Annotated in this window: 337 protein-coding genes, 4 tRNA genes, 1 other RNA gene, 14 pseudogenes and 2 riboswitches (1 of these 358 only partly in view); of the genes and pseudogenes, 244 read left to right on the top strand and 112 right to left on the bottom strand. The window is 59.2% G+C overall.

The features are described from left to right. From E5E96_RS22410 to E5E96_RS22305, 22 genes and pseudogenes are all read left to right on the top strand, one after another. Nucleotides 1–2,569: pseudogene (locus tag E5E96_RS22410) on the top strand (efflux RND transporter permease subunit); the annotation flags it as partial. After that, nucleotides 2,562–3,977, top strand: a complete 1,416-nt coding sequence (locus E5E96_RS22405; RefSeq protein ID WP_171281274.1) for an efflux transporter outer membrane subunit — start codon at nt 2,562–2,564, stop codon at nt 3,975–3,977. The pseudogene E5E96_RS22410 and the gene E5E96_RS22405, both read left to right, overlap by 8 nt. Before the next feature lie 691 nt (nt 3,978–4,668). Next, entirely contained in the window at nt 4,669–5,754 is a 1,086-nt protein-coding gene (gene rfbB, locus E5E96_RS22400) for a dTDP-glucose 4,6-dehydratase (protein WP_171281273.1), read from the top strand. Then, on the top strand, nt 5,754–6,617 hold the full coding sequence (rfbA, locus tag E5E96_RS22395; protein WP_017410381.1) for a glucose-1-phosphate thymidylyltransferase RfbA: 864 nt from the start codon (nt 5,754–5,756) through the stop codon (nt 6,615–6,617). Before rfbB ends, rfbA begins: the two co-directional genes overlap by 1 nt. Before the next feature lie 11 nt (nt 6,618–6,628). Beyond that, nucleotides 6,629–7,180 (top strand): dTDP-4-dehydrorhamnose 3,5-epimerase, encoded by a 552-nt coding sequence (gene rfbC, locus E5E96_RS22390; protein WP_171283188.1) that lies wholly within the window; start codon nt 6,629–6,631, stop codon nt 7,178–7,180. Nucleotides 7,181–7,182: 2 nt separating this feature from the next. Further along, nucleotides 7,183–8,010, top strand: a complete 828-nt coding sequence (locus E5E96_RS22385) for an NAD(P)-dependent oxidoreductase (RefSeq protein ID WP_171281272.1) — start codon at nt 7,183–7,185, stop codon at nt 8,008–8,010. Further along, a complete protein-coding gene (locus tag E5E96_RS22380) occupies nt 8,010–9,476 on the top strand; it encodes an oligosaccharide flippase family protein (RefSeq protein ID WP_171283187.1) in 1,467 nt (488 codons plus the stop codon). The genes E5E96_RS22385 and E5E96_RS22380 overlap by 1 nt, the downstream gene beginning before the upstream one ends. After that, nucleotides 9,448–10,083: a CatB-related O-acetyltransferase gene (locus E5E96_RS22800; protein ID WP_301271277.1), complete on the top strand. Its 636-nt coding sequence runs from the start codon at nt 9,448–9,450 to the stop codon at nt 10,081–10,083. The genes E5E96_RS22380 and E5E96_RS22800 overlap by 29 nt, the downstream gene beginning before the upstream one ends. A gap of 2 nt (nt 10,084–10,085) precedes the next feature. Next, nucleotides 10,086–10,670, top strand: a complete 585-nt coding sequence (locus E5E96_RS22370) for a DapH/DapD/GlmU-related protein (protein WP_171283186.1) — start codon at nt 10,086–10,088, stop codon at nt 10,668–10,670. A gap of 3 nt (nt 10,671–10,673) precedes the next feature. Further along, nucleotides 10,674–11,555 (top strand): glycosyltransferase family 2 protein, encoded by an 882-nt coding sequence (locus E5E96_RS22365; RefSeq protein ID WP_171283185.1) that lies wholly within the window; start codon nt 10,674–10,676, stop codon nt 11,553–11,555. Nucleotides 11,556–11,639: 84 nt separating this feature from the next. Continuing rightward, entirely contained in the window at nt 11,640–12,542 is a 903-nt protein-coding gene (locus tag E5E96_RS22360; RefSeq protein WP_171283184.1) for an EpsG family protein, read from the top strand. Next, nucleotides 12,526–13,608 carry a glycosyltransferase gene (locus E5E96_RS22355; RefSeq protein WP_253264687.1) on the top strand — a complete coding sequence of 361 codons (1,083 nt, stop codon included), beginning with the start codon at nt 12,526–12,528 and terminating at the stop codon, nt 13,606–13,608. Before E5E96_RS22360 ends, E5E96_RS22355 begins: the two co-directional genes overlap by 17 nt. Before the next feature lie 3 nt (nt 13,609–13,611). Next, entirely contained in the window at nt 13,612–14,211 is a 600-nt protein-coding gene (locus tag E5E96_RS22350; RefSeq protein ID WP_080602770.1) for a DapH/DapD/GlmU-related protein, read from the top strand. Then, the gene (locus tag E5E96_RS22345) at nt 14,201–15,199 is read left to right on the top strand and encodes a hypothetical protein (RefSeq protein WP_171283183.1); all 999 of its coding nucleotides are present in this window, start codon (nt 14,201–14,203) and stop codon (nt 15,197–15,199) included. The genes E5E96_RS22350 and E5E96_RS22345 overlap by 11 nt, the downstream gene beginning before the upstream one ends. A gap of 1 nt (nt 15,200) precedes the next feature. Continuing rightward, on the top strand, nt 15,201–16,649 hold the full coding sequence (locus tag E5E96_RS22340; RefSeq protein WP_171283182.1) for a mannose-1-phosphate guanylyltransferase/mannose-6-phosphate isomerase: 1,449 nt from the start codon (nt 15,201–15,203) through the stop codon (nt 16,647–16,649). Beyond that, entirely contained in the window at nt 16,649–18,076 is a 1,428-nt protein-coding gene (locus E5E96_RS22335) for a phosphomannomutase (RefSeq protein WP_171283181.1), read from the top strand. The genes E5E96_RS22340 and E5E96_RS22335 overlap by 1 nt, the downstream gene beginning before the upstream one ends. A 58-nt stretch (nt 18,077–18,134) precedes the next feature. Continuing rightward, the gene (locus E5E96_RS22330; RefSeq protein WP_026080409.1) at nt 18,135–19,406 is read left to right on the top strand and encodes a sugar transferase; all 1,272 of its coding nucleotides are present in this window, start codon (nt 18,135–18,137) and stop codon (nt 19,404–19,406) included. 6 nt (nt 19,407–19,412) lie between these two features. Then, nucleotides 19,413–20,315, top strand: coding sequence for a dTDP-4-dehydrorhamnose reductase (rfbD, locus tag E5E96_RS22325; protein WP_171283180.1), 903 nt, complete (start codon nt 19,413–19,415; stop codon nt 20,313–20,315). Between the two features lie 501 nt (nt 20,316–20,816). Further along, the gene (locus E5E96_RS22320; RefSeq protein WP_253264686.1) at nt 20,817–21,899 is read left to right on the top strand and encodes an LPS O-antigen chain length determinant protein WzzB; all 1,083 of its coding nucleotides are present in this window, start codon (nt 20,817–20,819) and stop codon (nt 21,897–21,899) included. A gap of 110 nt (nt 21,900–22,009) precedes the next feature. After that, a complete protein-coding gene (locus E5E96_RS22315) occupies nt 22,010–23,725 on the top strand; it encodes a PglL family O-oligosaccharyltransferase (RefSeq protein WP_171283179.1) in 1,716 nt (571 codons plus the stop codon). A 151-nt stretch (nt 23,726–23,876) separates the two neighbouring features. Next, nucleotides 23,877–24,530, top strand: a complete 654-nt coding sequence (locus tag E5E96_RS22310) for a YceH family protein (protein WP_029304004.1) — start codon at nt 23,877–23,879, stop codon at nt 24,528–24,530. Between the two features lie 214 nt (nt 24,531–24,744). Beyond that, entirely contained in the window at nt 24,745–28,587 is a 3,843-nt protein-coding gene (locus E5E96_RS22305) for a DEAD/DEAH box helicase (RefSeq protein ID WP_171283178.1), read from the top strand. A gap of 122 nt (nt 28,588–28,709) precedes the next feature. Here E5E96_RS22305 and E5E96_RS22300 read toward each other — a convergent pair whose 3' ends face one another. After that, nucleotides 28,710–29,603: a DNA replication terminus site-binding protein gene (locus tag E5E96_RS22300; RefSeq protein WP_102988352.1), complete on the bottom strand. Its 894-nt coding sequence runs from the start codon at nt 29,601–29,603 to the stop codon at nt 28,710–28,712. Between the two features lie 521 nt (nt 29,604–30,124). Here E5E96_RS22300 and E5E96_RS22295 point away from each other — a divergent pair. The 7 genes from E5E96_RS22295 to E5E96_RS22265 all read left to right on the top strand — a co-directional run bounded on the left by E5E96_RS22295 (nt 30,125) and on the right by E5E96_RS22265 (nt 35,929). Continuing rightward, nucleotides 30,125–30,334, top strand: coding sequence for a DUF1127 domain-containing protein (locus E5E96_RS22295; RefSeq protein ID WP_011706670.1), 210 nt, complete (start codon nt 30,125–30,127; stop codon nt 30,332–30,334). Nucleotides 30,335–30,609: 275 nt separating this feature from the next. Next, a complete protein-coding gene (gene astE / locus E5E96_RS22290) occupies nt 30,610–31,635 on the top strand; it encodes a succinylglutamate desuccinylase (protein WP_171283177.1) in 1,026 nt (341 codons plus the stop codon). A gap of 281 nt (nt 31,636–31,916) precedes the next feature. Next, complete coding sequence (gene pdhA / locus E5E96_RS22285; RefSeq protein ID WP_171283176.1) at nt 31,917–33,008, top strand: pyruvate dehydrogenase (acetyl-transferring) E1 component subunit alpha; 1,092 nt, start codon at nt 31,917–31,919, stop codon at nt 33,006–33,008. Beyond that, complete coding sequence (locus E5E96_RS22280) at nt 33,005–33,991, top strand: alpha-ketoacid dehydrogenase subunit beta (RefSeq protein ID WP_005302805.1); 987 nt, start codon at nt 33,005–33,007, stop codon at nt 33,989–33,991. The genes pdhA and E5E96_RS22280 overlap by 4 nt, the downstream gene beginning before the upstream one ends. Further along, nucleotides 33,988–35,088 carry a dihydrolipoamide acetyltransferase family protein gene (locus E5E96_RS22275; protein ID WP_171283175.1) on the top strand — a complete coding sequence of 367 codons (1,101 nt, stop codon included), beginning with the start codon at nt 33,988–33,990 and terminating at the stop codon, nt 35,086–35,088. The genes E5E96_RS22280 and E5E96_RS22275 overlap by 4 nt, the downstream gene beginning before the upstream one ends. A 204-nt stretch (nt 35,089–35,292) precedes the next feature. Next, nucleotides 35,293–35,502, top strand: coding sequence for a cold-shock protein (locus tag E5E96_RS22270; RefSeq protein WP_005331438.1), 210 nt, complete (start codon nt 35,293–35,295; stop codon nt 35,500–35,502). A 121-nt stretch (nt 35,503–35,623) separates the two neighbouring features. Next, nucleotides 35,624–35,929, top strand: a complete 306-nt coding sequence (locus tag E5E96_RS22265; RefSeq protein ID WP_016351336.1) for a hypothetical protein — start codon at nt 35,624–35,626, stop codon at nt 35,927–35,929. Here E5E96_RS22265 and E5E96_RS22260 read toward each other — a convergent pair. Beyond that, nucleotides 35,916–36,164, bottom strand: coding sequence for a TIGR02647 family protein (locus E5E96_RS22260; protein WP_011706664.1), 249 nt, complete (start codon nt 36,162–36,164; stop codon nt 35,916–35,918). The two genes, E5E96_RS22265 and E5E96_RS22260, sit on opposite strands and share 14 nt — an antisense overlap. Nucleotides 36,165–36,414: 250 nt before the next feature. Here E5E96_RS22260 and E5E96_RS22255 point away from each other — a divergent pair, with 250 nt between their 5' ends. Together E5E96_RS22255 and E5E96_RS22250 are read left to right on the top strand one after the other, a co-directional pair. Beyond that, nucleotides 36,415–36,972: a hypothetical protein gene (locus E5E96_RS22255; protein WP_171283174.1), complete on the top strand. Its 558-nt coding sequence runs from the start codon at nt 36,415–36,417 to the stop codon at nt 36,970–36,972. 93 nt (nt 36,973–37,065) lie between these two features. Then, on the top strand, nt 37,066–37,458 hold the full coding sequence (locus tag E5E96_RS22250; RefSeq protein ID WP_005302792.1) for a DUF2750 domain-containing protein: 393 nt from the start codon (nt 37,066–37,068) through the stop codon (nt 37,456–37,458). A gap of 114 nt (nt 37,459–37,572) precedes the next feature. Here E5E96_RS22250 and E5E96_RS22245 read toward each other — a convergent pair whose 3' ends face one another. From E5E96_RS22245 to E5E96_RS22225, 5 genes are all read right to left on the bottom strand, one after another. Then, a complete protein-coding gene (locus tag E5E96_RS22245; RefSeq protein ID WP_171283173.1) occupies nt 37,573–39,423 on the bottom strand; it encodes an extracellular solute-binding protein in 1,851 nt (616 codons plus the stop codon). Between the two features lie 121 nt (nt 39,424–39,544). After that, nucleotides 39,545–40,435 carry an EamA family transporter gene (locus E5E96_RS22240; RefSeq protein WP_171283172.1) on the bottom strand — a complete coding sequence of 297 codons (891 nt, stop codon included), beginning with the start codon at nt 40,433–40,435 and terminating at the stop codon, nt 39,545–39,547. Between the two features lie 127 nt (nt 40,436–40,562). Continuing rightward, nucleotides 40,563–41,309 (bottom strand): DNA-binding transcriptional regulator YciT, encoded by a 747-nt coding sequence (locus E5E96_RS22235; protein ID WP_011706659.1) that lies wholly within the window; start codon nt 41,307–41,309, stop codon nt 40,563–40,565. Between the two features lie 92 nt (nt 41,310–41,401). Continuing rightward, nucleotides 41,402–43,834 (bottom strand): formate C-acetyltransferase/glycerol dehydratase family glycyl radical enzyme, encoded by a 2,433-nt coding sequence (locus tag E5E96_RS22230; protein ID WP_171283171.1) that lies wholly within the window; start codon nt 43,832–43,834, stop codon nt 41,402–41,404. Nucleotides 43,835–43,886: 52 nt separating this feature from the next. Continuing rightward, nucleotides 43,887–44,783 (bottom strand): glycyl-radical enzyme activating protein, encoded by an 897-nt coding sequence (locus tag E5E96_RS22225; RefSeq protein WP_171283170.1) that lies wholly within the window; start codon nt 44,781–44,783, stop codon nt 43,887–43,889. Nucleotides 44,784–44,911: 128 nt separating this feature from the next. On the opposite strand from E5E96_RS22225, the gene fsa reads away from it, so the two are divergent. After that, the gene (fsa, locus tag E5E96_RS22220) at nt 44,912–45,562 is read left to right on the top strand and encodes a fructose-6-phosphate aldolase (protein ID WP_011706656.1); all 651 of its coding nucleotides are present in this window, start codon (nt 44,912–44,914) and stop codon (nt 45,560–45,562) included. 99 nt (nt 45,563–45,661) lie between these two features. Then, entirely contained in the window at nt 45,662–45,850 is a 189-nt protein-coding gene (locus tag E5E96_RS22215) for a hypothetical protein (protein WP_024942451.1), read from the top strand. Here E5E96_RS22215 and E5E96_RS22210 read toward each other — a convergent pair. Beyond that, nucleotides 45,847–47,043: an HD-GYP domain-containing protein gene (locus tag E5E96_RS22210; protein WP_171283169.1), complete on the bottom strand. Its 1,197-nt coding sequence runs from the start codon at nt 47,041–47,043 to the stop codon at nt 45,847–45,849. The two genes, E5E96_RS22215 and E5E96_RS22210, sit on opposite strands and share 4 nt — an antisense overlap. A 174-nt stretch (nt 47,044–47,217) precedes the next feature. Here E5E96_RS22210 and rsuA point away from each other — a divergent pair, with 174 nt between their 5' ends. After that, complete coding sequence (gene rsuA, locus E5E96_RS22205; protein ID WP_016351327.1) at nt 47,218–47,910, top strand: 16S rRNA pseudouridine(516) synthase RsuA; 693 nt, start codon at nt 47,218–47,220, stop codon at nt 47,908–47,910. Between the two features lie 11 nt (nt 47,911–47,921). Here the strand turns inward: rsuA and E5E96_RS22200 are convergent, their stop codons facing one another. Continuing rightward, nucleotides 47,922–48,827: a DMT family transporter gene (locus E5E96_RS22200; protein ID WP_029299790.1), complete on the bottom strand. Its 906-nt coding sequence runs from the start codon at nt 48,825–48,827 to the stop codon at nt 47,922–47,924. A 225-nt stretch (nt 48,828–49,052) separates the two neighbouring features. On the opposite strand from E5E96_RS22200, the gene E5E96_RS22195 reads away from it, so the two are divergent. Beyond that, nucleotides 49,053–50,690 carry a peptide ABC transporter substrate-binding protein gene (locus tag E5E96_RS22195; protein WP_171283168.1) on the top strand — a complete coding sequence of 546 codons (1,638 nt, stop codon included), beginning with the start codon at nt 49,053–49,055 and terminating at the stop codon, nt 50,688–50,690. A 10-nt stretch (nt 50,691–50,700) separates the two neighbouring features. Then, complete coding sequence (yfcE, locus tag E5E96_RS22190) at nt 50,701–51,243, top strand: phosphodiesterase (RefSeq protein ID WP_017410412.1); 543 nt, start codon at nt 50,701–50,703, stop codon at nt 51,241–51,243. Between the two features lie 57 nt (nt 51,244–51,300). Here yfcE and E5E96_RS22185 read toward each other — a convergent pair whose 3' ends face one another. The 3 genes from E5E96_RS22185 to flgA form a co-directional block, all read right to left on the bottom strand. Continuing rightward, a complete protein-coding gene (locus E5E96_RS22185; protein ID WP_171283167.1) occupies nt 51,301–51,714 on the bottom strand; it encodes a flagella synthesis protein FlgN in 414 nt (137 codons plus the stop codon). Further along, nucleotides 51,714–52,034, bottom strand: a complete 321-nt coding sequence (gene flgM, locus E5E96_RS22180; protein WP_011706648.1) for a flagellar biosynthesis anti-sigma factor FlgM — start codon at nt 52,032–52,034, stop codon at nt 51,714–51,716. The genes E5E96_RS22185 and flgM overlap by 1 nt, the downstream gene beginning before the upstream one ends. A gap of 90 nt (nt 52,035–52,124) precedes the next feature. Continuing rightward, nucleotides 52,125–52,730 carry a flagellar basal body P-ring formation chaperone FlgA gene (gene flgA / locus E5E96_RS22175; protein ID WP_016351323.1) on the bottom strand — a complete coding sequence of 202 codons (606 nt, stop codon included), beginning with the start codon at nt 52,728–52,730 and terminating at the stop codon, nt 52,125–52,127. A 222-nt stretch (nt 52,731–52,952) separates the two neighbouring features. On the opposite strand from flgA, the gene E5E96_RS22170 reads away from it, so the two are divergent. From E5E96_RS22170 to mgtE, 14 genes and pseudogenes are all read left to right on the top strand, one after another. Next, a complete protein-coding gene (locus E5E96_RS22170) occupies nt 52,953–53,864 on the top strand; it encodes a chemotaxis protein CheV (RefSeq protein ID WP_011706646.1) in 912 nt (303 codons plus the stop codon). Between the two features lie 18 nt (nt 53,865–53,882). After that, on the top strand, nt 53,883–54,707 hold the full coding sequence (locus tag E5E96_RS22165; RefSeq protein WP_011706645.1) for a protein-glutamate O-methyltransferase CheR: 825 nt from the start codon (nt 53,883–53,885) through the stop codon (nt 54,705–54,707). 63 nt (nt 54,708–54,770) lie between these two features. Continuing rightward, nucleotides 54,771–55,169 carry a flagellar basal body rod protein FlgB gene (gene flgB, locus E5E96_RS22160; protein WP_011706644.1) on the top strand — a complete coding sequence of 133 codons (399 nt, stop codon included), beginning with the start codon at nt 54,771–54,773 and terminating at the stop codon, nt 55,167–55,169. After that, a complete protein-coding gene (gene flgC / locus E5E96_RS22155) occupies nt 55,169–55,588 on the top strand; it encodes a flagellar basal body rod protein FlgC (RefSeq protein WP_011706643.1) in 420 nt (139 codons plus the stop codon). Before flgB ends, flgC begins: the two co-directional genes overlap by 1 nt. A gap of 15 nt (nt 55,589–55,603) precedes the next feature. Continuing rightward, nucleotides 55,604–56,332, top strand: coding sequence for a flagellar hook assembly protein FlgD (locus E5E96_RS22150; protein WP_011706642.1), 729 nt, complete (start codon nt 55,604–55,606; stop codon nt 56,330–56,332). Between the two features lie 10 nt (nt 56,333–56,342). After that, entirely contained in the window at nt 56,343–57,677 is a 1,335-nt protein-coding gene (flgE, locus tag E5E96_RS22145; protein WP_011706641.1) for a flagellar hook protein FlgE, read from the top strand. 135 nt (nt 57,678–57,812) lie between these two features. After that, on the top strand, nt 57,813–58,559 hold the full coding sequence (flgF, locus tag E5E96_RS22140) for a flagellar basal-body rod protein FlgF (RefSeq protein ID WP_011706640.1): 747 nt from the start codon (nt 57,813–57,815) through the stop codon (nt 58,557–58,559). A 14-nt stretch (nt 58,560–58,573) separates the two neighbouring features. Next, a complete protein-coding gene (gene flgG / locus E5E96_RS22135) occupies nt 58,574–59,362 on the top strand; it encodes a flagellar basal-body rod protein FlgG (protein ID WP_011706639.1) in 789 nt (262 codons plus the stop codon). 14 nt (nt 59,363–59,376) lie between these two features. Beyond that, nucleotides 59,377–60,048, top strand: a complete 672-nt coding sequence (gene flgH, locus E5E96_RS22130) for a flagellar basal body L-ring protein FlgH (protein ID WP_011706638.1) — start codon at nt 59,377–59,379, stop codon at nt 60,046–60,048. An 8-nt stretch (nt 60,049–60,056) separates the two neighbouring features. Then, nucleotides 60,057–61,154 (top strand): flagellar basal body P-ring protein FlgI, encoded by a 1,098-nt coding sequence (locus E5E96_RS22125; protein WP_011706637.1) that lies wholly within the window; start codon nt 60,057–60,059, stop codon nt 61,152–61,154. 44 nt (nt 61,155–61,198) lie between these two features. Then, nucleotides 61,199–62,290 carry a flagellar assembly peptidoglycan hydrolase FlgJ gene (gene flgJ, locus E5E96_RS22120; RefSeq protein WP_171283165.1) on the top strand — a complete coding sequence of 364 codons (1,092 nt, stop codon included), beginning with the start codon at nt 61,199–61,201 and terminating at the stop codon, nt 62,288–62,290. A 3-nt stretch (nt 62,291–62,293) separates the two neighbouring features. Next, nucleotides 62,294–64,293: pseudogene (locus E5E96_RS22115) on the top strand (flagellar basal body rod C-terminal domain-containing protein). 4 nt (nt 64,294–64,297) lie between these two features. Beyond that, nucleotides 64,298–65,505: pseudogene (gene flgL, locus E5E96_RS22110) on the top strand (flagellar hook-associated protein FlgL). A 214-nt stretch (nt 65,506–65,719) separates the two neighbouring features. Next, a riboswitch (M-box (ykoK) riboswitch) is annotated at nt 65,720–65,889 on the top strand. Between the two features lie 120 nt (nt 65,890–66,009). Further along, nucleotides 66,010–67,353 (top strand): magnesium transporter, encoded by a 1,344-nt coding sequence (gene mgtE / locus E5E96_RS22105; RefSeq protein WP_011706633.1) that lies wholly within the window; start codon nt 66,010–66,012, stop codon nt 67,351–67,353. A 297-nt stretch (nt 67,354–67,650) separates the two neighbouring features. Here the strand turns inward: mgtE and E5E96_RS22100 are convergent, their stop codons facing one another. Next, the gene (locus tag E5E96_RS22100; RefSeq protein WP_171283164.1) at nt 67,651–69,168 is read right to left on the bottom strand and encodes an HD domain-containing phosphohydrolase; all 1,518 of its coding nucleotides are present in this window, start codon (nt 69,166–69,168) and stop codon (nt 67,651–67,653) included. A gap of 193 nt (nt 69,169–69,361) precedes the next feature. Between E5E96_RS22100 and E5E96_RS22095 the strand changes: the two genes are divergently transcribed. Further along, nucleotides 69,362–70,324: an IS1595 family transposase gene (locus tag E5E96_RS22095; RefSeq protein WP_118880797.1), complete on the top strand. Its 963-nt coding sequence runs from the start codon at nt 69,362–69,364 to the stop codon at nt 70,322–70,324. Nucleotides 70,325–70,374: 50 nt separating this feature from the next. Here E5E96_RS22095 and fadE read toward each other — a convergent pair whose 3' ends face one another. Further along, nucleotides 70,375–72,831, bottom strand: a complete 2,457-nt coding sequence (fadE, locus tag E5E96_RS22090; RefSeq protein WP_171283163.1) for an acyl-CoA dehydrogenase FadE — start codon at nt 72,829–72,831, stop codon at nt 70,375–70,377. Nucleotides 72,832–73,075: 244 nt separating this feature from the next. Here fadE and lpcA point away from each other — a divergent pair, with 244 nt between their 5' ends. The 3 genes from lpcA to E5E96_RS22075 all read left to right on the top strand — a co-directional run bounded on the left by lpcA (nt 73,076) and on the right by E5E96_RS22075 (nt 75,232). Next, complete coding sequence (gene lpcA / locus E5E96_RS22085; RefSeq protein WP_011705469.1) at nt 73,076–73,654, top strand: D-sedoheptulose 7-phosphate isomerase; 579 nt, start codon at nt 73,076–73,078, stop codon at nt 73,652–73,654. Between the two features lie 141 nt (nt 73,655–73,795). Further along, nucleotides 73,796–74,575, top strand: a complete 780-nt coding sequence (locus E5E96_RS22080) for a class II glutamine amidotransferase (protein ID WP_029301368.1) — start codon at nt 73,796–73,798, stop codon at nt 74,573–74,575. Between the two features lie 321 nt (nt 74,576–74,896). Then, complete coding sequence (locus E5E96_RS22075; protein WP_017410426.1) at nt 74,897–75,232, top strand: Hpt domain-containing protein; 336 nt, start codon at nt 74,897–74,899, stop codon at nt 75,230–75,232. Between the two features lie 51 nt (nt 75,233–75,283). Here E5E96_RS22075 and yvcK read toward each other — a convergent pair whose 3' ends face one another. Beyond that, entirely contained in the window at nt 75,284–76,195 is a 912-nt protein-coding gene (yvcK, locus tag E5E96_RS22070; RefSeq protein ID WP_171283162.1) for a uridine diphosphate-N-acetylglucosamine-binding protein YvcK, read from the bottom strand. A 113-nt stretch (nt 76,196–76,308) separates the two neighbouring features. On the opposite strand from yvcK, the gene E5E96_RS22065 reads away from it, so the two are divergent. Together E5E96_RS22065 and E5E96_RS22060 are read left to right on the top strand one after the other, a co-directional pair. Next, entirely contained in the window at nt 76,309–77,493 is a 1,185-nt protein-coding gene (locus tag E5E96_RS22065; protein ID WP_171283161.1) for an FIST signal transduction protein, read from the top strand. A gap of 18 nt (nt 77,494–77,511) precedes the next feature. After that, on the top strand, nt 77,512–79,608 hold the full coding sequence (locus E5E96_RS22060) for an ATP-binding protein (protein WP_171283160.1): 2,097 nt from the start codon (nt 77,512–77,514) through the stop codon (nt 79,606–79,608). Nucleotides 79,609–79,835: 227 nt separating this feature from the next. Here E5E96_RS22060 and E5E96_RS22055 read toward each other — a convergent pair whose 3' ends face one another. From E5E96_RS22055 to narQ, 3 genes and pseudogenes are all read right to left on the bottom strand, one after another. Beyond that, a complete protein-coding gene (locus tag E5E96_RS22055; RefSeq protein ID WP_017410430.1) occupies nt 79,836–80,411 on the bottom strand; it encodes an LON peptidase substrate-binding domain-containing protein in 576 nt (191 codons plus the stop codon). A gap of 104 nt (nt 80,412–80,515) precedes the next feature. Next, on the bottom strand, nt 80,516–81,154 hold the full coding sequence (narL, locus tag E5E96_RS22050; protein WP_011705476.1) for a two-component system response regulator NarL: 639 nt from the start codon (nt 81,152–81,154) through the stop codon (nt 80,516–80,518). Beyond that, nucleotides 81,154–82,865 (bottom strand): annotated as a pseudogene (narQ, locus tag E5E96_RS22045) (nitrate/nitrite two-component system sensor histidine kinase NarQ). The gene narL and the pseudogene narQ overlap by 1 nt, the downstream one beginning before the upstream one ends. 79 nt (nt 82,866–82,944) lie before the next feature. Continuing rightward, nucleotides 82,945–83,084, top strand: a riboswitch (molybdenum cofactor riboswitch). Between narQ and moaA the strand changes: the two are divergent. The 20 genes from moaA to E5E96_RS21945 all read left to right on the top strand — a co-directional run bounded on the left by moaA (nt 83,072) and on the right by E5E96_RS21945 (nt 98,822). Next, on the top strand, nt 83,072–84,067 hold the full coding sequence (moaA, locus tag E5E96_RS22040) for a GTP 3',8-cyclase MoaA (RefSeq protein ID WP_171283159.1): 996 nt from the start codon (nt 83,072–83,074) through the stop codon (nt 84,065–84,067). It overlaps the preceding riboswitch by 13 nt. Before the next feature lie 249 nt (nt 84,068–84,316). After that, nucleotides 84,317–84,826: a ferredoxin-type protein NapF gene (napF, locus tag E5E96_RS22035; protein WP_011705479.1), complete on the top strand. Its 510-nt coding sequence runs from the start codon at nt 84,317–84,319 to the stop codon at nt 84,824–84,826. A 29-nt stretch (nt 84,827–84,855) separates the two neighbouring features. Further along, entirely contained in the window at nt 84,856–85,119 is a 264-nt protein-coding gene (locus tag E5E96_RS22030; protein ID WP_171283158.1) for a chaperone NapD, read from the top strand. 148 nt (nt 85,120–85,267) lie between these two features. Then, nucleotides 85,268–87,757, top strand: a complete 2,490-nt coding sequence (napA, locus tag E5E96_RS22025; protein ID WP_016350252.1) for a nitrate reductase catalytic subunit NapA — start codon at nt 85,268–85,270, stop codon at nt 87,755–87,757. Nucleotides 87,758–87,773: 16 nt separating this feature from the next. Beyond that, a complete protein-coding gene (gene napG, locus E5E96_RS22020) occupies nt 87,774–88,508 on the top strand; it encodes a ferredoxin-type protein NapG (protein WP_011705482.1) in 735 nt (244 codons plus the stop codon). Then, the gene (gene napH / locus E5E96_RS22015; RefSeq protein ID WP_171283157.1) at nt 88,505–89,380 is read left to right on the top strand and encodes a quinol dehydrogenase ferredoxin subunit NapH; all 876 of its coding nucleotides are present in this window, start codon (nt 88,505–88,507) and stop codon (nt 89,378–89,380) included. Before napG ends, napH begins: the two co-directional genes overlap by 4 nt. Next, nucleotides 89,380–89,835 (top strand): nitrate reductase cytochrome c-type subunit, encoded by a 456-nt coding sequence (locus E5E96_RS22010; protein ID WP_005299342.1) that lies wholly within the window; start codon nt 89,380–89,382, stop codon nt 89,833–89,835. Before napH ends, E5E96_RS22010 begins: the two co-directional genes overlap by 1 nt. Nucleotides 89,836–89,846: 11 nt before the next feature. Then, the gene (locus tag E5E96_RS22005) at nt 89,847–90,437 is read left to right on the top strand and encodes a cytochrome c3 family protein (protein WP_011705485.1); all 591 of its coding nucleotides are present in this window, start codon (nt 89,847–89,849) and stop codon (nt 90,435–90,437) included. Between the two features lie 262 nt (nt 90,438–90,699). Next, nucleotides 90,700–91,206 (top strand): molybdenum cofactor biosynthesis protein B, encoded by a 507-nt coding sequence (moaB, locus tag E5E96_RS22000; protein ID WP_077095556.1) that lies wholly within the window; start codon nt 90,700–90,702, stop codon nt 91,204–91,206. Nucleotides 91,207–91,215: 9 nt separating this feature from the next. Beyond that, the gene (gene moaC, locus E5E96_RS21995; RefSeq protein WP_171283156.1) at nt 91,216–91,740 is read left to right on the top strand and encodes a cyclic pyranopterin monophosphate synthase MoaC; all 525 of its coding nucleotides are present in this window, start codon (nt 91,216–91,218) and stop codon (nt 91,738–91,740) included. Next, nucleotides 91,737–91,982, top strand: a complete 246-nt coding sequence (moaD, locus tag E5E96_RS21990) for a molybdopterin synthase sulfur carrier subunit (RefSeq protein ID WP_171283155.1) — start codon at nt 91,737–91,739, stop codon at nt 91,980–91,982. The genes moaC and moaD overlap by 4 nt, the downstream gene beginning before the upstream one ends. Before the next feature lie 100 nt (nt 91,983–92,082). Then, nucleotides 92,083–92,541, top strand: coding sequence for a molybdopterin synthase catalytic subunit MoaE (moaE, locus tag E5E96_RS21985; RefSeq protein ID WP_043168522.1), 459 nt, complete (start codon nt 92,083–92,085; stop codon nt 92,539–92,541). Between the two features lie 103 nt (nt 92,542–92,644). Next, the gene (gene modA, locus E5E96_RS21980; RefSeq protein WP_077095553.1) at nt 92,645–93,373 is read left to right on the top strand and encodes a molybdate ABC transporter substrate-binding protein; all 729 of its coding nucleotides are present in this window, start codon (nt 92,645–92,647) and stop codon (nt 93,371–93,373) included. 104 nt (nt 93,374–93,477) lie between these two features. Further along, a complete protein-coding gene (modB, locus tag E5E96_RS21975; protein ID WP_171283154.1) occupies nt 93,478–94,158 on the top strand; it encodes a molybdate ABC transporter permease subunit in 681 nt (226 codons plus the stop codon). Next, nucleotides 94,155–95,231, top strand: coding sequence for a molybdenum ABC transporter ATP-binding protein (modC, locus tag E5E96_RS21970; protein ID WP_171283153.1), 1,077 nt, complete (start codon nt 94,155–94,157; stop codon nt 95,229–95,231). Before modB ends, modC begins: the two co-directional genes overlap by 4 nt. Before the next feature lie 64 nt (nt 95,232–95,295). Then, on the top strand, nt 95,296–96,072 hold the full coding sequence (locus E5E96_RS21965; RefSeq protein WP_017781785.1) for an alpha/beta fold hydrolase: 777 nt from the start codon (nt 95,296–95,298) through the stop codon (nt 96,070–96,072). 103 nt (nt 96,073–96,175) lie between these two features. Then, complete coding sequence (gene parM / locus E5E96_RS21960; protein WP_171283152.1) at nt 96,176–97,219, top strand: plasmid segregation protein ParM domain-containing protein; 1,044 nt, start codon at nt 96,176–96,178, stop codon at nt 97,217–97,219. Next, nucleotides 97,212–98,030, top strand: coding sequence for a hypothetical protein (locus E5E96_RS21955; protein WP_253264685.1), 819 nt, complete (start codon nt 97,212–97,214; stop codon nt 98,028–98,030). The genes parM and E5E96_RS21955 overlap by 8 nt, the downstream gene beginning before the upstream one ends. Before the next feature lie 33 nt (nt 98,031–98,063). Further along, entirely contained in the window at nt 98,064–98,357 is a 294-nt protein-coding gene (locus E5E96_RS21950; RefSeq protein WP_171283151.1) for a Bor family protein, read from the top strand. Nucleotides 98,358–98,531: 174 nt separating this feature from the next. Continuing rightward, on the top strand, nt 98,532–98,822 hold the full coding sequence (locus tag E5E96_RS21945) for a Bor family protein (protein ID WP_017410450.1): 291 nt from the start codon (nt 98,532–98,534) through the stop codon (nt 98,820–98,822). Between the two features lie 73 nt (nt 98,823–98,895). Here E5E96_RS21945 and E5E96_RS21940 read toward each other — a convergent pair whose 3' ends face one another. The 3 genes from E5E96_RS21940 to E5E96_RS21930 form a co-directional block, all read right to left on the bottom strand. After that, complete coding sequence (locus E5E96_RS21940; RefSeq protein WP_171283150.1) at nt 98,896–100,404, bottom strand: helicase HerA-like domain-containing protein; 1,509 nt, start codon at nt 100,402–100,404, stop codon at nt 98,896–98,898. A 122-nt stretch (nt 100,405–100,526) separates the two neighbouring features. After that, nucleotides 100,527–101,021 carry a DUF2062 domain-containing protein gene (locus tag E5E96_RS21935; RefSeq protein WP_011706586.1) on the bottom strand — a complete coding sequence of 165 codons (495 nt, stop codon included), beginning with the start codon at nt 101,019–101,021 and terminating at the stop codon, nt 100,527–100,529. Then, nucleotides 101,015–101,533: a DUF2062 domain-containing protein gene (locus tag E5E96_RS21930; RefSeq protein ID WP_171283149.1), complete on the bottom strand. Its 519-nt coding sequence runs from the start codon at nt 101,531–101,533 to the stop codon at nt 101,015–101,017. The genes E5E96_RS21935 and E5E96_RS21930 overlap by 7 nt, the downstream gene beginning before the upstream one ends. On the opposite strand from E5E96_RS21930, the gene E5E96_RS21925 reads away from it, so the two are divergent. The 11 genes and pseudogenes from E5E96_RS21925 to E5E96_RS21875 all read left to right on the top strand — a co-directional run bounded on the left by E5E96_RS21925 (nt 101,471) and on the right by E5E96_RS21875 (nt 112,045). Then, a complete protein-coding gene (locus E5E96_RS21925; protein WP_171283148.1) occupies nt 101,471–103,762 on the top strand; it encodes a DNA internalization-related competence protein ComEC/Rec2 in 2,292 nt (763 codons plus the stop codon). The genes E5E96_RS21930 and E5E96_RS21925 overlap by 63 nt on opposite strands. Nucleotides 103,763–103,960: 198 nt before the next feature. Continuing rightward, on the top strand, nt 103,961–105,730 hold the full coding sequence (gene msbA, locus E5E96_RS21920; RefSeq protein WP_011706583.1) for a lipid A ABC transporter ATP-binding protein/permease MsbA: 1,770 nt from the start codon (nt 103,961–103,963) through the stop codon (nt 105,728–105,730). Beyond that, nucleotides 105,730–106,731: a tetraacyldisaccharide 4'-kinase gene (gene lpxK / locus E5E96_RS21915; protein WP_171283147.1), complete on the top strand. Its 1,002-nt coding sequence runs from the start codon at nt 105,730–105,732 to the stop codon at nt 106,729–106,731. Before msbA ends, lpxK begins: the two co-directional genes overlap by 1 nt. A gap of 121 nt (nt 106,732–106,852) precedes the next feature. After that, the gene (locus tag E5E96_RS21910) at nt 106,853–107,041 is read left to right on the top strand and encodes a Trm112 family protein (protein ID WP_011706581.1); all 189 of its coding nucleotides are present in this window, start codon (nt 106,853–106,855) and stop codon (nt 107,039–107,041) included. Next, on the top strand, nt 107,038–107,799 hold the full coding sequence (gene kdsB, locus E5E96_RS21905; protein ID WP_113994337.1) for a 3-deoxy-manno-octulosonate cytidylyltransferase: 762 nt from the start codon (nt 107,038–107,040) through the stop codon (nt 107,797–107,799). Before E5E96_RS21910 ends, kdsB begins: the two co-directional genes overlap by 4 nt. A 212-nt stretch (nt 107,800–108,011) precedes the next feature. Then, a complete protein-coding gene (gene uvrY / locus E5E96_RS21900) occupies nt 108,012–108,656 on the top strand; it encodes a UvrY/SirA/GacA family response regulator transcription factor (protein WP_011706579.1) in 645 nt (214 codons plus the stop codon). A gap of 188 nt (nt 108,657–108,844) precedes the next feature. Continuing rightward, a pseudogene (gene uvrC / locus E5E96_RS21895) lies at nt 108,845–110,694 on the top strand (excinuclease ABC subunit UvrC). A 303-nt stretch (nt 110,695–110,997) separates the two neighbouring features. Further along, nucleotides 110,998–111,552, top strand: coding sequence for a CDP-diacylglycerol--glycerol-3-phosphate 3-phosphatidyltransferase (gene pgsA / locus E5E96_RS21890; RefSeq protein WP_171283146.1), 555 nt, complete (start codon nt 110,998–111,000; stop codon nt 111,550–111,552). 181 nt (nt 111,553–111,733) lie between these two features. Next, nucleotides 111,734–111,809 (top strand) — tRNA-Gly (locus tag E5E96_RS21885). 34 nt (nt 111,810–111,843) lie between these two features. Continuing rightward, nucleotides 111,844–111,917 (top strand) — tRNA-Cys (locus E5E96_RS21880). 41 nt (nt 111,918–111,958) lie between these two features. Next, nucleotides 111,959–112,045 (top strand) — tRNA-Leu (locus E5E96_RS21875). A gap of 103 nt (nt 112,046–112,148) precedes the next feature. Here E5E96_RS21875 and E5E96_RS21870 read toward each other — a convergent pair. Beyond that, nucleotides 112,149–112,829: pseudogene (locus E5E96_RS21870) on the bottom strand (IS3 family transposase); the annotation flags it as partial. 257 nt (nt 112,830–113,086) lie between these two features. Between E5E96_RS21870 and E5E96_RS21865 the strand changes: the two are divergent. From E5E96_RS21865 to E5E96_RS21850, 4 genes and pseudogenes are all read left to right on the top strand, one after another. Continuing rightward, nucleotides 113,087–113,770 (top strand): LexA family transcriptional regulator, encoded by a 684-nt coding sequence (locus E5E96_RS21865; RefSeq protein WP_017411266.1) that lies wholly within the window; start codon nt 113,087–113,089, stop codon nt 113,768–113,770. A gap of 117 nt (nt 113,771–113,887) precedes the next feature. Next, the gene (locus E5E96_RS21860; RefSeq protein WP_171283145.1) at nt 113,888–116,116 is read left to right on the top strand and encodes a sulfatase-like hydrolase/transferase; all 2,229 of its coding nucleotides are present in this window, start codon (nt 113,888–113,890) and stop codon (nt 116,114–116,116) included. Nucleotides 116,117–116,156: 40 nt separating this feature from the next. Next, nucleotides 116,157–117,208, top strand: a pseudogene (locus E5E96_RS21855) (tyrosine-type recombinase/integrase). Between the two features lie 27 nt (nt 117,209–117,235). Continuing rightward, nucleotides 117,236–117,691 carry a hypothetical protein gene (locus E5E96_RS21850; protein WP_017411267.1) on the top strand — a complete coding sequence of 152 codons (456 nt, stop codon included), beginning with the start codon at nt 117,236–117,238 and terminating at the stop codon, nt 117,689–117,691. A 33-nt stretch (nt 117,692–117,724) separates the two neighbouring features. Here the strand turns inward: E5E96_RS21850 and E5E96_RS21845 are convergent, their stop codons facing one another. Beyond that, nucleotides 117,725–119,014, bottom strand: a complete 1,290-nt coding sequence (locus tag E5E96_RS21845) for a PAS domain-containing methyl-accepting chemotaxis protein (protein ID WP_171283144.1) — start codon at nt 119,012–119,014, stop codon at nt 117,725–117,727. A gap of 676 nt (nt 119,015–119,690) precedes the next feature. On the opposite strand from E5E96_RS21845, the gene E5E96_RS21840 reads away from it, so the two are divergent. Then, on the top strand, nt 119,691–121,643 hold the full coding sequence (locus E5E96_RS21840) for a methyl-accepting chemotaxis protein (RefSeq protein WP_253264683.1): 1,953 nt from the start codon (nt 119,691–119,693) through the stop codon (nt 121,641–121,643). A gap of 179 nt (nt 121,644–121,822) precedes the next feature. Here E5E96_RS21840 and E5E96_RS21835 read toward each other — a convergent pair whose 3' ends face one another. From E5E96_RS21835 to E5E96_RS21825, 3 genes are read right to left on the bottom strand one after another with little or no spacing between them, the layout of a single operon-like run. Further along, nucleotides 121,823–123,814, bottom strand: coding sequence for an MtrB/PioB family decaheme-associated outer membrane protein (locus E5E96_RS21835; protein ID WP_171283143.1), 1,992 nt, complete (start codon nt 123,812–123,814; stop codon nt 121,823–121,825). An 11-nt stretch (nt 123,815–123,825) separates the two neighbouring features. Then, a complete protein-coding gene (locus E5E96_RS21830) occupies nt 123,826–124,797 on the bottom strand; it encodes a DmsE family decaheme c-type cytochrome (protein WP_016351216.1) in 972 nt (323 codons plus the stop codon). A 56-nt stretch (nt 124,798–124,853) separates the two neighbouring features. Then, nucleotides 124,854–126,968: an OmcA/MtrC family decaheme c-type cytochrome gene (locus tag E5E96_RS21825; RefSeq protein ID WP_171283142.1), complete on the bottom strand. Its 2,115-nt coding sequence runs from the start codon at nt 126,966–126,968 to the stop codon at nt 124,854–124,856. Between the two features lie 247 nt (nt 126,969–127,215). Between E5E96_RS21825 and E5E96_RS21820 the strand changes: the two genes are divergently transcribed. From E5E96_RS21820 to nrfD, 4 genes are all read left to right on the top strand, one after another. Beyond that, nucleotides 127,216–127,827, top strand: coding sequence for a c-type cytochrome (locus E5E96_RS21820; RefSeq protein ID WP_171283141.1), 612 nt, complete (start codon nt 127,216–127,218; stop codon nt 127,825–127,827). Between the two features lie 149 nt (nt 127,828–127,976). Next, the gene (gene nrfB / locus E5E96_RS21815) at nt 127,977–128,606 is read left to right on the top strand and encodes a cytochrome c nitrite reductase pentaheme subunit (RefSeq protein WP_073350818.1); all 630 of its coding nucleotides are present in this window, start codon (nt 127,977–127,979) and stop codon (nt 128,604–128,606) included. After that, entirely contained in the window at nt 128,603–129,271 is a 669-nt protein-coding gene (locus E5E96_RS21810) for a 4Fe-4S dicluster domain-containing protein (RefSeq protein WP_045789442.1), read from the top strand. The genes nrfB and E5E96_RS21810 overlap by 4 nt, the downstream gene beginning before the upstream one ends. Before the next feature lie 48 nt (nt 129,272–129,319). Beyond that, nucleotides 129,320–130,273, top strand: a complete 954-nt coding sequence (gene nrfD, locus E5E96_RS21805; RefSeq protein ID WP_171283140.1) for a cytochrome c nitrite reductase subunit NrfD — start codon at nt 129,320–129,322, stop codon at nt 130,271–130,273. A gap of 75 nt (nt 130,274–130,348) precedes the next feature. Here nrfD and lpxH read toward each other — a convergent pair whose 3' ends face one another. Genes lpxH through E5E96_RS21790 form a run of 3 tightly spaced genes read right to left on the bottom strand, consistent with a single transcriptional unit; the run spans nt 130,349 to nt 132,271 of the window. Further along, nucleotides 130,349–131,074 (bottom strand): UDP-2,3-diacylglucosamine diphosphatase, encoded by a 726-nt coding sequence (lpxH, locus tag E5E96_RS21800; protein ID WP_171283139.1) that lies wholly within the window; start codon nt 131,072–131,074, stop codon nt 130,349–130,351. Continuing rightward, nucleotides 131,071–131,784 (bottom strand): DUF4269 domain-containing protein, encoded by a 714-nt coding sequence (locus tag E5E96_RS21795; RefSeq protein ID WP_171283138.1) that lies wholly within the window; start codon nt 131,782–131,784, stop codon nt 131,071–131,073. The genes lpxH and E5E96_RS21795 overlap by 4 nt, the downstream gene beginning before the upstream one ends. Beyond that, nucleotides 131,774–132,271, bottom strand: coding sequence for a peptidylprolyl isomerase (locus E5E96_RS21790; RefSeq protein ID WP_005302674.1), 498 nt, complete (start codon nt 132,269–132,271; stop codon nt 131,774–131,776). Before E5E96_RS21790 ends, E5E96_RS21795 begins: the two co-directional genes overlap by 11 nt. Before the next feature lie 190 nt (nt 132,272–132,461). Here E5E96_RS21790 and cysS point away from each other — a divergent pair, with 190 nt between their 5' ends. After that, nucleotides 132,462–133,838 (top strand): cysteine--tRNA ligase, encoded by a 1,377-nt coding sequence (gene cysS / locus E5E96_RS21785; RefSeq protein ID WP_043121894.1) that lies wholly within the window; start codon nt 132,462–132,464, stop codon nt 133,836–133,838. Between the two features lie 334 nt (nt 133,839–134,172). On the opposite strand, the gene sseB is transcribed toward cysS, so the two are convergent. The 3 genes from sseB to E5E96_RS21770 form a co-directional block, all read right to left on the bottom strand. Continuing rightward, nucleotides 134,173–134,970 (bottom strand): enhanced serine sensitivity protein SseB, encoded by a 798-nt coding sequence (gene sseB / locus E5E96_RS21780; RefSeq protein ID WP_216368099.1) that lies wholly within the window; start codon nt 134,968–134,970, stop codon nt 134,173–134,175. Between the two features lie 628 nt (nt 134,971–135,598). Next, the gene (locus E5E96_RS21775; protein WP_171283137.1) at nt 135,599–136,129 is read right to left on the bottom strand and encodes a hypothetical protein; all 531 of its coding nucleotides are present in this window, start codon (nt 136,127–136,129) and stop codon (nt 135,599–135,601) included. A gap of 344 nt (nt 136,130–136,473) precedes the next feature. Further along, nucleotides 136,474–137,124, bottom strand: a complete 651-nt coding sequence (locus tag E5E96_RS21770) for a hypothetical protein (protein WP_171283136.1) — start codon at nt 137,122–137,124, stop codon at nt 136,474–136,476. A 514-nt stretch (nt 137,125–137,638) separates the two neighbouring features. Between E5E96_RS21770 and E5E96_RS21765 the strand changes: the two genes are divergently transcribed. Both E5E96_RS21765 and E5E96_RS21760 read left to right on the top strand, forming a co-directional pair. Then, entirely contained in the window at nt 137,639–137,947 is a 309-nt protein-coding gene (locus E5E96_RS21765) for a hypothetical protein (RefSeq protein ID WP_171283135.1), read from the top strand. Nucleotides 137,948–138,616: 669 nt separating this feature from the next. Continuing rightward, nucleotides 138,617–139,630, top strand: a complete 1,014-nt coding sequence (locus E5E96_RS21760) for a diguanylate cyclase (protein WP_171283134.1) — start codon at nt 138,617–138,619, stop codon at nt 139,628–139,630. Nucleotides 139,631–139,691: 61 nt separating this feature from the next. Here E5E96_RS21760 and E5E96_RS21755 read toward each other — a convergent pair whose 3' ends face one another. From E5E96_RS21755 to E5E96_RS21725, 7 genes are all read right to left on the bottom strand, one after another. Beyond that, nucleotides 139,692–140,438: an ABC transporter substrate-binding protein gene (locus E5E96_RS21755; RefSeq protein ID WP_171283133.1), complete on the bottom strand. Its 747-nt coding sequence runs from the start codon at nt 140,436–140,438 to the stop codon at nt 139,692–139,694. A 101-nt stretch (nt 140,439–140,539) separates the two neighbouring features. After that, complete coding sequence (locus E5E96_RS21750) at nt 140,540–141,286, bottom strand: ABC transporter substrate-binding protein (protein ID WP_045527359.1); 747 nt, start codon at nt 141,284–141,286, stop codon at nt 140,540–140,542. 73 nt (nt 141,287–141,359) lie between these two features. Then, complete coding sequence (locus tag E5E96_RS21745; RefSeq protein ID WP_171283132.1) at nt 141,360–141,857, bottom strand: GDYXXLXY domain-containing protein; 498 nt, start codon at nt 141,855–141,857, stop codon at nt 141,360–141,362. Continuing rightward, nucleotides 141,854–142,861: a DUF4401 domain-containing protein gene (locus E5E96_RS21740; RefSeq protein WP_171283131.1), complete on the bottom strand. Its 1,008-nt coding sequence runs from the start codon at nt 142,859–142,861 to the stop codon at nt 141,854–141,856. Before E5E96_RS21740 ends, E5E96_RS21745 begins: the two co-directional genes overlap by 4 nt. Further along, on the bottom strand, nt 142,854–143,792 hold the full coding sequence (locus tag E5E96_RS21735; protein WP_024945953.1) for a DUF2157 domain-containing protein: 939 nt from the start codon (nt 143,790–143,792) through the stop codon (nt 142,854–142,856). Before E5E96_RS21735 ends, E5E96_RS21740 begins: the two co-directional genes overlap by 8 nt. A 202-nt stretch (nt 143,793–143,994) precedes the next feature. Further along, nucleotides 143,995–144,552 carry a TMEM165/GDT1 family protein gene (locus E5E96_RS21730; protein ID WP_010633534.1) on the bottom strand — a complete coding sequence of 186 codons (558 nt, stop codon included), beginning with the start codon at nt 144,550–144,552 and terminating at the stop codon, nt 143,995–143,997. 256 nt (nt 144,553–144,808) lie between these two features. Further along, nucleotides 144,809–145,138, bottom strand: coding sequence for a translation initiation factor (locus E5E96_RS21725; RefSeq protein WP_171283130.1), 330 nt, complete (start codon nt 145,136–145,138; stop codon nt 144,809–144,811). A gap of 119 nt (nt 145,139–145,257) precedes the next feature. Here E5E96_RS21725 and E5E96_RS21720 point away from each other — a divergent pair, with 119 nt between their 5' ends. The 3 genes from E5E96_RS21720 to E5E96_RS21710 are packed head-to-tail and all read left to right on the top strand — an operon-like array spanning nt 145,258 to nt 148,053. After that, nucleotides 145,258–145,485, top strand: a complete 228-nt coding sequence (locus E5E96_RS21720; RefSeq protein WP_005302641.1) for a FeoA family protein — start codon at nt 145,258–145,260, stop codon at nt 145,483–145,485. Between the two features lie 55 nt (nt 145,486–145,540). Further along, nucleotides 145,541–147,814 carry a Fe(2+) transporter permease subunit FeoB gene (gene feoB, locus E5E96_RS21715; protein WP_171283129.1) on the top strand — a complete coding sequence of 758 codons (2,274 nt, stop codon included), beginning with the start codon at nt 145,541–145,543 and terminating at the stop codon, nt 147,812–147,814. Continuing rightward, the gene (locus E5E96_RS21710; RefSeq protein WP_011706553.1) at nt 147,811–148,053 is read left to right on the top strand and encodes a FeoC-like transcriptional regulator; all 243 of its coding nucleotides are present in this window, start codon (nt 147,811–147,813) and stop codon (nt 148,051–148,053) included. Before feoB ends, E5E96_RS21710 begins: the two co-directional genes overlap by 4 nt. A gap of 100 nt (nt 148,054–148,153) precedes the next feature. Here the strand turns inward: E5E96_RS21710 and E5E96_RS21705 are convergent, their stop codons facing one another. The 4 genes from E5E96_RS21705 to E5E96_RS21690 form a co-directional block, all read right to left on the bottom strand. Beyond that, the gene (locus tag E5E96_RS21705) at nt 148,154–148,633 is read right to left on the bottom strand and encodes a WbuC family cupin fold metalloprotein (protein WP_171283128.1); all 480 of its coding nucleotides are present in this window, start codon (nt 148,631–148,633) and stop codon (nt 148,154–148,156) included. A gap of 135 nt (nt 148,634–148,768) precedes the next feature. Next, nucleotides 148,769–150,040: a glucose-1-phosphate adenylyltransferase gene (gene glgC / locus E5E96_RS21700; protein WP_011706551.1), complete on the bottom strand. Its 1,272-nt coding sequence runs from the start codon at nt 150,038–150,040 to the stop codon at nt 148,769–148,771. 282 nt (nt 150,041–150,322) lie between these two features. Then, entirely contained in the window at nt 150,323–151,462 is a 1,140-nt protein-coding gene (tapW, locus tag E5E96_RS21695) for a type IVa pilus ATPase TapW (RefSeq protein ID WP_011706550.1), read from the bottom strand. 60 nt (nt 151,463–151,522) lie between these two features. Next, nucleotides 151,523–151,879: a DMT family protein gene (locus tag E5E96_RS21690; protein ID WP_005302630.1), complete on the bottom strand. Its 357-nt coding sequence runs from the start codon at nt 151,877–151,879 to the stop codon at nt 151,523–151,525. A gap of 113 nt (nt 151,880–151,992) precedes the next feature. On the opposite strand from E5E96_RS21690, the gene E5E96_RS21685 reads away from it, so the two are divergent. The 3 genes from E5E96_RS21685 to E5E96_RS21675 all read left to right on the top strand — a co-directional run bounded on the left by E5E96_RS21685 (nt 151,993) and on the right by E5E96_RS21675 (nt 154,604). Continuing rightward, on the top strand, nt 151,993–152,724 hold the full coding sequence (locus tag E5E96_RS21685) for an ABC transporter substrate-binding protein (protein ID WP_029300033.1): 732 nt from the start codon (nt 151,993–151,995) through the stop codon (nt 152,722–152,724). 100 nt (nt 152,725–152,824) lie between these two features. Continuing rightward, on the top strand, nt 152,825–153,832 hold the full coding sequence (btuC, locus tag E5E96_RS21680; protein WP_171283127.1) for a vitamin B12 ABC transporter permease BtuC: 1,008 nt from the start codon (nt 152,825–152,827) through the stop codon (nt 153,830–153,832). Then, nucleotides 153,819–154,604, top strand: coding sequence for an ATP-binding cassette domain-containing protein (locus E5E96_RS21675; protein ID WP_171283126.1), 786 nt, complete (start codon nt 153,819–153,821; stop codon nt 154,602–154,604). The genes btuC and E5E96_RS21675 overlap by 14 nt, the downstream gene beginning before the upstream one ends. 21 nt (nt 154,605–154,625) lie before the next feature. Here the strand turns inward: E5E96_RS21675 and aac(6') are convergent, their stop codons facing one another. Both aac(6') and E5E96_RS21665 read right to left on the bottom strand, forming a co-directional pair. Beyond that, nucleotides 154,626–155,084, bottom strand: a complete 459-nt coding sequence (aac(6'), locus tag E5E96_RS21670) for an aminoglycoside 6'-N-acetyltransferase (RefSeq protein ID WP_139389996.1) — start codon at nt 155,082–155,084, stop codon at nt 154,626–154,628. A 6-nt stretch (nt 155,085–155,090) separates the two neighbouring features. After that, the gene (locus tag E5E96_RS21665) at nt 155,091–156,155 is read right to left on the bottom strand and encodes a 3-deoxy-7-phosphoheptulonate synthase (protein ID WP_045527311.1); all 1,065 of its coding nucleotides are present in this window, start codon (nt 156,153–156,155) and stop codon (nt 155,091–155,093) included. A 155-nt stretch (nt 156,156–156,310) separates the two neighbouring features. On the opposite strand from E5E96_RS21665, the gene E5E96_RS21660 reads away from it, so the two are divergent. Next, nucleotides 156,311–156,691, top strand: a complete 381-nt coding sequence (locus E5E96_RS21660) for a diacylglycerol kinase (RefSeq protein ID WP_011706544.1) — start codon at nt 156,311–156,313, stop codon at nt 156,689–156,691. Between the two features lie 208 nt (nt 156,692–156,899). Here E5E96_RS21660 and serA read toward each other — a convergent pair whose 3' ends face one another. The 4 genes from serA to E5E96_RS21640 form a co-directional block, all read right to left on the bottom strand. Further along, entirely contained in the window at nt 156,900–158,132 is a 1,233-nt protein-coding gene (serA, locus tag E5E96_RS21655; RefSeq protein ID WP_024946386.1) for a phosphoglycerate dehydrogenase, read from the bottom strand. A gap of 219 nt (nt 158,133–158,351) precedes the next feature. Beyond that, a complete protein-coding gene (rpiA, locus tag E5E96_RS21650) occupies nt 158,352–159,005 on the bottom strand; it encodes a ribose-5-phosphate isomerase RpiA (protein WP_029303893.1) in 654 nt (217 codons plus the stop codon). Nucleotides 159,006–159,190: 185 nt separating this feature from the next. Further along, nucleotides 159,191–159,790 carry a 5-formyltetrahydrofolate cyclo-ligase gene (locus E5E96_RS21645; RefSeq protein ID WP_011706539.1) on the bottom strand — a complete coding sequence of 200 codons (600 nt, stop codon included), beginning with the start codon at nt 159,788–159,790 and terminating at the stop codon, nt 159,191–159,193. 132 nt (nt 159,791–159,922) lie between these two features. Next, nucleotides 159,923–161,257: a Na+/H+ antiporter NhaC family protein gene (locus E5E96_RS21640; protein WP_029303891.1), complete on the bottom strand. Its 1,335-nt coding sequence runs from the start codon at nt 161,255–161,257 to the stop codon at nt 159,923–159,925. Nucleotides 161,258–161,567: 310 nt separating this feature from the next. On the opposite strand from E5E96_RS21640, the gene dapB reads away from it, so the two are divergent. From dapB to E5E96_RS21615, 5 genes are all read left to right on the top strand, one after another. Further along, nucleotides 161,568–162,380, top strand: a complete 813-nt coding sequence (gene dapB / locus E5E96_RS21635) for a 4-hydroxy-tetrahydrodipicolinate reductase (protein WP_011706537.1) — start codon at nt 161,568–161,570, stop codon at nt 162,378–162,380. 688 nt (nt 162,381–163,068) lie between these two features. After that, nucleotides 163,069–164,205 (top strand): glutamine-hydrolyzing carbamoyl-phosphate synthase small subunit, encoded by a 1,137-nt coding sequence (gene carA / locus E5E96_RS21630; RefSeq protein ID WP_016351187.1) that lies wholly within the window; start codon nt 163,069–163,071, stop codon nt 164,203–164,205. 16 nt (nt 164,206–164,221) lie between these two features. Beyond that, nucleotides 164,222–167,458: a carbamoyl-phosphate synthase large subunit gene (gene carB, locus E5E96_RS21625; protein ID WP_041217817.1), complete on the top strand. Its 3,237-nt coding sequence runs from the start codon at nt 164,222–164,224 to the stop codon at nt 167,456–167,458. A 485-nt stretch (nt 167,459–167,943) separates the two neighbouring features. Further along, nucleotides 167,944–169,602 (top strand): 2-isopropylmalate synthase, encoded by a 1,659-nt coding sequence (gene leuA, locus E5E96_RS21620; protein ID WP_171283125.1) that lies wholly within the window; start codon nt 167,944–167,946, stop codon nt 169,600–169,602. A gap of 161 nt (nt 169,603–169,763) precedes the next feature. Further along, a complete protein-coding gene (locus tag E5E96_RS21615; protein ID WP_171283124.1) occupies nt 169,764–170,948 on the top strand; it encodes a DUF1615 domain-containing protein in 1,185 nt (394 codons plus the stop codon). A 56-nt stretch (nt 170,949–171,004) separates the two neighbouring features. On the opposite strand, the gene E5E96_RS21610 is transcribed toward E5E96_RS21615, so the two are convergent. The 3 genes from E5E96_RS21610 to E5E96_RS21600 all read right to left on the bottom strand — a co-directional run bounded on the left by E5E96_RS21610 (nt 171,005) and on the right by E5E96_RS21600 (nt 173,752). Then, nucleotides 171,005–171,568, bottom strand: coding sequence for a hypothetical protein (locus tag E5E96_RS21610; RefSeq protein ID WP_171283123.1), 564 nt, complete (start codon nt 171,566–171,568; stop codon nt 171,005–171,007). Nucleotides 171,569–171,705: 137 nt separating this feature from the next. Further along, a complete protein-coding gene (locus E5E96_RS21605) occupies nt 171,706–172,572 on the bottom strand; it encodes a nuclease-related domain-containing protein (protein WP_171283122.1) in 867 nt (288 codons plus the stop codon). A 223-nt stretch (nt 172,573–172,795) separates the two neighbouring features. Then, entirely contained in the window at nt 172,796–173,752 is a 957-nt protein-coding gene (locus tag E5E96_RS21600) for a hypothetical protein (protein ID WP_171283121.1), read from the bottom strand. Between the two features lie 221 nt (nt 173,753–173,973). On the opposite strand from E5E96_RS21600, the gene E5E96_RS21595 reads away from it, so the two are divergent. From E5E96_RS21595 to E5E96_RS21565, 7 genes are all read left to right on the top strand, one after another. Further along, nucleotides 173,974–175,557 carry a CHASE4 domain-containing protein gene (locus tag E5E96_RS21595; RefSeq protein WP_049045544.1) on the top strand — a complete coding sequence of 528 codons (1,584 nt, stop codon included), beginning with the start codon at nt 173,974–173,976 and terminating at the stop codon, nt 175,555–175,557. A gap of 230 nt (nt 175,558–175,787) precedes the next feature. Continuing rightward, nucleotides 175,788–176,438: a DedA family protein gene (locus tag E5E96_RS21590; protein WP_045527294.1), complete on the top strand. Its 651-nt coding sequence runs from the start codon at nt 175,788–175,790 to the stop codon at nt 176,436–176,438. A 93-nt stretch (nt 176,439–176,531) separates the two neighbouring features. Beyond that, on the top strand, nt 176,532–177,065 hold the full coding sequence (speG, locus tag E5E96_RS21585) for a spermidine N1-acetyltransferase (RefSeq protein WP_016351180.1): 534 nt from the start codon (nt 176,532–176,534) through the stop codon (nt 177,063–177,065). A 251-nt stretch (nt 177,066–177,316) separates the two neighbouring features. Further along, nucleotides 177,317–178,612: a DEAD/DEAH box helicase gene (locus E5E96_RS21580; protein WP_016351179.1), complete on the top strand. Its 1,296-nt coding sequence runs from the start codon at nt 177,317–177,319 to the stop codon at nt 178,610–178,612. 99 nt (nt 178,613–178,711) lie between these two features. Next, entirely contained in the window at nt 178,712–179,350 is a 639-nt protein-coding gene (locus tag E5E96_RS21575; RefSeq protein ID WP_171283120.1) for a DUF2913 family protein, read from the top strand. 267 nt (nt 179,351–179,617) lie between these two features. Beyond that, complete coding sequence (locus E5E96_RS21570; protein WP_171280762.1) at nt 179,618–180,661, top strand: M35 family metallo-endopeptidase; 1,044 nt, start codon at nt 179,618–179,620, stop codon at nt 180,659–180,661. Between the two features lie 65 nt (nt 180,662–180,726). Further along, nucleotides 180,727–181,161: a hypothetical protein gene (locus tag E5E96_RS21565; RefSeq protein WP_024945781.1), complete on the top strand. Its 435-nt coding sequence runs from the start codon at nt 180,727–180,729 to the stop codon at nt 181,159–181,161. 18 nt (nt 181,162–181,179) lie between these two features. Here E5E96_RS21565 and E5E96_RS21560 read toward each other — a convergent pair whose 3' ends face one another. Next, nucleotides 181,180–182,175: a questin oxidase family protein gene (locus E5E96_RS21560; RefSeq protein ID WP_171283119.1), complete on the bottom strand. Its 996-nt coding sequence runs from the start codon at nt 182,173–182,175 to the stop codon at nt 181,180–181,182. Between the two features lie 66 nt (nt 182,176–182,241). On the opposite strand from E5E96_RS21560, the gene soxR reads away from it, so the two are divergent. From soxR to E5E96_RS21530, 6 genes are all read left to right on the top strand, one after another. Continuing rightward, nucleotides 182,242–182,709, top strand: a complete 468-nt coding sequence (soxR, locus tag E5E96_RS21555) for a redox-sensitive transcriptional activator SoxR (RefSeq protein WP_171283118.1) — start codon at nt 182,242–182,244, stop codon at nt 182,707–182,709. 68 nt (nt 182,710–182,777) lie between these two features. After that, nucleotides 182,778–183,356: an O-methyltransferase gene (locus E5E96_RS21550; protein ID WP_171283117.1), complete on the top strand. Its 579-nt coding sequence runs from the start codon at nt 182,778–182,780 to the stop codon at nt 183,354–183,356. A 9-nt stretch (nt 183,357–183,365) separates the two neighbouring features. Continuing rightward, nucleotides 183,366–183,776, top strand: a complete 411-nt coding sequence (locus tag E5E96_RS21545) for a nuclear transport factor 2 family protein (RefSeq protein ID WP_016351173.1) — start codon at nt 183,366–183,368, stop codon at nt 183,774–183,776. A gap of 268 nt (nt 183,777–184,044) precedes the next feature. Further along, nucleotides 184,045–184,818 (top strand): amino acid ABC transporter substrate-binding protein, encoded by a 774-nt coding sequence (locus E5E96_RS21540; RefSeq protein WP_171283116.1) that lies wholly within the window; start codon nt 184,045–184,047, stop codon nt 184,816–184,818. A 57-nt stretch (nt 184,819–184,875) separates the two neighbouring features. After that, the gene (locus E5E96_RS21535) at nt 184,876–185,532 is read left to right on the top strand and encodes an amino acid ABC transporter permease (protein ID WP_171283115.1); all 657 of its coding nucleotides are present in this window, start codon (nt 184,876–184,878) and stop codon (nt 185,530–185,532) included. Continuing rightward, the gene (locus E5E96_RS21530; RefSeq protein ID WP_171283114.1) at nt 185,529–186,290 is read left to right on the top strand and encodes an amino acid ABC transporter ATP-binding protein; all 762 of its coding nucleotides are present in this window, start codon (nt 185,529–185,531) and stop codon (nt 186,288–186,290) included. Before E5E96_RS21535 ends, E5E96_RS21530 begins: the two co-directional genes overlap by 4 nt. An 86-nt stretch (nt 186,291–186,376) precedes the next feature. On the opposite strand, the gene E5E96_RS21525 is transcribed toward E5E96_RS21530, so the two are convergent. Together E5E96_RS21525 and gltB are read right to left on the bottom strand one after the other, a co-directional pair. Further along, on the bottom strand, nt 186,377–187,792 hold the full coding sequence (locus tag E5E96_RS21525) for an FAD-dependent oxidoreductase (RefSeq protein WP_171283113.1): 1,416 nt from the start codon (nt 187,790–187,792) through the stop codon (nt 186,377–186,379). A gap of 12 nt (nt 187,793–187,804) precedes the next feature. Next, the gene (gene gltB / locus E5E96_RS21520) at nt 187,805–192,262 is read right to left on the bottom strand and encodes a glutamate synthase large subunit (RefSeq protein ID WP_041217832.1); all 4,458 of its coding nucleotides are present in this window, start codon (nt 192,260–192,262) and stop codon (nt 187,805–187,807) included. Between the two features lie 613 nt (nt 192,263–192,875). Here gltB and E5E96_RS21515 point away from each other — a divergent pair. From E5E96_RS21515 to E5E96_RS21490, 6 genes and pseudogenes are all read left to right on the top strand, one after another. Next, nucleotides 192,876–193,811 (top strand): TIGR01212 family radical SAM protein, encoded by a 936-nt coding sequence (locus E5E96_RS21515; RefSeq protein ID WP_168756472.1) that lies wholly within the window; start codon nt 192,876–192,878, stop codon nt 193,809–193,811. A 403-nt stretch (nt 193,812–194,214) separates the two neighbouring features. Beyond that, nucleotides 194,215–196,359 (top strand): type I secretion system permease/ATPase, encoded by a 2,145-nt coding sequence (locus E5E96_RS21510; protein WP_171283112.1) that lies wholly within the window; start codon nt 194,215–194,217, stop codon nt 196,357–196,359. Beyond that, nucleotides 196,352–197,769, top strand: a pseudogene (locus tag E5E96_RS21505) (HlyD family type I secretion periplasmic adaptor subunit). The gene E5E96_RS21510 and the pseudogene E5E96_RS21505 overlap by 8 nt, the downstream one beginning before the upstream one ends. A gap of 35 nt (nt 197,770–197,804) precedes the next feature. After that, nucleotides 197,805–199,133: a TolC family outer membrane protein gene (locus E5E96_RS21500; protein WP_011706511.1), complete on the top strand. Its 1,329-nt coding sequence runs from the start codon at nt 197,805–197,807 to the stop codon at nt 199,131–199,133. A gap of 158 nt (nt 199,134–199,291) precedes the next feature. Then, complete coding sequence (locus E5E96_RS21495) at nt 199,292–200,014, top strand: transglutaminase-like cysteine peptidase (RefSeq protein ID WP_024945793.1); 723 nt, start codon at nt 199,292–199,294, stop codon at nt 200,012–200,014. A gap of 3 nt (nt 200,015–200,017) precedes the next feature. Then, entirely contained in the window at nt 200,018–201,943 is a 1,926-nt protein-coding gene (locus E5E96_RS21490) for an EAL domain-containing protein (protein WP_171283111.1), read from the top strand. A 70-nt stretch (nt 201,944–202,013) separates the two neighbouring features. On the opposite strand, the gene E5E96_RS22710 is transcribed toward E5E96_RS21490, so the two are convergent. Further along, the gene (locus E5E96_RS22710) at nt 202,014–202,376 is read right to left on the bottom strand and encodes a hypothetical protein (RefSeq protein ID WP_253264720.1); all 363 of its coding nucleotides are present in this window, start codon (nt 202,374–202,376) and stop codon (nt 202,014–202,016) included. Between E5E96_RS22710 and E5E96_RS22705 the strand changes: the two genes are divergently transcribed. From E5E96_RS22705 to E5E96_RS21460, 3 genes are all read left to right on the top strand, one after another. Further along, nucleotides 202,272–213,899 (top strand): retention module-containing protein, encoded by an 11,628-nt coding sequence (locus E5E96_RS22705; protein ID WP_301271276.1) that lies wholly within the window; start codon nt 202,272–202,274, stop codon nt 213,897–213,899. The genes E5E96_RS22710 and E5E96_RS22705 overlap by 105 nt on opposite strands. Nucleotides 213,900–213,986: 87 nt before the next feature. Continuing rightward, complete coding sequence (locus tag E5E96_RS21465) at nt 213,987–214,544, top strand: hypothetical protein (RefSeq protein WP_017407964.1); 558 nt, start codon at nt 213,987–213,989, stop codon at nt 214,542–214,544. A gap of 56 nt (nt 214,545–214,600) precedes the next feature. Next, the gene (locus tag E5E96_RS21460; RefSeq protein ID WP_171283110.1) at nt 214,601–215,305 is read left to right on the top strand and encodes an SIMPL domain-containing protein; all 705 of its coding nucleotides are present in this window, start codon (nt 214,601–214,603) and stop codon (nt 215,303–215,305) included. Nucleotides 215,306–215,553: 248 nt separating this feature from the next. On the opposite strand, the gene E5E96_RS21455 is transcribed toward E5E96_RS21460, so the two are convergent. After that, nucleotides 215,554–216,930 (bottom strand): amino acid permease, encoded by a 1,377-nt coding sequence (locus E5E96_RS21455; RefSeq protein WP_171283109.1) that lies wholly within the window; start codon nt 216,928–216,930, stop codon nt 215,554–215,556. Nucleotides 216,931–217,292: 362 nt separating this feature from the next. Between E5E96_RS21455 and E5E96_RS21450 the strand changes: the two genes are divergently transcribed. Next, a complete protein-coding gene (locus tag E5E96_RS21450; protein WP_017407966.1) occupies nt 217,293–217,580 on the top strand; it encodes a hypothetical protein in 288 nt (95 codons plus the stop codon). A gap of 89 nt (nt 217,581–217,669) precedes the next feature. Here E5E96_RS21450 and E5E96_RS21445 read toward each other — a convergent pair whose 3' ends face one another. Further along, entirely contained in the window at nt 217,670–218,482 is an 813-nt protein-coding gene (locus E5E96_RS21445) for a pyruvate, water dikinase regulatory protein (protein WP_171283108.1), read from the bottom strand. 308 nt (nt 218,483–218,790) lie between these two features. Between E5E96_RS21445 and ppsA the strand changes: the two genes are divergently transcribed. Beyond that, nucleotides 218,791–221,169: a phosphoenolpyruvate synthase gene (ppsA, locus tag E5E96_RS21440; RefSeq protein WP_171283107.1), complete on the top strand. Its 2,379-nt coding sequence runs from the start codon at nt 218,791–218,793 to the stop codon at nt 221,167–221,169. A gap of 301 nt (nt 221,170–221,470) precedes the next feature. Then, complete coding sequence (locus tag E5E96_RS21435; protein ID WP_162518474.1) at nt 221,471–222,448, top strand: AraC family transcriptional regulator; 978 nt, start codon at nt 221,471–221,473, stop codon at nt 222,446–222,448. 95 nt (nt 222,449–222,543) lie between these two features. On the opposite strand, the gene E5E96_RS21430 is transcribed toward E5E96_RS21435, so the two are convergent. The 4 genes from E5E96_RS21430 to E5E96_RS21415 all read right to left on the bottom strand — a co-directional run bounded on the left by E5E96_RS21430 (nt 222,544) and on the right by E5E96_RS21415 (nt 228,650). Beyond that, the gene (locus E5E96_RS21430) at nt 222,544–224,925 is read right to left on the bottom strand and encodes a glycoside hydrolase family 3 protein (RefSeq protein WP_043123919.1); all 2,382 of its coding nucleotides are present in this window, start codon (nt 224,923–224,925) and stop codon (nt 222,544–222,546) included. A gap of 418 nt (nt 224,926–225,343) precedes the next feature. Further along, nucleotides 225,344–225,802: a hypothetical protein gene (locus E5E96_RS21425; RefSeq protein ID WP_011706502.1), complete on the bottom strand. Its 459-nt coding sequence runs from the start codon at nt 225,800–225,802 to the stop codon at nt 225,344–225,346. A 17-nt stretch (nt 225,803–225,819) separates the two neighbouring features. After that, nucleotides 225,820–227,694 carry a S8 family serine peptidase gene (locus E5E96_RS21420; RefSeq protein ID WP_171283106.1) on the bottom strand — a complete coding sequence of 625 codons (1,875 nt, stop codon included), beginning with the start codon at nt 227,692–227,694 and terminating at the stop codon, nt 225,820–225,822. 416 nt (nt 227,695–228,110) lie between these two features. Next, nucleotides 228,111–228,650, bottom strand: a complete 540-nt coding sequence (locus tag E5E96_RS21415; RefSeq protein ID WP_171283105.1) for an isochorismatase family protein — start codon at nt 228,648–228,650, stop codon at nt 228,111–228,113. A 236-nt stretch (nt 228,651–228,886) separates the two neighbouring features. Here E5E96_RS21415 and E5E96_RS21410 point away from each other — a divergent pair, with 236 nt between their 5' ends. Continuing rightward, nucleotides 228,887–229,717 (top strand): MetQ/NlpA family ABC transporter substrate-binding protein, encoded by an 831-nt coding sequence (locus E5E96_RS21410; protein ID WP_171283104.1) that lies wholly within the window; start codon nt 228,887–228,889, stop codon nt 229,715–229,717. Between the two features lie 70 nt (nt 229,718–229,787). On the opposite strand, the gene E5E96_RS21405 is transcribed toward E5E96_RS21410, so the two are convergent. After that, a complete protein-coding gene (locus E5E96_RS21405; RefSeq protein ID WP_253264682.1) occupies nt 229,788–230,534 on the bottom strand; it encodes a phosphatase PAP2 family protein in 747 nt (248 codons plus the stop codon). 322 nt (nt 230,535–230,856) lie between these two features. Between E5E96_RS21405 and E5E96_RS21400 the strand changes: the two genes are divergently transcribed. The 7 genes from E5E96_RS21400 (at nt 230,857) to dedD (ending at nt 239,755) form a co-directional block, all read left to right on the top strand. Then, complete coding sequence (locus E5E96_RS21400; protein WP_139748793.1) at nt 230,857–231,987, top strand: 4-phosphoerythronate dehydrogenase; 1,131 nt, start codon at nt 230,857–230,859, stop codon at nt 231,985–231,987. A gap of 142 nt (nt 231,988–232,129) precedes the next feature. Further along, nucleotides 232,130–233,146 carry an aspartate-semialdehyde dehydrogenase gene (locus tag E5E96_RS21395; RefSeq protein WP_017407978.1) on the top strand — a complete coding sequence of 339 codons (1,017 nt, stop codon included), beginning with the start codon at nt 232,130–232,132 and terminating at the stop codon, nt 233,144–233,146. Between the two features lie 275 nt (nt 233,147–233,421). Beyond that, a complete protein-coding gene (locus tag E5E96_RS21390) occupies nt 233,422–235,647 on the top strand; it encodes a FimV/HubP family polar landmark protein (RefSeq protein WP_171283103.1) in 2,226 nt (741 codons plus the stop codon). A 178-nt stretch (nt 235,648–235,825) separates the two neighbouring features. Beyond that, a complete protein-coding gene (gene truA / locus E5E96_RS21385; protein ID WP_171283102.1) occupies nt 235,826–236,635 on the top strand; it encodes a tRNA pseudouridine(38-40) synthase TruA in 810 nt (269 codons plus the stop codon). 119 nt (nt 236,636–236,754) lie between these two features. Beyond that, a complete protein-coding gene (accD, locus tag E5E96_RS21380; RefSeq protein WP_011706493.1) occupies nt 236,755–237,618 on the top strand; it encodes an acetyl-CoA carboxylase, carboxyltransferase subunit beta in 864 nt (287 codons plus the stop codon). 2 nt (nt 237,619–237,620) lie between these two features. After that, a complete protein-coding gene (folC, locus tag E5E96_RS21375; RefSeq protein ID WP_171283101.1) occupies nt 237,621–238,880 on the top strand; it encodes a bifunctional tetrahydrofolate synthase/dihydrofolate synthase in 1,260 nt (419 codons plus the stop codon). 74 nt (nt 238,881–238,954) lie between these two features. Continuing rightward, on the top strand, nt 238,955–239,755 hold the full coding sequence (gene dedD / locus E5E96_RS21370) for a cell division protein DedD (protein WP_171283100.1): 801 nt from the start codon (nt 238,955–238,957) through the stop codon (nt 239,753–239,755). Between the two features lie 57 nt (nt 239,756–239,812). Here the strand turns inward: dedD and E5E96_RS21365 are convergent, their stop codons facing one another. The 3 genes from E5E96_RS21365 to E5E96_RS21355 all read right to left on the bottom strand — a co-directional run bounded on the left by E5E96_RS21365 (nt 239,813) and on the right by E5E96_RS21355 (nt 243,151). Further along, nucleotides 239,813–240,157: a TusE/DsrC/DsvC family sulfur relay protein gene (locus tag E5E96_RS21365; protein WP_017407983.1), complete on the bottom strand. Its 345-nt coding sequence runs from the start codon at nt 240,155–240,157 to the stop codon at nt 239,813–239,815. A 20-nt stretch (nt 240,158–240,177) separates the two neighbouring features. Next, complete coding sequence (gene yccS, locus E5E96_RS21360; protein WP_029302707.1) at nt 240,178–242,331, bottom strand: YccS family putative transporter; 2,154 nt, start codon at nt 242,329–242,331, stop codon at nt 240,178–240,180. A gap of 163 nt (nt 242,332–242,494) precedes the next feature. Next, nucleotides 242,495–243,151, bottom strand: a complete 657-nt coding sequence (locus E5E96_RS21355; protein WP_016351136.1) for a Bax inhibitor-1/YccA family protein — start codon at nt 243,149–243,151, stop codon at nt 242,495–242,497. A gap of 183 nt (nt 243,152–243,334) precedes the next feature. Here E5E96_RS21355 and E5E96_RS21350 point away from each other — a divergent pair. Beyond that, nucleotides 243,335–243,422 (top strand) — tRNA-Ser (locus E5E96_RS21350). A 206-nt stretch (nt 243,423–243,628) separates the two neighbouring features. Here E5E96_RS21350 and E5E96_RS21345 read toward each other — a convergent pair. Next, on the bottom strand, nt 243,629–243,829 hold the full coding sequence (locus E5E96_RS21345) for a hypothetical protein (RefSeq protein ID WP_171283099.1): 201 nt from the start codon (nt 243,827–243,829) through the stop codon (nt 243,629–243,631). Between the two features lie 464 nt (nt 243,830–244,293). On the opposite strand from E5E96_RS21345, the pseudogene E5E96_RS21340 reads away from it, so the two are divergent. Next, nucleotides 244,294–245,120, top strand: a pseudogene (locus tag E5E96_RS21340) (IS5 family transposase). 397 nt (nt 245,121–245,517) lie between these two features. Here the strand turns inward: E5E96_RS21340 and E5E96_RS21335 are convergent. Beyond that, nucleotides 245,518–246,492, bottom strand: coding sequence for an IS5 family transposase (locus tag E5E96_RS21335; protein WP_171283098.1), 975 nt, complete (start codon nt 246,490–246,492; stop codon nt 245,518–245,520). Nucleotides 246,493–246,884: 392 nt separating this feature from the next. On the opposite strand from E5E96_RS21335, the gene tssD reads away from it, so the two are divergent. From tssD to E5E96_RS21310, 5 genes are all read left to right on the top strand, one after another. Then, a complete protein-coding gene (gene tssD, locus E5E96_RS21330) occupies nt 246,885–247,295 on the top strand; it encodes a type VI secretion system tube protein TssD (protein ID WP_017407987.1) in 411 nt (136 codons plus the stop codon). 1,296 nt (nt 247,296–248,591) lie between these two features. Then, entirely contained in the window at nt 248,592–249,392 is an 801-nt protein-coding gene (locus tag E5E96_RS21325) for a lysozyme inhibitor LprI family protein (protein ID WP_164672830.1), read from the top strand. 345 nt (nt 249,393–249,737) lie between these two features. After that, nucleotides 249,738–250,718: a tetratricopeptide repeat protein gene (locus E5E96_RS21320; protein WP_017407989.1), complete on the top strand. Its 981-nt coding sequence runs from the start codon at nt 249,738–249,740 to the stop codon at nt 250,716–250,718. Nucleotides 250,719–251,041: 323 nt separating this feature from the next. Further along, nucleotides 251,042–253,315 (top strand): hypothetical protein, encoded by a 2,274-nt coding sequence (locus E5E96_RS21315; protein ID WP_171283097.1) that lies wholly within the window; start codon nt 251,042–251,044, stop codon nt 253,313–253,315. A gap of 12 nt (nt 253,316–253,327) precedes the next feature. Further along, nucleotides 253,328–255,061, top strand: coding sequence for a toxin-antitoxin system YwqK family antitoxin (locus E5E96_RS21310; protein WP_171283096.1), 1,734 nt, complete (start codon nt 253,328–253,330; stop codon nt 255,059–255,061). A gap of 545 nt (nt 255,062–255,606) precedes the next feature. Here the strand turns inward: E5E96_RS21310 and E5E96_RS21305 are convergent. From E5E96_RS21305 to E5E96_RS21270, 9 genes and pseudogenes are all read right to left on the bottom strand, one after another. Continuing rightward, nucleotides 255,607–256,555: pseudogene (locus tag E5E96_RS21305) on the bottom strand (IS3 family transposase). A gap of 57 nt (nt 256,556–256,612) precedes the next feature. After that, nucleotides 256,613–256,780 (bottom strand): annotated as a pseudogene (locus E5E96_RS22700) (IS3 family transposase); the annotation flags it as partial. A 12-nt stretch (nt 256,781–256,792) separates the two neighbouring features. After that, nucleotides 256,793–257,224, bottom strand: a complete 432-nt coding sequence (locus E5E96_RS21300) for a tellurium resistance protein TerW (RefSeq protein ID WP_171283095.1) — start codon at nt 257,222–257,224, stop codon at nt 256,793–256,795. 34 nt (nt 257,225–257,258) lie between these two features. Next, complete coding sequence (locus tag E5E96_RS21295; RefSeq protein WP_171283094.1) at nt 257,259–257,825, bottom strand: DUF4236 domain-containing protein; 567 nt, start codon at nt 257,823–257,825, stop codon at nt 257,259–257,261. Nucleotides 257,826–257,830: 5 nt separating this feature from the next. Continuing rightward, complete coding sequence (locus E5E96_RS21290) at nt 257,831–258,787, bottom strand: HpcH/HpaI aldolase/citrate lyase family protein (RefSeq protein ID WP_017407996.1); 957 nt, start codon at nt 258,785–258,787, stop codon at nt 257,831–257,833. Next, nucleotides 258,788–259,870, bottom strand: coding sequence for a cysteine protease StiP family protein (locus E5E96_RS21285; protein ID WP_026080071.1), 1,083 nt, complete (start codon nt 259,868–259,870; stop codon nt 258,788–258,790). It lies immediately after the preceding gene. Between the two features lie 3 nt (nt 259,871–259,873). Continuing rightward, on the bottom strand, nt 259,874–260,656 hold the full coding sequence (locus tag E5E96_RS21280; protein ID WP_043145659.1) for a hypothetical protein: 783 nt from the start codon (nt 260,654–260,656) through the stop codon (nt 259,874–259,876). A 7-nt stretch (nt 260,657–260,663) separates the two neighbouring features. Further along, nucleotides 260,664–261,797, bottom strand: a complete 1,134-nt coding sequence (locus E5E96_RS21275) for a phosphoribosyltransferase domain-containing protein (RefSeq protein WP_171283093.1) — start codon at nt 261,795–261,797, stop codon at nt 260,664–260,666. Then, nucleotides 261,794–262,882, bottom strand: coding sequence for an ATP-grasp domain-containing protein (locus tag E5E96_RS21270; RefSeq protein WP_171283092.1), 1,089 nt, complete (start codon nt 262,880–262,882; stop codon nt 261,794–261,796). The genes E5E96_RS21275 and E5E96_RS21270 overlap by 4 nt, the downstream gene beginning before the upstream one ends. 510 nt (nt 262,883–263,392) lie before the next feature. Between E5E96_RS21270 and E5E96_RS21265 the strand changes: the two genes are divergently transcribed. The 9 genes from E5E96_RS21265 to E5E96_RS21225 all read left to right on the top strand — a co-directional run bounded on the left by E5E96_RS21265 (nt 263,393) and on the right by E5E96_RS21225 (nt 270,502). Then, nucleotides 263,393–263,992 carry a TerD family protein gene (locus tag E5E96_RS21265; RefSeq protein ID WP_017408001.1) on the top strand — a complete coding sequence of 200 codons (600 nt, stop codon included), beginning with the start codon at nt 263,393–263,395 and terminating at the stop codon, nt 263,990–263,992. Further along, nucleotides 263,992–265,149 carry a TerD family protein gene (locus E5E96_RS21260; RefSeq protein WP_171283091.1) on the top strand — a complete coding sequence of 386 codons (1,158 nt, stop codon included), beginning with the start codon at nt 263,992–263,994 and terminating at the stop codon, nt 265,147–265,149. Before E5E96_RS21265 ends, E5E96_RS21260 begins: the two co-directional genes overlap by 1 nt. Then, a complete protein-coding gene (locus E5E96_RS21255) occupies nt 265,112–265,630 on the top strand; it encodes a tellurite resistance TerB family protein (RefSeq protein WP_277394642.1) in 519 nt (172 codons plus the stop codon). The genes E5E96_RS21260 and E5E96_RS21255 overlap by 38 nt, the downstream gene beginning before the upstream one ends. 16 nt (nt 265,631–265,646) lie before the next feature. Further along, entirely contained in the window at nt 265,647–266,696 is a 1,050-nt protein-coding gene (locus E5E96_RS21250) for a TerC/Alx family metal homeostasis membrane protein (protein ID WP_017408004.1), read from the top strand. A 32-nt stretch (nt 266,697–266,728) separates the two neighbouring features. Beyond that, nucleotides 266,729–267,313 (top strand): TerD family protein, encoded by a 585-nt coding sequence (locus E5E96_RS21245; protein WP_026080073.1) that lies wholly within the window; start codon nt 266,729–266,731, stop codon nt 267,311–267,313. 101 nt (nt 267,314–267,414) lie between these two features. Further along, entirely contained in the window at nt 267,415–267,993 is a 579-nt protein-coding gene (locus E5E96_RS21240; RefSeq protein ID WP_017408006.1) for a TerD family protein, read from the top strand. Between the two features lie 69 nt (nt 267,994–268,062). After that, nucleotides 268,063–268,716 (top strand): hypothetical protein, encoded by a 654-nt coding sequence (locus E5E96_RS21235; protein WP_171283090.1) that lies wholly within the window; start codon nt 268,063–268,065, stop codon nt 268,714–268,716. A gap of 28 nt (nt 268,717–268,744) precedes the next feature. Continuing rightward, entirely contained in the window at nt 268,745–270,016 is a 1,272-nt protein-coding gene (locus E5E96_RS21230; protein WP_171283089.1) for a VWA domain-containing protein, read from the top strand. Between the two features lie 306 nt (nt 270,017–270,322). Continuing rightward, complete coding sequence (locus tag E5E96_RS21225) at nt 270,323–270,502, top strand: hypothetical protein (RefSeq protein ID WP_171281271.1); 180 nt, start codon at nt 270,323–270,325, stop codon at nt 270,500–270,502. Nucleotides 270,503–270,545: 43 nt separating this feature from the next. Here E5E96_RS21225 and E5E96_RS21220 read toward each other — a convergent pair whose 3' ends face one another. From E5E96_RS21220 to ascN, 10 genes are all read right to left on the bottom strand, one after another. Next, nucleotides 270,546–270,932: a hypothetical protein gene (locus E5E96_RS21220; protein WP_171283088.1), complete on the bottom strand. Its 387-nt coding sequence runs from the start codon at nt 270,930–270,932 to the stop codon at nt 270,546–270,548. Further along, nucleotides 270,929–271,126 carry a hypothetical protein gene (locus E5E96_RS21215; RefSeq protein ID WP_171283087.1) on the bottom strand — a complete coding sequence of 66 codons (198 nt, stop codon included), beginning with the start codon at nt 271,124–271,126 and terminating at the stop codon, nt 270,929–270,931. The genes E5E96_RS21220 and E5E96_RS21215 overlap by 4 nt, the downstream gene beginning before the upstream one ends. Before the next feature lie 119 nt (nt 271,127–271,245). Further along, nucleotides 271,246–272,304, bottom strand: a complete 1,059-nt coding sequence (gene ascU / locus E5E96_RS21210; protein WP_171283086.1) for a SctU family type III secretion system export apparatus subunit AscU — start codon at nt 272,302–272,304, stop codon at nt 271,246–271,248. Continuing rightward, on the bottom strand, nt 272,301–273,089 hold the full coding sequence (gene sctT, locus E5E96_RS21205; protein ID WP_042066755.1) for a type III secretion system export apparatus subunit SctT: 789 nt from the start codon (nt 273,087–273,089) through the stop codon (nt 272,301–272,303). The genes ascU and sctT overlap by 4 nt, the downstream gene beginning before the upstream one ends. Then, on the bottom strand, nt 273,086–273,352 hold the full coding sequence (gene ascS / locus E5E96_RS21200) for a SctS family type III secretion system export apparatus subunit AscS (protein ID WP_017408012.1): 267 nt from the start codon (nt 273,350–273,352) through the stop codon (nt 273,086–273,088). The genes sctT and ascS overlap by 4 nt, the downstream gene beginning before the upstream one ends. A 1-nt stretch (nt 273,353) precedes the next feature. Next, the gene (ascR, locus tag E5E96_RS21195; RefSeq protein WP_171283085.1) at nt 273,354–274,007 is read right to left on the bottom strand and encodes a SctR family type III secretion system export apparatus subunit AscR; all 654 of its coding nucleotides are present in this window, start codon (nt 274,005–274,007) and stop codon (nt 273,354–273,356) included. Continuing rightward, nucleotides 274,004–274,927, bottom strand: coding sequence for a type III secretion system cytoplasmic ring protein SctQ (gene sctQ, locus E5E96_RS21190; RefSeq protein ID WP_171283084.1), 924 nt, complete (start codon nt 274,925–274,927; stop codon nt 274,004–274,006). The genes ascR and sctQ overlap by 4 nt, the downstream gene beginning before the upstream one ends. Beyond that, the gene (locus E5E96_RS22795) at nt 274,924–276,222 is read right to left on the bottom strand and encodes a type III secretion system needle length determinant (protein WP_301271275.1); all 1,299 of its coding nucleotides are present in this window, start codon (nt 276,220–276,222) and stop codon (nt 274,924–274,926) included. The genes sctQ and E5E96_RS22795 overlap by 4 nt, the downstream gene beginning before the upstream one ends. Before the next feature lie 6 nt (nt 276,223–276,228). Continuing rightward, entirely contained in the window at nt 276,229–276,690 is a 462-nt protein-coding gene (locus E5E96_RS21180; RefSeq protein WP_045527223.1) for a YscO family type III secretion system apparatus protein, read from the bottom strand. After that, nucleotides 276,687–278,009, bottom strand: a complete 1,323-nt coding sequence (gene ascN, locus E5E96_RS21175; RefSeq protein WP_171283083.1) for a SctN family type III secretion system ATPase AscN — start codon at nt 278,007–278,009, stop codon at nt 276,687–276,689. Before ascN ends, E5E96_RS21180 begins: the two co-directional genes overlap by 4 nt. A 190-nt stretch (nt 278,010–278,199) precedes the next feature. Between ascN and sctW the strand changes: the two genes are divergently transcribed. The 28 genes from sctW (at nt 278,200) to E5E96_RS21035 (ending at nt 297,429) form a co-directional block, all read left to right on the top strand. Beyond that, nucleotides 278,200–279,078, top strand: a complete 879-nt coding sequence (gene sctW, locus E5E96_RS21170) for a type III secretion system gatekeeper subunit SctW (RefSeq protein WP_171283268.1) — start codon at nt 278,200–278,202, stop codon at nt 279,076–279,078. Next, nucleotides 279,059–279,340, top strand: a complete 282-nt coding sequence (locus E5E96_RS21165; RefSeq protein ID WP_171283082.1) for a TyeA family type III secretion system gatekeeper subunit — start codon at nt 279,059–279,061, stop codon at nt 279,338–279,340. The genes sctW and E5E96_RS21165 overlap by 20 nt, the downstream gene beginning before the upstream one ends. Further along, nucleotides 279,337–279,708: a SycN family type III secretion system chaperone Acr2 gene (acr2, locus tag E5E96_RS21160; protein WP_171283081.1), complete on the top strand. Its 372-nt coding sequence runs from the start codon at nt 279,337–279,339 to the stop codon at nt 279,706–279,708. The genes E5E96_RS21165 and acr2 overlap by 4 nt, the downstream gene beginning before the upstream one ends. Before the next feature lie 79 nt (nt 279,709–279,787). Continuing rightward, a complete protein-coding gene (gene ascX, locus E5E96_RS21155; protein ID WP_029302718.1) occupies nt 279,788–280,153 on the top strand; it encodes a type III secretion system protein AscX in 366 nt (121 codons plus the stop codon). 2 nt (nt 280,154–280,155) lie between these two features. Continuing rightward, entirely contained in the window at nt 280,156–280,500 is a 345-nt protein-coding gene (gene ascY / locus E5E96_RS21150; protein ID WP_289712083.1) for a type III secretion system chaperone AscY, read from the top strand. Continuing rightward, nucleotides 280,433–282,595, top strand: a complete 2,163-nt coding sequence (gene ascV / locus E5E96_RS21145) for a SctV family type III secretion system export apparatus subunit AscV (RefSeq protein ID WP_301271274.1) — start codon at nt 280,433–280,435, stop codon at nt 282,593–282,595. The genes ascY and ascV overlap by 68 nt, the downstream gene beginning before the upstream one ends. Beyond that, entirely contained in the window at nt 282,592–283,032 is a 441-nt protein-coding gene (locus E5E96_RS21140) for an LcrR family type III secretion system chaperone (protein WP_171283078.1), read from the top strand. The genes ascV and E5E96_RS21140 overlap by 4 nt, the downstream gene beginning before the upstream one ends. A 39-nt stretch (nt 283,033–283,071) precedes the next feature. Further along, nucleotides 283,072–283,359: an LcrG family type III secretion system chaperone gene (locus E5E96_RS21135; RefSeq protein WP_171283077.1), complete on the top strand. Its 288-nt coding sequence runs from the start codon at nt 283,072–283,074 to the stop codon at nt 283,357–283,359. A 9-nt stretch (nt 283,360–283,368) separates the two neighbouring features. Beyond that, the gene (locus E5E96_RS22790) at nt 283,369–284,472 is read left to right on the top strand and encodes a virulence-associated V antigen (RefSeq protein ID WP_171283076.1); all 1,104 of its coding nucleotides are present in this window, start codon (nt 283,369–283,371) and stop codon (nt 284,470–284,472) included. Between the two features lie 15 nt (nt 284,473–284,487). Beyond that, a complete protein-coding gene (gene acrH / locus E5E96_RS21125) occupies nt 284,488–284,985 on the top strand; it encodes a SycD/LcrH family type III secretion system chaperone AcrH (RefSeq protein ID WP_029302796.1) in 498 nt (165 codons plus the stop codon). Continuing rightward, nucleotides 284,966–286,009, top strand: a complete 1,044-nt coding sequence (sctE, locus tag E5E96_RS21120) for a type III secretion system translocon subunit SctE (protein WP_171283075.1) — start codon at nt 284,966–284,968, stop codon at nt 286,007–286,009. The genes acrH and sctE overlap by 20 nt, the downstream gene beginning before the upstream one ends. A gap of 12 nt (nt 286,010–286,021) precedes the next feature. Then, a complete protein-coding gene (locus tag E5E96_RS21115; RefSeq protein WP_171283074.1) occupies nt 286,022–286,921 on the top strand; it encodes a YopD family type III secretion system translocon subunit in 900 nt (299 codons plus the stop codon). A 135-nt stretch (nt 286,922–287,056) separates the two neighbouring features. Further along, nucleotides 287,057–287,500 (top strand): type III secretion system chaperone, encoded by a 444-nt coding sequence (locus tag E5E96_RS21110; protein ID WP_029302724.1) that lies wholly within the window; start codon nt 287,057–287,059, stop codon nt 287,498–287,500. Nucleotides 287,501–287,502: 2 nt separating this feature from the next. After that, on the top strand, nt 287,503–287,736 hold the full coding sequence (locus tag E5E96_RS21105; protein WP_171283073.1) for a T3SS regulon translocated regulator ExsE family protein: 234 nt from the start codon (nt 287,503–287,505) through the stop codon (nt 287,734–287,736). Then, the gene (locus tag E5E96_RS21100) at nt 287,733–288,134 is read left to right on the top strand and encodes a YscW family type III secretion system pilotin (protein ID WP_171283072.1); all 402 of its coding nucleotides are present in this window, start codon (nt 287,733–287,735) and stop codon (nt 288,132–288,134) included. The genes E5E96_RS21105 and E5E96_RS21100 overlap by 4 nt, the downstream gene beginning before the upstream one ends. A 338-nt stretch (nt 288,135–288,472) precedes the next feature. Then, nucleotides 288,473–289,288, top strand: a complete 816-nt coding sequence (locus E5E96_RS21095) for an AraC family transcriptional regulator (RefSeq protein WP_029302727.1) — start codon at nt 288,473–288,475, stop codon at nt 289,286–289,288. A gap of 118 nt (nt 289,289–289,406) precedes the next feature. Then, nucleotides 289,407–290,222 (top strand): T3SS regulon anti-activator ExsD domain-containing protein, encoded by an 816-nt coding sequence (locus E5E96_RS21090; RefSeq protein WP_171283071.1) that lies wholly within the window; start codon nt 289,407–289,409, stop codon nt 290,220–290,222. 15 nt (nt 290,223–290,237) lie between these two features. Continuing rightward, nucleotides 290,238–290,663, top strand: a complete 426-nt coding sequence (locus E5E96_RS21085) for a YscB family type III secretion system chaperone (protein ID WP_139706213.1) — start codon at nt 290,238–290,240, stop codon at nt 290,661–290,663. Further along, entirely contained in the window at nt 290,636–292,480 is a 1,845-nt protein-coding gene (sctC, locus tag E5E96_RS21080; RefSeq protein WP_171283070.1) for a type III secretion system outer membrane ring subunit SctC, read from the top strand. Before E5E96_RS21085 ends, sctC begins: the two co-directional genes overlap by 28 nt. After that, entirely contained in the window at nt 292,477–293,778 is a 1,302-nt protein-coding gene (sctD, locus tag E5E96_RS21075) for a type III secretion system inner membrane ring subunit SctD (protein WP_171283069.1), read from the top strand. Before sctC ends, sctD begins: the two co-directional genes overlap by 4 nt. After that, entirely contained in the window at nt 293,741–293,953 is a 213-nt protein-coding gene (locus E5E96_RS21070) for an EscE/YscE/SsaE family type III secretion system needle protein co-chaperone (RefSeq protein ID WP_017408037.1), read from the top strand. Before sctD ends, E5E96_RS21070 begins: the two co-directional genes overlap by 38 nt. After that, a complete protein-coding gene (gene sctF / locus E5E96_RS21065) occupies nt 293,946–294,203 on the top strand; it encodes a type III secretion system needle filament subunit SctF (RefSeq protein ID WP_017408038.1) in 258 nt (85 codons plus the stop codon). Before E5E96_RS21070 ends, sctF begins: the two co-directional genes overlap by 8 nt. Continuing rightward, nucleotides 294,203–294,556: a YscG family type III secretion system chaperone gene (locus E5E96_RS21060; RefSeq protein WP_216368116.1), complete on the top strand. Its 354-nt coding sequence runs from the start codon at nt 294,203–294,205 to the stop codon at nt 294,554–294,556. The genes sctF and E5E96_RS21060 overlap by 1 nt, the downstream gene beginning before the upstream one ends. After that, nucleotides 294,553–295,107: a YopR family T3SS polymerization control protein gene (locus tag E5E96_RS21055; RefSeq protein WP_171283068.1), complete on the top strand. Its 555-nt coding sequence runs from the start codon at nt 294,553–294,555 to the stop codon at nt 295,105–295,107. The genes E5E96_RS21060 and E5E96_RS21055 overlap by 4 nt, the downstream gene beginning before the upstream one ends. After that, nucleotides 295,107–295,445, top strand: coding sequence for a type III secretion system inner rod subunit SctI (sctI, locus tag E5E96_RS21050; protein WP_029302735.1), 339 nt, complete (start codon nt 295,107–295,109; stop codon nt 295,443–295,445). The genes E5E96_RS21055 and sctI overlap by 1 nt, the downstream gene beginning before the upstream one ends. Nucleotides 295,446–295,451: 6 nt before the next feature. Beyond that, entirely contained in the window at nt 295,452–296,189 is a 738-nt protein-coding gene (gene sctJ, locus E5E96_RS21045) for a type III secretion system inner membrane ring lipoprotein SctJ (protein WP_269150197.1), read from the top strand. Next, nucleotides 296,189–296,815, top strand: a complete 627-nt coding sequence (locus tag E5E96_RS21040) for a Yop proteins translocation protein K (protein WP_171283067.1) — start codon at nt 296,189–296,191, stop codon at nt 296,813–296,815. Before sctJ ends, E5E96_RS21040 begins: the two co-directional genes overlap by 1 nt. Beyond that, nucleotides 296,794–297,429: an HrpE/YscL family type III secretion apparatus protein gene (locus E5E96_RS21035; RefSeq protein WP_045527174.1), complete on the top strand. Its 636-nt coding sequence runs from the start codon at nt 296,794–296,796 to the stop codon at nt 297,427–297,429. Before E5E96_RS21040 ends, E5E96_RS21035 begins: the two co-directional genes overlap by 22 nt. Before the next feature lie 217 nt (nt 297,430–297,646). Here E5E96_RS21035 and E5E96_RS21030 read toward each other — a convergent pair whose 3' ends face one another. Next, nucleotides 297,647–298,861, bottom strand: coding sequence for an MFS transporter (locus tag E5E96_RS21030; protein ID WP_171283066.1), 1,215 nt, complete (start codon nt 298,859–298,861; stop codon nt 297,647–297,649). Nucleotides 298,862–298,946: 85 nt separating this feature from the next. Then, nucleotides 298,947–299,720 carry a hypothetical protein gene (locus E5E96_RS21025; RefSeq protein ID WP_171283065.1) on the bottom strand — a complete coding sequence of 258 codons (774 nt, stop codon included), beginning with the start codon at nt 299,718–299,720 and terminating at the stop codon, nt 298,947–298,949. A 380-nt stretch (nt 299,721–300,100) separates the two neighbouring features. On the opposite strand from E5E96_RS21025, the gene E5E96_RS21020 reads away from it, so the two are divergent. The 4 genes from E5E96_RS21020 to E5E96_RS21005 all read left to right on the top strand — a co-directional run bounded on the left by E5E96_RS21020 (nt 300,101) and on the right by E5E96_RS21005 (nt 307,160). Further along, nucleotides 300,101–301,726, top strand: coding sequence for an MCR-3-related phosphoethanolamine--lipid A transferase (locus tag E5E96_RS21020; protein WP_171283064.1), 1,626 nt, complete (start codon nt 300,101–300,103; stop codon nt 301,724–301,726). Between the two features lie 477 nt (nt 301,727–302,203). After that, nucleotides 302,204–304,753 carry a bifunctional lysylphosphatidylglycerol flippase/synthetase MprF gene (gene mprF, locus E5E96_RS21015; protein ID WP_171283063.1) on the top strand — a complete coding sequence of 850 codons (2,550 nt, stop codon included), beginning with the start codon at nt 302,204–302,206 and terminating at the stop codon, nt 304,751–304,753. 9 nt (nt 304,754–304,762) lie between these two features. Further along, on the top strand, nt 304,763–305,449 hold the full coding sequence (locus E5E96_RS21010; RefSeq protein ID WP_171283062.1) for an AcvB/VirJ family lysyl-phosphatidylglycerol hydrolase: 687 nt from the start codon (nt 304,763–304,765) through the stop codon (nt 305,447–305,449). A 157-nt stretch (nt 305,450–305,606) separates the two neighbouring features. Beyond that, nucleotides 305,607–307,160, top strand: a complete 1,554-nt coding sequence (locus E5E96_RS21005) for a PAS domain-containing methyl-accepting chemotaxis protein (protein ID WP_171283061.1) — start codon at nt 305,607–305,609, stop codon at nt 307,158–307,160. A 68-nt stretch (nt 307,161–307,228) separates the two neighbouring features. Here the strand turns inward: E5E96_RS21005 and E5E96_RS21000 are convergent, their stop codons facing one another. Beyond that, nucleotides 307,229–308,812: a GGDEF domain-containing protein gene (locus E5E96_RS21000; protein ID WP_171283060.1), complete on the bottom strand. Its 1,584-nt coding sequence runs from the start codon at nt 308,810–308,812 to the stop codon at nt 307,229–307,231. A gap of 86 nt (nt 308,813–308,898) precedes the next feature. Between E5E96_RS21000 and E5E96_RS20995 the strand changes: the two genes are divergently transcribed. The 6 genes from E5E96_RS20995 to maiA all read left to right on the top strand — a co-directional run bounded on the left by E5E96_RS20995 (nt 308,899) and on the right by maiA (nt 314,487). Next, a complete protein-coding gene (locus tag E5E96_RS20995) occupies nt 308,899–309,558 on the top strand; it encodes a TIGR01621 family pseudouridine synthase (protein ID WP_171283059.1) in 660 nt (219 codons plus the stop codon). After that, complete coding sequence (locus tag E5E96_RS20990) at nt 309,555–310,223, top strand: HAD family hydrolase (RefSeq protein ID WP_171283058.1); 669 nt, start codon at nt 309,555–309,557, stop codon at nt 310,221–310,223. The genes E5E96_RS20995 and E5E96_RS20990 overlap by 4 nt, the downstream gene beginning before the upstream one ends. A 237-nt stretch (nt 310,224–310,460) precedes the next feature. Next, on the top strand, nt 310,461–311,558 hold the full coding sequence (hppD, locus tag E5E96_RS20985) for a 4-hydroxyphenylpyruvate dioxygenase (RefSeq protein ID WP_171283057.1): 1,098 nt from the start codon (nt 310,461–310,463) through the stop codon (nt 311,556–311,558). A 47-nt stretch (nt 311,559–311,605) separates the two neighbouring features. Beyond that, nucleotides 311,606–312,766 carry a homogentisate 1,2-dioxygenase gene (locus tag E5E96_RS20980; RefSeq protein WP_011706477.1) on the top strand — a complete coding sequence of 387 codons (1,161 nt, stop codon included), beginning with the start codon at nt 311,606–311,608 and terminating at the stop codon, nt 312,764–312,766. A gap of 11 nt (nt 312,767–312,777) precedes the next feature. Then, a complete protein-coding gene (locus tag E5E96_RS20975) occupies nt 312,778–313,776 on the top strand; it encodes a fumarylacetoacetate hydrolase family protein (protein ID WP_171283056.1) in 999 nt (332 codons plus the stop codon). 72 nt (nt 313,777–313,848) lie between these two features. After that, nucleotides 313,849–314,487 carry a maleylacetoacetate isomerase gene (maiA, locus tag E5E96_RS20970; protein WP_043119137.1) on the top strand — a complete coding sequence of 213 codons (639 nt, stop codon included), beginning with the start codon at nt 313,849–313,851 and terminating at the stop codon, nt 314,485–314,487. Nucleotides 314,488–314,565: 78 nt separating this feature from the next. Here the strand turns inward: maiA and E5E96_RS20965 are convergent, their stop codons facing one another. The 6 genes from E5E96_RS20965 to E5E96_RS20940 all read right to left on the bottom strand — a co-directional run bounded on the left by E5E96_RS20965 (nt 314,566) and on the right by E5E96_RS20940 (nt 320,740). Then, nucleotides 314,566–315,189 (bottom strand): glutathione S-transferase family protein, encoded by a 624-nt coding sequence (locus E5E96_RS20965; RefSeq protein ID WP_171283055.1) that lies wholly within the window; start codon nt 315,187–315,189, stop codon nt 314,566–314,568. 122 nt (nt 315,190–315,311) lie between these two features. Beyond that, nucleotides 315,312–315,812, bottom strand: coding sequence for a thioredoxin family protein (locus E5E96_RS20960; RefSeq protein WP_024944498.1), 501 nt, complete (start codon nt 315,810–315,812; stop codon nt 315,312–315,314). A 179-nt stretch (nt 315,813–315,991) separates the two neighbouring features. After that, nucleotides 315,992–317,656, bottom strand: a complete 1,665-nt coding sequence (gene asnB, locus E5E96_RS20955) for an asparagine synthase B (protein WP_024944497.1) — start codon at nt 317,654–317,656, stop codon at nt 315,992–315,994. 193 nt (nt 317,657–317,849) lie between these two features. After that, nucleotides 317,850–318,218: a cupin domain-containing protein gene (locus tag E5E96_RS20950; RefSeq protein WP_166463910.1), complete on the bottom strand. Its 369-nt coding sequence runs from the start codon at nt 318,216–318,218 to the stop codon at nt 317,850–317,852. Nucleotides 318,219–318,346: 128 nt separating this feature from the next. Continuing rightward, nucleotides 318,347–319,921, bottom strand: coding sequence for a cation:proton antiporter family protein (locus tag E5E96_RS20945; RefSeq protein WP_011706470.1), 1,575 nt, complete (start codon nt 319,919–319,921; stop codon nt 318,347–318,349). 69 nt (nt 319,922–319,990) lie between these two features. Next, nucleotides 319,991–320,740, bottom strand: coding sequence for an HAD-IIA family hydrolase (locus tag E5E96_RS20940; RefSeq protein WP_011706469.1), 750 nt, complete (start codon nt 320,738–320,740; stop codon nt 319,991–319,993). 214 nt (nt 320,741–320,954) lie between these two features. Between E5E96_RS20940 and E5E96_RS20935 the strand changes: the two genes are divergently transcribed. After that, on the top strand, nt 320,955–321,974 hold the full coding sequence (locus E5E96_RS20935) for an adenosine deaminase (protein ID WP_171283054.1): 1,020 nt from the start codon (nt 320,955–320,957) through the stop codon (nt 321,972–321,974). An 87-nt stretch (nt 321,975–322,061) separates the two neighbouring features. On the opposite strand, the gene E5E96_RS20930 is transcribed toward E5E96_RS20935, so the two are convergent. The 3 genes from E5E96_RS20930 to E5E96_RS20920 all read right to left on the bottom strand — a co-directional run bounded on the left by E5E96_RS20930 (nt 322,062) and on the right by E5E96_RS20920 (nt 326,145). Next, nucleotides 322,062–323,183, bottom strand: a complete 1,122-nt coding sequence (locus tag E5E96_RS20930) for an alkene reductase (protein ID WP_171283053.1) — start codon at nt 323,181–323,183, stop codon at nt 322,062–322,064. Between the two features lie 186 nt (nt 323,184–323,369). Next, a complete protein-coding gene (locus E5E96_RS20925; protein ID WP_171283052.1) occupies nt 323,370–324,905 on the bottom strand; it encodes a TerC family protein in 1,536 nt (511 codons plus the stop codon). Between the two features lie 313 nt (nt 324,906–325,218). Beyond that, nucleotides 325,219–326,145 (bottom strand): cation diffusion facilitator family transporter, encoded by a 927-nt coding sequence (locus E5E96_RS20920; protein WP_011706465.1) that lies wholly within the window; start codon nt 326,143–326,145, stop codon nt 325,219–325,221. A gap of 169 nt (nt 326,146–326,314) precedes the next feature. Here E5E96_RS20920 and E5E96_RS20915 point away from each other — a divergent pair, with 169 nt between their 5' ends. The 4 genes from E5E96_RS20915 (at nt 326,315) to E5E96_RS20900 (ending at nt 332,526) form a co-directional block, all read left to right on the top strand. Further along, entirely contained in the window at nt 326,315–329,374 is a 3,060-nt protein-coding gene (locus E5E96_RS20915) for an FAD-binding and (Fe-S)-binding domain-containing protein (RefSeq protein ID WP_171283051.1), read from the top strand. Further along, a complete protein-coding gene (locus E5E96_RS20910; RefSeq protein WP_139748716.1) occupies nt 329,374–329,862 on the top strand; it encodes a hypothetical protein in 489 nt (162 codons plus the stop codon). Before E5E96_RS20915 ends, E5E96_RS20910 begins: the two co-directional genes overlap by 1 nt. A 126-nt stretch (nt 329,863–329,988) precedes the next feature. Beyond that, nucleotides 329,989–330,450 (top strand): hotdog fold thioesterase, encoded by a 462-nt coding sequence (locus E5E96_RS20905; protein ID WP_139748715.1) that lies wholly within the window; start codon nt 329,989–329,991, stop codon nt 330,448–330,450. A gap of 180 nt (nt 330,451–330,630) precedes the next feature. Continuing rightward, complete coding sequence (locus tag E5E96_RS20900) at nt 330,631–332,526, top strand: DEAD/DEAH box helicase (RefSeq protein WP_016351112.1); 1,896 nt, start codon at nt 330,631–330,633, stop codon at nt 332,524–332,526. Between the two features lie 383 nt (nt 332,527–332,909). Here the strand turns inward: E5E96_RS20900 and E5E96_RS20895 are convergent, their stop codons facing one another. Both E5E96_RS20895 and rnt read right to left on the bottom strand, forming a co-directional pair. Next, on the bottom strand, nt 332,910–334,232 hold the full coding sequence (locus E5E96_RS20895) for a Na+/H+ antiporter family protein (RefSeq protein WP_024944876.1): 1,323 nt from the start codon (nt 334,230–334,232) through the stop codon (nt 332,910–332,912). A 247-nt stretch (nt 334,233–334,479) separates the two neighbouring features. Continuing rightward, nucleotides 334,480–335,139 carry a ribonuclease T gene (gene rnt / locus E5E96_RS20890; protein WP_171283050.1) on the bottom strand — a complete coding sequence of 220 codons (660 nt, stop codon included), beginning with the start codon at nt 335,137–335,139 and terminating at the stop codon, nt 334,480–334,482. 148 nt (nt 335,140–335,287) lie between these two features. Between rnt and E5E96_RS20885 the strand changes: the two genes are divergently transcribed. Together E5E96_RS20885 and E5E96_RS20880 are read left to right on the top strand one after the other, a co-directional pair. Further along, the gene (locus E5E96_RS20885; RefSeq protein WP_101149567.1) at nt 335,288–337,261 is read left to right on the top strand and encodes a methyl-accepting chemotaxis protein; all 1,974 of its coding nucleotides are present in this window, start codon (nt 335,288–335,290) and stop codon (nt 337,259–337,261) included. A gap of 68 nt (nt 337,262–337,329) precedes the next feature. After that, nucleotides 337,330–338,205, top strand: coding sequence for an OmpA family protein (locus tag E5E96_RS20880; RefSeq protein ID WP_024944879.1), 876 nt, complete (start codon nt 337,330–337,332; stop codon nt 338,203–338,205). Between the two features lie 64 nt (nt 338,206–338,269). Here the strand turns inward: E5E96_RS20880 and gloA are convergent, their stop codons facing one another. The 8 genes from gloA to rsxA all read right to left on the bottom strand — a co-directional run bounded on the left by gloA (nt 338,270) and on the right by rsxA (nt 345,836). Then, on the bottom strand, nt 338,270–338,683 hold the full coding sequence (gene gloA / locus E5E96_RS20875; RefSeq protein ID WP_171283049.1) for a lactoylglutathione lyase: 414 nt from the start codon (nt 338,681–338,683) through the stop codon (nt 338,270–338,272). Between the two features lie 131 nt (nt 338,684–338,814). After that, on the bottom strand, nt 338,815–339,456 hold the full coding sequence (gene nth, locus E5E96_RS20870) for an endonuclease III (protein ID WP_171283048.1): 642 nt from the start codon (nt 339,454–339,456) through the stop codon (nt 338,815–338,817). A gap of 14 nt (nt 339,457–339,470) precedes the next feature. After that, nucleotides 339,471–340,229, bottom strand: a complete 759-nt coding sequence (locus tag E5E96_RS20865) for an electron transport complex subunit E (RefSeq protein ID WP_024944880.1) — start codon at nt 340,227–340,229, stop codon at nt 339,471–339,473. A gap of 16 nt (nt 340,230–340,245) precedes the next feature. Beyond that, entirely contained in the window at nt 340,246–340,878 is a 633-nt protein-coding gene (gene rsxG / locus E5E96_RS20860; protein ID WP_016351104.1) for an electron transport complex subunit RsxG, read from the bottom strand. A gap of 34 nt (nt 340,879–340,912) precedes the next feature. Then, nucleotides 340,913–341,965, bottom strand: a complete 1,053-nt coding sequence (gene rsxD, locus E5E96_RS20855) for an electron transport complex subunit RsxD (protein WP_029302759.1) — start codon at nt 341,963–341,965, stop codon at nt 340,913–340,915. Nucleotides 341,966–341,968: 3 nt separating this feature from the next. After that, a complete protein-coding gene (gene rsxC / locus E5E96_RS20850) occupies nt 341,969–344,680 on the bottom strand; it encodes an electron transport complex subunit RsxC (RefSeq protein WP_171283047.1) in 2,712 nt (903 codons plus the stop codon). 6 nt (nt 344,681–344,686) lie between these two features. Beyond that, on the bottom strand, nt 344,687–345,250 hold the full coding sequence (rsxB, locus tag E5E96_RS20845; RefSeq protein WP_065477011.1) for an electron transport complex subunit RsxB: 564 nt from the start codon (nt 345,248–345,250) through the stop codon (nt 344,687–344,689). Between the two features lie 4 nt (nt 345,251–345,254). Then, on the bottom strand, nt 345,255–345,836 hold the full coding sequence (gene rsxA / locus E5E96_RS20840) for an electron transport complex subunit RsxA (protein WP_005302262.1): 582 nt from the start codon (nt 345,834–345,836) through the stop codon (nt 345,255–345,257). 112 nt (nt 345,837–345,948) lie between these two features. Here rsxA and E5E96_RS20835 point away from each other — a divergent pair, with 112 nt between their 5' ends. Then, a complete protein-coding gene (locus E5E96_RS20835; RefSeq protein ID WP_171283046.1) occupies nt 345,949–346,842 on the top strand; it encodes a DMT family transporter in 894 nt (297 codons plus the stop codon). Between the two features lie 50 nt (nt 346,843–346,892). Further along, complete coding sequence (locus E5E96_RS20830) at nt 346,893–347,090, top strand: hypothetical protein (protein ID WP_171283045.1); 198 nt, start codon at nt 346,893–346,895, stop codon at nt 347,088–347,090. A gap of 61 nt (nt 347,091–347,151) precedes the next feature. Here the strand turns inward: E5E96_RS20830 and E5E96_RS22785 are convergent. Beyond that, nucleotides 347,152–348,330: pseudogene (locus E5E96_RS22785) on the bottom strand (methyl-accepting chemotaxis protein); the annotation flags it as partial. Nucleotides 348,331–348,566: 236 nt separating this feature from the next. Next, complete coding sequence (locus tag E5E96_RS20820) at nt 348,567–349,313, bottom strand: helix-turn-helix transcriptional regulator (RefSeq protein ID WP_171283043.1); 747 nt, start codon at nt 349,311–349,313, stop codon at nt 348,567–348,569. Between the two features lie 271 nt (nt 349,314–349,584). Between E5E96_RS20820 and E5E96_RS22670 the strand changes: the two genes are divergently transcribed. The 34 genes and pseudogenes from E5E96_RS22670 (at nt 349,585) to E5E96_RS20650 (ending at nt 374,431) form a co-directional block, all read left to right on the top strand. Beyond that, nucleotides 349,585–349,725 (top strand): hypothetical protein, encoded by a 141-nt coding sequence (locus E5E96_RS22670; protein ID WP_253264681.1) that lies wholly within the window; start codon nt 349,585–349,587, stop codon nt 349,723–349,725. Continuing rightward, a complete protein-coding gene (locus E5E96_RS20810; protein ID WP_171283041.1) occupies nt 349,722–351,935 on the top strand; it encodes a DNA-binding protein in 2,214 nt (737 codons plus the stop codon). The genes E5E96_RS22670 and E5E96_RS20810 overlap by 4 nt, the downstream gene beginning before the upstream one ends. A gap of 42 nt (nt 351,936–351,977) precedes the next feature. After that, entirely contained in the window at nt 351,978–352,700 is a 723-nt protein-coding gene (locus tag E5E96_RS20805; protein ID WP_005353404.1) for an AAA family ATPase, read from the top strand. 44 nt (nt 352,701–352,744) lie between these two features. After that, nucleotides 352,745–353,362: a hypothetical protein gene (locus E5E96_RS20800; RefSeq protein WP_171283040.1), complete on the top strand. Its 618-nt coding sequence runs from the start codon at nt 352,745–352,747 to the stop codon at nt 353,360–353,362. Continuing rightward, on the top strand, nt 353,346–353,906 hold the full coding sequence (locus E5E96_RS20795; protein ID WP_171283039.1) for a transcriptional regulator: 561 nt from the start codon (nt 353,346–353,348) through the stop codon (nt 353,904–353,906). Before E5E96_RS20800 ends, E5E96_RS20795 begins: the two co-directional genes overlap by 17 nt. A 57-nt stretch (nt 353,907–353,963) precedes the next feature. Beyond that, nucleotides 353,964–354,194 (top strand): hypothetical protein, encoded by a 231-nt coding sequence (locus E5E96_RS20790; RefSeq protein WP_171283038.1) that lies wholly within the window; start codon nt 353,964–353,966, stop codon nt 354,192–354,194. A 41-nt stretch (nt 354,195–354,235) separates the two neighbouring features. After that, a complete protein-coding gene (locus tag E5E96_RS20785) occupies nt 354,236–354,856 on the top strand; it encodes a DUF3164 family protein (RefSeq protein ID WP_171283037.1) in 621 nt (206 codons plus the stop codon). A gap of 14 nt (nt 354,857–354,870) precedes the next feature. Then, nucleotides 354,871–355,068, top strand: a complete 198-nt coding sequence (locus tag E5E96_RS20780) for a hypothetical protein (protein WP_042008334.1) — start codon at nt 354,871–354,873, stop codon at nt 355,066–355,068. 2 nt (nt 355,069–355,070) lie between these two features. Then, nucleotides 355,071–355,140, top strand: an RNA gene (locus tag E5E96_RS20775) — hammerhead ribozyme type II. Nucleotides 355,141–355,185: 45 nt separating this feature from the next. After that, complete coding sequence (locus E5E96_RS20770) at nt 355,186–355,416, top strand: hypothetical protein (RefSeq protein ID WP_171283036.1); 231 nt, start codon at nt 355,186–355,188, stop codon at nt 355,414–355,416. A 224-nt stretch (nt 355,417–355,640) separates the two neighbouring features. Then, nucleotides 355,641–356,113: pseudogene (locus E5E96_RS22880) on the top strand (gp16 family protein). Between the two features lie 95 nt (nt 356,114–356,208). After that, a complete protein-coding gene (locus E5E96_RS20760) occupies nt 356,209–356,646 on the top strand; it encodes a hypothetical protein (protein ID WP_171283035.1) in 438 nt (145 codons plus the stop codon). 306 nt (nt 356,647–356,952) lie between these two features. Continuing rightward, complete coding sequence (locus tag E5E96_RS20755) at nt 356,953–357,372, top strand: Mor transcription activator family protein (protein WP_171283034.1); 420 nt, start codon at nt 356,953–356,955, stop codon at nt 357,370–357,372. Nucleotides 357,373–357,576: 204 nt separating this feature from the next. After that, the gene (locus tag E5E96_RS20750) at nt 357,577–358,323 is read left to right on the top strand and encodes a hypothetical protein (protein ID WP_253264678.1); all 747 of its coding nucleotides are present in this window, start codon (nt 357,577–357,579) and stop codon (nt 358,321–358,323) included. 25 nt (nt 358,324–358,348) lie between these two features. Beyond that, a complete protein-coding gene (locus E5E96_RS20745) occupies nt 358,349–358,735 on the top strand; it encodes a hypothetical protein (RefSeq protein ID WP_171283033.1) in 387 nt (128 codons plus the stop codon). A 98-nt stretch (nt 358,736–358,833) separates the two neighbouring features. Beyond that, on the top strand, nt 358,834–359,418 hold the full coding sequence (locus tag E5E96_RS20740; RefSeq protein WP_171283032.1) for a glycoside hydrolase family 108 protein: 585 nt from the start codon (nt 358,834–358,836) through the stop codon (nt 359,416–359,418). Beyond that, the gene (locus tag E5E96_RS20735; protein ID WP_171283031.1) at nt 359,415–359,717 is read left to right on the top strand and encodes a hypothetical protein; all 303 of its coding nucleotides are present in this window, start codon (nt 359,415–359,417) and stop codon (nt 359,715–359,717) included. The genes E5E96_RS20740 and E5E96_RS20735 overlap by 4 nt, the downstream gene beginning before the upstream one ends. After that, nucleotides 359,710–359,931, top strand: coding sequence for a hypothetical protein (locus E5E96_RS20730; RefSeq protein ID WP_171283030.1), 222 nt, complete (start codon nt 359,710–359,712; stop codon nt 359,929–359,931). The genes E5E96_RS20735 and E5E96_RS20730 overlap by 8 nt, the downstream gene beginning before the upstream one ends. Before the next feature lie 21 nt (nt 359,932–359,952). Continuing rightward, the gene (locus tag E5E96_RS20725) at nt 359,953–360,180 is read left to right on the top strand and encodes a TraR/DksA C4-type zinc finger protein (protein WP_171283029.1); all 228 of its coding nucleotides are present in this window, start codon (nt 359,953–359,955) and stop codon (nt 360,178–360,180) included. Next, nucleotides 360,161–360,475 carry a DUF2730 family protein gene (locus E5E96_RS20720; protein WP_171283028.1) on the top strand — a complete coding sequence of 105 codons (315 nt, stop codon included), beginning with the start codon at nt 360,161–360,163 and terminating at the stop codon, nt 360,473–360,475. The genes E5E96_RS20725 and E5E96_RS20720 overlap by 20 nt, the downstream gene beginning before the upstream one ends. After that, a complete protein-coding gene (locus E5E96_RS20715; protein ID WP_171283027.1) occupies nt 360,472–360,768 on the top strand; it encodes an ArsR family transcriptional regulator in 297 nt (98 codons plus the stop codon). The genes E5E96_RS20720 and E5E96_RS20715 overlap by 4 nt, the downstream gene beginning before the upstream one ends. A gap of 12 nt (nt 360,769–360,780) precedes the next feature. Beyond that, entirely contained in the window at nt 360,781–361,356 is a 576-nt protein-coding gene (locus E5E96_RS20710; protein WP_171283026.1) for a DUF3486 family protein, read from the top strand. After that, nucleotides 361,356–362,928: pseudogene (locus tag E5E96_RS20705) on the top strand (hypothetical protein). The gene E5E96_RS20710 and the pseudogene E5E96_RS20705 overlap by 1 nt, the downstream one beginning before the upstream one ends. Continuing rightward, a complete protein-coding gene (locus tag E5E96_RS20700; RefSeq protein WP_171283025.1) occupies nt 362,928–364,511 on the top strand; it encodes a DUF935 domain-containing protein in 1,584 nt (527 codons plus the stop codon). Before E5E96_RS20705 ends, E5E96_RS20700 begins: the two are co-directional and overlap by 1 nt. Next, entirely contained in the window at nt 364,511–365,986 is a 1,476-nt protein-coding gene (locus E5E96_RS20695; RefSeq protein WP_171283024.1) for a phage minor head protein, read from the top strand. Before E5E96_RS20700 ends, E5E96_RS20695 begins: the two co-directional genes overlap by 1 nt. Continuing rightward, complete coding sequence (locus E5E96_RS20690) at nt 365,983–366,183, top strand: hypothetical protein (RefSeq protein WP_171283023.1); 201 nt, start codon at nt 365,983–365,985, stop codon at nt 366,181–366,183. Before E5E96_RS20695 ends, E5E96_RS20690 begins: the two co-directional genes overlap by 4 nt. Further along, on the top strand, nt 366,183–366,629 hold the full coding sequence (locus E5E96_RS20685) for a phage virion morphogenesis protein (RefSeq protein WP_171283022.1): 447 nt from the start codon (nt 366,183–366,185) through the stop codon (nt 366,627–366,629). The genes E5E96_RS20690 and E5E96_RS20685 overlap by 1 nt, the downstream gene beginning before the upstream one ends. 188 nt (nt 366,630–366,817) lie before the next feature. Next, entirely contained in the window at nt 366,818–370,186 is a 3,369-nt protein-coding gene (locus tag E5E96_RS20680; protein ID WP_171283021.1) for an EAL domain-containing protein, read from the top strand. 176 nt (nt 370,187–370,362) lie between these two features. Further along, nucleotides 370,363–371,439, top strand: coding sequence for a phage protease (locus E5E96_RS20675; RefSeq protein WP_253264675.1), 1,077 nt, complete (start codon nt 370,363–370,365; stop codon nt 371,437–371,439). A 58-nt stretch (nt 371,440–371,497) separates the two neighbouring features. Beyond that, a complete protein-coding gene (locus tag E5E96_RS20670; protein WP_171283019.1) occupies nt 371,498–372,406 on the top strand; it encodes a Mu-like prophage major head subunit gpT family protein in 909 nt (302 codons plus the stop codon). A gap of 117 nt (nt 372,407–372,523) precedes the next feature. After that, a complete protein-coding gene (locus E5E96_RS20665) occupies nt 372,524–372,838 on the top strand; it encodes an HI1506-related protein (RefSeq protein WP_253264674.1) in 315 nt (104 codons plus the stop codon). Then, nucleotides 372,835–373,251: a gp436 family protein gene (locus E5E96_RS20660; protein ID WP_171283018.1), complete on the top strand. Its 417-nt coding sequence runs from the start codon at nt 372,835–372,837 to the stop codon at nt 373,249–373,251. Before E5E96_RS20665 ends, E5E96_RS20660 begins: the two co-directional genes overlap by 4 nt. Further along, on the top strand, nt 373,248–373,685 hold the full coding sequence (locus E5E96_RS20655) for a hypothetical protein (RefSeq protein ID WP_171283017.1): 438 nt from the start codon (nt 373,248–373,250) through the stop codon (nt 373,683–373,685). Before E5E96_RS20660 ends, E5E96_RS20655 begins: the two co-directional genes overlap by 4 nt. After that, nucleotides 373,682–374,431, top strand: a complete 750-nt coding sequence (locus tag E5E96_RS20650; RefSeq protein ID WP_171283016.1) for a hypothetical protein — start codon at nt 373,682–373,684, stop codon at nt 374,429–374,431. Before E5E96_RS20655 ends, E5E96_RS20650 begins: the two co-directional genes overlap by 4 nt. A gap of 564 nt (nt 374,432–374,995) precedes the next feature. Here the strand turns inward: E5E96_RS20650 and E5E96_RS20645 are convergent. Next, nucleotides 374,996–375,607 carry a DUF1780 domain-containing protein gene (locus E5E96_RS20645; RefSeq protein WP_171283015.1) on the bottom strand — a complete coding sequence of 204 codons (612 nt, stop codon included), beginning with the start codon at nt 375,605–375,607 and terminating at the stop codon, nt 374,996–374,998. Between the two features lie 136 nt (nt 375,608–375,743). Here E5E96_RS20645 and E5E96_RS20640 point away from each other — a divergent pair, with 136 nt between their 5' ends. The 3 genes in view from E5E96_RS20640 to E5E96_RS20630 are tightly spaced (each overlapping or abutting the next) and all read left to right on the top strand, a layout consistent with a single transcriptional unit that may run on beyond the window. Beyond that, entirely contained in the window at nt 375,744–378,575 is a 2,832-nt protein-coding gene (locus tag E5E96_RS20640) for a tape measure protein (RefSeq protein ID WP_171283014.1), read from the top strand. Then, on the top strand, nt 378,572–378,940 hold the full coding sequence (locus tag E5E96_RS20635; RefSeq protein WP_171283013.1) for a hypothetical protein: 369 nt from the start codon (nt 378,572–378,574) through the stop codon (nt 378,938–378,940). The genes E5E96_RS20640 and E5E96_RS20635 overlap by 4 nt, the downstream gene beginning before the upstream one ends. Further along, nucleotides 378,937–381,169, top strand: partial view of a curculin (mannose-binding) lectin protein gene (locus E5E96_RS20630; protein ID WP_171283012.1) — the 5' portion only. 1,382 nt of this gene lie beyond the right edge of the window; 2,233 of the gene's 3,615 nt are visible here — the first part of the coding sequence; the start codon lies at nt 378,937–378,939; its stop codon lies off the right edge, out of view. The genes E5E96_RS20635 and E5E96_RS20630 overlap by 4 nt, the downstream gene beginning before the upstream one ends.

Genomic DNA, 381,169 nt, shown 5'->3' with positions numbered 1-381,169 from the left:
AACCGGGTGCAGATGACCCCGGGTGACGTACAGGCCGCCATCAAGGCGCAGAATACCCAGGTGGCCTTCGGCAAGCTGGGGGGCACCCCGGCGGTGAGCGATCAGCAGTTTACCGCCACCATCATGGGGCAGACCCGGCTCTCCACCGTGGAGGAGTTCAACGACATCCTGCTGCGGGTGAACCAGGACGGCTCCAAGGTGCGGCTCAAAGACGTGGCCCGGGTCGAACTGGCCGGTGAAAGCTACGATGCCGAGGCGCTCTACAACGGTCAGTCCACCGCGGCGGTCGCCATCAAGCTGGCGACCGGTGCCAACGCGCTGGATACCGCCGAGAAGGTGCGTGGCAAGCTGAATGAGCTCTCCACCTACTTCCCGGCCAACATGGAGATTGTCTACCCGTACGACACCACACCGTTCGTGAAGATCTCCATCGAGGAGGTGGTACAGACCCTGGTGGAGGCGATCTTCCTGGTGTTCTGCGTGATGTATCTGTTCCTGCAGAACTTCCGCGCCACCCTGATCCCGACCATCGCGGTGCCCGTGGTGCTGCTGGGAACCTTCGGTGTCATGTCGGCGTTCGGCTTCTCCATCAACACCCTGACCATGTTCGGTCTGGTGCTGGCCATCGGCCTGTTGGTGGATGACGCCATCGTGGTGGTGGAGAACGTGGAGCGCCTGATGAGCGAGGAGGATCTCTCTCCGCTCGAGGCGACCCGCAAGTCCATGACCCAGATCACCGGTGCCCTGGTGGGGATCGCCCTGGTGCTCTCGGCGGTGTTCGTGCCGATGGCCTTCTTCGGCGGTTCGACCGGTGCCATCTATCGCCAGTTCTCGCTCACCATCGTCTCGGCCATGGTGCTGTCGGTGCTGGTAGCGCTGATCCTGACCCCAGCCCTGTGCGCCACCCTGCTCAAGCCCATCAAGCATGGCGAGTTCGGTGCCAAGCGCGGTTTCTTCGGCTGGTTCAACCGGGCCTTCGACGCCAGCGCCAACCGCTACCAGAGCGGCGTGCGCAAGGTGGTCAAGCAAGGGGTGCGCTACGGCATCATCTACGCCGCCATGCTGGCGGTACTGGCCATCCTGTTCATGCGCATGCCCACCTCCTTCCTGCCGGAAGAGGATCAGGGGGTCATCATGTCCATGGTGCAACTGCCGGTCGGAGCGACCAAGCAGCGCACCGAGGTGGTGCTGGCCGACATGCGCGACTACTTCATGAAAAACGAGAAGGACAATGTCGACTCCGTGCTGACGGTGGCGGGCTTCAGCTTCGCCGGTAGCGGTCAGAACAGCGGCATGGCGTTCATCAAGCTGAAAGACTGGAAGGAGCGCAACACGCCCGATCGCAGCGCCAATGCCATCATCGGCCGTGCCATGGGCTACCTGTTCAGCATCAAGGAAGCCCAGGTGTTCGCCTTCAACCTGCCTCCGATCCCGGAACTGGGAACGGCGACCGGTTTTGACTTCTTCCTGCAGGATCGGGCCGGCGTGGGCCACGACAAGCTGATGGCGGCGCGCAACCAGCTGCTCGGCATGGCGGCGCAGGATCCCAACCTGGTACGAGTGCGCCCGAACGGGATGGAAGATACCCCCAGCTCGACATCAAGATCGACTACGAGAAGGCGTTGGCGCAGGGGCTCTCCATCAGCGACATCAACAGCACGCTCTCCAGTGCCTGGGGCTCTGCCTATGTGAACGACTTCGTCGACAGAGGCCGGGTCAAGAAGGTCTATCTGCAGGCGGATGCCCCCTTTCGGATGAACCCGGAGGATCTCAAGCTTTGGTACGTGCGCAACAGCGCCGGTCAGATGGTGCCCTTCTCCGCCTTTGCCAGCACCGACTGGAGCTTCGGCTCGCCACGGCTGGAGCGTTACAACGGCGTGCCGGCGATGGAGATCGTCGGGGAAGCAGCGCCGGGCAAGAGTACCGGTGACGCCATGGCCGCCATCGAGCAGATGGTGAAGCAACTGCCGGAAGGCATCGGCATCGAGTGGACCGGTCTCTCCTATCAGGAGCGGCAGGCGGGCTCTCAGGCGCCGGCCCTGTACGCCATCTCCCTGCTGGTGGTGTTCCTCTGTCTGGCCGCCCTCTACGAGAGCTGGAGCATTCCGTTCTCGGTGATGCTGGTGGTGCCGCTCGGGGTGCTGGGGGCCATTGTGGCCGCCACCCTGCGCGGGCTGGAGAACGACGTCTACTTCCAGGTGGGCCTGCTCACCACCATCGGTTTGTCAGCCAAGAACGCGATCCTCATCGTCGAGTTCGCCAAGGAGCTCTATGACAGGGGCATGGGGCTGAGCGAAGCCGTGGTGGAGGCGGCGCGCCTGCGTCTGCGTCCGATCCTGATGACCTCGCTCGCCTTCATCCTCGGCGTATTGCCGCTGGTGATCAGTACCGGGGCCGGCGCCAGCAGCCGTAACGCCATCGGTACCGGCGTGATGGGGGGATGATCAGTGCCACCGTGCTGGCCATCTTCTTCGTGCCGCTGTTCTTCGTGCTGGTTATGCGCTATTTCACCAAGCACAGCACCAAGCAGGCGCGTCTGGCCCATGCCGAGGAGATCAAACATGACTAAGACCCTGATCGCCCTGAGCGTGACGCTGCTGCTGGGGGGCTGTTCCATGGCCCCCGATTACCAGCGCCCGGCGCTGCCGCAAGGTGCCACCTGGCAGAACAACCAGGCAGGGGAGGCGGCAGTCTCCCCCTGGCGCCAGCAGTTTCTGGATCCCGCCCTGCAGCAGTTGATCGCCACGGCTCTTGAGAACAACCGGGATCTGCGCATCGCGGCCCTCAACGTGGAGGCCTACGAGGCCAGATACCGGATCCAGCGGGCGGCCCAGCTGCCGACCCTGGCGGCCAATGGCTCGGGTACCCGTCAGCAGGGATCAGACGATCTCAGCAGCACGGGGCAGGGCACCATCAGCAGCCAGTACGGCGCCAACATCGGCATCACCTCCTATGAGCTGGACCTGTTCGGCCGGATCCAGAGCCTCAAAGATCAGGCACTGGAAAACTATCTGGCGCAGGTGGAGACCCAGCGCAGCACCCAGATCGCGCTGATCGCCTCGGTGGCCAACGCCTATCTCACCCTGCTGGCGGATCAGGAGTTGCTCGCGCTGAGCGAGGCGACCCTGGTGACCGAGCAGGAGAGCTATGGACTGACCGAGCACAAGTACCGGCTGGGGGCCGCCTCCGAAATGGAGCTGGCCCAGGGCCGTACCGCGCTGGAAAGCGCCAAGGTGAGCCTGGCCCAGTATCAACGGCAGGTGAAGCAGGATCGCAACGGCCTGGCGCTGCTGCTTGGGACCGGCGTCCCCGCGCTGATGACCCAGCCGGCAACCCTGGCCGAGGTGCAGCTGGCGGGCATCCCGGTGGGTGCTCCATCCAGTCTGCTGCAACAGCGCCCGGACATCCTGGCGGCCGAGCACAGCCTGAAGGCGGCCAATGCCAATATCGGCGCCGCCCGTGCGGCCTTCTTCCCGACCATTTCGCTGACCGCGACGGCGGGCACCGCCAGCAACCAGTTGAGCGGACTGTTTGACGGCGGCACCGGCACCTGGACCTTCATGCCGCAGATCAACCTGCCGATTTTTGACGGCGGCAAGCGCATCGCGGATCTGGACGTGGCCGAGGTGAGCACCAGGCAGGCGGTGGCGAGCTATGAGAAGAGCATCCAGACCGCATTCAAGGAAGTAGCGGATACGCTCGGCGCCCAGGCTGACTACCAGCAGCAACTGCAGGCGCAGCAGGCACTGGTGGAAGCAAACCAGACCTACTTCAAGCTGGCGGAAGTGCGCTACGAGAAGGGGGTGGACAGCTATCTCACCCGGCTTGATGCCCAGCGTTCGCTGTTCAGTGCCAAGCAGGGGCTGATCAGTACCCGTCTGGCGCAGCTGAGCAACCAGGTTGCGCTCTACAAGGCCGTCGGCGGCGGCTGGCAAGCCACCGATACCGAGGGTGACAAGGGCGAGCGTCAGCAGTAGGCACACTCATACCTTCCATCAGCAGGTCAATACGGGGCGAACCATCGGGTTCGCCCCGTTTCTTTTGAGCAAAAACATATACATATGAAACCTGAGTGACATAATACGTCGTTCGGGTAATGGGCACTGTATCAACAGAGGGGAGCAAGTGGGGGAGGAGTGATACCATGCCTTGCCTGCTATCCGCTGTTGCCCCTTGTCATGGCGTCTCACTGAGCGTTGCTCAACAGAGTGTCAATCGGCCTCTTTTGTCATGGTAAAACAACATGTTTTTTACAGGGGCCGAGCCTGGAGAATTAATGAACAAGCAGCAGATCTACCACGGCGAATGCGGTTGTTTTGGCTGTTCAAGCCACTAGGAAAGACGCTAGAATCCACATTTTGCCATTGAGGGGCATGGAACTTTCTTCGTTGTTCCTTGTCAGGCGGTCAGCATCTCTCGTACAGACCAACATTTTGTCATCATGGACGGTGACAGGACTATCCCAAGCTGGAGGGCATCATGGCCAGCAACGCACACAATCCGGTTAAAGCAGCAATCTGGGGGCTGTAACTCAGGGGCGGTAGCTATTGTCTTTTTCTTGGTTGGTGCCAGAAATTTGCCGCTTGAGCGAGCGTTTCCACTGCCATGAACTATTCGTAACAGGTTCAAGAAAGAACCAAATTTCTATTAATTTTCAAGAGCATACCTATGAAAATTCTTGTCACTGGTGGCGCTGGCTTTATCGGCTCGGCGGTTGTTCGTCATATCATCCGGGATACCAACGACTCAGTTATCAACCTCGACAAACTCACCTATGCGGGCAATCTGGAATCCTTGGCCAGTGTCGCAAACAGTGAACGTTATGCCTTTGAACAGGTGGATATCTGCAACCGCGCCGAGCTGGATCGAGTGTTTGCCCTGCACCAGCCAGATGCCGTGATGCACCTGGCCGCCGAGAGCCATGTTGACCGCTCCATCACCGGCCCCGCCGACTTCATCGAGACCAACATCGTCGGCACCTACATGCTGCTGGAAGCGGCTCGCGCCTACTGGAACGGCCTGGATGAGGTACGCAAGGCGGCCTTCCGCTTCCACCATATCTCCACTGACGAGGTGTATGGCGACCTGCCCCATCCGGATGAAGTGGCCCCCGGTGTGGCACTGCCGCTCTTCACCGAAACCACCCCCTATGCGCCCAGCAGCCCCTATTCTGCCTCCAAGGCTTCCAGTGACCATCTGGTGCGCGCCTGGCGTCGTACTTACGGCCTGCCGACCATCGTCACCAACTGCTCCAACAACTACGGTCCTTATCACTTCCCCGAGAAGCTGATCCCGCTGGTGATCCTCAACGCGCTGGATGGCAAACCGCTGCCGGTGTATGGCAAGGGTGACCAGATCCGTGACTGGCTCTATGTGGAAGATCACGCCCGCGCGCTTTATACCGTGGTTACCACAGGTGCCATCGGCGAGACCTACAACATCGGCGGTCATAACGAGAAACAGAATCTGGAAGTCGTGCATACCATCTGCGATCTGCTGGATGAAATGGTGCCCAAGGCCGGCTCCTACCGCGATCAAATCACCTATGTGGCCGACCGCCCTGGCCATGACCGCCGTTATGCCATTGATGCCAGCAAGATGAGCGCCGAGCTCGCCTGGCAACCGCAAGAAACCTTTGAATCCGGTATCCGCAAGACAGTGCAGTGGTATCTGGATAACCAGCAGTGGGTCAACAACGTGAAGAGTGGATCCTATCAGTCCTGGATCGATCAGCAGTACGGGGAGAAGAAGTAATGAAAGGTATTATTCTGGCAGGTGGTTCAGGCTCTCGTCTTCACCCCATCACGCGTGGCATTTCCAAGCAACTGCTGCCGATTTATGACAAGCCGATGATTTACTATCCCCTCTCGGTGCTCATGTTGGCAGGTATCAAGGATATTTTGATCATCACGACGCCCGAGGATTCGGAAAGTTTCCAGCGCCTGCTTGGCAACGGTGAGCAGTTCGGCATCAATCTGCAATACACGGTTCAACCGTCACCGGACGGACTGGCCCAGGCCTTTATTCTGGGTGAGGAGTTCATCGGCCAGGACAGCGTCTGCTTGGTGCTTGGCGACAATATCTTTTTTGGTCAGGCCTTCGGCAAGCAGTTGCAAAAGGCGATAGCCAATCAGGAAGGGGCCACCGTCTTTGGTTACAAGGTTATGGATCCCGAGCGTTTTGGCGTCGTTGAATTCGATGAAGAATTCCGTGCCAAGTCCATTGAGGAAAAACCGGTAAAACCGAAATCGAACTGGGCTGTCACCGGTTTGTACTTCTATGACAACTCCGTCATCGAGATCGCCAAGAGCATCAAGCCGTCTGAGCGTGGTGAGCTCGAAATCACCAGCGTCAACCAGGCATATCTGGATCGTGGCCAGCTGAAGGTAGAACAGCTGGGCCGTGGCTTCGCATGGCTTGATACCGGTACCCATGACTCTCTGATTGAAGCTTCTCAGTTCGTGCAAACCGTTGAAAAGCGTCAGGGATTCAAGATCGCATGTCTTGAAGAGATTGCGCTTAACAATGGCTGGTTGAACCGTGACCAAATCAAGGCTATTGGCAGCAGCATGGTGAAAACTGGTTATGGCAAGTATTTGTTGAGTCTGATCAAATAAGAGATATCGACATGAATGTAATCAAAACAAAAATTGCAGACCTGCTGATTATTGAGCCGAAAGTGTTTGGCGATGAGCGCGGTTTCTTTTATGAAACTTACCAGGAAGTGCGTTACAAGGCCGCCGGAATCACGGCGGATTTTGTCCAGGACAACCGCTCGCGTTCTACACAAAATGTACTGCGTGGTCTGCATTTCCAGAAAACCAAGCCACAGGGAAAACTGGTCACTGTGACCCAGGGTCGTGTATTTGATGTTGCTGTTGATTTAAGGCCAGGCTCTCCTACCTTTGGTCAGCATGAATCTGTCTTGCTGACAGGAGAAAACAAGGTTCAGTTTTACATTCCGCCTGGATTTGCCCATGGTTTCTGCGTACTGAGTGAAACGGCCGATTTCCAATACAAATGTACCGATTACTATGACCCGACCGATGAAAGCGGGTTGCTGTGGAATGATCCCGCGCTGGGGATAGAGTGGCCGTTGACGGCGCCACTGTTGTCACCGAAAGACAGTGTGCAACCCACGCTGGCCCAGATCCGTGACAACCTGGTGAATGGGTGGTGAGCATGAAACGTTACACAGTGTTTGGCGGGCGGGGCTTTATCGGCAGCGAGATCGTCAGCATGCTGGAAGCTGCTGGCCAGAATGTCTGGGTGCCGCCGCGCGATGATGAAAGTGTATTCGACACCGATCTGGGGACTGTGATCTACAGTGCGGGACAGGGTGACTGCAAGAATGCTCCGCTGGGGGTGTTTGATGCCAATTGTCGTTTGCTGGCCGATCTGCTGGCACGAGGCAAGTTTGAGCGTCTCCTTTATGTCTCTTCCACCCGTGTATACATGAACCAGGACTCGGCGGCAGAAGGAGATGACCTGAAAGTATGTTCCGATGATCAGCGCCGGTTGTTCAACCTGACCAAGCTGGTATCAGAAGAACTGTGCCTGAAAAGTGGGCGCGATATCACTATTGTCAGACCAAGCAATGTCTATGGTGTTGCTCTGCACAGTCCGCTCTTCCTGCCGGCGATCACCCGTAATGCAATCAATCACGGCAAGGTCGATATGTATATTGACCAGGATTATGCAAAAGATTACGTTTCGGTCACGGATGTTGCCCGCGCCTGTATAACCTTGGCCACTCATCCTGAGAGTGTGGGACAAATCATCAATATCGCTGCGGGATATAATATTACGGCTAAGCAAATAGCGGATGTCTTACATAAATTCACAGAATGTGAAATCGTGTGGCATAAGATTGCTTTCCCGAATGAAAACTTCCCTCAGACAGCAATCACTAAGATCATGTCTTTCATCCCTGATTATCAACCAAGGAATGTACTCGAAGACATTGAGCTGATGATAGCAGAATTTAAAACTCATTTGGCTGCACACTGATGAGTGGGTTTAATAGACTGCTGAAGAACTCAGTAGCGAATATAATTAATGGTTTTTCAAATGTAATATTGGGGATAGTTATATCCCCTTTTATATTAGTAAATCTTTCATTGGAGCAATTTTCCGTTTGGTCCCTTATCCTGCAATCTGGACTGTTTATTAGTTTACTTGGCTTTGGTAGCCAAATTGCAGTTGGAAGGTATACTTCTTTAGCTAAATTCACGAAAAATGAATCAGAATTCGAAGCAGTAATGTCAAATGCATTAGTGCTTTCTCTTGTCAGTTTACTTCTTTCTTTTATTACAATTGCTGTAGTTGTCAGTAATTTTAGTTTTTTTATGCCACATATTGTACATAGTGATGAGGGTGAATATAAAATATCATTTATAATCGTCTGTCTTTCATTCTCTTTTGGCCTAATTTCTTCAGTGTTCTCTGGCTATTTTACTGGAATCGAAAGGAACGATATATTAGCCTTGGTTAACCTTACTTCTAGAGTGTTTCTTGGAATAATAGTAATCATTGCATCCAAGTATGGCTTGTTACCTATGGCTATTGCATACCTCTTGGTTAACCTATGCTCATATGCTGTTATTTTCCTATGTTTTAAAAGGAAAGAAAACAAAGGCGTTAGTTTAAAAATAAGCTCAGGAATGAAGTCATTACTATCATTCTGTGGTGGTTTAGCTATATGGAACCTAGCCCAGTATTTTATATCTGGGACAGGTGGGTTCATAGTTGGTAAGTATGATGTCGCTAACCTTGCCTACTATATGCTTGCTCTAACTATGATTAACGCAATTGTTGGAATCATTGGCGCTATAATAAATCCAATTATTCAACCAATAGTGAAACTAAATTCACTACAGAGAAAAGATGATGTCGACAAGTTAGTAATTACTCTTTCATTTTTGTTCTCATTGTTTATCATTGTTGGTGTGAACATATCTCATTATGTATCTGGATTTGTACTTTCTATATGGATAGGTATAGATAAAGCAGAACAAACAAATGTAATTTTCAATTACTTGCTTGTGGCTTTTGCGATAAGAATGGTTATATCTCCGTATGGAATGAAGATGGTCTCTGAAGGCAGGCAATTGAGCATATCTCATTACCCATTAGCAGAAGGTATTCTCAATTTTGGCCTATCGATATATTTTGTAAGCGAGTATGGCGCATTAGGTATCGCCTATGCCACAACTGGCGCAGCACTAATATTAATGTTGGCTTATATATATCGATATACATTAGAGTGTAATTTGGATAGAAAGTATACTCTAGTTTCAAGTGCTTTCTTTGTTCTTCCATTGGCAGCTGTAGTTAACGTTTTTTTCCTAGAAAGTTCCAAGTCATACTCCAATTCATTAATGGTAATTATTGCACAGTTACTAATACTAATTCCTGTTGCTATATTTATTATCCGGGGGATAAAAGATGTTAAGCGGCTTGTTAACAGCATTTAAGAAATACATTAGTAAAAGAAAAATAATAATAAAGTCATCACTATATAAGATGCGAAATAGAACATCAACATTCTCTGATAAGACTATACTTTTCCGTATGGCTAATGTCAGCCACTCAGATATAGGAAAGTATACATATATAGCCGGCTATGCAAATATAAATAACTGTACGATAGGATCCTTTTGTTCTATTGCTGATGGTGTGAGAGTTGGAGTGGGGGTACACCCTCTGAACTTGATATCCACTCATCCTGCATTGTATTCCATAAAAACTATTTTTCCATATAAATTAATAGATGATTCCATCATTAATTCATTACCAAGTCACGAAGAGTCCAAGCGAATTAATATTGGTAATGACGTTTGGATAGGGACTGACTCTATTATTTTAGATGGTGTTAATATTGGCGATGGTGCCGTCATTGCTGCAGGTTCTGTTGTAACAAAAGATATACCTTCCTTTGCTGTCGTTGGTGGGGTTCCTGCCCGTGTAATTAAATACAGAGCCATTCCTGAGATGATTGATGGTAAGCCATGGTGGGAGTTACAAGATGCAGAATTGTCTTCTTATCTAAATAAAATATATAAAGATAATCAAAAGGAATGATTGTGTACGAATTTTACTTTAGAGTATGCAGGAAAATTAAGGGTATTCTGAGTTTTTATATTTATTGTTTTTGTTTTAAGAGAATTGGTCGCAAATCTACAATATACAAACCAGATATGCTTCAAGGTATGAAGTTTATTAGTATCGGTGAACGAACCCATTTTCAGCAGGGCTTATGGATTTTAGCTTTAAAAACTGATAAATATATAGAGCCTCATATAAAAATTGGTAATGACGTATATATTGGAAGATATGCACATATAGTCTCTATAGAAAATGTAAATATATGTGACAATGTATTGATCGCAGATAAAGTATACATATCTGATAATATACACCAATATCATGACACTAGTATTCCTATCAAAGATCAGCCGATTTTGTGCAAAGGGCCGGTTACCATTAATGAAGGCGCATGGTTGGGGGAAAATGTCTGCGTAATTGGGGCATCAGTAGGTAAGAATTCAGTGGTTGCCGCAAACTCAGTTGTCACCAAAGATGTACCGGACTATACCGTTGTGGCTGGAGCGCCAGCCAGAGTGATAAAGAAATTCAATTTTGACAGCCAAAGCTGGGAGTCTGTATAAATTATGAAATCGCCGAAACTGGGGCTGATCACTGTCTTATATAATACACCAGAAGTTTTGGAGGACTTCTTTAGAAGTTTGGCATGTCAAACTTATAAGAATTTTATCCTCTATGTAATAGATAACAGCTCTAAACCCGAGTCACTTCGTCTGGCACGAGAGCTGGCCTCTCAGTACGGTATTGAAACTACTTTCATCGACAATCAGGGCAACAATGTCGGCGTGGCGGCCGGTAACAATCAGGGAATTAAGGCCGCTTTGGTGGATGGTTGCGAATATGTTTTGATCATCAACAATGATCTTCTTTTTGAGGCGCCAGATGTCTTTGACAAGTTGATGCAGGTGGCCATCAATGGGGAAAGCCTCGTCAGCCCGTTGATATTGAATTATCCGGAAGGCAAGCTTTGGTATGCCGGCGGACATTTCGATGAGTATCGGGCGTTGGCTCCTCATGATTATGCAGGGATGGATAGAGCTGCAGTAGCAAAATTTGATGAATATCATGCTTATGCACCCACCTGCTTTCTGATCGTGAATAGTGATGTGTTCAAGCAAGTCGGCATGATGGATGAGCGCTATTTTGCTTATTATGATGATACCGACTTCCTGTATCGTGCTTATATTGCAGGTTATAAAGTAAAGCTCGAGCAGGATGTAGTGATATCACATAAAGTCAGCGTATCAACAGGGGGGGATTTGAGTTTCTTCGGAGCGTATCATCTGACCCGAAACAGAATTTATTTTGCTAAAAAGAATCTGCCTTTCCCAAAAAGAGAAATAAGTATTTCCTATACCGCCATCACTCGGTTGGGACGTATATTGCTTTCTGCTGGCGCAGTAAGACAGGGATTCATCAAGGGGCTGGTTGACGGCTTCAAAATGTAGTATGCATGTATGACACTATATCTGGTTCTGCTACTTTATATTCCTCTGATACTTCTCTCTATCTGCTCTGAAAAAGATGAAGGAATGTTGAAAGGAGCATTTTTATATATTCTCCTGTTCTTCATCTTTTTCCATATAGATGCCGGACCGGATCATCATGTATATCAGTGGGCCTATTATGAGCCACCCTTCTCCATTCCCTTTGAGCCAGTCTTTGGTTTGCTGTTGGCTACTGCCAAGCTGTTTGGGCTCGACTACATAGAATTTTTAGTCGCTCTGAGACTGATTAGTTTTATTCTGTTTGCGTATGCGTGTCTCAAACTGGACAAAACCAAATTCATATTTCTGATGGGACTGTACATTCCGATTTCGTTCATCACGTTTGAATTGAATTTGTTGCGCCAATCTTTATCTTTGCACTTTGGTCTGGTAGCCGTCTGTCTTTATCTCAAGAACAGAGACAAAACCTCTTATGCGTTCATGATACTGGCTGTCATGTCACACCTCTCTGCAATCGTGATGACCTTGATTTATTTGAACAAGATAAAGGCCAAAGTACTGGTTTTGTTAGGTATGGCGGGATTGATGATATTGATGCTTGCCTTGCCGGCGATCATAAGCAAAGTCAATGATTATCAGGCCTTGGGCGCGTTGAATATCCGTCTGGACGTAGCGACGTTGCAGTTGATAGTGCTCATGATCTTGCCGTTCCTGTTTTTCAAAACTCAAGGTGGCTTGCTCCCGACCCTGCTCTATGTGGCTCTTTGCTTCATGACATTTATCCCTGTTTTGATCAGGCTGTATCCGATTGCTTTGTTGATCCTGTTGCCATCAATTGCCATGGCAAAAGGAAACAAGAAGATGACAACACTCTGTTTATTCGTTTGTATCTCTTTCTTCATGACTATAGGAAAGACATATTTACTGTTGCAAGCCGACCAGCATGCCATTCAGGAGGGCACCTATCAGCATGGTTACACAAAATAAAAAAGTCATATTTGTTTCCATGTCGGGCCGCGACTCTGCCATGTGGTTTTCGTTTACCGGGCTGGCCCATGCGCTTGAAGAATACGATGTTTCTTTTGCATTTCCATCGTCTAATCCAGCAGCAGAAACTGAATATACAGAGCATCTTTTTTATTACAGCTTGCGGAGTCCCATCAAGACCGCTCGTTCAGTATTAGCGTTGGCGAGAGTGATCAATGAAAAATATGATCGTGTGGTCATCTTCTCACAAGGTATTTTCTCTGCCTATCTGACCATGTTGCTGAATAGGAGGATTGAAGTCGTCGCTTGGGGTCATGAACTCATAAAGCATGTCGAGAGAGCCGGCTTTTTGCGGGGCATGAATTACTTTCTGTCAGATCGCGTCATGGCATTGAGAACTGCCAGAATGATAGTCGCCTCTGATGAGCTGGAATCGATAGCGGTCGCTTGCTACCCAAAGAAGAAAATAACCAAAACCTGTTTACCCATGTCGGGAGATTTTGCGTGCCTGGTTAACAAAACCGACACTAAAGGTGAGCGTACTCAAGCCAAGCTGGAGATACTTTTCTTTGGTGCCATCACATCCTACAAGGGGTTGGACATTCTGGGGCGGGTTCTCGATAAATTCAGCGATGATGATATTCACTTGACCATCATGGGTAGAGGGGCGCTGGAAAAATATTCTGAGGGTCTTTATCTACGGGCCACACAGGGGCGAAATGTCACCTGGATTAATAAATTTGTTGATGCTGAAGAGGTCGTGGCTCAGTTGCATGTATCTGACTACATGTATTCGATGTATAGTTCCGTTACGGCGACATCACAAATAGACATCGCAAATGCATTTGGTGTTCCTGTGCTGGTGACGGATCTTCCATTTTTTAACAAAAAAATAAAACATGGCTGTAATGGGTATATTCTCAATGAACAGTCCCTGTATGTGTTGCTGCAAGAGAGAGTGGCTGGAAAACTGACCGGCTCTCGGGAAGAGGTTATTGCGCATTATAATCAGGCCGGTATCAACAAGTATTGTGTAGAAAATATAATAAAAGACGGGATTGTCTAGATCATGAAAAAATATATCCAGCACTATGGTCTCTGGGGATGTATTCGATTGATGGTAGAATACATCATCACCAGAGTGTGTTTTCGAAATGCTCGTCTGATCCGGCGGCCTTTTGAGATCAGGGGAGCATCAAGGATCCGCTTGGGGAGAGGATTTACCACCGGAAGATATTGCCGGCTGGAGGCTCATGGCTCAGATGGTATCAACCTGGACATAGGGTTGAATTGCCAGCTCAATGATGCGGTTCATATTGCTGCAGCCGACAGTATTGTGATCGGTGATGATGTGTTGATCGCTAGCCGGGTGTTTATCACGGACCTCAATCATGGTAACTACAGCGGGGAAGAACACTCTCATCCTGATTCCATCAGCAGGGAGCGGACGCTGCATACCAAACCGGTTGTGATTGAGTCAAATGTGTGGCTTGGCGAGGGTGTAGTCGTGTTGCCTGGCGTCACAATTGGTAAGTCTTCCATCATCGGTGCAAATTCGGTTGTGTCCAGAGACATACCGGCAAATTCCATTGCGGTAGGTAATCCGGCAAGAGTGATTAAGCAGTTTGATTTCCAACGTGGGCAATGGGTGGCTGTTGATGCGAAGTAATGCTGGTGCCGTTTTGATATGCCCGGATTTTTTTGATTATAAAAATTTGCTTACGGCAGAGCTTGAACACCGTTACACATCGGTTCTCTCTTTTTCTGACCGGCCGAAATGCACCTCTTTAGCAAAGGCATTGATAAAATTCAATATTCTTGGATATGCCCATTTTTCTGCCAAAAAATATAGTGATGAAATTTTCAACTCTATTTCTGACAAGCTTTCTGGCATCGCTGAAGTTATTATTGTCAAGGGAACTTGTGTCTCTCCTTGTCTGATCGAGAAAATTAAAAAACTCAATCCAAAAACAAGAGTGATCTGTTACAGCTGGGATTCCATTTCAAATATAAAGACGTTTCCTTTATTGGCAGTCAAAGCCGATGCGGCATATACATTTGATATCGCCGATTGCAAAAAGTATGGCTATGGCTATTTGCCATTGTTCTATTCGGATAAAAAATCCCACACTCATACTGTTGCAAAGAAATATAAATATAGTTTCATCGGTAGTTATCATGGTGATCGTGTAAGCGTCTTGCAACGCATCTTCTCCCACGAACATGATGTCAGTGTATATGTAAAAATATTTTTCCAGAGCAAATTGCAATTTGCATTTTACTATCTTCTCGATCCTGCCTTGCGCACCGCACCCAAGGAGTGGCTCACATTCAAGTCACTGACAAGGGCAGCAATTACTGATGTGGCTGAGCACAGTGAGTATGTCATCGACATACATAATGCCAATCAAACCGGCCTCACCATGCGTACTTGGGAAACCTTGGGCGATGGTCATCAATTAGTAACGACGAATGCGGCAGTACTCTGTCATGCAGACATGAGAGAGATTGTTGTCGTTGACAGGAATACAGGAAAACGATGGTCTGATTCACAGTGTGCTCGGTACCTGGATGCGATGTCGAATTCCGCGCTGAGTGTAGATGCGTTGTCCATATCTACATGGCTTGATAACTTGTTGGCAAGAAGTGAAAATTAATATGGCTGTTATTCCCGTAATCATGGCTGGGGGCTCTGGCTCCAGGCTTTGGCCCATGTCTCGTGAGCATTTCCCAAAACAGTTCCTTAATTTGTATGGCAATAATTCAATGCTGCAAGAGACAGTAAACAGGCTTGCTGATATTGAATGTACTGCTCCCCTGATCCTGTGTAATGAAAAGCATCGCTTTATCGTGGCTGAGCAACTTCGTCAGCTCGATATCCTTGCCAATAACATCATTCTGGAACCGGCAGGACGAAATACTGCTCCGGCAATCGCGTTGGCTGCAATACAAAGCCTGAGAAATGTGGATGATGCGCATGACCCGATATTGCTGGTGTTGGCTGCAGATCACTTGATCAAGGATCAACAGGCATTTACCAATGCAATCAACAGTGCCGTTCCGTTTGCCACGTCGGGCAAGCTGGTCACGTTCGGAATTGTTCCGAACGCACCGGAGACGGGGTACGGTTACATTCATCGCGGTAGTGAACTGGATGCCTCTCGGGATGAAGCAAAGGCATATTGTGTCAATCAATTCGTCGAAAAGCCCAATCTGGATGTTGCCAAGAGCTATCTGGCGAGTGGAGAGTATTACTGGAACAGTGGCATGTTTATGTTCAGTGCTCGCCGTTATCTTGCCGAGTTGAAACAGTCGCGTCCTGATATATACGATGCATGCATGGCCTCGATGAATGATGTCAGAAGTGATCTTGATTTTATCCGGATCAATAGCGATGAATTCAAGCAATGTCCCAGTGACTCTATTGATTATGCCATTATGGAGAAAACCTCGGATGCGGTTGTCATCCCAATGGATGCTGGCTGGAATGATGTAGGTTCATGGTCATCCTTGTGGGAAATATCGGATAAAGATGCATGCGGTAATGTTAGCCGTGGCGATGTTATCTTGACCGAAAGCCATAATAACTATGTTTCTGCTGAGTCCATCCTCGTCTCCACTATTGGCGTGGATAATCTGGTCATCATTCAAACAAAGGATGCCATCCTCGTTTCGAACAAGGACAAGGTGCAGGACGTCAAGTCGATAGTCGAAGAATTGAAACGCTGTGACCGCAAAGAATATAGCACTCATCGCGAGGTATATAGACCATGGGGTCAGTACGACTCAATTGATGACGGCAATGGCTATCAGGTCAAAAAAATATTGATCAGACCCGGCGAGCGTCTATCAACACAAATGCATCACCACAGAGCAGAGCACTGGATCGTGGTTTCAGGTACTGCGAAGGTGACCAATGCTGAACGTGAGTTTCTGATCACCGAAAACGAATCCACATTTATTCCAATAGGTGCAATACACTCCCTTGAAAACCCGGGCAAGGTTGACCTGGAGTTGATCGAGATCCGCTCCGGAAAATATCTCGATGAGGATGATATCATTCGCTTTAGTGATAAATATGGCCGAGTTGATGGGGGAGAAAAATGATGAAGCAAGACTATCTTTTGAGCCGTGACGTGATCAAGCACAGTGGTATTGAATTTGGTACCAGTGGTGCACGAGGTCTTGTGACCGATTTTACAGTACCCGTGTGTTTTGCATTTACCTGTGCCTTCGTTGCCGTGATGAGGACTTCTTATCGCTTCAATCAGGTCGCGCTCGCCATCGATAACAGACCAAGCAGTTATGATATGGCAATGGCCTGTGCAACGGCCCTCGAGGCAATGGGATTGGAACCTGTCTATTACGGCGTTGTCCCGACACCAGCATTGGCTTACAAAGCTATGAATGACGCTATCCCCTGCATCATGGTGACCGGCAGCCATATTCCATTTGATCGCAACGGGCTTAAATTTTATCGTCCCGATGGCGAGATAACCAAGGGCGACGAACTGGCCATTATCTCGGTAGAAGAAACCTTTTGCGTTGCAGACAATCTGGTGAGCCTGGGTGCAAAAAATGATGCAGCCGAAGCCTACATCGCGCGCTATACATCGCTGTTCCAGCATGCACCACTCACTGGTATGCGCCTTGGTATCTATGAGCACTCGAGTGCGGGGCGTGACCTCTATGCCGTGCTCTTTGCAGCATTGGGGGCCGAGGTCATTTCTCTTGAGCGAACCGAGACTTTTGTCCCCATCGATACAGAAGCCGTTTCCGAAGCTGATCAAGAGAAGGCCAGAAAATGGTCCCATGAATATAATCTCGATGCGATTTTCTCGACAGATGGTGATGGTGACAGGCCCTTGGTGGCTGACGAGTCAGGCAACTGGTTGAGAGGTGACATATTGGGTCTGCTCTGTGCCGCCAATATGGGTATTGAAGCAGTTGCTATTCCTGTCAGTTGCAATACTGCCGTCAGTGAATCCGGAAAATTTGCCAATGTGACCCATACCAAAATTGGTTCACCCTATGTTCTGGAAGCGTTTCCAATATTGAATGCTCAATATGGATCCGTGGCTGGTTTTGAAGCCAATGGTGGATTCCTGCTTGGTAGTCAGGTGACGTTCAATGGGCAAACCTTGGCTCCTCTGCCAACGCGGGATGCAGTATTGCCAGCCTTGATATTGTTTGTCAGTTCACGGACTTCCAGAATATCAGCATTGGTTGAGGCGCTGCCCAACAGATTTACCTGCTCTGACCGGCTCAAAGATTTTCCCAGAGAGAAAAGCAGAGAAATAATAGAGCTGGGGCAAAATGATATTGCCAAACTCATGCTGAAATTGCATTTTGATGAGTTTGAAATAATGTCTGTTGATCAAACTGACGGCTTGAGAATTTTATTTGTCGGAGGAGATGTATTGCATCTTCGACCTTCAGGCAATGCACCAGAGCTTCGCTGTTATGCCGAGTCTGATAGTGTGGAAGGAGCGAAGTCTATTGTGAATCAGTGTCTTGGTTATTTGCAAAAATAGATTTAAAATCGCTTTTGGAAAGCAATGTGCACAAACTTTAAGCTCATGGGGTAATACATTGAGTTATCAACGCCGTCACTCACGCTGGTATGAGCGTGTATTGTTCAGTCCTCCTTCTCTGTTTTTCTTGGGAGCCTTGCTTGCTGTGTGTTTGCCCGCCCTTGAGCGTTGGGGGTGGGGATTTTGGGAGTATCTCGATGCCGTCAGGGTCAATACCTTGGGTGGGGCTTTCATAGCCTTCCTGTTGACCGGAATCGTACTTTATCGGTTCCTGCGTTATCCCGGAGCAAGCCCCGTTGCCTATATGATCCCGACGGTGACAACTCTTTATGGGGCGCTCGTAGGAGTCCTCTTCTTCCTGCGCCTGCCTTATAGCAGACAGGTTCTTTTCGAATCTTATGTCGTTGCACTGCTCTGCTGCTGGGTGGTCTACTTTATCGGCCGTCGTTACCGTACTCCCAAATATGCATTGCTCCCGTTTGGTGACTACCAGGCGCTCATGCATCACACCGGGGTTGAGTGGCGTCTGTTGGACAAACCGGATCTGGGGGCCATACGTTATGATGCCGTCGTGGCTGATTTGCGCGATGACAACCTGGCAGGTGAATGGGAACGTTTCCTGGCCCGTTGTGCATTGGCCCACATTCCTGTTTACCACATCAAGCAGATCAGTGAGACCCTGACGGGCAGGGTGAAGATTGATCATCTGCATGAAAACCAGCTCGGCTCTCTGCTGCCTTCTCCGGTCTATGCCTGTGTCAAACGGGGCCTTGACATACTGGCTGCAGTGATTGCCATACCACTGTTTTCACCATTGATGCTGGTCACTGCCGTGTTGATCAAGCTTGAAAGTCCGGGGCCGGTGATGTTTTTGCAAAACCGAGTGGGCAAGGGCAACCGGGATTTCAGGATTTATAAATTCCGCAGCATGTGTCAGAACTCCGAGCAGCACGGTGCTCAATTTGCGCAAGATGGGGACATGCGTGTCACTCGGGTGGGCAAGGTGATCCGCAAGTTACGCATTGATGAATTGCCTCAGTTCTTCAATGTGCTCAAGGGAGACATGAGCCTGATAGGCCCGAGACCGGAACAGCGCACTTTCGTGGACCAATTTGAACGGGAAATACCCTTCTACATGTATCGTCACATCGTACGACCCGGTATCAGTGGTTGGGCCCAGGTCGTGCATGGCTATGCAGCCGATGCTGATGATACCCGTATCAAGATCGAACATGATTTTTACTACATCAAGCATTTCTCCCTCTGGCTGGATGTTCTCATCGTGTTCAAAACGATTCGGACTATCCTGACCGGTTTTGGGGCTCGGTGATCCCGGATGAGGATCTTGTTGTTGGGGGCTCGTGGCCAGTTGGGACGAGCCCTTTTTTCTGCACTGCGCCGGGCGTTTCCTCATTGGCAAGTAAAGGCGCCTGGAAGGGAAGAGTGCGATATCACGATTCCTGATGTCTTGTGTAGCTGGATTGATGCTTGCCGCCCCGATGTCATCATCAATTGTGCTGCCTATACGGCAGTCGATGAGGCGGAAAGGGAGCAGGAACTGGCCGACATGGCAAATCACCAGGCCTTGTTGTGTATGGCGAGAGAAGCCAGGAATGCGGGGGCGTTGCTGGTGCACTTTTCGACGGATTATGTGTTTGATGGGACAGGGACTCGACCTTGGCTTGAAACTGATCAACCCAGACCTCTGAATGTCTATGGAATGAGCAAGTATGCTGGTGAACTGGCCATACAACGCCTGTGCTCACACCATCTGATTATTCGTACTGGCTGGTTGTATGGTGGGGAAGGCAGGCACTTTGCTCGTACCATTTTGGCACGTGCCACGCAGGGACAGGCACTTGCTGTGGTTGATGATCAGTGGGGGGCTCCGACCCGGGTTGATTGGCTGGCGAGAGCATCTGTATTGGCGCTGTCGCAAGTGTTGAATTCACCTAATAAGGTTGGGCTATACCATCTGGTGTGCCGGGGTGAGACAAGCTGGCATGGTTTTGCCTCGGCTCTGGTGAGCGAAGCCTATCGGTTAGGCAAGTTGAAAGATCAAGTGAGTATTCGTGCAATTTGCTCAGATGAATGGCCGCAACAGGCTCTTCGTCCTTTGAATTCGAGGCTTGATAGCCATCGCTTCTCAAGAGTGTTTGGCCTTGAGTTACCGTCGTGGCAAGAGCATATGAATACGTGGCTGACGGAACTCAATATGTCAGACATGGATAATACATGATGAAATATTGAGATTAATCTATTTATTGATGTGTTAAGTCTATGCAATAACACTTATTTATAAGATTGTCTCTGCAATATAAGTTTACATATATTTTCTTATATATTCGGCCTGGGACAGGTTGGTGGTGATGTTTACTTCACTCAAGACAGGTTACGTCGCGTATTATTGGTGGCGCCAGATATTGCCGCAGGTGCATGTTTACCATCAACGGCATCTCGCCTTTTGACTGGCTGTGACTAACTACCTGTTTTATTGATATAAAAGCTAAAGATAACGATGATGTCCCCTGATTTTACATTGTCTTTGTTCTAAAAGTGAGCAGCACTGCGCACAGGAGCGCAGACTGGCTGTCATATCTTCCACTTGAAAAAAATGTCTCCAACCAGTTTGATCCGAGACTGGCTATAACTTCATAACTGATAGAAAATACACTAGCGATCTGGAGGACCGTGATCGTAATGTGTCTTTACTGGAAGTCTTTCATATTCAGAGCTCAACATGAACAAACAGCAATTAGATGACTTGGATAGGAAGTTGCCGCAGGGTTGGCAGGCCACTTCTGGTAATGAGATTGATTTACATGAATTGTTTCTGGTGCTGTGGCGTCAGAAGATACAGATCCTGCTGATCACCGCAGTATTTGCTGTGGCCGGGATTGGTTATGCCTTGTTGGCCCCGCAGGTCTGGGTCAGCCAAGCCCAGATAAAACCTCCTTCACTGCAAGAAGTGGAATCGCTTGAACTCAGTGTCAATCAGTTGATTAACGCTCAGATACCTGCCGCCGTGTTTAGCCCCTTTGAGAAAGGTGCTCTTTATGGCGATTTCGTTAGCAATTTCAACAGCTTTAACAACAAACGCCAGTTTCTGATAGAAAAGGGCTATCTGGATATGGATGCAGCTGCATCCGGCATAGCTGACGATAAAGGGAAACGTGCCCTGCTCAGGAAAATGGTTGACGGGATCAGTGCGACCGCGTTGGATGCATCGAGTGGCAATATCACCCTTGCTTTTGGGGCTGCGACGGCCGCTGATGCGCTGCAACGGCTGGAACAGTACATTGCTTTCATTCAGCAGGGAGAGATTGCAGCGAAGAGCAAGGCGCTGGAGACCATCTGGCAAAACCGGATCAAGATCCTGTTGTCCCAGTATGACAGCATCAAGAGCGATACCCTGACACAGTTGCAGGATGATGTTGAGCGTACAGAATATAGTCTGCGTATCAGCCGTGCAGCCGGTATTGATACCCCGGTCGAGAACCTCAATGTGCGTGATGGATTTAATATCGAATGGGGTTCCCGTGCCCTTGCCGAGAAACTCATCGTATTGAAGGAGATCAAGAATCTCGAACTTCTGAATCCTGTCTTGAGCGGTTTACGTCTGCAACTCAACAGTCTGAAGGCCGTCAAGCTTGGGCAGCAATCATTCCAGTCTTTTACCTACTCCGCCTCCCCAAGCGAGCCCCTTAGCCGCGACAAACCCAAGCGCCCTCTGGTGGTCGTGCTGGCCACCTTGCTCGGTGGCATGCTGGGGGTCGGTGTGGTTCTAGTACGACATGCTTTTCGCCGGCCAGAGCAGGTATGATGACCAGATGAAATAAGGAACGGGGGGCTATGGCCCCCCTTTTTTTCGGTATTTTCGTCACGCCGCTGACTTCTGAACACGGCTCAACAACATAAAGGGGATCAAGGAAGATGAGCAATAAGGGTCTCTTTGCTGCCGTCTGTGCTCTGTACTGGCTGCTGGGCATGCATTTTTTCATGCACAACCCCGGTGGAGCCGGGCTCTATCTGCCGTTCAATGCCTGGGGCTGGATCTTCGCCAGCCTGGTCATCGGTCTGGGGCTGTGGCAGGTGACGCTGCAGCAGCGGCTGGTGTTCTCCTCTTTGCAGGGCTGCCTCTGGCTGGGGGCGTTGCTGCTGCTGCTGCCCATGGCCTATCCCGGCTTTGACCTGAAAGACTATGCGATTCCCCGTTTGCTGGGGCTGTTTGCCGGTCTGCTGTTTCTGTTCTGTCTCTACCAGTGGCAGCTGGTGCGGGCGTCTCGTGACCGGCTGCTCTATCTGCTGCTGGGCGCGGTGGCCATCGAGGCGCTGCTGGGTCTGGTGCAGTACTATCTGCTGATCCCGGGTAACTGGCTGGGGTATGACACCCGAGCCAATCGCCCCTACGGCATCTTTCAACAGCCCAATGTGATGGCGACCTTCATGGCGACCGGGCTTGTGCTGGCCAGCTGGCTGGAGCTACGCGGTAATGCCAACCCCTGGCTCAAGGGGCTGCGCTATGGGGTGATCCTGGCGGCCAGTCTGCTGCTGGTGGCGCTGCAATCCCGGGTGGGTCAGTTGGGGAGCCTGCTGGCGCTGCTCTTGCTCGTGCCCGCATTGCATCGTCAGCGGCGGCTGGCGCAGGTACTGGGACTGGTTGCACTCGGTGTCGGGCTGGGGATCGCCTCCCAGTACGGGATCAGCGGTGTCAAACGTGGGCTGGAGGCCTATCAGTCCGGCGGCATGCGCTCCATCTACTGGCCCTACGCCGCTAAGCTGATTGCCCAGTCTCCCTGGGTTGGTTGGGGTTACGGCAGCTTTGAAACCACCTTTTTGCACCACTACATGGCTGACAAGGCGCTGAACCCGGCCATGGTACAGATTGAATACAACCTCGATCACCCCCACAACGAGTTTCTCTACTGGGCGGTGGAAGGGGGGCTGGCTCCCATGATCGGCATGGTGCTGATGGGCGGCGCTCTGTTGTGGCGCGTGAGCAAGGCCGGTTGGGTCAAGGGGGCGGCGCTGCTGGCGCTGGTGACCCCCATCCTGCTGCACACCCAGACCGAGTATCCGCTTTATCACGCCATCGCCCTGTGGTGGGCCCTGCTGCTGCTGGTGTATGTGCTGGATGCGGAAGTGGAGGAGGGGCTGCAAGCCTCGGGCCGTGCCAGCTGGCGCGAGTATGTCTATCGCCCCTGGTTGTTGCTGCGCTTCGTGGCCATCATCATTCCCTTGCTGGTGGTACCCTTCATGCTGACCGCCATTCATACCGCCTGGGTGGTGACCAAGTACGAGCGCGGCGGCTACAAGGAGCCGACCCTGCTGCTCGACGTCGTCAATCCCATGGCCTGGTTGACCCGGGTCGAGTTTGACGTCAACTCGGTGCGGCTGATGGTTGGCTTGCAGGCCAACAATCACGCAGAGCTGGAGGCGTATCTCGAGTGGGGTCAGGCGTTTGTGCGCCACACGCCGAGAGCCAACATCTACGCCAACATGGTGATCGCTCTGGATGCGCTGGGACGCAAAGAGGAGGCTCGGGCACTGCGCCGCGAGGCGCTGGCGCTCTATCCGGGTGATCCCTTGCTGACCGGCTCGGCCGCCACCTCCGTGGCCACGGCGCTGGAACGCAAACCCTCGGCCTGATAGCGGCTGTCGAGGCCATGTGGGGCCGGCAGGCTGCGCGATGTTTCATCAACTGCCCCATCGCCTCGCAAAAATGGCGGCCGCTGCTGGACGGCAGAGGCGCCATGGCTAAGATAGTGGCCTCAACGTCTTGTTTAGTAGGGAGTATGAAATGGAGTTAGTGCTTGGCCCGTTGGAGGCCCGCGTGATCGGCTGTCTGATCGAAAAAGAGATCTGCACCCCGGATCAATACCCCCTCTCTCTCAATGCGCTGGTCAATGCCTGCAACCAGAAGAGCAACCGCGAGCCGGTGCTGGAGCTGTCCGAGCTCGACATCCGGGCCGTGGTGGATGAGCTGATCCGCAAGCGGCTGGTGGTCAATACCGCCGGCTTCAATGCCCGGGTTCCCCGCTACCAGCACCGCTTCTGCAACACCGAGTTCGGCGAGCTGAAGTTCACCGCCCAGGAGCTCGGCATTATCTGCGAACTCTTGCTGCGTGGCCCGCAGACGCCGGGAGAGCTGCGCTCGCGCACCAACCGCCTGTGCAGCTTCGACGACGTGACCCAGGTCGATGCCGTATTGGCCAAGCTCGCCGAACAGGGGCCCTACGTGGTCAAGCTGCCGCGCGAGCCGGGCAAGCGCGAGTCCCGGTATGCCCACCTGTTCAGTGGCGAGGTGGATCTGCAGGCGCTGGCCGAGGCGGCCCCCGCCAGCAGTTATGCCTCGCCCGCGGCGGATCGACTGACGGCGCTGGAGGAGGAGGTCGAGCGCCTCAAGGCGCAACTGCAGCTGCTGGCCGAGCGTCTGGCGCAGCTGGAAGGCTGACGCGCTGGCAATATGTCCATCAAGAGGCGCCGAGGCGCCTTTTTTTGTGCGCTTTTTCTGTCATTTCCATCCGGTGAACCCCATGGCCTCACCTTGCCCCAAGCCCGCCCCTGACGGGGATGCCGCAGCTTTTTTGCGTTATTTCGTCGTTAAGGGTCGAGCCGCCGTCGCTTTCCCGTTAAAATTCCGCTTTTGCACCTGCCCGTGAGTCTCGATGTCTGCGTCCACTCTCTCTTCAGATTGTTATGCCCTGCTCGGTGAGCTGCAGTTGCAGCGCACCGCCAGTACCCGCTATTTGCAAGAACAGCTGCCGCTTGGGCAGGCCCTGCTCGACAAGTTGAGTCAGTTGCAACTGCTGGGGTTGGTGCGGATGCGTGGGGAACAACAGTGGAGTCTGACGGCAGAGGGAACCCTGGCGTTGATCCTGGCGGTGCGCCGCGGCGATTGTCCCATGCCCAACTGGGCGCGGGTGCCGTCGGTCACCGGCCAGGAGATGGCACAGGCGCTGGTGCGTGAGCTCTGTCTGGGGGAGGCCGGGCAAGTGCCTGCTTACTATCTGGCGGCTGATCTGCTGAGCCTGCTCGATCTGCCCGATGCCCACCGGTTGCTGACAGGCTCGAGCCCCCAGTGGCAACGGCTGCTGCTGCAGCACTTCGCCCTGCAGACCTTGCTGGATGCCGAGCCCCATGAGCAGTGGCCGCTGGCCCAGGCGGCCGGCGAGTGCGCCGCCGAGCTGGCCAGGCTGAGCGATGGTTTTGCGGCCGAGTGGCAGTGGCTCTGTGGCGAGCTGAGCGGGAAAGCAAACACTCACTGGCCCGCCCTGCAACAACTGGCGGAGCAGGGGGGAGAGCAGCCCCTGGCCGAGCGCCTGCTGGCAGCGCTTGGGGCTTGGCAGGCGCAGGAAGGGCAAGAGGATGGGCAGGGTAAGTGGCCACTGACCTTCAGTGCCTTGCTCTGGCTAGGTTGGTTGCAGCAGGCCGATCCCGTACTCGCCAGCGAGCAGCGCAAGAAGTGGCAGCGCAGCCTGGCCAACCAGTTTCCGCTGCTGGCGGATCTGCTGGGGCAGTGGGCGGGTGATCGCCACGGCCAGGCGGTCGGGCTGTTCGATACCCTGCAATTGCCGCCGGAAGAGCTGCACTGGGGCTACCTCTGGCTCGATCTCTGCGCCCTTGCCCGGCATGGGGAGCAGAGCCCCCAGGTGGCCATCCTGCACAAATGGGATCTCTCCCACGTACTGGATGCCGCGCCCCGCCACCGGTTGATGGCCTTCTGTCAGGATCTGCTGCGGCTGTTGCTGGGGCAGGGGGCGCAGCAGCAGCCGCTGCAGCAACTGCGCGCCGCCAGCGGCGAGCAGGAAGCCGACGAGCAGGACTCAGAGGACAAGACGCCCGCCTCGGCCAGCTGGCTCAACTGGCTGCAGGGGTTGGGGCGCGCCAGCGGCGTACGCAAGCCGCAGGAGCGGCTGGTCTGGCTGCTGCATGCGGAAGGGCCCGAGCTCGAGTGCAAGATCCAGAAACAGAGCACTAAGGGGGAGTGGACAGCCGGTCGCCGGGTCGATCCCACCCTGCTCTCCACCCAGTACGCCAACTTGCTCGACGAAGAGGACTGGGCGCTGGTCCGCACGCTGCCACGCACGCTGGGACGATTGCCGCGCGAGGTGTGGGCCCCACTTGCCAACCATTCCCGCCTGTTCAATGCCAGAGGACAGAAGCTGCAGCTGGCCATCACGGCACCCTTGCTGCAGATAGTGGCCACCGAGCAGGGCATGAGCGCCGTGCTGAGCCCGGCTGCCGCGGCGCGAGGGGCCCACATACTGCCGCTGGCGCAGGATCTGTGGCAACTCATCCTCACCCCGCAGCCGCTGCTCGATCGGCTGCCTGCGCTGGAGGCCATTCCGCTGCTGCCGGCCGAGGGGCTGGCGGAACTGCAGCATACCCTTGACGCCATTGCGGGGCTGCCTTGGCACAGCCAGGTGGCGGGCCTGCATGGCAATGCTGAGCTGGCTCCCTGGCCCGGTGTGGCCTCGGTTCAGCTCGACTGGCAGGATGGCCAGCTGGCGGTCCGGCTGGTGACCCGGTTCGACGACTTGCCACCGCAACCCCTTGGCAAGGGCGAGGCCATCGTGCGCCAGGGGATCAAGGATTATCACTACTGGCTGCGGGACTTGGCGGCCGAGAAGGGCGAGGCCCAGCGGCTGCGCAACCAGTTGCCCATCGAGTTGCCCGGCAGCGAGTGGCGCCTCGAAGGAGAGCAGGCACTCGCGCTGGTCAATGCCCTGCCGGAGCTGGTGGATGCCGGCGTGGTCATTCACTGGCATCAGGACAGCGCGCGTCTGAAGAGCCTCGATGAAGCCGCCCTGAGCCTGCGGATCGAGCGGCGCCAGGATTGGTTCCAGGTGGAGGGGGCGCTCTCGCTTGATGAGCTCCAGATCCTCGACCTGCGCCTCATCCTGCGCCAGCTGACCCCGGGTCAACGCACAGTTCAGCTGGATGAGAAGACCAGCCTGATGTTGAGCGACAAGCTGGTGGAGCGGCTCACCATGCTGGGCGCCATGCTCGACGAAGAGCAGCGCATCAATCACAAGCTGGCCTACCCGCTGACCCGCCTGCTCTCCGTCATCACCACCGAGGGGGATGCCGCCTGGCACTCCCTGCAACAGGAGTGGCAGCAGGAGGTGGAGTGTCCGGCCGAGCTGATGGGGCCGCTGCGGGATTATCAGAAGGAGGGGGTACGCTGGCTGGCGACCCTGGCCCACCACGGCTTTGGCGCCTGTCTGGCCGATGACATGGGCCTTGGCAAGACGCTGCAGGCGCTAATCGTGCTGCGCATGCGCCAGCATCTGGGCCCGGCGCTGGTGGTGGTACCCAAGTCAGTGGTCACCAACTGGCAGGAGGAGGTCGCGCGCTTCGCTCCCGAGCTGGAGGTGGTGGTGTTTGACAACCCGTCCGAGCGGGAAGGGATGATCCGCGAAGCCAAGGCGGGCCAGATAATCCTGCTCAACTACGGCATGCTCGGCAGTCTGGCGGAGGCGCTCAAGGCCCGTCGCTGGTCCTCCATGGTGCTGGATGAGGCGCAGCAGATCAAAAATGCCGGCACCCAGCGGGCCAAGTTGCTGTTCCAGCTGGACGGCGATTTTCGGCTCGCCCTCTCCGGCACGCCCATCGAGAACCACCTGGGGGAGCTGTGGAGCCTGTTCACCTTCATCAACCCCGGCCTGCTCGGCAGCCTGGGCGAGTTCAAGCGCCGCTTCGGCAAGGCGGTGAAAGATCCCCAGCATATGGCGCTGCTGCGGGCGGTGATCAGCCCCTTCATCCTGCGCCGTCTCAAGCAGGAGGTGTTGACCGAGCTGCCGGACAAGACCGAGATCATTCACCACATCAGCCTCTCTCCCGAGGAGCGTCAGCTCTACGAGGCGACCCGGCGCGAAGTGGTGCAGCAGGTGCAGAGTGCCGATGGCCGCGCCTTGATGCACGTGCTGAGCGGGCTGACCCGGCTGCGCCGGCTCTGCTGCTCGCCCCAGCTGGTGATGCCCGAGTGGTCCCAGGCCAGCAGCAAGCTGGACGAGGCGATGGCGCTGCTGGAGGAGGCCATCGGCAATGGTCATCGGGTGCTGGTGTTTAGTCAGTTCGTCGATCTGCTGAGCCTGTTGCGGGCCCGCATCGAGCAGCAGCAGTGGGACTACTGCTATCTGGACGGGGGCTGTTCCGCCAAGGCGCGGCAGGAGTCCATCCTGCGTTTTCGCCACGAGGCGGTGCCGCTGTTTCTGATCAGTCTCAAGGCGGGGGGCACTGGCCTCAACCTGACCCAGGCCGATACCGTCTTGCACCTGGACCCCTGGTGGAACCCGGCGGTGGAAGATCAGGCGAGCGATCGGGCCCACCGCATGGGGCAGACCCAGCCGGTGACCGTTTATCGGCTGGTGTGCGAGCAGACGGTGGAGGAGAAGATCGTCGCTCTGCACGATGAGAAGCGGGCGCTGGCCGACGGCCTGCTGAGCGGCCAGTCGGAAGTGCGTGGGCTGGATGTGGAGAGCCTGCGGGCCCTGCTGATGAGCTGACCGCGATCAGCTGGCTCGGGCAACAGACAAGGGGAGCATCCAATGATGCTCCCCTTGTTGTTTGGCTCGTGCCGTGTGGCGCACGTGACGCCTGGGCGAGGCTACACAGCCGCTCGGGCCGGTTATCCCTGATAGAGGTAGAGATGCAGCCGCTCTATGATGGGCTCGCCGCCAATCTTGCGATCCCGCCGGGCCTGGCGCAGCTTGGGCGGGTAGTGGCCAAGGTGGGTGACGGCGGGCTGGGTGTCCGAGCAGAGCAGCAGGGGCAGGCTCGCCTTGAGCTGCTGCTTGCGAGGCTCCCGGTCCTGCCAGAGCAGGTTGATCATCGGGTGGGTTTTGACCGGCCGGCGGATCCTGAGCTCTGCGTCCGCAGGCAGGCGGCGGATGTCGTACACCTCCTGATCCACCATCTTGCTCCACTCCTCGTTGTTCGATAGCGCCGGGATATAGCGGCGGCTGCGCTCCAGCATCTCCAGTACCTGTTCCCGGCTGAGCCGGCTGATGCTCTGCTTGTCAGCCCAGGTGAAGCCGAGCGAATGCAGCTCTCCCTGAAGCCAAGTCAGCTTGCGATAGACCTGCAGGGTAATGACCCCGGGCAGCGCCCTGTGCACCAGCTCGAACTTCTCATCCCGCCCGCCTGCCTGCTGTACCAGCGCCTTGAAGGCGAGCTTGCACCCGTTGACCTCGTCGATCAGCGGCCGCAGCAGGGGGGCACAGGCGGCAGGAAAGCGCAGCCAGCCCGGCAGGCGGTGGGTGGCCTTGGTGGAGCAACCGGGGCGGGCGCTGTGATCCCGATAGGCGCTGAGGGTCGCGGCCAGTGCGGCCTTCTCGCCCAGATAGCCCACCTTGATCTGCTCGATGGGCTCATGCTCCTGCCCTTGCGGTACGGCGGGCAGGGGATAGACGTGGGCCTCCAGCAACTCAAGCTGTTCCAGCTGCGCGGCCAGGTTGTCCAGCGCCTGTTCAAGCCGCTCCATCTGCTGGCGCAAGGCGGCTGTGGGGGTAAATGTCTCCATCGGCATGTCCTGTGTTTGCCTCTGTCAGCCCTGGTGAACGGGTTGATCGTAGGGCTGTGAAAGCACTGTATAAATAACCATATCAGCCTGCGGTATGGGTGCCAAGTGCCTGCGTTCCTGGGGGTTGGAGAGGGACAAAAGATAGGAGCCATTCAAAGGTAAAGACTTTGTATCTGACTGTTAATAAAGGATCAATAAAAGATCTCTTGGTTAACAACTGAATGTAAAAGTCAGGTTGCCCGTCTTGCTTGTGCCCACAGTGAATGCATAGCCAGTAGAGGAAACTGCATAGTTAGAAGGGATCCATGCAGGAGAATATGCTGCAGGCTATCCTGCACAGAAGGAAAGATGATTAAGTTGTTATTAATCAATGTGTTAGTTTCAAACCCATGACGACATCAACCATTAGTTTTAATAATGTCTGCTATCAAAATTCGTCAATTGAGTCGGCTACCCCCCCTGACTAAGCTTTGCGCAACAAATTCGCACCCCGCGCAGACATCGTAAAGAGGAGCCACATCATGGCCAACATGACTTATACCGAAGCCGGTTACCAGCATTCCAGCCAACTGAATCTGGCTGCTCGCGTCAAAATGACCGTACTGACCTGGCTGGAACGCAGCCGCAGCCGTCGCCAGCTCTCCGAGCTGCCCGAGTACCTGCTCAAGGACATCGGTCTGAACGAAGCCGATCGTTATCAAGAGACCACCAAGCCATTCTGGCGTGGTTGATCTGCCTGGCAAGGATGCCTCGTTTTACTGCTGACTCACTGTTGCCAGCCAGCGCCGCCATGGCGTGACTACAGCCCCGTTTGCCTGGGCCCGTTCTCTTCGTTGTACCCGTTTCCCTCTCTCACGCCCTGTCGTCGCCCCCTTTTGTTCCCCCGTGCTGTTCCTCCCTCCCACACTTGTAACATTACTGTTTGAATTTGTTTAAAAATTGATTTTAAGCCCGAGGGCCTTGCGTATAATCCGGCCAAGCGTTCCTGACAATAAGGGTGAGATGGATGATTCCCCAGCATGACTTTTTGGCCCTGACTCGCCACCACGAGTGGCAGCTTGAGCCGTTCTCGTTTGATCTGCCGGATGGTGCTCGCGCGAGTGTGTGGGATACGGGGGTGCTCTGCCTGGAGCCTGCCAGCGGTGCCGGCGAGCTGCCGGGCGGGCGCAAGGATATCGTGCTCTCCTGCGGCATCCACGGCAACGAGACGGCCCCCATCGAGATCTGCAACCAGCTGCTGAGCCGTCTGCTCAGTGGCGAGCTCAGGGCCCGTCACCGGGTGCTGTTCCTGTTCGGCAACCCGGCGGCCATGAACCTGGGCGTGCGCGAAGTGGAGGAGAACATGAACCGGCTCTTCTCCGGCGCTCACAGCAAGGGGGAGGGGCTGTGCAACCAGGAGCGGATCCGCGCCATGCGCCTCGAGCAGTATGTGAGCCGCTTCTTTGCCGATCCGGCCAGACCGCGCTACCACTACGATCTGCACACAGCCATTCGCGGCTCGCGCCACGAGAAGTTTGCCGTCTATCCCTTCCCCCATGAGCGGCCCCATTGCAAGGAGCAGGTGCAGTTTCTCGGTGCCTGCGGCGTGCGCACCATTCTGCTCTCCAGCGGCCCCACCACCACCTTCAGCTATTACAGCTCCCACCGCCACGGTGCTCACGCCTTCACGGTGGAGCTGGGCAAGGTTCGCCCGTTTGGCGAGAACGACATGACCCGTTTCATCGAAACCCGGCAGGCGCTGCAGGATCTGGTGACCCGGGACGAGGTAGTGCTGGAGCCCTGGCGGGCGGATGACTTCACCATCTTTGCCATCGACCGGGTGATCAACAAGCGCTCGGAGCAGTTTCGTTTCCTGTTTGCCAGCGATGTGGACAATTTCACCGAATTTCCCCAGGGTTTCGTGCTGGCCGAGGATGGCGAGCTGCGCTACACGGTAGAGAAACCGCGGGAGGCGGTGGTGTTCCCCAACGCCAACGTGGCCATCGGCCAGCGTACCGTGTTGCTGGTGGTGCCGACCCGGCTGTGGGAGTAACCCGGCGCCACTTTTGATGGCAATGGCAGGCTGCCACCTGCATTGCCGGGTGTGCAGCCCTTTTCGGGAGCCTTGAGCGATCCCGTCCTCATCCTGACAGGGAGCCCGATGCGGCTCCCTGTTTCGTTTTCTCTCAGCCGAAAAATCCAGCTTCTTTCTGAAATTAAAGAAGTTTCTACTGGTCTTACCTGGCTAAATTCCATTGCCCTTTGATTAACAATCTATTTACATTCAAAGAGTCACCTCATGGTGGTGACGTTGACAACGGCAAGGAGCCAGTTATGACCCATGTCGACATCCCTTTCCTTCGTTACCTCGATGAGGAAGGGCGCCCGGTCGCCACACTACCGACCTGGTTGGACAAGGCGATACTGCACACCTTCTACCGCAACATGGTGATGGTGCGCAGCTATGACAAGAAAGCGATCGCGCTGCAGCGAACCGGCAAGCTTGGTACGTTTCCCTCCCACCTGGGCGCCGAGGCGGTCGGGATAGGAGTCGGGCTCGCCATGCAGCCGCAGGATGTCTATGTGCCCTACTACCGGGACATGCCCACCCTCTATGTACGGGGCGTGCCCATGGAGAAAAACCTGCAGTACTGGGGCGGGGACGAGCGTGGCAGCGTCTTTTACAAGGCGGATGGCGAACTCTCCGAGGACCTGCCCATCTGCGTGCCCATCGCCACCCAGATCACCCATGCCGCCGGCATCGCCGCGGCCTTCAAACTGCGCAATCAGCCCAGGGTCGCCGTGGTGACCATCGGCGATGGCGGCACCTCCAAGGGCGACTTCCTGGAGGGGCTCAACTGTGCCGGTGTCTGGCACCTGCCCATGGTGATGATCATCAACAACAACCAGTGGGCCATCTCGGTGCCGCGCAAGCTGCAGTCGAGCGCCCCCACCCTGGCCCAGAAGGGCATAGGGGCCGGCGTGCGCAGCATTCAGGTGGACGGCAACGACGTGGTCGCCGTCTATGAGGCCACCCGCAGCGCCGTCGAGCGCGCCCGCAGCGGCAAGGGACCGACCCTGATCGAGGCGGTCAGCTATCGGCTTGGGGATCACACCACGGCCGACGATGCGACCCGTTATCGGGAAGCGGGCGAGGTGGAGGCCGCCTGGGCCAAGGAGCCGGTCAAGCGGCTGCGCCAGTTCATGTTTGAACAGGGCTGGTGGGACGAGCAGCAGGAGCAGGCATTGCTGGCCGAGGCGGCCCGCGAGGTCGAACGCGCCGTGGCCGTGTATGAAAACACGGCGGCGCAGGCGCCGGAAACCTTGCTCGATTATCAGTTTGCCGAGTTGCCGAAGGATTACCGCACGCAGCGCCAGCGCATCATCGCCAAGGGCATGCAGCAGCACAGCGGGGAGGAAGCATGAGTGATATGACGTTGCTCGAGGCCGTCAATCTGGCGTTGCATCACGAGATGGAGCGGGACCCGGACGTGGTGGTGCTCGGCGAGGATGTGGGGGTCAACGGCGGGGTGTTTCGCGCCACCGTGGGCCTGCGCGACAAGTTCGGTTTCAAGCGGGTGATCGATACCCCGCTGGCCGAGGGGCTGATCGCCGGGGTGGCGGTCGGGATGGCCACCCAGGGGCTCAAGCCCGTGGCTGAATTCCAGTTTCAGGGTTTCATCTTCCCGGGCATGGAGCAGATCATCTGCCAGGCGGCGCGGATGCGCAATCGCACCCGGGGCCGCATCACCTGTCCCATCGTCTACCGCTCCCCCTACGGCGCCGGCATTCACTCCCCCGAACACCACAGCGAGAGCGTGGAAGCCCTGTTCGCCCATATCCCCGGGCTGCGGGTGGTGATCCCTTCCAGCCCGAAACGGGCCTATGGCCTGCTGTTGTCGGCCATTCGCGACCCGGATCCCGTGATGTTCTTCGAGCCAGACCGCATCTATCGCTCGATGAAATCCGATGTGGTGGATGACGGCATCGGTCTGCCGCTGGATGTCTGCTTTACCCTGCGTCCCGGCCGTGACCTCACGGTCGTTGCCTGGGGAGCCTGCATCCAGGAGGTGATGCGGGCCGCGAACCTGCTGGCGGAGCAGGATATTCAGTGCGAAGTGCTGGATCTCGCCACCATCAAGCCGCTGGACATGGAGAGCATTCTGGCGTCGGTACGCAAGACCGGTCGCCTGCTGGTGGTGCACGAAGCGTGCGGCAGCTTCGGGGTCGGCGCCGAGATCGTGGCGCGGGTCACCGAGGAGGCGCTGACCTCTCTCAAGGCACCACCCAGACGGCTCACCGGGGTGGACGCCGCCGTCCCTTATTACCGCAACGAAGAGTACTACCTCATCACCGAGCAGGACATTGCCGATGCGGCTCATCAGCTGATGGAGAACCAGTGGCTATGAAATTTTTCAAATTACCGGATCTGGGTGAAGGCTTGGCCGAAGCCGAGATCGTCGAATGGAAGGTCTGCGCCGGCGATACCGTGAGCGTCGACCAGGTATTGTTGTCAGTAGAGACGGCCAAGGCGCTGGTGGATGTACCTTCGCCAGTGGCGGGGGTCATCGCCAGGCTGTGTGGTGCCGAGGGGGACATCCTTCACATCGGTGCGCCGCTGGTGGAGTTCGAAGGCGGCGAGGATGACGGCACCGTCGTCGGCAAGGTCAATGCCCATCAGCAGCACATCGAGGATCACTTCGTGGTGGGAGCCATTGCTCCCGGCGGTGCCCTGGTGCAGGCCATGCCGGCCGTGCGCCTGCTGGCCCAGAAACTGGGGCTGGATATCGAGCGGCTCAAGGGAAGCGGCAGTGCCGGCATGGTGACCGAGCAGGACGTGCAGCAGGCATTCGAGGCCCAGCAGAGCAGTGGCAACGAGTTCCTCAAGGGCTCGCGCCGGGCCATGGCCAAGGCGATGGAGTTGTCCCACAAAACGGTCGTGCCGGTCAGCATCACCGATGAGGTGGACTTGCGTCACTGGCGCCCCGATGAAGACGTCACGGTGCGCCTCATCAAGGCTATCGGTGTGGCTTGTCGGGCCGAACCCTCCATGAACGCCTGGTTTGATGGCGACACTCTGTCAAGACGGCTGTTCAGAGAGGTCAACGTGGCCATTGCGGTGGATTCCAAGCATGGGCTATACGTGCCGGTAATGGAAAACGTGGCCGAGCGGGAAGGGGCCGATCTGCGCCAAGGACTGGATCGAATGATTGCCGACGTGAAGGCGCGCGCCGTGCCGCGCGAGATGTTGCAGGGGGCGACCATCACCCTCACCAACTTCGGCGCCATCGCGGGGCGCTATGCCAGCCCGATCGTGACGCCGCCTCAGGTAGCCATCATAGGGGCGGGCAAATTGTTCGAGAAAGTCGTGTTCATCCATGGGGAGGCGCGCCCGGTCAGAGCACTGCCGTTGTCGATGACATTCGACCACAGAGCCTGCACCGGCGGTGAGGCGGCACGCTTCCTCAAGGCCCTGGTACAGGCGCTGGAAGCCCCCGCATTGTGACATGTGTGCCCTGCCTTGGCAGGGCACAAATTGTTTGCGTAATCCCCAAAGCCACGTATAATCTAAACCAGCTTGAAAGGGCGATAGTTATGTCAATGAATATGATGTTTTACATCTTTTCCTGTTGTTCATAAGTTAATCCCGTTTTTTGAGCTTTATCCGCTGAAAAGCATAAGTAATTATTTTGAATACAGGTTTAAAGATATGTCTAACATGATCACCGGTACCGTTAAGTTTTTCAACGAAACCAAAGGTTTTGGCTTCATCCAGCAAGAAAACGGCCCGGACGTTTTCGTTCACTTCAGCGCTATCAGCGGTAACGGTTTCCGTACCCTGGCTGAAGGTCAGCGCGTACAGTTCTCTGTGACCCAAGGTCAGAAAGGCCCGCAGGCTGAGAACGTAACTGCTCTGTAATTCTTACAGAATTTAAGAAAGCCGTGGTGCCTCTGGTTCCACGGCTTTTTGTTTATGGACGCTTCACTCCCATCTGCACAGAGTGAATGATGCTACTTCCTACTCTCTCGTTGCCTCCACTATGCTGCCATCTCTTCTGCTCGCCGCCACGCTGATCACCTCTGCCGATGTACAGGGGCAGGATACTGTCGAGGCCGAGGCAAAAGCCGTATGCCAGCAGTTTGTCGAGGTGCGCGTGGGCGGCGGCTCCCTGCCCGACGAGATCAAGGCGCAACCATTGCCAAAACGGGTGGGGGAGTGGATGGTCGATGGCAAAGTAAAAGGACCCGAAGGTCCTTTGCTGTTTGCCTGTCTGCTACGTCAGGGTAAACGCTGGGAGCTGCTCAACTTTTCGCTGTGGGCTCCCAAAGCAATCAAAGCGGTTTGAGTGCGACCAGCAGGTGCTGCAGGTGCTCGACCATGGTCATGCCGAATGGCGTCAGATAGCCACCATCTTCCGCGCTGATGAGCCCCTGTTGATGCAGGCGTGATGCCGCCTGGCAGAGTTCGTCGGACATGTCGCTGCGCAACTTGATCCCCAGGCTCATGTTGGCCGGATCAAAACATGCCAGTATTTTCAAATCGTTTACAAACTCGTTAGAAACCTGGTCGATCCCGATCATGAATGCACTCCTTACGCTAAAGATGTATGCAAACTAGCATTCCCGGATCCACTTTAGTGGGCGCTGGCTCAAACTATTGGGCTTTCTCCTTTCCATGCGTGCTCAAACGCTGCTTTTTTGGTCGTCCTGCCAGTGCTTTTTGGAGGCGTAGTTGAGTCCGCCCCTGCCATGCCAAACATGATAGGATAGGTGCCTCCTTTGTCTTTCTGGCCGAACGCTGCGTATCGGCCTCCGGTTCAAGGCGTATTCCATGGTCAAGATCACACTGGTATCACTGCTGCACACACTGGGGACGCGTTTCCCCGTCTATCCCGCCTCCCTGTTGTTGCCCCTGCTCGAGCAGCATCAGGGCGATGTCTGGCTGCCGGCCTGCAAGGGAGCGGATGTCGCCGCCCTGCGCCAGGATAGCAAGGGAGTTACCGCCCGGAGTCTGGCCCCGCTGACGGCGGCCTGGTGTGAGTTTGCCACCGGTGAAGAGGGGGCGACGCCCGAGCTGGATGCACTGGCCAATTACGACAGCGAGATGATGGACAATTTGCTGATGTACTGGCATAGCCCGGCCAAGATCAACAGCCCGATCACCGACAACCTGTTCGAGTTGCGCCGCGAGGTGGTGGATGAGGCCCATGGCGGCAAGCTGGCCGCCGCCTGGCAAGCGCAACAACAGGCCCGTTTCGAGCAGATCCTGGCCGCTGCCCTGGCCGGACGGGAGCAGCTCTGCTTCGTCGAGGTGGAGTCCGCCTACTGGCTGCGCCAGCGTTTCAGCGAGATGGCGGAGATCACCCTGGTGACCCCCGAGCTGGGATGAGATCGCGAAAAATCGGTGACCGATCTCTCATACTGGACAAGGCGCCGGCAAGATGTGAACATGGCGCCCTTTATTGCACAAGAGACTTGACCGATGAGCTATGAACTGAGCGACACCGAGCGCAATGCAGCGCTGCAACTGAACGCGGACTACCGCTTTGATCACTTCATCAGCAAGCTGGTCGAGCACGAAGAGCTGTTCGTTCTGACCGACGAGCACGGCGTCATGATGCTGACCACCGACGATGAAGACTGCATCCCGGTATGGCCGCACCCGGAATACGCCAAGGCGTGGGCCGAAGGGGAGTGGGCCGACTGCAAGCCGCAGTCCATCACCCTCAAGGTGTGGCTGGAGCGCTGGATCGACGGCATGGAGCAGGATGAGTTGTGCGTTGCCGTGTTCCCGACCCCGGATCAGGAAGGTATCGTGCTGGAGCCGGCCGACGTGGCCGACGCCATCGCCCAGAAGCAGGCCAAGCGCGGTTAATCGCTGCAGCTTCAAGCTGGCAACCCCGGTTGCAAAAAAGACCCCGCCACTGTGCGGGGTCTTTTTGTTGGTGGCCTAGGCCAACCTTGGCAAAGAGGCAGGCTGCACAGCCCCCTATTTCTGCTGATAGGTGGTATCAACCCGGGTGACGGCCGGAAAGGCCTGATCCGCCTTGATGGCGGCCTGGGTCTGCGTCTTGGCCTCTTCATCAATCCAGAACAGGCCACCGTAGCTGTAGCCGCTGTTGCTGCCGTCCAGTGGCCAGTAGAGCACCTCGCTCTTGGGCGTCGCCGGCAGCTTGGGCAGTTTTATCCAGCGCCAGGCCCCTTCCCGGGTGTAGGGCACCTGGTAGGCGGGCACGAAGCTGGCCAGCTCATAGAGCCGCTGCTGGATCTGGCGCGACAGAGCCGCCTTTTTGGCGAAGTCGAACTCCTTGTCGTACTGCTCCACCAGGGCCGTGATGGCGTCGTCATCGATGTTCATGATGTTGTTGGTCTGCGGCTTGTTGGCATTGATCTTGTGGAAGAACTCCCAATAGGCGGGATAACGGCTGCCTGACCAGGCCATCCAGGCGCTCTGGTGTTTTTTCTCCAGCATCGACTTGAAGCCGGCCGAGGCGTCCATCAGGTTGAGCTCGAGGTTGAGCCCCGCCTTCTTGGCCTCTTCGCGCAGCAGGGTGAGGCGCTGGGCGTGCTCCGCCGTGGTGTAGGTGATGGCCAGGGTCAGCGGCTGGCCCTGGCTGTTTTGCAGGGTGCCGTCGGGGCCGGGTTTGGTGAAACCGGCCTTGGCGAAGTACTGGCGCGCCAGTTCGGGGTCAAACGGGCGGGCCTTGAGATCCGTGTTGGTGAACTCCCCCTGGCCGGAGCCATAGCTGTTGAGGCGCTGGTAATCCCCCCGCAGCAGGGTGATGAGCATCTTGTCGAGATTGAGGGCGTGCTGGATGCCGAGCCGCACATCGAGATTGCGCAGCAGCGGATCGGCGGTGTTGAGATAGAGCCCAGTTGGGGGTTGAGGGGTCTGGTTGTAGAACCAGAGTCGCTCGATATAGCCCTTGGCGAACTCCGGCGTTTTGCTCTTGTCGTGCCACCAGTTGGGCATCACCAGCGGGAAGGTATCGAGCTCGCCGCGCAGGAAGTGCTGCCAGGCGATGTTCTGATCCCTGAGCACCTTGAGCTCGATCCTGTCCGGGTTGAAACGGTGCTGGAAGTAGCGCTCGTCATTGCCCCACCAATCCTTGACCCGCTCGAAGGTGACCGATTTGCCCTTCTTCACCTCGCCAAGCTGATAGGGGCCGGTCACCGGCAGCAGCTTCCAGTTGTATGCCTTGACCCAGTCGGCGCTGATCTTGATGACGTGACTGGGGGCCGGGCTGAAGGGCAGGGATTCCAGCAGATCCTGGCGACTCTTGGCCGTGCCGCTGGAGATGGCCAGGGTGTGGTCATCAAACTTGGTCACCTCGCTTATCTGGGTGCTGTAGTAGTTGTTGTACCAGGGGTCGTTGATCTCCTTGCTGCGCAGCAGCTTGAGGGTGAACAGCCAGTCATCGGCGGTGACCGGTTGGCCGTCCGACCAGCGTGCCTTGGGATTGATGCGCAGATAGAGGGTCTTGTGGTCAGCGCCGAAGGCCCATTCGTTGGCCAGCATCGGCATGGGATTGCCGGTGACGGGATGGGTGCTCAAGAGCGGCAGGTTGGTCTCCCGCATATAGCCGGCGAAGCCGCCGTTGGAGTCCGGGCCGTACACCCGCAGGGTCAGCGGAAAACTGGTCATGAAGCCGCGAAAGGTGCCGCCCCGCTTGGCGGCCGGATCCGCGAAAGCCGGATCCACGTTGTTGCTCTCCCAAGTCAGATCGGTCGGCAGGGTGGCGCTCCAGCCGTAGTGGCTCAGGCAGAGGGTCAGGGCAATGGTGCTGGTGCGCAGAAGGCGCGGGATGATGCGGGGGCTGGTGGTGAAGGTCGATGGCATGTCCTTGCTCTCCTGATGGCTGCGTCCTGCAGGCTACTCGCTGGTGGCTCCAGCCCCGATGGGGGCTGGCTCATCATGGAAAGTTTCCCCGCCCTGGTCAATGGCGACGGGCAAATAAGGATCAGGTGGCCTGTGGCTTGAACCAGCGCAGCCGGCCGCCCAGCAGATGCACCACGAATCCCAGCAGCACCAGGGCCGAGCCCAGCCACTGCAAGGGGGTGGGGTGTTCGTCCAGCAGCAGGGCCGCGGCCACCATGCCGACGCAGGGCACCAACAGGGAGAGGGGCGCCACCTGCGCTACCGGATAGCGCATCAGCAGCCGCCCCCACAGGCCATAGCCGAGCCAGGTGGCGACAAAGGAGAGATAGAGCACGCACAGGAAACCCTGCCAGCTGATATTGAGCAGGCTGCTGGCTATCAGCTCGGGCCCCTCGAACAACCAGGAGAGGGCGAGGAAGGGGAGGATGGGCACCACTCCGCCCCAGGCGATAAGGCTGGGCAGCGTGGTCTGGTAGCGCAGCCCGATCTGGCGATTGATGACGTTGCCAAGGCCCCAGCAGGCGGCCGCGCAGAGAGTCAGTACGAAGCCGAGCAGGGTCAGGTTGCCTTCGCCATGGGTGGCGATGAGATAGAGTCCGGCCCCCGCCAGCGGCAGGGCCACCCAGTGGTGGGGTTGCCAGCGCTCACCCAGCCAGATCATGGCGAACAGCAGGGTGAACACCACCTGGGATTGCAGCACCAGCGAGGCCATGCCCGCCGGCATGCCGAACTTCATGGCGCAAAACAGAAAGGAGAACTGCCCGAGACTGATGGCACCGCCATAGGCCAGCAGCCAGCGCCACGGCATGGCGGGTCTGGGGACCAGCAAGATGGCGGGAAAGACCACCCCGACGAAGCGCAGCGCCCCCAGCAGCAGCGGGGGGATCCCCTCCAGCCCCCACTTGATGGCGACGAAGTTGAGCCCCCAGCAGAGGATGACCAGAGCGGCCAGAAATTTGTCCTTGGTGTGCATGCGGCGTCCTTCGGTGTGTGGCCTCAGGCAGGAGAGGCCAAAAGAGGACGAGCATACCCCAGCCTCGGTGGGCGCCGTCAAGCCGCCAGGCGGGGGAGCAACCCGGCAACGGGGGGCAAGATGCGATTCAGGCGGCGACGCAGTGCACTGTGATGCCGCGTGCGGCCAGGGTGGCCCGCATGGGGGCGGGCAGGGCATCGTCGGTGACCAACACGCCGATCTGGCCTGGCGTGCCGAGCGGGCTCGGGTGGATGGCGCCGAACTTGCTGCTGTCGGTGATGACCACATTGGTCACCCCTTTGGCCAGCACACTGTTGACCACGTCGGCCCGCATCATGTCGCGGCCGGTGAAGCCCATCTCGGGATGAAAACCGTCTACCCCGATGAAGGCCTTGGAGAAGTGCACCTGCTCGATGCACAGCCGGGTCAGCGGCCCTACTACGCTCTCGCTCTGATGCTGGAACAGGCCGCCGAGCAGCACCACCTGAGCCTGGGTGTCGCGCAGCAGGTGGGCGATGTAGCTGCTGATGGTGATGATGGTGACCCGCTTGTGCAGGGCCAGATGGCGGGCCAGCAGGGCGTTGGCGCTGCCCCCCTCGATAAAGACCGTCTCGCCATCTTCCACCAGCTGGGCGGCTCGCTCGGCGAGGCGCTCCTTGAGCAGGTAGTTGATGTTCATCCGGGCATCGGGGTCGTCGCTCTCCAGCGCCATGGCCGAGCCGTGCACCCGCTTGAGCAGCCCCTGTTTTTCGAGCGCGGTCAGGTCGTTGCGCACCGTCACCTCCGAGACCCCGGTACGTTGGGAGAGCTCGCTCACGCTCATCTTGCGGGCCTGATGGACCAGGGTGAGGATCAGTTGGTGGCGTGGGTTCATGGGGCCTCGCTGGCTGGCAGTGGATAGCGGCAAGCCACCGCGCGGGTGGCTTGCCGGTCATAATGGGGCACAGCTGCCCCTGGTGGGGTCCGTCAGAGACTGTGCTCGGTGCGGGCGATGATATCATCTTGCGCATCGGGGGATAAGGCGGTGAAGAAGGCCGAGTAGCCCGCCACCCGCACCACCAGATCCCGATACTGGTCGGGATGGGCCTTGGCCGCCAGCAGGGTTTCCCGCGAGACGATGTTGTACTGCACGTGCCACCCCTTGTGCACCTCGAAGAAGGTGCGCAGCAGGCTCATCAGCTTGGCCTTGTCCCGCTCGTTTTCGAGGCTGGCCGGGCTCAGCTTCTGGTTGAGCAGCACGCCGCCGAGAATGGCCGCCGTGGGCAGCTTGCCGAGCGAGTTGAACACCGCCGTGGGGCCGAGGCGATCCGATCCCGACGCAGGACTGGCCCCTTCCGCCAGCGGGGTGCGGGCGTGGCGGCCATCCGGGGTGGCCATGGTGGCCGCCCCAAACGGCACGTTGGCCGAGATGGAGGAGGTGCCTGCATAGTAGGTGCCGCCGATGGGGCCGCGGCCGAAGCGGGTGTTGTGCAGCCCCTTGAGCTCGCCGATGTAGCTCTGGTAGGCCTGTACCAGCAGCAGGTCGACCTCGTCCAGATCGTTGCCGTATTTGGGGGCCGCGTGGGTGAGGCGCTGGCGCAGCTGCTCACCCTCGAGCCCGGCAAAATCCTGCTCGAGCGCTTCGGCCAGCTCGCGCTGATCCACCGTTCCCTGCTCGAACACCAGTCTCTTCAGCGCCGCCAGGCTGTTGCCCAGGTTGGCGATCCCCACCTGCAGGCCGGAGACCCAGTCATAGACGGCGCCTCCCTGCTTAATGGTCTTGCCGCGCTCGATACAGTCATCCACCAAGGCGCTGCAGAGGATATCGTGGGCCTGGGCCTCCAGCACGCTGTCGACCACGCAGTCGATCTCGATGGATTTGCGGGTGAAGTAGCGCACCTGCTCGTCCCAGCGCGCCATCACCTCGTCGAAGTGGCCGAACGAGCCTTGCCGCAGTGACTGGGGCTGGGGCAGAAAGACCTTGCCGGTGGTGGCGTCACGGCCGTCATCGAGCGCCGCCAGCAGGATGCGGGCGAAGTTGATGAAGCTCATGCCGGTGCAGCGATAGCCCCACTTGCCGGGCACCGCGGTCTCGATGCAGCCGATGGCGGCGTAGTGGTGGGCATCCTCCTCGCTTACGCCGAGCTTGATGAACTCGGGGATCACCACCTCGTCGTTGTTGAAGGCGGGCATGCCGAAGCCGCAGCGGATCACCTGGATGCAGGCGTCGAGGAAATCCTCGCTCATTCGTGCGTGGTAGCGCACCGAGAGGTTGGGCTGGGTGGAGCGCAGCTGGCCGCAGGACTCCAGAATCGCGTAGGAGAGGCCGTTGACCGCGTCATGGGCCTTGCCATCCCGCCAGTTCTGGCCGCCGATGGTGACGTTTTGATAGAGCGGGCTGCCGGCGGAGGCCTTGGAGTGGGTGCCAGAGCGGATCTTGTTCACCTCCAGCAACTTGAGCCAGCACCCTTGCAGCAGCTCGATGGCGCGTGTGCGCGGCAGGGATTCCGACAATTCCACCTCGCGGCGATACCAGGGGTAGAGGTACTGGTCCATCCGGCCAAACGACACCGAGTGGCCGTTGGACTCGATCTGCAGGATGAGCTGGATGAAGTAGCAGAGCTGCAGCGCCTGCCAGAAGGTCTCTGGGGGCCGGTGGGCGATGTGGGCGCAGTTGAGGGCGACGGTCTCAAGCTCGCAGCGGCGCTCGGGGCGTGGCTCCTGCTGCGCCAGTTCGCGGGCCAGCGCGGCGTAACGCTCGATGTGCTGGCTGACGGCATCGAAGGTGATGGCGACGGCCTGCAGGAACTGCTCGCGCTGCAGATCGGCCCAGTCCGCCAGATCGAGCCGGCCGCGCCGCTCGGCCACCTTGGCCTTGAGGCCGTCGAGACCGAGGGCAAGCAGCTGCTCGTAGTTGACCGCGAGGTGAGCATCCCCCGAGGTCATGTTGCCCTCGGCCTTGATGATGCCGCTCTCCAGCAGTCCCTTCTGCTCGTCGGTAAAGAGGCCGTAGCAGCGATCCTGCACCGTCTGGCCGCGCCAGAAGGGAGTGAGGGCATGGATGGCCAGCTTGTCTGCCTCGCTCACCGCAAAACCGGCACCGGGGCGGTCGGCCAGCTCGTCGATCTCCTTCTCGATCCAACCCACCGTGTATTCGGGAAAGAGCGGCGCCGCCCGCACCTGGCTGGCCTGGTTGCCAACGATGAGCTCGTCGTGCTTGATCCAGATGGTGCGCTCCTTGAGGTGGTGGGCCAGCGCCAGGGCGCGGCGCACCGGCAGCGGCCGGGCCAGGTGGGCCTGATAGGCTTGCGTGTAGTGACGGGCCCGCTCGGTGCAGACCGGCGGCTGGACGATGTGGATCAGGCTCTCCTTGTGGGCACGGATCCGCGGGGGCAGGGTGGTGAGGTCGAGCTGGGTCATGGTCTTATCCTCTGGTCATTGGGCAGTGAGTGGCTGATGTCATGGGGTGCTCCTAGCCCCGGGTGAGCGGGGTCAGCCCCTGCGCACGGGCACACTCATGGGCAAAGGCGAGCAGTGCCGGGTCATCGAGTGGCTGCAGGGGCGCCTGATAGGGTTGGTCGAGCAGGGCGTACTTGCCCGCGCCCAGAGTGTGGTAGGGGAGAAAGTGGATCTCCTGCACGGTGCCGAGGCGGGCGGCAGCTTGGGTGATGGTCTCGATGGAGGCGCGGTCGGCATTGAAGCCGGGGATGAGCGGCACCCGGATCTGCATGGTCACGCCGCGCTCGGCCAGACGCTTGAGATTGGCCAGGGGCAGGGCGACCTTGCCGCGGGTCCAGTCGAAGAAGCGATCCTCATCCACATGCTTGAGATCCGCCAGCAGCAGGTCGAGGTGGGGGAGGCTAGGTTCAATCTGGTGCCAGGGTACGTGCAGGCAACTTTCCACCGCAGTATGCAGCCCCTCGGCCTTGCAGCGGGCCAGCAGGCTGGCGGCAAACTCGGGCTGCATGAAGGGCTCGCCGCCGGAGAGGGTTACCCCGCCGCCGCTGCGCTCGAAGAAGGGGCGATCTCGCAGGATGGTGGCCATCAGGGTGTCCAGGCTCTCCTCCCGGCCGCACACCTGCAGCGCTTCGCTGGGGCAGAGGCCGCGCAGCCGTTCCACATCCTGATTGCCGAGGGTTGAGCGGGTGAGCTGGACACCCTGGCTGTCACGCAAGATTGCCGGGCAGGCATCGCTGCAGAGCCGGCATCCCTCGATGCATTGGCGCCGGTCGAGTAGTATGTCCGGCTTGGGAGAGCGGCTTTCCGGGTTTTGACACCAGCGACAGGCCAGCGAGCACCCCTTGAGAAACACCAGGGTGCGAATGCCGGGGCCATCGTGGGTTGAATAGCGTTGCAGGTCGAAAATCATACCGCCTCCTTTTGTTTTTGCATTCTATTTTCTTTCGTTCGAAAGTTGATTTGATTTTGATCAAACAATGTGCGGATGTTATCTCGCTAGAATGGCGACAGATTGAACATCCCATTAAGGAGTCAGAGATGGAGCTTTATCTCGATACTGCCGATGTGGCTGCGGTGCGCCGCTGGTCACGGATCCTGCCGCTGGCCGGCGTCACGACCAACCCGTCCATTACCGCGGCAGGCGGCATGCCGCTGACCGAGCTGCTGCCCGCCCTGCGGGAGGTGCTGGGTCCCAAGGCGCGGCTGTTTGCCCAGGTGATGGCCAAAACCGAAACCGAGATGGTGCGCGAGGCATTTGCCCTGCGTGAGCTGGACCGGGACCTGGTGATCAAGATCCCGGTATGTGAAGAGGGGCTGGCGGCCATCAAGACCCTGACGGCCAACGGGGTGCCGACCCTGGGCACGGCGGTCTATACCCCGCTGCAGGGCTGGCTGGCAGCGGTGGCGGGGGCCGAATACGTGGCGCCCTACGTCAACCGGCTGGATGCCCAGGGGGGCGATGGCATCGCCACCGTACAGGAGCTGCAACAGCTGCTGGCGCTGCACGCGCCGCACAGCAAGGTGCTGGCTGCCTCGTTTCGTACCCCGCGCCAGGCGCTTGACTGCCTGCTGGCGGGTTGCCAGTCCATCACATTGCCGCTCGATGTGGCCGAACAGCTGCTGAGAGTGCCGGCGGTGGACGCGGCGCTGGCGAAGTTTGATCAGGATTGGCAGCGGGCGTTTGCCTGAGGCTGCTTGAAGGCAGGATGAAGGGGCAGCAGGCGGGCTAAGCTAGAAGAGAGGGCCCGCTGTGACGGGCCGGTATTGATGGCTGATCGGAGGTGCCCCATGAGCGACCATACCCTGCTGCCCCATGGTGAAGATCTGCGCCGCGCCGTGCGCTGGCTCAGTGAGCACCATCAACACGACATCCGGGCCATCGAAGAGGCCTGCATCCGCTTTGATCTGTCGCCGCTGGATGAGGAGTTTCTCATCCAGCACTGCGCCGAGCGGTTGCGGGAGGGAGATGCCGACTAGACAAAGTTGGCGAGGTTGATGCCGAACTCCTTGGGATCGACCGTGCTCTCGATGGTTTCCTGCACCCCGTTCTTGGCCAGATCCAGCCACTGCACCTCGAGGTAGTGGCGCTGGGTCCCGTGATAGATCACCTTCACCACCGGTTTGAGCGGCTCATGGGGATTGCGCTGCATGACGATGGCCAGCCGCTGGTTGGAGAGCTGCACCAGCGTCCCCACCGGATAGACCCCCATGCACTTGATGAACTTGGTGACCAGTTCGGCATCGAAGTGGTGGTTGATCCCCTTGAGTAGAATGCGAAAGGCCTGGGTCGGCTGCATGCCCTGCTTGTAGACCCGATCCGCAGTGACCGCGTCATAGACATCGACGATGCCGCTCATGCGGGTATAGAGCGAGAGCTGCTCGCCTTTGAGCCGCTGCGGGTAACCGGTGCCGTCGAGCCGTTCGTGATGGTTGGCGGCCACCTCCAGCATGGTGGCGGTGATGCCGGGGGTGTTGCTCAGGATCTCGTAGCTGTGCACCACGTGCTGGCGCATGACGGCGAACTCCTCGTCGGTGAGCTTGCCCGGCTTGTTGAGCACCTCGTCCGGGGTCATGATCTTGCCCACGTCGTGCAGCAGGCCGCCCAGGGTCAGCTCCTTGAGCACGCTGCGGTCCAGGTCCAGGTAGCGGCCGAAGTTCGCCAGCAGGATGGCGACGTTCATCGAGTGCTCCATCAGGTAGGCATCCTTGGCGCGAATGCGGGCCAGGCAGAGCATGGCGTCACCGTGGGTGAACATGGTGTCTACCATCTCCTCGGCGACTGCTGCCAGCGGCGTGATGTCGATGGGCTCCCCCGCCTTGAGATGGCGGATGAACTTGCCCTGCAGCTCGCGGGCCTCCTGATAAAGCCGGCGGATCTTGAGCTCGCGCCCCTCGCCGTTGCCGTTGCCGGAGGAACGCTGGGTGCTGGTCGGGGAGATGGCTGGATCGGGGGAGATGACCTGCTCGATGCCGGGCAGCTTGCTGCGGGCGAGATCGACCCGCACCGTGAGTACGCCGCGCTTGACCAGATCGTTGATCTGCTGGCGGGTGGTCACCAGCCCCATCTGGGCAATCTCCATGCCGCCGGTCTGGCTGATGATGGCGATCACGTACATGCCGGGTTGCAGCTGGTTGACGGGAATAACGGGATGAGGTGTTTGCGACTTCATACGGCTTCCTGAACTTTATTATTATGCGTAACGTTAGGCCCTCTGTTGGCAGTCTAACACCGGCGCCCCGGTTCGTCATGGCGACATGCGTGGCGGCCGTGGCGCTTAGTGCTGGAGTTGTCGGCCCCGGCCGATATAATGACGCCCCTTTCTTGATGGACTCTGAGGTTGTGCATGCGGCTCGATAAATTTCTTTGCGATTGTTCCGACTTGACCCGCTCGCTGGCGGGCAAACTGATCCGGCAGGGAGAGGTGATGGTGGACGGTATCGTGGTCAAGCAGCCCGCCTTCCACATCAACGAGCAGAGCCAGGTGGAATTTGACGGTGTTACCCTGACCCTGGATCAGCGCAACCGCTACTTCATGCTGCACAAGCCGGAAGGGTATGTCTGCTCCAACGAAGACCCGGATCACCCCACCGTGTTCTTCCTGATGGATGAGCCGGCCATGGGCAAGCTGCACGTGGTGGGACGGCTCGATCTCGACACCACCGGCCTGGTACTGGTGACCGACGACGGCCAGTGGTCTCATCGCATTACTTCCCCCCGTCACGAGTGTGCCAAGACCTACCACGTCTGGCTCGCCGACCCGGTCAGCCCGGATGCCATCGCATTGTTTGCCGAAGGGGTGCTGCTGCGCAGCGAGACCGAGAAGACCCGGCCAGCCCAGCTGGAGATCCTGGGAGAGTGCGAGGCGCGTCTGACCATCCACGAGGGCAAGTACCATCAGGTGAAGCGGATGTTTGCCGCCATCGGCAACAAGGTGGTGGGACTGCACCGGGAGCGGGTGGGTGACCTGACGCTGGATGAAGAGCTGGCACCGGGCGAATATCGCGAGCTGACCGCCGACGAGATCGCCCGGTTCTGACCCTTCGGGAGTCAGTGCCCGCTGGCTCCCAGTACCAGCGTGGTGCCCAGGGTCGCCAGCAGGGCGCCGGCCCAGGCCGCCAGGGAAGGGCGCTGCCCCGAGTGCCACCACAGCAGTGGCAACAGGATCACCGGTGTGGTGGAGGAGAGGATCGCCACCATGCCGACGTCTCCCTGGCGCAAGGCGACCAGGATCAGCGTCATGCCCATGGCCATCGCCAGAAAGCCGTTGATGCCGATCATCCCCAATACCTGGCGGTTGATGGGGTTGTGCGGCAATGACAGCGGTACTCTCAGCGCCCGCAGGGTGCAGTGGGCCAGCAGGGCGCTGCCCATGCGGATGCCGGAGGCGCTGATTGCATCCACGGTGCCACTCATCATCACCGGTTTGGCGATGATGGCACCCAGGCTCTGGCAGAAGGCGGCGGTCAGGCCCAGACCGATGCCGATGACGAGATGGCCGCGCACCTGTTCCCATTCACTCTGCTGAGCATTGCCACGGCGGCCGAACAGGATGGCCAGCATGACGCCGGCAAACACCAGCATGGCCCCCACCAGTCGCCAGCCACCGAGCTGTTCGCCAAACAGCCAGAGGCCGAGCAGGGCGGAGAAGAGGGCGTGGCAGGAAAACAGCAGGCCACTGCGTCTTGGCCCCAGCCGGTTCATGCAGGCAAACAGGGCTGTGTCGCCAACGAAGATGCCGATTAGCCCCGACAGTGCCAGCAGGGGCAGGGCGCTCTGGGTCAGGGTCTGCCAGCCGCCTGTGGCCAGACTGGCCGACCCCAGCATCAGGCTGACCAGCAACATGCGCCAGCGGCTGTAGGCAAATGCCCCCAGGTGGCGCGCCGGTTTGACGGAGATGAGGGCAGCTACCGCCCATAAACTGGCTGCTGCCAGTGCCAGCCACTCGTACCCCATAAAAACTCCTGAAAATGTAGCCAGATGCAGGACGCAGGCGACAACCGCTCGCACCTCATAAAAAACTACGGAAAAAAATAGCCCGAGAGACTCCATCTCTTGGGCAAGCCCGATACAATACGGGGCGTCTTCGGGGATAACAAGCGCGGCATCATGCATTCGTATTTAGGCGCGCCGCCGGCCTTCCCCCTTCTTGAAATAAGTGTTTTGAACGAGGTTTATGTCATGGTTTTGTTCCCCGCTTCCCGGCCAGCCCGTCGCTGGCTCTCTCCCTTGCTGCTGGGTCTGCTGCTGGCGCCGCCGCTGCAGGCGACCACGGTATCCCAGGAACCTGCGCTGTCTGATCGCCAGACCCTGGTCAAGGGCAATGGCGCCGAACCCGAGTCCCTCGATCCGGCCCAGATCCGCTCGGGTTTTCCCGGTGAAGTGGTGCTGGTGGACTTGTTCGAGGGGCTGGTGAGCGAAGATGGGCAGGGGCGGATCGTGCCGGCCCAGGCCCAGCGCTGGGAGACCAGCGAGGACGGGCTGGTCTGGCGTTTCTTCCTGCGCCCCCAGCTCAAGTGGTCCAATGGTGACGCGCTCACCGCCGCCGATTTCGTCTATGCCTGGCGCCGTCTGCTGGATCCGGCCCAGGCTTCGCCCTCAGCCGGCCTGCTGCTGGCGACCGGCATCAACAATGCCCAGTCCATCTACGCCGGGGCGCTCGATCTCAACACCCTGGGGGTGGAGGCGGAAAGCGACCAGATCCTCAAAGTGACGCTGGAGCGGCCGGTGCCCTACTTCCTGCAGCTGATAAGCCAGCGCCCCTTCGTGCCGGTCAACCAGAAAGCGGTCAGCCAGTTTGGCAAGCAGTGGACCCAGCCTGGCAAGCTGGTCAGCAACGGTGCCTACAAGCTGGTGAACTGGGTGCCCAATGAGCGCATCGAGGCCGAGCGCAACGTCCAGTACTGGGATGATGCCCACACCCGGATCCAGCGGGTGACCTACCTGCCGCTCGCCTCCCAGCATGCCGAACGGTTGCGCTACGAGGCGGGGGAGATACAGCTCACCAACAAGGTGGCGCTGGAGTATTACCAGAAGACCAAGGAGGCGACCCCCGAGCGGATCTGGGGACTGCCGCTATTGGGCACCTACCTCTACACTTTCAACCTGCGTCGCCCCGAGCTGCAGGACGTGCGGGTGCGCCAGGCGCTGGCCATGACCATCGATCGGCACCTGTTGACCGAGAAGGTCAGCGGGCAGGGAGAGCAGGCCGCCTGGTCGCTGCTGCCCGGCATGCCGGGCTACGAGGCGCTGAGCTCCCCCCTGGCCCTGCAAGATCAGCCGACCCGGTTGGCCAAGGCGGCGGCGCTGCTGGCCCAGGCCGGCTATGACAGTCAGCATCCTCTCAAGCTGACGCTTACCTACAACACCTCGGAGAATCACAAGAAGCTGGCGCTGGCGGTCGCGTCCATGTGGAAGCCGCTGGGGGTCGAAGTGACGCTCAACAACATGGAGTGGAATGCCTATCAGGTGGCCAAAGACAGCGGTGATTTCATGCTGGCCCGCTCCTTCCTGTTCGGGGATTATGTGGAGCCCTCCGCCATGCTCAACAGCTTCCGCTGCCAGGATCCCCAGAACGAGAGCGGTTACTGCAACCCGACCTTCGACGGCTTGCTGCAGCAGGCGGCTGATACCCTGGATGGCAATGCGCGGACCGGGCTCTACCACCAGGCCGAGCAGCTGCTGATGGACGAGATGCCGGCCATTCCCGTCTATCACTACAACCAGATGCGGCTGGTGGATCCCACCCTGCGCGGCCTGCCGGTGCAGAACCTCAAGGGGGCGATCGCCACCAAGGATCTCTACTTCAGCCAGCAGTAAGGAGCTTGCCATGAAAATTGCCATTCTTTCCGACCTGCACGGCAGCCTGAGTGCGCTGGAGCGGGTGCTGGACCAGCTTGCCCCCTGGCAGCCGGATCACTACCTGCTGCTCGGCGATCTGCTCAACCACGGCCCGCGCAACCCTGTGCCGCCGGGCTATGCCCCTGCGGCCGTGGCCGAGCGACTCAATACGCTGGCTTCCCGCATCATGGCGGTGCGGGGCAACTGTGATTCGGAAGTGGATCAGATGCTGCTGGATTTCCCCATCACCGCCCCTTACAACCAGATGCTGGTGGATGGTCGGCGCTGGTTCGTCAGTCATGGCCATCTCTATCGGCCTGCCGAGGTGCCGTTGCCTGCCGGCAGCCTGTTCATCAGCGGTCACACCCATTTGCCCGTGCTGCAACGCGAAGGGGAGCTGGTGCTGATGAATCCGGGATCCATCTGTTTTCCACGCGGCAATCTGGCGGCAAGTTATGGCCGCTACGAGGATGGGGTGCTCGGTATTCACGCCTGTGCGGACAGCGAAGAGCTGTTGCGGCTGGAACTGTAAAAGAGAGGGGGTTGGGATGGTCGTGCTGCGGAGCAGCCAATCGTCGTAACGTGGGGATCAGGCCTTGATGCCGATGGAACGGGTACCGGAGCGGGTATTGCCCTTGGCGTCATAGGTCAGGGAGTTGCGATCCCGCAGCTTGCTCAGGTAGCTGGCCAGCCGGCGGTTGGAGACAATGCTGAGCTCGAGCAGGCGCCCGTTCAGATCGTTCTGTTCCTGGCAGGCATCGAGTTTCTCACGCAGGGTGCGCATCTGCTCGGGGTAGGCGTTCAGTTGCTGTATCAGGTCTGGCAGCAGCGCCATGGCCTTGTCCAGCTCTTCAATATCGGCAAGCAGCTTCTGCTTGCGCTCTGCCAGCTCGGGCAGCGCCAGCGCCTGGTGCTGCTTGAGCAGGTTGAACTCCTCCTCCAGCAAGCCTTGCATCTGGGAGAGGTAGTCGTCTTGAGTGTGCAGCAGCGAAGGTAAATCCATTATCCCAGCAACTTGTCGAGGTTGGATTCGAAGCTGAACATCTTCTTGGCCACAGCTTCGCTGTTGACCTGATATTCACCATTGGCCACGGCTTTCTTCAGGCTCTCGACCCGGCTTTCATTGCCGGTGGAAGCTGAGTTGAGGTTCTTCTGCATCTGTTGCAATTGCTGCGCCTCGCTGGTCAAGGAGACGGAGTCGGTCTTGACGGTCGCCGCACGGTTATCGGGGGACGAGGTCGCTGGTTTGGTATTGGCACCCTGGCTGCTCCCGGTATTTTGCAACCGGTTGTTCGCCAAGTTGTTGATATTGTTAATAGCCATAGTGTTTACCTTCGTCTGCTTTGCTGTTCGCTTACCTGTTTATCGGTGGTCATCGCCATAACTTTAGAAAAAAAGTGATCTGAAAAACACTCAGAAGGTGACCACCACGGAGCCAACAGCGTTGACTTTACCCTGCACCGTTTTGCCTGAGCGGATATTGACGAGCCTGATCATGTCTCCGAAGCTACCATCTTGCAAGGCTCGGGCCATGGTTTTGATTTGCATGCTGCTATTTTCTGCGCTGAGGGTCACCTGATCGCCCTTGCAGACCACGCAGACCTGACTGAGCCGGATAGGCTGGCCTGGCTTGAGTTCGCGCTTGCTGCGCACGCCAATGAGCGCCGTGGTATCGCTGAGATAGTCGCCGCGGATCAGGGTCTGATCCTGATAGGCCTGCGTCAGCACGCCTTCGCTGAGGATATCGCCCTTGGCCACCGGGGTGGAGACGGTCACATAAGGCTTCTGTATGCTGACCCGCACTGGCAGGTAGAGATCCCAGGGCTTCTCTTCCTCACATTTGAGGTAGACGGTGGTATTGCGGCGGATCTCCATCTTGGCGGGCAGCGTGATGGCAAGATGTTCGTCGCAGCGACTCAAAGGCAGGCGCTCATCGATGGAGGCTGCCTGCACCTGTACCTGGGCATCGAGCGGGACATCGAGCTGGCCGAGCACAAAATCCTGCGCCTTTTCTTGCAAGTAACTGGTCACCTCGGATGCCGTGGCGTGAGAAATGCTGCAAAACAGCAGTAAGGTGAGGAAAAGTCTACTAATCATTTTCGCTCGCTGGCCGATAAGTTGTTCACGTATATCACCATATTTAACTATGCTTGCTTCAGAATTCGTTCGCAGTGACATCGATAGTCTGACGCAAGCCAACACGCATGCATGATTAATGCCAAGCGTTTTTAGGGAGTGTTTATGGCCAGTATCCTGGACTCGGTCAACCAACGTACCCAGCTAGTTGGGCAAAACCGGCTGGAGTTATTGTTGTTTCGTCTCAATGGACGTCAAAGATTTGGCATCAACGTATTCAAGGTACGTGAAGTGTTGCAGTGTCCTCCCTTGACTGTCATGCCCAAGCTGAACTCCTGCATTCGCGGGGTGGCCCATATTCGCGGCCAAACCATCTCGGTGATCGATCTCAGCATGGCGATGGGCAAGCGTCCGATCGAAGATCTGACCAAATGCTTCATCATCATCTCCGAATACAACCGCTCCATTCAGGGCTTCCTGGTGCACTCGGTCGAGCGCATCATCAACATGAACTGGGAATCCATCCTGCCGCCACCGAAAGGGGCGGGGCGCATCAACTATATGACGGCAGTGACCGAGGTCGACGGTGAGTTGGTCGAGATCCTGGACGTGGAACGCATTCTCAACGAAATCTCGCCGGTATCGACCGAGGTCAGCAAAGAGCTGGTGGAAGCCAGCGTGGAACATCCGACCCTGGGACGCCCGGTGCTGGTGGCTGATGACTCTTCCGTGGCTCGCAAGCAGGTTCAGCGTGCTCTCGAAGCCATCGGAGTGCAGTGCGTATTGGCCAAGGATGGGCGTGAAGCGCTCAACATGTTGCTGGAAATGTCCAAAAACGGTCCCATCAAGGATCAGATCGCCTTGGTGATTTCGGACATCGAGATGCCGGAAATGGATGGTTATACTTTTACCGCCGAGATCCGCAACAATCCCAATCTCAAGGACTTACATGTTATTCTGCACACATCCCTCAGTGGGGTGTTCAATCAGGCCATGGTGCAGAAAGTTGGTGCGAACAATTTCATTGCCAAATTCCAACCGGATGAATTGGCCAAGGCCGTACAAGGCGCACTCTAATCAAGAAGAACAAACTGCATGAAGACACTTTCGGACGACTTATACAAACAATTCAGCAATTTTCTGGCGGTACAGAGCGGAATCGTGCTGGGTGACAACAAACAGTATCTGGTCAAGAGTCGGCTTTCACCCTTGATGACTCAGTTTGGTATTGAGAGTCTGTCTGATCTGGTTACTCGAGCGATGAGTGTGCGTGAGCGTGACCTGAAAATGGCAGTGGTTGATGCCATGACTACCAACGAAACCCTGTGGTTTCGCGATACCTACCCCTTCCAGCTGCTGACTGACAAGATATTTCCCGAGCTCGGCAAGAGTGGCAGACCGATCAAGATCTGGTCTGCGGCCTCCTCTTCTGGGCAGGAGCCGTACTCCATTGCCATGACGGCCCTGGAACAGCAGGTAAAAAAACCAGGCACCTTGCCAGGTGGGGTACAAATCGTCGGGACTGATATTTCCAGCACCATGCTCAATCAGTGCAAGGAAGGGGTGTACGACAGTCTGGCGCTGGCTCGCGGTCTGTCGCCCGAGCGCAAGAAGCTGTTCTTCGAACCTTATGGTGACAACAAGATGCGGGTGGTGGAGCGTGTCAGAAAATTGACCACCTTCCGGCCATTGAACCTGCTGGAAAGCTACAGCCTGCTTGGCAAGTTCGACATCATCTTCTGTCGCAACGTGCTCATCTATTTTGCACCGGAAGTGAAGTCCAAGATCCTCAACCAGTTTGCTGCCAGCCTCAATCCCGGCGGCTATCTGATGCTGGGGGCTTCTGAGTCTCTGGCCGGGTTGACCGACAGATTCGAGATGATCCGGTGCAACCCCGGCATCGTCTACAAGGTTAAATGATCCCCGCTTAAATCCCTCTTTGGCACACCTCTTGCTAATAATTTCTCAAGCAGGAGGTGTGCTATGGCAATTTCATTCGACAAGGCATTTGGTATTCACCAATACACGCTGAGCGTTCGCTCCAAGCGTGCAGAGGTGTTGTCCAGCAACATTGCCAACGCGGACACGCCGGGCTTCAAGGCTCGGGATATCAACTTCTCGCAAGCATTGGAAGAGGCCCAGCAACAACAGGGCTTTGGCCTTGCCACGACCAGTGAGAAGCATTTCGCCCTGCAGATGGATGCACCAGGCGTTACGCAATATCGCAATCCCCTGCAGCCCGATACCGGTGATGGCAACACGGTCGACGTGCAGCAGGAGCGCAGCGAGTTTTTGCGCAACAGCCTTGAATACCAGACCTCCCTTGAATTTATGAACAGCAAGATCAGCGGCCTGCTGAAGGCCTTGAAAGGAGAACAGTGATGAGTTTGTTCAAGGTCTTTGACATTGCAGGCTCGGCCATGAGTGCACAGTCTGTTCGCCTCAACACGGTAGCCAGCAACATGGCCAACGCCGACAGCGTCAGCTCCAGCGTGGAAAAAACTTACCATGCCAGGCGGCCAATTTTTGCCGCCCAGCTGGATCAGGCCATGTCGGACAAGCAGGCGTCGGCCGGGGTTGAAGTAAAGGGGATTGTCGAGAGCGAGGCACCCTTGCTCAAGGAGTACAACCCCAACCACCCCATGGCGGATAAAGACGGCTTCATCTTCAAACCCAACGTCAACATGGTGGAAGAGATGGCGGACATGATCAACGCCTCGCGCAGCTATCAAACCAATGTGCAGGTTGCAGACTCTGCCAAGAAGATGCTGCAGCAGACGCTCAACCTCGGCAAGTCCTGACAGGGGGACGCATAGATGGCAGATACAACCAGTGGCGTGAACGGCATCGGCCGCACGACCACCCAGACCACGGGCACGACGTCGACGCCCAAGAAGGAGCTGGATCAGGAGTCGTTCCTGAAGCTGCTGACCATGCAGCTCTCCTATCAGGATCCGTTCAAGCCGGTGGACAACGCCCAGATGCTTTCCCAGATGACCTCCATGTCGACGTCACAGGGGATCAGCAGCCTCTCCAACCAGATTGGCAGCCTCAATAGCCTGATGACCTCCAGCCAGGCGCTGCAAGCCTCGGCGCTGGTGGGACAAAACGTCTTGCTGCAGAGCAATGTGGGTTATCTGGAAAAAGACGGCTCTTTGCCAGGTGTGGTCGCCGTGGGCACAGAAAACAAGTACTCGAACGTCAAGATCACCATCGAAGACGAGAGCGGACAGGTCATCAAGGAGTTTCCGCTGGAAGGTGACCAGAAGGGTAACGTCGAAATCGTCTGGGATGGCAAGGACAAGGACGGAAACCCGGCCAAAGAGGGCAAATACACCCTCAAGGCAAACGGCACAGTGGACGGGAAGTCGGAGAGTGTCCCGATCTTTGCCTATGGCAAGGTCGACAGCGTGATCCTGGGTACGGCAAGCAATCCTACCCAGCTCAATTTGAAAGGCCTCGGTACAACAAGCTTGAACAGTATCTTGCAGATTGCAGGTACGGTGAAAACACCATCAACCCCTACGCCAACAGCATCGATCTAAGGAGCTGGATATGTCATTTAACAATGCCTTGAGCGGTGTCAACGCGGCACAAAAAGATCTGAACGTTACCGCCAACAACATTGCCAACGTCAATACCACGGGCTTTAAAGAGTCTCGTGCCGAGTTTGCGGACGTCTACGCCAACTCCATCTTCGTCAATGCCAAGACCCAGGTCGGCAATGGTGTGGCAACGGGGGCGGTGGCACAGCAGTTTCACCAGGGGGCGCTGCAGTTCACCAACAACGCCCTTGATTTGTCCATTCAGGGCAACGGTTTCTTCGTGACATCGGACGGTCTGACCAACCTGGATCGTACCTTTACCCGGGCCGGCGCCTTCAAGCTGAATGAAAACAGCTATATGGTCAACAATCAGGGCAACTATCTGCAAGGTTATGAAATCAACACGGATGGGACGCCCAAGGCGGTCAGCATCAACGCCACCAAACCGATTCAAATACCGGATCGGGCGGGTGAGCCAAAAATGACCGAGCTGGTGGAAGCCAGTTTCAACCTGAGTATCGAGTCGAAAACCAAACCAACGTCACCGACTGCGTTTGATCCGACCAACTCGGCTACCTTTGCCCACTCAACCTCGGTGACGATATATGATTCGCTTGGTGCTCCCCATGTGATCACCAAATATTTTGTCCGCCATGAGGATCCGGCTGCCCCGGGAACGCCGCTGACGCCGGGTACCTGGAGCATGTACATGTATGAAGGGAACAAGCCCATTGATATCGCCGGTGGTTCACCCAGCCCAGCGACAGGCGTCCCCACAGGCGTAAAGATGGAGTTTACTTCCGGCGGCAAATTGGATCCAACTAAAACCGTTCCAGCTGATCCGATCAAAACCGTCGCCCTTGGCACGACGGCCGGGATTATTACCAACGGTGCCGATCCCGCTCAGACATTGGAGATCCGTCTCGGTGATGTGACGCAATACAGCTCACCTTTCAACGTCACCAAACTGACCCAGGATGGTGCCACTGTTGGTAATCTGACCAAGGTCGAGATTACGCCGGACGGTATTGTGTCGGCGACCTACAGCAATGCGACGACGTTGAAGGTTGCCATGGTGGCACTTGCCAAATTCGCCAACTCGCAAGGATTGACCCAGGTCGGGGATACCTCCTGGCGCCAGTCTCTGCTCTCTGGTGATGCGCTGCCCGGCACCCCCAACTCGGGCACCTTGGGTAGCATCAAGTCCTCTGCGCTGGAGCAATCCAACGTGGATTTGACCTCCCAGCTGGTCAACCTCATCACCGCGCAGCGCAACTTCCAGGCCAACTCCCGTTCGCTGGAAGTGAACAGCTCCCTGCAGCAGACCATACTGCAGATCCGCTAATCACCCTCTTGTTAACAAAGGGCGCTTCGGCGCCCTTTTTCATGGGTATTTGCCGCCTTGGTGACCCGAGGTAATGGGGATTGGCATTCAAATTGCAGTTCCTCTGTCAGAGTCATCAGTTTGACGGAGGATCCCATGGATCACCTGCTATACATCGCCATGTCGGGCGCCAAGGAGAGCATGAACAGCCTGGCTGTTCGAAGCAACAACCTGGCCAACGCCAATACCACCGGCTTCAAGTCCGACTTCGAGCAGGCGCGCAGCATGCAGGCGTTTGGCGAGGGGCTGCCCACCCGGGTGTTCGCCATGGCCGAGCGGCCAGGCCAGAACCTGCAGCATGGCATGTTGATGACCACGGGTCGGGATCTTGACGTTGCCGTCGACGGCCAGGGCTGGATTGCGGTGCAGGATCCCAAGGGCGGTGAAGCCTATACCCGCATGGGCAATCTGCAACTGAGCGCGACCGGCAACCTGCAAACCTCCACCGGGTTGAACGTGGTGGACGACGGCGGTCAGCCCATCGTGCTGCCGCTGCCGATGGAGAAAATTGAAATCAACCGGGACGGCACCATCAGTGGCCGTCCGGAAGGGGCCGCCGCCAACCTGCCGGAGAATTTCCAGCGCATCAAGCTGGTCAATCCGGCGGTGGATGCGGTGGAGAAGGGGCAGGACGGCCTGTTCCGTCGCAAGGATGGCCAGAATGAAGCGGCGTCGGCCACTGTCGGCCTGATTGCCGGCTCCCTCGAGGGGAGTAACGTCAACGTGGTCGATGAAATGACCAACCTTATTCGGTTGCAACGTCAGTTTGAAACCCAGGTCAAAATAATGAAGACCGCGGAAGAGAATGACGAGGCTCAAACCCAGCTGCTGCGTATCAGCTAACCAAGGAGTTTTACATGAACCCTGCACTCTGGATCAGCAAGACCGGCTTGGATGCACAGCAGACCAACATCTCGGTTACCTCGAACAACCTGGCGAACGCCAGCACCGTGGGTTACAAAAAATCCCGGGCCATCTTCGAGGATCTGCTCTATCAAAACATCAACCAGCCCGGTGGCCGTTCATCGGCAGACACCGAACGCCCTTCCGGCCTGATGCTGGGGGCGGGTGCCAAGGTGGTGGCCACCCAGAAGAACCACAGCCAGGGCAACGTGCAAACCACGGACAACTCGCTGGATCTGATGATAAGCGGCCGCGGCTACTTCGAGATCCAGCTGCCCGATGGCAGCGCGGCCTATACCCGTAACGGCCAGTTTACCCTCAACAGTGAAGGGACCATCGTCACGCCGGGCAACGGTTACCCGTTGCAGCCGGAGATCCAGATCCCGGAGAACGCCCAGAGCGTGACGATTGGCGAGGATGGCCAGGTGTCGGTGCAGCTCAAAGGGGATGGCGCCTCCCAGGTGGTGGGCCAGATCAACACCACTGACTTCGTCAACGCCTCGGGCCTGCAGCCCATGGGCGAGAACATGTTTGTCGAGACCCAGTCCAGCGGTGCGCCGGTGCAGGGTGTCGCCGGGACGGACGGACTGGGGGTGATCAAGCAGGGCATGCTGGAGACCTCCAACGTCAACGTGACTGAAGAGCTGGTGAACCTGATCCAGGCCCAGCGGGTGTACGAGATGAACTCCAAGGTTCTCTCGGCGGTGGATGGCATGATGTCCTTCCTGATCCAGCGCACATAAGTAGGAGGCGCATGATGAAAGCCATATGGATGCTGGGACTGCTGGCGTTGGGAGGCTGCAGCAGCACGCCCAATACCGCCAAGCCCGATGATCCCGAGTTTGCCCCCGTCTACGGGGAGTCGGAGCCGGTCTCGGTCAGGCCGACCGGTGCCATCTTCCAGCCCGATCAGGTCAACGGCATCTATTCGGACATCAAGGCGCACAAGGTGGGTGACATCATCACCATCGAGCTGGCAGAGTCCACTTCCGCCTCCAAGAAGGCCAATACCCAGAGTGGCAAGGATAATAAATTCACCATGAATCCGGCTGTGTTGGGCGGTGTGCCGGTGACGGCCGGCCCCTATGATCTGTCGGCCTCCCTCAGCCAGAACGGCGCCTTCAAGGGGCAGGCCAAGGCGGATCAGAGCAACAGCCTGCAGGGCAACATCTCCGTCAGCGTGGCCAAGGTACTGCCCAATGGCAACCTGTTGGTGCGTGGCGAGAAGTGGATCATGCTCAACAACGGCAACGAATATATCCGGATCACCGGCATGATCCGCCCCGAGGATGTGACCACCGACAACAGCGTCTCATCCCAGAAGGTGGCCAATGCCCGCATCCATTACGGTGGCACCGGCGATCTGGCCAATACCCAGGAACAGGGGTGGCTCACCAGCTTTTTCAATGGTCCCTGGTGGCCGCTCTAGGAGGTGTTATGAAGTCGCTCCGTCTTGTAGCCCTGTTCTGCTGCCTGTTGCCCCTGGGGATGGCCCATGCCTCCCGGATCAAGGACATCAGCTCGGTGGAAGGGGTACGTAGCAACCAGCTGATCGGCTACGGTCTGGTGGTCGGTCTGCCGGGCACGGGTGAGAAGAGCAACGCCTTCACCGAGCAGACCTTTCGCACCATGCTGAACAATTTCGGCATCAAGGTGCCGGACAACATCAAGCCCAAGATCAAGGACGTGGCGCCGGTGGCCATTCATGCGGATCTGCCGCCGTTTGCCAAGCCGGGCCAGACCATAGACGTCACCGTGTCGGCCATCGGCGAGGCCAAGAGCCTGCGCGGCGGCACCCTGCTGCAAAGCTTCCTCAAGGGGCTGGATGGCCGGGTTTATGCGGTGGCGCAGGGCAGCCTGGTGGTTGGCGGGCTGGGGGCCGAGGGGGCCGACGGCTCCAAGGTGGTGATCAATACCCCGACCGTGGGTCGTATCGCCAACGGGGCGACCGTGGAGCGGGAAGTCCCGAACTCCTTCAGCCAGGGGGATACCATCACCTTCAACCTCAACCGCCCCGACTTCACCACGGCGCGCCGGCTGGCAGACGTGGTCAACGATCTGGTCGGTCCCAACACGGCGCAGGCGCTCGATGCGACCTCGGTCAAGGTCTACGCACCGCGGGACCCGGGCCAGCGCGTCTCCTACCTCGCCACCATCGAGAACCTGGAGGTGGATCCGGCCAGCGAGGCAGCCAAGATCATCGTCAACTCCCGGACCGGCACCATCGTCATCGGCAGCCAGGTGCGGCTCAAACCGGCGGCCATCAGCCACGGCGGCTTGACGGTCACCATCGCGGAAAATCAGCAGGTGTCCCAGCCCAATCCGCTCTCCGGCGGGCAGACGGCGGTCACCAACAACTCCACCATCAACGTGCAGCAGGAGCAGGGACGCATGTTCAAGCTGGATACCGGGGCCACCCTGGATGATCTGGTGCGGGCGGTGAATCAGGTCGGGGTGGCTCCCGGCGATCTGATGGCGATCCTGGAGGCGCTGCAACAGGCCGGCGCCATCGAAGGCCAGCTGGTCATACTGTAATAAAGCGGCAAGGGGTTGCCACGGGCGGCAATGAGGTAAGCAAAATGGCAGAGTTAGATACCAACAGCGGCGTGAATCTGGGCATGGTGCAGGATATCCAGAACCTGGATCGCCTGCGCCAGCTGAGCCAGAGCAAGGAGGGCAAGGCGGATGCGCTCATGGCGGCTTCTCGCCAGTTTGAGTCCATTTTTACCCAGACTCTGTTTCAAAGCATGCGCCAGGCCAACCAGGTATTGACCCAGGACAGCCCCTTCAACAGCAGCTACACCCAGTTCTACGAGGGGATGCTGGACGAGCAGCGGGTCGCCGACATGTCGAGCAAGGGTGGCATCGGCCTGGCTGCCATGGTGGCCAAGCAGCTCTCGCCGGAGACCTTTACCCATCACGACGGGCGGGTGCTCAAGATGCCGCAGCGTACCGAGCGGGTCTATAAGCCCTATCAACCGCCCACCTCGGCGGCCAACGATCTCATTTCAGCTTCAAAAGTTGGCAAAGATTTTGCTGACAAGGAGATGAGTGGCGATGTGCAGCCTTTGGCAACGGCTCACCGCAGTCGCCGCACCATACCGCCGATGGGACCTGCGCAAGTGGGACACGGCATTCGTGGCGCCAAGGCGCTCGATGAAACGACCCAGGTGTTTGACACTCCTGAAGAGTTTGTCAACCGGCTGATGCCGCTGGCCAAGAAGGCGGCCGACAAGCTGGGATTGAGCCCGGCAGTGCTGGTAGCCCAGGCGGCGCTAGAAAGCGGCTGGGGCAAGCGAGTTATCAAGAACGGGGAGGGGCAGGTGACCCACAACCTGTTCGGCATCAAGGCCGATCCACGCTGGGAAGGGCCCAAGACAGTGGTCAGCACCCTGGAATACGAGAGAGGAGTGGCATCGCGCCAGAAGGCGGCGTTTCGCTCCTACGAGTCGTTCGAGGAGAGCTTCAACGACTATGTGGATTTCCTGACCTCGGGTTCCCGCTACAAGGGAGCCCTGGCCAAGGTGGACAGTCCGGACCGTTATTTCGAAGCCTTGCAACAGGCTGGATACGCCACCGACCCGCACTACGCCAGGAAACTGAAACAGGTATTGCGCAGTGATGCCATTGCCGGCTACTCCGCGACCAACAATACAGAAATGGAGCTGTAAGTCATGGCAAGCGATCTGCTTGGAATTGGTACCTCGGGTGTGATGGCCCAGCAGCGACTGCTGCAGACCACCAGTAACAACATCGTCAACGTCAATAGCCAGGGCTATGTGCGTGAACGGACCCTGATCTATACCAATGCCAACGGACTTGGTACCGGCGACATGCTGACCGAGCGGGTCATCAACGCCTATGCCCAGGGAGAGGTCAGGCGCGACACGTCCGCCTTCTATGCCTCCTCCACGCGTTATCAGCAGCTCGCCAACACTGACAGCCTGCTGGGTGACACCAGCAACAGCGTCGGCGCCGCCATCAGCTCCTATTTCGAGGGCTTCCATACCGCCAACGAAGCCCCCGCCGATATCTCCGGCCGCAAGACCACCCTGAGCCAGCTGAGCGGCATGGTAAACCGCTTTCACACCCTGTCGGCCCAGCTGGACAAGCAGACCGACACCATCAATACCACCATCGGCGATGAGGCCAAGCGGGTGAACAGCCTGATCAACAGCATCAACGATCTGAACCAGGCCATCATTCGCACCCAGGGCACGCCGGAAGAGAACCTGATGCTGTTCGACCAGCGCGACGAGGCCATCCGCCAGCTCTCCGAGAAGATGGAGATCCGCACCGTGCCGCAGGACAACGGCAGCATGCTGGTCAACATGAGCACCGGCCACTCCCTGGTGCTCAATGGCAGCGTTGCCCAGTTCAGCGTGGTGCCGGGCAATCCCGATGCCCGTGAGCCCGAGTTGCAACTGAACATGGACCCCAACAAGATCACCTTGAACAACAAGGACATTGGTGGCGGTCTCGGCGGTCTCTTCTCCGCCCGCAACGATCTGGAGCCGTCCAAGCGCGAGCTGGGCCAGCTGGCCGCCGCCATGGCCGATGCCATGAATCAGCAAAACCGGTTGGGGATGGATCTGGACAACGAGCTGGGGGGGATCTCTTCTCTCTCGGCTCGAGCGATGGTCTGGCCTACAGCCAGAACACCGGCAGCGGCGCCGCCAAGGTGAGCTTCGTGCCCGGCAAGGGCACGGAAGTGACCACCTTCGACTACGAAGTGCAGTTCAGCAGCGCCACCGGTTACGAGGTGTTCTCGGTGGACAAGGATGGCAACCGCACTTCGCTGACCACAGGTACCACGCCGCCCGCCACGGTACAGGTGGCGGGTCACGGTATCCAGATTGATCTCTCCGGTACCCCGGCGGCGGGGGATAAGATCCTGCTGCAACCGACCAAGCGGGCGGCCGCCGGCCTGGGTCAGCTGGCAACTCGGGCCGAAGATCTGGCGCTGGCATCGCCGCTCAAGGCCGACAAAGGCAAGAACAACTTCGGTGCGGGCGAGATCAAGCTCAACGGCATCACCAATACCGGTGCCGGCTCCGGTTTTGGCACCAACAGCCTGAATCCGGCCTCACCCCAGGTGGTGAAGATAGACGGCAGCGGCAACTACGAGGTCTATGCGGCGGACGGTACCACGCTGATTGGGGTAGCCCCCGCTTCCAGCAAGGGGCAGAACCTGATGGCCGCCCTCGAGAGTCCGCTGGGTGGGCCCAAGGTCTACGCCACCCCGGCCCAGACTCCGGGGTACGAGTTCAGCATCACCGGCAAGGTGGAGGCCAAGGACAGCTTTACCCTCAGCTACAACACCGACGGTTTTGCCGACAACGCCAACGGGCTGGCACTGGCGGATCTGCAGAACAAGGATCTGGTGCGCAAGAGCAGCAACGCCGGCACCAGCAACGACAAGATGACCTTCAACGAGGCTTACTCCAGCCTGGTGACCGGGGTGGGCAACACCGCCAGCCAGGCCAAGAGCCAACTCAAGGCAGACGAAACGAAATTGACCCAGAGCAGGGGGATTTTCGAGAGTGTCTCCGGCGTCAGTCTGGAGGAAGAGGCGGCCAACCTGATCCGCTATCAGCAGTCCTATGCCGCCTCCGCCCAGATCGTCAGCACCGCCAAGACCATTTTCGATACCCTGTTGTCATCAGTGAGGTAAATCGATGCGTATCACCACCAACATGGTCTATGACCGCAACCTCTCCTCGCTGAACGGCGCCAACGAACGGCTGAGCACGGCTTATGAGCAGCTGATGACCGGCAACAAGTTCAAGACGGCGGGGGAAGACCCTTCCGGCATGAGCCAGAAGCTGGCGCTGACCAAGGAGATCGATCTCTTCAAGCAGTACGGGGTCAACGGCAGCCTGCTGGAAAACAGCCTGGGCCACGAGGAGACGGTGCTGACCGCCCTCAACACCGCCATGACCAGTGCTCAGACCCTGATCCAGAAGGCGAACGACTCGGCGGTGGGGTACGAAGATCGCCAAGCCATTGCCAGCGAGCTGGAGGGGCTGCAAAAGCAGATGTTCGACCTGATGAACAGCAAGAACTCCCAGGGCGAATATATCTTCGGCGGCAACCAGAGCAAGACCCAGCCCTTCATTCAGGATGCCAGCGGCAATTATGTGTTTCAGGGGGATACCGGCCAGCGCAACATTCAGGTATCGCCGACGGTGCAGATCCCTGCCAATGATTCCGGCTTCAACCTGTTCGAGATAGTGCCGACCCGCAGGACCAGCAGCGCGGGGAGCGCCAATATTCAGGTCGGTGTGGCTGATCAGGGCCACTTCGACAGCTTCTACCGCAACAACTACGACCCTTCGCTTGCCAGTAACCAGTATACGGTGAACACCATTGCCGGCACGCCGGATACCTATGAGATCAGGGATGGCGGCGGTGCCTTGCTGCAAAGCGGCGACTATGTGGCGGGCAACAAGATCCCCTTCAACGGGCTGGAGCTGACCCTGTCACTGCCGGCGGGGGGGCGGCGCAAAACTTCGTGCTGGATCCGCCCCAGAACAACAACATCCTCGATGGCATGTCCGATTTCATCACGGCGCTGCGGGATCCCAACATCACGCCGGATACCTTCCAGCTGAAGGTGGCGGATGCCACCGCCCACATGAAAAATGCCCGGCTAAACGTGGATCAGGGGCTGGGGGAGATTGGCGGCAGAATGAACGGGCTGGAGCAGGTGATGGGCTCGAACGAAGGGTTGAGCACCTTGAATCAGCAGGCGCGGGCCAAGGTCTCCGAAGCGGATCTCTATGAGGTGATTGCCACCCTGTCAAAAGAGGATGCGGCACTGAGCGCCACCCAGCTTTCCTTCAGCAAGATCAGCAAGCTGACCCTGTTCGACTACATTCGTTGACCGGTCACCCATCGCTCGCGGCCCTGATGGCTGCGAGCGATGGTTACCCGCTTGGCCCCTGTTTTTCCCGCTCGTTTATCCTCATTCAACTCCCCATGTCGGCCAATTGTAACAAGCTGTTGCCACAGGCTATTTAGCGCATGGCGACGGGTTGACTCATATTGAGCATTCGATAATCATGCAGCCCGCACGACAGAGGGTTGTGCGCATATTTGCAGCATCTCGTTAGGCGAGGCTCCTGTATAAACACAGGCCACTGATCTCACGACGTCCAGAGACGCCCAAGATCAGGACAGTTTTCATCGGATTAAGGTGTAAACCCAAGTGGCTTCCGGCATGCCGGATACGTTATGCAGTGCTAAAGCTGGTACGTGGGGATGATGACACGCCGGACGGCGTCATTTCCTGCCTATTACTCGTCAATCAAATTGCTGTTTTCTTTCAGACGGCGACGGATCACCGTTCGCGCTCAGGCTTGCCTGAAATCACATGAGGTCATTTGTGATGAAGAAAACACAGACTCTACTCAATCGTCATCAACTGCTCGATCTGGCTGCCCTGCAGGGCTGGCTGGAGCACAACCTGGATCCGGTTCAGCGTGCCGATCAGCTGCTGACCCTGCGTCCGGAAGAGCTCAACTGCATCTTCGATACCCTGCCCACTGCCGATGGGGCGGCGCTGCTCAGTTCGTTGTCTGCTGACTGTGCCGGGCGCCTGCTGATGCGGCTGCATGCCAGCATCGTCAGCGTGTTGCAGGGGGCCATGCCCCGTCGCGACATGCTGGCCATTCTGCGCCGGCTGGGCAGCAGTGATCGCACCATGCTGCTTGCCCGCTTCCCGGAGCAGGTGCAGTCCACCTTCTACTCCCTGCTCGACTGGCCGACCGAATCGGTGGGCGCCAACATGCGCCACGAATTCCTGGCCATCGGCGATCAGGAGACGGTGGGCAGTGCCAAGCAGCTGATCCACGATGCCTGGGACAACGCCCAGCTGTTCCAGAACCTCTATGTGGTCAACAACGACCACCGCCTGCTTGGCAGCATCTCGCTCAAATCCCTGCTGATTGCCGACCCGCAACTGCCGGTGAGCGAGTTGATGGACCGGGAGACGGTGCGCATCAATGCCCGAGCGGATCAGGAACTGGCCGCTCGCCTGCTGATCGACCGCGACATCTCGACCCTGCCGGTCGAGGATCAGGGCAAGCTGGTGGGTATCTTCCACGTGGACGATGCCGCCGACATCCTGGAGCTCGAATCGACCGAGGATGCGGAGATGCAGGGTGGCTCCTCGCCACTCGACACTCCCTATCTGCAGGCGACTCCTTGGCAACTGTGGCGCAAGCGGGTGGGCTGGCTGCTGATCCTGTTCGTGGCCGAAGCCTATACCGGTACCGTGCTGCGGGCGTTTGAAGAGCAGCTGGAAGCCGCCATCGCACTGGCCTTCTTCATTCCGCTCCTGATCGGCACCGGCGGCAACAGTGGTACCCAGATCACCACCACCATAGTGCGAGCCATGGCGGTCGGGGAGGTGAGTCTGCGCAACCTCGGCACCGTGCTGAAAAAGGAGATCTCCACCGGTCTGCTCATCTCGGCCGCCATCGCGCTGGCCGCCTGGGTACGGGCCTGGAGCCTGGGGGTTGGTCCCCAGATCGGCATGGTCGTCACCCTGACCATCATCGCCATCGTGCTGTGGAGCGCCACTGTCGCTTCGGTGATCCCCATGGTGCTGCGTCGCTTCCGCATCGACCCGGCCGTGGTATCCGCCCCCTTCATCGCCACCCTAGTGGATGGTACCGGTCTCATCATCTACTTCGAAATCGCCAAGCTGCTGCTGCCCGAGCTGCAGTAAGCCGCAATACGAAAATAAAAAAGGCAGCCCATGGGCTGCCTTTTTTGTATTGGTTTATCCAGTTTTGAAAATGTGTTAAGGGAATGAGTGAGTGGTACATTGAAAGGTAAGTTTCTGATGTAGGGTTAGTAGAGCCTAGCGCATGAGATAGGGGATATTTATAACTGGGCTCGCTCGCATAAGGCACTGCAATATAGCATCCTCCGATGCAGTGCATCGGAGGATCTGAGCCACAAGAGGTTATCCGAGAATATGCCCCCTATTTTAGAACTTTGTAGTGAGTATTAATCTTCAACATCAATGTTCCCCGACGTAGATGTCCTTGTGTTGATCGCGGATCTCGAGGAATTTGTCGAGGTTGGCCAGCATCAGTTCTACCAACTGAGGATCGAAGTGCTGACCTTTCTCCTCCTGGATCAGTGCCAGTACCTTGTCCAGCGGCCAAGCCTTCTTGTAGCAGCGATCCGAGCCGAGCGCATCAAACACGTCGGCCAGCGCCACCACCCGCCCTTCCAACGGAATGGCATTACCCTTGAGGCCACGGGGATAGCCGCTGCCATTCCACTTTTCATGGTGGTTACCGGCGATGGTGGCGCCAATCTGGAACAGCGCGAGATCGCTGCCGGAGAGCATGTCCTGCCCCAGCTGCGCGTGGGTCTTCATGATCTCCCACTCCTCGGGGGTCAATTTGCCCGGTTTGTGAAGGATGGCATCCGGGATGCCCACCTTGCCGATGTCATGCAGCGGGGAGGCACGCTTGATGAGCTCGCTCTGCTCTTCGCTCATGCCAAGCAACTGGCAGAACAGCTCGGTGTAGAGGGCGACCCGTTTCACGTGCAGGCCGGACTCCTTGGAGCGGGTCTCCACTAGCTCGCCGATCCGATAGATGATCTCGCGCTGGTTGTCGGCGATGACCTCGTTGAGCCGGATGTTCTCCAGCGCCACTATGATGTTTTCGGTAAACAGGCTGAGCAGCCCCATGTCCATCTGGCTGAGCTGACGAGTGGTCTCGATATGAAACAGCAGGTGATGACGGGGGTTTTGGCAGTAGAGCACCATCTGGTTGCCGTCATAGACGTTGGCACGATTGGCCATGGCCTGGCGCAGGATGGAGGGTGCATCTGCCAGTCGCAATGACGGGTGGCCCGGCAGCAGGGGCTCCAGAATTTGATCCCGTACTTCGTAGGCGAACTGTTTCACGTCGTAGATTTGCGACTCTTCCAGACTGAGCAGGGCCCCGAGCTGTTCCTGAGCCCCTTCGACAAACTGGCGCAGCGCCCGTTTCTCGAAGATCCCCTTGGAGGCCTCGATGACTTTTTCCAACCCCTGGCGATTGCTCTCCAGCGTGCGGATGTCGCGGTATGAACGCAGGCTGGCCCGCAGCAGGGTGCGCAGCTTCTGGGAGGTGAGCTCGGTCTTGTCCTTGTAGTCGTTGATGTCGTAGTTGGTAACCACATCATCTTCCGGGGCCTGACCGGGTTGGCCGGTACGCAGCACGATGCGCACCATCTTGTTTTGCAGATCCTCGCGCACGAATTTGACCACATCGAGGCCGGCGTGATCGACCTCCATGACAACGTCCAGCAGCAGCAGTGCTACGTCCGGGGTCTTGGCGAGCAACTCCCTGGCCTGGGCGGCTGAATAAGCATGCAAAAATTCAATGGGTCTATTATCGAATTCAAACTTGCTCAGGGTGATCTTGGTAATGCGATGAACCTCGGGTTCATCGTCCACAATCATCACCTTCCATCCAGCCTGCTGGTCATCGAGAAAGGGCAGATCGTCATCGTCAATAATCAGGATTTGGTCATCCATCATGCAATCCTGTTTGGGATCCTGTGCTTACATTAACTGCTTCACTAAGGATAGGAAACTTATTGAGAAATAAAATTTGATCTGTGAAATCTCTTTGTCGTCATCCTGTTCCAGCCCCATAAAAAAGGCTCAGTCCCAGTTATGTGTTGAAAGGCTAACCTTGAAGTAGGTCATCACCTTGAGGGCCACCATCATGGATACCCAAGCCTTTCAACATCTACTGTCCCTCTTCCCATTGCTCACTTTGCGTCAGCGTCGTCTCGCGCAACAGGAACTCACCACCCCTCACCCCATCACCTCGTTGGCCACTCAACTGCCCGCATGCCAATGCTGCCCTCACTGCCAGGCCGCGGCCACACTGCTGGCTCCCTGGGGCTGGTCTCGAGGGCTGCGCCGTTATCGCTGCAAGCAGTGTTTGCGCACCAGTTCCGTTCTCACCAACACGCCTCTCGCCCGACTTCGCAAGCCACAATGCTGGGAAGACTATGCACAGGCCCTCATCGACGGTCTGACCGTCCGGCAGGCGGCGCTCCGCTGTGGGGTCGGTAAAAACACCGCCTTTTTGTGGCGTCACCGCTTCCTGAAGGCCATGGCTAGCCACCAGGCGGTACGGGAAGAGGGTATCGTCGAGGTCGATGAGACCTTCTTCCTAGAGTCGTTCAAAGGACAGCGCGGATTGTCCCGCCCGGCCCGCCATCGTGGAGGTAAAGGCCGTACCCGAGGCACAGGACCGGATTACATCCCGGTGATGGTGGTGCAAGACAGAGCAGGCCACCTGGCTGACTTCCAGTTGGAACAGTTGAATGTCAGGGCGGTGAAGGCAGTGCTTCGGCCACTTATCGCCCCGGATGCCGTCCTGTGCAGCGATGGTGCCGGGGTGTATGCCAGTTTCAGCGAGAGGCAAGGGATAACACACCAAGTGGTGCGCAATCGAGCGGGAGAGCGGGTGGTGGGTGCATATCACATCCAACATGTGAACGGGTACCACAGGCGATTGAAGGAGTGGATGGAACGGTTCCATGGGGTCGCGACCCACTATCTGAGGAATTATCTGGGTTGGCGAAGGATGTTGGAACGCTATGGGCAGGAAGTGAATATCTCACGTTGCTTGCATGAGGCGCTGGGGCGCCCCATGCAACACGTAATTGGGACATAGCCATAAAAAAACGCCTCCACATGGGAGGCGTTTGACTATCAATGTGTCTGTCAGGCGGCTCTGTGATAGGCCGATGGCTCGAACAGCGCCTTGTTGGCCACCAGGTCGATGGGATCAAAATCATCGACGTTGATGGTGCGCAGGCGGCTCTCTTCGGCGCGGCGCAGCAGGTCCGCTTCGGTCTGGTTGAGTACTCCCTGCGTCAGGCCGATCTCTGCCACCTTGTCCAGTTGCATAAACGGACGCTTGATGCCGTCAGCCTTGCATACTCTCTCAAACAGCGGCTCGGCAGAGAGCACGTCGTCCAATGCCTGCTCCAGCAGGCCGAAGGGGTTGCCCTCTTCGCGGGTGAGATACTGCCCCTGGGCCAGACGGCTGCGGGTTTCGCTCGGGGTTTGCAGCAGGCGGGCGACCTGGCTGTCCAGCTTGTCGCTCGGGCGCTTCAGGTCGCGACCCAGCGGCAGCACGATGACGCGCAGGGCAAGACCAATCCAGCGATTCGGGAAGTTGCGCAGCAATTCGTCGATGGCTTCCTGCGCCTTGAACAGGGCATCTTGCAGCGCCCAGTGCAGCAGCGGCAGGTCGGCGTGCTGACGACCCTCATCCTGATAGCGCTTGAGGGCGCTGGAGGCCAGATAGAGCTGGCTCAGTACGTCGCCGAGACGGGCAGAGACCCGCTCCTTGCGCTTGAGCTCGCCCCCCAGGGTGCCCATCGCCATGTCTGACAGGAAGGCCAGGTTGGCAGAGAGGCGGGATAGTTGCTGGTAGTAGCCCTTGGTCTGATCCTTGAACGGCGCGGCGGCGAAGCGGGCTCCGGTTAACCCTAACCAGAAGCTGCGCACCAGATTGCTGATGGCAAAGCCGACGTGGCTGAACATTGCTTTGTCGAAGTCCTTGAGGGCCTGTTCCTGATCCGGGTGGCTGGCGGCCAGCATCTCCGGCAGCACGTACGGGTGGCAGCGGATGGCGCCCTGGCCGTAGATGATCATGCTGCGGGTCAGGATGTTGGCCCCTTCCACCGTGACGGCGATGGGGGCACCCTGATAGCCGCGGGCCAGATAGTTGTTGGGGCCCATGCAGATGGCCTTGCCGCCGTGGATGTCCATGGCATCGATGATGCACTTCTGGGCGCGGTCGGTGAGGTGGTATTTGACGATGGCGGAGATGACCGAGGGTTTCTCGCCGAGGTCGATACCGGTCACGGTCAGGTTGGCGGCGGCCCCCATGATATAGGCGTTGCCACCGAGACGGGCCAGCGGCTCTTCAATCCCTTCCATCTTGCCGATGGGCAGCTTGAACTGGCGACGGATGCGGCTGTAGGCGCCGGTCGCCAAGGCCAGCATCTTGACGCCACCTGTGCTGTTGGAGGGCAGGGTGATGCCGCGACCGACTGACAGACACTCGACCAGCATGCGCCAGCCCTGACCGGCCATGGCCGGGCCGCCGATGATGAAATCGAGCGGGACGAACACATCCTTGCCCTGGGTCGGGCCGTTCTGGAACGGCACGTTGAGCGGGAAGTGGCGACGGCCGATGCCGACCCCCTTGATGTGGGTCGGAATGAGGGCGCAGGTGATACCAAGCTCTTCTTCGTCACTCAGCAGGTGATCCGGGTCGCGCAGTTTGAAGGCCAGACCGAGAACGGTGGCAATCGGGGCGAGGGTGATGTAGCGCTTGTTCCAGGTGAGGCGCATGCCGAGCACCTCTTCCCCTTCCCACTCGCCCTTGCAGACGATACCGAAGTCGGGGATGGAGCCGGCGTCGGAACCCGCTTCCGGACTGGTCAGGGCGAAGCAGGGGATCTCCTTGCCGACCGCCAGACGAGGCAGGTAGTAATCCTTCTGCTCGTCGGTGCCATAGTGTTGCAGCAGCTCGCCCGGGCCCAGCGAGTTGGGTACGCCGACGGTGGAGGCCAGCACGGCGCTGGCGCCGCACAGCTTTTGCAGCACGCAGGATTGGGCATAGGCGGAGAATTCCAGCCCGCCATATTTCTTCTTGATGATCATGGCGAAGAACTTGTGGTCCTTCAGGTATTGCCACACTTCGGGAGAGAGGTCGGCCCGCTCGTGGGTCACTTCCCAGTCGTTGACCATGCGGCACACTTCTTCAACCGGACCATCCATAAACGCCTGCTCTTCGGCAGACAGCGTGCTGACCGGAATGGCGTGCAGCTTCTTCCAGTTCGGGTTGCCGGCAAACAGGTCTGCTTCCCACCAGGTAGTGCCCGCTTCAATGGCCTCTTTTTCGGTGCGGGACATCTCCGGCATGATGGATTTGTAGAGTTTGAACAGCGGCTTGGTCAGCTGGTTGCGACGAAAATCCACCAGGTTGAGGGGGATGGCGATCACGGCAAACAGCGCCCAGACCAGCAGGGGGACGTGGCCATAGAGGGTGCCGACAATCAGGGCTGCCGCGGTGGCAAGCGTGGAGGTGAACAGAGACGCCCGGCGATAAGCCATGGCGCCGATCACCAGGATCACTCCGAGCAGAGTGAGGGTCGTCGTCATTTTTCGCTCCTTGCATGAGTTGCCGAAGTTGGGTGAATATGGTTGAACTGATCCAGAGGTCTGACCTGTTGGATATGGTCCCTGTTGTAATTCATACGCACAAACTTATCAAGCTGTTTACAAGCTCGTTACCTTGGCTCTGTGATCGGCATAACGTCCTGCAGAGGGGCGCTTGACGGGCAGGGGGCGACTCCGGGATTGGCTTGTGCGACAATGGCATGGCCCATATTTTGGAAGAGACATCATGTACCAAGAACTGATCCGCAATGAATTGACCGAAGCTGCCAGCGTGCTCCAGGCGTTCCTGGCAGATGAGCAAAATCTCAAGGACATCGAAGCGGCCGCCAAGCTGCTCGCTGACTCCTTCAAGCAGGAAGGCAAGGTACTCTCCTGTGGCAATGGTGGCTCCCACTGCGACGCCATGCACTTTGCCGAAGAGCTGACCGGCCGTTATCGCGAGAACCGCCCCGGTTATGCCGGTATCGCCATCTCCGATCCCAGCCACCTCTCCTGTGTGTCCAACGACTTTGGCTATGACTACGTCTTCTCTCGCTACGTAGAGGCAGTCGGCCGTCGCGGTGACGTGCTGCTCGGCATCTCCACCAGCGGCAACTCCGGCAATATCCTGAAAGCCATCGAGGCTGCCCACGCCAAAGGCATGAAGGTGATTGCGTTGACCGGCAAGGACGGCGGCAAGATGGCCGGCCTGGCCGATGTCGAGATCCGGGTGCCGCACTTTGGTTACGCCGACCGCATTCAGGAAGTGCACATCAAGGTGATCCACATCCTGATCCAGCTGGTCGAAAAAGAGATGGCCAAGTAAGGCAGGGATCGCGAGCCGGGATAGTCGTGCCTTGTCTGGCCGTGTCCCGGCGGGATCTTGCGCAAGCGGCCGGTGTCAGCGCAGGCTGAGCCGGCCGATTGGCAAAATGAGATGGTCAAGTAAGCAAGGAGCCCGCAGCCTATGTGCGAACTGCTCGGCATGAGTGCCAATGTGCCGACCGATATCTGCTTCAGCTTCACCGGCCTGATGCTGCGCGGCGGCAAGACCGGGCCTCACAAGGATGGCTGGGGCATCACTTTTTACGAAGGGAAAGGCTTTCGTACCTTCAAGGATCCCGAGCCCAGCGCCCAGTCGCCGATTGCCAGGCTGGTGCAGGCGCTGCCCATCAAGAGCCGCGCCGTGGTCAGCCATATTCGGCAGGCCAACCGCGGCTGCGTCTCGCTGGAGAATACCCACCCCTTTACCCGCGAGCTGTGGGGCCGTTACTGGACCTTTGCCCACAATGGCCAGTTGACGGGTTACAAAGGGTTGGCCACCGGCCGCCATCGACCGGTGGGCGACACCGACAGCGAGCACGCCTTCTGCTGGCTGCTCGATCGGCTGGAGCAGAAGTATCCCCGACGCCCTGCCAACTTTCCCGCCATGTTTCGCTACCTGGCGACCCTGTGCGACGAGCTGCGCGGCCTGGGGGTATTCAACATGTTGCTGTCGGATGGGGAGTTCGTGATGACCTACTGCAGCAACAATCTCTACTGGTTGACCCGGCGAGCCCCGTTCGGGGAGGCCCGTCTGCTGGATGAAGATGTCGCCATCGACTTTCAGAGCGAGACGACACCGGACGATGTGGTGACCCTGATTGCGACCCGGCCGCTGACCGGTAATGAAGACTGGGTAAAAATGGCGCCAGGCGAGTTCAGTCTGTTTCGACTGGGTGAGCGGGTTGGTGCCAATCAGCTGTGATAATCAACTGATCCAGAGATAAAAAAATACCAGGGTAGAATCCTACCCTGGTTCTTCGCAGCAGCCATACAGGCAAAAGGGATGAGAGAGGTGTTGCTGAGTCGCATCATTCTCATGGCTGCCATTGTTATTTGATTGTTAATTTCATGGCAACATTTATGTTGCAACTCGGCCATCTATTGTCTGGTTAGGCGATCCTGATCACGTTTTTCTGATTCACGTCCCGTTTGAGTTCGATTTTCTGACGGCGATGAGACGTGACTGAGTCGTGCCGGGCATCTATAGTATGGTCTGTTTGAATACCATCAGGAGGATGACGGAATGGAGTGGCTGGATCAGAAGGTGTTGCGACAGCTGGCGGAAGATATCGGCCAGGAGATGATGCCGGTGGTGATCTCGGTCTTCATCGAAGAGGTGGGGGAACAGCTTGCCCAGCTGCGCCCGCTCTATGAACAGCAGGACTGGCCCGCATTAGCACGGCTTGCCCACAGCATGAAGTCCTCCTGTGGCAGCTATGGCGCCCAGCTCAGTTACCAGCAGGTGGTGGCGCTGGAACAAGCCTGCAAACATGAAGATGGCGAGCAAGTCGCCCGTCTGCTGGCCGAGCTGGAGCAATCCCTGCCCCAGGTGCTTTCCCACCTCGCCAACTATCACTGAGTCCCTGCAGCCGGCGCATCGGCGCCGGACTTGCCATCCTCTACCCGCCCGCTAGCGTTGATTGACCAGTTGCTGGATAACCCTGTCCAGTGCCAGCTTCAATTTCAGGCGATCGTGCCGATGGGGAAGGGCGGCCTCACCCAGCTCGGCCAGGATCAATCGGCCAGCCAGCTCTGCCGGATATTCCCCCGCCGGGGCCAGAATGGTATCGACCCGACCCGCGCCGACCCGTGATTCCAGCCAGCGCCACTGATTGTGCAGGCTGAGCTGGCTGGCAGGGCCGCTTTCGGCGACCAGATTGCAGATGAACACCAGCATGGCATCGCTCTCGTTGATGGCCTGGGCCACCTCAGCCAGCAGCAGGGGCGGCATGATGGAAGTAAGAAAGCTGCCGGGGCCGAGGATGATCATGTCGGCCTGTGCCAATGCCTGCACCGCTTCGCGGGTGGCCGGTACCTCCGGGCTCAGGCTGAGAGAGAGCGGCGGGGTGTCGAGCTGATCGATGGAGACTTCCCCCAGGATCTGGTTGCCACAGGCCGTGTGGGCGCACAGGTCGGTGGGAAATTCAGACATGGGTAACAATTGTGACTCTATTTTCAGCATGTCGCTGATGAGCTTGATAGCATCAAGAGGGCGCACGCAGAGGTTGTCGAGCGCCAGCAGCATCAGATTGCCGAGGTTGTGGCCAGCCAGTTCGCCGCGACCGGCGAACCGATATTCGAACAGCAGGCTGCCGATACTGGGATCGGTCACCAGTTGATTAAGGCAGTTGCGCAGATCCCCCCAGGCGATACACTCCTGGCTCTTGCGCAGTCGTCCGGTAGAGCCGCCATCATCGGTGGTGGTGACGATGCCGGTCAGGCGCGATCCCAGAAACGAGAGTGAAGAGAGCACGCGGCCCATGCCGTGACCGCCACCGATGGCGACGACCCGGTCAAAATCATTGATGTTCTTCTGCCACATGCCGTTTTCCTGTGGTTGGGCTCAATTGAATGTGATTCTAATCGATAAGACGGGATAATTGTTTGATTAAGGTATGATTTTTGCTTACCCCCAGCATCATGAACAACTAGGAGATGGTGTTGCACTTCCTGACGGCTCACTCTCTTGAAGAGACCTCCCTGCTGGCTGCCCGGCAGGTCAGTGAGCGGCTGCTCGCTCAATCACCTCATTCCCCTTCGCTGTTACTGGTCTATTTTACTCAGGCTCACGATGCCGAGGAACTGCGCCATCACTTCAAACAGCAGTTCCCGTCGTCTCGAATGATAGGTTGCAGCTCCTGTGGCGGGGTCATGACCCAGACCGGTCATCATGCCCGCCAGGGGATCGGTCTGGCAGTGGCGGCTATCTACGATGACAAGGGAGCCTACGGCGTGGCGGGCCAGGCGGGGGATGCGGTGGATGTGCGCCAGCTGCTGCGCAGTGCCATCGCCGATGGGGGACGCCCCGGCGAGCTGCCACAACTCATCTTGCTGCATGCAAGCCCGGGCCAGGAGGAGGCGATGCTGGAGAGCATCGAAGCCGAGCTGGGCACGACGGTCCCAGTCGTCGGGGGCTCCGCTGCCGACAACAGCGTCAACGGTGACTGGCAGTTGTGCTGGGATGAGGGCAGTACCCGTGAAGGCGTCGCACTGGCCGTGCTCTATCCCGATTGCCAGCTGGCGTTCCAGTTTCACTCCGGCTATGTCCCCACCGAATATCGCGGCACCATCACGGCCCTGTCGGGACGGGAGATCCTCACCATCGATCATGAGCCCGCGGCCGAGGTCTATGCTCGCTGGAGCGGACGGACAACCCCCTGGCCGGTCGGTCCCATCCTGCGGGAGACCACCCTGTCGCCGCTGGCCAGACAGGTTGGCACCCTGGATGACATGCCCTATTACAAGCTCTCCCACCCGGAGGCCGTGACAGAAGGTGGCGGATTGCGCCTCTTTACCGATACTCAGGTCGGGGAGCGGTTGCTGCTGATGTACAGCAGCCAGGAGGGCTTGCTGCAACGCAGTCTGAATGCAACCCGCATCGAACCCGAGTACGGCATGGCCACCGAGATGCAGCCGTTTGGCGCCCTTGTGATTTTTTGTGCTGGTTGTCGCTTGGCTCTTGGTGATAGCTTATGCCAATTTGTCGATCAATTTCATACCCGGCTGGGGGACATCCCCTTCATCACCCCGTTCACCTTCGGCGAGCAGGGCCGCCTGCCCCATGGTGAGCTGGCGCACGGCAACCTGATGGTCTCGAGCGTGATCTTCCTCGACAGCTGACATTGCGCTGGAAACAAGATGATAGGTAACACGGAACTGGAAGCCCTCGGCGACAAGCTGCAGACCACCTTGGTGGAGCTGGTGCGTTGCCGGGAACGCGAGGCCAAATACCGCCAGGAGTCGCAAACCCTGTTGTGCGGGGTGGCGACGCTGGCCGATGCCCAGACGCTGGAACAGGTGCTGGACAGCCTCATTCAGGTGCTCAAGCCCTTCATCGGCTTCGAACATGCGGATGTGGTGGCCTGGGAGGGAGAAGGCGGCGTCACTCACCTCAGCACCCAGGATGGTGAAGTGGGGCGCAGCTGGCGGCTGACCCCGCTGTTCTCTCGCGCCATCGAGGGAGAGACTCTGGTTATCTATGATCCGACCCAGTTGCCGGAACTCGCACCGTTGGCCGATGTTGAGGGCTGGGCCAGCGTGATGATGACGGGCTTGCGCGCTCCCGGTTTTTCCGGCGTGCTTATCTGCCGTCACGCCGTGATGGGGACCTTCGATCTCAAGAGCAAGGCGGCCATGCAGCGCTGTCGTCCGCTCATCTCCCAGGCGCTGGTCAACATCGCTTATCGAGCCCGCCTGCAGGAACAGGTCGAGCTGAAAACGCTGGCCCTGCAAGCGGGCGAGCAGCGTTTTCGCAGTTTTGCCGGCATGGCGTCCGACTGGTTCTGGGAGACGGATACCGAGCACCGGCTGAGCTATGTATCGGCCCCCGGCCAGCAGGGGGATATGCTGGTGCATCAACCCGGCCAGAGCCTCTACGATTACGCTCATGACAGGCGCGACCCCGAATGGGGCAAGTATCGCCGGCTCATCGGTCTGCACCTGCCGGTGCGGGCGGTGCGGGCCCAGGTCAGCCTGGCCAAGGGGACACGCTGGATGGAGATCAATGCCGAGCCCTGTTTCGATGGCGCCGGCATCTTCATCGGTTATCGCGGTACGGCGCGGGATGTGGGCAACCAGATCCGCCGTGAGCAGGAGCTGGCCAGGGCGCGGGACGAAGCGGAAGCGGCCAACCGTGCCAAGTCGCAGTTCCTGGCCATGATGACCCACGAGATCCGTTCTCCCATGAACGCGGTGCTGGGGATGCTGGATCTGCTGCAACACGCCCAGCTCGAACCCCAGCAACAGACGCTGCTGGGCCACGCCACCCATGCGGCTCGTCTGCTGCAGACCATCATCGACGACGTGCTCGATTTCTCGAAGATTGAATCCCATACCCTGGAGTTTCACTGCGAGACGCTGCAGCCGGCCCAGCTTTGTCAGTCCCTCATCGAGCCGCTGCTGGCGCAGGCGGGCAGCAAGGGCATCGACCTGCGTTGGCGGGTGGACGACACCGTACCAGCCCAGCTGCAGGGGGATCCGGTGCGCCTCTCCCAGGTGATCAGCAACCTGCTCGGCAACGCGGTGAAATTCACCAGTCAGGGCAGCGTATTGCTGCAACTGAGCTGGCATGAACAGCAATTGAGGGTCTCGGTGACCGACAGCGGGATCGGTATCTCGGCCGAGGATCAGGCGCTGCTGTTCGAACCCTTCTCTCAGGTCGACAGTTCGGCCACCCGCCGCTTCTCGGGCACCGGGCTGGGGCTGGCCATCAGCAAGCGGCTGGTGGAGTTGATGGGCGGCAGCATTCAGCTGCGCAGTGCCCCCGGTGAGGGGAGCTGCTTCTGGTTCGATTTACCGGGTATGGCGCTGCCATGTGAATGCAGCAGCCGGCCCGAGCCGGATCAGCAGCCCATTCAGGATCTGGATGTGCTGGTGGTGGAAGACAGTCCGGTCAATCAGCTGGTGGTATCGCTCATGCTGCAAAAGCTGGTGAGCCGGGTCAGAGTCGCGGCCAACGGGCTGGAGGCGCTGGCCCAGGTAGCGGAGCAACGGCCTGATCTCATCCTGATGGACATGCGGATGCCGCAGATGGATGGACTGGAGGCGACCCGGCGTCTGCGAGAACTGGGTTGTAGCGTGCCCATCGTGGCGCTGACGGCCAACGCCATGGCGGAAGACAGGGCTCGTTGCCTGGCCCAGGGGATGGATGACTTTCTGGCCAAACCGATAAGTCTGATGCGGCTGCGAGAGTGTCTGCAACGCCATTTTCAACCCGCAGCGCCGGATCGCAGCTAAAAAAAATGGTCAACCTGGGTGGTTGACCAATTCTTCAGCAAATACTGAAGAGAGCACGGGATAAATCGGGTTGTACGATTCTATATGAAAAAGTCGTGCCAACTTTTCAGAACCAGTTTATGCGGCTTGCAGCGCGGTTATTGATTTCTATTGGGCGCTTGATTTGCAAAATGCGAAATTCTTGTTTTCATTATCGGAATATTCGCATTTTGCAATACACTTCTGACTCACTGTGCGATCAGTCGGCGTAAGAATTGACGGGCCGCTTCGCTATTTTGTTTGGCAATCAACATCTGCTTTTCATAGATCGGCATCGGCAGGATTTCGAGCCAGCGTTGGCAGAGCCAGGCCGCATCGTCAAACTGCTTGTCCGGGTAAAGTTCATCCAGTTCCGGATACTGTTCAAACACTTCCCGCAGCCGGGTCACCAGCGGCTTGTCGCTGAAGTCTGAATGGGTGCTTGGCCAGTTGGGCAGCGCTTCGACTCTGGCCCGGCGCAGACCCAGCTCGTCCGTTTCCATCTCGTGGATGCAGAAACGCTCCATGCCGAGTACGGTGACGCCGAGCAGGCCGTCATTCAGGGTGTAAAAGTCGGTGACTTTGACCCGGGTGCCGACTGGCAGGATCCGCCCGGACTTGCCAGTCGTTGTCGCCTCTTCCATCACGATGCCGAAGCCCTGGTCATTGATGAATGACTCTTTGAGCATCTGCAGGTGGCGCGGTTCAAACAAACGCAGAGGAAGCTTGCCACCAGGCAGTATGTGGGAAGGCAAGGGGAACAGTGCCAAGGGTTGAAGTTTCATGTTCCATCCTCCATTGAGTAGTTGCTGAATAGGACAATGCAGCGACTGTGCCAGAGAATGAAAAAAGCCACCGGAAGGTGGCTTTTTGCTGGATGGGAGGGCGTTTAGTTGCGCTGCTCCAGGTACATGACAGCAGCTTCCACGCGGCTTTGCGCCTCGAGCTTCTTGAGCAGGCTCTTGACGTGTACCTTGACCGTGCCTTCGGAAATATGGAGCACGGAGGCGACCTGTTTGTTGGAGAGGCCCTTTGCAATTTCGCGCAGGATTTGCATTTCGCGACGCGTTAAGCTCTCCAGCTTCTGCTGCAGGTGATCCAGCTCGTAGATGTTCTCGAGGTAGGGACGCAGCGGCTCGCTCAGGATCTGCTTGCCGGTCATCACGTCCGCCAGCTGGGCCAGCAGCATCTCTGGCTCGGTATCCTTGAGCAGGTAGCCATCGGCGCCAGCCTTGAGCAGCGCCACCACGTCCTGACGGGCGTCGGAAACGGTCAGGATCACCACCCGGGAGGTGACCTCTTCGGTGCGCAGCGCCTTGAGGGTATCCAGACCGGAGAGGCCTTTCATGTTGAGGTCGAGCAGGATCAGATCCGGTTCGGACTCCTTGGCCATGGCGACGGCGTCGGTGCCGTTGGACGCTTCACCGACCACCTCTATGTTCTCTTCCAGGGCCAGCAATTGCACAATCCCTTTGCGCATGAGGGGATGGTCATCCACGACCAGAACACTATATTTCATCTCGTCCATCAGGCATCTCTTGTTAGGCTGGTGGGAAAGGTCAGATGTACGCAGGTGCCTCTGGGCGGCTGCTCACTGATGGTCAGCAGACCATGCAACTTGCTAGCACGCTCATTCATGATGCTAAGGCCATAGTGGTTGACCGCCGAGCTTGCGATCCCTATTCCGACACCGTCATCTGAAATCTGAACCTGAATGTTACCATTGGCGAGGGTCTCACAGCTAACATCAATCACTTGCGCGTTGGCATGTTTGATGGCGTTGAGCACTGCCTCACGGATCAGCTGCAGGATATGGATATGCTGGCCCGCCTCCAGATCCGTATCGGCCAGACCGTAATGGAGCCCGATCTCGGCCTGGGTCTGTGGCTTGAGCTGTTCCAGCATCACCTTGATGGCTTCCCCCAGATTGGCGTCACCTATGCTGAGGCGGAAGGTGCCGAGCAGTTCACGCAACTGGGTGTAGGCGCTGCTGAGCCCCTCGTCGATCTGTTGCATGGCGGCCTCTGTCTTGGCGGATTCCCCCTTGGCGAAGGCGCGTTTGAGCAGGGTGGACTGGATCTTGAGATAGGAGAGCGCCTGGGCCAGCGAGTCGTGCAGCTCGCGGGCGATGACGGCTCTCTCTTCCATTAGCAGCAGCCGCTGATGTTGCAGCAGGGTCTGATCCTTGTGCAGCACCTGGGCCAGCAGCATGGAGAAGTTCTTCATCAGCCGCTCGTCTATGGGGTGGCTGCTGATCACGTCAAGCCGACCGTACTCCTGCTCATCCATCTGCAGATGAAAGCTCACCACTGAGTCGAGATCGCCGGGCCAGCCCTTGCGTCCCGTGATGTAGTCCGGCATGGCGTTGTGTTCGAAGCGGGTCAGCCGTATGTGGTCTATGTGCTGATGGGCCGCGGCCCGCTCCAGCAGCTTGAGCAGGGTGCGCCGGCTCAGCGGCGCCGCATGCAGCTTCTGGGCTGTGCTGTAGAGGAAGGAGAGGGTGTCGTTGGCCTGCTGCAGCTTGGCGGTCTTCTCTTCCACCTTGCTCTCCAGCTCCCGATAAAGCTTGCCCAGTTCGTCGGCCATGGTGACGAAGGCGCCCGACAACTCCCCCAGCTCGTTCTCGCAATGGGGGGCAGGGTGAGATCGAACTCCTGGCGCTGGATCTGGCGGGCGCAATAGACCAGCTGGTTGAGCGGTGCCACCACCTGCTGGCGGGTAAACCGCACGGTAAACCAGGCGATGGTGATGATGGAGAGCAGCCCCAGCCCTTCGGCCAGCGCCAGCATGCGCACCTTGAACTCCACGTGGTACTGCATCTGGTTGACGAAGTCATCGATGGCCGCCACAAACTGCTCAGTGTTGTCGGTGTAGCGTCTGGGGGTGGCATTCTCGATGTGCTCGCGCATCACCTGCCATTGCAGCAACACCTCGCCATAGGTACGGCGCAGGGAGGCAGGGGTGATCCAGCGCTGGGTCTCCTGCAGCTCGGCCGCATGCAGCGTCTGTTCAAACTGATCGAGTCGTCCCAGCACGGGTTGGCCCTGCTCTATCTCGTAGGCCATGCGGTAGGCCTGCATTCGCAGCGAACCCGAGAGGTTGATCGCCTTGGCATCGGGCACCGAGTAGAACAGGGTCACCATGGCCACCACGGCGATCAGGCTTGCCATGAACAGAATGAGCACCATGGAGCGCCCGATGGCGCTGCTGACCGAATGCACTTTGAACCACTTTCCCATGCTGATCGTCTTCCTTCGCATCAGACAATAACCCCACAAAGTAGCATGGGAGTGTACTCCAACTTGTGCTAGCATCGAAAAACTAGATGAACTCCGAGCTGTTTTGCCTAAGTCCTTGCGATAGGGGAAAACCGCCGTCAGCCGATGTTCGAGCTGTAAGGGTCAGGAAAGAAATGCCCTGGCCTCCCGTATTTGGAAAGGTGTTTATGTCGCCACTGCAAGATGGTTTTTCCCGTCGTTTTTACTATTTGCGCCTGTCGGTCACCGATGTGTGCAATTTTCGTTGTACCTACTGTTTGCCCGATGGCTATCGTCCCCCGGACGGGAACAAAGAGGGGCGCAAGTCGTTTCTCTCGCTGGACGAGATCCACCGCATTGTCTCGGGCTTCGCCGCCATGGGCACCCGCAAGGTGCGCCTGACCGGAGGCGAGCCCTCCCTGCGCCGGGACTTCACCGCCATCATAGAGACGGTGGCCAATACCCCTGGCATAGAGAAGGTGGCCATGACCACCAATGGCTACCGCTTGAAAGAGCGCGCCCAGGAGTGGTTCGATGCGGGCCTCACCGCCCTCAACGTCAGCGTCGACAGTCTGGATCCCCGTCAGTTTCACCAGATCACCGGTGAGAACAAGCTGGCGGAGGTGATGGATGGCATCGAAGCGGCGCTGGCGGCCGGCTTCAAGTCGGTCAAGATCAATGCCGTACTGCTCAAGGGACTCAACGATCATCAGCTGGATGCGTTTCTGGCCTGGATCCGGCACAAGCCCATCGAGCTGCGTTTCATCGAGCTGATGCAGACCGGCGAGATGGATACCCTGTTTCGCGATCATCACGCCAGAGGGGCGCTCATCAAGCAGCGTCTGCTCGATGCCGGTTGGCTGCAGCAGCTGCGTGGTGTCGACGATGGCCCCGCCCAGGTGTTCATGCATCCGGAGTCGATGGGCGGGGTAGGGCTCATCATGCCCTACAGCAAGGATTTCTGTGCCGGTTGCAACCGGCTGCGGGTCTCTTCCCTCGGCAAGCTGCACCTCTGTCTGTTCGGCGATCACGGGGTGGAGCTGCGGGATCTGTTGACGGCCGACGGTCAGCAGGATGAATTGCAGCAGCGGATCCGCAGCGCTCTTGTCAGCAAGGCGGCGACCCATCGACTGCACGAAGGCAATGCCGGCATGACCCCGCATCTGGCCTCCATCGGCGGCTGATCCACGGCAGCCGACAAAAATAGCCATCGATTAATAAGCAATCCTCAAATGGGGGTATTTTGCCTTGCCCCCATTGTTCTTTATTGCGCCAAGGGTTTGATCCAGCGCAAGAATCCCCCCTGATTATCTCCCTGGTGGTATATCCCTGAACTTGTCAGGGCCGCAATATACACCCACTCTTATAATAGGTATTGAAAATACCTGTCATGGGACTCACTCGTGCGCCATTACCAGCAGTAAGGAGCCGTTATGCCGGATGGGGTCAACCTGTCGCGTCGCAGTCTGTTTCGGGGTCGTCTGACATCGAATGAGCCTCGGGTGCAACTGCCCTGGTCCGTTGCCTGGTCCGATTTTGCCGCCGACTGCACCCGCTGCGGTGACTGCCTCACGGCTTGCCCGGAGCAGATTCTGGTCAAGGGCGATGGTGGTTTTCCAAGCGTGGATTTTCTGCGCGGCGAGTGCACTTTTTGCGGGGAATGTGTCGCCGCTTGCAAAGTGCCGATATTTCGCCCGACCACGGAGGCACCCTGGCAATACATCGCCCATATTGAAGCCAACTGTCTGGCCCATGGCCAGGTATTCTGCCAGCGCTGCCAGGACAGTTGTGAGCCCCGGGCGATCCGTTTCTCCCCCGTGCTGGGCCGGGTGCCGACCCCCAGCATCGATGCGGCAGCCTGCACCGGTTGCGGTGCCTGCGTGATGGATTGTCCGGTGGGCAGCATCCGGGTGGGGGCACCCGCTGGCGAGGAGTCCAGATGAAGCAGGATCTGTGTGAAGCAGGAGTCACAATGAAACAAGAGTTCCATGTATCGAGCCTGGTGGTGCTGACCCAGCCCTCCTTGCGTCACCAGCTCGCAGACGAGATCGCGACCCTCGAGGGAGCCGAGATCCATGCCGTCAGTGATGAGGGCAAGCTGGTGGTGACCCTGGAAGGTCTGAGCCAGCGTCCCATCATGGCGGCCATCGACGCCATCAATGCGATGCCGGGCGTATTGTCCGCCGCCCTGATTTACCACCAGTTTGATGAGCTCGAGGCCCAGAGCAAGGAGTAGCGCCATGAGGCCGAGCCTGCGTGATTCATCGTAATGGCCGCCATGGATGCAAAGATAAAGCGATGCCGGGGTACGAGTTCGCCGCCCTGAGCCAAAACCAGTTCGATACACTCGACAACTTACGCGATAAGCAATGTGAGGATATGCCATGAAGCTGAGTCGACGCGACTTTATGAAGGCCAACGCGGTGGCGGCAGCCGCTGCCGTTGCTGGTGTCAGTGCCCCCACGCTGGCGGCCAATCTGATCACCAGTACCGACAAGACCGCCATCACCTGGGACAAGGCACCGTGCCGTTTCTGCGGTACCGGCTGTTCCGTGTTGGTGGGTTCCCAGGATGGGCGCGTCGTGGCGACCCAGGGCGATCCCGATGCACCGGTCAACCGCGGTCTTAACTGCATCAAGGGTTACTTCCTGTCCAAGATCATGTATGGCCAGGATCGCTTGACCCAGCCCATGCTGCGCATGACGGACGGCAAGTTCGACAAGAACGGCAACTTCGCTCCCATCAGCTGGGATCAGGCCTTCGACATCATGGCCGAGAAGTTCAAGGCCACCCTCAAAGAGAAGGGCCCGACCGCCGTCGGCATGTTCGGCTCCGGCCAGTGGACCGTGTGGGAAGGCTATGCCGCCGCCAAGCTGATGAAGGCGGGTCTGCGTACCAACAACCTGGATCCCAATGCCCGTCACTGCATGGCTTCCGCGGTGGTGGGCTTCATGCGTACCTTCGGCATGGATGAACCCATGGGCTGCTACGACGACATCGAGCAGGCCGACGCCTTCGTGCTGTGGGGCTCCAACATGGCCGAGATGCACCCCATCCTCTGGTCACGCATCTCCGATCGCCGTCTGTCCCACCAGGATGTGCAGGTGCACGTGCTCTCCACCTTCGAGCACCGCAGCTTCGAGCTGGCGGACAACGGCATGGTGTTCACCCCGCAGACCGACTTGGCGATCCTCAACTACATCGCCAACTACATCATCCAGAACGACAAGGTGAACTGGGAGTTCGTCAACAAGCACACCCAGTTCCGCAAAGGGGTGACCGACATCGGTTACGGCCTGCGTCCTACCAACCCGCTGCAGCAGAAGGCCAAGAACCCGGACAGCGGCGACTCCACCCCGATGAGCTTCGACGACTTCGCCAAGTTCGTGGCGGATTACGATCTGGAGTCCGTTTCCAAGCTCTCCGGCGTACCGAAGGACAAGCTCGAGAAGCTGGCCCAGCTCTATGCCGATCCGAGCAAGAAGGTGGTCTCTTACTGGACCATGGGCTTCAACCAGCATACCCGCGGTGTCTGGGCCAACAACCTCTGCTACAACATCCACCTGCTGACCGGCAAGATCTCTACCCCGGGCTCGGGTCCGTTCTCCCTGACCGGTCAGCCTTCCGCCTGTGGCACTGCCCGTGAAGTGGGTACCTTCGCCCACCGTTTGCCGGCCGACATGGTGGTGACCGAACCCAAGCACCGCGCCATCGCCGAGAAGATCTGGAAGCTGCCGGAAGGCACCATCCCGGAGCAGGTGGGCTACCACGCCGTGCTGCAAAACCGCATGCTCAAGGATGGCAAGCTCAACGCCTACTGGGTGATGTGCAACAACAACATGCAAGCCGGCCCGAACATGAACGAAGAGGGGCTGCCCGGTTATCGCAACCCGGCCAACTTCATCGTGGTGTCCGACCCTTATCCGACCGTGACCGCCCAGGCGGCCGACCTCATCCTGCCGACCGCCATGTGGGTAGAGAAAGAGGGGGCCTACGGCAACGCCGAGCGCCGAACCCAGTTCTGGCACCAGCAGGTCAAGCCGCCGGAAGGGGCCAAGTCCGACCTGTGGCAGCTGATGGAGTTCTCCAAGCGCTTCAAGGTGGAAGAGGTGTGGCCGGCGGAGCTCATCGCCAAGATGCCGGAAGTGAAGGGCAAGACCCTGTTCGACGTGCTCTATGCCAACGGCCAGGTCAACCAGTTCCCGAAAGAGCAGAGCAAGGGGGCCCTGAACGACGAGGCCGAGCACTTTGGTTTCTATGTCCAGAAGGGTCTGTTCGAAGAGTACGCCACCTTCGGCCGCGGCCATGGCCACGACCTGGCACCGTTCGACCAGTACCACGAAGCCCGCGGCCTGCGCTGGCCGGTGGTGGACGGCAAGGAGACCCTGTGGCGCTATCGCGAAGGGTTCGACCCTTACGTGAAAGCGGGCGAAGGGGTGCGTTTCTACGGCAAGCCGGACGGCAAGGCGGTGATCTTCGCGCTGCCCTATGAGCCGGCTGCCGAAGCTCCGGACAAAGAGTACGACATGTGGCTCTCCACCGGTCGCGTGCTGGAGCACTGGCACACCGGCACCATGACTCGCCGGGTCCCCGAGCTCTATCGCGCCTTCCCGGATGCGGTGCTGTTCATGCACCCGGAAGATGCCAAGGCCCGTGGCGTGCGCCGTGGTGAAGAGGTGATCGTCTCCTCCCGCCGCGGCGAGGTGAAGACCCGGGTCGAGACCCGCGGCCGCAACCGTCCGCCCAAGGGACTGGTGTTCATGCCCTTCTTCGACGCGAGCCAGCTGGTCAACAAGTTGACCCTGGACGCCACCGATCCGCTCTCCAAAGAGACGGATTACAAGAAGTGCGCCGTCAAGGTCGTCAAGGCATAAGGCGGGGGAGCGCGAGATGAGTCGTAGTCGGCGCCAGTTTCTGGCCGACATGGCCAAGGGGGCCTGCGGTGTGGGCCTGCTTGGTGTGGGGCTCGGCGGCATGGCGCGCCAGCAGGTGCAGGCCGTGCCTGCCCAGGCGCTGCGCCCGCCGGCTGCCCTCGACGAGGCGCAGTTCCTCGGCGCCTGCGTGCGCTGCGGGCTCTGCGTCGAGGCCTGCCCCTACGACACCCTCAAACTCGCCCGGCTGTTTGAACCCGTGACCACCGGCACCCCCTACTTCAAGGCGCGCGCCGTCCCGTGCGAGATGTGTGAAGACATCCCCTGCGTGGTGGCCTGCCCGAGCGGGGCGCTGGATCAGACCATGACCGACATCGATCAGGCGCGGATGGGAGTGGCAGTGCTCATCGATCACGAGACCTGCCTCAACTACCTGGGGCTGCGCTGCGACGTCTGCTACCGGGTCTGTCCGCTCATCGACAAGGCGATCACCCTGGAGCTGCAGCACAACCAGCGCACCGGCAAACACGCCATGTTCCTGCCCACGGTGCACAGCGATGTCTGCACCGGTTGCGGCAAGTGCGAGCATGCCTGCGTGCTGGAGGAGGCGGCCATCAAGGTGGTGCCTCGCCAGCTCGCCAAGGGGGAGATTGGCCACCACTACCGGCTCGGCTGGGAAGAGAAGGCGAAGGCGGGCAAATCGCTCATCGGCGACAGGCTCACCCTGCCGACCCGCAAACCGGAGGGGCTATGAGTCGTTATCCGGGAGCCGAGGCCACGGCCAGGCTGGGCTGGTGGCGGTCACACCGCTTCCTGCTGCTGCGCCGGCTCTGCCAGTTCGGTGTGCTCACGCTGTTCCTGTTGGGGCCGCTGGCGAGCATCTGGATCCTAAAGGGCAACCTCTCCAGCTCGCTGCTGCTGGAGACGGTGCCGCTCACGGATCCGCTGACCCTGCTGCAGTCGTTGGCGGCGGGCCACTGGCCCATCCCCACCCTCTGGCTGGGGGCCGTCATCGTGCTGCTGGGTTACTGGCTGGTCGGGGGACGGGTGTTCTGCTCCTGGGTCTGTCCGGTCAACCTGGTCACCGATGCCGCCGCTTGGTTGCGGGGTCGTCTTGGCCTCAAGGGCAACGGGCAGTTCAGCCGTACCACTCGCTACTGGCTGCTGGCCATGGTGCTGGTGGCACCGGCCATCGCCGGTGTACTGGTGTGGGAGCTGGTCAATCCGGTGTCGCTCGCTCTGCGCGGCCTGCTGTTTGGCATGGGGGCGGGTTGGGCCTTGCTGGCGGTGCTGTTCCTGTTCGACCTCTTCGTGGTGGAGCGGGGCTGGTGCGGTCACCTCTGTCCGGTGGGGGCCTTTTATGCCCTGGTCAACCGGGTCGGGTTCATCAAGATTTCTGCCAAGGGGCGCGAGCGGTGCAGCAACTGCATGGATTGTTATGCGGTCTGCCCGGAACGTCCCATCCTGCGCGGCCCCGTTCACGGTGCCAAGCGTGGCCACGGGCCCTTGATTGTGGCTCAGGAGTGTACCAACTGCGGCCGTTGCATCGATGTCTGCGCGGAGCAAGTTTTTGAAATCACTGTAGGTTTTGCCGTCAAGGCAGAGAAAACGTCGGAGAACACATAATGAAGAAGCTGATTGGAGCAATGCTGGCCTGTCTGATGGCAGGTTCCTTGATGGCGGCAGTCCCCGAGATCACCAACAGCACGGGGGGCATCAAATCGGAGCGGGGGAGCACGGATCTGGTGACGGATGCCGATGCGGCCCCCATGAAGAATTTTCGCAAGGATGGTGACCTCTACGATCGCCAGTACATGCATCAGCCTCCGCTGATCCCCCACGACACCCGCAACTATGAAGTGGACAACAAGGTCAACAAGTGCCTGGCTTGTCACAGCTTCAAGAACGCCAGCGCCATGAAGGCCCCCAAGATCAGCCCGACTCACTTCGAGACCCGTGACGGCATGACCCTGGGCGAGGTCTCGCCGCGTCGCTACTTCTGCCTGCAGTGCCACGTGCCGCAAGCGGATGCCAAGCCGCTGGTGGAAAACACGTTTAAACCAGTTGAAGCGCTGAACTGAGGAGCCCATAGATGAAATTACCCGGTTTTGTGCAGCGTCTGTGGACCACCTTCAAGTCTCCCTCAAAGGCCGCCCTCTGGGTGCTGCTGTTGATGGGATTCTTCGGCGGGGTCATCTTCTGGGGCGGTTTCAACACCGCCATGGAAGCCTCCAACACCGAGAAGTTCTGTACCGGTTGCCACGAAATGAAGGACAACGTGTTCGTGGAGTATCGCGACACCATCCACTACGCCAACCGTTCCGGCGTGCGTGCCAGCTGCCCGGATTGCCACGTGCCGCATGAATGGACCTACAAGATCATTCGCAAGGTACAGGCGTCCAAGGAGCTGTGGGGCATGCTGACCGGCAAGGTGGATACCCGCGAGAAGTTCGAGTCGCACCGGCGCGAGATGGCCGAGCGGGAGTGGAAGCGGATGAAGGACACGGATTCGAGGGAGTGTCGCAACTGCCATAACTTCGAATACATGGACTTCTCCCTGCAAGGCAAACGGGGTGCCCAGATGCACTCCACCAGTCTGGCCAGCGGCGAGAGCACCTGTATCGACTGTCACAAGGGTATTGCTCACCAGCTGCCCGACATGACGGGCGTGAAGGGCTTCTAAGCCCACCTGATGCAGGCCGGGTTCGCCCGGCCTGTTCATATTCCGCCCGGCCAGGGCAAAAGCGCCGTCGTGCGCCCTTTTAATCCCCCCTCTGGCGCGAGTTTTGGTAGAATCGGCCCGCCGTGAGTCGCAGCGCGTGACCGACTGGTCAAGGTTTGGTCCTGACGGACACGATCCTCTCCTCGCAATCGAGCGCTGCCAGCCGGGATCCTGGCCACTTTTCTTCTCTTTGCTCACGGTCCTTTGCCATCAGGAGCTGCCCATGGGACAGAAAAACAACGCATTCATTCCCCTCAAGATCGCCGTGCTGACGGTCTCCGACAGCCGTACCGTCGCCGATGACAGTGCGGGCGACTATCTGGTTTCTGCCCTGACCGATGCCGGCCACGTGCTGGCCGACCGGGCGCTCTGCCCCGACAATCTGTTTCGTATTCGCGCTCAGGTGAGCGACTGGATCGCCGATGAAGGGGTGCAGGTGGTGCTCATCAACGGCGGCACCGGCTTCAACGAACAAAACCGGGTGCCCGAGGCGGTCGGCGTGCTGTTCGAGCGCACCGTGCAGGGCTTTGGCGAACTGTTCCGCCAGCTCTCCTTTGCCGAAATCAAGGGCTCCGCCATGCAGAGCCGCGCGCTGGCGGGGCTCGCCAATCGCACCCTGATCTGCTGTCTGCCGGGCTCCCCCGGCGCCTGCCAGCTGGGTTGGGAGAAGCTTGTCCAGGACCAGCTCGATGCCCGCACCAAGCCGTGCAACTTTGTCTCCCATCTTTGAGGGCCTTTGATGAACCCGACCGAACCCAAGCAGACTCAGCCCAATCTGACCCATCTCAACCAGAGCGGCGAAGCTCACATGGTGGATGTGACCGACAAGCAGGTGACCGAGCGTGAGGCTCGCGCCGAGGCGTTTGTCGCCATGGCCCCCGCGACCCTGGCCCTGATCCTGAGCGGTCAGCACCACAAGGGGGACGTGTTCGCCACCGCCCGCATCGCCGGCATCATGGCGGCCAAGAAGACCTCGGATCTCATTCCCCTCTGCCATCCGCTGGCCCTTACCCGGGTGGAGGTAGAGATAGAACCCCAGGCGGAGCAAAATAGGGTCCACATTCGCACCCTCTGCAAGCTGGCCGGCAAGACCGGGGTCGAGATGGAGGCACTGACCGCCGCCTCGGTGGCGGCGCTGACCATCTACGACATGTGCAAGGCGGTGCAAAAGGACATGGTGATCGAACAGGTGCGGCTGGTGGAGAAAAAGGGCGGCAAGTCCGGCCATTTTCAGCTGGATGTGACTGACGGAGAGCAAGCATGATCAAGGTACTCTTTTTTGCGCAAGTAAGAGAGCTGGTGGCCTGCGACGAGCTGAGCCTGCCGTGCGAATACGCAAGTGCCGAGCAGTTGCGAAGCGCCTTGAGCGAGCGCGGCGACAAGTGGGCGCTGGCGCTGGAAGCGGGCAAGCTGCTGGTGGCAGTCAACCAGACCTTGGTGCCGCTGGATACGCCCCTTCATGATGGCGATGAGGTCGCCTTCTTCCCGCCGGTGACCGGAGGTTAAGGATGAACGAGATAATGACCGTGGATCGCACCACTGAGCTGTGGGACTGTGGTGAGGCCGCCCTCTTCCCTCTCCTTCCAGTGACGACCGGAGGCTGACCATGACCGATCGCATTCTGGTGCAGCGGGATGACTTCTCGCTGGCCGACGAATATGCCCGCCTCGCCGCCCGGCAGGATACCGGCGCCGTGGTCAGCTTTGTCGGCAAGGTGCGCGACTTCAATCAGGGGGAGCAGGTGAAGGGGCTGGCCCTCGAGCACTACCCCGGCATGACCGAGAAGGCGCTGACGGACATAGTGGCCGAGGCCCGCAGCCGCTGGCCGCTGCAGGAGTGCACCCTGATCCACCGCATCGGCGAGCTGCTGCTCGGCGATCAAATCGTGCTGGTGGTGGTGAGCAGTGCCCACCGCGAGGCGGCCTTCGAGGCCTGCCACTTCATCATGGATTTCTTGAAAACCCGGGCGCCGTTCTGGAAAAAAGAGCTGACCGCCGAAGGGGTACAACGCTGGGTCGAGGCCAAGGAGAGCGACAACACTGCCGCTGCCCGCTGGCAAGCTTGACCTGTTCAAGGGGGCTGGCTCATCGGGAGCCGCGGCCCCTGTTTTCGGGACCGCCCCCTTGTCTGGGGATACATAAAAGCGGCCCCAGTCAGGAGGTAAAGGAATGAAACCGCTGTTATCCGTTGTCATCGCCGGGGTCTGCGCCAGTGCGCTGCAGGCAGGTGCCGTGCAGGCCGACGAGGTCAAGGTGGCCGTGGCCGCCAACTTCAAGGGCACCATAGAGCGCATCGGCAAGGAGTTCACCGCCAAGACCGGCCACACCCTGGCCATCTCCTCCGCCGCGACCGGGGTGCTCTACACCCAGATCAGCCACGGCGCCCCGTTCGATCTCTTCCTCTCCGCCGATGTGAAAACCCCGCAGAAGCTGGAGCAGGAGGGCAAGGGCAGCGAGCGTTTCACCTACGCCATCGGCCAGCTGGGTCTGTGGCAGAAGGGCGGGCCTGCTCCTGACGAGGCAACCCTGCGCAGCTGGAAGGGCAACCTCGCCATCGCCAACCCGAAAACCGCTCCCTACGGCACCGCCGCCATGGCGACCCTCGACCATCTCAAGATCGATCCCAAGCAGTACCGTCTGCTGACCGGCACCAACATCGGCCAGACCTGGCAGTTCGTCGACACCGGCAACGCCGAGCTGGGCTTCGTCGCCTGGGCCAACCTGGTGGAAGCGGGCAAGACCGGCGAAGCCTGGGCCGTGCCGGCCGACTTCTATCCGCCCATCGAACAGCAGGGGCTGGTATTGAAGAAAGGGGCGGCAGTCGAAGCGCTGGTGGCCTGGCTCAAGGGGCCGGGTCAGGCACAGATCAAGGCTGCGGGTTATGCGCTGCCGAAGTGATGGCATGGCAGATCTGCTAACGGCGGGCTGGCCTTCGGGTCGGCCCGCCTGTGCGATGAAGACACACTTTCCATGGTTGTCCGCATCTATCCGGGAGGAAGGCGATGAGTGAAGGGGATCTGCTGGCAGTCTGGCTCACCCTGAGACTGGCAGCCAGCACCACCGCCATCCTGCTGATGCTCTCGCCCCCTTTGGCCTGGTGGCTGTCGCGCAGCCAGCACAGGCTCAGACCCGTGGTGGAGGCCCTGGTTGCGTTGCCGCTGGTACTGCCGCCAACGGTGCTCGGCTTCTATCTGCTGCTGGCCTTCTCCCCCTCCTATGGGCTGGGCGCCTGGTGGCGTGACACCTTCGGGGCGCCGCTGGCGTTCAGCTTTACCGGCTTGCTGCTCGCCTCCATCCTCTACTCGCTCCCTTTCGTGGTGCAGCCGCTCACCTCCGCCTTCGTCAACATGGGCAACAAGGAGCTGGAGGCAGCCGCCACCCTGGGGCTCGGGCCGGTGGAGCGCTTCTTTCACATCATCTTGCCGATGACACTGCCCAGCTTCGTGATGGCGGCGGCGCTCGGTTTTGCCCACACCCTGGGGGAGTTCGGGGTGGTGCTGATGATTGGCGGCAACATCCCCGGCGAAACCCAGGTGCTCTCCATCGCCCTGTTTGATCACGTGGAGACGATGGACTATCAGAATGCCCACCTGCTGGCGGGCGGCCTGATGGGCTTCTCGCTGGTGATGCTGGTGCTGGTGTACGGGGTGCTGCAGCGCCGGCAACGGAGGCTGTTCGGATGAGCGACACCGACAAGGCGCAACCGCTGCAACTCAAGGTGAGGCGGGCGTTTGGCGCCTTTACCCTCGACTGTGAACTGGCGCTGGAGCTGGGGGGCATCCTCGGTCTGTTCGGCCCCTCCGGCTGCGGCAAGAGCAGCCTGCTGCGCATTATCGCCGGGCTGGACAGGGCGCCGGGCGACAAGCTGAACTGGCAGGGCAGGGCGCTGAGCGAGCTGCTGCCCGAGGCGCGCCGCATCGGGCTGGTGTTTCAGGATTCGCGCCTCTTCCCCCATCTGAGCGTGCTCGGCAACCTGCAACTGGCGGCCCGCAAGGGGCGAGGGCGCTGGCAACCCGAGGCGCTGGCGACCCGGCTCGGCTTTGCCGAACTGCTGCCCCAGCCGGCCCACGGTCTCTCCGGCGGCCAGCGCCAGCGGGTGGCGCTGGCCCGGGCTCTGTTGGCCGAGCCTGATCTGCTGCTGCTGGATGAACCTTTTTCTGCGCTGGACAGGCGCAGCCGCATCCATCAGGCCCACGTGCTCAAGGGCTTGCAGCAGGAGAGCGGTATCCCGATGATCTTCGTCAGCCACGCCATGGAGGAGGTGAGCCTGCTGTGCGATCAGCTGGTGCTGCTGGCGGATGGCCGGGTGGAGGCGCAAGGCCGGCCGAGCGATATCTTCGCCCGCACCGATCTGTCGCTCGCCAGTCGCGACGACGCCGGGGTGATGTTGGCGGCGACCCTCTCTCATTACGATAACGACGAGCAGATGGCGACCCTGCAGCTCGGCGAGCAGCAGTTGCGGGTCACCATGACCCAGGTGCCGGACGATGGCGGCCCCCTGCAGATCAAGGTGGCCGGGCGGGACGTGGTGATTGCCACCGCCCCCATCGAACACTCCAGCCTCTCCAACTGTCTCACTACCCGATTGCTGGCCGAACGCGAAGTGCGCCCCGGTCAGACTCTGTTGCAGTTGGCGCTGGGTCAGCAGATACTGCTGGCCCGGATCACCAGCCGCTCCGCCAGACGGCTGGCACTCGCCCCGAACCAGCAGATCTACGCCTACATCAAGGCGGTGAGTCTGGTCAGCGAGGGTTGAGCGGGTTGCAGAAGAGGCAGAAAATCAGGATGGTTCAGCGGATGAGTCGAGAGGCAATGAACTGATGCGCCGCAATCAGGTGATGAAATCCAACGGTCTTGCCCTGCGCAGCGCGGGGGAGGGCCCCTTGTTGTTGCTGCTGCACGGGCTGGGCTCCTCCAGCCTCGACTGGCAGGCGCAGATCGAACGCTTTTCCGAGCACTACCGGGTGGTTGCGCTGGATCTGCGCGGCCACGGCCAGAGCATGCAGGAGGGGCCGTTCGACGTGGCGACCCTGGCGGCGGACGTGGTGAACTGGCTCGATGAACAGCCTGAGCCCGCCTGGGTGGTCGGGCTCTCCTTGGGTGCCATGGTGGCGCTGGAGCTGGCGCTGCAACTGCCACACAAGGTGCAGGGGCTGGTGCTGGTCAACGGCTTCAGCGAATTTTTGCTGGAAACGCCAAAAGAGCAGGAGCGCTTTGCCCAGCGCCTCAAGTGGCTGCGCTGGTTCGGCCTGCGGCCACTCGCCTGGTGGCTCGGCCGCGAGCTCTTTCCCGGCCCCGACCTTGCCCAGGTGCGTCACACCTTCCGGCTGCGTTTCGTGCGCAATAAAAAGAAAACCTACAAGGCGCTGCTGGAGGCGCTGCCCGGCTGGTCGGTGCGCGCTCGGCTCGGCAACATCTGGCAGCCGGTGGCCATCATCTCCACCAGTCACGACTATCTGCCGCTCGCCAAACGGGTGGAGCAGTTCGCCTCCCTGCCCAATGCCACCATCCACACCCCCAACGGCCACCATGCCTGGCCGGCGGAAGATCCCTCCGGCTTCAATCATTTGCTTCACCGGATTTTAGAAACTCATTAAACTGGTCGCCCTTTTATCCCGTGTATGTATTGGTCCGATCGCCTTGCCACACCAAAAGGCAAGGCAATCGGACCCATTTTGCTCTATCAACAGGTATTTCCTCATGTCTGAAGTAATTAAAATGGCCATCGATGATGGTTCAACCAACGTCAAGGTGAGCTGGATTGAGAACAAGGTGCTCAAGACCATCATCTCTCCCAACTCCTTTCGCAAGGACTGGAAGAGCGCAGCCTTGCGCAAGGACAAGAAGATCTACAACTACGAGATAGGCAACACCAAGTACACCTATGACGCCACGTCCGACAAGTCGCTGGCGACCACCCACGTGGAGTATCAGTACGACGATCTGAACCTGCTCTCCGTGCATCACGCCCTGCTGCAGACCGGCGTGACCCCCTGTGATGTGGCCATCACCGTGACCCTGCCCATCACCGAGTTCTACAACCCGGACGATTGTCAGCGCAACGAGGATAAGATCGAGAAGAAGCGTCGCAACCTGATGCGGGCCATCTCCCTCAACAAGGGTGAGCTGTTCAACATCGTCAGCGTGGAAGTGATGCCGGAGAGCCTGCCTGCGGCGCTTTCCCGTCTGATCGGTTCGGGCTGCAACGAGTTCACCAAGACCCTGGTGATCGATTGTGGCGGTACCACCCTCGATATGGGGATCATCGTCGGCGAGTTTGACGATGTCTCCGATGTTTATGGCAACAACGAGATTGGTGTGTCCATGGTGACCGATGCTGTGCGCAAGGCACTGGCGGCGGCGGACAGCGATTCCAGTTATCTGGTGGCCAACGAGTTCATCAAGCGCCGCCACGACATGAGTTTCGTGCGCGATGTGGTGAACGACGAGAGCCAGATCCCCAAGATCCTCGAGAAGATGCAGAACAAGATTGACGAACTGGGCTCCCAGGTCGCGCATGAAGCGAAGAAGTTTGCCAAGAACCCGAACCGTGTTTACCTGGTCGGGGGCGGGGCGTCGCTTATCCACGAAGCAATCAAGAACGCTTACCCGACTCTGGGTGACAGGGTCGAACTGCTGGACGATGCCCAGTCAGCCCTGGCTCGCGAGATCTGCCTCTACACCACCGAAGAAGAGGAAGTGTACCGCGAAGCAGCCGTGATGGCCGAGGTCGGTGATGAGTAGTCAACTCAAGCGCATGACCTTCTCCATCTATATGGACCCGGGTGCGCTGGAGTCTGATCGTTACGCAGTCGGGGTATTGCAGAACTGGTACCAACGGGCCCGCAAGATCCAGGATGGCAGCGAGGAGTTCGACTTCTCCAAGAGTCGTTTCCACAAGGATATCTATCTCTCCGGCATGTTCATGTATGTGCTGGCGCCCAACCTCTGCAAGGCCATTGCCAATGCGCTGGGTCCCGAGCAGGTAAGCATGACCACCTTGCGTCATGCCTTTGCCAGTTGTGGCTTCAACCTGGGAGAGGGGAGTGCGTCGGTGCAGCCTGCTGCCGATGTCATGATCGAGCAGATAGTGGCCAGATTATCCCCCCGGCTTGGCCAGGGTGATACCGGCGGGCTGGTGGATGAAATCGTTCAGCGTCTGGGTCAGCAAGCCGCCGTGCCCTCTTCGGACAGTCTGGTGGAAGAGATCGTCAGCCGACTTGGGGAGCAGCAACCCACCGAGCTGTGGGATGAGTTGCGGCAGGGAATGCCGGCTCATCTTGACCATGAACAGCTAGCCGAGGCGATCGTGGGCAAGCTGCCATCTGCTGCCGGCGAGCAGGATCTGGCGCCGCTGCAGAGCAGCATTCAACAGCTCTCTCGTCAACTGGAAGAGCAGTCGCGGCTTATTCGTGAGCAGCATCGGCTGATCCAGCGTCTGGCCAGTGCCCCTGGTCGCCAAATGACGGCCGCTGGGGACACCGAACCGCTGGTGGAAGATCTCTCCAACCAGGTGGCTAACATGAAAAAGGTCAAGGCCAAAGGGATCTTCTAAGGCTTTCTAGTGACCATCGCCAGAGTAAGAGAGATGAAAAAAATAGTATGGATGGCGTGCAGTGTATTGCTGTTGTCGGGGTGTGCCCAGCAAACCTTTTTCGTGCACGAGGGTAACCCTGGTCAGCCAACCCGAGAAGTGAGCCATGATTTCGTACTGGCGGGGATTGGCCAGAGTGAGATGGTTGATGCAGCTCTGGCCTGCCATGATGACCCGAAAAAAGTGGTACGAGTAGAAATGCAACAGAGCCCGCAGGACACCTTGATGACCGTCTTGACGTTGGGAATATATACCCCGAGGACGGCTCGGGTTTATTGCAGTCTGTGATTTTTGGATAGACATTATAAAGTCTCAAATAAAGCCTTGTTGCCCTTTCTGGATTTTGATAGTGTGCGCGCACTCAGGAATATATCTTTATTTATGTAATTGATAATTAACAGAAATATTTCTTTGTGTGGCACCGGTATAACCGGAAAAAATAATGTTGTCAGGGATAATAAAATGAAAAAAATGGTATTGACTGCAGCCGTTGCAATGATGATGGCGGGCTGTGCTCAGCAAGGTTTTACCGTGCATTCCGGTAATGCAGTGAAACCAACCAAAGAAGTGACCCACCACTTCTTCATCTCCGGCCTGGGTCAGAGCAAAACCATCGATGCCGCCGCCGTTTGCAACGGTGCCGACAAGGTAGTACGTGTTGAAGCGCAGCATACCTTCCTCAATGGCCTGTTGGGTGCAGTGACCTTCGGTGTTTACACCCCGCGCGAGGCGCGTGTTTACTGCGCTGGTTAATCCCCGCCGTACGCATGCTGCAAAAAGCCGACCCCATTGGGTCGGCTTTTTTGTTGGGTATATTACGGCTGCGTCAGCGGCGACGTTTGCCGCCCCCCAGCAGGGAGCCAAGGACGCCGCGAACCAGCTGGCGTCCCACCTCGCTGCCGATGGTGCGGGTCACGCTTTTGGCGGCGGTCTGCACCACGCCGTCGTGCTGGCCGCCACGGGGGCCGGTGCGGCCAAACAGGATGCCATTGAGGGCATCGAGCAGGCCGCCTTCCCCGTTGGATGACGGCTCGCTGCCTTGCTCGCCAGTGGTTGTTCCCTTGCCGCCGTTGAGCCGCTCGAAAGCAGACTCGCGATCCTCCGGCGTCTCGTAGCGGCCGTGCAGCAGGGAGCCCTGAATGAGCGCCCGCCGCTCGGCGTCGCTCAAGGGGCCGATGCGGCTGGCCGGCGGGGCGATGAAGGCGCGCTCCACCATGCTGGGCCGCCCCTTCTCGTCGAGCAGAGAGACCAGCGCCTCGCCGACACCGAGTTCGGTGATGACGCCGGCGGCATCGAAGGCGGGGTTGGCGCGCAGGGTGTTGGCGGCGATCCGCACCGCCTTCTGGTCACTCGGGGTAAAGGCGCGCAGGGCGTGCTGCACCCGGTTGCCAAGCTGCCCCAGCACGCTGTCGGGGATATCGGCCGGGCTCTGGGTCACGAAGTAGACGCCCACCCCCTTTGAGCGGATGAGCCGTACCACCAGTTCGATCTTCTCCAGCAGCGCCTTGGGGGCATCGTTGAACAGCAGGTGCGCCTCGTCGAAGAAGAACACCAGCACCGGCTTGTCCGGATCCCCCACCTCCGGCAGCTGCTCGAACAGCTCGGAGAGCAGCCAGAGCAGGAAGCAGGCATAGAGCCGGCTGGATTGGGTCAGCTTGCTGGCGGCCAGCACATTGATATGACCGTGGCCAGCCTCATCGGTCTGCAACAGGTCTTGAATGTCCAGCATGGGTTCGCCGAAAAAGTGATCGCCGCCCGCACTCTCCAGAGTGAGCAGGTTGCGCAGGATGGCGCCGATGGAGGCGGTGGAGACGTTGCCGTAACGGGTGGTGAGCGACTTGGCGTTGTCTCCGGCAAACTGCACCATGGCGCGCAGGTCTTTGAGATCGAGCAGCAACAGCCCCTCGTCGTCCGCCACCTTGAACACCAGCTCCAGTACCCCGCTCTGGGTATCGTTGAGGCCGAGCAGGCGGGCGAGCAGCAGGGGGCCCATGTCGGAGACGGTGGCTCGCACCGGGTGACCCTGTTCGGCAAACAGATCCCAGAACAGGGTGGGGCTGGCGGCAAAGGTGGGGGCCGGGATGCCGAGCTGGGCCTGCCTGGCGTCCAGCTTGGCCGAGCCCGCCCCGGCGGCGCCCAGTCCGCTCAGATCCCCCTTCACGTCGGCCAGAAAGACCGGCACACCGAGGCGGGAGAACCCCTCCGCCAGCACCTGCAGGGTGACGGTCTTGCCGGTCCCGGTGGCGCCGGTGATGAGACCATGGCGATTGGCCATGGCTGGCAGCAGGGCGAGGGGATGACCATTGGCATGGGCCAGCGTGAGCGGTTCGGCCATGGTGGGCTCCTTGTGGCAAATGGGGGACGAAAAACAACGGGTTACAAGGAGTGTGGTGGCAGGATCCGGGGATGGCAAGGGAGTGCCTCGTCAGCGCGCCAGAGGCTGACGAGTCGGGCGGGCTAGCGACTGCGGACCAGCTTGCCGAGGCGCAACAGCAGCAGGGTGAGGAGACCACCGCTGGCAGCGGTCAGCACCGCCAGCAGCAGGCTGCCGAGCAGGAAGGGGGGCACCAGAGTAGCCGCCTCGTGCTCCAGCCAGTGCAGGGTCCAGCTGAGGTGAAACGGCTCCGGCGTCTTGTGCAGCACCAGACAACCGGTGCGATAGGCGTAGAGGTACATGAAGGGCAGGGTCAACGGGTTGTTGAACCAGACCGCCAGCAGTGCCAGCGGCAGGTTGAGGCTGAACGCCAGCGCCAGCCCGACCGCGATGAGTGAATGCATGGGGATGGGAAACCAGCAGGCGAAGATGCCGGCCGCCACCGCCCCGCTCAGGGCGCGCGGCCCCCCTTGCCAGAGGGCGGGGGCGAGCAGGCGCTCGCCAAACAGGGAGAACCACTTCTGCTGGCGCAGGGTATCGGGGTCTATCTTGAAGCGGGCAAACCAGCGATTCAGCATGCGCGTGCCACCTTGCGTTTCTGCCACTGGCGCACGGTGCTGATGCGCCAGCAGGTACGAATGAGGGCGTAGCCGATGAGGGCGCTGAGCAGGGCGAGTACCAGCGAACCCAGCAGCAGCGGCGGGGCCACGGTCTCGAACACCGACACCAGCCAGGCCCAGGTGAACTCGATCTCGATGTGCTGGGAGGATTGCCCCAGCAGCTGACAGCCGGTCAGATAGGCGCCGTAGAACAGCGGCGGCATGGTGAAAGGGTTGGAGAGCCAGACCAGGGCTACCGAGAGCGGCAGGTTGACCCGGCAGGCGATGGCGCCGCCGGCCGCCAGCAACATCTGGCAGGGGAGCGGCACCCAGGCCATGAACAGCCCCACCGCGAAGGCACCGGCCGCCGAGCGCCGATTGAGGTGCCACAGGTTGGCATCCAGCAGCAGCTTGCCAAACAGCCGCAAGTGCTTGTGTTCCTTGAGTGTCGCCGGATCAGGCAGCCAGCGTTGTATGAGTCGTTTGGGCATATTGAAACCTTGCTAAATACTTGCACCATGGATCTGCGTCTGTTGTCGTTTGCCCTCGGGGCAAGCTCCTCACTGCTTTGGCCATGGTTGCCTTCATGGGAATGGGGTGGCCTGATGCTGCTGCTCGCGTTCCCCCTGGCCGGTTACCGCTGCTGGCGGCTGCTGTTTCTGCTGTGCGGCATCCTCTGGATGCAGGGGAGTTTGCACTACCGGCTCGCCTGGCTGGATCAGCTCGGCAAAAAAACGAGCCACATCATAACCGCACAGCTGCAAAGTGCAGAACCCGAGGGCGATAAATTTATCCGGCTGGTGCTGCGGGTGAACAGGCTCGACGAGCAGGCGCTCACTCCGGCGCCGCTGGTGCGCATCAATGCCTATCAGGCGCTGCCCGCCATGACGGCAGGCAGTCGCCTCACTCTGGTGGTCTCTCTCAAACCGGCCCACGGCCTGGCCAACGAGGCGGGGATGGATGGGCGGCGCCTGCTGCTCGGCAAGGGGATCACCGCCACCGGCAACCTGCGCCGGGTGATCCAGATTGAGCCGGCGCAGACGGGGCTGCGCGAGCGCTGGCTGGCCCGCGCTGCTGCCAGCTGGCAGGATCTGAGCCAGGGCCCGCTGCTGGCGGCGCTCACCTTCGGCGAGCAGGGCGGCATCACGGATGAGCAGTGGAGCCTGTTTCGCGGCAGCGGGCTGACCCACATCATCGCCATCTCGGGACAGCACATCGCGCTGGTGGCGGTGCTCGGCTGGTGGCTGGGGCGGCTGTTCGGGCTGCGGGGGGCGATTCTGGTCGCTCTGCTGTTTGCCGCCCTCTACAGCTGGCTGGCCGGTTTTGCGGTGGCCACCGAACGGGCCCTCATCATGGTGCTGGTGTGGAGTCTGCTGCGCTGGCGACGGCGGGAGTGGCCGGCCCATCGCATCTGGTTGTGGGCCTTCGTGGTGCTCACGCTGTGGGATCCCTTCGCCCTCTATTCGGCCGGATTCTGGCTCTCCTTCCTGGCGGTGGCTCTGCTGCTGGTGGCGAGCCTGCTGGAGGCCAAACCCGGGCTCATTCGTCTGCAGGGCTTGTTGCTGCTGGGGCTGCTGCCACTGCAACTGGCGCTGTTCGAGGGGATTGCCCCATTGTCGCTGCTGCTCAATCTGCTGGCATTGCCGCTCTTTTGCATCGGCATCATACCGCTGGCGCTTATCGGGGTGCTGCTGGCGCCGCTTTCAGGGGATCTGGCACACCTGCTGTTCTGGCTGGCCGATGTCGGCCTGCAGTGGGTGTTGTGGGCGCTGGCCCGGCTGGCCAGCCAGTGGCAGCTCTGGTGGCCGGTGCCGGGCTGGGTACTGCCGCTCACGGCGCTGCTGACCCTGCTTTGGTGCGCCTGGCATGTGCCAGGTGGTCGTCCGCTGCTGTTGCCAGGGGGCGTGGCCCTGCTGCTGGCGGCCTGGCCGGCGCCGACCCACTGGCAACTGAGGGTGCTGGACGTGGGGCAGGGGCTGGCGGTACTGATCACCCGGGGTGAGCGTGGCATCCTCTTCGACACCGGCGATCGCTACCCGGGCGGCTACAACATGGCGGATGCCGTGATCCTGCCCTTGCTCAACCGGCTCGATGTGCGGGTGCTGGATTATCTGGTCATCAGCCACAAGGATAGGGATCACGCCGGCAATCGGCGTGCCATCCTGCAGGCCCTGCCGGTACGCCACGAGCTCTCGTCATTCGACTTTGGCCGCTTCACGACCCTGTGCCGGCGCGGCCAGCAGTGGCGCTGGCAGGGGCTCGAGATGGCGGTGCTCTGGCCGCAGCAACCGGGGCCTGGTCACAACAACGATGGCTGTGTGTTGCAGATCCGCGACGGGGCGCGCCGTATCCTGCTCAGTGCCGACATCGAGCGGCAGGCGGAGCAGCGGTTGCTGGCGCTGGAAGGGGATGGGCTTGCCAGCACCCTGCTGGTGAGTCCTCACCACGGCAGCCGCACCTCCTCCACGGCGCCCTTCGTGGCGGCGGTGGCCCCTCGCTATGTGGTGCACAGCGCCGGCTTCATGAACCAGTGGGGATTTCCCCGCCCCGAGGTGGTGGCCCGCTACCAGGAGGCGCAGCAATGGGTCACCGGGCTGGATGGGGAGATCCTGGTCGAGCCTACGCCGGACGGACTGCGGATCCGGGCCGAACGGGAGCAGGGCCCCTGGTTTCGCCGCAATGGTGACTGGTGGCGGCCTGCATTCTGGCCTGATCGCTGAGCGTAAACCCGGCTTTGGCTGGGATAACGGCCGTGATTTCCCGCCTTGGTGATGGGCACCGCTTGGTGTAATCCTGCGCTTTGGCTGGGATAACGACCGTCATTTCCTGTCTTGGCGAGGGACATGCGCTGGCGATGCTTGGTGTAATCCTGCGCTTTGGCTAGAATAGCCCGTCATTTCCCTTATTAACGGCTATTCATGCAACAAGAAACCTCACAAGACAGCTGGCCTGTCTTCAAGCGTCTGCTCGGCTATGTCCGTGACCGCAAGCTTGGCCTGATCGGCGGCATCATCGGCATGCTGGGCTACGCCGCCGTGGATACCACCTTCGTCTATTCCATCAAGCCGCTGATCGACCAGGGGATCAACGGCAACGATCCGACCGTGCTCAAGTGGATGCCCTTCTTCGTACTGGGCATCGTGGCCCTGCGCGGCGTCGCCAACTTCCTCTCCAACTACTGCATGGCCTGGGTCGGCAACCACGTGGTGATGCGCCTGCAGCAGCAGGTGTTCAATCACATGGTGGCGATGCCGATGAGCTTCTTCGACCGCCAGAACACCGGTCACCTGCTCTCCAAGGTGACTTATGACGCCAGCCAAGTCTCCTCGGCTGCCAGTACCACTCTGGTCACCCTGGTGCGGGAAGGGGCGACCGTGATCGGTCTGCTCGGCCTGATGTTCTGGCACTCCTGGCAGCTGTCGGTGATCTTCCTGGTAGTGGGGCCCGTGGTGGGCATCATCATCGGCCTTATCAGCCGTCGCTTCCGTCAGATCAGCCGCCACATCCAGCAGGCGGTGGGTGACATCACCACCTCCACCGAGCAGATGCTCAAGGGGCACAAAGAGGTGCTGATGTTCGGTGGCCAGAAGGTGGAGGAGAAGCGCTTCTTCAAGGTCAGCAACAACATGCGCCAGCAGACCATGAAGATGGTCGCCGCCGATGCCATCGGCAGCCCGGTGGTGCAGATGGTTGCCTCCATCGCGCTGGCGGCCTTCCTCTATGTGGCCACCATCGACAGCGTGCGCAGCGAGCTGACTGCCGGTACCTTCACCGTCATGATCACCTCCATGATGATGCTGCTCAAGCCGCTGAAAAGCCTGACCGACGTCAACAACCAGTTCCAGCGCGCCATCACCGCCTGCCACAGCCTGTTCGGCCTGCTCGACACCGAGCCGGAGCAGGATACCGGTACCCGTACCCTGGAGCGCGCCCGCGGCGAGATCGAGTTTCGCAACGTCACCTTCACCTACCCGACCAAGGACACCCCGGCGCTGCACAACGTCAGCTTCAAGGTGGAGGCGGGCAAATCGGTGGCGCTGGTGGGCCGTTCCGGCTCCGGCAAGAGCACCATTGCCAGCCTGTTGACCCGCTTCTACGACATCGAGCAGGGGGAGATCCTGCTGGACGGCGTCAATATCCGCGATTACCGCCTGAGCGAGCTGCGCAAGCAGTACGCCCTGGTCTCCCAGCATGTCCACCTGTTCAACGACACGGTGGCGAGCAACATCGCCTACGCCGCGGAAGAGAAATACAGCCTCGACGAGATCAAGCAGGCGGCTCGCATCGCCCACGCCGACGAGTTCGTCAGCAAGATGAGCAACGGTTATGACACCGTGGTCGGCGAGAACGGTGCGTCGCTCTCCGGCGGTCAGCGCCAGCGCATCGCCATCGCCCGCGCCCTGCTGCGCGATGCTCCCGTGCTGCTGCTGGATGAAGCTACCTCTGCGCTCGATACCGAGTCCGAGCGCCACATCCAGGCGGCCATCGATGAGCTGTGCAAGGCGCGCACCTCGCTGGTGATCGCTCACCGCCTCTCCACCATCGAGAAGGCGGACGAGATCCTGGTGATCGATGAAGGCCATATCGTCGAGCGCGGCAACCACGCGGCGCTGATGGCCCAGCAGGGCACCTATGCCCAGCTGCGCGCCATCCAGTTCGGCCATGCCACCGCAGGTGGCAACGCCTGATGCTGGAGCGGCTCTGGTATGCAAAGAGTGGCTGGCGCTGGTTGCTGGCCCCCTTTGCCCTGCTGTTTGCCATCATCAGCGGCACTCGCCGCTACGCCTATCGTCACGGCTGGCGCAAGGGCTATCGTGCCTCTGTGCCGGTCATCGTCGTGGGCAATATCTCGGTGGGTGGCAACGGCAAGACCCCGGTAGTGGTCTGGCTGGTGGAGCAGTTGCAGGCCCGCGGCTATCGCCCCGGGGTGGTGAGCCGCGGCTATGGCGGCAAGGCGCCCCATTACCCGTACCGGCTCGATGCTGCCAGCACCACGGCGCAGGCAGGGGATGAACCGGTACTGATCGCCCGGCGCTGTGGCTGCCCGGTGGTGGTGGCGCCCAAGCGGGCCGATGCGGTGCGTCTGCTGGAGCAGAGCGGCGAAGTGGACATCATCATCACCGATGACGGTCTGCAACACTATGCGCTGGCCCGCGACATCGAGCTGGTGGTGGTGGATGGCGCCCGCCGTTTCGGCAACGCCTGCCTGCTGCCCATGGGGCCGCTGCGCGAGCCGGTCACCCGGCTCAAGCGGGTGGACGCCATCATCTGCAACGGCGGCGAGCCAGGGCGGGGAGAGTATCCCATGCAACTGGTGGCCGACTCCCCCCGTCGGGTGCGCGACGAGGCCCCGCTGGCCACGCCGCTGACGGGCCCGGTCGACGCGCTGGCGGGAATTGGTCATCCCCCCCGTTTCTTCGCCACCCTCGAGGGGCTCGGCTACCAGCTGGATCAGCGGGTGGCCTACGGCGATCACCACCCCTTCGATCGGGACGAGCTGGTGGGCCGCTTTGCCGGCAAGCCGCTGCTGATGACCGAGAAGGATGCGGTCAAGTGCCGCTCCTTTGCCCTCGACAACTGGTGGTATCTGCCGGTCAGCGCCGAGTTGCCCGCCTCCCTGCTCGATACCCTGCTGCACAAGCTGGGGGCGAGCGGTAAGGGGCAAGGCGCAACCAAGGCACAAGGTTAATCTCTCTCGCCCGCGTGGGGGAGCAGGGGCTTATCATGCCCCACATGCAATATCTGGTTGTTCGACATCCATCGCCGGCGTGATGAAACCGCCGGCGCGACATCGTTGAAGGAGTATCGTTTTGGCTTTGGACATCAAGTTGCTCGACATCATTGCCTGCCCGGTCTGCAAGGGCAAGCTGCACTACAACAAGGCCGTGCATGAGCTGGTCTGCCGCTTCGACAAGCTGGCCTATCCGCTGGAGGAGGGGATCCCGGTGCTGCTGGAGAACCGCGCCCGTCCGCTCAGCAGCGACGAGCTGTCGTCATGAGCTTCGTCGTCGTCATTCCGGCCCGCTACGCCTCCACCCGGCTGCCGGGCAAGCCGCTGGCCGACATCCATGGCAAGCCCATGGTGCAGCACGTGGTGGAAAAGGCCCTGCAGTCGGGCGCCGATCGGGTGATCGTCGCCACCGATGACGAGCGGGTGCAACAGGCGCTGGCCGCCTGTGCCGGGCAGGCGGGTTTCGAGGTGTGCATGACCTCGAAGGATCACCAGTCCGGCACCGAGCGCCTGGCCGAGGTATGCCGTCACTACGGCTTTGCTGCCGACACCATAGTGGTCAACGTGCAGGGGGACGAGCCGCTCATTCCGCCGGTCATCATCCGTCAGGTGGCGGACAACCTGGCCGCCGCCACGGCGCCCATGGCCACCCTGTCGGTGCCGATCCAGGACGCCGAAGAGGTGTTCAACCCGAACGCCGTCAAGGTGGTGACCGACCAGGAGGGCTACGCGCTCTACTTCAGTCGCGCCTCCATTCCGTGGGATCGGGATCGCTTTGCCGCGAGTCGCGAGCAGATTGGCGATCACTACCAGCGCCACATCGGCATCTACGCCTATCGCGCCGGCTTCATCCAGCGTTACGTGGACTGGGCGCCGAGCCTGCTCGAGCAAGTAGAGGCGCTGGAGCAGCTGCGGGTGCTCTGGTACGGGGAGAAGATCCACGTGGCCCAGGCGCTCGAGGCGCCACCGGTCGGGGTGGATACCCAGGCCGATCTGGACAAGGTGCGCGCGCTGCTGGCGAACTGATGCCGACAACAGCAAAAATGACTCTGAACGGTGCCTGCGGGCGCCGTTTTTTGTGTTTAATCTTTATATAATTATTTGATTCAAAACACCATTTATGAGCACTTTCAAACTTTTCCCGGCCATGGTTTGCCAAATCAGCGAGTTTGGTTATGATGCAAGACGCCGTGTTAACCCTAACTGGCATATAACGAGATAAAAAACGGGGTGTTTGGGTGATTAATGTATTCCTGGTCGATGATCATGAGTTGGTGCGTACAGGGATAAGACGCATTCTGGAAGATGTCCGCGGGATCAAGGTGGTGGGTGAGGCGCAGAGCGGGGAAACCGCAGTCACTTTCTGTCGTCAGCACCATCCCGACGTGATCCTGATGGACATGAACATGCCGGGCATCGGCGGCCTGGAGGCGACCCGCAAGATCCTGCGGATCCGGCCCGATGTACGCATCATAGTGCTGACCATTCATTCAGAAAATCCGTTCCCGACCAAGGTGATGCAGGCGGGTGCCGCCGGCTATCTCACCAAGGGCGCCGCGCCGGACGAGATGATCCACGCCATTCGCCTGGTCCACTCCGGTCAGCGTTACATCTCCCCGGAGATCGCCCAGCAGATGGCCCTGAGCCAGTTTGCTTCGGCCGACGAGAACCCCTTCAAGTCCCTCTCCGAGCGCGAGCTGCAGATCATGATGATGATCACCAAGGGGCAGAAGGTGACCGATATTTCCGAACAGCTCAACCTGAGCCCGAAGACGGTCAACAGCTACCGCTACCGGCTGTTCAGTAAGCTCAACATCAATGGCGATGTGGAGCTGACCCATCTGGCCATTCGCTATGGCATGCTGGATGCCGACACCCTGTAACGGGCGGCGTGTAGCCATCAAAGGCGGCCTGTGCCGCCTTTTTGCTTTTTGCCGGTCTGGCGCAGTATGCTCTGTGCCGTCTTCTGCTTTCATCCGTTGAGCCGAGTTGCCGATGAGCCTCTCTTTCAATCTTCCGTTTGCCGCGATCCCCCAGATCCAGCACCTCGATCCCCCTTGCCGGAGCCAGCATGACCTCGTCTGAACCTCTCTTCGACAGCAAGGCGTTTCTCAGTGCCGTCACCCACCAGAGCGGCGTCTACCGCATGTATGACAGCGGCGGCACCGTCATCTACGTGGGCAAGGCCAAGGATCTGAAAAAACGGCTCGCCTCTTACTTTCGGGCCAACGTCGACAGCATCAAGACCCGCACCCTGGTGCGCCAGATCGCCGACGTGCAGGTGACGGTCACCCACACCGAAACCGAGGCGCTGATCCTCGAGCACAACCTTATCAAGCAGTACCAGCCTCGCTACAACGTGCTGCTGCGCGACGACAAATCCTACCCCTGGATCATCATCACCGCACACCAGCACCCGCGCATCGGCGTCCATCGCGGTGCCCGCAAGGTGAAGGGGGAGTACTTCGGCCCGTACCCCTCCGGCGGTGCGGTGCGCGAGAGCCTGCACCTGATGCAGAAGATCTTCCCGGTGCGCCAGTGCGAGGATGCGGTCTATGCCAACCGCAGCCGCCCGTGCCTGCTCTACCAGCTCAAGCGCTGCGCTGGCCCCTGCGTGGCCGGGCTGGTGAGCGAGGCCGAATATGCCCAGCAGGTGGAGCTGGCCAAGCTGTTCCTGGCGGGCAAGAACCAGCAGGTGATAGGCGAGCTGGTGGGAAAGATGGAGTCCGCCAGCGGCGATCTGCGCTTCGAAGAGGCGGCCCGCTACCGGGATCAGATCCAGGCGCTGCGCCGGGTGACCGAACAGCAGTCGGTGAGCGGCAACGTGCTGGACGAGCTCGACGTGGTGGGGGTGGCCTTCGAGCAGGGGACCGCCTGCATCCACGTGCTCTTCATCCGCCAGGGCAAGGTGCTGGGCTCGCGCAGCTACTTCCCGAAAGTGCCGGCCGATACCCAGCTTGACGAGGTGGTGCAATCCTTCCTGCTGCAGTTCTATCTGTCGGGGCAGGGGGGCGGCAGATCCCGAGCGAGGTGCTGCTCGACGTGGCGCTCGAAGACGAGAGCGTCATCGCCGAGACCCTGACCCAGACCGCCGGCTACAAGGTGCGGGTGGTGAGCCGTACCCGCGCCGAGCGGTCCCGCTTCATCAAGCTCGCCTCCATCAACGCCCAGACCGCGCTGCGCTCGCGGCTCGCCCACAAGAGCACCACCACCGCCCGCTACGACCAGCTGGAGGAACTGCTGGAGCTGGAGCGCCCCATCGCCCGCATGGAGTGCTTCGATATCTCCCACACCATGGGGGAGCGCACCGTGGCCTCCTGCGTGGTGTTCAACCGGGAGGGGCCGCTCTCCTCGGAGTATCGGCGCTTCAACATTGACGGCATCACCGGCGGCGATGACTACGCCGCCATGGAGCAGGCGCTGGAACGGCGCTTTGGCAAGCAGCAGGAGCCGGACAAGGTGCCGGACGTGCTGTTTATCGACGGCGGTCTCGGCCAGCTGCGCCGCGCCGAGGAGATCCTGGCCCGTCAGCTGGAGTTTCTGGGGGGCAAATATCCGCTGCTGGTGGGCATTGCCAAGGGGGTGACCCGCAAGGCGGGGCTGGAGACCTTGATCCTGGGGGAGAGTCACGAAGAGCTGCATTTACCGGCAGATATGCCCGCCTTGCACCTGATTCAGCACATCCGCGATGAATCCCACCGTTTTGCCATCACCGGCCACCGCGCCAGACGGGCGAAAGCCCGCACCACCAGTACCCTGGAGGACATTCCGGGGGTGGGGCCGAAACGGCGGCAGGCGCTGCTCAAGTACTTAGGCGGGCTGCAGGAGGTGAAAAAAGCCGGGGTGGAGGAGCTCGCCAAGGTGCCCGGCATCAGCCAGGAGCTGGCCCAGTCCATCCACGACGCCCTGCACTCGCTCTAGCCATTGGTAGCCGAGACGGGGTGAATGCGCCTCGCGTTGCCCCTGTTTGCCCTGACTGCAAACAGGGGCTGTCGCCCAAGGAATCGGCAAGGGGCGAGTTGAGTCACATCATTCACTCTGGGTTCATTCACTTCGGGGATCCCGGCACACAAGAGCCGTGACGCAGGGGGCCCGTAAATGCCATAATGGCCCGCATCCTGAGGTTGTTGATGGATTCATAGACCAAGGCGGGCGCCTGTCCGGTTGCATCCGTGATCGGCTTGGGGCTACCATGTAGCGGCATACAAGAAGTGGCTGAAAATAATGACAAATATTCCTAATCTGCTGACGTTTTTTCGGATCTTGCTCATCCCCGTCTTCGTCATCCTGTTCTACCTTCCCTATCAGTGGTCCTATCTGGCGGCGGCCATCGTCTTCATCCTGGCGGCGGCGACCGACTGGTTTGACGGCTACCTTGCCCGCAAGCTGAACCAATCCACTGCCTTCGGCGCTTTCCTTGATCCGGTAGCCGACAAGATCATGGTGGCGGCGGCGCTGGTGGTCATCGTCGAGCACTACAACACCGTCTGGGTGACCATTCCTGCCATGACCATGATTGGCCGCGAGATCATCATCTCCGCCCTGCGCGAGTGGATGGCCGAGCTGGGCAAGCGCTCCTCGGTGGCAGTCAGCTGGATTGGCAAGTGGAAGACCATGATACAGATGGTGTCGCTCACCGGGCTCATCTGGCAGTACGACATCTGGATGGTGTGGCTGGCCTATGTGCTGCTCTATGTGGCTACCGTGCTCACCTTCTGGTCCATGTTCCAGTACATGAAGGCCGCCTGGGGCGATCTGACCTACCACTCCCGCTTCTAGTCTGCGTTTGCACTAATTACCGTTTCCCCGCACTTGGGGCAGGGAAACGGTCGTGAACGTTGAAAATGCAGGAAAAGGGCAAAAAACACCCGAACGATCAGGGTATTAAACATTTTTGGTTGACTGGGCGAGGAACATCGCTAGAATGCGTCCTCGTAGTCAGGCAGTCAGCCAGACCATTGCGGGAATAGCTCAGTTGGTAGAGCACGACCTTGCCAAGGTCGGGGTCGCGAGTTCGAGTCTCGTTTCCCGCTCCAAATTCAGACAATAGAGAGTTTCTCTCTTTTGCATGGCGCGTTAGCAAAGCGGTTATGCAGCGGATTGCAAATCCGTTTAGTCCGGTTCGACTCCGGAACGTGCCTCCATATTGACAAGCCCGCGGCGCGAGCTTGATACCGATTACGGTGCCCGAGTGGTGAAATCGGTAGACACAAGGGATTTAAAATCCCTCGACGTTCGCGTCGTGCCGGTTCGATTCCGGCCTCGGGCACCATTAAATCAAAGACTTACAAAGGCCGCTAGCAATAGCGGTCTTTTTGTTTTTGGTGAAATGGCGACAGCGATTGTGTCGAGTCCATAGCGCCACAGTGTAGTGGTCAACTAAATTCGGACACTTGGTCAGGCGGAGCCTCGGCTTTTGCTGGCGGCATCCCGTCATTGTGTTGATATGGACGCCGCCAGTTGTAGTAATCCATCAGGTAATAACTGATACCTCGTTTCGCTTCCCGCAAAATCATATATCTCATAGCCGGGAGCCATTCTGACTTCTGGCTTCTGAAAAACCGTTCCATCGGGGCGCTATCCCAACAATGATCACGTCGACTCATGCTCTGGGTCATGCGGTAGCGCCACAGTCGTTGCCGAAATGCCCGGCTGCCATATTGGTTGCCCTGGTCGGAGTGAAACAGCATGCCTGATGGGCAACCCCGCTGCTGATAGGCCATCCCCAGTGCTTTGATGGCCAGCTCTACATTAGACTTATCAGACATCACCCAACCCACGACCCGCCGGGTGTGCAGGTCAAGCACCGCTGCCAGGTAATGCCAACGACCACCTGCCCAGACGTAGGTGATATCGCCACACCACATATGATTGGGTTGTGGAACATCAGATTCTCGGGCCAGCAGATTGGGAATGTCCGGTCGTTCAGACCGTGCAACCTTTTAACGGTGTGCACCGGGGTATTTGGATGCCAGTGCGGCTTCTTTCATCAGGTTACGGACTTTGAATCGGTCAATCTGATACCCTAACGCCTGCTTCGGGGAGAGAATATCCCTAATCGAGCACCAGGGATGCGGTTTCGAGTTTGAATTGGGCAGTAAATGAGCGACCTAATATCGTCATTGAACACATCAGATCATGGTGGCGACGGTACTACCTAAAAGGGTGTCCGGGATGATTAGACCATTACACGGGCTCACTTTGTAAGGTTTATTTACGAAATAAAATGTAACGTTAGGTGAATGTGGGGTGGAAGGAAAAACTTACAAAAAAGACAAGAAAGTCTACGAAAGCAAATTGTAAGATTGCTTACATGAAAATAAATGACCGTATCAAAGAGACACGTAAGAGGCTCGGGTATAGCCAAGAAACTCTTGGCTCAAGAGTCGGTGTATCACGCGTATCCATTAGCCAATGGGAGCGAGGTGAGAACACACCTAATGGGCGCTATCTCAATGAGTTAGCAGTGGCTCTCGGGGTTACTGTTGACTGGCTTTTAACTGGGAGCGGGGATTTCCCTCAGCTACCTGCAGAACACCTAATTCTTGGTTATCACAACGTCGAACCGGCGGTGATATCACAGCGTAAGCGGATCCCTGTGATCAGCTATGTCCAGGCGGGGAACTGGCGTGAGATGTGCGAGCAGGCCACCACCTTCGATGGCAATGTTGAGTATGTGACAGCCAGTGTCGATATTGGGTCCTGTGGCTTTGGCCTCTGGCTACGTGGCGATTCCATGTTGCCGCAGTTCAAAGAAGGGGATTTGATCATCGTTGACCCCGACGAAGCGCCGCAACCTGGAGATTTCGTTGTGGTCAAGAACGGCAGCAACGAGGCAACTTTCAAAAAGTACCGCCCCCGTGGCATCGATGAGAACGGGCAAGAGGTATTTGAACTTGTCCCCCTCAACGATGATTACCCCACCATGTACTCCGACCGACAGTACATTCAGATCATCGGTGTGATGGTTGAGCAACGAATTTTTAGGAAACGATAGCTGAACATGTTTTTGATAGGCTTAATGCTGCTTTTACTATTCATAGGAATATGCAAATTCAGCGTTAATAATAACATACAACAATATATTTTTAGATTTACTGTAAAGGTGGGCTAATTGATTATCATCGTTGTCTCGATTTTAGTTTTTTTTATTTTGTGCATAAGTACAACTAGATGTCGTGGTTTGCTTATTTCAGTTGCTGTCCTGTACATAGCCTTAAGTGGACTTTATGTTGTAAGTGATATGTTTACTGGTGCAGGGTTTAATACTTCAGTAATGTATCACTTGTATACTGGGGTGCAAGGCGCTGGGTTCAGTGAGTATGTTAAAGAAATCTCATATGGCGCTGGATTTGTTTTTTGTGCAATCATATTTATACTTTCTCAGATTTTTATCAAAAAAAGTAAGAAAGGGTTGATGAAAGTTAGTCCATTCATATCATTTTCTCTTTCGTTTTTATTGTTTTTGATTTCTCCATGGGTAAACAATTATTACGAGCAAGCTAGGCTGTATGTATCTGGCGTGTTCGATAAACGAGACGTTGGTGATGAATATGTTGTAAATAAGTCAAAAATTAAAAACAAGAAAAATATAGTTCTGATTTACGCTGAAAGTCTTGAGAGAACATATTTAAGTGAGAGTGAATTTCCTGGGCTCATATCTAAGCTTGTTCCTATCATCAATGAAGGTATAGATTTTACTAATATTGATAATGATGGGGGCGGTTGGACTATTGCAGGCTTGGTAAATAGCCAGTGTGGATTGCCACTATCATTACCTGGTGGGCAAGGGAATAACATGGGGGCAATATCTCAGTTTATGCCTGATGCTTATTGTTTAGGTGACATTTTAAAGGATCATGGATATGAGCTTAAATTTATTGGTGGCGCAAAGTCTGATTTCGCTGGAAAAGGAACTTTTATAAAACAACATGGTTACACATCAGTTGATCGAGATTACTTTGAAAAAATAATCCCACCTGATAATATGAATTACTCTGACTGGGGTATTCATGATGACCATCTTCTTGATTATGCATATGAGTCATTTGTTGAGCTTAGTAAAAATAAGAAGCCGTTTGTTTTATCGCTGTTGACTCTAGATACGCACCATCCATGGGGGCATATTCCATCGAGATGCATTAATGATAAGCCGTATGGCGATGGAACAGTGAACATACTTAATGCAGTTCAATGTTCAGACAAGTTGTTGGCTGAATTCATCAGTAAGATTCAGTCTTCTGAGGCTTATAAAGATACAATAATCATATTGCAATCAGACCATTTGGCTATGAGTAATGATGCACTATCTATTCTGAATAAAGATCCTAGAAGTAGAAAGAATTTATTCGTTGTGCTTGGTGCTAACTTGGAAAAAAAGAAGGTTGATAGACCTGGCTTATTGATTGATGTGGGTGCAACTATACTTTCATTTCTTGGTAATAACGATGGGTTAGGTTTCGGCCGAAATCTACTTGAGGATTATTATAGCGGTATGGCCTACGCCAAATTTAATAAAGGTGATAAAGCTCTTTCGTCCTATTCTAACTTCTCAAAAAACACTTGGTCTTTCTCTACATTCTCGCATGGTGCGAAAATAAAAGACAACAAAGTGTTTCTAGCAGGGGATAAGTATTATTCACTCCCCGCATTATTTGTTTTGAAGGGTGAGGTTGATATAGATAATGTGTATTTTGATGAGTTTAACAAGCATTATTTATCTTTAAATAATGGTACATCATTTGTTATCGTTAACTCATGTAACGAGTTGGGGGTGAAAAGTGATGGGGGTTGTTTTGTCTTTGGTGAAAAAAACAAAGCAGTATCAATACAATTTTTTAAAAATACAGCATCAATAAAAGATGACTTTTTTGACAAACAAAAAATGACGTTGATAACGTCTCCGGTTTCCTTTGAAGGCATCTATTCGTTCAATTCGTCTAATGGGGTGTCTGTTGATTCAATCTATATTGACGGTGATTACAAAGCAATTGGTGCGGGTGTTAATATAATTAAAAACAATTTTGATGGTAGCCATGAAATAAAAAATTACTCTAACTGCAATGACATCAAAAAAATTAGTTTAGAGAAAAAAATGTACAAAAGTGCATTTATATCCTTTCAATATGATACCTGTATGGGGACCCTTGGTGCAGTATTTCCATTGTCAGAGAAAATCAAAAAAAATCAATTTAAATCAGGCGAATACGTACTGCTTAAAGTAGATTCTGAAATGTTTAAAAATGATGTTTTAGGTGTCATTCGAGCCCCAATTAAAGCTGGGGATGTAATGGCATTTGATAACAATGCTGAAGTAGTCGATTTAAATCGCCCTATTTTTTGAATATAAACATAGACCTGATATAAAATGGGTTACCTAAGTAATGACAGTCCGTAAACTCGATGACGGTAAATTCAAGCTATGGCTTGTCGAAGTCTACCCTCAAGGTTGTGATAGCCCCGCAAGAGAAAGCGCTTCGCCACCAAGGGGGAGGTATTGGCATGTGAGCGTTTTGTGCTGGACCCGGATAAGGGTAAGCCTTGGCTGGAGGGGCTGGGGAAACCTAGTGATGGTCGGCATCTCTCCGAGCTGGCCGAACTCTGGTTTGGTCGCCATGGTCAGGGTTTGCGTGATGGTGAGGCTCGTAAGTCCAAGCTGCTGACAGCCTGCCAGTCCCTTGGTGACCCGCTGGCGGTTAACTTCACCACTCGTGATTTTGCCGCCTACCGTGAAGCTCGCCCTCGCCTCTCGGGCGATATCACTGACCGGCGCGCAGTCAACCAAGAGAAGCAGGGGGTCACCCCCAACACGGTGAACCGTGAACACGCTTACCTGCGTGCGGTGTTCAACGAGCTGAAAAGGCTAGGGGAGTGGCAGGGGGAAAATCACCTCGATGGGCTTCGGGCCTACAAGGTGGCAGAGGCCGAACTGGTCTTCCTCTACCCTGACGAACTCAAGCGCCTGCTGGCCGCCTGCGCCGAGAGCCCAAACCCCGACCTGCTGATGGTGGTGAAGCAGTGCCTCGCTACTGGCGCCCGCTGGTCTGAGGTGGAAGAGCTGACTCAGTCCCAGGTATCCCCCAATCGCATTACCTTCACCCGAACTAAGAGTAAGAAGAGTCGCAGTGTGCCCATCAGCCCCGAGCTCCATGCCCAGTTGCCCAGAAAGCGCGGCCGCCTGTTTGGTGACTGCTATCGGGCCTTCGAGATGGTGGTCGAACGGGCAGGGCTGGAGCTGCCCCCAGGGCAGAATACCCACGTTCTGCGTCACACCTTCGCCAGTCACTTTATGATGAACGGCGGCAACATCCTGGTTCTGCAGAAAATCCTCGGCCACTCCACCATCGCCATGACCATGCGATACGCACATTTTTCCCCTGAGCATCTGGAAGATGCGGTGAGGTTGAACCCGCTGGCCGTCTGTGGTTTAAATTGAAGCCACCTCGGCCATCGGATGGGTTGAATGGATCAGCCAGTATCAGACATTGACCTGTGCGAAGCGTTGTCCGATCTCTTTGTCGATAACGAGGTTGACTTCGGGTACATCGTTCGGGTGGCGCGGGCCTTTCCCATTACCCATGTGGAGAAAGTTTTGTTCGAATGGGTAGCGCCGGTCTGTTACACCAACACCCTAGCACCCGTGCCGCCGATCTGGACCGGTTTTGAACGTGACTCACTTTGGGTAGAGGTCCAGCGCTTGCTGGCAAGAGAGGCCAAGGCCGGGTTTGCCAAGAAACTGTTCATCATGCTCAGGCAGTTTTATCTGAGGCAGCGGTTTGCCGAAGAGTGGCGCAGGCTGTCGGTTCTGCTGGCTGAGAAGGATGTAAGTGACAACTGCAGAGCGATTATCCAGGTGACCTTTTATCAACTTGAAACCCGTGGATATTCTTGCCTCAAAACCAAAGAGCCTGCTCGATGACAGGCCCTCTATCATAGTATTTCTCTGATTGATCTAGAGTTCCGAGATGATGGTCGACACTTCTTCGGCGCCATTCCTTATCTCTTGCATCACTTTCGCGACATCGTCGATCTGCCTTTGTCCATGGATGGCGCCATCTGCCGCGGACTGGATCTGTTCGCTGACCTGATGGGTGAGCTGCTGGTTCTGGCTGACCACGCTCGCTATCTCGTTGGTGGATTGAGAGGTTCTTGCCGCCAGTTGACGCACTTCATCTGCGACGACGGCAAAGCCTCTGCCTTGTTCGCCGGCTCGCGCGGCTTCGATGGCGGCGTTGAGTGCCAGCAGGTTGGTCTGATCTGCAATGCTGCTGATGGTTGAAACGATGGCGGTGATATTTTGGGATTGGGCATGCAGCTTGCTCATCAGCGTACTGGCATTTTCCATCTGGGTGACGATGTTGTCCGAGGTGGAGACGACGGTGGTCAGCATGTCCTCACCCTTGATGGCGGAAGCCTTGGTGGTGACGGAGGTTTCGTTGGCCACTTTGGCCACATTTTGCACGGCCTGATCTTTTTTGATTTGCGAGGTGATGTTGGAGGCGAACTTGATGACCTTGATCACCTTGCCATGGCTGCCCCGCACTGCGTTGTAGGTCGCTTCCAGCCAGATTTCATGACCTTGCTTGTCAAAGCGCTGGAAGCGCCCCGATTTGAAGGTTCCCTGAGCCAGTTCCTGCCAGAAATCGGGGTGTTCCCGATAAAACGATTCATCACAGAACATGCGATGCTGACGACCTTTTATTTCATCGAGCCGATAGCCCATGGTGTCGAGAAAATTGCGGTTGGCGTTGATGATGACGCCGTTTGGCTCAAACTCGATGACCGCAAGGGAGCGGTCCAGCGCTTCGAATATCGCTTTCTGCGTCATGAGCAGGTCATGTTGCCAGGTCACGTCGGAGGCGATTTTAACGACTTTGCTGACCTTGCCATCCTGGCTGACCGGGAAGTAGGTTGCTTCCAGCCAGATTTCCTGGCCGTGCTTGCCGACTCGCTGGAAGGTGCCCTGCTGGCTGTGGCCATTGGACAGCTTCCTCCAGAATTCCCGATAGGAGGGGGAGTCAGAGTCCTCTTTTCGACAGAAGATGGCATGGTGCTGCCCCACGATCTCCTTGAGGCTGTAGCCGACGGTGCTCAGAAACAGCGGGCTGGCATCGAGGATATGGCCCTCGGGGGTGAATTCGATCATCGGCAGGTGACCATGCATGGCGTGGCTCAGCGCCTCGCTCTGCAAGGCTCTTGCTCTCTCTGCCGCCAGCTCGTTCTTGAGTTTTGCGTTGAACATAGGAACTCCCCAACCAGGTCAAATCATTCAATGAGCCTTCAATCCACCTCTTACACCTTGCAGGCATAAGGCTCCGCTTGTGAGTGCAACACCCGCCGACCACTGACTCGAGCTACTCCATACAAAAACCAGGCCTAATACGCCATGGTGCGCCAACGGATGGTCTTGACCCCTGAGCTGGGTACCTGCCAATAGTGTGTTGATCATCAATATGGCCGGGCGTTGGCGGCGGCTCACACCAGGCCGGGAAGCCGCGTCTGTGAGCCGGGCATGATAAAGGGGGATGGGTCGAACAGGGCAAGGCATGATGGTCCGAGGGGGCTGCTCGGGCAGAAAAAGCCGCTTTCATTGCAGTTTGCATTGCGTTTTGCGGGCTTTGGGCGGGCCTTGTGGCAAGTTACCCGCATTGGGGGCGGAAGAGGGGGCAAATCAGGCCATTTTTTCTGGCTTGGGTTTTGCTTGAGTCGACAAAACGGATCGGCTCTTTGCAGCTGAATACCTTGCTGTGATGGCCCAATGACGCTCTGCTACCAGGATGAGGTGATGCCATGGCTACTGCACAAGGACTCTTGCAGGACACCGCCTTCGACCAGACCGAGGCACATGCAGTGTCGCATGCGCCCCGAGGAAGGCATTCGGTCAAACGGATGATGATCCTGGGGGGATCCTGGTGGCGGTGCCGCTGATCGTGGCATCCATCGTCTCCTTGTGGAGCAGCCAGGCCCAGCTGCGTGCACAGGAGAAGGTCGAGCGCTTCAATCAGGCTCACCTCATCTTCAAGGAGACGCGCTATGACCTGGTGCAGATCCAGCAGTTCATCACAGATGCGGCGGTGACCGGCAATACGGAAGAGGGCCTCGCCGAGGCGGCCACGTTCCGCGATACCGCCTTGCAGAATCTCGATACCCTGATGCGCAGCCTGCCGGACTTGAGCGACGAGCTGCTGCCGATGCAGGAGACGGTCAAGGGGCTGTATGAGAAAGGGGCGGCCATGGTGGATACCTACAGTCGCCAGGGCCAAGCGGCGGGCAACCTGATGATGAGCAGCCAGGGTGGCTTTGATCACATGGTGATAAGCATCAACGAGCGGCTTGAGCGCATCAATCATCAGCTGGACAGCCGGATCACTAGTGCCGTCGCCAGCCGCGACGAGGCCAAGGAGCTGGCCCTGCTGATGGGGCTGGTGGCCGGACTGGTCTCCCTGCTGTTCGTGGCGCTGGCCTATTTCATCCAGTACCGTCACCTGATGCGCACCCTGGGCGGCGAGCCGGATTATGCCGCGCGGGTGGCCGCCGAGATTGCGGCAGGCAACCTCACCGTTACCATCCAGACTCGTTCGGCAGACAATCACAGCGTGCTCGGGGCCATGCGGCTGATGGCGGCGCAGCTCAGTCGCCACATGCGCCAGATTGACCTGCGGACCCGGCAGCTGGCCCAGTCCTCCTATCAGATCTCCGACATTTCGAGAACCATCACCGACGCTTCCCAGCTGGAGCAGCACCACTCGACGGAAGTGACCCGCGCCAGCAACGATCTCTCCTGCGCCGCCGAGGCGGTCTCCGGCCTGGCAAGCCAGGTGGGGCAGCAGGCTGAGCTTGCCTATCAGAGCGCCCATCGCAGCACCCGGGTGATGAGTGAAAACATCGAAGAGATGCGCCACGCCGTGACCGAGGCGCAGCAGGCGGAGCAGAAGACCCGCCAGCTGAGCGAGGCGAGCCAGCGTATTCAGGTGATCACCCAGTCCATCACCGCCATCACCGAGCAGACCAACCTGCTGGCCCTCAACGCCGCCATCGAAGCGGCCAGGGCCGGGGAGTATGGCCGCGGCTTTGCGGTGGTGGCCGACGAGGTGCGCAAGCTGGCCAACAATGCCGGTCAGGCCACCAAGGAGATCAACGAGATCGTCACGACCCTGAGCCGGCTCATCGGCGAGAACGAGTCCTCGGTGAAGAGCGTCATCGCCCGTACTCACCTGACCATGGACAAGGCGCACGAGGCGAGCCAGTCCATCAACGGCCTGATGACGGAGATCGAGCGCAGCGTCGGCGCGGCGGATCAGATCCGCGGCACCAGCGACGAGCAGATGGGCAAGCTCTCCTCGCTCAATGCCCATCTGCACGATCTGCTGCATGCGCTCGCGGAAAACACCGAGAAGGTGCAGACCACCGGGATCATCAGTCGCACCCTCTATCAGGAGTCGAGCCAGCTGCGCGACATCATGGAGCAGTTCCGCTTCGAGGCCGAGAGCGGGGCAGATCGCACCGAGCACGAGCTGCGCCGGGCGCCACGCATGTACCAGCACATGATGGTGAAGGTGCAGGCCGGGGGCGGGTTCCACGAGTCGATCACCGAGGATTTCAGCGTCACCGGCCTGCGGCTGCGCACGGTGCAGCCCCTGGCTCTGTACAAGCGCGCCGAGGTGGAGCTCAAGATCTACACCCCCAAGCCCTCCATCGATCTGTATCGCAACCAGACGCCGCTGACGATCAAGGCCAGGGTGATGTGGTCCCGTCAGGCGGAAGAGGGCGAGGTATACGGGCTGGAGTTCATCGAAGTGGCACCGCAGGCGCGCAGCCAGCTGGAGGCCTGCTTCAAGCACTATGCGCTGGAGCCGACCTATACCGGCTGATGCCGTGCCGAGCCCGACAGGTGGATAGCCGCCACGCGGCAGCCTGCTTGACCGACAGAGTGAAGAGGCAATCAAGAGAACAAAGGCGAGATGAATAAAGAGGGGAGCCTGGGCTCCCCTCTTTATTCATGGGCTGATAACACAGGGTGTCTACCCTTATCCGGCGCGTGGCCGTCCCTTTAGAACTTGTAGAGCCAGGAGACGGCGGTGAAGTAGCCGTTGTAGTCCTGGTTCAGGTTGCCGAGGTTGCGCTCTTCGCCGGTGTAGAGGTAATCCACGTCCTGGAAGTATTCGTAGCGCACATCCCAGCGCAGCGAATGCTGCTTGGTCAGCTGATAGAGGGCGTAGCCTTCCAGCCGGTGCTGCTTGCTGGTGAGATCCGGATAGTCATAGCCCTTGCTGGCGTCGGTTTTGCCACGGCCATAGGCGAAGCTGTAATCGAGCCCGAGCTCGAGATCCCGGTCAAACGCCTTCTTCTGGGTGAGCCCGAGCCCGAGGGTGGTGATCTCGTCGCGCACCGCCGTGCTGTAGGGATCCCAGTCCGGTGCGCCGGTGTAGGCGTGGTTCTGGCTGGAGGTGATCCACTGCAGGTTGCTGAACAGATGGCCGCTCAGGCTGTCGTCGAACTGCTGGTTGAGGGTCAGGTCGATGCCATAATCCTTGCCCTCGCTGCGCCCTATGTCTGGCTCCTTGTAATCATCTCTTGCCCACCACCCTTCGAGACGGGCATCCATCCCCTCGCTGAACTGATAGCCGAGATCCCCCCTGAGCTCGACCCTGTCCCTGTCCGCCAGATAGAACTGGCGCAGGGTCGGGCTGCCGTTGCCACCGGCGCTGTCGTGGCGCCAGTCAGAGCCGTCGCGGGTGCTCCAGGCGAGCTTGCCGCCCAGTTGCAGCGCCCCGGCCGGGCGGTAGCGCCCCTTGAGGAACAGGGTGTGCTCATCGGTGTCCTGCCGGTCGGCCTGTTCGCGCTGATCGGCCTTGTACTGATAGCCGGTGGTGAGCTTGACCGAGCGGCTGAGCCGGTAGTCGGCCGCCAGATCCGCCTTGCTGCGGGTGCGATCGCTCTTGCCGCGCTGCTTGCCGACCACCGCGTATTCATCGGACTTGTCCTTGCGGTCCCGATACTCGCCGCCGGCGCGCAGGGTGAGATCCCGGCCAAAGCGGCCTACCCACTTGGCATCGGCCTGCAGGGTGCTTACCTCGCCGTGGAAGTCATCCTGGGTGATGGGGGCGTTGCGAAACGCGGTCAGGCTGCCGTTGGAGGTGGCCTGGCTGGTGAGCACGCGGCCGGTCAGGCTCTGCCGGTCCCAGTTGTATTGGCCGGATAGGCTCAGCTGGTGGAAGTTGTTGTCCGGCTCGTAGGCGCGCTCGTTGGCGTAAGGGTCGGCGACGCTGCCATAGTAGAGCGCCGTGTCATCGGTACGGTAGAGGGAGCCGTTGTAGGCGAGATCGACCAGCCAGCCTTCTCCCAGGTAGCTGACGCCGCTCTTGACCAGGGTGGTCGAGCTGCCGTCGACGGGCTTGGGCAAGAGGCCTGGCCCGCTGCCGATGCCGGGCACGCTCGACTGGTAGTAGGCGAGGGTGGCCTCTTTTTTCTCATGAGAAAAGTCGGCGTAGGGGCGCCACGGGCTCTTCGGGGTGTAGGCGAGCCCGGCGGTCAGCTTCTTGCGCACCACCTCCTTGTCAAACTCGGCCAGCGACCCCTGGGTCAGCGGGCTCTCGCCCGGCTGATAGACGCTGCGGCCGTGGCTGTTCCAGTAGAAGGGGGACTCCGAGTAGCCCAGCCGGGCGCGCATGCCGTCGTAGTGGCCCTGTTCGGTCGCCAGGCTGAAGCGCTCCATACCGAGGTTTTTCACCTCCAGGCTGCCGTAGCGGGAGCCTTCCCCCCGGTATTGCAGGTCGGCGTTGAAGATACCGAGCATGCCGCTGTCCTGCTGGCTGGGAACCCAGTTGCGAAAGCGGGTGGCGCCATCGTCGTTGGCATAGCCGGCACCCAGCCCCACCTCGCCAAACCAGCCCTCATCGCGCTCGCAGGACTTGCAGCTCCAGCGTTCGGTCTTGGCCGGTTTGCTCTGCTGCAGGGCGTAATCCCCGACTGCCAGCGGCTCCTCGGCCGCCTGGGCCGAGCAGACCGCCAGCAGGGAGAGCCAAAGTGTTGAGTATTTCATGACTTCTCTCCTCAGCGCCGCAGTGATTGACCGTTGGGATGGTTGGTCCCGTGGATCTGGTTATGACAGTTCAGGCAACTGCCGCCACGCACCTTGAGATCCCCCTCGGGGATGGAGACGTTGGCATGGGGCACGCTGTGGCACTCCTGGCACAGCTGGGGCACCCGCTTGTTGAGCAGCGCCTGGTTGATGGAGCCGTGCGGGCTGTGGCAGAGGGAGCAATCCTCGGTCACCGGCTCGTGTTCCCACAGGAAGGGGCCCCGTTTCTCGGCGTGGCACTCGTAGCAGCTCTCGTTGAGGCTGGGCTGCTTGAGACTGGCCTCGTTCTGCGACTGGTGCGGGTTGTGACAACTGGAGCAGGGCAGCTCGCCATTGAGAATGGGGTGGCTGGTGCGCTTGTGCAGATCGGCCTTTTGCTGGGCGTGGCAGCTGGTACAGGTCTCCACCTGCAGCTTGCTGTCCATCACCGGATCCTTGGCCTGGTGCAGGCTGTGGCAGCTGGTGCAGGAGACATCCTCCACCGCGTGAGCACTGGCATGCCAGCCCATCCGCTGGGTATCGGTATGGCAGGAGAGGCAGACGCTGTTCTGCTTCTCCACCGGGACCGGCGAGTCGGGGCCGAAGGTGATCATGGGTTCCCGCTTCTGTCCCTTGCGGGGATTGCGCGGATGGTTGCCGGCGGGGCCGTGGCAGGCTTCACACTGCTTGTCGGCCATCGGCCCGTTCTGGTTGCCGAGGTTGCCGTGCACATTGTGGAAGATGCCGGTGGCGGGCTTGCGCGAGTCGGCATCGTGGCACTTGAGGCAGGTATCGGCCCCCTTGGGGGAGTATTTGCCCTGGTCAAATTTCTGGTCGAGGGTGGCCTCGACCTGCAGGCGCGGATCGGCATCGGCCGCCGGCTGGGCATCGCTCTTGGCCCAGACCGGCAGGCAACCGAGTGCCAGCAAACCCGCCAGGAGCCATTGCGGGGTGATTCTTTTCATATCGTGTCCTTCAACGGCAAAGGGCCGGGGGGAGGCATCCCCCCGGCCTGGTGGTCTCAACGGAAGTCATACACCTTGTGAACCTTGTCGACGCCCTGCTCCTGCCCGACGGCATGGCAGGACGCGCACTGTTCAACTCCGGTGGCGGCCTCTATCGTCTCTGCACCAAAGATGGCGCCGTTGTTCTTCATGTGGGTGGCCCACTCATCCCCGGCGACCGGGCTGTCCGGCTTGACCAGCCCCAGCGGCGACTTGAGGTGGCAGCTGGCGCAGACCACCAGGGTCGGACTGAAGAACTTGGGCTGCTTGTTGTCCGCCGTGGTCGCCACCAGCGAGGGTCGTTCGTTCTGCTGGTTGGGCAGGTTGTACTGACCCTTGGTGTGGCAGGACTCGCAGTTGTTCAGCTTGCCCGGGAAGGTAGCATCACCGCTGCGATGGGAGCCGAAGGCGTGGAAGGAGTGCACGTGGTACTTCAGATCCCCCGGCACACCCGCATAGAAGGAGGTGCGGGTGGCGTTGTGACAGCTGGTGCACTGGGCGAAGTCCTTGGAGGCGTGAGCGGAGCCCGCGTTGCCCTCGGTGTGGACTGCCAGGTCCTTGTGACAGCCGTTGCAGGAGGTCAGATCCGCGCCAGCCTTGAGCACATAGCTGCCGTCGACCCCGCCTTCGACCCGGAAGTAGGCCTTGACCGGGTTGATGGCCACATAGGAGAGGGCGCTGGCGGTGCTGCTGCAGGGGAGCAGATCTCCGGCGGCGAAGGCACCGTTACGATCCGCCTTGCGAGCCACGCACACCTGCAGTTCGGCGACCGTGGCCGCGAGGGTGCCGGTCACCTCGTTACCCACCTCCTTGCGGCACAGGAAGCTGCCGCCGCCCTGGCTTTCGCACTTGGTGAAGTCGATCTTGTTGCCGGCGACGAAGGTCTGCGGGTTGGTGTAGCCCAGCTCGAAGCCGCTGCCCTGATCCCAGTTGACCAGCACGTAGGGAGCCTTGGTCAGATCGCCGTACTTGATGTACTTGAGCACCCCGTCCATGGTCTCGACCGGGGTGCCGTTGGCGGTCACGGTCAGCTCGACCTCGATGTTGGGCGCGGCGTAGCGCACGTCGTCAAACTTGAACACCAGCTTGTCGCGACCGGCGGCCTCGTTGGCGAGGTAGCCCATGTGCACGCTGCTGGGGGACTTGGTGTTGCCGGGTGTCTCGGCGTGGCACTGGGTACAGAGGGTGCCGCTGGTGATCTTGCCGTTGATGTGACTGACGTAGCCGGTCGCCGTGGTGGAGTCCGCGTGGCAGGCGCCGCAGGGTTTCTCCTGGGCGTGCTGCCAGTTGTTGGCATCCGGGGTGGTCGGTGTGACGCCCTTGTGGCAGGTGTCGCAGTTGCGCGGATCCTGCGGGAAGTGGCTCACCAGCTTGGTGGCGGTGGCATCCAGGTTGCCGTGCAGCTTGTGCACCAGGGTGGTCAGATCGCCCCGTCCGCTGCCGGGCACGCTCTCGTTGTGGCAGGTGACGCAGAGTTTGGGATCGGCCCGGTTGCTGTGGTGAATCGGCTGCTTCATGTGGCAGCTGTCGCAGCTCTGCTGCTCCAGGATGTCGCGGGTCAGCAGCGGCGGCGTGCCGGCCGGTACCCAGTCCAGCACGTAGTCGGTGACCGGAATGCCGTTGCTGCCGCCAAAGTAGATGCCGAGGCGGTGGGTCGCTGCCTCATCCCAGCGGATCAAGCCGTTGTTGTCCTGCGAATCGCTCGGATAAGGGTCGCGCACCGTGGTGGCATTGAAGGAGAAGGTATAGCGGTACTGGCCATTGCCAAGGGCTTCCAGCTTGCCGCCGTTCTCGCCGGTGGGCCGGTTGTTCTTGGTGCTGTAGATGAAGCTCTTCCAGATGACAGGATCTTCCCGTTTGGCGTCGCGGCCGGGGATCACCTTGGCCAGGGTGAAGGAGGGAAGGGTGGTTCCCAGCTCATAACCCTTGCCTTGCTTGTCGGTTACCTTGAATTGCACCGAGAGCTGACCGCTCTCGCCAAGTTGTGGGGTGGAGGCCGAGATCACCAGCGAATCTGGGGTGCCCGGAGGAGGGGGAGGTGGATCCGTCTGGTCATTGCCATCACCGCCGCCCCCACAGGAGGAGAGGGTGAACACCATTGCTGCAGCCACCAATACTTTCCAGTATTTCATTGTTTTATCCTTTTTTATCGGACTTATTGTTCCATATATGAGCCAGCTCAAAAAATTCCCAAAAAGATACCACTTAAGGGTCAAAAGAGGACTAAATACGGTATAAATCATTTCCATCTTAATTGTAAGGTTTATATATTAGACGGCGTTGATCTAAGTCTCAAAAACGGATCGAAAATCAACCTAGAGTATAAAAATGTCTGTTTTTACTGGGGTTTATAGACCTTTTCTGGAAGAGGGATAAGAAATGAAACGCAGTGTGAAGCTGGAAATACTGGGACTGTCGTTGCTTTTGGGCTCTATTGGCACTGCATATGCCAGCCTGGACTCATTGGTGGATACATGTAACTCATGTCATGGAAATCAGGGGATCAGCACCCAGAACGATATTCCGACTATTGCAGGTCTGGCAGAATCAAATCTTGCCGAGCAGATGCGCACCTACCTGGACGGCCGGCCGGCCAAGACCGTTAATCATGTCACCGGTGACACCAGCAAGAAGGGGAACATGACCGACATTGTTAAGGGCCTTAGCGACGAGCAGATCGACGAGTTGGCGGCGCACTATGCCGAACTGCCCTACAAGCCGATGAAGCAGCCGTTCGATGCGGCGCTGGCCAAGGCGGGGCAGAAACTGCACGACGACTCCGGCTGCAAGAAGTGCCACTCCGAAGGCGGCTCGGTGGCCGAAGACGAGGCCTCCATCCTCGCCGGCCAGCCCAAGGGCTACCTGCTGACCTCCCTGCTGGAGTTCAAGGCCGGCAAGCGCAGCAACGACGAGAAGATGAACAAGGCCATCATCGCCATGAGCGATGCCGACCTCAAGGCGCTGGTCGAGTACTACGCAAGCCAGCAGTAACGTCGCTGCCCCTCCCGTTGACGCAGCCACCCCGCTTCTGGCGGGGTGTGGTCTCGTGTTCATGACCGTCAAAGGAGCTGTCACCAGCTCCTTTTTGTTGCCAGGCGGGCAGACGGCACCCGGCGGGTGCCACCGTTTCGGAGTTTCCTATGAAAAAGATCATCAAGTGGCTGCTGCTTGCCTCCCTCGCCCTGGGGGCGGGTCAGCTGGCACTGGCCAGCGCGCAGGCAGCCGATGCCACGCCGGCTGCGCCGAGTGCCACATCCAGTGCCGATCAGGCAGCGCAACCCACCCTGGCCGAACGGCAGGCCAAGGCGGAAAAGAAGAAAGCCGCCGCCAAGAAGGCCGCGGCCCGTTTCGCCAAGTGCGAGAAGTGCCACGACGGGGAGGAGGGGATGCATGGCAAGCATGGCCAGGTCACCAACCCCAACACGGGGGAGCAGGTCACCTGCACCAACTGCCACGGCAATGCGTCGGCCGATCACCGTAAACAGCGCGGCGGCATGGTCGATGTGATGCGCTTTGGCAATGACGCCTTCCCGCTGAGCCAGCAGAACGGCGTCTGCATGAGCTGCCATGAGCCGGACGATTTGCGCAAGGCCCTCTGGGCCCACGACGTGCACGCCACCCGGGTCAGCTGCACCAGCTGCCACCAGCTGCACCCGGCCAAGGAGCCCATGGTGGGGATCCCCGAGAAGTCGCGCATCAAGCTGTGCGTCGACTGCCACCGCAAGCAGCACGAGGCCGGCCTCGGCGGCGCCGTCAAGGAGGGTGCATGAGCACGACCCGCCGCGACTTCATGGTGGGCATGAGCGCCGGCGCCCTGATCCTGCTGACGGGGGCCCCGCGTGCCCTGGCCAACAGCATGACCATCAAGGGTGTGCGCTACGGCATGATCCACGACGAGACGGCCTGCATCGGCTGCACCGCCTGCATGGACGCCTGCCGCGAGGTGAACCAGGTGCCGGCAGGGGTGGCCCGCCTGCAGATCCTGCGCAGCGGCCCGGTGGGGGAGTATCCGGCGCAGGAGTACCGCTTCTTTCGCAAATCCTGCCAGCACTGCGACAACGCCCCCTGCGTGCACGTCTGCCCGACCGGTGCCTCCCACATCCGGGCGGAGGATGGCATCGTCGACATCAACCCCGACCTCTGCGTCGGCTGCCGCTATTGCCTGGCCGCCTGCCCCTATCAGGTGCGCTTCATCAACCCGGTCACCCGGGTTGCCGACAAGTGCGACTTCTGCCGCAAGACCAATCTGGCGGCGGGTAAGCAGCCGGCCTGCGTGGAAGCCTGCCCGACCAAGGCGCTGGTGTTCGGCAATCTGGACGATCCCGACAGCCCCATCGCCAAACGGCTGGTGCAGGAGACCACCTATCGCTACAAGCAGTTCCTCGGTACCTCGCCCAAGATGTACCGGGTGCCGAAAGGGGAGGTGAAGTCATGATCCCATCTCATCCGTATGACGCAGACCGGCTGACGGGAGGGAAGCACCATGTGGCATGATGCGTTTCACTTCGACTCGCTGGTGTGGGATGGCCCCATCGCCATCTACCTGTTCCTGCTCGGCATCTCGGCAGGCTCGGCCACCCTCTCGGTGCTGCTGCGCCGCCAGGGGGCCGGCAGCGAGAGTGGCATCATCAAGGCGACCGCCCTCCTGGCGCCGGTGAGCGTCGTGTTGGGGCTGCTTATCCTCATCTTCCACCTGGCCCGCCCCTGGACCTTCTGGAAGCTGATGTTCCACTACCAGTTCGACTCCGTGATGTCGATGGGGGTCATGCTGTTTCAGGTCTACATGGCGGTGCTGTTCGCCTGGCTGGCGGTGGTGTTCAGAGCCGAGATCGAGGCCCTGCGCCGACGCCTGCTGGTGGACAAGTTCGCCTTTGTGGATGGCCTCATCGGCTGGCTCTCCCGCCTCGAGCGGCTGCTGGCGCCGCTGCTGTTGCTGCTGGCCGTGCTGCTCGGGGCCTATACCGGCTTTCTGCTCTCCGCCCTCAAGACCTACCCCATGCTTAACAACCCAATCCTGCCGGCGTTGTTTCTGGTCTCCGGCATCAGCTCGGGGGTGGCCTCCACCATCCTGCTGGCGGTCACCCTGTTTCGGGAGGATGGCCACAGCCGCGGGGTGAGCTTCGTGCACCGCTTCGAGCGGCCCATCGTCGCCATCGAGCTGTTCCTGCTGCTCTGCTTCTTCACCGGCCTCTATTTTGGTGGCGGCCAGCGGGAAGCGGCCATGTGGGCGGCCATCGGCGGCGGTTTCTGGTCCCAGGTGTTCTGGTTCGGGGTCATCGGGCTGGGGATCCTGCTGCCCCAGCTGCTGGGGCTGGTGGGCAGTCCGGCCAAGGTCCATCAACCGGCCCGGCTGGCGCTTATCTGCAGCCTGAGCCTGGTGGGGATATTGCTGCTGCGCTACTTCATCCTCTACGCGGGGCAGATGACGGTGATGTAGCCGTTATAGAGGTAGATCGCAGGCAAACAAAAGGCGGGATCTTCCCGCCTTTTTTATTGCCGCCAGTCGGCCAATTCAGAACAGCGCGCGCTGCTCGAGGCGCTGCTCGCCGGGGCGGCAGACCAGCACCGAGCCCTGCTCGAACCAGTCCCCCAGCACGATGCGCCGGGCAGGCGCGCCGTCGAGGTTGAAGTCGTGGATGGCGGGTCTGTGGGTGTGGCCGTGGATCATCATCCGGCAGTCGTGCTGGCGCAGCATCTCGTCCACCGCCGCCGGGGTCACGTCCATGATGGTCTGGCTCTTGTGGGCGTTTTCCATCTGGCTCTGGCCACGCATCTTGTGGGCAATGGCCTGGCGGCGCTCGAGCGGCAGCCGCAAAAAGAGCCAGCGCAGCCATTTGAGCTGGGTGATGCGGCGAAACTTCTGGTAGCCCTCATCCAGGGTGCAGAGCAGATCGCCGTGGCTCAGCAGCACCCGCTCGCCGTAGAGCTCGATGACGCACGGATCCCCCAGCAGAGTCATGCCGGCGCGCTTGGCAAAGGCCTGACCCAGCAAGAAGTCGCGGTTGCCGTGAATGAAGTAGAGGGGCACCCCCTGCTGGCTGAGGGCCGCAAAGGCGTCGGCCACCTCGCCGTGGAGGGGATTGGGATCGTCGTCGCCAATCCAGAATTCAAACAGATCGCCCAGGACGTAGAGGGCATCGGCGCCAGGGGCGTCGTGCGCCAAAAAGCGCACCAGGGCGGCGGTCATGTCGGGCCGTTGGGCACACAGGTGAATGTCGCTGATGAAGAGGGTGCTCATGAGAAAGTGCGCTGGGCCCTGTTGAGGTGGCTGGAAGTGGAACTGGTATTGGAGTTAGCAGTGCAGTGGGGGCCTATCGCCCTCGGCTGCCACACCAATGGGGCAAGCTCGCCGCCCTCCAGGGTGAGCAGCGCGGCATACGGGTCGCCGGCAAGGCCGAGCAAGTGGCACATGGCCGCTTCCCCTTTGAGCCCTTCCTCGAGACGCAGGCGCAGCACTTGGTGATAAAACGCCGCGCCGAACTGCTCAAGCAGGGCGGCCATCAGGCTGAGGTGGCGCCAGCCGTTGAGGCGCTCGAGGGGATCCGGGGTGAGGTAGAGCTCAAGGGGCCAAGGGTGGCCATCGGCGCCGGTGACGATCTGCTCGGCGAGCCAGATGTCAGCGCCCTTTTGCGCAACCCGCCAGCCTTGGGCGGCCAGCGTCGCGGCAAACGTGGCCGGCTCCGGATGCTGGCAGACGATGTCGAGATCGCTGCCGGGGCGGTCGAGCCCGATGGTGACCGTGCTCACCAGCGCCAGGTCGCTGCACTGCGCTGCCAGCGCATCCCGCACACCGGCTGTGAGCAGGTCATGGGCCGAGCGTTGGCGCGGGTTGCCGTGGGCCAGGTAGTCGAGACGGCGCCAGTCGATGGGGCCGGCCTTCGCAGATGGAAAAACTGCGGCCGGGGCCGCAGTCAGTTCATCTCGCAGAAGGCAGAGATCACTCGGCAAGGGTCACCTTGGTGATCACGACGTCTTCGGTCGGCACGTCCTGGTGGATGCGGCCGTAGTTGCCGGTCTTGACGCCCTTGATCTTGTTGACCACGTCCATGCCGGCGGTCACTTCACCGAACACGCAGTAGCCGAAGCCCTGGGTGGTGGCGGATTTGAAGTCGAGGAAGTCGTTGTTGTTCACGTTGATGAAGAACTGGGCGCTGGCAGAGTGCGGCTCCATGGTGCGGGCCATGGCGATGGTGCCGACCTTGTTGGACAGGCCGTTGGCCGCTTCGTTCTTGATGGGGGCGCGGGTGTCTTTCTCTTCGAAGCCAGGGGCATAGCCGCCGCCCTGGATCATGAAGCCGTCGATGACGCGGTGGAAGATGGTGTTGTCGTAGTGACCGTCACGGCAGTATTGCAGGAAGTTGGCCACGGTTTCCGGGGCTTTTTCAGCGTTCAGGGTGAGGGTGATGTCGCCGTGATTGGTGTGCAGAGTGACCATGATATGTCCTTTCATTTGATGCGGGCGACCAGGTGCCCGCAGGTGTATGGCATAAAGTGGTGGCAATTCTAGCCCATCAGGGCCCTGCGGCATAGATGGTGCGCCTGATCCGGCACGTTTTCTGCCTCGTTTTCTACGCGCGATGCGGGTAGAATGGCAGGCCATTTTACTCACAGGCAGTGGTCATAAGATGCTGAAGATATACAACACACTCACTCGTCAAAAAGAAGAATTCAAACCTATCCACCCGGGCAAGGTGGGCATGTATGTGTGTGGCGTCACTATCTACGATCACTGTCATATCGGCCACGGCCGCACCTTCGTCGCTTTCGACGTCGTGGCCCGTTACCTGCGCTACAGCGGCTATCAGCTCAACTACGTGCGCAACGTCACCGACGTGGACGACAAGATCATCAAGCGCGCCGCCGAAACCGGCGTCACCTGTGACGATCTGACCGAGCGCCTGATCGGCGACATGCACGCCGATTTCGATGCCCTCGGCATGGTGCGCCCGGACGTCGAGCCGCGCGCCACCCAGCACATCGGCGAGATCATCGAGCTGGTGCAATCCCTGCTGGATAAAGAGCACGCCTACGTGGCCGACAACGGCGACGTGATGTTCATCGTCGACTCCTACGCCGACTACGGCAAGCTCTCCGGCCAGGATCTGGAGCAGCTGCAGGCAGGTGCCCGCGTCGACGTGGTGGATGCCAAGCGCAATCCGCTCGACTTCGTGCTGTGGAAGATGTCCAAGCCCGGCGAGCCGACCTGGGACAGCCCCTGGGGCCCGGGCCGTCCTGGCTGGCACATCGAGTGCTCCGCCATGAACTCCAAGCACCTTGGCAACCACTTCGACATCCATGGCGGCGGCTCCGATCTGCAGTTCCCGCACCACGAGAACGAGATCGCCCAGTCCTGCTGCGCCCACGGTGGCGACTACGTCAACACCTGGATGCACAGCGGCATGGTGATGGTGGATAAAGAGAAGATGTCCAAATCCCTTGGCAACTTCTTCACCATCCGCGACGTCTTGGCTCACTATGACGCCGAAACCGTCCGTTACTTCCTGATGTCTGGCCACTACCGCAGCCAGCTCAACTACTCGGAAGATAACCTGAAGCAGGCCCGCGCCGCGCTGGAGCGCATGTACACCGCCCTGCGCGATCTGCCAGTAGCCGCTGCTGCCGGTGGCGACGAACAGGTGGCTCGCTTCAAGGAAGCGATGGACGACGACTTCAACACCCCGGAAGCCTACTCCGCCCTGTTCGATCTGGTGCGCGAGATCAACCGCCAGAAGGGTGAAGACATGGCCGTGGCCGCCGGCCTCGGTGCCCGTCTGCGCGAACTGGGCGCCGTGCTCGGCATCCTGCAGCAGGATCCGGATGCTTTCCTCAAGGGTGACGAAGCGGACGAAGAGGTTGCCGAAATCGAGCAGCTGATCGCCCAGCGCAATCAGGCCCGTGCCGACAAGAACTGGGCTGCCGCCGATGCCGCCCGCAATCGTCTCACCGAGATGGGTATCGTGCTGGAAGACAGCGCCGGCAAAACCAGCTGGCGCCGTGCCTAAGGCCGGTTGTCCTGTTGGCGCCTGATGCCAACAGGTTGACCTAATAAAAAACCGCAGCCCTTCGGCTGCGGTTTTTGTTTGTGGCCTGCCGAAGCCTCGGCATCCTTCGGTCTGATCCCCTCTCCCCTTGCGGGAGAGGGTTAGGGTGAGGGGGCTAACCTCTTTGGCTCGCGAGCCTGACGGGCCAGCCGCCTGCTTCGAACCTCTCTGTTCTCGTGCCAAATCAAGGGCGAGCAGTGCTCGCCCTGATCCGATTTTACTCTGCGGCTGCGCCGTCATCAGTGATGGCGCTTCTGACCCGTTGAACTCGATTCGGCGATTGTGCTTGGCCTTGTTATGCCTTACCTACACCAAACCACGATTTGAGCTTTGAACCCCATTTTTTCTCGTAGAATGGTTTAACTTCATTTGTAAAGTATTGGCTAAGACCAGAATCACTTTCATTGACCTTGTACAGATCAACAGACTCGCCTTCTGGCACGGTATCGCCAGCCACGTTGCCAGCCTCCCTCATTACTTTTTCAATATCACCATCTGCTTCTATACCAACTATGAGATGCGGTTTCTCATCAACAGATGTGTCATGCATAAGTGCCAAATAAGCTTTTTTTACATTGCCATGTTTTGCCAATAGCTGAGTAAGTGAATCAACCATTTTTGATGGGTAATTGGACGGCTGCCCCAGCAGTACCTTAGTTTCTTTCTCCACAATTCTCAGGGATGGAGCCCGACTGATGCCGATAGATAACAAGTGTGCTACTTCTTCAGGAACAAACTCTTTTCCATAATCTGATTTTGGGTTAAGAAATAGTGTAGCTCCTTGTGTCATTTCAAACAAAGAGCGTACTGGTAGGGCCAAATATGATTCTTCGCTATCGATAGATTTTTGTAACACTTCTAGCGATGAAAAGAAAGGAATTACAGGTGAGCCATCAGCCTTTTCCCAATGCTGTATTTGTATTTTGCTTCCAGCTTCGAGATTCACTTGTCCGTCCGTGCCTGGCACTCCAGTTGTACCAAGCAAAAAGACGTGCGAACTTAGTAGGACTTCACAGAATTGTGGTCGATGGGCTGGTTCGTTTGCAGCCAATCTTAAAATCTCTTCAAGTTTATTTTCTTCGGTTATTTCCACGGTTTGTCCTTTAGACATAACAGTGATTAGATAGAAGACGGTACTAATCCGATAGGAAAGCATTCTATGTAACACCGTTCTGTCCTGATAGTTGCCACGAAAAAATAAAACTAAATAAAAATAATACCAGTCTATCTCTGATGCTTGAATGTATTCGCTTGACCTCCTCTTTTTACTCTATCATTACTACTGTATAAAAAACAGTTTAGGAGCCAGCTATGGATAGTATCGCCAAACCCTGTCTGCGTGAACAGGTCTGGTTAGTGATGCGTTTGCATTAGGGCCGTAGGTTCGATTAGCGAAGCGTAGTCGGACCTTCTATATACAACATACAACCGTTCCCGATAGATATCTGTGCCGAGGGGCTATAATCTGGTCTCGCATGAAGTGAGCGAGGGGTAGCTGCAAGATAACAACCCGCCCGAGCTTTACCCCGAATAGACAGGGGCTGTTAACTGGTCTTGGGGCTGAAGGTTCGGGCTTGCCCCTGTTGTTCGCCGAGATGAGAGCATAACGTTAGGACGAAGGCTATTGCTTGTTCAAGGCTAGCGGAAACAAGCTTGTCCCAAAACCTTAGCAATCAGAAATAGCATTGAATTAATGATATGAATACGTGCAGTCTGATAGTCTATTTATTAAGCTTTCTGTTTTTCCTTTCAGCTAGTTCATTAAGTTCGTGTTCGATTAACTGAAACCAGGTTTTATCTACGTATTCGAAGATATTTTCTTTATGCAAATATTTTACCAGTCGGCCCTCTTCATTATAACAATAGACATTGGCATCAGCCCAAACTTTGAGAACTGGAATTACATTGTGCCCCAACTCTTTGAATTGTTCTGCTGCTATATGTATATTCATCCATTCAGGAGCATCTTCGCTATAAGCGTAAGAATAAACACCTCGTAAAAACTCCCAAAATGGTGCCACAGCCAATACTTCTGCATATGGCCAAAACTCTTCTTTAACCTCTATAAAAAATCCACCTAGCGCTCCCATTGCATGAGAGATATAGTCATCTGGAAATTTAATTCCATATTTCTCTCCAAGTGTTATCACCTCATTTTTTGTCGGAGCCTGATCTCCTGTCGCAACAATGTAATAATCATCATCCCATATCCCCAGTATCAGTTCTCTCGTTTTGTCTGTTACGTTAATCATTGTTTATTGTCATCCTTTTAATATTACTTTCAGAAGCATGGTTAAATTAGTGAAGCGTAATTAAATATGCGAAAAATAAGGTTCTGCCACTGCGAAACACTCACTGTCGGGCCTTCTATGTAAGGCTATTTCCAGATAAGGTGATATGCCGCTTGTTGTATTAAAATTTATTTTCTTCACCAATGTGACCAAGTATCGTAGGGTGTTATGAACGAAGTGAATAACACCACTGTTTCCATACCGGATCATACCGGATGTAGCTAGTCACTCGCTTTTCATTCCAGTATTTTATATTTTACGCGGATTGCGGGCCGGTTATTAATGCTGTAGTTTTAAGTGAGAGGCTAGTAATAAATTTCTTTCCCAATTTCTTTTATGTCTAGTTTGTTTGAGCCTGGATAGAACCCATCCATTTCAATAGGCTTGGTAACGGGGATGGAGATATCTCTCTGTTCAGCTTTAAAATTTGGTGAAATATCTTCATCCGAGCAACCATCTTGATATGTTTTATAAGTGGCTTTTCCAGTCGTTACATTGAAGTCGAACTCAAAGAACCCTTCGCATGGTGCTCCATAATTTATTGTGGCACCAATTAGATACCATGCTTTATTATTAAAGCGATATCTATGAGTGTAACTCCATTTTTGACGACTACCACCAAAATGCTCAATGACGATAGCTCCTCGTTGTATTTCAATACTCATGAATGGATCCCCCATCATGCCACCATGAGCACTATCTAATATTGGCCCTTGCGAAGAGTGCCATAAGGCCCACTTATCTTGTTTCTTTTTATATATAAGCAGTGTTCTTTGAGTTCCTATTTCACCGTCCAACCCGGTGTCCAGAACAATGACTTTTTCATCGATACCATCTTTGTCCAAATCCCCCATAGCCTCGCCAATTACCTTTGAAGTGATATGTTCTTGACCCGGTTCCTCTGCAAGTGCTGTATTTACAGCCAATGCGAAAAACAATGTGGAAAAATATTTCATAAAAACCTCTGAGAGTTAGGTTCGATTAGCGAAGCATAATCTGACGTTCGAGAAATAAGGCTTTATCACGGCTAAATACTCACTATCGGGTCTTCAATATAAGGTCATTCCCCGACTGTTAATTGTCCTTGGGGCTTAGGGTCTTTCCAAAGTCACTCGCCAAGCCGCGCAGCGGCGGCGAAACCCCGTCGAGGACGGAGTCCTTGTGTCCTGCATGGCGAAGCCATGTGCAGGGCAGAGACGTTACCCGACCCCTCACCCTAACCCTCTCCCACAAGGGGAGAGGTTATCGTTTCCCGGTGCAATGCGCTTCGCTTATTGGCACCCTACCTCTCTCCCGAAAGGGGGGCGGGGATGGTTACCGCGAACGATTACGCTGCGCTAATCGACCCTACAGGCTGATTTCACCCCGCGCCTCATCCCGTGGTGGGGGAGGCGACCCTCCCGCTGCTTGGTGCGCCATCCTCTGGAATGCTAGGATGCCCAACCGTCCTTTATCCAACCCTTATCAGTTATGGCAAACCGGCTCGTAGGCAGTAAAAACAGGATCACTCGGGCAGGGCGCTGGCTCGCAACCCGTGGCGCCGCGCTCTTTGCCGAACTCTCGGAGTTTCAGCAGCGCATCTGGGTGGTCAGCATAGTGAACGACACCTACACGGATACCTTTATTGTCAACGAAGGCAGCTTCGAGGAGCCCATGCAGTGGATGCGGCGCAAGCAGTACAGCGCCGACATGCTGCAGCGGGTCGATGCCATGCAACGCTCCCAGGTGATCCAGGTCGAGCTGGGTGACTGCCGCCATCGCCTGATGCGGGTCAAATAACCCGGATAGCGCCGAGCCTTATCGGGCGTTGGGCCAAACAGGGCGGCTGGCTCACAGTCCGCGCGCTATCCGCCAAAGACGCTGCCGCCCCTGACTGTCGCCGCCACCTTGCGCCCTTGACCATCCGTGAATATTCGGGGCCAACAGGGGCCGATGGTCATCTTACGGAACCCGCCTCGGCGGGGCCATCCAAATCCATGAAATTAGTGGTGCAACTATCAGAATTAAATGGTTTTTCTCCTTTGCTGCAAAGTGGCAACCGGCGGTTGACCCGCGGCTGGGGTGTGATGGAAGATGAGCGCCGCAGCCGGCTGATAAGCAGACAAGCAGGATCAGCAGTGCGCCGGGCAGTGCGGGGGCGCGCCACCCACAAAGGCGATGAGCGCCAGGGGCCGGCATGGGCCTAATCCTTGACCGCATTCGTGCCGCAGCCAATAACGCCGCACGACAGGTGCCGCTGCCCTCAATAGGGAGTGCTCGCCATGGCTCAGATCGGGCCGACCTCGCGCTGGTTGCAAACGGATCGCGTTGCCGGGCAATCGAGGGTCGTTCGACGACAAAGGCTGCAAAAACCGCAAACATTGTGCCACGGCGGGGGCGTGGGGCTTGTGAAGACCCTTCGGGGTTGGCTATCGTTTCAGCAATAGACATGCAAGCAGGGAGGTGTGCATGGACAGAATATTGCAGGCGTTGTCGCTGCAAGTGACCGGGGCGCGGGATCTGGAGAGCCTGACCCGCCCGCTGCTGGAGATGCTCGAGACGGTCACCGGGCTCGAGTCCACCTATCTGACCGAAATCGACCTTGGTCACGACACCCAACATATCCGCTTTGCCCGCAACGCCGCCGACCTGCAGATCCCCGAAGGGGCCTCGGTGGCCTGGGACGATACCCTCTGCCGACGGGCCCTCGACGAGGGGCGTTTCTACACCGACGATGTGGCGAGCTGCTGGGGTGATTCCCAGACGGCGCAGGCCCTTGGCATTCGCACCTACCTGAGTTGTCCGGTACGCACCCCTTCGGGCTCCCTCTATGGCACCCTGTGCGCCGCCAGTGCCGAACACAAGCCGCTGACGGCGGGCTCGGATCACCTGATCGCCTTCTTTGCCCGGTTGATCGCCGAGCAGGTGGAGCGTGAACAGCTGCTGCAACAGTTGCAGCAGGCCAACCACGAGCTGTCGCGCCAGGCGCTGAGCGACCCGCTGACCGGGCTGCCCAACCGGCGGGCGCTGATGCACGAGCTCAACCGGCTGTTTTCACTGGCGGAGCGGGTCGAGCATCCGCTGCTGCTCGGCTTCATCGATCTCGACGGCTTCAAGGCCATCAATGACACCCACGGTCACGACACCGGCGACCTGCTGCTGCAACGGGTGGCCGCGGCGCTGTCAACCGTGCTGCGCGGCAGCGATCTGCTGGCGCGAGTGGGGGGCGACGAGTTCGTGGCGGTGGGAATGGGGCCGCAGTGCGGCGAAGAGACGCGGGAGGCGGCGGTGCAGGGCTTTCAGCGCAGGTTGTTCGAGGCGAGCCTGGTGCAGCTCGAGGTGCCTGCTGGCCTGCTGCACTACCCCGGCGCCAGCGTGGGGGTGGTGGCCATCGATCCGGCCAGCAGCACGGTGGACGAGGCGCTCAGGCTGGCCGATGCCTGCATGTACGAGGTCAAGCGCCAGCGCCGCCGGCCGAGCTGACCGCGCAGGCGAATCAGGCAAGCAAAAGGGGCCCCGGCGGGCCCCTTTTTCATGCCGCCCCTCAGCGGGCGGGGAAGTACTTGGCCTGGATCTGCTGGAACTTGCTGCTGGCCAGTACCTGGGTCAGGCCGCTCTGGAACTCCTTGACCAGCTCGTCGCTCACCGGGTGGCTGAAGGCGAAGCAGAACTGCTCCGAGCTCAGCATCCAGAACACCTTGAACTGGGCGGGATCCAGCTGCTGGGAGGCGATCAGATCCAGCATGGTGGTCTTGTTGGTGGAGATAAGATCGACCCGGCCCGAGGTGAGCATCTTGAGCGCCTGGGGCAGGCGGTTGGCGGTCATGATCTTCTGCTCGTCAAAGCCGTTGTTGAGCAGCAGTTGCTCCCCCACGTCGGCCCGCACCGCCCCTATGTTGTACTTTTCGGCATCTTCCAGTTTGGCGATGGTGACCGGGCTCTTGGCCAGCCCCATCAGCACGATTTCGGCATAGCCGATGGGACAGGCCCACTTGAACAGTGGATCCCGCGCCTCGGTGCGGGCGGTGGAGAAGAGCACCACGTTGGGTTTCTGGGTCAGCAAGTAGTAACCCCGCGCCCAGGGCATGATGGTGATGGGCTGCTGCGGGGTGTTGGTCTTCTGCCATACCTGCTGCAGCATCTCGACGGCGAGTCCGGTGGGGGCGCCGGATTCGTTGGAGAAGTTGTAGGGTTTGTACTCTTCGGTGAGGTAGTGCAGCTTGCCAAGCTCCGGGCTGGCCTGGGCGAGGGTGACAAACGCGAGTGCGGCGAATCCAATCCATTTTTTCATGTTGGCCATCCTGGTGGGGTGTAGCGTCATTCTCAAGTGTTATCAAAGCCCGCCAAATCGCCACTCACGACTGACTTGCGGCGAGAGGTAGCGGGCCTTGCTCAGGGGGCAGGCAGGTATTTGAGCCGCAGCCCCTGATACTCCGAAGAGGCGAGCGCCTGGGTGAGGGCGCGCTGGAACTGCTTGATGACGCTGTCATCCACCTGGCGGCTGAAGGCGTAGCAGAGCTCCTCGGCATCCAGCACGAAGGCGACCGTGAAGTCATTGGCATCGAGCTGCAGCGCCTTGATGGCGTCATAGCCCGCCAGCTTGCCGGTGGCCAGCAGATCGGCGCGACCCGACACCAGCATCTTCAGCGCCTGGCTCAGCCGGTTGGCGGAGATGATGCGGCTCTCGTCCATGCCACGGTTGAGCAGCAGCTGTTCGGAGGCATCGGCGCGCACGGCGCTGATGCGGTAGTCGTTGATCTGCTCGACGGCGCTGAGGGTGAGGGGGCGGCGCTTGTGGGCCAGCAGCACGTACTCGGAGTAGCCGATGGGGCACACCCACTTGAACAGGGGATCGCGGGTGTCGGTGCGGGCGGTGGAGAAGAGCACCACGTTGGGTTTCTGGGTCAGCAGGTAGTAACCCCGCGCCCAGGGCAGGATGCGAATGGGTTGGGCGGGAGTCTGGGTGCGCTGCCAGATCAGTTGCAGCAGCTCCACCGCCAGCCCGCCGGGCTGACCGGTCTGGTCGGTGAAGTTGTAGGGGGGATACTCCTCGGTCAGGTACTCCAGCTTGCCGAGCTCGGCCTGCGCCGTGCCAAGGCATGACAACAGCAGCAGGCAACCGCAAAACCTTATCCTCATGGGCATTCCTTGGCGTAGCGCGGGCGATCCATCTTGCCCTAGTGTGGGCAAAAAAGCCTGATATTGCCAGTAGTTACCAGCGCGCTCTGGTATTTCCCAGCGGTTTCAACTGCTCATCGCGCAGCCCCACCAAGAGCGCCTTGCCGCTCTCCTGCAGGCGAAATTCGCCGTAGCGCGCCGCCTCGTACTGCTCGCCGGTGCCCTCTTCGAAGAAGTAGGCGTCGGGGCCGATGAGCCACTGGCCGTCGCTGCGGCGCACCTGCAGCCGCCGCTCATCGCGGGCCAGCTGATCCGGTTTGCCCCCTTCCACCCAGCTGGCGACCTGCTGCTCGTCGAGGCGGATCACCAGGGTGTCGGCGGGGGCCTCATCTTGCTGCCGGTTGCCAAGCTGGCGGGCCAGCTCGTAGTTGAGGCGCATGTAATCTCCCTGCATCAGGGAGCGCGGGTCGACCGGGGCGAGGCGCAGCAGCACCACCTCACCGCTGCTCATGGCGCGCTCGTAGCGCCAGACGGTGACATTGATGGCCGCCAGGATGGCGAGGCCGGTCAGCAGCAGGGCGAGTCGTCTCATGAGGGGCTCCGCAGGCTCAGCCGTTTGAGCAGCTGGCGGGCGCCGAGCAGCAGCGCGCCCGAGCCCAGCAGCAGCCAGGATTTGGTCATCAGGGTCAGCCCCAGATCGTAGTAATAGAGGGAGCCAAAGCCGACCAGCAGAAGGCCGGCCAGGGTCATCAGGCCGACGCTGCCGGCATAGAAGCCGAGCACCAGCACCAGGGCGCCGGCCCCCATGCCGGGGATGAGGGCGCTGATCAGCACCAGCGGCAGCCCGTACAGCAGCGGCAGTTTCAGCCTGACCATGAGCCCCAGCAACAGGGCGGCGCAGAGCAGCGGGTTGAGCCAGAGCGGCAGGCGGGAGTGGCCCAGCTCGTCGAGCATGCCGGCGCCCCCGTCCCACAGCGGGTGGTGCAGGCGCCCCAGCACCAGCAGGGAGAGCGCCAGCCCCAGGGTGAGGGATTCATAGAGCTGATGGCGCACTGGATCGCGCTCAGCCTGCAGCCAACAGAGGGCCACCGCCGTCATCACCAGCGGCAGGGCCAGCAGTTGCAGGCCGAGGCAGGCGAGGGCAAGGGTGAGCAGGATGGCGGCGGCGAAGCTGTGGAACAGCCGGATCAGCCAGTGCTCGAACAGGGCGGCGATGGCCAGCGACAGCAGGGCGAGGGCGAACCAGAGCGGGGCCGAGTGCAGATCCAGCCGGTCGAGCAGGCCGTAGAGCAGCCAGGCATCGCCGGCCAGCGCCAGCGCCAGCACGAACTGATCCCACAGATCGCTGCGGGTGGCGAAGCGGTTGAGGCAAAAGGCGATGACCATCAGTACGACGCCCATCAGCAGGGCGCTGTCGGCATCCCGGGTGAGCTGGGAGAACGACATGAACAGGAAGAACAGCAGGAACAGGGCGGCAATCCAGCCCACCATGCCGAGCAGAAAGCGGCTCGACCAGTGGGGCTGGTCGTCACGGGGGGCATCCCCCTCCACCAGCCGGGCCTGTTGCAGTCGCTGCCAGGGGGTCAGATCACTCATGGGGCCTCCGTTGTTGTTGCAGCCAGCGGCTGGCCGCCACCGACAGGCCGATGGCGATGAGGCAGAGCAGCAGGAAGCCGTCCACGTCCGGCTCCATCCATTTGCCGAGCGCGGTCAGCAGCACCACGATGAGGCTCAGGCAGCCCATGGCGAGCCCGGCGATGAATCTGTGGTGCCAGCGCAGGTAGGCGGCCGCCAGCCAGCCGAGCCAGGCCGGCCAGACCCAGGGGGAGGCGACATCGAACAGCGCCAGCAGGGTCAGCAGGGTGACGCCGAACCCGGCGGCCAGCCCCGCCAGCCAGGAGGGCATTAGCCGGTAGTGAGCGGGCACCAGCAGCAATATGCCCCAGAGGGCGGCGTTGAACAGGGTCAGGCACCAGCCGAGGGCCTCCTCGTTGAAGGCGAAGAAGAAGTTGAACAGCCCGAGCCGCCAGTAGAGCACCAGCGCCAGCTGGCCGAGCAGCCAGCTCAAGGTCCACAGCAGCGGGCTCTGGCCGAGCGCCGCCAGCGGCAGCAGCATCAGTGCCCAGGTGGCGAACAGCTGCCAGGGATCGGCGCCGGTCTGGTAGGTCTGTCCCACCAGCGCCAGCAGGGCGCCGATGTTGAGGGCGATGGCGAGCAGCAGCGCCTGGCGCTGGCTGTCGGCTAGGGGCTTGCGCCACAGCAACAGCAGCATGGCGAGCAGTGGCAGCTCCAGCAGCGCGAGGCGCGAGAGGCGGCCCAGCTCCTGCCAGTTGAAGGCGACGAAGAATACCAGGCCGGCGCCGAGGCACAGGCTGCCAAGCCAGAGCAGCAGCCGATCGAACAGCCACTGCCAGCGGGCAGGGCCGGGGGGCAGCTCGCACAGGGCGAGGGCGGCGGGCAGACTGGCCCGCTCGAGGCGTCCACGCCTGACCCAGTCGAGCAGCGTCTGTCTTGAAGTGAAGTGCATGGGATGCTCCATCAGGTTTGCCGCATTATGCCACGGCCATGGCGCCGATTGGCAGCCCCCGTCTGCGGGCGCAACCTGCCCGGCAAGCGGATGCAAAAAGCCCCGCCAAAGGGCGGGGCTTGCTTGCAAGGACACGACATGGGCGCGGGAGTGGCGTCGGCAAGTGCTCACCCTTGCCTCGCCACCTTCTGATCCGGCCGGGTCAGGCGAACAGCAGGGTGCTCACCCCGAGGCCCACAAACAGGATGGCGCAGGCGATGCGGATCCCCTTGAGCGGCAGGCGATCGGCCCCCAGCTTGCCAAGCAGCACCACCGGCACGTTGGCCAGCATCATGCCGAGGGTGGTGCCGGTGATGACCTGGGTCAGCGAGTCATACTTGGCCGCCAGCAGCACGGTGGCGATCTGGGTCTTGTCGCCGATCTCGGCGATGAAGAACAGCACGAAGGTGGCCATGAAGGGGCCGTATTTGTCGAGCGGGCTCTCCTCGTCGTCCATCTTGTCCGGCACCAGGATCCAGGCGGCCATGGCGATGAAGGCGCCTGCCACCAGATAGGTCATCACCTTGGGATCGAGCCAGCGGCTGATGAACTCGCCAAGCCAGGCGGCGCCAGCGTGGTTGAGCAGGGTGGCTGCCAGCATGCCGGCGATGATGGGCCAGGGCTTGCGAAAACGACAGATGAGCAACAGCGCCAGCAGCTGGGTCTTGTCGCCGATTTCGGCGATGGCCACGCTGAGGGTTGAGGTTAACAAGGCTTCCATAAAAATGACCGGGGGACGGAATTGTTATACCTGAGACAAGCCTGCGCCATCCGTCCCCGGTATTGGCACTGGCCCGTCAAAGGTCTTGTCAAATCCGCGGCTGGCGTGGATCACCCTGACCATGGTGAGTTGGCACCAAGTATGTTGATCAGGGTCGCGAACCGGTTTGGGGCCGGCTGGCGAGACTACTCCCCCTCGATGGGAGCGGGCATTCTAGGGAAAAAGCGAAAGTGACGCAAGCCGGGCGGTGCGGGGATCAGCCGCCCACCAGCTTGACGCTGAAACCGGCCTTCTCGAGCTCGGCCTTGATCAGATCCCGTTTGTCCCCCTGGATCTCGATCACCCCCTCTTTCAGGCCGCCGCCGGTGCCGCACTTTTTCTTGAGCAGGGTGGCGATGTTCTTTTGCTGTTCGGCCGGGACGCCGTGGATGGTGATGACCCCGGCGCCCTTGCGCCCCTTGGTTTCGCGGCGGATGCGCACCACCCCGTCGGTGGGGAAGGGGGAGGCGGATTGCGGCTGGCTCTGTTCTTTGATGATGCCGCCGTCCGTGCTGTAAACCAGGCGGCTGTTGTTGTCGTGACTCATGGCAGTTATTTGTGGGTTAGCTAAGCGGAGTTTGATTTTACTCAAATAAGCGTTGAAAACACGGATTATAATGCCCCAAGTAAAAGAGAATTATTATTGTTTAACTTCAGGAGTCAGTCATGGTACTCGCGCAGTTGTCACCGGGACAGAGTGCTCGCATCAAGAACATGAATCAATTAACCCGTCCCCTGCGGCGCAAGCTGATGGTGATGGGCTTGTTGCCCCAGACTGAAGTCATCTATTTGCGCGCGGCCCCGCTCGGGGATCCGCTGCAGATCCAGTGTCAGGGGATCTGCCTCTCCATGCAAAAAAGTCTGGCCCAGCAAATCGAGGTCGAGCCGGTATGAAACACACCTCACAAAACAATCGTCTTGGTCAAAGCACTATCGAGGTTAAACCGGTATGAACTACTCCCTGGTAACCGTCGGCAATCCCAATAGCGGCAAGACCTCCCTGTTCAACGCCCTGACCGGGGCCCGCCAGCAAGTGGGCAACTGGAGCGGCGTCACCGTAGACAAGAAGATGGGCGAATTCAGTGCCCAGGGCCACGACTACAAACTGATGGACCTGCCCGGCATCTACAGCCTGGCCAACCAGGAGGGGAGCCTGGACGAGCAGATCGCCAGCCGCTTCGTGGAGGGCCAGCAGCCGGATCTACTGCTCAACGTCATCGATGCCGCCAACCTGGAGCGCTCCCTCTACCTCACGCTGCAACTGCGTGAGCTGGGGCTGCCCATGGTGGTGGTGCTCAACAAGATGGACATCCTGCAAAAGCGGCGCATCACCATCGACGAGAGCAAGCTCGCCAACACCCTCGGCTGCCCGGTGGTGGCCCTCTCGGCCCACAACCGCCAGCAGGTCGCCGCCTTCAAGAACCAGATCCAGCAGTTCATCGGCCAGCCGCAGCCGGCGCTGTTGCTGGACTACGGCAGCGAGCTTGAAAAAGATCTGGCGGAGCTTGAGACGCTGCTCGCCCCGCATCACCTCACCACCCGTGGCCGCGCCTTGCGCCTGCTGGAAGAGGATGCGGTGATGCAGGAGACCCTGCTGCCCGGCCAGCAGGCCGCCGCCGCCAACGTGGTGGCCCGCGCTCATCACGGGCAGGATGTGGACCTGCAACTGGCGGATATCCGCTACGGCCACATCCACCAGTGGGCCGCCCAGGCGTGCCAGCAGAAGGGCAAGCTCACCGCGGCCCAGAGCGAGCGGCTCGATCGGGTGCTGCTCAACCGCTGGTTCGGCATCCCCTTCTTCCTGCTGGTGATGTACCTGATGTTCATGTTCGCCATCAAGGTGGGCAGCGCTTTCATCGACTTCTTCGACATCATGGGCGGCGCCCTGTTTGTCGACGGGGTGCACCACCTGCTGGGGCTGATCCATGCGCCGGACTGGCTGGGAGCCATCCTGGCGGACGGCTTTGGCGTCGGCTTGCAGACTGTTGCCACCTTCATCCCGGTGATCGGCTGCCTCTACCTGTTCCTGGCGGTGCTGGAGAGCTCCGGCTACCTGGCCCGCGCGGCCTTTGTGGTGGATGCCCTGATGCGCCGCCTCGGCCTGCCGGGCAAGGCGTTCGTCCCCATGCTGATGGGCTTTGGCTGCACCGTGCCCTCGGTGATGGCGACCCGTACCCTCAACTCCGAGCGCGAGCGGCTGATGACCTCGGCCATGGCTCCCTTCATGTCGTGCGGTGCCCGCCTGCCGGTCTACGCCCTGTTTGCGGTGGCCTTCTTCCCCGAATCTGGCCAGAACCTGGTGTTCGGTCTCTACCTCATCGGCATCCTGGTGGCGGTGCTCACCGGCCTGTTGCTGCGCAGCACCCTGCTGCCGGGCAAGAGCGACTCCATGCTGATGGAGATGCCGGACTACGAGTGGCCGCGCCCGGTCAACGTCGGCATCAAGACCTGGCAGAAGCTCAAATCCTTCGTGTTCGGCGCCGGTAAAACCATCGTGCTGGTGGTCGCCGTGCTGAGCGTGCTCAACTCGCTCGGCACCGACGGCAGCTTCGGCCACCAGGATCAGGAGAGCTCGGTACTGAGCAAAATCAGCCAGGCGGTGACCCCGGTGCTGCACCCCATCGGCGTGCGCGATGACAACTGGCAGGCCACGGTCGGCATCGTCACCGGCATCTTCGCCAAAGAGGCGGTGGTCGGTACCCTCAACAGCCTCTACGCCGGCAGCGGCGACGGGGAAGAGGAGGCGAGCGAGTTCTCCCTGGTAAGCAGCTTCCAGGAGGCGATCGCCGCGGTCGCCACCAATCTGGCCGACATCGACCCGACCGACCCCATGGGGCTGGCGGTGGGCAACCTGGATGACCAGAAAGCTGCCGCCGAGGCGCAGGAGGTGGACGTCTCCACCTACGGCAACATGCAGAGCCACTTCGATGGCGCGGCCGGTGCCTTCGCCTATCTGTTGTTCGTGCTGCTCTACATGCCCTGCGCCGCCGCCATGGGCGCTCTGGTGCGCGAAACCGGTCGCCAGTGGGCCCTGCTGACCGCCGCCTGGTGCAACTACATGGCCTTCATGTGCGCCACCGTCTTCTATCAGCTGGCCACCTTTGCCGCGCACCCCGAGCAGAGCCTGTTCTGGGTGGCGAGCTACGGCTGCTCCCTGCTGCTGCTCTGGTGGGCCGGCCGTCGCCACGGCGACATCGTCGCCCGCAAGGTGGTGACCCTGTGATCCTGCGCGAGCTGGGGGAGTACCTCGCCGCGCAGCAGAAGGTGAGCCGGCGCGAGCTGGCCCGCCACTTCCACACCTCGGAAGATGCGGTGGAGGCCATGCTCGGCGTCTGGATGCGCAAGGGGCGGGTCGCCAAGCGGGAGACCCAGGTGTGCGGCGGCTCCTGCTGCGGCAAGAGCCAGGAGGTGATGTTCGAGTGGTGTGAGCCGGGCCAGATTGGTCTGGTGCAAAAGGGCTGAACCAGCGCGTTCGTCCGCTTCATTCGTCGATAAAAGAAGACCCGCCACTGGCGGGTCTTCTTTATGGCAGAGCGATTGGGCTGCCTGGCGGAGGAGGGGCTCAGCGCCCCGGCCAGCACTGACCCACCTCGGCGTGGCGATACCAGGCCATCAGGGCCTGCTGGCCCTCGATGTCGTCCACCGCCGGTGACCAGGGGGCGAAGTCCTCTTCCCGAAAAGGGGCGTAGGGGCCGTGTTTCACCTCGAAGATGACGGCGCCGGGATCCAGAGAGAGCACCGCATGCCAGCTGGCGATGGGGGTCTCCAGCACCGAGGTCTCTTCCCCCAGCACGGCGCGGGCAATGACGGTACCCTCGTCATCGAAGTTGAGCACCACGAAGCGGCCTTGCAGCGCGGTGAGCAGCTCCCAGGTCTGCAGGTGGCGATGGGGACGGATATAGGTGCCCGGCTCCATGGCGATGGCCAGGCGCTGGATGGGGTCGGTCAGCTCCTGATGCAGGTTGTGGTTCATGCGCAGGCGCGGGGAGTGGGCGGCCTCGTCGGCGAGGCTGGCAAGGCGGGCAACATCCAGTTTTTTCATATGCGATTCCATGGTGAGACGAAGGCAGGGCCGAGCGCAGAGTAGCATGCCCGGCGGCCTGTCAGGCAAGGGGCGAGCGGTAAGCAAATGTAAAAAGGGAGCCTCTATGACTCCCTTTACTATGACTGTTCGGCATCACAATCTGGCCAGCATCTCCTTGGTGACCAGCACTATGCCCTGCTCGGAGCGGTAGAAGCGGCGGGCATCCTCGCAGGCGTTTTCACCCACCACCAGCCCTTCCGGCAGCTTGCAGCCCTTGTCGATCACCACCCGGCGCAGCCGGCAGCCCGGGCCTATCTCGACCCCGGGGAAGATCACCGCCTGATCCAGGGTGCAGAAGGAGTCGACCCGCACATTGGTAAACAGCACCGAGCTCACGATGAAGGAGCCGCTGACGATGGTGCCGCCGGCAAACATGGAGTTGATGGTCATGCCGTGCTGGCCGTTTCTGTCCTGCACGAACTTGGCGGGCGGGGTCATGTTCTGGCTGGTCCAGATGGGCCAGTCCTGATCGTAGATGTCGAGCTCCGGGGTGACGGAGGCGAGATCCATGTTGGCTTCCCAGAACGAATCCACCGTGCCCACGTCGCGCCAGTAGGGGCGCTTTTGCGGACAGCAGCCGACGCAGGACATGCTGAACGGGTGGGCGTAGGCGGTGCCCTCTTGCACTACCCGCGGGATCACGTCCATGCCGAAATCGTGGTGGGAGGCCGGGTTGGCGAGATCCTCTTCCAGCAACTGGTAGAGGTAGTCGGCCTCGAAGATGTAGACCCCCATGGAGGCCAGCGCGGTGTCCGGTTTGCCCGGCATGGCGGGCGGGTTGGCGGGCTTCTCGACGAAGGCGTTGATCTTGCGATCCCCATCCACCGCCATCACCCCGAAGGCGCTCGCCTCATCCCGCGGGACCTCGATGCAGGCCACCGTCACCCTGGCCCCCATGTTGACGTGATCGAGCAGCATGGCGGCGTAATCCATCTTGTAGATGTGATCCCCCGCCAGCACCACCACATATTTGGGGCCGTGATCGCGAATGATGTCCAGATTCTGGTAGACCGCATCGGCGGTGCCGCGATACCAGTTGACCTCGTCCACCCGTTGTTGGGCGGGCAGCAAGTCGATGAACTCGTTCATCTGGTAGCGCAGAAAGGACCAGCCGGACTGCAGGTGGCGCAGCAGGCTGTGGGATTTGTACTGGGTCACCACCCCGACCCGGCGAATGCCGGAGTTGATGCAGTTGGAGAGTACGAAGTCGATGATGCGGAACTTGCCGCCGAAATGCACTGCCGGTTTCGCCCTGTTGTCCGTCAACTGTTTGAGGCGACTGCCCCGCCCTCCTGCGAGAACCAAGGCCATGGTCTCGTTCAGCAACTGTCTGGACTGTGCTGTATTGGCAGGTTGTAACAACATTGAATACCCCTTTATTGATAGAACCCCTTGATACTGCCTCCTTTGAAGCCAGTATGAAAGTGCTTTCACTCACACTTCTCACACGGTTTTTCGGTGAAGTGATGGTTTTGTCATTTGTGATGACAAAATCTGTCGCAGATGGTGCGATAGTTCACCAGATGTCACGGCGGCCCTGGGCTGGCGGGGAGGGCGGTGGCGTTGAAGGGCAGGCAGATGCGGGCGTTTTTTGTGCAAACACCCGCCGAAGCGGGTGTTTGCAGGTGCCGTCAGGGGAGGGCGAGGTCAGAACAGATCGTCTTTTTCGTCCTTGGTGGGCTCGAGGCTCCAGCCGGTGGCATCGCTGCTGCTGGCGATCTGGCCCTTCTCCTTCCACAGCTTGATCTTGAGGCGCAGGTTGTTGGCCGAGTCGGCGTTTTTCACCGCCTCCTCCTCGTCGATCACCCCCTCTACCACCAGATCGAACAGGGCGCTGTCGAAGGTGACCATGCCGAGGGCCTTGGATTTCTCCATCACCTCCTTGAGGCCGCCAAATTCGCCGCGTTTGATCATGTCGCGAATGGTGTGGGTGCCCAGCATGATCTCCACCGCCGCCCGGCGACCACCGTCGCTGGTTTTGACCAGCCGCTGGGAGACGAACGCTTTGAGGTTGTTGCCAAGGTCGTTGAGCAGCTGAGGCCGGCGCTCTTCCGGGAAGAAGTTGATGATGCGGTCCAGCGCCTGGTTGGCGTTGTTGGCGTGCAGGGTGGAAATCGCCAGGTGGCCGGTCTCGGAGAAGGCCAGTGCATGCTCCATGGTCTCGCGATCGCGAATTTCACCGATGAGGATCACGTCCGGCGCCTGGCGCAGGGTGTTCTTCAGGGCGGCGTGGAAGCTGCGGGTGTCCACCCCCACCTCGCGCTGGTTGATGATGCTCTTGCGGTGGCGGTGCACGAACTCCACCGGATCCTCGATGGTGATGATGTGGCCGCCGCTGTTGCGGTTGCGATGGTCGATGAGGGCCGCGAGCGAGGTGGACTTGCCCGAGCCGGTACCGCCGACGAACAGCACCAGGCCGCGCTTCTCCATGATGGTGTCGAGCAGCACGGGGGGCAGTTTCAGATCCTCGAAGCGGGGGATCTCGGTCTTGATGTTGCGCGCCACCAGCGACACTTCGTTGCGCTGCTTGAAGATGTTGATCCGAAAGCGGCCGATCTGGGGCAGCGAGATGGCGAGGTTCATCTCCAGCTCCCGCTCGAACTGCTGCTTTTGCTCGCCGTCCATGATGGCGTCGGCTATTCTGGCCACCTCGCCGGGCTCGAGCGGCGTTTCACTGAGCGGACGCAGGCCGCCGTTGAACTTGGCGCAAGGGGGGGCGCCGGTCGACAGATAGAGGTCGGAGCCATCCTGCTTGGCCAGGATCTGTAGCATGTCTCGCAATTCCATTGGTTTTGCCTCGTCTATCAAGCAGATGCAATTACATCGAATGTCATTGAGTGTACAGCGTCAGGCGCCGGTGAGTTTCTCGCGAAAGACAAAAAACACCGCGCCCAGGATGCACAGGCCGGCCCACAGGTAATCCCATTTCAGATCCTCTTTCAGATAGAAGATGGAGAAGGGGACGAACACGGTGAGGGTGATCACCTCCTGCAGGATCTTGAGCTGGCCGACGGAGAGCACGGTGTGGCCGATGCGGTTGGCAGGTACCTGCAGCAGGTATTCGAACAGCGCTATGCCCCAGCTCACCAGGGCGGCGATGATCCAGGGTTTGTGATTCATGCTCTTGAGGTGGGCATACCAGGCGAAGGTCATGAAGACGTTGCTGCACAGCAGCAGGCCGATGCTGGTAAAGATAGGGTTCATTAGGTTCTCCTTTAAAATCAATCGCATTTTATCTCCGAACCACGGGTTTTCATAAGTGGGGTGGCAGGGTATTTTTAATCCATCAAGGATGAAGTCACAGAGGGTTGTACGGGATGGGCAAGACAAGCTGGGGTGTGCTTGGTCTGCTGTTTGCCTGCCTGGTGCATGGGGCGCCGACCCTGACGGTGGCCACCGATGTCTGGCCGCCGTTTCGGATAGTGCAGCCGGACGGCCGCTTCGGCGGGCTGGACATGGACATCTTGCAGCAGTTGCAGCGCCGCAGCGGCATCCGCTTCGAGGTGAAACGGGTGCCCTGGGGGCGGGCGCTCAAGCAGATGCAGACCGGCCAGGTGGACCTCATGATAGGCTTGGCGATGACGGCGGAGCGGGCAGCCTTCATCGATTATCTGCAGCCGGCCTACTATCAGTGCCGGCCGGCCTTCTACGGCAAGGCGGCGGCGGTATCGACCCTGCGCACCTACGCCGACCTGCAGGGCAAGAAGGTGGGCTATGTGCTCAATTCGGCCTATTTTGCCCCCTTTGATGCCGACAACCGACTCGACAAGCACGGGGTGCCCACCGAGGATCAGCTGCTGCGCATGGTGCAGCGCGGCCACCTGCCGCTGATGATCGGCACCGACTGCCAGGTGGACTACGCCCTGAGCCAGGACAACGAGGCCGGTTTGCTCAAGGCGGCCTATCAGCCGCCGCAACCAGTGGTGCTCTATCTGGGCATGAGCAAGCACTCCCCCCATCAGGCGCTGCAGCAACCACTGGCACTGGCTCTGCAGGAGCTGGTGGCAAGCGGCGAGATCGCCGCCCTCGCCAAGCCTTACCAGCCTTGACCTCGGGTAGTAACACGCTGTTATCATGCGTTTTTCATGACTCGCGTCAGCTGCTCGACAGGCTCTGGCGCTGGCTCCTTCTCACCTTCGGAGAGCCTCTGTGTATCTCTCTTTGCTCGCCCGCCAGCAGCGCTGGCAGCGGCGCTGGTTGCTCGGCCTGCTGTTGCTGACCCTGGCGCTGTTCCTCTGCTCCCTCGCCTGGGGCGAATTCGTCTTGCTGCCCTGGCAGCCGCTGGGGGATCTCGAGCAGCGCATCCTGCTGGAGCTGCGCCTGCCGCGCGCCCTGCTGGCCCTGCTGGCGGGGGCGGCGCTCGCCTGCGGTGGCGCCGTGCTGCAGGTGATTCTGCACAACCCGGTGGCCGAACCCGGCCTGCTCGGTGTCTCGAGCGGGGCGGGATTGGCCGCCATGGTGGCGATGGCGGTGGCCAAGGCCCTCGGCGTCTATCTGCCGGGCTGGGGGTTGTCGCTGGCGGCCTTCGGCGGTGCCCTGCTGGTGACCATGCTGCTCATTCGGCTGGCGCGCCGGGCCCGGCTCGGCCACGCCCGGCTGCTGCTGTTCGGGGTCGCCATCGGCATCCTCACCAACGCCGCCATGACCTGGCTGATGTACTTTGCCGATGATGGCTCCCTGCGTGAATTCATGTTCTGGATGATGGGCAGCCTTGCCTATGGCAGTCAGCAACTGGCCTGGTGGTGGCTGCTGTTCCCGCTCGCTCTCGGCTGGCTCTGCTGGCAAAGCAAGGCGCTGCAGCAACTGCTGCTGGGAGAGACCCAGGCCCGCCTGATGGGGCTCGATGTGGACAGGATGCGGGTGCGGCTGGTGCTGGCGGTGTGCCTGCTCACCGGCATGGCGGTGGCGCTGTGCGGTGTCATCGGCTTCGTCGGGCTGGTGGTGCCCCATCTGCTGCGGCTCTGTGGCGGCAGCGATCAGCGCTTTCTGCTGCCCGCCTCGGCGCTGGGGGGCGGCGCCCTGCTGCTGGCGGCCGATCTCATCGCCCGCTCCGCCTTGCAGGCGGGGGAGCTGCCCATCGGGGTCATCACCGCCTCGGTCGGCGCCCCGCTCTTCATCTATTTGTTGTTGAGGCAAGATGCCCATGCCAGCACCTGATCACCCCGGGGGTCAGCCTCCCTTGCTGGCGGCCCGCGCCCTTGCCGTCGCCAACCGGCTCGCCCCCCTCGACCTTGCCTGGCAGGGGGGCCAGCTGGTGGCCCTGCTCGGCCCCAACGGCAGCGGCAAGTCGACCCTGCTCGGCGCCCTGGCCGGCCTCTTGCCGGGGCAAGGGGAGGTGCGCATCGGTGGGGCGTCGCTGGCGGACTTGAGCTGGCCGGCACTGGCACAGCGGCGCGCCATGCTGCCCCAGCGCCAGCCCCAGCTGTTCCATATCCCGGTGTTCCAGGTGCTGAGCCTGGGGCTCGATGAGGCACAGCCTGCGGCCAGACAGAACGAGGCCATTCAGGCGCTGTGCCAGGCGCTGGAGCTGGAAGCCTTGCTGGCACGGGACTTCAGCCGGCTGTCTGGCGGGGAGCAGCAGCGGGTGCTGATCGCCCGCACCCTGCTTCAGGTGTGGCCGAGCCTCAACCCGGGCGGGCGGGTATTGCTGCTGGACGAACCGCTGGCGGGACTGGATCTGCACCATCAGCTGGCGCTGCTGCGGCTGCTCAAGCAACTGGCCGGGCAGGGGTTGCTGGTGGTGCTCGCCATCCACGACATCAACCTGGCCATCGACTGGGCCGATCGCCTGCTCTGTCTGCAACAGGGGCGGGTGGTGCGGGAGGGAGGCGTCGAGCTGGTGGACGAGGCGCTGCTGGCGCAGGTGTTTCAGATAAAGACCGATCGCATCGAGGCGGGCGGCCGGGTCTGGTTTATGCCGACCCTGTGAGAAACAAACAAGGCCCTGGCGTCAGCCGAGGGCCTTTTTGAAGAAGACGACCCGCTCTGTTTCGGCAAAGCCGAGTCGCTGGTGCAGCTGCTGGGAGGCGAGGTTGTCGATGGCGGCATCGGAGGCCAGCTCGCGACAACCCAGCTCGCGGCCCCACTGGGCCACCCGGGCGATCAAGGCCTGGGCCAACCCGCGCCGGCGTGAAGCCGGCTGCACATAGACCCCTTCCAGATAGACCACAGGGCTGCTCTCGCAGCCGTTCACGTAATCGCGGCGCAGGGCGGCATCGGCAAAGGCCACCGCCTGGCTCTGCGCATCCAGCACCAGAAAGGCGTTGAGATGGGCTGCGGTCAGCAGCTCGGCCCCTTCCTGCAGATGGGCCGCCATTTCGTGGTGCGGCCACAACTGCTGGCGCAGGGTTGCCCACTGCGCCAGCAGCGTCTCGTCGAGAGGCACTATCCGCCAGTCGGCGTTTGTCATCCGCACTCAGCCCTGCTGCTTGGCAAGGCGCACCTGGGCGGCCTCGGCCAGCATGGCCAGCAGGGTTTCGGTGTCGCTCCAGGAGAGACAGGCATCGGTGATGCTCTGGCCGAAAGTGACGGCGCAGCCGTTCTCCACATCCTGCCGCCCTTCCACCAGGAAGCTCTCGGCCATGATGCCGGCGATGCCGGTGCGGCCGCGGCGCAGCTGATCGCAGATGTCCTGCGCCACCAGCAGCTGGCGACGGTGATCCTTCATGCTGTTGCCGTGACTGAAATCCACCACCAGCCGCTCGGGCAGGCCGACGTCGGCCAGCGCTTCGCACGCTTCATCGATGCTGGCGGTATCGTAGTTGGGGCGGTGACCGCCGCGCAGGATCACGTGGCCATAGGGGTTGCCGGCGGTACGGTAGATGGTCATCTTGCCGTCCTTGTCCGGGGAATAGAAGATGTGGCTGTGACGGGCGGCGCGCACCGCGTCGATGGCAATGCGGGTGTTGCCGTCGGTGCCGTTTTTGAAGCCGACCGGGCAGGAGAGGGCGGAGGCCATCTCGCGGTGCACCTGGGATTCGGTGGTGCGCGCGCCGATGGCGCCCCAGGTGATGAGATCGCTGATGTACTGGCCGGTCACCATGTCGAGGAACTCGGTGGCGGTGGGCATGCCGAGGGCGTTGATGTCCACCAGCAGCTTGCGGGCCAGTTTCAGCCCTTCGTTGACGTCGAAGCTGCCATCGAGGCGCGGATCATTGATGAGGCCTTTCCAGCCGACGATGGTGCGCGGCTTCTCGAAATAGGTGCGCATCACGATGCACAGGCTCTCTTTATACTGCGCGCGCAGGGCATTGAGGCGCAGGGCGTACTCGTGGGCGGCGGCCGGATCGTGAATGGAGCAGGGACCGACGATGACCAGCAGGCGCTGATCCTCACCGGCCAGGATCGCTTCCACTTCGCGGCGGGCATCCAGCAGATTCTGGGCAACGGTGTCGCTTAACGGGAAGGCGTGCGCCAGTTCGCTGGGAGTGATCAGGGACTCCAGGCGACGGGTGCGCAATTCATCGGTGTGAATGGACATACGACTCGATTCTCGAAATGGGTGGCGTGGGCAGTAGCAGTGACTGAGTGCCGAAGAGGCAAAGGGATAAAATAAAGCAAAAAACCCCTGATGGAAACCTCGAGGGGCTCTGATAGGATGTGAGCCCCAAAACGATTCCAAATGAGGTAGATAGCGTGGCAAAGCCAGGGGCAACCGGGGTCACCCGCATCATCAATGCAACCGGTTACAGCATGAAGGGGCTCAAGTCAGCCTGGATCAACGAGGCGGCCTTCCGGCAGGAGCTGATGCTGATCCTGCTGCTGATGCCGCTGGCGTTCTGGATCGGCGATACCCTCGAGCAAATTCTGCTGCTGGTCTGCATCAGCTGGCTGGTGGTGATCGTCGAGGTGCTCAACTCCGCCGTCGAAGCGGTGGTGGATCGCATCGGCTCCGAACATCATGAGCTCTCCGGTCGCGCCAAGGATCTGGGCTCCGCCGCCGTCTTTATCGCGCTGGCCCTGAACGCCCTGGTGTGGGGCGCTTTGGTTGGCCGCAACCTGCTGGGTTGGTGGTAAGTCAGGCCGCATTCTCTCTCGCGTCATTGCTCTCTCCCTTTGGGGAATGGCTGGGTGAGGGAGGTATCTTCTCCCCCTCATCCCCACCCCTTCTCCCGCGAAGGGAGAAGGGGGCAAAGGAGCAAGGATGCGGATGTGCGCTTAGCATCGCAGCATAAAAAAGCCCGTCATCACGACGGGCTTTTTGCTGGGCGGCTCTGCAGGCCAATCAGTGCAGGATGCGGGCACGGATGGTGCCGCCGATCTCCTTGAGCTTGGCCAGCGCCTTCTCGCTGTGCTCGGTCTCCACGTCGATCACCACGTAGCCGATGTGGCTGCTGGTCTGCAGGTATTGGCCGGCGATGTTGATCCCCTCGTCGGCGAAGATCTGGTTGATCTGGTTCATCACGCCGGGCTGGTTGCGGTGAATGTGCAGCAGGCGGCTGGAACCCTTGTGGCCGGGCAGGGAGACCTCGGGGAAGTTGACGGCGGAGAGGGTGGAGCCGTTGTCCGAGTATTTGACCAGCTTGTTGGCCACTTCCAGCCCGATGTTCTCCTGGGCTTCCTGGGTGGAGCCGCCGATGTGAGGGGTCAGGATCACGTTGTCCAGCCCGCGCAGCGGAGTGAGGAACTCTTCGTCATTGGACTTGGGTTCGCTGGGGAAGACGTCGATGGCGGCGCCGGAGATGTGACCGCTCTTGATGACGTCGGCCAGAGCATCGATGTCAACCACGGTACCGCGGGAGGCGTTGATGAAGATGGCGCCCGGTTTCATCATGCGCAGTTGCTCGGCACCGATCAGATCCTTGGTGGAGGCGGTCTCAGGCACGTGCAGGCTGATGACGTCGGACATGTTGAGCAGCTCGACCATGCTTGGCACCTGGATGGCGTTGCCGAGCGAGAGCTTGTTCTCGATGTCGTAGTAGTAGACCTTCATGCCGATGCTCTCGGCGATGATGCCGAGCTGGGTGCCGATGTGGCCGTAGCCGATGATGCCGAGCTTCTTGCCACGGGCTTCCACCGAGCGGTTGGCCAGCTTTTCCCACACACCGCGATGGCACTTGGCGTTCTTCTCCGGGATGCCGCGCAGCAGCAGCAGGATCTCGCCCAGCACCAGTTCGGCCACCGAGCGGGTGTTGGAGAAGGGGGCGTTGAACACCGGGATGCCGCGCAGATGGGCGGCGTCGAGCTCGACCTGGTTGGTACCGATGCAGAAGCAGCCGATGGCCACCAGCTTGTTGGCGGCATCCAGCACCTTCTCGGTGATCTGGGTGCGCGAGCGCAGCCCCACGAAATGCACGTCACGAATGCGCTCGATCAGATCTTCTTCGGAGAGAGAGGTCTTCAGATACTCCACACTGGTGTAACCTGCGGCACGAAAGGTTTCCACCGTGTTGGGGTGAACCCCCTCCAGCAGCAGTACCTTGATTTTATCCTTGTCCAGTGAAAACTTGGCAGTCATGACGATCCCTCTATGTTTGCAAAAGTGAGTGCAGATATGGTGTGTGAAGAAAACCGTAAAGTAGCAAAAACGTTTGGGAGAGGGAATATTTGTGACGAAAGTCAAATTCTTTGAAGTTTTCAACGATAGTTGTAAACGAGGGTTTGCAACTCATTGAGCAACCAATAAAAACGGCGCCATGGGGCGCCGTCTTGCATTGGGGGGGTCTTGGCAGGCACCTTATTGGGTGATGACCCCGTCGGGAGTACCAATCAGCACCACATCTGCACCGCGGTGGGCGAACAGACCGTTGGTGACGGTGCCTACGATGGCATTGAGCTGCACTTCCAGCCCCTTGGCATCGCTGATGGCCATGCCTTTCACGTCCAGGATGTGGTTGCCGTTGTCGGTGACCACCCCTTCACGCCAGACCGGGTTGCCGCCGAGTTTTCTGATCTCGCGGGCCACGTATTCGCGGGCCATGGGGATCACTTCCACCGGCAGCGGGAAGGTGCCGAGCACGTCGACCGTCTTGGTGTTGTCGATGATGCAGATGAACTTGTCGGCCACGGCGGCGACGATCTTCTCGCGGGTGAGGGCTGCGCCGCCGCCCTTGATCATGTCGCGGGTGCCGTTGATCTCGTCGGCACCGTCCACGTAGACGGAGAGGGCGTCGATCTCGTTGAGGTCATACACTGTGATGCCGAAGCCCTTGAGGCGTTCGGTGGAGGCCACGGAGCTGGATACCGCCCCCTTGATCTCGTCCTTCATGGTCGCCAGTGCATCGATGAAGTGGTTGACGGTAGAGCCGGTGCCTACCCCGACGATGGTGCCGGGAACCACATACTTGAGCGCAGCCCAACCGGCCGCCTTCTTCATTTCATCTTGAGTCATGATCGATCCTTTGGAAAAAAGCGGCCGCATTATATCCAAGCCGCCCCCTCAGAGCGACCACCCAGCTCACGTTCCGGGCCAAAAACCTGCAAGATGTAAATCGTTTGCCTGTTTATTGCGCCATGTCATTGCGCCATGGCTGTGGCAGCAGGGCGTGACGATCGCGGCAGAGGGGGCAGACGGTCCTAGCCGGGAAAGTGCCAGCAGCGGCTGGGGGTGATGATCTGGGGCAGCGGTACGTCCCACTCCTCCTGCGGCACCGCGTCCACCTGCTGGCAGTCGTGGGCGAGCCCCAGTGGCTTGGGGCCGAGCCTGTGTTCATGCCAGCAGGCGAGGGTGCGATCGTAGTAGCCGCCGCCCATGCCGAGCCGGTTGCCTGCCGCATCGAACGCCACCAGCGGCGTGCAAATCAGATCGAGGGTGCTGTGGGGCACCACCTGCTGCATGTCGAGCTCAGGTTCGGCGATGCCGTAGCGGTTGCGGGTCATGGGGCTGGTGGCGGTGTAGCGCAAGAAGAGCAGGTGGCCCGGGGTGAAGGGGTGCAGTACCGGCAGGTAGACCTCTTTTTGCTGGGCCCACAGCCAGTGGATGGCGGGCAGGGGATTGAGCTCGCCGTCGTTGGCCAGATAGAGGGCGATGCGTTTGGCCGCCAGGATCTCGGGATGCTGCTTGAACTGGGCAACCAGCTGCTGGGCCGCCTGCTGCTGCTCGGCCTGGGTCAGGCTCTTTCTGCGCTGGCGGATGAGCTGGCGCAGGGATTGTCTTTCAGGCTGGGTATCCGGCATGGGGGCTCCTCTGATGAACGGGCGGGGGGCGACGAGCGGATCGCGCTGACAGGCGATCACCTTAACAAGGCCGCGCCGGGTTGAACAGCGCGGCTCGGCCGCCGGATCCTCGGGGACCCGGCGGCCGCACTATCAGGTGTGGGCGGCTTTGCGCATCTGGTGCTTGACGAACACCGCCACCAGGGCGGCCAGCGCCAGCGCCATGGGGTAGAAGCTCATGCTCACCACTGCCAGCGGGGAGAGGGCGAAGATGGAGCCCAGCAGCAGTGCCTGGGCGCCCCAGGGGATGAGCCCCTGCACCACGCAGGAGAAGATATCCAGCATGGAGGCGGCGCGGCGCGGAGTGACCCCGTGATGATCTGCCAGCTCCTTGGCCACCTTGCTGGCGACTATGATGGCCACCGTGTTGTTGGCGGTGCAGAGGTTGGTGAGGCTCACCACCCCGGCGATGCCGAGCTCGGCCGCCTTCTCGTTCTGCTCGCCGTCGTGCTGACGGGTGAAGCGAGCGATCAGGGCGCTGATGCGGCAGCTTATCCAGGCCAGCCCCCCCTGGCGCTCCATCAGGGCGCCGAGGCCGCCGATCAGCATGGAGAGCAGGAAGATCTCCTGCATGCCGGTGAAGCCCTGATAGATATCCTTGCTGAACTGGCCGAGGGGGTAATCCCCCAGCAGGCCGACTCCGCCGGCCGCCAGAATGCCGAGCCCCAGTACCATGAAGACGTTCATGCCAGAGAGGGCCAGCACCAGGATCAGCAGATAGGGCATCACCTTGAGCAGCTCGACATGGGCCTCGGTAGCGGGAGCATCCCCGACCGATCCCAGGGTCAGATAGAGCAGGATCACCCCGATGGCGGCCGGGGCGGCAATCTTGAAGTTCTCGCGAAACTTGTCTTTCATCTCGCAGCCCTGGCTGCGGGTGGCCGCAATGGTGGTGTCGGAGATGATGGAGAGGTTGTCGCCAAACATGGCGCCGGAGAGGATGGTGCCCGCCATCAGCACCGGATCGATGCCGGCGGCCTGGGCCACGCCGAGCGCCACCGGTGCCACGGCGCCAATGGTGCCCATGGAGGTGCCCATGGCGGTGGCGATGAAGGCGGAGATGAGGAACAGCCCCGGCAGCAGGAACCAGCCGGGGATGAGGGAGAGGCCGAGCGCGACCGTGGCATCCACCCCGCCGGTGGCCTTGGCCACGGTGGCGAAGGCACCCGCCAGCAGATAGATGAGGCACATCGCCATGATGTTGTTGTCACCGACCCCCTTGAAGAAGGTCTCGAGGTTCTTGTTGAACCCCTCCTTGCCCAGCACCAGCGCCAGCATGACGGCGGGGAGGGCGGCGACGGGGGCGGGCAGTTGATAGAAGGCGAACTCGACCCCCTGCAGGGTCAGCCAGGTGCCGGTACCGATAAAGAGAGCAAGAAAGACCAGCAGAGGCAGCAGGGCTCTGGCGCTGGGTTGAGTCTGGATCATGTGTTCCTCGATGGTTGAACATGACCTCCCTGTCTCAGCCAGCCCGCAGTGGGGTGAGCGTGGCGGGCATCCTGCCGCTATGGGGCGTCTACAGTAGTGAGTCGCGCCCGCCCGGTCAAGATAGCCGTCCAGATGGATACTGCTTTTTGTCTTGTGATTTTGCTTAATTGATTAAATCCGTCAAATATTCGGATTTAAAGAGATATGTCGTTGAATTTTCGGGTGACTGACGGCGGCCACGGCGGGCTTTTCAAAGCGGGCGCAGGCTGGTAAAACGGTCTCTTTCCTTAATAGAGATGAGAGGGTGGAGATGGACAATCCGATCCGTGTGGCCGTGATGGGCTGTAATGGTCGTATGGGCAAGGTGCTGCTGGAGGCGATCAGCCATGCCGAGGGCGTGGTGGTCGGGGCGGCGCTGGAGCGACCGGGCTCCGCCGTGATCGGGCTGGATGCCGGCGAACTCAACGGGCTGGGTCGGCTCGGCGTCATCATCAGCGACAGCCTGGACAAGGTACGGGACGAGTTTGATCTCATCATCGACTTCACCCGCCCCGAGGTGACCCTGGCCAACCTGGCCTTCGCCCGGGCCCACCACAAGCAGATGGTGATCGGCACCACCGGCTTTGACGACGCGGGCAAGGCGGCGCTCAAGGCCGCCGCCGGCGAGATCGGCATCGTCTTCGCCTCCAACTACTCGGTCGGCGTCAACCTGGTGTTCAAGCTTTTGGAGCAGGCCGCCAAAGTGATGGGGGATTACACCGACATCGAGATCATCGAGGGGCACCACAGACACAAGGTGGATGCACCGTCCGGTACCGCGCTCTCCATGGGCGAGGTGGTGGCCAAGACGCTCGGACGTGACTTGAAAGAGTGCGCTGTCTACGGCCGCGAGGGGATCACCGGCGAGCGGGATCGCAACACCATCGGCTTTGCCACCATTCGCGCCGGCGATCTGGTGGGGGAACACACCGTCATGTTTGCCGACATCGGCGAGCGGGTGGAGATCAGCCACAAGGCCTCCAGCCGCCTCACCTTCGCCAACGGTGCGGTGCGCGCCGGCAAGTGGCTCAAGGGGCAGGGCGCCGGCCTCTATGACATGCAGGACGTGCTCGGCCTCAAGTAACCACATCCACTGACATCCAGGCACCCGTGGTGCGCACGAAGAGGCTGCCCGGCCCGTTCGTCTGCTAAAAACCCCGCTCATGCGGGGTTTTTTATTGGTGATTTTGTATAAATGCCGCTTACGAAGCGATTTTCGTGCGAAGTGGTATAAATCCTCCCTCTCTGCTGCTGCGCCGGATCTGCCATTGCACAAATGTCATCGGCTGGTAACGAAATTGGGCCTCAATAGCCCCTGTCAGGGCATTTTTTTACATCCATCAAAACAGACTAAAAATTCAAACGCAGAAAAACGTTTTCCATTTTTCAAGGCCACTCATCCTCCCTAAAAAAGCTGTTTGAAGGCATTGAGATTTTTTATATGAAACTTCATTGTGTTGTTTTTTAAGGATTAAAAATTGGTTTTTGTATCAATGCTGGCCTCTTGGTCTGGATTGTTAGCAACTTTTGCCTTTTCTTTTCAGGGTGGGGGTTGCAAAGCGATTGAGTGCATAGATAATGGGTAATGTTGCTTGTTTATTGAATTTAGATGCATTTCAGATGAGAAAAGACGTTGAAATGCGATCGTTTTTAAGTAGAATGCGCCCAATTTGCCAGAAATCTGCCGGGTTCGAGTCCTGTCCAAGGCCGGAACCGAGCCCGCAACACCCAGGTAAATTGCTGAATTTAAAGCTAAATAACTGGAGGTTGTCTTGAATCACACTGCATTGCTAGTGCTGGAAGATGGAACTGTGTTCAAAGGCGTGTCGATAGGCGCCGAGGGATGTTCCGTTGGTGAAGTGGTTTTCAATACGTCGATGACGGGCTATCAGGAAATCCTCACCGATCCCTCTTATTCCCGTCAGATAGTCACCCTCACTTACCCCCATATAGGCAACACCGGCACCAACAGCGAAGATGAAGAGTCCAGTCAAATCCACGCGCAGGGATTGATCATCCGGGACCTTCCGATACTTGCCTCCAATTTCCGCAATCAGCAATCCCTCTCCGAATACCTCAAGTCTCACAACATCGTTGGTATCGCCGACATCGACACCCGCAAACTGACCCGCATCCTGCGCGAGAAAGGCGCCCAGGCCGGCTGCATTCTGGCCGGGAAACAGGTTGATGAAGCGTATGCCCTCGAACAGGCCCGCGCCTTCCCTGGTCTGAAGGGGATGGACCTGGCCAAAGAGGTGACGGTTGGTGAAGCGTACAACTGGACCGAGGGCAGCTGGCAGCTCGGCAAGGGTCACGTCACCCCGGCTGCCGACCAGCTCAAATACCACGTGGTGGCCTACGATTTTGGCGTCAAGCGCAACATCCTGCGCATGCTGGTGGACCGCGGCTGCCGTCTGACTGTAGTGCCAGCCAAGACCCCGGCTGCCGAGGTACTGGCGCTGAACCCCGATGGCATCTTCCTCTCCAACGGTCCCGGCGACCCCGAGCCGTGCGACTACGCCATCGAGGCCATCGAGGCCTTCCTCAAGACCAATATCCCGGTGTTCGGCATCTGCCTGGGTCACCAGCTACTGGGTCTGGCCTCCGGCGCCAAGACCATCAAGATGAAGTTCGGCCACCACGGTGCCAACCACCCGGTGAAGAGCCTGGACGACAACACCGTCATGATCACCGCCCAGAACCACGGTTTTGCGGTGGACGAGCAGACTCTGCCGGATTGCCTGCGCGCGACCCACGTCTCCCTGTTCGACGGTTCCCTGCAGGGCATCCATCGCACCGACCGTCCGGCCTTCAGCTTCCAAGGTCACCCCGAAGCGAGCCCGGGCCCGCACGACTGTGCCGGTCTGTTCGACCACTTTATTGAATTGATCAAGCAGTATCGCGCTTAAGAGGAAAAGAGAAGCCATGCCAAAACGTAACGACCTACAGAGCATCCTGATCCTCGGCGCCGGCCCCATCGTCATCGGCCAGGCCTGCGAATTCGACTACTCCGGCGCCCAGGCCTGCAAGGCCCTGCGCGAGGAGGGCTACCGCGTCATTCTGGTGAACTCCAACCCGGCCACCATCATGACCGACCCGGAGATGGCCGACGCCACCTACATCGAGCCCATCACCTGGGAAGTGGTGCGCGAGATCATCAAGAAAGAGCGCCCGGACGCCATCCTGCCCACCATGGGTGGCCAGACCGCGCTCAACTGCGCGCTGGATCTGGAAAAGCACGGCGTGCTGGCCGAGTTCGGGGTGGAGATGATCGGCGCCACTGCCGATGCCATCGACAAGGCAGAAGACCGCTCCCGCTTTGACAAGGCGATGCGCAGCATCGGCCTGGAGTGCCCGCGCGCCGGCATCGCCCACAACATGGAAGAGGCCTGGGGCGTGCAACAGATGGTGGGCTTCCCCTGCATCATCCGTCCCTCCTTTACCATGGGTGGCTCCGGCGGCGGCATCGCCTACAACCCGGAAGAGTTCGTCGAGATCTGCGAGCGCGGTCTGGACCTGTCGCCGACCAAGGAGCTGCTCATCGACGAGTCGCTGATCGGCTGGAAAGAGTACGAGATGGAGGTGGTACGGGATCGCAACGACAACTGCATCATCGTCTGCGCCATCGAGAACTTCGACCCCATGGGCATTCACACCGGTGACTCCATCACGGTCGCGCCAGCCCAGACGCTGACCGACAAGGAGTACCAGCTGATGCGCAACGCCTCCATGGCGGTGCTGCGCGAGATCGGCGTCGAGACCGGTGGCTCCAACGTCCAGTTCGGTATCAACCCGAAAGATGGCCGCATGGTCATCATCGAGATGAACCCGCGGGTATCGCGCTCCTCTGCGCTGGCCTCCAAGGCGACCGGCTTCCCCATCGCCAAGATCGCCGCCAAGCTCGCCATCGGTTACACCCTGGACGAGCTGATGAACGACATCACCGGCGGTCGCACCCCGGCCTCCTTCGAGCCGGCCATCGACTACGTGGTCACCAAGGTGCCGCGCTTCAACTTCGAGAAGTTCGCCGGTGCCAACGACCGTCTGACTACCCAGATGAAGTCCGTCGGCGAAGTGATGGCCATCGGCCGCAACTTCCAGGAGTCCCTGCACAAGGCGCTGCGCGGCCTCGAGACCGGCAAGACCGGCTTCGACCCCATGGTGGATCTGAACGCCCCTGACTCCCTGACCCGCATCCGCCACGAGCTGCAGGATGCCGGTGCCGAGCGCATCTTCTACATCGCCGATGCGTTCCGCGCCGGCCTCTCCATGGACGGTGTGTTCAAGCTGACCAAGATTGACCCCTGGTTCCTGGTGCAGATTGAAGAGCTGGTCAAACTCGAAGAGCAGGTGAAAGAGCGCGGCATGGCCGGCCTCGATGCCGACTTCCTGCGCGCCCTCAAGCGTAAGGGCTTTGCCGACGCCCGTCTGGCCAAGATCCTCGGCGTGGCCGAAGGGGAAGTGCGCAAGCTGCGTGCCCGCCACAACATCTTCCCGGTCTACAAGCGGGTCGATACCTGCGCCGCCGAGTTTGCCACCAACACGGCTTACATGTACTCCAGCTACGACGAGGAGTGTGAGGCCAACCCCACCAACCGTGACAAGATCATGGTCATCGGTGGCGGCCCGAACCGCATCGGTCAGGGCATCGAGTTTGACTACTGCTGCGTACACGCGGCGCTGGCCCTGCGCGAAGACGGTTACGAGACCATCATGGTCAACTGCAACCCGGAGACCGTCTCCACTGACTACGACACCTCGGATCGTCTCTACTTCGAACCGGTCACTCTGGAAGACGTGCTGGAAATCGTGCGCGTCGAGCAGCCCAAGGGCGTCATCGTCCAGTACGGCGGCCAGACTCCGCTCAAGCTGGCCCGTGCCCTGGAAGCCAACGGCGTGCCGGTCATCGGTACCAGCCCGGATGCCATCGACCGCGCCGAAGACCGCGAGCGCTTCCAGTCTGCCGTCGAGCGCCTCGGCCTCAAGCAGCCGGAGAATGGCACCGTCACCGCGCTGGAGCAGGCGGTGCTGACCGCCGAGCGCATCACCTACCCGCTGGTGGTGCGCCCCTCCTACGTGCTGGGTGGCCGCGCCATGGAAATCGTCTATGACGAGCAAGACCTGCGCCGCTACTTCGCCGAGGCGGTGAGCGTCTCCAACGAGTCGCCGGTACTGCTGGACCGCTTCCTGGACGACGCCACCGAGGTGGACGTGGACGCCATCTGCGACGGTACCGATGTGGTTATCGGCGGCATCATGGAGCACATCGAACAGGCCGGTATCCACTCCGGTGACTCCGCCTGTTCCCTGCCGCCCTACACCTTGTCCAAGGCCATTCAGGACGAGATGCGCGAGCAGGTGCGCAAACTGGCGCTGGAGCTTGGCGTGGTCGGTCTGATGAACGTGCAGTTCGCGGTGAAAGACAACGAGATCTACCTCATCGAGGTGAACCCCCGTGCCGCCCGTACCGTGCCGTTCGTCTCCAAGGCCACAGGTGCGCCGCTGGCCAAGATCGCCGCCCGCGTGATGGCCGGTCAGAGCCTGAAGGAACAGGGCTTTACCCAGGAGATCATCCCGCCCTACTACTCGGTGAAGGAAGTGGTACTGCCGTTCGCCAAGTTCCCGGGCGTGGATCCGCTGCTGGGGCCGGAGATGCGTTCCACTGGTGAAGTGATGGGCGTGGGCAGCAGCTTTGCCGAGGCCTATGCCAAGGCGCAGCTGGGTGCCGGTCACCAGGTGCCGCGCGAAGGGCGTGCCCTGCTCTCCGTTCGCCACAGCGACAAGGAGCGGGTGGTGAACCTGGCCGCCAAGCTGCTGGAGCTGGGCTATGACCTCGACGCCACCCACGGCACCGCCGTGACCTTGGGGGAGGCGAGCATCAACCCGCGTCTGGTCAACAAGGTGCACGAGGGCCGTCCGCACATTCTGGATCGCATCAAGAATGGCGAGTACACCTACATCGTCAACACCGCCGAGGGTCGTCAGGCCATCCAGGATTCCAAGCAGCTGCGTCGCGGCGCCCTGCAGCACAAGGTGGCCTACACCACCACGCTGCACGCGGCCTTCGCCACCTGCATGGCCATCAGTGTGGATGCCACCGCCAACGTCAACTCGGTGCAGGAGCTGCACCAGAAGGTAGAGAGCCAGCTGAAAAGCCGCTAAGACCGCGTGATGAAGGAGGGACGCCTCCTTCGTGACTCGATAAAACCCCGCCAGCGATGGCGGGGTTTTTTATTGGCCAAGAGATTGGGCTGTGATGGCAACGGGTGTCACCGAGCAACAGACTCTGGGTGACATTCACCCCTTATGAGCAGGAAAAGGTGACAATGATTGTGTAATAGATGTATTTGACAGCGTTCTTTGCAATCTCTCGCCCGCGTCGCCTCTCTATACTGGTTTCTCGTCACAGGATTTATCGACCCAGGTCGTCTGCGCCTGCCAACGCAGGGGCGAGCAGATCGGGCCCGCAGCCTTATCGGGTTGTGCGGCCGGCCCCTCTTACCGGAAGGGGCCACAGGAAACCGGGCGTGGGGCTACCGCCGCACGACCGGCCAGGGCCAGCGTTACCGCGCCAACCCGCTTCCCCTCCTTGTCCCCGTCAATCAGCCCAGCCGTACCGCCAGGACATCTGCCAAGGGAATCAGAATATGAGCTTCGATCATCGCAAATACCGCCGTGCCCCCGTCATCAATCTGGCTGATCGCCAGTGGCCCAACCGGGTGCTGGAGCGGGCGCCGCTCTGGTGCGCGGTGGATCTGCGCGACGGCAACCAGGCGCTGGTCGAGCCGATGACGGTGGCGCAGAAGCTGCAGATGTGGGCGCTGATGGTGCACATCGGCTTCAAGCACATCGAGGTGGGCTTTCCGGCCGCCTCTCAGCCCGATTTTGATTTCGTGCGCGAGCTTATCGACCGCAATCTCATTCCGGACGACGTCACCATCCAGGTGCTGGTGCAGGCGCGCGAAGATCTGATCGCCCGCACCTTCGAGGCCCTCAAGGGGGCGAAGCGGGCCATCGTCCACGTCTACAACTCGGTCAACCCGACCCAGCGCAACTATGTGTTCAACTCGGGGCGCGAAGGGGTCAAGGCCATCGCCGTGCAGGGGGCGCGCTGGGTGCGGGAGTACGCGGCCCGCAATCCGGGCACCGAGTGGAGTTTTCAGTACTCGCCGGAGAGCTTCAGCAGCACCGAGGTGGAGTTCGCCGTCGAGGTGTGTGACGCGGTGATCGACGAGTGGCGGCCGGCTGCCCGCCCGATGATCCTGAACCTGCCAGCCACCGTGGAGGTGAGCACCCCCAACGTGTTTGCCGATCAGGTGGAGTGGTTTTGCCGCCACCTCAAGGCGCGCCCCGAGGTGAGCATCTCCATCCATACCCACAACGATCGGGGCTGCGGGGTGGCCGCCGCCGAGCTGGCGGTGCTGGCGGGGGCGGATCGCATCGAGGGCACCCTGCTCGGCAACGGCGAGCGCACCGGCAACATGGACATCGTCACCATGGCCATGAACCTCTACAGCCAGGGGATCGATCCCGAACTCAACCTGGCGGACATGGATGCCATCGTCGCCACCGTGGGCGCCTGCACCCAGATTGCCCTGCACCCGCGCCACCCCTATGCCGGCGAGCTGGTCTACACGGCGTTTTCCGGCAGCCACCAGGACGCCATTCGCAAATCCCTGGCGGCGGAGAAGCCGGATCACTACTGGGACGTGGCTTATCTGCCCATCGACCCTGCCGATCTCGGTCGCAGCTACGAGGCGGTGATCCGCATCAATAGCCAGTCCGGCAAGGGAGGCGTCACCTACCTGCTGGAACGCGACCTTGGTCTGCAACTGCCGCGCTGGCTGCAAATTGACTTCAGCCGCCGGGTCCAGGCCGAGGCGGAAGCGAGCAGCAGCGAGGTAAGCCCGGAGCAGATCCGAGCCCTGTTCGAGCGCCACTATCTCGAACCTGCCCACGGCTATCGCATCGGTCGCTTCCAGCTCGGTCGCGACAGCCAGGAGAGCCTGCGCCTCGAGCTGCAGACCCCGACGGGCTCGCTGCAGCTCAGCGGTGAAGGGGAGGGGGCCATCACGGCGCTGGTCAACGGCTGGCAGCGCCAGACCGGGATGCACATCGACGTGCTGGATTACTCCGAGCATGCCTTAAGCGCCGGCACCGAGTCCCGCGCCGCCGCCTACGTGCTGCTGAGCGTGGACGGGACCCGTACCTGCGGGGTGGCCATCGGCCGCGACGTGGTCAGCGCCTCCCTGCAGGCGGTGATCAATGGCGCCGCCCAGATAGAGGCGCTGCGCCAGAGCGCCTGATCCCGGCGCCGTCTCGACCCTTGGGGGCCCTCGCCATGCAGGCGGGGGCCCTTGTCATTGATGGCTTCTGCTCCCCGTCCCAATCCTCTACAATGCCCTGCCTGTCTGCGTCCGGATACCCTTTGCGGGGGCCGGGACGCCTCATCCACCGGGAAGCATTCATGTCTCATCTCATCGTCTGTCGTCATTATCTGGCCCCGCTGCTGGCCACCTTGCTGCTGGCCGCCTGTGCCAGTGAACCCGTCAGTCAGGGCGATGCCAGCAAGCCTGGCAGCGCCGCCATCACCGGGCCGGCCATCGCCAGGCCCGCCCCGCTGCCCAAGGCCCAGGTCCCCCGGGCGCCCGCCAGTATGCAGTCACGCATTGTGCGGCTGCTGCCGGCCCGCACCGTGGATCGCAACGGCTGGGCCCAGGATATCGTCACCGCTCTCGCCAAACAGGATCTGGCGGTGACCGACGAGAACGTCTGCTCCGTGCTGGCGGTGGCGGAGCAGGAGTCCACCTTTCAGGCCGACCCCGTGGTGCCGGGCCTTGGCAAGATCGCCTGGAAGGAGATCAACGCCCGCGCCGGCAAGCTGCTGATCCCCGAGTTCGTGGTGCGTACCGCGCTCTCCATCAACTCGCCCACCGGCAAAACTTACGCCGAGCGCATCGACAAGTTGCGCACCGAGCGGGAGATGAGCGAGATCTTCGAGGACATGATAGGGGAGGTGCCCATGGGCAAGACCCTGTTCGGCAACATGAACCCGGTGCGCACCGGCGGCCCCATGCAGGTGAGCATCGCCTTTGCCGAGGCCAACAGCGACGGCTATCCCTATCCGATCAAGGAGTCCATTCGCCACGAGGTGTTCAGTCGCCGGGGTGGCATCTGGTTCGGCACCCGCCACCTGCTCAACTACCCGGCCCAGTATCCGGATCATCTCTATCGCTATGCCGACTTCAATGCCGGCTGGTATGCGAGCCGCAACGCCGCCTTCCAGGCGGCGGTGAGCCGATTGAGCGGCAAGCCGCTGGCGCTGGATGGGGATCTCATTCGCTACGACTCCGAGCTGCCGGGCAAGACCGAGCTGGCGGTCCATACCATCGCCGGCCAGCTCAGCATGAGCACGCAGGCCATCCACCAGAGCCTGAAGCTCGGCGACACCAGCGAGTTTGCCCAAAGCGATCTCTATCACAGGGTCTTCGTGCTGGCCGACCGCAAGGCAGGCAGCCGGCTGCCCCGCGCCGTGCTGCCGGGCATCTCTCTCAAGAGCCCCAAGATCACCCGCAACCTCACCACTGCCTGGTTTGCCAAGCGGGTGCAGTGGCGCCAGCAAACCTGCCTCAAGCGGCTGGGGTCGCTGTAACTGCAATGACAAAGGCGGCCAATGGGCCGCCTTTGTTTTATGTAGATATCATGGCGTCAAGTTAACTGTTTAACCGCAACCAGTATCTTGTAATTGTTTTTCCACTCTCCTTCGACAGGAAGATCAGAAAACTCCAGTGTTTTACTATATAGAAATGGACAGCTATTTAGGCAGGCTGGCCAAGTATCAAAGATATCCTGCTTGCCTTTAGTTTCTGTCCAGACATCAGCCAGCACTACGGCATAACGCTGGCGCTGTATTGGGTTAATCAGCCCCTTTTCAAGCAACAGGAGTGCTTCATTGGACTGCATTCGTTCAATATCATTCCTGACACTATTGGTTTTTGATTGAGGTGCCGTAAAGCGCTTGGCCTCAATAAGAAATAGCTCCGTTTCCGTGAAAACTACGGCGTCCATATGTTTCTTTTCCGTGAGGCTTATTGGAGCTTCAAACCATGAGAAGCATGAGCCGGGATAGAGGCTTTCAAGCGCAGAAACAAAGTTGTTGGTGAGATTCCGTTCGGTGAAGCCGGTAGATCCATGTGCAGGGTAGTAGTGAGAAAAAATAGTTGTATATCGGCTGTGCAAACGAGCCATTAATTTATCTAGAAATACTTGCATGTTATTGCTCCATAAATGTGCTGATGTATCTAGACCAAGGGGTTTTAAAGCGGCGATAGGGTGTAAATATAAAATAAACCCCCTGCACAGCTTCAATGACTCTGGTCCGTTTAATGATTCGAGATAGTGTTCTCCGATTAAGGGGACTGACTGTGTAACAAAGTCACGCCCCTGCATTTTGGGAATCCGCTGCATCCCCAAAACTGATTGCCCTTGTTCTCCCCCCGAGTTGCGGTGCGCAATATCATGGTGCTGCCACATCTGGGGCAGAGCGGGGGTGGATTATCCGGTGGCGATACGCTTTGTGAAGGTGGGTTTGCAACGGGTTGCCTGACAGGTGCGCGGGTGGAAACATGGTTGGCGGATGCGCTGGCATGACGAGCCTTGAGCTGAGTGACATGCTGCCGGTGGGTTTGCCAACTGGCGGTCAAGCGACCTTGCTGAATGGTGTCGACAATCCGATCGACGTCGGCGGTGCTCAAGACGGGAGTGGTCTTGCTCTTGATATGGCTGACCAGTCCGCGACGCATGACGTTCTCCGGCATGGGGGTCTTGAAGGTGCAGTCGCCAATAAAATAGACGATGGAATGCAACTGATGATCCGCCAGCCCCAGCAGGGATTTGAGGGTCATCAGGTGCAGATAGTTTTGATGCAGCGGGTTTTGAAAGCCGTGCCTGCGTCGAAACAGCTGCTGGGTCCAGCGCTTGTGTCTGGGATCACCGAAGATCCACCCTTTCATATTTTTGGTTTCTATCACGAATACCCCGAAGCGGGAGACGAGCACCTGATCAATCTGGGTACTGCCCTGCTCGAGCGGCAAGGTGACATTGCTCAGCAGATGATATTCCTGCCGGTCGAGAAAGAGCCGGATGCTGAGATTGAGCAGCCATTCCCCGATCATGCCCTTGAACCAGGGGCTCTTGGCGATGGTGGCCAGCAACAGCAGTGGCAGCAGAAACCAGAGCTGGTTCAGCAGAACGGCCATCAAGGCGGTAACGTCCATGTCATCTCTCCTCGCTCCCGATACCTCTCCCTGGCGATGGGGCACTCTGATTGGCGTGAGCCGGGTGTGGCACCACAGATTGGTGCCATCCGGAAAATGGGGTGCCGAAGTGAACTACTGTAGCGAGTTGACCAGAGGGAATGTGTGATCGCTTGCACCAACTGAGCGGCGCCTCTCTCTTTTTGTGCCAACGCCAGAGAGGGAAGCAGCCGCAGGGAGTGGCCTAGAAGCTCATCGCCAGCCCAACGCCGTAGCCGCTGGTGTTGTGGCTGAACATATAGCGGGCTACCAGCCGGGTACGGGTGACGAAGATATCGTACTTGCTGCTGTCGAGTTCCACCCCGAGGCCGAGGGAGTTGAGGGAGTTGAAGCCGAGCAGGCCGCGCTGCTCGCCCAGGTATTCGGTGCGGGCCCCCTCCATCACGTAGCGCACGGGTTTGCCCAGCAGCGTCAGATTGCCGATGGGGGCGCGGCGGCGCAGATAGAGGCCGAGGTTTTCGGCATTGGCCTGGCCGGTCACGCTGGCGGCGGTGCCGCCAAAGCTCTGCAGGTGCTGATAGGAGTAGCGCAGCTCGGCGTCGATGTCCTGGTCAGGGGAAAACAGCTCGTAGTCCAGCATCATGGCGCCACCGAGGCCGTAGACGTCGAGCCGGCCGCCATCGAGAAAATCGAGGTTCTTGCCGGTGTACTGGCCCAGCAGCCAGTTGCCGATGCGCAGATCGCTCGCCACCGTGCCGAGGGTGACGTTGCCGATGGGGCGCAGCACCCAGTTGCCGCCGTGGCTGTCCCGGTGCATCCCTATGTCCCAGCCAATCCCGCCGGTGGCGGTCAGGCTGTTCCACTTGGTGGGAACGGTGCGGCTCTCGCTGCCGTTGCTGACCACGAACTGGGGATCGTAGCGGCTGAATCCGAGGGTTCCTTCCAGATAAATCGGCACGCTCTCGCTCATGGTGGCGCCGCCGCCGATCTGGGTCATGTTGAGGGCGGAGGATTGATTGGTGCCGCTGCCGATGTTGATGTTGCTGGCGGTGATGTCGGGCACCACGGTGAAGGTCATCAGCGACACCACGGCGTTGGCGCGCTGCTGCACCCGCGAGTCGTCGTCGGCCATGGCCTGGCAGCTGCACAGCAGGCCAAGCAGCAGGGCGGGGCGCAGTGGAAGGGGGAGAGGTGTGAACATGCCGGGATCCCGTGAAGCCTCTTCCAATGAGGCACGGTTACACTGTAGCGATTATTTGCTCGCTTGGCAGCCCCACAGTGAGCCGGATGACGCCATTTGTGCCCATTCGTTCCCCGGCATCGCAGGTTGGTCACCCTGGCGAGGTTTTTCGCGCAAGGGAGAGGCGCAGAGGCAAAATCCATTAAACTCAATGGGTCACCTGTCCGGGAGTGTGGGTAAAGATGAAGATCAGCCGCAAGATTACGCTGACCATAGTGCTGACGCTGCTGCTGTTGCTGGGGGTCGGCTATGTCGGCCTTCATTATGTGGTAGGCAACAAGTTTGGCGAGCTGGAGCGCATGAGCGTGGAGCGCAACCGCGAGCGGGTCCGGGCCGTGGTGCAGGCCGAGCTTGGCCAGCTCACCATGCTGGGGCAGGACTGGTCCGAATGGGACGAGACCTACGCCTACATGGTGAGCCGCGATCCCGCCTATCTGGCGGCCAATCTCAACGTGCGCACCTTCGAGACCCTGGGGGTGGATCTGGTGGCGCTCTATGATGCCGACAAGCAGCCGCAGGCGGCGTTTGCCTATCATGGCGGCCAGCTGGTGACGCAGACCCCGGCCCAGCTTGCCCCCCTCACCGATTATCTGGTGCGCTACGGCAGCCTAAAGCCCAATGCCGGCATCTGGTTTGACGGCGAGCGTTACTATCTGCTGGCTGCCACCCAGATCCTGACCAGCGAGGGGGAGGGGCCGAGTCGCGGCACCCTGCTGCTGCTCAAGGCCTTCACCACCCGGCTGGTCCATCAGCTACAAAAGCGCACCAATCTCTCGCTCTCCTTTTTGAGCCCGCAGCAGCTGGCCACCAGCCTGGGGGTCACCACCCTGGCTCGGCTGAGAGCCAACGACAGCCTGATCCTGCCGCAGGAGGAGCGACTGCTCACCCTGGCTCAAATCGATACCCTGCAGGAGGACTCCCCGCTCATCTTTCGCTTCACCCTGCCACGGGATCTGATGCTGGAGGGCAAGGCCATCGAGCGCCACATCTTCTGGCTGCTGAGCCTGGGGACCTTGCTGTTTGGGGCTCTGGTGCTGCTGATCCTCAACGGCTATATCGCCGCCCGTTTGCAGCGGTTGAGCGCCAATCTGCGGCTCATCGGCGACGACGGCGCGGTGCGCCGGCTGCTGGTGGAGGGCAACGACGAGATCTCCCAGGTGGCCATCGACTGCAATCGGATGCTCGATCATCTGGACAGCCTGCGTCAGCGCCAGCTCGACAGCGAAGCCCGCCAGAAACTGCAGCACGGCGCCCTCATTCACCTGGCCAAGAGCGATCTGCTGAGTGGCGAGGATCCGGGTCAGGCGGCGCGCCACATCAACGAGGCGATCTGCTCGGGCACCGGCGCGGCGCGGGCCAGCGTCTGGTTCAGTGCCGAAGACAAGCAGAGCATGTACTGCCAGGATCTGTTCTTTTTGCCCAAGCTCCATCACCAGCAGGGCTTTCACCTGCCCTATGCCTTGATCCAGGGGCGCTACGAGGTCTCCAAGCCCGAGCATGAGCCCTGCCTCATCCTGCGCGAGCCCTACGACCTGACGCGCTTTGGCGCCATGCTGGCCCAGCTCGGGCTGGAGGGGCTCTCCGGCACCATCCTGATGGCCCCCCTCAAGCAGGGGGATGAGCTGCTCGGCTTCATCATCGCCGAGCGGGCCAGGCTGAGCGAGGTATGGCATCCCGACGAACTCGCCTTCGTGCTGTCGGTGTGCGATCTCTCGGCCCAGACCCTGCTCACCCTCACCAAGTTGCAGCGCCTCAAGCGCAGTTGACACTGTTTTGCTGTCTGGGCCTCTCCAGCCGGAGCGGGCCCGATTTTTTTGATGGCCCTGGCCGATTATCTCCCCTATCCATGACCTGTATTAATTTCTTGTTCACTTGGCCGGGTGTATAACGGGCCACCCTCAGGGAGAAAAGGGGTTGGCGACAGGGAGGGTCTGCCGCACCGGAGGCCGTCAGGCCACCCAGGATGGATGCTCAAGAAGTTGATGGGAGTCACCAGATGCAGGACATGCTGCTTGCCATATGGCAACAGGACTTTGACCAATTGATCCAGATGCAGGCGGTGGGCCTGCTCGTCACCTGCCTGGTGGTGATCCTTTTTCTCGAATCGAGTTTCGTGTTTCTGCCCCTGCCCGGCGACAGCCTGGTGCTGCTGGCCGGCGGGCTGGTGGGGATGGGGGTGCTCGGCCCCGAAGTGACGCTGCTCTACATGCCGCTGGCGGCGGGGCTTGGCAGCCTGATCGCCTATGTGCAGGGGCAGGCGCTGCACGGCACCGCCTTCATGGGCCACGTGGAGCGGATGATCCCGGACGGCAGCCTGCCACGGGCCTCCCGCCTGCTGCACAACTACGGCTTCTGGGCCATGTTCTCCTCCCGTTTCGTGCCCTTCGTGCGGGTGCTGACCCCCATGCTGATGGGGGTCTCGCGGCTGCACCTGCCGCGGGTGATGATCGCCAGTTTTGCCAGTGCCTTCCTCTGGGCACTGGTGCTGAGCCTGGTGGGCAAGGCGGTGATGGCGGCCCCGCTGTTCGCCCAGTATCACGAGCTGCTGACCAAGTGCCTGCTGGTGACCTCCCTCGGTCTGTTCGTCATCGCCATGGCCGCCATCGCCATCCGGCTGCTCAAGCGCCCGACCAACCGCATTCGCTGACCGGCCGGGGCAGGGCCCGCCGTCTGTTGCTCTCATTCTTCATGGCGCCGCCGCCCCTGGCCGGCGCCCCTTCACGCTGCAAGCAGGTACCTTATGTCATCCCATGACACCTTGACCCTTCGCCCCCTCGAGCGCGAGGATCTCAAGTTCGTCCATCAACTCAACAACAACGCCAGCATCATGCGCTACTGGTTCGAGGAGCCTTACGAGGCATACATGGAACTGGCCCAGCTCTATGACAAGCACATCCACGACCAGCACGAGCGCCGCTTCATCCTCGAGGTGGCGGGGGACAACGTGGGGCTGGTGGAGCTGGTGGACATCCGCAGCATCCATCGCCGCGCCGAATTCCAGATCATCATCGCCCCCGCCCATCAGGGGAAGGGCTATGCCAAGACCGCCACCTTGAAGGCGATGAAGTACGGCTTCAACGTGCTCAACCTGCACAAGCTCTATCTCATCGTCGATCGGGACAACGCCCGGGCGATCCACATCTATCAGGAGCTGGGCTTCGAGCCGGAAGGGGAGCTCAAAGAGGAGTTCTTCATCGATGGCCAATATCGCACCGCCATTCGCATGTGCCTGTTCCAAAGAGACTTCCTGGCCCAGAATGGTCGAGGTGGCTGAACTCCCGCACGGACGTGAAGGGCTGCTGACGGGGCGTGTTCACCTTGCCAGCCTGTGGCCCTGACCCCCATGAAAAGGGCGCGTATTTGAGGCAGAATTTGCTCCATCTATCTGTTACACTTCGCGCCCGCCATTTTCCGGCCACTCTCTGACTTGATGTCAGGCACAGCCGTCGGTGGTCTGCACCGACTTTTCGCTCATGCCGAGCTAACCAAGCCAGCCACAGTCCAGCTGGAACACAGGAACCCATTATGAGATTTGAATCGTTCGATTTTGCCCCAGAGATTTTGCGCGCTATCTCAGAGTGCGGTTATCAGGAGATGACCCCTGTGCAGCAGCAGGCGATCCCGGCCATTCGCCGCGGTCGTGACGTGCTGGCCAGCGCCCAGACCGGTACCGGCAAGACCGCCGCCTTTGCCCTGCCCATCCTGCAGCGGCTGGTGGACAATCCGGCGCCGGTGCAGCCTTCCAACGCCCGGGTGCTGATCCTGACCCCGACCCGCGAGCTGGCGGCCCAGGTGGCGAGCAACATCAATGACTTCGCCAAGCATCTGGATATCACCACCCTCACCATCTACGGCGGTGGCAAGCAGGATGTGCAGGCCAGAAAACTGAAAGCGGGCGCTCACATCATAGTGGCGACCCCGGGCCGGCTGCTGGAGCACCTCACCGCCTGCAACCTGAGCCTCTCCGGTGTCGAGTGCCTAGTGCTGGACGAAGCGGACCGCATCCTCGACATGGGCTTCAGTGCCGATGTGCAGCAGATCCTGCAAGCGGTCAACAAGACCCGTCAGAACCTGCTGTTCTCCGCCACCTTCTCCGAGGCGGTGAAGAAGCTGGCCAACCTGATGCTGGACAAGCCCCAGATAGTGAGCGTCAACAAGCAGAACTCCACCGCCGATACCGTCAGCCACACCGTCTATCCGGTGGAGCAGAAGCGCAAGCGCGAGCTGCTCTCCGAGCTCATCGGCAAGCAGAACTGGCCGCAGGTGCTGGTATTTGCCAGTACCCGCGAGAGCTGCGACGAACTGGTGGCCGAGCTGAACCTCGACGGCATCAAGTCGGCCGTGGTGCACGGCGACAAGGCTCAGGGCAGCCGTCGCCGCGCCCTGCGCGAGTTCACCGAAGGCAAGCTGCGGGTGCTGGTGGCCACCGAAGTGGCCGCCCGTGGCCTGGACATCCCGGATCTCGAGTACGTGGTCAACTATGATCTGCCGTTCCTGGCGGAAGACTACGTGCACCGCATCGGCCGTACCGGCCGCGCCGGCAAGAGCGGCATGGCCATCTCCTTCGTCAGCCGTGAAGAAGAGCGCACCCTGCTGGAGATCGAGGCGCTGATCGGCCAGAAGATCCGCCGCATCATGGTGCCGGGCTACGAGGTGAGCAGCCGCGACGAGCTGATCAAGCAGTTGCAGGAGCGTCGCCGCTTCGGCAAGCGCCCGCAGCGGGAAGACAATGCCGCCGCCCAGGCCATGGCCGAGGCCAAGCTGCAGGGCCAGCGCCTCAAGCGCCTGGCTGCCGCCAAGAAGCCGCGCCAGCCGAAATAAGGCGCGCAGGCCGCTCTATTGAACCGCAAAGGCGCCACTGGCGCCTTTGCCATCTCTGTCATCGGTGTTGACCCCTGGTAGTCAACTCAAGGATTGCTTATGACCGCTCCTACCTACAATCAGGCCCTGTTCGAGATGGCCAGCCAGAGTCTGGCCGAACTGGCCCGCACCGCCGAGCAGAAGGCTGGCAAGCGTACCCCGGCGCAAGAGAGCCACTTTCTCTGCACCTGGATGGCCGACTCCCTCAAGGAGAAGCGCTTCTCCCGGCTGGTGATGGAGGATTTGAAGGATTGGGTGCAGCTTGGCCGCACTCTGGGGGCCGGCGCCGATCTCAAGGGGCTGCTTGAGCGGATCATGGGCCAGTATGAGCGGGCCATGGCCGAGCCGACCGGGCTCGGCAGCCGGTTGGCCGCCCTGTTGGCCGAGCTCGCGGCCGAGGGTTGGTTAGTGATTACCGACAGCGAGGTGAGCGCCAAGCTGCGTCTGCAATCGGGCGGTCAGCCGAGCCTCATCATCAGCGCCAGCGAGTATCAGGGCCACATCGAGGCCAGCGAGCTGGTCAAGCCGCTCACCCTCTACGTGCGCGGCGACGAGGCCCGGCTGGCACGGGCAGCCTTTGACCACCGCCTGCTGCTGAGCCAGGGCAACAAGAAAACCACCCTGGTCAAGCACCACAAGGCCTACCGGCTGATGCCGGGCAACGCGCAGCCAGCGCTGGCGCTGCTCGTAGGCCCCTGAACGGGGTCTGCTTCATTTGTCTGAGACCCCGGCCCGGTGCCGGGGTTTTTTATGAGCGCGGGGCGGGGTGGCAGGCAGGAGAAAGGGGGGGCGGCGCGACTCTTGTCGCAGCAAGCGGGGGCATCTGGCATTCCCCCTATCCTGGGGGGCGTCCCCCATATGGTGGGATGGTCGCGGAAAAAAACTGCTCTAGGGTGAGTGGGCCCCAAAGAGGGCCTTGAAGGAAGCAAACCGCCTGACAAGGCGACACTCAATGAATGAGGAAACATGATGAAAGCGACTCCCATTGCCCTGTTGCTGGCCGGCGTGCTGGCCTCCCCGCTCTGCGCCGCAGGGCTCGACGCCCAGCTCACCCTGGTGGATGGCAACAGTGACGACGTGCGCGTCAACCTGACCCTGACCAACAGCGGGGACAAGCCGGTTCGCCTGCTCAAATGGCAACTGCCGGGCAGCGAAGATGCCCCCCTGTTCCTGGTGGAGCGGGACGGCCAGCCGGTCAGCTACGAGGGGGCCCTGATCAAGCGGGCAGCCCCGACCGACAAGGACTTCCAGCTGCTCAAGGCCGGCCAGAGCCTGACGGTGCAGGCCGAGGTCTCCGGTCTCTACGACATGAGCGCCCAGGGCCAGTACAGCATCCGCTACCTGCTGCCGACGTTGCCGCAAGAGGCGAAAGCCGCCAAGGCCAAGCAGGCCCAGACGAGCGAATCCAATGTGGTGACCCTGTGGGTGGACGGGGTGAGTGACGAGCGGGTGCTGGCCAAGGCAGCCCCCCTGGCCGAACCGCAGGCGGTGACCGCCTCGGTCAGCTTCAGCGGCCGCTGCACCAACACCCAGAAGAGCGACATCCTGGCGGCGCTCGATGCGGCCAGCGGCATCACCAACAACTCCAGCAGCTACCTGGCGGTGGACAAGCCGGAAGGCCAGCGTTATCGCAGCTGGTTTGGCGCCTATGATGCATCGCGCTGGGATCAGGCCGAGACCCACTTCAGCAAGATCAAGGATGCCATCGACAACAAGCCGCTCACCTTCGACTGCGGTTGCAAGCAGAGCTACTTTGCCTATGTCTATCCGGATCAGCCCTACAAGGTCTACCTGTGCAAGAGCTTCTGGACCGCACCGGTCAGCGGGACCGATTCCCGTGCCGGCACCATCGTCCACGAGCTGAGCCACTTCAACGTGGTGGCGGGCACCGACGATCTGGGTTACGGTCAGGCCAATGCCCGCAACCTGGCGAAGACGGATCCGGTCAAGGCGCTCAACAACGCCGACAACCACGAGTACTTCGCCGAGAATACGCCGAGCGAAAACTGATTTGCCGACCGGGGGGTCGCAAGGCCCCTTCTTGTCCATGTCGTTTGTCACAGGAAGGAGCGACCATGATGACACTCTTGCTCACTACCCTGGCGCTGGCCCCCCTGCAGTGCGATCTGTCGGTCAAGGCACAAAGCCGGGTCAACGAGCCGCTGCCGCTGGTGATGACCCTGACCAACCGGGGGGAGGGGCCACTCGAGGTGCTGAGCTGGTTCACGCCGTTCGAAGGCTGGTTTGCCGATGCCATCGATCTCACCCTCGATGATCGGCCGATACCCTACAAGGGCCCGCTGGCCAAGCGGGGCAACCCGGGGGCCGAGGATTTCTTCTTGCTGGGGGCCGGTCAGCAGAGCCAGGCCGATGCGGATCTGACCCTGGTCTACGATCTCTCCCACCCCGGCCGCTACCAACTGAGCTATCGCGCCCAGCCGCTGACCCTGACCCGGGGCGTGGCTCCCCGCTGCCCCGTCATTCACTTCACCCGGCTGCCCGCCTCCTAGGGCGGCCCCTCCTACTACCTAGATGGCATCCGGCCCGGTGAGAGGCGCCAGCAGGCCTGCCGCGCGGGCGGCCACCGCCAGATAACGGTCTGCCAGCAAAGGCCTGGCGAGCCCCTCCCGCCAGCAGCAATGCACCAGCTTGATCACATGATCGTCGAGGCTCGCCACCGCCCGGGCCAGCACGTTCTGCCACGACAGCTTGCCGGTATCGGGCCAGACCGGCGTCTGCAGTGACGGCGCGCCGACCGTGACATAGGCGGCCGCCACCGCCTGCCACATCAGGGTCTGCCAGCGCGCTTGCCATGGCGCGGGCAGCTGGCTGGCGACGATGGCGGCGGCGCGACTGCCGGTCATCATGTGCAGCACGGTAAAATTGCCGGTCTGCCAGTAGAGGGCGAGGGCCGCGTCGGCCAGCTGCACCAGCAGATCCGACGATGATACCCCGCTCGGCAACCCGCTCGCCCAGGTCGGCGCATCCGTCACCTGCCGCAGTCGTTCGGTGATCCACTCGCCTTGCCAGCATGCGCCTTCCCACTGCCGGGCCAGCGCGCTCAGCAGAGCGTCGATATCCTGCACCGGCGCCCGCTGCCCGGCCGGTACCTGCAAGGGTCTGCACTGCCAGGCGGCCAATGCGGCGGCCTGCTCTCCCTGATGACCATTTTCCAGCGCGCAGGCAAAGCGGATCAGCGGATGGAAGGCGCCGCCGGCCGGTGAAAGACCCTGCTCCAGCAGGCTGGCAAAGGTGGGCAGCCACCCCTCATCGGCCAGCCGTGTTGCCAACTGCTGACGCAGCCGGACAAACTGCAGCTCCTCCTCATCCTCCTGCTGTTGTTCACCCCCCGGCAGGGCATAGTTGGCCTGCCAGTGTGCGAAGAACTGCTGCAGCTGGCGGGGATTGGCGCCCATCTCGTGCAGGGCGTGCAATGCCATCGGACAGTGGTTGGTGGTGCCGCGTCCGTTGAGGGCAAAGGCTCGATTGGCATCGAGCAGATGATGAAGATGATGCATAATCATTTGACTCCTTTCATAAGGGGAGACAGGATTGTGCAAGTTAAAGCTAACTTGAGGTCAAGCGTGGCGATGGAACGCAAATGGCTGGCCATCGGCCAGATAGCCAAACGCTCGGGCGTCAAGGCCAGCGCCCTGCGCTTCTACGAGCAGAAGGGGCTGATTGGCAGCGTGCGCAGCGAGGGGGGCCAGCGGCTCTATCCGCAGGATGTGCTGCGCCGCATCGCCTTCATCCGGGTGGCGCAGGGCATGGGGTTGAGTCTGGGCGAGATAGGGGAGGCCCTGGCCGGTCTGCCCGAGGGACGCACCCCGGATCGCCGCGACTGGGACGGCATTGCCGGCCAGTGGCAGAGCCTGCTCGATCGGCGTATCACCGCTCTGCAGCAGCTCAAGGAGAAGCTCGGCGCCTGCATTGGTTGCGGTTGCCTCTCGCTGGAGCACTGCGCACTTTACAATCCGGATGATCAGGCCGCCGGGCAGGGCGAGGGTCCCCGCTACCTGCTGGGGGATACGTCACCGAGCGGGCCGGCAGCAAAATGATGAACATGAGGGGCGGTCCAGCCATGCCATGCACCGGGCCGACTCGTTTACACCGTCAAGGAGGAGACATGGCACTGGAACAACTGAAACGGGAGTTGGAGCTGTTTGGCGAGCAGAATGACGGCGCGCAACAGTCCCGTGGCAGCAAGATGCTCAACATTACCCGCGATACCGGCGAGCTGCTGGCGGTGCTGGTACAGGCGAGGGGGGCCGATGCGGTGCTGGAGATCGGCACCTCCAACGGTTACTCCACCCTCTGGCTGGCCGAGGCAGTCAAACGGCTGGGGGGCCGGGTCACCACCATCGAGCTGGACGAGGGCAAACGGGCCATGGCGGCCGCCAACTTTCAGCGGGCCGGGCTCGACCCCTGGATTGAGCAGTTGGCAGGGGAAGCAGGCACGCTGCTGCCCACCCTGCCGACGGCCGCTTATCCGCTTATCTTCCTCGACTCCGATCGCCAGCACTACCAGGCCTGGTGGCCCGAGATCCAGCGCCTGCTGGCCCCCCGCGGTCTGCTGGTGGTGGACAATGCCATCTCCCATCGGGAGGAACTGGCCGAGTGGATGGCAGAGGTGGAGCAGGATCCGGCGTTTGCGACCTCGCTGGTGCCGGTGGGCAAGGGGGAGTGGCTGGTGGTGCGGTTGTAGGGGAGAGGCATGGAAAACAAGACCATGGAACCAAAAGCAGTGGTGGAGGCCTACTGGCAGGCCATGCAGAGCAACGATTTCGTCAAGGCCTCCAGGTGGCTGAGCGATGACTTCCTCTGTGACTGGCCCCAGTCGGGGGAGCGGATCGAGGGGCGGGCCAACTTCGTCGAGATCAATCGGCGCTACCCGGCGGCTGGGCCCTGGAATTTCGATGTCGTCCGCCTGCTGGAGCAGGGGCGGGAGGTGGTGACCGAAGTGGTGATCACCGATGGTGAAGTCGAGGCGCGCGCCATCACCTTCCACACGGTGCGTGGCAATACCATCTGCCATCAGACCGAATTCTGGCCCGATCTCTACGAGGCGCCGCACTGGCGTCGTCACTGGGTCACCAGCATCCCGCGGGAGTCGCAACCCGCCTGACATGGGTTTCCGCTGGCGGAGCGCCGCCAGCGGGGCTATTCCTCGGCCAGCCCGGCCATTATATTTTCGTTATCCATTATTTCGCTAAATATCCCCGTATTTCATGGTTGGGTCATGCCATGAGCCACGTTATGTTTCATCCATACCGCCAGCAAGCATTATGAAAGTTCTCTCAGTCGATAATTAATTTAAAGATGATAACCGGCTGGTTTTATTTTGTGGTGGTTGGCAAGCGTTCTGGATGTTCATAAATATAACGAGGTGAATAATGAAAAAACGGCACTCCCTGTTTTTAATGGCGGCACTTCCGCTGGCACTGATGACCTCGGTACAGGCACAATCAAGCCTGGCCGAGATCCAGCGGGCCGGGGTGATCAAGATCGGCACCGAAGGGGCCTATCCTCCCTTCACCTATCACGACAAGAGCGGCAAACTGGTGGGCTTTGACGTGGAGATCGGCGAGCTCATCGCAAGCGGTCTCGGCGTGAAGCCGCAGTTCGTCGAGGGCAAGTGGGACGGCCTCATCGCCGGGGTGGACGCCAAGCGCTACGACCTGGTGCTCAACGAAGTGGCCATCACCTCTGAGCGGCTGAAAAAGTATGACTTTTCAGATCCCTACATCACCTCCAAGGCGGTGATCGTGGTGCACAGCGACAACCACAGCATCAAGAGTTTTACGGATCTGAAGGGCAAGAAATCCTCCCAGTCGCTGACCAGCAACTTCGCCCAGCTGGCGAAAGCGTCGGGCGCCGAGGTGGTGGCCACCGAGGGATTCAACCAGTCCCTCGAACTGGTGCTGACCGGGCGGGTGGATGCCACCCTCAACGACAGCCTCTCCTTCCTCGACTTCAAGAAACAGAAGCCGGACGCCAAATTGAAGGTGGCGGCCACCGAGGCCAAGGGGGATCAATCGGGGGCCCTGCTCGCCAAGGGACAACCCGAGTTGCTGGCCGCCATCAATCAGGCGCTGCGCAATGCCAAGCAGGATGGCGCATATCAGAAAATATCGCAGAAATATTTCGGCACCGACGTCTCGCAATAATATCGCGGCAACATAATAACAACTGAGGATATTAACGTGCCGGCCTGGTTGCAGTTAATGATCGACTCTTTTTGGCCCCTGCTCAGTGCGGGGCTTATTTTTACCGTGCCACTTACCCTGATTACCTTCGTGCTGGGAATCGTGCTCGGCTTGTCGGTGGCGCTGGCCAGATTATATGGTCCGGCCCCGCTGGTGATGCTGGTCCGCTTTTATGTCTGGCTTATTCGGGGCACCCCGCTGCTGGTGCAGCTGTTTCTGATCTTTTACGGTCTGCCGAGCGCCGGTATCGTGCTGGATGCCTTCACCGCCGCCGTTATCGGTTTTACCCTCAACATCGGTGCCTACAGCTCGGAGATCATCCGAGCCACCCTGGCGGCGATCCCCAAGGGGCAGTGGGAGGCGGCCTATTCGATTGGCATGAACTGGCCCCAGGTGATGCGGCGGGTGATCCTGCCGCAGGCGGCGCGCATCGCGGTGCCGCCGCTCTCCAATACCTTCATCTCCTTGGTCAAGGACACTTCGCTGGCGGCGGCGGTGACCGTACCCGAGCTGTTTCAGGCGGCTCAGCGACTCGCCTCCGTCACCTATGAGCCGCTCATCCTCTATGTCGAGACGGCCCTCATCTACCTGTTGTTCAGTTCGGTACTCTCCACCCTGCAAGACAAGCTGGAGCAGCGACTGGCATATAAAGAGACCCGGGAGGTCGCCCTATGATCCGCTTGAGTGGCATCGAGAAACAGTTTGCGGGGCAGCGAGTGTTGAAAGGGGTGGGGCTGGCGATGGCCGCAGGCAGCGTCACCGCCCTGATCGGCCCCTCCGGCAGCGGCAAGAGTACCTTGCTGCGCTGCGTGAACCTGCTGGAGCGGCCCGATGCGGGCCAGCTGGTGCTGGGGGGCAGCGAGCTCGACTTTACCCGGCATCTGTCACGGCAAAGCGTGCTGAGCCTGCGCCAGCAGACCGGCATGGTGTTCCAGAATTTTCAGCTGTTCCCGCACATGACGGTGCTGGAGAACGTGATGGAAGGGTTGGTGACTGTGTTGAAGTGGCCGAGGGAGCGGGCGGCGGCGCGCGGCCTGCAACTGCTCGACAAGGTGGGGCTCAGGCACAAGGCCCAGGCGGTGCCTGCCACCCTCTCCGGCGGTCAGCAGCAGCGGGTCGCCATTGCCCGGGCGCTGGCGCCAGCCCCCAAGGTGTTGCTCTGTGACGAGCCCACCTCGGCGCTGGATCCCGAGCTTGCCCAGGAGGTGGTGGCCGTGCTGCGCCAGCTGGCCAGTGAGGGCACCACCATGCTGATCGCCACCCATGACTTGCGCCTGGCGGCCCAGATCGCCCAGCAGGTGATCTTTCTGGAGGCGGGTGAGGTGGTGGAGGCGGGCAGTGCGCGCCAGATGTTCACCACCCCCAAGCGGGCGCGTACCTTCGAATACATCTCCACCCTCACCGAACGGCTGCCGGAGAGCTGGAGCATCTAGCCGGTTCTGGCGGATTGAGAGCGAGATAAAAAAACAGCCCCGCACGAGCGGGGCTGTTTGCATGATGGCTTGGTTGTGACGGCAGATCACACGGCCAGATAGTCCATGATCCCTTCGGCCGCCTTGCGCCCCTCATAGATGGCGGTCACCACCAGATCGGAGCCGCGCACCGCGTCGCCACCGGCGAACACCTTGGGGTTGCTGGTCTGGAAGGCATGTTCGGCCTGCTCCGGGGCCTTGATGCGATCCCTGCCGTCGAGCTCGATGCCGTGTTCCGCCATCCAGGGCTGGGGGTTGGGCTGGAAGCCGAACGCCATCACCACCGCATCGGCGGCCAGCACCTGCTCGGAACCGGCGATCACCACCGGATTGCGACGGCCATTGGCATCGGGGGCGCCGAGCTCGGTGCTCACCACCTTGATGCCGCAGGTGCGGCCCTGGGCGTCCAGCTCGACGCCGACCGGCTGCAGGTTGAACATGAATTCAACCCCCTCTTCGCGGGCATTCTTCACCTCCCGCTTGGAGCCCGGCATGTTCTCCTCGTCGCGGCGATAGGCGCAGATCACCTTGTCGGCTCCCTGGCGGATGGCGGTACGCACACAGTCCATGGCGGTATCACCGCCGCCGAGCACCACCACCTGCTTGCCAGCGAAGTCGATGTAGTCGGCTTGCGCCTTCTCGAAGCCCAGCAACCGGTTGGCGTTGGCGATGAGGTAGGGCAGGGCGTCGTAGACTCCCGGTGCCTCCTCGTTGGCAAAGCCGCCCTTCATGTACTTGTAGGTGCCAACCCCGAGGAAGACCGCATCGAACTCGCCGAGCAGGTCGGCGAAGGTGACATCGCGGCCCACCTCGGTCTCGAGGCGAAACTCTACGCCCATCCCCTCGAAGATCTCGCGGCGACGCTGCATCACCTCTTTTTCCAGCTTGAAGGAGGGGATGCCGAAGGTGAGCAGACCGCCGATCTCCGGATACTTGTCGAACACCACCGGGGTGACGCCGCCCCGTGCCAGCACGTCGGCACAGGCGAGGCCGGCCGGGCCGGCACCGATGACGGCGACTCGCTTGCCGGTCTTGACCACCTTGGAGAGATCGGGTTTCCAGCCCATCTCGAACGCCTTGTCGGTGATGTATTTTTCGATGTTGCCGATGGTGACGGCGCCGAAGCGATCGTTGAGGGTGCAGGCACCCTCACACAGTCTGTCTTGCGGGCAGACCCGGCCACACACCTCCGGCAGGCTGTTGGTCTGGTGGGAGAGCTCCACCGCCTCCAGAATGCGCCCCTCGTTGGCCAGCTTCAGCCAGTTGGGGATGTAGTTGTGCACCGGGCACTTCCACTCGCAGTAAGGGTTGCCGCAGTCGAGGCAGCGATCCGCCTGCATGCCGACCTGGGCCTGGTTGAAGGACTCGTAGATCTCCACGAACTGGATCTTGCGGATCTTGAGCGGCTTCTTGGGCGGGTCGACCCGCTGCACGTCGATAAACTGAAATACGTTCTGGCTCATAGGGTTCCCTCCTTATTGCGCCTGGATTCTGAGTTCTGCACTAGAGCGGCTGGTGTGGCCAAGCAGCGATTTGACGTCGCTGGACTTGGGTTTGATCAGCCTGAACTTGGGCACATAGGAGTCGAAGTTGGCCAGGATCTCCTCGGCGCGCGAGCTGCCGGTTTCGTTGAGGTGCGCCGTGATGATGCCGCGCAGGTGCTCCTGATGGATGGCGAGATCCGCCACGTCCAGCAGTTCTACCAGCTCGGGGTTGGTGCGCTTGGCAAAGTTGCCGCACTCGTCGAGCACGTAGGCAAAGCCGCCGGTCATGCCCGCCGCGAAGTTGACACCGGTGGTGCCGAGCACGGTGACGATGCCGCCGGTCATGTATTCACAACCGTTGTCACCGATCCCCTCGACTACCGCGAGGGCCCCTGAGTTGCGCACCGCGAAGCGCTCGCCGGCGGTACCCGCAGCATAGAGTTTGCCACCGGTAGCGCCGTAGAGGCAGGTGTTGCCGATGATGGCCGCCTCGTGGGATTTGAATGCCACGCCGACGTGGGGTTTGATCACCAGCTTGCCGCCGGTCATCCCCTTGCCCACGTAGTCGTTGGCATCCCCGGTGAGGATCATCTCAAGGCCGCCGGCGTTCCAGACGCCGAAGCTCTGGCCGGCGGTGCCGTTGAAGTGGACCCGCACCGGATCGGCCGCCATCCCCTGGTTGCCATGGCGCTTGACGATCTCGCCGGACAGACGCGCCCCCACCGAGCGGTCGGTGTTGCGGATGTCGTAGCGAAACTCGCCGCCGCTCATGTTTTCCACCGCCTCCAGCAGATCTTCCACCATCTTGAGGTTCAAAGGCCCCTTGTCGAAGGTGGGGTTGTGCTGCTGGCTGAACAGGCTGGAGCCTGCCGGTGCCACCGGGCTGGCCAGAATGCCGGAGAGATCCAGCTTGGCCTGACGGGCGGTGAGGCCGGGCAGCGCTTCCAGCAGGTCGGTACGACCGATGAGGTCGGTCAGCTGGGTGACGCCAAGCTGGGCCATCAGCTCGCGGGTCTCCTCGGCGATGAACTTGAAGTAGTTCATCACCATCTCCGGCAGGCCGGTGAAGTGCTCGCGGCGCAGCTTCTCATCCTGGGTGGCGACGCCGGTGGCGCAGTTGTTCAGGTGGCAGATACGCAGGTATTTGCAGCCGAGCGCCACCATGGGGCCGGTGCCAAAACCGAAGCTCTCGGCGCCGAGAATGGCCGCCTTGATGATGTCGAGACCCGTCTTGAGGCCACCATCCACCTGCAGCCGCACCTTGTGGCGCAGGCCGTTGGCGACCAGCGCCTGCTGGGTCTCGGCCAGGCCCAGCTCCCAGGGGGAGCCGGCGTATTTGACCGAGGTGAGCGGGCTCGCGCCGGTGCCGCCGTCGTAGCCGGAAACGGTGATGAAGTCCGCATAGGCCTTGGCCACGCCGCAGGCGATGGTGCCAACGCCGGGCTCGGACACCAGTTTCACCGACACCAGGCAGTTCGGGTTGATCTGCTTGATGTCGAAGATGAGCTGGGCCAGATCCTCGATGGAGTAGATGTCGTGGTGGGGCGGCGGCGAGATCAGGGTCACGCCGGGCACCGAGTAACGCAGCTTGGCGATCTGGGCCGTCACCTTGTCACCGGGCAGTTGGCCCCCTTCACCGGGCTTGGCGCCCTGGGCCACCTTGATCTGCACCACGTCGGCGTTCATCAGGTAGTGAGGGGTGACGCCAAAGCGCCCCGAGGCCACCTGCTTGATGCGCGAATTCTTCTCGGTGCCAAAGCGCTTGGGATCCTCGCCGCCTTCACCCGAGTTGCTCTGGCCGCCGAGCCGGTTCATGGCCACCGCCAGCGCCTCGTGGGCTTCCGGGCCCAGCGCGCCGATGGACATGGCGGCGGAGTCGAAGCGGGGGAACAGCTTGTCGGCCGGCTCCACCTGCTCCAGCGCCACCGGGTTGTCGACCTTCTTCAGGGTGAGCAGATCGCGCAGGGTGGCGACCGGGCGCTCGTTCACCAGGCGGGCGTACTCCTTGTAATCGGCATAGTTGCCGGAGCGCACCGCCACTTGCAGGGTCTGCACCACGTCCGGGTTGTAGGTATGGTACTCGCCGCCGTGGACGAATTTGAGCAGGCCGCCCTGAGTGAGGGCCTTGCGGGCCAGCCAGGCCTGACGGGCCAGATTGAACTGATCCTGCTGGATGTCGGCAAAATCGGCGCCCTGGATACGGCTCGATACACCGCGAAAACACATCTCGACCACGGCTTTAGAGAGGCCCACCGCCTCAAACAGCTGGGAGCAGCGGTAGCTGGCCACCGTGCTGATGCCCATCTTGGACATCACCTTGTAGAGCCCCTTGTTGATGCCGTTGCGGTAGTTGAGCATGGCCTGGCGCAGGCTCATCTTGAGCACGCCCTCTTCTACCTGCTTGGCGAGCGTCTCGTAAGCGAGGTAGGGGTAGATGGCGGTGGCGCCAAAGCCCAGCAACACCGAGAAGTGGTGCGGGTCGCGCACGCTGGCGGTTTCCACCAGGATGTTGGCGTCGCAGCGCAGGTTGTTGTCCACTAGGGTACGCTGCACCGCCCCCACCGCCATGGCGGCCGGGATGGGCAGGGTGTCGGCACTGACGTCGCGATCCGAGAGGATCAACAGCACGGTACCGGCCTTGGCGGCAGCCTTGGCCTCCTCACAGATGCGCAGGATGGCCGCTTCCAGGCCCTCTTCGGGCTTGAAGTTGAGGCTGATCACCTGATGGCGATAGTGCTCCCCTTCCAGCGCCAGCAACTGGTGGAAGTCGGAGTAGAGCAGGATCGGCGACTGGAACAGCACCCGGTGGGCGTGGCCGAAGGTCTCGTTGAACACGTTCTGCTCGCGGCCGATACAGGTGGCCAGCGACATGACGTGGTTTTCCCGCAGCGGATCGATGGGCGGGTTGGTGACCTGGGCGAACATCTGGCGGAAGTAGTCGTACAGGGTGCGCTGGCTGGAGGAGAGCACCGCCATCGGGGTGTCATCCCCCATGGAGCCCACCGCTTCCTGGCCGTTTTCACCCAGTACCCGGATGATCTGGTCCAGCTCCTCATAGGAGTAGCCGAACAGCTTCTGATAGGTTTTCAGCTGATCGTCGGAGAACTCGCGGGCGCCGGTGCTGGCGTCATCCATCTGCTCGAACGGCACCAGCCGCTTGCAGTGCTTGTCCATCCACTGCTTGTAGGTGTGACGGCTCTTGAGATCGTCATCGATCTCGAAGCTGGTCCAGATCTTGCCGTTGCTGGTATCCACCACGAACAGCTCGCCCGGGCCGACCCGGCCCTTCTCCAGCACCTCGTCCGGGGTGTAGTCCCAGGTGCCCACTTCAGAGGCCAGCGTGATGAACTTGTCCTTGGTGATGACGTAGCGGGCCGGACGCAGGCCGTTTCTGTCGAGCGCGCAGGTGGCGTAGCGACCGTCGGTCATGACGATGCCGGCCGGGCCATCCCAGGGCTCCATGTGCATGGAGTTGAAGTCGTAGAAGGCGCGCAGATCGTCATCCATGTTCGGGTGCTTCTGCCACGCAGGCGGGATCAACAGGCGCATGGCACGGAACAGATCCATGCCGCCGGCCAGGAACAGATCCAGCATGTTGTCGAGGCTGGAGGAATCCGACCCCGTGGTATTGACGAAGGGGGCGGCCTCTTGCAGATCGGGGATCAGCGGGGTGGCGAACTTGTAGCTGCGCGCCTTGGCCCACTGGCGGTTGCCGGCGATGGTGTTGATCTCGCCGTTGTGGGCCAGATAGCGAAACGGCTGCGCCAGCGGCCAGCGCGGGCTGGTGTTGGTGGAGAAACGCTGGTGGAACACGCAGATGGCTGCCTGCATGCGAATGTCGGCCAAATCCAGATAAAAACGCGGCAAGTCCACCGGCATGCACAGTCCTTTATAGACGGTGACCAGGTTGGAGAGGCTGACCACGTAGAAGTAGTCGTCGCTGATGCGCTTCTCGATGCGGCGGCGCACGATATAAAGGCGGCGCTCGAGATCCTTGTCGACCCAGCCGGGGGGGGCGTTGACAAAGACCTGTTCGATGCTGGGCAGGGAGGCCTTGGCGATGGGGCCGAGTACATTGGTATCGATAGGCACCTTGCGCCAACCGACCAGACTCAGGGTCTCCTTTTCCAGCTCTTCGTCGATGATGTCGCGAGTGGCTTGCGCCAAGACGGGATCGGGGTTGAGAAACAGCATGCCGACCGCGTAATTGCGGCCCAGGTGCCATCCCTTCTCTTCGGCGACAGCTCTGAAGAAGCTGTCGGGTTTTTGCAGCAACAGACCGCAGCCGTCGCCGGTCTTGCCGTCGGCGGAGATACCGCCGCGGTGCTGCATGCGAGCCAATGCTGACATCGCGAGACGGACAAGCTTGTGGCTGGCTTCACCTTCCATGTGGGCCAACAGGCCGAAGCCACAGTTATCCCTCTCCAGCTTTGGATCATATAGTGACATTGCATTTCTCCCTTGCTCGGCCTTGCATCGCACTGTCATCAACAGACTGCATAAATTGCGATTGGCTCTTGTGGTTCCGTCCGCCTGAGGTGGCGAATCTCCAAACTAATGGGATTTTTCGGCAAGGTCAATTAGACATCCCGGCTGTTTTCATTATCACAAACTCATAACAAAATGTCGGGGTACGGGTCTATATGGGGTGTTAACTGGCAATTACTCTGGTTATTTTTGTTTTTGTGGAATTTTGTATTGTCATATTGGACTTTGCTGGTTGACTCAATGGGGGCAAGGATTTGTAGTAATTTTACCAATCCACTCGACAAGTGAATGGCCGAGATCACAATAACGAAGTAGATGACTTGCATTTGCAAAACCACCGTCTATGGGAAAATTTTCATTATTCAACAAACTGTTAGAAGATGGTTTTGTAGTGGTGTTGAGCCTTCGTCAAATTTGGGATGAGTCTCGAAAGCGTCGATAACTACCCATTTGCTGATATTTATCCGGTTATTGGTGAATATTTATATGTTTTCCCGACTCTATCCTCTCTTGATCCAGCGCAGCGCTGCGTGCGGCCAAGCTCGTACAATGACGCCCCTTTACTGGAGGTGTCATGCAGTTACACGAACTCGTCAATACATTCGGCCAGGATCTCAAGCAACGCCATGGCCAGAAGATCCACAAGCTCTCCATTCACGGTGCCTTCACCTGCCCGAACCGGGACGGCACGCTGGGCCGTGGCGGTTGCACCTTCTGCAATGTCTCCTCCTTTGCCGACGAGTCGGCCCAGCAGCTTTCGGTGGTACAGCAACTGCTGGCTCGCCGGGATGAAGTGACCCGGGCCAAACGTTATCTCGCCTACTTTCAGGCTTATACCAGCACATATGCCGAGGTGGAATACCTGCAGCGCATGTATGAAGAGGCGCTGTCGGTGAGCGACATGGTGGGCTTGTGCGTGGGGACGCGCCCAGATTGCGTGCCGGATGCGGTACTGGACCTGCTGGCCGGTTATCAGGCCCGGGGTTACGAGGTGTGGCTGGAGCTGGGGTTGCAGAGCGCCAGCGACAAGACGCTGCAGCGCATCAACCGGGGCCATGGCTATGCCGCCTATGCTGACGCGGTGGCCAGGGCCCATCAACGGGGCATCAAGGTGTGCGCCCACCTTATCGTCGGTCTGCCCGGTGAAGTCGCCATGGACAGCCTGAATACGCTGCAGCGCATCGTGGAGACGGGGGTGGAGGGGATAAAACTGCACCCGCTGCACGTGGTAGAGGGAAGCACCCTCGGCAAGGCGTGGCAGGCAGGTCGACTGGAGGTGCCTAGCCTGGCGCAGTATGTGGAAGCGGCGGTTGCCATGATCCAGCACACGCCGCCCGAGGTGGTATACCACCGCATCTCGGCGTCGGCACGACGTCCGACTCTGTTGGCGCCGGCCTGGTGCGAGAATCGCTGGACAGCCATGGCTGACATTGCTAGTGAACTAGCTCGCTCCGGCGCCCAGGGTCATGCGCTGGGGCGCCCTTTTTCGCTTTCTGGCAATATCGACTAGGTAATCAGATTTCATCAAAAAAACAGTGAGTTATTAGATGAAATTCAGTCTTTGCGGTATAGTTTCGGTAAAGTTGTCTTGATATAGTACTTGGCTTGAAAAAGATATCATTATCAATAATCTTGTATTATTTCCAATTTGGACGGGATATATCGAATATGGCGCCATCTTGTGTCGCGATCCGCAACCAAACTGCCCGTCTCGCCTTTGGGTGTAATGCCTATCAGGTCTGCCAATGACATTCAGTGTCATGTACCTGTGCTTAATGTGTATCAGGCTGTTGATCCCTTCTCGGGGAGCTCTGTTCTTTATGTCACGGGATCGTCTGCGCCAAACTGCGCCCGTGAAGCTTGAATATCGGTGTGGCGATAGAGCCGGCCCAATCATGCAGTGACAGGATGCTATGCAAGCAGAAACTAACCGTATTGACGAGTTGTTGGAGTGTCTGGTCTTTCTGACCCGCTTTTATGGGGTGCCCAACAGCAAGGATGCCCTGACGACCGGTTTGCCACTGGTGTCCGGCCTGCTGACGCCCAACCTGTTTAGCCGTGCCGCCGAGCGGGGCGGGCTGTCGGCCCGGGAAGTGATCCAACCGCTTGCCGAAATCTCCCCCTTGTTGCTGCCTTGCGTGTTGCAGATGCGCAATGGCGGTGCCTGCATTCTGCTGGAGTGGAATGAAGACAGGAGTCAGGGCAAGGTCATCTTTCCTCAGGCGGGAGATGCGGCCCAGTGGCTCAGTGCGGCCCAGCTGGGTGATGAATATCTGGGCCGACTGTTTTTTGTCAAAAAGCAGTTTAAGTTTGATGAGCGCTCCCCCAAGGTGCTGGAGACCCGTGACGGGCATTGGTTCTGGAGCACTCTGTTTGAATCCCGTGGCATCTATCGGGACGTACTGATCGCGTCCATCCTCATCAACCTGTTTGCCATCGCCAGCCCGCTGTTCACCATGAACGTCTACGACAAGATAGTGCCCAATCTGGCATTTGATTCTCTTTGGGTGCTTGCGGTCGGGGCCATGGTGGTGTTCACCTTCGATTTCGTGATGCGTCAGCTGCGCAGCTACTTCATCGACATCGCCGGTAAAAAATCGGATGTGCTGTTGTCGGCCAAGATCTTCGCCAAGGTGATGGGCATGCGGATGGAGTCGCGGCCGGCCTCGACCGGTGCGTTTGCCAAACATCTGCAGGAGTTCGAATCGGTACGGGAGTTTTTTACCTCCGCTACCGTCTCTACCCTCATCGACCTGCCGTTCGCGGTCTTCTTCCTGTTCATCATCTGGATTTTTGCCGGTGTCATGGTCGTGGTACCGATCGTCGCCATGCTGATCCTCATTATTTACAGCTTCTATATTCAGGCGCCGCTCAAGCAGTCCATCGAAGAGGGATCGCGGCTTGCTTCCCAGAAGAACGCCAACCTGATCGAGAGCATTTCAGGCCTTGAGACCGTCAAGATTTTCGGGGCTGAGAGCATGTTCCAGCATCGCTGGGAGCAGGCCGTCTCCCATATCTCGACCTGGGGCGTGCAGACTCGCCGCATCACCAACTCCATGTCTTCGCTGGCCAGTTATATCCAGCAGGTGGTGACGGTGGCACTGGTGATTGTCGGCGTTTATCAGATCTCGGAAGGGTTGGTCACCATGGGTGGCATGATTGCCGCCGTCATGCTGTCAAGCCGCGCGATTGCGCCCATGGTGCAGTTGTCGGTGCTCTCCACCCGTTACAACCAGGCCAAGTCCGCACTGGAAATCCTGGAAAAAATCATGGTGACGCCGGGTGAGCAGGAAGAGGGCAAGCAGTACATCCACCATCCCGTGATATCCGGTCGGATCGAGTTTGACAATGTATCGTTCAAGTACCCGGGAATGGAAACCAGCACCCTGCACAACATCAATCTGCGTATCGAACCGGGCGAGAAGGTAGCCATCATAGGCCGGATCGGAGCGGGTAAAACCACGCTCGAGAAGATCTTGATGGGCTTGTATCGGCCCACCGATGGCTCGGTGCGACTCGATGGGTTCGAGCTGGATCAACTGCCGGCCTCGGTGATCCGGCGCAACATAGGTTGTGTCCCGCAGGACGTGACCCTGTTTTTTGGCTCGGTACGCAACAACATCATGCTGGGCAATCCGCTGGTGGACGATGTGCGGGTCATGCGGGCCGCCAAACGGGCCGGCGTCACCAATTTTACCAATCGGGATCCCAACGGGCTGGATCGGCAGATCGGCGAGGGGGGCCGCCAGCTCTCGGGTGGTCAGCGTCAGGCTATTCTGCTGGCGCGAGCCTTGCTCAACGACCCCCCCATTCTGGTGATGGACGAACCCACCTCCAACATGGATAACCAGTCCGAGATGCAGGTCAAGCATGAGCTGGCACGATTGGGGCCGGAGACGACCCTGATCCTGATCACTCACAAAACCTCCATGCTCGATGTCGCTTCACGGGTCATCGTGGTTGAGCAGGGGCAGGTGGTGGCCGATGGGCCTAAAGAGGCTGTGCTGCAACAGTTGAAAGAGGGCAAGGTGCGTGTGCAGGAGGCGTCCAATGGCTAAGTTTGGACTGTTCAAGAAGGCGCCATCCGATACCGTGCTACCGGCGCCGGAGCACCTTGAATTCGTCGATGACGGTGCGGCTGCGGTACTGTTGAGTACCCCGACTCGAGCCAGGGCATTGCTGTGGGCCTGCTTCCTGTTTTTCATGAGTGCCATCGTCTGGGCCGCCTGGGCCGAGCTCGATGAAGTCACCGTTGGACAAGGGAAGGTTATTCCTTCCCGCCAATTGCAGGTGATCCAGAATCTGGAGGGGGGATCGTCAAGGAGATCTTCGTCAAAGAGGGTGACATCGTTGAAAAAGGGCAGCCGCTCTTGCGCATCGATGACACTCGCTTCCGCTCCGATTTTCGTGAACGGGAGCAGGAGCTAGTGACCCTCAAGGGGGATATTGCCAGGCTGCGTTCCGAAATCCAGAGCGTGGTGGTCAAGACCGGCCCCAATCTGGGATGGCGCGAACAGGTCGTGGTTGACAAGCAGCCCATCGATTTCCCGGACGGTTTCGAAAACGTCTTTGCCGAATATGCGGCTCGAGAAAAATCAGTTCAGGATGAGCGTCTCAACAACTTGAACAACCAGCTCTATATTCTGGGGCAGCAGATTGAACAGAAAGAGCAGGAGACCATAGAGCTCAACGCCAAGATCAGGACGGTGGCGCGTAGTGTGGATCTGGCGCGGCAGGAGCTCAATATCAGCCGCCCCTTGGCCAAGGAGGGGATCGTGCCTCAGGTCGAGCTCATCAAGCTGGAACGGCAGGTCAACGAAATGCAGGGGGAATTGGAGAGCAACCGACTGCTTATTCCCAAACTCGATTCCGTGTTGCGGGAGACCATCTCCAAGCGCAACGACATTGCCTTGAAATTCCGGGCCGATTCACAGACCGAGCTCAATGAACGGCAAGGCAAATTGAGCCAGCTGTCCGAAGGCCAGGTTGGGCTGCGGGATCGGGTGGATCGCACCAGCGTCATTGCGCCGCTCAAGGGCACCATCAAGAAGCTCAAGATCAACACGCTGGGTGGTGTGGTGCAACCCGGCATGGATCTGATGGAAATTGTTCCGCTGGAAGACACTCTGCTGGTCGAGGCCAAAGTGTCGCCCAAAGATATCGCGTTCTTGCGACCAGGGCTGGAGGCCGTGGTCAAGATTACTGCCTATGACTTCACAATTTATGGAGGATTACATGGCAAGGTTGAACAGATAAGTGCTGACTCGATCCAGGATGAAGATGGCAACTCCTTTTACCTGGTACGAGTACGCACCGAGAAAAGTTACTTGGGCGATGAGCTTAACGCACTTCCCATCATCCCCGGTATGTTAGCCAGTGCAGATATTATTACTGGTAAAAAAAGTGTCCTAGACTATTTGCTTAAGCCGATTTTACGGGCAAAGCAGTCGGCACTGAGAGAACGATAAGCCAACAATCTAAAAACAACATGACTGGAGATACCATGAAGAAGACGATTGTTGCCATGTTAGTAAGTGGCGCCGTGCTGTTCCCGGGCCTTACCCAGGCCCAAACACTGGAACAGTCAGTGGCACAGTCACTGGCTACCCATCCCAAAATCAAGGAAGCTTTTGATCTCTATCAGGCGCGACTGTATCAGCATGATGGAGCCAAAGGTGGTTACTATCCCACCATCGATCTGCGTGGTGGTGTCGGCTATGAGAAGACTGACAGCCCGTCAACTCGTGCGGCCGGCGCTAACTCGACCACCATCGATGACTCCATGACCCGTAAAGAGGCCGGTATCAGCCTGCGCCAGATGCTATTTGATGGTTTCAACGTCAGCAGCAACGTAGCTCGTACCGATGCCGAAGCCAATGCTCAGCGTCTGGCCATGATCTCCGAGGCGGAGAATACCGCCCTGCGCGTGGCTGAGGTTTACCTCAACATGCTGCGTCAGCAGGAGATCCTGGAGCTGTCCAAACAGAATCTGGAAACGCACGAGCAGATCCGCAGCGACATCAGCAAGCGGACCGATTCTGGTTTGGGATCCACGGCAGACCAGACTCAGATTGATGGTCGTGTCGCCAGAGCCTATGCCAATCAGGCTGCTGCCGAAAACAACTACCGGGATGCCGAGAGCGAATTCATCCGGGTAGTCAACGAGATGCCAAAAGATTTGGTACAGCCTGTGCCGGATGCTCAGCTCATTCCGAGCAGCCTGGATGCCGCCTTGAAGACGGCGACCGAAGTGCATCCTACCTTGCTGTCATCCTTGCAGGATATCGAAGCCGCCAAGTATCAGCATGAAGGCTCCAAGTCCGGTTTTTATCCCAACGTCACGTTTGAAGTGGATCAGAACTGGAACGAGGACATTGATGCAGTAAAAGGACGCAATGACGATCTGACTGCCATGGTGCGCATGCGTTACAACCTGTTCCGTGGTGGTTCCGATCTGGCGCAGAGCAAGGCGACGTCCGCTCTCTATTCCCAGGCGAAAGATATTCATATGAATGCTTTCCGTCAGGTTGAAGAGGGAACCCGCCTGGCCTGGAACGCCAAAGAGTCTTTGACCAAACAGAAGACCTTCCTGAAAGAGCACGTGGATGCCAGCTATGACACCGTACAGGCCTACAAAAAGCAGTTCGGATTGGGCCAGCGTACCTTGCTGGACGTACTGAACACCGAGAACGAACTGTTTGAGGCCCGTCGCAGCTACATCACGGCCGAGTACGACTCCTTGTTGGCGGATTATCGGATCCTCAATGCCACTGGCAGTCTGCTCAATGCGTTTAATGTGAAGCAGCCCGCCGATTGGCAAGCTAAACAGTAATGGAGTGCGCATCAGGTTTGATGCGAGTGAAAGGGATGGCTGCAGCCGGGCTGCCGCCATCCCTTGTCTCTGACGGCCACTTCTGGCCAGCGTAGTAACAGCCAATGGATCTTTTGAAGATGCATGTGACTGAGCAGTATCGGGCAGGCAGTGTCGACATGGCGTCAAGCTTCGGTTTGGCTCCGTTTTTGCGCGCGCGCTGGTTGCGCTGGTCACTCTGGCTGCTGTTGGTTTCTCTACCTTTGCTGCTTTCTGCCAGCCAGCCTCTTACCCCTGAAGATCTCAAACTGGTACAGCGGGCACAGGAAACGTACGGTGTCAGAGCCGGCAAACGGGTCACGACTTGGCGTACGCTGGTCATGCAGAATCGTGCCGCCGGTCTGACGGATCGCCAGAAACTGGAGAAGGTAAACCAGTTTTTCAACCAGATGCGTTTTATTGACGACATCAAGTTGTGGCGCAAAAAAGACTATTGGGCGACCCCGTTGGAATTTTTAGGCGCGGCGGGTGGTGATTGTGAAGACTTCAGCATTTCAAAGTACTTTACCCTGCTGGAATTGGGGGTGCCGGATGAAAAAATGCGGATGGTCTATGTCAAGGCACTGGATTACAACCAGTTTCATATGGTGGTTGCTTACTATGACACGCCATCCTCAGTCCCCGTGATTTTGGATAACTTGATTGGGTCGATCCGGCCGGCCAGCCAGCGCCGGGATCTGATGCCGATATACAGCTTTAACGGTAGTCACTTGTGGTTGATGAAGGCGCGTGGTCAAGGGGAACTGGCTGGACAGTCCTCACGCCTGGGATTATGGAATGATTTACGCAATCGCATGACTTCGGGGCGATTGGCTCAGCCTGTGTTGAATTTGGATGATTAACCTATGACGCTCTACAGACAATTACTGGCCACCATGTTGATCCTGTTCGGGTTGTTGTTTGCAGCCACCTATTGGGTGCAATTCAACTCGACTCGTACCTATCTGGCGCAGCAGCAGGAAACCACAGTCATCAACACCGCCACATCCCTGGGATTGGCGTTGACACCTTATCTGGAAAATGGTGACAAGGTGGGGGCTGAATCCGTCATCCAGGCGATATTTGATGGGGGATATTATCGCTTGGTCCGTCTGGACTTGTTGGCTTCCAAGGATGTCATTGAGCAGGAAAATACCAACAATATTCAGGGGGTGCCGCAGTGGTTCATTAATTTGGGCCTGTTTCCGGAAGTATCCAACGAATCGATTCTGACCTCCGGCTGGCTGCAACTGGGCAAATTGAAGGTTGTTGGTCACCCCGGGCAAGCCTACTACGAGCTGTGGCGTGGCATGAGCGAACTGGCGAGCTGGTTTCTGATAGGTTTTCTCATCACTACCATTTTGTTGATGCGTGCGCTCAACTATTTGCTCAAGCCGCTCAAGCAGATCTGCGAGCAGGCAGTGGAGATCGAACTGCACCACTTTGGCCATGCCATTCCTGAACCAAAAACCCATGAATTGAAACAGGTGGTACAAGCCATCAATACACTTTCCAGCAAGCTGGCCCTGCAGTTCAAGGAACAGGCTGATGAGGCTGAAAAATTGCGGGAGCGGGTTTATGTGGACGCTGTATCCGGCTTGGGCAATCGGGCTTATTTCGTGGGGCAGGTAAACGCATGGATTGCCGAGGCGGGACAAGGCGGCGTCATGCTGGTCGCTGTCGATATGCTGGATGACCTGTACCGTGAGGAGGGGTTTGCCGCTCGCGACAACATGGTCAAGTCGATAGCACAGGCTCTAAAGGAGCAGCTGAAAGGCTGGGATGGGTCGGCACTGGCGCGGATTTCGGCCACGGAATATGCCTTGCTGTGTCCTACTGATGATCTGGCCCAGCTGAAAGATTTGGCGGAAGTGATCAATAGTCGCATTGCCGACCTGGTTGTGAACCCCATGGGTGAGGGCGGTGCACTCTCCGTTATCGGTATTGCAGGGCGCGATGGTAATGATGATTTGTCAGCGTTGCTGACCAAGGCCGACAACGCCTTGGGCAAAGCGCGTAATGAACGTCGTGGTGCAGTAGTCATGGAGGGCGGTGTTGATCAAGGACTGATGGGACGTCTGGCTTGGCGCGATCTGGTACAAGACGCCATCGCTCGGCACTTGTGGCGCTTCAAGGCGCAACCTGCCTGCCGATTTGATAACGGCGTTCGTTTGCATGCGGAATTGTTTGCCTCTATTTCTCGTGATGGCACTGATTATTTTGCCGGTCAATTCTTGCCTGCCATCGAACAGTTCAAATTGGGCGGCGAATTCGATCAGGCGATACTTGAAGCTTCTATTCCATTGCTCCAGCAACAGGCGGATCTGGTCTTGGCGGTCAATATTACTGCTGGCTCGCTGTGTTCCGATGAGTTCAGGGCGTGGTTGACCGGCTATCTGACGGATCATACCGAGCTGCAAGAACGGCTGCTGTTTGAAATCCCGGAAGCCGCCATCATGAAGCATAAAGATCATGTCACCGCCTTGGTTAAGGCCTTGCAGGAACATGGATTCCAGTGGGGCGTGGATCATTATGGACGTCACTTCCAGTCACTGGGATATCTGGAAGAGCTGACTCCAGCCTATGTCAAGGTTGATCATGGCTATACCAGTCAGGTAATGGAGCCGGGGGCAGATACCTCTTTCTTGGCAGCAGTGTGCCGCGCCGCTCACAATGCAGGCGTCACAACCATTGCGACCCGGGTGGAAGATCAACATCAGGTTGAGCTGCTTGCCAAGTTGCATATCGATGGTTATCAGGGTTTTGTTCATCCCGCATTCCCACTGGCTTGAACGTTATCAAATCAAAAGGGGCCCATAAGGGCCCTTTTTTTATTCTAAAGATGAATAAGAATAGGTATTTTTAGGGCACCTCTCTGTTTGAGATTCGCTTGAGGCGCCACCAAGTGATTGATTTGACATTATAAAAAAGACCCTTCGATTTAATACATTGCATCCCGCCAAGACGGAACAAATCCAATACATTTTTGCAACGGATGCGAAGCGTACAGACATCTATGGTGTAGACATCGAGATCTGTCACGTTGGAGCAAAGGATATGCGCACTCAAATCATCGACAAAACGGTTGTGGTTTCTTCCATTGAAGGCAATGTTCAAATCGTGCTGGCTGATGGAAGCAGCCGCCCATTGCAAAAAGGCGAGATCCTCCAGCCGGGAGCCAAGCTTAATATTGCAGATGACGCCAAACTGGTATTGGCTCCCTATGACGATTCTCCTGCCGCTGCTACTCCAGATGCTCCCGCTCATGACGCACCAGCCCCTGGTCAACCTCAAGCCCCTGATGCGGGTACTGCGGCTTCTCCTGATATCGCTGCATTGCAAAAATCAATTCTGCAAGGGGTAGACCCGACACAAAACTTTGAAGCTTCTGCTGCCGGTGGGGCACCTGCCGCCGGTGGTGGTGGCGGGATCGGTGGTGTAGCCGGTGCCAGTGGCAATGGTGGCTTTGTCACCATTGACCGCATTGGTGATGCAACCATTGCTGCTGCAGGCTTTGACACCACATATCAGACAGAGCCGATTGTAGATACACAACAAGTAGTAGAGCCCTTGCTGGTCAATGAACTGACGGATCAGGGTGAGCAGCTGGTTGTTGCGGAAGACGGTGTATTGAATGGCAATTTGCTGGACAATACGGTCAATACCGATGGGCCGTCAGCTGCGTCGGTTCTGCTCTTCAGCTGGGGAGGCAACGCCAATGTGGCTGTTGGAACCAGTGTGACAATCGACGGGATCGGTACGCTTGTCGTCAATGGCGATGGCAGCTTCACATTCACCCCGGCTCCCAACTACGACGGTGCTGTTCCCCCTGTCGTATACACGGTTACGGATGGCACCGATACGGTCCAATCCACCTTGGAGCTCACTATTACGCCAGTCAATGATCTTGCTGATCAGGGTGAGAACGTCGTGGTGACGGAGGATGCGACGGTATCGGGCAATTTGCTTGATAACACCGTCGATAATGATGGGCCTCAGGCTGCTACTGTCACCGGATTTAGCTGGGGTGGGGTTGCCAACTCGATTCTGGGCACCCCCGTCACTCTGGCAGGGGTCGGTACCCTGCTGGTCAATGCAGATGGCAGTTATCAATTTACGCCCGCCACCAATTATGACGGCCCTGTCCCGGCGGTGAGTTATACCGTCACAGATGGCACAGATTCAGTACAGTCCATACTGACAATCACGATCACTCCTGTTGATGAGCCGGTTGAGCTTGCCGGTCTGCAGCTGGAGGGGGGAGAACTGACATTAAATGAAGCCTCATTGGCAGGAGGGAGTAATCCGAATGCCGCCGCTGTGACTCAGATCGGTACTTTTACCTTCAGTGCAGCCGATGGTGTGCAGAGTCTGACGCTGGGAGGCGTCGCTTTGGTCACCAATGGGCAAGCTGTTACAGCCTTCCCGCAAACCATTACCAGCCCACTTGGTAATCAATTGATCGTTACCGGCATTAATTACAATCCCGTGACCGGCACTGGTAGCGTGAACTACAGCTACACCTTGGGAGGGAGTGAAACCCATACCCAACCTGCCAATGATAATTCGCTTAGTGAGAGTTTCAGCGTCGTACTGGTTGATACTGATGGTGACAATACCAGCGGCAGCCTGGATGTGGTCATTCTGGATGATGTTCCCAGCGTCACCCTTACTTCCAATTCTGAAGGATTGGGTGCGGTGTCCGTGGATGAAAGCCTGGTCAGCCTGGGCGGTGCCGGCACTGACGGGGTGGCCAGTGCCACCCTGAGCGCCGCCAATGTACAGGCCCAGTTCAACCCGGCCTTCGGGGCTGACGGGGCGGGCAGCATTGGCTACAGCCTGGCGCTGACCGGCACCAACGTGGCGAGCGGCCTGTATGCGGTCGATCCGGCCGCGGCCAACGGCCAAGGTGCCGCCATCGTGCTCAATCAGGTGGGCAACGTCATCACCGGCAGCGCCGGTGGGGTGGACTACTTCACTCTGACTATCAACCCGAGCACCGGGGAAGTGACCCTGGCCCTGCTGGACAACGTCTGGCACGGCGACACCACCAATGCGGATGACAGCGTGGCACTGACGCTGGGCCAGGGCGTGCTGACCCTGGTGCAGACCGTGACCGATGCCGATGGCGACAGTGCCAGTGCGGCGGTGGATCTGGGTGCCAATGGCGTGTTCCGCTTCGAGGATGACGGCCCGCGGGCCGGGCTGGCGGTAGAAGCGCCGAGCCTGGGTGCGACCGTGGATGAAAGCCTGGTCAGCCTGGGCGGTGCCGGCACTGACGGGGTGGCCAGTGCCACCCTGAGCGCCGCCAATGTACAGGCCCAGTTCAACCCGGCCTTCGGGGCTGACGGGGCGGGCAGCATTGGCTACAGCCTGGCGCTGACCGGCACCAACGTGGCGAGCGGCCTGTATGCGGTCGATCCGGCCGCGGCCAACGGCCAAGGTGCCGCCATCGTGCTCAATCAGGTGGGCAACGTCATCACCGGCAGCGCCGGTGGGGTGGACTACTTCACTCTGACTATCAACCCGAGCACCGGGGAAGTGACCCTGGCCCTGCTGGACAACGTCTGGCACGGCGACACCACCAATGCGGATGACAGCGTGGCACTGACGCTGGGCCAGGGCGTGCTGACCCTGGTGCAGACCGTGACCGATGCCGATGGCGACAGTGCCAGTGCGGCGGTGGATCTGGGTGCCAATGGCGTGTTCCGCTTCGAGGATGACGGCCCGCGGGCCGGGCTGGCGGTAGAAGCGCCGAGCCTGGGTGCGACCGTGGATGAAAGCCTGGTCAGCCTGGGTGGCGTTGGCACTGACGGAGTGGCCAGTGCCACCCTGAGCGCCGCCAATGTACAGGCCCAGTTCAACCCGGCCTTCGGGGCTGACGGGGCGGGCAGCATTGGCTACAGCCTGGCGCTGACCGGCAGCAACGTGGCGAGCGGCCTGTATGCGGTCGATCCGGCCGCGGCCAACGGCCAAGGTGCCGCCATCGTGCTCAATCAGGTGGGCAACGTCATCACCGGCAGCGCCGGTGGGGTGGACTACTTCACTCTGACTATCAACCCGAGCACCGGGGAAGTGACCCTGGCCCTGCTGGACAACGTCTGGCACGGCGACACCACCAATGCAGATGACAGCGTGGCACTGACGCTGGGTCAGGGCGTGCTGACCCTGGTGCAGACCGTGACCGACGCCGATGGCGACAGTGCCAGTGCGGCGGTGGACTTGGGCGCCAACGGTGTGTTCCGCTTCGAGGATGACGGCCCGCGGGCCGGTCTGGCGGTGGAAGCGCCGAGTCTGGGTGCGACCGTGGATGAAAGCCTGGTCAGCCTGGGCGGTGCCGGCACTGACGGAGTGGCCAGTGCCACCCTGAGCGCCGCCAATGTACAGGCCCAGTTCAACCCGGCCTTCGGGGCTGACGGGGCGGGCAGCATTGGCTACAGCCTGGCGCTGACCGGCACCAACGTGGCGAGCGGCCTGTATGCGGTCGATCCGGCCGCGGCCAACGGCCAAGGTGCCGCCATCGTGCTCAATCAGGTGGGCAACGTCATCACCGGCAGCGCCGGTGGGGTGGACTACTTCACTCTGACTATCAACCCGAGCACCGGGGAAGTGACCCTGGCCGTGCTGGACAACGTCTGGCACGGCGACACCACCAATGCGGATGACAGCGTGGCACTGACGCTGGGTCAGGGCGTGCTGACCCTGGTGCAGACCGTGACCGACGCCGATGGCGACAGTGCCAGTGCGGCGGTGGACTTGGGCGCCAACGGTGTGTTCCGCTTCGAGGATGACGGCCCGCGGGCCGGGCTGGCGGTGGAAGCGCCGAGTCTGGGTGCGACCGTGGATGAAAGCCTGGTCAGCCTGGGCGGTGCCGGCACTGACGGAGTGGCCAGTGCCACCCTGAGCGCCGCCAATGTACAGGCCCAGTTCAACCCGGCCTTCGGGGCTGACGGGGCGGGCAGCATTGGCTACAGCCTGGCGCTGACCGGCACCAACGTGGCGAGCGGCCTGTATGCGGTCGATCCGGCCGCGGCCAACGGCCAAGGTGCCGCCATCGTGCTCAATCAGGTGGGCAACGTCATCACCGGCAGCGCCGGTGGGGTGGACTACTTCACTCTGACTATCAACCCGAGCACCGGGGAAGTGACCCTGGCCCTGCTGGACAACGTCTGGCACGGCGACACCACCAATGCGGATGACAGCGTGGCACTGACGCTGGGCCAGGGCGTGCTGACCCTGGTGCAGACCGTGACCGATGCCGATGGCGACAGTGCCAGTGCGGCGGTGGATCTGGGTGCCAATGGCGTGTTCCGCTTCGAGGATGACGGCCCGCGGGCCGGGCTGGCGGTAGAAGCGCCGAGCCTGGGTGCGACCGTGGATGAAAGCCTGGTCAGCCTGGGTGGCGTTGGCACTGACGGAGTGGCCAGTGCCACCCTGAGCGCCGCCAATGTACAGGCCCAGTTCAACCCGGCCTTCGGGGCTGACGGGGCGGGCAGCATTGGCTACAGCCTGGCGCTGACCGGCAGCAACGTGGCGAGCGGCCTGTATGCGGTCGATCCGGCCGCGGCCAACGGCCAAGGTGCCGCCATCGTGCTCAATCAGGTGGGCAACGTCATCACCGGCAGCGCCGGTGGGGTGGACTACTTCACTCTGACTATCAACCCGAGCACCGGGGAAGTGACCCTGGCCCTGCTGGACAACGTCTGGCACGGCGACACCACCAATGCAGATGACAGCGTGGCACTGACGCTGGGCCAGGGCGTGCTGACCCTGGTGCAGACCGTGACCGACGCCGATGGCGACAGTGCCAGTGCGGCGGTGGACTTGGGCGCCAACGGCGTGTTCCGCTTCGAGGATGACGGCCCGCGGGCCGGGCTGGCGGTGGAAGCGCCGAGTCTGGGTGCGACCGTGGATGAAAGCCTGGTCAGCCTGGGCGGTGCCGGCACTGACGGAGTGGCCAGTGCCACCCTGAGCGCCGCCAATGTACAGGCCCAGTTCAACCCGGCCTTCGGGGCTGACGGGGCGGGCAGCATTGGCTACAGCCTGGCGCTGACCGGCACCAACGTGGCGAGCGGCCTGTATGCGGTCGATCCGGCCGCGGCCAACGGCCAAGGTGCCGCCATCGTGCTCAATCAGGTGGGCAACGTCATCACCGGCAGCGCCGGCGGGGTGGACTACTTCACTCTGACTATCAACCCGAGCACCGGGGAAGTGACCCTGGCCGTGCTGGACAACGTCTGGCACGGCGACACCACCAATGCGGATGACAGCGTGGCACTGACGCTGGGTCAGGGCGTGCTGACCCTGGTGCAGACCGTGACCGACGCCGATGGCGACAGTGCCAGTGCGGCGGTGGACTTGGGCGCCAACGGTGTGTTCCGCTTCGAGGATGACGGCCCGCGGGCCGGGCTGGCGGTGGAAGCGCCGAGTCTGGGTGCGACCGTGGATGAAAGCCTGGTCAGCCTGGGCGGTGCCGGCACTGACGGAGTGGCCAGTGCCACCCTGAGCGCCGCCAATGTACAGGCCCAGTTCAACCCGGCCTTCGGGGCTGACGGGGCGGGCAGCATTGGCTACAGCCTGGCGCTGACCGGCACCAACGTGGCGAGCGGCCTGTATGCGGTCGATCCGGCCGCGGCCAACGGCCAAGGTGCCGCCATCGTGCTCAATCAGGTGGGCAACGTCATCACCGGCAGCGCCGGTGGGGTGGACTACTTCACTCTGACTATCAACCCGAGCACCGGGGAAGTGACCCTGGCCGTGCTGGACAACGTCTGGCACGGCGACACCACCAATGCGGATGACAGCGTGGCACTGACGCTGGGTCAGGGCGTGCTGACCCTGGTGCAGACCGTGACCGACGCCGATGGCGACAGTGCCAGTGCGGCGGTGGACTTGGGCGCCAACGGTGTGTTCCGCTTCGAGGATGACGGCCCGCGGGCCGGGCTGGCGGTGGAAGCGCCGAGTCTGGGTGCGACCGTGGATGAAAGCCTGGTCAGCCTGGGCGGTGCCGGCACTGACGGAGTGGCCAGTGCCACCCTGAGCGCCGCCAATGTACAGGCCCAGTTCAACCCGGCCTTCGGGGCTGACGGGGCGGGCAGCATTGGCTACAGCCTGGCGCTGACCGGCACCAACGTGGCGAGCGGCCTGTATGCGGTCGATCCGGCCGCGGCCAACGGCCAAGGTGCCGCCATCGTGCTCAATCAGGTGGGCAACGTCATCACCGGCAGCGCCGGTGGGGTGGACTACTTCACTCTGACTATCAACCCGAGCAGCGGCGAAGTGACCCTGGCCCTGCTGGACAACGTCTGGCACGGCGACACCACCAATGCGGATGACAGCGTGGCGCTGACGCTGGGTCAGGGCGTGCTGACCCTGGTGCAGACCGTGACGGATGCCGATGGCGATAGCGCCAGTGCGGCGGTGGACTTGGGCGCCAACGGCGTGTTCCGCTTTGAAGATGACGGCCCCAGCGTGACCATCAACGCGGTGGTGGATGGTGGCACCACCCTGACCACCCAGGATGCACAGACCATCGGGTCGGCCAGTGACACGGCGACCGGCAGCTTTGCGGCGGCGTTCCTGGCGGCGGCGGTGCCGAGCTATGGCGCGGACGGTCCGGGCACCACCACGGTGAGTGGCTACAGCCTGAGCGTGACTGACAGCAACAGCGGGCTGACCAGCAACGGGCTGGCCATCACCCTGACCAAGGTGGGCAGCGACATCGTTGGCTCGACCACGGCTGGGGAGGTGTTCCGCATCAGCGTGGCGAGCAATGGCACAGTGACGCTGACGCAGTCGGCGGAGCTGGACCATCTGCCGGAGGACGTGGACAACAGCAACGACAACAACCTCATCAGTCTGGCCAATGGCAAGGTGCTGCTGAGTGCGACCGTGACGGTGGTGGATGGCGACAACGACACCGCGACCGGGACGGTGAGTGCAGACCTTGGTGGCAACATCAGCTTCGAGGACGACGTACCGAGCGTGACCATCAACGCGGTGGTGGACGGTGGCATCACCCTGACCACCCAGGATGCACAGACCATCGGGTCGGCCAGTGACACGGCGACCGGCAGCTTTGCGGCGGCGTTCCTGGCGGCGGCGGTGCCGAGCTATGGCGCGGACGGTCCGGGCACCACCACGGTGAGTGGCTACAGCCTGAGCGTGACTGACAGCAACAGCGGGCTGACCAGCAACGGGCTGGCCATCACCCTGACCAAGGTGGGCAGCGACATCGTTGGCTCGACCACGGCTGGGGAGGTGTTCCGCATCAGCGTGGCGAGCAATGGCACAGTGACGCTGACGCAGTCGGCGGAGCTGGACCATCTGCCGGAGGACGTGGACAACAGCAACGACAACAACCTCATCAGTCTGGCCAATGGCAAGGTGCTGCTGAGTGCGACCGTGACGGTGGTGGATGGCGACAACGACACCGCGACCGGGACGGTGAGTGCAGACCTTGGTGGCAACATCAGCTTCGAGGACGACGTACCGAGCGTGACCATCAACGCGGTGGTGGACGGTGGCATCACCCTGACCACCCAGGATGCACAGACCATCGGGTCGGCCAGTGACACGGCGACCGGCAGCTTTGCGGCGGCGTTCCTGGCGGCGGCGGTGCCGAGCTATGGCGCGGACGGTCCGGGCACCACCACGGTGAGTGGCTACAGCCTGAGCGTGACTGACAGCAACAGCGGGCTGACCAGCAACGGGCTGGCCATCACCCTGACCAAGGTGGGCAGCGACATCGTTGGCTCGACCACGGCTGGGGAAGTGTTCCGCATCAGCGTGGCGAGCAATGGCACGGTGACGCTGACGCAGTCAGCGGAGCTGGACCATCTGCCGGAGGACGTGGACAACAGCAACGACAACAACCTCATTAGCCTGGCCAATGGCAAGGTACTGCTGAGTGCGACCGTGACGGTGGTGGATGGCGACAACGACACCGCGACCGGGACGGTGAGTGCAGACCTTGGTGGCAACATCAGCTTCGAGGACGACGTACCGAGCGTGACCATCAACGCGGTGGTGGACGGTGGCATCACCCTGACCACCCAGGATGCACAGACCATCGGGTCGGCCAGTGACACGGCGACCGGCAGCTTTGCGGCGGCGTTCCTGGCGGCGGCGGTGCCGAGCTATGGCGCGGACGGTCCGGGCACCACCACGGTGAGTGGCTACAGCCTGAGCGTGACTGACAGCAACAGCGGGCTGACCAGCAACGGGCTGGCCATCACCCTGACCAAGGTGGGCAGCGACATCGTTGGCTCGACCACGGCCGGGGAGGTGTTCCGCATCAGCGTGGCGAGCAATGGCACAGTGACGCTGACGCAGTCGGCGGAGCTGGACCATCTGCCGGAGGACGTGGACAACAGCAACGACAACAACCTCATCAGTCTGGCCAATGGCAAGGTGCTGCTGAGTGCGACCGTGACGGTGGTGGATGGCGACAACGACACCGCGACCGGGACGGTGAGTGCAGACCTTGGTGGCAACATCCGGTTCGAAGATGATGTACCGACAGCTAAAGACAACAGCGTCGTCATCACTGAAGCAGGGTTGCCACCCTTCAACCTGGTGATGGTCATCGATACATCAGGCAGCATGTTGTGGCAGATCGGTACGTCGACAAATGGTTCGCCAAATCGCCTGGAGCTGGCGAAGGATGCACTAAACCACATGATTGACTCCTATGTGGCGCTGGGTGTGCCGCTGGTCTTCACGGTCATTGATTTTGCCAGTGGAGCTGTATTGATCCCGCAAACCAGTGATCCTGATGTGGCCAAGGCCAGTATTTCCGGTTTGCCGACAGATGGTGGCGGTACCAACTACAACGCACCACTCGTATTGGCGCAGAATCAACTGACGGCGGATCTGGCGAACCCCGCTTTGGCTGGGTATGAAACCAAGGTCTATTTCCTGTCGGATGGCGCTCCCAACGAGGGGAATGTCCCGGCCGGCTGGACCAGCTTTGTGAACAGCAACAATGTTGAGGTTTACGCGGTGGGGTTGAACGTCAGTGGCAATGCGACGGCGATCGCTCAGCTTGGTCTGGTGGAGGACCATGGGGATGCCGTCACGTTGGTCAACAACATCTATGACCTGGACGCCACACTCCAGGCCACCGTACCGCCACCAGCTACCGGCAATGTGATCACGGATGTGGATGCCAGTGCCGGTGTGGACAGTGCCGGTGCCGATACCCCCGTGACCGTATTGCAGGTCAGCTTTACCGTCAGCAATCCGGCCGCTTATGTCGGGGTCGCCGACAGTGTGAATGGCAATGTGGTGACCTTCCTGGTGCAAGGAGGAACGACCGGCCCCATGACCACACCTCTGGGTGGGCATCTGACCGTGAATGCGGACGGTTCCTACTCCTACACTCCGCCCAATGATGTGGCCGTCGATACACAGGAGACCTTTACCTACACCATTGTGGATGCCGATGGTGACACCTCCAGCGCTCTGTTGAAGATACTGGTACTGGACACCACTCCGATCACGGCTTCCGTGTTCGAAGATGGCCTGCCTGCCGGTCTGCCTGGCAACAGCCCAGCCCTGACCACGGTTGCAGGCTCTCTGGCCCATATGGTGGTCGACAGTATCGGCGTCAACTTCGGCGTCGGCAGTACAGCCGGTTTGCCTGCGTTGACCTCAGGTGGTGTGGCGATTACCTACAGCATCATCCACGGTGTCGGAGTCGATACCCTGGTTGCAGTGGCAGGCAGCAAACCCATCTTCACGCTGGCTGTCGAGGCTGATGGCGATTACACCTTTACCCTGCAGGGCCCGATTGATCATGCCCTGGCTGATGGCAACGACCTGGAACTGAAGGCGTTGAATCTGTCCAGTGCGATCACGGCCCACGAAGGGGTGGATAACGTGACGCTGGTTCGCGACTTCATCGTACAGGTTGAAGACGATGTGCCGGTTATCATGACTCCGGCCATGGGGGTCATGCTGAATCAGTCCGGGGTGACTGGCATCTTCCTGCTGGATGGTGATGGCACTTTGTCCAACAACTACGGGGGGGATGGTGGTTCAATCCGGTTCGACAGCAGTTTGAATGGCAGCAGCAGTGGCATGACCTCGGGCGGTTTACCTGTCACCTATACCCTGTCTTCGGATGGCATTACGCTGACTGCCGCAACGGCGGCGGGTACTGTATTCATTGCCACCCTGCAACCTGCATCCGGGACCTATCAGGTTCAGATGATTGGTGAGGTCGATGGCGGACAGACCACGATCGACTTCAATGGTGGTGATTACAACTTCGTCGGTGGTAATGCTTCCTGGGCCGGCTTTAATACGATTGCGAATGACAACAGCAAGGATCTGCTGTTGACGGCGATGACCAATGGTGCTGATGGTGGCACCGTCAACACTTCTGCTAATACGGGGGGGATTAGCAGTGGAGCATCGGTTGGATCTGGTGAGGCGATGCGGATCGACTTTGTCATCGACTTGACAGGTAATCCGGTCAGTGGTGGATCTTACGGCAACCTGGCCAACCAGACCCATGCCTTTGAAGCCCACTACGATGTGAATGGCGCTTCCGCCCTGTTCACATCAATCAGCAGCGGTGGCTCCAGTGTGAAAGTGGTTGCCCGTCAGGATGTCGATAGTGACAACGATATTGGCGATGGCAACAAGGAGTCGCTGACCGCCGTTGCAATCAGCTACAACGGTTCGACCAGGATCGTCAGCATCGGTGCTGGCATGTCCCAGACTGTGGCGGTGGGAGGCCGCAGCTTTACAGTCAACTTTACTGACGATGATCCCACCTCTGGCGTTGCATATGCCGCGACTGTGGTAGGGGTTGTGTCCAATACCAAGCTGGCGGCCTACACCGCGGATGGCTATAACAGCCTGGAATTCCATTATGCGGCCGGGAGTGACTTCAAGATTGGGGACTTCGGTTCCAGTGTTGCCACTCCTGGGATCCCGGTCAGTTTGCAGCTGCCGGTCACGCTGACGGATGGAGATGGTGATGCAGTCCACAGCAACATTGGTCTTAGCCTGCTGCCGGAAGCACCGTTTACTCTAGACTACGACAGTTCTGCCAGCGGTGTGAATGTGACCTTCAACAGCACGCAAGGGCACGCCATCGGGTCTGATTTCGGTGACAGCATCACGGGCAACAGTCTGGACAACATCTTGTCCGGCGGCGATGGTGATGACTTGCTGTACGGAATGGGTGGCAAGGATACCCTGGTCGGTGGCAAGGGCAACGACGTACTGGATGGTGGCAGTGGCAACGACACTCTCTACGGGGAGGCTGGTGACGATACTCTGATCGGCGGGATTGGCAACGACATACTGCAAGGAGGCGATGGCAAGGATCTGCTGATCGGTGGTCTGGGTAGCGATACCATGACGGGTGGTGCCGGTAGCGATACCTTCAAGTGGCTTGCTGGCGATGCGGATAGCAGTACCGACAAGATTACCGACTTTACGTTGGGCAATCCGACTAACGGTGGTGATGTACTGGATCTGTCGGATCTGCTGGTTGGTGTTCCCTCGGCAGCCAACAACAACGATCTGGCGACGGCGCTGGACAACTACTTGAAGTTTGATACTGCAACCAACAAGCTAACCATTGATACAAATGGGCTTACCAGTGGTGGTTCACAACTGACGGTACAGTTCCAGGGTAGCCTGGATCTGGATCACAGCGGTGGGCTGACGACCAACCACGACATCATCAAGCAACTGTTGGATGACGGCAACCTCAAGGTTGATCCGTAACCAGCCTAAGGGGGCCGGGTAATACCTGGCCCCTGTTTTTTGACTGAGGGGGCGGCTAAGATAGCGGCAGTACAGGAGAGGGTCACCATGCAGTCATTTAATTGGGTCGATATCGATGGCATTCGCTATAGCTGGGACGGGCAGGGCAGCATTACCTGCACCGGCCAGTTTGGCTATCATGCCACGATGGCGGGTGATCGGATTGATGCGCTGGATCTGGAGAGCGATGATGGCGAGGTTGCTGGTTCACTGAATGTGGACTTTGCGGCGGCCACTATCTCATTCACGCCAGCCGTCGATGCAGCGCCACCCCACATGATGGTGCTGGTCGGTCATGAACAGGGGCAGCAGGAGTATACGTTGCAGAGTTTGAGCGATGTGTGCCTGCAGGATCTGCTCGGCCACTCCGACAACATCGACTGTGCCCCTCTGGTGACCACCACGATGACGGAGCCGGTAGCTCCGCTGGCCGGACATGTTCTGTCGTGGGACTCCTTCCATTTTGATGATGATGTGCTGCTGGGTTCCCGCGGCGCCACACCATTAGCTGCTGCTCATCAGGGGCTGCCGGGTGGCGAGATCAGCATCAATATCGATATGACCAATCAGGTGCTGGATCAGATCCCGCCGTTGCACGATATATGAATCCCATTCGACGACGGGCATAATGACCTCACTCCAATAGATTGAGGTCTTTTTTTATGTGGCGTCCCCTGCTTACCCTGTCTGCCCTGGTTATCAGTGCACCCCTGTTTGCCCTTGAAGTGCCGCAAGCCCCCCATCTGGTGGTGGGCGGTTATGCCGAGCAAAAAGCCGAGCCCGACATGCTGACGCTGAATGTCTCCGTAACGGCGCTGGAAAAGCAGGGCATCAAGGCCAAGCAGCAGGTGGATGGCAAGGTTGCCGCCTTCTTTGGTCAGCTGGAAGGGCTGGGCATCAAGCGCAGCGACGTGGAGGCGGGCAATCTGGTGATCTCTCCGGAATACCAGTATCCGCAGAACAAGAAACCGGAACTGGTGGGCTACCGTGCCCAGCGCCAGCTTGCGGTCAAACTCTATCAACTCGACAAGCTGAGCGAGCTGATGGACACCGCACTCAAGGCCGGGCTGGAATCCGTGTCCCAGATTGAGTACGGGCTCAAGGCGCCGCAAACCATCAAGGAGCAGGCGCGCCTCGGAGCGGTTGAAGATGCCAAAACCAAGGCTGAGTCTCTGGCCAAGGCGTTTGGCATGAAACTCGGCAAGGTTTACAGCGTCGAGTACCGCAACAATAGCCCCATGCCGATCTACAGCCGGGCCCTCAAGGCTGCCGCCATGGCACCTGCCGCCGAAATGATGGAAAACAGCTACCAACAGCAGCAGATCACCATCACGGACAACGTGGAAGCCGTCTTCCTGCTGGAATAATCCCGCAGGTTTTCGACCAGCCTTATTGCAACAAGCCCGAGATCTCTGTCTCGGGCTTGTTGTTTTTAGACGAGCACGGATGCTTGCCAGAGAGAGAAGGCTGGCGATGGGGGCTTGCTGAGCGCGTGCTCACAGGGTCATGGTGGACTGGAGAGGGGAGGCGGGCGGTGCCAGCCATCAGGGGTCACATCCGGGTAGAAAAAAGCCGGTCAGTGACCGGCTTTTGAGGGGCGATGAGGTTGATGCCATCAGCCCAGGTTGGCCGCGACGCTCGCCTTGCGCTTCTGCTTGAACTGATAGCCGATGGCCAGCACGATGATCCAGACCGGGATGAGCAGTACCGAGATCTGGATGCCCGGGGTCAGGTACATGATGACCAGGATGCCGGCCATGAAGGCGAGGCAGAGGTAATTGCCGAACGGGTACCAGAACGCCTTGAACTTGGGAACCACGCCTTCGGCCTGCTTGCTCTTGCGAAACTTCAGGTGCGCCAAGCTTATCATGGCCCAGTTGATGACCAGGGCGGAAACCACCAGCGCCATCAACAGCTCGAACGCCTTGCCCGGCATCAGGTAGTTGATGAGTACGCACAGCAGGGTTGCTGCGGCGGAGACGGAGATGGCCACCACCGGCACCCCGCTCTTGTTGGTCTTGAGCAGGCTGCGCGGGCCGTTGCCCTGCTTGGCCAGACCAAACAGCATGCGGCTGTTGCAGTAGACACAGCTGTTGTAAACCGACAGGGCCGCGGTCAGTACCACCATATTGAGCACGGTGGCCACCAGATTGCTGTCCAGTGCGTGGAAGATCATGACGAAGGGACTGCCACCTTCTACCACCTTGCCCCAGGGGTAGAGGGACATCAGCACGGCCAGGGCGCCGATGTAGAAGATGAGGATCCGGTAGATCACCTGATTGGTGGCCTTGGGGATGCTCTTCTCGGGATCGTCGGCTTCGGCAGCCGTGATGCCGACCAGCTCGAGCCCGCCGAACGAGAACATGATCACCGCCATCGCCATCACCAGACCGCTGATGCCGTTGGGGAAGAAGCCGCCCTGAGCCCACAGGTTGCTGACGCTGGCGTCCGGGCCGCCGTTGCCGCTGGCCAGCAGATAGCCGCCGAAGCCGATCATGCCGATGATGGCCACCACCTTGATGATGGCGAACCAAAACTCCATTTCGCCAAACGCCTTGACGTTGGAGAGGTTGATGGCGTTGATCAGCACGAAGAAGAAGGCCGCCGACATCCAGGTCGGGATCTCGGGCCACCAGTACTGGACATAAATGCCCACCGCGGTCAGCTCGGCCATGCTCACCAGCACGTAGAGCACCCAGTAGTTCCAGCCGGAGGCAAAGCCGGCGAAGTCACCCCAGTATTTGTAGGCGAAGTGGCTGAAGGAGCCGGCTACCGGCTCTTCCACCACCATCTCGCCCAGCTGGCGCATGATCAGGAAGGCGATAAAACCACCGATGGCATAGCCAAGCAGCACGGAGGGGCCCGCCATCTTGATGGTCTGGGCAATGCCGAGAAACAGGCCGGTGCCGATGGCGCCGCCCAGTGCGATGAGCTGGATATGGCGGTTTTTCAAACCGCGTTTCAGCTCCTCGCCGTTTTGTTGAAGATCCATTCTTCCTTCCTTACGTCTTCTGAAGTCATTCGTCTGTCATCTCGTCCGTCGGGTCACTCCATGTGACCGTGCACGGCAAAGCGTGCCTGAAACGTGACGAAATCCGTATTTATTTCGTTACAGTGAGTCGCTTTCTGTTTTTTATGGCGACTACCAACGGAAGCAGAATAGTGATAATCCATCGCGGATGCACCTGTTTTCCTCATCATTCGCTGGTTTTTTCGGCGAAAGGCAGGTTTTTAGGGAGCGGTGAAGCTGGTAGGGAAGTGTTTGGTCGTATTATGAGCAGTTGGGCGCGGTTTGGTTGACACTATCGGCAATTCCTGTTTTATGAAGCCTCCTTTGCAACAAGGATGCACTTCATGCAACGTATTATTGGCAGTTTGCTGGCCGTCGCGCTGTGGCTCACCGTGTGGCTTTCGCCCCTGCTGCTGACCATGGCGGCGGGGTGTCTGCTGGTGTGGGCCGTACAGGGTGATGATTATCTGGTGATGCACTTGCGAACGGTCTTGTTGATCGCCGGTGCCATCGGCCTGCTGCCGGCTCTCTGGCTGACCGAGCGGGTACGCCGGCGTCACGGTGTGCTCAACTTTTACGCCATGCTGATGAACAACAGAGAGCTGAACCGCCCGGGCTCCCAGCCCCGCTGAGGTCCAGTCGACAAGCGCCGGATACGGTTGTATCCGGCGCTTTTTTATTGGCGTTTGCCGTGTCGTCAGCTTGCCGGTGGGCAGGCTTCTCAATAAAGCTGACGGCGCAGGCCGGTAGCCTCGAGGATCTTGGCGCTGATCTCCTCCACCGAGTGGGAACTGGTGTCGAGGAAGCGGATCGCATCCTGGCGAAACAGCCGCTCGACGCAGGCCAGCTCCTGTTCGCACTGCTCCAGCGAGGAGTAGCGACTGTTGGCGCGGCGCTGGTTGCGGATCTCGTGCAGCCGCTGGGGGGCGATGGTGAGGCCGAACAGCTTGTGGCGATTGGCCTTGAGGGCGGCTGGCAGATCCAGAACTCCCATGTCCTGTTCGATGAAGGGGTAGTTGGCGGCGCGAATGCCGAACTGCAGCGCCAGATAGAGGCTGGTCGGCGTCTTGCCGCAGCGGGAGACCCCGATCAGGATGATGTCGGCCTCCTCATACTCCTTGGTGGTGATGCCATCGTCGTTGGCCAGCGCGAAGTTGACCGCCTCGATGCGGTCGTCATAGAGCTTGCGGTTCTCCATGCCGTGGGTGCGGTGCAGCCTGGGTTCGGCCTTCACCCCAAGCTCGTGTTCCAGCGGGCTGACGAAGGTGTTGAGAAAGTCGTGGCTGCTGGCCTGGGCCTTGAGCACCTCCTCGCGCACCTGATGATCGACGATGGTGTGGAACAAAATGGGGCGTACCCCGGTCTGGCGGAACTGCTCGTCGATGCGCATCCGTACCTGGCGCGCCTTCTCCAGGGTTTCGACAAAGGGGATGGTGATCTGCTCGAAGGCCAGCGGAAACTGGCTCAACACGGCGTGGCCGAACACTTCGGCGGTGATGGCGGTGCCGTCTGAAACATAGAATACGGTGTGCACTGGAGGCTCCTGTGAGGGGGTCGGCGAGCTGGCAAGCAAGAAGTATCTCTCGAAACCATATCGTTTTTGTCAACCGGTCTGCCGTGCCCAAGTTGTGAAGTGGCTTGCAAACCTGAGTCGTTACCTTTTTGTGTTGGCATTGTAGAATGTCTGTGTCATTCGACCATCCCCAAATCTTGCTCGGGGATTTTTTTGACAATAAGTAGAAAACGTTTTCATGGTCGTTGGCAACAGTAGAAACAGACAATAACGCACATAAACTGGCGCACAAGGTGCCATGGCGGCACAGTGCCCACCAACCTGGAGACATGCAAGTGCAACAGTACGTACTCTGGTACGAGCAACTCGGAATGCAGGATGTAGAACGAGTTGGCGGCAAAAATGCATCCCTTGGCGAGATGATCAGCAACCTCTCTGGTGCCGGAGTGTCGGTGCCGGGCGGGTTTGCCACCACCGCCTTTGCGTTTAACGAGTTTCTGGAGTCAAGCGGCCTCAACGGCAAGATCCACGATCTGCTCGACAGCCTGGATGTGGACGACATCGCCGCCCTCAACCGGGCCGGCCAGCAGATCCGTGACTGGGTGATCGAAGCCCCGTTCCAGAGCGCGCTGGAACAGGCGATCCGGGTTGCCTACGACAAGCTCAGCGGTGGGCTTGACGCGTCCTTTGCGGTGCGCTCCTCCGCCACTGCCGAGGACATGCCGGACGCCTCCTTTGCCGGCCAGCAGGAAACCTTCCTCAACGTGCGCGGCATCGACGCCGTCATGATTGCCGTCAAGCATGTGTTTGCTTCACTGTTCAACGATCGCGCCATCTCCTATCGGGTGCATCAGGGCTATGACCACAAGGGGGTCGCCCTGTCGGCCGGGATCCAGCGCATGGTGCGCTCGGATCTCGCCGCCTCCGGCGTCATGTTCACCCTGGATACCGAGTCGGGTTTCAACGACGTGGTGTTCATCACCGGCGCTCAAGGCCTTGGCGAGATGGTGGTGCAGGGCGCGGTCAACCCCGACGAGTTCTACGTGCACAAGCCAACCCTCAAGGCAGGACGCCCGGCGGTGGTACGCAAGACACTGGGCTCCAAGCTCATCAAGATGACCTATTCCGGCGATGCCAGCCACGGCCGCCAGGTGCAGATCGTCGACACCCATGAGGCCGAGCGCAGCCGTTTCTGCATCACGGATGCCGAAGTGATGGAGCTGGCCAAGCAGGCTCTCATCATCGAGCAGCACTATGGCCGCCCGATGGACATCGAGTGGGCCAAGGACGGGCAGGATGGCAAGCTCTACATCGTCCAGGCTCGCCCGGAAACCGTGCGCAGCCGCCAGGAGGCCAACACCCTCGAGCGCTTCGCCCTCAAGCAAGCGGGCAAGGTGCTGATCGAGGGGCGCGCCATCGGCCACAAGATCGGCGCGGGCCCGGCGCGGGTCATCTCCTCCATCAGCCAGATGGACGAAGTGCAGCCCGGCGACGTGCTGGTCACTGACATGACCGACCCGGACTGGGAGCCCATCATGAAGCGGGCCTCCGCCATCGTCACCAACCGGGGCGGGCGCACTTGTCACGCCGCCATCATCGCTCGCGAATTGGGCATTCCGGCGGTGGTGGGTTGTGGTGATGCCACCAAGCGCATTGAACCGGGCCAGCTCATTACCGTCTCCTGCGCGGAAGGGGATACCGGTTTTATCTATGACGGCGAGCTGGACTTCGATGTGGCAGTGACCGAGGTGGGCAATATGCCGCGCCTGCCCATCAAGATCATGATGAACGTCGGCAACCCGGACAGGGCATTCGACTTCGCCCAGCTGCCCAATGCCGGTGTCGGGCTGGCCCGCCTCGAGTTCATCATCAACCGGATGATCGGGGTACACCCCAAGGCGCTGCTGGAGTTCGACAGCCAGAGCCCCGAGCTCAAGGCCACCATCGGCAAGATGATCGCCGGCTACGAGAGCCCGCGTGAGTTCTACGTCGCCAAGCTGACCGAGGGCATTGCCACCCTGGCCGCCGCCTTCTGGCCGGAGCGGGTGATCGTGCGGATGTCGGACTTCAAGTCCAACGAGTACGCCAACCTGGTGGGCGGCCGTGACTACGAGCCTCATGAAGAGAACCCGATGATCGGTTTTCGTGGTGCGTCGCGCTACATCGCCGACAGCTTCCGCCCCTGTTTTGCCCTCGAGTGCGAGGCGATCAAGCGGGTGCGCGATGTCATGGGGCTGACCAACGTCGAGGTGATGATCCCCTTCGTGCGCACCGTGGGCGAGGCGGAGCAGGTGATCGACATCCTGGCCGAGAACGGTCTGCGCCGTGGCGAGCGGGGGCTCAAGGTGATCATGATGTGCGAGATTCCGAGCAACGCCCTCCTGGCAGACAAGTTCCTCGAGCACGTGGACGGCTTCTCCATCGGCTCCAACGACATGACCCAGCTCACGCTCGGACTTGATAGGGACTCGGGGCTTATCGCCCACCTGTTCGACGAGCGCAACGAGGCGGTCAAGGCGCTGCTGGCGATGGCCATTGCCGCCGCCCGCAAGGCGGGCAAGTACGTGGGGATCTGCGGCCAGGGGCCGTCCGATCACCCGGACTTCGCCGCCTGGCTGGTCGAGCAGGGCATCGACTCGGTGTCCCTCAACCCGGATACCGTGGTCGACACCTGGCTCTATCTGGCCGAGCAGCACAAGGCGAGCTGACGCCGGCTGCACAGCCTCCCATCAAAATGGCGCCCACGGGCGCCATTTTTCATGGCCGAACCTGACGCAACTGGTCCGATATGGTGGCCAGATGTGCCCAAAATGGCGCGCTGGCGCGTGCTTTTACACTCCGTTACATCTGCTCGCTTTGCAACCGCCCCATAATGGTCGCGCCAGCCCGCTGCACGGGGTGGCAGGCCCGCCGTCAGTGGCGGGCCGGGGGATCACGAGCAGTTTCCTGTCAGCACGGAGGCCAGGACGGCAGATGTCACAGAGCGTATCAAACCAGGTGATCAGACGAATGCTGGGAGCCTGCCAGCAGCAGGGGGGCGATCCCGATGCCATTCTGATGGCGGGCGGCCTCACGTCGTTCGACATCGAGCGAGAACAGGGCCGGCTGCCCGCCCACAGCCACTACCGGATGCTGCAACTGATGCAGCCCTATCTGGCCAGTTTTCACGAAACCATCCTCTCCTACGACATCGGCCAGCTCTACCAGCACTATCCGCCCCTCATCAGCCTGTGCCTGAACCAGCCCTCGCCGCGGGCGGCGCTCGAGGTGCTGCTGGCCTATCGCCCCATCATCGGCAGTTGTGACGAGCTGCGGGTACGGCGGGGGGCGCAGGCCAGCCAATACCTGTATGTCAATCAGGGGCCTGCCAGCCTGGGGGCGAGTCAAGCCATCCCCAACTTCATCATGCTCTACCGGATTTTGCGGGTCTATCTGGCGGATCCCCGAGTCTCGGTGGGCTTCACGGGGCGGCCGCCACCGCGCCATCAGCTACTGGATCACTTCTTCGCCACCCGCTGCCGCTGGGAGCAGGGGGAAAACACCCTGACCATCGACAACGCCCAACTCGACTGTCCCAGCCACTGCTACAACGAGCCGCTGGGTCATCTGCAACTGGCCCAGCTGGCACAGATCTGTGCCGACATCGCCGAGCGGGCCCCCTTTGCCTATCTGGTGGGGGAGCGGATCCGCCACAAGATCCGGGAAGGGGAGCTGGAGAGCGACGAGAGCCTGCTCAAGGAGGTGTGCGCGGCCATGAACGTCAGCCGCTGGACCCTGAATCGCAAATTGCAGGGGGAGGGGAGCAGTTTCTCGACCCTGCTGAGGGAAGCGAGGGTGAGCGAAGCCTGCCGCTTGCTGGGGGAGGGGGAGCAACCGCTGCAGAACATCAGCGATCGGGTCGGTTTTTCGTCCCAGAGCGCCTTCAACCGTTTCTTCAAGGCCAACACCAGGATGACGCCGCTGGCCTATCGCAACGCCCGCCAATAAGAACGGGACCGGCGCAAGGCCGGTCCCGTGGTCGGGTCATTGCTAGGCAATTGTCAGGCACGGCCGGGCTGGGTGCCCGGCCGTGCCTGCCTCTGTTAGCGGGTGATTGTGGTGACGCTGGCGGGATCCACCCCGGCCGGCAGTGCCAGTGCCCCTGGCGTGGTGTTGCTCACCACGATCTCCTTGCTCACCGTGAAGCTGACCGGCGTGCTGGCGGAGACGTCCGACGAGGGGCTGATGTAGGCGCTGTAGCGACCCGGCTCCACGATCCACTGGTTGCTGGCCTCATCGAAGCTGGCGAGGATGCTGGCCGGAATGGTGAAGCTCAGCTGTTCGCTGGCCCCCGGTGCCAGCTGCTCCGTCTTGGCAAAGGCCTTGAGCTCGATGAGCGGTTTCTTCAGCTTGACCTCGGGGGCGGTCACATAGACCTGGGCCGCCTCCTTGCCTGCCACGGCACCGGTGTTGGTGATGGTGGCGGTCAGCACCAGGTTGCCGGCGCTGCCACCCTCCAGGGTATTGCTGGCGATGGCGGGGCTGGTGTAGCTGAAGCTGGTGTAGGAGAGACCGAAGCCGAACGGGTAGGAGACCGCCTGCTCGAAGGTGCTGTAGTAGCGGTAGCCCACGTAGATCCCCTCGTTGTAGTAGAGATCGTCCGGTTCGCCGTCCCCGTCGGTGTCCTCGCCCGGGAAGGTGCCGGCGGAGGGTACGCTGGCGTAGCTGTGCGGGAAGCTCTGGGCCAGCTTGCCGCTCGGGTTGACCGCACCGGAGAGCACGTCCGCCACCGCGTGGCCGGTCTCCTGGCCAGCCATGTAGGCCAGCAGGATGCCATCCACCTTGTCGCTCCACTGGGCGGTGTCGATGACGCCGTTGACGTTGAGCACCACCACCACCTTCTTGCCCTGGGCGTGGAAGGCGCTGCTCACCGCGTCGATGAGGGCGCGCTCGTCATCACCGAGCAGATAGTCCCCCTTGCCGCTGCTGCGATCCGCCCCTTCCCCGGCCTGGCGGCCGATGCTGATGACGGCGGCTTGCTGGGTGGTGGCCGCATTGGCGATCAGGGCCGCCAGATCGCCGCTGATTGGCGCCTCGGCGCAGGTGTAGTAGCCCTTGGCGCCAAATTGCCCCTCGTGATAGACCTTGTTGTTCTCGTAAAAATCGCGGTAATAGCTTTGCAACGCCTCGTTGACCGGGAAGCGTGCCGCCAGTCCCTGCGCGATGGTGGTGGTGCTGGCGGCGTTCACATCCCCGCTGCCGGTGCCACCCTTGTAGGTGTTGATCTGGTTGATGCCAAAACTGGCCAGGGTGCTGCTTGCCGAAAGCGGCAAGGCCGCGGCGTCGTTGCGCAGCAGCACCATGCTCTCGGCGCCGGCCTGACGGGCCAGTTTGGCGTGGGCGGTCAGATCCGGGCTGTTGCTGATGGCCAGCTGGTTATAGGAGGGGCTCTTCATCACCTGGGTCAGGATGTGGATGGCGGCCTCGTTCACCTTGGCCTCGTCGAGATCGCCGTGCTCGATGGATTGCTGCAACTGCTCCTTGACGTTGCCCGGCTCGATCAAATCCTGCCCCGCCAGCACCTGCTTGTAGGCGTTGTTGGCCACGTCGCCAGCAAACCAGTCGGACATCACCAGGCCGTCGAACTTCCACTCGCCGCGCAGCAGGTCGGTCACCGCATCCCTGCGCTCGTTGACATAGGTGCCGTTGACCTTGTTGTAGGAGGTCATCACCGCCCAGGGCTGGGCCTCGTCCACCGCTATCTGGAAGCCGCGCAGGTAGATCTCGCGGAAGGTTCTCGGTTCGCCGATGTCGTTGATCTGGTTGCGGTTGGTCTCGGAGTTGTTGCCGAAGTAGTGCTTGATGGTGGTGCCTACCCCGTTGCTCTCCACCCCGTTGACCATGGCGGCGCCGATTTTGCCGGTGAGCAGGGGGTCTTCCGAGTAGTACTCGAAGTTGCGGCCATTGAGCGGGTTGCGCTGGATGTTCATGCCCGGGGCCAGCAGGATGTCGACCCCGTACTGGCGTACCTCGTCCCCCATGGCTTCGCCGACGGCCTTGACCAGCTTGACGTCCCAGCTGGAGGCGAGCAGCGAGCCGATGGGCCAGGCGGTGGCGTAGTAGCTGGCGCTGTCACCGTCGCGGTTGGCGTTGATCCGCACCCCGGCCGGCCCGTCCGCCAGTTTGAGGGCCGGAATGTCGATGCCGTCCGCGCTGCGCAGCACTCCGTTGATGTAACCCGCCACGCCGGGCACGTCCTGCTTGACGTTGATGGCGCCGTTGGCACTGCCGTAACCGGGGCCGGAGAGCAGATCCAGCTTCTCGCCGAGGGTCAGCTTGGCCACCATGGCTTCGGCCTGGCCGCGGTAATAGGCATCGTCCTTGACTAGGGGATCCGAGTCATTCTGGTTGCAACCGACCAGCAGGCCGGCCAGTGCCAGGCTGACACCCAGTGAAACCGCTTTCAATTTTGTGGTGATAGGCATGAAGACGTCCTCGTAACTGTCTGAATAAAAATAAAAAGGAGATATCGACACCGGGTGGAAGGCATCCGCCCGGGCTGGGCCGCTCTGCTGGCGGCTGCCATTGGATATCGCAAGGAAGGCCGAACGGGCCCGTGGACCGGCGTTTGGCTGCAGGCAGGTTAACAAGCCGGGCGAGGGCCGCCTTGCCCCGGGGGAGCGAGAAATGTGCCGGCGGGAGCAAGGGGGCCGAGTTGTGAGCAAGGTCGCATCGAAAGGCAGTTAAACCAAGGGTGGAAGGTGACAAGAGGAGAGAAGGGCAGGGGAGATTGGGAAAACGGGTGGCCTGATGGCCAATGAGGATGGCTGTGAGCAACACGCGAGGGGGCCGGCGGCCCCCTCGAAGATCAGCTGATATGCCCGGGCAAGGGCCCGGGACGGCTCACTTGGGCTGTTTGAGGGCCCCGGCGAGTTCAATCTGCACCTTGACCCCCTCCTGCTTGAGCGCCGTGGCGACGGCGTTCAGATCGGTGCCCGGCTTGGCTTCCAGCAGGGCGATGCCACCGCTGCTCTGCTTGAAGCGCAGGCCGTGACGGCTGGCCAGCGCGCTGGCCTGGTTGTCATCGGCTTCCACCAGCAGGGTGCCGCTGGCGGTGAGCTGCGGGCTGGCCACCCCTTGCAGCAGCACGTCGCCGCTGCGCAGGGTTTGCCGGGGCGCCTTGCCGTCTGCGCTGCGGGCGACCCGCTGCTTGCTGCCGTTGTCCGGGGTGAGGTAGGTCTGACCGTTCACCTCGATGGTGCGGTACTGCTTGCCGTCGATCACCACCGATTCATCGGCGGCGTGCACGCCGGCCGAAGCCAGGAGGCCGGCCAGGGCCAGGCCGAGTAAGCTGTGTTTCATCTTGTGACTCCTTGTGATCATGAGCGGGCGGCATCGTGGCCGATCACCCGCAGGGACCAGTTGAGCAGTTGACCCGGCTGGCTGTTGTTGCGCTCGGTCAGGGTGCTGCGGCGGTTGGTGTTGAGGTCAACCAGCGTCAGCTGGCGGCTGCTGTTGGAGACATCGGTCACCTCCAGTCGCCACTCGCCCTGGGCCGCTTCGCCATAGAACTTGTGGGAGAGCATGCGCATGTCGCGCAGCCCCTTGGTGCGCACGTAACCCAGCTGCTGCCGGTCGAGGGATTGCCCCACCAGGCTGTTGTTGGGGTTGAGCAGCACGCTGCGGGTGCCGGACGGGGAGACCAGCTCGATCAGCAGGTCGGGCAGGCGCTGATGATCCAGGCTCACGGTGACCTGGACTGCTTCCACGGTCAAGGCCTGCGCCACCTGGGTGCTGGAGCGGGTGGCACTGCTGCCCACATCCGCGATGCTCCCTTCACTGCGCGGTACCGTGACCTTCTGAGCCGGCAACTGCACCAGCGGCGGCAGCGGGGTGTGGTTGGCGGCGGCCGTCAGGGTCTTGTTCACGTCGATGAGACCAAAGCCGTAGGTGGGGCTGTACCAGAGGCCGGCGGCGTTGCGCTCCCACCCTTCCAGGCCGGTGACCTGGCGGGGTTGACCGTTGGCGGCGGTATAGCTGACCTGAACCGGCTGCTGGCCGGCATCGATGCGGGTGGCGTTGCGGGCCAGCAGATCGCGCAGATCCCGCACCGACAGATCCGGATAGGCGGACATCAGCAGCGCCATGGCGCCCGAGGTGTTGGGGGTAGCCGACGAGGTGCCGTTCATCACGCCGTTGTAGTCGCAGGTGGCATCCAGCTGCGGGTTGTTGTGCAGCCGGTTGGTGCTGGGATCGTCGGTGCGGTTGTAGCCCATGTCGCAGCCGGGCAGATCCGTGGTCACCATGGCCGGCGCATCGGTGCCGTACTCCCCGCCGGGGGCGCTCAGGAAGACGTTGCTGCCGACGCTGGAGTAGGAAGAACGCACTCCGTCGGCGTTGATGGCGCTCACCACCAGGTTCCAGAAGTTGCTGTTGGAGGGGTCTATGTTGCTGTTCTCGAACGGCAGCTTGGGCAGGGCGCCGGTGCGGCTGAACATGTAGTCGCCTGCGGCGATGCGGTTGAAGCCGTTGCCTGCCGCCTTGATGTAGGCCGCGCCCTGCGCCTGCTGGGTCTGCTGCTCGAACAGGCGATCGAGCTGAACCTGATCCAGCCCGCTGGCGCTTTGCGGATCCACCAGGCTCATGCCGTAGCTCTGGTTGAAGACCCGGTTGTCGGCGGTGGCGGTGCTGCCGCCCAGCGCATAGATCCAGTCTTTCTGCAGCTGCTTGCTGCGCTCATCCAGCAGGTTGAACCCCTGCAGCTGGACGCGGGGGGCCACCCCAAGGGTGCCGATGCCGTTGTCGACCGCCCCGATCAGGCCAGAGACCGAGGTGCCGTGAGCACTGTCCGGATCGGTCGGGGTGGGGTCGCTGCTGCCGGTGACCACGTTCTTCGAGCCGGGGCGCACATTGTCGGCCAAGTCCGGGTGGGCGATGGCCAGGCCGTCATCCACCACGGCCACGTTGATGCCCTGACCCTGCACGCCGGTACGGTGTGCCCACCAGAGGTTGAGGTCGTTGCCTGCCACGCCGCCGCGGGGGCTGAAGGCATTCTGGCCGCTGTTGAGCAGGTGCCACTGCTGATCCTGCAGCGGGTTGATGCCGGGCAGGCAGCGCGCTGCACTGCTGCGGCCGGTATCGAGGCCGGCTTCCTTGCCGGTCAATGGGGTGCAACTCTCACTCGCCTGAACTGAAGCGATGGGCAGGGCCGAGAGCAGGGCCGAGATTGCCAACGCTAACGATGTTTTTCTCATTAATAAACTCCATCTTATATCGCACCGTCCTGGGTGCGACTGGCATCTATACACGGGAAAAACAGAGTCAAAAAGCACTCGTTTTGATTCTGAGATAAGGCTCAAAAAAATCCCACAACAAATATTTTACAGACCATGTGGGGGTTCCTGTGAATCCTTTTATGTGGTGTATTGAGAACTTTTCTCAGCTGGCCGGTGTTGATATTTATCTTTGTAGATCAACCTATTAGTAACTGTTCATTAACGTTTGGTGAGGATGCCGGTGCGAAAGGGGTGTGCGGAGCGGCGTGAAATGGGAGGCGCCCCGTGCTGGCGGGGGGCCGCCGAGATCGAAAGCAGAGTGAGGGTCAGTGCAGGCAAGCCACACGGCGCCAATGGCGCCGTGTCGGATGAAGTCGCTGGTCGGCAGGGGGAGGCTATTTGATCAGCGCCAGAATGGCGCGAAACGCCGGATGGCGGCAATCGCCCAGCAGTTCGTAAAGGCACATCTCCACCGAGGTGAGTTCGGCCCCGTGCGCCGCCAGCTTGTGGATGGCGAGCTCCCGGTTGGCGGCGCTGCGCGACGACACCGCATCCACCACCAGCGACACCTGGCTGCCCGCGTCCAGCAGTCCCTGCACCGTCTGGTAGACGCAAATATGGGCCTCGATGCCGCACACCAGCCAGTGGCTGACGCCCTGGCGGGCGAGGGCGTCGGCCAGCGCCGGTTCCCCCAGGGCGCCGAAGCTGTGCTTGGGCAGCACAAGATCGCCTGCCTGGATCAACTGCAGCTCGGGCACGGTGGCCCCGAGCTTGTCCGGGTTCTGCTCCAGCCAGACAACCGGCAGGCCCAGCAGTCTGGCCCCCGCCACCAGTCTGGCGGTGTTGGCGATCAGGGCGTCGCTCCCCTCGACCAGACGGGCCAGTTTGCCCTGAATATCGACGACCAGCAGGCCGGTGTTCGTGGTGGTCAGCATGATGGGCTCCTTGCTAGGGAATGAAATGGGTAGCCGATGGTGCTCAGCCTCATTGAGTCCTTATATCAAAGGCCGTGATTTTTTATAAATAAGCTTGCCCGGTTTTGTTGCTTGGCGAAGAGAAACGGCTCTGTTATGGTGCGCTTAACTAGCCGTCTGGATGGCTAGATGGTTGTGGTGGTTCAAGCACGACTCTACCATCGCGCCAGCCGTTGAGATGTTTACAGGGAGTTTTTATGCAGCGTCGTTCCTTCTTTGCCCTTTCCGCTCTGGCCCTGCTGGCCGGTACTCTGCCATTGGCCGCGCTGGCCGCCGATCCGGCCAAACAGGAGATCGTCATCGGCACCACGGTGGGGGATTTTGCCGACATGGTGACCGACTCCATCAAGCCGCAGCTCGAAGCCAAGGGTTATCAGGTCAAACTGGTGGAGTTCACCGACTACGTGACCCCCAATATCGCGCTGGCCGACGGCTCGCTCGATGTGAACTGTTTCCAGCACAAGCCCTATCTGGAGAGCTTTGCCAAGGATCGGGGGCTGTCGCTCGCCCCCATCACCCAGGTACCGACCGGCCCCATGGGCCTCTATGCCGGCAAGCTGGGAGATCTGAAGGCGGTGAAGGAGGGGAGCACGGTGGCCATTCCGAACGACCCCACCAATCAGGCGCGGGCGCTGCTGATGCTGCAGGATCTGGGCTGGTTGACCCTGAAGGAGGGGATCAACCCGCTCAAGGCGAGCGAGTTCGACGTGGTGGAAAACCCGCACAACCTCAAGCTGGTACTGCTGGAGGCGGCCCAACTGCCCCGCTCGCGCGAAGACGTGGACTTCTCGGTCATCAACGGCAACTTTGCCGCCTCAAGCGGCATTCCCTTCAGCTCCGGGCTGTTCCTTGAGCGCAGCTACAACTTCATCAACTGGGTGGTGGTAAAAAGTGCCGATGCGGACAAGCCCTTTGCCAAAGATGTGGCAGCGGCTTACAACTCGGCCGCCTTCAAGACCTATGCCGCCAAGCGCTTCGTCGGCTACAAGTACCCAGAAGGGTGGCAGGGAGCGAGTGCCAGCAACTGAGTGGCCAGCATCACAGACTTGTAAAAAAAACGGGCACCCGCAGGTGCCCGTTTTTTGTGGCGTGCGGATGTCAGTAATGGCGCAGCCACCAGCGGGCGGCGAACAGCGCGGTGAGGCTGCCGAGCAGGGCGCTTGCCAGCACATCCAGCGGCCAGTGCATGCCGATCAGCATGCGCGAGAGGCCGACACCGATGGCCCACAGCGGCAGCAGCCAGGCGCCGGCAGGGGCGCGCGCCAGCCAGATCAGACCGAAGAACTGGGCCAGGCTCATGGCGGCGATGCTGTGGCCGGAAGGGAAGGCGTAGTTCACCTCCGCCTGCCAGTGGTTGGCGAGCCACTCGGGCAGTGCCAGCAGCTGGCTGGCGGCATGGACCTGCTCACTGCGCACCTCCACCTTGCCGGCGTAGAACTGCTGGATGGCGGGGATCAGCTGCTGGCTCTCCAGCCAGAGCAGGTAGGGGCGGGGCTCCTCGGTCAGATGCTTGATCAGGCTCTTGATGAGCCAGTCGCCGGCCAGCACGGCAAACAGGGCGCTGCCGAGGGCCAGCAGTGCGGGCAGGCTCAGCGTCAGCTTGTGTCGGGTCAGCAGCAGCAGGGCCAGGATGCTGACGCCGATGCCGGGCACATCCACCATGCGGGTGAGGGCGTAGGGCCACCAGAGCCAGTCCGAGTGCAGGGTCTGGCTCATGAACGGCTGCCAGGGCAGGCAGGCCAGCAGGAGCAGCGGCAGGATCAGGGCGGCACTGAAACACAGCACCTGGCGGCGCGGCAGGGAAGAGGCGTGAGTCGGCATAACGGGGCTCGGCAAGGTGCCCATTCATGGGCAGCAAAAAAAGAGGCGCCATTGTGCCAGCCCAGTCCGGTCGGTCAAGTCGCGCCCGCTCGCTGTAACACGGGGTTACAAATGAGTGTGGTGATGGCTGACCCGCCGAGTGCAATCCGGCTGGTGGCGAGGGGGAGCATCCGAGGTTGCTTGTACAGGCCGCGCCACTCGGTTGAGCAGAGATGAGTCAGCAGCGCGCAGGCTCCCGCCAGAAAGTCGCGGCGGCGGCCGCTCATGGATGAATAAGCATCTGAAACTTCGGTCTGTTTGGGCTAGAATGGCGCGCTTATGGCCGCTAGCGAAGTGAGAGAGCCCGATGAAGATCGTCGTTGATGAAAATATGCCCCACGCCCGTGAGCTGTTTGCCGAATTTGGCGAGGTCATCCCGTTGCCCGGCAGGCAGATGCAGGCGGCGGATCTGCAAGAGGCCGACGTGCTGCTGGTGCGCTCCGTCACCCGGGTGGACGCCGCACTGCTGGCCAGCTGCCCACGACTGAGCTTCGTCGGCACAGCCACCATCGGCACCGATCACGTGGACAAGGGGCTGCTGGCCGAGCGGGGCATTCCCTTCTTCAGCGCCCCCGGCTGCAACAAATATTCGGTCGGCGACTATGTGCTCTCCGCCCTGCTGGTGCTGGCCGAGCGCCATGAGCTCAACTTAAGCGAGATGAGCCTAGCGGTCATCGGCGCCGGCAACACCGGCGAGTGTGTGGCAGGCAAGGCCGAGGCCCTCGGCATGCGGGTGCTGCGCTGCGATCCGCCCCGTGCCCGCGCCGCCGAGGCCAACGAGGCGGCGCAGTTTGTCGACTACCAGCAGGCCCTCGGCGCCGACATCGTCAGCTTCCACGTTCCCATCACCCACCAGGGGCCGGACGCCACCTTCCACCTGCTGGATGCGGCGCAGATTGCCGCCCGGCCGGCCGGGCAGATCCTCATCAACGCCTCCCGTGGCGAGGTGTGGGACAACCGGGCCTTGCTGGCGCGCCAGCAGAGTCAGGCGCCGCTTCGGCTGGTGATGGACGTGTGGGAAGGGGAGCCGGAGCCGCTGCAGGCCCTGGTGCCCCACACTGAGCTCGCGACCCCGCACATCGCGGGTTACAGCCTGGAAGGCAAGGCCCGCGGCACCTGGATGCTCTATGAGGCACTCTGCCGCCAGCTGGGGCGCACGCCGCGCCAGGATCTGCAGAGTTTGTTGCCGACCCCCGAGGTGCGCGAGGTGACACCGGGCCAGCCGGCGGATCAGGCCTTGATCAAGCAGCTGGTCCACCTTATTTATGACGTGCGCCGCGATGACGCCCGTTTTCGCAACCGGCTCGGTGTGGCGGGCAGCTTCGATGAGCAGCGCAAACACTATCCGGAGCGGCGCGAGCTCTCTTCCTTGCAGCTGAAGGGGCCATTTGCCGGCGCTGCCCTGGCCCGGCTCGGGTTTGTCTGCCAGCCAGACTGAACACTTTACATACTTGAAGGGGCGGGAGCCTTGTCCCGCCCATACCCGGTCTGGCCCGACGCCAGACCCGCTATCAGGCAGGTCCGCCTGCCAGCGGTGATGCCAGCGCGCGTCACCGGCACCATCATAGGAGAGAACAGCAGTGAGTCAGCAATTCAACGTAGCGGTATTGGGCGCCAGCGGCGCCGTGGGCGAGGCAATGATCGAGATCCTGGAAGAGCGTGCCTTCCCGATCGCCACCCTCTATCCGCTGGCCTCCAGCCGCAGCGCCGGCGACACGGTGCGTTTTGCCGGCAAGAATGTCGAGATCCTAGATGTGGAGGAGTTTGACTGGAGCCAAGTGCAGATCGCCCTCTTCTCCGCCGGGGCCGAGGTCTCTGCCAAGTGGGCACCGATTGCCGCCGAGCACGGCTGCATCGTCATCGACAACACCTCCTGCTTCCGTTACGACGAAGACATCCCGCTGGTCATTCCGGAAGTGAACCCGGATGCGCTGGCCGATTTTCGCAACCGCAACATCATCGCCAACCCCAACTGCTCCACCATCCAGATGCTGGTGGCGCTCAAGCCGTTGCACGATGAAGTAGGTATCTCCCGCATCAACGTGGCGACCTATCAGTCCGTCTCCGGCTCCGGCAAGGAGGGGGTGAGCGAGCTGGCCGGCCAGACCGCCCATCTGCTCAACGGTCGTCCGGTGGAGCCGAGCCTCTACCCGCAGCAGATCGCCTTCAACCTGATCCCGCAGATCGACAGCTTCACCGACAACGGCTACACCCGGGAAGAGATGAAGATGGTGTGGGAGACCCAGAAGATCCTGGGGGATGCCAGCATCGCCGTGAACCCCACCTGCGTGCGGGTGCCGGTGTTCTATGGCCATGCCGAGGCGGTTCATGTCGAGCTGCATCAGCCGCTCGACGCCGAACAGGTAAAAGAGCTGCTGCGCAATGCGCCGGGCGTCACCCTGTTTGACGACGAGAACGACTATCCGACCCCGGTGCGCGACGCAACCGGCAAGGACGAGGTGCTGGTGGGCCGGGTTCGCCAGGATATTTCTCACCCCTGCGGTATAAATATGTGGATCGTGGCCGATAACGTTCGTAAGGGCGCGGCGACCAACAGCGTGCAGATTGCCGAACTGCTGGTGCGCGATTACCTCTGATCGTCGGGTCCATTTGCCTGGCGGGGAGGGAAATCCGCCAGGCTGCCAGCCTGTGTACCCATGGGGTGGATGTGACCGGGGGCGCACTCTGTAGCCCCGAGAATTTTTCGCGATATCAACTGATTAAGTTTTTTCCTACACTCAGGGGCAAGTTGGGTGCTAAATGTGTCGGACTGCTGGCTTGCAACCTGAGCCTGATTTATATTGAACCGACTGTTTTGGGGTAACTATCCAGATTTTTCAATGTGATAGGGCCGTCATACGAAGGAACGAATATGGGACATTCCCGCATAACATTGGCAACGCTACTCGCATTGGGTCTGCTGGGCACGGCCCAGGCCGAAGACTCGGCGCGGGAGCCTTTTTTTGTTGAGCTTAAAGGCCCGGACGAGCCGGCTCCGCCCGCTGTCAATTCCCAGCCGCTGGCACAACCCGTCGCCGCTCCCCGCGCCACGTCCCAACCCAGCCGAGCCACGGCCCAGCCGATCGTGCGGCAGGTCGCAAGCAATGCCGGCAGTTATGGCCCCATTCGTCCCACCGACACCCTCTGGAGCCTGGCGAGCAAGTACCGTCCCTCCAGCAGTGTCAGCGTCTACCAGACCATGGTGGCGATCTACGAAAAGAACCCCCGCAGTTTCGCCGACGGCAACATCAACCACATTCTGGTGGGCTCGCGCATCCAGCTGCCCACCACCGCCGAGGCCAGCGTCATCACCGATGCCGAGGCCCGCGCCAAATTCCGCAGTGACAACGCCAGCTGGAAAGGGCTGAGCCCGAAATACCTGGCCAGCAAGCATACCCAGCCGGCCAAGCCGGTGACCACCAAAGCGGCCCCGACCAAGGCGGCCGAGCCGGCCAAACCCGAGGTAGCCAAGGTCGCACCCGCCAAGGCGGCGCCCATTCCGGCCCCGGCACCCAAGGTGGAGACACCCCAGCCGGCACCCAAGGTGGAGACACCCCAGCCGGCCACCGAGGTGAAGGCGGTCGCCAAGGCTCCCGAGCCGGTCGCCAGCCAGGCGGCTGCCACCAGCGCCGCCACGGCCAGCGCACCGGCGCCGTTGCCGGCCGATGTCAATCAACCGGTCGGCAAGCCCTCCACCGAGATGGCGCTGGCGCTGGAAGATGCCAATGCCCAGCTCGGCCAGGTCACCGAGATGAACCACAGGCTCAAGCTGCGGCTGCAATCCCTGACCGAAGAGGTGGAAACCCTCAAGGCCCAGTTGCAGGATCAGACCGCGCTGCAAAAAGAGATTGCCGAGCTCAAGGCCAAGCCGGTTCCGCCGGTGGCACCGCCCCCCGAGCCCAAGCAGAACTGGCTGATGGACTTGCTCTCCTCGCCGCTCAACCTGGCCATGATCATCCTGTTGCCGGTGCTGCTGGTGCTGGCATTGGTGACCCTGTGGCTGCGGGCGCGGGCCCGCCGCGAGCTGGAAGAGCAGGAGAAGAGCCTGTCCGAATCCACCGCCATGGTGATGGATCAGGAGAGCAGCGAATTTGACGAGCTGATGACGGTCGGCATCACCGACGACGAGCCGGTACGACCGCGCCCGGATCTCAACACGCCGGATGGCTACATGGCGGTGGAAGAGCCTGCCGCGCCGGCCGATCTGGTATTCAGCGACGACGGCGAGATGGACCTGGCCAGCTTCGATGCCGAGCCGGCCCCGCCCGCCAAGGCCGCCATCCGGGATCCGGATCTGGTGCCCGAGCTGGATCTGGCCCATGACGAGTCCATCACCCTCGACACCGAGCCGGATCTGGACCTTGCCAGCGAATTCAATCCCAAGCCCAAGGCTGGCAACGAGATCATGAGCGAAGAGGAGCTGCAGGCAGCCCTGTTCGCCGAGCTGGACGCAGACCTGGAAGCCGATCTGGCGCTGGACGGCAGCGATGACGGTCAACCCGATGGCGACCCCATGGTCAGCGACGAGGATCTCACCTCCTTCGATTTGAGCGACTTCGAGACCGCCTTTGCCGAGCCGGGCGCCGACAAGGCGGCCAGTGGCACGGCCGACGCCAGTGCCGATGAGTTGCTGGCTGAGCTGGGGCTGGAGCCCGAGCCGACCAAGGGGAAACAGGAGGCCGCTGCAGATCTGGAGTGGGATCCCAACGAGCTGGCCCTGGCCGATTTCGAGGATGCCTTCGCCGAGGTGGAGTCCCATCCGGGCGAAGTGAAGCCACGGGAACAGGCCCAGGAGAGCGGCTATGTCGAGATCGACAAGCTGCTGGCCGAGGCGGACGCCACCACCACCGAGCAGGAACCCTATCAGGGCTTCTCGCTGGACGTGGGGCTGGATGGCTTCCCCGAGGTGCTGCCGGAGTCCACCGGGTTTGACGTGGATGCCGACGATGGCGGTGTGGGTGCCAAGCTGGATCTGGCTCGTGCCTACCTCGAGATCGACGACAAGGATAGCGCCCGCGAACTGCTGCAAGAAGCCGCGGAGCAGGGCACCGAGCATCAACGGGCCGAGGCCGAGAAGCTGCTCAAGCGCCTTGGCTAGAGAGCCAGCGCATAGTGATGAAAGCAGGGGCAGCCGATGGGCTGCCCCTTGTTTTTGGCATCGATATTTCTGGCGCCTGGTCTGGCCTGGGCGCGGCTATTTGGGATTTTTGAGGTGAGGCGCGTATAATCCGCCCCGTTTCGTTCACCGCCCTTTTCATCAGAAGACAAGTTTATCCATGCGAATTGCCCTAGGTATTGAATACGACGGCAGCCGGTATTTCGGCTGGCAGCGTCAGCGCGAAGTGATCAGCGTACAGGAGGAGCTGGAAAAGGCCCTCAGCCGGATCGCCAATCACCCCGTCTCCATCCAGTGCGCAGGACGCACCGATGCTGGTGTACACGCTACCGGCCAGGTGATCCACTTCGATACCGATGCGAATCGCGCCGAAGGGGCCTGGACCCTGGGTCTCAACTCCAACCTGCCGCCGGACATCGCCGTGCGCTGGGTCAAGCAGGTAGACGAGGGGTTTCATGCCCGTTTCAGCGCCACCGCCCGTCGCTACCGCTACGTCATCTACAACCACAACTACCGGCCGGCCATCCTCGGCAGTGGCGTCAGTCACTACCACGAAACCATCGATGCCGATCTGATGCACCAGGCGGGCCAGAGCCTGCTCGGGGAGCACGACTTCAGCACCTTCCGGGCTGTCGCCTGCCAATCCAACACCCCCTGGCGCAATGTGACGCACTTGTGTGCCAGCCGCTCCGGCCCCTATATCGTGCTCGACATCAAGGCCAACGCCTTCCTGCACCACATGGTGCGCAACATCACCGGCTCCCTGCTGCTGGTGGGGCAGGGGCTCCAGCCGGTGGAGTGGATTGCCGAGGTACTGGCCGCCCGGGATCGCAACCTGGCGGGCCCGACTGCCAAGGCGGGGGGACTCTATCTGGTGGACGTGGATTACCCGGCGGAGCTGGGGTTGCCGCGGATGCCGCTGGGCCCGTTGTGGCTGCCGGACTCGGCACCGGGTACGACCAGTTTTTAGTAACTGGCCCCGAAAATTTGTGGTTTAATGATCCGTCATTTATTGCCATCGAGCTATTAAGTCATTGAACAATCTAGGCTCGATGCGTTTTGTCAGGCACAAAAGCATTAAGGAATTCCATGAGCTGGCTTGAGAAGATCCTTCCCAAGAGCAAGATCACTACACCTCGTCGTCACAACATTCCGGAAGGGGTGTGGACCAAGTGCAGTGCTTGTGAACAGGTGCTCTACCGGGCAGAGTTGGAGCGCAATCTCGAAGTGTGCCCCAAGTGTGATCATCATATGCGCATCAGCGCCCGTGCCCGTCTCGAGAGCTTTCTCGACGAGCAGGGCCGCACCGAGATCGGTGCCGAGCTGGAGCCGCAGGATGTCTTGAAATTCAAGGATTCCAAGCGCTACAAGGATCGTTTGTCTGCCGCCCAGAAAGAGACGGGAGAAAAAGATGCGCTGGTGGTGATGAAGGGGACCCTCAAGGGGGTGCCGGTCGTCGCCTGTTCATTCGAGTTCTCCTTCATCGGTGGCTCCATGTCCTCCGTGGTCGGTGCCCGCTTCGTGCGCGCCGTCGAGGAGAGCATCAAGGAAGGTCGCGGTCTGGTCTGTTTCTCCACCTCGGGTGGAGCCCGCATGCAGGAGGCGCTGTTCTCCCTGATGCAGATGGCCAAGACCAGTGCGGCGCTGGACCGACTCTCCAAGGCCGGCCTGCCCTATATCTCCGTGCTGACCGACCCCACCATGGGTGGCGTCTCCGCCAGTCTGGCCATGCTGGGTGACATCAACGTGGGCGAGCCCAAGGCACTGATCGGCTTTGCTGGTCCGCGGGTCATCGAGCAGACCGTGCGCGAGAAGCTGCCGGAAGGCTTCCAGCGTTCCGAGTTCCTGCTGGAGAAGGGCGCCATCGACCTCATCATCGATCGCCGCGAGATGCGCAACCGTCTGGCCAGCCTGCTCGCCAAAATGCTGAATACTCACGTCATCGAAGAGTGAAGATGAGTTCCAACATGCAACAATCCCAAAGCCGGTCGCTGGTCGACTGGCTTTCTTATTTGGAGCAGATCCACCCGGTCAACATCGACATGGGGCTGGATCGGGTCGGCGCAGTGGCCCGCCGCATGGGTCTTACCCAACTGCCGTTCAAGGTGATCACGGTGGCGGGCACCAACGGCAAGGGCTCCAGCTGTGCCATGGCGGCCAGCATATTGATGGAAGCCGGCTACCAGGTCGGCGTCTACTCCTCTCCCCATCTGCTGCGCTTTACCGAGCGGGTGCGGATCAACGGGGCCGAACTGGCCGACAGCGATCACTGCATCGCCTTTGCCGAGGTGGAAGCGGCCCGCGGCGAGATTGCCCTTACCTTCTTTGAGTTCGCCACCTTGGCGGGCTTGTGGCTGTTCCGGCGCGCCGCGCCGGATGTGCTGCTGCTGGAGGTAGGGCTGGGCGGTCGGCTCGATGCCACCAATGTGGTGGAATCCGATGTCGCCATGATCACCTCCATTGCGCTCGATCACTGCGACTGGCTCGGGGATACCCGCGAGGCGGTGGCGGTGGAGAAGGCGGGGGTGTATCGCGCCGGCAAACCCGCCATCAGCGGTGAGCCCAATCCGCCCGTCACCATCGCCAGCGAGGCGGCCCGCCTCGGTGCCTGCCTGCGTCAGGTCGGCATTGATTTTCGTGGCGATGAGCACGCCACCGGTTGGGATTATCACGGCCTTCATCAGTGGCGCGACCTGCCCAAACCGGCCCTGCCGCTGATGAACGCGGTCACCGTGCTGGCGGCGCTGGAGTCACTCGGTCTGCCGCTGCCAGAAGAGGCTATTCGGCAAGGGCTGGCCAATGCCCGGCTGGCGGGGCGGATGCAGCAACTGCAAAGCGCGCCGCTGGTCATCGTCGATGTGGCCCACAACCCCCATTCGGCAGCCTATCTGGCAGCCCAGCTGCGCAAGATGCCCTGCACCGGCGTGCGCCGCGCCGTGGTCGGCATGCTCAAGGACAAGGACATGGCGGGATCGCTTGCCGAGCTTGATGGTCTTATCGGTGAATGGTATCTGGCCAGCCTGACCGGACCGCGGGCGGCGAGCGCGGCCCAGCTGGCTGCCGCCCTTGGCAGCGAGCGGGGGCCGGCCACCACCTTTGACAGCGTGGGGCAGGCCTATGCTGCCGCGTTGGCCGCATCGAGTCCTGATGATATGGTCATTGTGTTTGGTTCGTTTTACACTGTTGCCGACATTCTGGCGGGTGTCGCCGTCTAGGCCACACCCCGGCTCCCCGGCCCTCTGGCGGGGAGCCAAATCGCATATTGAGTTACGTAAAGGTAGGATTCAACTTGGCCTCTAAGTTTCAAAACCGTCTGGTGGGCACCGTCATCCTGGTGGCCCTGGTTGTCATTTTTCTGCCGGATTTGATGGACGGCCACAAGCTGGAGCAGAAGGAAGAGGCGTTTGCCAAAATCCCGCTGCGCCCGGAGCTGGAGCCCGCCAAGCCCGCCTTGCAGGTATCGGCCGCCAGCACCTTGCCGGCGGAGCACCTTGCCAGCCAGCAGCAGGCCTCTGCCGCCGAGCAGTGGCAGGTGGAAGAGGTATCTGAGCCGGTAACCCTGGGGGCCAAGCAGGGCCAGCCGCCGGTGCAGCAACCGGCCGCCAAGCCGGTGACCCAGCCCGTCACTCCGCCTGTGGTCAAGCCCCAGCCCAAGCCTGAAGTGATCGCCAAGAAACCGGTGGAGCAGCCCAAGCCCAAGGTGGTGCCGCCCAAGCCGGTCGAGGTGCAAAAACCGGTTGAGAACAAGCCGCAGGCGGGCCAGATCAAGTCGATGGACGATCTCATTGCCAGCAAGATGGGACAACCGAGCACGACGACAGCCCCGGCGCCAGCGGCTACTGCGCCGGCCCAGGGCAGCTGGATCCTGCAGCTTGGCGCCTTCAAGAACGTCGACAGCGTCAATGCGCTGGTGGGCAAGCTGCGGGCTGCGGGCTACTCGGCTCACACCTCGCCGCGCACTCCGGTCCAGGGTCAGCTCAACCGGGTCTTCATCGGGCCGGATGTCTCCAAGGCCAAGCTGCAGGGCATGCAGAGCCGTATCGGCCAGATGACCGGCTTGAGTGGTTCCGTGGTGGCTTACAACCCCTAACAGGGTCGACAAGATAAAAAAATACCGCGCTGCATCTTGGATGGGCGCGGTATTTTTTTAGATGCATTTCACCGGTTTGGGCAGGCCGCCAATCTTGGTGGCCTGCTTGGCGGGGCCTTCCGGGAACAGCTTGTAGAGGTAGCGGCTGTTGCCCTTCTCTGGGCCGTACTGCTTTTCCATAGCCTTGACCAGGGCGCGGATGGCGGGAGAGGTGTTGAACTCCAGATAGAAGGCGCGCACGAAGCGCACCACTTCCCAGTGGGGCTCCTCCAGCACGATACCTTCCTGCTCGGCCAGTACCAGTGCCAGTGCCTCGCTCCAGTCGTTGCTGTTGAGCAGATATCCCTTGGCATCGGTATCGATGAGTTGGCCGTTGAATTCCAGCTGGTGATGCTCGGACATGGTGGGCTCCTTGTGGCCTGTCAGGATTGGGCGGGCATGGTAGCGCCTTGTTCCCGGGTGAGCAACCGGCTCTCGTTGGCCAGGGTGAGCAACTCATCCGCCAGCTGGCTGATGAGGTTGAGCTGCTGGGTCAGCATCAGCTGCTCCTCGCTGCTGTCCGGGGTGATGACCGGGCACTGCCCCTCGATTTGCTCCGGCATCTCTCCCGCCAGGTGGCCAGCAGCCCGCTCCAGAGTGTGACTTAGGTGACGGCTGATCTCGTCCAGCTCGCCGATGGCCTCCAGCTTGTCGCGATGGGCCCCCAGCGCCGAGATGTAGGAGAGCAGGGCGTGGTTGCGCCAGGTGAGGGTGAAGCAGAGATCGAGGAAGCGGCGGCGCTTTTGCGGCTCCACCAGCATGCTCTGCCAGGCCATCGCCAGCTCGCTGTCCGCCAGATGGGCGCTCTTGCGCGCCACCCGGTAGTCGATGGACTCATCTCGCTGCTGCTGCAGACTGGCGAGCACCGCCGAGAGGTAGCGGGCGTTGGCCGAGAGCGAATTGGCGATCAGGGTCGGCAGCCGCTTGTATTGCCAGTCCGGCCACAGCCAGGCCACCAGGGCGTAGGAGAGCAGGCAGCCGAGGAAGGTGTCGAGCATGCGCGGCCCCAGGATCGCAAAGCCGATGCCGTCCAGCAGGTTGAACGCCATCAACACGTAGAGGGTGATGAAGCAGACCGCGGCGCTGTAGTTACTGCGCACCTGGGTGAAGAACAGGAAGGCGGCCAGCCCCATCACCACCAGCTGTACGTGCAATTCCGGGAACAGCCAGAGCACCGGGATCCCCACCAGCAGGCCGGCGAAGGTGCCGAGCATGCGCTGTACCAGCCGGCGGCGGGTGGCGCTGTAGCTCGGCTGACAGACGAACAGCACGGTCAGCAGGATCCAGTAACCCTTGTCCAGGTGGAACGCCTGCAGAATGCCATAGCCCACCACCAACCCGAGCGACAGCCGCAGGGCATGGCGAAACACCATGGAGTTGGGGGTCAGGTGCTGTTTGAGCTGGGTCAGCAGCGGCAGGCGGGCGGGCCGGGCCAGGGGCGGCAGGCTCTGCGGGGCCTGCTCGGGATTTTGCAGCTCCTCGGCGCTGGCCAACAGCTGGTTGATGCTGGCCAGGTTGCGGCGCAGAAACTTCATCGGCGTCAGCAGGGTCTTCGGGTAGTGCTGCTTGAGGTGGGTGAACTCCAGCTGATCGCCGAGGGCCTCCAGCGTCCAGTGGATGCGCTTGTTGTGGGCATAGGGTTTGTGCACCAGGATGGCGTAGCCGAGCCGCTGGCACGCCTCGGAGAGCTGCAGGAACACCTCCTGAAAGCCGTCCAGCACGATGCCCTGCTTGAGCTCGGCCTCCAGCTTGCTGTAGGGATAGTGGCTGGAGGTGGCCCGCTCGTGGATCTCCAGCGCCAGCAGGTAGAGGCGCAGCAGGCTGGCCAGCTCGGGGGAGGCCCGGTGACGGGTGCTGAGGCGGGCGTTGAGCGCCGACTTGGTGAGTGTCAGGGCGTTGACCAAGTTGATGTTGAGCTGGGCCAGGTTGTGACGAATGGCCTGGGCGCCGTGCTCGTCGGCCGGAAAGAAGCGGGATTTCTCCAGCAGATAGCGGGAGAGGGCAAAGTAGCTCTGGGCCAGCTGTTCGTGCAGGGTTTTGTAGGGCAGCAGCCAGAGCCAGACCAGCGACACCAGGCCATACCAGAGAGCCCCGGCGCCGAGGGCCAGCGGTTGATAGAAGAGATCCGGCGCCTTGGCGGCCCCCAGCATGGTGTAGATGGCAATCAGCAGGGAGCCGAAGCTGATGGTGGCGTAGCGCTGACCGAGCGCCCCCACCATCACGAAGATAAAGGTGGAACCCGCCAGCCCCAGGGCGAACAGCCAGGGAGTGGGGAAGAGGTACTGCACGCACAGGGAGGCGAACAGGAAGCAGAGCAGGGTCATGGCGAGGTTCTTGACCCGGCCCCACAGACTGTCGTCGGTCTCGGCGATGGCGCCGGCCACCACCCCGAGGGAGAGCAGCACGGTGAGCTGGATGTCGCCGGTCGCCAGGGTGAAGGCAAGCAGCCCCATGATGGCCAGCAGTACCTTGAGGGCAAAATAGATATGACTGTCAGTCAGCAAACGGCGCAACAGGCCAGAGAAATCCATGGGCATGGGAGAGCGCAACCCTTGAGCGAAACGAAAACCAGAGCATAACCGGTCAACAACGAAACGGCCCTGATTTGGATCAGGGCCACTTCGCTTCATATCCTTGATTTACAACTTATCCTGACAGAAACAGGTGCCAATAAAAACCCCGCCGAAGCGGGGTGTTTGATTAGTTGCGGTTGCCGCCAAGCAGACTCAGCAGGCTCAGGAAGATGTTGTAGATGGAGACGTACAGGGTGACGGTGGCGGAGATGTAGTTGGTCTCGCCACCGCGAACGATCTGCTGGGTGGTCAGCAGGATGGCACCGGAGGAGAACAGCATGAACATGGCGGACAGGGCCAGGCTCAGGGCGCTCATCTGCAGGAAGATGTTGGCGATCATGGCCACCAGCAGTACCCAGAAACCGACGAACAGCATGCCGCCGATGAAAGAAAGGTCACGCTTGGTGGTCAGGGCATAGGCCGACAGACCGAAGAAGGTGAGCGCGGTGCCACCGAGCGCGGTCATCACGATCTCGCCGCCGCCGTTGTTCATGTACATGTTGATGATGGGGCCGAGGCTATAGCCCAGCAGACCGGTCAGGGCGAAGGTGAACACCAGCCCCATGCCGTTTTCGCGATTCTTCTCGGTCAGGAACATCAGACCGTAGACGCCGATGAGGAAGATGGCCCAGTGCAGGGGCGGCATGTTCATCACGGTGGCTACCCCGGCCACCACGGCAGAGAAGCCAAGAGTGAGGGAGAGCAGCATATAGGTGTTGCGCAGTACCTTGTTGGTATCGCGCGCGGCACTCTGGGTGCCGGTATAGATAGAACGGGTATCCATCTTGGGTGTCCTCTTGATTTCCGGGGTGAGGCGGCAATCCGCCTCGTTAACGCATTGTATGCACTGAATGTCGGGATGACGAGCGCTGATTTCAAGCCCCACCCCAGCCTGTTGCCCCCTACTATCCCAAATCAAATATGTATTGCATATGAACAAGGGGCTGACGTAGTATGCACGCCGTTCGGAGGGGTGGCAGAGCGGCTGAATGCACCGGTCTTGAAAACCGGCGATGGGCGACCATCCGTGGGTTCAAATCCCACCTCCTCCGCCATATCTATAACCCAACTAATTGATTAAGTTGGATTTTTCATCTGCGATTTTCAGCATGCCACCAGGTATGTGATTGGATGTCGGCTGCCCTTCTCTTTGATTTCATTTCTTCGGACAAGTGTCGGTTCAACCTTTTTGGTGGGAGCCTCTTTCACAACTACTGACGAAACGTGGCTCGTTACCAATACCAGTGATGTCCTGCATGTTTCATGGTATTGCCAATTCATACTTCAGATAGACAATGTTGCCAATAATCGAGCAGTTCAGGCGAGAATCACTGGCATAAAACGTTTCTAGGCGATCTGCTTTCTGCTCCCCAATAAAGAACACGCATGCTTTATCTTTATTCCCCGCTCTTCTAGCCTGTTTGGCTTCTTCCTTTGCCGTATCTAACTCGTTAAGTAACAAGGTTTTCTTGGCTTGTGACCAAGATTTTCATTCCTGATAGTTTTCGAGGTTTTCCGGTCTTCCCATTCTCCTGCTAGAGGGATAATCAGCCGCTCCTCGTTCTGGATGAGCGGTAGCCACAACAACTCGGAATAATAGATCTTCGTGTTGGGGTACTTCTGAATTGGACTGCCTAATTTTTTGAACGCTATCAGGTAATTGTCAGTCTGAATTCCTGGGATCTCCAAAGATATGTCACGGTCATGCGGAAAGTTGATGAAAGCACGATAGATAGGACGAAGGCTTTGAGCTTTTCGTCTGGAGGTGCGTTGAGGGCTATTACCATACCCTACTGCCACGGTCGGTGTGCGTGCAGACGTTGGATCATTAACATCGTCCCCTAAATTCAGGATTCGGGACTGCCGTTGGCCGTTTATCTCTTAGCACTAAGCTGTGCTCTTAAAGTGATGAAGATATAATCTCATATCTTCTCAACCGCTTACGATCCATTCCGTGTCCGCAGTTATCAGCTGACTGATGCACAATGGGGGCTTATTGAGCCCTAGCTTTCCTTCTCGATGTCTACTCGGGCACCCTAGCTGTGAACCGGGCCAAGTGCTCGATAGGATTCTCTGGATACTTCACACCGGAGCTCCTTGGCCAGACCTCCCAATACGTTTCGTACCATAGCATTCAGTCTACAACACCTTCCGGCGTTGGCAGGATGTAGGCCGGATTGATGCCATTCTGGAAGAGCTGCAACTCAAGCTTAATGAAGGAGGGCTCATCGATTTCAACCTGTGGTGCCTGGACGGTTCCAATGCCAGAGCATCCAAAGGTGCTGCCGAGTCACGTAGAAAATATCAATTAATCAATCGCTTGGCTTTTTGTGGGGGGCAGTAAAACTGACGGTTATGGCTTACTACTGAGCTTCTGCCTGTCACCGGGGCAATCAGCGAAAATGAGCTATGCGACAAGCGCGTTGGCCATGGCGAGGATACCAAGGTCATCAGATGGCTACCGAACGCGAGACAAGGCTTATAGCAGCTGAGCTACGATGGAGAAGGATAAGGCGGCTATTCCGCATGGCAGCGACCAGCAACGGTGCCATAAGGGGCGTTCATTGGTACTGGACAAGGTGCATTACCACGGACGCAATGTCGTGGAGTTGGGCTGCGATTAGTTGAAGAAGTTTCGTCAGTTTTCAAAGAGATATGAAAAGCTAGCCAAGAGTTTTGCTGCTTTTATCAAACTGGCTTTCTGCCTTCGCTGCTTGCGCGAGTTATGTGTGAACAGAAAACCAGCATTTTGAGAACGGAGCATAGTCCAAAAAGCTGAGCCACGTGATGGCATCACCATTCCGTGGCATGGGCTTAATGGTCATGTCTTCGAAGCTGTCGTACGGGTGTGTACGTCATCCATGCCATCTCGTCACGCTTTGAGCTTGTGGAAGTCGGAGGTCTGTCAGTGGGCAGTAGAGGGGAGGCAAGCCAGTGATATCACCCAAACTCTGGGTATCACTCTTCAGATTGACACCTTCATCTGGAACGCATTGTGGAGAAACTGGGAGCTAGGGAAGGTGCGAACAAGTGGGCCGCACCTTCATTACGAACTCCTTGTCCGCATTTGAAATGCCCATCACTCCAAAAACCTGACTTTTTACCTCAAGTATCGGGCTATTAAACAACATTTAGCCTCATTTTCGAGGCTTATTTCAATTGTTGGGCACAGTTACCCCATGCCCGTATCATCTGGTCCACTCGAAACAGATTCGCCAGTTGGTTGTCGTTCTTCAGCAGTCCCTTGTACCGCGCTTTCACAAAACCGAACTGACATTTGATGAGCCGGAACGGGTGTTCCACCTTGGCGCGGATGCTGGACTTGAGCTTCTCAAAGGCAATAACTGCTTTGTTTTTATGAGGATACTTTTTGAGCTCTTTGAGCTTGCCAGGGCACATGGCAATCGCCCATTGTGCCTTTACATCCGCCAGCTCTTCACGGTTTTCTGCCCCCTGATATCCCGCATCAGCGCACACAAACTCTTCCTTGCCATGGAGCAGATGACCCACCTGATTGAGGTCGTGCTCGTTGGCTGACGCGGTCTCCAGACTGTGAGTCAGGCCACTCTTGGCATCGACGCCGATATGAGCCTTCATGCCGAAATACCACTGATTGCCTTTCTTGGTCTGGTGCATCTCGGGGTCGCGCCCTTTACGCTTGTTTTTGTTGGAGTTGGGGGCCTCGATGATGGTGGCATCGACCAGCGAGCCTTGCTTCATCATGATGCCAGCCTCACAAAGCAACTGGTTGACGGCTTCAAAGATCTGGCGGGTCAGTTGATGCAGCTCCAGCAAATAACGGAAGTTCATGATGGTAGTGCGGTCAGGGATGGCCAGGTCCAAGGAGAGTTTGGCAAACAGACGCATCGAGGCAATCTCGTAGAGAGCATCTTTCATGGCACTGTCGCTGAGGTTGTACCACTGCTGCATGCAGTGAATGCGCAGCATGATATCGAGTGGGTAGGGACGACGTCCGTTACCCGCCTTTGGATAGACGGATTCGATGACCGCCAACATCCTTGACCATGAGAGTACAGCGTCCATTCGGGCCAAGAATATCTCTTTGCGGATTTTGCGACGTTTGCCATTGAACTCGCAGTCCGCGAAGGTGAGTTGGTGACTCATGCTGTACCTCATCCCTGATGCCAAGTGGGGCTCATGATCTCACATCAGGGACTTGTTCGCACCTTCCCTAGCAGTAAGAGCCAGGCATACCTCTGGGCCCTCAAGCAGGGATTGATACGTCTGAATATCGGGGTGGCAGAAGTAGATAACACTATCAAGTTCAGAGTTTCTCTCTGAACTGAGCAATAAGTTGTTATTTTTTCGGTTTAAATCTCTAGTAAGGCAATGATCTGTAGAGTTTTTACGAAATATAAGCAAGATATTGCTCTTGTCTAAGCTATTGTGGGGATTTGTTTCATTAAGCTTTTGATAAATAATAAAAAAAATGTGGCTCGGTCTTTGCTTGAGGCTGAGAGCTATCTCGTTTAACCAACCTATTTAGAAGCATACCCATGCCAACGCCATGTTATATCAGCATCGAAGGTAAAACCCTGGGCAACATCACTGCCAGTGCTTTCACTTATGACTCCACAGACAACATCTTCGTGCAAGGTCACGAAGACGAGATACTGGTACAAGAGTTCCAGAACGTCGTTACAGTCCCGACTGACTCGCAATCTAGTCAGCCTGCGGGTCAGCGTGTCCACAAGCCGTTCAAGTTCACCGTTGCGCTGAACAAAGCCGTGCCGCTGATCTACAACTCGCTGGCATCCGGCGAAATGCTGCCGAAAGTGACCCTGAAGGGGTACCGCACCTCTGTCGAGAGTAAGCAGGAGTCTTTTTTCTCTACTGTGCTGACCGATGCCACCATCGTTGCCGGTACCTCTGGCACCGATGACTGGTGTGCGCCGATTGAGGCGTAAGTCTCATGTTCAACCCTGACATGCCTTGTAATCCACCCTGATTTTTTGGGGTTATGTTTTGTCTCGTGCATTTTATCCAGCCCGGCCAATGGGTTAGCTGGAGCTTTTCTGTTTTGCCATTCCCCTGCCGGGGTTTGATGCCCCGCCGGTGAGCGCAGAGGGATGGCAAAGCACTAAAGGGTATCCTGTGATGCAGACCCGAACCGCTCGTAACCTGTTAACCCCCTTATCTTTGGTGGCCCTTGTGGCACAGGAGAGGGCGGTAGCGTGGCTGCGCGGCGAGGGTGTGTGGGTGCAAGAGTTGGCAAGGGCTTAGGCACTGCTTGTCCAGCAAGAGACCGCAATGAACATCTATTAGTGTGACGAATGACGGACAAGCCTATCGCCCTCTTTGCGCAGGCAGAACATAATTGTCAGTGCTGAATCGATGGCTCTATATGCAAGGGTGAGCATGTCGCGCTACAGGTCGACAACCAATTACAACCCCTATCTCCACAGGGGCAAACTGAGCCGGAGCAGTTTGTCATTACCCGCCGATGGCAAGCTCCCCGTAAATAGAGGCCAGTATCATGAACGTGAAAATAAAAGTGCTAACCCTGCGCTGCTTCACCCTGTTAAGCGGCTGCGTTTCGCGCGCCGTCTCAAACAGGATTATAACCACCCGCCGTTGGACCTGCCGCAGCAGAACCGCTAGCTCACCATTGATGGGTAGATCCCGCCAGAGGTCAAAGTGACCATAGTGCCAAATTACTATTCAACCAAGGGCTGTACTCGTAACAGTGGCGATCTCGCAACATACTTTGCTCTGATTTATCCCAAATCTGGCCACTATTCAGTCAGGGGCGCTCTTGATGGCGGCACCCGCTGTGGCTGGCAGCTTGATAGCATAGAAATCTCTTCGGAGAGCAACGATCCAAATTACTATAATACCCGAACTCCGCTAGTGAGTTTGTGGCCCTGGGCTCTGGTGCTGCGACCCACACAATATGGTAATATTTATTGTTGTCACAGCAGCCTTTCTTTGGGGGCAAACACCTATCAAAAGATGTTAATCCCTGAACTCTAAGAATTGCATAAGAATAAAGGGGAGGATAAAAGAAAATGACATAACTATGTATCCACCTTTCGAGAGAAGCGCTGTTCGATAGGTTATTAATAAACTCGATGTTCGAGACATCGGTGATGATAGCTTGGGTAGTACCCAGCACAGTGGATAATATTGCTTAGGCGTGAGCGAAAAGCAGTGTTTTATGGGTGTTTTTTGTTTATTTACTTTAATTTCAAGGTTGAATTAATATGAAGTGTAAATTCCTTGTTTTGGTATCCATACTTGGACTATCAAGTACAGTTAATGCTGGTTTTTTTGACTCCCAAAAAGACACGTTGCCTTTCAAGTGTGGTCGTGAAGATGCCGTGAACGCACTAACGGTAGCATTGCATGACAATGCTTTGTCAAGAATTTCAGTTTCACCAGAGATGCTCGAACGCTTTCAAAATCAAGTTGAAAAGGTTCCTTTTAGTATATCTGAGGTGTCTACCACCAATGATTCATCTCCAGAGTTGAAGTGTCTAGCAACTGTATCAATGGCAGTATCGGTTGAATTGATGGAGTTAGCCGAGAAGGCGCCAGAAGTATTCTCTGAATTTATTAGGGAAAGTCGAGGCTTGTATAAAAATGGTAACTTAACATGGAAGGGAATCTCTTATAGAATAAGATTGTCTGACAATGGTAAAGATATTTCCGTAACATTAGGTGATGCCTACGAAACTACAATGTCCTTGGCTAAGGCATCATACCTGTCGATAACTAAAGATGATATCATTCAACGAAATGATCCTTCTAAAGTTGCCATTGCTAAGAAAGCTTATGAGGCTGAAGATGTTCACTTAAACAAAATTTGGAAATCTATACCAGCATCTTTCAGAGCATCGATGAAAAATGAACAGGTATCTTGGGTATGGGATAAGGAAAATAAATGTGGCGGCATTGAACGGGCAAATAACGCCAGTCTCTCCACATCAGCTAGAATAGAAATATATGAATGCCAAACTGAGATGACCAAGGCTAGAATTAAATACCTGAGTGGTCAACAATAAGTCATACCCAATATTTTAAATTAAAGTGCGGTTCGGCTTATTTTCACCGCAGTTTTTAAAAGGGCATGATGAGAGCTGGGGAGTTACCTCCCCAGCAAGTAAGAGTGATTAGCACAGGTAGGGGCGGTCATCCCATTGGCACGAAGTCTGACAGGCTCAAAAACTGTCGCAAAATTGGTTTAGCGATGTGGCCTATCGGCGAGCAAACGCTAATACCCATAGGCCACTGCTATCAGCTTATTCCACAAGGTGAACGCTCAATCATATTCAAGCTCACGTCGTCACGATATTACTGCGTGATTTAATAAAACTCTATCTCAAAATGTATCAATCAGGAAATCATAGATGAAGAAGCTAATGAGTATTTTACTAGCCGTTGTTATTACCGGCTGTACATCACCAGTCCCTCGTGACTGGACCTCGGAGACGATGGAGGTCGTTCTGGTTGCCGCACAAGCGGGAGACATACAGGCACAAAAAATCATGGGCAAGCGCTATAGCTTCGCTCAAGATAATACCAATGCGATCCTCTGGATGGAAAAAGCTGCCAATCAAGGAGATGCCGAAGCTCAGTATCTGGTCGGTTGCCTCTACTCGTTTTGCAGTGAAACACCTGACTATGACAAAGCTCGTTTCTGGTTTGAAAAGAGTGCTGCACAGGACTATGCAGCCGGGCAGGGCAGCCTAGGGGTGCTCTACAGTAGTGGTGAAGGAGTGGAGCAGGATTACGCCAAGGCCGTCGAACTGTTTCGTAAAGCGGCCGATCAAGGCTATGGCGAAGCGCAGTACAACCTGGGACTTTTATATGAACAGGGGAATGGGGTAGTCAAATCCGATGCCATGGCTGTACGCTATTTCGACATGGCTTCCGCTCAGGGGTTTGGTTTGGCCCAAGATTCGCTGGGATGGATGTATCGCGAAGGACGAGGGGTGAAACAGGACGTGAAACGGGCACTCACTCTGTTCTTGATGGCGGCTGATAATAAGGTCCCTGCGGCCTCGAATGCGGCAGGTTGGATCTATGTCGAAGGTGATGGGGTAAATCAAGACTATGAAAAGGCTGCCAATTTGTTTCGCCGTGCAGCTGAAGCCGGTTATGCGAAATCTCAATACAGTTTGGGCTGGCTCTATGAGAATGGGCATGGTCTCAAGCAGGATATGGTCGAGGCCTATGCTTGGATGGATGTGGCAGTAAAAAACGGTTTTGAGTCTGGTCAGCCGGACCTAGAACGTGTCACTCATTTGCTCAAGACTGGGCAAACAGCCGAGGCGCGCAACAAGGCTCGCGACTATTTAGAGCGTTACGGCAAACAAACTATCAAGTAATCCAATAAAGGCCTTCTGGCCTTTTATAACTACCTATGGTCGCCTGTCTTTATTTTATCATTTTTGAGGGTCGTTGAAAAAATCGATTCAGCTTGAATGGAACTAATTGAGATGGTGGTGAGCTTAGCACCTCCATTCCATTCAAATCTGTATTATTTGCAAGTTGCTTCCCACTCACCAACAGTTATTCATACAACAAGGCTTTAATTAACCATGGCTCATTCATCCTGTGGATTGATGCCAATACCATAAGTCAATATATTTTTGTACAACACCATAACTTTCTGAACGAATATCATTGTATAAATTTTAATGGAGTTAAGATGACTATAGGAATATGCAGGGTAGTTTATACCACTGTCATGCTCACGTTTGGGTTAACTGCTTGCGATAATAGCGTTTCTGACCAGTCGACAGACATTCCTACTGAGCGCGAGTATCAGATCATCTCCACCTCACACCTCAATGATGGTTTCGAAACCCGCAAAGTGCTACAGGCACGATTACTGCTGGATTACCAAGTACAAGACGCAGAGGGCAAGGTGGCCAGCTTAACAACGCCATTAACTCCTAACGCCCGTTTTTTTATCCAACCTAATATGCTGCAAATTAGCGACTATGGTATACCGATTCCGGTGAGTAATATCGACCCTAAAGGCAACTCCAATGAAATATTTCAATTGGTTAAAGATGGCTTTAATGTAGAATTTAACAATGGTACAGTCCGCCAACTGACCCCTATTGCCAAGATGGATCAAAAAGACATCAAGGAATTATTTGACCACTGGGTGACTCTGAATAGCTTGTTTAAACAAGCTCCAACCTTGCCTGTAGCGCTTGAGCCTAGCGTCGGTTATAGCATCAGCGCCCCCATGGATGCGCGCTTAACCTGGACAGTTGAGCAGGTTAGTGAAGATAAGTTGATCGCCATACTGCAAGGAGAGAAAGGCAAGTATAAGGCCTATGGAAAATTCGAACTTAACCGCAAAACCGGTTGGTTAGAGAGCATGGCGTTTTTTCAACGGGAAGAGCGCCAAGGTAGCACCTTCACCCATCGTATCGTCATGGCACCTAAGGATAGGCCTTATATCATGAGCATGCTTTGGCATGCCGATGATACCTACGATACTGACCGTGATATGGATGACCGAAAAAAAGAACTGTACCGCATTAGTGATGTGCAGCGGGAGTATCTCCCAAATAATGAGACATTTATACAATCCTTATTACCGGAACAACAAGGTATTTTAGATAATATTGGCAGTTGGGGTACTGATACCCCTGAAGATCTGCAATTACGCTTTGTCCACAATATGAGTCAGCAATATGTGGAAGCCGATGTGCATTATGAAGACTTAACTGCCTTTGATGCAAGTGGCAAACCGATTGATATTCATTTCTGGCAGCATGGCAAAGGGTCGGCGAGGAATTACAATCGCACGATTGAGTCTTCAATCGATATTGTTGCTACTGGTTGGGATAACACTGCTAATAAAATCAAGCAGATAGACCATATTAATGCCAAGCTAACGCTTATCCCACAGACGAATAAGATCGTCGAAAAGTCGTGGGATGAATTACTGGCAACACCTTACACCTTTGGCGATGCCAGCCTAACAATCCAGGTGCTCGATGCCGAGGCGAAACTTTTTAAAGTCATATCAAAACAGAGTGAAGATCAGAGTATTAATCTGCCTTTCCAACAGTTTAAAGGCATGATCGCAGAGGCCCGTCGCAAAGGTAATTATCCCTTCTGGTTAACGGCGACAGAAAAGGAGCTGCTAGAACAATTAATTGGGGCCGATGAGAGCCATCACCTCACCAGCAACGCACTGTTACTCAAGCTCGATGAGCCCCCAAAAACCGTGGTGTTAATCGAGAAAAAAAACCAGCCGGAGTTGACTCAAACCAAGACGATCCGCTTTGTACAATTTACCGAGTACAACAAAAATCTGGCAAACCCTCCCAGCGAGTTTGGCAGCACTAGCCTAGGCAGCTTCTTCAAGCCTGATCTAAATGCGTCAACAGCTGAAGTAAGTACGATCCAGGGGATAAAACTTGTGACTGATAATGGTCATAATCTGTATATTCCCATGTCAGCGGCTTTGGCGACTTCCTGTAAACCTGAAGTAGAACAAACTTTTAATGAGGGTAAAAATACAGTCACTTGGCAGTTTGATTCCAATGCCCCAAACGGTGCCGCCTATATCTTAATGACTCAGGATAAAATTCGGCAGTTTTTCTACGATAAACAGATTAAAGGCAAGATCCGGTGCCAAGGTGATATCAATTGGCAGCCTTTAGAACTGGCAGTGACAGACCGCCCTTGGTTAATCGACTTACAATCTTGGCTGACAAAAACCGGATATGGCAATGAGCCGAGTAGTGATCTTAAAAATTACTTCAAGGTCGAAGATGCTCAAGGTAATCTGTTAACCATTAGACTCCCCGAAAATACTGTTCAGCCGATTAATGAGGTGCTAGTCGATGGGCGCTATTTGAGTGTTGCAGGCCCCGCCGCCAAGGTGAGTTATATGACGATAGCCAAAGAACCCAGAGATATTCCCTATGAGTTCACCTTTAAACCTTTGCCATAAAAAGGAGCTGTTGTGCGTTTATTTAAAGTAAAACTCCTCCTAGGAGTACTTGCACTTATCAGCACCCATGCTAATGCGGAAAAGGTGTTACTAGATGCTCATTGGAAGGTCGTCAAAGATGAAAAACAAGCTCAGTACTATTTAAAGCTATCGACTGAAGTAATAGACGGTCATTATAAGGCTGAGGTTTATTACAAAAACAAAGATATGCTTTTTTGCGCTAGTGCCCTCGCCGATAACAATATCGGTAAAAAAATTATCAGCGAACAATTCCGTGGTGCTTATCAATGTTACTTTGAGGATGGCAAGCCATATGAACAAGGCTTTCGTAACGAGCAAGGTCAACTTCATGGCTTGCTTAAAAAATACATTGCCACGGGCCAACTGTATGTTGAATCGCACTATGAAAATGGTGTGAAACAAGGTCTAGAAAAGGGTTATTGGAATGGTGGCAATATCCGCTACAAAACCACCTTTAAAGATGGCCAAGAAGTCGGCATCAGTGAACATTTTGGCCCCGAAGGTGAAGTCACCGCCAAGATCTGCAATGACCCAACCTGCGTGAGTCAATATTTTAATCTTGGTAAACTTAACCGTGAAGAACATCGCGTTGATGGTTTATTGCAAGGTACTGAGACCACTTGGGGCCTAAATGGGCAAGTCATCTCGACCCAAGAGTACGTTAAAGACAAAAGGCACGGTGACTATTTTGAATATTTTGACAATGGCAAAGTCAAACGCCATTACCGATTTCAAGCTGATTATAAGGTTGGTGAGCAACTGACTTACTATGAGAATGGTCAGATCCAATTAAAGGAACTGACTAACGATAAAGGTAATGCCCTTCAAGCCATTGAATACGATGAACAAGGGAAAATTAAAAAAACCACTGACAGTAAATACCAAGGTAATCGCTGGGTTTATCGTAAACAGCAGCGCTTTAGTAAAGGCCAACTGATTGAGAGCACAGAAAACGATCTGCTCAAAAACTGGTCACTTAGCGAAGGCTACGAGCAAGGTGAATTAGTGAATCGTCGCGAGGAACTCGATAAAATATTAACAGGCTTGTATGTGGAGTCCGTCAAGCGCCGTAGTGGTACAGACGTTATCACCCGCGAGCATTTTAACGCAGGCAAGCGTGAAGGCCCCTATGAAATGGTGAAATTCGACCATGAAACTGGTAAGCGTTGGGTGGCTGAACAGGGTCAATATACCAATGACAAACCCTCTGGCAAATGGAAGAAGCAGCAAGAAGATGCCAGCCTCACCTTTAGCTATGATGACAATGGTGAACTCCATGGCGAGTTTCGTAATGAGACAAGTTCAGGGCAACTGCTTGAATTAATAAATTTTAACCATGGCACCTCCGACGGCTTAGTGCAACGTTACGCCAACAATGGCCAACTGTATGAAAAAGGCGTATACCGCAATGGTCAACAGGATGGCGATTGGATATTTACCGATGGTGAGTACGGCTTCCGCCCAATACCCAATCCTGAAAGACGTTATTGGTATGGTCGTTTCGACCAGGGTAAACAAGTCGGCCATTGGGAACTGCGCTCATCTGAAGATTATGTGCTCCAAATCGCCAATTATGACGAGCAGGGCAGGCTTGATGGTAAGCAATACGAGTTTGAGGTGCATGGCTGGATAAAAGTGATTGACAGTTATAATCATGGCCAGTTTTTAAATCAGGAAATGCCGCCACCGGTGGTCACCTCAGACCTATTTCCCCCTATTTACTAGCTTAAGAAACTTCCCTTTTATTAATCTCCGAGTAAGTAGGTGATGCCTCCGAACGGGAGTTATGGCTATTTATGGCGTGTTGGGGGAGGGAGAACATGAAGTATTATGCTGAGTGATTTCAGCAAGAAATATAAATCAACAGAAGTGATATGCCATGATCAACAAGAACTCTACCCTCGGACCACTGCCATAGCCAGAGGGGCGGTCGACATACCTGCTCACTGACCTTTTTTTGAGTGCAGAAGTCGGAAGCTGAATTCCAAGTCATGCTCGAGCAAAACGGTCAGCTCAAGCTCATTGACAGCCACCAAACGGAGGTATGCAATGGTTTTTTGTCTTTCGGCCATTCATGAACGGTATTTTTCAAGATAGTTGTCATTGTTCATGCCGCTTGACGTTCCTTTTCCGGATTGAGCTCCACTATAATTTCTGGTGTCCAGTTCCTTGTTTTACCAGGCTAGCGCTCAGGATGAAAACCCCTAGCGGCTTTATAGACCACCACCTAAATATTTATCCAAATCCTGGGGTGAATCGCCCTTGGTTTTCTAGACACTCTGTTGCTGAAAAATAAACTGCATTTCAAACTCTACCGGCGACAGCCCATCATTGGAACCATGGTGCCTGATTGGGTTGTAAAACATCTCGATATAATCAAATACGTCGCTGCGGGCTTCATCTCTTGTCGGGTAAATCCTGCGCTTGAGTAATGGAAAGAAGCTCTCGGCGACAGCGTTGTCGTGACAGTTACCCCGCCAGCTCATACGGCAACGCAAGTCGCGGGCCTTCAGAAAGTCCTGCCATCCACCGCCAAGTCTGCCGCCATGCGTGACTTCATCGACCAGCTGACGGTCTGGCGAGAGAACAGGTCTAGCACCTTGAACTGACGTGCCAGCATGTTTGGGGCTGCCTGTGGGCTCTTGCCCCCATAATGCCCCTGGCGACGTTGATAGCCCGTTTGCGAACGCAGCCCTTCTCGCTTCATTAATTTGGCCACACGGTGCTTGCCGCAGGCTTCCCCTGCGTCACGAAGGTCGCGATAGATCTTGCGATAACCCTAGACTGCACCAGTTTCCAGCCAGGATTGCTTGACCAATCCGGTCAGCCGTTCGTCCTGCTGCTGACACAACGATACGGGCTGTTTAAACCACGCGTAGAAGCTACTTTGATGAACCCCAAGGGTCTTGCACAGGGTAACGACACTGTACCGGCCGAGTCAGGAGGTTATGAACGCGTACCTTTCCTTGACTCGCTGGCAAAGTACGCAGCGGCCTCCTTTAAAATGTTGCGCTCCTCGGTGACTTGGCGCAGTTCGTCTTTCAGACGGCGTATCTCGGCTTGCAAGGCAGACTCTTCGTGCAGCGGGGTTAGCAGGCTTACCGTACTGCCTGAGCCTACCCCAAAGGCTCGTACAACATCAGCTACCGGCTGTTCGCGCTCGGTGATTTGTTTAACCGATTCGATGTTGAATGTTTCTGGATAACGTTGACGGGACATAACACCTCCAATAGTTGCCTCATTTTAAGGCTCTGAGGTGTCTAGGGAACTGGGGGGCTTTGGCGTCACAAACTTAATCCCACCATGACGATATTGAGTGTTGTAGCTGCGTATAAAGCTGTGTACCCAAGAGTATATTGCTAAATCATCGGCAATCCATATAGAGTAATATTTCTATGTGCGGAACTGCGACTCCGAGCAGGGGTTATCGTTGCTGATCCTGGGCCCGTTATCTTTTTATGGAGATGTTGTACCATTTATCAGTGATTCAACAATATCACTACGTTTTTTTCCCTCGGTAGCAGCTAGCCAGTCCAATCGGGAAATAGCTGCTTTTGTAAGGGAAAGGGTGACTGCTCGCTTTCTTATTTTTGTGAGGCTGACGGTTTCATCGTTGCTATCAGATGCATCGTGCTTTTCGATGGCCGTTTGCATATGAGAGATATCTTTCTTTGTTAAGTTACCCGCATCCGTAAGCTGGTATGAGTGGGTGCTTTTGCTGTACTTGATGGTAACGTTGTAGGTTTCGCGCAGATCTCGAAGGCTGCGGGTCAGCGTCGCCTCAGAGCAGCCAAGATCTTCAATGATTTTTGTTGCAGAAACATGTTTCTCTGAAAAAAGCGATATCGCTAAAGTGAATGCCCGTTTCTGTTTTGCGCTTAACATCATGCGTAAATTACCGTTATTTAAAATGGTTTTAGAATCACCGTGTTGTGATGATTGACTGAAAAATAAATGTTGCTGTCATTTTCCGATTTGGACTGAATGCATTTATTGCCTCTATTGGATCTATCGAGTCCAGCGCAGAAAAATTAATATTTAAAAAACGAGTTCGGTCTGCCATGCACTCGATAATGTAGTCATCGACCAAGTAACCGGTGGCTTTGCTGATCCGCTGAGTAAATCCACAGATGCTGACATTCTCTACCATGCCATGCCCCAGTGTAGGATCTGGGGTCATGGTATGGACATTGATCATCTGCTCAATCAAGGTATTCATCTGCTCGGCAGAGGCCAGCAGCGAACTACGTAACTGTTCTTTCGTTTCGGCACTAGCTCTTGCCGCGTTGTTTGATGAGGCAGTGGCTTTATCAAGTCTGGTTCGATAAATCAGACCCGTGCCAGCTAGCCCTATGTTTGAGTAGGCGCCGCGACTACCAAAGGAGATGGACGCTCCCCTTGGGCCGACATTCAAACTAGGACTACCATTGCTGAGGCTCAGTCGAACGCCCGGAATAATGGTAATGCTGCGACGAAATCGAAAGCCCATTGATGTTACCCGTGTTGAGCCTGCATAGAGGGAGAGGCTGCGGCAGATGAAGATGCTTGAGCAACACCGAAGTAGTGGACGCGATCCAAAATGCTTTGTGCCCAGCGGCGATGTGTAGCCGGTTCACACATTGCCCCACCAGCTTTGAAGACGGCTTTGGAGGAATTATTAATACGCAAAGCGTCCTCGTGGTCAAGGGAGCTGACTATCAGGGCTTTTTGAATAATCCCGATCTGATTCGGATGAATAGCTGTCTTTCCGACCAATCCGTGGGCGATATCAAGGGCCAGCTCTTTTTCCAAGAGACGGTGGTTATCAATGTGCTCGCAAACAGGAGCAGTCAGGGCAAACCCTTTGGAGCCAAATACCGCGACGAGCATTTTGATGACATACCCCATGGGGCCGTCATAGAGGGTGAACTCGCGAGACCGGCGCAGCGATACACAGTTCATCAGGTCGTTGCCGCCGATCCGCAGTGCGATGATCCTGTCACGGCACTCATGAGTTTCCAGTACGGTCACAAGCTCTTGCATGGCATTGACATCAAAAACATCTTCAGTTTCCAGTGTCGGCATCCAGTGCAGGTGAGTATTTGCCAGTACTGCTGACCAGTCAGCCAAGCTAGCAAGGGTGAATTTGGGCAGCACAAAGCCATCGACAGCACTCAGCTCGTATTCATCGACCAACTGTTGACCGATTTGCTCGTTACGAGGCCGGATGAAGATCAGCGGCCAACCGATCAGGCTGTGGTGCTGCTTTTCCTTAGACAGGGCCACCAGCATCCTCTTGAGGTTTTCCATGGCGGCAGGCAAGTCCTGCTCGGTCACCGCATCCTCAAGACAGATAACCAGTGAACGTAGTCCAGCAATTTTGCCGGTCACGATGCAATCAACGATATCATGGCGGGTCGCGGGCATATACAGCGTCGCTCCAAGACCATAGGCAGAGATTTCTTTTTTCATTCAAAGCACCTTTTTAATAATAGTCACGGCGCGATACTGGCCAATTAGATCGCCGACTTCTGTGATTTCAATACCTTTCTCTTTGGCGAGGTAGACCAATAGAGAGACATCGGGGTCATTGATGGAACGCACGAGCACATGGTCTGGTACTCGGCGCAGGACAGCACGAGTAGCTTCGGCGATCCCCGGCTTGATGCGGTTGATGCTGGAAATCTCGAATCGGTCGGCCAGCATGGCAATGACGGCCTTGCTCTGCTCCCAAAGTTGGGCCTTAACCGGGGCCAATGCAGCGACATCGATAGGGGAGGTCAGCATCTTGTTAGAGCGGCAGCATTCCTCAACCGCATCAGCTAGCGCCAGACCGCATTCATACTCGGTCAAATGGTTGCACACCATGCACTGGTGGAACCCTTCCTCGCTGTAGAGCGAGCGGGAGATCATGCCAGATACGGGCGCCCCCATGATGCCAAACGGTATCAACCAATCGTTTTCAGTGGCAGACATCCACGCGCAGCCGCACGGATCGGCCAGTACCACAAGCCGGGGTTGAGCTGGATAGCCAACGCGGCCAGACAGGGCCTTGGTCAGCTCTTTTGTGATCGCGCCTTTCCCTGTCCAGCCATCGACCCAGACGATGCCTTCAGTGCCATGGCGCTGCTCGATAACAGAGAGGGCAGCTTCGTCAATCCCGCGATCACGGATGATGCTGATGCCGTAGTGATAAGACTCCTTTCCCAGCATGGTCAGAGCACGTTGCAGCATGACTCCGAGCGGCACACCGGCTCGCACCAGACTTGCCAGTACAATCGGGGTATTGCCGTACTCTTTGAGCAGCGAAACAGCCAGCATCATTACTTCGGTCGCCAGACGCTTGGCACCAATGGTGGTCGCCTTGCTGAACAGGTCGAGGTGATAGGCGGTTGGGGCAGGCTCTTGACTCAGCATGTCTGAGTAGTGCTTTTTGCCCGACTGGATCAGGGTCTCTTTTTCCTCAACGGAGGTCAGTTCGATGGTGACGGGAGTCAACAGGAATTCGACATCACCTTCACGGTAAGAGCCGGTAAAAACTGGTTTAGTGGTCACAGGTTACTTTCCAAAAACGTTGGTCTTGATGGCATCGACAAACTGGCTTTGCTTCGGCATACCGAACCAAGAGCAGAGGCGAAGGAAGCTGAAATCTGTCAGGCTGTCGCCAAGGCCGATGGTAGGGAAGGTGCCGCGCTCTTCCCGCAGCTTGCTTAGCAGGTAGCGAGCTGCGAGACCTTTTTCAATGCAATTCGGCAACCAAGCGATGTTGTTACTGTTGCGATGGATGTAGAACCCTTGTGTCCCGAACATCTCTTCGATCTCATCACCGATAGCATTGAGTTCAGCCAACTTGGTGCTGTCGCTGTGCTTCATGACAAGATAGATGGGCATGTCGTCGTATTCATAATTAATACGTGCCCACGCTTCGATACCACGCTCGGCCATCAACCTGGTGATCTGCTCTTGCATGTCCAGCAAGCACTGGCAGTATGGCTGTAGAGCGGTTGTGATGTGCTCTTGCCACTTGGGATCGCACTTGCCTTCTGGGGTCAGGATCACTGCGCCGTGAGTGGTGATTGCCCAAGAGGCAAAGGGGATCTGCACACGCGAAAATTCCTCTGTACCACGGGCAGTGACGGGGATAACTTCTGCATTTGCCAGCAGCCAATCGACCAGCATAGCCTGCTCTTCGTTCATGTAGCTGCGCGGGCTCAAGCTGCGATCCAGCGCCCCGACACGGAAGGGCTCTTGTGCCAGCTCATTGACCATTTTGCGTTTGGTCTGAAACAGGGTGTCGTCCAGATCGGGGAGAACAACAGGTCGAACGATGGTATTGGTCATGACTTGGCTACTCATAGGTAATGATCTCAACGTAGTTTGCGATAGCCTTCAGCTCTGTCAGTAGCAGCGGATCGAGGCCGTCGGCAGGTGTCTCGCAACACAGATAAATTCGGTCAAATCGCTGGTGGGCGATGTTGTAGGCAAAGTTTGGGATCCCCAGACCGTAGTTATCGGTGAAGGTGATTGCGGATTTGATTGCGTGGCCAATCGCAATAGGGGAACGCGAGGTTGAGCTGAAATAAACATCAGCACCCTGTTTTTCCAGCTTTTCAGCCAGCAAGAAGGGCTGCCAGACAAATTCGCTGGTGCCAAGCACCAACACCTTGTCAGCCGGGACGGTTTCGATATGCAAACCAATCCGACAGAAGGTCTCATCCATTCCAAGACGACCCCAGCACTGAGGGCCAACGATATCGACCGCCCCCTTGGCTGTTACGTTCACGCTCGGCATGACAGGACTGCTGGCTTGCGGATCTGCTTCCCAGGACCATTGGCCTTGAGCCAGAGAGATAGAAGTGAGTGCAGGTACATCGACTTTATCCATCAGGGCACCCTGACTCCAGTCGGTCAGGGTGACTGCGACCAGATGTTCAATGCCATCCAGTCCCGCATCCATCAGCGCGGCATAGAGGTTGGCAAAGGTATTACCGGTTGTAGCTTCGTCGTCGATCAGTACCAGCGTTTTCGCTTCTTCTACACGCTCAGTCAGTGTCGGATCTTCAGGCCAGTAGATTAGGTGATCGGTCGCATGAGAGTGATTTTCTTTAAACTCGCACAGCAGATCACCATCAACCGGATGGCGGGTTGATGTCAGAAACACAGATTCAGACAGGGAGGCGCTAGCTTCCTGATATACCCCGGCAGCAAGGCCGACAGCGGTTTCGGCCATCCCGATAAACAGGACAGGCTCAGGCAGATCATCGGGCATCCGAGATGCGAGCGTCTTATAGCTGTCTCGCATCACGTTTGGCTTGATGGGGATATGGCGCCCAAGCAATTTGCTGACGAACAGAAATGCCCGCTTCGGATTACGGCGCTCGGCAATTTCAAATAAATCGTCCAGCGGCGCATATTGTTGGCTGACAACCGTCACGGTGCCAGTTGACAGCTTGCGCTGGAAAACTTGCTGGTGATTACTCATGCCTCAGTGTCCTCGATTTTTTGAATTTCAGAACCCTGGGGCTCAGGGAGTGCAATAACGCTGCTAACAGAGCGCACGACCGTAGGGTTAAAGCCGTCTTTACCCATGGTAATCGCAATCTCTTGGTCAATCAGACCCAGTTTGCGCAGAGCAAATATGCCGGGCAGGTTGATTCCGCAGGAGCGGGAATAGCAGATCCCGCCAGATGGGCGCATGTTGATTTCAAGCAGCAAGGGCTTGCCCTCGCTGTTGTTGCGAGTTTGGACGTTGACCAGTCCATCAGCTCGCATCAGTTCTGCACAGGCTTTCGCCAACTCGAAAGCTTCGCCGGATTGTTCAATGTATTGCAAAGGGCCTTCTTTACGACGACTTACCGCTGCAATAACTTTGCCCTGCTCAACCAACATATCAACCGAGCGCTCTGGGCCTACCAGATAGGGCATCATCACCATAGGCTCTGGCAGTTTTTTCGATGTTTCACTGCGCATCGCCGCTACATAGGTATGAGGATGAACACGACGATTGTCGGGGTTGTTGAAGGCGGCCATCGAACTAACCGCAGGGTCAAGGATCCAGAAACCAATCCCGTAAATGCCGACGACCGGCTTGATGCAGGACAGTTCCCCCTCAAAAAGCTTTGAGCTAATTTGTCTTTCCAGATCGGAGACGTCATTGATCTGCAGGGATGGCACGACAGGCAACTTATATTGCTCCATGAAATGGGCGTAACGTACCTTGTCGTCGGCCAGTGAAATCATGTCGAGATCAATCGAGCCAGTGGTGAGAGAAACCCCAAGAGATTCGATACCCTGGCGGCGCTCTTCAAACCAATGGCAATTGCGGCCAGTATGAATTGCAGCGACGTTCAATTCCGCCACTACATTTTTAATAAACTCAAAACGCTCTGAATCCAGTTTTGGCTCAGTCAAAGAAACATCGGCTACCGAGGTGATTTCGGGACGATTACCTCGATGTGAAGCGATCACCTTAAATGCATGGCCGAATTGTTTACGCATATCCGTTACAGCAAGGACAATATCTCGCTGGGAAGATAAGCCCTCCATGAACCAAATAGACTTGAGCATTGTGTTGACCTTTAAAAAGCAGAAAGTAAGAAAGTTCTTTTCATGAGGTAACTGTATGCTTGTTGCTGACTGAGGTCAATCATATTTTGATTGACTTCATCTTGGATATTTCGACTATATAAAGCAGAGGTAGATGGTAAGGCGTTAGGCTTCAATGCTGATGAATAGTGTGCAACATGCCTTCCTAAAGATGCTATCCAAGTATTTATTAGTGGGGGCTTAAGTAAACTAGGCGTTCGCTTTATTTTTAATCAGGGAAAATGAATTTTTTAAAAAAAATCATGAAGCTGTAAATTAAAGAACAAGAATTAAAAATGTAATAAATTGCAAAAAAACTCAGTCAAAATATGATTGACTTGAATCTGTGAGGTGGCTAACAATAGACACATTCGACTCATACCCATCCGAGACAAGAGTTGCTGAAAATGTTAAAAAGTATTACTCGATGTTCGGTATGTCGTCTCATTCACGCTGACGATATTTTTTAAATCAGAAAAGGAAGAGTATTAGATGACTTCAGTATCTCTTGCAAAGCACCAAACGATCTCGCTGGCAAAGCAGTCTGGCGCGGCACTCACCAAGCTGGAATTCGGTCTGGGCTGGGATCCGGCCAAGGCAAAGAGCGGCTTCTTCGGCAAGATGTTCGGTGGCGGTAGCAGCGACTCAATCGATCTGGATGCCAGCGTCGTGCTGCTGGATGCGCGTGGCGACAAAATCGATACCGTCTGGTTCCGTCAAACCAAGTCCAAGTGCGGTTCTATCAAGCACAGCGGTGACAACCTGACAGGTGAGGGTGATGGCGACGATGAAACCATCTACGTTGATCTGACCAAGCTGCCGAGCAACGTGGAGTACCTCGCATTCACTGTGAACAGCTTCCGTGGTCAAACCTTCAACGAGGTCGAAAATGCCTACTGCCGCGTCGTTGACCAGAATGCTAAAGAGCTGGCGAAGTTCCAGTTGACCGAGCAGGGGAACCACACCGGGGTTCTGATCGCCTCTCTTCAACGCAAAGGTGGTGAATGGGCATTTACCGCTCAAGGTATGGCCTGTACTGGCCGCACCATCGATGACATGTACACCCAGATCCTCGAACAACTGGTGCAGTAATGGAACTTATCCAAGGGGGAAACGCCCCTGTTCCAACCCAGCCGCTGATCGTGCGGGTGCTCTCTGGCGCTGACGCAGATGTCTCGGCTTTCCGCCTCTATGCCAATGGCAAGGTGCAGGATGGAGTGGACATGATCTTCTACGGTCAGTCTCGGAGTGATGATGGGGCCATTGAGTTGGCTGGTGGGGCGCAAAATACTTCATTCAACATCAACCTAGGCGCTATTCAACCGTCGGTGCAGAAGATCGCTTTTTCCGCCACGGTAGATGCCGGGATGGTGATTGCTAGTCTGCGGACCCTGAAAATTCAGGTTGAGCAAGCGGGGGTAGTGCTGCTCTCCGGCGATGTGCCGATGGGCGGTCGTAATGAGGCTGCCCTGATCTTGGGTGAGCTGTATCGCCGAAACAACGAGTGGAAGTTCCGCTTCGTTTCGCAAGGGTTTAATGGTGGCCTTAAGCCGCTGGCTGAGCACTTTGGCGTAGTGGTGTCGGATGAACAGGCGCCGCCTCCAGCCCAAAAAACGCAGCCTGCCCCGCCCCCTACCATCAGCCTGCAAAAGGTTACGTTGAGCAAAGACAAGCCCACCGTGAGTTTGACCAAGCAGGGGGATAAATTCGGCAACATCCGCATCAACTTGAACTGGCACCGTGGCAGCAAGAAGAGTGGCTTCAGCTTGGGGATGTTTGGCAGAAGTAATCAGATCGATCTTGATCTGGGCGCGTTTGTTGAAACCAAAGACGGCAATCGGCATGTGGTACAAGCGCTTGGTGATGCATTTGGTAGCCTGAATCGCTCCCCGTTTGTTGAGCTGCAAGCCGATGACCGGACTGGCGACAGCACCGATGGCGAATGGATGTTCGTCAATGGGGCACAGTGGGACAACATCAAGGAAGTCCTGATCTACGCCTTTATTTATGAGGGTGTGCCGAGTTGGGAAAGTACCGATGGTGTGGTGACGCTGCATATTCAAGGTCAACCGCCTATCGAAACACACCTGACAGAAGGTGATTCCGGGCGTGGAATGTGTGCCATTGCAAGGCTGGTAAACGATAACGGGGCTATTAAAGTGGAACGGATCAACCGTTACTTCAATGGTCACAAGCATATGGATGATGCCTTTGGCTGGCGATTTCGCTGGACTGCTGGAAGCAAATAACTCACCAATCCTCAATGGGGGGCTTATGTCGATTTTTGATCGGGTTCGTAAGACGTTTTCCGAAGGCCGCGCCGAATTGGCTGCGCAAGTAGGGCGTTTTAAAAACAAGAAGTTCATGGAAGGCACTGTTGCTGTCTGCGCTTATATCGCAACTGCATCAAAGGGTGCTGATAGCGGTGAGAAGCAGAAGATGATGGGGTTCATCAAGAATTCTGATGAGCTGAAAGTGTTTGATACCAGCGAAGTGATCGCGTTTTTCAAAAAGCTGGAAGACGGCTATCAATTCGACGCCGATATAGGCAAGGGCGAGATGATGAAATATATCATCGCGCTGAAGGGGGATGAAGGTGCTGCGCAATTGGCGCTCCGGGTAGGTGTTGCCGTTGCCAAAAGTGATGGTGACTTCGACAACGCAGAAAAGCAGGCTGTCAAAGAAATTTGCATGGCCCTCGGGTTTGACCCTAACGACTATCAACAGTAATTAAGGAAAAGAAAACATGGGTTCTACGCATATTGGCTTCCCGCTTGAAACAGTTGCAGTGTTCGTGCTGCTATCTGTTGGGGCTATCCTCATCGATCTGTTCATGCACCGGGATGACAAACCCATCCCGTTGAAGAGTGCCGTACTGTGGTCACTTTTCTGGGTTGCCATCGCGTTTGCGTTCGCAGGCTTCCTGTACGTGCATCACGGCGCGGAAGTGGCAAGTTTGTTCGTCACCGGTTATGCCCTCGAAAAAGTGCTGTCCGTTGATAACCTGTTTGTCATGATGGCGATCTTCTCTTGGTTCTCTGTGCCGGACGGCTATCGTCACCGGGTACTGTACTGGGGGGTGATTGGTGCAATCGTGTTCCGTGGCATCTTTGTTGCTATCGGTACTGGCCTGCTGGCGCTCGGCCCTTGGGTGGAACTGGTCTTTGCTGCCATCGTCGGCTGGACGGCTGTCATGATGCTGCGCAGTGGCGATGATGAAGACGAGATCGAGGACTATTCCCAGCATCTGGCATATCGGATGGTGAAGCGCTTCTTCCCCATCTGGCCGAGACTCAGTGGTCACGCTTTCCTGCTGAAGCAGTCCGAAGTCGATGCTGAGCTGGCTAAGCCGGAAAATGCGGGAATTCAGGTTGGTCGTGTCGGTAAGGCTGCGTTCTATGCAACCCCCCTGATGCTCTGCTTGGCTGTTGTGGAACTGTCGGACGTCATGTTTGCCTTCGACTCCGTACCTGCCGTCATTGCAGTAAGCCGTGAGCCTCTGATCGTCTACAGTGCCATGATGTTCGCCATCCTCGGCTTGAGAACCCTGTACTTTGTGCTGGAAGCGCTCAAGCAATACTTGGTGCATCTGGAGAAAGCGGTAATCGTGCTTCTGTTCTTCATCGCCATCAAACTTGGCCTGAATGCGACAGCACATATCTTCCACCACGACTACACGATCTCCGCTATGGCAAGCTTGGGTGTTGTTCTGGTAGTGCTTTTCTGTGGTGTGTTTGCGAGCTTCATCTTCCCCGAGAAGAAAGATGAGGCAGAAGAAGCAAAACAGCAAAACTGATTTTTTTAAAACATCAAAAGAGGGTAATTTCGATGACTACTGTTGTTTCTCTGTCAAAAGGCGCCAACGTATCTCTGACCAAAACCGACCCATCCATCAAACGAGTGCTGGTGGGGCTGGGCTGGGACGCTCGTTCCACCGACGGTCAGGATTTCGACCTCGATGCTTCGGCGTTCCTGCTGAATGCATCGGGTAAGGCTCGCTCTCCGGCTGACTTCATCTTCTACAACAACCTTTCAAGTGTTGAAGGTTCGGTGAAACACACTGGTGACAACCGTACCGGCGAGGGTGATGGCGACGATGAAAGTCTGAAGATCAACTTGGATCTGGTGCCCGCCGATGTCGCCAAGATCGTGTTTGTCGTCACCATCCATGATGCTGCTGCTCGTGGTCAGAACTTCGGTCAGGTCAGCGGAGCATTTATCCGGTTGGTTAACGAAGACTCTCAGAAAGAGGTTGCTCGCTATGACCTCTCTGAAGATGCTTCCACCGAAACGGCCATGCTGTTCGCAGAGCTGTATCGTCACAACAACGAATGGAAGTTCAAGGCAATTGGTCAAGGTTACAAAGGCGGTCTGGCTTCGGTCTGTGCCGAGTATGGCATCAGCGCAAGCTGATAAATCAGTGCGCTAAAAATTGTTTCAAAAAGCAATAAACAGAAGGGGGAACTCCCCCCTAAATCAAGGGGCGTTCCCCAAATCAAATCGGGAGTTTTAAAATGGGTGTATCTCTGCAAAAAGGCGGTAACGTCTCTCTGACCAAGGCTGACGCCGGCCTGAAAGTGGTAATGGCTGGTCTGGGTTGGGATCAACGTGTGACTGACGGCTCTGCGTTTGACTTGGACGCTTCTGTCTTCATGGTTGGCGAAGATGGTAAAGTCCTGTCCGATGCAAACTTCATCTTCTACGGCCAAAAAACCAGCCCCTGTGGCTCTGTCGAGCACCAAGGTGACAACCGTACTGGCGAAGGCGCTGGCGACGATGAGCAAGTCAAGATCGACCTCTCCAAGGTGCCTGCCGACGTCAAGAAGCTGGTCTTCGCCGTCACCATCCACGAAGCTGATCAGCGCAAGCAAAACTTCGGCATGGTCTCCAACGCCTTCATCCGCATGTCCAACAACGAAAGCCAAGTAGAACTTGCCCGCTTCGACCTGTCCGAAGATGCGTCCGTGGAAACCGCCATGATCTTCGGCGAGCTGTACCTGAACAATGGCGAATGGAAGTTCAAGGCCGTTGGTCAAGGTTTTGCTGGTGGCCTGCCTGCTCTGGCTACTGCCCATGGCGTAAATCTGGCTTAATAGACCAAAAAAATTAATTCAAGGGCAACCCTATGTTGCCCTTTTTCATTTGATAATTTAGGGGAAGTTATGGCAAGGAATGATCGCGCTAATGAAGAGATTATGAGATTTATATTCATGGCTATCGGGGTGATTTTATTTCTCCCGTTCATGTTGTTTTCATATCTTCACTATAATAATATTAAAAAACGCCACATGAAAGGCTCTGGCACCCAGCGGGTGTATGATACTGGCTTGCTGTGGCGAAGTATCATATTTAGCTCTGGAATTATCACCACTGGCCTTATTGCCATGTTTTACACCAATAGCTATTTGCTTTCGGCTATTCCTCCTGAATATGCGAAGGTACTTTTTGGCGTTGACGCACTGGTTGTGATTGCCTTTTTTTACCCAATAAAAAAGATGGCAGAGCGAGTAGCGGTACGATATTTCGGGGTTATCTTCGACGACAATGACAAGAAGATTGTGATCCCGGCAGATCTTGAAAACTCAAGTTTTGGCGAAAATCTTCGTTTGAGCTTCATCAGGAAGATGGGCGATTATGAGGCGATTGACATTAAAGATATTTCTAGCGTAACGAGAGAGAAAGGTGTGAACTTTTTTATTCATGGGCGTTTTGGTTCGCGAAAGATAAATTTCAGCAATAAACAAAAACGCGATGAATGTCTATCTGCCTTGCAGGCCAGAACTTCTATAAGGTTTGGGCGAGATCTCGGCTACTGATTTATTAAGAAGTATGTGGGGGTGTGATATGGAATTAATTTCTGGTCAGAACGTGCAGTTGTCGGGTCATGAGCTTGTTATCGAGGTGACTTATCAGCAAGGGGGGGAATTCAGTGGCGACATTGATACATCGGCATTTTTATTAACAAATGTTGATAAGGTGCGTAGCGACAGCGACTTTATCTTCTACAATCAGCCCGAGTCACCGGATGGCGCAGTCAGCTACGAGAAGACTGCCACTGGGGGCCGCTATACGGTGAACACCTCAAAGGTAGATGAGGCGATTCAGAAGATCGCTCTGACAGTGGTGATTGACGGCAGCAGTACCGTCTCCCATCTTTCCTCTCTGGGGTTGAGCATTGCCGGTCAGGTTACTTATCAAGTGCCTCTGGTGGATCGCAGCGAGAAGGCTCTGATAATGGGCCAGATTTACCGACACGGCGGAGCGTGGAAGTTCAAGGCCCTTGGGATGGGCTTTAACGGCGGTCTGGCCGCTCTGGCAACCAACTATGGTGTGGTGGTTGATGATGAGCCCACAACCCCGACCCCGGCCCCCATTCCAGCACCTCGTAAGTCCCCTGCAGGCGTGAGCCTTGAGAAGAAGCTGGCTGAGCAGGCCCCTTACCTTGTCAGTTTGGCAAAACCTGTTGGTGTGAGTCTGGCGAAGCACAAGCTTGAGCAAGTGAAAGCCAAGGTTGCTTTCGTGCTAGACGGCTCCGGCTCAATGACCTCGCAGTTCAAGCGTGGCAATGTCCAAGCTGTTTTGGAAAGGATCGCTGTGCTGGCTGCTCAGTTTGACGATGACGGACAGATGGACGTTTGGGGGTTTGCTGAGCGGCACAAAAAATATCCCAATGTCTCTCTCAGTAATCTGAAGGGGTATATATCAAGTATCCAGTCCTCTGGTAAGAGAGGTCTGTTTGAACTGCTCCCAACATTGGGTGGAACGAATAACGAACCTCCTGTGATGAATGAAATTATTGATAATTTTAGAGATAGCAAGGAGCCGGTCTACATTGTCTTTATCACAGATGGTGGCATAAGCAAGACACGAGCAATAAAAGAGGCGATCCGAGAATCTGCCAACTACCCAATATTCTGGAAATTTGTCGGGCTAGGTGGGTCAAATTACGGTATTCTGGAAAATCTCGATAATTTTACCGACCGGGTGATCGATAATACAGACTTTTTTCCAATAGATGACTTCCAAAGTGTTTCAGATGAGCTCCTGTATGACAAGCTGCTTACGGAGTTTTCTGGTTGGCTGAGTGAAGCAAAGGGAAGGTCAATTATTAACTAACGAGGTTTTATTATAAAAGTGCGCCAAACTAGGCGCCTTTTTTATTATTAATAAATCAGAGTGGCCGTAATCGTTAGGCCAGTACCATCTTGTAAAAATTGTCAGTTATGAACAAAATGGTTTCCACGAAAAATTACTGAAAACCAAAATGATGTACACTAACAACCATTGCCAATGGCATCGGATGTCTGTTCAATTCCACCGTAATATGCAGTTAATGCTCAAGGATAACAAAACATCATTAATCTAAAATTAATTTGTGGGGGGGGATTTTTCTGTCGCTTATGTTTTGACAAGATGTCATCAATGGCTAAAAAAGCTAAAAAAGCTAAAAAAGCTAAAAAAGCTAAAAAAGCTAAAAAAGCTAAAAAAGAACATTTAAGAATGCGGTCCACCAAAGGTCACGTACTTCTCACCTCCTCCGTCATCTTCAGAAAAGTCCTCGGCAACCTAGTTGCCGGGGGCTTTTGCTATCTGGGTGCTTAATATTTAGCCTGAGTCTTGTCGGGATGAATTCCCTATAGTGCATTTAGCTGTGAAGATCTGCAGAGTGTCGATTGTCTGACAAAGTCGTGGATGGTTGGCTGTCCAGCGTCAAGGCTTGTGCCTGATGCAGCATGCGGCTAATCAAATCCACCATGATTTCTTGGTTGAGCTTGTCGAGCCACTCGCGAGCCCAGAGCAGGGTATTACGTTCATCTGTGTTGCTGAGCTGGAGTATTGGCCAATCAGCCATGTTGGCGAGCGATGTGGTCTGAAGATCGCCCAATGGAATGAACAGGGTCACCAGCCGATCCTGCTGCCTGATATGAAGAGTGAAGGGGCCCGCCGGGATGTCCAGTCCATCTGCATGTCGGTAGTGCGGAGGCAGGTACAGATGGCGGCAGAGGCCGGATAACATGGCATCGAATGTCATGGGAATTCCTGGCTGGTGGTGTCAAAAACGAACGTTGCTTGTGGCCATAGATTAGCCATCAATGTTCTGTCTGGAGTGTCGGCTGGCGAGCGTCTATCCGCTGCGAGCAGCCGCCACTCATCGGTAGACAGTTGATTGGGTTGATAGGCATCCAGTTGCCTGACCAGTCGGGTCAATCGGGAATTGAGTTCCATGCCCATCTCTTCGTGTGGTTGATGATTGGCGCACAGGATCGCAAAAATAGGGGCCAACTGGATATAAATTGAAGCCGGGTATTTTTAGATGAAGCGGTGCGCAGATAACCCGATGGCGGTTACCACTGCGGCCCTTCGTTTTGACGCCACTGTTCCAGCCAGCGCAGCACCTCGGCTGTTGCTTCGATCTGATCGGCAGGGATGTAGTTGTTGATCAGCGCATCTCGATAGAGGGCACGGGCCAATGGGATACGCTGCAGTACTGGAATGCCTTCCTCTTCAGCTATCTTGCGAACCTGCAGTGCCTGGGCATCGGTGAATTTGAGAGTCACCACAGGCAGGGGGGTCTCCCCTCGCTCGTAGCGGATGCCGATGGCAATATGAGTCGGGTTGGCGACGATGACCGAGGAACGCTTCACGTCGGCACGCATGTTGCTCGACTGCAGCTCCTGATGGAATTGACGGCGTTTGCTCTTGATCTCTGGACTCCCTTCCATTTCTTTGTATTCCCGTTTTACCTCGTCCTTGCTCATCTTGAGTTGCTTAGTGTGCTGATAGTGTTCGAAGGCGTAGTCGGCGATGGCAATCACCACGAAGCCCATGGCGCAGACTGCCATCAGCTGGGCCAGCATGCCTCCCAGTACAGGCGAAATACAGTTCATGCCGCACCCTGGCAGTTGCAACAGCACCTGCAGGTTACCCTCAATGGTGATCCAGACCAGCAGGCTGAGCAGAGTGACCTTGAGCAGGGATTTGACGAACTCCATCAGGCTCTTGATGGAGAAAATCTTCTTGGCCCCTTCCACCGGGTTGATCTTCTTGATGTCCGGTTTGATGGATTCGCCGCTCAGCAGAAAGCCGTATTGGGCAAAGTGGGAGATGAGAACCACCAGTACCGAGACGCCGAGCAGCGGGATACAGAGATAAGCCATCTCCTGCATCAGGTTTTCCAGCACATGGTTGAGGGCCTGAGTAAAGGGGAGATTGAGATGGGATTCCGGGATCAGCATCAATTTGCCCAGATGTTCCAGATAGTAATCGGACATCGCCATCAACATGCCGATAAGACTCAGAATGATGGCGGTGGAAACCACCTCCTTGCTTTTGACCACCTGACCCTTCTTGCGTGCGTCTCGCAATTTTTTAGGGGTGGGCTGCTCGGTTTTCTCTCCGCTCATCGCGCCTCCAGAATGGGGATCAGCAGTCGCAGCGGATCCATGACCGCCAGCACCTGCCTATAGGCGTGGTCCATCATCAACTTGATGTAGATAACCAGCAGCAGACTGGCAACGGCGCTCTTGATCGGCATTGCCAGGACGAAGACGTTGAGGGAGGGGGCAAAGCGGCTGATGAGTGCCAGCCCGAATTCAGCCAGAAACATGGCGATAAGCAGCGGTGCGGCCAGCAGAGCGCAAAGCAGTAGCATCTGGCTGAACTGGCTGTAGAAGAAGCTGACCCAGCGATCGCCGATGGTGGGGAAGAAGTGTGCGACAGGCCAGCTGGCATAGCTCTGAAACAGAGCAGAAAGGAGGGCGAGAAAGGCACCGCTAGCAAAGAAAAGGGTGATAAGAGTCTGGGTCAGCAATAGTCCGGTCGGGCTGGTTTGGCTGGCAAGACTCGGGTTGAAAATGGACGCCATGGCCGCGCCACGCTGGTTGTCGATGAGAAAGCCGCTTGCTTCGATAGCCCAGAAGGGGATGGCGGCCACAAAGCCGATCAGCAGGCCAAGCAGTACTTCCTTTGCTACCAGCAGGGCAAGATCCAGTGCTGTGATGGTGGGTGGCAACGTGTCGGCCACCATGGGGTAGGCAAAGAGGGCCAGCGAACAGATTACGCCATTGCGGATCATCGCACCCCCCAGCATCTGTTTGCTCAGTACCGGCAACATGACGAAACAGCTGATAAAGCGCGGCAGCAACAGGGTGTAGGCCAGCATCTGGCCCTGCAAGCTATCCAGGTTCATTGGATCTGAGGCACCTTGAATAGCACCATGTCGGCAAAGCTGTAGAGTTCGTTGCCAAGCCAAGCGGTAGTGGCAAACAGGGTGATCACCACGGCAATCAGTTTGGCGACGAAGCCCAGTGTTTGTTCCTGGATCTGGGTCAAGGCCTGCAATAAGGAGACAAGCGTGCCCACCAGCGCTGCCACCAACACCGGCGGCATGGAGAGGATCAGCACCAGCCAGAGGGTCTGGCTGGTGAAGTGGAGGATATCGGCGTGACTCATGTTAGCCTCCGTAACTGATGACCAGCCCGTGGGTGAGACGGGCCCAGCCATCAAGCAGCACAAATAGCAGCAGTTTGAAGGGTAGCGAGATGGTCATGGGGGACACCATCATCATCCCCATCGCCAGCAGAATGTTAGAGATGATGAGGTCGATGGCGATAAAGGGGAGATAAATCAGAAACCCTATCTCGAAGGCCCGGCTCAACTCGCTCACGGTAAAAGCAGGCAGCAGGATCAGCAGGCTGTCGGATTCCAGTCGATCGGCATACTCGCTGGGCCAAAGCTGTTTGGTGCTGTCGATGAAGAAGGCGTGCTCCCGCGGTTTGATCTGTTTTTTCAGGAAGGCGCAGTAGGGGGCCATTCCCTCGTCGAGAAACTTCTCCACCGATTCTGATTTGGCGAGCGATACCTCGTTTTGGCGCAGGTAATCCTGGGTTGCGAAACCGACCGGAGCCATCACATAGATGCTGAGGATGATGGCCAGTCCGTACATCGCCATGTTGGGGGGGATCTGCTGTACCCCCAGGGCGTTGCGCAGCAGCGAGAAGACCACCGCCAGCTTGACGAAGGAGGTAGCCATCACGGCAATAAAGGGAAGCAGCGCCAGCAGCGCCAGCCCGACGATAAGGTTTAGCTCGTCTGGTAACTGGATCATGACGCTGGCTCGCTCTTGAGGCTCTCGACCCGCACACCGAGTCGCCCTTGGATCTCAACCAGTCTGCCGCTACCGAGCTGATGGCCATTGCTGAAGATGCGTACCTCGCCGTCGACGGGGGCGCCGAGATCGATGAGTGAGCCCGGTTGCAAGGTGGTCAGAGAGTGCCAGTCCAGCGTCTGGCGGCCCACTTCAAAGGTAACTTGGATGGGGAGGTTATCCAGCTGGGTTGCATCGAGATTGTCATCGGCGGTGTTGTGCATGGCAGTCAGTTCCAGATGTTGTTGATGGGGAAGGCAATAGGCGAAGGGTCGCCCCTCGACGCAGACCAGCAACTGCTGGCCGAGCAATGGGTGAGGTGGTGGCAACAACACATCGCCACAGGTCAGCGTCTCAAGCTCACTGATGGCGACCCGCATTGCCCCCCACTGCAAGGAGAGGGTGAGGGGCAGCGCTAGGCGCTGTTGGCTTGGTCGAGTGGGCAGCTTGCCAAACAGTGGGCCTGGTTCGGCAAGCCAGAAGGTGAGGGTGACCCCCTCCCGCTTGAGCAGCAGCTGCAGTGCCGGCTGACCGGCGGCTTCGTTGGTGGTGAGCGGAGCCAACGCCGAGCAGCTGAGGTTGCCAAGAGGTTGACCAAGGCGCTCGATCAGCGCCAGTTGCAGCGATTCTGGCAGGCTGAACAGCGCGGCTTGTTGCAGGTCCTGCGCAAGCCAGCGGGCCAGTTCGGCGCCGTGGCACAAAAGCGGCAGGGAGAGCCCCTGCCACTGCAGTTGCAACCGGTAGTCGAGGGACGCTGGCTGCGATGCGATGGCGAGTATGAGCTCGCCGCCGCTCCAGCCATAGTGATGGCGGCACTGGCTGAGCCGCTGTTGCAGGGTCAGCTCCGCCGGTGAGGCGGAGGTAAAGGCAATCAATGTCATGCGTCGGCATCCCACTCGTCATAGATGGATCGTTTCTGGCGCGACCCCTGCTCGCTGTCGCCCCGGGTAAAGAGATCAACGGCGACTCGCTCACCGGGGTAGAGACGTTGCAGGCGATCGATAAGCTCACTGCGACCCTGATTGAGTAGCTGGGAGCCCTGTTCGCTGGCCAGCATCTCCACCTGCAGCATGCCCTGATGACGCTCGATGCGGATGGTGAGTTCCCCGAGCGCGGGCAGGGAGAGTTGCAGCAGAGGGGGGCGATCCAGACGACCCAGTTCAAGGTGCATATCCACTGCCAGCCGGCTGATCAGCTGGCCCAGTTCGTGATGATCAAAACTGGGCGTTACCCGGGCCAGCAGCAGGTCTCCCGGCGTTGTCGCGAGAGGAATAACCCGGATGGCCGAGCCGGCAAAGTTCTCTCTGGCAAGCAACTCCTCCTCGCTGGCCACTGGTGCCAGTTCAATAGGTGCATCTTCTGTTTGCAGCCGTTCGCCGACCTCAGGCCGAGTGGCCAGTTCGCTGGGCCCTTGCAGTTTGTTGCTGTCGCTTAGCTGGATACTCTCGGCGGGCTTTTCGCTCTGCTGTAGCCGGGTGAGTATTTTGTTTGGTATAGGCAGTGTCTGGTCCAAGGCACATTCATCGACTTTGTCCTGAGTGTCCGAGTCGTCTGCTACAGGTAACTTGTGACGATTGGCCAGCAGGTTGCTCTCTATTGACAATGTATCCTGTCGTGGTTTGGTTTGGGTGCCTTTTGGAGTAGTCAATGGTAGCTCGGCTGGGCTTCCATTGAGGCTTCTCTGGGTGTCCGGTTCGGCTACGGTAATCAACTCAGGGCCGCTGGTGATCTCACGTGGTAACCTCCAGGCTTGCTCTGTCGGCTCGGCTTGTGCTGTCTCGCGCTCTTGCTTCGTGGTTGGTGCCTGCATACCCTCGTGGATCTGAGGGGACGTCGCTGGAGGCTGCTGGGATTCCTGCCAATCGCCTCCCTCCTGTTTGTCATGGGGGACTTTGGCGTGTGGGGCTGGACGTGCTAGCTTCCTCTCTGCCAGTTCCGACTCCTTGTTAGCCGCTTTGCTGTTTGACAGGGGGGCATCCGGTTTTGACCGGCGCTCTTGCTCCTGTCTGCCTGGCACTCTCTTTTGATCACGCATTTTCTGTGATGCGGACTCGAGCTGTAGGGCCTGTTCGAAGCGCTGCTGCTGCGCCGGATCAGCCTTGTTCGCTTCGCGTTGCAAGCTGTGTTGCTCGCAAGCAATCTTGGTATCAGCGCGGGGGGCGGTGAGTCGGTTCATCTCTGGTCACATCCTGATCTGCTGGCGGAACTCTTCCTGTTCCTGCTCTTCGTTGTAGTCGTGCAGGGCTTGTTGGGCTGTCAGCTCCTGCCGGTGTAATTCGGCAAACTTTTCCTGCTGCTGGCGGGCTCGGTGCACCGCTAGCTGGCATGCCTGTAGTCGGGTGCGCTCTTCGGCTACCCGCTCGCCCTGCTCGGCGGCCAGCTGTTCAAGGTGGGCTTCTTGTTCTCGCAGCAGGGCGACCTGCTGTTGCCACTCTTTGAGTCCTTTGCGATCAAGCTGCTCTGCCTGACAGAGGGCAAACAGACGATCTTCTTCGACGAGGCGCCACTGACGGTAGTCAAGGCACTCCTGCTGTGCCTCTCGTTGCCGGGCATGGGCCTGCTGCAATTTGGCCTGCTGGGCGGCGAGCTGCTGCTCGGCCCGCTCCAGCCGCAACTGTTTTATCTGTTGCAGACGTCTGATCATCGGGTCAACGCCTCCAGGGTAGCGAGCGCTTCGGGCTGCGAGCTCGGTTCATGGGTGCCTTGTTTGAGCCACTGGCGGATCGCTTCAATGCGGGCGATTGCCTCGTCGGCCACCTTGTCTTGCCCCTTCTGGTATTCGCCGATCTGCAGCAGCAGTTCGACCTCTTCGTACTTGGCCAGCCAGCTGCGCAGGCGACTGGCCTGTGCCTGATGCTCAGGCTCGATGATCTGGTTCATGACCCGACTGGCGGAGCGCAGTACGTCTATAGCCGGGTAGTGATTGGCGGCCGCCAGCTTGCGCGAGAGGATGATGTGGCCATCGAGGATGGAGCGGGTCTCATCGGCCACCGGCTCGGTCATGTCATCACCTTCCACCAGCACGGTATAAAGAGCGGTGATGGAACCTTTGTCCGACTGGCCTGCCCGTTCCATCAGACGGGGCAGGGCGGCAAACACCGACGGCGGGTAGCCGCGGCGGGTTGGCGGTTCACCGGCGGCCAGGCCAATCTCACGCTGGGCACGGGCGAAGCGGGTGACGGAATCCATCAACAGCAGCACGCGTTTGCCCTGATCCCGGAAGTATTCAGCGATAGAAGTGGCGACAAAGCCGGCTTTGGCGCGCTCCATGGCGGGGCGATCAGAGGTTGCCACCACCAGCACGGCCTTTTTTAACCCCTCTTCTCCCAGATCCGCCTCGATAAACTCCCGCACTTCCCGGCCACGTTCGCCGATGAGGGCAAGCACGGTGACATCCACTTCGGCGCTGCGAATAAGCGAAGCCAACAGGGTGCTCTTGCCGCCACCGGCTGCAGCGAAGATCCCCATCCGCTGTCCCTCGCCACAGGTCAGCAGACCATCGATGGCGCGAATACCCAGCGAAATGGGTTGTGCGATCCGTTTTCGGCTCATGGGAGGAGGAGCATCCCGATAGACCGGATACCAGGCGGCTGGCTCTGGCAGGTGTCCGCCGGCAAAAGGATTGCCAAGCCCGTCCAATACCTGGCCCAGCAAATGCTCGCCCACTCCGACCTGATGCATGGCGCCGGTAGGGCTCACCTCGGTGTTGGAGGAGATGCCGAACATCTCGCCAAGGGGGGTGAGCAGCGCCTGATGCTGGGCAAATCCGATCACTTCTGCTTGCAAGGAGAGGGTGTTGTCCGGGTTGCGCAGATGGCACAACTCGCCGATGCGAACGCCGGGGACCACGGCTTTCAGCAGGGTCCCGGTCACCTGGGTGACACGGCCACGGATCTGGATCAACCGAGCGTCGTCAATGGCGTGACGCAGTTGGCCTGCAATGTGGTCGAAGGAAAGGTTCATAGGAAGCAACACCAGTAAAAACGGTGAGCACTATAAGTGATGGCGGCCAGAGCTGGATTTCAGCGCGAGTCGGGACTTTTTAGAAAACAGTTGGGAGAGGGCTAAAAATTCACGGCTGATTTTGGCATAGGTGAGGAACGGTGATTTTTATAATGCAATCCTCGTCAATCCATTCATCACGGGAGTTTCCATGGCCATTATCCAGAGCAACCCCTACCTCTCTGCCGCCCAGCCTGAAGGGCGCGCGGCAGAGGAGGTGTCCCGGCAACCCGCTTTGCAGAGAGGGCAATTTCAGGGCGAGCGGGTCGCCCTGGTGCCTGCATCCCAATCCCTGGCTGATGCGGCTGAAGAGCTCACGTTTGCCTTTTCCGAACGAGCCGAATTATCCCTGTCCAAACGCAAGCTGAGTGACAGCCATGCCCGGATCAGCGAGATCGAGGCACTGGTGGGGGAGTACCTGGACAAGGTTCCCGAGCTTGAACGCCAGCAGAAGATAAAGGAAATGGTGAGTCATCTTGGCAGCGGGCGACTGGCCAATCTATCGCAACTTCTGGCCTACCTGGAGAGCTATTCCGGGGAGGTTAGCGAGCAGTTTGAAGCGCTTTGCCAGGCGCGAAAAAACCTGGCGGGACGCCCCGAGATGCAGGGCACCCTCAATCTCATTGAACAGGCGCTGGCCAAGCTGGCTGATGAGCAGGGAACTGCCATCGTACTTGGCGCGCGCATCACGGGCCCGGCAGCCGAAGCTGCCAGGCAAGGTGTGGGGAGTGAGCAGGCACTGCGGGACCTCTATCGTGATGCGGTGCAGGACTATCGAGCCCTCTCCAGCGCGTGGCGTGATATTCACCATCGTTTTGGCAACGGTTCTTTGGAAAAGGTGACCGGTTTCATGATGAAGGCACTCAGTGCTGATCTCGACTCACAGCAGCGCTGGCTCGATCCGGTCAAGTTGGAACGGGTGATGAGCGACATGCACAAGCTGCGGTTGCTCAATACCCTCTCGGCTCAGGTAGATGAGCTGTGGCAGCGGGTGAAGGAGGGGGCGGCCCATGGCATACGGGCCTTCTGATCTGATGGGCGATCTGATTGCATTGGTGGAGACGCGCTGGGCAACGGTTCGGGATGTAGAGCAGGTCGGGACTGCACTGGAATTGGCGGATACCCGGCAGCAGGTGCAGCTCTATCAGGAGCTCAAGCGATTGATCCGTTTGTTGCCGATCGAGCTGTTCAGTGAGGAAGAGCAGCGTCAAAACCTGTTGCAATGTTGTCAGGGGGCGCTCGATAACGCCATCGAGCGGGAAGAGGATGAATTGTCTGGAGACCCGTCATGAACTGGATTGAACCTCAGCTGGTACAGTTTTGCCAGGATCTGGGCATTCCCATTGGAGAGCATCCTCACCACCTGATCCAGCTGGAGCTGGAACAGAGCGGTACGTTGCAACTGGAGCGTCACCAGGGACGGCTCACCCTCTGGTTGGCTCGCCGAGTGCCGTGGCATCAGAGTGCGGATGCCATTCACCATGCGATGACCCTTACCGCTGCGGCGCAGGCTCCCGTTTTGCCAGTGCGTTGTGGTTGGCTAGGTGAGGATCAACTGCTTTTGTTTGTCACGCTGGATGAGCGAGCGATCACTCTGCCGCTGCTGCATCAGGCGCTGAGAACCCTGACGCAACTGCAACGAGAGGCCCTGGCACCATGAGCTGGATCACGACAGCCTGTCATCCAGCAATCGCCTGCTTTGACGAGATCACTGAGCTCTTTCGCAAGGGATGGAGACGATGAGCCGTATTACTGCCGCCCATATCGGCATCGAGCAGCTCAGCGCCCTCACTCTGGATGAGCAAGAGCAGAGCTTGCCCGGACGCTACGCCCTGTTGCCTGATGGACAGTCCATCGAACCTCACATCAACCGGCTCTATCCCGAACGCCTGGCAGAACGAGCACTGCTGGACTTTGCTGCTCCCGCCCACGGCTTTCACGATTTGCTGCGGCCACGGGATTTCACCCTGGCGATGCAGGGGTTGCGAGCCCTATTGAAAGAGGGGGGAACGGATGAGCTCATGGCGGCGTCGGTATTGCTCGAACAGATGCATGAAGATGAACAACTGATGCAGATGACGCTTCATCTGTTGCACAAGGTATGACCATGACCCTTTCGTCACAGCAACAGGATCTGTTGTTGCTCACCGGCTGGCTGCATTTGCAGTACGGCCACCCTGATCGTGCCCGTACCCTGTTGACGGCTCTGTTGCAGCTCCATCCAGGACATGAGAGTGGGCGACGTACGCTGTTGGTGGCCTTGCTCAAGCTGGGCAAAGGAGAGGAGGCACTGGCTCATGTCGATTATCTGGTCTCAAAAGGCGTGACCGACCAGGCTTTATGGCTCTGTCGCAGCCGAGCCTGCCAGCTGGCAGGGCGACTCGATGAAGCCCGTTTTGCCTATCAATACTATCTCGAACTGGAAGAGCAGAATGAATCAACGCACCCTTGAGCTGCTGCGCCGGATTGGCGAGCGCAAGGACATCATGCTGGCGGTATTGCTGCTTGCCATCGTCTTCATGATGGTACTGCCGTTGCCGCCGGTGGCGCTCGATATTCTCATTGCCATCAACATGACCATCTCGGTGGTGCTGCTGATGATGGCGGTCTATATCAACTCACCATTGCAATTCTCCGCCTTTCCGGCGGTGTTGCTGATCACCACCCTGTTCCGGCTCGCCCTCTCGGTGAGTACTACCCGAATGATCTTGCTGCAGGCCGATGCCGGCCAGATCGTCTACACCTTCGGCAACTTCGTGGTAGGGGGCAATCTGGTAGTGGGGATCGTCATCTTCCTCATCATCACCATCGTCCAGTTTCTGGTGATCACCAAAGGCTCGGAGCGGGTAGCGGAGGTTAGCGCCCGCTTCTCCCTCGATGCCATGCCCGGCAAGCAGATGAGTATCGACGGCGACATGCGTGCCGGGGTGATCGACGTTCATGAGGCGCGGGAGCGGCGCAGCGTTATCGAGAAGGAGAGCCAGATGTTTGGCTCCATGGATGGCGCCATGAAGTTTGTGAAGGGGGACGCCATCGCGGGCCTCATCATCATCTTTGTCAACATCCTTGGTGGGGTCACCATAGGGGTGACCCAAAAGGGGTTGTCGGCGGCCGATGCGTTGCAGCTCTACTCCATCCTGACGGTAGGGGACGGCATGGTCTCCCAGGTGCCGGCGCTGCTTATCGCCATCACGGCGGGCATTATCGTGACCCGGGTTTCTTCCGAAGAGTCGGCCGATCTCGGTTCCGACATCGGTGCCCAGGTGGTGGCCCAGCCCAAGGCGATGCTGATCGGTGGTGTGCTGCTGGTGCTGTTTGGTCTGATCCCTGGCTTCCCAATGGTGACCTTCTTCACCCTGGCCGCCGTCGTGACCGCTGGTGGCTACTTTATCGGATTGCGCCAGCGTAACGCGCAGACCAGCAATCAGGATTTGCCCACTGTCCTGGCGCAAGGTGCTGGGGCCCCGGCGGCTCGCAGCAAACCCAAGGCCGGTGGTAAACCCCGCGGCAAGCTCGGTGAAAAGGAAGAGTTTGCCATGACGGTTCCTCTGCTGATCGATGTGGACGCCGCCCTGCAAGCTGAGCTGGAGGCCATCGCCCTCAACGATGAGCTGGTGCGGGTGAGGCGGGCTCTCTACCTCGATCTGGGGGTGCCTTTTCCTGGGATCCACTTGCGATTCAACGAAGGTGTGGGTGCTGGTGAATATCTGATCCAGCTGCAGGAGGTGCCGGTAGCCCGTGGCCTGCTAAGACCGGGCTATCTGCTGGTACAGGAGAATGCCTCTCAGCTTGAGCTATTGGGGATCCCCTATGAAGAGGACACTCCGCTGTTGCCGGGGCAGCCCACCCTGTGGGTGGCCAAGGAGCATCAGGAGCGGATCGAGAAGATGCGCCTTGCTGCTCTGACCCCCGATCAGGTGGTGACCTGGCACCTATCCCATGTGCTGCGTGAGTATGCCGAGGACTTTATCGGTATTCAGGAGACCCGCTATCTGCTGGAGCAGATGGAGGGGAGCTATGGAGAGTTGGTGAAAGAGGCTCAGCGGATCATCCCGTTGCAGCGCATGACTGAAATATTGCAACGGCTAGTGGGGGAGGACATCTCCATCCGCAACATGCGTGCGATTCTGGAGGCCATGGTTGAATGGGGCCAGAAGGAGAAGGATGTGGTGCAGCTCACCGAATATATCCGCAGCAGCCTCAAACGCTACATCTGCTACAAGTACGCCAACGGCAACAACATTCTGCCTGCTTATCTGCTTGATCAGCAGGTGGAGGAGCAGATCCGTGGCGGTGTTCGTCAAACCAGCGCGGGCAGTTACCTGGCGCTCGACCCCACTATTACCCAGAGCTTTCTGGAACAGGTGCGCCATACGGTAGGAGACCTGACCCAGATGCAGAACAAGCCGGTGCTCATCGTCTCCATGGATATTCGCCGCTATGTGCGCAAGCTCATCGAAGGTGATTACCATGCGCTGCCGGTACTCTCCTATCAGGAGTTGACTCAGCAGATCAACATTCAGCCGCTGGGGAGAGTGGGTCTATGACGCAGGATCCCTTGTTGCCCTGGTTTGCAGAAAGAGGGATTGCCTGCGCCGTGCATACCCTGTGCAGAACGCCTATCCCGCTTGGTCATGTGTTTGAGCATGCGGGGCTGCGGGTTGCCTGGCGTGTCGAGGCGTCAGAGCGGCGTATCTGGATTGTATTTATTGAGAGAGTGCATGAACGAGCAGGACTCAGTAATCCATTCGCCGCCCTTTATCTTTTGGCCCGAGCCGGTTTTTCCGTCTTGGGGAGCGGTTATGTGCTGTATGGCAATGTCTGTGTGTTGGGGAGCAGTCCCCTGAGCAGTGACCGGCTATCCCGTTTTTACCGTTGTTGGGCCGGGGCAAGTGAGCCGCAGCCAGGTTGGTTTTCACTCGATGTTGCAAAAGTTATCTCGTTGACATCCATGAGAAAACAACAAAACAGCGACCTCCCTTGATAGGAAGGGACGGCACGCAAAATTAAAATGGGAGGCAAGATGAAAGAACGCCCGGGCAATAGCAATGAGGCAACGATTGCGCAAGCTGAGCTGGCCATAAAAGACAGTGAGCAGCGTGCCGCCTTGTTGAATGAAATGTGGGATTCCCTCGGTATCAGCCCACAAATAACCCACTTGTTGTTTGCGGAAGGGTCGGCGGCACAAAAGTCACAGGCTGAACAGGAGTTGCTGGGGGAGCTGCATAGACGTCGTCAACACTCCCCACAGGAAAAAAACAGTGGGGCCCGTCCCAGACGCCCGGCCATGATGCGCGGTTTGGTCATATAGGATATAGCGATGGAAATTAGCTCGTACAAAAAAGATCCCCAATTGTTTCTGTCGGATCTTGGAAAGGTTGAACTTAATCAGCTGCAAGGCGGCAGCTCGTCGGCATTGGATGCGCTAGTCAAACTTCTTCAAGAGAAGAAAATAATCATTACCGCCACCTACGACAAGAAAATAGACAGCAATCCTTTTGCCGACAAAGTCGTCACCGAAAATGAGGTGCTGTTGAAAAAAGTACTCGCCTATTTTATGCCTGCCGACTCGAAGAATCCGGGCGGACAATACGATCTTCAGATAAAAGCCGGATTTGAGCAGCTTCATAAGTTAATTAATGAGGCTGCTGCCGCTGGCAAGACGAGATTTACCCTGCGAGAGTTCTTGGCTGCCACCCACTTTTCCCTGACCCCCGATCGCATCGATGATGATGTCATCGGAGCTATGCTCGATGCCATGGGCAGCCACAGCAGCAAGCGGGATACGCTCAAACACGAGGTGGGCAAGTTGACTGCCGAGTTGCGAAGCTACTCAATCATACAGACGGAGATCAGTACGGCGCAGCAGCATAACGGTACCGTAGAGGTCGGCAGGAAAGGCGTCAATATATTCGATTACAAGCATTATGGTTATGACAGCCATGAAGCTTTTGCCAAGAAAGATGCCAATGGCCAATATAACCCTCAGTACCAGCTGCTGAAAGAAATTGCTGTCGAGAGAAAAGAGACAGTGTTGAAGGACGAATCTTTATTACGCGCCGAAGCGACAGCCCAGGGTTTTTCACCAGAGGACTACCGTACTAAATTACAAACAGAGCTAGCTGATCTTAAAAATGATAAGCAGGTATTCCTCTCGGCTAGAGATTTCCTGATCTCACCGAAGAAGGATACGGGCGCCCTGAGCAACGTTAATTATTCCTATAAATATGAAAAAGATAATAATCCACTGAGCAATTTTGCGACCACAGTGGGCGATCGGGCCAAACCTCTCAATGACAAACTCGGCCAGAAGACCACGGAGCTGAATGATATCAGCTCTCGTTATAACTCGGTTATTGAAGCGCTCAATCGTTTTATCCAGAAATATGAAAGCGTAATGCAGCAGATCCTTCAGGCTATTTAATTTTCAGGAGCAGTAATGGAACACGACATGACCCAAGTGAACGAGCAGGCGGTAGAGGCCTTCCTGCAGGATGGTGGCACCCTCGCCATGCTCAACGAGGTATCTACCGATACCCTCGAGCAGCTCTATACCCTGGGTTTCAATCAATATCACGCCGGCAAGCATGACGAGGCACACAAGATTTTTCAGGCCCTCTGCGTGCTGGATCATTACGAAGCGCGTTTTTTTCTGGGACTGGGGGCTTGCCGCCAGGCGCTGGGACAATTCCGGCTGGCCATCGACAGTTATAGCTATGGCGCCATGATGGACCTGCAGGAGCCCCGCTTTCCTTTCCATGCCGCCGAGTGTCTCCTGCAGTTGGGAGAACTCGAGGGGGCCGAGAGTGGCTTCCACTCGGCCCAGTTGCTGGCGGCAGCAAAGCCGGAGCTGGCGGAACTGGCCGCCCGTGCCGGCATCATGTTGGAAGTAGTCAAAACCAAAAAGGATATGGAGCATGCATTCGATAAGCAGTGAACGCCCTCTCTCCATCGGAGGGATGCAACCCCCTCTGGTCGAGGACAACAAGGGGAGCAGTCAAGCCACTCAGGTGGCTGCCGGGGATAGCCATCGCCACGTCGAAAAACATGGGCAGGGGGTGGTGTTGCCGCAACCCATGCCAGGTATCAGGCAGCAGGTGAGTGCATCCCAACAGCAGGAACTTGATCAATTGAGGAAGACGGCACAGCTGGGGACCGCCAATGCGGCCAAGCTGCTGGGCAGCAGTACTTTGCTGAACAAACTGGCGTTTGCGTCTCCCGAAGAGTTCGAGATTGAGCTGGGCAAGATGACCAGCGAACTGGAGCAAACTCAGAAGAAGTTGAAACTGGCAGATCTCGAGCGGATCCGTGCCGAGAATCTGAAAAAAATTGATGAAAACCAGACCAAGATGAAGGAAGCCAGCGAGGCTGCCGACAAGGCCAAGAAGTCTGGTCTGGCTTCCAAAATCTTTGGCTGGATCAGCGCCATCGCTTCCATGGTCATCGGTGCCATCTTGATCGCTACCGGCGTAGGGGCCGCCGTTGGAGCCATGATGATCGTCGGCGGTGCCGTTGGGGTCGCGAATATGGCGATCCAGCAAGCCGCTGCAGATGGCCGTATTTCGCCCGAAACGATGAAGGTATTGGGGCCCATCATGATTGCGGCTGAGATCTTAGTGGCCATTGTTTCTATCGCGGTCACCTTTGGGGCAAGTGCCGCCAGTACCGCCATGAAAGCCGTCAAATTTGCTACTCAGGCGGCAGATCTTGTAGTTGATATTGGTACCGGGACAGCCAAGGCCGTCGATGGCGGGTTGCAGGCAGACGCGCAGATCAAACAGGCGAACTTGCTGGAAAATCGGCAGGTGATGACCGAGCTACAAGGGGTGATGGACAAGCTCAAGGAGGCCTTGTCACAGATGACGGAATCATTCCAGCAGGTAATGGAGATGATTTTCCAGATGATCACGGCCAAGGGGGCCATGCTCAACAGCCTTGCCAGCAGACCGACAGCCATTTAAGGAGAATGCGAGATGAACAATATCAATACGAATAACCACATCCCGGGTAACACCTATGTTGCGCCTGCCGATGGGCAGGGGGTAGAAAACAAAGAAGGTTTGGCAGGGCAGGGGACCACCCATGAGCCAGGTCACAAAACAGTGCACACGACCCCGCAACGTCAAGCGTTGCCCGAGTTGATTGGTCCACGTCAGGGGCTGGATTCGAGCCTGCTGAGCAAGGGGGGGTCTGAGCTCGACAATGTTCTCAGTATTATGAGCCTGCTGTTCGAGATGGCGCGCAAGGCCCGCGAAATGGGCTTGTTGCAGCGGGACATGGAAAATCAGGCTGTGATTGCCGCCCAGAAGGATCAGGTGAGCGAGATGCGACATGGCGCCAATCTGATGATCGCCATGGCGGTAGTATCCGGTGTGATGACCGTCGCTTCGGCCGTCATGGGCGGCTTTTCCTTGAGCAAGTCTGCCAAAGCCATCAAACAGGACAAGGCACTGAACGCCAATATGGCGGGTCGAGAGAAAGATCTGCAAAAAATGGCGGACGTGAAGAAGAGTACGGGGCAAGAAATGGGGGATGCTGGTCAGGAGTTAATGACCAGGAACCAGCATGACAAGGCTGCCTTGAAAACACTGAACAAGAAGTTTGAGGCCAACAATGCGCGTCAGCAGCTGGCTGGCACCGTGTTGCAAGGATCTGCCCAAATGGGCAATAGCACCACCCAGGTTTTCCAGGGCTATTCCCAGGCCAATGCCAAGGAAGATGAAGTGCGCTCCAGCATTGCCCAGACGCAGAAGCAAAAAGTGGAAGATCTGATGAACTTCAACAACAACTTCATGAAAGATGTGCTTCAGATGATGCAGCAATATGCCCAGAGCCACAATCAGGCCATGCGTGCCGCATTTGGCGTGGCATAACGGCCTCATCACCAATGTATGTCAAGCGCCCATCCGGGCGCTTTTTTTATCATTTTTCTTAAAAGAGCCGCCTTTGAGTGACAGCCAGCGTGGGACAGGCAGGCTAACATCCTCTCCTCTCTGCTGGAGGACATCATGGATCTAACCCTCACCATCAATCAGCTGTTTGCTGAGTTTGCTACCAAATATGGCTTGCCATCTTTAGCCTTGAATCAGGAAGGCGTTGCAGCATTGTGCTTTGATGACCGGCTAAAGCTGGGTCTGATCCTGGTGCCAGAACGGGATCATCTGGTTTTGCAGGTCGATGTCGCCGAATTGCATCAGGTTGGCGAAGGTATTTTTCGTCAGCTGGCCAGTTTCAACCGCCATTGGTATCAGTTCAATCTGCACTTCGGTTTTGATGACGAGAGCCTGACGGTACAGCTATATCGTCAGATGTCCGCCAGTCAACTGACACTGACAGCCCTCGAAGAGAGTCTGGCCAGCATGCTGGAACATGCCGAGTTCTGGCAGGAGTTGCTGCAATCACGGCATGAGGTCGAGCATGGTCATGAAGAGATGAGGGGAGTTCGGGTATAGCCATGAAGATACAGGAACAGCAAGCGGTAACGGTATCGCAAGGCACGCTCCAAGCAAGAGATGGCAGCTTTGCCGGGCGAGCGATGCATGTGCTCCCGATGACCCGCGTTCAGCAGCCCTTGTCGGTATTGTTACGTGGTTCCATTACCCTCGATCGGGTTCAGGAAGTGGCGTTGCAGCGTCTGCAGCAGGGTGCGCATTTGCCGCTGTCCGCTCGCAGGATCAGGGTCGTATGAGAATATGGCTTGCGCTAGTGCTGCTGACTGCGCTGAGTGGTTGCGTTACGACACCCGTGTTCAAACCCGCGTTGGCACAGGTAAAAGGAGAGGTGCGTCTGGCGGGAAGATTGCCTTTCCCGGCCCGGGTGGAGGTCACTGTGCTGAGCGTGATCGATGGTCGTCCTTTGGCTGTGGCGGAAACGGAATATGACGTGACCATGTTGCCACTGGTATTTGAGCTGCGCCTGACACCTTTGCAAATGGCGGAGGGTGACTTATATCTGCGTACGCGATTGCGTTTCATCGGCAGTTCAGCAGTACAAGCCAGTCATCAGCAGAAAGTTTTTAAGGCGTTTAATCCTGATGGTTACGTCATTAATTTGCAGCCCAAGACTTGCTATCCATTATGTCAATAATGACATTATTCACAAACAATACTGAAATCAGCTGTTTATGGCTCTTATGATTCAATGGTAAAGTTTCTTTTTGTAACAAACTATCCCAGCATATAACAGTAACTTAATTTGAATCTCCAAATAACACATGACTAGTGTATTGACTCTAATTTGTGACTGGTTTTCTTGCGTGTGGCTGTTGTAGGATGCTCCCCCTCATTTCAATGGTGATTAATTAGTTGCCGGCATTGAGATGACTTAATTTAAAAATAAAACGCCAATAATAAGACTCCCAGCAGAAATCCTGTCTTTGCTGAGGCGTCACAGGCACCACACGCAGATTCAGGAAAACGAAAAATATGAAAGGCATTACAACCACAGAGAAGGGCGATATAGCCCAGCTCCAGTGGTGCATGTCTGCTTTTAACGTCATTGAGCATACACAGGAGGGAATATACATCCTGCTGGAAGGCTCCATGACCTGGCAAGACTGCACCGATACCTACGAGTTATCCGCCAATGAGTTGATGTTCGTACGCCGTGGCAATTATGCGGTTTGTACCGGTGAAGCACCTTGCCACCTGCTTTGGTTACCCCTTTCAAATACCTTTCTGCAAGGTTTCTTGCAACGTTTTGGTTCACTGCTGAGCGACGTGCCCAGAATTGACGCCATGGCCCCCAGTCTGTTGCCATTTTGTGCCTCGCCACTATTGACCCAATGTATTCAGGGTTTACGTGGCTTGACCGAACATGAATACCCGCCAGCATTAGCTCAGCTACGTACTGAGGAGCTGTTGTTTCTATTGGCTTTTGGTGAGTCCGGCCCGCAACTGATGTCGATTCTGCGTCAATTGAGCAACCGCCAGGTTGAACGGTTGCAGCACTTCATGGAAAAGCATTATTTGATGGAGTGGAAACTCAGTGAATTTGCCAAAGAATTTGGCATGGGCTTGACCACATTCAAGGAGCTTTTCGGGTCTATTTATGGGGTGTCTCCCCGAGCCTGGATCAGCGAGCGGCGTATTCTCTATGCTCATCAGTTATTACTCAATAGCGAGATGAGTATAGTGGATATTGCGATGGAGGCTGGGTTCTCCAGCCAGTCCTATTTCACCCAGAGTTATCGCCGCCGTTTCGGTTGTACGCCAAGTCGCGCCAGACATGGCAAAGATTAACGTCGGACTAAAATAATCTGACGTTTTTTATAAGTCAGGGAAGGGCGTAATGGATAGAATGGTCGCATATCAACACATTATCCCATTATTGCCCGCAGCAAGATGAGCAAGGCATAGCATGAGTCAGCAAGATCACCAATCTCCCAAACGAGGCCTGTTTGCAGGCCGCCGGGTCACTGTCGTCCAGTCAGCGTCTCTTTGTAAAGACCAGCTGGTTGGCCAGCAGTCCGTGCTCAGCTATCAGGATGCCGGTGTATTGACTGCCCAGCAGATGAACCTGTTGCAGCGGGTACTGCCCAGAACCCGTCTGGAGAGTCTGCTGGCATCGGTCTGGTTTCAGCGCCGCGTGGATGTCGCCATGGCCGTGTCACGTCAGGATCTGCAGCGGATCCTGCGGTTGGCTGCGGGTGAGGGGGGTGACTGGATTGCCCAACTGGGGGATAGCATCAATCTGGCAGAGCGGTCGCAGTTATGGCATTGGGTGTTATATCCCTTGCATCGCTGGTGGGTCCGTCATCAGGAACCCCTCCACACCGGCTGGATCAATGAGCTGGCACAGTTGCAGGTCATGCGACGGCAGTTGCATGCTCAGGCCGCCTTCTGGCAGACGGTGGTGGATGTACAGTCTGGCATTGAGAGCAAGATTGCAGCCCAGCTGGCTCAGCTGACCCAGCGTGAACAGGAACTGCAACAGCTGCAGGCTGAATGTGAAGATCGCCTTCATCTGGCTTGGCCTGCCTGGTATGGGCAGCAGACTGAGGAGGGTGACCCGGCTGTGCTCATGCCGGTACCTCTCGAGCTGGAGGCATTCTGGCATGCCCTGCAGGTGTTACCGCATCAATCCACAGCTGCTCAGATGTTGCACGAGTGGCTTGCTGAAAGAGGGCTGGCCCTTTCTCAGGACCGCTTCTACTGGCAGCCTCCGGCCCGCTAGATAACCCGAGGAACTATGCAAAATCTACTTAATCGATTGGCCGAAAAGCTTGGCCAAGGGCCTTTTGTTGCCGATGTTCAGGGCAAATATCATTTGCGACTCGATGGTTATCCTCTGTTTCTGCTACCCAGGCACAACGAACTGCTGCTGAGCACTCCCCTGGCAAGCGCCGTCACGTCTGAAGGAAAACCTTTGGATCCGGCATTGTTGAAACGCCTCTTGCAACAGGTCGTGGCCTGGGGGCGCCATGCGCCCCAGGCTCTGACTCTCGATGAACTCGGCAATCTGCAACTGGAAGCCAGGCTGGAGCTTGACGGGCTTGATGAACACCAGCTGGAAGTCTTTCTGAGCCAACACATTACCTTGCTGGAGCGGTTGGAGCCCCAGTTGAATGAGGCGGCCTTAGCCCCGGAATGGAGACAGATGATATGGCATCCGTAAACATGCAACGTCTGCTGCATCCTCTGCTATGGCTCGGCATGGGGATGATGATGTGGTCGCGTCCCACGTTGGCACAAGAGCTTGACTGGTTGCCCATGCCCTATAGCTATGTGGCGGAAGGGGAAAGCCTGCGTGATGTGCTGGTCAACTTCGGTGCCAACTACGAGGTGTCGGTCGTCGTCAGCGACAAGGTCAATGATCAGGTCAACGGCCAGTTCGAACATGATGAGCCACAGGCGTTCTTGCAGCAGCTTGCCTCTCTCTACAACCTGGTCTGGTACTACGATGGCAACGTGCTGTACGTGTTCAAGAACAGTGAAGTTCAGTCTCGTCTCATCAAATTGGCACAGACTGGTGCGGCGGAATTGCAGCAAGCGCTGCAGCGTGCCGGGATCTGGGAGGCGCGTTTTGGCTGGCGACCAGACACAGACAATCGCCTGGTCTATGTTTCCGGCCCTCCTCGCTATTTGGAGCTGGTTGAACAAACTGCCCTGGCGCTGGAACAACAGTCCCAATTGCGTAGCGAGAAGACGGGACCGCTTGCCATCGAGATCTTCCCGCTCAAGTACGCTTCCGCGACCGATCGTTCCATTCAGTATCGTGATACGGATGTTGAGGCACCCGGCGTCGCCACTATTCTCTCTCGCTTGCTCAGCGATGCTGGCGTGCAGATGGTCAATGGTGAGGGCACAAAAGGGAGCACATCCCATTCAGGGCAGGCAATCGTGCAGGCGGATCCTTCCCTTAATGCCGTGCTGGTGCGCGATGCTCCGGAGCGGATGGCCATGTATGGCAAATTGATTGCTGCACTGGACAAGCCGTCTGCCCGTATTGAAGTGGCGCTCTCCATCATTGATATCAATGCCGAGGATCTCTCCCAGCTGGGGGTAGATTGGCGAGTCGGGATCCGTACCGGCTCCAACCAGCAGGTGATCATCAAGACCACCGGCGATCGCAAAGGGATCGAGGGCGGCGCAGCCCTCGGCAGCCTGGTGGATTCCAAGGGACTCGACTATCTGCTGGCCAGAGTGAATCTGCTGGAGAACCAGGGCAATGCCCAGGTCGTCTCCCGGCCGACACTGCTGACCCAGGAAAACACCCAGGCGGTGATCGACCACAGCGAAACCTACTACGTCAAAATCAGTGGCGAGCGGGTGGCGGAGCTGAAAGGGATCACCTATGGGACCATGTTGAGAATGACGCCCAGAGTGATCCAGCTGGGAGACAGGCCGGAAGTGAGTCTGAGCCTGCATATCGAGGATGGTAATCAAAAACCAAACAGCTCGGGTCTGGATGGCATTCCCACCATCAGTCGTACCGTGGTGGATACCATAGCCCGGGTAGGGCATGGCCAGAGTCTGCTGATCGGCGGTATCTACCGCGATGAACTGAGCGAGAGCCTGAGCAAGGTGCCTTTTTTGGGCGACATCCCCTACCTGGGCGCCCTGTTTCGCAGCAAAGAGAGTCAGACACGCCGTCAGGTTCGGCTCTTCATCATCGAGCCTCGGCTGATCGACGATGGCATCGCTCACTATCTGTCGCTGGGGCATGGCCAGGATCTGCGTGCAGGTGTGCTGGGGGTTGACGAGATATCCAACCAGAGTCTCTCCCTTGGCAAGGTACTGGGAGGTGCCCAGTGTCAGCCGTTGGCGGCCGCTCGCGAGGTGCAGCAACTGATGCGCCAGGGAGGCAAGAGTTCTTCTTTGACGCAATGCCAGATGGGCAATGAACTGGGGTGGCGGCTGGTCGAAATGGGCAAGGCGCAGAAGTGTACGCCGGCATTGACCTGGTGCGTGCAAGCCGGGGATGCCCGATGAGCTGGAAATGTCGCATATACCGCGGGTTGAACCACGGCGTTGAAGTGCCCCTGCCGGAGGGGCGCCTGATAATCGGTGCCGATCCGCTGCAAGCCGACCTGGTATTGGTGGACGAGGGCATGGCGCCTGTTCATCTGATGTTGATGGTGACGGCGGAGGGCATCGTACTGCAGGAGTGGGCCGAGGGAGTGATGCCGACTCAGGATGGGGAAGAGTTGGCTGCTGGGGCTTTGCTCAAGGCGGCAACCCGGCTGGAAGCGGGCCCGCTGCTCTGGAGTTTTTGTGATAGCAGTCGTTCGTTGCCAGAACAACTTGAGCCACTGACTACCATGCAGACGGCCCTTCGCCCACCGAAACGGGCTGCACGTGCCGATGTCTGGATGGGAGGGCTATGCCTGATGTTGATCATCGCCGTGCTGGCACTGCTAGGGCATGGCTGGTGGCAGGGGAGCAGTGAAAATGATGCGGCACGCCAGGAGCAGGCTCTGAAGCGTTTCCTTGTGGCACCAGCCTATCAGCAGGTCACACTGATTAACGATGCCCATGGCATTTGGCAGCTGGCTGGTTATGTCGATGAGAACAGCACGCGACTAGCCTTGCAGCAGTATCTGGAGGGGAACGGTTTCAATTATCGGCTGGACGTTCGCACCATGGAGGATCTGCGTCAGGGGGCCGGTTTCATCTTGCAAAAGCTGGGGTATGAGCGACTCCAGATCCGCAATGGCAAGGAACCTGGCTGGCTGCGGCTAAGTGGCGAGATTGATACGCAGGACCCGAAGTGGAGCACGCTTGATACGCTACTAAGGCAAGAGGTGCCCGGTGTGCTGGGGATTGAGAATCAGGTTCAGGTGGCAGGGGCCTATCGTAAACGACTCGATGACCTGCTGCAGGAGCAGGGGTTGGCCGGGCTGTTGCGCGTGGTTGAAACCAGCGGCCGTATCGAGGTGTCCGGTCAGCTGGACAGTGCCCAGCTTGCGAAGTTTCAACTGGCCCAGCAGCAATTCAAGCGCGAGTTCGGTTCCCACCCTGTGCTGGAGCTGGTCAATCAGGAGCGGATCCCCCGTCAGGATGAGCTGGAGTTTGAGGTACGCAGTGTCTCGTTTGGCCGGATTCCTTACGTGACCCTGGCGGATAACCAGCGTTATCCAATCGGCGGGGCGACTGTCAACGGGGTTCGCGTATTAGCGATTCGTCCTGATGCCGTGGTGGTCAGCAAGGGCAAACAGCAATACATCGTCAAGTTAAAAGGAGTCGAGCGTCATGATGACCAATTTGGAAACGCGACTGTCCGGCGCTGATCCGGTATTTGCCCGCGAGCTGCATGCGCAGCTTGTCCAGGCGCTGGGTGACGTGAAGCGGCAACTGCTGCGCGGGGGTACCCAGCAGCAGTATCAGCAGTGGCAACAGGAAGCCGACGCCATCGAGGCGGGGCTCAAGATTATTGGCAAGATAGAGGAGCACAACCATGGCTGATTACTTCGAGTACAAGAATACGAGTTCCATTACCCTCGACCAGGTAGCATCAAACCTCTCCACACAGGCCAATGCCGCCAATAAAGAGGTCAAAGCGGCAATCGAGGACATGAAAAATGCCTCTGACAACCCGGCCCTGCTGGCCGAACTGCAGCACAAGATCAACAAATGGTCGGTGGTGTACAACATCAACTCTACCGTGACGCGGGCGATGAAAGACTTGATGCAGGGCATTTTACAGAAGATCTGATGATGAACGTTCAACTGAAAAAACAACTGGCAGAACTGGCCCTGGCTGGAACAGGTCATCATTGCCACCAGGAGGCTGCATCCATTGCCGGCTGGCTGGCGCAAGAGGAGTGCATGGCCGAATGCGTCACGTTGATCCGCCTCTCATCCTTGATGAATCAAGGGGATTATCAGAGCGCACTGCTGCTGGAAACCTCGCACCACTCTGCGGATGTTGAACCCTGGTTCGCCCTGTGTGAATGGCGGCTCGGCATGCACGATGAGCTGGTATTGCGCTTGGCAAGGCTGGAAGCGAGCGGTCAGCCCTCCCTGTGTCAGTTTGCGGCCGGCTTGCGTGAGCAGATGGCGTCATGAAAATTGAAGGCAGTGAGCATCCACCCCGAAGTGGATTTGCCGATACCGAACCACTTCCCAGGCAACAGACTCAACATCAGTTTGAACGGCTGCTGGCAAAAGCAGATGAGCCTACCCTGTTCAGTCGCTGGCAGCAGGGGGCTGGGCTTGAGACCCTGCTTGAGGGTGCTTCGCCTTCTGCCCAGCGGGACCTGCTCTGGCAGATCCATCAGCAGGGAGGAGAGCATGCCCAGGCGGTTGGCAAGCGACTGTTCCAGCCTGTCACCGACAAGTTGGTGGCACATTTTTCCGGCCGTCAGCTGCCTGTCGTTGCTGCCATTGACCAGCCTGAGCTGCGTGCGCTAATGCGAGAGTTTGATCCACTGTCATCACGGCGGGAGACGGTGCTGCTGAACGTGATGGCAGACATCAAGAAGGCTGCCAATGGAACTCAGGTTGACTTGGCATATCTCGAGGAATTGGCTCGTCGTGAGCTGATGACGTTGATCCCGCTTAACGGCGTGGTGAACAACCTGATACGGCATTCACACAAACTTGATCTGGAGGCGTAATGGAGATTACCCAGTCAGCCCAGGCGGTCGTGACCAGCCTGGATGAGTTGAAAACGGCGGACACAGCCTCTTCCCAAGTTGCCAGCTTTGAACAGGCGATGAGTACTCCATCCCAGGGCATAGGCGGTTCTTTGCTTGGTGAGCTGGGGGAAATAAAGCAGCAGTTTGTTGAGGCCAAGGAGAGCCTGCGGGCCGAGCTGTCTACGCCGGGAGACGATCCCAACAGCCTGATGCAGATGCAGTGGGCGCTGATGCGTATCACCATGCAGGAAGAGCTGATTGCCAAGACAGTTGGCAAGATGAGTCAGAACGTAGAAACCCTGTTGAAGACCCAGTGAGGTAGTGTGAAGAGATCGATGCTGATGGGGGTGTTGTGCACCTCACTGCTGCTAGGTGGCTGCAAAGTGGAGCTCTATACCGGAGTCAGTCAGAAAGAAGGCAATGAAATGCTGGCGTTGCTGCGGACCGAGGGGATCTCCTCAGACAAACAACCGGACAAGGATGGCAATATCAAGTTGTTGGTGGAGGAGTCCGATGTAGCGCAAGCCATCGAGGCACTCAAGCGCAAGGGCTACCCGCGGGAGAGTTTCTCTACCTTGCAGGACGTATTTCCCAAGGATGGTCTCATCTCTTCGCCTACCGAAGAGCGGGCGAGGCTCAACTACGCCAAAGCCCAGGAAATTTCCCATACCCTCTCGGAGATCGATGGCGTATTGGTCGCGAGAGTACACGTGGTGCTGCCTGAAGGAAATGAAGGGATCAGCAAGAAACCCTCACCTGCTTCGGCATCCGTTTTCATCAAGCATGCCGCCGACATCCAGCTGGACAGCTATATTCCGCAGATCAAGCAGCTGGTCAACAACAGCATTGAGGGGTTGGCTTACGATCGGATCAGCGTAGTGCTGGTACCTTCGGCCGATATTCGCCAGATGCCTCTGGTATCGCGAAACACCAGCCTCTTCTCCATCGAGGTGAGTGAGTCGTCGAAGTGGCGGCTGGCAGGGCTGATTGCCCTGTTGTTGATGCTGGTCGTGACCACCAATCTGGCCCAGTACATGTGGCACCGGAGCCGGAGTCGTTGATGACGGTAGGCCTGACACCTTATCAATTGCGCTTCTGTCCGGCAGCCTATCTTGATGACGGCCATTTTCCCGATTCATGGCGCTGGCTGCAGGATGCACTGCCTGACTGGCGTACCCACCCCGCCGTTAATGAAGCGCTGCTTGAGGAGCTGGCCTTGGACATTGCCTATGAGTCGCCCTCATCCCTTGGCGGCTTGGCATTATTCCCCCAGTCTGAGCTAGCGAGTACCTTGTCACACCTTGGCGCCGTGTTGCATGGGGAGGCCATTCGTCATTGTCTGCAGGGGACCACGCTGCGCCATATCATCGGCTTGTTGGGGGAAGAGGGGCACAGGAATCTGCTGTCCCAGCTTGATCTGTTGATCGGCCCCTGGCCTGCAGGCTGGCAGCAGCCGTTGCCGTTTGAACTGAATGGCTCTTATCTGGAAGCGGCTGGCTTGCAATTCTGGTTGGCAGCCGCAGGGAATGTTGAACCTGGCTGGGCTCGCAGGCTTTCCCTGCGTCTTCCTCCATCATCCACCGTACCATCCTGGCATCTGGCGAGTGAGTCGTTGCCACTGGCTCGGGCGCTCTGTCTTAAAATCGCCAAACAGGTCACACCACAATGCTGCCATTTGTTGAAATAAAGAGTGAACACCTGCAACTGGAGCCTGGTCAGCGGATCCTGCGCAGTCAGGATTACCAATCTTATCTGAGTGCCCAGGCACTGGTTGAGGCGGCCAGGGAACAGGCGGCCGAGATTGTGCAGGAAGCTCGTACCGTGTACGAGCAACAGCGCGAGCTTGGTTGGCAAGCTGGCATGGAGCAGGCTCGCCGTGAACAGGCGGTGTTGATCCACCAGACTCAACTGCAGTGCCAAGAGTACTATCGCACTGTAGAGCAGCAGATGAGCGAGGTGGTGTTGCAAGCCGTGCGCAAGATCCTGCATGACTATGACCAGGTTGCATTGACTCTCAAGGTAGTGCGCGAGGCACTCTCGTTGGTGAGCAACCAGAAGCAGGTCACGGTGCGGGTGCACCCTGAGCAAGTCACGGCGGTACGGGATCAAATCGCCAGGGTACACAAGGATTTCCCGGAGATCGGTTATCTGGATATTTCCGCCGATGCCCGGCTCGATCAGGGGGGGTGTATCCTGGAAACCGAAGTGGGGATCATTGATGCCAGTCTGGATGGCCAGCTGGAGGCACTGTCACGGGCCATTTCCATGACGCTTGAGCGGGGCGACCATTCTGCGCATTAATCTGTACCATGTCAGGTGATTTGCGCCACAGTGCATATGTCACTCTGCTGCCGCTGTTGCAGGCGCCAGAGGATGCGGTCCCCGTCCGGAATGGCAATCTATTTGTCTGAAAATCACCGCTGATGATGGAGTTGAGCACCTCCGCCATCTTCAGAAAAAGCCCCCGGCAACTTGGTTGCCGGGGGCTTTTTGCTATCCGGGGGCCGGTGTTTTCGGGTCATGGCACCGTGGTGGATGGCGGCGGCTTGTACCTGCAGAGGATCAGCAGGGTGAGCAGGCAGCAGGCGGCACCGGCGTAGAAGGTGAAGGCAGGGCCCAGATGGTCCCACAGCAGGCCGGCCAGCAGGCTGGCCAGCAACATGGCGAGGCCGCAGACGAGGTTGAAGAAGCCAAACGCGCTGCCGCGCAGATCCGCCGGGGCCGTGGCGGCCACCATGGCGGCCAGCAGCCCCTGGGTCATCCCCATGTGCAAGCCCCACAGTGCCACCCCCACCAGCAGCACGCCCCAGTGGGTGCTGGCCGCCAGCACCAGATCGGCGGCAATCAGCACCAGCAATCCCCAGATCAGCAGGGTGCGGTGGCTCATGCGATCCGAGAGGCGGCCAAACGGGTAGGCGCTGAGGGCATAGATCAGATTCATCGCCACCATGACCAACGGCACCAGTGCCAGCGCCATGCCGCTTTGCTGGGCACGTAGCACCAGAAAGGCTTCGCTGAAGCGGGCCAGGGTAAACAGGGCGCCGATCAGCAGCACCCAGCAATAGGGTTTACCCAACCTGAGCAGGTTGTCGCGTCGCAGGGGGTTGCGGCGCTTGCGCCGGTCGCTCTCTTTGGGTTCCCGCAGGCCGATGGCGAGCAGGGCAACCGAGGCCAGCCCAGGAATGACCGCCAGCCAGAAGATGGCGCGAAAATCATCGTGCCAGAGCAGCATCAATCCCACGGCCAGCAGTGGCCCCAGCAGGGCACCGACCGTGTCGAGGGACTGGCGCAGGCCAAAGGCGGCGCCGCGCAGCTCAAGGGGGGTGAGGTCGGCCACCAGCGCATCGCGGGGGGCGCTGCGAATGCCTTTGCCAATTCTGTCCAGCAGGCGGGCGGTCAGTATCAACCCGCTGCCAGTGGCGATGGCGAACAGCGGCTTGGTCAGGGCTCCCAGCCCGTAACCCAGCAAAGCCAGCCCCTTTCGTCTCCCCAGATAGTCGCTCAAGGTGCCGGAGAAGACCTTGACCATCAGTGCCGTGGCCTCCGCCATCCCTTCGATGAGCCCGATGGTGAGGGCGCTGCTGCCGAGCACCGTCACCATGAACAGGGGCAGCAGGCTGTGGATCATCTCGGACGAGATGTCCATCAGCAGGCTGACGAAGCCCAGCACCCAGACCCCGCGCGGGATCTGGCGGGAGGGTGGGGCCGGGTCTTGTCTGTTGCCTGTCGTCATCGGGGGGAGCCTTGCCTTGCATCAATTCCCACAGAGCATAGTCAGCCCGGCGACCCAGAGGCGGCCGGGCTGACTTGCTGCGTGATTACTGTTCGATATCGAGCTCAGCCCGAACCGGTTGCCGGTTGCGCAGGGTCGAGATCAGCACCAGCGCGGCGATGGCTGCCAGCAGGGTGAAGGAGGCAGAGTAACGGCTCAGCTCCAGCCCGCCCTTGCTGAGCGGCTTGTCCAGAAAATCCCCCACCACGGCTCCCAGCGGCCTGGTCAGAATGAAGGCGGCCCAGAACAGCAGGGTCCGCGACACCCGGGTCAGGTAGTAGGTTGCCACGATGGCGGCCAGCATGCCGCCGAACAGCACGGCACTGCCTGCATAACCAAAGCCGGCCTCGTCTGCAGTCCAGTCACCCAGTGCGGTACCCAGCGTCTGGGAGAACATGATGGTGACCCAGTAGAACAGCTCGGTGCGCGGCGTGGTAATGCTGCCGGTGGAGATGCTGCCCTGCAGCCGATACCAGAGCAGGAAGGAGCCCATCAGCAAGGCCAGCAGCAGGGTGGAACCACCGGCATAGCCCAGCCCGAGCGAGCGATCGGCAAAGTCTGCCAGGGTGGTGCCGACCGTGGTGGTGGCGATGATGGTGGTCCAGTAAAGAAGGGGGTTATAGGAGGTTGCCGCGATCTGCGCGCTGACCGACACGAAGAAAATCACGGCAAAGATGGCCGTGCTCACCAGATAACCGAGTTCCATCGACATGGAGACGGCGTCACCCCCCGTCTCCCCCAGGGTGGTCGCCAGAATCTTGATGACCCAGAACGCCAGGGTGATCTCTGGCACCTTGCTGATTGCTGCGCTGTTGTGCATGTTAACCCTCTCTCGCATCTGTCGTGTGACGAGGACTCGTCAGGGAACAGCCTCGCCGAGCAGTCTTAAGCAAAACTTAAGGACGAGCGGCCGTCTTGAAAAAGAGTGGTGCGAGCGCGAGGCGGAGAGGTGAGTCGTATATGCATGGCTGTTTTTTGAGCGGTTGCATAACACGGGTATCTTAATTTTTCCTTAAGTATCGTCGGCTAGGCTGTCAGTTTGCTGATGATTGTTGATATACATCACATTATTAAAGATATTTGAAAATAGTATATTTGGTGTTTTCAGCACGCTGTTACTATCCGGCGCCAAATATCGGCGTGTCGACTCTGGTTCGGCTATTTCGACGTGTAATAAAGAAGCGTAACAGGGAGATATGCATGCCTTCTTTTCTTAGAATAAGAATTGTTCCATTTATTTTGTTGTTGGCATTTATCTTTGCCTTCTTGCTCAACTGGCCAGTCCTGCTGCATTTTTATGAAATATTGACGCAGCTTGAGCATTTTAAAATCGGGTTTGCCATCTCCATTCCTATCGTATTGGTAGCGGCATTGAACTTTGTATTCATGCCATTCTCTGTGCGTTATTTCATCAAGCCTTTCTTTGCCTTTTTGTTTATCACCGGTGCCATTGCCAGCTACACCATGATGAAATACAAGGTGTTGTTTGATGGCGACATGATCCAGAACATCTTTGAGACCAACCAGAGCGAGGCTTACTCCTACCTGAGCGTGCCCATCGTGGTCTGGGTATTGCTGGCCGGGGTGCTGCCGGCGGTACTGCTGTTCTTCGTCAAGATAGAGTATCCGGCCAAATGGTATCAGGGCCTGTTGCAGCGCGGCCTCTCCATGCTGGCCTCGCTGGTGGTATTGGGGCTCATCGCCGCGGCCTACTATCAGGACTATGCCTCGGTCGGGCGCAACAACCAGACCCTGAACCGGGAGATCACGCCGGCCAACTACATGTACAGCACCACCAAGTATCTCTACAAACGCTATCTGGCGGAGCCGGTGCCGTTCCAGCGCATGGGCGACGACGCCAAGCGGGTGGCCGGCAAGGAGAAGCCGACCATGATGTTCCTGGTGGTGGGGGAGACGGCGCGCGGCAAGAACTTCTCCATGAACGGCTATCACAAGGAGACCAACCCCTTCACCAGCAAGCAGGCGGGGATCATCTCCTTCAACGACGTGCGCTCCTGCGGCACGGCGACGGCGGTCTCGGTGCCCTGCATGTTCTCCAACATGGGGCGCAACCAGTTCGACGGCAACCAGGCCCGCAACAGCGAAGGGCTGCTGGATGTGCTGCAAAAGAGCGGTATCTCCATCTTCTGGAAGGAGAATGATGGCGGCTGCAAGGGCGTGTGCGATCGGGTGCCGAACATGGTGGTCAAGCCCAAGGATCACCCCAAGTTCTGTGACAAGAACACCTGCTATGACGAGGTGGTGCTGGAGGGGTTGGACGACGAGCTGGCCGGCATGAAGGGGGACAAGCTGGTGGGCTTTCACCTCATCGGCAGCCATGGCCCGACCTATTACAAGCGTTATCCGGGGTCGCATCGCCATTTCCTGCCGGATTGCCAGCGCAGCGATATCGAGAACTGCACCGATCAGGAGCTGGAGAATACCTACGACAACACCATTCGCTACACCGATTTTGTGATTGCCAGCATGATCGAACGGCTGAAAAAATATGAAGACAAATACAACACGGCGCTGATCTATATTTCCGACCATGGCGAGTCACTGGGGGCATTGGGGCTTTATCTGCACGGTACCCCTTACAAGTTTGCACCGGATGATCAGACCCGGGTGCCCATGCAGGTGTGGATGTCGCCCGGTTTCTCCAAAGAGAAAGGAATGAACCTGGATTGTCTGCAGCAGAAGGCAGCCAATACCCGTTACTCCCACGACAACCTGTTCTCGTCCGTGCTGGGGATCTGGGATGTGAATACGGCGGTATATGACCAGCAGCTGGATATTTTCAGCCAGTGTCGCAGCGTGCAGTAACGTCATATTGAGATAAAGGGGAGCCTGGCTCCCCTTTTTATTTTGGCGCAGCCTGATGATGACCCGTGAGTGGCTTGCCAACCTGACCAGATGGGTCGGGTAAAGCGCGTTATCTTGTGTATGATGTCACTGCTCATTAATTGTGCTGCGCGCCGACGGGATGTGGCGGGGCTGACCGCCAGGGTAAGCGGCGAATTAATCTGCCAGCAGCTGAGTAATTTTATTTCGAGGGCAAGGCTCGTCTTTTGCAAAAAAGTCGATATAAAGTGGGATGCCATGCTGGGCGGGGGCATTTTCCGGGCAGCCAGGGCCAAACTGGCCATGTCATCAGTGCCGACCGTTCACCGCCCACGGCCCATAAAACATCTATTTGAAGGCCAAGGCGCGAAGGAGTGCGGTCTGCGCTCCCCGCTGCGGGTGGCCATGTTCAGCAACGTGACGCGCATGGCCATGGCCTCGCGTCGGTAGGGATCGGCAATGCGGCGTCATCTGTTTATCTGGTTAGGCCCGTTATGTAGCTTGTTGTTGTTGGGGGCGGCGCTGGCCGTGCTCTATCGTCTGACTCACCTCTGGCACTGGCACGACATTCGGCTGGCCATCTGGTCTTTGCCGCTGCCGCTGCTGGGCGGTGCCCTGTTGCTGACCCTGCTCAGCTATGCCTGCCTCTGCTGCTACGACATGCTGGCGGTGCACGCCCTCGGCAAGCGGCTGCCCTGGCAGCAGGTGGGGGTCACCTCGTTCATCGCCTACACCTTCTCCAATACTCTGGGTTTCGCCCTGCTGACCGGCTCGTCGGTGCGCTATCGCATCTACTCGTCGCTGGGGCTCGGCACCGGGGAGGTGGCCAGGATCATCGTCTTCTGCTCGGTGACCTTCTTCCTCGGCCTGCTGGCCTGGGGGGGCACGGCACTGCTGGTGGGGCAGGCTACCACCTTGCTGCCGGACTGGCCGCTGTGGGCCGATCAGCTGCTCAACGTGGCGGGCGCTCTGGCGCTCTTGGCGGTGCTTGGCTACCTGTTCTGGCCAAAACCTGCGCTGGTCTGGCGTGGCCACGAGCTGGTGTTGCCGGTATTCAGAACCCGGCTGCTGCAACTGCTGGTGGCGCTGCTGGACTGGATGGCCGCCGCCGCCGTGCTCTATGTGCTGCTACCGGCGGACAGCGTCTCCTATCCGGTGCTGCTCAGTGCCTTCGTGCTGGCCAGCTTCCTCGGGGTGCTGGCCCATGTGCCCGGCGGGATCGGGGTGTTCGAGGCGAGCATGAGCCTGCTGCTGGCCAAATACCTGCCGGTGGACAAGCTCTTGGCCTCCCTGCTGCTCTATCGCTGCATCTACTATGTGCTGCCTTTCCTGTGCGCCCTGCTGCTGTTCACCAGCCAGGAGCTGTTGCAGCAGAAGGCGCGCTGGAGCCGGCTGCAGGGCATCATGACTGCGGTGCGCGAGTTCCTGCCGGCGCTGATCAGCCTGGGGGCGTTCGCGGCGGGCAGCCTGCTGCTCTGCTCGGGGATGATCCCCACCATGCGCGGGCGCATCGAGATGTTCCTGCAGGTATTGCCGCTGCACCTGCTGGAGCTCTCCCATGTGCTGGGCAGCGTCAGCGGCGTGCTGCTGATCCTGCTGGCCCGCAGCCTCTACCGGCGCCACGATGCGGCGTTTCGCATCACCCAGCTGCTGCTGGGGTTGGGGATGATCTTTTCCCTGCTCAAGGGGTTCGACTGGGAGTCGGCCCTGCTGCTCGGGCTGTTCCTGCTCATCATCACTCCCTGCCGCTCACTGTTCTATCGCAAGGGCTCCCTGCTGCACGCCCAGTTCACTCCGGGCTGGCTCATTTCGGTGGGGGCCGTGCTGCTGGGGGCGCTCTGGCTGCTGCTCTTCTCCTACCGTCAGGTGGAGTATGACCACGCCCTCTGGTTCCACTTCTCGCCCCATGGCGCCGCCTCCCGCGGGCTGCGGGCCATGGGCAGCGTGGTGGCCGTGCTGGCCGTGGTCGGGGTGGCCCAGCTGCTGGCGCCGCTGCGGGTCTCCGGGCGCAAGCCGGAAGCAGAGGAGCTGGCCCGCGCCCATGCCCTGGTGCTGCGCGAGGGGGGCGGTCATGGCTACCTGGCCCAGCTTGGCGACAAGTCGCTGCTGTTTCATCCCGGCGGCGAGGCGTTTTTGATGTACGGCGTCGAGGGCAATGGCTGGATCGTAATGGGGGATCCCATCGGTCAGCCTGAGCTTATCGAGGAGCTGCTCTGGCAGTTTCGCGAGCTGTGCGACCAGCACGATGCCAGCCCGGTGTTCTACCAGGTGTCGGCCCGCTACCTGCCGCTCTACCTGGAGCTGGGCCTGATCCCGTTCAAGCTGGGGGAGGAGGCCATCGTCGATCTGGCGGCCTTCGAGCTGGCTGGCAGCCGGCTGCGCAACCTGCGCCAGAGCCATGCCAAGGGCAAGCGGGAGGGGCTGTCGTTCGAAGTGGTGGCGCCTGAATGCGTGCCTGCACTGTTACCGCGCCTCAAGGAGGTGTCTGACACCTGGCTGCAGAGCAAGCAGGGCAAGGAGAAGGGGTTCTCGGTGGGCAGCTTTGAGCCCACCTACCTCAGCCTGAGCCCGGCCGCGTTGGTGCGTCACGAGGGGCAGATCGTCGGTTTTGCCAACCTCTGGGTCAGCGACAACAAGGAGAGCCTCTCCATCGATCTGATGCGCTACAGCCTGGACACGGGCACGGCCCCCATCATGGACTTCCTGTTTGTCGAGCTGCTGCTGTGGGGCAAGGCCGAGGGTTACGCCAGCTTCAACCTCGGCATGGCGCCCATGTCCGGTTTCAACGATCACCCCCTGAGCGGCTACTGGACCCGGCTTGGCAACACCATCTTCACCCGGGGCAGCCGTTTCTACAATTTCCAGGGGCTCAGACGCTACAAGGAGAAGTTCTCGCCGGACTGGGAGCCGCGCTACCTGCTCTGTACCAGCAAGCTGGTGCTGCCGAGGGTGCTGACCAACCTGATATCCCTGATCAGCCGAGGCCCGTTCGGGCTCATCAAAAAATAGGAGTCGGCCATGAAAATCCTGTTATTGCTGCTGGCGTGCTGCGCCTTTTCGCTCTCTGCCGCGCCGGTGAAAGAGGAGTTGGGGCTGGTGGAGCTGCCGGTGGCGCAAGCCTCAAGCGCCCCCATGGTGGTGTTCATGAGCGGTGACGGCGGCTGGGCGGCGCTGGACAAGGGGCTCAGCGCCCAGCTGCAGCAGCACGGTATGCCGGTGGTGGGCTGGAGCTCGCTCACCTACTACTGGAAGAAGAAGGATCCACAGCAGGTCACCGCCGATCTGGTGCGGATCCTGGACGATTACCAGTCCCGCTGGGGGCGCCAGCGCTGGCTGCTGGTGGGCTTCTCCTTTGGTGCCGAGATTGTGCCCTTCGTGATCAACCGGTTGCCCGAGCCTTATCGCAAAAGCCTGATCGGGGCCGTGATGCTTTCTCCTTCGACCGCCTCCGACTTCGAGATCCACGTCAGCGACATGGTGACCCACGACAAGGCGGGCAGCTATCCCACCCAGCCTGAGGTCAACGCCATCCACACCCTGCCGATGCTCTGCGTGCAGGGGTCGGATGACGACTCGCCGGTGCGGCTCTGTCCTCGTCTGCAGCAGCCCAACGTGACCACGGTGACCCTGCCCGGTTCGCACCATTTCGAGGATGACTATCCGGTGCTGTTCAAGACCATTGCCAGTCATCTTTCACTGCAATAAATATCACGCGCCGGCAGGAAATATTGATTTAAATCAATGATTATTTCCTGCCGGCCCGATCCGTTCTCGCCCCGTCAGAATCTTTTTGCATTGACCTTTACAGGTGCTGATTGCTTCCCAACACTCTACTGAGCAACAACGTAAGAGTGGGGGCTACATGCGCGAACAAAAAGGCCATCTTGTTGATCAGGAAGTGGATTTCGCAGCTGATGAACAGCTGGTGTCCACCACGGATCTGCGGGGCGTGATCACCTACGCCAATGACAACTTTTGCCGGGTCGCCGGTTACAGCCGGGCCGAGCTGGTGGGGCAGCACCACAACATGGTGCGCCATCCCGATATGCCCAAGGCGGCATTTGCCGACTTGTGGGGCAAACTCAAGCAGGGCCAGCCATGGCACGGCATGGTGAAGAACCGCTGCCAGGATGGTCGCTATTACTGGGTGGATGCCTACGTCACCCCCATCTTCGAGCAGGGCAAGATCAGCGGCTACCAGTCGGTGCGCTGCCGCGCCGATCCGCAGATGAAGCAGATCGCAGCCCGTACCTATGCGCGGCTGCGGGCGGCGGAGCAGGGCGGCGGCAAGCCCAGGATTTCGCTGGCGCGGCTGCGGCATGGGGTCGCGGTGGCCGGGTTGCTGGCGCTGGGCTGGCTCGGCACCGTGCAACTGGGCGGCTGGGCCGCGCTTTACATGGCGCTGCCGCTGATCTTGCTGGGGCTGCTCTATCGCCACGAACTCATCACCACCCCTCGTTACCTGCAGCAACTGGCCGGCGAGTACGACAGCCTGACCCGGCTCATCTACTCGGGCCAGGAGCCAAGCGCCATCGCCGACTTCCACATCAAGCTGCTGCAGGCCCGTATTCGCACCGTGCTCGGCCGGGTGGATGATGCCACCCACGCCCTGCAGGATCTGGCGGTGCATCTGAAGAGCGCCTCCAGCGAGGCCAGCTCGGACATCGCCGAGCAGGATGCCCAGACCCAGCAGATGGCGGCCGCCATCACCGAGATGGCGAGCACGGCGCAGGAGATCGCCCGCAACATCCAGGACACCAACAGCCAGATTGCCGAGGCCAAGGCTCACTGCCAGCACACGGATCAGCAGTTGATCGAGACCGAGCACAAGATCACCGATCTGGCGAAGGAGGCGGAGCATGCCTTTGCCTCGGCGGTGGCGCTGGCCAGCGAGTCGGATCGCATCGGGGTGCTGATGGGGGAAATCCAGGGCATTGCCGATCAGACCAACCTGCTGGCGCTCAACGCCGCCATCGAGGCGGCCCGGGCCGGCGAACAGGGGCGCGGCTTTGCGGTGGTGGCGGACGAGGTACGCACCCTGTCTACTCGCACCCACAAGGCGACCGAACAGATCCAGAGCAGCATCGGCCAGATCCAGCGCACCCTGAACGGCTGGAAGGGGATGATGCAGAACAACCTGCAACAGACCCAGGCCTGCGTAGAGATGACCCGGATGGGGTCGGACAGCCTGCATCAGGTGCTGGCGGAGATCGAGCTGGTGATGGACTTCTCGGCCCAGATCTCGGCGGCGGCGGAAGAGCAGCAGGCGGTGGTGGAAGACATCAGCCAGAACGTCAACCTCATCTCCCAGCACTCCCATGCCAACAGCAGCAAGATGCAGGATGTCGACGAGTCGAGCGAGATCCTGCTGACCAAGGCCAGACAGCTCAAATCCCTGGGGCAGACCTTCGGCTAGCCGCCGCTGCCATCCATACAACAACAAGGCCACCTGCGGGTGGCCTTGTTGTTGTATGGGGCTTGGGGTCAGCCTGGGGGCGCTGCCAGCGGAGACCCCTTGTCGTGGTACATGGCGCGGTCGGCCTGGATCAGCCACTGCTCGGCGCGCCAGCCCGGCTGGTACTGGCTGATGCCAACGCTGATGCCGACCGCCAGCGGGAGCCCTTCCACCTCGAACGGCGATTGCATGGTGGCCCTGATCTGCTCGGCGATGACGTCGGCCTGCGCTTGATCATGGCCCGGCAACAACAGTACGAACTCGTCGCCGGCCAGTCTGGCGAAGAAGTGCTGTGGCTCGAGGCTGCGGCTGATCCGCTCCGCCAGCTGGCAGAGGAGGGCATCGCCGTGGCTGTGGCCGAAGTTGTCGTTGACCTGCTTGAAGTCGTCGAGATCGCAAAACAGCAGGCAGCCGGGGGCCGGGCCCTTGACCTGGGCATCGAGCCGCTCCATCAGGCTCAGCCGGTTGGGCAGGCCGGTGAGCGGATCGCGGCGAGCCAGCTGCCAGATCTCCTCCTCCCGCTGGCGGCGCAGGGCAATCTCGCGATTGAGCCGCTGGTTGCACAGCAGCAGATAGAGGGCCAGCAGCAGGATCAGCACGCTGGCCGCCAGGCTCAGCAGGAACCAGGGACGCCAGAAGATCCACTGTTCGGAAGGGGCCTGATAGAGAAATTCGTGCAAGGAGACCGGCTTGGACACCAGCCCGATCTCGACCAACTGCTGCATGATGTGGGTCATGCGATCGGGATTCATATACCCGATCTCCACATAGAGCGGCTGGATCATCTCCTTGCTTACCTGCAGCTCGTACTCCATGTGGGCCTGACTGCGGTTGACGCCATACTCCTTGCGCAGCAGGGCGATGGCTTCTTGCGGGTGGGCGAGGGCGTAGCGCCAGCCCGCCAGGCTCGCGGCTCGAAACCGGGCCACCCGATCCGGATGGGCGCGCTCCTGTGCCTGGGTGGTGAACAGGATGTCGCTGTAGAAATCGATGCCGTAGTTGCGCGGATTGATGACGGAGACGGGGATGCCGCGCTCCTCCAGATAGAAGGGTTCGTTGCTGAGGTAGGCGTTGAAGATGTCGACCCGGCCCTGGATGAGATCCTCGATGTTGACCGAGGTGGGCAGCGGGATGAGCTGGTGTTCATTGAGCCCCTGATAGAAGAGGGTGGCCAGCAGTTCGGCGTCCTGATGGGCCGAAAACATCATGATCCGTTTGCCACGCATGTCGTCAACGGTGAGAATGCCGCTGTCACGGCGAGCCAGAAAGATGGACGGGGAGTGCTGATAGACGCTGGCCAGCGCCAACAGTGGCTGGCCGCTGGCGTAGCTGGTGAGCACCTCGGTGTTGCCGACCCCGAAGTCGGCCCGCCCGCTCAGCACCTCTTCTACCGGGCTGATGTCCTTGCCGCCGGGCCGTATCTCGACGTCCAGCCCGGCACTGGCATAAAAGCCCTTGGCCTTGGCCATGTGATAGCCAACGAACTGGGGCTGATGCAGCCAGCGCAGCTGGAGTACGACCCGCTCCGGCGCTTCAAGGGTGGATTCGCTGGCCCGCAAGGGAACAGCATGACTGATGCCAATCAGCAGCAGCCAAAGCAGGTATCTCTTCATCCGTGCGAGTCTTGTTCTGAGTGTTCATGGGGTGCGACCCCGCAGGGTCATGTTCTTGTAATTAAAAACATTCTAAAGGGTTATTGATGTACCGGATACTAGCGCAGCACAAAGATTTTATGGTTATCAACAAGGGGCCCGGGCTCGGCATGCATGACGAGACCGACGAGGCCGGCCTGCTCCATCCGGGGCTGGTCAGCCGGGTCAAGGCCGACACCGGTCTGCTGCTCTATCCGGTGCATCGGCTCGACAAGATGACCTCCGGGCTGGTGCTCTTGGCGCGCACCACCGAGGCCAACCGGGCCCTCAGCATGGCCTTTGCCGCGCGGGAAGTGAGCAAGCAGTATCTGGCCCTCTCGGATCGCAAGCCCAAGAAGAAGCAGGGCTGGGTGAAGGGGGACATGCAGAAGGGACGGGGCGGTAGCTGGATGCTCGCGCGCAGCCAGGACAACCCGGCCATCAGCTGGTTCGACTCCGTCTCGGTGCGCGAAGGCTTGCGGCTCTACCGGATCAAGCCCAGAACCGGCAAGACCCACCAGATCCGGGTGGCCTTGAAGAGCGTGGGTGCGCCGATCCTCGGGGATGAGCGCTACGGCGGCACGGCGGCCGATCGCGGCTATCTGCACGCCTGGCGTCTCGCGTTCACTCTGGCGGGGGAGGCGTTCGACTTCGTCTGCCCGCCCGATGAAGGCATGCTGTTTGTGCTGCCCGAGTTGCACACCGCCATCGCGGGGCTGGCCGAATGAAGGGGGCAACAGTACCAGGCGTGCCGGATCTGCCCGCCAGCGGCTGGATCCTGGCGGATTTTGACGACACCCTGGCGCCGGATGACAGCCATGCCGGGCTGCTGCGTTTCATCCTGCGCCGCCGCATCTGGCCGCTGCTGCTGTGGCCGGTGATGGCGCTGGGCGGGCTGGTCTATCTGCTGCCAAGCCAGCGTCGGCGCGGCATTTCACTGATCTGGTGGGCCATCACCCTCGGGCTGTCGCCGCTGGGGTGGCGCCGCCTGGTGCGGGCCTATTGCCGTACCCGGCCTGGACTGTTTCGTGAGGCACGCGCCCTGCTGCTGGCCGAAGGGCAGCGCTGCTGGGTGCTCTCCGCCAGCCCTCGCGCCCTGGTGCGGGGGCAACTGCATCAGCAACTGCCCGGCCATCTGCCCCATCGCATTCTGGGTTCGCGCATGCACTATCGCCTCGGCGGCCTGATGCCGCGTTTTTACTGCCACGGCCAGCACAAGATCCTGCCCGGGATCCACGCCCTCGGCGCCAACTTGGCACTGAGCGACAGCCTGCACGACTTGCCGCTGCTGGCAGAGGGGCAGGCGGCGTGGCTCATCAATCCCACCCCGGCGCGGCTGCAACAGGCGCGGCAGGCATTGCCCCGCATCGAGCCCAGATACTGGTCCCTGTAAGGCAAAGCTGACAGCCTTGCGGGGCGCCACCGAGCGTGCCACAAGGCTGCGGCTTCAACGTCACAATCTATTTACATCTTTTGACGGTAGCCCCCGTCAAACTATCTGAACGCCGCCTCTTCTCTTCCGCCGCGCCGCCACCTCTAATGAAACAAGTTGTTAACAATGCCGGTGGCGGCTGCCCGCAGCGCCCCGGTGTTACCCTCTTCGTTATCAGTCAATCGCAAGGAGCGCATCATGACGACCACTTCTTCTGCCCGTACTCACACCATCAATCCGCTCGGCACCGATGGTTTTGAATTCGTCGAGTACACGGCGCCGGATGCCAAAGGGATTGCCGCCCTCAAGGCGCTGTTCGTCTCGCTGGGCTTTGCCGAGGTGGCGCAGCACAAACACAAGCAGTGCTGGCTCTACCGCCAGGGGGACATCAACTTCGTGGTCAATGCCGAGCCCCACTCCCAGGCCGAGCAGTTTGCCAGCCTGCACGGGCCGAGCGTCTGCGGCATGGCATTTCGGGTGAGCGATGCCGGCAAGGCCCAGCAGTACGCCATCGGCAAGGGCGCCAAGCCGTTCGTCGGCAAGATTGGCCCCATGGAGCTCAACATCCCCGCCATCTACGGCATCGGCGAGAGCACCCTCTCTTTCGTCGACCGCTACGGCGACAAGGGCTCCATCTATGACGTGGACTTCGTCTTCTATTCCGACTGGCAGGCACGCATGGCCGAGGTGGATGCCGGGCTGTACGAGATTGACCACCTGACCCACAACGTGCAGCGCGGCAACATGGATGTCTGGTCCAATTTCTACGAGCGGATCGGCAACTTCCGGGAGATCCGCTACTTCGACATCGAGGGCAAGCTGACCGGGCTCCATTCCCGCGCCATGACAGCCCCCTGCGGCAAAATTCGCATCCCCATCAATGAATCTTCCGACGACAAGTCCCAGATCGAGGAGTACCTGCGTCAGTACAAGGGGGAGGGGATCCAGCACATCGCCATGGCGTCGAGCGACATCTACCACACCATCCGTACCCTGCGTGGCCGTGGTACCGGCTTTATGCCGACCCCGGACACCTACTACGAGAAGGTGGACAGCCGGGTCGAGGGGCACCAGGAGGATCTGGCGGCGCTCAAAGAGCTGCGCATCCTCATCGACGGCTCTCCCACCAAGGACGGCATTCTGCTGCAGATCTTCACCGACACCGTGATCGGCCCGGTGTTCTTCGAGATCATCCAGCGCAAGGGCAACGAAGGCTTTGGCGAGGGCAACTTCCAGGCACTGTTTGAATCCATCGAGCTGGATCAGATCCGCCGCGGGGTGCTCAATGATGCGTAACGGGAACTGCCACGGGCGGGTTGGTTGTCAAGCAAGGGAGGTTGGCGATGCGCAACTGGATTAACTTTCCCCACCGGGAGGGGACACACTCCCGCCAGGCTCATGCCGACCTGCCCGAGCAGGCCATCTATGAGCGCGAACTGGGCCGCTCCGGCTTTTTCGGGCCGGCCACCCACATGCACCACAAGCATGCCCCCACCGACTGGGTCAACTGGGAGGGGCCGCTGCGCCCGCGCCTGTTTGATCTCAACGCCCTCGGCGAGGAGGTGAGTTCCCTCTCCCCCTGGGTGATGCCGGATATTCTCAGCAACCCCCACTGCCGCTACCGCATCTGGCGCCTGCATGAGCCCATGCCGTTTCTGGTGCGCAACGCCGACGGCGACGAGCTCCTGTTCATCCACGAGGGCAGCGGCGAGTTCTACTGCGACTACGGCCACCTGACCCTGCGCGATGGCGACTACCTGGTGATCCCCCGCGGCACCATGTGGCGCATCGAGCCGACGGCGCCCCTGTTCATCCTGATGATCGAGGCGACCAACGACAGCTACCAACTGCCGGACAAGGGGCTGGTGGGCAATCACGCCATCTTCGACCCGGCGGCGCTCGACGTGCCGGCCATCAACGAGCGCTTCCTGGCCCAGCAGGATGAGAACCCCTGGTCGCTGCAGGTCAAGCGTCACAACCAGGTCTCGGTCATCACCTGGCCGTTCAATCCGCTGGATGCGCAAGGGTGGCACGGGGATCTTTGCGTGGTGCGTCTCAACTGGCGGGATATCCGCCCGCTGATGAGCCACCGCTACCATCTGCCGCCCTCGGCTCACTCCACCTTCGTGGCGAGCCGGTTCGTGGTCTGCACCTTCGTGCCGCGCCCCATCGAGAGCGATCCCGGCGCCCTCAAGGTGCCCTTCTACCACAGCAACGACGACTACGACGAGGTGCTCTTCTACCACGCCGGGGATTTCTTCAGCCGGGACAACATCGAGCGGGGCATGGTCACCTTCCACCCCGCCGGGTTCACCCACGGTCCCCATCCCAAGGCGTTTGCGGCAGGTCAGGCCTATGCCAAGAAGTTCACCGACGAGGTGGCGGTGATGCTCGACACCCGCGATGCGCTCAACGTCGGCAGCCTGTGTGACGGAGTGGAAAACCCGCGTTACGTCACCAGCTGGTTGCGCCCGGAACTCACGCCAGCCACCAACGGCAAATAAGAGGAATCCCTATGAAACTGGCAACCCTGAACAATGGCAAACGGGACGGCGCCCTGGTAGTGGTGAGTCGCGATCTGAGCCGCGCGGTGCGCGTGCCGCAGCTGGCCGCCACCCTGCAGGCGGCCCTCGACGAGTGGGCCGAAATTGCGCCCAAGCTGGCCGCCGTCTATCAGCAGCTCAACGATGGCGCCTGCGCCGACGCCTTCCCGTTCGACGAGACGGCCTGTCTCTCCCCGTTGCCGCGCGCCTACCAGTGGGCTGACGGCAGCGCCTACGTCAACCACGTGGAGCTGGTGCGCAAGGCCCGCAGCGCCGAGATGCCAGAGAGCTTCTGGCACGATCCCCTGATGTATCAGGGGGGCTCGGACAGCTTCCTGCCGCCGCGGGGGTCCATCCCGATGGGGTCGGAGGAGTGGGGCATCGATTTCGAGTCGGAGATCGCCGTCATCACCGACGACGTGCCGATGGGCACCAGCCCGCAGGCGGCCGCCGGCCACATCAAGCTGCTGATGCTGGTCAACGACGTCAGCCTGCGCAACCTCATCCCGGGGGAGCTGGCCAAGGGCTTTGGCTTCTTCCAGTCCAAGCCCTCCAGCAGCTTCTCGCCGCTGGCGATCACTCCGGACGAGCTGGGGGATGACTGGCGCGACGGCAAGGTGCACCTGCCCCTCGAAACCCACCTCAACGGCGCTCTGTTCGGGGCCCCAGACGCCGGGGTGGACATGACCTTCAACTTTTATGAGCTGATCGCCCACGCCGCCAAGACCCGGCCCCTTGGGGCGGGCTGCATCATCGGCTCGGGGACCGTCTCCAACTACGACAGAAGTCGCGGCTCATCTTGCCTCGCCGAGCTGCGAATGCTGGAAATTATCGAGTCAGGTCAAGCCACTACACCCTTTCTGCGCTTTGGTGATACAGTGTCCATCGCGATGCAGGATCGTAACGGGATGAGTCTGTTTGGCACCATTTTGCAGCGGGTCACGCCGGCGGGGGCCAGTCAGACGAAGTGAGGGGCCAGCATGGATACGAGGCCGGCTGGTGAGCGGCAGGTGCCCTTGCACCTGCCAACACAGGGACAGATTATGTTGCAGTTGTTTGGATATTGGCGTTCATCGGCAAGTTATCGGGTACGGATCGTGATGCAGCTCAAGGGGCTCGATTATGAGCAGCATCCGGTCAATCTGCGGCAGGGCGAGCAGCGCGAGAAGGCCTACCGTCGGCTCAACCCCCAGGGGCTGGTGCCGTTTCTGGTGGATGGCGAGGTGCAGGTGGGTCAGTCGGTAGCCATCATGGAGTATCTCGACGAAACCTACCCCGCCCACCCGCTGATGCCTTCGGCCCCGCAGGAGCGCGCCCGGGTACGCCAGATCGTCAACATGATCGCCTGCGACATCCACCCCCTCAACAACCTGCGGGTGCTCAACTATCTGGAGCAGTCGCTGGGGCAGGGCAAGGCACACCGCGACGAATGGTATCGCCACTGGATTGACGAGACCTTCGCCGCGCTGGAGCAGCTGCTGATGACCACCGCCGGCATCTATTGCGTCGGCAACGAGGTGACCCTGGCGGACTGCATGCTGGTGCCCCAGGTCTACAACGCCCGCCGCTACGACATGTCGCTGGAAGACTACCCCACCATCAACCGCATCGTCGCCAACTGCGAGCAGTTGCAGGCCTTTATCAAGGCCGCGCCAGAGCAGCAGCCGGATGCCCAGCCCTGACATACGGCAGGCCGGGTCCGGTCATCCCGGCCCGGCCTGCCGTGTTCACTCTGCCAACACCCTCCCTTCCCGTTCGCCTCAGGGCGTTCCGTTGCAGCCATAGCGCCGAAAGCCGGGCCGCTCGCCTAGGCGCTGGTAGTAGTCGTTCACGGCGGGCAGCAACGGACGATCATAGGGCGTCTCCAGCCAGCGGTTGACCGACAGCCCGATGGGAATGTCCGCCAGCGAGAAGTGGGGGCCGGCCACATATCCCCCGGTTGCTTGAAGCTGTCTCTCCAGGATCTCCATGCAGTGAGACCACTGCAGGCAAGCTGCGTGAAGGGCCTGATGGTCTTGATGCTGGGGGGAGCGCCGCACCAGCGACAGGAAGGCGTAGCGCCAGGCGCTGTTCAAGTCCGATGCCTGCCAGTCAATCCATTGATCGACCCGGGCCCTTGCTCTCGCCTCGACGGGATAGAGCGCGTTGTCGCCGTAACGCGCCGCCAGGTAGCGGATGATGGTGTTCGACTCCCACAGGGTGAAGTCGTCATCCTGAATGACCGGCACCATGGCATTGGGGTTGAGTGCCAGAAATGCCGGTGTATCCGTCGGCTTGAAGCCGGTACCCCACTGCTCCAGCTCGAACGGGAGATCCAGCTCGGCGCAGGTCCACAGCACCTTGCGCACATTGATGGAGGAGGCTTTGCCCAGTATCCGTAACATCTTTTCGTCCTTGTCGGGGGGATGGCCGGCTTGCCGCAGGCCTACAATCCCCTGCTTGCACGGCCATCGAGGCCCAACACAGTCATCGACCGTGCGGGGCCCTGATTGCATCGATTGGCGAGTCAGCCGTGGGTGGTCTTGGGCTGGAAGAAGGCGATGAACTTGCCGAATTTCTCCCCGTCGTAGCTGTCACCCTTCTCCAGCAGCCCGGTGTTGAAGGATTCCAGTAGCTTGCCCTTGGCATCCAGCACGTAGAAGTGGGGCACCCCCAGATACTCGGGATACCCTTTGAGGAAGGACTCGTTCTTGTTCTGTTTGCTGACGTTCACCTTGACCACCACGAAGGTGCGGTTGAGCTGACTGGCAAGATCGGGTTGTTGGTCCAGAAAGTGGTTCATCTCCTGGCACCAGCTGCACCACTCGCCGCCCACCAGCAGCAGGACTTTCTTGCCCTCGGCACTGGCCTTGGCGGTGGCGGCGGCGAGATCGCGGGCCGGGTCCCGCTGCTCGTCATAACCCTGGCTGTAATCGGGCAGGGTCTGGCTCCAGAGGTGGCCGGCGCTGTACGCCTCGCCATGAAACAGGGCGGTGCCAAGCACCAGCGGCAATAGCAGTCGGTTCATCACGTGCTCCTTGTGTTGTTGTGGTTGCTTCCAAGCCGCAACAATGTGACACGAGCGAGCCCGGCCGCCAAGGGCGAGATGGGCGCTTGTTATGCAAAAAGCGGGAATGGGTCGGCAGGAAAAAACCAAGCCCCTCGCAGGAGGGGCTTGGCATTCAGGCAAGGGGTGTTGCCGGCAGATCAGTAACCCTGCTGGTGGACGTCCATCACGGCGCGACCGGACGGGTCGGCCATCTCCTTGAACTTGGCATCCCACTCCAGGGCGGTGGGGGTGGAGCAGGCGACCGACTTGCCGTAGGGCACGGTGCGGGCGGCGGACTCCAGCGGGAAGTGCTCGTCAAAGATGGCGCGGTAGAAGTAGGCTTCCTTGGTGAGCGGGGTGTTGACGGGGAAGCGGAATGCCGCTGCCTCGAACATCTGATCCGTCACCTCTTCCTCGACCATGGCTTTCAGGCTGTCGATCCACGAATAGCCCACGCCGTCGGAGAACTGCTCCTTCTGGCGCCATGCCACTTCGTGGGGCAGCAGATCCTCGAAAGCTTCGCGCAGGATATGCTTCTCGATCTTGCCCTTGCCGCACATCTTGTCGGCAGGTTGCAGGCGCATCGCCACGTCCATGAACTCCTTGTCAAGGAAGGGCACACGACCCTCCACCCCCCAGGCGGCCATCGACTTGTTGGCGCGCAGGCAGTCATAGAGGTGCAAAGAGGCGAGCTTGCGCACGTTCTCTTCGTGGAACTCGCGGGCGTTGGGCGCCTTGTGGAAGTAGAGGTAGCCGCCGAACAGCTCGTCGGAACCTTCACCGGAGAGCACCATCTTGATCCCCATCGCCTTGATGTAGCGGGCCATCAGGTACATGGGCGTGGAGGCGCGGATGGTGGTGACGTCATAGGTCTCGAGGTGATAGATGACGTCCCGCAGGGCATCCAGACCCTCCTGCACGGTGAAGTGGATCTGGTGGTGGATGGTGCCAAGGTGATCGGCCACCTTGCGGGCGGCGGCGAGATCCGGCGAGCCTTCCAGGCCGACGGCGAAGGAGTGCAGCTGAGGCCACCAGGCTTCGCTCTTGCCATCGTCTTCCACCCGGCGGGCGGCATAGAGCTTGGTGATGGCGGAGATGACGGACGAATCCAGCCCGCCGGAGAGCAGCACGCCGTAGGGCACGTCGCACATCAGCTGGCGTTTGACCGCCGCTTCCAGCGCGGCTTTGAGCTCGGCCTTGTCGCTGACGTTGTGCTCGACCGCGCCGTACTCCATCCAGTCGCGCTTGTACCACTGTTTAAGCTCGCCATCCTTGCTCCACAGGTAGTGTCCCGGCGGGAAGGTTTCAACGCTCTTGCAGACCGGTACCAGCGCCTTCATCTCGGAGGCGACGTAGAAGTTGCCGTGCTCGTCGCGGCCGGTGTAAAGGGGGATGATCCCCATGTGGTCGCGACCAATCAGGTAGGCATCCTGCTCGGCGTCATAGAGGATGAAGGCGAAGATGCCGTTGAGATCATCCAGGAAGGCGGGGCCCTTCTCCTTGTAGAGGGCCAGCAGCACCTCGCAGTCGGAGTGGGTCTGGAACTGGAAGTCGACCTTGAGGTTCTTCTCCAGCTCCTTGTGGTTGTAGATCTCGCCGTTGACGGCCAGCACGTGGGTGCGCTCGGGGTTGTAGAGCGGCTGGGCGCCGTTGCCCGGATCGACGATGGCCAGGCGCTCGTGCACCAGGATAGCTTTGTCGGAGCTGTAGACGCCGGACCAGTCAGGACCGCGGTGGCGCAATCGCTTGGACATCTCCAGCGCCGATTTGCGCAGCGCGGCCGCATCGGATTTGATGTCCAGAATGCCGAAAATAGAACACATTGGCGGTAATCCTCTTGATTTTTATATGAGCCCCCCACGTTCGGGCTCGAAATTCCATTTACATTCCTCGCCAATCACAATGCCTAGTGCAAAAACCTTTTGCAAGCGGGAAAACCGCAGAAAATCATGCCGTACACGTCAACCCGGTCGGCCTGAAAAAGGAGGGTTGCAGGGGCCCAGGTTGACGCAGACGTCAAGTCGCGGCGGGCTCGAAGATCACGTAGAGCTTGCGGCAGGGGGTGAGGGTCTCCCACTCCCCGACAAAGCCGGCCGGGATGACGAACTGATCGCCGGGCTTGAGGGGCAGTCTGCCGCCCTGGCCATCGTGGATCACCGCCTCGCCCTCCAGTAAGTGGCAATACTCGTGCTCGGTGTAGTGGATGGCCCAGCGGCCGGGCTCGCAAGCCCAGAAGCCGACGTGAAACTGCTGGCTCGGGTCGGAGTAGTGGTTCCATACCGTCTGGCGCGGATTGCCGGTGCGCAGGCGCTCGGGGGCGGGCATCAGCGGGGTGGGGGCCGCCTCGTGGCGGTCGAGCAGGATCCAGTCGTTGAGGGTCTTCATGCTGCCTCCTTGGCAAAGGGATAAAAAAGCGGGGCCATCCAGGCCCCGTAATTGTTCGTTTTATTAAACGAGGTTGCGCATAACGTAAACGATAGCGCCTCTTTTGCCAAGGGGTGCGCCGCCTCCCGTCAGCGTGGCTGCAGCCGTTTGATAACGTGACGAGCAAAGCCGCTGCCCGCTTCGTCGTAGACGTTGAACACCGCATCCACCCCTTGCTCTTTCAGGGAGGCGATGTCGTCCTCGAAGCGGACGATGGCGGCAATCTTGCCGGCAAAGCCGTGGCTGCGCAGTTTCTCGATGGCGTAGAGGTTGCCCGAGTGGTGAGGCATGGCCAGCAGCACCAGGTTGACCTGGTTGGAGAGCAGCACCTTGTCCCAGAAGTCGGTATCGGTGGCATCCCCCTCGATCACGTTCATGCCCTGGGCGCGCAGGGTGGGCAGCTTCTCGCTGTCGTTCTCCACCCCGAGGATCACGGTACCGTACTTGTTCTCCAGCTCGAAGTAGGCGCCCTGACCGATCCGCCCCATGCCGAGGATGATCACCTCGGCATCGCCGAGCTCGATGGGCCTGTCCTCCGGGTGCAGGGTGGTGGCCTGCATGCCGCGCAGCCAGTTGCCGAGCCGATGGTAAATTCGCTCACTCTGGCCGTTGAGGGGGGCCGAGATCATGAAGCTGGCCGCCAGCGCCAGAGAGAGCGCGACCAGCCACTCGTGGGAGATCCAGCCAGCCTTGGCGGCGATGGCCGCGACGATGAGACCAAACTCCGAGAAGTTGGTGAGCGCCAGGGTGGAGAGCAGGGCGGTACGCACCCGCAGGTGGGCACCGCTGTAGACCAGGTAGTAGAGCGCACTTTTGAGTGGCAGGGCCAGCACCAGCGCCAGCGCCAGCAACATGGTGTCGTGGGTCGGCAGGCCGTTGAGGCCGATGGTAAGAAAAAAGCAGATGAGAAACAGATCTTTGAGGTTGAACAGCGACTTGGCCAGCCCCGCGGAGGCGGGGTGGGAGGCGATCAGCATGCCGATGACCAGCGCCCCCAGATCGGGCTTGAGCCCCACCACCTCAAAGCCGGCAGCCCCCACCACCAGCGCCAGGAAGATCCCGAACAGCACCTGCAGCTCGCCGTGACCGGCCCGCTCCAGCAGTTTCAGCAGCAAGGGGCGCAGCAGCGGGAGGCCCAGGATCCAGAGTGCCCAGATGCTGGGCCACTGACCGCTGGAGACCGCCAGGAAGGCCACCGCGAACAGATCCTGCATCACCAGCACGCCGACGGCGAGACGGGCATAGAGGGCGTTCATGTCGCTGCGCTCCTCCAGCACCTTGACCGCAAACACGGTACTGGAGAAGGAGAGGGCAAAGCCCAGCAGCAGCGCCAGCCGCCAGTCCAGCGACATGGCCAGTGCCAGCCCGAGCCCCTTGCACACCAGCAGCACCACGGTGAACAGCAGGGTGGAGAGCAGCAGGTGCAAACTGGTGGTGCCCCAGACGTCGCGCCGCATCAGGATCTTGACGTTGAGCTTGAGGCCGATGGTGAACAGCAGCAGGGTGACGCCGAGATCGGCGATCTCGTTCAGGGCCGGGGTGTTCTGATAGCCCATGCCGTTGAGCAGAAAACCGGCCGCCAGAAAGCCCAGCAGGGGCGGCAGGCCGATAAGGTTGACCAGCATGCCGCAGCCAAAGGCCACGGCGATCATGACAGGTTCCATTGCGCGTCCTTCAGGGGTAACGAGGCAGACCTGGGCCTTGCGCCAGGCCGGCCCGTCAGCCGGCAGGGATCAGACGATGTCGATATCCACTACTGAATCGAAGATGTGGTTCGGCCGAAACGGCATGCGGTCGATGTCGGCCACCTTGCTCACCCCGGAGAGCACCAGCACCGTCTCGAGGCCGGCCTGGAAGCCCGCCAGAATGTCGGTGCGCAGGTTGTCGCCGATGATGATGGTGTCGTCGGAGTGGGCCTCCATTCGGTTGAGCGCCGCGCGGATGATCCAGGCGCTCGGCTTGCCGACGTAGAAGGGCTTCTTGCCGGTCATCCGCTCGATGGGGGCGCACAGGGCGCCGCAGGCCGGGTGCATCATGGGGCCGTGGGTATCCGGGTTGGTGGCGATGAAGCGGGCCCCCTGATCGACGAACTTGGCCCCCAGCTGCATCATGGTCCAGTTGTAGTTGCGGGTCTCGCCCACCACCACGAAGTCGGGGTCGATGTCGGTGATGGTGAAGCCAGCCTTGTAGAGCTCGTGGGTCAGCGCCCCTTCGCCGATCACATAGGCCTTCTTGCCGTCCTGGCGCTTGAGAAAGTCGGCGGTGCCCATGGCGGAGGTGTAGAAGCACTCCTCCGGCACCTCGATCCCGGCGGAGCGGAAGCGGTTTTGCAGATCTTTCTGGGTCTGGGCCGGGTAGTTGGTCAGAAACAGCAGCTTGCTGCCCTGCTCCAGCAGGCGGTGGACGAAGCGGTCGGCACCGGGCACCAGATCGTTGTTGTGCAGGATGACGCCGTCGATGTCGCAGATGACGTTTTTCTTCATGGGGACTCCTTGTGTAGGCGCAAGAGGCGGCGGAAAGTTGCGCCAACTCTCAAGATCTTCAAATAGTTATGTTGTTTTTGTGACGCCATTATAAGTCTGTTTGATGACAAGTCTCCCCCATAAACAGAGATAGGTGCACAATGAACGACAGAGGGGAGGGATCCGCTCTGCCACTGGCTGGTCCCGCTGTCTGTGAACCGATGGAGCCGTCATCATGGATAACTTTATTGCCGGTCTGCCCAAGCTGGAGCTGCACCTCCATATCGAAGGCTCGCTCGAGCCGGAACTGATGTTTGCCCTGGGCCAGCGCAACGGCGTGGCCCTGCCCTGGCCCGACGTGGCCAGCGTGCGCGCCGCCTACGAGTTCGACTGTCTGCAATCCTTCCTCGATCTCTACTACCTGGGGGCCAGCGTGCTCATCACCGAGCAGGATTTCTTCGACCTCACCTGGGCCTATCTGGAACGCTGCGCCGCCGACAAGGTGGTGCACGTGGAGATCTTCTTCGACCCCCAGACCCACACCGCCCGTGGCGTGCCCTTCGCCACCGTGCTGGGCGGCATCGAGCGGGCGCTGCAGCGCGGAGAGCGGGAGTTTGGCATCAGCTGGCGGCTCATCATGAGCTTCCTGCGCCACCTGAGCGAGGAGGATGCCTTTGCCACGTTGGCGCAGGCTACTCCCTTCCTGTCGCGCATTCACGGCATCGGCCTCGACTCGGGGGAGAAGGGCAACCCGCCCAGCAAGTTTGCCCGGATCTTTGCCCGCTGCCGCGAGCTGGGGTTGCCGGTGGTGGCCCACGCCGGCGAAGAGGGGCCGGCGGACTACATCTGGCAGGCCATCCGGGAGCTTGAGGTGCGACGCATCGATCACGGGGTACGCTGCGTCGACGATCCCGATCTGCTGCGCTATCTGGCCGATACTCGACTGCCGCTCACCGTCTGCCCCCTCTCCAACACCCGCCTCAAGGTGTTTGACAAGATGGCCCACCACAACGTGCTGGCACTGCTGGAGCAGGGGCTGTGCGTCACCATCAACTCCGACGATCCCGCCTATTTCGGCGGCTACATGAATGCCAACTTCCACGCCCTGGCCCATGAGCTGGGGGCCAGCATGAACCAGCTCTGCCGCTTGTCACTGAACGCGGTGGAGGCGAGCTGGCTGAGCCTGGCCGACAAGGCGCGGCTGACCCGGGAGATCAGGAGCTACGCCGCCTGCTACGGGGTCAGCCTCCATTAGCCTGCGGTGCTGGCAAGCATGCAAGGCAGAAACGACGCGCCCACCAGTGATGGTGGGCGCGTCTCGTTATGACTAGGCGGGTTTGACTCAGGCCGTGTGGGGCTGGGGGGCCGCCTGATAGGTCGGGTAGTCAATCAAGCCCTTTTCGCCACCGCCGAACAGGGTGGCCGGATCGTGAGGGGCCAGCGGATAGCCGTGGCGCAGCCGCTCGGGCAGATCGGGGTTGGCCACGAAGGGGCGACCGAAGCCTATCATGTCGGCCCAACCCGCCTCGAGCGCCGCCCGGGCACGCTCGCCGTCGTACTTGCCGGCATAGATGAGGGTGTTGGGGAAGGCGTCGCGCAGCCCCTGCTTGAAGCCCTCTGCCATCAGCGGGGCATCGTCCCAGTCCGCTTCGGCGATGTGCAGGTAGACCACGTCGAGCCGGCCCAGCAGGCGGGCGGCAGCCAGGTAGGTCTCCTGCGGGTTGGCATCCACGGTGCCGTTGAGGGTAGTGAGCGGCGCAAGACGCACCCCGACCCGGTCGGCCCCGATCTCGCTGCAGACCGCCTCGGTCACCTCTTTGAGGAAACGCAGCCGGTTCTCCAGCGAACCGCCGTAGCCGTCGGTGCGGGTATTGGACTCGGAGTCGAGGAACTGGTTGATGAGGTAGCCGTTGGCGGCGTGCAGCTCGATGCCGTCAAAGCCGGCCAGCATGGCGTTGCGAGCCGCCTGACGGAACTGGCCCACTACCGCGTCGATATCGGCCTGGGTCATGGCGCGCGGGGTGACGGTTTCGACGAACCCGGGGGCATTGCTGCCGTTGTCGACGAACACCCGCACCCCTTTCGCCTGAATGGCGGAGGAGGAGATGGGCTGGGCACCGCCGAGGTTGTCAGGGTGAGTGACCCGGCCCACGTGCCAGAGTTGGGCGAACATGGTGCCGCCCTTGGCGTGGACGGCGTCGGTCACCAGCTTCCAGCCGGCCACTTGTTCGGCGCTGTGGATCCCCGGCGTCCAGGCGTAGCCCTTGCCCATGGGGTCAATCTGGGTGCCTTCGCTGATGATGAGGCCGGCCCCGGCGCGCTGGGCGTAATAGCTGGCCATCATGGCATTGGCCACGTCACCGGGCTGGCTGGCGCGGGAGCGGGTCATGGGGGGCATGACGATGCGATTGTTGAGGTGCAGCTGGCCGAGACGCAGGGGGCAGAACAGGTGATCGTGGTGCATGGTGAATTCCTCATGGTGATGATGGGCTCACTCTAGTGCCGACATCCCTTGCGAAAAAGAGGGGTAATTGCAGAAAAGAATTGCGCTGATGGCAGCAATGGTGAAAAGAGGGAGGGGCAGGGGGAGACACCGGAATAAAAAAGGGGCCAGCAAGGCCCCTTTTTCAGCATGGTTCGCGCAATGGCGTCAGGCCTCCAGCGGCATGACGCGCACCCGCTCGATGCGCCGCTCGCTCACCTCGACCACTTCGAAGCCGAGCTGCTGCAGTTGCAGCCGCTGGCCCGGGGCGGGCAGGGTACCGAAGTGGGAGAGCAGCATGCCGGCCAGGGTCACGTACTCGTCGCTCTCGCTCACCAGCCCTTCGTGTTCCAGCACCTGTTCCACGTGGTGGATGTTGGTGCTGCCGTTGATGAGCCAGCCTTCTCCATCGCGGACGATGTCCGGCGTTTCATCTTCATCGGGCAGTTCGCCGACGATGGCCTCCAGCAGGTCGTGGGTGGTCACCAGCCCCTGGATCACGCCGAACTCGTCGGCCACCAGGATGAGGCTACCCTTGGCCTGGCGCAGCTCCGCCAGCAGCTTAATCACGTTGATGGTCTGCGGCACTATGATGGGGTCGTTCTGCTTGGCCAGCTCGCTCAAGGATTGCCCTTCGTTGAGGGCAAACAGCAGGTCGCGCGCCTTGACCACCCCGATCACCTCGTCCAGATCGCCGTCACAGACCGGGAACAGGCTGTGGGGCTCCTGCTGCAGCAGGGCGCGGAGCTCGTCATTGGAGTCGTTGACGTCGATCCAGGCCATTTCGGAGCGCGGGGTCATGATGGTGCGGATGGAGCGTTCGGCCAGCGACAGCACCCCGGTCACCATGTAGCGCTCCTCCTCGCCAAAGCTCACCGGCTCGGCGGCGGGGGCGTCCAGATCGTCGTCCGGTCGGTCCTGATACGCCTTGCTGCCCATCAGCTTGAAGATGGCGGCGGTGGTGCGCTCGCGCAGGGGCTGCTTGGCCTCGTGGCGCTCGGCACTGCGCTGGGAGAGCTGGTTGAAGAATTCAATCAGCACCGAGAAGCCGATGGCCGCGTAGAGGTAACCCTTCGGAATATGGAAGCCGAACCCTTCCGCCACCAGGCTAAAACCGATCATCAGCAGGAAGCTCAGACAGAGCACCACGACGGTGGGGTGAGCGTTGACGAAGCGGGTCAGCGGCTTGGAGGCGAGCACCATCACCAGCATGGCGATGGTGACGGCCGCCATCATGACGCCCAAGTGTTCCACCATGCCGACGGCGGTGATGATGGAGTCCAGCGAGAAGATGGCATCCAGCACCAGGATCTGGGTGATCACCACGCCGAAGCTGGCATAGACGCCGACCGGCCCGTCTTCGGGCGGCTTGGCCTCCAGCCGCTCATGCAGCTCGGAGGTGGCCTTGAACAGCAGGAACAGGCCGCCCCCCATCAGGATCAGGTCCCGACCGGAGAAGGGGTGATCCCACAGGTGCAAAATGGGGGTGGTCAGGGTGACCAGCCAGGACATCACGCTCAAGAGCCCCAGGCGCATCAGCAGCGCCAGCGACAGGCCGATGACGCGGGCCTTGTCCCGCTGAGCGGGGGGCAGCTTTTTCACCAGGATGGCGATGAAGACCAGGTTGTCGATCCCGAGCACGATTTCCAGGACGATCAGGGTAAACAGACCGATCCAGATGTGGGGATCCAGCAGCAATTCCATGTAGTGACCTCAATAAAAAACAGACAGAGCAGAGAGTGAGCACGGCGTACGATGGCCGCAGTGACAGCAAGGCAATGGCGTTATTCAGAGGCGCTGATTAAGCAGATAAAGATAGGCTTTGACGGGAAGAAACGAAGGGCAACTTCGGGGATTGTCCATGATGGGCAATAAAACCTCGGGTTAAAAGTGAGCCCTGATGATAACGGGAATCCCGTATTTGGCAAGAGGGGGGCGGGAAGCACCGGGGGAGACGCGCTCGCCCAGCGGGCGACAAAGGCGGGCGGAGCTTGCCAGGCAAGCCCCACCTTGCGGCTTACAGCCAGCGTTTCTCGCGGGTGAAGCAGACCGACAGCCAGGCGTCCCCCAGGGTATCGCCGAGGCGGGACCAGAGCTCCTGGCGCAGGGCATCCTGGCGCTCGACGGGCCACTCCTGGCCGGGGGCTACCAGAATGTTGAGTTCGAGATCGAAGCGGCGGCCACTTTTCGCCAGATGGCTGTAGCACTCGATGCCATGGCGCAGGCGCAGGGCCTCGACTTCGCTTGCCACCAGCCGGGAGACATCCCCCTTGGGGGCGATCTTCAGCACTTCCCGCAGGTTGCGACCGAGCACCTTGATGGGGATGAGGGTGGCGCAGAGGGCCAGCAGCGAGACCAGCACCGGGTCTATGTAGCGGTTGTAGTGGCCGTAGCCGATGGCATCGAGGCCGATGGCGACCACGAAGCCGATGAGCAGGGTGGTGCTGAGCAGGGTGTCGACCAGCCACTCCTTGGAGTCCACCCGCACCAGCTCGGAGTTGACCCGCTCGGCCACGTCGGCCTCGACCCGGTAGATGATGCCGCAGAAGAAGGTGGAGACAACGGCATAGATGAGGGCATGGCCGAGATCGATCTCCCGTCCGCCCGCCAGCAGGGTGGTGAGGCCGTTGTAGAGTGCCGCCAGACAGAGCAGCAGAATGATGGTGCCGTTGATGACGTTGGCGATGGGCTCGAAGTGGGCGTAGCCGTATTGAAAGCGGGCGTCGGAGGGACGGGTAACCAGGTAGGCGGTGATGAGCCCCAGCCCCGTCATGCCCATGCTGAACAGGGTGAAGATGCCGTCCAGCATGATGGCGTTGGAACCGACGAACAGGCCATAGCCGATCCCGAAAATGGCAAAGGTGATGCAACCAAACAGCGACAGGGTCAGCGCCTGTTTTTCGGTGCGAATCAGCGTACTGATAACATGGCTGTAATGAGCCATAAAAGTCCTCCTTTCAAATGGTGAAGATTGCGCGCGCAAGCGGTTTTCTAGCTGATATACTGCCCGCTCACATGTGAGCGGACTGGTTCGGGGGCCCGCGAAGAGGCTGGCCCGAACGGTCGTTGTCGCCGGAGTTCCGGCATCAAGCAAAGGAAGGGAACAAGGATTCATGATCCCGAGACTCGATTACCAGGACAGTTTGTCACCTACAACCCTGCAGTTTCTTGAGTTGCTGGCGCGATCAGCATTTCGTGGTGATATCGAAAAGTCTTATGCAAGCCGGTTGGCGATGGCGACGGATAACAGCGTCTATCAGGTAGTACCTCAGGCGGTTCTCTATCCGCGCAGTGCGGATGATATTGCGGTGATGCTCAAGCTGGCCCAGGGGCCCGAGTATGCGACCTTGAGTTTCTTCCCTCGCGGCGGCGGTACCGGCACCAATGGTCAATCCTTGGGCGGCGGCATTATCGTCGATCTCTCGCGCCATATGAACCAGATCATGGAAATTAATCTGGAAGAGGGCTGGGTACGGGCCCAGGCCGGGGTGGTCAAAGATCAGCTCAACGCCTATTTGAAGCCCCACGGCTACTTCTTCTCGCCGGATCTCTCCACCTCCAACCGCGCCACCCTGGGCGGCATGGTCAACACCGACGCCTCGGGGCAGGGCTCGCTGGTGTACGGCAAGACCTCGGATCACGTGCTCGGCCTCAAGGCCGTGCTGGAAAACGGCGATCTCATGGCCACCGAGCCGGTGACCGGCCCGCGCCTGGCGGACAAGCTGGCGCTGGAGAGCCGGGAGGGGGAGATCTATCGCACCCTCTATCGCATCGGCCGCGAGCGGCGCGCCGACATCGAGGCCACCTTCCCCAAGCTCAATCGCTTTCTGACCGGTTACGATCTCAAGCATCTCTATCAGCCCGATACCGACACCCTGGACGTGAGCCGGGTGCTGTGTGGCTCGGAAGGCTCCTTGGGCTTTATCACCGAAGCCAGGCTCAACATCACCCCCATCCCGCGTTACCGCACGCTCGTCAACGTCAAGTACGACAGTTTCCCGTCGGCCCTGCGCAATGCCCCCTTTATGGTACAGGCCCATGCGCTGTCGGTGGAGACGGTGGACTCCCGGGTACTGGGACTGGCCCGCGCCGACATCATCTGGCACTCGGTCAAAGAGTTCATTCAGGAGGTGCCCGGCAAGGATCTGCAGGGGCTCAACATTGTCGAGTTTGCCGACACTGACGAAGCTGAGCATCAGGCCAAGGTGGCCGAGCTGTGCCGGCGCATCGACGCCCTGCTGGCCAAGGGGGAGGCGGGGATCATCGGCTATCAGGTGTGCAACCACCTGGCCAGCATCGAGACCATCTACGCCATGCGCAAGAAGTCGGTGGGGCTGCTCGGCAACGCTGAAGGGCGCAAGAAGCCGGTGGCCTTCACCGAAGACACTGCCGTGCCGCCGGAGTCGTTGGCGGACTTCATCATGGAGTTTCGTGCCCTGCTCGATGCCCACGGCCTTGACTACGGCATGTTCGGCCACGTCGATGCCGGGGTGCTGCACGTGCGCCCGGCGCTGGACTTGTGCGATCCCGAGCAGGAGGTGCTGCTGCGGCGCATCTCCGATCAGGTGGTGGCGCTCACCGCCAAATATGGCGGCCTGATGTGGGGCGAGCACGGCAAGGGCTTTCGCTCCGAATACAGCCCCGCCTTCTTCGGCGAGCTGTGGGAGGAGCTGCAACGGGTCAAGGGGGCGTTCGATCCGGCCAACCGCATCAATCCGGGCAAGATCTGCATGCCTTATGGCAGCGGCGCTGAGCTGGTGTCAGTGGATGGGCCCAAGCGCGGCAAGTTCGACCGCCAGATCCCGCTGGCGGTGCGTACCAGCTATACCCGGGCCCTCGATTGCAACGGCAACGGTCTGTGCTTCACCTTCGAGACCGACTCCCCCATGTGCCCCTCGGTCAAGATCAGCCGCGACCGCCGTCACTCTCCCAAGGGGCGGGCCGGCCTGATGCGCGAATGGCTGCGCCAGCTGGCAGAGCAGGGCTTCGATCCGCTGAGTGAGGAGGTGGCCCTGCAAAGCGGTGGTCTGCGCTTCAAGCAGATTGTCGACAAGTTTCGCAACACAGTGGCCCGCGCCCGCGGCGAGTATGACTTCTCCCACGAGGTGATGGAGGCGATGGAGGGGTGCCTGGCGTGTAAAGCCTGCACCAGCCAGTGCCCCATCAAGGTGGATGTGCCCACCTTCCGTGCCCGCTTCATGCAGCTCTATCACAGCCGCTATCTGCGCGGCCCCAAGGATTACTTCGTCGGCACGGTGGAGAGCTACGCCCCCCTGCTGGCCAAGGCGCCGAAACTGGTCAACTTCTTCCTCGAGAAAGAGTGGGCCCAGAAGGCGACCGAGAAGAGCATCGGCATGGTGGATGTGCCGTTATTGAGCGTGCCGACCCTGGCCGAGGAGCTGCGGGACCATCGCGCCCGCTATTTCGACCTGCCGGGCCTGGAGGCCATGAGCCCCGAGCAGCGTCAAAAAGTGGTGCTCATCGTGCAGGATCCTTTCACCAGCTACTACGATGCCCCCGTGGTGCGTGATCTGGTGAAGCTCGCCAGCAAGCTCGGCCTGCAGCCCTATCTGCTGCCGTTCAAGCCCAACGGCAAGCCCCAGCACGTGAAGGGTTTCCTGCGCGCCTTCGCCCGTACTGCCGCCAGCAGCGCCCAGTTCCTCAACAAGGTGGCGGCGCTCGGCATCCCCATGGTGGGGGTCGATCCCTCCCTGGTGCTCTGCTATCGGGACGAATACGTGAAGGCGCTCGGTCCCGCCCGCGGTGACTTCCAGGTGCTGCTGCCCCAGGAGTGGCTGCTCTCCTTGCCGGCAGAAGTGTTGCCGGTGCGAGAAGCGCACGCCGGCGCCGAGCCCTGGTATTTGTTCGCCCACTGCACCGAGAAGACCGCCAAGCCGTCGACTCACGGTGACTGGAGTTCCCTGTTCCGCCGCTTCGGTGCCACCCTGCAACCGGTGTCGGTGGGCTGCTGCGGTATGGCCGGTACCTATGGTCACGATGCCAAACAGGTGGAGAACTCCAAGGGCATCTATGGCCTGAGCTGGGCCGAGCCCCTGGCTCGCCTGCCGCAAGCCCGTTGTCTGGCCACCGGATATTCGTGCCGCAGCCAGGTCAAGCGGATGGAGGGGGAGAAACTCAAGCATCCGCTGCAGGCCCTGCTGGAACTGCTCTGATGCTGACCCTGCCCAAGCGGTTTCGGGTGCCGCAAGCCTATCGGCACCCACACTTCCTGCTGCTGCCGGTCAATCCGACCCAGGCGGTGGTGGAGTTCGTCGCCATGCTGCGCGAGCGCGAGCAGCTTCATCAGCTGTTTCGCCCGGACGATGTGTGGCCCTCCGCCAATTTCAGCCTGAGCCAGCACGAGGCCGATCTGGAGTGGCAGCACTCCGAGTTTCTGGCCAAACGCTCCTTTGCCTATGGCCTCTGGAGCCCGGCGCGGGAGCCCGAGTTCTGGGGCGGGGTTTACCTCTACCCCTCGGTGCTGCCGGAGGTAGCGGTGGAGCTCTTCTTCTGGAAGGTGGACGAGGCGCCGCTCACCGATGCCGAACTGGAGGCCGAACTGCGCGCCTGGCTCGGCAAGGTATGGCAGTGGCCTGAGCCGCGCCTGCCGGGGCGCGACCAGCCCTGGGCCGAGTGGCCAGGGGTGACCTATCCCTGGTGAGAGTCAACCTCGATGCAAGATGCCCCGGCGTGGGCATCTTTTTTTTTGCTTCTTTTTCGCCGACACTGCTGGTTTACCGCTACGGCGCAGCGATAACCCGTTGATCACGCAAGGAGTCCGCTCACCATGAGTCAAGAAAGCAGCCCCATCTGGCGCAAACCCATGAGCCTTGAGGGGCTCAACGCCAGCTCTCACAACACCCTGATGGCCCACCTCGACATCGTCTATAGCGCCTTTGGTCCCGACTGGCTGGAGGCCACCATGCCGGTGGATCACCGCACCCATCAGCCGCTCGGCATGCTGCACGGCGGCGCCTCCGTGGTGCTGGCGGAGACGCTGGGTTCCTTGGCGGCCAACATGGCGGTCGGGTCTGACAGTTATTGCGTGGGGCTGGAGGTCAATGCCAACCACCTGAGAGCCAAGCGGGAAGGGGTGGTGACGGGGCGCTGCGCGCCGCTGCATCTGGGGGCGACGACTCAGGTGTGGCAGATAGAAATTCGCGATGAACGTGGTCGTTTATTGTGCACCAGCCGGTTGACCATGGCGGTGCTCAAACACAAGCGGGACAAGGACTCTGGCGAAGCGTGATCTGCAATAACGCACTATGAGTGAAAAATAAGCAAGCCATAGTCGCAAGATCCCTCTATAATTGCCAACGTCTTGAGAGGCTTATCACATTTTTCAAGACAGCAGAACAAAGTGGCGCTATAATCGCCGCCTTTTTGCTATTCCGCGGTGTTAGCCGCCTGCCTTAATCTGGAAGAATCTATGTCTGATACCGAACAACTGCCCCTTTTTAGTGAGCTTGGACTGGCCGCGCCTGTACTGAAAGCGCTGCAGGACGTGGGCTATGAGCGCCCGTCCCCCATCCAGGCCGCAGCAATTCCCCACCTGATGGCGGGCCACGATCTGCTGGGGCAGGCGCAAACCGGTACAGGGAAGACCGCTGCTTTTGCCTTGCCTCTGTTGTCTCGTCTGGAAGCTGGTAACCGCAACACCCAGATCCTGGTGCTGGCACCGACTCGTGAACTGGCTCTGCAGGTGGCTGAAGCGTGCCAACGCTATGCCCACCACATGCCTGATTTCCACGTGCTGCCCATCTATGGCGGCGCCTCCTACGAAACCCAGACCCGCGCCCTGCGCCGCGGTGCTCAGGTTGTCGTGGGTACCCCGGGCCGTGTGATGGACCTGATCCGTCGCAAGAACCTGGACCTCTCCGGCCTGAAAGCCCTGGTGCTGGACGAAGCGGACGAGATGCTGCGCATGGGCTTCATCGACGACGTGGACTGGATCATGGAACAGTGCCCGGCTGGTCGCCAGGTTGCCCTGTTCTCCGCCACCATGCCGGAGCAGATCCGCCGTGTGGCCCAGAAGCACCTGAAGCAGCCCAAAGAGATCAAGATCGCTTCCAAGACTGCGACCGCCACCACCATTCGCCAGCGTTACTGGCAGGTGACCGGTCTGCACAAGCTGGACGCCATGACCCGTCTGCTGGAAGTCGAGCCCTACGAAGCTCTGTTGGTGTTCGTACGCACCAAGAACGCCGCCGAAGAACTGGCTGGCAAGCTGGCTGCCCGTGGTCACGCCTGTGAAGCGCTGCACGGTGACATCCCGCAGAAGCTGCGTGAGCGTACCGTCGACAAGCTGCGCCAAGGCCAGCTGGACATCCTGATCGCCACCGACGTGGTTGCCCGTGGTCTGGACGTTGAGCGCATCACCCACGTGGTGAACTACGACATCCCCTACGACACCGAATCCTACGTTCACCGTATCGGCCGTACCGGCCGTGCCGGTCGCAAGGGCGAAGCCATCCTGTTCGTGGCACCGCGTGAGCGTCGTATGCTGCGCGCCATCGAGCACGCAACTCGTCAGGCCATCGAGCCGATGAAGATGCCGAGCACCGAGGACATCAACCAGCACCGTCTGGCCAAGTTCAAGGAGCGCATCCGCGAAACCATGATGGGCGAAGAGCTCGAGATCTACGTGAACCTGGTGAACGAGCTGATCGAAGAAGACTCTGCCGATCCGCTGGAGCTGGCTGCCGCACTGGCCAAGCTGGTACAGGGCGACCAACCGCTGCTGCTGGATGACTCCATTCCGGATCCGGTGTTCAACGCCGGCAACGATCGCGGTGGTTTCGAGCGTCGTGACTTCAACGACCGTGGTGGCCGTGATTTCGCCGACCGTGGCGATCGCCCGGCTCGTCGCATGCCGTCCCTGGAGCCGCGTCCGCTCAAAGACAACCCGGACGTGGAAATGGAGCGCTACCGCGTAGACGTGGGTGCCCATCACGGCGTCAAGCCGGGCCAGATCGTGGGTGCCATCGCCAACGAAGCGAACATCGAGAGCCGTTTCATCGGCAACATCGACATCGCCGATGACTTCTCCACCGTCGATCTGCCCAAGGGCATGAGCGCCGAAGTGCTGGAAGTGATCAAGAAGGCCCGTGTCTGCCAGCGTCCGCTGCAGATCAGCCGCTACACCGAAGTGCCGGCCGGCAGCAACACTGCTCCCCGTCCGCCCCGTGGTGATCGTCCGTTCCGTGGCGACCGTCCTTTCAACAAGGATCGCCGTCCGCAGGGTGACCGTCCCTTCAACAAGGATCGCCGTGAAGGCGGTTTCGACAAGGGTCGCAAATTCGGTGGCAAGCGCCGCGACAGCTAAACCCTGACTGCTAGCTAAAAAGGCCGCTCATCGAGCGGCCTTTTTGTTGCCCGTCGTTCACCCAGGCGACGCTGCTGCGCCGCATGGGGGGATTGAAAGGGTAAGTCCATGGCGCACCCTTGATATCGCCGATGGGTTGGCCTGACATCGTCCTGGCTGTGTGTGGATGGAATGGGATGGGGCAGAAAGTAAGAGGCGGACAAGTGCAGGATTGCCGATGGCTGGTGCAAGCTACGTCAGCATAAAAGGAAAGGGGGCAGCAGCAAGAGCAGGCTGAGAGGGGCGCTCGGGCTGGTTTGTCCCGGTCTATGCCATCGCGATGAGGGCAGCAAAAAGGCGACCTCGGGGTCGCCTTTTATGTTTATGCATCTATCTTGGGGGACTTAGAGCACCATGGCGGCAATCCAGCCGAAGATGATGAGCGGGATGTTGTAGTGGATGAAGGTGGGCACCACGCTGTCCCAGATATGGTCGTGCTGGCCGTCGGCATTGAGACCCGAGGTGGGTCCCAGGGTCGAGTCGGAGGCGGGAGAGCCCGCATCCCCCAGGGCGCCGGCGGTGCCGACCAGAGAGATGGTCGCCAGGGGGGAGAAGCCGAGGTGCAGGCACAGCGGCACATAGATGGTGGCGATGATGGGCACGGTGGAGAAGGAGGAGCCGATCCCCATGGTGATGAGCAGGCCCACCAGCAGCATCAGGAAGGCGGCCAGCCCCTTGTGGCCCGCCATCATGCCGGAGACGGCCTGGACCAGGCTCTCCACCCCGTGGGTCTCTTTCATCACGGCGGCGAAGCCGGCGGCGGAGATCATGATGAAACCGATGAGGGACATCATGCGCACGCCCTGGGTGAAGGCATCCTGGCTCTCGCGGAACTTGATGACGCCGCCACAGGTGAAGATGACGAAGCCGGCCAGCGCCCCCAGCACGATGCTGTTGGTCATCAGCTGCAGCCCCAGTGCCACGGCGATGGCCAGCAGGGCGACCCAGATGTGGTTGAGGTTGAGATCGACCGTTTCCGGCTCGGCGGCCAGGATCTTTTCCAGATCATACTGGCGCGGTTTGCGGTAGCTGAAGAAGACGGCGATCAGCAGGCCGACGAACATACCCAGCACCGGAATGGCCATCGCCAGCGGCAGCTGGCTGTGCTCGACCGGCACGCCGTTGTCGATCAGGTTCTTGGCCAGGATGTTGTTGAGGAAGATGCCGCCAAAGCCCACCGGCAGCAGCATATAGGTCGCGGTCAGGCCAAAGGTGATGACGCAGGCCACCTGACGACGGTCGATCTGCATCTGGGCCATGACGTGCAACAGTGGCGGGATCAGGATGGGAATGAAGGCGATATGGACCGGGATCAGGTTCTGGGAGGAGATGGAGACCCCCAGTACCGAGCTGAGCAGCAGGGCCTTGACCCAGAGGATGCGGGAGCTGCTGGCATCCTTGCCGAGTTGGCTGATCACCTTGCGTGCCAGCAGATCCGTGATGCCGGAGCGGGAGATAGCGACTGCGAAGGCCCCCAGCATGGCGTAGGAGAGGGCGATCTCGGCGCCGCCACCCAGACCACCGCTGAAGGTGCTGAGGGTCTGCTCGAGGGAGAGACCGCCAATCAGGCCGCCGACGATGGCGCCGATGGCGAGAGAGACCACCACATTGATCCGCAGCAGGCTGAGCACCAGCATCAGCGCCACCGCGATAACAACAGGATTCATTTGCTTTCCTTATAGTTTGTGTTGCTGTCTGTCGTGTGAAAGGCAGTTAGTTTGCGAAAAATGTGACAAATGTCGAGTAAAAAATCAGGTGAATGGCCTATCTACAGCATTCCCGGCGGTTCAATCCAGATGAAGAATCGGGAGAGATAAGAAACGGTGCTGGATGGGCCTTTTTTCGACATTCTGGTCAAACCAGATGGCGCAAGAAAAGAGGCTGCCGTGGCAGCCTCTTGGGAAGGGGGCGTCGTTACTCGCTGGCGTCGTCGGCTACCTCGTCCGGGTGGGGCGGGGGCCAGCCACCCAGGCTCTTCCAGCGGTTGACGATATGACAGAACAGCTCGGTGGTGCGCTCGGTGTCGTAGAGGGCGGAGTGCGCCTCTTTATTGTCAAACGGAATGCGCGCGCTCTGGCACGCCTTGGCCAGCACCGTCTGGCCCAGCGCCAGGCCGGAGAGGGCGGCGGTGTCGAAGGTGGCAAACGGATGGAACGGATTGCGCTTGAGGCCGGCCCGCTCGGCGGCGGCCATGACGAAGCCGTGATCGAAGGTGGCGTTGTGAGCCACTATGATGGCGCGGCCGCAATCCTGCTCCTTCATCCCCTTGCGGATGCCCTTGAAGATCTCGGTCAGCGCCTCTTTCTCGCTGACGGCGCCGCGCAGCGGATTGAAGGGATCGATGCCGGTGAACTCCAGCGCCGCTTTTTCCAGATTGGCTCCTTCAAACGGCTCGACATGAAAATGGAAGATCTGGTCGGGCACGAGCCAGCCCTGCTCGTCCATCTTGAGGGTATAGGCGGCGATTTCCAGCAAGGCGTCGGTTCTGGCATTGAACCCGGCGGTTTCAACATCGATGACGACGGGGTAAAAGCCACGAAAACGGCCCTTGAGGGTGTGAACAGCGTCGGTCATGGTATCTCGGTCGGCGTGAAATGAGGCGGCATTATGGCAAAAAAGCCGGCCTTTGTCCCTCATCGGCCGCCATCGGCGCGCTGGCCGATTCTATTATCGACACGCGGGCTTATAATTGACCACTTCAACAATGGAATGGGGAGCAACGATGAAGAAGCTGGGATTGGCGCACAAGATGTTGCTGGTGGTCTGCCTGCCACTGCTGGCCTTGCTGTTTTTCTCCGGCCGATACGTCTATGAGCGTTATCGGGTCGAGCAGGAGATGAGTCAGGCCCAGGCCGCATTGGCGGTGGTGCGGGAAGCGGCGCAATTGGCCCACGAGCTGCAAAAGGAGCGCGGCATGTCGGCCGGTTTCTTGGGTTCCGGTGGCAACAAGTTCCGCGATGCCCTGCCGGCGCAGCGCAAGCAGGTCGATACCCTGCTGCAGCGCTTTCATGAGGATCCCGCCCTGCTGGCACTCAAAGAAGTGCAGCAGGAGCTGGCCGGGCTCACCGCCATGCGCGAGCGGGTCAGTGCGCTGGGGGTCGAGGTGGCGGAGCAGGTCAGCTTCTATACCCGGATGATCACCCAGTTGTTGGCGGTGGTGGATCAGATCAGCATCAATAGTCGGGATGCCACCATAGCGCTGCAGACCAATGCCTATGCCGCCTTCTTGCAGAGCAAGGAGCGGATGGGGCTGGAGCGGGCAACCTTGAGCAACGTGTTCGGCCGTGACAGCTTCACACCGGCGCTGTTGCAGCAGTTCATCTCCCTGTTGGCGGCCCAGAATACCTATCTTGAGCGTTTTCAGGCGGTGGCGAGTCCCTCCCAGCGTCAGCTGCTGGCCGACAGCCTGGCCTCGCCGGTGGTGAGCAAGGTGGCCGCCATGGAGAAGCTGGCGCTGGACAAGGCGGCCAGCGGTGGCTTCGGGGTGGATGCCGAGGCCTGGTTTGCCTTGAGCACCGACAAGATCAGCCTGCTCAAGGAGAGCGAAGACCGCCTCTATCAGCAGCTGTCCGAGCGGGTTGACCAGATGCGGGCGAAGAGTGCCAGCGATTTCTGGTGGGCCGCCACCGGAGTCCTGCTGTGCGTGCTGCTCACCAGCTTCGTCTGCTGGCGGGTGGTGCGGGATCTGCATCTGGGCTTCATGGCTCTGCACCATACCTTCAAGCGGCTGGTGCAGGAGAACGATCTGACGGTGCGGGTCAACTGGCGATCCGGTGATGAACTGGGGGCATTGTCGCGGGATCTGAATCACTTCCTCGAACATCTGGAAGGGCTGATGCTGGCGGTGCGCCGCTCCTGCGAGGTGCTGGCCCGCAGCGCCGCCGCCTCGGCCAACGTCATTGCCGAAGTCAACGCCGGGGTGGCCAAGGGGTTTGGCCAGGTGGATCTGGTGGCGACTGCCGCCACCGAGATGGCCTCGACGGTGGCCGAGATCGCGCGCAATGCGACTCAGACCTCGCTGGCGACCCAGCAGGCCATCGGCCGGGCCCGGCAGGGTGATAAGGAGGTGGATCAGACCATCGATGCCATCCAGCAGGTCGCGGGTACCTTGAGTGATACCCAGCAGCTGGTGGACAGCCTGCATCAGGACACCGAATCGGTAGGCGAGGCCCTCAACCTCATCAAGCAGATCTCGGATCGCACCAACCTGCTGGCCCTCAACGCCGCCATTGAGGCGGCCCGCGCCGGCGAATCCGGCCGCGGTTTTGCAGTGGTGGCGGAAGAGGTGCGGGCGCTGGCGTCGCGCACCCAGCAGGCAGCCGACGACATAGAGCGGATGCTGGTGCGGCTGCGGCAGGGGGCCAATCAGGCGGTCACCGCCATGCACCTGGGGACCGAGCAGGCGGGGCTGAGCGTGACCGAGGCCAAGCGGGCGGGCAGCGAGCTGACCGACATCGTCAACGAGGTGCGCAAGGTGAGCGACATGACCGCCCAGGTGGCTACCGCTACCGAGGAACAGCGCTATGTCACCGACGATATCCAGCACAACGTGATGACCATTCGCGAGGTGTACGAGGCGCATCGCCAGCACTCGGAAACCCTGCAGCAAAACAGCGCCGAGCTGGATCAGCTGGCGCGGGAGCTGGCGGGGCGTATCGCCCGCTTCAAATTGATGGACGCCGCCTCGACCCACTGATCGGTTTGCCCTAAAGCTTGTCCTGCCCCTGCCGATATCTAACCTGAGATCGTGTGGAGGGCAGGCAGTTGAACGCTTGGATGTTGGGGTTGGTCAGCATATCCGTGAGTATGCAGTTACAGGCGGGAGTCACCGAATTCGGTGCCGGCCTGGATCAATCCGTCTGGCGCTTGACCTCCGACACCCAGGTGGAGTGCCGGCTCGAGCACCCCATCCCCAACTGGGGCACGGGGGCATTTGTCAGCCGCGCCGGTCGCAAGATCAACCTGGATTTCGAGCTCAAGGGGCTGCGCCAGCAGGCCCAGACCCAGACGGTCAGCCTGGGCATCATGCCACCGGTCTGGCGCCCCGGCATCGCCGGGCGGGAAGTGAGCCAGCTGCGCTTTTACCAGCAGTTTGACGGGCTGGTGGAGGGGCAGACCGCCTGGACCATGCTGGACGAGCTGGAAGGGGGGCGTATGCCGACCTTCCAGTACCGCGATTGGTATCGGCAGAATCGACCGGTGCGGGTCTCGCTCTCCTCGGTCAACTTCCGGGTCAAGTATCAGGCCTTCGTGGATTGCCTCAATGGCCTGCTGCCCTACAGTTTCAACGACATCGCCTTCAGCGTGCTTACCTATGACAAGAACAGTGACGAGCTGTCGCTGGCCTCCAAGCGGCGGCTGGCGATGATCGGCGAGTATGTGAAGGTGGACAAGAGCATCGACGTGGTGGTGATCGACGCCTACAGCGACAGCTATGGCGGCCGCTGGCCGAACCAGAAGCTCTCCGAGAAACGGGCCGATGCCATCAAGAAGGTGTTTGTGGATCTGGGCATCGAACCCGGCAAGATCTCGGTGGAGGGGCACGGCGAGAAGCAGCACGTCGCCTCCAACGAAACCGAAGATGGCCGTGCCAAGAACCGGCGGGTGGTGATCAACATGGGCCGCAACGGCGCCATCTGAGGTAAATCCAGCCATGAAAAAGAGCGCCTTGGCGCTCTTTTGGTTTTTCTGGGTATAGCCAGATTTAGACGCTGTCGCCGAGGCCGCTGCCGGCATCTTTCTTGGCGATCAGCTCAATCTTGTAACCGTCCGGGTCTTCCACGAAGGCGATGACGGTGGTGCCGCCCTTGACCGGGCCCGGCTCGCGGGTGATCTTGGCACCGGCGGCGCGCAGCGCCTCGCAGGTGGCATAGATGTCGTCCGCTTCCAGCGCGATGTGACCGTAGGCCGAGCCCCGCTCGTACTCGCTGACACCCCAGTTGTAGGTGAGTTCGATCACCGCTTCATCTTTCTCGTCACCGTAGCCGACGAAGGCCAGGGTGTACTTGTATTCGCTGTTCTCGCTCTTGCGCAGCAGTTTCATCCCCAGCACTCGGGTATAGAAGTCGATGGAGCGTTGCAGATCGCCGACGCGCAACATGGTATGCAGGATTCTCATTGCTCAATTCTCCGGGTAGTGGTTCTTGTGGTATGGGTGCCGCCCTGGGGACGGATACCGGCGCTTGGCTCAAGCCCGTGCTCGCCAGGAGCGGCGCCATGGCTGCGCCGCTTGCGAGCCGGCAGCCATGTTCAGCTCTCCGGGTAGACCTTTTCCTTATACTCGCACAAGTCCTCGATGATACAGGAACCGCAGCGCGGTTTGCGAGCCAGACAGGTGTAGCGCCCGTGCAGGATCAGCCAGTGGTGCACATCCAGCTTGAATTCGGCGGGGACCACCTTGAGCAGCTTATCCTCCACCTGATCGACGTTCTTGCCCACCGCAAAGCCGGTGCGGTTGGAGACCCGGAAGATATGGGTATCGACGGCGATGGTGGGCCAGCCGAAGGCGGTGTTGAGCACCACGTTGGCGGTCTTGCGGCCGACCCCGGGCAGGGCTTCGAGGGCTTCGCGGTTCTCCGGCACTTCACCGCCGTGGCGCTCCAGCAGGATGGCGCAGGTCTTGATGGCGTTCTCGGCCTTGGTGTTGAACAGGCCAATGGTCTTGATGTACTCCTTGACCCCGTCTACTCCAAGTTCCAGCATGGCCTGAGGGGTGTTGGCCACCGGGTAGAGCTTGTCGGTGGCCTTGTTGACGCTGACATCGGTGGCCTGGGCCGACAGCAGCACGGCGATCAGCAGCTCGAACGGTGTCTTGAAGTTGAGCTCGGTGGTGGGGTGGGGGTTGTCGTCCCGCAGTCGCTCCAGTATCTGCCTACGTTTCTGATTGTTCATGGCTCTCTCTTGGCTCAGAGCTGGGTCGCGCGGGCACCCGCGGCCGGTACGCTGCAGTGGGCCTTCTCGGCGCTCTGCTTGCGACCCATCCAGTCGTTGATGGCGTTCTTGCCGGCGATCATCAGGCCGAGACCGATGAAGCCGCCAGGGGGCAGGATTGCCAGCAGCAGGCTGGCATCGGCGTGGAACAGCTCGATGCGCAGTGACTTGGCCCACTCTCCCAGCAGCAGGTCGGCACCGTCGAACAGGGTGCCCATGCCGATGATCTCGCGCAGCCCGCCCAGCACCAGCAACACTAGAGTAAAGCCCAGCCCCATCATGAAGCCGTCGAGGGCCGCCAGCAGCGGCGGGTTCTTGGAGGCATAGGCCTCGGCCCGGCCGATGATGACGCAGTTGGTGACGATGAGGGCGATGAAGATGCCGAGCGCCTGATAGAGGCCATAGGTGTAGGCGTTCATCAGCAACTGCACGCTGGTCACCAGCGCCGCGATGATCATCACGTAGACCGGGATGCGGATATCCTTGGGCACCAGGTTGCGCACCAGCGAGATGGCGAGGTTGGAGCTGACCAGCACTGCCATGGTGGCAAGGCCGAGCCCCAGCGCATTGGTGAAGGTGGAGGAGACCGCCAGGGTGGGGCACAGACCCAGCACCTGCACCAGCGAGGGGTTGTTCTTCCACAGCCCCTGCAGCATCAGCTCCTTGAGCTCTTCGCGGCGGCCATTGCTCTCGCTGAGCGGGCTCTGCCCGTCAATCACATCGACTTGTTCCATAGCTTGTGCTCCGGCGTTAGGGGGTGGCGTCACAGGCGGGGGCGTCGCGCAGCAACTCTGGGTGCTCCTGTTGCAGCAGCAACAGGTTCTTCACCGCCTTGACCACGGCCCGAGGGGTGATGGTGGCACCGGTGAAGGCGTCGAACTCGCCGCCGTCTTTCTTCACGGCCCAGCTGGCCTCGTTGTCGTGGCTGAGAAACTTGCCGACGAAGCTGTTGATCCAGTCCGACTTCTTCAGCTCGATCTTGTCGCCAAGGCCGGGGGTTTCCTTGTGGGCCAACACCCGGACCGCGCTCACGGCGCCCTTGGCATCGGTGCCCACGATGAGGCGAATGGCCCCACTGTAGCCGTCGGGGGCGACGGTTTCCAGCGCATAGCCGGTGATTTCGCCCTGCTTGGTCGCGGTGTAGAGCGGCATGGACTGATCGCTGCCCAGATAGCGTCGGCTCTGCACCAGCTTGCAGCTGGCGACCAGATCGTTGTCATAGCTCCCCTCCGGCAGCAGGGCGGAGAGGGTGCGCAGCTTCTCCAGCTGCTGCTGGTGGGCGATCCGCCCCTGGGTCAGCTCGTTGGTCAGCACCACCACGGCGGTGCAGGCGAGGGCAAACAGGGCGAGAGTGACGCCGTTTTTGCGCATGCTCTTTAACATTGCATCATTCCTGAGGGTGAGGTGTGCGCGAGGATCATTTGCGACGGGCTCCGTAGACTTTCGGGCGGGTCAGGCTGTCGATCAGCGGTACGCACAGGTTGGCCAGCAGCACGGCAAAGGCGAAGGCATCCGGGTAGCCACCAAAGCGGCGGATGACATAGACCAGCACGCCGATGAGCACGCCATAGACCAGGCGGCCGCGCGGGGTGGTGCTGGCACTCACCGGATCGGTGGCGATGAAAAAGGCCCCCAACATGGTGGCGCCGCTGAACAGGTGGAACATGGGGGTGGCGGTGGCATCCGGGGTCATCAGATAACCCAGGGTGGCCGCCAGCAGCAAGGCGCCGAGGATGGCCCCCGGAATGCGCCAGTTGATCACCTTCTGCTGCAGCAGGAACAGGCCGCCCAGCAGGTAGCCGAGGTTGACCCAGCTCCAGCCGATGCCGCCCCAGCCTTCGAAGACGGTGTGGGTCATCACCTCGCCGGCGGTGAGGCCCTGAGTCAGCCCGGTTTTCAGGGTGTCGAGCGGTGTGGCCATGGTCAGCCCATCCACCCCCTGCTTGAGCTGCGCCATGCTGTAACCGTCGAGGCTGAAGCCAGTGAAGATCACCGAGGCCGCATCGCCAAAGCCGATGTCATAGGCGGCGATGCTGGAGGGCGGCAGCCAGCTGGTCATCTGCACGGGGAAGGAGACCAGCAGCAGCACATAGGCCACCATGGCGGGGTTGAACAGGTTTTGACCCAGCCCGCCATAGAGGTGTTTGGCGATGATGATGGCAAACGCCGTGCCCAGCACCAACATCCACCAGGGTAGCAACGGCGGCAGGGAGAGACCGATCAGCACGGCGGTCAGGGCCGCGCTGCCATCCAGCAGGGCCGGTTTGACGGGGCGTCCGCGCAGGCGCAGCACCAGCGCCTCCGAGCCCAGCGCCGTGACCAGCGCCAGCAGGATCTGGATCAGGGTGCCCCAGCCAAAGAACCAGCTCTGCGCCAGAAAACCGGGCAGGCAGGCCAGGATCACCAGCAACATCAGGGTTTGGGTCTGTTTGCGGTTGTGGGCAAACGGCGCACTCGCGATATTGAACATGGATCAGTGGCTCTTGTCGGTCGATGGAGAAGGAGAGGCCTGGGCTGCTGCCTCGGCCGCCAGTTTGCGGGCCTTGGCACGGGCCACGGCAGCGGCAATGGCCGCTTTCTTGGGATCCGCATCGGCGGCTGGCTGCGACGCATCGGCAGCCGGTGCCGCCACGGTGGTCACCTCGGGTTTGGCAGTGGCCTCCTCGTCATGCACCTCTGCGGGCTTGGCAACGGCCTCCTCACCTTGCGCCTGAGCGGCCTTCTTGGCCTTGGCGCGGGCGATGGCGGCAGCGATGGCCGCTTTCTTGGGGTCGACCTCGGCGGCAGAGTCAGGCTGCGGCGCTGCGGCAGGGGCTGCCACGGCGGTCTCTTCACCTTCGGTCACGGCTGCATTCCCTTGCGCCTGAGCGGCCTTCTTGGCCTTGGCGCGGGCAATGGCAGCCGCGATAGCCGTCTTCTTGGGATCCGCGTCGGCAGCGGGGTCAGGCTGTGGCGCTGTTGCAGGGGTTGCCACGGTGGCCTCTTCACCTTCGGTCACGGCTGCGTCCCCTTGCGCCTGAGTGGCCTTCTTGGCCTTGGCGCGGGCAATGGCAGCAGCGATAGCCGCCTTCTTGGGGTCGACCTCGGCGGCTGAGTCAGGTTGCGGCGCTGCGGCAGGGGCTGCTACGGCGGCTTCTTCACCTTCGGTCACGGCTGCATCCCCTTGCGCCTGAGCGGCCTTCTTGGCCTTGGCGCGGGCGATGGCGGCAGCAATGGCGGCCTTCTTGGGATCTGCGTCGGCGGCGGTGTCAGACTGGGGCGCGCCTACAGGGCTATCCGCAGCCGCTTCATCACCTTGCGTGCTGGCAGCTTTTTTGGTTTTGGCGCGGGCAATGGCTGCCGCGATGGCCGCCGTCTTGGGATCCGTATCGGCAACGGGGTCAGACTGAGACGCAGCAGCAGGGCTATCCACAGCCGCTGCTTCGCCTGGCTCCTGAGCCGCTTTTTTGGCCTTGGCACGTGCCAGCGCCGCCGCAATGGCGGCTTTCTTGGCATCCTGCCCGTCCGCTGCCGGTGCATCGGTCTGGGCCGAGTCGGGCTCGCTGGCAGCCGCCTTGGCGGCGCGGCGGGCGATGGCCTCCTGCTTGCGCGCCTCGCGGGCGGCAATCATGGCGCTGTTGTCCGGTGCGAGCTCGCTGGCACCAACGGGTGCTGCGTCCTGCTTGGCCTTGATGCGGGCCAGAGCGGCGGCGACCGGATCTTCACCTCCGGCGGCCGTCATGGCCTGGCGGCGCTGGGCCGCTGCCTCGGCGTGGCGCGCCTCGCGGGCGGCTTTTTCCCGCTCGAAGCGGGCCTGCTTGGCCTCGAAACGCTGCTTGGCACGCTCGGCCTTCTCGGCCTCGGCGCGGGCCTCGCGAATGTCATCCTTGGCAATCTTGTAGTACTGCACCAGCGGGATCTCGCTCGGGCAGACCCAGGCGCAGGCGCCGCACTCGATACAGTCGAACAGGTTGAGCCCCTCGGCCTTGTCGTACTCCTTGGCCCGGCTGTACCAGTAGAGCTCTTGGGGCAGCAGGTTGGCCGGACAGGCGTCGGCACAGGCGCTGCAGCGAATGCAGGCCTGCTCCGGACCGGGCGGTGGCAGCTCGGCCCGGGTGGGGGAGAGCAGGCAGTTGGTGGCCTTGACCACTGGCACCATGGCATGGGGCAGGGTGAAGCCCATCATGGGGCCGCCCATGATCACCCGCTGATCCGCCTCGGGCTGCAGCTCGAAACGCTGCAGCAGCCAGCGCACCGGGGTGCCCAGCAGCACCCAGGCGTTGCCCGGTTTCTTGAAGGCGTCGCCGGTGAGGGTGACGATGCGGGAGATGAGCGGTTCGCCGTCGATGATGGCGCGCTTGATGGCAAACACCGTGGCCACGTTGAGCACCATGATGCCCATGTCCACGGCGCGACCCCCCTTGGGAACCTGGCGGCCGGTGAGCAGCTCGATGGTCTGCTTGGCGCCGCCCGAGGGATACTTGGTGGGCACCGTCTTGACCAGCACGTCTTCGTCTGTGGCATGACGGGTCAGCTCACCGATGGCGGCCGGCTTGTTGTCTTCCACCCCGATCAGGGTCAGCTTGGGCTTGAGCAGGTGCTTGAGCACCCGGATGCCGTCCATGATCTCGTCGGCGTACTCCTGCATCAGCCGGTCATCGGTGGTGATGTAGGGCTCGCACTCCAGCCCGTTGACGATCAGGATCTCGGTCAGCTGACCGCGGCCATCGAGCTTGCTGTGGGTCGGGAACACGGCGCCGCCAAGGCCCGCGATGCCGGCCTGCTGGATGCGCTCGAGCAGCTCGCCCCGCTCCAGATTCCAGTAGTCGCTGCGGCCCTGACGCTCGCCCCAGGCATCTTCGCCATCCGGGGTGAGGGTGATGCAGAGATCGTCGAGACCGGAGGGGTGGGCCACCGTGTGGTGACCGATGGCGGTGATGGTGCCAGAGGTGGAGGCGTGCACCGGCACGAAACGCCCCTTGTCATGGCGAGTGAGCGGCTGGCCCTTCTTGACCTGGTCGCCGACCCGCACCAGCAGGTCGCCGGCCGGGCCCGCGTGCTGGCGCACCGGGATGATGAGCTGGGGCGGCAAACCCGCGTCCACTACCGGGGTGAGACTGGATTGGTCTTTGTTCTCGGGAGGGTGAATGCCGCCGTGAAAATCCCACAGAGTGCCGGCTTTGATGCGTTCGAGTAAGGACTGCATGGTTACTTATTCCACTATCTTGACCGGAATGGCGACGTTGGCCAGATCCCACTTCCAGTTGTCGACCGTGGTCGGCACCGGGATCATTTCGATACAGTCGGTCGGGCAGGGATCGACACAGAGATCGCAGCCGGTGCACTCGTCGGCAATGACGGTGTGCATCGCCTTGGTGGCGCCGACGATGGCATCGACCGGACAGGCCTGGATGCACTTGGTGCAGCCGATGCATTGATCTTCATGAATGAAGGCAACTTTCTTGATGGGGACGGCGGCCTCGGCGCCGCCCAGCGGCTGGGGTTCGACCCCCATCAGGTCGGCAATCTTGCGCATGGTGGCATCGCCACCTGGCACGCACTTGTTGATCTGGTCGCCATTGGCCAGCGCCTCGGCGTAGGGCTTGCAGCCCGGGTAGCCGCACTGGCCGCACTGGGTTTGCGGCAGCAGGGCGTCGAGCTGATCGACGATGGGATCGGCTTCCACATGAAATTTGACGGCGGCAAAGCCCAGGATGATGCCGAAGGCCAGAGCCAGCAGAGCCAACACCAGAACGGCAAAGAGTATGTGAGTCATAGCGCTATATCTTGATGAGGCCGGTAAAGCCCATAAAGGCCAGCGACATCAGGCCGGCGGTGATCATGGCGATGGAGACGCCGCGAAACGGGGTCGGGACGTCGGCGGCCACCAGACGCTCGCGCATGGCGGCAAACAGGATCAGCACCAGCGAGAAACCGGTGGCGGCGCCGAAGCCGTAGATGATGCTCTGGATGAAGTTGTGGTGCTCGTTGATGCTGAGCAGGGCCACCCCCAGCACGGCGCAGTTGGTGGTGATGAGCGGCAGGAAGATGCCCAGCAGACGATAGAGGGTGGGGCTGCTTTTGCGGATAACCATCTCGGTAAACTGAACCACGACGGCGATCACAAGAATGAAGGCGAGCGTGCGCAGGTAGGCGATGTTCAACGGGATCAGGATATAGTGTTCCATCAGATAGGAACAGGCGCTGGCCAGGGTCATCACGAAGGTGGTCGCCAGCCCCATGCCGATGGCGGTTTCCAGCTTGCCGGAGACGCCCATGAAGGGGCACAGGCCGAGGAATTTCACCAGCACGAAGTTGTTAATCAGCACAGTGCCGACCAATAAAAGCAGGTACTCAGTCATTGCAGGTTGGTTATCCGGTGTGAAGGCGGCGGTATTATCTGATTTTAGGTGCCTTTTAACAACCGCAAGGCCGCATGGTTATTATTCAAATGGCCAATTTCATGGAGGAAACGTGCGCCCTTTACCCATTTTTACCCTGACCCTGGCGATGCTGCTCTGGTCCAGCTCCTTCATCGCGCTCAAGCACGTGCTGGGGGTCTGGGGCTTCGGTCAGGTGCTGTTCATGCGCATGAGCGTGGCGGCGCTCTGCTGGCTGTGCTGCTACCGCTATCTCGGCAACTTTCGTTATCAGAAAGGGGACTGGCGCTGGCTGGCGTTGATGGGGGCGCTGGAGCCTTGTCTCTATTTCCTGCTGGAGGTCAACGCCCTGCGCTACACCAGTGCCGGTCAGGCCGGCATGGTCTGTGCCCTGTTGCCGCTCATCGTGGCGCTGGTGGCCTTCGTGCTGATCCGCGAGCGGGTGAGCCGGCGCCAGTTGCTCGGCTTTGCCATCGCCATCTTCGGCATCGCGCTGCTCGGCTTTGGCAGCGGGACGGATGAATTTGCCCCCAATGCCCTGCTTGGCAACAGCCTGGAGATGGCGGCCATGTTCTGCGCCGCCACCTACTCGGTGGTGTTCAAGAAGCTTTGCAGCCGCTACAGCGTGCTGACCCTGACTGCGTTGCAGGCCTTCGTCGGCACCCTCTTCTTCGCTCCCTTTGCCTTTGGCGAACCCTGGCCGACGGCCTGGGTCTGGCAGGACATGGCGGTCATCGTCTTTCTCGGCGCCTGCGTGACCCTGGCCTACCTGCTCTACAACTGGTCGGTGACCCAGGTGAAGGTGACGCTGGCGGCGGCCTACGTCAATCTCATCCCGGTGTTCACCCTGCTGTTGGCCTATCTGCTGCTGGGAGAGACCCTCAACACCTTGCAATGGGTGGCCTGTGGCGCGGTGCTGCTGGGGATCGCGGTGGGACAGCTGCCGGCCAGGCGCGTGCGGATGCCGGCGGCCACCGCAGGCTCGTGACGGCCACAGATTGACTACAGTCAGGGTTGGTCGCAGCGAGGAGCGTGATCATGAGTGACATGAGGTTACTGGCGCAGGCGCGACTGCTGCTTGGCCACCATCCCTTCACCCTGGCCGATGCGCGGGCACTGGAGGCGCTGGAAGAGGAAGCGGTGGGCGAGGAGGGGCTTTGCATCGCCGAACTGTGGGAGTGCGCCCTGCAGCAGGCCGACGAGGAGACCAGGCACTATCTGTCGGGGCGGGATTGACGCTTTTTTCGGAAGCTAAAAAACACGGGGCCTGGCCCCGTGTGTTGTGATGGCGAGGCTCCTAGATGGAGAGGCCTTTGACGGTGTCCGACACCGAGTTGGCGTCCTCGATGATCTCCTGAATGACGCCGGCGATGATGTCGGCCTGGGCCTGGCCCGCCATCGCCTTGTCCGATACCACCGAGACGGTCTGGGTGATCCTGGAGGTGATGTCGGAGTTTAGCCGGATGACGGAGACTATCTCGCCGGTAGAGGTGGAGGTTCTGGCCGCCAGCTGGCGCACTTCATCGGCCACCACCGCAAACCCGCGGCCCTGCTCGCCGGCGCGGGCCGCCTCGATGGCGGCGTTGAGCGCCAGCAGGTTGGTTTGATCCGCGATGCTGCTGATGGTCGAGATGATGGACTCTATGCTTCTGGATTGCTGGTTGAGGTTCTCTATCTGCCGGCTGACTTCACTGACTGAGCTGTTGATGTGGGCCGAGGTTTCCAGCACCTTGTCGATCACCTCCCGGCCCCTGGCGGCGCTCAGCACTGTCTCTCCGGCGATGGCGCAGGCCTTCTGGGCCGCTTCGCGCACCGAGATGGATTTCTCCACCCGCTCGCTGATGTTGCTGGCCAGCTTGATGATTTTGATCACCTTGCCCTCATGGTTGAAGATGGGGTTGTAGGTAGCCTCCAGCCAGATCTTCTCGCCGTGGCGGCCACGGCGCATGAAGAGCCCGGACTGGATGGAGCCCGTTCCCAGATCCCGCCAGAAGTTGGGATTCTGTTGATAGAAGGCCTCGTCGCAGAACATGCGGTGGGACTGGCCCACCACCTCGTCCAGCCGGTAGCCGAAGCAGTGCAGGAAATTCTGGTTGGCGGTGATGACGGTGCCATCAGGTTGGAAGTCGATGACGGCCAGGGATTTGTCCAGTGCCGCCAGCAGCGCCTGGGTGCGCTCCAGGGTGGATTGCTGTTCGGTGACGTTGGAGGCCACCTTGGCCACCTTGATCACCTTGCCATCGAGGAGGATCGGGAAGTAGCTGGCTTCGAGCCAGACCGCCTTGCCCGATTTGGCCTGCCGGATGAAACGGCCGTTGCGCGACTCCCCCCTGCGCAGATCCTGCCACAGCTGTTCATATTCGCGGGTTTTCACGTCCTCGAGAAAGCAGAGGGCGCTGTGGTGCTTGCCGATCACCTCCTCCCGGGCATAGCCCACGATGGCGAGAAAACGATCGTTGACGAAGTGTAACCGACCACTAAGAATGAAAAACCGGGAGCAGCCGGAAACAAGTGGGATCTCGTGGGACAAACGCAAGGCTGACAGGAGCTTAGAGGGGGATTGGGAGGTACTTGGCGCGAGATGCGGCAAAATGAAAGATCACGGACGATCTTCTGGAGCTGTGCGCCAAAAATGAAAACTTGGGATGGCTGGTCGGCGATGCAGTTTGGGGTTTAACTCAGCGTTTAAACCCCATATTGAAGCGGTGTAGGTTAAAAAAAGTCGTGCCCGGCCCAGACGACCTTGCCGATCACGGCCAGGCTTTCCAGTTGGTTGGCTGGAACGACCTGCAGTGGGTAATCATCGCGATTGTCGCTGATGATGGTGAGCCCGCCATCGAAGTTTTTCTGTAAGCGCTTGGCATAGAGTTCCTCGCCGAGCCGCAACACGAAGATGGATCCATCTTCGATCTGATTCTTGCTGATATCGACCAGGATAGAGTCACCAGAGTGTATGGTGGGCTCCATGCTGTCGCCTTTGGCGAAGACCACCACCAGGTTATCCGGGTTTAACTTGCGAAACGTGAGCCACTTGCGGCGAAAGGCCAGCTTGCGTTTAACCTCGTGATCATCATTAAACGCACCATGGCCGGTACTGACGGTGACATGGTAACCATCGATCAGCGCGTACTCCTCATCAAACACCTCACGTTGCACCATCAGCTCGGCATCTACATCTGGATGCTTGGGGCCTTGACCGGTGGCCAGCCACTCCAGATTCACATTGAACACCCGCGCGATACGCAGTGCCTTGTCGATGGTGGGCAGTGAATTGAAGGGAGGGAAGTATTTACGGATCCCCGATTCACTCATTCCCACCTGTTCGGCGAATGCCTTGTAGCTCCGATTGCCCCGCAGCTCGTCCAGACGAGCGCACAGAGTATCCATTCCCGCCGTCAGAAAAGATACCTCACCGTCTTTTTGTACTGCTTGTAGTTTTTCTTCATAACGCTCTGACATACAAGGAATTCTCGGCTAGTGGCTAATGCTGGTGAGTCGATAGACAAAAAATTCCGCACAAAAAGACTTGTCAATCTTTTTGGGGTGATCAATCATTCATATGTGACGCATTGCGACATAAAATCATTCTTTTATGAATGACAAAGACACGCGCCGCGACACTTGATGATACCGAAACGGGGTGAGTATGTCAGGGAAAACACCAGAGTGGATCAGGGCTGAGCTCATAAAACGCGGATATTCCCAAGCTGCTTGGGCCCGCGCCAAAGGGTTGCACCCCAGAGCAGTGCAGCGCTGCATCAAACACTATGCCCCGGCCATGGGGGTCAGCCCTAAACGGCGAGAAAGCCGCACCATCATGATGCTGCTCTCCGAGTCGCTGGATATCGATCTGCTGGGGGGTGACCAATGAGCACTTGGTACACCGCCCAGGCGCTGGCCGGGCTGGCCGGCATGCCCGCTTACCCCGATGGCGTTCGTAAAAAGGCCGAGCGTGAAGAGTGGCAAAGCCGCAAACGCGAGAAAGGCAAAGGGGTCGAATACCACATCAGCTCGCTGCCGATAGAAACTCGCCGCTACTTGGCAGAGAGAGCCGTGGCCGAGCAAGGTCAAGCAGTGACCGATCACGCTGCTGGCGGCAAGGCGATGGCCAAACTTCTGGCGCGTGAAGTGCCGTTCAAACCGGAGGCTGGTCGCAAGCTGCTGACCTTGGGGGAGGGGGCTCGCAAGAAGGTCGATGCCAGACTGTTGATCCTGCAGGCCGCCGATATCTTCCTGGCTCCCTATTATGCTTGCCAGCAAGGGGAGGTGGGTCGCCGTGCCTTTATTGAGGCATACCGTGCCCGCAGCCTGTCACTTCCTGCAAACGTCTATGACCGGCAAAAACCGTTCAGCCTGATCACTTTGCGCCGCTGGCAGAGTGCGCTGGCTGATGAAGGCCCCGCAGCCTTGGCCGGAAACTATCAGCGAGAGCGGCCATCGACCGTGGAGCAGAGCCCGGATCTGGCCCAATTCCTGACGGCCCTGGTCACAGCCAAGCCACATCTGGCCAACAAGTGGGGCGCTCTGCACGAGCTTGCCAGCCAATACAGCGAGATGAACCAGTTGGGATGGCACATTCCCAGCCAATCCTCTTTGCGTCGCTGGATGGTCAAATGGCTGAGTGACAACAAGGTGGCCTTTACCTATGCCACCAACCCCGATGCCTACAACAACAAATACCGCAGCGCGATCGAGGAGATGTACCCCTGGATGGCACAGCCCAACGACGTGTGGGAGTTCGACAGCACCCCGGTCGATGCCATGTTGGTGGATGGCCGTCACAGCATTATCGCGGTGATCGATGTGTTTACCCGCCGGGTGCGCCTGCTGGTTGCCAAGACCTCATCGAGTGAGGGGATCTGCCTGCTGCTGCGCAAGACCTTGTTGGCCTGGGGCACCCTCAATGATAACGGCGTGATGCGCACCGATAACGGCTCTGACTACGTGAGCCAGCGGGTGATGTCCATCTGCACCCTGCTCGGCATGAACGTCAGCCGCTCCAACGCCTATTCCGGGTGGGAGAAACCGCACATAGAGCGCTTCTTTCGCACCCTGAGCCACGGCCTTATCGAGTTGCTGCCCTCCTATATTGGTCACTGCGTAGCCGACCGGCAGGTGATCGAGGCACGCAAGAGCTTTGCTCAGCGGCTGGAAGAGAGACGCAAACCAGATGCCGAAAAGGAGATCTTCGAACTGGCCATGACGACCTGTGAGCTGCAGAGCTTGCTCGATAACTGGCTTGACGCCCGCTACCACAACCGCAAACACAGTTCTCTGGGAATGACCCCCAACGAGAAATATGGTCATGCTCGCTATCAGCGGAGGGCCATCAGCGATCAGTCGGCGTTGGACCTGCTGCTCAACCATGTCGGTGAAGCCACAGTCTCCAAGGGCTTCATCAAGGCGGGTGGGCTCAAATACACGGCCCCTGAGCTGCTGGAGCACAACTGGAAGAGCCAGCGGGTCAGCGTGTTCCTCGACCCCAGCGATGTGGGCCGCGCCATCTTGTATCGCACAGGGGATTGGAACGAGCGGATTGAGGCCGTGAACATCGAACTGCTGGGTAATGGCGTCAGTCCGGATGCCTTCCGCGCCGCCAAACGTGCCGATGCCAAGGCGCTGGCCGGCTTTCGCCGTGAGATGCGCAATGTGGCCAAGACCTTTGGCATCGACCAACTCCATCAGGATGTGGTGCGCCACTTCGTCTCCCAGGCACGGGATATCGCCCAGTTTCAACGCAGTGATCTCACCCTCGATAACCCGGCCTTGGCTGCGTTATCCGGTCTTGCCGCACCCGCTGAACCGGCTCAGTTCAGCGCAGCAGAACTTGCTGCCATTGAGGCCAGACGAGAAGAGAAAGCGGCCCGAGCACAGGCGACTGCCGGGCAAGAGTCCAGAGCACTCAAGACCGAGTACGAGCAGGCCATTTACTTGGCCGAGAAGGAGTTGGGAAGCCCACTGACAGAGCGGGAGAAGGAGTGGCTGACCCGATACCTCTACAGCCACAAGCTGATGGCAAAACGCATTAACCGCCATCTGGATGAAGTTCGGGCTACCCGCCGCACTCAGGCAAAAGGTTAGCGAGTAACCCGAAAAGGCCCAAAAACAAAGGACAAAACCACTATGAAACACAAGATCGTCGAAGTCAAAAACATGATCAAGACCGAGCAGTTGCTCGACAACTTGCTCAATCGCTCCAGCATAGTGCCGGGCATTGGTCTGATCCACGGCCCCTCCGGGTTTGGCAAGACCACCGCCGTTGAGTGGCTGTTCAACCAGGACGAAGTAAACGGCATCTATGTGCGCTGCTACAAGGCCGACACGGTGACCAGTTTGCTGGAGCAGATTGCCAAAGAGATCGGCATCCCCCAGCGCCATAACCTGCGTGCTCAAGTCGATAGCATTATCGAATCCGTGCGTGCCGAAGAGTTGGCCATCTTCGTGGACGAGGCCGATTACGTGGTCGGCAATGCCCGCATCATGGAGACCCTGCGAGATATCTACGACGCTACCGAACAACCCCTGATCCTGGTCGGGATGGAAGAGATTGCCCGTCGCATCAGCCAGCGCAAGCAACTGTTTAACCGCATTTCCCAGTGGATTGAATTCAAACCAGCCGATCTGGAAGACGTCTCTCTCATCGCCAGTGAAATGCTGGAGGTGGACGTGGAGATCGATGATGCCCTGCTGGATCTCATCCGCAAGCGTTCCAACGGCGTGGTGCGCACCATCGTCTCGGCGCTGGACAAGATCGAGAAGATGGCCATGGCCTCTGACGCCAGGATTATCCGGTTGGAGGATGTGGACGCCAGCGAATTGCTGCATGACGTTCGCCGTAGCCGTTAGCCACTGGGAACCGGCAATAACAACAAAGCACGGGAGGGATACCAGTGGTCGGTAAACGTATAAACAGCAACATAGAAGCGGCTTGGCGTTGGATGTGCCAGCAAGACTCTTTCGATTTGTTAGAGGTCGTTGCAGGAAGTCCACTGAAGCTGAGGAATGTCTATCTGGTTGTGCGCGGTTGGTTAGCAAGCGGTCACCTGCGTTGCGTGTATCAGAAACCATTTGGACGCAGTTTTTCATTCCGAGGCAGTCGTTACCAGGTTGTAGCAACCGCGGGCGATCCGGAGTTTGGTTCTGGTAATCGTAAAACCAAACAGCGTCAAAAGCGCCGTATCCATCGCAAAACGGTTCAACAGAAGATGTGGAACACCATGAAAATCAGTCGTTTTTTCACCCTGAGCGACCTAGCGATCACCTCTGGGGTCGATGATGCGGGGGCTAGCACTTACACCACCATTTTGATCCGGGCTGGATATGTTCGGCTGGTGGAAAAGATTGAGCGCTTCAAGGTGAAAGGGGATCAGAACCGTTATCAGTTGATCCGTGATACCGGCCGTTTTGCCCCCATGGTGAGGGTGAAGCAGGGGGGATGCTGGGACCAAAACGAACAGCGTTTTTACCAGTTCGATATGAAGGAGGCTCCTCATGGAAACGTGGCTTGAGGTGCTACAGGCCGAAGTTGCAGCCAGTTCACTGGCCGTGGTGGCCGACAAGCTTGGTTTATCCAGAACCACCATCAGCCAAGTCTGCAACGAAAAATATCCCGGCGATATGGCAAGAGTGCAGACCCTGGTGGAAGGGGCTCTGATGGGCAACAAGGTGATGTGCCCCATTCTGGGCGAAATACCGGTGCATCAGTGTCTTGCTCACCAGCGCCGTGGTCCCCGTGATGTGGGCAGCAACCCGATGGATATCAAGCTCTGGAAGGCTTGCCGCAGCGGCTGCCCCCATAGCCAACTGGGTGAGGAACAACAACTGCGTCGGCCAATGCGCATCTCGGTTGGGCCAAGCAACAAAGGCATGGACAGGAGCGCCCGATATGACGCCGAGGCCACCCTCTCCCGGCTGCGCCGGCAGGCCAAAAGCGATGGCGAAAATGCCAGCAACAGCTTGCGTATTCTGGCCGAGCTGCTGGCCGAGGAGCTCAAGATCTTGGGCATCAAATATAACCGGCTGCTCGATAAGGGTGAGAAGTCTGGTCAGTAATTCAACGGGCTCGGGGTGTGTGGTGGGCTCAGTGATTGGCATCACAGGGAGAACGGGATGAACAGAAATCTGCAGAAGACCGCCGAGCAGTTGCGAGTCTGGCTGACGGCAAAGGGGTGCAAGGTGAGCACCAGTCGGGTGCGCCACACCCCCTTGCTGGCGGTGACCGGCCCACTACCGGAGGCGATGACCAAGCGGGCCGTGTGGGGACGCGAATGCCTCGCAGGCGTAGTGCGAGATGTTGCCATTGTGCGCTTTGGTGGGTGTTTGTTGCACTGGCGGCAGTAAGCGATAGCCGGACAACAACGGGATAAATCAAGGAGAGCCTTATGCAAGAAGCACAGACCAGCAACACGACCCCGATGCGGCAGAACGCCCAGGGGCACTGGGTACCGGAGAACCTGATCGCCCCGGCGGACAAGCTGCGTGACGAGGTGGTGATGACCATCATCGCAGCGGCCCGTGAGCAGCGTTCGCAACTCGCAGCCTTCAAGATTGGCGCCATGCAGCAGATCGCCGACTTCGTGGATCTCTCGGCCGAGCAGTACGGGGTGGCCTGGGGTGGTACTAAGGGCAATGTCACCCTGCTCAGTTTCGACGGTCGTTACAAGCTGATCCGGGCGGTGGGGGAGCACCGCAAATTTGATGAGCGGATCCAGGCAGCCAAGACGCTGATCGACCAGTGCATCGCGCGCTGGAGTGATGGCGCCGATGCCAAGTTGCGGGCCCTGGTTGACCATGCCTTTCGGGTCTCCAAGGCGGGGCACATCGACGTCAACCAGGTGCTCTCCCTGCGCCAGCTCAACATCGAAGACGCCGACTGGGAGCAGGCCATGCAGGCTATCGCAGATGCCATTCAGGTGACCGGCACCAGCCAATATCTGCGGCTCTACGAGCGGGACGGCCAAGGCCGTTACGTCCAGATGAGCCTGGACCTGGCGAAGTTGTAAGGGAGGAGTGCGCGATGGAAATCAACGTAGAACAGGCCGAAGAGCAGCTGCTGCTTTGTGAACAGATCAGCGAGACCGAAGGCACCTGCTACCCCGATGACACCTACGAGGACGGTATCAAGGCCGCTTTGTTATGGGTGCTGGGGTTGGGCCCGGCACCGCTGAGCGAAGAGGAGTACCAGGATCTGATGCCACTGCAGTTCGAGCAGTGATGATGCGAAACAGGGTGGCCGCGCCGCCCTGTCTGCCCGGTGTGGTGACCGGGTACTGATGAGCAACCAAACGATCTGGGCCCAGGTCTTCACCGTCTTGATACAAGGAGCACGGCGATGACCAAAACAGAGATGGATATTCGGCTTACCAAGATATTCAGCAGCGCGGCCATTGCACTGGTAGCGGCTGACAAACGGGCTGTGTGCAAACAGCTCAAACAGTTTGATAAAGAGGCGCGCGCCCGTGGCTTTCACGCGCTGGCTGGAGAAGCCTGCCGGATGCGCTGGCAACTGGTTGCTGAACTGCGGGCTCGCCAAGGAGGGCAGGATGTACAGTGCCCCGTTTAGTCCGGTACTGAATCGTGAGGAGCTGGTGAGGCGTCTGCGTCAGGGCAGAGCCTGCCTGACCGAGCTCGGGTTGGAGCAGCGTTGCCCGCACTGCGATGAGTTTTGGCCTTGGGACAGCGAGTTTTTTGGTCTCACTGGCCAGCAGGATAGGCTGCAGAGCTGGTGTCGCAGCTGCATGAACGAGATGTACCGTGTCCGCCGTGCGCGGCTTAAGGAGCAACAAGATGGTGCATGATCAGCGTACTCGGATGCTGCGTCTGGTACACGTGGCCAGACGCACCCTGCAACTGGATGAAGAAAGCTATCGGGATCTGCTCGAGGTCAGTACCGGTAAACGTAGTGCCGCAAAGCTATCGATAGGCGAGCTGGAGCGCACTCTGCAGGCGCTCAAGGCACTTGGTTTTGTGCCTACCCCCAAGAAACAACAAGAAGGGCAGTGTATTCAGCTCTCGATGTTCCGAGCCAAGGCCCCCCAGGTGGCAAAGATTCGGGCACTTTGGGGGAAATGGCCCGCCAAGGTGTGATCCGGGATGGTTCGTCGTGCGCCTTAAACGCCTGGGTGCAACGCATGACCGCCCGTTTAAACGGTGGAGTAGGGGTGGCCGAAGTGGGATGGCTGGATGAGCCTCTGGCTGTTAAGGTGCTGGAGGCGCTCAAACGTTGGCAGCATAGGGTGGGTATAGCGTCCACTTCATAGAACATCAGACAGTCATAATTTATATCCAAAGTATTATTTTCAAATGGGCCTAGTTGGCTATGGTTTTTATAAAGCCTTCAGAAAGGATGCTGTTTATGGACAAGAAGGTTGCTCGGAGCAAGGTAGAGCAGATCTTCCCATTAGGATATGACTCTCGCCGTCATCCACGTTTTTCTTTGGTTGGTGGCGGCTATACAGTTGCGAGTGAACCTGACGACAGCTGGTTCGATGCCTTTCGCCCCACGTTGCAATTGAATGTTCGCGATATCTCATTAGGTGGTGCCGGAGGTTTGTGTCGCAGCAAGATAGGGATAGGCCGTCATCTTATATTCGCTTCTCCAAGCGGCTATCTATTGCGCACTCTGGTTGTGCGTAGTATGCCAGACCCCTTATTCCCCAAGCTGTTTCGTATTGGTCTACGCTGGTGCCAGCTTCCGCCTCACAAAGTGTTTCAAGAATGGCAGGTTTACATCAGAGAAGAAGATATGGAGATGTTCATGGCTGATGTAGCCAGATTAATTGAGACAGGTTGATGATCGATTCATCGTTAGATGTGTTCATGAGCCTGATAAGGGACCAGATAGAGCCCACCATCAAGTACACACAGTAATCGGTTGTAGGCAGTGAAAGTTACGGTGTTACCAAAACGAACATATCTTATGCACTGCGTAATGCCAACGCGTCACCGACCTGTTAACTTCAGTACCCATTGTATGCGCTGACCTTGGCTATTCATCGATAAGCCCCGAAACAGGAATTTACGATGGGAACATCAACGTGCGCTAAGCCGAGGCTGTGGTTTAATCGGCACACCGAATGTGCATTTGGTTGAATGATTTATGGAAGGTGACCTTTTTGCCAATGACCCTCATGTGGTGGAGTTGCTGACGCGGTTGGATCAAGTGCCCAGTTCAGAACTGACCGCCAAGTGGCCAAAGGCACTGTCCGAGTTGGTGGACATTCTGGCCGCCGAACTCACACGCAGTGGTATGCAGGCTGAACAGGCTGCATGCTTGTCACGCCGGTTGGCAATGGTGCAGGCCCACTATATGGGAGGGCGCGCCTACTATATCCCCACTGGGGAGCACCTCAAGGCGGCGCTGCGGGACAGAGCTATCTGGGATGAATTCAATGGCCGCAACATCGACCAGCTTGCCCGCAAGCATGGTCTCTCGGTGCCCCAGACCTATGCGGTGGTGGCAGAGCAGCGACAACTGACCCGACTGCGACATCAACCCGATTTGTTCGGGCATCAATAGTGACGAGACTCACACTAACGGAAAACCCAGCTACGGCTGGGTTTTCATTTGAGGTTAATCTTCTCTAAGAACCAAGGGAGGGATTTTGATGGTCGCTGAAGAGCGATCTATGTAGAATCCTCGCCTACAGTTTTATTGTGTTTTTCCTGTGCATTAGAGTACAAGCGATTACACTTACCCATCTAATTGAATTCTATAGGTCATATGGCTACCCCAGCTCCCAAGACATCAGAAATCCACGAAACATTGACGGCATACATTGATGCTGGGCAAGTGTTGCCTGAATGGGAAGCAGCCAAAGTAAAGAGAGAAATTCGAGCACTAGATAACCCTGTTGCGAAGGTCATGTTAACTGCATTATGTCATGGTGCAATGGGGCAAGAAGAGGATGCAATTGCTGCTTTTGAAGATGGAATGGCCAGGTTCTATGACATTAGAATTGGAGGCAATTTCAGCACTTATCTAAGACGAATCGGCCGCTTTGCTGACTATGTGAAAGTAGCGTTCAGTTTGGCAGACAAATATGAAGAACCTGAGATTGTGAAAGATGCTTGGGAGACAGCCCAAGTCATTTGTGATGTGAATCGCATTTCGTCTCTCGCACAAAAGCTCCGCAAGTACTACCCCGACGAGCAGGGGGCCACGATCATGACGACATCTGAGACTTTCTCTAGGATGCTGAAAGGTTTCGAAGTTGATTTTGGTGTTAAGGACCTAGATATAAACGGCCTAGCAATGGCATGTGTTAGTGTCGCTAGCCAGTATCGTGTATTCATCAGAGGCTCAGGCGTTCGTACGGGCGATGGATTGGTCATGATGTGTTTTGAGCTTGACTCATGCGACCCCGAGCAACTTGCAGATATGAATCTTGATCTGGCCATGCGGCTTGCAGAAAATGACCGGCTTATGGATCTTCCCGTTACGGCCTGGTTTCGCGGCAAATCTGAGTGATGAGTAGGGGTTGAATGTGTCCGTTTTGAGCAAGGATTTTCTCATTTTTGCCACTGACTCAGCTCAAAGAGCAGATGAAATTGGGTACAGAAACGCAGTTGCCCGTTCATATTATGCAATGTTCCATGAGGTCAGAGACTTGGTCGTTTCGCTTCCAAATTTCAGCTCTCATGCGCATGACGGCCTAATCCAGTATCTTAAAAATCCTGATAAAGACGAGCCGTACGACAGAATGGCTCTACGTGGGTTAGCTGCCATGCTTCAACAGCAAAAAGGGAAGCGAGTTATCGCAGATTACGACTTGGTGGGCGATGTGAACTCGAATGACGCACTTGAAAGCATTAGAACCGCAGAGCGTCTTTTCCAAAAATGTCACGAGTTGAGTGGAGGACCTGAGCAAGTCCTTGGATAAGTATTGCTTTGTTTATTTGGTCTTGTAACCCACCATAAACCCGCCCCCTAGAGGCCCCTCGGTACGCTGCGATAACGCAGTTAATCGAGGGGCCTTTTATGTTGCCTGATACCTACCCCATAGCGCTTGCCTGGTTGCTTCGCCCCGATGTGGAAGGGGGGGAAGTCAACCACCCGGCCGACCGGGGCGGCCACACCAAGTTCGGCATGGCCGATGCTGCCGACGGCAAGAAAGACGGCATGATCGATCTCGATCGCGATGGTCGGCCGGATATTGCCGTCAGCGATGCAACCCCCGCCCACGCCGAGTTGTTTTATCGAGCGAACTATTGGCTGCCAGCCCGTTGCGATCGGGTCGAGAATGTCTGCCCGCTGATTGCCATTGCCCTGTTCGACGGTGCCGTGCATCACGGCCCAGGCCGCTCGGTGCGCCAGCTGCAGCAAGCGCTTGGCGTCTTGGCCGATGGGCTACTGGGCTCCCATACCTTGCGGGTGCTGGCCGCCAAGACCGGTCGGGACGGTGGCCGTGCCCTGTTGCTTGCGCTGCTTGAGATCCGCGCAGGCTTTATGCTTGGCATCGTGCGCAAAGACCCGAGCCAGTGGGCCAATGCTCATGGCTGGATCAACCGCCTGCTGCGCCTTCAGAGCTACCTGCTCTCCCAGTTCGGGGAGGTGGCACCATGAGCAGTACCAGCCTCACCAACAAGCATCAGCGAGCACAGCAGCGGATCCAGATTGCCGGTTACTTCGGCATCCCTGAGCTCAAGAATCCCCGTTATCTCCTCTGTTTCAAAGATGGGCGTCGTGCCCATCTCAAGGCCGCCCTAGCCGGTGCGGATCTGGAGGCCATCCCGCTCTACAGCCATCACCCTACTCGACAGTCCCTGTTTACCCAAGGCTGGCGGTCGGTGGGTGAGCTGGATCGCCTGCGGGCCCGTGCCCGTTGTTCCCAACCCCAAGAGAAGGAAACCCATCATGCCTGATTCTCTGTTACCCCAAGCAAAGTCTGCGCTCAAGAGCCGTGCCGTGATCGGCGGTGTCATCGCCGTGGGTGCCGGCATTGCCGGCCTGTTCGGTGTATCTGTCGATGCCGGTACCCAAACCAGCCTGGCCACCACCATCGTGGATCTGGCCAGTGCGGTGGGCGGTTTGCTGGCCATCTGGGGCCGCCTCAAGGCGACCCACGTCATCAAATAACCGGTTCGCAAGGAGACGCCCTTGAGCGACCTCATAGACCGCGCCCAACTGCTCGACGCCGAGCGGACCGGGCGCCTTATTGCAGCCCACCGGGCAAGGCCGAAACCCCGGGGCGATGGCATCTGTTGCGATTGTGATGAGCCCATCCCGATTGCACGGCTGCAAGCCGAACCCGATGCGCCGCGCTGCATCGAGTGCCAGACCCTATTCGAGCGCAAGGAGGCTGTCCGTGTGGGAATTCATCGTTAAGAACTGGGGGCCCTTGTATGCCTTGGCCAGTCTGGTGGGGCTGGTGGTCATCATCCTGCTCTCCAAGACCTACGCCAAACGGGAAGATCTCACCGCCCTGGTACAGCGAGTTCAACGGGTAGAGCAGGTGTTGGCCGACCTGCCGAGTGAGAAGGAGCTGCACAAGCTGCAACTGGAGATAAGCGAACTGCGCGGCGAGCTGCGGGAGGTCAAGCCAGAGCTGCGCCAGGCCCGCCGGCTCGCCGACATGTTGCTGGAGAACGAGCTGGCATCGGTACAGAAGGAGAAGGCATGAGCATTCAAACAATATTGGACGCCCAGCAGCGGCTGGTGATCTTGCGCTCTCTGCTCGATATCGGCGGCGCGGCCAACGAGTCGATCTTGAACGATTGCCTCGATCAGCTCGGCACCGGCCGGGTGACCCGGGATCGGGTCAAGACCCTGCTGGCTTGGCTGGAAGAGCAGGGGTTGGTGCGCATCGAACGCCTCGCCCAGGTACAGGTGGCCCACCTGACCGGACGGGGCCAGGACGTGGCCGAGGGGCGCGCCTCGGTGCCTGGCGTCAAGAAGCCCCGTGCCGAGGATTGAGGGAGGATGACCATGGCCGAGAAACCGACCCGGGGCCGTGCTAGCAAAGTGTGGCTGCTGCCCGAGCCTATCCGCAACGCCCTCAACGAGATGTTGAGGGATAAAGGCAACAGCCAGGCCGCTATCCTGGATGAGATCAACGGCCTGATTGAAGAGGCGGGGCTACCTGCCGATCTCAAACTCTCCCGTTCGGGTCTCAGTCGCCACGCCAGCCAGGTGGAACAGGTGGGCCAGCACCTGCGCGACTTACGGGAGACCACGGCGGCGCTCACCTCCCAGCTCGGTGACAAGCCGATGGGGGAAACCACCAAGCTCATCCTGGAGCTCGGTCGCTCCCAGCTGTTCAAGGCGATGCTGGCCCAGGTGCAGAACCCGGAGGAGGCGGTGGATATCGACATGCTGAAAAACGCCATGTTGGCGGCACAGCGCCTCGAATCCACCGCCATGCAGAGCCACAAGCGGGAGAAGGAGATCCGCCAGGCCTTCGCCGAGGAGGTGGCCGCCAAGACCGAGGCCATCGTCACCCAGGCGGGACTGAGCGGTGAAGCCGCTGCCGCCATTCGCCGTGAAATCCTGGGGATCGCCTGATGACTACGATCGCCCAACAACTGGCCCAGACCCTGGGTACCGAATACAACCCCGACGAGGTGCTGCTGCCCTACCAGCGCATCTGGATTGCCGACGAGAGCCCGCTCAAGATAGCCGAGAAGAGCCGCCGCACCGGGATCACCTGGGCGGAGGCGGCCGATGCCACGCTGACGGCCTCCAAGGCGAAGTCGGCTGGTGGCGGTCACCACTTCTATGTGGGCAGCAACAAGGAGATGGCGCGCGAGTTCATCGACGCCGTGGCCATGTGGGCCAAGGCGTACAACAAGGCGGCCGGCGAGATCCAGGAGGAGGTGTTCACCGACGATGAGGACAAGGCGATCCTCACCTTCGTGGTCTATTTCGCCTCTGGCTTCAAGGTGCAGGCCCTCTCCAGCAACCCTTCCAACCTGCGAGGGATGCAGGGTAATGTCACCATCGACGAGGCCGCCTTCCACGACCGGCTGGCCGAGGTGCTGAAAGCGGCGCTGGCGCTCACTATGTGGGGCGCCAAGGTGCGCCTCATCAGCACCCATAACGGCGTGGACAACCTGTTTAACCAGCTGATCGGCGACAGCCGCGCCGGCAAGAAGCGTTACTCCATCCACACCATCACGCTCGATGATGCTTGCCGCCAGGGGCTCTATCGCCGCATTTGCCAGGTCAAAGGTATGTCCTGGTCCCAGGAGGCAGAGGATGCCTGGAAGGCGGGCCTGCTGAAAGACACCGCCACCGAAGAGGATGCGCTGGAGGAGTATTTCTGCGTGCCCAAGCAGAGTAGTGGCGTCTACATCAAGCGCACCCTGATCGAGCGGGCCATGCAGCCGGATATCCCCATCCTGCGCTTCACTTCCCCTGCGGACTTCGAGCTGCAAAGCGAGGAGACCCGCAAGGCGGTAGCGGAGCTCTGGTGTGAGGAGCACCTCAAGCCCTGCCTGGAAGCGCTCGATCGCAGTTGCCGCCATGTATTGGGGGGAAGATTTTGCCCGCAAGGGGGATCTCTCGGTGTTCGTCCCGCTTTCCATCGCAACCAGCCTGCGAAAACGGGTGCCCTTCGTGGTGGAGCTGGTCAATGCCCCCTATGAGACCCAGCGCCAGATCCTGTTTTACCTGCTGCAGGGACTGCACCGCTTCACCGCGGCGGCCTTCGATGCTACCGGCAACGGCGGCTATCTGGCAGAGGCAGCCCGGCTGCGCTGGGGCGCCAGCATGATCGAGTGCGTGATGCTCAATGACCCCTGGTATCGGGAGTGGATGCCCAAGCTCAAGGTCGAATTCGAGGACGACAACCTGGTGATCCCGCGCCATGCGGACGTGCAGGACGATCTAGGCAAGATCCAAGTCATCAACGGCATCCCCAAGATCGACAAGGGCAAGAACACCGGCCAGGGCGGTCAGCAGCGCCACGGCGACTTTGCGGTGGCGCTGGTCATGGCGGTGCGGGCCAGTTGGATGGAGGGGGGCGCCATCGAGTTCACCCCCTTACCAGGCAAACACGGCCGTGACCGCAACGACGACTATCACCCATCCCTCGGGACGAGGGATTTGATCAAAAGTGAGAGAGGGGGTTGGTAATGGCCGGACTCATCGACATTCATGGTAACGCGTTGCGCCTGCAGAAGGAGCCGCAGACCGAAAACGACGCCAAGCTGGCCCAGTTGCGCCGCCACTATAGCGAGCACCCGACCGTGGGGCTGACGCCCGGCAAGGCTGCGGCAGCGCTGAAAGAGGCGGAAGAGGGGAGCCTCATCGCCCAGTGCGAGCTGGCCGAGGACATGGAGGAGAAGGACGCCCACCTGCAGAGCGAGCTCGGCAAGCGCCGGCGTGCCCTGCTTGGGGTGAGCTGGACAATCGAGCCGCCGCGCAACGCCAGCGCGGCCGAGAAACGCGACAGCGAGATGATCCGCGAGCTGCTGGAGGACTTCACCTGGTTGGATGATGCCATCTTTGACGCCACCGATGCGGTGCTCAAGGGATTCAGTGCTCAGGAGTTCAGCGGCTGGGAGATGGTGGAGGGGTTGCAGCTCCCCAAGGGCATCGTCTGGCGTGATCCCGCCTGGTTCCAGACCCACCCGGATGACTGGAATCAGTTGCGGCTGCGAGACGGCAGCAAGGAGGGGGCAGCCCTCAATCCGTTCGGTTGGCTCACCCACAAGGCCAAGTCCAAGTCGGGGTATCTGGCCCGTACTGGGCTTATCCGCACTCTGGTCTGGCCCTTCCTGTTCAAGAACTACAGCGTGCGCGACTTGGCCGAGTTTCTGGAAATCTACGGTCTGCCAGTACGTTTGGGCAAATACCCGGAAGGGGCGACCGAGAAGGAGAAGGCGACCCTGCTGCAGGCTGTACTCTCCATCGGCCACAACGCCGGCGGCATCATCCCCCGGGGAATGGAGATCGAGTTCCAGAATGCGGCAAGCGGTCAGGCTGATCCCTTTGTGGTGATGATGGAGTGGTGCGAGCGCTCCATCAGCAAAGCCATCTTGGGGGGCACCTTGACCAGTCAGGCCGATGGCAAGAGCTCGACCAATGCGCTTGGCAATGTCCATAACGAAGTGCGCCAGGAGGTGCGGGATGCGGACCTGCGCCAGCTCGCCGCGACCCTGACCCGGGATCTGGTCTATCCGCTGTTTGCCTTGAACGGTAAGAGTTTCCAGGGCCCGCGCCGGGCTCCCCGGTTGGAGTTCGACGTGACCGAGCCGGAGGACATGCGCGATCTGGCCTATCCGCTGCGTGCCCTGGTGGGGATGGGGATGCAGATCCCGGCCCAATGGGTACGTGACAAGCTGCAGATCCCGGTCCCAAAGGACGGCGAGGAGGTATTGATGATCACTGACGTCAAGGCTCCCCCGGGAGAGGCGGCGCTCAAGGCACTCTCTGCGAGCAAGAGATTGGCGGCGCTGGCAGCAAAGACCCCTGTTCAGGGCGATAACAACGACGCCCAGCTGGCACGGCTGCAGGCCGAGGTGGCCCCCTTGCTCGCCGGCATGACCGACGCCGTCCAGGCACTGGTGATGCAGGCTACCACCCTGGAGGAGATCCGGGATGGCTTGCTGGCGCTGGAGCCCAACCTCAGTCATGACGAACTGGGGGCCCTGCTGGCCCAGGCCATCGCCGCCAGCGAACTGCTCGGCATGCTGGAGATGGAGGAGGGCAACTGATGCCCGTTCGTTACGGCAGTCTGCCGTTTGAGGAGGCGATCGCCTTCTTTCGCCAGAAGCTGAATATGCCGAGAGAGCGCTGGGCCGATGTGTGGCGGGACGCCCATAACCGCGCCTTTATGGTGGCGGGGGCCACCAAGACTGACTTGCTGGCGGACCTGCGCGGGGCGGTGGACAAGGCGATCAGCGAGGGGCAATCCCTCGGTGCGTTCCAGAAGGCGTTCAAGGAAGTCGTGGCCCGCCACGGTTGGGAACACACCGGCCCGGCGTCGTGGCGCTCTCGCGTCATCTTCGAGACCAACCTGCGCCAGAGCTACAACGCCGGGCGGGATGACCAGATTGAGCACATCAAGCACAAGCGCCCCTATGCGCTCTATCGTCACGGCGACTCCGAGCACCCCAGGGAGCTGCACCTCAAGTGGAACAACCTGGTGCTGCCGGTGGACCATCCCTGGTGGGATACTCACAGCCCCAGCAACGGCTATGGCTGTAAGTGCAAGAAGTTCCTGCTCTCCGAGGCGGATCTCAAGCGGCGGGGGCTGACGGTGGGCCAGGCACCGGATGACGGCAATTATGAGTGGGTGGACAAGGCGACCGGGGAGATACACCGGATCCCCCGTGGCATCGATCCGGGATTTGACTACCGGCCGAAGACCCCGGCCGCCTTGACCGAGGCCATGGCCAAGCGGGAGGCGGCGAAATCCGCGCTGGCCGAGCGCTTGCCGCAGCGGTTGGTGGAGAGCGCCTTTTCGACCGCCAAGGGGGTGACGGCGCAGGGGGTCAGCGATCTGCTGGCCCAGCTTCCCGCACCCCAGCGCGAGCCCTTGGCGGCCTTCCTCAAGGCCCACCCAATCAAGACCTTGTTTATCAAGCAGACCGAGATGGGGAAGGGGGCGGCAGGGCTCAAGGTTGCGCCGGCCATTGCCGAGTACCTGGGCACAGACCCTTACCTGGTGCGGTCCCTCTATCACACGCGCCGAGCCAGCGCGACCAATGGCTTTACGGCCAAAAGCTGGGGCCATCTGGTTATCAAGGTCAAGGCGGGTGATACACTCAAAGCAGTGGATATGCAGGCGGTGCAAACGGCGGCAGCCGAGGTGGTGACCGATGCCCATGCCAACACCGGGCCCCGTCAATGGCAGCCAAGGGGTACCAGCGGCGAGTCACTGCGCCGTCACTGGAGCATCTCCGCCAACGTCGGCGGCAAGCAGGGGGAATCAGCCCAGCGGCTCTCTACCTGGTTGCATGAGCTCGGCCACCAGGTTCACTTCTGGGCCGGGGAGCCTGACCTGACGGGGGTGGGACTGCTGACGGAGTATGCCGGCAAGACCAGGATGGAAGCCGCCGCCGAGGCGTTCGCCGCCTGGGTCTTGGCGAGGGATGCCATGGTGGCGCATTTCCCCGAACTGGCCAAACGGGTGGAGGCCATGCTCGCCCAGGCCACGATAGCCAGCCGCAAAGGAGAGAGAGGATGACCCTGTTGGAGCAAGCCAGCGCCCTGCTGGCAGAAGATGGCCCCTTTACCCTGGCACAGGCCAAGATGCTGGATGCCTTGTGCGAGCAAGCCCAGGGCGAAGAGGCGGATATGTTGGGGGATCTCTGGGAGGCCGCCATGTTGTCAGCCGATGAGGAGGCCCTGCACTTTATGACCACCTTCGAGGATGAGCTCTGATGGCGGGTAGCTTTATCACCATCAGCCACCACGGGGTGGCCGATGCCCATGAGCTGCTGGCCAGGCTCTATCAGAAAACCGGTGACCTGAGCGAACCGCTGGCAGATATAGGAGAGGGGCTGCTGCTGTCGCACCGGGATCGTTGGGATGCGCAGGAGACCCCGGAAGGGGAGCCTTGGGCCCCGCTCTCGGATAAGTACCGTGCCCGCAAACCGCGCCATGCCGACGAGGTGCTGCGTCTGAATGATGACCTGCGCGACACCCTCAACTATCAGGCTGATCCCCAGGCCCTCTACTTTGGCACCCCGCTCGAATATGGCGCCGCTCACCAGTTCGGCCGCCCCGAGATCAACCTGCCCGAGCGCCCCTATCTGGGGTTGTCGGATAGTGACGTCAACGAGCTGTACACGGCGGTAGAACGTTACCTGTACAATTCGCTCTCCTAGAGGCATCCAATGGGCCCTACTCTTCACCCATTCTTATCGCTACATGCTTACCTGTTGTTTTTTAAACACCTTTAAACAGCACTCTACCCACAACTGTTAGCTGTAGCCTCGAAAGATGCTCTATTTACATCTATTCTCCTCTTAAATGCAAAGCTCAGGCCGGTAATTGGGAAGGGAGTCCTAAACGAATGGGATTGGAGTCCAAGCTATCTGGGGGAGGGGCCGTTATTGTAGCCATTGTGCTGGCGCTGTTCGTCACCACTTGGAGGGTTTCTTACAATGCAGAAAATGCCTCTCGTTGGGTAGTTCATACCCATGAATTACTGCACTCTCTATCCCGCATCCGTAGTTACACATTACAAGTCGAGCTAGCGACTCAAAATTTCCGTATAACAGGTTATGAAATGTATCTGATTGCACGTGATCAAGCGATAGGGGAGCGCGAGCAGCTTCTCGCTAGCCTAAAGGATAAGTTGTCTGATAATGAAGAACAGTTAGCCAGATTAGGTAAGATCGATGATGTGATTCGACTTCGGATTAACATTTCGCGCGAAATCGAACGAATCCGCAGAGAAAGCGGGGAAGCTGCCGCCAGCGCTTACGTAAAACAAGCACCGTTAGAGGATACCAGAAACAGTCTATATAACACCTTGGATGCAATGGAGTCATCAGAACGGTCTCTTTTGGCAACGCGTCAATCTGCACAAGATAGCTTTAACAGAGTACTTTTCTTCTTGGAAATTATTATGGGGCTATCTCTTATCATATTGTTGACAGGGATATATATACTCATACTTAAGCAGTTTGAACGATTGCGTAAAGAAAACAGAATCATTGTTGAAAATTCGGAAAGAACGGTGTCCATATTAAGTGCTATCGGTGATGCCGTTATAGTGACGGATGTAAATAATATAATCACGAAAGTTAATAGTGTTGCTGTTGATATGTGTGAGCGCAAAGAGTCTGATGTTCTTGGAGAGGACATCAATAACGTGTTTATCTGTATTAATGAGGTTGGCGGTGAGATAGAGAAAATTGCTGATATTAGTCTTTTGAAAGGGGGGTTATATTCAGACTCTCATTTTTATCTAGAACAGTCATCAGGTAATAGAATTGATATCAGCATTCGCATGACTGTGCTCTATCATTCCATGGAGGAACAGCGGGATATCGTTTATGTGTTACGCGATGTCACTGAGCAACGACATGCTGAGCATGAGATGCAGGAGAAAACTGCTCAGCTTGAGTATAGTGTTGAAGATAAAACCCATCGGTGGCAGGAGAGTCAGAAACACTTGCAGGATATGCTGGCATCGATACCCATGTTGATTGCCTATGTTAATTCAGAACGAAAGTATGTATATGTAAATGAGCAGTACCGCCTGCGGTTTGCTCCTGAATTGGAGTCGCTATCAGGGTTGTATGTGAAAGACGTACTCGGTGACGAGCGTTACGCAATAGCCTGTCCATTAATAACAAAAGCACTTAAAGGCGTTGCTCAGAACTATGACTGGCAGCCTTTCCCTGACGTGTGGCAGCATATTGGATATTATCCAAAGGCCGAGGGTGAAGAAATACTCGGTTATTATGTCCTAGGCATGGATATTACAGAACTGAAAATTTCAGAAGCTCGTATACAAACATTGAATCTTGAGTTATCGGAGCGGGTTAGAGAGTTGGAACATCTCTCTAAGGCGCTTCGAACGCTCAGCGCGGGCAATAAGACCATGTTGCGAGCGAGAAATGAGAGTGAATTGCTTGATAATATGTGTAAGGCCATTGTTGATGCCGGGCGTTATAAAATGGCAATTATTTGGTTTAAAGGGGGATGTCAAGATCTGCCGATATACCCTGCCGCTCAAAGTGGATTTCCCGGTGGGATGGCCGCGTTGGAGAGTCTCAAGCATCGATTGGTCAACAGTGTAAATGACAGTAGCGTTACTCCAAGAGCAATCCAGAGCGGTCAAGTACAATTGTCGCGGAACATGGTGGCGGATCCCAATTACTCCAAATGGCGTGATCAGCTAGATGGAGCCATTTCCAGTATATCTTGCCCGTTGACTGTTGAGGGGAGTGTTGTTGGTGCGCTAACGATATATGACTCTGATGTCAATGCATTCAGTGCAGGTGAGATCAACATTCTAACGGAATCGAGTGAAGACCTTGCATTCGGGATTGCCATGCTGCGAGCACAAATTGACAGGGAAAAAAGTCGTGTTGCGATACAACACATGATGCGCTACGACGCGTTGACCGGATTGGCAAATGTGTTTCTTTTTGAACAGTTCCTGTCTGAAAAGATCGCGTTGTGCATTCAAAAAGATACCCCGGTTACCACGCTTCAATTCAATATAGAAAGACTGAGTGAGATTAATGATGCCCTTGGTTTTAGGCATGGTGATGAAGTTCTATGTGAATTCGCAACACGTTTACAAAGTGTTTTTAAAGAAAACGCTATGGTGGCCCGCATACGTGGAGATGAGTTTGCAGTCGCACTTGTAGGAAAAGATGTTCACTCAGCCCTACTATGCATCGAGTCATGCTTTGAAATATTAAGGCAGCCTTATCATATCGCTGACTTATCTATAGATGTTGCATCAAGGGTGGGGATAGCATCCTTTCCCCAACATGGTGAGCATGCAAGTGAATTGTTACGCAGTATGAGTAAGGCCGTATACCAATCAAAGAGACGAGGTGAGCAGGTGTCGGTGTTTAATCCCGGGCTGCCTCAAGTCGAAATGGAAAAGCTGGCAATGGTTGGGGAACTGCGCCGGGCAATCGATAACAATGAGTTTGTGCTTTATCTACAACCAAAATTGAGATTGAGTGACATGCAGGTCGCGGGGGCTGAGGTGTTGATTAGGTGGGAACATCCAAGTCTTGGCCTGCTCGGGCCCGGCAGGTTTATCCATCTGGCAGAACAAACCGGGTTGATCAAGCCGCTTACAGAGCTAATTGTCCAGCTGACATTGTCACTGCTCAGCCAATGGACTCACGATGAAAGCTTGATGCCGTTAGCGGTGAACCTTTCTGCCCGGAATCTTAGAGATGATGCATTGCCGGAGAAAATCATTTCCTGGATAAATGAGTATGGGGTTAATCCAAGGCTGTTGGAGTTTGAAATCACGGAAAGCTCTATCATGGAGGAACCGGAGCAATCCATGTTGTTATTGCATGCGATGAAAAATGTTAATTTCGCTCTATATATAGATGACTATGGTACCGGATACTCGTCATTGAAATATATCCAACAACTCCCTGTTGATTACATAAAGATAGATCAGTCGTTTGTGACATATATGGTAGAGGATGAAAGTTCTCGGTTAATTGTGCAATCCACCATTGAATTAGTGAAAGGGTTAGGGCGAAAAACTGTCGCAGAGGGAGTGGAGTCCTTGGCTGTTCTGCAGCAGTTGAAAGCGTTAGGCTGTGACTATGCTCAAGGATATTTCATCGCGAAGCCAATGCCTGCCAAGCAGTTTCAGTCTTGGGTAAGTGAGTTTGATTCAGGCATGTTAAGTGTTCATCCTGACCCAAACCATGTTGCTCATCGGTAAGTCCGGGCTCCCTGATCCCTTGGTGATTCTGTAACCCGTCATAAACCCTTCCCAAACCATACCGGTATGAAACTGGCTGCACCTGTTTATCGGAGTGATAAGCGATGCCGTCAGCACGTCAAAATGCAATCAGTCCCACACTGACCCCTATATCCATAGCAGTGCTTGATGCAGCTTTGGAGAGTGGTGGTGATGGCTGGCAGCAGCTCCTGCCCCTCGGTCCTTTCAAGGCCCGCGATGGTCGCCCTTTCGATGTACCTGGTGGTCACTGGCAACTGGACGGGCAGATCGCTGCAGCTCTGATTGCCCGTGCCAAAGCCCTTGGGCAAGACATCCTGATCGACTACGACCACCAGACCCTCAAGACCGACCTGAACGGTCAGCCTGCGCCCGCTGCCGGTTGGTACAACGCCGATGAAATCGAGTGGCGAGAGGGGGAGGGCCTCTTTATAAAACCCCGCTGGACCGAGCGGGCCGCCGCCCTGGTCGCTGCCAAAGAGTATCGCTTCCTCTCTGCCGTTTTCCCCTATGACGCCCAGGGGCGTCCCCTGGAACTGCGCATGACCGCCATCACCAATGATCCCGGTGTGGTGGGTATGCAGGCACTGGCGGCCCTGAGTGCGTTACCGGCTTCAAGCATTATGCCTATCCAACCCGGCCAGTTGGCCACCTCAATCAAGGAGAGATCCATGAACGAACACTTGATCGCGCTGCTCGGCAAACTCGGCATCCAGCCGGGGGCCGATGGTCAGTTTACCGCCGAGCAGGGCACCGCCGCGCTGGCGGCCCTGGATACCCTGCAGGCCAGTGCCAAGAAGGCGCCGGAGCTGGAGGCTGCGCTCGCGGCCGAACGCACCTCGCTGGCTGCACTGAAAGCGCAGCTTGGTGGCCAAGTTGACCTGGCGCAATACGTGCCGGTGGCGACCTATAACGCCCTGGTCACCCAGGTGGCGGCCCTGACTGCCCAGGTGGACACCACCGACGCCGCGACCCTCATCAAGGAGGCGCGCACCCAGGGCAAGGTGGTAGCGGCCGAGGAGGAGTACCTGACCGCCTACGCCGCCCAGAAGGGGGTGGCCGCCCTCAAGGCGCTGTTGGAGCCGCGCCCGGCCATTGCCGCGCTCACGGCGAGCCAGACCGCCGCCGTCACCCTGCCGGAGAAGAAGGGCGAGGCCGTGCTCTCGGCCGAGGACAAGTACGCCGCCGACCAGCTCGGCATCAGCCACGAGGACTTTGCCAAGGCCAAGGCCTGAGCAAGCACCTCTCGAACCACGCGAAGGCAGTTCCGTTTAATCAGAGAAGGAATAGACCATGGCCATTGTTACCCCCGCGCTGCTGCAGGCTCTCTTCACCGGCTTCAAGAAGAACTTTGAAGACGCCAAGAGCGAGGCGCCGACCCAATACCAGAAGATCGCCACCGTGATCAAATCGACCACCAAATCCAACACCTATGGCTGGCTCGGCAAGTTCCCGACCCTGCGCAAGTGGATCGGGGATCGGGTGATCGAGTCGATGAAGGCCCACAGCTACCAGATCGTCAACGAAGACTTCGAGGCGACCGTGGGGGTGGATCGCAACGATATCGAGGACGACGAGCTGGGCATTTACGCCCCGCTGTTCGCCGAGATGGGACGCTCGGCCGGGGTACATCCCGACGAGCTCTGCTTCGGTCTGCTCGGTGCCGGCTTCACCAGCCCCTGCTATGACGGCCAGTACTTCTTCGACACCGACCATCCGGTCTACCCCAAGGCCGATGGCACCGGCACCGCCGTGGTGGCCGCCAACCTGGTGGTGGATGGTGCCTATGTGGGAGAGCCCTGGTTCCTGCTCGATACCAGCCGTGCCCTCAAGCCCATCATCTTCCAGGATCGCAAGTCGCCGCAGCTCATCGCCATGACCAAGGTTGATGACGAGGCGGTGTTTACCTCCAAGCAGTTCCGCTATGGGGTGGATTGCCGGGATGCCGCCGGCTTTGGCTTCTGGCAACTGGCGTTCGCCAACAAGCGCGCTCTGACCCCCGACAACCTGTGGGATGCGATCACCAGGATGCGCGAGTTCAAGGCGGACGGTGGCCGCCAGCTCGGCATCAAGCCAACCCTGTTGGTGGTGCCGCCGTCGCTTGAGAAGCTGGCGACCCAGATGCTGGAGCGCGAGCTCTCCGAGAGCTCCAGCAACGAGCTCAAGGGCAAGCTGGAGCTGGTGGTGGCTGATTATTTGTAAACCAGAGCTGTAACCCAGAACGTGCTGTTTAACGGTGGGGTTAAACCGTCCCAGTCCGGGCGTTTAACCCCCGTTTAAACCGGTTTTCGGATTGAACGAGACAGAGGGAAACATGAGATGGCTATTCGAGTGCGCGTTATATCGAAACTTCATCAGGGCTATCACCGAGCAGGCCAGGCGATTGCACCTGGTGAGTCTGAGCTGGTTGTGTCGGATCTGCAGTGCGCGGCCCTGGAAGGGGATCCGCGTCTGGTGGTCGTCCGCTTGGCTGAGGATGTGGCACATCCCGAGTCGGCGCCGGATGCACCGCAGACGGCGGGGGATCTGGACAACGCAACACTGGACGGTGTGAGTACAGAGCCAGGCAGCCCGGCCCCCGAGGTCGCAGCCCCTGCGCCCGTGACCGCCAGTGGCAAGGGTAAGGGCAAATGAGTTACGCCAGCGTCAGCGACATGGTGACCCGCTTTGGTGAGGCGGAGCTGCTGCGCCTGGCCATGACCCCGGCCGGTGAGCTGGACAGTGCGGCCATCACCATCGCCCTGCAGGATGCCGGCGCCTTGATCGATGGCTACCTGGCGGGACGTTACCCGCTGCCTCTGGCCCATGTCCCGAGCGCCCTAGTGCCCATCTGCGCCGACATTGCCCGCCACCGCCTCTATGGCGAGCAGGCACCGGAGCAAATCGCCAAGCGCAATGAGGCGGCCCTGGCCTTCCTCAAATCGGTGGGCAAGGGGGAGCTGGCGCTGGGGCTGGCGGCTGACGGCGAACAGGTGGAAAGCCAGAACCTGGCCCAGCTGCAGTCCGATGGCCGGGTCTTTGGGCGAGGCAGCGGGGGCTTCTTATGAGCGCGCCAACGCCTGAACTCGACTACCTGGTGGCGGGGGAGCGGTTGCGCGAATTGCTGCAGCCATTGAAAGCACGGGGGCTCAAGGAGGTGTTTGTGGCCACCGACCTGGAGGCGGTGGCCAACCTGGGGCAGCACACCCCAGCCATCCATGTGATTTACCAGGGCGAGCGAGAGAGTGACACGGCCCAAAGCGGGCGGCAAAGCGTGTTCGATCAGGTTTGGTTACTGGTGTTGGTGCATCGTGCCACCCCCAAAGAAGCCAGTGCGGGCGTGTGGCTGGGGCGCATGTTGCAGGCTGTGGCAGGCAGAGCGTGTGGTGACAGCACCTTTCGGCGTGAAACCGCACCGGTCAGGCCGAGTTACAAGGGTGGGGTGGCGTATCTGCCCCTTGCCTTCAAGGCGTCAGTGAAATTCAAGGGAGAACGGTCATGAGTGAAACACTGCATCTGGAAGGGGATCTCTTTATCGAGACCTTCACCAACAATGTCTCGAACGGGGTGATCGGCCCGGTGGACGTCAACAGTCTGGAAGTCAAACCGGACAGCGAGAAGATCAGCATTCCGAGCAAACGCAAGGGCAAGTTGGGGCAGCCGCGGGAGACCTACTTCGTACCCAAGCCGGCCACGGTCACCATCAAGACCAGCGAGATCCCGCCGGTGCTGCTGGCTGCCGCCTTTATGGGGCTGGAGAGTCCCATCAACCAGGGCGCAGGGACGCTGACCGATGTGGCGCTGACCCTGCCGGCTCACCCCAAGTGGGTGAGCCTGGGTAAGACCAATCTGTCGGCCACTGGTCTGGCAGTGAAGGAGGGCACCACCCCCTTGGTGCTGGGTACCGACTTCGAGATCAACTATGCCCTGGGGCTGCTGCGGGCCACCAAGGGTGGGGCCGTGGCTGACGGTGGTCCGGTAACGGTCAGCGCCAGCTATAACGCGGTGATGGGCTCGCGCATCGCGGGCAACGTGCAACCTGAGGTGAAGGCGCGCTTGCTGCTTGATGGCCGAAGCATTATCGGTGGGGAGGCCATCAAGCTGACCATTCCCCGTGCCAGCCTGGCGCCCAAGAAGGCAGTGGATTTCCTCAGCGACAAGCCCATCGAGATCGAGCTGGAAGGGGAGCTGCTGGCCCTGGACGGTGAGACTGCGCCTTTCTATGTGGACCGACCGGAGACGGTGTGATGGAGCGAATGAAAACGGCGGGGAGATCCGCCGTTTTTTAATCGAGTGGTGCACGTTTACCGCATAACTTGGAGTTTAGCTGTGCCGACACGGGGTCAGCTTGGATTAATTGTTAGGTCTTTACTCGCCTCTGAAATTACTTTACTGAAGAACTCCATTTCACTGCATAGTGCATTCGTACGATTCAGGAATTGACTTAGTTCAAAGGCATTGCTGGGGTACTCAGACAAGCTTGAGTGGAGCCTATGAACAAAATAATTCCTTTGCTCACATATGAAGTGAAGATGTTCAGATGTAGTTAAATCAATTTTATGGGCATCAGTAAGTCGTTTGATTAGGATTCCTAGGGTGGCCTTTTCATAGGGTTTGTAGCCTGTTGCTGTAATGAAATCTTTAATGCTGGATTCGAGCTTAGCTGAAGACATTGTGAGCTTGCCTATTGATGAGACGAACTCGTTGTTTATATAGAGAGCTTGGTAAAATGAGTTTTCCATAATAGACCTAGTATTTTAATTAACGGGAGGGCATTAGCCCGTCCCGATTGAATGAGATGTCATATAGCAATTACTTCAACATTTTATGTTGAAGCTTCCCTGCTTTTGCTTGCAACCAACCCGGTGCGTCTGATGAGGAATAAAAGCAGCATGCAATATTCCCTTTGATGAAGGAGATAGATCGCCAACCACAGGACGCAAGAACTGATACGTCTGGAAATGGTTTTTCTTCAACATCAAAAACATGTCTCAAATTGAAGTAAAATAACAAATCTAAATTGGAGCGCAAGTTCGTTGGATATTTGTTTTTTAGAGCTTCAATTTCGATGGAGCAAAGTTGAAAAATTTCTTGCACTGAAGATTTTACAGGTTTGAACTCGGTGAGCAAATCCTGAGGATTTGTAACTGTTCTTGCCAGTTTTAATGCATCTTTATATTCCTTATGCCGTTTTCGTCCTTTATCGAGTATTTCTTTGATCTCGAATCTTCCTCCGAATGCTGTGACATCAGGTGGATCCTGTTCTGGAGATGCCACATCTTCAGTTCTATACGGAATGTTCATATTATCCAACAGCGTTTGAACGACCCAGCGCTCTCTTTCGCTCTTGTTTTTGTTAGAAAAGTAGCGAACGGACTCTTCTAAGGCTGCCCTGCGATCGGCTATGAACTCGGAATCACCCACTGTGTGCCCCCTTTGTTATCTCACAATCTCGAATGTTCGTGGCCTTCCTGTGACATGTCTCTGTAATTCGCCATAAACCCCCTAATCTTGCCATCTCTTTACCATGGGGCATATCTGAATCTCTCAGGAATGCCCCATGTCCACCTCTTCCACCTTAAAACTAGCCCTGGAGCTGGCGGCCAAGGTCACCGGCCGTGAGGAACTGGCAGCGCTGGCGGGGCAGGTGCAGGAGCTGGGGCCCCTCTCTGACGAGACTGCCGCCGAGACGGCGCGCCTTGCCACTACCTTGGAAAACCTGAGCCAGCAGCAGGAGCTGATCAATCAGTTCGAGGCCAGCGGCCGCGCGCTTAGCCAGCTGGAGCAGGCCACAGCGCTTTCCCGCAGTCGCCTGACCGAACTGCGCCGCGAGCAGCAAGAGGCCGCAGGTAGCGCCCGCCAGCTTACCGACCAGGAGCGGCTGCTGGCCGCCGAGGTCAAGCAGCTGGAACGCCAGCTGGTCGCGCAATCCGCCAGCCATAGTCGCCTGCACGCTGGCCTCACCCAAACCGGGGTCGATAGCCGCAACCTTGCCCAGGAGCAAGCCAGGCTGCAGCGGGAATTGCGTGAGAGCGCGGCTCAGACCGAACGACTGGGCCGCTCTTTGGCTCAGGGGGGCCAGCACTCCAACGGTTTCCAGGGCGCCATCGGCAGCCTGACCGGCCGCCTGGTAGCGCTGGCAGGTACTTGGTTCGGTATCCAGACCCTCACCACCCAACTGCTAGTCATGTTCCAGACCGGCGACCAGGCCGAGCGCCTCGATGTGCAGCTCAAGGCCGTCATGGGGTCGATTGCTGGTGGCAAAGAGGCGTCAGCCTGGATCCAGGACTTTGCCAAGAACACCCCCCTGCAGCTCAGTGAGGTCACCCAGGTATTCGTGCGCCTCAAGGCGTTCGGCATCGACCCCATGAACGGTGCCATGCAGGGCATCGTCGATCAGGCCTACAAACTGGGCGGCGGCTTTGAAGAGGTGCAGGGCATCTCGCTGGCGCTCGGTCAGGCCTGGGCCAAGCAGAAGCTGCAGGGCGAAGAGATCCTGCAGCTGATCGAGCGCGGGGTGCCGGTGTGGCAACTGCTGGAGCAGGTCACCGGCAAGAACACCGCCGAGCTGCAGAAGCTCTCAGAGGCCGGCAAACTTGGCCGCGACACTATCTCTGCCCTGATGAACGAGATTGCGGCGCAATCCTCGGGCGCTGCGGCCAACAACATGAGCTTGCTCTCCGGGCTTATCTCCAACGCCCAGGACAACTTGGCCAAATTCTACCGGATGGTGGCCGAGAACGGGGCGTTGACCTGGCTCAAGAACCAGCTGGCCAGCCTCAACCGTGAATTTGACCAGATGGCCCAGGATGGCCGCCTGCAGGCATGGGCCAAGCGCCTGTCCGATGGTTTTATCACCCTGGGGGAAACCCTCAAGTCACTGATCCAGACCCTTTATGAGTGGCGCACCGCGCTGACCGTGCTGGCCCAGGCGTGGGTTGGGCTCAAGACTGTCGGCTGGATCGGGGATCTGCGCAGTCTCTATGCCCAATTCATCGCCCTGCCCACGGCGACGGCCACGGCGGCCGGTGGCATGACCACCGCCGGTACTGTCGCCGCTGGTGCAGCCATCGGCGTCAGGGCGCTGGGCGCGGCGGTCAGGGGACTGCTGGCCGCCGTGACGGTGGAGGCCATCATCCAGATCACCCAGTTCGCCGCAGCCCTTCGCCAATTGGTGCAGGCCGAGCTGGCCCTCAGGGAGGCGCAGAGCCTGCGTTCGGAAACCCAGGCCCGTCTCAACGGCCAGTTTGCGGCGCTGTCGGCCGAGCTGGGGGTGGCCATCACCAGCATTGCGGACCTTGATCGCCTGGTGGCCGAGGGCAAGGTGCATTACGACGACGCCACCGGCAGCTGGCGACAAGGGGCGGCTGCCGTCAAAGCCTTGGGGGACGAGGCCAAACAGACCCGCGACTATCTGGCCGAAATCAATGCCGTGGCCAAACTGACTGCGGCGGATGGCCCGGCCAAGCTGGCCAAGGCATTCGATGAGCTGGGGCTGGACTTCGAGCGGGCCAATGGCCGTATCGGCGCCGGCTTTCAGAAGACGCTCGGCGCCCTGGATGTGCTGGTTCAGCATACCGGCGCCAGCAGTGCAGCCATCGAGGAGGCGTTGGCCAGTGCCTACAACAGTGCCAAGACCAAGGCGGAGATCGATGCGGTGATCGAGCGTCAGAAGCAACTGGCTGCCCAGGGCAAGATCACCGGAGATGCGCTGGCCCGCTCCATGGCCATTGCCACCGATGCCATGAGCAAGGTGAAAGGGGGGAGCGGGGAGGCCAAGAAGGCGGTGGCAGCCATTGGCGATGGCTTTGACGACGCGGCCGCGCGGGCCAAGGGGGCGACCGACGCCATGCGGGCTGGGCTCAAGGGCGTGCAGAACGAGGCCGAGCAGACCCATGCCAGCCTCTCCAGCGGCGGAGGGGGCGGCAGCGGCAACACCCGCACGGTCAATGCTGGCTCTTTCTACTACAAGAGCGTGGATATCAACAGCCTGCGCGGTAATGCCGAGGGGCTGGCCAATACCTTGGCCGGGGTGGAGGAGGAGCTGGCCCGCTACAGCCAGAAGGTCAAAGACATTCCGGCCTATAGCGAATGGAGCAAGTATTACGGCGAGAAGTTCCAGAAGGAGATGGAGGCCATGCGGGCTCAGCTCAAGGCTGAACTCAGCAAGGCTCAGGCCAAGGAAGTGGCCAGCCAGCCCCAGGTCGCGGCCCCGCCTCCCGTGCAATCCCCATCCCCCACGAGCGCATCCCCGGGGGATGGCCGTCGCCCTGCAACAGAGCGGATCACCATCGAGCTCAAAGGGGCAGGGGGCTCGGCCGAATTGCAGGCCGATGAGGCCAATGCCCACGCCTTTATCAACCTTCTTAAACAGCAGGGGCTGCGCTCATGAACGTGACGTTAAACAGTATTTCACTGCCCGATGATTTGGTCTGGCGCGACGAGTTCGACTGGGCCCCCGTCGAACAGGTGGTGACGCCGACCCTCTCCGGTGCGCTTCTGGTGGAAGAGACCACATGGCCAGAGGGACGTCCCATCACCCTGGTTGGCCACTGTGCCCGCGCCACCGTGCAGAGTCTCAAGGCGCTGGAGGCGGTGCCAAGCCAGTTGCTGACCTTGACCCTGCTGGACGGGATTGCCCGCACCGTTATCTGGCGCCGCCCCGGCGTGGTGGTCACGCCCTTGATCGAGATGGCCGACCCCGAGGCGGGTGAACCCTATGCCCTGACCCTGAATTTCACTGAGGTAAGCCCATGACCATTCTTTCTGGTGACATCAAGCTGCTGACCAGCCAGCGGATGACGGACACCCCTGATGGGGGTGGCCGCATCACCGGCAAGGAGGTGGTCAGCGGTGATCACAACTCGATTTTCCCTGATGTGTCGGATCTTGATCGCGCCTATGGGGTGGTCAACATGCGCAAGGTCTATCTGGCCACTCAGACCGATGACACCGACACCTATTTCGGCGCCAATGCCACCGTGCTGCTGCCGCCGGCCGACCCCAACGTGGGGCTGTGTCTGATGAGCACCAAGGACCACCACGACACACGGACGGCGGCCCGCGATGTGCTGGAGCGCTATCTGGCGCGTGGGCCTAAGTGGCGCGGCTTCCTCTACGACACCCAGCTGCAAGGGCAGCGGGCGATCCGCTTTTTCCAGCGCGTCGAGGTGCGCCTGCCGGAGATCGGCGAGACCCTGGTGCTGGTCGGCAATGAGGGCAAGGCCGGCGAGTTCGAGCAGTATGTGCGCGTCCTTGAGGTCAACCAGGCGCTGGCCAAGTTCCAGATCCCGGGTGTAGCTGAGTTCACCCGCAACATCGTCACCTGCGTGCTGGCCGACCCGCTGCGCTACACCTTCGAGGGGGAGCAGCCGACCCCCTACGATGTGGTGACCAACGCCAAGACGGCCCTGCGCGAGACAGTGGTGGCCGATGCGGCCAACTACTACGCATCGACCCGCCTGGCGGAAGATGTGGCGTTCGGTGCCCTGCAGGTGAAGGCCAAGACCATTTTCACCCAGCTGGTGCCGGCTGCCCGTACTGAAGTCCCGGCCGTGGATCTGACGGCCGCCGGCGAGCTGGCCAGCCTGGTCGATTCCGGCAAAGGGCTGGTGAGCTTCAATACTGCCGCCAGCATCGCCCCCAGTCGCGGCCTGTTCCTCGGCAGTGGCGCCAAGCCTGGCACGGTGACCATCACCATCGGGGCGGCGGTGATCACCGACCGGGGCGGGGAGCTGGTAGTGGCGGGCTCGGTGATCGGGTCCATCGACTATGGCCGTGGCTCGCTGGAGTTCAACGCCCAGTGCCCGAACTACGGGACCGCCAGCAAGGCGATCTCGTTCTGGCCGGCGGCGCGCCCGTCGCGCATCGCCGACACGGCCCGCATCGAGATCAAGGCCAACAACCGGGGCTATGCCTACACCATCACCCTGCAGCCGACCCCGGCGCCGGGCACCCTCACCGTGTCCTTTATGGCACAGGGGAAGTGGTACGACTTGAAGGACAACGGCCGGGGCGAGCTGCGCGGCGCGGATCTCTCCTACGGATCCGGCACCCTCAACTTTGCCAGCGGCTCGGTGCTGCTGACCCTGGGCGCCCTGCCGGATGTGGACACCTCGATCATGTTCAGCTGGGCCACCCCGGTGAACTACACCAACCGCAGCGGGCAGGCGATCAGCATCAGTAAGAGCGCCTGGCAGCTGCCGCACACCGGGGTCACGCCAAAGAGCCTGGTGCTGACCTGGGGCGCCGGCAAGACCGCCAACGACTCGGTGGGGGATGGCAAGATCCGGGGCGACATTACCGGCACCATCAACTATGCCGAGGGCATCATCGATCTGGAGCACATCACCCTGCCGGCCCTCGGCCAGGAGTATGCGGCTCAGTACCAGTACGGTGAGCCGGTGACCGAGCGCCACGTTGAACCGGGCCGCCTGAGCACCCCGGGGCAGGTGGGGCACCTCTCCATCACCCTGGACGGCTCTGGCGGTGGGGCGCACAACCTCACCCCGGGCTCGGTGCGGGTCAAGTTCAATGCCCTCTACCACAAGTTCGACGTGGACGACCAAGAGCTGGTGATCGCCACTCGCGACCCCATCATCACCCTGCGCGATGACGGCCAGGGCAAGCTGATCGATGCCAGCGGGGTGGTGCTGGGCGCCATCGACTACACCGCCGGCACCCTGCATTTCATGCCGGACGGCAGCGCCCCGCTGCCCAAGCCGACCTATGCCTGGGTGACCGTGGGCACTCGCTGGGAGGGCAACAGCCAGATCGCGGTGCAGCGCTGGACCATGACCGGGATCCAGTACCACAACACGGCGTACACCTTCCCTGACGGTGAGCAGGGCTGGGTGGAGGTGACCTACCGCAACAACAACAGCGCACAGGCGCAGAATGCCACCCTGACCGCGCAGGTGCTGCGCATCGACGTGACCCCGGGCTTTGCCGAGGCGATCCTGGAGGGATCGCTGCGCTTCACCCTGG

Origin of the sequence: Aeromonas sp. 1805 (assembly GCF_013085525.1) — a bacterium.
Lineage (GTDB): Bacteria > Pseudomonadota > Gammaproteobacteria > Enterobacterales > Aeromonadaceae > Aeromonas > Aeromonas hydrophila.
This window is presented reverse-complemented; position numbering and strand designations above follow the sequence as displayed.

Coding starts and splice junctions, on each gene's coding strand:
- modA (WP_077095553.1), top strand. CDS start 92,645: ATGAAACCGCTGTTATCCGTTGTCATCGCCGGGGTCTGCGCCAGTGCG.
- E5E96_RS21495 (WP_024945793.1), top strand. CDS start 199,292: ATGGCGTCAAGCTTCGGTTTGGCTCCGTTTTTGCGCGCGCGCTGGTTG.
- rnt (WP_171283050.1), bottom strand. CDS start 335,139: ATGACCGACGCTGTTCACACCCTCAAGGGCCGTTTTCGTGGCTTTTAC.
- E5E96_RS20740 (WP_171283032.1), top strand. CDS start 358,834: ATGTTGCCTGATACCTACCCCATAGCGCTTGCCTGGTTGCTTCGCCCC.
- napA (WP_016350252.1), top strand. CDS start 85,268: ATGAAGCTGAGTCGACGCGACTTTATGAAGGCCAACGCGGTGGCGGCA.
- E5E96_RS21850 (WP_017411267.1), top strand. CDS start 117,236: ATGGATCAGCCAGTATCAGACATTGACCTGTGCGAAGCGTTGTCCGAT.
- E5E96_RS21115 (WP_171283074.1), top strand. CDS start 286,022: ATGAACAATATCAATACGAATAACCACATCCCGGGTAACACCTATGTT.
- rsxA (WP_005302262.1), bottom strand. CDS start 345,836: ATGACTGAGTACCTGCTTTTATTGGTCGGCACTGTGCTGATTAACAAC.
- E5E96_RS21070 (WP_017408037.1), top strand. CDS start 293,741: ATGATGACCAATTTGGAAACGCGACTGTCCGGCGCTGATCCGGTATTT.
- E5E96_RS22150 (WP_011706642.1), top strand. CDS start 55,604: ATGGCAGATACAACCAGTGGCGTGAACGGCATCGGCCGCACGACCACC.
- E5E96_RS21300 (WP_171283095.1), bottom strand. CDS start 257,224: ATGATGTTAAGCGCAAAACAGAAACGGGCATTCACTTTAGCGATATCG.
- lpxH (WP_171283139.1), bottom strand. CDS start 131,074: ATGAGCACCCTCTTCATCAGCGACATTCACCTGTGTGCCCAACGGCCC.
- E5E96_RS21540 (WP_171283116.1), top strand. CDS start 184,045: ATGAAAAAACGGCACTCCCTGTTTTTAATGGCGGCACTTCCGCTGGCA.
- dapB (WP_011706537.1), top strand. CDS start 161,568: ATGGACAATCCGATCCGTGTGGCCGTGATGGGCTGTAATGGTCGTATG.
- E5E96_RS20755 (WP_171283034.1), top strand. CDS start 356,953: ATGGAAGGTGACCTTTTTGCCAATGACCCTCATGTGGTGGAGTTGCTG.
- E5E96_RS20915 (WP_171283051.1), top strand. CDS start 326,315: ATGATCCCGAGACTCGATTACCAGGACAGTTTGTCACCTACAACCCTG.
- E5E96_RS21110 (WP_029302724.1), top strand. CDS start 287,057: ATGGATCTAACCCTCACCATCAATCAGCTGTTTGCTGAGTTTGCTACC.
- E5E96_RS22225 (WP_171283170.1), bottom strand. CDS start 44,783: ATGATTTTCGACCTGCAACGCTATTCAACCCACGATGGCCCCGGCATT.
- E5E96_RS20695 (WP_171283024.1), top strand. CDS start 364,511: ATGCCCGTTCGTTACGGCAGTCTGCCGTTTGAGGAGGCGATCGCCTTC.
- E5E96_RS21600 (WP_171283121.1), bottom strand. CDS start 173,752: ATGTTCACACCTCTCCCCCTTCCACTGCGCCCCGCCCTGCTGCTTGGC.
- E5E96_RS21830 (WP_016351216.1), bottom strand. CDS start 124,797: ATGAAAAGAATCACCCCGCAATGGCTCCTGGCGGGTTTGCTGGCACTC.
- E5E96_RS20965 (WP_171283055.1), bottom strand. CDS start 315,189: ATGTTACGGATACTGGGCAAAGCCTCCTCCATCAATGTGCGCAAGGTG.
- narL (WP_011705476.1), bottom strand. CDS start 81,154: ATGGACGAGATGAAATATAGTGTTCTGGTCGTGGATGACCATCCCCTC.
- E5E96_RS21165 (WP_171283082.1), top strand. CDS start 279,059: ATGGCATACGGGCCTTCTGATCTGATGGGCGATCTGATTGCATTGGTG.
- truA (WP_171283102.1), top strand. CDS start 235,826: ATGCGAATTGCCCTAGGTATTGAATACGACGGCAGCCGGTATTTCGGC.
- E5E96_RS21230 (WP_171283089.1), top strand. CDS start 268,745: ATGGAATTAATTTCTGGTCAGAACGTGCAGTTGTCGGGTCATGAGCTT.
- speG (WP_016351180.1), top strand. CDS start 176,532: ATGTCATCCCATGACACCTTGACCCTTCGCCCCCTCGAGCGCGAGGAT.
- E5E96_RS22260 (WP_011706664.1), bottom strand. CDS start 36,164: ATGATCGGGATCGACCAGGTTTCTAACGAGTTTGTAAACGATTTGAAA.
- hppD (WP_171283057.1), top strand. CDS start 310,461: ATGACGACCACTTCTTCTGCCCGTACTCACACCATCAATCCGCTCGGC.
- E5E96_RS21105 (WP_171283073.1), top strand. CDS start 287,503: ATGAAGATACAGGAACAGCAAGCGGTAACGGTATCGCAAGGCACGCTC.
- flgC (WP_011706643.1), top strand. CDS start 55,169: ATGAGTTTGTTCAAGGTCTTTGACATTGCAGGCTCGGCCATGAGTGCA.
- E5E96_RS21140 (WP_171283078.1), top strand. CDS start 282,592: ATGACGCAGGATCCCTTGTTGCCCTGGTTTGCAGAAAGAGGGATTGCC.
- E5E96_RS21825 (WP_171283142.1), bottom strand. CDS start 126,968: ATGAAATACTGGAAAGTATTGGTGGCTGCAGCAATGGTGTTCACCCTC.
- E5E96_RS22255 (WP_171283174.1), top strand. CDS start 36,415: ATGGTCAAGATCACACTGGTATCACTGCTGCACACACTGGGGACGCGT.
- E5E96_RS21500 (WP_011706511.1), top strand. CDS start 197,805: ATGAAGAAGACGATTGTTGCCATGTTAGTAAGTGGCGCCGTGCTGTTC.
- E5E96_RS21390 (WP_171283103.1), top strand. CDS start 233,422: ATGGGACATTCCCGCATAACATTGGCAACGCTACTCGCATTGGGTCTG.
- E5E96_RS20940 (WP_011706469.1), bottom strand. CDS start 320,740: ATGAAGAAAAACGTCATCTGCGACATCGACGGCGTCATCCTGCACAAC.
- rfbD (WP_171283180.1), top strand. CDS start 19,413: ATGAGGATCTTGTTGTTGGGGGCTCGTGGCCAGTTGGGACGAGCCCTT.
- E5E96_RS21100 (WP_171283072.1), top strand. CDS start 287,733: ATGAGAATATGGCTTGCGCTAGTGCTGCTGACTGCGCTGAGTGGTTGC.
- ppsA (WP_171283107.1), top strand. CDS start 218,791: ATGCAAGTGCAACAGTACGTACTCTGGTACGAGCAACTCGGAATGCAG.
- E5E96_RS20830 (WP_171283045.1), top strand. CDS start 346,893: ATGAGTGACATGAGGTTACTGGCGCAGGCGCGACTGCTGCTTGGCCAC.
- E5E96_RS22215 (WP_024942451.1), top strand. CDS start 45,662: ATGAGCGACCATACCCTGCTGCCCCATGGTGAAGATCTGCGCCGCGCC.
- E5E96_RS21725 (WP_171283130.1), bottom strand. CDS start 145,138: ATGAGTCACGACAACAACAGCCGCCTGGTTTACAGCACGGACGGCGGC.
- acrH (WP_029302796.1), top strand. CDS start 284,488: ATGGAACACGACATGACCCAAGTGAACGAGCAGGCGGTAGAGGCCTTC.
- E5E96_RS21845 (WP_171283144.1), bottom strand. CDS start 119,014: ATGTTCAACGCAAAACTCAAGAACGAGCTGGCGGCAGAGAGAGCAAGA.
- E5E96_RS20680 (WP_171283021.1), top strand. CDS start 366,818: ATGGGATTGGAGTCCAAGCTATCTGGGGGAGGGGCCGTTATTGTAGCC.
- ascS (WP_017408012.1), bottom strand. CDS start 273,352: ATGAGTCACGCCGATATCCTCCACTTCACCAGCCAGACCCTCTGGCTG.
- E5E96_RS22340 (WP_171283182.1), top strand. CDS start 15,201: ATGGCTGTTATTCCCGTAATCATGGCTGGGGGCTCTGGCTCCAGGCTT.
- pgsA (WP_171283146.1), top strand. CDS start 110,998: ATGACAAATATTCCTAATCTGCTGACGTTTTTTCGGATCTTGCTCATC.
- E5E96_RS21760 (WP_171283134.1), top strand. CDS start 138,617: ATGGACAGAATATTGCAGGCGTTGTCGCTGCAAGTGACCGGGGCGCGG.
- E5E96_RS21945 (WP_017410450.1), top strand. CDS start 98,532: ATGAAAAAAATGGTATTGACTGCAGCCGTTGCAATGATGATGGCGGGC.
- E5E96_RS21250 (WP_017408004.1), top strand. CDS start 265,647: ATGGGTTCTACGCATATTGGCTTCCCGCTTGAAACAGTTGCAGTGTTC.
- sctQ (WP_171283084.1), bottom strand. CDS start 274,927: ATGACATTGATTGCCTTTACCTCCGCCTCACCGGCGGAGCTGACCCTG.
- modB (WP_171283154.1), top strand. CDS start 93,478: ATGAGTGAAGGGGATCTGCTGGCAGTCTGGCTCACCCTGAGACTGGCA.
- mprF (WP_171283063.1), top strand. CDS start 302,204: ATGCGGCGTCATCTGTTTATCTGGTTAGGCCCGTTATGTAGCTTGTTG.
- E5E96_RS21580 (WP_016351179.1), top strand. CDS start 177,317: ATGAGATTTGAATCGTTCGATTTTGCCCCAGAGATTTTGCGCGCTATC.
- lpxK (WP_171283147.1), top strand. CDS start 105,730: ATGCTGGAGCGGCTCTGGTATGCAAAGAGTGGCTGGCGCTGGTTGCTG.
- E5E96_RS21435 (WP_162518474.1), top strand. CDS start 221,471: ATGCTGGGAGCCTGCCAGCAGCAGGGGGGCGATCCCGATGCCATTCTG.
- E5E96_RS21740 (WP_171283131.1), bottom strand. CDS start 142,861: ATGAGTGATCTGACCCCCTGGCAGCGACTGCAACAGGCCCGGCTGGTG.
- E5E96_RS21765 (WP_171283135.1), top strand. CDS start 137,639: ATGGCAAACCGGCTCGTAGGCAGTAAAAACAGGATCACTCGGGCAGGG.
- E5E96_RS20635 (WP_171283013.1), top strand. CDS start 378,572: ATGAACGTGACGTTAAACAGTATTTCACTGCCCGATGATTTGGTCTGG.
- E5E96_RS20750 (WP_253264678.1), top strand. CDS start 357,577: ATGGCTACCCCAGCTCCCAAGACATCAGAAATCCACGAAACATTGACG.
- E5E96_RS21000 (WP_171283060.1), bottom strand. CDS start 308,812: ATGAAGAGATACCTGCTTTGGCTGCTGCTGATTGGCATCAGTCATGCT.
- E5E96_RS21460 (WP_171283110.1), top strand. CDS start 214,601: ATGTGGCGTCCCCTGCTTACCCTGTCTGCCCTGGTTATCAGTGCACCC.
- E5E96_RS20655 (WP_171283017.1), top strand. CDS start 373,248: ATGAGCGCGCCAACGCCTGAACTCGACTACCTGGTGGCGGGGGAGCGG.
- flgM (WP_011706648.1), bottom strand. CDS start 52,034: ATGGCTATTAACAATATCAACAACTTGGCGAACAACCGGTTGCAAAAT.
- E5E96_RS21465 (WP_017407964.1), top strand. CDS start 213,987: ATGCAGTCATTTAATTGGGTCGATATCGATGGCATTCGCTATAGCTGG.
- lpcA (WP_011705469.1), top strand. CDS start 73,076: ATGTACCAAGAACTGATCCGCAATGAATTGACCGAAGCTGCCAGCGTG.
- E5E96_RS21005 (WP_171283061.1), top strand. CDS start 305,607: ATGCGCGAACAAAAAGGCCATCTTGTTGATCAGGAAGTGGATTTCGCA.
- flgH (WP_011706638.1), top strand. CDS start 59,377: ATGAAAGCCATATGGATGCTGGGACTGCTGGCGTTGGGAGGCTGCAGC.
- E5E96_RS21035 (WP_045527174.1), top strand. CDS start 296,794: ATGCTGCCATTTGTTGAAATAAAGAGTGAACACCTGCAACTGGAGCCT.
- E5E96_RS20780 (WP_042008334.1), top strand. CDS start 354,871: ATGGAAATCAACGTAGAACAGGCCGAAGAGCAGCTGCTGCTTTGTGAA.
- E5E96_RS22195 (WP_171283168.1), top strand. CDS start 49,053: ATGGTTTTGTTCCCCGCTTCCCGGCCAGCCCGTCGCTGGCTCTCTCCC.
- E5E96_RS21965 (WP_017781785.1), top strand. CDS start 95,296: ATGCGCCGCAATCAGGTGATGAAATCCAACGGTCTTGCCCTGCGCAGC.
- E5E96_RS21865 (WP_017411266.1), top strand. CDS start 113,087: ATGAAAATAAATGACCGTATCAAAGAGACACGTAAGAGGCTCGGGTAT.
- E5E96_RS21260 (WP_171283091.1), top strand. CDS start 263,992: ATGGAACTTATCCAAGGGGGAAACGCCCCTGTTCCAACCCAGCCGCTG.
- E5E96_RS21290 (WP_017407996.1), bottom strand. CDS start 258,787: ATGAAAAAAGAAATCTCTGCCTATGGTCTTGGAGCGACGCTGTATATG.
- napF (WP_011705479.1), top strand. CDS start 84,317: ATGCCGGATGGGGTCAACCTGTCGCGTCGCAGTCTGTTTCGGGGTCGT.
- E5E96_RS22210 (WP_171283169.1), bottom strand. CDS start 47,043: ATGAAGTCGCAAACACCTCATCCCGTTATTCCCGTCAACCAGCTGCAA.
- fadE (WP_171283163.1), bottom strand. CDS start 72,831: ATGACGACGACCCTCACTCTGCTCGGAGTGATCCTGGTGATCGGCGCC.
- E5E96_RS22165 (WP_011706645.1), top strand. CDS start 53,883: ATGAAGACACTTTCGGACGACTTATACAAACAATTCAGCAATTTTCTG.
- E5E96_RS21455 (WP_171283109.1), bottom strand. CDS start 216,930: ATGGATCTTCAACAAAACGGCGAGGAGCTGAAACGCGGTTTGAAAAAC.
- E5E96_RS21770 (WP_171283136.1), bottom strand. CDS start 137,124: ATGAAATATTTTTCCACATTGTTTTTCGCATTGGCTGTAAATACAGCA.
- flgE (WP_011706641.1), top strand. CDS start 56,343: ATGTCATTTAACAATGCCTTGAGCGGTGTCAACGCGGCACAAAAAGAT.
- yvcK (WP_171283162.1), bottom strand. CDS start 76,195: ATGTGGCAGAAGAACATCAATGATTTTGACCGGGTCGTCGCCATCGGT.
- E5E96_RS22315 (WP_171283179.1), top strand. CDS start 22,010: ATGAGCAATAAGGGTCTCTTTGCTGCCGTCTGTGCTCTGTACTGGCTG.
- E5E96_RS20975 (WP_171283056.1), top strand. CDS start 312,778: ATGAAACTGGCAACCCTGAACAATGGCAAACGGGACGGCGCCCTGGTA.
- E5E96_RS21550 (WP_171283117.1), top strand. CDS start 182,778: ATGGCACTGGAACAACTGAAACGGGAGTTGGAGCTGTTTGGCGAGCAG.
- E5E96_RS21535 (WP_171283115.1), top strand. CDS start 184,876: ATGATCGACTCTTTTTGGCCCCTGCTCAGTGCGGGGCTTATTTTTACC.
- E5E96_RS22265 (WP_016351336.1), top strand. CDS start 35,624: ATGCTGCCATCTCTTCTGCTCGCCGCCACGCTGATCACCTCTGCCGAT.
- E5E96_RS21640 (WP_029303891.1), bottom strand. CDS start 161,257: ATGATCCAGACTCAACCCAGCGCCAGAGCCCTGCTGCCTCTGCTGGTC.
- E5E96_RS20905 (WP_139748715.1), top strand. CDS start 329,989: ATGAGTCAAGAAAGCAGCCCCATCTGGCGCAAACCCATGAGCCTTGAG.
- moaC (WP_171283156.1), top strand. CDS start 91,216: ATGAACCCGACCGAACCCAAGCAGACTCAGCCCAATCTGACCCATCTC.
- E5E96_RS20690 (WP_171283023.1), top strand. CDS start 365,983: ATGACCCTGTTGGAGCAAGCCAGCGCCCTGCTGGCAGAAGATGGCCCC.
- E5E96_RS20735 (WP_171283031.1), top strand. CDS start 359,415: ATGAGCAGTACCAGCCTCACCAACAAGCATCAGCGAGCACAGCAGCGG.
- E5E96_RS21090 (WP_171283071.1), top strand. CDS start 289,407: ATGAGTCAGCAAGATCACCAATCTCCCAAACGAGGCCTGTTTGCAGGC.
- E5E96_RS21530 (WP_171283114.1), top strand. CDS start 185,529: ATGATCCGCTTGAGTGGCATCGAGAAACAGTTTGCGGGGCAGCGAGTG.
- yfcE (WP_017410412.1), top strand. CDS start 50,701: ATGAAAATTGCCATTCTTTCCGACCTGCACGGCAGCCTGAGTGCGCTG.
- E5E96_RS22405 (WP_171281274.1), top strand. CDS start 2,562: ATGACTAAGACCCTGATCGCCCTGAGCGTGACGCTGCTGCTGGGGGGC.
- E5E96_RS21575 (WP_171283120.1), top strand. CDS start 178,712: ATGACCGCTCCTACCTACAATCAGGCCCTGTTCGAGATGGCCAGCCAG.
- rsxG (WP_016351104.1), bottom strand. CDS start 340,878: ATGTTAAAGAGCATGCGCAAAAACGGCGTCACTCTCGCCCTGTTTGCC.
- E5E96_RS21610 (WP_171283123.1), bottom strand. CDS start 171,568: ATGCAAGTATTTCTAGATAAATTAATGGCTCGTTTGCACAGCCGATAT.
- E5E96_RS22790 (WP_171283076.1), top strand. CDS start 283,369: ATGGAAATTAGCTCGTACAAAAAAGATCCCCAATTGTTTCTGTCGGAT.
- E5E96_RS21525 (WP_171283113.1), bottom strand. CDS start 187,792: ATGAGCCAGAACGTATTTCAGTTTATCGACGTGCAGCGGGTCGACCCG.
- E5E96_RS21295 (WP_171283094.1), bottom strand. CDS start 257,825: ATGGGCTTTCGATTTCGTCGCAGCATTACCATTATTCCGGGCGTTCGA.
- E5E96_RS21665 (WP_045527311.1), bottom strand. CDS start 156,155: ATGTCCATTCACACCGATGAATTGCGCACCCGTCGCCTGGAGTCCCTG.
- E5E96_RS21950 (WP_171283151.1), top strand. CDS start 98,064: ATGAAAAAAATAGTATGGATGGCGTGCAGTGTATTGCTGTTGTCGGGG.
- E5E96_RS21425 (WP_011706502.1), bottom strand. CDS start 225,802: ATGAAACACAGCTTACTCGGCCTGGCCCTGGCCGGCCTCCTGGCTTCG.
- E5E96_RS20980 (WP_011706477.1), top strand. CDS start 311,606: ATGCGCAACTGGATTAACTTTCCCCACCGGGAGGGGACACACTCCCGC.
- E5E96_RS22350 (WP_080602770.1), top strand. CDS start 13,612: ATGAAAAAATATATCCAGCACTATGGTCTCTGGGGATGTATTCGATTG.
- E5E96_RS21720 (WP_005302641.1), top strand. CDS start 145,258: ATGGTACTCGCGCAGTTGTCACCGGGACAGAGTGCTCGCATCAAGAAC.
- E5E96_RS22100 (WP_171283164.1), bottom strand. CDS start 69,168: ATGGATGACCAAATCCTGATTATTGACGATGACGATCTGCCCTTTCTC.
- E5E96_RS21690 (WP_005302630.1), bottom strand. CDS start 151,879: ATGAACCCTATCTTTACCAGCATCGGCCTGCTGCTGTGCAGCAACGTC.
- E5E96_RS21415 (WP_171283105.1), bottom strand. CDS start 228,650: ATGCTGACCACCACGAACACCGGCCTGCTGGTCGTCGATATTCAGGGC.
- E5E96_RS21605 (WP_171283122.1), bottom strand. CDS start 172,572: ATGGACGTTACCGCCTTGATGGCCGTTCTGCTGAACCAGCTCTGGTTT.
- E5E96_RS21935 (WP_011706586.1), bottom strand. CDS start 101,021: ATGCTGAATCGCTGGTTTGCCCGCTTCAAGATAGACCCCGATACCCTG.
- E5E96_RS21270 (WP_171283092.1), bottom strand. CDS start 262,882: ATGCTCAAGTCTATTTGGTTCATGGAGGGCTTATCTTCCCAGCGAGAT.
- E5E96_RS22010 (WP_005299342.1), top strand. CDS start 89,380: ATGAAGAAGCTGATTGGAGCAATGCTGGCCTGTCTGATGGCAGGTTCC.
- rpiA (WP_029303893.1), bottom strand. CDS start 159,005: ATGACTCAAGATGAAATGAAGAAGGCGGCCGGTTGGGCTGCGCTCAAG.
- E5E96_RS22360 (WP_171283184.1), top strand. CDS start 11,640: ATGTTGAAAGGAGCATTTTTATATATTCTCCTGTTCTTCATCTTTTTC.
- E5E96_RS21955 (WP_253264685.1), top strand. CDS start 97,212: ATGAGTAGTCAACTCAAGCGCATGACCTTCTCCATCTATATGGACCCG.
- E5E96_RS20885 (WP_101149567.1), top strand. CDS start 335,288: ATGAAGAAGCTGGGATTGGCGCACAAGATGTTGCTGGTGGTCTGCCTG.
- E5E96_RS20960 (WP_024944498.1), bottom strand. CDS start 315,812: ATGAACCGACTGCTATTGCCGCTGGTGCTTGGCACCGCCCTGTTTCAT.
- E5E96_RS21265 (WP_017408001.1), top strand. CDS start 263,393: ATGACTTCAGTATCTCTTGCAAAGCACCAAACGATCTCGCTGGCAAAG.
- E5E96_RS21775 (WP_171283137.1), bottom strand. CDS start 136,129: ATGATTAACGTAACAGACAAAACGAGAGAACTGATACTGGGGATATGG.
- E5E96_RS21355 (WP_016351136.1), bottom strand. CDS start 243,151: ATGGATACCCGTTCTATCTATACCGGCACCCAGAGTGCCGCGCGCGAT.
- E5E96_RS21940 (WP_171283150.1), bottom strand. CDS start 100,404: ATGGCCGAACCGCTCACGCTGGCCCATGCCAATGGTCATCCCCTCGCC.
- E5E96_RS21315 (WP_171283097.1), top strand. CDS start 251,042: ATGACTATAGGAATATGCAGGGTAGTTTATACCACTGTCATGCTCACG.
- nrfB (WP_073350818.1), top strand. CDS start 127,977: ATGAAAAAGATCATCAAGTGGCTGCTGCTTGCCTCCCTCGCCCTGGGG.
- E5E96_RS20945 (WP_011706470.1), bottom strand. CDS start 319,921: ATGGAACCTGTCATGATCGCCGTGGCCTTTGGCTGCGGCATGCTGGTC.
- E5E96_RS21020 (WP_171283064.1), top strand. CDS start 300,101: ATGCCTTCTTTTCTTAGAATAAGAATTGTTCCATTTATTTTGTTGTTG.
- E5E96_RS22230 (WP_171283171.1), bottom strand. CDS start 43,834: ATGACCCAGCTCGACCTCACCACCCTGCCCCCGCGGATCCGTGCCCAC.
- E5E96_RS22125 (WP_011706637.1), top strand. CDS start 60,057: ATGAAGTCGCTCCGTCTTGTAGCCCTGTTCTGCTGCCTGTTGCCCCTG.
- E5E96_RS20810 (WP_171283041.1), top strand. CDS start 349,722: ATGAGCACTTGGTACACCGCCCAGGCGCTGGCCGGGCTGGCCGGCATG.
- napG (WP_011705482.1), top strand. CDS start 87,774: ATGAGTCGTAGTCGGCGCCAGTTTCTGGCCGACATGGCCAAGGGGGCC.
- E5E96_RS21365 (WP_017407983.1), bottom strand. CDS start 240,157: ATGTCCGAGCATCACCAGCTGGAATTCAACGGCCAACTCATCGATACC.
- E5E96_RS22080 (WP_029301368.1), top strand. CDS start 73,796: ATGTGCGAACTGCTCGGCATGAGTGCCAATGTGCCGACCGATATCTGC.
- glgC (WP_011706551.1), bottom strand. CDS start 150,040: ATGTTGTTACAACCTGCCAATACAGCACAGTCCAGACAGTTGCTGAAC.
- E5E96_RS20805 (WP_005353404.1), top strand. CDS start 351,978: ATGAAACACAAGATCGTCGAAGTCAAAAACATGATCAAGACCGAGCAG.
- E5E96_RS21135 (WP_171283077.1), top strand. CDS start 283,072: ATGAAAGAACGCCCGGGCAATAGCAATGAGGCAACGATTGCGCAAGCT.
- acr2 (WP_171283081.1), top strand. CDS start 279,337: ATGAACTGGATTGAACCTCAGCTGGTACAGTTTTGCCAGGATCTGGGC.
- E5E96_RS22380 (WP_171283187.1), top strand. CDS start 8,010: ATGAGTGGGTTTAATAGACTGCTGAAGAACTCAGTAGCGAATATAATT.
- msbA (WP_011706583.1), top strand. CDS start 103,961: ATGCAACAAGAAACCTCACAAGACAGCTGGCCTGTCTTCAAGCGTCTG.
- cysS (WP_043121894.1), top strand. CDS start 132,462: ATGCTGAAGATATACAACACACTCACTCGTCAAAAAGAAGAATTCAAA.
- maiA (WP_043119137.1), top strand. CDS start 313,849: ATGTTGCAGTTGTTTGGATATTGGCGTTCATCGGCAAGTTATCGGGTA.
- rfbC (WP_171283188.1), top strand. CDS start 6,629: ATGAATGTAATCAAAACAAAAATTGCAGACCTGCTGATTATTGAGCCG.
- E5E96_RS20685 (WP_171283022.1), top strand. CDS start 366,183: ATGGCGGGTAGCTTTATCACCATCAGCCACCACGGGGTGGCCGATGCC.
- leuA (WP_171283125.1), top strand. CDS start 167,944: ATGAGCTTCGATCATCGCAAATACCGCCGTGCCCCCGTCATCAATCTG.
- E5E96_RS21705 (WP_171283128.1), bottom strand. CDS start 148,633: ATGAAAAAACTGGATGTTGCCCGCCTTGCCAGCCTCGCCGACGAGGCC.
- feoB (WP_171283129.1), top strand. CDS start 145,541: ATGAACTACTCCCTGGTAACCGTCGGCAATCCCAATAGCGGCAAGACC.
- rsxB (WP_065477011.1), bottom strand. CDS start 345,250: ATGACTCACATACTCTTTGCCGTTCTGGTGTTGGCTCTGCTGGCTCTG.
- moaB (WP_077095556.1), top strand. CDS start 90,700: ATGGGACAGAAAAACAACGCATTCATTCCCCTCAAGATCGCCGTGCTG.
- fsa (WP_011706656.1), top strand. CDS start 44,912: ATGGAGCTTTATCTCGATACTGCCGATGTGGCTGCGGTGCGCCGCTGG.
- E5E96_RS22055 (WP_017410430.1), bottom strand. CDS start 80,411: ATGAAACTTCAACCCTTGGCACTGTTCCCCTTGCCTTCCCACATACTG.
- E5E96_RS20730 (WP_171283030.1), top strand. CDS start 359,710: ATGCCTGATTCTCTGTTACCCCAAGCAAAGTCTGCGCTCAAGAGCCGT.
- E5E96_RS21025 (WP_171283065.1), bottom strand. CDS start 299,720: ATGCACAACAGCGCAGCAATCAGCAAGGTGCCAGAGATCACCCTGGCG.
- E5E96_RS20650 (WP_171283016.1), top strand. CDS start 373,682: ATGAGTGAAACACTGCATCTGGAAGGGGATCTCTTTATCGAGACCTTC.
- E5E96_RS20795 (WP_171283039.1), top strand. CDS start 353,346: ATGGAAACGTGGCTTGAGGTGCTACAGGCCGAAGTTGCAGCCAGTTCA.
- ascN (WP_171283083.1), bottom strand. CDS start 278,009: ATGAACCTTTCCTTCGACCACATTGCAGGCCAACTGCGTCACGCCATT.
- E5E96_RS21030 (WP_171283066.1), bottom strand. CDS start 298,861: ATGACGACAGGCAACAGACAAGACCCGGCCCCACCCTCCCGCCAGATC.
- E5E96_RS22275 (WP_171283175.1), top strand. CDS start 33,988: ATGAAATTTTTCAAATTACCGGATCTGGGTGAAGGCTTGGCCGAAGCC.
- E5E96_RS21240 (WP_017408006.1), top strand. CDS start 267,415: ATGGGTGTATCTCTGCAAAAAGGCGGTAACGTCTCTCTGACCAAGGCT.
- E5E96_RS22345 (WP_171283183.1), top strand. CDS start 14,201: ATGCGAAGTAATGCTGGTGCCGTTTTGATATGCCCGGATTTTTTTGAT.
- E5E96_RS20925 (WP_171283052.1), bottom strand. CDS start 324,905: ATGGAATTGCTGCTGGATCCCCACATCTGGATCGGTCTGTTTACCCTG.
- sctF (WP_017408038.1), top strand. CDS start 293,946: ATGGCTGATTACTTCGAGTACAAGAATACGAGTTCCATTACCCTCGAC.
- E5E96_RS22240 (WP_171283172.1), bottom strand. CDS start 40,435: ATGCACACCAAGGACAAATTTCTGGCCGCTCTGGTCATCCTCTGCTGG.
- E5E96_RS21675 (WP_171283126.1), top strand. CDS start 153,819: ATGCCAGCACCTGATCACCCCGGGGGTCAGCCTCCCTTGCTGGCGGCC.
- E5E96_RS21930 (WP_171283149.1), bottom strand. CDS start 101,533: ATGCCCAAACGACTCATACAACGCTGGCTGCCTGATCCGGCGACACTC.
- rsxC (WP_171283047.1), bottom strand. CDS start 344,680: ATGCAGTCCTTACTCGAACGCATCAAAGCCGGCACTCTGTGGGATTTT.
- sctI (WP_029302735.1), top strand. CDS start 295,107: ATGGAGATTACCCAGTCAGCCCAGGCGGTCGTGACCAGCCTGGATGAG.
- E5E96_RS21275 (WP_171283093.1), bottom strand. CDS start 261,797: ATGAGTAATCACCAGCAAGTTTTCCAGCGCAAGCTGTCAACTGGCACC.
- parM (WP_171283152.1), top strand. CDS start 96,176: ATGTCTGAAGTAATTAAAATGGCCATCGATGATGGTTCAACCAACGTC.
- E5E96_RS22305 (WP_171283178.1), top strand. CDS start 24,745: ATGTCTGCGTCCACTCTCTCTTCAGATTGTTATGCCCTGCTCGGTGAG.
- E5E96_RS21820 (WP_171283141.1), top strand. CDS start 127,216: ATGAAACGCAGTGTGAAGCTGGAAATACTGGGACTGTCGTTGCTTTTG.
- E5E96_RS22385 (WP_171281272.1), top strand. CDS start 7,183: ATGAAACGTTACACAGTGTTTGGCGGGCGGGGCTTTATCGGCAGCGAG.
- E5E96_RS20660 (WP_171283018.1), top strand. CDS start 372,835: ATGAGTTACGCCAGCGTCAGCGACATGGTGACCCGCTTTGGTGAGGCG.
- E5E96_RS21220 (WP_171283088.1), bottom strand. CDS start 270,932: ATGACATTCGATGCCATGTTATCCGGCCTCTGCCGCCATCTGTACCTG.
- E5E96_RS21450 (WP_017407966.1), top strand. CDS start 217,293: ATGCAACGTATTATTGGCAGTTTGCTGGCCGTCGCGCTGTGGCTCACC.
- E5E96_RS20715 (WP_171283027.1), top strand. CDS start 360,472: ATGAGCATTCAAACAATATTGGACGCCCAGCAGCGGCTGGTGATCTTG.
- E5E96_RS22235 (WP_011706659.1), bottom strand. CDS start 41,309: ATGAACCCACGCCACCAACTGATCCTCACCCTGGTCCATCAGGCCCGC.
- E5E96_RS21645 (WP_011706539.1), bottom strand. CDS start 159,790: ATGCCGGATACCCAGCCTGAAAGACAATCCCTGCGCCAGCTCATCCGC.
- E5E96_RS20665 (WP_253264674.1), top strand. CDS start 372,524: ATGGCTATTCGAGTGCGCGTTATATCGAAACTTCATCAGGGCTATCAC.
- E5E96_RS20760 (WP_171283035.1), top strand. CDS start 356,209: ATGGACAAGAAGGTTGCTCGGAGCAAGGTAGAGCAGATCTTCCCATTA.
- gloA (WP_171283049.1), bottom strand. CDS start 338,683: ATGAGAATCCTGCATACCATGTTGCGCGTCGGCGATCTGCAACGCTCC.
- yccS (WP_029302707.1), bottom strand. CDS start 242,331: ATGCCCATGGATTTCTCTGGCCTGTTGCGCCGTTTGCTGACTGACAGT.
- E5E96_RS21325 (WP_164672830.1), top strand. CDS start 248,592: ATGAAGTGTAAATTCCTTGTTTTGGTATCCATACTTGGACTATCAAGT.
- E5E96_RS21010 (WP_171283062.1), top strand. CDS start 304,763: ATGAAAATCCTGTTATTGCTGCTGGCGTGCTGCGCCTTTTCGCTCTCT.
- E5E96_RS20950 (WP_166463910.1), bottom strand. CDS start 318,218: ATGAAGACCCTCAACGACTGGATCCTGCTCGACCGCCACGAGGCGGCC.
- carB (WP_041217817.1), top strand. CDS start 164,222: ATGCCAAAACGTAACGACCTACAGAGCATCCTGATCCTCGGCGCCGGC.
- E5E96_RS21335 (WP_171283098.1), bottom strand. CDS start 246,492: ATGAGTCACCAACTCACCTTCGCGGACTGCGAGTTCAATGGCAAACGT.
- E5E96_RS20900 (WP_016351112.1), top strand. CDS start 330,631: ATGTCTGATACCGAACAACTGCCCCTTTTTAGTGAGCTTGGACTGGCC.
- E5E96_RS21685 (WP_029300033.1), top strand. CDS start 151,993: ATGGGCAAGACAAGCTGGGGTGTGCTTGGTCTGCTGTTTGCCTGCCTG.
- E5E96_RS21180 (WP_045527223.1), bottom strand. CDS start 276,690: ATGATCAGACGTCTGCAACAGATAAAACAGTTGCGGCTGGAGCGGGCC.
- E5E96_RS20935 (WP_171283054.1), top strand. CDS start 320,955: ATGGATAACTTTATTGCCGGTCTGCCCAAGCTGGAGCTGCACCTCCAT.
- ascU (WP_171283086.1), bottom strand. CDS start 272,304: ATGAGCGGAGAGAAAACCGAGCAGCCCACCCCTAAAAAATTGCGAGAC.
- E5E96_RS21835 (WP_171283143.1), bottom strand. CDS start 123,814: ATGAAATACTCAACACTTTGGCTCTCCCTGCTGGCGGTCTGCTCGGCC.
- asnB (WP_024944497.1), bottom strand. CDS start 317,656: ATGTGTTCTATTTTCGGCATTCTGGACATCAAATCCGATGCGGCCGCG.
- E5E96_RS21410 (WP_171283104.1), top strand. CDS start 228,887: ATGCAGCGTCGTTCCTTCTTTGCCCTTTCCGCTCTGGCCCTGCTGGCC.
- E5E96_RS22800 (WP_301271277.1), top strand. CDS start 9,448: ATGTTAAGCGGCTTGTTAACAGCATTTAAGAAATACATTAGTAAAAGA.
- E5E96_RS21545 (WP_016351173.1), top strand. CDS start 183,366: ATGGAAAACAAGACCATGGAACCAAAAGCAGTGGTGGAGGCCTACTGG.
- E5E96_RS21730 (WP_010633534.1), bottom strand. CDS start 144,552: ATGGAAGCCTTGTTAACCTCAACCCTCAGCGTGGCCATCGCCGAAATC.
- E5E96_RS21060 (WP_216368116.1), top strand. CDS start 294,203: ATGATGAACGTTCAACTGAAAAAACAACTGGCAGAACTGGCCCTGGCT.
- flgG (WP_011706639.1), top strand. CDS start 58,574: ATGAACCCTGCACTCTGGATCAGCAAGACCGGCTTGGATGCACAGCAG.
- E5E96_RS22065 (WP_171283161.1), top strand. CDS start 76,309: ATGGTGTTGCACTTCCTGACGGCTCACTCTCTTGAAGAGACCTCCCTG.
- E5E96_RS20790 (WP_171283038.1), top strand. CDS start 353,964: ATGAACAGAAATCTGCAGAAGACCGCCGAGCAGTTGCGAGTCTGGCTG.
- E5E96_RS21420 (WP_171283106.1), bottom strand. CDS start 227,694: ATGAGAAAAACATCGTTAGCGTTGGCAATCTCGGCCCTGCTCTCGGCC.
- E5E96_RS22300 (WP_102988352.1), bottom strand. CDS start 29,603: ATGGAGACATTTACCCCCACAGCCGCCTTGCGCCAGCAGATGGAGCGG.
- E5E96_RS21735 (WP_024945953.1), bottom strand. CDS start 143,792: ATGCACTTCACTTCAAGACAGACGCTGCTCGACTGGGTCAGGCGTGGA.
- E5E96_RS20990 (WP_171283058.1), top strand. CDS start 309,555: ATGAAGGGGGCAACAGTACCAGGCGTGCCGGATCTGCCCGCCAGCGGC.
- E5E96_RS21790 (WP_005302674.1), bottom strand. CDS start 132,271: ATGGTCACTCTGCACACCAATCACGGCGACATCACCCTCACCCTGAAC.
- flgF (WP_011706640.1), top strand. CDS start 57,813: ATGGATCACCTGCTATACATCGCCATGTCGGGCGCCAAGGAGAGCATG.
- E5E96_RS21565 (WP_024945781.1), top strand. CDS start 180,727: ATGATGACACTCTTGCTCACTACCCTGGCGCTGGCCCCCCTGCAGTGC.
- E5E96_RS21095 (WP_029302727.1), top strand. CDS start 288,473: ATGAAAGGCATTACAACCACAGAGAAGGGCGATATAGCCCAGCTCCAG.
- soxR (WP_171283118.1), top strand. CDS start 182,242: ATGGAACGCAAATGGCTGGCCATCGGCCAGATAGCCAAACGCTCGGGC.
- flgJ (WP_171283165.1), top strand. CDS start 61,199: ATGGCAGAGTTAGATACCAACAGCGGCGTGAATCTGGGCATGGTGCAG.
- ascV (WP_301271274.1), top strand. CDS start 280,433: ATGAAGCCCGTTTTGCCTATCAATACTATCTCGAACTGGAAGAGCAGA.
- E5E96_RS21750 (WP_045527359.1), bottom strand. CDS start 141,286: ATGAGGATAAGGTTTTGCGGTTGCCTGCTGCTGTTGTCATGCCTTGGC.
- rsxD (WP_029302759.1), bottom strand. CDS start 341,965: ATGTTCAATATCGCGAGTGCGCCGTTTGCCCACAACCGCAAACAGACC.
- E5E96_RS21405 (WP_253264682.1), bottom strand. CDS start 230,534: ATGGGCACCTTGCCGAGCCCCGTTATGCCGACTCACGCCTCTTCCCTG.
- moaD (WP_171283155.1), top strand. CDS start 91,737: ATGATCAAGGTACTCTTTTTTGCGCAAGTAAGAGAGCTGGTGGCCTGC.
- E5E96_RS22095 (WP_118880797.1), top strand. CDS start 69,362: ATGGATACCCAAGCCTTTCAACATCTACTGTCCCTCTTCCCATTGCTC.
- serA (WP_024946386.1), bottom strand. CDS start 158,132: ATGACTGCCAAGTTTTCACTGGACAAGGATAAAATCAAGGTACTGCTG.
- accD (WP_011706493.1), top strand. CDS start 236,755: ATGAGCTGGCTTGAGAAGATCCTTCCCAAGAGCAAGATCACTACACCT.
- E5E96_RS20640 (WP_171283014.1), top strand. CDS start 375,744: ATGTCCACCTCTTCCACCTTAAAACTAGCCCTGGAGCTGGCGGCCAAG.
- E5E96_RS21430 (WP_043123919.1), bottom strand. CDS start 224,925: ATGCCTATCACCACAAAATTGAAAGCGGTTTCACTGGGTGTCAGCCTG.
- E5E96_RS21560 (WP_171283119.1), bottom strand. CDS start 182,175: ATGATTATGCATCATCTTCATCATCTGCTCGATGCCAATCGAGCCTTT.
- E5E96_RS20910 (WP_139748716.1), top strand. CDS start 329,374: ATGCTGACCCTGCCCAAGCGGTTTCGGGTGCCGCAAGCCTATCGGCAC.
- E5E96_RS20710 (WP_171283026.1), top strand. CDS start 360,781: ATGGCCGAGAAACCGACCCGGGGCCGTGCTAGCAAAGTGTGGCTGCTG.
- E5E96_RS21085 (WP_139706213.1), top strand. CDS start 290,238: ATGCAAAATCTACTTAATCGATTGGCCGAAAAGCTTGGCCAAGGGCCT.
- ascR (WP_171283085.1), bottom strand. CDS start 274,007: ATGATCCAGTTACCAGACGAGCTAAACCTTATCGTCGGGCTGGCGCTG.
- sctW (WP_171283268.1), top strand. CDS start 278,200: ATGGCCATTATCCAGAGCAACCCCTACCTCTCTGCCGCCCAGCCTGAA.
- rfbA (WP_017410381.1), top strand. CDS start 5,754: ATGAAAGGTATTATTCTGGCAGGTGGTTCAGGCTCTCGTCTTCACCCC.
- E5E96_RS21510 (WP_171283112.1), top strand. CDS start 194,215: ATGCAAGCAGAAACTAACCGTATTGACGAGTTGTTGGAGTGTCTGGTC.
- E5E96_RS21040 (WP_171283067.1), top strand. CDS start 296,189: ATGACGGTAGGCCTGACACCTTATCAATTGCGCTTCTGTCCGGCAGCC.
- E5E96_RS20770 (WP_171283036.1), top strand. CDS start 355,186: ATGACCAAAACAGAGATGGATATTCGGCTTACCAAGATATTCAGCAGC.
- pdhA (WP_171283176.1), top strand. CDS start 31,917: ATGACCCATGTCGACATCCCTTTCCTTCGTTACCTCGATGAGGAAGGG.
- moaA (WP_171283159.1), top strand. CDS start 83,072: ATGTCGCCACTGCAAGATGGTTTTTCCCGTCGTTTTTACTATTTGCGC.
- E5E96_RS22200 (WP_029299790.1), bottom strand. CDS start 48,827: ATGGGGTACGAGTGGCTGGCACTGGCAGCAGCCAGTTTATGGGCGGTA.
- E5E96_RS22250 (WP_005302792.1), top strand. CDS start 37,066: ATGAGCTATGAACTGAGCGACACCGAGCGCAATGCAGCGCTGCAACTG.
- E5E96_RS22270 (WP_005331438.1), top strand. CDS start 35,293: ATGTCTAACATGATCACCGGTACCGTTAAGTTTTTCAACGAAACCAAA.
- modC (WP_171283153.1), top strand. CDS start 94,155: ATGAGCGACACCGACAAGGCGCAACCGCTGCAACTCAAGGTGAGGCGG.
- sctD (WP_171283069.1), top strand. CDS start 292,477: ATGAGCTGGAAATGTCGCATATACCGCGGGTTGAACCACGGCGTTGAA.
- nrfD (WP_171283140.1), top strand. CDS start 129,320: ATGTGGCATGATGCGTTTCACTTCGACTCGCTGGTGTGGGATGGCCCC.
- mgtE (WP_011706633.1), top strand. CDS start 66,010: ATGAAGAAAACACAGACTCTACTCAATCGTCATCAACTGCTCGATCTG.
- E5E96_RS21245 (WP_026080073.1), top strand. CDS start 266,729: ATGACTACTGTTGTTTCTCTGTCAAAAGGCGCCAACGTATCTCTGACC.
- E5E96_RS20930 (WP_171283053.1), bottom strand. CDS start 323,183: ATGCACCACGATCACCTGTTCTGCCCCCTGCGTCTCGGCCAGCTGCAC.
- E5E96_RS22170 (WP_011706646.1), top strand. CDS start 52,953: ATGGCCAGTATCCTGGACTCGGTCAACCAACGTACCCAGCTAGTTGGG.
- astE (WP_171283177.1), top strand. CDS start 30,610: ATGATTCCCCAGCATGACTTTTTGGCCCTGACTCGCCACCACGAGTGG.
- E5E96_RS21225 (WP_171281271.1), top strand. CDS start 270,323: ATGGCTAAAAAAGCTAAAAAAGCTAAAAAAGCTAAAAAAGCTAAAAAA.
- napH (WP_171283157.1), top strand. CDS start 88,505: ATGAGTCGTTATCCGGGAGCCGAGGCCACGGCCAGGCTGGGCTGGTGG.
- E5E96_RS21615 (WP_171283124.1), top strand. CDS start 169,764: ATGTCTCATCTCATCGTCTGTCGTCATTATCTGGCCCCGCTGCTGGCC.
- E5E96_RS20785 (WP_171283037.1), top strand. CDS start 354,236: ATGCAAGAAGCACAGACCAGCAACACGACCCCGATGCGGCAGAACGCC.
- E5E96_RS21400 (WP_139748793.1), top strand. CDS start 230,857: ATGAAGATCGTCGTTGATGAAAATATGCCCCACGCCCGTGAGCTGTTT.
- E5E96_RS22185 (WP_171283167.1), bottom strand. CDS start 51,714: ATGGATTTACCTTCGCTGCTGCACACTCAAGACGACTACCTCTCCCAG.
- sctT (WP_042066755.1), bottom strand. CDS start 273,089: ATGAACCTGGATAGCTTGCAGGGCCAGATGCTGGCCTACACCCTGTTG.
- moaE (WP_043168522.1), top strand. CDS start 92,083: ATGACCGATCGCATTCTGGTGCAGCGGGATGACTTCTCGCTGGCCGAC.
- E5E96_RS21595 (WP_049045544.1), top strand. CDS start 173,974: ATGAAGATCAGCCGCAAGATTACGCTGACCATAGTGCTGACGCTGCTG.
- E5E96_RS21755 (WP_171283133.1), bottom strand. CDS start 140,438: ATGAAAAAATGGATTGGATTCGCCGCACTCGCGTTTGTCACCCTCGCC.
- E5E96_RS20670 (WP_171283019.1), top strand. CDS start 371,498: ATGGCCATTGTTACCCCCGCGCTGCTGCAGGCTCTCTTCACCGGCTTC.
- flgB (WP_011706644.1), top strand. CDS start 54,771: ATGGCAATTTCATTCGACAAGGCATTTGGTATTCACCAATACACGCTG.
- E5E96_RS21745 (WP_171283132.1), bottom strand. CDS start 141,857: ATGAGACGACTCGCCCTGCTGCTGACCGGCCTCGCCATCCTGGCGGCC.
- nth (WP_171283048.1), bottom strand. CDS start 339,456: ATGAACAATCAGAAACGTAGGCAGATACTGGAGCGACTGCGGGACGAC.
- E5E96_RS21320 (WP_017407989.1), top strand. CDS start 249,738: ATGAAGAAGCTAATGAGTATTTTACTAGCCGTTGTTATTACCGGCTGT.
- E5E96_RS21215 (WP_171283087.1), bottom strand. CDS start 271,126: ATGGAACTCAATTCCCGATTGACCCGACTGGTCAGGCAACTGGATGCC.
- tapW (WP_011706550.1), bottom strand. CDS start 151,462: ATGGAATTGCGAGACATGCTACAGATCCTGGCCAAGCAGGATGGCTCC.
- E5E96_RS20995 (WP_171283059.1), top strand. CDS start 308,899: ATGTACCGGATACTAGCGCAGCACAAAGATTTTATGGTTATCAACAAG.
- E5E96_RS22075 (WP_017410426.1), top strand. CDS start 74,897: ATGGAGTGGCTGGATCAGAAGGTGTTGCGACAGCTGGCGGAAGATATC.
- E5E96_RS20895 (WP_024944876.1), bottom strand. CDS start 334,232: ATGAATCCTGTTGTTATCGCGGTGGCGCTGATGCTGGTGCTCAGCCTG.
- sctC (WP_171283070.1), top strand. CDS start 290,636: ATGGAGACAGATGATATGGCATCCGTAAACATGCAACGTCTGCTGCAT.
- E5E96_RS21515 (WP_168756472.1), top strand. CDS start 192,876: ATGCAGTTACACGAACTCGTCAATACATTCGGCCAGGATCTCAAGCAA.
- rfbB (WP_171281273.1), top strand. CDS start 4,669: ATGAAAATTCTTGTCACTGGTGGCGCTGGCTTTATCGGCTCGGCGGTT.
- ascX (WP_029302718.1), top strand. CDS start 279,788: ATGAGCCGTATTACTGCCGCCCATATCGGCATCGAGCAGCTCAGCGCC.
- E5E96_RS22795 (WP_301271275.1), bottom strand. CDS start 276,222: ATGAACCGACTCACCGCCCCCCGCGCTGATACCAAGATTGCTTGCGAG.
- E5E96_RS22365 (WP_171283185.1), top strand. CDS start 10,674: ATGAAATCGCCGAAACTGGGGCTGATCACTGTCTTATATAATACACCA.
- E5E96_RS22060 (WP_171283160.1), top strand. CDS start 77,512: ATGATAGGTAACACGGAACTGGAAGCCCTCGGCGACAAGCTGCAGACC.
- E5E96_RS22295 (WP_011706670.1), top strand. CDS start 30,125: ATGGCCAACATGACTTATACCGAAGCCGGTTACCAGCATTCCAGCCAA.
- E5E96_RS22310 (WP_029304004.1), top strand. CDS start 23,877: ATGGAGTTAGTGCTTGGCCCGTTGGAGGCCCGCGTGATCGGCTGTCTG.
- ascY (WP_289712083.1), top strand. CDS start 280,156: ATGACCCTTTCGTCACAGCAACAGGATCTGTTGTTGCTCACCGGCTGG.
- E5E96_RS22245 (WP_171283173.1), bottom strand. CDS start 39,423: ATGCCATCGACCTTCACCACCAGCCCCCGCATCATCCCGCGCCTTCTG.
- E5E96_RS21055 (WP_171283068.1), top strand. CDS start 294,553: ATGAAAATTGAAGGCAGTGAGCATCCACCCCGAAGTGGATTTGCCGAT.
- E5E96_RS21235 (WP_171283090.1), top strand. CDS start 268,063: ATGGCAAGGAATGATCGCGCTAATGAAGAGATTATGAGATTTATATTC.
- tssD (WP_017407987.1), top strand. CDS start 246,885: ATGCCAACGCCATGTTATATCAGCATCGAAGGTAAAACCCTGGGCAAC.
- E5E96_RS20865 (WP_024944880.1), bottom strand. CDS start 340,229: ATGGAACAAGTCGATGTGATTGACGGGCAGAGCCCGCTCAGCGAGAGC.
- E5E96_RS21490 (WP_171283111.1), top strand. CDS start 200,018: ATGACGCTCTACAGACAATTACTGGCCACCATGTTGATCCTGTTCGGG.
- rsuA (WP_016351327.1), top strand. CDS start 47,218: ATGCGGCTCGATAAATTTCTTTGCGATTGTTCCGACTTGACCCGCTCG.
- E5E96_RS21590 (WP_045527294.1), top strand. CDS start 175,788: ATGCAGGACATGCTGCTTGCCATATGGCAACAGGACTTTGACCAATTG.
- E5E96_RS21570 (WP_171280762.1), top strand. CDS start 179,618: ATGATGAAAGCGACTCCCATTGCCCTGTTGCTGGCCGGCGTGCTGGCC.
- E5E96_RS22280 (WP_005302805.1), top strand. CDS start 33,005: ATGAGTGATATGACGTTGCTCGAGGCCGTCAATCTGGCGTTGCATCAC.
- E5E96_RS22355 (WP_253264687.1), top strand. CDS start 12,526: ATGGTTACACAAAATAAAAAAGTCATATTTGTTTCCATGTCGGGCCGC.
- folC (WP_171283101.1), top strand. CDS start 237,621: ATGAGTTCCAACATGCAACAATCCCAAAGCCGGTCGCTGGTCGACTGG.
- E5E96_RS20820 (WP_171283043.1), bottom strand. CDS start 349,313: ATGTCAGAGCGTTATGAAGAAAAACTACAAGCAGTACAAAAAGACGGT.
- gltB (WP_041217832.1), bottom strand. CDS start 192,262: ATGTCACTATATGATCCAAAGCTGGAGAGGGATAACTGTGGCTTCGGC.
- E5E96_RS22030 (WP_171283158.1), top strand. CDS start 84,856: ATGAAACAAGAGTTCCATGTATCGAGCCTGGTGGTGCTGACCCAGCCC.
- E5E96_RS21810 (WP_045789442.1), top strand. CDS start 128,603: ATGAGCACGACCCGCCGCGACTTCATGGTGGGCATGAGCGCCGGCGCC.
- E5E96_RS22335 (WP_171283181.1), top strand. CDS start 16,649: ATGAAGCAAGACTATCTTTTGAGCCGTGACGTGATCAAGCACAGTGGT.
- E5E96_RS21280 (WP_043145659.1), bottom strand. CDS start 260,656: ATGACCAATACCATCGTTCGACCTGTTGTTCTCCCCGATCTGGACGAC.
- E5E96_RS20700 (WP_171283025.1), top strand. CDS start 362,928: ATGGCCGGACTCATCGACATTCATGGTAACGCGTTGCGCCTGCAGAAG.
- sctE (WP_171283075.1), top strand. CDS start 284,966: ATGCATTCGATAAGCAGTGAACGCCCTCTCTCCATCGGAGGGATGCAA.
- E5E96_RS20920 (WP_011706465.1), bottom strand. CDS start 326,145: ATGGCTCATTACAGCCATGTTATCAGTACGCTGATTCGCACCGAAAAA.
- E5E96_RS22320 (WP_253264686.1), top strand. CDS start 20,817: ATGAACAAACAGCAATTAGATGACTTGGATAGGAAGTTGCCGCAGGGT.
- kdsB (WP_113994337.1), top strand. CDS start 107,038: ATGAGCTTCGTCGTCGTCATTCCGGCCCGCTACGCCTCCACCCGGCTG.
- E5E96_RS22005 (WP_011705485.1), top strand. CDS start 89,847: ATGAAATTACCCGGTTTTGTGCAGCGTCTGTGGACCACCTTCAAGTCT.